The 461,373-nt window shown below is 41.1% G+C and carries 406 protein-coding genes, 1 tRNA gene, 6 pseudogenes and 1 CRISPR repeat array (2 of these 414 running past the window's edge); of the genes and pseudogenes, 217 read left to right on the top strand and 196 right to left on the bottom strand.

What is annotated here, in order from left to right; all coding sequences use genetic code 11:
- Both FD725_RS24585 and FD725_RS24580 read right to left on the bottom strand, forming a co-directional pair.
- Positions 1-855: the start of an SUMF1/EgtB/PvdO family nonheme iron enzyme gene (locus FD725_RS24585; RefSeq protein ID WP_179050571.1), read on the bottom strand. The gene continues 939 nt to the left of window position 1, outside the view; the window shows 855 of its 1,794 coding nt (coding positions 1-855); it begins with the start codon at positions 853-855; its stop codon lies off the left edge, out of view.
- Positions 856-1,099: 244 nt separating this feature from the next.
- On the bottom strand, positions 1,100-1,492 hold the full coding sequence (locus FD725_RS24580) for a hypothetical protein (RefSeq protein ID WP_179050570.1): 393 nt from the start codon (positions 1,490-1,492) through the stop codon (positions 1,100-1,102).
- Positions 1,493-1,626: 134 nt separating this feature from the next.
- On the opposite strand from FD725_RS24580, the gene FD725_RS24575 reads away from it, so the two are divergent.
- The 5 genes from FD725_RS24575 (at position 1,627) to FD725_RS24555 (ending at position 4,635) form a co-directional block, all read left to right on the top strand.
- Positions 1,627-1,890 (top strand): type II toxin-antitoxin system ParD family antitoxin, encoded by a 264-nt coding sequence (locus FD725_RS24575; RefSeq protein WP_179050569.1) that lies wholly within the window; start codon positions 1,627-1,629, stop codon positions 1,888-1,890.
- A complete protein-coding gene (locus FD725_RS24570) occupies positions 1,887-2,294 on the top strand; it encodes a type II toxin-antitoxin system VapC family toxin (RefSeq protein ID WP_179051677.1) in 408 nt (135 codons plus the stop codon). Before FD725_RS24575 ends, FD725_RS24570 begins: the two co-directional genes overlap by 4 nt.
- A gap of 197 nt (positions 2,295-2,491) precedes the next feature.
- Entirely contained in the window at positions 2,492-3,307 is an 816-nt protein-coding gene (gene rsmA / locus FD725_RS24565; RefSeq protein WP_179050568.1) for a 16S rRNA (adenine(1518)-N(6)/adenine(1519)-N(6))-dimethyltransferase RsmA, read from the top strand.
- Positions 3,308-3,355: 48 nt separating this feature from the next.
- Positions 3,356-4,306, top strand: a complete 951-nt coding sequence (ispE, locus tag FD725_RS24560) for a 4-(cytidine 5'-diphospho)-2-C-methyl-D-erythritol kinase (protein WP_179050567.1) — start codon at positions 3,356-3,358, stop codon at positions 4,304-4,306.
- Positions 4,307-4,323: 17 nt separating this feature from the next.
- A complete protein-coding gene (locus FD725_RS24555) occupies positions 4,324-4,635 on the top strand; it encodes a DUF3082 domain-containing protein (RefSeq protein ID WP_179050566.1) in 312 nt (103 codons plus the stop codon).
- Between the two features lie 2 nt (positions 4,636-4,637).
- Here FD725_RS24555 and FD725_RS24550 read toward each other — a convergent pair whose 3' ends face one another.
- Positions 4,638-5,558 carry a DNA-binding response regulator gene (locus FD725_RS24550; protein WP_179050565.1) on the bottom strand — a complete coding sequence of 307 codons (921 nt, stop codon included), beginning with the start codon at positions 5,556-5,558 and terminating at the stop codon, positions 4,638-4,640.
- Positions 5,559-7,293: 1,735 nt separating this feature from the next.
- On the opposite strand from FD725_RS24550, the gene FD725_RS24545 reads away from it, so the two are divergent.
- The 5 genes from FD725_RS24545 (at position 7,294) to FD725_RS24525 (ending at position 12,407) form a co-directional block, all read left to right on the top strand.
- Positions 7,294-7,731 carry a hypothetical protein gene (locus FD725_RS24545; protein ID WP_256871743.1) on the top strand — a complete coding sequence of 146 codons (438 nt, stop codon included), beginning with the start codon at positions 7,294-7,296 and terminating at the stop codon, positions 7,729-7,731.
- 79 nt (positions 7,732-7,810) lie between these two features.
- A complete protein-coding gene (locus tag FD725_RS24540) occupies positions 7,811-8,107 on the top strand; it encodes a HetP family heterocyst commitment protein (protein ID WP_179050564.1) in 297 nt (98 codons plus the stop codon).
- A gap of 357 nt (positions 8,108-8,464) precedes the next feature.
- Positions 8,465-9,313 carry an indole-3-glycerol phosphate synthase TrpC gene (gene trpC, locus FD725_RS24535; RefSeq protein WP_179050563.1) on the top strand — a complete coding sequence of 283 codons (849 nt, stop codon included), beginning with the start codon at positions 8,465-8,467 and terminating at the stop codon, positions 9,311-9,313.
- Between the two features lie 198 nt (positions 9,314-9,511).
- The gene (locus FD725_RS24530) at positions 9,512-10,726 is read left to right on the top strand and encodes a FecR domain-containing protein (protein ID WP_179050562.1); all 1,215 of its coding nucleotides are present in this window, start codon (positions 9,512-9,514) and stop codon (positions 10,724-10,726) included.
- A gap of 118 nt (positions 10,727-10,844) precedes the next feature.
- Positions 10,845-12,407 (top strand): iron uptake porin, encoded by a 1,563-nt coding sequence (locus FD725_RS24525; RefSeq protein ID WP_179050561.1) that lies wholly within the window; start codon positions 10,845-10,847, stop codon positions 12,405-12,407.
- Positions 12,408-12,509: 102 nt separating this feature from the next.
- On the opposite strand, the gene FD725_RS24520 is transcribed toward FD725_RS24525, so the two are convergent.
- From FD725_RS24520 to FD725_RS24495, 6 genes are all read right to left on the bottom strand, one after another.
- Positions 12,510-12,857: a type II toxin-antitoxin system PemK/MazF family toxin gene (locus tag FD725_RS24520; RefSeq protein WP_179050560.1), complete on the bottom strand. Its 348-nt coding sequence runs from the start codon at positions 12,855-12,857 to the stop codon at positions 12,510-12,512.
- Positions 12,857-13,063 (bottom strand): hypothetical protein, encoded by a 207-nt coding sequence (locus FD725_RS24515; RefSeq protein WP_179050559.1) that lies wholly within the window; start codon positions 13,061-13,063, stop codon positions 12,857-12,859. Before FD725_RS24515 ends, FD725_RS24520 begins: the two co-directional genes overlap by 1 nt.
- A 480-nt stretch (positions 13,064-13,543) precedes the next feature.
- Positions 13,544-13,975: a DUF3368 domain-containing protein gene (locus FD725_RS24510; protein ID WP_256871742.1), complete on the bottom strand. Its 432-nt coding sequence runs from the start codon at positions 13,973-13,975 to the stop codon at positions 13,544-13,546.
- Positions 13,976-14,033: 58 nt separating this feature from the next.
- Entirely contained in the window at positions 14,034-14,270 is a 237-nt protein-coding gene (locus tag FD725_RS24505) for a hypothetical protein (RefSeq protein ID WP_179050557.1), read from the bottom strand.
- Positions 14,271-14,582: 312 nt separating this feature from the next.
- On the bottom strand, positions 14,583-14,810 hold the full coding sequence (locus tag FD725_RS24500) for a hypothetical protein (RefSeq protein WP_179050556.1): 228 nt from the start codon (positions 14,808-14,810) through the stop codon (positions 14,583-14,585).
- Positions 14,800-15,240 (bottom strand): PIN domain-containing protein, encoded by a 441-nt coding sequence (locus FD725_RS24495; RefSeq protein WP_179050555.1) that lies wholly within the window; start codon positions 15,238-15,240, stop codon positions 14,800-14,802. Before FD725_RS24495 ends, FD725_RS24500 begins: the two co-directional genes overlap by 11 nt.
- A 34-nt stretch (positions 15,241-15,274) precedes the next feature.
- Between FD725_RS24495 and FD725_RS24490 the strand changes: the two genes are divergently transcribed.
- A complete protein-coding gene (locus FD725_RS24490) occupies positions 15,275-15,457 on the top strand; it encodes a hypothetical protein (protein ID WP_179050554.1) in 183 nt (60 codons plus the stop codon).
- Here the strand turns inward: FD725_RS24490 and FD725_RS32715 are convergent.
- Together FD725_RS32715 and FD725_RS24475 are read right to left on the bottom strand one after the other, a co-directional pair.
- The gene (locus FD725_RS32715; RefSeq protein ID WP_256871740.1) at positions 15,447-15,797 is read right to left on the bottom strand and encodes a type II toxin-antitoxin system HicA family toxin; all 351 of its coding nucleotides are present in this window, start codon (positions 15,795-15,797) and stop codon (positions 15,447-15,449) included. The genes FD725_RS24490 and FD725_RS32715 overlap by 11 nt on opposite strands.
- 2 nt (positions 15,798-15,799) lie before the next feature.
- Positions 15,800-15,970 (bottom strand): type II toxin-antitoxin system HicB family antitoxin, encoded by a 171-nt coding sequence (locus FD725_RS24475; protein WP_256871739.1) that lies wholly within the window; start codon positions 15,968-15,970, stop codon positions 15,800-15,802.
- Between the two features lie 161 nt (positions 15,971-16,131).
- On the opposite strand from FD725_RS24475, the gene FD725_RS32710 reads away from it, so the two are divergent.
- Together FD725_RS32710 and FD725_RS24470 are read left to right on the top strand one after the other, a co-directional pair.
- Positions 16,132-16,266, top strand: coding sequence for a hypothetical protein (locus FD725_RS32710; RefSeq protein ID WP_256871738.1), 135 nt, complete (start codon positions 16,132-16,134; stop codon positions 16,264-16,266).
- A 20-nt stretch (positions 16,267-16,286) separates the two neighbouring features.
- Complete coding sequence (locus FD725_RS24470; protein WP_179050552.1) at positions 16,287-16,499, top strand: hypothetical protein; 213 nt, start codon at positions 16,287-16,289, stop codon at positions 16,497-16,499.
- Between the two features lie 290 nt (positions 16,500-16,789).
- Here FD725_RS24470 and FD725_RS24465 read toward each other — a convergent pair whose 3' ends face one another.
- From FD725_RS24465 to FD725_RS24455, 3 genes are all read right to left on the bottom strand, one after another.
- Positions 16,790-18,709, bottom strand: a complete 1,920-nt coding sequence (locus FD725_RS24465; protein WP_256871734.1) for a tetratricopeptide repeat protein — start codon at positions 18,707-18,709, stop codon at positions 16,790-16,792.
- A 105-nt stretch (positions 18,710-18,814) separates the two neighbouring features.
- On the bottom strand, positions 18,815-19,195 hold the full coding sequence (locus FD725_RS24460; RefSeq protein ID WP_179050551.1) for a hypothetical protein: 381 nt from the start codon (positions 19,193-19,195) through the stop codon (positions 18,815-18,817).
- Between the two features lie 186 nt (positions 19,196-19,381).
- Complete coding sequence (locus tag FD725_RS24455) at positions 19,382-21,397, bottom strand: outer membrane protein assembly factor (protein WP_179051675.1); 2,016 nt, start codon at positions 21,395-21,397, stop codon at positions 19,382-19,384.
- A gap of 429 nt (positions 21,398-21,826) precedes the next feature.
- On the opposite strand from FD725_RS24455, the gene FD725_RS24450 reads away from it, so the two are divergent.
- Positions 21,827-23,194, top strand: a complete 1,368-nt coding sequence (locus tag FD725_RS24450; RefSeq protein WP_179050550.1) for a lipid-A-disaccharide synthase-related protein — start codon at positions 21,827-21,829, stop codon at positions 23,192-23,194.
- A gap of 14 nt (positions 23,195-23,208) precedes the next feature.
- Here FD725_RS24450 and FD725_RS24445 read toward each other — a convergent pair whose 3' ends face one another.
- A complete protein-coding gene (locus tag FD725_RS24445; RefSeq protein WP_179050549.1) occupies positions 23,209-23,931 on the bottom strand; it encodes a response regulator transcription factor in 723 nt (240 codons plus the stop codon).
- 1,446 nt (positions 23,932-25,377) lie between these two features.
- Here FD725_RS24445 and FD725_RS24440 point away from each other — a divergent pair.
- On the top strand, positions 25,378-26,715 hold the full coding sequence (locus FD725_RS24440) for an ATP-binding protein (RefSeq protein WP_179050548.1): 1,338 nt from the start codon (positions 25,378-25,380) through the stop codon (positions 26,713-26,715).
- Between the two features lie 25 nt (positions 26,716-26,740).
- Positions 26,741-27,850, top strand: coding sequence for a hybrid sensor histidine kinase/response regulator (locus FD725_RS24435; protein WP_179050547.1), 1,110 nt, complete (start codon positions 26,741-26,743; stop codon positions 27,848-27,850).
- 96 nt (positions 27,851-27,946) lie between these two features.
- Here the strand turns inward: FD725_RS24435 and FD725_RS24430 are convergent, their stop codons facing one another.
- Positions 27,947-28,402, bottom strand: coding sequence for a response regulator (locus FD725_RS24430; RefSeq protein WP_179051674.1), 456 nt, complete (start codon positions 28,400-28,402; stop codon positions 27,947-27,949).
- Between the two features lie 663 nt (positions 28,403-29,065).
- Between FD725_RS24430 and FD725_RS24425 the strand changes: the two genes are divergently transcribed.
- Positions 29,066-29,569 carry a hypothetical protein gene (locus FD725_RS24425; RefSeq protein WP_179050546.1) on the top strand — a complete coding sequence of 168 codons (504 nt, stop codon included), beginning with the start codon at positions 29,066-29,068 and terminating at the stop codon, positions 29,567-29,569.
- A gap of 107 nt (positions 29,570-29,676) precedes the next feature.
- On the top strand, positions 29,677-30,879 hold the full coding sequence (locus FD725_RS24420) for an AAA family ATPase (protein ID WP_179050545.1): 1,203 nt from the start codon (positions 29,677-29,679) through the stop codon (positions 30,877-30,879).
- 77 nt (positions 30,880-30,956) lie between these two features.
- Here the strand turns inward: FD725_RS24420 and FD725_RS24415 are convergent, their stop codons facing one another.
- The 3 genes from FD725_RS24415 to FD725_RS24405 form a co-directional block, all read right to left on the bottom strand.
- Positions 30,957-31,823, bottom strand: coding sequence for a CmcJ/NvfI family oxidoreductase (locus FD725_RS24415; RefSeq protein ID WP_179050544.1), 867 nt, complete (start codon positions 31,821-31,823; stop codon positions 30,957-30,959).
- A gap of 12 nt (positions 31,824-31,835) precedes the next feature.
- On the bottom strand, positions 31,836-32,507 hold the full coding sequence (locus tag FD725_RS24410; protein WP_179050543.1) for a glutathione S-transferase family protein: 672 nt from the start codon (positions 32,505-32,507) through the stop codon (positions 31,836-31,838).
- A 167-nt stretch (positions 32,508-32,674) separates the two neighbouring features.
- Entirely contained in the window at positions 32,675-33,643 is a 969-nt protein-coding gene (locus FD725_RS24405) for a TauD/TfdA family dioxygenase (protein WP_179050542.1), read from the bottom strand.
- Between the two features lie 241 nt (positions 33,644-33,884).
- Here FD725_RS24405 and FD725_RS24400 point away from each other — a divergent pair, with 241 nt between their 5' ends.
- Entirely contained in the window at positions 33,885-35,156 is a 1,272-nt protein-coding gene (locus FD725_RS24400) for an MFS transporter (protein ID WP_179050541.1), read from the top strand.
- Between the two features lie 258 nt (positions 35,157-35,414).
- Here the strand turns inward: FD725_RS24400 and FD725_RS24395 are convergent, their stop codons facing one another.
- The 9 genes from FD725_RS24395 to FD725_RS24355 form a co-directional block, all read right to left on the bottom strand.
- Positions 35,415-36,059: an HAD family phosphatase gene (locus tag FD725_RS24395; protein WP_179050540.1), complete on the bottom strand. Its 645-nt coding sequence runs from the start codon at positions 36,057-36,059 to the stop codon at positions 35,415-35,417.
- Between the two features lie 41 nt (positions 36,060-36,100).
- Positions 36,101-36,766 carry an HAD-IA family hydrolase gene (locus FD725_RS24390; protein ID WP_179050539.1) on the bottom strand — a complete coding sequence of 222 codons (666 nt, stop codon included), beginning with the start codon at positions 36,764-36,766 and terminating at the stop codon, positions 36,101-36,103.
- Between the two features lie 48 nt (positions 36,767-36,814).
- Positions 36,815-37,693, bottom strand: coding sequence for a bile acid:sodium symporter family protein (locus tag FD725_RS24385; RefSeq protein ID WP_179050538.1), 879 nt, complete (start codon positions 37,691-37,693; stop codon positions 36,815-36,817).
- 331 nt (positions 37,694-38,024) lie between these two features.
- Entirely contained in the window at positions 38,025-40,367 is a 2,343-nt protein-coding gene (locus tag FD725_RS24380; protein WP_179050537.1) for an arylsulfatase, read from the bottom strand.
- Positions 40,357-41,361 carry a formylglycine-generating enzyme family protein gene (locus FD725_RS24375; RefSeq protein WP_256871733.1) on the bottom strand — a complete coding sequence of 335 codons (1,005 nt, stop codon included), beginning with the start codon at positions 41,359-41,361 and terminating at the stop codon, positions 40,357-40,359. Before FD725_RS24375 ends, FD725_RS24380 begins: the two co-directional genes overlap by 11 nt.
- Before the next feature lie 206 nt (positions 41,362-41,567).
- The gene (locus FD725_RS24370; protein ID WP_179050536.1) at positions 41,568-43,175 is read right to left on the bottom strand and encodes an FAD-dependent oxidoreductase; all 1,608 of its coding nucleotides are present in this window, start codon (positions 43,173-43,175) and stop codon (positions 41,568-41,570) included.
- Between the two features lie 77 nt (positions 43,176-43,252).
- Entirely contained in the window at positions 43,253-44,299 is a 1,047-nt protein-coding gene (locus FD725_RS24365) for an ABC transporter substrate-binding protein (protein WP_179050535.1), read from the bottom strand.
- A 32-nt stretch (positions 44,300-44,331) separates the two neighbouring features.
- Positions 44,332-44,730 (bottom strand): ferredoxin family protein, encoded by a 399-nt coding sequence (locus FD725_RS24360; protein WP_179050534.1) that lies wholly within the window; start codon positions 44,728-44,730, stop codon positions 44,332-44,334.
- Positions 44,727-46,355: an FAD-dependent oxidoreductase gene (locus FD725_RS24355; protein WP_179050533.1), complete on the bottom strand. Its 1,629-nt coding sequence runs from the start codon at positions 46,353-46,355 to the stop codon at positions 44,727-44,729. Before FD725_RS24355 ends, FD725_RS24360 begins: the two co-directional genes overlap by 4 nt.
- 1,230 nt (positions 46,356-47,585) lie before the next feature.
- On the opposite strand from FD725_RS24355, the gene FD725_RS24350 reads away from it, so the two are divergent.
- On the top strand, positions 47,586-48,629 hold the full coding sequence (locus FD725_RS24350; RefSeq protein WP_179050532.1) for an aliphatic sulfonate ABC transporter substrate-binding protein: 1,044 nt from the start codon (positions 47,586-47,588) through the stop codon (positions 48,627-48,629).
- Between the two features lie 194 nt (positions 48,630-48,823).
- On the top strand, positions 48,824-50,635 hold the full coding sequence (locus FD725_RS24345) for a vanadium-dependent haloperoxidase (protein ID WP_179050531.1): 1,812 nt from the start codon (positions 48,824-48,826) through the stop codon (positions 50,633-50,635).
- Positions 50,636-50,792: 157 nt separating this feature from the next.
- Here FD725_RS24345 and FD725_RS24340 read toward each other — a convergent pair whose 3' ends face one another.
- The 6 genes from FD725_RS24340 to FD725_RS24315 all read right to left on the bottom strand — a co-directional run bounded on the left by FD725_RS24340 (position 50,793) and on the right by FD725_RS24315 (position 54,383).
- Positions 50,793-51,131, bottom strand: coding sequence for a XisI protein (locus FD725_RS24340; RefSeq protein ID WP_179050530.1), 339 nt, complete (start codon positions 51,129-51,131; stop codon positions 50,793-50,795).
- On the bottom strand, positions 51,119-51,535 hold the full coding sequence (locus tag FD725_RS24335) for a XisH family protein (protein ID WP_179050529.1): 417 nt from the start codon (positions 51,533-51,535) through the stop codon (positions 51,119-51,121). Before FD725_RS24335 ends, FD725_RS24340 begins: the two co-directional genes overlap by 13 nt.
- A 65-nt stretch (positions 51,536-51,600) precedes the next feature.
- Positions 51,601-51,843 (bottom strand): hypothetical protein, encoded by a 243-nt coding sequence (locus FD725_RS24330; RefSeq protein WP_179050528.1) that lies wholly within the window; start codon positions 51,841-51,843, stop codon positions 51,601-51,603.
- A gap of 112 nt (positions 51,844-51,955) precedes the next feature.
- Complete coding sequence (locus FD725_RS24325; protein WP_179050527.1) at positions 51,956-53,296, bottom strand: HNH endonuclease; 1,341 nt, start codon at positions 53,294-53,296, stop codon at positions 51,956-51,958.
- Between the two features lie 415 nt (positions 53,297-53,711).
- Positions 53,712-53,906 (bottom strand): hypothetical protein, encoded by a 195-nt coding sequence (locus FD725_RS24320; protein WP_179050526.1) that lies wholly within the window; start codon positions 53,904-53,906, stop codon positions 53,712-53,714.
- Between the two features lie 3 nt (positions 53,907-53,909).
- Positions 53,910-54,383: a type II toxin-antitoxin system VapC family toxin gene (locus FD725_RS24315; protein ID WP_179050525.1), complete on the bottom strand. Its 474-nt coding sequence runs from the start codon at positions 54,381-54,383 to the stop codon at positions 53,910-53,912.
- 146 nt (positions 54,384-54,529) lie between these two features.
- Here FD725_RS24315 and FD725_RS24310 point away from each other — a divergent pair, with 146 nt between their 5' ends.
- The 3 genes from FD725_RS24310 (at position 54,530) to FD725_RS24300 (ending at position 57,508) form a co-directional block, all read left to right on the top strand.
- Positions 54,530-55,183 (top strand): class I SAM-dependent methyltransferase family protein, encoded by a 654-nt coding sequence (locus FD725_RS24310; RefSeq protein ID WP_179050524.1) that lies wholly within the window; start codon positions 54,530-54,532, stop codon positions 55,181-55,183.
- A 3-nt stretch (positions 55,184-55,186) separates the two neighbouring features.
- The gene (locus FD725_RS24305) at positions 55,187-56,410 is read left to right on the top strand and encodes a glutathione S-transferase family protein (RefSeq protein WP_179050523.1); all 1,224 of its coding nucleotides are present in this window, start codon (positions 55,187-55,189) and stop codon (positions 56,408-56,410) included.
- A 129-nt stretch (positions 56,411-56,539) separates the two neighbouring features.
- Entirely contained in the window at positions 56,540-57,508 is a 969-nt protein-coding gene (locus FD725_RS24300; protein ID WP_179050522.1) for a threo-3-hydroxy-L-aspartate ammonia-lyase, read from the top strand.
- A 209-nt stretch (positions 57,509-57,717) separates the two neighbouring features.
- Here the strand turns inward: FD725_RS24300 and FD725_RS24295 are convergent, their stop codons facing one another.
- Complete coding sequence (locus FD725_RS24295; protein WP_179050521.1) at positions 57,718-59,052, bottom strand: TrkH family potassium uptake protein; 1,335 nt, start codon at positions 59,050-59,052, stop codon at positions 57,718-57,720.
- 156 nt (positions 59,053-59,208) lie between these two features.
- Here FD725_RS24295 and FD725_RS24290 point away from each other — a divergent pair, with 156 nt between their 5' ends.
- On the top strand, positions 59,209-60,051 hold the full coding sequence (locus FD725_RS24290) for a methyltransferase domain-containing protein (protein ID WP_179050520.1): 843 nt from the start codon (positions 59,209-59,211) through the stop codon (positions 60,049-60,051).
- 84 nt (positions 60,052-60,135) lie between these two features.
- Here the strand turns inward: FD725_RS24290 and FD725_RS24285 are convergent, their stop codons facing one another.
- Entirely contained in the window at positions 60,136-60,261 is a 126-nt protein-coding gene (locus tag FD725_RS24285; RefSeq protein WP_096581838.1) for a photosystem II protein Y, read from the bottom strand.
- Positions 60,262-60,386: 125 nt separating this feature from the next.
- On the opposite strand from FD725_RS24285, the gene FD725_RS32705 reads away from it, so the two are divergent.
- Positions 60,387-60,521: a hypothetical protein gene (locus FD725_RS32705; RefSeq protein WP_256871732.1), complete on the top strand. Its 135-nt coding sequence runs from the start codon at positions 60,387-60,389 to the stop codon at positions 60,519-60,521.
- Here FD725_RS32705 and FD725_RS24280 read toward each other — a convergent pair.
- Positions 60,512-61,117 (bottom strand): gamma carbonic anhydrase family protein, encoded by a 606-nt coding sequence (locus FD725_RS24280; protein WP_179050519.1) that lies wholly within the window; start codon positions 61,115-61,117, stop codon positions 60,512-60,514. The two genes, FD725_RS32705 and FD725_RS24280, sit on opposite strands and share 10 nt — an antisense overlap.
- A gap of 159 nt (positions 61,118-61,276) precedes the next feature.
- Here FD725_RS24280 and FD725_RS24275 point away from each other — a divergent pair, with 159 nt between their 5' ends.
- The 5 genes from FD725_RS24275 (at position 61,277) to map (ending at position 67,013) form a co-directional block, all read left to right on the top strand.
- Positions 61,277-61,789 (top strand): TIGR02652 family protein, encoded by a 513-nt coding sequence (locus FD725_RS24275; protein ID WP_179050518.1) that lies wholly within the window; start codon positions 61,277-61,279, stop codon positions 61,787-61,789.
- Positions 61,790-61,863: 74 nt separating this feature from the next.
- Positions 61,864-62,292: a VOC family protein gene (locus FD725_RS24270; RefSeq protein WP_179050517.1), complete on the top strand. Its 429-nt coding sequence runs from the start codon at positions 61,864-61,866 to the stop codon at positions 62,290-62,292.
- A 212-nt stretch (positions 62,293-62,504) separates the two neighbouring features.
- Complete coding sequence (locus FD725_RS24265) at positions 62,505-65,345, top strand: pitrilysin family protein (protein WP_179050516.1); 2,841 nt, start codon at positions 62,505-62,507, stop codon at positions 65,343-65,345.
- A gap of 171 nt (positions 65,346-65,516) precedes the next feature.
- Entirely contained in the window at positions 65,517-65,942 is a 426-nt protein-coding gene (locus tag FD725_RS24260) for a plastocyanin/azurin family copper-binding protein (protein ID WP_256871973.1), read from the top strand.
- Positions 65,943-66,185: 243 nt separating this feature from the next.
- Positions 66,186-67,013, top strand: coding sequence for a type I methionyl aminopeptidase (map, locus tag FD725_RS24255; RefSeq protein ID WP_179050515.1), 828 nt, complete (start codon positions 66,186-66,188; stop codon positions 67,011-67,013).
- A gap of 232 nt (positions 67,014-67,245) precedes the next feature.
- Here map and FD725_RS24250 read toward each other — a convergent pair whose 3' ends face one another.
- The 4 genes from FD725_RS24250 to FD725_RS24235 all read right to left on the bottom strand — a co-directional run bounded on the left by FD725_RS24250 (position 67,246) and on the right by FD725_RS24235 (position 70,195).
- Positions 67,246-68,184 carry a PEP-CTERM sorting domain-containing protein gene (locus FD725_RS24250; RefSeq protein WP_179050514.1) on the bottom strand — a complete coding sequence of 313 codons (939 nt, stop codon included), beginning with the start codon at positions 68,182-68,184 and terminating at the stop codon, positions 67,246-67,248.
- Between the two features lie 124 nt (positions 68,185-68,308).
- Positions 68,309-69,634 (bottom strand): AtzE family amidohydrolase, encoded by a 1,326-nt coding sequence (locus FD725_RS24245; RefSeq protein ID WP_179050513.1) that lies wholly within the window; start codon positions 69,632-69,634, stop codon positions 68,309-68,311.
- Complete coding sequence (locus FD725_RS24240) at positions 69,631-69,819, bottom strand: DUF4089 domain-containing protein (protein WP_179051671.1); 189 nt, start codon at positions 69,817-69,819, stop codon at positions 69,631-69,633. Before FD725_RS24240 ends, FD725_RS24245 begins: the two co-directional genes overlap by 4 nt.
- A gap of 34 nt (positions 69,820-69,853) precedes the next feature.
- Positions 69,854-70,195, bottom strand: coding sequence for a DUF952 domain-containing protein (locus tag FD725_RS24235; RefSeq protein WP_179050512.1), 342 nt, complete (start codon positions 70,193-70,195; stop codon positions 69,854-69,856).
- Between the two features lie 293 nt (positions 70,196-70,488).
- Here FD725_RS24235 and FD725_RS24230 point away from each other — a divergent pair, with 293 nt between their 5' ends.
- From FD725_RS24230 to FD725_RS24215, 4 genes are all read left to right on the top strand, one after another.
- Positions 70,489-71,442, top strand: a complete 954-nt coding sequence (locus FD725_RS24230; protein WP_179050511.1) for a molybdate ABC transporter substrate-binding protein — start codon at positions 70,489-70,491, stop codon at positions 71,440-71,442.
- 72 nt (positions 71,443-71,514) lie between these two features.
- Entirely contained in the window at positions 71,515-72,345 is an 831-nt protein-coding gene (locus FD725_RS24225) for a PEP-CTERM sorting domain-containing protein (RefSeq protein WP_179050510.1), read from the top strand.
- A gap of 37 nt (positions 72,346-72,382) precedes the next feature.
- Positions 72,383-72,988 (top strand): PEP-CTERM sorting domain-containing protein, encoded by a 606-nt coding sequence (locus FD725_RS24220; RefSeq protein WP_179050509.1) that lies wholly within the window; start codon positions 72,383-72,385, stop codon positions 72,986-72,988.
- Positions 72,989-73,092: 104 nt separating this feature from the next.
- Complete coding sequence (locus FD725_RS24215) at positions 73,093-73,989, top strand: DUF4437 domain-containing protein (RefSeq protein WP_179050508.1); 897 nt, start codon at positions 73,093-73,095, stop codon at positions 73,987-73,989.
- A gap of 26 nt (positions 73,990-74,015) precedes the next feature.
- Here the strand turns inward: FD725_RS24215 and FD725_RS24210 are convergent, their stop codons facing one another.
- A complete protein-coding gene (locus FD725_RS24210) occupies positions 74,016-75,485 on the bottom strand; it encodes an amidohydrolase family protein (protein WP_179050507.1) in 1,470 nt (489 codons plus the stop codon).
- A 71-nt stretch (positions 75,486-75,556) separates the two neighbouring features.
- On the opposite strand from FD725_RS24210, the gene FD725_RS24205 reads away from it, so the two are divergent.
- The 3 genes from FD725_RS24205 to FD725_RS24195 all read left to right on the top strand — a co-directional run bounded on the left by FD725_RS24205 (position 75,557) and on the right by FD725_RS24195 (position 78,374).
- Positions 75,557-76,351 (top strand): aspartyl/asparaginyl beta-hydroxylase domain-containing protein, encoded by a 795-nt coding sequence (locus FD725_RS24205; protein ID WP_179050506.1) that lies wholly within the window; start codon positions 75,557-75,559, stop codon positions 76,349-76,351.
- Between the two features lie 87 nt (positions 76,352-76,438).
- A complete protein-coding gene (locus FD725_RS24200; RefSeq protein ID WP_179051670.1) occupies positions 76,439-77,467 on the top strand; it encodes a zinc-binding dehydrogenase in 1,029 nt (342 codons plus the stop codon).
- Positions 77,468-77,660: 193 nt separating this feature from the next.
- On the top strand, positions 77,661-78,374 hold the full coding sequence (locus FD725_RS24195) for a rubrerythrin family protein (protein ID WP_179050505.1): 714 nt from the start codon (positions 77,661-77,663) through the stop codon (positions 78,372-78,374).
- Between the two features lie 96 nt (positions 78,375-78,470).
- Here FD725_RS24195 and FD725_RS24190 read toward each other — a convergent pair whose 3' ends face one another.
- Positions 78,471-78,845: a hypothetical protein gene (locus FD725_RS24190; protein WP_179050504.1), complete on the bottom strand. Its 375-nt coding sequence runs from the start codon at positions 78,843-78,845 to the stop codon at positions 78,471-78,473.
- Positions 78,846-78,993: 148 nt separating this feature from the next.
- Here FD725_RS24190 and FD725_RS24185 point away from each other — a divergent pair, with 148 nt between their 5' ends.
- The 9 genes from FD725_RS24185 to FD725_RS24145 all read left to right on the top strand — a co-directional run bounded on the left by FD725_RS24185 (position 78,994) and on the right by FD725_RS24145 (position 95,477).
- Positions 78,994-80,562, top strand: a complete 1,569-nt coding sequence (locus FD725_RS24185) for an iron uptake porin (RefSeq protein ID WP_179050503.1) — start codon at positions 78,994-78,996, stop codon at positions 80,560-80,562.
- Between the two features lie 16 nt (positions 80,563-80,578).
- Positions 80,579-81,772, top strand: a complete 1,194-nt coding sequence (locus FD725_RS24180) for an MFS transporter (protein WP_179050502.1) — start codon at positions 80,579-80,581, stop codon at positions 81,770-81,772.
- A gap of 316 nt (positions 81,773-82,088) precedes the next feature.
- A complete protein-coding gene (locus FD725_RS24175) occupies positions 82,089-85,145 on the top strand; it encodes a PAS domain S-box protein (protein ID WP_179050501.1) in 3,057 nt (1,018 codons plus the stop codon).
- Between the two features lie 196 nt (positions 85,146-85,341).
- The gene (locus FD725_RS24170; protein ID WP_179050500.1) at positions 85,342-88,737 is read left to right on the top strand and encodes an ATP-binding protein; all 3,396 of its coding nucleotides are present in this window, start codon (positions 85,342-85,344) and stop codon (positions 88,735-88,737) included.
- 2 nt (positions 88,738-88,739) lie between these two features.
- Positions 88,740-90,362 carry a response regulator gene (locus tag FD725_RS24165; protein ID WP_179050499.1) on the top strand — a complete coding sequence of 541 codons (1,623 nt, stop codon included), beginning with the start codon at positions 88,740-88,742 and terminating at the stop codon, positions 90,360-90,362.
- 168 nt (positions 90,363-90,530) lie between these two features.
- Complete coding sequence (locus FD725_RS24160; protein WP_179050498.1) at positions 90,531-93,056, top strand: sigma 54-interacting transcriptional regulator; 2,526 nt, start codon at positions 90,531-90,533, stop codon at positions 93,054-93,056.
- A gap of 137 nt (positions 93,057-93,193) precedes the next feature.
- A complete protein-coding gene (locus FD725_RS24155; RefSeq protein ID WP_179050497.1) occupies positions 93,194-93,871 on the top strand; it encodes a Uma2 family endonuclease in 678 nt (225 codons plus the stop codon).
- Between the two features lie 287 nt (positions 93,872-94,158).
- Entirely contained in the window at positions 94,159-95,034 is an 876-nt protein-coding gene (locus FD725_RS24150) for an oxaloacetate decarboxylase (RefSeq protein ID WP_179050496.1), read from the top strand.
- A gap of 20 nt (positions 95,035-95,054) precedes the next feature.
- A complete protein-coding gene (locus tag FD725_RS24145; protein WP_179050495.1) occupies positions 95,055-95,477 on the top strand; it encodes a GNAT family N-acetyltransferase in 423 nt (140 codons plus the stop codon).
- A gap of 15 nt (positions 95,478-95,492) precedes the next feature.
- Here the strand turns inward: FD725_RS24145 and FD725_RS24140 are convergent, their stop codons facing one another.
- The 3 genes from FD725_RS24140 to FD725_RS24130 all read right to left on the bottom strand — a co-directional run bounded on the left by FD725_RS24140 (position 95,493) and on the right by FD725_RS24130 (position 96,993).
- Positions 95,493-96,146: a hypothetical protein gene (locus FD725_RS24140; RefSeq protein ID WP_179050494.1), complete on the bottom strand. Its 654-nt coding sequence runs from the start codon at positions 96,144-96,146 to the stop codon at positions 95,493-95,495.
- 140 nt (positions 96,147-96,286) lie between these two features.
- The gene (locus FD725_RS24135) at positions 96,287-96,736 is read right to left on the bottom strand and encodes a hypothetical protein (RefSeq protein ID WP_179050493.1); all 450 of its coding nucleotides are present in this window, start codon (positions 96,734-96,736) and stop codon (positions 96,287-96,289) included.
- A gap of 161 nt (positions 96,737-96,897) precedes the next feature.
- The gene (locus FD725_RS24130; RefSeq protein ID WP_218653134.1) at positions 96,898-96,993 is read right to left on the bottom strand and encodes a transposase; all 96 of its coding nucleotides are present in this window, start codon (positions 96,991-96,993) and stop codon (positions 96,898-96,900) included.
- A gap of 360 nt (positions 96,994-97,353) precedes the next feature.
- Here FD725_RS24130 and FD725_RS24125 point away from each other — a divergent pair, with 360 nt between their 5' ends.
- Positions 97,354-98,994 carry a serine/threonine-protein kinase gene (locus tag FD725_RS24125; protein ID WP_179050492.1) on the top strand — a complete coding sequence of 547 codons (1,641 nt, stop codon included), beginning with the start codon at positions 97,354-97,356 and terminating at the stop codon, positions 98,992-98,994.
- 173 nt (positions 98,995-99,167) lie between these two features.
- Here the strand turns inward: FD725_RS24125 and FD725_RS24120 are convergent, their stop codons facing one another.
- Both FD725_RS24120 and tsaB read right to left on the bottom strand, forming a co-directional pair.
- Positions 99,168-99,851, bottom strand: a complete 684-nt coding sequence (locus FD725_RS24120) for a Uma2 family endonuclease (RefSeq protein WP_179050491.1) — start codon at positions 99,849-99,851, stop codon at positions 99,168-99,170.
- 41 nt (positions 99,852-99,892) lie between these two features.
- Positions 99,893-100,546, bottom strand: a complete 654-nt coding sequence (tsaB, locus tag FD725_RS24115) for a tRNA (adenosine(37)-N6)-threonylcarbamoyltransferase complex dimerization subunit type 1 TsaB (protein WP_179050490.1) — start codon at positions 100,544-100,546, stop codon at positions 99,893-99,895.
- A 492-nt stretch (positions 100,547-101,038) separates the two neighbouring features.
- On the opposite strand from tsaB, the gene FD725_RS24110 reads away from it, so the two are divergent.
- Positions 101,039-107,050 (top strand): hybrid sensor histidine kinase/response regulator, encoded by a 6,012-nt coding sequence (locus FD725_RS24110; protein ID WP_179050489.1) that lies wholly within the window; start codon positions 101,039-101,041, stop codon positions 107,048-107,050.
- An 18-nt stretch (positions 107,051-107,068) separates the two neighbouring features.
- On the top strand, positions 107,069-109,066 hold the full coding sequence (locus FD725_RS24105; RefSeq protein WP_179050488.1) for a response regulator: 1,998 nt from the start codon (positions 107,069-107,071) through the stop codon (positions 109,064-109,066).
- Positions 109,067-109,113: 47 nt separating this feature from the next.
- Here FD725_RS24105 and FD725_RS24100 read toward each other — a convergent pair whose 3' ends face one another.
- The 3 genes from FD725_RS24100 to FD725_RS24090 all read right to left on the bottom strand — a co-directional run bounded on the left by FD725_RS24100 (position 109,114) and on the right by FD725_RS24090 (position 110,336).
- Positions 109,114-109,449 (bottom strand): XisI protein, encoded by a 336-nt coding sequence (locus FD725_RS24100; protein ID WP_179050487.1) that lies wholly within the window; start codon positions 109,447-109,449, stop codon positions 109,114-109,116.
- Positions 109,437-109,853, bottom strand: coding sequence for a XisH family protein (locus FD725_RS24095; protein WP_179050486.1), 417 nt, complete (start codon positions 109,851-109,853; stop codon positions 109,437-109,439). The genes FD725_RS24100 and FD725_RS24095 overlap by 13 nt, the downstream gene beginning before the upstream one ends.
- 234 nt (positions 109,854-110,087) lie before the next feature.
- Positions 110,088-110,336 carry a Ycf34 family protein gene (locus FD725_RS24090; RefSeq protein WP_179050485.1) on the bottom strand — a complete coding sequence of 83 codons (249 nt, stop codon included), beginning with the start codon at positions 110,334-110,336 and terminating at the stop codon, positions 110,088-110,090.
- A gap of 85 nt (positions 110,337-110,421) precedes the next feature.
- Here FD725_RS24090 and FD725_RS24085 point away from each other — a divergent pair, with 85 nt between their 5' ends.
- Positions 110,422-111,690: a CCA tRNA nucleotidyltransferase gene (locus FD725_RS24085; protein ID WP_179050484.1), complete on the top strand. Its 1,269-nt coding sequence runs from the start codon at positions 110,422-110,424 to the stop codon at positions 111,688-111,690.
- A gap of 18 nt (positions 111,691-111,708) precedes the next feature.
- Here the strand turns inward: FD725_RS24085 and FD725_RS24080 are convergent, their stop codons facing one another.
- Positions 111,709-112,302, bottom strand: coding sequence for an L-threonylcarbamoyladenylate synthase (locus FD725_RS24080; RefSeq protein ID WP_179050483.1), 594 nt, complete (start codon positions 112,300-112,302; stop codon positions 111,709-111,711).
- 254 nt (positions 112,303-112,556) lie between these two features.
- On the opposite strand from FD725_RS24080, the gene menB reads away from it, so the two are divergent.
- On the top strand, positions 112,557-113,390 hold the full coding sequence (gene menB / locus FD725_RS24075; protein WP_179050482.1) for a 1,4-dihydroxy-2-naphthoyl-CoA synthase: 834 nt from the start codon (positions 112,557-112,559) through the stop codon (positions 113,388-113,390).
- 291 nt (positions 113,391-113,681) lie between these two features.
- On the opposite strand, the gene FD725_RS24070 is transcribed toward menB, so the two are convergent.
- The gene (locus FD725_RS24070; protein ID WP_179050481.1) at positions 113,682-114,014 is read right to left on the bottom strand and encodes a hypothetical protein; all 333 of its coding nucleotides are present in this window, start codon (positions 114,012-114,014) and stop codon (positions 113,682-113,684) included.
- Between the two features lie 630 nt (positions 114,015-114,644).
- On the opposite strand from FD725_RS24070, the gene FD725_RS24065 reads away from it, so the two are divergent.
- From FD725_RS24065 to FD725_RS24050, 4 genes are all read left to right on the top strand, one after another.
- Positions 114,645-115,790, top strand: a complete 1,146-nt coding sequence (locus FD725_RS24065; protein WP_179050480.1) for a VWA domain-containing protein — start codon at positions 114,645-114,647, stop codon at positions 115,788-115,790.
- 18 nt (positions 115,791-115,808) lie between these two features.
- Positions 115,809-119,075: a tubulin-like doman-containing protein gene (locus FD725_RS24060; RefSeq protein WP_179050479.1), complete on the top strand. Its 3,267-nt coding sequence runs from the start codon at positions 115,809-115,811 to the stop codon at positions 119,073-119,075.
- 67 nt (positions 119,076-119,142) lie between these two features.
- Positions 119,143-120,705, top strand: a complete 1,563-nt coding sequence (locus FD725_RS24055; RefSeq protein WP_179050478.1) for a methyl-accepting chemotaxis protein — start codon at positions 119,143-119,145, stop codon at positions 120,703-120,705.
- A gap of 10 nt (positions 120,706-120,715) precedes the next feature.
- Positions 120,716-121,381, top strand: coding sequence for a flagellar motor protein (locus FD725_RS24050; protein WP_179050477.1), 666 nt, complete (start codon positions 120,716-120,718; stop codon positions 121,379-121,381).
- Between the two features lie 93 nt (positions 121,382-121,474).
- Here the strand turns inward: FD725_RS24050 and FD725_RS24045 are convergent, their stop codons facing one another.
- Positions 121,475-121,726 carry a UPF0175 family protein gene (locus tag FD725_RS24045; RefSeq protein WP_179050476.1) on the bottom strand — a complete coding sequence of 84 codons (252 nt, stop codon included), beginning with the start codon at positions 121,724-121,726 and terminating at the stop codon, positions 121,475-121,477.
- Between the two features lie 305 nt (positions 121,727-122,031).
- Here FD725_RS24045 and FD725_RS24040 point away from each other — a divergent pair, with 305 nt between their 5' ends.
- Positions 122,032-124,617 (top strand): hypothetical protein, encoded by a 2,586-nt coding sequence (locus FD725_RS24040; RefSeq protein WP_179050475.1) that lies wholly within the window; start codon positions 122,032-122,034, stop codon positions 124,615-124,617.
- Between the two features lie 110 nt (positions 124,618-124,727).
- Complete coding sequence (gene psaI, locus FD725_RS24035) at positions 124,728-124,868, top strand: photosystem I reaction center subunit VIII (RefSeq protein WP_179050474.1); 141 nt, start codon at positions 124,728-124,730, stop codon at positions 124,866-124,868.
- Between the two features lie 528 nt (positions 124,869-125,396).
- Here the strand turns inward: psaI and FD725_RS24030 are convergent.
- The 6 genes from FD725_RS24030 to FD725_RS24005 all read right to left on the bottom strand — a co-directional run bounded on the left by FD725_RS24030 (position 125,397) and on the right by FD725_RS24005 (position 127,829).
- Complete coding sequence (locus tag FD725_RS24030) at positions 125,397-125,519, bottom strand: photosystem II reaction center protein J (RefSeq protein WP_010997989.1); 123 nt, start codon at positions 125,517-125,519, stop codon at positions 125,397-125,399.
- A gap of 67 nt (positions 125,520-125,586) precedes the next feature.
- Complete coding sequence (locus tag FD725_RS24025; RefSeq protein WP_071989460.1) at positions 125,587-125,706, bottom strand: photosystem II reaction center protein L; 120 nt, start codon at positions 125,704-125,706, stop codon at positions 125,587-125,589.
- A gap of 20 nt (positions 125,707-125,726) precedes the next feature.
- On the bottom strand, positions 125,727-125,864 hold the full coding sequence (gene psbF / locus FD725_RS24020) for a cytochrome b559 subunit beta (protein ID WP_011318656.1): 138 nt from the start codon (positions 125,862-125,864) through the stop codon (positions 125,727-125,729).
- A 9-nt stretch (positions 125,865-125,873) separates the two neighbouring features.
- On the bottom strand, positions 125,874-126,122 hold the full coding sequence (gene psbE / locus FD725_RS24015) for a cytochrome b559 subunit alpha (protein WP_179050473.1): 249 nt from the start codon (positions 126,120-126,122) through the stop codon (positions 125,874-125,876).
- A gap of 104 nt (positions 126,123-126,226) precedes the next feature.
- Positions 126,227-127,249, bottom strand: a complete 1,023-nt coding sequence (locus tag FD725_RS24010; RefSeq protein ID WP_179051669.1) for a photosynthesis system II assembly factor Ycf48 — start codon at positions 127,247-127,249, stop codon at positions 126,227-126,229.
- Between the two features lie 244 nt (positions 127,250-127,493).
- On the bottom strand, positions 127,494-127,829 hold the full coding sequence (locus tag FD725_RS24005; RefSeq protein WP_179050472.1) for a rubredoxin: 336 nt from the start codon (positions 127,827-127,829) through the stop codon (positions 127,494-127,496).
- Between the two features lie 195 nt (positions 127,830-128,024).
- Here FD725_RS24005 and ndhC point away from each other — a divergent pair, with 195 nt between their 5' ends.
- From ndhC to FD725_RS23975, 6 genes are all read left to right on the top strand, one after another.
- A complete protein-coding gene (gene ndhC, locus FD725_RS24000; RefSeq protein ID WP_010997983.1) occupies positions 128,025-128,387 on the top strand; it encodes a photosynthetic/respiratory NAD(P)H-quinone oxidoreductase subunit C in 363 nt (120 codons plus the stop codon).
- The gene (gene ndhK, locus FD725_RS23995) at positions 128,378-129,115 is read left to right on the top strand and encodes a photosynthetic/respiratory NAD(P)H-quinone oxidoreductase subunit K (protein ID WP_179050471.1); all 738 of its coding nucleotides are present in this window, start codon (positions 128,378-128,380) and stop codon (positions 129,113-129,115) included. Before ndhC ends, ndhK begins: the two co-directional genes overlap by 10 nt.
- Complete coding sequence (locus FD725_RS23990) at positions 129,108-129,635, top strand: NAD(P)H-quinone oxidoreductase subunit J (RefSeq protein ID WP_179050470.1); 528 nt, start codon at positions 129,108-129,110, stop codon at positions 129,633-129,635. The genes ndhK and FD725_RS23990 overlap by 8 nt, the downstream gene beginning before the upstream one ends.
- Before the next feature lie 163 nt (positions 129,636-129,798).
- A complete protein-coding gene (locus FD725_RS23985) occupies positions 129,799-131,091 on the top strand; it encodes an ATP-binding protein (protein ID WP_179050469.1) in 1,293 nt (430 codons plus the stop codon).
- Entirely contained in the window at positions 131,081-132,835 is a 1,755-nt protein-coding gene (locus FD725_RS23980; RefSeq protein ID WP_179050468.1) for a tetratricopeptide repeat protein, read from the top strand. Before FD725_RS23985 ends, FD725_RS23980 begins: the two co-directional genes overlap by 11 nt.
- A 133-nt stretch (positions 132,836-132,968) precedes the next feature.
- Complete coding sequence (locus tag FD725_RS23975) at positions 132,969-133,349, top strand: hypothetical protein (protein WP_256871730.1); 381 nt, start codon at positions 132,969-132,971, stop codon at positions 133,347-133,349.
- A 74-nt stretch (positions 133,350-133,423) separates the two neighbouring features.
- Here the strand turns inward: FD725_RS23975 and FD725_RS23970 are convergent, their stop codons facing one another.
- Positions 133,424-133,708: a type II toxin-antitoxin system VapB family antitoxin gene (locus tag FD725_RS23970; RefSeq protein WP_256871729.1), complete on the bottom strand. Its 285-nt coding sequence runs from the start codon at positions 133,706-133,708 to the stop codon at positions 133,424-133,426.
- 195 nt (positions 133,709-133,903) lie between these two features.
- Positions 133,904-134,167 (bottom strand): annotated as a pseudogene (locus tag FD725_RS23965) (type II toxin-antitoxin system Phd/YefM family antitoxin); the annotation flags it as partial.
- Between the two features lie 527 nt (positions 134,168-134,694).
- Between FD725_RS23965 and FD725_RS23960 the strand changes: the two are divergent.
- The 3 genes from FD725_RS23960 (at position 134,695) to FD725_RS23950 (ending at position 137,143) form a co-directional block, all read left to right on the top strand.
- A complete protein-coding gene (locus FD725_RS23960) occupies positions 134,695-135,291 on the top strand; it encodes a hypothetical protein (RefSeq protein ID WP_179050467.1) in 597 nt (198 codons plus the stop codon).
- A 65-nt stretch (positions 135,292-135,356) separates the two neighbouring features.
- The gene (locus FD725_RS23955) at positions 135,357-136,223 is read left to right on the top strand and encodes an Rpn family recombination-promoting nuclease/putative transposase (RefSeq protein ID WP_179050466.1); all 867 of its coding nucleotides are present in this window, start codon (positions 135,357-135,359) and stop codon (positions 136,221-136,223) included.
- Positions 136,220-137,143: an FTR1 family protein gene (locus FD725_RS23950; RefSeq protein WP_179050465.1), complete on the top strand. Its 924-nt coding sequence runs from the start codon at positions 136,220-136,222 to the stop codon at positions 137,141-137,143. Before FD725_RS23955 ends, FD725_RS23950 begins: the two co-directional genes overlap by 4 nt.
- Positions 137,144-137,419: 276 nt before the next feature.
- Here the strand turns inward: FD725_RS23950 and FD725_RS23945 are convergent, their stop codons facing one another.
- Together FD725_RS23945 and FD725_RS23940 are read right to left on the bottom strand one after the other, a co-directional pair.
- The gene (locus tag FD725_RS23945) at positions 137,420-138,481 is read right to left on the bottom strand and encodes a molecular chaperone DnaJ (protein ID WP_179050464.1); all 1,062 of its coding nucleotides are present in this window, start codon (positions 138,479-138,481) and stop codon (positions 137,420-137,422) included.
- A 140-nt stretch (positions 138,482-138,621) separates the two neighbouring features.
- A complete protein-coding gene (locus FD725_RS23940; protein WP_179050463.1) occupies positions 138,622-141,843 on the bottom strand; it encodes an NACHT domain-containing NTPase in 3,222 nt (1,073 codons plus the stop codon).
- A gap of 229 nt (positions 141,844-142,072) precedes the next feature.
- Between FD725_RS23940 and FD725_RS23935 the strand changes: the two genes are divergently transcribed.
- Positions 142,073-142,855, top strand: a complete 783-nt coding sequence (locus tag FD725_RS23935) for a basic amino acid ABC transporter substrate-binding protein (RefSeq protein WP_179050462.1) — start codon at positions 142,073-142,075, stop codon at positions 142,853-142,855.
- Between the two features lie 199 nt (positions 142,856-143,054).
- Here FD725_RS23935 and FD725_RS23930 read toward each other — a convergent pair whose 3' ends face one another.
- From FD725_RS23930 to FD725_RS23920, 3 genes are all read right to left on the bottom strand, one after another.
- Positions 143,055-143,771, bottom strand: coding sequence for a pirin family protein (locus FD725_RS23930; protein WP_179050461.1), 717 nt, complete (start codon positions 143,769-143,771; stop codon positions 143,055-143,057).
- Positions 143,772-144,028: 257 nt separating this feature from the next.
- The gene (dps, locus tag FD725_RS23925; protein ID WP_179050460.1) at positions 144,029-144,595 is read right to left on the bottom strand and encodes a DNA starvation/stationary phase protection protein Dps; all 567 of its coding nucleotides are present in this window, start codon (positions 144,593-144,595) and stop codon (positions 144,029-144,031) included.
- A gap of 280 nt (positions 144,596-144,875) precedes the next feature.
- Positions 144,876-145,820 carry a helix-turn-helix domain-containing protein gene (locus tag FD725_RS23920; protein ID WP_256871728.1) on the bottom strand — a complete coding sequence of 315 codons (945 nt, stop codon included), beginning with the start codon at positions 145,818-145,820 and terminating at the stop codon, positions 144,876-144,878.
- 174 nt (positions 145,821-145,994) lie between these two features.
- On the opposite strand from FD725_RS23920, the gene FD725_RS23915 reads away from it, so the two are divergent.
- Together FD725_RS23915 and FD725_RS23910 are read left to right on the top strand one after the other, a co-directional pair.
- A complete protein-coding gene (locus tag FD725_RS23915) occupies positions 145,995-146,399 on the top strand; it encodes a thiol-disulfide oxidoreductase DCC family protein (protein ID WP_179050459.1) in 405 nt (134 codons plus the stop codon).
- Between the two features lie 64 nt (positions 146,400-146,463).
- The gene (locus FD725_RS23910) at positions 146,464-147,561 is read left to right on the top strand and encodes a helix-turn-helix domain-containing protein (protein WP_179050458.1); all 1,098 of its coding nucleotides are present in this window, start codon (positions 146,464-146,466) and stop codon (positions 147,559-147,561) included.
- 27 nt (positions 147,562-147,588) lie between these two features.
- On the opposite strand, the gene FD725_RS23905 is transcribed toward FD725_RS23910, so the two are convergent.
- Complete coding sequence (locus tag FD725_RS23905; protein ID WP_179050457.1) at positions 147,589-148,017, bottom strand: hypothetical protein; 429 nt, start codon at positions 148,015-148,017, stop codon at positions 147,589-147,591.
- A 446-nt stretch (positions 148,018-148,463) separates the two neighbouring features.
- Between FD725_RS23905 and psbQ the strand changes: the two genes are divergently transcribed.
- From psbQ to FD725_RS23890, 3 genes are all read left to right on the top strand, one after another.
- On the top strand, positions 148,464-148,931 hold the full coding sequence (gene psbQ / locus FD725_RS23900; protein ID WP_179050456.1) for a photosystem II protein PsbQ: 468 nt from the start codon (positions 148,464-148,466) through the stop codon (positions 148,929-148,931).
- A gap of 120 nt (positions 148,932-149,051) precedes the next feature.
- Positions 149,052-150,137: an FAD-binding oxidoreductase gene (locus tag FD725_RS23895; protein WP_179050455.1), complete on the top strand. Its 1,086-nt coding sequence runs from the start codon at positions 149,052-149,054 to the stop codon at positions 150,135-150,137.
- 156 nt (positions 150,138-150,293) lie between these two features.
- On the top strand, positions 150,294-151,142 hold the full coding sequence (locus tag FD725_RS23890) for an alpha/beta fold hydrolase (RefSeq protein WP_179050454.1): 849 nt from the start codon (positions 150,294-150,296) through the stop codon (positions 151,140-151,142).
- Positions 151,143-151,224: 82 nt separating this feature from the next.
- Here the strand turns inward: FD725_RS23890 and yidD are convergent, their stop codons facing one another.
- Positions 151,225-151,473 (bottom strand): membrane protein insertion efficiency factor YidD, encoded by a 249-nt coding sequence (gene yidD / locus FD725_RS23885; protein ID WP_179050453.1) that lies wholly within the window; start codon positions 151,471-151,473, stop codon positions 151,225-151,227.
- A 62-nt stretch (positions 151,474-151,535) separates the two neighbouring features.
- Between yidD and FD725_RS23880 the strand changes: the two genes are divergently transcribed.
- Both FD725_RS23880 and FD725_RS23875 read left to right on the top strand, forming a co-directional pair.
- Entirely contained in the window at positions 151,536-152,243 is a 708-nt protein-coding gene (locus FD725_RS23880; RefSeq protein ID WP_179050452.1) for a diacylglycerol/polyprenol kinase family protein, read from the top strand.
- Between the two features lie 95 nt (positions 152,244-152,338).
- Positions 152,339-152,410: transfer RNA gene (locus FD725_RS23875), tRNA-Gln, on the top strand.
- 94 nt (positions 152,411-152,504) lie between these two features.
- Here FD725_RS23875 and FD725_RS23870 read toward each other — a convergent pair.
- Positions 152,505-152,984, bottom strand: coding sequence for a hypothetical protein (locus tag FD725_RS23870; protein ID WP_179050451.1), 480 nt, complete (start codon positions 152,982-152,984; stop codon positions 152,505-152,507).
- Positions 152,985-153,223: 239 nt separating this feature from the next.
- Between FD725_RS23870 and FD725_RS23865 the strand changes: the two genes are divergently transcribed.
- On the top strand, positions 153,224-154,525 hold the full coding sequence (locus tag FD725_RS23865; protein WP_179050450.1) for a hypothetical protein: 1,302 nt from the start codon (positions 153,224-153,226) through the stop codon (positions 154,523-154,525).
- A 79-nt stretch (positions 154,526-154,604) separates the two neighbouring features.
- Here the strand turns inward: FD725_RS23865 and FD725_RS23860 are convergent, their stop codons facing one another.
- Positions 154,605-155,750, bottom strand: coding sequence for a SpoIID/LytB domain-containing protein (locus FD725_RS23860; protein ID WP_179050449.1), 1,146 nt, complete (start codon positions 155,748-155,750; stop codon positions 154,605-154,607).
- 799 nt (positions 155,751-156,549) lie between these two features.
- Between FD725_RS23860 and FD725_RS23855 the strand changes: the two genes are divergently transcribed.
- Positions 156,550-157,020 carry a tetratricopeptide repeat protein gene (locus tag FD725_RS23855; RefSeq protein WP_179050448.1) on the top strand — a complete coding sequence of 157 codons (471 nt, stop codon included), beginning with the start codon at positions 156,550-156,552 and terminating at the stop codon, positions 157,018-157,020.
- A gap of 317 nt (positions 157,021-157,337) precedes the next feature.
- Here FD725_RS23855 and FD725_RS23850 read toward each other — a convergent pair whose 3' ends face one another.
- Complete coding sequence (locus tag FD725_RS23850; protein WP_179050447.1) at positions 157,338-157,799, bottom strand: hypothetical protein; 462 nt, start codon at positions 157,797-157,799, stop codon at positions 157,338-157,340.
- A 273-nt stretch (positions 157,800-158,072) separates the two neighbouring features.
- On the opposite strand from FD725_RS23850, the gene FD725_RS23845 reads away from it, so the two are divergent.
- Entirely contained in the window at positions 158,073-159,308 is a 1,236-nt protein-coding gene (locus FD725_RS23845; RefSeq protein ID WP_179050446.1) for a DUF3466 family protein, read from the top strand.
- Between the two features lie 80 nt (positions 159,309-159,388).
- On the top strand, positions 159,389-161,407 hold the full coding sequence (locus tag FD725_RS23840) for a family 10 glycosylhydrolase (protein ID WP_179050445.1): 2,019 nt from the start codon (positions 159,389-159,391) through the stop codon (positions 161,405-161,407).
- A 79-nt stretch (positions 161,408-161,486) separates the two neighbouring features.
- Here FD725_RS23840 and FD725_RS23835 read toward each other — a convergent pair whose 3' ends face one another.
- The 4 genes from FD725_RS23835 to FD725_RS23820 form a co-directional block, all read right to left on the bottom strand.
- The gene (locus FD725_RS23835) at positions 161,487-161,756 is read right to left on the bottom strand and encodes a hypothetical protein (protein WP_179050444.1); all 270 of its coding nucleotides are present in this window, start codon (positions 161,754-161,756) and stop codon (positions 161,487-161,489) included.
- A gap of 675 nt (positions 161,757-162,431) precedes the next feature.
- A complete protein-coding gene (locus FD725_RS23830; protein ID WP_179050443.1) occupies positions 162,432-163,109 on the bottom strand; it encodes a response regulator transcription factor in 678 nt (225 codons plus the stop codon).
- A 41-nt stretch (positions 163,110-163,150) separates the two neighbouring features.
- Complete coding sequence (locus FD725_RS23825; RefSeq protein WP_179050442.1) at positions 163,151-164,263, bottom strand: sensor histidine kinase KdpD; 1,113 nt, start codon at positions 164,261-164,263, stop codon at positions 163,151-163,153.
- Between the two features lie 44 nt (positions 164,264-164,307).
- Positions 164,308-165,357, bottom strand: a complete 1,050-nt coding sequence (locus tag FD725_RS23820; RefSeq protein WP_179051665.1) for a glycosyltransferase family 4 protein — start codon at positions 165,355-165,357, stop codon at positions 164,308-164,310.
- 116 nt (positions 165,358-165,473) lie between these two features.
- Here FD725_RS23820 and FD725_RS23815 point away from each other — a divergent pair, with 116 nt between their 5' ends.
- Complete coding sequence (locus FD725_RS23815) at positions 165,474-166,373, top strand: LD-carboxypeptidase (protein WP_179050441.1); 900 nt, start codon at positions 165,474-165,476, stop codon at positions 166,371-166,373.
- A gap of 23 nt (positions 166,374-166,396) precedes the next feature.
- Here FD725_RS23815 and FD725_RS23810 read toward each other — a convergent pair whose 3' ends face one another.
- Together FD725_RS23810 and FD725_RS23805 are read right to left on the bottom strand one after the other, a co-directional pair.
- The gene (locus FD725_RS23810; RefSeq protein WP_179050440.1) at positions 166,397-167,173 is read right to left on the bottom strand and encodes a bifunctional 2-polyprenyl-6-hydroxyphenol methylase/3-demethylubiquinol 3-O-methyltransferase UbiG; all 777 of its coding nucleotides are present in this window, start codon (positions 167,171-167,173) and stop codon (positions 166,397-166,399) included.
- Between the two features lie 340 nt (positions 167,174-167,513).
- Complete coding sequence (locus tag FD725_RS23805) at positions 167,514-168,287, bottom strand: putative sugar O-methyltransferase (RefSeq protein ID WP_179050439.1); 774 nt, start codon at positions 168,285-168,287, stop codon at positions 167,514-167,516.
- Positions 168,288-169,090: 803 nt separating this feature from the next.
- Between FD725_RS23805 and FD725_RS23800 the strand changes: the two genes are divergently transcribed.
- On the top strand, positions 169,091-170,407 hold the full coding sequence (locus FD725_RS23800; RefSeq protein ID WP_179050438.1) for an ABC transporter substrate-binding protein: 1,317 nt from the start codon (positions 169,091-169,093) through the stop codon (positions 170,405-170,407).
- Positions 170,408-170,491: 84 nt separating this feature from the next.
- Positions 170,492-171,076 (top strand): hypothetical protein, encoded by a 585-nt coding sequence (locus FD725_RS23795; RefSeq protein ID WP_179050437.1) that lies wholly within the window; start codon positions 170,492-170,494, stop codon positions 171,074-171,076.
- A gap of 32 nt (positions 171,077-171,108) precedes the next feature.
- Here FD725_RS23795 and FD725_RS23790 read toward each other — a convergent pair whose 3' ends face one another.
- Positions 171,109-171,663, bottom strand: a complete 555-nt coding sequence (locus tag FD725_RS23790; protein WP_179050436.1) for an acireductone dioxygenase — start codon at positions 171,661-171,663, stop codon at positions 171,109-171,111.
- Positions 171,664-172,122: 459 nt separating this feature from the next.
- On the opposite strand from FD725_RS23790, the gene FD725_RS23785 reads away from it, so the two are divergent.
- Positions 172,123-173,559 (top strand): deoxyribodipyrimidine photo-lyase, 8-HDF type, encoded by a 1,437-nt coding sequence (locus FD725_RS23785; RefSeq protein WP_179050435.1) that lies wholly within the window; start codon positions 172,123-172,125, stop codon positions 173,557-173,559.
- Here FD725_RS23785 and FD725_RS23780 read toward each other — a convergent pair.
- From FD725_RS23780 to FD725_RS23750, 7 genes are all read right to left on the bottom strand, one after another.
- Positions 173,556-175,721, bottom strand: coding sequence for a tetratricopeptide repeat protein (locus FD725_RS23780; protein ID WP_179050434.1), 2,166 nt, complete (start codon positions 175,719-175,721; stop codon positions 173,556-173,558). The two genes, FD725_RS23785 and FD725_RS23780, sit on opposite strands and share 4 nt — an antisense overlap.
- A 156-nt stretch (positions 175,722-175,877) precedes the next feature.
- Positions 175,878-176,777, bottom strand: a complete 900-nt coding sequence (locus tag FD725_RS23775) for a DUF4351 domain-containing protein (RefSeq protein ID WP_179050433.1) — start codon at positions 176,775-176,777, stop codon at positions 175,878-175,880.
- An 84-nt stretch (positions 176,778-176,861) separates the two neighbouring features.
- The gene (locus FD725_RS23770; RefSeq protein ID WP_179050432.1) at positions 176,862-177,251 is read right to left on the bottom strand and encodes a type II toxin-antitoxin system VapC family toxin; all 390 of its coding nucleotides are present in this window, start codon (positions 177,249-177,251) and stop codon (positions 176,862-176,864) included.
- Positions 177,248-177,481, bottom strand: a complete 234-nt coding sequence (locus FD725_RS32700) for a type II toxin-antitoxin system Phd/YefM family antitoxin (protein ID WP_179050431.1) — start codon at positions 177,479-177,481, stop codon at positions 177,248-177,250. The genes FD725_RS23770 and FD725_RS32700 overlap by 4 nt, the downstream gene beginning before the upstream one ends.
- A 99-nt stretch (positions 177,482-177,580) precedes the next feature.
- Positions 177,581-178,546: a PrsW family glutamic-type intramembrane protease gene (locus FD725_RS23760; protein ID WP_179050430.1), complete on the bottom strand. Its 966-nt coding sequence runs from the start codon at positions 178,544-178,546 to the stop codon at positions 177,581-177,583.
- Positions 178,539-179,459 carry a class I SAM-dependent methyltransferase gene (locus FD725_RS23755; protein WP_179050429.1) on the bottom strand — a complete coding sequence of 307 codons (921 nt, stop codon included), beginning with the start codon at positions 179,457-179,459 and terminating at the stop codon, positions 178,539-178,541. Before FD725_RS23755 ends, FD725_RS23760 begins: the two co-directional genes overlap by 8 nt.
- 89 nt (positions 179,460-179,548) lie before the next feature.
- Entirely contained in the window at positions 179,549-185,449 is a 5,901-nt protein-coding gene (locus FD725_RS23750; protein WP_179050428.1) for an ATP-binding sensor histidine kinase, read from the bottom strand.
- Between the two features lie 244 nt (positions 185,450-185,693).
- Between FD725_RS23750 and mscL the strand changes: the two genes are divergently transcribed.
- Entirely contained in the window at positions 185,694-186,125 is a 432-nt protein-coding gene (gene mscL, locus FD725_RS23745; protein ID WP_179050427.1) for a large conductance mechanosensitive channel protein MscL, read from the top strand.
- A gap of 149 nt (positions 186,126-186,274) precedes the next feature.
- Here the strand turns inward: mscL and FD725_RS23740 are convergent, their stop codons facing one another.
- A complete protein-coding gene (locus tag FD725_RS23740; protein WP_179050426.1) occupies positions 186,275-187,963 on the bottom strand; it encodes a DUF3352 domain-containing protein in 1,689 nt (562 codons plus the stop codon).
- A 1,091-nt stretch (positions 187,964-189,054) separates the two neighbouring features.
- Between FD725_RS23740 and FD725_RS23735 the strand changes: the two genes are divergently transcribed.
- Together FD725_RS23735 and FD725_RS23730 are read left to right on the top strand one after the other, a co-directional pair.
- On the top strand, positions 189,055-191,637 hold the full coding sequence (locus FD725_RS23735) for a M1 family metallopeptidase (RefSeq protein ID WP_179050425.1): 2,583 nt from the start codon (positions 189,055-189,057) through the stop codon (positions 191,635-191,637).
- A gap of 541 nt (positions 191,638-192,178) precedes the next feature.
- Complete coding sequence (locus tag FD725_RS23730; protein WP_179050424.1) at positions 192,179-192,439, top strand: CTB family bacteriocin; 261 nt, start codon at positions 192,179-192,181, stop codon at positions 192,437-192,439.
- 339 nt (positions 192,440-192,778) lie between these two features.
- On the opposite strand, the gene FD725_RS23725 is transcribed toward FD725_RS23730, so the two are convergent.
- On the bottom strand, positions 192,779-193,495 hold the full coding sequence (locus tag FD725_RS23725) for an ROK family protein (RefSeq protein WP_179050423.1): 717 nt from the start codon (positions 193,493-193,495) through the stop codon (positions 192,779-192,781).
- Positions 193,496-193,738: 243 nt separating this feature from the next.
- Between FD725_RS23725 and FD725_RS23720 the strand changes: the two genes are divergently transcribed.
- The 3 genes from FD725_RS23720 to mgtE all read left to right on the top strand — a co-directional run bounded on the left by FD725_RS23720 (position 193,739) and on the right by mgtE (position 196,790).
- Entirely contained in the window at positions 193,739-194,242 is a 504-nt protein-coding gene (locus tag FD725_RS23720) for a 2TM domain-containing protein (RefSeq protein ID WP_179050422.1), read from the top strand.
- A 61-nt stretch (positions 194,243-194,303) separates the two neighbouring features.
- Positions 194,304-194,798 (top strand): ureidoglycolate lyase, encoded by a 495-nt coding sequence (locus tag FD725_RS23715; RefSeq protein ID WP_179050421.1) that lies wholly within the window; start codon positions 194,304-194,306, stop codon positions 194,796-194,798.
- A 639-nt stretch (positions 194,799-195,437) separates the two neighbouring features.
- Positions 195,438-196,790, top strand: a complete 1,353-nt coding sequence (mgtE, locus tag FD725_RS23710) for a magnesium transporter (protein ID WP_179050420.1) — start codon at positions 195,438-195,440, stop codon at positions 196,788-196,790.
- 194 nt (positions 196,791-196,984) lie between these two features.
- Here the strand turns inward: mgtE and ctpA are convergent, their stop codons facing one another.
- Positions 196,985-198,238, bottom strand: a complete 1,254-nt coding sequence (ctpA, locus tag FD725_RS23705; RefSeq protein ID WP_179050419.1) for a carboxyl-terminal processing protease CtpA — start codon at positions 198,236-198,238, stop codon at positions 196,985-196,987.
- 363 nt (positions 198,239-198,601) lie between these two features.
- On the opposite strand from ctpA, the gene petB reads away from it, so the two are divergent.
- From petB to FD725_RS23660, 9 genes are all read left to right on the top strand, one after another.
- Positions 198,602-199,249 carry a cytochrome b6 gene (petB, locus tag FD725_RS23700; RefSeq protein WP_179050418.1) on the top strand — a complete coding sequence of 216 codons (648 nt, stop codon included), beginning with the start codon at positions 198,602-198,604 and terminating at the stop codon, positions 199,247-199,249.
- A gap of 215 nt (positions 199,250-199,464) precedes the next feature.
- The gene (gene petD / locus FD725_RS23695) at positions 199,465-199,947 is read left to right on the top strand and encodes a cytochrome b6-f complex subunit IV (RefSeq protein ID WP_179050417.1); all 483 of its coding nucleotides are present in this window, start codon (positions 199,465-199,467) and stop codon (positions 199,945-199,947) included.
- Positions 199,948-200,231: 284 nt separating this feature from the next.
- Positions 200,232-200,675: an anti-sigma regulatory factor gene (locus FD725_RS23690; protein WP_179050416.1), complete on the top strand. Its 444-nt coding sequence runs from the start codon at positions 200,232-200,234 to the stop codon at positions 200,673-200,675.
- A gap of 350 nt (positions 200,676-201,025) precedes the next feature.
- Positions 201,026-202,192, top strand: coding sequence for a glycosyltransferase (locus FD725_RS23685; RefSeq protein WP_179050415.1), 1,167 nt, complete (start codon positions 201,026-201,028; stop codon positions 202,190-202,192).
- Between the two features lie 76 nt (positions 202,193-202,268).
- Entirely contained in the window at positions 202,269-202,640 is a 372-nt protein-coding gene (locus FD725_RS23680) for a hypothetical protein (protein WP_179050414.1), read from the top strand.
- Positions 202,641-203,246: 606 nt separating this feature from the next.
- Positions 203,247-206,366 carry a plasmid replication protein, CyRepA1 family gene (locus FD725_RS23675; RefSeq protein ID WP_179051664.1) on the top strand — a complete coding sequence of 1,040 codons (3,120 nt, stop codon included), beginning with the start codon at positions 203,247-203,249 and terminating at the stop codon, positions 206,364-206,366.
- Positions 206,367-206,561: 195 nt separating this feature from the next.
- A complete protein-coding gene (locus FD725_RS23670) occupies positions 206,562-207,236 on the top strand; it encodes a rhomboid family intramembrane serine protease (protein ID WP_179050413.1) in 675 nt (224 codons plus the stop codon).
- 309 nt (positions 207,237-207,545) lie between these two features.
- Positions 207,546-211,127 carry an NB-ARC domain-containing protein gene (locus tag FD725_RS23665; protein WP_179050412.1) on the top strand — a complete coding sequence of 1,194 codons (3,582 nt, stop codon included), beginning with the start codon at positions 207,546-207,548 and terminating at the stop codon, positions 211,125-211,127.
- Between the two features lie 401 nt (positions 211,128-211,528).
- On the top strand, positions 211,529-213,826 hold the full coding sequence (locus FD725_RS23660; protein WP_179050411.1) for a carotenoid oxygenase family protein: 2,298 nt from the start codon (positions 211,529-211,531) through the stop codon (positions 213,824-213,826).
- Between the two features lie 148 nt (positions 213,827-213,974).
- On the opposite strand, the gene FD725_RS32695 is transcribed toward FD725_RS23660, so the two are convergent.
- From FD725_RS32695 to FD725_RS23635, 6 genes are all read right to left on the bottom strand, one after another.
- Positions 213,975-214,103, bottom strand: coding sequence for a hypothetical protein (locus tag FD725_RS32695; RefSeq protein WP_256871725.1), 129 nt, complete (start codon positions 214,101-214,103; stop codon positions 213,975-213,977).
- A gap of 113 nt (positions 214,104-214,216) precedes the next feature.
- Positions 214,217-214,438 carry a type II toxin-antitoxin system HicB family antitoxin gene (locus FD725_RS23655; RefSeq protein ID WP_179050410.1) on the bottom strand — a complete coding sequence of 74 codons (222 nt, stop codon included), beginning with the start codon at positions 214,436-214,438 and terminating at the stop codon, positions 214,217-214,219.
- Between the two features lie 335 nt (positions 214,439-214,773).
- A complete protein-coding gene (locus FD725_RS23650; protein ID WP_179050409.1) occupies positions 214,774-215,115 on the bottom strand; it encodes a XisI protein in 342 nt (113 codons plus the stop codon).
- Entirely contained in the window at positions 215,103-215,519 is a 417-nt protein-coding gene (locus tag FD725_RS23645) for a XisH family protein (RefSeq protein WP_179050408.1), read from the bottom strand. The genes FD725_RS23650 and FD725_RS23645 overlap by 13 nt, the downstream gene beginning before the upstream one ends.
- A gap of 200 nt (positions 215,520-215,719) precedes the next feature.
- Positions 215,720-218,380 (bottom strand): bifunctional aconitate hydratase 2/2-methylisocitrate dehydratase, encoded by a 2,661-nt coding sequence (gene acnB, locus FD725_RS23640; RefSeq protein ID WP_179050407.1) that lies wholly within the window; start codon positions 218,378-218,380, stop codon positions 215,720-215,722.
- Between the two features lie 255 nt (positions 218,381-218,635).
- Positions 218,636-219,031 carry a hypothetical protein gene (locus FD725_RS23635; RefSeq protein WP_179050406.1) on the bottom strand — a complete coding sequence of 132 codons (396 nt, stop codon included), beginning with the start codon at positions 219,029-219,031 and terminating at the stop codon, positions 218,636-218,638.
- 829 nt (positions 219,032-219,860) lie between these two features.
- A CRISPR array of direct repeats spans positions 219,861-220,686; the repeat unit is 35 nt; unit sequence GTTTTAATTCCTTTACCCCTCACGGGGATGGAAAC.
- 43 nt (positions 220,687-220,729) lie between these two features.
- Here FD725_RS23635 and FD725_RS23630 point away from each other — a divergent pair.
- The 6 genes from FD725_RS23630 to FD725_RS23605 all read left to right on the top strand — a co-directional run bounded on the left by FD725_RS23630 (position 220,730) and on the right by FD725_RS23605 (position 224,993).
- Positions 220,730-221,023: a DNA-binding protein gene (locus FD725_RS23630; protein ID WP_179050405.1), complete on the top strand. Its 294-nt coding sequence runs from the start codon at positions 220,730-220,732 to the stop codon at positions 221,021-221,023.
- A gap of 262 nt (positions 221,024-221,285) precedes the next feature.
- Complete coding sequence (locus tag FD725_RS23625) at positions 221,286-222,107, top strand: Uma2 family endonuclease (RefSeq protein ID WP_179050404.1); 822 nt, start codon at positions 221,286-221,288, stop codon at positions 222,105-222,107.
- Positions 222,108-222,354: 247 nt separating this feature from the next.
- Positions 222,355-222,675, top strand: a complete 321-nt coding sequence (locus tag FD725_RS23620; protein ID WP_179050403.1) for a 2Fe-2S iron-sulfur cluster-binding protein — start codon at positions 222,355-222,357, stop codon at positions 222,673-222,675.
- A 168-nt stretch (positions 222,676-222,843) separates the two neighbouring features.
- A complete protein-coding gene (locus FD725_RS23615) occupies positions 222,844-223,029 on the top strand; it encodes a hypothetical protein (RefSeq protein WP_179050402.1) in 186 nt (61 codons plus the stop codon).
- Between the two features lie 137 nt (positions 223,030-223,166).
- The gene (locus tag FD725_RS23610; RefSeq protein ID WP_179050401.1) at positions 223,167-224,234 is read left to right on the top strand and encodes a DUF3326 domain-containing protein; all 1,068 of its coding nucleotides are present in this window, start codon (positions 223,167-223,169) and stop codon (positions 224,232-224,234) included.
- Positions 224,235-224,411: 177 nt separating this feature from the next.
- Positions 224,412-224,993, top strand: a complete 582-nt coding sequence (locus tag FD725_RS23605; RefSeq protein ID WP_179050400.1) for a CPBP family intramembrane glutamic endopeptidase — start codon at positions 224,412-224,414, stop codon at positions 224,991-224,993.
- Between the two features lie 151 nt (positions 224,994-225,144).
- Here the strand turns inward: FD725_RS23605 and FD725_RS23600 are convergent, their stop codons facing one another.
- The gene (locus FD725_RS23600) at positions 225,145-225,219 is read right to left on the bottom strand and encodes an element excision factor XisI family protein (RefSeq protein WP_256871972.1); all 75 of its coding nucleotides are present in this window, start codon (positions 225,217-225,219) and stop codon (positions 225,145-225,147) included.
- A 48-nt stretch (positions 225,220-225,267) separates the two neighbouring features.
- On the opposite strand from FD725_RS23600, the gene FD725_RS23595 reads away from it, so the two are divergent.
- Together FD725_RS23595 and FD725_RS23590 are read left to right on the top strand one after the other, a co-directional pair.
- On the top strand, positions 225,268-227,376 hold the full coding sequence (locus tag FD725_RS23595; protein WP_179050399.1) for a hydantoinase/oxoprolinase family protein: 2,109 nt from the start codon (positions 225,268-225,270) through the stop codon (positions 227,374-227,376).
- A 47-nt stretch (positions 227,377-227,423) separates the two neighbouring features.
- Positions 227,424-228,752, top strand: coding sequence for a M20 family metallopeptidase (locus FD725_RS23590; protein ID WP_179050398.1), 1,329 nt, complete (start codon positions 227,424-227,426; stop codon positions 228,750-228,752).
- Here FD725_RS23590 and FD725_RS23585 read toward each other — a convergent pair.
- A complete protein-coding gene (locus FD725_RS23585) occupies positions 228,721-228,981 on the bottom strand; it encodes a hypothetical protein (RefSeq protein WP_179050397.1) in 261 nt (86 codons plus the stop codon). The genes FD725_RS23590 and FD725_RS23585 overlap by 32 nt on opposite strands.
- A 226-nt stretch (positions 228,982-229,207) precedes the next feature.
- On the opposite strand from FD725_RS23585, the gene FD725_RS23580 reads away from it, so the two are divergent.
- From FD725_RS23580 to FD725_RS23570, 3 genes are all read left to right on the top strand, one after another.
- Complete coding sequence (locus tag FD725_RS23580) at positions 229,208-229,840, top strand: bifunctional 4-hydroxy-2-oxoglutarate aldolase/2-dehydro-3-deoxy-phosphogluconate aldolase (protein WP_179050396.1); 633 nt, start codon at positions 229,208-229,210, stop codon at positions 229,838-229,840.
- Positions 229,841-229,909: 69 nt separating this feature from the next.
- The gene (locus FD725_RS23575) at positions 229,910-230,416 is read left to right on the top strand and encodes a L,D-transpeptidase (protein WP_179050395.1); all 507 of its coding nucleotides are present in this window, start codon (positions 229,910-229,912) and stop codon (positions 230,414-230,416) included.
- Between the two features lie 430 nt (positions 230,417-230,846).
- Positions 230,847-231,386, top strand: coding sequence for a L,D-transpeptidase (locus tag FD725_RS23570; protein WP_179050394.1), 540 nt, complete (start codon positions 230,847-230,849; stop codon positions 231,384-231,386).
- 107 nt (positions 231,387-231,493) lie between these two features.
- On the opposite strand, the gene FD725_RS23565 is transcribed toward FD725_RS23570, so the two are convergent.
- The 4 genes from FD725_RS23565 to dnaG all read right to left on the bottom strand — a co-directional run bounded on the left by FD725_RS23565 (position 231,494) and on the right by dnaG (position 235,594).
- A complete protein-coding gene (locus FD725_RS23565; protein WP_179050393.1) occupies positions 231,494-232,066 on the bottom strand; it encodes a nitrate transporter in 573 nt (190 codons plus the stop codon).
- Between the two features lie 283 nt (positions 232,067-232,349).
- The gene (locus FD725_RS23560; RefSeq protein ID WP_179050392.1) at positions 232,350-232,922 is read right to left on the bottom strand and encodes a TIGR04376 family protein; all 573 of its coding nucleotides are present in this window, start codon (positions 232,920-232,922) and stop codon (positions 232,350-232,352) included.
- Between the two features lie 138 nt (positions 232,923-233,060).
- Positions 233,061-233,477 carry a hypothetical protein gene (locus FD725_RS23555; protein WP_179050391.1) on the bottom strand — a complete coding sequence of 139 codons (417 nt, stop codon included), beginning with the start codon at positions 233,475-233,477 and terminating at the stop codon, positions 233,061-233,063.
- A 194-nt stretch (positions 233,478-233,671) separates the two neighbouring features.
- Positions 233,672-235,594 (bottom strand): DNA primase, encoded by a 1,923-nt coding sequence (dnaG, locus tag FD725_RS23550; protein WP_179051663.1) that lies wholly within the window; start codon positions 235,592-235,594, stop codon positions 233,672-233,674.
- Between the two features lie 236 nt (positions 235,595-235,830).
- On the opposite strand from dnaG, the gene FD725_RS23545 reads away from it, so the two are divergent.
- Complete coding sequence (locus FD725_RS23545; RefSeq protein ID WP_179050390.1) at positions 235,831-237,183, top strand: N-acetylmuramoyl-L-alanine amidase; 1,353 nt, start codon at positions 235,831-235,833, stop codon at positions 237,181-237,183.
- A 6-nt stretch (positions 237,184-237,189) separates the two neighbouring features.
- Here FD725_RS23545 and FD725_RS23540 read toward each other — a convergent pair whose 3' ends face one another.
- Positions 237,190-237,609 carry a hypothetical protein gene (locus tag FD725_RS23540; protein WP_179050389.1) on the bottom strand — a complete coding sequence of 140 codons (420 nt, stop codon included), beginning with the start codon at positions 237,607-237,609 and terminating at the stop codon, positions 237,190-237,192.
- Positions 237,610-237,708: 99 nt separating this feature from the next.
- On the opposite strand from FD725_RS23540, the gene FD725_RS23535 reads away from it, so the two are divergent.
- Positions 237,709-239,196 (top strand): acyl-CoA synthetase, encoded by a 1,488-nt coding sequence (locus FD725_RS23535; protein WP_179050388.1) that lies wholly within the window; start codon positions 237,709-237,711, stop codon positions 239,194-239,196.
- Between the two features lie 22 nt (positions 239,197-239,218).
- Here FD725_RS23535 and FD725_RS23530 read toward each other — a convergent pair whose 3' ends face one another.
- Positions 239,219-239,815, bottom strand: coding sequence for a Uma2 family endonuclease (locus tag FD725_RS23530; protein ID WP_179051662.1), 597 nt, complete (start codon positions 239,813-239,815; stop codon positions 239,219-239,221).
- Between the two features lie 295 nt (positions 239,816-240,110).
- The gene (locus FD725_RS23525; RefSeq protein WP_179050387.1) at positions 240,111-240,989 is read right to left on the bottom strand and encodes a DUF4397 domain-containing protein; all 879 of its coding nucleotides are present in this window, start codon (positions 240,987-240,989) and stop codon (positions 240,111-240,113) included.
- Positions 240,990-241,420: 431 nt separating this feature from the next.
- Between FD725_RS23525 and FD725_RS23520 the strand changes: the two genes are divergently transcribed.
- Positions 241,421-241,801, top strand: coding sequence for a hypothetical protein (locus FD725_RS23520; protein ID WP_179050386.1), 381 nt, complete (start codon positions 241,421-241,423; stop codon positions 241,799-241,801).
- Between the two features lie 300 nt (positions 241,802-242,101).
- Positions 242,102-242,302: a hypothetical protein gene (locus FD725_RS23515; protein WP_179050385.1), complete on the top strand. Its 201-nt coding sequence runs from the start codon at positions 242,102-242,104 to the stop codon at positions 242,300-242,302.
- 522 nt (positions 242,303-242,824) lie between these two features.
- Here FD725_RS23515 and FD725_RS32690 read toward each other — a convergent pair.
- Together FD725_RS32690 and FD725_RS33180 are read right to left on the bottom strand one after the other, a co-directional pair.
- Positions 242,825-243,562, bottom strand: a pseudogene (locus FD725_RS32690) (sensor histidine kinase); the annotation flags it as partial.
- 192 nt (positions 243,563-243,754) lie between these two features.
- Positions 243,755-245,641: pseudogene (locus FD725_RS33180) on the bottom strand (caspase family protein); the annotation flags it as partial.
- 69 nt (positions 245,642-245,710) lie between these two features.
- Between FD725_RS33180 and FD725_RS23505 the strand changes: the two are divergent.
- From FD725_RS23505 to FD725_RS23490, 4 genes are all read left to right on the top strand, one after another.
- Complete coding sequence (locus tag FD725_RS23505) at positions 245,711-246,076, top strand: CU044_2847 family protein (protein WP_179050383.1); 366 nt, start codon at positions 245,711-245,713, stop codon at positions 246,074-246,076.
- Between the two features lie 58 nt (positions 246,077-246,134).
- Positions 246,135-246,314 (top strand): hypothetical protein, encoded by a 180-nt coding sequence (locus FD725_RS23500; protein ID WP_179050382.1) that lies wholly within the window; start codon positions 246,135-246,137, stop codon positions 246,312-246,314.
- 98 nt (positions 246,315-246,412) lie between these two features.
- The gene (locus FD725_RS23495; RefSeq protein ID WP_179050381.1) at positions 246,413-246,781 is read left to right on the top strand and encodes a KGG domain-containing protein; all 369 of its coding nucleotides are present in this window, start codon (positions 246,413-246,415) and stop codon (positions 246,779-246,781) included.
- A gap of 384 nt (positions 246,782-247,165) precedes the next feature.
- Positions 247,166-247,327, top strand: coding sequence for a hypothetical protein (locus FD725_RS23490; protein ID WP_179050380.1), 162 nt, complete (start codon positions 247,166-247,168; stop codon positions 247,325-247,327).
- A gap of 36 nt (positions 247,328-247,363) precedes the next feature.
- Here the strand turns inward: FD725_RS23490 and FD725_RS23485 are convergent, their stop codons facing one another.
- A complete protein-coding gene (locus tag FD725_RS23485; RefSeq protein WP_179050379.1) occupies positions 247,364-248,953 on the bottom strand; it encodes a helix-turn-helix domain-containing protein in 1,590 nt (529 codons plus the stop codon).
- A gap of 886 nt (positions 248,954-249,839) precedes the next feature.
- On the opposite strand from FD725_RS23485, the gene fdxB reads away from it, so the two are divergent.
- The 7 genes from fdxB (at position 249,840) to FD725_RS23450 (ending at position 256,338) form a co-directional block, all read left to right on the top strand.
- Positions 249,840-250,133, top strand: a complete 294-nt coding sequence (gene fdxB, locus FD725_RS23480) for a ferredoxin III, nif-specific (protein ID WP_179050378.1) — start codon at positions 249,840-249,842, stop codon at positions 250,131-250,133.
- Positions 250,134-250,715: 582 nt separating this feature from the next.
- Positions 250,716-251,687: a cytochrome c oxidase subunit II gene (locus tag FD725_RS23475; protein WP_179051661.1), complete on the top strand. Its 972-nt coding sequence runs from the start codon at positions 250,716-250,718 to the stop codon at positions 251,685-251,687.
- Positions 251,688-251,863: 176 nt separating this feature from the next.
- Positions 251,864-253,537, top strand: a complete 1,674-nt coding sequence (ctaD, locus tag FD725_RS23470) for a cytochrome c oxidase subunit I (RefSeq protein ID WP_179050377.1) — start codon at positions 251,864-251,866, stop codon at positions 253,535-253,537.
- An 84-nt stretch (positions 253,538-253,621) separates the two neighbouring features.
- Positions 253,622-254,272 carry a heme-copper oxidase subunit III gene (locus FD725_RS23465; protein WP_179050376.1) on the top strand — a complete coding sequence of 217 codons (651 nt, stop codon included), beginning with the start codon at positions 253,622-253,624 and terminating at the stop codon, positions 254,270-254,272.
- 141 nt (positions 254,273-254,413) lie between these two features.
- Positions 254,414-254,902, top strand: coding sequence for a hypothetical protein (locus tag FD725_RS23460; RefSeq protein WP_179050375.1), 489 nt, complete (start codon positions 254,414-254,416; stop codon positions 254,900-254,902).
- Positions 254,903-255,126: 224 nt separating this feature from the next.
- Positions 255,127-255,738 carry a cupin domain-containing protein gene (locus FD725_RS23455; protein ID WP_179050374.1) on the top strand — a complete coding sequence of 204 codons (612 nt, stop codon included), beginning with the start codon at positions 255,127-255,129 and terminating at the stop codon, positions 255,736-255,738.
- Between the two features lie 84 nt (positions 255,739-255,822).
- Positions 255,823-256,338 carry an ArsC/Spx/MgsR family protein gene (locus FD725_RS23450; protein WP_179050373.1) on the top strand — a complete coding sequence of 172 codons (516 nt, stop codon included), beginning with the start codon at positions 255,823-255,825 and terminating at the stop codon, positions 256,336-256,338.
- A gap of 191 nt (positions 256,339-256,529) precedes the next feature.
- Here FD725_RS23450 and FD725_RS23445 read toward each other — a convergent pair whose 3' ends face one another.
- Entirely contained in the window at positions 256,530-256,799 is a 270-nt protein-coding gene (locus FD725_RS23445; RefSeq protein ID WP_256871722.1) for a hypothetical protein, read from the bottom strand.
- Positions 256,800-257,094: 295 nt separating this feature from the next.
- Entirely contained in the window at positions 257,095-258,054 is a 960-nt protein-coding gene (gene cysK, locus FD725_RS23440; RefSeq protein WP_179050372.1) for a cysteine synthase A, read from the bottom strand.
- Between the two features lie 1,069 nt (positions 258,055-259,123).
- On the opposite strand from cysK, the gene FD725_RS23435 reads away from it, so the two are divergent.
- The 6 genes from FD725_RS23435 (at position 259,124) to FD725_RS23410 (ending at position 262,478) form a co-directional block, all read left to right on the top strand.
- On the top strand, positions 259,124-259,549 hold the full coding sequence (locus FD725_RS23435) for a hypothetical protein (protein WP_179050371.1): 426 nt from the start codon (positions 259,124-259,126) through the stop codon (positions 259,547-259,549).
- 81 nt (positions 259,550-259,630) lie between these two features.
- The gene (locus tag FD725_RS23430) at positions 259,631-259,921 is read left to right on the top strand and encodes a hypothetical protein (protein WP_179050370.1); all 291 of its coding nucleotides are present in this window, start codon (positions 259,631-259,633) and stop codon (positions 259,919-259,921) included.
- Between the two features lie 2 nt (positions 259,922-259,923).
- Entirely contained in the window at positions 259,924-260,235 is a 312-nt protein-coding gene (locus FD725_RS23425) for a hypothetical protein (protein WP_179050369.1), read from the top strand.
- A gap of 428 nt (positions 260,236-260,663) precedes the next feature.
- Positions 260,664-260,999 carry a hypothetical protein gene (locus FD725_RS23420; RefSeq protein ID WP_179050368.1) on the top strand — a complete coding sequence of 112 codons (336 nt, stop codon included), beginning with the start codon at positions 260,664-260,666 and terminating at the stop codon, positions 260,997-260,999.
- 113 nt (positions 261,000-261,112) lie between these two features.
- Positions 261,113-262,114 carry an LLM class flavin-dependent oxidoreductase gene (locus FD725_RS23415; protein ID WP_179050367.1) on the top strand — a complete coding sequence of 334 codons (1,002 nt, stop codon included), beginning with the start codon at positions 261,113-261,115 and terminating at the stop codon, positions 262,112-262,114.
- Positions 262,107-262,478, top strand: coding sequence for a hypothetical protein (locus tag FD725_RS23410; protein ID WP_179050366.1), 372 nt, complete (start codon positions 262,107-262,109; stop codon positions 262,476-262,478). The genes FD725_RS23415 and FD725_RS23410 overlap by 8 nt, the downstream gene beginning before the upstream one ends.
- A 196-nt stretch (positions 262,479-262,674) precedes the next feature.
- On the opposite strand, the gene menH is transcribed toward FD725_RS23410, so the two are convergent.
- From menH to FD725_RS23375, 7 genes are all read right to left on the bottom strand, one after another.
- Complete coding sequence (gene menH / locus FD725_RS23405; RefSeq protein ID WP_179051660.1) at positions 262,675-263,511, bottom strand: 2-succinyl-6-hydroxy-2,4-cyclohexadiene-1-carboxylate synthase; 837 nt, start codon at positions 263,509-263,511, stop codon at positions 262,675-262,677.
- A 129-nt stretch (positions 263,512-263,640) separates the two neighbouring features.
- Positions 263,641-264,387 carry an HpsJ family protein gene (locus tag FD725_RS23400; RefSeq protein ID WP_179050365.1) on the bottom strand — a complete coding sequence of 249 codons (747 nt, stop codon included), beginning with the start codon at positions 264,385-264,387 and terminating at the stop codon, positions 263,641-263,643.
- Between the two features lie 39 nt (positions 264,388-264,426).
- Positions 264,427-265,071 (bottom strand): cyanoexosortase A system-associated protein, encoded by a 645-nt coding sequence (locus tag FD725_RS23395; RefSeq protein WP_179050364.1) that lies wholly within the window; start codon positions 265,069-265,071, stop codon positions 264,427-264,429.
- Positions 265,068-265,958: a cyanoexosortase A gene (crtA, locus tag FD725_RS23390; RefSeq protein WP_179050363.1), complete on the bottom strand. Its 891-nt coding sequence runs from the start codon at positions 265,956-265,958 to the stop codon at positions 265,068-265,070. The genes FD725_RS23395 and crtA overlap by 4 nt, the downstream gene beginning before the upstream one ends.
- Before the next feature lie 172 nt (positions 265,959-266,130).
- Entirely contained in the window at positions 266,131-266,757 is a 627-nt protein-coding gene (locus tag FD725_RS23385) for a PEP-CTERM sorting domain-containing protein (protein ID WP_179050362.1), read from the bottom strand.
- Between the two features lie 589 nt (positions 266,758-267,346).
- On the bottom strand, positions 267,347-267,994 hold the full coding sequence (gene rimM / locus FD725_RS23380) for a ribosome maturation factor RimM (protein ID WP_179050361.1): 648 nt from the start codon (positions 267,992-267,994) through the stop codon (positions 267,347-267,349).
- A gap of 2 nt (positions 267,995-267,996) precedes the next feature.
- Entirely contained in the window at positions 267,997-269,280 is a 1,284-nt protein-coding gene (locus FD725_RS23375; RefSeq protein WP_179050360.1) for a valine--pyruvate transaminase, read from the bottom strand.
- A 271-nt stretch (positions 269,281-269,551) separates the two neighbouring features.
- Here FD725_RS23375 and FD725_RS23370 point away from each other — a divergent pair, with 271 nt between their 5' ends.
- Together FD725_RS23370 and FD725_RS23365 are read left to right on the top strand one after the other, a co-directional pair.
- Entirely contained in the window at positions 269,552-270,661 is a 1,110-nt protein-coding gene (locus FD725_RS23370; RefSeq protein WP_179050359.1) for an S-(hydroxymethyl)glutathione dehydrogenase/class III alcohol dehydrogenase, read from the top strand.
- 127 nt (positions 270,662-270,788) lie between these two features.
- Positions 270,789-271,247 carry a DUF29 domain-containing protein gene (locus tag FD725_RS23365; protein ID WP_179050358.1) on the top strand — a complete coding sequence of 153 codons (459 nt, stop codon included), beginning with the start codon at positions 270,789-270,791 and terminating at the stop codon, positions 271,245-271,247.
- An 11-nt stretch (positions 271,248-271,258) separates the two neighbouring features.
- On the opposite strand, the gene FD725_RS23360 is transcribed toward FD725_RS23365, so the two are convergent.
- Positions 271,259-271,495 carry a XisI protein gene (locus FD725_RS23360; RefSeq protein WP_256871721.1) on the bottom strand — a complete coding sequence of 79 codons (237 nt, stop codon included), beginning with the start codon at positions 271,493-271,495 and terminating at the stop codon, positions 271,259-271,261.
- A gap of 112 nt (positions 271,496-271,607) precedes the next feature.
- Positions 271,608-271,919, bottom strand: a complete 312-nt coding sequence (locus FD725_RS23355) for an element excision factor XisH family protein (RefSeq protein WP_256871720.1) — start codon at positions 271,917-271,919, stop codon at positions 271,608-271,610.
- Positions 271,920-272,167: 248 nt separating this feature from the next.
- On the opposite strand from FD725_RS23355, the gene fghA reads away from it, so the two are divergent.
- Positions 272,168-273,031: an S-formylglutathione hydrolase gene (gene fghA / locus FD725_RS23350; protein WP_179050357.1), complete on the top strand. Its 864-nt coding sequence runs from the start codon at positions 272,168-272,170 to the stop codon at positions 273,029-273,031.
- A gap of 120 nt (positions 273,032-273,151) precedes the next feature.
- Here fghA and bchH read toward each other — a convergent pair whose 3' ends face one another.
- From bchH to FD725_RS23265, 17 genes are all read right to left on the bottom strand, one after another.
- Complete coding sequence (gene bchH, locus FD725_RS23345) at positions 273,152-276,835, bottom strand: magnesium chelatase subunit H (RefSeq protein WP_179050356.1); 3,684 nt, start codon at positions 276,833-276,835, stop codon at positions 273,152-273,154.
- A 201-nt stretch (positions 276,836-277,036) separates the two neighbouring features.
- Positions 277,037-277,522: a DUF3592 domain-containing protein gene (locus FD725_RS23340; protein WP_179050355.1), complete on the bottom strand. Its 486-nt coding sequence runs from the start codon at positions 277,520-277,522 to the stop codon at positions 277,037-277,039.
- A 575-nt stretch (positions 277,523-278,097) separates the two neighbouring features.
- Positions 278,098-279,513 (bottom strand): 1-acyl-sn-glycerol-3-phosphate acyltransferase, encoded by a 1,416-nt coding sequence (locus FD725_RS23335; protein WP_179050354.1) that lies wholly within the window; start codon positions 279,511-279,513, stop codon positions 278,098-278,100.
- 188 nt (positions 279,514-279,701) lie between these two features.
- On the bottom strand, positions 279,702-280,514 hold the full coding sequence (locus FD725_RS23330) for a DUF2207 domain-containing protein (protein ID WP_256871719.1): 813 nt from the start codon (positions 280,512-280,514) through the stop codon (positions 279,702-279,704).
- Positions 280,515-280,729: 215 nt separating this feature from the next.
- On the bottom strand, positions 280,730-281,653 hold the full coding sequence (locus FD725_RS23325) for a capsular polysaccharide synthesis protein (protein WP_179050352.1): 924 nt from the start codon (positions 281,651-281,653) through the stop codon (positions 280,730-280,732).
- Positions 281,654-281,946: 293 nt separating this feature from the next.
- Entirely contained in the window at positions 281,947-282,732 is a 786-nt protein-coding gene (locus FD725_RS23320) for a metal-dependent hydrolase (protein ID WP_179050351.1), read from the bottom strand.
- 51 nt (positions 282,733-282,783) lie between these two features.
- Positions 282,784-283,299 carry a DUF302 domain-containing protein gene (locus FD725_RS23315; protein WP_179050350.1) on the bottom strand — a complete coding sequence of 172 codons (516 nt, stop codon included), beginning with the start codon at positions 283,297-283,299 and terminating at the stop codon, positions 282,784-282,786.
- Positions 283,300-283,559: 260 nt separating this feature from the next.
- Positions 283,560-284,339 (bottom strand): SDR family oxidoreductase, encoded by a 780-nt coding sequence (locus FD725_RS23310; RefSeq protein ID WP_179050349.1) that lies wholly within the window; start codon positions 284,337-284,339, stop codon positions 283,560-283,562.
- 286 nt (positions 284,340-284,625) lie between these two features.
- Complete coding sequence (locus FD725_RS23305) at positions 284,626-285,867, bottom strand: RNA polymerase sigma factor (protein WP_218653133.1); 1,242 nt, start codon at positions 285,865-285,867, stop codon at positions 284,626-284,628.
- A gap of 3 nt (positions 285,868-285,870) precedes the next feature.
- Positions 285,871-286,488, bottom strand: a complete 618-nt coding sequence (locus FD725_RS23300; RefSeq protein ID WP_179050348.1) for a glutathione S-transferase family protein — start codon at positions 286,486-286,488, stop codon at positions 285,871-285,873.
- Positions 286,489-286,499: 11 nt separating this feature from the next.
- A complete protein-coding gene (locus tag FD725_RS23295) occupies positions 286,500-286,841 on the bottom strand; it encodes a YciI family protein (RefSeq protein WP_179050347.1) in 342 nt (113 codons plus the stop codon).
- A 139-nt stretch (positions 286,842-286,980) separates the two neighbouring features.
- Complete coding sequence (locus tag FD725_RS23290; RefSeq protein WP_179050346.1) at positions 286,981-288,147, bottom strand: SMP-30/gluconolactonase/LRE family protein; 1,167 nt, start codon at positions 288,145-288,147, stop codon at positions 286,981-286,983.
- A 303-nt stretch (positions 288,148-288,450) separates the two neighbouring features.
- Complete coding sequence (locus FD725_RS23285) at positions 288,451-290,076, bottom strand: GMC oxidoreductase (RefSeq protein ID WP_179050345.1); 1,626 nt, start codon at positions 290,074-290,076, stop codon at positions 288,451-288,453.
- 168 nt (positions 290,077-290,244) lie between these two features.
- On the bottom strand, positions 290,245-291,045 hold the full coding sequence (locus FD725_RS23280) for a PEP-CTERM sorting domain-containing protein (protein ID WP_179050344.1): 801 nt from the start codon (positions 291,043-291,045) through the stop codon (positions 290,245-290,247).
- A 134-nt stretch (positions 291,046-291,179) separates the two neighbouring features.
- The gene (locus FD725_RS23275; RefSeq protein WP_179050343.1) at positions 291,180-291,926 is read right to left on the bottom strand and encodes a cupin domain-containing protein; all 747 of its coding nucleotides are present in this window, start codon (positions 291,924-291,926) and stop codon (positions 291,180-291,182) included.
- Between the two features lie 193 nt (positions 291,927-292,119).
- A complete protein-coding gene (locus FD725_RS23270; RefSeq protein ID WP_179050342.1) occupies positions 292,120-292,923 on the bottom strand; it encodes a hypothetical protein in 804 nt (267 codons plus the stop codon).
- Positions 292,924-294,221: 1,298 nt separating this feature from the next.
- A complete protein-coding gene (locus FD725_RS23265) occupies positions 294,222-294,383 on the bottom strand; it encodes a hypothetical protein (protein ID WP_179050341.1) in 162 nt (53 codons plus the stop codon).
- Between the two features lie 537 nt (positions 294,384-294,920).
- Here FD725_RS23265 and FD725_RS23260 point away from each other — a divergent pair.
- The 11 genes from FD725_RS23260 to FD725_RS23210 all read left to right on the top strand — a co-directional run bounded on the left by FD725_RS23260 (position 294,921) and on the right by FD725_RS23210 (position 314,977).
- Positions 294,921-301,730 carry a type I polyketide synthase gene (locus FD725_RS23260; protein WP_256871718.1) on the top strand — a complete coding sequence of 2,270 codons (6,810 nt, stop codon included), beginning with the start codon at positions 294,921-294,923 and terminating at the stop codon, positions 301,728-301,730.
- A gap of 69 nt (positions 301,731-301,799) precedes the next feature.
- Positions 301,800-303,635 (top strand): lycopene cyclase family protein, encoded by a 1,836-nt coding sequence (locus tag FD725_RS23255; protein WP_179050339.1) that lies wholly within the window; start codon positions 301,800-301,802, stop codon positions 303,633-303,635.
- 243 nt (positions 303,636-303,878) lie between these two features.
- Positions 303,879-305,702, top strand: a complete 1,824-nt coding sequence (locus tag FD725_RS23250; RefSeq protein WP_179050338.1) for an FAD-dependent monooxygenase — start codon at positions 303,879-303,881, stop codon at positions 305,700-305,702.
- 277 nt (positions 305,703-305,979) lie between these two features.
- Positions 305,980-307,347: an aldehyde dehydrogenase gene (locus FD725_RS23245; RefSeq protein ID WP_179050337.1), complete on the top strand. Its 1,368-nt coding sequence runs from the start codon at positions 305,980-305,982 to the stop codon at positions 307,345-307,347.
- A gap of 80 nt (positions 307,348-307,427) precedes the next feature.
- Positions 307,428-308,837: a carotenoid oxygenase family protein gene (locus FD725_RS23240; RefSeq protein WP_179050336.1), complete on the top strand. Its 1,410-nt coding sequence runs from the start codon at positions 307,428-307,430 to the stop codon at positions 308,835-308,837.
- Between the two features lie 14 nt (positions 308,838-308,851).
- Positions 308,852-310,087, top strand: coding sequence for an NAD(P)/FAD-dependent oxidoreductase (locus FD725_RS23235; protein ID WP_179050335.1), 1,236 nt, complete (start codon positions 308,852-308,854; stop codon positions 310,085-310,087).
- A 135-nt stretch (positions 310,088-310,222) separates the two neighbouring features.
- Entirely contained in the window at positions 310,223-311,131 is a 909-nt protein-coding gene (locus FD725_RS23230) for a DUF1702 family protein (RefSeq protein ID WP_179050334.1), read from the top strand.
- 152 nt (positions 311,132-311,283) lie between these two features.
- Positions 311,284-312,267, top strand: coding sequence for a DUF1702 family protein (locus FD725_RS23225; RefSeq protein WP_179050333.1), 984 nt, complete (start codon positions 311,284-311,286; stop codon positions 312,265-312,267).
- A gap of 80 nt (positions 312,268-312,347) precedes the next feature.
- A complete protein-coding gene (locus FD725_RS23220; protein WP_179050332.1) occupies positions 312,348-313,256 on the top strand; it encodes an alpha/beta fold hydrolase in 909 nt (302 codons plus the stop codon).
- 280 nt (positions 313,257-313,536) lie between these two features.
- Positions 313,537-314,043, top strand: coding sequence for a DUF302 domain-containing protein (locus FD725_RS23215; RefSeq protein ID WP_179050331.1), 507 nt, complete (start codon positions 313,537-313,539; stop codon positions 314,041-314,043).
- Between the two features lie 88 nt (positions 314,044-314,131).
- A complete protein-coding gene (locus FD725_RS23210) occupies positions 314,132-314,977 on the top strand; it encodes a hypothetical protein (RefSeq protein ID WP_179050330.1) in 846 nt (281 codons plus the stop codon).
- A gap of 74 nt (positions 314,978-315,051) precedes the next feature.
- On the opposite strand, the gene FD725_RS23205 is transcribed toward FD725_RS23210, so the two are convergent.
- A complete protein-coding gene (locus FD725_RS23205; RefSeq protein WP_179050329.1) occupies positions 315,052-316,269 on the bottom strand; it encodes a HEAT repeat domain-containing protein in 1,218 nt (405 codons plus the stop codon).
- 173 nt (positions 316,270-316,442) lie between these two features.
- Positions 316,443-316,853, bottom strand: a complete 411-nt coding sequence (locus FD725_RS23200) for a ubiquinol-cytochrome c reductase iron-sulfur subunit (RefSeq protein WP_179050328.1) — start codon at positions 316,851-316,853, stop codon at positions 316,443-316,445.
- Between the two features lie 470 nt (positions 316,854-317,323).
- On the opposite strand from FD725_RS23200, the gene FD725_RS23195 reads away from it, so the two are divergent.
- From FD725_RS23195 to FD725_RS23160, 8 genes are all read left to right on the top strand, one after another.
- Positions 317,324-318,973: a ferredoxin--nitrite reductase gene (locus tag FD725_RS23195; protein ID WP_179050327.1), complete on the top strand. Its 1,650-nt coding sequence runs from the start codon at positions 317,324-317,326 to the stop codon at positions 318,971-318,973.
- A 120-nt stretch (positions 318,974-319,093) separates the two neighbouring features.
- Entirely contained in the window at positions 319,094-320,413 is a 1,320-nt protein-coding gene (locus tag FD725_RS23190; RefSeq protein WP_179050326.1) for a CmpA/NrtA family ABC transporter substrate-binding protein, read from the top strand.
- A 132-nt stretch (positions 320,414-320,545) separates the two neighbouring features.
- Positions 320,546-321,385, top strand: a complete 840-nt coding sequence (ntrB, locus tag FD725_RS23185) for a nitrate ABC transporter permease (RefSeq protein WP_179050325.1) — start codon at positions 320,546-320,548, stop codon at positions 321,383-321,385.
- An 87-nt stretch (positions 321,386-321,472) separates the two neighbouring features.
- Positions 321,473-323,443: a nitrate ABC transporter ATP-binding protein gene (locus FD725_RS23180; protein ID WP_179050324.1), complete on the top strand. Its 1,971-nt coding sequence runs from the start codon at positions 321,473-321,475 to the stop codon at positions 323,441-323,443.
- 97 nt (positions 323,444-323,540) lie between these two features.
- Positions 323,541-324,377: a nitrate ABC transporter ATP-binding protein gene (locus FD725_RS23175; RefSeq protein WP_179051658.1), complete on the top strand. Its 837-nt coding sequence runs from the start codon at positions 323,541-323,543 to the stop codon at positions 324,375-324,377.
- 241 nt (positions 324,378-324,618) lie between these two features.
- Positions 324,619-326,121: a NarK family nitrate/nitrite MFS transporter gene (locus FD725_RS23170; protein ID WP_179050323.1), complete on the top strand. Its 1,503-nt coding sequence runs from the start codon at positions 324,619-324,621 to the stop codon at positions 326,119-326,121.
- A 412-nt stretch (positions 326,122-326,533) separates the two neighbouring features.
- Positions 326,534-328,714, top strand: coding sequence for a molybdopterin oxidoreductase family protein (locus tag FD725_RS23165; RefSeq protein WP_179050322.1), 2,181 nt, complete (start codon positions 326,534-326,536; stop codon positions 328,712-328,714).
- A 160-nt stretch (positions 328,715-328,874) separates the two neighbouring features.
- The gene (locus FD725_RS23160; RefSeq protein ID WP_179050321.1) at positions 328,875-329,333 is read left to right on the top strand and encodes a phosphate-starvation-inducible PsiE family protein; all 459 of its coding nucleotides are present in this window, start codon (positions 328,875-328,877) and stop codon (positions 329,331-329,333) included.
- A 133-nt stretch (positions 329,334-329,466) separates the two neighbouring features.
- On the opposite strand, the gene FD725_RS23155 is transcribed toward FD725_RS23160, so the two are convergent.
- The 3 genes from FD725_RS23155 to FD725_RS23145 all read right to left on the bottom strand — a co-directional run bounded on the left by FD725_RS23155 (position 329,467) and on the right by FD725_RS23145 (position 332,960).
- Positions 329,467-330,060, bottom strand: a complete 594-nt coding sequence (locus tag FD725_RS23155; RefSeq protein ID WP_179050320.1) for a pentapeptide repeat-containing protein — start codon at positions 330,058-330,060, stop codon at positions 329,467-329,469.
- A 214-nt stretch (positions 330,061-330,274) separates the two neighbouring features.
- Positions 330,275-331,225 carry an SGNH/GDSL hydrolase family protein gene (locus FD725_RS23150; protein ID WP_179050319.1) on the bottom strand — a complete coding sequence of 317 codons (951 nt, stop codon included), beginning with the start codon at positions 331,223-331,225 and terminating at the stop codon, positions 330,275-330,277.
- 115 nt (positions 331,226-331,340) lie between these two features.
- On the bottom strand, positions 331,341-332,960 hold the full coding sequence (locus FD725_RS23145; RefSeq protein ID WP_179050318.1) for a VWD domain-containing protein: 1,620 nt from the start codon (positions 332,958-332,960) through the stop codon (positions 331,341-331,343).
- Between the two features lie 444 nt (positions 332,961-333,404).
- Here FD725_RS23145 and FD725_RS23140 point away from each other — a divergent pair, with 444 nt between their 5' ends.
- Both FD725_RS23140 and FD725_RS23135 read left to right on the top strand, forming a co-directional pair.
- Positions 333,405-333,521: an RNA polymerase subunit sigma gene (locus FD725_RS23140; protein WP_179046229.1), complete on the top strand. Its 117-nt coding sequence runs from the start codon at positions 333,405-333,407 to the stop codon at positions 333,519-333,521.
- A gap of 168 nt (positions 333,522-333,689) precedes the next feature.
- A complete protein-coding gene (locus FD725_RS23135) occupies positions 333,690-336,584 on the top strand; it encodes a glycerol-3-phosphate acyltransferase (protein ID WP_179050317.1) in 2,895 nt (964 codons plus the stop codon).
- A 343-nt stretch (positions 336,585-336,927) separates the two neighbouring features.
- Here FD725_RS23135 and FD725_RS23130 read toward each other — a convergent pair whose 3' ends face one another.
- The 4 genes from FD725_RS23130 to FD725_RS23115 form a co-directional block, all read right to left on the bottom strand.
- Positions 336,928-337,542 carry a hypothetical protein gene (locus FD725_RS23130; RefSeq protein ID WP_179050316.1) on the bottom strand — a complete coding sequence of 205 codons (615 nt, stop codon included), beginning with the start codon at positions 337,540-337,542 and terminating at the stop codon, positions 336,928-336,930.
- A gap of 65 nt (positions 337,543-337,607) precedes the next feature.
- The gene (gene rimJ, locus FD725_RS23125; RefSeq protein ID WP_179050315.1) at positions 337,608-338,189 is read right to left on the bottom strand and encodes a ribosomal protein S5-alanine N-acetyltransferase; all 582 of its coding nucleotides are present in this window, start codon (positions 338,187-338,189) and stop codon (positions 337,608-337,610) included.
- A gap of 141 nt (positions 338,190-338,330) precedes the next feature.
- Positions 338,331-338,738 carry a type II toxin-antitoxin system VapC family toxin gene (locus FD725_RS23120; RefSeq protein WP_179050314.1) on the bottom strand — a complete coding sequence of 136 codons (408 nt, stop codon included), beginning with the start codon at positions 338,736-338,738 and terminating at the stop codon, positions 338,331-338,333.
- Entirely contained in the window at positions 338,735-338,989 is a 255-nt protein-coding gene (locus tag FD725_RS23115) for a hypothetical protein (protein WP_179050313.1), read from the bottom strand. Before FD725_RS23115 ends, FD725_RS23120 begins: the two co-directional genes overlap by 4 nt.
- 340 nt (positions 338,990-339,329) lie before the next feature.
- Between FD725_RS23115 and bioB the strand changes: the two genes are divergently transcribed.
- On the top strand, positions 339,330-340,334 hold the full coding sequence (gene bioB, locus FD725_RS23110; protein WP_179050312.1) for a biotin synthase BioB: 1,005 nt from the start codon (positions 339,330-339,332) through the stop codon (positions 340,332-340,334).
- 66 nt (positions 340,335-340,400) lie between these two features.
- Here the strand turns inward: bioB and petL are convergent, their stop codons facing one another.
- Positions 340,401-340,496 carry a cytochrome b6-f complex subunit PetL gene (gene petL, locus FD725_RS23105; RefSeq protein ID WP_179050311.1) on the bottom strand — a complete coding sequence of 32 codons (96 nt, stop codon included), beginning with the start codon at positions 340,494-340,496 and terminating at the stop codon, positions 340,401-340,403.
- A 208-nt stretch (positions 340,497-340,704) separates the two neighbouring features.
- Here petL and aroB point away from each other — a divergent pair, with 208 nt between their 5' ends.
- Together aroB and FD725_RS23095 are read left to right on the top strand one after the other, a co-directional pair.
- A complete protein-coding gene (gene aroB, locus FD725_RS23100) occupies positions 340,705-341,790 on the top strand; it encodes a 3-dehydroquinate synthase (protein ID WP_179050310.1) in 1,086 nt (361 codons plus the stop codon).
- A 194-nt stretch (positions 341,791-341,984) separates the two neighbouring features.
- Positions 341,985-343,673, top strand: a complete 1,689-nt coding sequence (locus FD725_RS23095) for a protein kinase (protein ID WP_372726744.1) — start codon at positions 341,985-341,987, stop codon at positions 343,671-343,673.
- 126 nt (positions 343,674-343,799) lie between these two features.
- Here FD725_RS23095 and FD725_RS23090 read toward each other — a convergent pair whose 3' ends face one another.
- Entirely contained in the window at positions 343,800-344,099 is a 300-nt protein-coding gene (locus FD725_RS23090) for a 30S ribosomal protein PSRP-3 (protein WP_011320561.1), read from the bottom strand.
- Between the two features lie 292 nt (positions 344,100-344,391).
- On the opposite strand from FD725_RS23090, the gene FD725_RS23085 reads away from it, so the two are divergent.
- A complete protein-coding gene (locus tag FD725_RS23085; protein ID WP_179050308.1) occupies positions 344,392-344,742 on the top strand; it encodes a hypothetical protein in 351 nt (116 codons plus the stop codon).
- A gap of 59 nt (positions 344,743-344,801) precedes the next feature.
- On the opposite strand, the gene FD725_RS23080 is transcribed toward FD725_RS23085, so the two are convergent.
- From FD725_RS23080 to FD725_RS23045, 8 genes are all read right to left on the bottom strand, one after another.
- Positions 344,802-345,350: a pentapeptide repeat-containing protein gene (locus tag FD725_RS23080; RefSeq protein ID WP_179050307.1), complete on the bottom strand. Its 549-nt coding sequence runs from the start codon at positions 345,348-345,350 to the stop codon at positions 344,802-344,804.
- Between the two features lie 644 nt (positions 345,351-345,994).
- Positions 345,995-347,476: a site-2 protease family protein gene (locus tag FD725_RS23075; protein ID WP_179050306.1), complete on the bottom strand. Its 1,482-nt coding sequence runs from the start codon at positions 347,474-347,476 to the stop codon at positions 345,995-345,997.
- A 149-nt stretch (positions 347,477-347,625) separates the two neighbouring features.
- Positions 347,626-348,516 (bottom strand): DUF5331 domain-containing protein, encoded by an 891-nt coding sequence (locus FD725_RS23070; RefSeq protein ID WP_179050305.1) that lies wholly within the window; start codon positions 348,514-348,516, stop codon positions 347,626-347,628.
- Positions 348,517-348,548: 32 nt separating this feature from the next.
- A complete protein-coding gene (locus tag FD725_RS23065) occupies positions 348,549-348,881 on the bottom strand; it encodes a ferredoxin (protein WP_179050304.1) in 333 nt (110 codons plus the stop codon).
- A gap of 224 nt (positions 348,882-349,105) precedes the next feature.
- Complete coding sequence (locus FD725_RS23060) at positions 349,106-349,390, bottom strand: YiaA/YiaB family inner membrane protein (protein ID WP_179050303.1); 285 nt, start codon at positions 349,388-349,390, stop codon at positions 349,106-349,108.
- A gap of 264 nt (positions 349,391-349,654) precedes the next feature.
- Positions 349,655-351,256: a DUF4335 domain-containing protein gene (locus FD725_RS23055; protein WP_179050302.1), complete on the bottom strand. Its 1,602-nt coding sequence runs from the start codon at positions 351,254-351,256 to the stop codon at positions 349,655-349,657.
- A gap of 25 nt (positions 351,257-351,281) precedes the next feature.
- Positions 351,282-351,887: a DUF3038 domain-containing protein gene (locus FD725_RS23050; protein WP_179050301.1), complete on the bottom strand. Its 606-nt coding sequence runs from the start codon at positions 351,885-351,887 to the stop codon at positions 351,282-351,284.
- 595 nt (positions 351,888-352,482) lie between these two features.
- The gene (locus FD725_RS23045) at positions 352,483-354,954 is read right to left on the bottom strand and encodes an endonuclease MutS2 (RefSeq protein WP_179050300.1); all 2,472 of its coding nucleotides are present in this window, start codon (positions 354,952-354,954) and stop codon (positions 352,483-352,485) included.
- 387 nt (positions 354,955-355,341) lie between these two features.
- On the opposite strand from FD725_RS23045, the gene FD725_RS23040 reads away from it, so the two are divergent.
- From FD725_RS23040 to FD725_RS23030, 3 genes are all read left to right on the top strand, one after another.
- Positions 355,342-356,505, top strand: coding sequence for a GuaB3 family IMP dehydrogenase-related protein (locus FD725_RS23040; protein ID WP_179050299.1), 1,164 nt, complete (start codon positions 355,342-355,344; stop codon positions 356,503-356,505).
- Between the two features lie 364 nt (positions 356,506-356,869).
- Positions 356,870-357,193 carry a thioredoxin gene (trxA, locus tag FD725_RS23035; protein ID WP_179051657.1) on the top strand — a complete coding sequence of 108 codons (324 nt, stop codon included), beginning with the start codon at positions 356,870-356,872 and terminating at the stop codon, positions 357,191-357,193.
- A gap of 202 nt (positions 357,194-357,395) precedes the next feature.
- Positions 357,396-358,856: a glycosyltransferase family 39 protein gene (locus tag FD725_RS23030; protein ID WP_179050298.1), complete on the top strand. Its 1,461-nt coding sequence runs from the start codon at positions 357,396-357,398 to the stop codon at positions 358,854-358,856.
- Here FD725_RS23030 and FD725_RS23025 read toward each other — a convergent pair.
- A protein-coding gene (locus tag FD725_RS23025; protein WP_179047673.1) for an ISKra4 family transposase occupies positions 358,845-359,914 on the bottom strand; the annotation gives its coding sequence in 2 pieces (ribosomal slippage) (positions 358,845-359,758 and positions 359,758-359,914; 1,071 coding nt in all). The two genes, FD725_RS23030 and FD725_RS23025, sit on opposite strands and share 12 nt — an antisense overlap.
- A 382-nt stretch (positions 359,915-360,296) precedes the next feature.
- Between FD725_RS23025 and FD725_RS23020 the strand changes: the two genes are divergently transcribed.
- Complete coding sequence (locus FD725_RS23020) at positions 360,297-361,367, top strand: LOG family protein (RefSeq protein ID WP_179050297.1); 1,071 nt, start codon at positions 360,297-360,299, stop codon at positions 361,365-361,367.
- 766 nt (positions 361,368-362,133) lie between these two features.
- Entirely contained in the window at positions 362,134-363,453 is a 1,320-nt protein-coding gene (locus tag FD725_RS23015) for a D-alanyl-D-alanine carboxypeptidase/D-alanyl-D-alanine-endopeptidase (RefSeq protein WP_179050296.1), read from the top strand.
- Positions 363,454-363,636: 183 nt separating this feature from the next.
- Here FD725_RS23015 and FD725_RS23010 read toward each other — a convergent pair whose 3' ends face one another.
- From FD725_RS23010 to FD725_RS22975, 8 genes and pseudogenes are all read right to left on the bottom strand, one after another.
- The gene (locus FD725_RS23010) at positions 363,637-364,362 is read right to left on the bottom strand and encodes a hypothetical protein (protein WP_179050295.1); all 726 of its coding nucleotides are present in this window, start codon (positions 364,360-364,362) and stop codon (positions 363,637-363,639) included.
- A 370-nt stretch (positions 364,363-364,732) separates the two neighbouring features.
- Positions 364,733-365,245, bottom strand: a pseudogene (locus FD725_RS23005) (DUF2887 domain-containing protein); the annotation flags it as partial.
- A 592-nt stretch (positions 365,246-365,837) separates the two neighbouring features.
- Positions 365,838-366,362 carry a DUF937 domain-containing protein gene (locus FD725_RS23000; protein WP_179050294.1) on the bottom strand — a complete coding sequence of 175 codons (525 nt, stop codon included), beginning with the start codon at positions 366,360-366,362 and terminating at the stop codon, positions 365,838-365,840.
- A gap of 139 nt (positions 366,363-366,501) precedes the next feature.
- Complete coding sequence (locus FD725_RS22995; protein WP_179050293.1) at positions 366,502-367,635, bottom strand: serine/threonine-protein kinase; 1,134 nt, start codon at positions 367,633-367,635, stop codon at positions 366,502-366,504.
- A 64-nt stretch (positions 367,636-367,699) separates the two neighbouring features.
- Positions 367,700-368,119, bottom strand: a complete 420-nt coding sequence (locus tag FD725_RS22990; RefSeq protein ID WP_179050292.1) for a PIN domain-containing protein — start codon at positions 368,117-368,119, stop codon at positions 367,700-367,702.
- Positions 368,100-368,354 (bottom strand): hypothetical protein, encoded by a 255-nt coding sequence (locus FD725_RS22985; RefSeq protein WP_179051656.1) that lies wholly within the window; start codon positions 368,352-368,354, stop codon positions 368,100-368,102. Before FD725_RS22985 ends, FD725_RS22990 begins: the two co-directional genes overlap by 20 nt.
- 231 nt (positions 368,355-368,585) lie before the next feature.
- A complete protein-coding gene (locus FD725_RS22980) occupies positions 368,586-369,059 on the bottom strand; it encodes a DUF6334 family protein (protein WP_179050291.1) in 474 nt (157 codons plus the stop codon).
- Positions 369,049-369,312, bottom strand: a complete 264-nt coding sequence (locus FD725_RS22975; RefSeq protein ID WP_179050290.1) for a hypothetical protein — start codon at positions 369,310-369,312, stop codon at positions 369,049-369,051. Before FD725_RS22975 ends, FD725_RS22980 begins: the two co-directional genes overlap by 11 nt.
- A 192-nt stretch (positions 369,313-369,504) precedes the next feature.
- Here FD725_RS22975 and FD725_RS22970 point away from each other — a divergent pair, with 192 nt between their 5' ends.
- Positions 369,505-370,536 (top strand): hypothetical protein, encoded by a 1,032-nt coding sequence (locus FD725_RS22970; RefSeq protein WP_179050289.1) that lies wholly within the window; start codon positions 369,505-369,507, stop codon positions 370,534-370,536.
- A gap of 125 nt (positions 370,537-370,661) precedes the next feature.
- Here the strand turns inward: FD725_RS22970 and FD725_RS32680 are convergent.
- Positions 370,662-371,578: pseudogene (locus FD725_RS32680) on the bottom strand (ISAs1 family transposase).
- 108 nt (positions 371,579-371,686) lie between these two features.
- Between FD725_RS32680 and FD725_RS22955 the strand changes: the two are divergent.
- Positions 371,687-372,664, top strand: coding sequence for a formylglycine-generating enzyme family protein (locus tag FD725_RS22955; protein ID WP_179050287.1), 978 nt, complete (start codon positions 371,687-371,689; stop codon positions 372,662-372,664).
- A 431-nt stretch (positions 372,665-373,095) separates the two neighbouring features.
- Positions 373,096-374,061 (top strand): annotated as a pseudogene (locus FD725_RS22950) (DUF4351 domain-containing protein).
- Positions 374,062-374,172: 111 nt separating this feature from the next.
- Here FD725_RS22950 and FD725_RS22945 read toward each other — a convergent pair.
- Positions 374,173-374,442 carry a DUF4926 domain-containing protein gene (locus FD725_RS22945; RefSeq protein WP_179050286.1) on the bottom strand — a complete coding sequence of 90 codons (270 nt, stop codon included), beginning with the start codon at positions 374,440-374,442 and terminating at the stop codon, positions 374,173-374,175.
- A 115-nt stretch (positions 374,443-374,557) separates the two neighbouring features.
- Between FD725_RS22945 and FD725_RS22940 the strand changes: the two genes are divergently transcribed.
- The gene (locus tag FD725_RS22940; RefSeq protein ID WP_179050285.1) at positions 374,558-375,334 is read left to right on the top strand and encodes a DUF5131 family protein; all 777 of its coding nucleotides are present in this window, start codon (positions 374,558-374,560) and stop codon (positions 375,332-375,334) included.
- On the opposite strand, the gene FD725_RS22935 is transcribed toward FD725_RS22940, so the two are convergent.
- Positions 375,324-376,451: a three-Cys-motif partner protein TcmP gene (locus tag FD725_RS22935; RefSeq protein ID WP_179050284.1), complete on the bottom strand. Its 1,128-nt coding sequence runs from the start codon at positions 376,449-376,451 to the stop codon at positions 375,324-375,326. The genes FD725_RS22940 and FD725_RS22935 overlap by 11 nt on opposite strands.
- A gap of 138 nt (positions 376,452-376,589) precedes the next feature.
- On the opposite strand from FD725_RS22935, the gene ileS reads away from it, so the two are divergent.
- The 3 genes from ileS to FD725_RS22920 all read left to right on the top strand — a co-directional run bounded on the left by ileS (position 376,590) and on the right by FD725_RS22920 (position 380,439).
- On the top strand, positions 376,590-379,457 hold the full coding sequence (gene ileS, locus FD725_RS22930; protein ID WP_179050283.1) for an isoleucine--tRNA ligase: 2,868 nt from the start codon (positions 376,590-376,592) through the stop codon (positions 379,455-379,457).
- 106 nt (positions 379,458-379,563) lie between these two features.
- The gene (locus FD725_RS22925; protein WP_179050282.1) at positions 379,564-380,058 is read left to right on the top strand and encodes a hypothetical protein; all 495 of its coding nucleotides are present in this window, start codon (positions 379,564-379,566) and stop codon (positions 380,056-380,058) included.
- 6 nt (positions 380,059-380,064) lie between these two features.
- On the top strand, positions 380,065-380,439 hold the full coding sequence (locus FD725_RS22920; RefSeq protein WP_179050281.1) for a hypothetical protein: 375 nt from the start codon (positions 380,065-380,067) through the stop codon (positions 380,437-380,439).
- Positions 380,440-380,529: 90 nt separating this feature from the next.
- Here FD725_RS22920 and FD725_RS22915 read toward each other — a convergent pair whose 3' ends face one another.
- From FD725_RS22915 to hisF, 3 genes are all read right to left on the bottom strand, one after another.
- Complete coding sequence (locus tag FD725_RS22915; protein WP_179050280.1) at positions 380,530-381,414, bottom strand: ParA family protein; 885 nt, start codon at positions 381,412-381,414, stop codon at positions 380,530-380,532.
- 543 nt (positions 381,415-381,957) lie between these two features.
- Positions 381,958-382,149, bottom strand: a complete 192-nt coding sequence (locus FD725_RS22910) for a hypothetical protein (RefSeq protein WP_179050279.1) — start codon at positions 382,147-382,149, stop codon at positions 381,958-381,960.
- Between the two features lie 105 nt (positions 382,150-382,254).
- The gene (gene hisF / locus FD725_RS22905; protein ID WP_179050278.1) at positions 382,255-383,028 is read right to left on the bottom strand and encodes an imidazole glycerol phosphate synthase subunit HisF; all 774 of its coding nucleotides are present in this window, start codon (positions 383,026-383,028) and stop codon (positions 382,255-382,257) included.
- A 154-nt stretch (positions 383,029-383,182) separates the two neighbouring features.
- Between hisF and ruvB the strand changes: the two genes are divergently transcribed.
- Together ruvB and FD725_RS22895 are read left to right on the top strand one after the other, a co-directional pair.
- Positions 383,183-384,283, top strand: a complete 1,101-nt coding sequence (ruvB, locus tag FD725_RS22900; protein WP_179050277.1) for a Holliday junction branch migration DNA helicase RuvB — start codon at positions 383,183-383,185, stop codon at positions 384,281-384,283.
- 118 nt (positions 384,284-384,401) lie between these two features.
- Positions 384,402-385,208, top strand: a complete 807-nt coding sequence (locus FD725_RS22895; protein WP_179051655.1) for a tetratricopeptide repeat protein — start codon at positions 384,402-384,404, stop codon at positions 385,206-385,208.
- Between the two features lie 113 nt (positions 385,209-385,321).
- Here the strand turns inward: FD725_RS22895 and gndA are convergent, their stop codons facing one another.
- Positions 385,322-386,752 (bottom strand): NADP-dependent phosphogluconate dehydrogenase, encoded by a 1,431-nt coding sequence (gndA, locus tag FD725_RS22890; RefSeq protein WP_179050276.1) that lies wholly within the window; start codon positions 386,750-386,752, stop codon positions 385,322-385,324.
- Positions 386,753-387,085: 333 nt separating this feature from the next.
- Between gndA and FD725_RS22885 the strand changes: the two genes are divergently transcribed.
- The 10 genes from FD725_RS22885 to sbcC all read left to right on the top strand — a co-directional run bounded on the left by FD725_RS22885 (position 387,086) and on the right by sbcC (position 398,223).
- The gene (locus FD725_RS22885; protein ID WP_179050275.1) at positions 387,086-387,733 is read left to right on the top strand and encodes a Ycf66 family protein; all 648 of its coding nucleotides are present in this window, start codon (positions 387,086-387,088) and stop codon (positions 387,731-387,733) included.
- 301 nt (positions 387,734-388,034) lie between these two features.
- Complete coding sequence (gene radC, locus FD725_RS22880; RefSeq protein ID WP_179050274.1) at positions 388,035-388,766, top strand: DNA repair protein RadC; 732 nt, start codon at positions 388,035-388,037, stop codon at positions 388,764-388,766.
- A gap of 76 nt (positions 388,767-388,842) precedes the next feature.
- Complete coding sequence (rseP, locus tag FD725_RS22875) at positions 388,843-389,940, top strand: RIP metalloprotease RseP (protein WP_179050273.1); 1,098 nt, start codon at positions 388,843-388,845, stop codon at positions 389,938-389,940.
- Entirely contained in the window at positions 389,916-390,590 is a 675-nt protein-coding gene (gene nth / locus FD725_RS22870; protein ID WP_179050272.1) for an endonuclease III, read from the top strand. Before rseP ends, nth begins: the two co-directional genes overlap by 25 nt.
- Positions 390,591-390,689: 99 nt before the next feature.
- Complete coding sequence (locus FD725_RS22865; protein ID WP_179051654.1) at positions 390,690-391,412, top strand: RNA methyltransferase; 723 nt, start codon at positions 390,690-390,692, stop codon at positions 391,410-391,412.
- A 213-nt stretch (positions 391,413-391,625) separates the two neighbouring features.
- Positions 391,626-391,844: a hypothetical protein gene (locus FD725_RS22860; protein ID WP_179050271.1), complete on the top strand. Its 219-nt coding sequence runs from the start codon at positions 391,626-391,628 to the stop codon at positions 391,842-391,844.
- Complete coding sequence (locus FD725_RS22855) at positions 391,837-392,286, top strand: aspartyl protease family protein (protein ID WP_179050270.1); 450 nt, start codon at positions 391,837-391,839, stop codon at positions 392,284-392,286. Before FD725_RS22860 ends, FD725_RS22855 begins: the two co-directional genes overlap by 8 nt.
- 267 nt (positions 392,287-392,553) lie before the next feature.
- Complete coding sequence (locus tag FD725_RS22850) at positions 392,554-394,035, top strand: serine hydrolase (RefSeq protein WP_179050269.1); 1,482 nt, start codon at positions 392,554-392,556, stop codon at positions 394,033-394,035.
- Between the two features lie 106 nt (positions 394,036-394,141).
- Positions 394,142-394,510, top strand: a complete 369-nt coding sequence (psb28, locus tag FD725_RS22845) for a photosystem II reaction center protein Psb28 (RefSeq protein WP_179050268.1) — start codon at positions 394,142-394,144, stop codon at positions 394,508-394,510.
- A gap of 686 nt (positions 394,511-395,196) precedes the next feature.
- Complete coding sequence (gene sbcC / locus FD725_RS22840; protein WP_179050267.1) at positions 395,197-398,223, top strand: exonuclease subunit SbcC; 3,027 nt, start codon at positions 395,197-395,199, stop codon at positions 398,221-398,223.
- Between the two features lie 231 nt (positions 398,224-398,454).
- Here the strand turns inward: sbcC and FD725_RS22835 are convergent, their stop codons facing one another.
- From FD725_RS22835 to FD725_RS32675, 3 genes are all read right to left on the bottom strand, one after another.
- Entirely contained in the window at positions 398,455-399,972 is a 1,518-nt protein-coding gene (locus FD725_RS22835; protein WP_179050266.1) for a peptidoglycan-binding protein, read from the bottom strand.
- Positions 399,973-400,576: 604 nt separating this feature from the next.
- Positions 400,577-401,200 (bottom strand): Uma2 family endonuclease, encoded by a 624-nt coding sequence (locus FD725_RS22830; protein ID WP_179050265.1) that lies wholly within the window; start codon positions 401,198-401,200, stop codon positions 400,577-400,579.
- A 217-nt stretch (positions 401,201-401,417) separates the two neighbouring features.
- Positions 401,418-401,585, bottom strand: coding sequence for a DUF4351 domain-containing protein (locus FD725_RS32675; protein ID WP_256871716.1), 168 nt, complete (start codon positions 401,583-401,585; stop codon positions 401,418-401,420).
- Here FD725_RS32675 and FD725_RS22820 point away from each other — a divergent pair.
- The 4 genes from FD725_RS22820 to FD725_RS22805 all read left to right on the top strand — a co-directional run bounded on the left by FD725_RS22820 (position 401,532) and on the right by FD725_RS22805 (position 403,929).
- A complete protein-coding gene (locus tag FD725_RS22820) occupies positions 401,532-401,987 on the top strand; it encodes a DUF29 domain-containing protein (RefSeq protein ID WP_179050264.1) in 456 nt (151 codons plus the stop codon). The two genes, FD725_RS32675 and FD725_RS22820, sit on opposite strands and share 54 nt — an antisense overlap.
- A 358-nt stretch (positions 401,988-402,345) precedes the next feature.
- Positions 402,346-402,495, top strand: a complete 150-nt coding sequence (locus FD725_RS32670; RefSeq protein WP_256871715.1) for a hypothetical protein — start codon at positions 402,346-402,348, stop codon at positions 402,493-402,495.
- A gap of 26 nt (positions 402,496-402,521) precedes the next feature.
- The gene (locus FD725_RS22810) at positions 402,522-402,800 is read left to right on the top strand and encodes a hypothetical protein (RefSeq protein WP_179050263.1); all 279 of its coding nucleotides are present in this window, start codon (positions 402,522-402,524) and stop codon (positions 402,798-402,800) included.
- A gap of 121 nt (positions 402,801-402,921) precedes the next feature.
- Complete coding sequence (locus FD725_RS22805) at positions 402,922-403,929, top strand: HNH endonuclease (protein WP_179050262.1); 1,008 nt, start codon at positions 402,922-402,924, stop codon at positions 403,927-403,929.
- Between the two features lie 111 nt (positions 403,930-404,040).
- On the opposite strand, the gene FD725_RS22800 is transcribed toward FD725_RS22805, so the two are convergent.
- The 3 genes from FD725_RS22800 to FD725_RS22790 all read right to left on the bottom strand — a co-directional run bounded on the left by FD725_RS22800 (position 404,041) and on the right by FD725_RS22790 (position 406,986).
- Complete coding sequence (locus FD725_RS22800) at positions 404,041-405,444, bottom strand: NAD(P)(+) transhydrogenase (Re/Si-specific) subunit beta (RefSeq protein ID WP_179050261.1); 1,404 nt, start codon at positions 405,442-405,444, stop codon at positions 404,041-404,043.
- Positions 405,441-405,734, bottom strand: coding sequence for an NAD(P) transhydrogenase subunit alpha (locus tag FD725_RS22795; protein ID WP_179050260.1), 294 nt, complete (start codon positions 405,732-405,734; stop codon positions 405,441-405,443). The genes FD725_RS22800 and FD725_RS22795 overlap by 4 nt, the downstream gene beginning before the upstream one ends.
- A 94-nt stretch (positions 405,735-405,828) precedes the next feature.
- Complete coding sequence (locus FD725_RS22790; RefSeq protein ID WP_179050259.1) at positions 405,829-406,986, bottom strand: Re/Si-specific NAD(P)(+) transhydrogenase subunit alpha; 1,158 nt, start codon at positions 406,984-406,986, stop codon at positions 405,829-405,831.
- A gap of 957 nt (positions 406,987-407,943) precedes the next feature.
- Between FD725_RS22790 and FD725_RS22785 the strand changes: the two genes are divergently transcribed.
- The gene (locus FD725_RS22785; protein ID WP_179050258.1) at positions 407,944-408,456 is read left to right on the top strand and encodes a DUF2808 domain-containing protein; all 513 of its coding nucleotides are present in this window, start codon (positions 407,944-407,946) and stop codon (positions 408,454-408,456) included.
- Positions 408,457-408,579: 123 nt separating this feature from the next.
- On the opposite strand, the gene FD725_RS22780 is transcribed toward FD725_RS22785, so the two are convergent.
- Positions 408,580-409,200: a hypothetical protein gene (locus FD725_RS22780; protein ID WP_179050257.1), complete on the bottom strand. Its 621-nt coding sequence runs from the start codon at positions 409,198-409,200 to the stop codon at positions 408,580-408,582.
- Between the two features lie 174 nt (positions 409,201-409,374).
- Between FD725_RS22780 and rpmH the strand changes: the two genes are divergently transcribed.
- From rpmH to FD725_RS22750, 6 genes are all read left to right on the top strand, one after another.
- A complete protein-coding gene (rpmH, locus tag FD725_RS22775; RefSeq protein ID WP_179050256.1) occupies positions 409,375-409,509 on the top strand; it encodes a 50S ribosomal protein L34 in 135 nt (44 codons plus the stop codon).
- A gap of 24 nt (positions 409,510-409,533) precedes the next feature.
- Positions 409,534-409,956, top strand: a complete 423-nt coding sequence (gene rnpA / locus FD725_RS22770; protein ID WP_179050255.1) for a ribonuclease P protein component — start codon at positions 409,534-409,536, stop codon at positions 409,954-409,956.
- Positions 409,943-410,326 carry a PH domain-containing protein gene (locus FD725_RS22765; protein WP_179050254.1) on the top strand — a complete coding sequence of 128 codons (384 nt, stop codon included), beginning with the start codon at positions 409,943-409,945 and terminating at the stop codon, positions 410,324-410,326. The genes rnpA and FD725_RS22765 overlap by 14 nt, the downstream gene beginning before the upstream one ends.
- 269 nt (positions 410,327-410,595) lie before the next feature.
- Positions 410,596-411,738 (top strand): membrane protein insertase YidC, encoded by a 1,143-nt coding sequence (gene yidC / locus FD725_RS22760; protein WP_179050253.1) that lies wholly within the window; start codon positions 410,596-410,598, stop codon positions 411,736-411,738.
- A 3-nt stretch (positions 411,739-411,741) separates the two neighbouring features.
- Complete coding sequence (locus FD725_RS22755) at positions 411,742-412,263, top strand: R3H domain-containing nucleic acid-binding protein (RefSeq protein WP_179050252.1); 522 nt, start codon at positions 411,742-411,744, stop codon at positions 412,261-412,263.
- 116 nt (positions 412,264-412,379) lie between these two features.
- Positions 412,380-412,886, top strand: coding sequence for a DUF177 domain-containing protein (locus FD725_RS22750; RefSeq protein WP_179050251.1), 507 nt, complete (start codon positions 412,380-412,382; stop codon positions 412,884-412,886).
- Positions 412,887-413,097: 211 nt separating this feature from the next.
- Here the strand turns inward: FD725_RS22750 and FD725_RS22745 are convergent, their stop codons facing one another.
- Complete coding sequence (locus tag FD725_RS22745; protein ID WP_179050250.1) at positions 413,098-413,442, bottom strand: hypothetical protein; 345 nt, start codon at positions 413,440-413,442, stop codon at positions 413,098-413,100.
- Positions 413,443-413,666: 224 nt separating this feature from the next.
- Between FD725_RS22745 and FD725_RS22740 the strand changes: the two genes are divergently transcribed.
- Positions 413,667-415,178 (top strand): AAA family ATPase, encoded by a 1,512-nt coding sequence (locus tag FD725_RS22740; RefSeq protein WP_179050249.1) that lies wholly within the window; start codon positions 413,667-413,669, stop codon positions 415,176-415,178.
- 186 nt (positions 415,179-415,364) lie between these two features.
- Positions 415,365-415,844 carry an SH3 domain-containing protein gene (locus FD725_RS22735; protein ID WP_179051653.1) on the top strand — a complete coding sequence of 160 codons (480 nt, stop codon included), beginning with the start codon at positions 415,365-415,367 and terminating at the stop codon, positions 415,842-415,844.
- 522 nt (positions 415,845-416,366) lie between these two features.
- On the opposite strand, the gene FD725_RS22730 is transcribed toward FD725_RS22735, so the two are convergent.
- A complete protein-coding gene (locus FD725_RS22730) occupies positions 416,367-417,335 on the bottom strand; it encodes a DUF1517 domain-containing protein (RefSeq protein WP_179050248.1) in 969 nt (322 codons plus the stop codon).
- A gap of 855 nt (positions 417,336-418,190) precedes the next feature.
- Between FD725_RS22730 and FD725_RS22725 the strand changes: the two genes are divergently transcribed.
- Positions 418,191-419,423, top strand: coding sequence for a glycosyltransferase family 4 protein (locus FD725_RS22725; protein ID WP_179050247.1), 1,233 nt, complete (start codon positions 418,191-418,193; stop codon positions 419,421-419,423).
- Positions 419,424-419,602: 179 nt separating this feature from the next.
- On the opposite strand, the gene thiS is transcribed toward FD725_RS22725, so the two are convergent.
- A complete protein-coding gene (thiS, locus tag FD725_RS22720) occupies positions 419,603-419,815 on the bottom strand; it encodes a sulfur carrier protein ThiS (RefSeq protein ID WP_179050246.1) in 213 nt (70 codons plus the stop codon).
- 156 nt (positions 419,816-419,971) lie between these two features.
- Positions 419,972-421,078, bottom strand: a complete 1,107-nt coding sequence (locus FD725_RS22715) for a thiamine phosphate synthase (protein ID WP_179050245.1) — start codon at positions 421,076-421,078, stop codon at positions 419,972-419,974.
- Between the two features lie 150 nt (positions 421,079-421,228).
- Here FD725_RS22715 and FD725_RS22710 point away from each other — a divergent pair, with 150 nt between their 5' ends.
- Positions 421,229-423,178, top strand: a complete 1,950-nt coding sequence (locus tag FD725_RS22710) for a DUF1565 domain-containing protein (protein WP_179050244.1) — start codon at positions 421,229-421,231, stop codon at positions 423,176-423,178.
- Between the two features lie 201 nt (positions 423,179-423,379).
- On the opposite strand, the gene FD725_RS22705 is transcribed toward FD725_RS22710, so the two are convergent.
- A complete protein-coding gene (locus tag FD725_RS22705) occupies positions 423,380-423,886 on the bottom strand; it encodes a GNAT family N-acetyltransferase (protein WP_179050243.1) in 507 nt (168 codons plus the stop codon).
- A gap of 4 nt (positions 423,887-423,890) precedes the next feature.
- Complete coding sequence (locus FD725_RS22700) at positions 423,891-424,169, bottom strand: DUF1778 domain-containing protein (protein WP_179050242.1); 279 nt, start codon at positions 424,167-424,169, stop codon at positions 423,891-423,893.
- Between the two features lie 767 nt (positions 424,170-424,936).
- On the opposite strand from FD725_RS22700, the gene FD725_RS22695 reads away from it, so the two are divergent.
- On the top strand, positions 424,937-425,140 hold the full coding sequence (locus FD725_RS22695) for a hypothetical protein (RefSeq protein WP_179050241.1): 204 nt from the start codon (positions 424,937-424,939) through the stop codon (positions 425,138-425,140).
- Between the two features lie 429 nt (positions 425,141-425,569).
- Here the strand turns inward: FD725_RS22695 and FD725_RS22690 are convergent, their stop codons facing one another.
- Both FD725_RS22690 and FD725_RS22685 read right to left on the bottom strand, forming a co-directional pair.
- A complete protein-coding gene (locus FD725_RS22690) occupies positions 425,570-426,010 on the bottom strand; it encodes a type II toxin-antitoxin system PemK/MazF family toxin (RefSeq protein ID WP_179051652.1) in 441 nt (146 codons plus the stop codon).
- On the bottom strand, positions 426,010-426,252 hold the full coding sequence (locus FD725_RS22685; RefSeq protein ID WP_179051651.1) for an AbrB/MazE/SpoVT family DNA-binding domain-containing protein: 243 nt from the start codon (positions 426,250-426,252) through the stop codon (positions 426,010-426,012). Before FD725_RS22685 ends, FD725_RS22690 begins: the two co-directional genes overlap by 1 nt.
- A 272-nt stretch (positions 426,253-426,524) precedes the next feature.
- Between FD725_RS22685 and FD725_RS22680 the strand changes: the two genes are divergently transcribed.
- The 4 genes from FD725_RS22680 (at position 426,525) to FD725_RS22665 (ending at position 430,283) form a co-directional block, all read left to right on the top strand.
- The gene (locus FD725_RS22680) at positions 426,525-427,928 is read left to right on the top strand and encodes a hypothetical protein (RefSeq protein WP_179050240.1); all 1,404 of its coding nucleotides are present in this window, start codon (positions 426,525-426,527) and stop codon (positions 427,926-427,928) included.
- A gap of 102 nt (positions 427,929-428,030) precedes the next feature.
- Positions 428,031-428,255, top strand: coding sequence for an antitoxin (locus FD725_RS22675; protein ID WP_179050239.1), 225 nt, complete (start codon positions 428,031-428,033; stop codon positions 428,253-428,255).
- 54 nt (positions 428,256-428,309) lie between these two features.
- Positions 428,310-429,428 carry a DNA-processing protein DprA gene (gene dprA, locus FD725_RS22670; RefSeq protein WP_179050238.1) on the top strand — a complete coding sequence of 373 codons (1,119 nt, stop codon included), beginning with the start codon at positions 428,310-428,312 and terminating at the stop codon, positions 429,426-429,428.
- A gap of 675 nt (positions 429,429-430,103) precedes the next feature.
- On the top strand, positions 430,104-430,283 hold the full coding sequence (locus FD725_RS22665; RefSeq protein ID WP_179050237.1) for a chlorophyll a/b-binding protein: 180 nt from the start codon (positions 430,104-430,106) through the stop codon (positions 430,281-430,283).
- A 241-nt stretch (positions 430,284-430,524) separates the two neighbouring features.
- Here FD725_RS22665 and rpoD read toward each other — a convergent pair whose 3' ends face one another.
- From rpoD to gyrB, 4 genes are all read right to left on the bottom strand, one after another.
- Complete coding sequence (gene rpoD, locus FD725_RS22660; protein ID WP_179050236.1) at positions 430,525-431,697, bottom strand: RNA polymerase sigma factor RpoD; 1,173 nt, start codon at positions 431,695-431,697, stop codon at positions 430,525-430,527.
- A gap of 391 nt (positions 431,698-432,088) precedes the next feature.
- Positions 432,089-433,158 (bottom strand): ISKra4 family transposase gene (locus FD725_RS22655; RefSeq protein ID WP_179047673.1). Its coding sequence is split into 2 segments (ribosomal slippage): positions 432,089-433,002 and positions 433,002-433,158, totalling 1,071 coding nucleotides; the frame shifts between segments, so codons are not numbered across the junction.
- A 1,246-nt stretch (positions 433,159-434,404) separates the two neighbouring features.
- The gene (locus FD725_RS22650; RefSeq protein WP_179050235.1) at positions 434,405-435,052 is read right to left on the bottom strand and encodes a fasciclin domain-containing protein; all 648 of its coding nucleotides are present in this window, start codon (positions 435,050-435,052) and stop codon (positions 434,405-434,407) included.
- Positions 435,053-435,263: 211 nt separating this feature from the next.
- Positions 435,264-437,201 carry a DNA topoisomerase (ATP-hydrolyzing) subunit B gene (gyrB, locus tag FD725_RS22645; protein ID WP_179050234.1) on the bottom strand — a complete coding sequence of 646 codons (1,938 nt, stop codon included), beginning with the start codon at positions 437,199-437,201 and terminating at the stop codon, positions 435,264-435,266.
- Between the two features lie 423 nt (positions 437,202-437,624).
- Between gyrB and miaA the strand changes: the two genes are divergently transcribed.
- The 3 genes from miaA to FD725_RS22630 all read left to right on the top strand — a co-directional run bounded on the left by miaA (position 437,625) and on the right by FD725_RS22630 (position 439,806).
- On the top strand, positions 437,625-438,545 hold the full coding sequence (miaA, locus tag FD725_RS22640; protein WP_179050233.1) for a tRNA (adenosine(37)-N6)-dimethylallyltransferase MiaA: 921 nt from the start codon (positions 437,625-437,627) through the stop codon (positions 438,543-438,545).
- A gap of 18 nt (positions 438,546-438,563) precedes the next feature.
- Positions 438,564-439,286, top strand: a complete 723-nt coding sequence (locus FD725_RS22635; protein WP_256871712.1) for a GDSL-type esterase/lipase family protein — start codon at positions 438,564-438,566, stop codon at positions 439,284-439,286.
- Positions 439,287-439,383: 97 nt separating this feature from the next.
- A complete protein-coding gene (locus tag FD725_RS22630; RefSeq protein ID WP_179050231.1) occupies positions 439,384-439,806 on the top strand; it encodes a hypothetical protein in 423 nt (140 codons plus the stop codon).
- A gap of 87 nt (positions 439,807-439,893) precedes the next feature.
- Here the strand turns inward: FD725_RS22630 and FD725_RS22625 are convergent, their stop codons facing one another.
- Positions 439,894-441,840 carry an APC family permease gene (locus FD725_RS22625; protein ID WP_179050230.1) on the bottom strand — a complete coding sequence of 649 codons (1,947 nt, stop codon included), beginning with the start codon at positions 441,838-441,840 and terminating at the stop codon, positions 439,894-439,896.
- A 420-nt stretch (positions 441,841-442,260) separates the two neighbouring features.
- Here FD725_RS22625 and FD725_RS22620 point away from each other — a divergent pair, with 420 nt between their 5' ends.
- The 10 genes from FD725_RS22620 (at position 442,261) to FD725_RS22575 (ending at position 453,648) form a co-directional block, all read left to right on the top strand.
- A complete protein-coding gene (locus FD725_RS22620) occupies positions 442,261-444,564 on the top strand; it encodes an ATP-binding protein (protein ID WP_179050229.1) in 2,304 nt (767 codons plus the stop codon).
- Complete coding sequence (locus FD725_RS22615) at positions 444,512-444,958, top strand: response regulator (protein WP_179050228.1); 447 nt, start codon at positions 444,512-444,514, stop codon at positions 444,956-444,958. Before FD725_RS22620 ends, FD725_RS22615 begins: the two co-directional genes overlap by 53 nt.
- Before the next feature lie 345 nt (positions 444,959-445,303).
- Entirely contained in the window at positions 445,304-446,458 is a 1,155-nt protein-coding gene (locus FD725_RS22610) for a hybrid sensor histidine kinase/response regulator (protein ID WP_179050227.1), read from the top strand.
- A 272-nt stretch (positions 446,459-446,730) separates the two neighbouring features.
- Complete coding sequence (locus FD725_RS22605; RefSeq protein WP_179050226.1) at positions 446,731-447,249, top strand: pentapeptide repeat-containing protein; 519 nt, start codon at positions 446,731-446,733, stop codon at positions 447,247-447,249.
- Between the two features lie 228 nt (positions 447,250-447,477).
- Entirely contained in the window at positions 447,478-448,215 is a 738-nt protein-coding gene (locus FD725_RS22600; RefSeq protein ID WP_179050225.1) for a phycocyanobilin:ferredoxin oxidoreductase, read from the top strand.
- Between the two features lie 279 nt (positions 448,216-448,494).
- Complete coding sequence (locus FD725_RS22595; RefSeq protein WP_179050224.1) at positions 448,495-448,800, top strand: hypothetical protein; 306 nt, start codon at positions 448,495-448,497, stop codon at positions 448,798-448,800.
- A gap of 57 nt (positions 448,801-448,857) precedes the next feature.
- Positions 448,858-449,241: a type II toxin-antitoxin system VapC family toxin gene (locus FD725_RS22590; RefSeq protein WP_372726689.1), complete on the top strand. Its 384-nt coding sequence runs from the start codon at positions 448,858-448,860 to the stop codon at positions 449,239-449,241.
- A gap of 698 nt (positions 449,242-449,939) precedes the next feature.
- On the top strand, positions 449,940-451,364 hold the full coding sequence (locus tag FD725_RS22585; RefSeq protein ID WP_179050222.1) for an HlyD family efflux transporter periplasmic adaptor subunit: 1,425 nt from the start codon (positions 449,940-449,942) through the stop codon (positions 451,362-451,364).
- Positions 451,365-451,406: 42 nt separating this feature from the next.
- Positions 451,407-452,564: an ABC transporter permease DevC gene (devC, locus tag FD725_RS22580; RefSeq protein ID WP_179050221.1), complete on the top strand. Its 1,158-nt coding sequence runs from the start codon at positions 451,407-451,409 to the stop codon at positions 452,562-452,564.
- A 349-nt stretch (positions 452,565-452,913) separates the two neighbouring features.
- Positions 452,914-453,648 carry a DevA family ABC transporter ATP-binding protein gene (locus FD725_RS22575; protein WP_179050220.1) on the top strand — a complete coding sequence of 245 codons (735 nt, stop codon included), beginning with the start codon at positions 452,914-452,916 and terminating at the stop codon, positions 453,646-453,648.
- Positions 453,649-453,697: 49 nt separating this feature from the next.
- On the opposite strand, the gene FD725_RS22570 is transcribed toward FD725_RS22575, so the two are convergent.
- The 6 genes from FD725_RS22570 to FD725_RS22545 form a co-directional block, all read right to left on the bottom strand.
- Positions 453,698-454,498 (bottom strand): hypothetical protein, encoded by an 801-nt coding sequence (locus FD725_RS22570; RefSeq protein WP_179050219.1) that lies wholly within the window; start codon positions 454,496-454,498, stop codon positions 453,698-453,700.
- Between the two features lie 167 nt (positions 454,499-454,665).
- Positions 454,666-454,962 carry a type II toxin-antitoxin system RelE/ParE family toxin gene (locus FD725_RS22565; protein ID WP_179050218.1) on the bottom strand — a complete coding sequence of 99 codons (297 nt, stop codon included), beginning with the start codon at positions 454,960-454,962 and terminating at the stop codon, positions 454,666-454,668.
- Entirely contained in the window at positions 454,959-455,237 is a 279-nt protein-coding gene (locus tag FD725_RS22560; protein ID WP_256871711.1) for a hypothetical protein, read from the bottom strand. The genes FD725_RS22565 and FD725_RS22560 overlap by 4 nt, the downstream gene beginning before the upstream one ends.
- A 33-nt stretch (positions 455,238-455,270) precedes the next feature.
- A complete protein-coding gene (gene rnc / locus FD725_RS22555; RefSeq protein WP_179050217.1) occupies positions 455,271-455,948 on the bottom strand; it encodes a ribonuclease III in 678 nt (225 codons plus the stop codon).
- Between the two features lie 138 nt (positions 455,949-456,086).
- Positions 456,087-456,875, bottom strand: a complete 789-nt coding sequence (locus FD725_RS22550) for an NYN domain-containing protein (protein WP_179050216.1) — start codon at positions 456,873-456,875, stop codon at positions 456,087-456,089.
- 803 nt (positions 456,876-457,678) lie between these two features.
- Positions 457,679-458,803 (bottom strand): GTP-binding protein, encoded by a 1,125-nt coding sequence (locus FD725_RS22545; RefSeq protein WP_179050215.1) that lies wholly within the window; start codon positions 458,801-458,803, stop codon positions 457,679-457,681.
- Between the two features lie 322 nt (positions 458,804-459,125).
- Between FD725_RS22545 and cysS the strand changes: the two genes are divergently transcribed.
- Both cysS and FD725_RS22535 read left to right on the top strand, forming a co-directional pair.
- A complete protein-coding gene (gene cysS, locus FD725_RS22540) occupies positions 459,126-460,601 on the top strand; it encodes a cysteine--tRNA ligase (protein WP_179050214.1) in 1,476 nt (491 codons plus the stop codon).
- A gap of 14 nt (positions 460,602-460,615) precedes the next feature.
- On the top strand, positions 460,616-461,373 hold the 5' portion of the coding sequence (locus FD725_RS22535) for a TldD/PmbA family protein (RefSeq protein WP_179050213.1). 682 nt of this gene lie beyond the right edge of the window; the window shows 758 of its 1,440 coding nt (coding positions 1-758); the start codon lies at positions 460,616-460,618; its stop codon lies beyond the right edge, outside the window.

Below are 461,373 nucleotides of genomic sequence, written 5' to 3'. Positions count from 1 at the left end.
ACCAGAAGCAGCAGCTAATACCCGAATCCATAATTGCTCTGCCAAATCTAAATTTTTCTTTACTTCTGCTTGATAGGCATCATTTTTCAGCGTGGCAATATCAGCGAGGGTTGCATATTTGGGTACGAGTATCAAGTGAGATTTACTGATAGGCTCGGCAATAATGTATGGTGTCTGTCTCTTATTTATATGCTGACGCACAATTTCCGGTACACGCAGGTTGAGATACTGGTTCAGCCTTTCCACTGTGGCACATTTACCTTGAATGCCTAAACCTTCCAATAAGGCTGTGGTAAAAGCACCTTGTTGTAATGCTTGTATTTCATAAGAATATTCTTGGGGACTACAGGAAAATATGCTGATAACGCCTTGTTGACGTGCTTCTTCAGCTGTTTGTCGTCCTATCCCTTCACCACTTTTTTGACTTTGATTGCGACAAGCATCCAAAATTAAGACAACGTTATCTGCACCACAACGACGCAGGCGTTCGGTGACAAAGTTAATGGGAATGGCTGTATTTTCGATATCTTCTGGGTCGCCGTCACAGGGCATGAGATAATCGCGGTTAGCATGGCGGATTCCATGCCCACTGAAGAAGAACCAAAAATTATCCCCTGCACCCATGAAGGGGTTGTTAAATAACTGTCGCAAAATGCGTAATAAGTTGGTGCGAGTGGGACGGGTTGATTTTCCAGCAACATCGGGGGAGTCATCGGAGAAATAGAAAACCTTCTCAAACCCAGCCTCGTTGCCAAGAAACTGCTGCATCAACTGTGCATCCCGCTTGGCATAATTTAGCGGTTGCAGTAAATCATACTGGTTAATGCCGATCGCGATCGCCCAATTTTTTACCATCTCGCTTGGGTTATTGTCGCCTAAACATACTAGGTTAAGTGGTTTTTCTTAGTATCTTCGCATATATATATGTATATGGGTAGTAAGAGCAAAGAGCGATCGCTTATTATTGTCTTAGTTGTGGTGGTGTGTTGAATGCGATCGCACTCATTTTTTAACGCAGAGGTTCGCTGAGTTTTGATTCTGAGTCTCGTTTGAAGTATACCAAGTGCGATCGCTTCTGGTGGAGTATATTTTTAGTATCTTACTTGGCTTCTTGTCGCCTAAATGTCAGTTTAATTGCTCCTTTACCCCCAGCTTTCGCACCGTTACCAATTAATTTAACTTCCCCTTCGCCACTAATCTCTACGGATAACTCTATTTCTTCTAGCTGTAACCCTGAATTCACACCGGCTTCTTTTTCTGCACGACTAAACAAGCGTCCTACTACTTGGAGAAAGTTAGTCATGTTTTGCTCTAGTGTCTGTGCGCTCACCTTCACTGCATCGCCTACACTTTTACTAGGAATAACTTCTCTGTCTGCTTCTTCTTCCCAGCCGCGTTTATTATTAATGGCACTTTTTGCGCCATCAGGTAGAGAAATTTGCGGTGCTTCATCGGTGACTATCCAAATGCTGTCTGGTGGTGTGTCTGGCATACTAGGTTAGGTGTTTTTTAGTATTTTTGCATAAATATATATAGAGGGGTGAAAGCTTGCTCACTTATTTTCAAGCTTGTCTACACCCTGATTATCTAAAATAGTTATGGGAAATTACCCTTGCAGATGAATCTATGAATGTCTCCTTAACTCCAGAACTTGAACAGTTCATCCAAATTCAAGTTGAAAGCGGTAAATATGCTTCGGCTGAGGAAGTGATTATTGATGCGTTGACGATGTTTGCCACGGGTTATGCTGAGGTAAAAATCAAACCACAAACACCAGAAGAACTTGGCTGGCCTGCTGGTTTTTTTGAACAGACTGCTGGTTGTCTACAAGATGATCCTCTGGTGAGGTATCCCCAAGGTGAGTACGAAGTTCGGGAGTCATGGGAGTGATTTATTTATTGGATACCAATGCTTGCATTGTTTATCTCAATCGCCCTATGTCTGGGGTGCGACGACGTTTAGAATCTTTGTCACCACCGGATATTGCTATTTGTTCTGTTGTGAAAGCTGAACTATTTTATGGTGCTAAAAGAAGTAAGAATCCTGAACAAACTTTAGCTTTACAGTCATCGTTTCTTAATCATTTTGTCTCTTTCACTTTTGATGATGTAGCCGCGACAATTTTTGGGATAATTCGTGCTGAACTAGCAAATTTAGGTACGCCTATCGGCCCTTATGATTTACAGATTGCATCAATTGCCAAAGCACATAATTTAATCTTAGTTACACACAATACAAGAGAATTTAGTCGCGTCAATGGTTTACAGATTGAAGATTGGGAGATGAATTACTGAGCGATTGCCTGACTCTGGCACAATAGTTATATCTTCCCTCAATTCCGACAACAAAGACAAACTCCAATACCACTTAACGTAAAATAAATCAATTATTTTATGGAAATAGCAATAAAATTTTACAATTAAAAGTAAGAAAAAAGTAAGAAATGGATTATTTGAGAAATACTGAAACTTAGATATAGTAAGGAAAATTGATGGTACGACCGCGCAAGGTATTTGCTCAACATTGGCTCAAAAGTGACAAGGCACTCGATGCGATCGCTAAAGCCGCAGGGTGTAGTACAAATGATCGGATTTTGGAAATCGGCCCCGGTACAGGTATTTTGACAAGGCGTTTACTACCTTTAGTACAGTCTTTAGTCGCCGTAGAAATTGATAGAGATTTATGTGCATTGTTGGCGAAACAATTAGGGAAACGAGAAAATTTCTTACTATTACAAGGAGATTTTCTGACTTTAGATTTACCATCTCATTTAGGGGGATTTCCTAACTTTCAAAATCCCAATAAAGTTGTGGCAAATATTCCTTACAATATTACCGGGCCGATTATTGAAAAACTCTTAGGAACGATCGCCTATCCTAACTCAACACCATTTGACTCAATAGTCTTACTCATCCAAAAAGAAGTAGCAGAAAGGCTATATGCTAAACCTGGGTCTAGAACCTTTGGAGCATTATCTGTCAGAGTGCAGTATTTAGCAGAGTGTGAATTAATTTGTCATGTCCCCGCCAGCGCCTTTGAACCACCACCAAAAGTAGATTCAGCAGTCGTCAAGTTGCGTCCCCGACAGATAGAAATTCCCGCAACTGACCCCAAACGATTAGAAAATTTAGTAAAGTTAGGATTCGCCGCTAAACGCAAAATGCTAAGAAATAATTTGCCATCAGTTATAGACCGCGATCGCCTGACACAATTACTGGAACAATTAAATATAAACCCCCAAGCTAGAGCTGAAGATATCAGCACCCAGCAATGGGTAACTTTAAGTAACCTACTCACAAGTGAATAAGTTACTCATCACTCCCTCACTCGCTCACTTCCTCACTCAGCACTAAAAATGCACTCTTATAATTTAATCGCCCCCGCCAAAATTAACTTATATTTAGAAATCATCGGCGATCGCCCCGATGGTTATCATGAGTTAGTGATGATATTGCAAAGTATCGACCTAGCCGACGAGATAGAATTGCATTCCATCAGTGATGAAATCATCCGCGTTCATTGCAACCACCCACAAGTACCCACAGACAAAACCAACCTCGTGTATCGCGCCGCCGAACTGATGGCGAAAAAATTTCCTGAAGCTTTAGCTAAACATGGTGGTGTGGACATAACCGTGAAAAAACATATTCCCGTTGCAGCTGGCTTGGCGGGAGGTTCAACTAACGCCGCAGCAGTTTTGGTAGGGATAGATTTACTGTGGAACTTAGGACTAACCCAAATAGAAATCGAAGAATTAGGTGCGATGCTCGGTTCCGATGTACCATTTTGTGTGGCGGGTGGTACAGTCATCGCCACAGGTAGAGGTGAACAACTTTCACCACTGCCCAGTTTAGATCATATATATATAGTATTGGCGAAATATCGTAGCTTAGAAGTTTCTACCGCCTGGGCATATAAAACTTATCGTCAGGAATTTGGTAATTTTTATATTCGAGACACAGATAATTTAGCAGCACGAGCCGCCGCAGTCCATTCAGGTGCAATCGTCAAAGCAATTTTAGCAAAAGACACTATAGCGATCGCCCAAAAATTGCACAATGATTTGGAAAAAGTAGTATTACCAGCTTATCCCCAAGTATTGCAACTCAGAGAACTATTCGCATCTCAACCAGATGTCATCGGCACTATGATGTCAGGTTCCGGGCCTTCAGTCTTCGCCCTTTGTCAATCTCAACAACAAGCAGAACAAGTTAAATTACAAGTTAGACAAGCAATTCCCGACGAAGATTTAGAATTATTTGTGACACAGACAATTACACATGGAATTCAGATAATTCGTAATTAAAAATCTCGACTTTCACTATGAACAACGACCCAAATCCAACTCAACCAACAGAGACAACCACACCCTTACGTTGTGTGCTAGGCGCAGCAGTTGCCGGCGGACTAGGATATGCAGCATATTCATTAATGATAGCGATCGCCACAAATTTTGCCAAAAAACCCATCCATTCAGATAACCAATTAGTCGTCAATCTGACTTCTGCCGTACGTACCTTGGTAGTTGGGATAGTTGCCTTGGGAAGTGGGATATTTAGTTTAGTTGCCATTGGTTTGTTAGCTTTAGGAATACAACTGTTAATCCAGCAGTGGACAAAATCCCAAAACAACTAACTCTAATTTATCACTGTCGCTAAGTAGTTTAGGACATAAACTGAGGATAAAATCCCCGATACCAACACACTTTCCAGCCTGTTCCCTGTCCCCTCTTCCCTCTCCCCTCCTCTAGGCTTGAGGTTCTTGTCATAGTAAAGAGATTGTTGCTGTTTTCTCCAAGCCTTCGGTGGTAAGCCGTGGTGTTGGCGAAACTGACGAGAGAAATGACAAGCATTTTGATAGCCGAGTGCGATCGCAATCTGCTCAATGGTTTTATTGGTATTCTTAAGTAGAGGACGCGCTGCTGCCATGCGACGCTTGAGAATCCAACCGTTGACAGTATCTCCCGTTTCTTTAGCAACTCGATTAGTCAGGTAAGCTGATGAATAGCCAACCGCCAGCGCCACATCCGACAGAGTAATTCCTTGATGGTAATTCGCTTCAATGTAATCAAATACTTCTTTGAGTTGGGGAATTGGGGGAAAAATAAACTCAGCATCATTAAGGATCGCTTCTGAAAGCTGATGTGATTGGCTAGCATACAAGTGCTTAAGTAGAGCTTGCTTTTGTAACCGGATAGCGATCGCTTTCATCAACTCCTCTATAGTAGAGGGTTTAGTGATATAATCATCAGCCCCCAACTCCATACCTTTACGCACAGCCGCTTTATCATGACTACCAGTCAGAAAAATGAAGGGGATAATCGCTGTTACAGGATCTTGTCGTAGTGCATTGAGAACATCGTAACCATCCATATCAGGCATCGCAATATCACAAATAATTAAGTCTGGTAAATATTTTTGTGCCTGTTGAATACCCACAAAACCATTCTCAGCCGCTAGGGTATCAAAACCTTTAGCTTCCAGAACCGTTAAAAAGAGATTGCGGGTATCGCTCTCATCTTCAATGACGAGAATTGTTTTCGATGATTCTTGCATCATTTTTCCATCACTAAGATTGGCGGCCAGAAAAAATTAACTAAATGTCAAAAAATTTTCGTGTATTCAAGGCTGAATTATATAGTGAACATTGCCCACCCTCAGCTTAAGTTTAGGATATTTTATGCTAATAAAAAAACTTACCTCAGCCTCATTTTAGGTGATTAAAATCAGACTAATATATCTCTGACTTAGCAAGTCGAGAATATTATTAAATCACCCATGCAAATCTTTTTCAAATTCTCGGTTACAGTAAGTAGATGAGAAAAACCCATGAATATATTCTCTCACTTATAACTTTGCCTTTGTCAACAAAGTAGTCTGTAAACCAGCAACAATTTTTAACTAAAGCAATCTTAAAATTAGTATGGAATGGTTAATATCCAATGGCTGTATTTTTAAAAGCAGAAATCATTTCTATATTCTATATAGAGATATATGCTATTAAAGAAGTGTGAAGACTACTATATGAGGCTAATTTACAACAAAGCATTTTTGATTCAGTTTGATTAGTAGATACTATGGTAATACATTTAGCGTAAAAAAGCATTTTTTGTCCATATACTAGATTTTTATCCCACAGAGTTCAGCATGAATTGGAGTCCCACACTTTGACCGACTCAGTGCATTGTTGGGTGACGAATCGTTGTTTAAAACCGTACTACGTCCCGCTACGCACTTTCGTCCCTAGTAGGCGAAAAAAATTAAAATATTCTTGCGTTAAAACTCTATCTCTGTCTGACACAGTTCAGATGCCTGCGGCAAGCCGCAAATCGTCTACGGCGGTAGCCGCCTCTCCCACGCCAGTCGCCTGCGACGAGAAACCTGACAAAGACGCTGCGCGAACAGCGCTAGCTCAACTTTGAGCTTTACGGGTAGACTATTCTGTATTTTGACTCCTTTTTATGATTTTCCTTTATCAGGAATCTAACTACATAATAATGTGCCGAGTCATCTGTCATGAGGTGTACATTTATTGGACATCATCTGTCCTAGTGTTTATTAAATATCTCTCAAAAGAAATAGTAAAAGTTAAGAACTTATGTATTTACCAACACAAAGATAACAGAGGGTTTCCCACTTTCGATGCTAATTGCCAATAAAATCAAGACTAAATATATTTAGATTAATCTGTTGTTATCAAGTAATTTTATTTTTGCTGTAATGTATAGCAGTCCACAGGTACAAACCCCAAGGATTCCCCAAATCAATAGAGATTTATATATCTCATGTGTGATTTCAGATGACGATTTTAATATAAATTAGCTAAAGTAACCTCTGTACGAAAATTTTCTCTTATCAAATAATGTTACTTTTTTATTAAGATATATTAAACAATCCATCATCAATTGTGTGCTGATCACAAATTACAGTAGTGACCATAATTAAAAAACTAACTGACATATAGAACTATTAATCAGATTCATCAATTCAAATAACGAAAAAAAAGATATGTCTATCAAAACATTAGTCATATATCTCGTGCCGAAGATTGAGTAATCTAAGCAAAGAAGCTGCTTCTGCAAAACGGTTCATCTTTAGGGGTTGATTTAACTAGATATTTATCCAGCAGAGCAAAATGCTGACTGGTTAAATTCACCCCTATTTTCAAAAATCATTATTTGGTGCTGATTTACCTCTGTTGTAGTGTCAAACTCTTCTTGTTGAGATAGAGAAATCGCCCTTCGCCCACTGTTGGCGATCGCAGTATACTCCCTCCAACACACAGAAAAGACCCATGATTTGTGACTTCCTCTCTAACACAACCCTCGGTAACGTGCGGATATCTCGCAACATCACCGAAGTGAAGATGGACACTGCACTAGATGAGATTCTCTTCCACCTAAATCAAGTGCGTGGAAGTTTGCTGACTAATAGTTACGAATACCCAGGGCGATATCAAAGATGGGCAATTGGATTTATCAATCCACCACGGCAAATTGCCACCAGAGACAACACCTTTACCATCACCTCACTTAATCCTGGTGTCCAGGTGCTACTACCAACCTTGTCCCAAAACCTATCCGCCCAATCGCAACTCCAGCCAGTCAATCTCAATCATAAATTTGCTCAACCCCAGACAATACCCAGTGAACTGAAAATCACAGGGCTAAAAATTTTTCAAAATATGGTGCAATTCTACCCGCAAAATTTAGAACCATCAGTAGGTTTCTAACCATAATTAACCTGCCGCCTATCTGGCAAATAGGCTGAAGGTTAACATCAAGTTGGCAATTAAATCATCAGGGAATTCTATGTATCAGCAAGAAACAAATTACAATTCACAGACAGTTAAAAACATCAATACCGATCAAGTTGAACAAATTGTCAAAGCAATCATAGCTGGTAAATATTCTTGGGCTTGTGTTTTACTGCTGCGATTTTCTGGTTATAACCCTATAGATTACATTCCATATCGTACCTATATCCGATTACTAAAAAATAACTATCTAAATAATACAGACAAAACTGCAAAATCAGATAATCAAGAAGTATTTGATTTGCCATCAAACTGGATTCCCAATAAAAATGTCGGACTGAAATCAATTTGAATGGTAATTAACGTGGGTTGGATATTGCCAATTATCCACAAGCATCTCTGAAAGAGAAGGCTTGACGATGGGCTATTCTAATTCATACTGAATTCTGACGACTGATACCAATTCACTAAAAATATGATACAGATCCAGACACGGAAACCCTTGTAAAACCAGGCTTTCTTAATTTTTAATTTTGAATTGGTATGACTCCTGAATGCCGTTTGATAACTTGTTTTGTCAAACTCACGTTAATTAATAATTCATAACTAATCCATGCTCTATCCCCAAAAAATAGAGCATGGAAACTATGTTTTTAAAATTGTGAATTATCAAACCATTTTTTCCTAATTACGAATTACGAATTAAACTATGATGTATTCCAGCGCCATCAATACAGCCCGACTGCAACCCATTATTCGAGAGATTGTCTGGCAGAAAAAGCAAGAAGTCACCCAACTACATCAAAAGATGTCCTTAGCATCTTTGCAACGTCAATTAACTGCTGCACCAACCGTGCGAGATATTTTAACAGCATTACAACAAAACTCTTACAAACCTAGCTTAATCGCCGAGATTCAAAAAGCATCTCCCAATCACGGAATTATTCGGGCAGACTTTGAACCGATAGCGATCGCCAAAGCATACGAAAGAGGTGGCGCAGCTTGTTTATCAGTCGTCACAGATACTACATTCTTTCAAGGCAATTTTGAAATGCTCCGTGCTATCCGCCAAAGAGTACCCTTACCCATATTATGTAAGGATTTTATTATTGATCCTTGCCAAATTTATGTAGCCCGTGCAGCCGGTGCAGATGCTATACTATTAATTCCCGCCATTCTCACAGACAGAGAATTGCAAGACTTCTTGTACGTGATTCATTACTTAGGGATGAATGCCTTAGTTGCAGTTCACACCTTAGCGGAACTAGACAGAGTACTGCAAATCAAAGACATCCGCTTAATTGGCATTAATAACCAAAATTTACAAGACTTAACCACCGATATTAGCACCACTCAAAACTTATTAGGCGCTAGGCGATCGCAACTACAAAACCTGGGGATCACAATCATCAGCGAATCAGGACTATACAAACACACCGATCTCACTCTCGTAGCCGCAGCAGGTATCAATGCAGTCATCGTCGGTGAATCGCTGCTCAAAGAACCAGACATCGAGCAAGCTGTAAAGCACTTCCTGACAGGCGATACAGCTACGTAAATTATTCGCAAAAATAATTTTCTCACAATTATCTGGAAATGCTCTAGAACAAGTTGTAGTAAACATCACTTATCTCAGCGAAACCTTAGCCCCTGCTTATATCAGGGGTTTTTATTTAAAAATCTTACCCATCCCCCATATAGTATAAAATCAAATGATTATAAATATCTTTAACAAAATTACTCAAGGTCAAATGTGATGCGGTGGCAAATTTGGTCATTACAGCGCCAGCTACTTGTTAGTACTTTGCTAACATTATTTTGGCTCAACCCAGCCTTAGCTCAATCAGAGCAGAACCTCACCCGTGCAGAAGTCTATAAACTCAGCAAAATTGTAGAATTACTATTACAAAATCAAACCCAACGTCCAGCCAAACTCAAAGATGTTGTAGTTCCCAAAGATGCAGTCAGAACAGGAGTGAGTTCTGAAGCTCAACTATTTTTTAATGATAAATCCCTGATTCGGGTAGATCAGAGTAGTGTATTTCGCTTTCAACCAGGACTGCGTCGCTTCAAATTGCCAAATCTCATTGCCCAAAATGAAACCATATTTAAATTAGACAATGGCACAGCTTTGATTTTGAGTCCGCCAGGGAGTGTAGGCACAGCAGTAGAAACACCACAAACTCAAGTCACCATCCTCGCATCAACTTCAGCCCCCAGTGATAAATTATATCCACCGGCACAATTAGCTAGTGCAGTCATGGTAATCCATAATCAAGAGCGCAACACCACACAAGTGTTTGCTCTCACAGATGGAGATATCAAAATCACAGATCAACAAGGTAAAAAAGCCGTCGCCTTACGTGGTGGTCAAACAGTAGCAGTGAAAAACGGCATAGTCGGCAATCCTCAAGAATTTGACCTGCCAGCATTTTATCAAAATATTACCCTTGCGGCCGGATTGGGGCCAGGACAAGAAAAAATAATTGCCCAAGAATCACCACCCGTACAAGAAACCCTCAAATTTGTCCGCGTACGAACATTAGCCGCCTTGAAGAATCAAGCCCAAAGATTTAAAGGATTTACCAGAACATTTCTTGCCGACGCACTCAACGGTACAGAAGGTGATTTAAACCCTCGTCCAACAATTTCCGTGAGAATTGTTAACCCCCAAGTCGTTACTGGGACTTTCTATAAAACCAGAGGTAACAACGCCGTTTTTATCCCTGACAATAATCCCAATTCGCCAACTAATATCTCAGTCGATTTTGATAAAGGGACTGTCACCATCAATGGCAATACAGGCGTATCCAATAAAGCCGGCTTGAGTGGGAATAATGCTAGTGGTTCAGTGATTAATGCCAACGGACAAATTACCCAAATAGAAGTTTTTGCCGTCAATGGAGAAGCACCACAAGATAACGTTCCCTATCGTGGTAGTTTGACAACAGGCATTGCTCGCGATCGCTAATTTTTTTAACTAATGAAGAGTGCTGAGTACTTCTTAATTTACTTAGCACTCAGGACTCAGCACTCAGGACTGAGTACGCAAATTAACTTGTGAATTTATTTATCGGGTGTGAGAAGAAATGCAAAATAAAATAGCTTTATTGCTCCTATCAGGAGTAGTGACGTTAGGTGTAGTTAATCCTGTGTTAGCAGAAAATCTCAATGCAGATTTAGCAGCAGAACTAACACCTGAAAACGATATGGCACAAGTAACATCAGTATCGCAACTATCTGATGTCCAACCTAACGACTGGGCTTTTGTCGCCTTGCAATCATTAGTAGAAAGGTATGGAGTCATTGCCGGTTATGCTGATGGCACATTTCAAGGCAACCGTGCCATGACTCGCTACGAATTTGCCGCCGGCTTAAATGCCGCCTTAGATAAAATTAATCAATTAATTGCCTCTGGAGTCACAGATAAAATTGACCAATCTGACCTAGAAACAATCAAAAAACTGCAAACAGAATTTGCCCCAGAATTAACCACTTTAAGAAGTAGAATTGACACCCTAGAAGCTCGTAGTACTACCATCGCCTCCCAGCAATTTTCTACCACTGTAGCGTTAGGAGGACAAGCCATCTTTGGTGTAGCCACAGGCTTTGGTGGCGATCCTCCAGGTAAAGGAGAAGCCAACACAATTTTTACCTATTTGGCTCAATTACAACTAGTTTCCTCCTTCACAGGGAAAGACCGTTTTCGTGCCGTTCTCGTATCAGGAAATGCTGCCAACGATAGCTTTGGTAATCCCGACGCATTCAATACCAACATGGCAAGATTAGCTTGGCAAGCAGATTACAACAACCAAGTCAGATTAGATTCCCTAGAATACCGCATCGCCGCTTTAGGCGATCGCGTCGTCTTCACCTTCAAACCTGTAGGATTTAGCTTAGGCAGTATACTCAGTTCCAACTCACCCTACGCCGACGCAGGACAAGGCGCAATTTCTAGCTTCGCCGGTGCCACTCCCATCTTCAAAATCGGTAGTCTAGATGCCGGCTTAGGCTTTGACTGGTTAGTCTCTGACGAAGTACGGTTGCAATTTGCCTATGGTACAAGAGGTAGCAACGATAGCAGTCGGGGTTTATTGGGTGCAGACAATAGCGCTTTAGGAGTACAGGTTTTATACAAACCCACATCCTCATTGATCACCGGTTTAGCCTATGTCAACGCCTACTCCCGTAATGGTAACTTAGATACCGGCACAGGCAGCAGTAACGCCGACACATCAGGCGGCATTAACGAACCCGCACAAATTCATGCCGTCAACGCCAGTATGAGATGGCAATTAACTAATCAGTTAGTTCTTGGTGCTTGGGGTGGTGTCATGGTGACAGATTCTCTCAAATCAGATGCCGTCATTCTCAGCAGCACCTACACCGTCTCGTTAGGTATATATGACCCCTTCGGCAGAAAAGGAGATTTCTTTGGCTTCCTCTACGGCTTACCACCAAAACTCAACAACGGCACATTAGTTGCAGCCGTAGATACAGGCAATTCCACCCACTACGAAGTTTTCTATCGCTACTTAGTCAACGATCATATTAGTATTTCTCCCGGCTTTTTTCTCGTCACCGACCCCGGTCATATTTCCCGTAACAATGATATATTTGTCGGGGCAATTCGCACCACATTTAGTTTTTAGAAATAGGTTGACCGATACGTCAGAATTAGTGATGTGATCGCTATTATCATATCAGTGTAAAGGCATGGGTAAAGCGATCGCCGCTATGATTCATCAAATATATTATAATAATTGAAATGCTTGAATCATAATTTCATTTAGTTTTTGTATCTGCTGAGTTGTTAACTGACCCAAGCGTCTTACCACTAAAAGGCGATTTAAGGTGGCAATTCTCGTGACTCTCACTTTAGAAGAAATACGTAATCCCGTTTTGACAAAATCTGGATCTGAGTCTAATATTGCGAATTCTTCCGATGTTAAGTTATTAACATTCTGAGATGAAATAAAGCAAAGAGTAATTTCATCTTTTATCGAATCTACCCAGAGTATCACCGCAGGACGCAATTTTGTTTGGCTTAAATCTGTGAAGGGAAATTGAGTTAGAATGATATCACCCTTGCTCAAAGTCATTAAACAGGTTCTCCATCTTCGGCTGTATAAATATCAGGTTCATCATGCAAGAAATCGAAAGCTCTACCTTTTTCTGCCAGCTGCATCAGTTCCAAAGTTGAAGGGTAACTCACATCGCTAAATAATTTTTTTTCGAGTAAGGCTTGTTCTGTGGCAGAAAGTGAGCGAATAATTTGCACTAAAGTATCAATTAGTTGAGTATTCACAGCTTGAAGTTTTTTGGGTTGTTTGCTCTATTTTCGATTTTATCCTCTTGTATTTTAGGATTACCTGATATTTTAATTTTGCATTTCCTTATCTTCCACTGCGCCTAGTGCTTTGAGGGTAGAAATTTCGGCATCGGTTAAGCCTTGAACACCTGTGATATTCATGCGTTCATCAGGACGTTATCGCTATTATCATATCAGTGTAAAGGCATGGGTAGAGCGATCGCCACCATGATTCCTCTACACCTTAAGGCAACTGAACTTACCCAAGCTGTGTGTTCTTGTAAAATATAGAAAGATTCACTGAAAAGTTATAAACTCCATTCGGAGTAGAGCAAATAGGACAATTAGCACAAGAACTGTTGCTGGTTTGGGAGACTACTGAGGCAGAAGAATGGATAGATAGGTTGGAATGGATTCCTTTTTAAGCGATCGCCTGTTGATTTACACTTTAAAGTAGAGTGATCGCCCTGAGTATTATTAATCTTCAGAAAAAATATTATCAAACAAAGACCTTTTAACTCTAAACTCAATTTGCATGAGTTGTTGATAAAGCTCATCCAAGCTTTCAATGCTGATTTTGCCATCTTTGCTCAATTTCTTGATAACAGCTAACGTACCTTTGATATTTAAACCGAGTCTTCTGGCTTCTCTTCTGGCTGTTGAGTCATCTAACAAGACACAATCTGTGTTTAACTCAATTGCCAAAGCAATAGCTTCTGATTTGCCTTTGCCCAAGCGTTGATTTAAACTATTGACAAGGGTTATTAACTTGGATGCTCGGACTTGAAGACTACCAAAGTTAATCAAAGCTTGAACAGTTTGGCTAGATGGATCTGATTTAGCTTTGATTTCATCCGCTACAGATTGAGGAATGTAGAAATCATCAGGAGATTCAACAAACAGATTCAAATAGTTTAATTTTGATAGGAAAATCAGTGGCGATGAATTAATAACAATCTGCATTCATTCACCAGCTTTTTTCTAAAGCAACATCTTCTTCACAGAGATACGAAAACTCAACTCCCATTAAGTCTAGAATTTTAAGTAATTCTGTTGGTTCTAACTGCATAACTTCCGCAGCTTTTTTCAAACTAATTACTTTAGCAATTAAAGCACCAAGTAAAAATAGAAAGTTTTCTTTCTGTTCAATATTCTGAAATAACTGAATTTCAGAGGCGATCGCTTGCGTTAATTCTTTATTCATCGGTAAATTTCCACTAACTCATTGTGGGGAGGATCATTCTACAATTTAACAGGAGCGTAGACGCTTGTGGTGAAGGGGTCAGAGTCTTGGCGGTTCCCGTCGAGTCTGAACCCCTGAACCCGAAGGGCTTGTCGTTAAACACCGCTTTCATAACACAATCATTTTACTTGAGAACACAAAACTCCGAGTAAAAAAGTCGAGCGTAGACGCTTGCGGCTTGTCGTCAGACATCGCTGTAGTAAAATAATTAATCTTAGGTAAAACAAAAGCTTGAATAACATCACCCATCAACGGCAGCTTGGCTTAGAAGCTTTATTCTGGCGATTTTTTACCATCATCATCTTGATATTCTTTGATTTTGGTATATAAACTAGCAACTGTTTCTTGAGCAAAAAGTTTTTCTTTCACTTGCAAATAGTCCCCTTCACTTAGTTTACAAGCTGCCCAAAATTTCATTACCTTCGATGGTTCTAAGTGAGTAAGTAAAATTTGCATTACTTCTTGTAAATTTTCTTGTTCATTAATAACTTTAATTTCCATTTTCTACCTCAAAAATAAAATTATTTGGGTTGATAACTGTGAGTGATAAATTCTGACATCGGTTGATTAGTCTCCTATCACAAGTGATAAGATAATCACTTTGAGAAGCTTCGGCACACGCTACATGAAGTGCATCAATAGATTTAATGCCTTGTTGTTCTAGTTGTTCTGCTCTGTTTTTAATATTTTCATCTACTAATACTCTCAATGTCGCTATTTGTAAGTATCGCTCCATTGATTGCTGATTGACAACAAAAGGGTTACGGCTATTTTCATATTCTAGAACTGAAGAATTAACTAATTCTATTAATCTTACTTCTATCATTTGTAAAATTAAGATGATAGCTTGTGTTTCCAGAAATATTTTTGGTTGTGTTTGGTCATCAAATGGACGATTGTAAATACTGGTATCTAGATAAACCCTGGTCATATAGCTATTTGTCAAACTTTCTTGCAAAACAAGCGTGCAATCCAAACTCTTACCAAGGCGATCGCCTATGGTGATGCTCCGCCTATGCTCATCATTCTACAATTTAAGTGGAGAAATCGCCTTCACAACACCATTATTCCACCTCAGAACTCGGAACTTCGAGTCAAAAGGTAAAGCGATGTCTACGACGATGCTCCCCCTACGCATTAACAATTAGTTTGGGAGCGAATTTCTTGTAAGATATGTGAAATTTCTGCTTCTGATTGAATATGTCGTGCCAGAACTTGAGCAGTAGCCTCTAGTACGCGGTTAGAAAATAACTGAGCTATATCTTGGCGTAAACCTTGCCCAATATAAAATTTAAGTAATGCCTCACAAGACATATCTCGACTATCTGCTATTTTTTTGAGCGATTCTAAGGTATCTTTAGTGCGATGTCTTTTTACAGGGATAGTTTTTATGTCATTAGTATAGATGGAATGATTGCCGCCTTCTCTTAACAAATAAAATCCATTATTTTCTAAGTACTTAATTAAATCTTTTCGCTTGACTGACACACTCAAACCTCTATAGGAATTTGTTCAAGTAGAGAATTACCCGTAGGAATTTCTTTATTTTGCTGACGATAAGCAAGAATCATTTCTTTTGTTGCGTCTTGTAACATAGTTCTACAGTCTTCTATGGTTTCTCCTTCGGTGATGACCTCTTGCCATTCAATCAGTTGTCCCATATATCCGCTATTAGTTTTTGTATATTTTGCAGTGTATGTAATTAACATAAGGTTTTGGTAAATGTAATTCTATAATTTATCCTAATTGATTTTTTCCAAACAAGCGATCGCCACTTTTGCAGCCAGCTAATTTTATTCTAAACAATCGCACTTATTAGTTTATGTTGTATGAACAACATCGTCTCACTATTCCCTCTAATGACGAGTATTCCGTACCGCAACTGCGGATGATGATTCGGGAAATCGAGGTGATTATAGAGAGGGAAATCACGTTGGAAGAATGGAATAGTCTTTGAGTCCGCACATCATTCTCTAATTGAACAGTGGCGTAGACGCTTGCGGCTTGTCGTTAGACATCGCCTTCACAACACCATCATTCTACCTGCGAACACAAAACTTCGAGTTAAAAGAGAGAGCGATCGCCTTTACAACACCATCATTCAAGCTCATACCAATTCACAAAAATCCTGATACATATAGCTTACTCGTTGGGTATTGTCCGCCCACCGTTAAAACGGTGGTCTCATAGCTTAAGTCCATTAAAATGGACTCTGATATTCAGTCCTCTTGAGAGGACTTTAGCTATGAGACAGGGATTTACAATCCCTGACGGACTGACGGACTCACGTATTTGTATCATTATTAAAGTGAAATGGTATCAGAACTCGGAACTTCGAGCTTGAAACAGGAACGTTCTCACTTTTAACACGAAACTTTGAGTGAAAAACGGGAATGTTTTTGTTTGGAACAGGAAACTTCGAGTTCAAAACAGGAAGCTTCGAGATGGGAACATAAAAGTTTAGGTTTTAAAGATTGCTGTTACTGTTCTGAAGTGAGGCGATCGCGCAAATATGCTAGATTATTACGCACAGTCACAGTATTAGGATGATCTACTCCTAACCGTCGCTCCAAAATATCTAAAGCTTGGATGTATAACGGTTCGGCTTCGCTGTATCTGCCTTGGGAACGGTAGAGATATGCGAGGTTGTTGAGGCTAGTGGCGACAGAGGGATGTTCTTCTCCCAGGAGTTTGCGTCTGAGTGCTAAAGCTTGGATGTACAACGGTTCGGCTTTGCTGTATCTGCCTTGGGAGTAATAGAGTGACGCGAAGTTGTTGAGGCTAAGTGCGATATCGGGATGTTCTTCTCCCAGAAGTTTGCGCATGAGTGTTAAAGCTTGGATGTACAATGGTTCGGCTTTGCTGTATCTGCCTTGGGAACAGTAGAGTGACGCGAGGTTGTTGAGGCTAAGTGCGACATCGGGATGTTCTTCTCCCAGAAGTTTGCGCATGAGTGCTAAAGCTTGGATGTACAACGGTTCAGCTTCACTGTATCTGCCTTGGGACTCGTAGAGAGACGCGAGGTTATTGAGGCTAAGTGCGACATCGGGATGTTCTTCTCCCAGAAGTTTGCGCGAGAGTGCTAAAGCTTGGATGAACAACGGTTCGGCTTCGCTGTATCTGCCTTGGGAACGGTAGAGATACGCTAAGTTGTTGAGGCTAGTGGCAACAGAGAGATGTTCTTCTCCCAAACGTTTTTTAGTGATTTCTAGACACTTGTGGGACCAAGTTTCAGCCTGAGTATATAATCCTTGACCATTATAAAATTTAACGTTGCCGATGAAAGGCCAGAGTAAATCATCATCGCTGACGTATTGAATGAGATGATTCGCTACTTCAGCTATATGAGGAATGGCAGGAGAAATGGCGGTTATTTGCTCAAGGATGGGTGAGTCAGGAATATCTTGAGCAACTGCTACCATTAGTCGGCAGAGCGATCGCTTAAATTCCTCTACCTGCTCTAAACCTGTAAGCTTATATTGGAAAAACTCTCTCAACAGTGGATGTAGTTGATAGATTTCCTTGCCTTGACGCTGGAGTAAATGCAGATTCAGTAAGCTATCGTCTCTAATTTCCTCTAAATCTTCTGCATCTGTTTCTGGTAAACACTGTTCTACCAAGTTCCAAGGTACAGGTGCGGGGGCAAATAAACTTAATAAACAGCCGAGTTGTTTAGCGTCGTCCTCTAATTCTTGCCAACTTAACTCAAAGGCGGCTAACACACCTCGTTGTGCTGTCATGTCAGCTTCTAACTTAGATTTAGATAGGGAACGCTCATCTAGTCGCTTGTTTTCCAAGCGTTGCAACATTTCTGTTAAGGATAAATCCTGTTTCCGTGCTAGATACCGTCCGACTAATTCTACACCCAAGGGTAAATATCCTAACCATGCACACAGGGGAGACGTTGCGTGCAACGTCTCTACAGGGTTAATACGTTCTTTACCAATAATTGATTGCAATAACTCGTGTGCGGCTTCTGGTTGTAGTACATCTAATGATAACTGTGGGATGCGTCCTAAGTTCTGGCGCGTAGTCATCAACACTTTAAACCGGGGAGGTAGAGATTGTAGGTAAGGCTTGATTTGTTCGTAGTCGCTGACATCATCCAGCACTAGCAGCACATCACCATCACGCCAACGTCGCCAGCAGTATTGTACTTGGGCGATGATATCAAAATCTTCTGGTGGCTTTAAATCAAGCTGCGTTCTGGCAAACTGGACAATTTGCAGGGCTATATCTCCGGTTTTGGGCAGTAACCAGCAAATTCCCCCTTGATAAGTCTCGTGTTTTTCCAAGGCATATTGCAGCGCCAGTTCTGTTTTACCGACTCCACCCATCCCCGCAATAGCGGCGATGGCTACTTGAGGATTTTGCTGCAAAAGTTGGTGGAGTTGTTGCAATTCAGTTTCACGTCCGACAAATTTCTCTACCCCACTCCAGGGTAAATTGTGTGGTATTGCAGTAGGGGGATTTGACTTTACCTGTTCCCATTCAGGCGACTGTAGTCAGAAATTAAAGTTTTGGGTGCGGTTGTCATTAGCAACGTTCCCCACATTACCACCGTAATTTTTATCAACAGTGTTGGTAAAATTCTGGATAATCGCGGGTTGAGATTTTACCGCATCTGCCAAAGCTGCAATAGCTTGAGCAATTTCTGGGTCTTTTTTTGCGGCTGCTTCTACCTGTCCCACGAGATAAGCGTCACCATAATCTAAAGGTTGTGTTTGTGCCTGTTCAATGGCTGCGGCTGTGTGAGGTTCTTTGCGTTTCAGTAGCGAGAATAATTTACCACCTTGCTCTAAAACCTTTTCGCCCAAGATTTCCCCAGTTCTTTCAAAAGCTTTAGTCAGGACTAAGATAGCGATCGCCGCAGCAGTTAATGACATAAACTCAATAAAAGCGCAATTATACTGATTTTCTCCAGTTTATCTAAATAATTCGTAATTCGTTGACCCCTCTCCAAACCTCTCCCCCACAGGGAGAGAGGCTTTGATTCTTGCTCCCCTTCCCTTGTAGGGAAAGGGCTGGGGGTTAGGTTGGAAAGAACGTTGGACACCGTGCTAATCAACATCTCAAAACTTTTGTCCTATTCCTAAATGCACGCGACTTTCCCCTTGATCGTTAATACCATAATCAGCGCGGATTAAACCCAAGGGTGAGTTGACACGGATACCTGCACCGTAACCAAAGCCAGTACCAGATTTACCACGGACACCAGCCGGGTTGCCTAAAACGGTGTCACCGGAACCTAAGTCTGAGGCAAAGTCAGCGAATAGTACACCCCCAACTATCGGCACAATGGGAAAACGGTATTCGGCGGAGGCTAGTACATAACTACGTCCATTACCCACATTGCCGACATCGTAACCCCGGACTGAGTTAGCACCACCCAAGTTAAAGGCTTCGTAGGGGGGTAAATCACCGAGGACTGTACCTGCTTGCAAATTCAAGGCGAATACTTGCGGTGTTTGACTGCTGAATAATTTGACTGGTACGTATTGACTGTAATTTGCTCTCAGGCGATTCATAGAAATGTTACCTTGTCCCAGAGGTACAGATTGTTCTGTACTCAAACTCAATAGGGAACCTTGCGTGGGGTTGTTGGGATTATTGCGTTGATCTTTGGTGGCACTGAAGGATACAGTTGTCAGGTCATCAACACCAGTACCACTAAATGATAAGGGATTGCCTTGAGCATCAGTTGGGGTGATTTTGCCTTGGCGATCGCTAATACTTGTACGAGTATAATTAAATCCTAAAGATGTATTCCAACCTTCAAGGGGACGTTGCAAGCTGATACCTGCACCAATTTGACTTTCCCGGACTTTATCACCGTCAGCTAGTTTAATTTGATCATCAAAGATTTGAGAAATTTCCCGCCGCCGGAAAGTGTTGACAGTGTAACCCAAGCGATCGCTATTTGTGTCACGATAAGGACTGATAAATTTAGTATCAAACTGTAAATCTTGAGTACTTAAACCCAAGTTCACCGCTAAAATATCATTCCTACCACCAATATTTTGGTCTTGATAATTTAAAGTCCCCACCAAGCCTACATCACCGTTATAACTACCACCCAAGTTAATCGCCCGCGCCCCATTCTCCTTGAGTTCATAAATCACATCTAATTTTGTCGCATCTCCAGCCAAGGCAACATTCACACTTTGAAATAAGCCAGTCTGATACAACTTCTGCACATCTTGCTTAACCGTATTTTCTCGGAAAACTTGCCCCGATTGGAGTTTGATTTGTTGCCGCAGAAACTCTGGTTTAGTCCGTCCCTCAACAGGTTTCCCCTCATCATTGACAAAGCGAAACTGAATATCACTCACCAAACCTTCAGCCACATTGATGTTAAGAATTCCCTGACGGTTGGGTTGAATTGATAACACCCGCGCCAAGTTATAACCGTTGTCGGCATACCATTGATTGACTTGTGCTACGGCTTGCTTGAGTCCCACAGGACTAATTGGTTGACCGATTTGAGACTGGAAAGATGGTTGAATGACTTGATAGGTAAGGGCTTGAGCATTAGTCAATTGCAGCGATCGCACAACCACGGGTTGCACCTGATAAACTACATTCAAGCCAGATGGAGTAGTGCGGCTATTCACATTCGCACTCACAAATAAGCCAGTCTGCAAAATTGCGGCTACATCTTTTTGTAGCTGACTTTGACTGGTATCCCCACCGAGTTGAGTTTGGATAACTTGGCGAATAATTTGCTCTAATTCTGGTGTTACCCCTACTATCTGTACATCTGTTGCTGTCACCACTAAATCGTTAGTCGTAGTTGCAGGCTGGGGAGACGGTGTAACCACAGAAGGAGAAGCAGGTGGAAGTACAACAGGAGAATTAGTTGATTGGGCGATGACTGTAGATTTATGAGAAAATTGTGGAGTATCTAATGTTTCTGGTGATGCCACAGATGTAACCTGTGTCGGCGTTTCTTCCACTACAGGAATCACTAAATCCTCCGTTGGTTGAATCTCAGTAGCAGCTGTCATAGGTGCAGCAATGGCTTGTTGAGTAGCATTGCTAGCGGCTAAAGTAACTAGAGTGAAAATTGTCGCAGCAGGAACGCGCATCATTTTGGGAATGGGGAATGGGGAACTCGGGACCCCCTCTGGGGATAAGGGGTAATGGGGAATAAGCATGGAGAAAAGAAATTTCCACGCTATGATTAGCCTAATTTTTGATATAAGTATTGAATTTGCCTTACTACGTAGGTGTAAGCCTACAATAGCCAAACTAAAAATCAAGAATAACGAATTACATACCTAGACCTGTCATTTTGATATTTTGTTTCTGATGAACATCTGCATACAAAGCACAAATCAGTTAACAGTTATCAGTTACCAGTTAATAAACGTTCACTGTTCACTGTTTACACCCTACCCCCATCTTGCTTATGAGTAATGTAAGTAATCAGACAGAATTAATTACACAAGTTATTTCCTGTAACCTGTAACCTGTAACCTGTAACCTGTAACCTATCTCTACATAAGAATTTAATTGTGTCCAACTACTTATCCCCACCATCTCTAGCTGCTAACTTACTCAGTGCAACGCCTCGTTTGCAGATACTAGTATTAAGCAATGGGCATGGGGAAGATGTGATTGCTGTACGCATTTTGCAAGAACTATTACAACAAACAGACCCACCTGATATTTTTGCTTTGCCCTTGGTGGGAGAAGGTAGGGCTTATCAACAATTAGGTATTCCCTTAATTGGTGCAGTCCAAACCTTGCCTTCTGGTGGCTTTCTGTATATGGATAGTCGGCAATTGGTGCGAGATGTGCGTGGGGGTTTGCTACAACTTACCTGGAGTCAAATAAAAGCGATGCGTCGTTGGGTAAGTTCGCAAAAAAAATTAGGTAACAAAACCGCTATCTTAGCTGTGGGTGATATAGTGCCTCTGCTGTTTGCTTTTTTTAGTGGTGCTAACTACGCTTTTGTAGGCACGGCGAAGTCAGAATATTATGTTAGGGATGAGGTGGGAATACTGCCCAGAAAATCAAAATCAGCCCGATGGGAAAACTTTTCTGGTTCCATTTACCATCCTTGGGAACGTTGGTTGATGAGTCGTCGCCGTTGTCGGGCGGTGTTTCCCAGAGATAGTTTGACAACAGAAATCTTAAAAAATTGGCCAATTCCTGCTTTTGATGTAGGCAACCCGATGATGGATGGTTTAGAACCCAGGATTTCTCCACAGTTATTTTATCTGGCTAATGCTCAATATCAAGAGATGGCTAGACCATTGGTCATCACTCTCTTACCTGGTTCTCGCCCACCGGAGGCTTATCACAATTGGCAAGTAATTATGGTGGCTATCTCGGCATTGATGGCTAGTTTTTCAGAACGAGACACGATTTTACCTAGTTCTGGCAGTGTGGTATTCTTAGGGGCGATCGCTCCCGGTTTAGACTTAAATATACTAGCCGAAACTGTCCAATCTCAAGGCTGGCAACCCGACACAAGCGCACCCATCCCCTTACCTGATAACGATGCGTTGATCTTCAAGCAAAGAAATGCCTACCTTATCCTCACCCAACAAGCATACAACGAATGCTTACACTGGGGAGATTTAGCGATCGCTATGGCAGGAACCGCTACAGAACAGTTTATCGGTTTAGGGAAACCAGCGATCGCTATTCCTGGTGAAGGGCCACAATTCAACCCTGGTTTTGCCGAAGCCCAAAGCCGACTCTTAGGCTTATCTCTCATTCTTGCCCAGGAACCAGCACAAGTCGCTCAAATCGTGCCAGCCCTCCTCAAACAGCCCGATAGGTTACACACAATTGCCGAAAATGGTATCCGTCGCCTCGGTAAACCCGGTGCAGCCAAGCGAATTGCTGATGGCTTCCGGGAAAGGTTTGGCTAGTGATGAGTGACTCTCTAAGCAACTAAACCGGAACGCAAAGCCCGCACCGCCGCTTGGGTTCTGTCATCAGCACAGAGTTTATTGAGGATGTTACGCACGTGGGTTTTGACTGTGCCAACAGTGATGTAAAGTTTCTCGGCAATTTGCCCGTTACTACAGCCTGCGACAATCAACTCTAGAATTTCTAGTTCCCGTTGTGTGAGGGGGTAGGTTTCTAAAACTTGCTCGTATTCTGACGGTAGCGCTTCAATTTTGACAGTTTTGGGTTTGTCGGCGGCTTGACTTTCACCGGGGATGCCTTGACGCATCTTTCTTAATACCACATTGGCGATCGCTGGATCAATCCAGGAGTTCCCCCCAAAAGTTGCCTGAATTGCTTCTGTCAGCCTGCTAATACTGGTTTCTTTCATATAGTAAGAATCTGCACCGGCGGCAAAGGCAGCCAATACCGCATCTTCGGTATGATCCATTGTCAAGATGAGAATTTTGGTATGGGTTTGTCCACTTTCAGCTTGGTAGCGTCTGTACTTGCGAGTGAGTTCAATCCCATCCATGTCGGGCAAGCCGATATCTACAACAGCTACATCTGGCTTGGCTGTCTCTAACAGTTTTAGCCCTTGAGTGGCATTGGCTGCTTCACCAATCACCTTCAGCCCTGTATTAGACTGTAAAGCAGCTTTTAGCCCCATTCTAGTTAAGTCATGATCCTCAATTAAAATAATGCTTATCTCACTCATTGCTACACTCGCTCTTCTCTAATTGCATCTTGCGAACTACGATATTTCTTAAATCACTTCTATGTTTTTCCCAGACTAAAGATAGATGATATATCAATGTGTCTGCATCCACCGATAGAAATAATAAATTTTATTTTTTTGAGTACTGATAGAGGCAAAAATCTGACTGTAGACATATCGCTATTTTATAAAAAATGTCAAATATTGAGACACAATCCAACTTTTGCCAAGGAGTAAAAAATCATCAACTACTCATGTGTGGGACTCCTATTTGATTTTTGTTGGCGTAGCCTGCACTTACGCATACAAAATGTCGTATCTATTCATTTTCTAGAACCCTATTACCTATTGCCTATTGCCTGACTACGCAGATCAGTTTAATAATCAAAGCAGATTCCTACGATATGGCAAAGAAAGTATTAATAGCGGTTAAACAAGACAACAGATATTTGGGACAAAAAAACGATCTTAGACTCCTACGACTTAATGTCAATAAAACTAAATGTGGGAATCTGTTTATTTTCAGATTCTAACTCTTAGACTTACCTCCCATACTCCCCCCAATTGTAACAGATGATGGATCTGTGATTGTTTGGAGATAAGAAGATCAGGTTTTTGTGATTTTCCCAACCTGACAACTAAAAATAGCCCAGAAAACACTGTGATTAGTCCAGGATTTAGGCAACTGATTTGTAGAATAGGATCGGTGGGATTAATCTAGAGTCTGTTTTCCAGACGAGAAAAGCATTTTACTTGAGTTGATCCTCACGCTTGAGAGCGTAAAACTGCTCAAGTTGATGGTACACAATGTTTTTCTCCAACTCTCACTAATGGGTGAGGACGTGTGTTAACTTGCTCTTTTACAATTGGGATGAAGCTTGATAGGGTGTTCTATTTTACTTGGTCAGTGTCGGGTCTGTCATCCCAGATAGTATTTGTGGCTGGCTGAATGAATAATTAATTAATCAACAATTGTTCATTTACTTGTCTCAATCTGACTCAAAAACATAGTTTTAATACAAAAAGTATTAGTAATCATGGTTAACATATGATGACAAGATTCATATCATGAATCCTAAGAATTCAGCACCCAGGAGTCAGAAGTCAGAATTAATCAGGGTTGAGAAATATTAGCTTACTCATCAAATATGAGAATTTGAACTATCCTAACTCCTGTATTCTGACAGATGTATCCTTACCATAAATCTTCAAGCTGTAGATAAATAATAAGATTGATTATTTGATTTACCTCTTAAGTAATGGTTTATGGTAATCAAATTGTTAATTACATAAACTGATATTATTAAAGGAGATAACAATTAATTTTTGTCAAGTAGAAAGTTAGTATTAATCAATCATTTATCTAAAATATCAACTTTTGAGTAGATGACTGTAAATCAAAAATGTTGTATGTCAACCTGTATTTGGCAGCGAAAATAAAAACCGATGGAACAGACGCTGAAAATTTTGGTTGTAGACGATGATGAGGTAGATCGCATGGTGGTTCGTCGTGCCTTGCTCAAAGCAGGTGTGCAGATGGAACTATCAGAGGTAAGTGACGGAAATACCGCACTTTCTACCTTAAGAAATAATACTTATGATTGTGTTTTCCTCGATTATCGTTTACCAGATCAAGATGGCTTAACCTTAATTCAAATACTACGTTCTTGGGACATTAAAGTACCTTTAGTAGTTCTCACGGCTCAAGGTGATGAACAAATCGCTGTGGAGTTGATGAAAGCTGGTGCTACAGATTATCTATCTAAATCTAAGATTTCTTCAGAAACTTTATCTCAGGTGTTACGCAATGCGATCCGGGTTTATCGTGCAGAAACTCAGGCAGATGTAGCATACCAACAATTGAGGGAAAGCCATGAGCAATTGGTACGGAAGAATCAAGAATTAGAAAGACAAAGACAACAAATTCACAGCCAAAATTTAAAATTATTAGAAGCATCCAGGCTAAAATCTCAGTTTCTGGCTACCATGTCCCATGAACTGCGAACACCGATGAATGCCATCATTGGGTTTTCCCAAATATTATTACGTCCTAAATTTGGTCAATTGACCAATCAGCAAACGGATATGGTAGAACGTATCCTGAATAATGGTAAACATTTATTAATGTTACTGAATGAGGTTTTAGATTTTTCTAAGTTGCAGGAGGGAGGATTAGAGCTACAACCAGAAGTATTTGATTTAACTAAAGTAATTCATACCACAGTTACAGAAATGCGTTCTCTGGCTGAAGCAAAAAAGTTATCTTTATTAGTGCAAATCGATTTACAAAATTCTTTAATTTTTAATGATCCAGTCCGTGTAAAACAAATTTTAGTAAATTTATTATCTAATGCTATTAAGTTTACAGAGTCTGGTAGTATTTGGATTGAGGCACAAGACCTACCAGGAAATCGTGTAGCGATCGCTGTACGAGATACTGGTATTGGCATATCTTCCAAAGATTTTCAAAATATCTTTGAAGCTTTTCGCCAGGTTGATCAAAGTATCACCCGCAAATATCCGGGTACGGGGTTGGGTTTAGCCATTATCAACTCGCTGGTGCAAATGATGAGTGGGAAAATTTTTTTGGAAAGTCAACTAGAAGTAGGTTCAAAATTTAAAATTGAATTACCACGACAAATATCATTGTCATCCTCATCCTTAGCATCATCACCTTTACAATTAGATCATAAAGGGGTTTACTGTTCTAATCAAAACCCCCATCAGTCGTCTACTGCTCAATCTAGCAAAGCATCAATGGGATATCCTCATCTCAAGCTATGAATTAATATTAAACAAGTTGATCATCATGTCTGTTGTGGAAACTTTGAAAACTGATCGGATTCTGGCTGTTGATGACACTAGAGATAATCTCATTCTGGTGCAAACCATTTTAGAAAGTGAAGGCTATGAGATTGATTTAGCGATGGATGGCATTTCAGCTTTGCGAAAAGTTGAAGAGTCTCCACCTGACTTAATTTTATTAGATGTGATGATGCCAGGGATGGATGGTTATGAAGTGACAAGACGCATCCGCAATAACCCAGCCATCAACTACATCCCGATTTTATTGATTACAGCTTTTCACGAATCAAGTGTAGTGGAAGGTTTAGATGTTGGTGCGGATGATTTTATTCGGAAACCATTTGATACAGATGAACTACTAGCGAGAGTGCGATCGCTACTCCGCCTCAAACACAGCTTAGACGAACAACGGAAAATGTCCCGTCAACGAGAAGACTTTGTTTCTCGTCTCACTCACGATTTACGTACCCCGCTAGTCGCATCTGATCGGATGTTGGATTTATTTCAGCAAGAAGCTTTTTGTAAAATTTCGCCAGAAATGAAACAAGCGATCGCTGTCATGATTCGCAGCAACCAAAACCTCATGCAAATGGTGAATACCTTGCTAGAAGTTTATCGTTTCGAGGCAGGGAAAAAGACCTTAAATTACGAAAGCTGCAATCTCAAAGAAATAGCCAAAGAAGTAATTAGCGAACTCACTACTTTAACTAACGAAAAAGGCATCAGTCTTAAAATTAACACCCAAGATATCGATCATCTGGGCGAAAAAGCCAGTATTGTCATGGGAGACGCGCTAGAACTAAGGCGTGTATTGTATAACTTAGTAGCAAATGCCATCAAATTTACAGATAATGGTGGTATAGAGATTTACTTTTCTCAATCTGATAAAAATTGGTTAACTATTGAAGTCAAAGATACAGGTTACGGGATTGCTCCTGAAGATCAAGCCACCATCTTTGAGCGATTTCGTCAAGGTAGAAACAAACGCTCAGGTAGTGGTTTAGGATTACATTTATCCAGTCGCATTATCGAAGCTCACGAAGGTACAATCAGCGTGACCTCAGAATTAGGAAAAGGCAGTACATTTACCATCAAACTACCTAAAAATGTTTGAGGTCAATGGTCAATGGTCAATGGTCAATAGTCAATAGTCATTGGTCAGCACGGGCTAAACGCCCCGCTACCGCTAACAGCACTCCCTCACTCCTTCCTACTCTTGACATAATTGATAAACTGGCTGAAGGTCGAATTTCCCACACAACAATCGACGAATTGCTGCTTCTAAATCTTCAATCATGTAAGGTTTACTCAAATATTCGTCAAAACCGGCTTTGAGAATACGTTCCTGATCGCCTTTTGTGGCTAAGGCTGTGACAGCAACAACCGGAATATTCTGAGTCAGAGGTTCTTGTTTAAGATAACGGACAACTTCAATCCCATTTATACTGGGTAGCAAAATATCTAACATGATTAAATCCGGTTGATGCTCTTTTGCTACTAGTAAAGTTGCAGAACTATCTCTTTGGCAAATGAATCTACAACCAAGTGACTCAAGAGCATAACTAATCAACAATAGACTATCATCATGATCTTCCACGGCTAACACCAGAGGCTGTTGAGAGTTACACTTTTTTTCATCACTTATGAATGAATGTGTTAGATACATTTCTTCTCCAGAAGATTCCATTAGGATTTATCGTTATGTTTCCTTCAACAGATACAATATTCCGCCAAGGATTCAGATCAAGCTAACTTAGATATGCTTACCATTGTGCTATGTTCCATCTAACAACCCTTACTTATGCAACCAACTAACAGGATAGAGAACCTAAATTTTACACTGTTAGTAAACATCTATTGATTATCGGCAAAACTACAGAATAATTTCTGATTAACTTCATCATAACTTGATAAACAAAATTATGGTTTACTGTGTGTTTATTGATCTTGCAATGCCAAGTATATATTCTTAACTAAAATGTATTAAATATTGTTTGGCTTACTTAATTATGATGCACATCTGACTACCATACAAAAAAAGATTGACTTTTTGTATTACACGTATTACAGTGATATTTATGTACATAATATTCTAGGAAAACTATTGAAAATCAACCTCAGTGAAAAAGTAAGTATCCGAATAAGTAATCTCCCTATTGAAGTTTTATACTTGCTTATCAATGTAATATGCCTTTTCCCTCTGACATACTATATCTCCCACCTCATTTTTGCTCAACTTCTAGATTATTGAATATTATTATTTAGCTCTCAGGCAACAGTCAATATCGATAATTTATAAAATTCATCCATTTTATATCAAAAATCAACAATGGGTAGTGTAAATGTTCATTATCAAACAATTAAGGAAATAGAAGAGTTAATCAATGCCTTTGAACAAGGTACTTTACCAAGTTGCCAATGGAATCACCATAGACATTTAACGGTTGCGCTTTGGTATCTTATTCACTACAATCAGCAAACTGCTATTGATCTGATTCGTGAACGCATACAACGTTACAACATATTGATGAATATAGAAACTGCAAAAAATAGTGGCTATCATGAGACTATGACATTATTCTGGATTTATATGGTCAAGCAATATTTATCGAATATTCAAAAAAATTGTGATTTCCTTCAGCTTGTCAATGAATTAATTGATCGATATGCTAATAAAAATTTGCCATTTCCATACTATAGTCAAGATTTACTTATGTCTTGGGAAGCTCGCCAAGCTTGGATAGAGCCTGATTTAAATCCTATAAATATATGTGTTCAGGAAATAAAAAATAGAGAAAAGATGTGTAATGTTTTTGCCAAAACTAAATATTAATCCTGGATAAAATTTTATTAATCGTGAATTTTTATTCATGTTTTAGATATTTACAGATCATAGTTTTTAAATCCTCATAATTAAAACATCTTCACTTAATTAATCATATGGAATTTGATTATTTTAGAAGCAATGACAGTATTCCTAATAATCAAAATCGGCAAAATTTACTTGCTAGTGGTTGGAGACCATTACACAGAGACTTAGACTGGGGATTTCTCTTACAACTACTACATAATGATACAAAAGAATTAACGCAAAAATCTTTAAATCTTGCCAGTAATTTTGCTGAGGTTTTGGGGAGGAATAATTATACTTGGTGGGCTAATGTTTTAAGCTTAGTGTCGGAAAATACACGCTATGAAGTCGAAAAGTTTTGGAACTATATTACCCCAGATCCTCAATCACCAGATCATCGTTATAAAGATGTGTTAAGCACAGAAACACCCATCCTGCAATTTGTTAGCCGCAATAGTATTCCTATTGATTATGTACTCAATAGACTACAAGAAATTACAGTCTTGCGCGTTTTAAATTTGCTAAGTTCTCCTGATATCATCACTCAGTATTATTCCGAAAGGGATTTTTACTACCCAGTAGATAAATTTATTAACTGGGAACGGCTAGATGTTGTCAACACCGTTTATGCTTATTGGGCAAAATATGATATTTGGCTACAAGTAGAAGCTTACGATCGCGGACGACGACAATATACTTTAATGTCCAGAAATCTCTCTCCGTTGGTGAACAAAGCCACCTACGATTTAGCAGTCATGCTGAGTGGTTATCAAAGCCGTGTGGGTAAAGTCCACAGCCAATTCCCCATTCGCACTTTCCCAGATGATATTCAAAGCTTTACCGATGCAGTACAGCAGGCAATTCTCAACCAAAATCAGCTAGCTGTTGTCGTACACGGAGAACCAGGTACAGGGAAAACCGCATGGACACAAGCTGTAGCCAAAGAAATTCTCATGCCCTTAGGGTATGTAATTTTTATTTTAGATCATGATGCGATCGCTAACTTTGTTCCTCCCACATATCTAGAGCGAATTTGCATCATCATCAACGAAGCTGATAATTTAGCCCAAAATCGAGCCTCAGAAGTTGCTCAATATAACAACAAAACTGAGCATATTTTGAGTTTGCTAGATGGGACTTTATATCAAAGTGTCATTGATGAAGGTGGTATTCATCTCAAGCAGCGTTTAGTTGTGTTAATGACTTGCAACACCACCGAAAGATTAGATCCAGCCATGTTACGCAAAGGCAGAGTAGATTTAATTTATGAATTTACTCAGCGATTTGTCTAGAACATCGACCGAATTTAATTTTGCATTGCTCGAAATCCTTGTAGAGACGTTGCAATGCAACGTCTCTACATTCATTTTCAGTAAAAGACAAAGGTTCTGAGTTCGATACTTTCTCTTGGGGGTGCGTCTGCTGGGCTAGTGGGGTCTTCAAACGCTGTGTGGGCGGCAAAACGGGCGCGTCCATCTGCTGCGGAGTCGAAACATTTGATAAATAGTGCTTCGTCTGGGTGCATTTGTGGAAAGTAATACCATTGATGCTTGGGATTATACGTAACTGCGTAGGTTTCGCCAACGCGATCGCGGTATACTAAATCTCCAGCTACAAGGTCTGTGGGTGCAATACTTTGCGCGTCACACAAGGCTAATGGTGATTCTTGGATTGGTTTAGCGATCGCTCGCCAAACATTAATAATGGCAAATCGTTGTTGCAATAGTAACTCAATTTCGTTATCATCTACCTCCCGTGCAGCTAGTTCCAAACGGGCGCGAGTATAGCCAGATTTGGCAGTGAAGTCGTTGTGTACGCGCTTGGCAGGTTCTTTAATATTATTCTCACCAGGCTTGGATTTACCAGCATTACGCAGGGTATGATCGAATACTACTACCTTAGTTCCGCCTGTCACCTCTTTTAACAATTGCTCGGCTTCTGGATAATAAACTCGGCGCACTTCTTCGTCGTCGTAAAAGTTGCTGACACTGGTGTGATGTTCAGTAAATGCAAAGCCTTCCTTGTCTAAGGAGATGTTTTTAAAAAGAGAACGAGCATTATAGATAGGCACTTTGTAGGGTTGAAAAGTGCCATTTGTACGCGGAATCCCGGCTGGCGGTTCGTAGGTATAGTTGACAGGTCTTTCTACCATCGGAACCAGGTAACTAAGTTCAGCCTCTACATATGGCAGTTCTTGAGAAATGGGTCTGTCTAGAACCTGATTATTTAAGCTCATAGATGATACATCCTATTTTTGTGCTACCCCAACGGGAATCGGTTCACCAAGAATTTTGGCGAATCTTTGTAAATAGAAGTCCACAGGATTTGCTACTGTTTGAATTGAGGAGCGATCGCCCACTAAATCCCACCATGTCTGCAACCGTGGTGTTTCTGCTGGTAGGCTTAATTGACGGAAGTGTTCTAATAGTGGTAAACGCTCAAACCAAGGATAGAAGCTGATATCAACGAGGCTAAATTGATCTCCTAACAAGTAATCACCTTTGCCTAATCCTTCTTGTTCCAGATATAGAAGTGCTTCTGTAAACTCTTTTCTTCCCTGTTCCTGTTCTTGGCTATCCTTACCCCGGAGAAATTTGTTAAATGCAGGTACAAAGCGAGTATTGGCGTAATCTATCCAGATGCGAGCGATCGCCTTTTTAGCAGGATCGCTGGGTAACAAAGCTGGTTCGGGAAACACTTCGTCTAGATATTCATTGATGATGGCAGACTCGTAAACAATCACATTGCCATGTTTAATAGCTGGAACTTTGCCATAACGGGAAATCTCTGTGTACCCATCAGGTTTGTTCTGTAAATCAATTTCTATCGGGGTAAATTCAATGCCCTTTTCTAACAAGACTACACGAGTGCGTTGTGAGAACGTAGAGCCTTTGGCAAAGTAAAGTTGTATCTTGCTCATAAAATCCTTTCCTCATCAATTTGAGATTGCACAACTCTAACTACAGCAATCAGACAGCTTAATTCTTGGAGTTAAATAATTTCGACTGACAAATATCTAAAAGAGTTTATGTCTGTGTCAACAAGTACCGAGTAGTTGTAATTTACTCAGCACTCATGACTCAGAACTCAGTTTGATGACAGCGCTGGTTGTGCTTCCTGAGACTCAGCTTGTTGTTTGAAGACACTAGGTACTTCAGCGCTGAACACCTCACCATGAACCACTTCAGAACGGGAACCATCAACCCCTACAGGAACATCACCAGTAATAGTGGTGCGATAGAGAAGACGTTCGACATCCAAATGATCCAAATCTTGAGGAGCCAAATGCACGGTAGCCCGGTTGTCCCAGAAGGCGATATCACCGTTTTGCCAACGGAAGCGGGTGGTATAGGCAGGTTTGGTGACTTGGTCGAAGAATAACTCTAGCAACAGTTTGCTTTCTTGGGGTGACACATCAACAATGTGCGACACAAAGCCAGGGTTAACGAATAAAGCTCGTTCACCAGTCTCCGGATGAACTCTGACGACTGGATGGATAGAGACTAGGGGATTAACAGCAATGCGATCGCTAAATTTGCCGTTGCGGGGCTGATAACCGCCTCCATTGAAGCGATGTTCCGCTTTCAAAGTATCTGCTAGGGCGCGTAGAGGTGCTGAGAGTCCTTCATAAGCGGCAACAAGGTTACTCCATTGGGTATCACCACCGAAACTGGGAACACTAACAGCGCGTAAAATTGAAGCGGCTGGTGGGTTAATTGCTGCCGTTACATCTGTGTGCCAAGGGCCGCCAGTGCGAAAACCATACTGGCGCTCATAGAGCTTACGATCTACCGGTTTGATTTGGGGAAATCCTGGAACTGGTTCAGGTTCTCCCAAGGGATGGGCGAAAGTCACTTCGCCAAAACGAGATGTGAACTCCACCTGGGCAGCGTGATCGATGTTTTGACCACGAAAGAATACAACTTTCCACTTTAATAGCGCTTTACGAATTTCTTGGACTTGATCATCAGAAAGCGGACTTGAAAGGTCTACACCGCCAATTTCCGCACCGATAAAACCAGCTACCTGTTTAACTTCTATATGTTTGTAGCCCATAAAGATTCTCCAGAGTTTGATCTGTCAGGAGGTGTTCACACTCGCCTATTTCCTTGGGAATTTTGCCGATATTTCTGATCGCAACTTTTCCATGCTGGGAGCATAACTGAAAGTATCATACACTATCTCGATAGATTTATCGTAGTATGCAATCAGAAATATCTGCGGCACTAAATCAGGCTATTGTCATATAATTTGTTTAGTTAAACTAATTGTTAGTACAGCATATTAAAGCTTCCTCATGAAAATTTGGCATCAACACTTAGGGAAAAGCATCAGTAATATCACGTACTGTTATCTACCTGCTTTACGCTGGCGTAATTTTCGGCTGTTTTTTGGGGGACAGTTACTATCAATGTCTGGGACATTTATGACCCAGCAGTTAACGATTCCTTGGTTGGTATACGATTTGACAAAATCTGCTTGGTTATTGGGAGTGGCAGGATTTGTACAATTTTTACCTACCTTATTACTAATTCCCTTTTCGGGCATCTTGTCTGATCGCTGGAGTCGTCGTGACTTGTTAATGATAGTGCAGATATTGGGAATTAGCGTTTCCTTGGCGTTAACAATTCTCACCTTCACTAATTGGATCACCTTTCCTATCCTATTGGTGCTAAGTGCCTTGAATGGTTTGCTCAAGGGCTTAGATATGCCCGTGCGCCATACAATAGTCACCGAAACCGTAGACGATCACGCAGATTGGAGTAATGCGATCGCCCTAAATTCTGTGATGTTAAGTTCCTCTCTAGTATTAGGGCCTGCTATAGGCGGGATTTTAATCGCTACGTTAGGGGTAAAATATTGTTTTCTCTACGATACCCTCAGCTACATTCCTGCCATCTTGACTCTACAAGCAATGCGGCTGCCAGTCAGACCTATGCAAACCCTGACAGGCATGAGCGACACTTTGCAGAAATTGCGGGAAGGCTTTGAATATGTCTCTAAATTCCAACCGATTAGAGCCATTTTATTAATGCTATCGTTACATGGTTTAGTCGGGATGTCTCATGTCGCACTCATGCCAGTCGTTACAGCGAAAATTTTAAATGGGGATGCAACCACAATGGCTTACCTCAGCACCTCCGCCCCGATTGGTTCGTTGCTTGCTTGTTTATATCTAAGTGTCAGGCGAGGGATTGCAGGCTTAGAGCGTTTGATTGTAGCGGCTCAAGTCTTGATTGGCATGAGTTTAATTTCCTTCTCCCTATCGCGTCAACTTGAGCTATCCATCATCATATTGGTGTTTATCGGCTGCTTTGCCATCCTACAGATTACAAGTAGTAATATGATTATCCAAACCCTAGTTGCTGAGGATAAGCGCGGACGGGTAATGAGTTTTTATGCTTTAGCAATGGTAGGTACAATGCCCTTTGGGAATTTGTTATCAGGAACTTTGGCAGATAATTTTGGTGCAACTAATGCCTTGATTGTTTGTGGTAGTCTGAGTATCTTAGGTGCGCTGTGGTTTTCTTCACAATTACCAGCCGTGAGACTTTGGATTGCTCGATAAAAATTGCTTCTGTTTACACAAGGCAAGTTTCTCTCGCTACACCTTGAGGTTAGCGGGAGAGTATCAATTAGAGACATTTGATAGAAGAAAGTTTTGCTGATAGCTGATTTTCTCGTCTTGATTCGATGTTTGGTGGCATCGCTCCTGTAAAATATTTGGGTGGTAAAAGCGATCGCAGATTTATGGTCGTTATTTATTTAAAGCTAGAAATCAAATTCAGAGACTCAAAAATAGACTGCATTCTGTGTTGTCTAATAGCTAAAGGAGTTGAGATAGCTGCCGCATATCGTGAAAAACTATCTTGGCTCCAGCCTCAGCTAGCGCAGTGCGATCGCCATGTTCAGCATAGCCAAAAACGGTCATTCCTGCTGCGGATGCTGCTTGCACACCCGGTACAGAGTCTTCAATCACAGCACAATCTTCGGGATTGGTATTCATTTGCTTGGCTGCATACAGATACACATCAGGAAAAGGTTTGGGACGGGAAACATCATTAGCACTGTATATCTTGCCATCAAATTGATGCAGAATTCCTGTTAATTTCAATACCAATTGAATATGACGATGGCTGCTATTTGATGCCACACATTTTGGTAATGTAATTTGCTCTAATACTTCGATAATTCCTGAAACTGGCTGTAATTCTTGCTGCAAGGGAACTATTTCTCGTTCTTTACAAAGTTCGAGAAAGTTTTTGGGCAATGGTTTGTTATAAGATTCCTCAATAATCTCTAAGCAGGTTTTTAAGGACTTGCCGATAAATTTTTGAGTTACTTCTGTATATGTGATAGGAAAACCAGCTTCTGTGAGCGTTTCTGCAAAAATGCGATTAATAATTGGTTCGCTATCAACCAAGACTCCATCACAATCAAAAATTACAAGCTTGAATTGATTTTTGCCCATATTTTTATTTCAAATTTAACATTTTACCATAAGAACAATAATTAGATATTATTGAATATTGATGAGCGATCGCATTTCATTAAGTAAATTTTATCAAGCCGTTTTGCTAGATATTTCATATCAGAAAATACATTGTTTTCTGCCTCTACTTCCTCCTCATGACAATATTTCAAAGCATAGATTCCTGCTGAATGTGCGGCTTGAATTCCAACATCGCTATCTTCAATCACAACACAAGATTCGAGCGAGAATCCCATTTTACTTGCTGCATATAAAAACAAACCGGGATGGGGTTTCCACGAGCCTACTTCATAAGAACTAAACAAGCGATTGCCAAAATAATGTGACAGACCAGTTACACTTAAAGCCTTGCGAATTTTGGCTATGGGCGCACTTGAAGCTATACAAACAGGATATTCCAAGGTTTTTAGCATCTCTGGCACGCCTGGTATTGGTTGCAAATAAAATTCAAATAATTCATCTACTCGGTGACGATATGTTGCCTCAAAATCTATCGGCAGTTTTTCGCCATACCTCTTTTCTATGTCAGCTAAAATTAAAGCTAACTTTCTGCCACGATATCTAAGAATCAGACTTTCAACCGACTCATGGATAAAAGGTAGCAAATCGATAAATGCTTGGTTACAAAGTCGCTCACTATCAACTAACGTTCCATCTAAATCAAAAATGACACAAAGATGCTTCATGTTCTCTCAAATTTTCAGTGGAATTTTTGAATTTTGAATTTTGAATTGTTAACCTGTCACCTCTACTTGCTGACTCTCTGCATCTTGTGGTTTGTCTATTTCTATAAATCTTGGCCCGGCAATGAGAACTATCACCATCATTAATAAACTCGTCACCATAATGATGCTGACCACGCTGGGATCTTCAAAATTACTTGTACCTACTAATAATGCAGCAGCAAAATTACGTTGGGCTGTTCCCACTCCTAACACTCGTTGAGTGTCAATACCTGGCCCGCCTAAAAGATAACCAACGCTAAAGGAAAAGATAATAAATACTGCACAAACAAAGATTACACCTGTTTTTAATAAATCGATAATATCGTTGGTGTGCATGATTAATCTGACTACTAAACCTAAAAGGAGTCCAGCATTAGATAATTTAAATAAAATTGGTTGCATAATGGGAGCGATCGCAGAAAATTTAGCTTTGATGAATAGTCCAATTACTAACGGACTAATCATCATCAATAACAAAGGTTTGCCAATGTCCCAAGAGTTGATTTGCACACCTTGCACGACTAAAGGTAGTACTATCGGCATATAAAAAATAGTGCCAAGCATCAGCAACATCATTAATCCTACAGAAAAGGCTATGTTACCTTTAACTATTTGGGCAAGTTTAGGCAATGCAGGCGGGCCTGATGCTACAGCCATGACAAGTAAACCATCTTTGAGGGCTTCACTTAGGGGTACTATTTGTACTAGCAAATAGATAAAACTTGGCACTAAGACAAAATTTGCTAACAAAGACAAGATAACTAGTCTAGGGCTACGGAGTGGTTCCCAGATTTGTTTGATGGTTAAACCTAAACCTGCACCTAACATGGTGAACACAATAAATGTGAATAGTGCAAGTTTATCGATTATTACTAATATTTCATTCATGATTTATAAGGGATTGGGGATTGGGGACTGGGGATTGGGGACTGGGTAGAGGAGCAGATGTATTAGAACTTCATTAAGATCCAGAGAGTCAACAATGAAGCTTTGACACTCATTAATGAGGCTTAGAACTCCGTTTATCCATCTCAAAAGCTTCTTCCCGGATTTCTCATCAGACTTATTAAACTGAGGTTTTCTCTTTGTCCAAAGATTGTAGGGGCGGGTTCATTAAGATCATTGTTAATCATTAATCATTTCTGTAAACCCGCCCCTACCGCTTGTGAGAAATGCGGGTTCTTCCCAATCCCCAATCCCCAGTCTCCAGTCCTCAGTACTACTTCAACTCCAGGCTGACTTGTTGTAAGTTACCTGTGAAGGCAAAGGGTACTTCATAAGTGTCAACCACGGGAGTACCTGTATCTTTACCAACATCAAAGGTTTCGTCTAGGGCTAAACGGTAAGCAATAGTTTTATCAACTCGCCCTTCGGCTACTTGTTGATCGTTAATGAATAATTTGCCGATGCCGCCTGCACCTACACCACCGTCATAATCAAAGTCGAATCGGATGGTAGATTTACCGGAAGGTAATTTTTCTGGTGATTGAATGGTGTAGCGGGCAGTATTGGCATAGTTGTAGATGTATGTAGGTTTACCATCCTCAAGGAAAAAACTCCAACCGGCAAAGCGACCGCCTTGAGTTAAGAGGATACCTTCTGCCTCTTTTTCGGGAATTTCTACGTTAGCTGTAATAGTGAAAGAGCGATTTTTCAGATTTGGGGCGCTACCTTCTGGGATGCTGACTGTACCAGGATAGTAGGTGAATGTTGTCCGTCCTCTGGTGAGGCTGGGGCGAATTTTCACATCAAATCTTTCGGCAGTGCGATCGTCTAGTGGTAATACTTTATGCTTTTTGGCTTCTTTTAAAAACAACTTTTGCAGTTTTTCTAGCTTGTCGGGGTTTTCCTTGGCTAGATTATTCGCCTCGCTAAAATCTGCGGCAATGTTGTACAGTTCCCACTCATCTGTATCAAAGCTGCCTTTTGCGGTTCGTTCCCAAGGTAAGCGACCATGACGCGCAGCTGCTATCCAACCTTGATCATAAATGGCTCGGTTGCCCAGCATCTCAAAATACTGGGTCTTTCTACGGGAAGTCGCATCAGGGTTGTCAAAGGTATAAGCGAGGCTAGTACCTTCGACTGGTTGTTGCTTAACGCCGTTCACTTCTTTGGGGACAGTAATTCCCGCTACTTCTAAGATGGTAGGAGCAATATCAATTACATGGTGGAATTGGCTGCGAATGCCGCCTTGGTCTTTGATATTTGCACCCCAGGAAATTACCAGGGGATTGCGAGTCCCGCCAAAGTGAGAGGCGATTTGCTTTGTCCATTGGAAGGGGGTGTTAACTGCCCATGCCCAAGCCGCCGGAAAATGGTTGAATGTTTTGGGGCTACCCAAGTCATCATAAGCAGCTAGCAGTTGTTGCAGATTTTCGGGTACACCATTGAAAACTTGCAGTTCGTTGACACTACCTGTTAATCCGCCTTCGGCACTAGCACCGTTATCTCCCACTACGTAAATGACTAAGGTGTTATCCAGTTCTCCTAGTTGGTCAACGGCATTAATTAACCTGCCTACTTCATCATCTGTATGACCTAAAAATCCCGCAAATACTTCGGCCATGTGGGCATAGAGTTTTTGCTGTTCTGGGGAGAGGGAATCCCAGGCTGGTAGTTCTTGGGGGCGGGGGGTGAGTTGGGCATTAGCAGGAATTACGCCCAATTGTTTTTGTCGGGCAAAGGTTTCCTCGCGTAATTTATCCCAGCCTTGGTCAAATTTGCCTTTGTATTTATCAATCCACTCTTTAGGCGCGTGGTGGGGTGCGTGGGTAGCGCCGGTGGCGAGATAGGCGAAAAAGGGTTTTTCTGGGGCTATGGATTGTTGATTGCTAATCCAGGCGATCGCATGGTCTACTAAGTCAGGAGTCAGGTGATAATTTGGCTTGTTGGGTTTGTCTACACGTTGAGTGTTTTCTACCAAGGCGGGACTCCATTGGTTAGTATCACCACCAAGGAAGCCGTAAAAATACTCAAATCCTAACCCTGTCGGCCAGCGATCAAAAGGCCCCGCAGCACTGGTTTCAAAGTCTGGTGTATTGTGCCATTTACCGAAAGCAGCAGTATTATAACCATTTTGTCGCAGCACTTCGGCAACGGTGGCAGCACTTTTAGGCAAAATCGTGGTGTAGCCGGGATAACCCGTAGCTAATTCCTCAACTACCCCTGTATTGACTGAATGGTGATTGCGTCCAGTTAACAAAGCTGCCCTGGTAGGCGAACACAGGGCTGTGGTGTGAAATTGGTTGTAGCGCAATCCTCTTTCGGCTAGGCGTGTCAAATTTGGAGTGTCTACCGGGCCGCCAAAGGTACTAGCTTGTCCAAAGCCCACATCATCTAGTATGACTAGCAAAACATTGGGGGCGTTGGCTGGGGCGGTGATGGGTTGGGGAAAGTCTGGTTGTGAATCTTTGTAGGTGAGGCCGATTTTGCCCTTAAACTCTGGTAGAGGCAGGGGTAAAACCTCAGATTTAGCTGCTAGGGCAGGGCTATTGATCGTTAATATAGCAATCAGCAAAGATAAAGCGATCGCCCTGACAATTTCTAAAAACTTAAACTTCATTCTTCATCCTTTCTCTAGTCAGGTTCTTCACTAAGCGAAATCCGATATGAGTGGTTCCCGTATCCGGGGCTTGAGATTCTCGCGCTGCTGGACGAAAGCGGCTGCAATAGTTGGGCGCACACAAATAAGAGCCACCTTTAATTACATGTAGGGCGGTTTCTGTAGGTTTGTTGGGGTCAAAACTTTGTTCTGGGCCTTGGGGATTGAGACTGTGGGTTTTATGGTTGTGTCCTGGCATAAACCAATCTGATGTTAATTCCCAAACATTACCCGTCATGTCATAAACTCCATAACCGTTAGGCAAAAAGGAACCTACGGGGGCAATACCTGCATAACCATCTTTTTGGGTATTGAAAAAGGGAAATATTCCTTGCCAAGTGTTGGCTTTTTTTTCAGAGTACTGATTTCCCCAAGCGTAGGTTGCATTATTTAACCCACCACGGGCGGCGTATTCCCACTGGGCTTCAGTGGGTAGTGATTTTCCTGCCCATTGGGCGTAAGCTACAGCGTCTTCATAGGCAATATGAACGACTGGATAGTTATCTTGATACGTAATGCCACTTTCTTTACCAAATGGATGTCGCCAATTCGCCCCAGCCTGCCAATGCCACCAACTTAGTTGTTTTGCTCCTGGTTGTGCTATTGCAAACACTAATGAACCGGGTAATCTCTGCTCATCTGGTAAGTCAGGAAACTGTTCCTTTGATAAAGAGCGCTCTGCAACTGTCACATAGCCTGTTGCTTTGACAAACGCTGCAAATTGGGAATTTGTCACCTCATATTTATCAATACAAAAGGAATTAACTCTTACCTCTTGAGCCGAGAGTTCCTCTATATAACCGGAATTATCCGACCCCATCGTGAATTTCCCACCAGAAATCATTACCATTGCTGGGGGACAGGGATTTACAGTAGCGGCAAAGGCAGGAGGAATGATGAAGGCGATCGCTACTCCTATCACCAATAACAGTGCTAAAAAACTTTTCCTGAACACAATGGTATTGACTGCTAACAAAAAAAACTAAAATTTAGACTCAAATACTTGATAACGCAACTATAGTAAATTGACCTGAAAAACACTCTGCGTTACTCTGCGCTAACCTCCTCACTCCTCTGCGTTCAAAAACTACAGATAGATAATAAGAAGAAATAAGGCTATTACCTCACTTCTTCCTACCTCAAAAGTGTGCATCAATAAAATCACACAGTTACTAATTCCCGCTTGGCAACTACGGACTCAGGCTTGACCCAAATCTTATCCAACCCACCACTCAACAATCGATACTGCTGATGAGGATCTTGTTCGGGAAAATCTTCGCGTTTGTGCATACCTCTAGTTTCCTGACGTTGCAGACCACTGTTGTACATCCAACGCGCAGTTGCAACCATCGCTACCGCTTCCCGCGATCGCACAATTTGGCTATCATCTGGTGTATGGCTATGACGGATTTCTTGCCAGAGGTGATTGAGTCTATCAAGAGATGCACTTAAACCTGTAGCAGTACGGAAAAGGTTGCGGTCATAGGGGAAAACTTCAGCTTGAGTTGCGGCGATCGCTTCATCAGGTGAAAATTTACTATTACCTTCACCATGTAATCCCGCTTCCCCCACACCCTGTACACTGCGCTGAGTGGCGTGTTTCCCCAAACTCAAGACATAGTTAGCAGCAGATTGTCCAGACCAATAGCCAGAAGACATTGCCCAGGCTGCATTGTGACTACCTCCGCCTGTGAAACCACCACAGATTAATTCTCTAGTAGCTGCATCTCCCGCCGCATAAAGTCCATTTACTGAGGTAACACAGGTATAATCTGCAATTTTAATTCCGCCAGTACCGCGTACAGTTCCTTCCAAACGTAGAGTTACAGGGAATCGTTGAGTAAAGGGGTCAATCCCAGCGCGATCAAAAGGCACAAAGAAGTTAGGCTGAGATGCTCGCATCCAAGCTTTTGTTTGCCCATCCATATTTTGATCCAGACGTGCATAAACTGGCTGATTCAGTAATGTTTTAGCAATTACAGAACGACCGCGCTTAGAACCTGCACCCTCAATTACCGTGCCATCTTCATAGGTGAAAGAAGCCCAATCATAATAACGAGTCTTAGTTACAGAAGAAAAAGCCGGAGAAATTGCATAAGCATTAGAAAATTCCATCCCAGAGAAATCAGCACCCGCCTCAGCCGCCATCAATAAACCATCTCCCGTCAGGACATTACAACCAAGCGCCTTACTCAAGAAAGCACAGCCACCAGTCGCAATCACAACCGCCCCGGCTCGGACTGTCCAACGTTCTCCAGATTGGCGATTAATCCCTTTAGCCCCAGCCACAGAGCCTTCTATGTCTACCAACAACTCCAAAGCTGGACTGTGGTCTAAAATTTTTACACCTGCTTGCTTAATTCTTCTCCGCATAAACCGCATATAATCCGGCCCTTGCAAAGAACGACGGATCACGTTGCCGTCAGCATCCACACTGAAAGGATAGCCCTCATCTGCCAAAGAGTTAATGTTGTCGTAGGTGCGATCTAACACCCTAGTCATCCAATGACGATCTGCCAGAAAGCCTCCCATTGCTTCCCGACTCGCCATTGCTGCTTCCCGTTGTTCTGGATCTGGTGGAACATACCACACACCGTTCCCAGAAGCGGCAGCTGCCCCACTTGTACCGCAGTAACCCTTGTCTACTAAAACAACTTTTGCCCCACTAGTTGCAGCACTCCAAGCAGCCCAAGTACCAGCCGGGCCGCCACCGATAATTAATACATCGGTAACTAAATCTAGATGAGAAGCATCTTGACGGATATTCATGGAACTTACTCCTTATGTAAGAAAAGGGGAAGGGTAAAACTTCCCCAAAAATGCGAGAGTAGCGCTGACAGAAACTTTTAGGGATGAGGAATTTGCCAATCTTTGATCTCAAAATCAGACTTCAACAATTTCTGATCTAAGAGAAACTGCTTTGTGGAATTTAAAAGTTTCAATCCTTCTGGTGTAAAAGGTTCAGTAGGATAAAGGTCTAGGGGATAGGATTCTTTAGCGATCGCCAACGCCACATTCCCACTTGCTTGAGCCGCAAACTGATAAAATTCCTCTGGATTAGCTTTGATTTCCTGTAATGCCGCCTTTCTAGCTTGATTCCACTTTTGCGGTAGTTCTGGGTGTTGAGAGAGGAAATTTTCCGTCACCACACTGACCCCCGTCCCCACTAATCCTTGATGATCTTTCGCTTGATCAATCGCTGGAAATCCTTGAGAAACTAACGTTGGCCCTGCTCCCATAGCAAATGGATAAGCCGAAATATGGCCTCTTTCTAATGCAGGTTTAGCATCAGCCGAAGGAATCTGTACTACCTTCACATCCTTGGTCAGTCCCTCTTTTTCCAGCAAACCCATCAGATAGCGATGAGGGTAAGTGCCTTTAGCAACTCCGATCTTTGTACCTTTAAGTTGTGCAACTGAGCGTACACCGTTTTTATTAGTAATTAGCCAAGCATTCTGCCCAACTCTCGTCTGATTAATCAATCGCGTGGGAAGACCGGCTGCTTTACCAACTAAGGCTGGTGTATCTCCATACAAACCCATATCTAATTGACCACTAACTAAAGCTTCGTTCAACGCTGGGCCACCGACAAAGGGAATAAACTTCACTTCAGTCACACCCAGACTTTTGAGCGCAGGTGTCAAGGTTCCCTTGTGCAATGCCCAACCCTCTGGGCCAATAGGTAATTTACTTTCGGAACTAATAAACCCAACTCGTAAAACGAGAGTTTTCGCCTCTCCCGAATTTCCCCCAGTATTGGATGAAGCTACTGCTAAGTTGTTAGACTGGCTTGGTTGAGAAGCACAACTGGCAAGACTAGATAAAAGTGCCACAGTTGTCACTGAAGCCAAAAAACGATGTAGAAAACTGCGCTCAAGTGCATCGGTACTCATAGATTGGAACTAGAAAACTTCTCAATTAGGAATTACGAATTAGTTTGCTGGGTTCCCCAAGGAAGAATTCTGCCTTGAGCATCTGTAGGCAAATTATTACTACTTTGCATAACTGGATAGTAGTAAGCAGACTTCTCATTTTTAGCAGCCGGTGTACGCCCTTTACCCCAGCCCACATTTTTTCGATAACTGCCAAGTAACCCAGAAGCGATCAAAGTCTCCTCATCTACCGCTACTGATTCTTCAGCGTTAGGATCGACATACAGCGCATCTACAGGACAATACAGTTCGCACATATAACAAGTTTGACAATCGCTCTGGCGAGCAATTTTCGGCGCACTTCCGGGTACGGCATCAAACACATTGGTAGGACAAGCAGTGATGCAAAGATTACATTTAATACAGCGAGATTCACTGACTAATTCAATCACAGTGCTACTAACTCCTTTTTCACAACTTCTTGTTCAGGTTTGACCCAGACTTGATCCAATCCACCACTAATCAACCGATATTGCTGATTAACATCTTGCTGGGGAAAATCCTGGTGCTTGTGCATTCCCCGCGTTTCTGTCCTGGCTTGTGCTGAAGTATACATCCATCGGGCAGTGGCAACCATTGCCGCCGCTTCTCTGGCTGGTAATACTTGGTTATCTGTTGGAGCAGTACTAGAACGGATTTCTCGCCATAAACTATGCAATCTTGCTAGTGAATCGCTCAAGCCTTTTTCGGTACGGAAGAGATTGCGATCGTAAGGTAATACTTCAGCTTGGGTAGCTTGGATAACTTCTTGGGGGTCAAAAGTGTGATTATTTTCACAACTAACTCCCGCCTGTCCAATTGAATGCGATCGCCGTTGATTGCCTTTGTCCCCTAATTGACGAGCATAGCTAGCCGCAGCTTGTCCTGACCAATAGCCAGAAGAGGTTGCCCAAGCCGCGTTGTAACTACCACCACCTGTAAAGCCACCACAGATTAATTCCCTTGTGGCTGCATCACCAGCTGCATAGAGTCCGGGTACGGAGGTTGCACAAGAATGATCAACAATCCGAATGCCGCCAGTACCTCTGACTGTACCTTCTAAACGCAGAGTTACAGGGAAGCGTTGGGTGAAGGGATCTATACCTTTGCGGTCAAATGGTAAAAAGAAGTTGTGCTGAATAGTTCGCATCCAAGTTCGTACTTGTTCTGGAGTTTCATGGAGACTACAGTATACGGGCTGATTTAGTAATGTTTTGGCAATTACAGAGCGTCCCCGTTGAGAACCAGCACCTTCAATCACTGTTCCATCTTCATAGGTGAATGTTGCCCAACGATAGAAAGCTCCTTTGGTGACAGAAGCAAAGGCAGGAGTGAGAGCATAAGAATTAGAAAATTCCATCCCGGATAATTCCGCCCCGGCTTCAGCCGCCATTAAATAACCATCTCCCGTGAGAACATTACAACCGAGGGCTTTACTCAAAAAAGCACAACCACCAGTGGCAATGACTACTGCTTTGGCTCGGACTGTCCAACGCCCACCTGCTTGACGACAAATTCCTTTCGCCCCAGCTACTGCTCCCGCTTCGTCTACCAGCAATTCCAACGCTGGGCTATGGTCAAGAATTTGCACTCCGGCTTTCTTGACTTGCTTACGCATCAGACGCATATATTCTGCACCTTGCTGGAGGGAACGATAGTATGGTTGTCCTTGTTGGTCAGAGGGAAAGGGATAACCCCAACTACCTAATTGATACAAATTGCTATGAGTCCGGTCTAGAACTCGCTCCATCCAATCTCGCTGTGATAAAAAGCCTCCCAACGCTTCCCGACTTGCCATAGCAGTTTCTCGTTGCTCAGGGTTAGCTATATACCACACACTAGTCCCACCAGAGGCAGTTGCACCACTAGAGCCACAATAGCCTTTGTCTACCAGAACAACCCGGACTCCACTAACCGCCGCCTGGTAAGCTGCCCAAGCACCAGCCGGCCCACCGCCGATAACTAAAACATCAGCCTCTAAATCTAGATGGGAGTCATCAGCAAATGATTGCTCAGTCACTAATTGATTGACACTCACTAGCTCTCACTCCTTGATTTATAGAAAGGAATATTGTTAAGTCCACAGATATGACTAGCCAAATTTATCTGTGGATAAGTTTTGGAAGACCTAAAATACTTAATTTGTACGGTAATACAAACATTTTTTGTAAAATACTAATCATCGACCGATTTAACGGTGATTGATTTAGCAGTATTGCATGGTGCTAGAGAAAATTCAAGCCTTTCGCTATCAAAATATATGATTACCTGAATTTATTGTTGACAAATAGTTAGTTAAGCTAAATATAGCCCAAAGTAGTCTATGTTCACCGAAAGTACAAGTGAGACATGGCAAAGCAAAGGGCTGACAGTAAACTTAGCGCATCACTAATCAGTATTGAGATTGTAGCGAATACTACTCAAGACACTGCGTCCTTATATCCAGCCCCTCAATTTATTGATGACCTTCCCTACATCCTTACACCAATTCACTAAAAATCTGATACAGATCCAAACACGGAAACCCTTGTATAACCAGGCTTTCTTAATTTTGAATTTTGCGTTCGCGTAGCGTGTCGAAGACAAAAGTTCTGTAGGCGGGTTTCCCGCCGTAGGAACGCCACTTGCTATAAGCCGGGAAACCCGACGGCAGTTGCTACAAGTCGGCAAAGCCGCCCAATGCACTGCCTCTCCAACGCAGTGGCTCAACTTTTCAAGACGAATTTTGTTAGCGCAGCGTTAGCGAGTCCGCGATAGCGCAGCGTTAGCGACGCTCCTGCGTCGCGTCATTTTGAATTGGTATTACACCCCTGATTCGTGACGCTGTTGTTGCCAAGCGGCTTATTGTTGTTCCAGGTTTGTTGGACGAGTAATTTCAAAAATCAAATACTAGTCTCGTAGCACATAACATCACAAGAATTAGTATCACTCCTACTTGATTTTTATAGTTGTTTATGAGAGAGTCTATTTCAATAAAATACTGTAAGTCGATAAACTTATAGTAGTTAACATTTGTTAGCAGACACGTAATCATTCAATGAGACTCGTATTTGATTTTTGTTAGCGTAGCTTGCGCTTGCATATAAAAACTCAGTACAAGTCAGAGAACTTCTTTCTTATTACCTATAAGCGAGGCTTAATTCTCAACAATATGCAGCGATTATGCCTGAGCATATTAGTAATTGGTAGAGCAAATTTGGCATTTTGTAACTCCTAGCGATCGCGGCTAGGAGACTCACTCGTTACGTCAAAAATATATACTCTTGCAATGAACACACCATTTGTTTATCAACGGCGTAAATTCTTTAAACAGCTTGTACAGTACTCAGCATTAGGATTATTTGCGCTATCAACACCCTTGGTAGGTGGTTTATTACAAAATACCCAAGCCCAAACCCGACGAGGATTTGTTGCCAAAGAAATCAACCTGGCTTATCAAACTTCTGGTGATATTGTCAAAGTCAGAAAAGTTGTAGAGCCAAGGTTTAAAGCTTTGGGTGTCAAAGTGAATTGGGTAGGGCCATTCCCAGCCGGGCCGCAGTTGATAGAAGCAATGAACGCAGGTAGAGTTGATATTGGTAATGTGGGAGAAACACCGCCAATATTTTCCCAAGCCGCAGGCATCACAGAAGTTATTTATATTGCTGGACGCACTCCTAGTCGCGGTCAAAACCAAGGTATTGTAGTCAGAGCTGATTCTCCGATTAAAAAAGTAGCTGATATTAAAGGGAAAAAAGTGGCTTTTCAGAGGGGATCAAATGCACATTATTTACTAGCAAAAGCTTTGCAAGAAGTAGGCTTAAAAATTAGTGATGTGCAAATTGTTGGTTTGACTCCATCGGAAGCACGTGATGCTTTCATTCAAAACAAAGTGGAGGTTTGGGTAGCTAGTGACCCATTCTTAGCTTTGGTGGAAAAAATTATCCCAATTCGCAATTTGCGGAATGCAGCTAAAATTAACACATTGGGTGGATTTTATCTCGGCAGACGTACATTTGCCACGCAAAATCCGGAATTGGTAAGGGTGTTTTTAGAAGAAGCAGATAAGGTAGGTGAATGGGCAGAAAAAAATCCCACCGAAGTTGCCAAGGCTTTTGCACCGGAACTGAAATTGGAAGTAGCAGTTTTAGAAAAGGTAGCACGCCGACGTACTTATCGCTTAAGAAGACTCTCACCTGCGATTATTGCTGAACAACAACGGGTAGCTGATTTTTACTTTCAAGAAAAAATCATTCCCCGCAAAATAAACATTCAAGATGCACTACTACCTCCTCAATTATCAGCAGCAATTACACCCAAGCGCCTCAAATGATGAAATTAAAGGTGATTTTTAACTTTCTTGGCGGCTTGCTTAGTTTGTAACCCTTGGGTTACAAATCTTTTTTAGCTATCTTTCTTGACCAGACATAGTGAAAATTCAAGTATTGGGCAAGTTTTGTGATGTTAAAACTACCTTTACTTGGTATTAGTTTGTGTCTTTATTTTCTAACAATGGAGATTTATATTATGCAACCTTCTCAAGCAGATAGACAAGAGCAGAACGAAACCACAAATCCTCAATCTCGTGGTAGTAAAAAAAGACGTGGCAGACTTTTTGGGCAAGACGGTGTTAGTAGACGTTCATTTATCAGTCATGCTGGTTTATTTACTGCTACTAGCGTTGTGACTGGGATCATCGGTTCGTCTTTCTCTGGTTCCAAGCAGGGAGATATTGCACAAGCTAGAGAAATTGCTCAGGGTAGATATCGTGTTCGAGATTTTAACTATATAAAGTTTCGTCAGCAAGCCTTTCAAGTGCGTCTCCAAGCAGCGCAAAATAATCGGCAAATTGAGATCCCACCCCATCCTACCAACGGCGATGAGGAACGCTATGCCAACAAAATAGCTACAGACACGAGGGGATTGCCACACGATCAAAGAGGCGAAGTTGATTTGCAAGCATATGATTCTTTGACTAGGGCATTAACAACACAGAACCCAGATGACTACGAAAGGATTATTTTGGGTGGTACAAGGAAGTTAGTGAATCCTCAAGGGCCGTTGGCAATTAGTTTAGAAGGAATCAATGCTTCTCAGATAGCAGTTCCGCCGCCACCAACTCTAGATAGTGGAGAACAAGCGGTGGAGGCGATAGAACTCTACTGGCAGGCTTTATTAAGGGATGTACCTTTTAATCGATTCGAGCAAGATCCGAATGTCGCCGCAGCGATCGCCGAACTCAATAGCCTGCCAGAATTCCGAGGGCCAAAACAGAATGGTTTTGTCACTCCGCAAACTTTATTTCGTGGTAGCGTTATCTATGTTGATCAGCGCGATCGCTCAGGTAGGACAGCAAAATACGTTACTCCTCCAGGAGTGCTAGATGGCCCCCACATTTCCCAATTCTTGCTACGGGAAATCCCTTACAATACTCAATTCATTTCACCCTTGATTCGTACTGCTCTAGCTGGTAGGGATAATGATTTTCTCACTAATTACAATGAATGGCTAACTGTCCAGAATGGGGGTAGTTCTGGCAAGTCCATTAAGTTCGATCCCACACGCCGTTTTGTTTTCACTGTTCGGGATCTGAGCGAACTATCACGTATTGGTGGGGCTTTGTTCTTTGGCGCTTTGTTAATTCTCAATAGCATTAGCGCACCGTTAAATCCAGGAAATCCCTATATCAACTCCAAAACTCAAGTTGGTTCTGCGGCTACCTTTGCATCAGCACATTTTCAAGCCTTACTCAACTTAGCTCCCTCACGGGCAATCAGAGCTTCCTATTGGCAAAAGTTTTATGTACATCGACGTTTACGACCAGAAGCTTATGGTGGATTAGTCTATAACAACCTTGTCAATGGAACTAGTTATCCGATTAATTCCCAAGTCTTCAATTCCACAGCCTTAGCTCGCACCTTTAGCACTTTTGGTACTTATTTGTTACCCCATGCTTATCCAGAAGGCGCACCATTGCACTCTTCTTACACTGGTGGTGCTGCTTCGATTGCAGGTGTACAAGCTACGTTGTTGAAAGCCTTTTTTAATGAGAATTTTGTCATTCCCAATCCTGTAGAGCCTGATCCCAATGACCCCACCAAACTACTTCCCTACAGTGGCGCGGTTTTGACAGTCGGTGGTGAGTTGAATAAGCTGGCAACCAACTATTATATCGGTCGTGGTCATGGTGGTATCCATTGGCGTTCCGATGGTGCAGCTGGCTTGGCGTTAGGTGAGGAAGTTGCTATTAGTATTCTCAGAGATGAAAGACTGGGATACAACGAGCGATTTAGCGGTTTTACCTTCACCAAATTTGACGGTACAAGAGTGACTGTCTAAATCCCAGGAATTAGCAAATAATTTAGCAACCCTATTTTATATCTCGCTGTTTTGCTTGATGCGATCGCTACCTATATTGAGCAAGGAAACTCGTGCATTTGTAGGAGAATTCGCTAAAACTTGGCGAATTCTCCATAACCATTTTTACACTGCTGCATCAACCTACAGCAAACTCTGTGTACTGTCGGACATGAGGTGCATGATACGCTAAAACAATGTCCTGCTTTGGCACTCCCTTAGCTGCTAACTGATCTGCAATTGCGTCTTCAGTTCCATCATGTTGCACCCAAATTTTCCCATCGATAATATCAACATGAAGCACACAGCCATAGATGCGGGTACTGCTGTCTTTCCATCCCAGATTTACAAGTTGATAGCGATCGCACTCTCGATCAAAAATTGTCTGACTTTTAATCGGATCGCTGGGAGAGCGCAATTTTGCTCTCTCTATTAGTAACTCTTGAATTAATTGACGATACCAATCTAACTTATCCATTGAGCAACTTCCTGTTTTTTTATGTCGTACACTAATAACGGAATTTGGTTGCGGCGAATCACAGTTTGAATAAATGGATACTTGAAGAAACGCTTGTAAATATCTAATGGAACTGCTAAGTACAATCGTCTATCTGCCTCTTCTTCCTCCAGGGCAATACGATAGTTAATAAATTGTCCAATTGCAATATGAAACTCAGAAATTGTTGAAGCCGCGAGGAAAGTTTTGATTTCTACAGCAATTTTCTCACCGTCTCTCGTTGCTGCAATTAACCTCTCTGCACCTAAATCGATATAAAAATCAACAAATCCTAGATCGATATGGTACGGATCATGAGTAATTGTCCACCCCTCATTCTCAAGGGCGATTTTAACAAGCTCATGAAACGCATCTTTTGCAGGCATGACAGATAAGTCACTAGAAGTTGGAAGCTGCTGCTTAAATTTTATATTCTATTGCTCTTAGGCTACTATGTTTCACGAACAAATTGCAGGCATTCTTCTAAATCGTCGCCTTGCCATGTTCCGGCAAACTTCAATAAATCTACGGCTTTACTTCCTCGTTTAATTGGCGCTAACCGACAAAGTGAGCGATCGCTTTTATTCCCTCTGGTTTGTAAAGCATCTAAAAAATCACTAACCAAGGACAGCTGATCAGGTGGTAGTTGAGCTAGTTGGTCTTCAATTTTTTGGCGTATTTCTGGATATGTCATCAGTACATCACTATATCGATTGCTGATATTATCGACCTCTTAATTTTACAATCCTCAAGCTTATATCTTCATCAGTCCACTACATTGGGATTGTTAAGCTGCGTAAAACACTTTAAATCTTCAAGTCTCTCAAGGTTCGGTCAAATGCTAACTTCATTAGAGCTTCAATATCTGGATCAGTATATAATTTTCCACTATACTGGCTAACCAAAATAGCAAACCCATACTCAAGGAGCTTAGAACGTACTTTAGCCAAGTCTACAGAAGTACCTGTTACTTTACTTACATCTGAGAAAAAGGTCAAAAATAAACTCAAGTATTCCTCTAAAGTTGTTTGCTCAAGGCTTAGGTTTTTCTGATTAATCGTTTCTATTCCTTTGAATAAACGGGCTGTGATTGCGTCAACTGGATAGTAAAACTCCATTAATCCGACAAGCTCATTCCTAAAATATTCAAATATCTTATGAGGAAATGAAAAATATTGAAAATTTAGCAAAGGTACAGTGAGTTGAGTTGAATCAAACTCGGTAAATACTGCTTGAGGTGGCTTTTTAGAACCATAGGTATCTTCAAAAACATAAAGGATAGCATCTGCTCCAGAATAATTTTTAGAAATAACAACAGACCTCTTAACGCGATTAAGGATAGATAACACTCCAACTACCATTTTTGTTGAGGAATTCCAGTATATCTCTACAGAATTATGGTGAACTCCCAAACCTATAAGGCTTGCCGCTTGTTCAGCTATTGAAATTAGTTGTTCACTATGAACTGCAAAAAATCGCCAGTCTCCTTGATTGTACCTAACAAAATCTCGGATTTGCTTAGTCGAGTCGGTACAAACCCATTCAGGCAAGAAGAAGCCAAGACATTTGAGAATTGTGTGTGCTGAAGAGCGATATTGCTCACTAAGATTTAGTTGAAAAGAGGCTGACTGAGGTTTTGCTTCCGTTATATCTGGCTTTGCCTCTATAATTATTTTCTTCAAGTGTTCTTTCTCTTGAATGGAAGGATCTCTTCTCAGCCACTCAGCCATACCACCGCTTTCTATCCAACGTTTGGCTTCACTTTTAGAATTGAAAGCAAGATTTGATTTAATGCGCCCGTCAGGTAAGATTTCGTCTTTAACAAGAGGCTGTTTAAGTTTTAGCTTTGCTCCTTGATCTAAAAAATACTCATTTTCCAAAAAAATCCTCGGTACTTCTTTATGACGTTCTCCCTTAAAAGACCAAGAGTTCATTACCGCTTGTACATATACAGCAAAAGCTACATCTGTTTGACTTGAGAAGTTACTGTTGCACTGATCACAGATTAAATTCCCTGTCTTGTGTGAACCACCCCAAGACGAGTTAAAAATATGCTCCTTACTATTTGCTGGCAGAGAGTTTCCACAGTAGAAACACTTTTTCAGTTCTGATAAGCGTCCAGGTATTCTTTCAAAACGTGTAAACATAGAATAGCTTATGTGACTGTATACTACATTTGTAGTGTAATTCAATAACTTAACATAGCACTTAATTTCTTAAAGCTAAACGCTGAGGCAGCATATTTGAGAGAATAGTTCTACAAGTAGCTTAATAGCCTGAGTACCTATTATACAAAACAATTCTGTATAATCAGCTACTAAAAATTGTTTATAGAGAATATTCCTTGATTTTCTATTCACATCTGTGATACTCTGCCTTTATCAGTAAACTACAGTTACTTGATAATTTAACCGTAGTTTATATCTACACAATGTGCATCAAACGGAAATTACCCCTTATGCCAAAAGATTGGTATGAATGGCACGACCTCTACAACACTGAGCCAGTATTACAGCAGCGTTTAGAAATAGTGCAATAATATATTGCTTATAGCTTGAATGCCTAACCAGGATCTCCCTTGCGTGCGCTCCAACGTGTCGCTGTACCATGCTTTACTGATAAATTGACAACTTCTCTTCCACTTTCGGCTTGCTTCTTTTGCCAATCTGCAAACATCGCGTCCAAGTCGTAGTTAAAAGACTTGGCGTGTTCTTCACGAATCTGATGAATTTCATCTAGAATCTCATCCTGCCACATTGCTTAATCTCCTAATAGTTCGTAGGGGGTGCAAATTACGGGTAACTGATATCCAAAATCAAGACTGATTTCTGCAAGTTTTCTTTGAATTTGAGCATTTGCTATATGCTTACAATTCCACGTTAGCAGGTAATCCAGCTGATGAACGGTTGCTGCCGCAATATGAACTGCATCATCTGAGGCTTTGGCAGGAAGATTGCTGCGTGTGAGAAATTCTGCTGACAAGTTTTTTACAGCCTGATTGAGTTCTACTAACGGCATTCCGTTGAGAATCTCCAGACGCTTAACGGCAATCTCGGAGTCTCCCCGTGCCACCTCATCTAAAACAACTTGTGAAATGTAGAGCGTGAATGCACTTCGGCGAAACTCCCACCACTCTCTTGTGATCTCTATGTTTGCTGCCAAAATCAGATTTCTGGTTGATCTGGCTGTAAGGTAGCCCAAAATACTAGTTTCGATGTAGACAGTTTCACTCATACGAAATAGGCTAGGAGCCTTCCTAATAAGACTTGATTTTAAACGAATTTTTGTGATACGCTGCTTTCATCTGTAAACTACGGTTAATCGATAAACTAACAGTAGTTTTATGGTAAACAGAGTGCATCAAACGGGAATCGCGTCCTATGCCAAAAGATTGGTATGAATGGCACGACCTCTACGACACTGAACCAGTATTGCAGCAGCGTCTAGAAATCGTGCGGGAATATATTGCTGATAGCTTGAATGCGTTACCAGATGGAACTATCCGAATAGTCAGCGTTTGTGCAGGTGATGGGCGAGATTTACTAGGAGTTTTACAAAATCACCCCCGAATCAATGATGTATACGCACGACTAGTGGAACTCAACCCTCAGTTAGTTGAACGTGGACGGGCAACTATAGAATCATTGGGTTTAGGTAAACAAATTGAGTTTATTAATGATGATGCAACTCTTGCTACTAACTACGTAGGTGCAGTACCCGCAGATATTGTGATTGTCTGTGGTGTTTTGGGCCATGTTGTGAATGAAGAACTCGATCGCTTAATCAATAACTTGAGTTTTCTGAGTAAACCGGGTGCTTTTGTTATCTGGACTCGCGGACACTCTAACGGTATTCCCTACTCTGACAATGTACGGAAAATTTTGTCTGCATCTGGGTTTGAGGAAATTAATTTTCAACTCACGGCTACAGGAGACATGGCTGTAGGTATTCATCGTTACCTGGGTGAAAGTGTAAACCAACCTCAAGAACAACAGTTATTTGTGTTTTCTGGCGTTCCTAGTAAAGCGAGGTAAAAAATGTCCATACCAAACACAGTATCAAATTGGGAAGAACTTTTAGAAACTGCGAGAAATCATACCTCTGCGCGTCGGGTAAAGAGGCCAGGACAGTCTCCCTCTACTGCACCCATTCCCAGCAGTTTACACAAACTTCCCCCAGACACAGAATTGCCAGTTTTGCTTTATCGAGATACTAATTCTTGGTGTCCTTTTTGTGAGCGAGTTTGGTTTGCGCTAGAAGAAAAGGAAATTCCTTTTGCAACGGAGTTTATTGATTTAAGTAATAAACCTAAATGGTACACTGACCTAGTTCCTACAACCCTTGTGCCGGCTGCCAAGATTGAAGGAAAGTTGGTATATGAATCTAAAGATATTCTCTTGGCTTTAGAAGATCGGTTTCCTCATCCTGCATTATTACCAGAAAATCCAGAGGAAAATGCGGTTGCGAGACAGTTGGTTGAGGAGGCTGAGACTAACGGGTTTAGAGAGATTGCTTATAAATTTCTCAGAGAAGTAACTGTAGATGCTGATGAGTTGGCAAACTTACAAGCAGCATTTGAGGCGAAGTTAGATGAACTTGAGCAAGCTTTGGCTAAATATCCTGGCCCCTACTTTGTTAGTACGTTTAGCTTGGTAGATATTCTGTATAGCCCCCATCTAGATAGATTAGTGGCTAATTTACCTGTGTATCGGGGATATCATCTCAAAGGAAATCCGCGCTTTCCTGGGATTAATGCTTGGTTTGAAGCACTGAATCAGCGTCCGGCTTATCATCGGGTGAAGTCGGATAATGTTACTAACAATTTACTCTTGCGTCGCAGATGGGGTGTGGAACCGATTGGGAATCCTTTACCTCTGGATGTAGCAGATAGCGAGAAGATTCAATATCGCGCCGAGGCGGCTGAGAGATTGAGTGATAATCGAGAAGTAGCGATCGCCGATATTATCAAAAATTCTGGAGTCCAAGCTTTAGCCGCAGACGGTGATTATACCACAGTTAAGCAAGCTGTTGATTTTCACCTGCGACAATTGGCTGATTATTTACTGCATGGTAATGGAGAATTTTTACCGGGTGGTCGGACTGGTGGCAAAAATAGCAGTATTGATCCTACTTTCGCTGCTGTGGGGGCGATCGCTTTTGCATATTTGCGGAATCGGATTTGCGCGCCTCGTGATATGAGTGCTGGTGCAGCTACGGCATTTCGAGCAGCAATCGATAAATTATTGGCTGCTGTTTATTGATTTATCCCATGTCACGTTAATCATCATACACATGAATTATGTAGAGACTTTGCAATGCAACGTCTCTACTATTTCTCTTTGGGGATTTCGTTCAAAATAAAAAGCAAGTATGTTTCACAATGCTATTTAATGTCACAGTTTCACCCCGTCAGCATCAATGATATACAAGCAGCACAGCAACGGCTTTCTGGGATTGCTCACCACACACCTGTATTAACTTCCAGAATCGTCAACGATCGCACCCAGAGTCAAGTATTTTTTAAATGCGAAAATTTTCAACGTACCGGGGCTTTTAAGTTTAGGGGTGCTTACAATGCCTTGGCGCAGCTATCGCCAGCACAAAAACAGCAAGGTGTGCTGACTTTTTCATCAGGTAATCATGGACAAGCGATCGCCTTAGCTGGGCAGCTACTCCATATTCCCACAACTATTGTCATGCCAGATGATGCTCCTGGAGTCAAGCAAACGGCTACTCGAAGTTACGGTGCAGAGGTCATCTTATACAACAGACAGCAAACCAATCGAGAAGAATTAGCTCACAATCTAGCCAGCGATCGCCATCTTACCCTGATTCCCCCCTACGATCATCCCCATGTGATTGCTGGACAAGGTACGACTGCACTAGAACTAGTTCAAGAAGTGGGCGAACTAGATTTGTTATTGGTTTGTTGTGGTGGTGGGGGGTTAATTGCTGGTTGTGCGATCGCGGCTAAAGCCCTTTTCCCCAATTTGCGAGTAATTGGCGTAGAACCCACACTAGCTGACGATGCTACCCGTTCCTTTTATACAAAAACTCTGCAAACAGTCACAAATTCAGATACCATTGCCGATGGGGCGCGAACACCTAGCTTAGGCCAAATCACCTTTCCGCTAGTGCTGCAATACGTTGATGATATGGTGACAGTATCAGAAGCAGCCATTATTCGCACGATGTTTTTTCTCTGGGAACGGCTGAAAATAGTCGTTGAACCCACCGGTGTACTAGCTGCTGCTGCCATACTTGAAAATGTTGTGACTGCACCAGGTATGAAAATAGGTGTAATTATCAGTGGCGGAAATGTAGATTTAACCCAAATTGCTAAGTTATTTACTGAGTAAATCACTCCATATCACTACTTGCCTGCCATTTGCCAAAATTTTTACTAAAGTTAACATTATGCTGCGCAGATTTCCAGCTTATTCCCATGTCTTTGTGGCTTTGTGGTAAAAAATATTTAATTCAACCACAGAGACACGGAGACACAGAGAGAAATATTAGTGAGTATGACTTATACCCTGTCTAAGTCTCGCTATTGCCTATTCCCCAACTATCCCACAAGTAAATTCTCTTCAGGATAATGAATCCTTGTGGGGCGGGGATCTCCGAGTACGGCGGACATTAGCAGTAAAACACCAACTCTTCCTACGTACATTGTGATAATTAAAACTATTTTTGCTACTGGAGAAACAGCACCAGTAATTCCCGTGGAAAGACCAACTGTCGCAAATGCTGATACGACTTCAAATAGAATTTGAATAAAGTCTAATTTGGGGTCTGTGAGGGATATAAAAATTGTGGCTAGAATGACAGTAGCGACAGAACCTACTAAAACACCAACAGCTTTTAAAATCAGAGAGATTGCTATCTTCCGTTCATACAATAAAACTTCTTCTTTACCATGCAAAATTGCTTTAGTACAGCTAGTTAAAACTCTGAGTGTAGTAGTTTTGATACCGCCACCTGTGCCACCAGGGCTAGCACCGATAAACATCAAAGCAATCATGATAAATAATCCGGCATTGGTCATTTTCCCAATATCTACGGTATTAAAACCAGCAGTTCGCGGTGTGACTGATTGAAACCAAGCGACTAAAAACTGGTCAGATAAATTCAGTGAACCAAATGTTTCTGGATTTCTAATTTCTATGCAGAAAAATGCTATTGTTCCCAAAACTAATAAGATTAAAGTCGTGCTAGTCGCAACTTTAAAATCTAGAGAAAATACTTGACTAATCTTTTTTTTCAGTAGGCGATCGCGCAACCAAATATAAGCTTCTAAAATTACCTGATAACCAATCCCACCAAAGATAATTAAGCCTGTAATTGTCAACACTACCAACAATGATGATTGATAGCCAATGAGATTATCTTTAAACAAACTAAAACCAGCGTTATTCCAAGCATTAATACTATGAAAAATTGCTAACCACAGTCCTTGACTCCAACCATAATCAGGCACAAACGCAGGTAATAGCAAAAACACCCCAGTAATCTCAAAAATCAACGTTGTAGCCATAATTGAGCGAATTACTTGGGCGCTACCATTCATCCCTGGCCTGTCTAAGGCCTGTTGAATAGCAACTTTTTGCCGGAGGTCAAATCTACGTCCAATTAACAAAATCAGAAATGTGGTGGTTGTCATGTATCCCAAGCCACCAATCTGTGCTAGTAAGGCAATAAACAACTGACCCCAGAAGGAAAAATAAGTGCCAGGATCAACTACGGACAACCCAGTTACACAAACTGCCGATGTGGAAGTAAACAACGCCACAATTAGGTCATTCCAGTTACCACTGCTAGTTGAGAAAGGCATCATTAATAAAATAGTTCCCAAGGCAATGACAGCCAGAAAACCTAAGCAAATTGTCCGTGAAACAGTCATAGTTAATTCAAAATCCCCAATTATTAAAGTCTGTAATGGTGTTTATTCCTTAAGAAGACACTACAACAAAAAACTTTCTTATCTAATTAAAAACACACATGGTAGCCTACGGATATATTTTGGGAAATTCTTTTTTGTCTTAACACTGGTTTTTTCATGAGTGCAACACTTTACCAGCAAATTCAGCAATTTTACGATGCTTCCTCTGGCTTGTGGGAAGAAATTTGGGGCGAACATATGCACCACGGCTACTATGGTGCAGATGGGACAGTACAAAAAAACCGTCGTCAGGCACAAATTGATTTAATCGAAGAATTACTTACTTGGGCAGGTGTGCAAACAGCAGAAAATATCTTGGATGTAGGCTGTGGGATTGGTGGTAGTTCTTTATACTTAGCAGAGAAATTTCATGGTCAAGCTACAGGGATAACTTTAAGCCCAGTACAAGCCGCTAGAGCAACTGAACGGGCGAAGGAAGCCAATTTGAGCGCTAGAAGTCAGTTTTTAGTAGCCAATGCCCAAGCAATGCCTTTTGCTGATAACTCTTTCGATTTAGTTTGGTCGTTAGAAAGTGGTGAACATATGCCAGACAAAACTAAGTTTATGCAAGAGTGTTACCGAGTATTAAAACCGGGTGGTACTTTTATCATGGTGACTTGGTGTCATCGTCCAACTGATGAATCACCACTAACGGCCGATGAACAAAAGCATTTAGCAGATATTTATCGGGTATATTGTCTACCTTATGTCATTTCCTTACCGGAGTATACAGCGATCGCTCGTCAACTACCATTAAACAATATCCGCACTGCTGATTGGTCAACAGCTGTTGCTCCCTTTTGGAATGTGGTAATTGATTCCGCCATCACTCCTCAAGCAATTTTTGGCTTACTCCGCGCTGGTTGGACTACCATCCAAGGAGCATTGTCACTGGGGTTGATGAGTCGTGGTTATCAGCGTGGCTTAATTCGCTTCGGCTTAGTGTCAGGTGTCAAGTAACCAACGTTTTCTCATTTCCTGACCAAAAAATCGACTGTACCTGAAAAGGAACAGCCGATTTCAACTGAAAAACTCTAACTGAGTTTAAGCTTCTCTGTTCAAAAAGTTCTGAACTTGTCTTAAAGCCGCAGCACCAATGTTAAAAACAGCCCAACCAGCAGCAACTGCTATTGGTGCTAAAACGATCGCTACACGAAAATCAATATCCATTTCTAGAACCCCTCTATCAAGTAGAAATTAAATTTTTGTCAACTGTCCTCATTTTTATTTTTAGCTGAAGTGGGCAACTTTTCTACATCTATTTGTAAAGAAAGTTTAAGTTGGGGCAATGGTCAATGGTCAATGGTCAATGGTCAATGGTCAATGGTCAATGGTCAATGGTCAATGGTCAATGGTCATTGTCCCCTTGTCCCCTTGTCCCCTTGTCCCCTTGTCCCCATTCCCCAGTCCCCATTCCCTATTACCCATAAAACCCAATATCCGTTCCCTTGCCTGCGTGAACGAAGGCTAACTTTTTGTAACGTTCGGCGTGTTCGATGAGGTCGGCTGCTTCTTCTGGGCTGATGGGGCGGGAAATTTTGCCGGGAATGCCGACAACTAGAGATAAGGGGGGTATATTTTTAGTGACCACTGACCCAGCACCAACGATGCTTCCAGCGCCGACTCTGACTCCATCTAAAATGACTGCGCCAATGCCAATTAAACTACCACGTTCAATGTGAGCAGAGTGGATGACGGCACGGTGTCCTATGGTTACATGATCTTCTAAGATTGTGGGCAAGCCAGGATCACCGTGTAAGATTGCCCCATCTTGAATATTCGTGCATTCGCCAATCTCAATGCGTTCTACATCTCCCCTAACTACAGCCCCATACCAAATGCTAGCTCCGGCTGCTATATTGACTGAACCGACGACGACTGCATTGGCAGCAATGAAGGCGGCTTGAGAAAAATCGACAGAAGGCCAGTAAGAAGAAGTGGTAGACACGATAGAATATGAATATGGTACCCAGGAACACTGGAGAAACTCCACCTTTGGCGGCTGGTTGCAAAACCAGGATATCATAGTGTCAAGCCTCCAAATTGAGGAAAACGACGGTAAAAATTGTTCTTACTGCAACACTGAGTCCGTGCGGCGAGAACAGTCCCCCAACGTGGTGGAGCCGAAGTGTAAAATCTAACCCACTGGTGCTGGTGAAGACGAAACTATGTTTGTATGCACTTCATGATGAATCCAGGCTTGCAGTACCCTATATTTGGCCCTGACATACAGTGTCCCCATTGTCGGCAAACAATTCCGGCGCTGACACTCACTGATACCTATTTATGTCCTCGTCATGGCGCTTTTGAGGCTAATCCAAAAAACGGAGAATTAGTTCATCTACAATCAGGGCGACATTGGCGTAGGTGGAACAACGAGTGGTTCAGACAGCATACTCATCCTGATGGTATCCGGTTTGAAATCCACGAAGCCCTAGACAAGTTGTATACCCAAGGCTACCGAGCTACAAAGGTAATTATCGCTAAACGTTATCAGGAATTGATGAGTGGTTATTTAGAACGCAGCACACCTTGGCGTTCTGGACAACCAGAAACATCATCTGCCAGACTATACGGTTTACCTGTAGAATTTAGTCCTGAATCAGCAGATGATCCTTGCTGGGAAGTGATTAATTTTGATTTGGAAAAAGAACCTGGTGTTCCTGTGCGCTACCCTTATTTTCGGTTATTTGAGTAAATGGTCAATAGTCAATGGTTATTAGTTATTTGACCATTGACTATTGACTATTGACTAATGACTAATGACTAACTATGCACCACGCCTCTATCCGGACTGCGAATATCCATCGAGCGATCGCTTTTTATGAGTTACTAGGCTTTACTGTCTGTGAACGCTTCACTACAGGTTACACTCTAGCTTGCTGGATGGAAGGATTAGGCGGCAGAATTGAACTCATTCAAATCCCTGAACCAAAACCAGCCCCTGATGCTTTTGCAGATGAGCATTATGTGGGATATTATCATCTCTCTTTTGATTTAACTGAGAGTACGACAGATTTACCAAATTGGTTGACAAATTTACAAAAATGTGCAAGCGAAGTGCCAGAGTTAGCACCCTTGAAGATCCTTTTGTCACCGACACAACAGCAAATAGGCGATCGCATTTTTGAAGTAGCTTTTATCGCTGATACTGATGGATTACCACTGGAATTTATTAGACTTTTAAGCAAGCTTAATTAAATTAAATCGTATTTTAATACATCTAACTTAATACTGATGATGTAACATAATTGTCAGTGGTTAGTAGTCAGTTGTCGTTGTCAGTGACGAATAAATCTCTATGCTGCCCATCAGGAAAGCATTAAACCAGATTAAATATCACTAGCAACTGACCAACGATAACTAACACCCATAGCCCAGTAAAAATAATCTCAGCACATCTACCAAAATAAATGTCTGCATGGTCTGGCTGGTATCGCTACCGTTATTATGTGTTATTGTTGATTATTTCTTTAGTTACAGTCTTGATTTTCAGCAACAAATCTGCTGAAAGTCAATACAATACTATGTCTAGTCGAGTTAATTCCCCAGCAACATTAGTGACAGAAAACCCCAAAAAACTTACATTGACAAAAAACGTCCACAAGACAGTACTGGACAACGGTCTAACAGTATTAATTAAAGAAGTACACACTGTACCAGTTGTGAGTGTCCAAGTTTGGTACAAGTTTGGTTCCCGCCACGAAAAACCAGGGGTGAACGGGATTGCTCATCAACTAGAACATATGATGTTTAAAGGCACAGCCAACCGTCCAGTGCAATTTGGCGGATTATTTAGTGCCTTGGGTAGCGACTCCAACGCTTTCACCAGCTACGATCAAACAGCATATTACGGTACAGTAGAACGAGAAAAGTTACCAGCGTTGTTGGTATTAGAAGCAGACAGAATGGAGAATGCTTTAATTAATACTCAGCAATTGGCAAGTGAAAAGCGGGTGGTTATTTCCGAATTACAAGGCTACGAAAATAGCCCAGAATATCGCCTTAGTCGTGCAGTTATGCAAGAAGTCTTTCCCCATCATCCCTATGGCTTACCTGTAGGTGGTACGAAATCTGATGTGGAAAAATTTCAAGTTGAACAAGTCAGAGATTATTATCATCATTTTTACACTCCTGATAATGCAGTCTTAGTAATTGTTGGCGACTGTCAAACAGAACAAACCCTGGCAAAAGTCAAAGAATTATTTGGCAGTATACCAAAGGGGCAAGAGTCAAGAGTCATTAGTCAAGAGTCATTAGTCAAGAGTCAAGAGTCAAGAGTCAAAGTATTTACTCCCTCACTCCCTCACTCCCCCACTCCCCTCATCTTACGAGAACCGGGTGCGGGGAAACTTTTGCAGGTTGTTTATCCTTTACCGGATGTGAATCATCCTGATATGCCAGTGTTGGACTTGATTGATTACATCTTGACAGAAGGACGAAATTCTCGACTGTATCAGGTATTGGTGGAGTCGGGTTTGGCTAGTGAAATAGAAGCTTCTGTGGTGAGTTTGCAACAAGCTGGATGGTATGAGTTGTTGGTGACGGTAGATCCAGAACAAGATTTAGGTAAAATTGACTCAGTGTTACAGAAAGCGATCGCTAATCTGACAAAAATAGGTGTAAAACCAGAAGAATTGGCGAGGGCGAAAAGGCAGTTAGAAGCTGCTATTATTTTAAGTAACCGTGATATCACCGATCAAGCCACGCAGTTGGGTAATGACGAGACAACGGCTGGTGATTATCGCTTTACAGATAATTATTTAACGGCTATCCATCAAGTGACAGCAGAAGATGTTGTGCGTGTGTTAAACAAATACCTACAAACATCTCATCGCCAAGTCGGTATGTTTGAACCAATTTTGCAGCAGACAAAAGAAGTTGGTAACAAACAACAATCATCACCAACTAAAGAAAATTTCTCAGGTGGTGAATCTATCCCACCATCTGAGTTAATTAAGTACATACCATCATATCCAAAAGAAACAAATGATAGTGTGCAGGAAACTAATCGCCAGTTACCCCAGCACCTGACACTCAGCAATGGTTTACAGATATTATTACTACCTGATCAAAGTACACCTACAGTCACCTTGAGTGGTTATATTAAAGCAGGTACAGAATTTGATCCAGATCAACAAGCGGGATTAGCAGCTTTAGTCGCAGATAGTTTGATGAGTGGGACTAAAAGCAAAAACGCTCATGCTTTAGCTAAAACTTTAGATGATCGAGGGGCTACTTTAGATTTTGCCGTATCTCGCAACGGTATGCGTATCCAAGGTGATAGTTTAGCAGCAGATTTTCCAGTTTTGATTCAGACATTGGCAGATGTCCTCAAAAATAGTACCTTTCCGCAAAAAGAAATAGAACTCAATCGCCAACAAACTTTAACCGCCCTCAAACTAGAATTAGATGATCCGGGAGAAGTAGCAAGAAAAATCTTTCTACAATCAATTTATCCCAAAAAACATCCCTTACATATCTTTCCCACAAAAGAAAGTCTACGCCGAATTCGTCGTCAGGATGTGATAGCTTTCCAGAAAAAATATTATCGTCCCGATACTACAGTCATTGTACTAGTAGGAGACTTTGCACCGACCCAAGTGCGAAGTCTCATGCAAGCCGAGTTTGGTAATTGGCAAACTACAGGCCAACCACCAACAATACAGTATCCGCAAGTGTCACTGCCAGAAACTATCATCAAGGTAAATCCAGTTTTAGCAGGCAAACCCCAAGCCATCACTTACATGGGTTATGCCAGCATTAAGCGTCAAGATCCCCGATTTTATGCCACTGTGGTATTAAACCAAATATTAGGAGGCGATACCTTAAGTAGTAGACTAGGAGCAGAAATACGCGATCGCCAAGGTTTAACCTACGGAATTTATAGCGACTTCCAAGCAGAAAAAGACTTTGGCACATTTTGGATTGAAATGCAAACTAATCCTGAAGATACCAATAAAGCGATCGCTAGCACTCGTCAATTACTCCAGCAACTGCATCAAAATGGTGTTAGTGCTGCCGAACTACAGACAGCTAAACAAACTCTCATTGGTAACTATAATGTTTCTCTGGCAGACCCAGAGGAATTAACCCATAAAATCCTCATGAATCAAGTCTATGGGCTAAATGTATCAGAATTACATTCTTATCACCAAAAAATTCAGCAAGTCACTCTTGCAGAAGTCAATCAATCAGCCCATGAGTTACTCCACCCAGATCATTTTGTCGTAGTGACAGCAGGGCCTGGATAGTGGTGAGTGATACCAATTCAAAATGAAGAAATAATGACAATTGACTATTGACCATTGACTAAGCTAATAATAATGATTTATCTAGTGAACAAAACATACGCATATCTATTTGGATTGATTACTTCTCAACTGCGGTTCATCTACCGTAGCTGTTTCATAATTATATTTTCCCTGTTGATTATCTTCACTAATACTGCTTCAGCAATGGCGGTGAACGACGTTGTTGATGTACTAAAGCAACCAGCAACAGAAATTACTGTAGCTTTGGGCAATGCTGCTAACGAGTTGAAATTTGAGCCAAATCAATTAGACTTAGTAGTCGGCAAACGTTATTTACTCCGACTCACTAACCCCAGTCAATTGAAGCACTATTTTACTGCCAAAGATTTCGCTGATGGGATTTGGACACAAAAAGTCGAAGCAGGGAAAGTAGAAATTAAAGGCGCAATTCATGAACTCGAACTCAAGCCTGGTGCAGAAGCCGAGTGGGTATTTGTAGCATTGAAGCCAGGAAAATATAGCTTACGTTGTCCCATCCCAGGACATACAGAAGCAGGGATGACGGGAGAGATTGCGATTTTGGGAAAGAGTCAATAGTCATTAGTCATTAGTCATTAGTCATTGGTCAATAGTCAATAGTCATTAGTCATTGTCCCCTTGTCCCCCACTCCTCACTCAGCACTCAGCACTCTCTCCCCCCACTCAGCACTCAGCACTATCCCCACTCTCCCGCAGCGTGTGGCAAAAAATAAGCTAACGTAAGTATAGATATTCTTTCTCAATTAATTTAGAAAAAGACTGCAACTTTAGCGGCAAAGCGCAAGTAATTATTTATCTCCCATGAACATTTTCACCAACTTGCTTTCTCAAGCACCTAAGCCTACACCAGCCAATAAGCAACGCCGGGGCATTGAAATTAAATCGTCGCGTGAAATTGAGATCATGCGACAATCAGCAAAAATTGTGGCTACCGTACTTAAGGAAATTTCTGAGTTGGTAAAACCAGGAATGACAACAGCCGACTTGGATGCTTACGCAGAAAAACGTATCCGCGAAATGGGTGCGACACCAAGCTTTAAAGGTTATCACGGTTTTACTGGTTCTATCTGCTCTAGTATTAATAATGAAGTGGTACACGGCATTCCCAGCCCGAAGAAAGTGATTCGGACGGGAGATGTGTTAAAAGTAGATACAGGCGCTTATTATCAAGGCTTTCATGGGGATTCCTGTATTACGATCGCCGTTGGTGATGTGACCCCAGATGCTGCTAAACTGATTCGTGTGGCTGAAGAAGCACTGTATAAAGGAATTGAACAAGTTAAAGCAGGTGCGTACTTGCTTGATTTAGCTGGAGCGATTGAAGATCATGTCAAAGCCAATGGCTTTACTGTAGTTGAAGAATTTACCGGACATGGTGTCGGACGTAACCTCCATGAAGAACCTTCCGTATTTAACTTCCGTACACGGGAAATGCCTAATGTGAAATTACGTGCAGGAATGACGTTAGCAATTGAACCAATTTTAAACGCAGGTTCCAGACATACCAGAACCTTATCAGATCGTTGGACAGCCGTAACTGTCGATAATTCATTATCAGCCCAGTTTGAGCATACAGTATTGGTGACGGAAATAGGGTACGAAATTCTCACAGATCGCACAAAAGTTTAATTAAAGCAGACACTACGAAATTACTCGTGAATAAATGTTGGAACTTTGTTCACGAGTATTCTAGCTAGAAACTAGACAACAACAAGGTTTTGATGAGTTAGTGAAATCTGTAAGAGTGTCAATGCCATGATTAGGCTGGGAAAAAGAGAAGCGATCGCCAAAAGAACTACTGATTAAATCCTCTATACTATAAAGCAATACCATTCAGTTAAGCTTAAAGATTTTGGTAATACTAATTTTGCCGCCGTTGTCGTTTGAGGAAAAGACCAAATCCTAAAACTAAAGGTAAGCCAATAGTCGTAGAACTTTCTGTAACGCTGGCAGATTGTTGTGATTGAATTTGAGTCAACGCCACGGCGGTTATTTCTGAATTTTGAGTTGAACCTTTGCGGAATTGCAGATTAATGGCTGCAAATGTAACGGGATTTTCAATTTCTCCTTTAGCATTTAACCAATCTGAGGCTGAGAGTGAAAGTGGGATACTGTAACTAGTTTTGGGTGTAGCGGCTACCCAAGAATTATCTTGCCAAGAAGATAAAAGTGCGGTGTATGCACTAGAGCTAACCTGACTAATCTGTAAACGAAAATCTGTTGGTACTAGCTCTCTATAGGTAGGGACATTGACTTGAGTTGATGCAGGTGAATAGTTGTTTTGAGGGTCGAAACCAGGATCTATATAATATCTGTGATAGGTATTACTAGGATTGCGTTTATCACGAGGTCTTATCTCTAGTCTTAGTTCAGCATTTTCGTCAACTTGGATAACTGAACTACCTGTGCAGGGTGGTGTACCGACAATAGTTAAACTTTGACTATTATAACATACGGGGTCATTATTACTATATTGTAATCCAACATAATGCTTGTCTCGCTCAGGGTGAGCATTTAGCGGAAAAATTCCCCGCCAATAGAGAAAAACCTCTCCCAATTCTAAGTTCACAGGTTGAAGAGGATAAGAAGCTACACCCCAAGGGAGAGTTCCGTAAATTTTACTAGACTCGATTTTTGTTCCATTCAATAACCAGCCGCTACTGCTATCAAAATCTGTTTGAAAAATTACGGTTTCCTCTTGAGAGTAGTGAAAATCACCAGCTAATGCTTTAGTTGGTAACGAGAGCAGACCGAGTAAGCCTAAAAATAGATTAAAACTAATATTCTTGAAAGTCAGCATTCCTGTCACCAAATTCTTGTAATTCTCACGGTTCGCCCATCTTTGAATGAGTTAGTAAAAATGAGCAACCACAAGTATACTGAGTGACTATCAAAAGTAAGTACGTATATATTCGGTATTATGCTTACTGAAGCGTATTAGATTCTAACTCAGATGCAACCCGGAAAATTAATGCTTCGTTGTTTGGTGCGGCAATTAATTGCACACCTAAAGGTAAAGCATTCGGGCGCTGAATTGGTACTGATAACACAGGTAAACCAATAAAAGATAACGGTTGAGTAAACAATCCCAAATGAGGACGAACCAGAATTTCTTCCCCATCTAAAATCATGGTTTGTTGTCCTATTAATGGTGCAGCAATGGGGGTTGTAGGTGCAAGAATTACATCGACATTTTGCAACACTTCCCGGAGGCGATCGCTATACCACTGACGAAAACGTTGTGCTTGGATATACCAACTGCTAGGAATTAATGCCCCTGCCAAAAAGCGATCGCGGGTTGCTGGATCAAAATCTTCAGGACGCGATCGCAACTTATCTAGATGGAGATTTGCCCCCTCACAGGCTGTGATAATAAACGCGGCAGCTCTGGCACGATGGGATTCTGGGAGAGTCACATACTGAGTCACATTCAAGGCATCGGCTACCTGTTGTACGGCTACTAATGCTTCTGGTTCTGCTGCTTTTGTGAAATAATCATCAGCGATCGCTATTCTGATTCCCGATATATCTGGTGGAGATGTTGATGTATTTGCTGGAGATGTTGTATACAATGTCTCTAAAATTGTTTTTACATCAGCAACTGTACGGGCAAATAATCCCACATGATCTAAACTACTAGAAAATAATGCCATCCCGGCACGAGACAAACGCCCGTAAGTTGGTTTCAAACCATACACACCACACAACGCCGCCGGTACACGAACAGAACCATTAGTATCGGAACCCAAGGTAAACGGTACTAATCCCGCCGCTACCGCCGCCGCCGAACCACCGGAAGAACCCCCAGCCACTCGTTGCCAATCATGGGGGTTGCGAGTCACACCATAATGAGAGTTTTCTGTAACGAACCCATAGGCGTATTCATCCATATTCAAAGCGCCTACAAGTATTGCCCCTGCTTGTTTTAACTTGGTTATTACCAGCGCGTCTTGGCTAGCGGGTGGGTTTTCGGCATTGATTTTTGCCCCAGCGAGAGTGGTTAAACCAGCGATATCAAATAAGTTTTTCACAGCAAAAGGCACACCAGCCAGTACGCCAGGATCATTACCTTGGGCAATTTGTTGATCAATGCGTGCTGCATCTGCCAAAGCTGTTGTTGCTGTGATAGCTGTAAAACAGTTCAACTCATGATCTTGTGCTGCTATTCTGGCTAAAGCGGCTTTGGTAACTTCCACCGCACTCACTTCACCTGTGCGTACAGCTTTGGCGATAGAGACAGCATCATTCATGGTGTAAATACTGGTGCAGGTTCAATATCTTCCGGTATGGGGAATGAGTTAACCAATTGAGCGATCGCTTTAATTCTCTCAAAATTTGCCACCACTCCATCCTGATATTCATCTGGTATCGGCAAATCTAACAACAACGACATTTGCTCAACATAAACACCTACATCCCATTCTTGACTCGCCATCATTCATCCTCTGTGCGTTTATGGTTAGCTATTCTCAAATTACAACCTCTGGTGGCAACTCAAACAAACCATCTTCCCCAGGCTCAAAATCAATCACCTGATAGACTGCATCAAGATTTAACTCCCCATAAATATGAGGAAATAACTCACCATCAGCCTCTTCATAGCGAATTTCTGGTTTAACTTGATCAGATGCCATAAATAATAATACTAATTCTGTTTGATGTGCAAAAAATCTATTAGCAACTTTAATAATTTGTGTAGGTTTAGAAGTGTGAATAAATCCCTCACTATCTAATGAGTCAGCATGGTAAACACCAAGATTTTTTGCTTGTTCCCATTGTTGGCGTTTAGTAATGTGAAAAATAGTATTCATCAGTGATTCTTAATAGGTTGAGCTAATTAAATATAACGTGAGCTAGACGGTTTTTATGTATATAAATATACTCATTATCTCATGGCTATCAATCTGAGTTTAGTTAATTGTAAAAATTTCCTGACGTAAACAAATTGATTTATACCAACAAAGCTGGTAAAGTACTTTCATCTGTTTAATTGCTATCAATCCTGTAAATTCAATGCTTTTCATTTCAACAGAAACACTATTTAAGATTGATTTAGCAAAAATCCCCATAGGTAGTATTAACAGCTAATCATTACATACCAACCATGAAAAAGCAGTTTTTTGCCTTTTCATTGATAGCTTGTGCTGTCAGTGTAACATTACCAATACCAGTATTTGCCGTTACCTTGTACGGTGCTGGTAGTTTGCGGAATAGCCTTACAGAATTGACACAAACTTTTACAGCAGACTATGGCATTACTGTAGATACATACTTTGGCCCTTCAGGTTTAACAAGACAAAAAATAGAGCAAGAATTATCCACAATAGGTAAATCAGCCGATGTCTTTGCTAGTGCTGATTTGGGAAACCCACAAAAACTCTTTCAATCAGGCTTGAGTAACTCTGTGCAAAACTTTACTAGTAACCGTATGGTTGCTGTTGTCAAACCAGGGTTAGCAGGGGTGACATCAGATAATTTATTGGACTTGTTGATCAATACTAATATTAAAATTGGCACTTCCACACCGGGCGCTGATCCTTCTGGGGACTACGCATGGCAGATATTCGATAAAGCCGATGCGATTAAACCAGGTAGTTCTCAAATTCTCAAAACTAAAGCTTTGCAATTAGTTGGTGGAAATCCATCTGCACCAACAGTTCCCATCGGAGAAAATAATTTAGTCTACTTCCTCAAAACAAATCCAACAGCAGACATTTTTTTAGCATATTACACAAGTGGTAAGTCTGCTCAAGAACTGACAGAAGGTAATGATTTGCAAATAGTAGAGTTACCTAATTATTTAGCGACAAAAGCTGATTATGGTTTGACTGTCATCAAAAATGCTAACCCCGATGGTGAAAAACTAGCTACATATATTCTTTCACCAAAAGGACAAGCAATTCTAGCAAAGTATGGATTTAGTAGTCCTTCTACTTCTATTCCAGAACATCAAGGTGTATGCGGTACTGTACTTGCTTTAAGTGTCGCTTTTGCTATGCACAAAAAGTTAGCAGTGACTAGGGAACAAATAATAAAGATAGGCATGGTTAAACCATAGCTTCTACATCATTTGTAGAAAATCCCTCAATAAATATCTGTCTGTACTAATTAATCTCACTAAAAGGTCAACATGAATCACATTATCTTCCAAAAAGTCCTGCCAATAATGAATAAAGTAGGTATTTCCGTAATAGCAAGCATTGCATCTAGTCTTTTACTGACTCATTCTACTTATGCTGCCACATTAGGTCAAAATTTGATTGTCAATGGTGATGCAGAACAAGGATTAGGAGATCCCATCGGTGATGCTGTTGGGACTAATATTCCGTTAATTCCTGGTTGGAATACCACTGGTGATTTCAGTGTTTTAAAATATGGGGCAACGGGGTTTAATTTTACCAATGCCTTGGGTAATTTAGTCAGCGTTACTCTACCAGCTATTGATGTTACCGGGCCAACTAATAGAGGGCAAAATCTCTTTTTTGGTGGTGCTGGGAGACGTTCATCTAGTGCTTTCCAATCCATTGATGTCAATAGTCTAGCTTCAGTTATTGATACAAGTAGAGCAGTCTTTGATTTGAGTGGTTGGTTGGGTGGATATGCTACTGATTTAGATATTGCATCAATCGAGATTACATTTCTTGATCAAACAGGTAAACCTATAGATATAGATTTACCTAAACCTAGTATTTCTGCACCAACACCAACACAAAGAAACGAAATTACAGGTTTATTTTTCCAATCAACTAACGGTTATATACCTGTGGGTACACGTAAAATTGATGTAGTTTTAAATGCGGCTTATTCTAGAGGTCGAGTTAATGATGCTTATGCAGATAATCTCTCATTAGTAATTACTCAAGTCCCAGAAAATAATGTTCCTAGTTTGATGTTTATTGGTGTATTTTGTTTTGCTGTATGGAAATTGCCGAAAAAACATCGGGTGAGTCAGCAAGCATAAATTTTCTACAGTTCGTGTTTGAATAATCATAAGTTTGATGTTAAAAGCAAAGTTTGTTCAAAAGCCATTAATGATTGTTTTAGGGTTAGTGTTAGCTGCTTTTTCTACTGCTAAACCTTCCCAAGCAGCCGTTTTTGCTTATCAAGGAAATACAACCAATCAGCCAATTTGGCGGCGTACTGCACCGGGTAATCCTCCCACTCTCATCAGTGGTGAAAGAGATGGGACACTAGGAATGAGTGTACCTTACAGTGTGTTTGAGTTCACAGTTTACCAATCGGGTTTATATACATTTGCCAGTGCTGTACCTGGAGCAACATCACCGACAAATGGAGATTGGGATAATTTTTTAGTTTTATATCAGGATAGTTTTCATCCCACTAAACAATTAACCAATGTTCTCATAGCTAGTACTACTCCTAACGATGGCACTCTTGCATTTAGCCGACAATTAACTGCTCAACAAAAATATTTTTTAGTAACAACAGGCCGTCGAGTAGCTGACTTTGGAGTTTTTACAAATACAATTAGTGGTTCTGGTCAAATTGTTCCGGTTCCTGAGTCGAATTCCATACCTGCGATGTTCGTGGCTATTGGTGTAGCGTTATTCATTCGACAATACAATTATAGAACTCCTATTTGATTTTCAAAAAACTGAGTACAAATCGAATAAACTTCTTGCCAGAGTGACTATTGCTTCTTCTCTATCCCCTGCTATGATGATTGAAAACCATGAGTATAAAATACATGGAAAATCAACATAGTTTTGTGAATCCAACAGATAGTGAAGACTATTTAAATAGCTCTGGTATTAAAGAAGATTGGGGTGGAGATGGTAGAGGACGGATGAATTTATCAGGCAGGCGTACCGCAGTCTCTCCAGAATACATTCCTCACCAATATCACTTTTTTGACTCAAATAACGTAGCACTAGAGCATAATTGGCGCATCAAAGGAATGCCAGAGGATGTAGTATTTGGTAGTCGGAGATTGCTAACTTGGCATGATTGTGGTGCATCTACTTCAAGAGTAGTTTTACCAGCACAATTTAAAGCTCCATCTGGCATACTTACAGTTGATTTAGAGCTATTTGTACTTAGGGGAACAGTACAAATTGGTGAATGGAAATTGCATAAACATTGTTATTCTTTTATTCCCGCAGGTGTGAAAGTAGGTGAGTGGCAAGTATTAGGTGGTGAGGATGTAGAAATTCTGTGGATGGAGAATGGAATTGCTCATTATCAAAATCTCTCAGCTAATCATCCTGATGCTAAGTTGCATGAATATATCCCTGTTTTAGATAGTAAATTATTACCTTGGGGTAAGACAGATACAGTGCAATTTGAAGTAGCTAAAAAGAAGTATTTACGTAGGGATGCTAACGGCGGTGGGGTCTGGTTATTGGCTATCTTGCCACATTATGATGGTCACTATCCAGCTATTCAATGTTACAACGAAGAGGGATATTGTCTAGCGGGATATTGTGATATTGGAGATTGTCATCTAGTGAAAGATTATTTTGCTTATGTTCCTAGCTTTGCTACTTCTCCTTGGCATAGAACAGATGATGGGGGCTTATTTTTTATCAGGATTGATCGAGATTTATCAAAAGTGGGTACAGTTATTTCCTATGCACATGATTAATCAATCAAAATTGTCAGCCGATAAATTTAACATCTTTTTAAAAATTTTCCAGTGGGTGAACCTAAAACTTCACCATTATTGTATATAAGATTTCCCCGTAAAAAAGTACTTTTAACTCGTCCCGTTAACTCCATGCCGGCAAATGGTGTATATCCTTGCTGAGATTCCGACTCTTCCGCATTAATCACAAAGGTTTCCTGGGGATCTAATAGTACTAAATCAGCATCATAACCAACTGCAATATCACCTTTAGAACTTAAACCAAACCGTTGAGCAGGATGCCAACTTAATAACTTAGCCATATGATTGTAAGACATCCCACGCTTACTACCTTCGCTAAATATTCCCGATAATAAATATTCTGTCCCACCAAAACCTGATTTTGCTAACCAGATATTATGGGGATCTTGTAAACTAACTTTTTGTTCAGCTGAACAACAAGCATGATCACTGACAATCCAATCAACTTGATGATTCAGTACAGCTTGCCATAGATACTCTACATCTGCACGGGGACGAATGGGTGGGTTAACTTTTGCCCATTTACCTGTGGGTGCATCCACATCTAATAATAAATGTCCGACAGTGACTTCTCGACGGAAATTAATGTGAGGAAATGCTGTTTGCATCATTAAAGCTGCTTCTAAAGCTTTACGCGAACTCAGATGCAACAAATTAATATTCAGACAATTGGTTTCGTGTGCTAGGTAGGAAGCAATGCAAATAGCTAAACCTTCAGAATGGGGGGGACGTGCTGCACTGTAAGCCTGTAAACCTGTGAGGCTAGAGTCTTGCTGGACGATTTTGGTGTAAGCGTTGAGGATTTCTGCTACTTCACAATGCAGACTGAGACTGAGGCGATCGCCCACTTCGGGGTACAATTCTCGTAGCTTGCTTAAACCCCGCATGATGAATTCAAAGTGAGCAAAATCATACCTTTCTTCTTTGTTAATCATCAAGAATAGGTTTTGTTGATCAGAAAGACCATGCAAACCATAGCCACCATAGAACATAAAGATTTTAAATGAATTAATGCCATATTCTTCGTATAGCATCTGCATTTCCTCAATATGCGTGGCGCTAATTGGGGCAACATGATAACTATAATCTACGAAAAAGTTGCCTTGCGATCGCGCCAATACTTCGGGAAAAAAATCTCTGTAAGCACCGCCTTTATTGAGATAATACTGTCCAGTCCGGATGTAATTCAGACTAGTTGTCACTCCCCCCATTGCGGCTGCTTTGCTTTCAGTCACCGCATCTTGTTCTAGGGGTTGATAAATACCGATGTGCATATGCGCGTCAACGACACCGGGAAAGCCTAAGAGGTTTTTGCCATCAAATACATTTTTGCTACTCTCTGGGCTAATATAAGGAGCAATCTCCACATATTTCCCATCCTTAATTCCCACATCCAGTAGTTCCACAGCATGATGATGGGGACGCACTACCCGCACATTTTTGATCACTTGATCTAACACAGGAACTTCAGACATGATAGACCTCGCACTAAAATAAATACATTATCCCCAGATGTAACATTCAATCATACTCAGGAAAAAAGATTATGGAAAGTTTTAATGAGTATCATCTTAACCCAGAACAATTTCCTTTTCTCAAACATTTTCAAGATGCTTGGCAAATAATTCGAGATGAGTTTACTTACTTTATGGATTTTGCTACTGATGCAGAATTAAAATTTGCTTATGATGTCTTGGGGCCTAAAAACAAAACGATAAAAACTAAAGGCAATGGCAAATATAGTGCTTTTGGTGTTTTATTTCAAGGCTTATTTATAGAACAATATATTCAATTTCATCAAATCAAATATCCTGATTATGACTCAGATGAAGCATCAACCCAAGCTCTATTAATTAGAGAGAAATATTTTCCTAACTTAGTTCAGACAATTGCCAAAGTCAACTTGATCGATGATGGTGTGATCAGAAATGTTTATTTTGGTACATTCCATCCTGGTTTAGATATTAAGCTCCACGTTAACTATAATCCACATATGAATCGGGGCTATTTAGGTTTGATTGTGCCAGAGGGTGATGTGGCGATGAAAATATGTCATGAGCAGCTTTATTGGCATGAAGGACAATTTATGGTGTTAGATCATAGTTATCCACATTGTCCACATAATTACACTGAATATAAAAGAATAGTTTTAGTGGTAGATTTTTTCAAAACTGATCAACCAAGAGCAGAAGTTCTCCGCTTTGAACAAGAGCAAGTGACACAACGAATGCAAGAAAATCCTTATAGTTTGGGTGTTTTTGGTAAAAGTGATCAAGCGCAAGTCGAAGATTTTATTAAGTATGGTTTAGCTCATCAGTTAGAGTGGTATAAGGCTTTGTAGTGGCTAAGAGAAATTCTGTTGCTTGGTGGTAAAAGATCGTTTATTTAACCACAGAGACACAGAGACACAAAGTTAAGATTTGAGAAGATAAATGTGGAAACCTATAGAAAGTTAATCGCAAAGCAACTGCATCAAGATTTTAAATCTGCTGTGGAAATTGTGGAAATTCCCATACCTCAACCTGCGGCGGCGGAAGTTTTAATTCAAAATAAGTTTGCGGGAATTAATGGTGGTTTTGACACTTTACTTTGTCGGGGTGAGGTTCCCTATGTGAATTTAACTCCTCCGATTGATTTGGGTGTGGAAGCGGTGGGGGAGGTGGTAGCTGTTGGCGAAAATGTGACAAATTTGCAAGTTGGTGATGCTGTGGTAACTACTCATCGTGGTGGTGGTTATCGTGAATATCAAGTGATCAATGCTACTCTGGCTGTGAAAGTGCGAGCAGCGACACCAGAGATATTAACGCTCATCCCTACTGGTGTATCAGCTTTAGTAGCATTGGCAAAAGCCGGGGAGATGAAAAGCGATGAGGTAGTTTTAGTCACGGCTGCGGCTGGTGGTACTGGACATATTGCTGTGCAATTAGCAAAACTAGCTGGTAATCATGTGATTGGGACTTGTAGTTCTGAGGCAAAGGTGGAGTTATTGAAAAAATTAGGATGCGATCGCATAATCAACTATCGCACAGAAAACCTAGCCCAAGTCCTCAAGCAAGAGTATCCCCAGGGAATTAATTTGATTTTTGAGTGTGTGGGTAAACAGGTTTTTGATACCTGCGTAGATAACTTAGCAATTCGTGGACGTTTAGTCACGATTGGGCATATTTCAGAATACGGGAAAAGTGTAGAATCGGTAATCCAACCGCGAATCTATCACCAACTGATGTGGAAAGCAGCTTCAGTCAGGGGTTTTCTCATGCCCCATTATCAAGAATACATCCCAGAAGCACGCGATCGCCTCCTCAATCTGTTCTATGATGACAAACTCAAAGTTAGTGTAGATCAAACCCAATTCAATGGTTTAGAATCCATACCTACAGCTGTAGAATATCTACTGAGTGGTCAAAACTGCGGTAAGGTTGTTGTGAGATTTAATCCAACAAATACTCATACCTAAAAACTTACTAGCAAAGTTTGAGTGCTAAGGGAAAATTAATAATTTAACCTGATAATTGTCCTGTCGCCACTAGCAAAACGGGTATATAAATATGGGCTAAAAGTTTGTATACAAAATTTTTAGTGCTGAGTCATAAAAAGAGTACTCACAGCCTTTCATCCGATCAATTATTAGTTCACAGGCAGAAAAAATTATGGATTTGTCAAACTTTACGACTCTGCAAAACTTAGAAGCTGCTTTTGGTGGCGAATCAATGGCAAATCGTAAGTATTTGTTTTTTGCGGAAGTTGCCAAAAAACTTGGATTTACGGATTTAGCAAAACTGTTTCGGGAAACAGCAGAACAAGAAACAGAACACGCTTTCGCTCATTTTGAATTGTTGCACCCAGAATTAGTTGTCGAAGATCCAGCCGCTTTAACCGATGCCGAAAAGCGGGAAATTGTCTCTCGTTGTTTGTCTTTAGCTATTGCAGGTGAGACGTACGAATACACTACAATGTATCCTGAATTTGCTGCCGCCGCACAAAGCGATCGCGACAATCCAGCTGCTGAAGAATTTCTCAAACAAGCTCAAGAATCGAGCGAACACGCTAGCACATTCCGCCAAGCCGCACACCGTTTTGGCTTGCTAAAATTCATCGAAAATTACCACGCTGATCGCTACACTGAAGCTTTAGAAGTATTAAACGGTGGACAACCTGCAACCAGAGTTGTTAGTGAAGATCCCGACACTTGCAAATGGATTTGTCGGCAATGTAGTATGATTTATGATCCGGTAGCTGGTGATCCTGATTCTGGTATTGCACCAGGAACACCATTTGCACAAATTCCTGATGATTGGCAATGCCCCATTTGCGGTGCGACTAAAAAGACTTTTAAACCGCTTGAAGAAAAAATCGCTGCTTAATATTCATGTGAGTCTTTTGACCTCTCCCCCAGCCCCTCTCCGACACGGAGAGGGGAGAAAAGTTTATGTTCATGCTGCCATATCGCACTTACAGCATTAAGCACTTAAAGACTCAGGCTCTGTATCAGCTATTTCCAAAACACGATGTAACCAATATTGTGTTTGCTCAAGCGCCGACTGCCTTTGTTGGGCATCAAACCAAATTTTCTCCCAATGAAATAGCCAACGAGTCAAAAGACGACCCAAATCAACTAATTCTGCGGCTCGGTCAATGTCGTCCGACTTTACCATGTCGGGGACAGTCCACTCAAGAAAGTATCGGCTTTCCTTAATCAGATCGAGTATCGATTCCTGGGATGATGCTCCAGTCCACAAAGACTGAATATGAGACAGGTGTCTAGCTAAATGATGTAAACGAGTGGGAACATCATCTTGCATAAAAATTTGTTGCTCTGGTGTCACTTCGATCATACATTTCGCTGTGGTTATTCATGGAAATTGATCACCATGTTGTATGTTAAGTACTTAACAACAACAGGATATTTTGCACAAGAATAGACAAGACTGACACCAGCTAATAGCTGTAAACTTGCATGGGCAGTATTCTAATCACAAGGAAATGAGAGCTATTTATCTAATTTTTCTGAAATGGTTGTGGTGTTTGTGTCTCATTTCCCATCATACTCATGCACTAGCTCAATCATATGACAGTGTAGATCCACTGTTGGAAACTGGGCAAGTAACCTCAGTTAGTCAATTGCAAGATGTACAACCGCAAGATTGGGCTTTTGCGGCTCTCCAGTCTTTAGTAGAACGTTATGGTGTAATTGCTGGGTATCCCGATGGCACTTTCCGAGGGAACCGTGCTATGAGTCGCTACGAATTTGCGGCTGGTGTGAATGCAGTTTTGGCAAGAATAGATGAACTAATTCGCACAGGAAAAGAAGATTTAATCACATCCGCAGACTTATTAACTTTACAGCGACTTCAAGAAGCATTCGCCGCCGAGTTAACCACATTGCAAAGGCAGGTAGATACTCTCGAAGCATATAACGCAGAACTAGAAGCAAACCAGTTTTCCACAACTACAAAATTACAAGGTCAAGTTATCTTTGCACTCAACGCTGGAGCATTTACTAGTGATAGAATTATTGCGCCTAGAGGGACAGTAATTTCGGAACGTAATCCCAATGCAACCTTTATTTATCGAGCCAGCTTAGATTTGAATACCAGCTTTTATGGTACAGACTTGCTAAAAGTCAGATTGGTAACTGGTAGCGATGGTACAAATGATAACGCTGGTGGTTTTTTAGAGCCGAATTTAGGTAGTACTTTAGATTTTTCCATTCCAGGGCGAAATGATCAATTAAGTGTGGCACGTTTATATTACACCTTTGCACCAGTTCCCGATTGGAAAATCACCGTAGGGCCAGCAATTGTCGCTCCAGATTTTATCGATAAAAATCGTTATGCTAATATCAGCTTTTTAGATTTTTCTACCCAATCTTTAGTAAATAACTACATCTTAATCCCCAGACCAGGTGGTGCGGGTGCTGTAGTTGAATGGCAACCCAAAACAAGTCCATTTAGATTCAGAGGACTATACGTTTCTGGGGATGCCACTGACTCATTACCGGAAAATCAACGATTAATTGGTGGTGGCGGCGTTGAGGATATTCGCCTATTTCCCATAGCTGGTGGAGGTGCAAACGGAGGTTTTTTTGGTGATCCATATCAAGGATTTGTCGAATTTGAATATGCTCCTAGTAGAGCTTTTTCTGTGCGGTTACAATACAGTGCGGGTGAGTTGTTTGGTAGTAGTTTTCAAGGAGTAGGAGTTAATTTTGACCTAGCTGTAAATAATCGTGTGGGCATATTTGGACGTTATGGTTATGCCAGTTATCCCAAGACAACTTTAGGTGATATTCATCCTAATTATTGGATGGCTGGGGTGTCATTTCGAGATTTATTTATTAATAGTACTATTGCGGGAATTGCGGTTGGTCAACCTTTCATTGAAAGTTCTATCGGGGATGCCACACAAATGAATATTGAAGCTTTTTATAACTTTCCAATTAATGATAATATCCGCATTACACCCTTAATCCAGGTAATAGCTAATCCGAGTAATCAAGAAACTAATGGCACAATTGTCACTGGTACTTTACGCACAGTGTTTTCTTTTTAGCTAATAGGTGAAAATCATGAGTCGAATAGAAGAACCAGAACAGTTTGAGCGACATAAACCCGTTTTTCAAGAGGTGAATTTTCAAATTATTTGTGCAGTTACATTGATGGCTGTCCTTGGAGTTTCTAGTATCACTCCAGCATTTCCCCAATTAGCTAAATCCTTAGAAATAGAACCTAAAAATCTGGGATTATTGATTACTGTATTCACACTTCCCTCAGTAATTTTAGGCCCTGTGATTGGTGTCTTGGCTGATAGATTGGGACGTAAAAAAATCATTGTTCCTTCACTACTATTATTTGGCATTGCCGGAACTGCTTGTGCTTTTGTGCGAAATTTTGAGCTATTACTATGGTTGCGGTTACTGCAAGGAATTGGCGCAGCTTCTTTGTTGTCTTTGAGTATTACCTTAATTGGTGATATATACACAGCCAATAGACGTACTGAAGCAATGGGTTACAACGCCAGTATCAGCAGTATTGGTACAGCCAGTTACCCCACAATTGGTGGGGCATTAGCAACATTAGGGTGGTATTATCCCTTTATGTTGCCAGCGATCGCCATCCCCATCGGCTTACTTGTATTATTTGTATTAGATAATCCCGAACCAAAAGGCGATCGCAATCTCCGAAAGTATTTAAGCAACGCTGGCAAAGTTCTCAAAAATCGTCGTTTATTTGGTCTTTTTATTGCTAGTGCGGCTAACTTTGTCTTACTCTACGGCGCTTATATCACTTACTTACCACAGCTAATTAGTGATGTATTTAAACAGCCACCAGCCACAATTGGCATCTTACTCTCTAGTGTTTCTGTCGCCATTACTATTACATCTTCCCAGTTAGGGAGATTAGCTAGAAAATATCAACCAACAACTTTAATTCGCACATCTTTTATTTTGTATGCGCTAGCTTTGTTGATTGTTCCCTTCATGCCAAGTATTTGGTTTTTGTTAATTCCCACCACAATTTTCGGTATCGGTTTAGGTATGGGTTTTCCTAGCATCCAAACCCTTTTAGCAGATTTAGCCCCGAAAGAATATTTAGCAACTATCCTATCAGTTAATGGTACATTCTTTGGGTTAGGACAAACTCTAGGGCCATTACTGATGGGGATAGCCTTTGGTTTTGGGGGAATTAATAGTGTATTTTACGCAGGTGTAGGCTTTGCAATCATGATGTTTTTCGTCTTCAGATATTGCACTTGTATGTGATTAATCGTAGTCAGAAATAGAGAACTACAAATTATCTTAGCTCGAAATCCTTGTAGAGACGTTGCACTGCAACGTCTCTACATAATTTATGTGTATCATGATTAACGTGAAATGGTATTACGCATACAAAATTCAGTATACCTTTATTCTTTCTTCCCAGTCCCCAGTCCCCAGTCCCCAATTCCTTACCTCTACAAGTGATTCAGAAATCAAATCGGATTACTATATTAATCTTTGCCATCTTTGCCATGACACATTATTCTGGTAACGAGTCACCATAGGACTGCTATTACGAATTACCAATTGGGATTAAATCATGGCTAATCTACCTCCAGCCAACATCTTACTAGTAGATGATTCCCCCGCTAACTTGACGGCGCTGATAGCTACCTTAGAACCGTTGGGACAGAATTTAGTTACAGCTTTGTCGGGAGAAGAAGCACTAAAACATCTGCTGCAACAAGAGTTTGCTGTGGTGTTGTTAGATGTCCAAATGCCAAAAATGAATGGATTGGAAGTAGCGCAGCTAATTCGTTCGCGTCAGGTGAATGAACATATTCCCATTATTTTTCTCACAGCTATTGATCGAGATTTTGCTTATATCCGTCAAGGTTATGCTGTTGGTGCGGTAGATTATTTGCTCAAACCAATTGTGCCAGAGATTATCTTGTCGAAAGTGTCGGTATTTGTGGAACTATTTCAGAAAACCGCCATGATTAAACAACAAGCTGAACAATTAGCAGCCACAAATATTAACTTACAAACAGAAATCAAAGAAAGACAATTGGCTTTGCAGACATTGCAACAAGCACAAATCAAATTGCAAAAAAGTGAAGCAGCCTTAGCAGCAGCTCAACGTATTGCTCATGTTGGTAGCTGGGAATTAGATATTGTTACTAAAAGATTTACTTGGTCTGAGGAATTATTGCAGATATTTGGTTTAGATATTGATGAATTAGCCCCAACATACACAGAATTTTTTAACTATATTCACCCAGATGATTGTATAGCATTACAAACACAATTTACACAAGCGATCGCTCAACACACTCCTTTTCAGGCAGAATATCGCATTGTCTTACCAGATAACTCAGTCCGTTATTTAGAGTTTAGAGCAGAGATAGCTGATAAAACTGAAGATCAAGTGTCTCTAAATCAGCCAGGACAGGAAAATAACTGCAAATTTGGCGCACCACAACGGATTTGGGGTATTGTTATTGATATTACTAAGCAAAAGCTGATAGAACAATCACTACGACGATATGAGCGCATGGTTAGTACAACTAAAGACGGGATGGTACTGATTGATCGCCATTACATTTATCAGGTTGTTAACCAAGCTTATTTAGATTGGCGACAAAAATCCCGTGAGGAAATTATCGGTCATTCTGTAAGTGAAATTCTTGGACAAGAGGTATTTGAGGAAGTAGTCAAACATAGATTTATAGAATGTCTAGGTGGACAGACAATTAAGTATGAAAGATGGTGGGAAGATCCAGGACAAGAACCTAAATTTTTGAGTTTTACTTACTCGCCCTACATTGAATTTGACCAAACTATTTCTGGTGTAGTGGTGAGTGTGCGAGACATGACTGAATTTAAACGCACAGAGGAAGCCTTGCACAAAAGTGAAGTGCAGTTTCAAGTATTTATGAATAATAGTCCAGTGCTAGCTTGGATTACTGATAGTCAGGGGAAGGTAATTTTCCTCAGTCAAAAATACTTGCAGACATTTAAATTATTCGTCGCACCGGCAATCGGGCGATCGCTTTTTGAAATCTACCCAGCACATATTGCTCAACAGTTTCTGGATAATATCCAAAAAGTTGCCCGGACTAATCAGGTGATAGAAACGATTGAGTTTGCTCCACGATTAGATGATACTTTGGGAGAGTTTTTAGTTTACAAGTTTCCCATCCCCAGCACATCACCACAAAAATTAATCGGGGGAGTGGCAATTGACATTACAGAACGCAAAATCCTCGAACGAGAACTGGCGCAAAAACAACAATTATTAGACGCTTTTATTAGTAGCGCCCCTGTGGGAATCACAGTCCTTGATCAAGAACTGCGTTTTTCTTTGATTAACGAAGCGTTCGCAGATATTAATGGTGTTCCCGCAGATGAGCATATTGGTAAAACCATTAGAGAGATCGTACCCGATTTAGCATCACAACAAGAACAGGTGCTGCATCATGTATTAACTACAGGCGAAGCAATACTTGATTTTGAGATAACAGGCGAAACTCTCAAACTTCCTGGTGTGATGCGGACTTGGCTAGCTTCTTACTTTCCCATTTGCTCAGAAACTACTCAACCGAGTGGTGTTGGGATTGTTATCGTAGAAATTACGGAACGCCAACGGGCGGAGCAAATGTTAGAACTGCAAGCAGTCATCACTCGCAACATGGCAGAAGGAGTGTGTTTAGTACGTGCTGCTGATAGCATCATTGTCTATACGAATCCCAAATTTGATCAGATGTTTGGCTATGATACTGGTGAGTTAATTGGTCAGAATGTATCTATTGTCAACTATGTCGATGAAACAACTAAGACTGAAGCAGTAGCCCAGGCAATTATTTCTGTGGTTTTAGAGAATGATGCAGTGACTTATGAAGTCCATAATATTAAGAAAGATGGTACGGCCTTTTGGTGTCGTGCCAACACATCGGTTTTTCTGCATCCTGAATATGGCACAGTCCTAGTCGCTGTGCAACAAGATATCACCGAACAAAAGCAAGCACAGGAAAAAATCGCTGCATCTCTCAAAGAAAAAGAAGTATTACTCCAAGAAATTCACCATCGTGTCAAAAACAATTTAGGCATCGTCAGCAGTTTATTACAAATGCAGTGCCGACGCACCCAAGACCCTCAATCAACGGCAATTTTACAAGATAGCCAAAATCGGATTGCTTCCATCGCTTTAGTGCATGAAAAGTTATATCGTTCTCAAGATTTAGCAAAAATAAATTTTGCTCAATACATTCCTGATTTAACTACACATTTATTTGATTCCTATAATGTCAGTTCACAGCAAATAAAACTACATCTGCAAGTGGAAAATGTCAACTTAGATATTGAAACAGCCATTCCTCTTGGCTTGATTATTAATGAGCTAGTATCTAATGCTTTAAAATACGCTTTTCCTGAAAAACAGCAAGGGGAAATCATGGTGAAATTATATCAAAAAAATGAGCAAAATTTAACACTAATTGTTAAAGATAACGGAGTTGGTTTACCGCCAGATTTTGAGATGAAAAAAACAAAAACTTTAGGGATAAGTCTTGTTCAAGGTTTAGTTAAACAACTTAGGGGAAGTCTGAAGATTAATTCGCACAAGGGAACGGAGTTTGAGATGAATTTAACAAAATAGGTTAGGACTTACGCAGTGTCATTAAATTTCTGGCTTTTTTGTCAATAGTCAATAGTCAATAGTCCAAAAAAACTTGATTTTGACTATTGACTATGGACTATTGACCACTCTCAGAAGGGTTTATTGGTTGGGTGCGTAAGTCCTATAGGTAATGGGTAATGGGTAAATTCCCAACTCTCAGATAAGGGGTGGTTAAGTGCAACAGTTAACAAGTTCAGATATCCGAGAAAGTTTATTTGCTGGTAATGGGGAGATGGCAGCTTTGATGCGATCGCATGATTGGTCACAAACGCCATTAGGTGATGTTGAACAATGGCCACAAAGCTTACGTACTACAGTCAGCATCTTGTTAAACTCTCGCTACCCTATGTTTACATTTTGGGGTGATCATCTGGTGAAGCTTTATAACGATGCTTATCGCCCCGTCTTAGGATTGACAAAACATCCACAAGCCTTGGGTTGTCCTGCACCAGAAATATGGCCTGATATTTGGGATGCCATCGGCCCTTTGGTGGAACAGGTAATTACTACAGGTGAGGCGACTTGGTTTGATAACTTTCAGCTGTTCATGCAGCGTAGCGGTTATTTAGAAGAAACTTACTTTACTTTCTCTTATAGTCCGATTCGGGATGAGACAGGCGGGATTGGTGGCTTGTTTTGTGCTTGTACAGAAACCACAAAACAAGTTTTGAGCGATCGCCGACTCCGCACTTTGCGTGATTTAGCAGCCCAGGCGGGTAAAGCCAAAACTCCCACAGATGCTTGTGAGATTGCGATGACAACTCTGGCAAACAATGCAGCTGATATTCCTTTTGCCTTACTTTATTTGCTCGATGGTACAGGGAAACAAGCTGAATTGGCAGGAAGAACAGGTTTAATAGCCAATACATCCGCCAGTCCCCAATTAGTTAATCTGACAGACTTGACAGGATTCCCAGTTTGGCCATTAGCTAAGGTGGCACATACAGCCCAATTAGCAAAAGTTACAGATGTGATTGAGCAATTTGGCACACTCCCAGCCGGACTTTGGCAAGAATCGCCCCACACCGCCTTAGTTTTACCTGTGGCATCTCCTGGACAGGAACGTCCCGCCGGAATCATGGTGGTAGGTATTAGCTCTCGTCGGGCTTTGGATGATGATTACCAAGGGTTTTTGGAATTGGTAGCGGGACAGGTGGCATCAGCGATCGCTGATGCCCGCGTCTACGAAGCCGAACGCCAACGAGCAGAAGCTTTGGCAGAAATTGATCGTGCGAAAACTGTGTTTTTTAGCAATGTTTCCCATGAGTTTCGCACACCCCTAACACTGATACTAGCTCCTTTAGAAGATGCTTTAAGTGATGCGGAAATTCCCCTACCACCCAGACAACGCGATCGCCTAGAAATTGTCCAGCGTCACAGCTTAAGACTACTGAAATTAGTCAACACTCTCCTGGATTTTTCCCGTATTGAAGTTGGTAGAATTCAAGCAGTTTATGAGCCGACTGATTTAGCTACATTCACAGCCGATCTGGCTAGCACTTTTCGCTCATTGATAGAACGTGCTGGCATATCTCTAGTAGTGGAGTGTTCCCCTTTGTCCACAGCAGTTTATGTTGATCGGGAAATGTGGGAAAAGATTGTCTTTAATCTGTTATCGAATGCCTTTAAGTTTACCTTCACAGGTACAATTACCGTTCACTTGCAAGATTTTACTGACCATGTGGAGTTAATCATTGCAGATACGGGTATTGGCATTCCCGTCGATGAAATCCCCCAATTATTTGCCCGCTTCCATCGTGTTAGAGGTGCAAAAGGACGCAGCTTTGAAGGCTCAGGTATTGGCTTATCTCTGGTGCAAGAATTAGTCAAACTACATGGCGGTAGTATTAGCGTCACCAGCGCCTTAGGACAAGGTAGTTGCTTGACAGTTTCCATCCCCACAGGCTTTGTTCATCTACCAAGCGATCGCCTCACCACCTCACGCACACTAGCATCAACAGCAATGGGGGCTACAGCTTATTTGGAGGAAGCTTGGGGATGGTTACCGATAGTAGAAGAACAGGAGGACAAGGAGATAACTCTTTCACCCCCTCCTCCCCCCCTCCCATCTCCTGCCAAAATCCTCTTGGTAGATGACAACGCCGATATGCGGGAGTATGTCAAGCGGCTACTCAAGCAACGCTATGAAGTTACAGCCGTGGAAGATGGACTAGCAGCGCTGGTGGCTATTCGTCAAAGTTTGCCTGATTTAGTGTTAACGGATGTGATGATGCCCAGGTTAGATGGGTTTGGACTGTTACAAGCATTACGGCAAGATCAAACAACTAGGGAGTTACCGATTATTCTCCTGTCAGCCCGTGCTGGTGAAGAGGCGCGAATTGAAGGATTAGAAGCTGGCGCTGATGATTATTTAACTAAGCCTTTCTCTACTCGTGAATTGTTAGCACGGGTGGAGGCTAGCTTAAAAATGGCACAAATTCGCCAAGAAGCAGCCCAGCAGGAACAAGCGCTACGTTTAATTGCCGAACAAGCCCAACAGGAAGCCGAAGCCACAGCTCAACGACTCTCGCACATTTTAGAAAGTATGAGTGATGCTTTTTTGGCATTAGATCAAGACTGGCGAATTATCTACCAAAATGCTGCCGCCGAACAGGTAAATAATGGCATACCGCGCACTCAAGTGTTAGGAAAAACCCATTGGGAAGCATGGCCAGCTTCCGTTGGTAGTCAGTTGGAATACCAATACAGATATGCCATGACTCAGCAGATACCTGTCCACTTTGAGTATCATTACTATGATCCGCCTGAATATGATGTGTGGGTAGAAATTCATGCTTATCCTTCCACAGAAGGACTGGGAATTTTCTATCGTGATATTGGCGATCGCAAACGAGCTGAAGCCGAACTCAAACAATCCAAAGAACAACTAGAAATTCGCGTCGCTGAACGTACAGCCGAACTCAATCAACTCAACCTTGATATTGAAGCCTCACTCCAAGAAAAAGAGGTATTACTTAAAGAAATCCACCATCGTGTCAAAAATAATTTAAGTATCGTCAGTAGCTTATTACAAATGCAGTGCCGACGCACCCAAGACACAGCAGCAACTGCCATCCTCCAAGATAGTCAAAATCGCATTGCCTCAATTGCCCTAGTACATGAAAAATTATACCGTTCTAAAGATTTAGCAAACATCAATATTTCTCAATACATTCCCGACTTAACCACACATTTATTTGATTCGTATAATGTCAATTCTCAGCAAATAAAACTACGACTCGAAATAGAAGATGCTAGTTTAGATATTGAAAATGCAGTTTCTTTTGGCTTAATTATTAATGAATTAGTTTCCAATGCTTTAAAATATGCCTTCCCTAGCCACATTACAGGAGAAATATTGGTGAAACTATACCAAGAAACTGAGCAAAATTTAATACTGATTGTGCAAGATAATGGGGTGGGATTGCCGCTAGAATTCAATGGCAAGAAGGCAAAAACACTAGGAATAACTCTTGTGCAAGGGTTAGTCAAACAGTTGGGAGGAAATATTGAGATTAGCTCTCAGCCAGGCACAAAATTTAAAATAACTTTTATCAAAGGCAGGACTTGAATATGACAACCATGACATCAGAAAAAGCTATAAATAAAAGTATTCAAGTCCTGATTGTAGAAGATGAATATATTCTAGCGCTCAATTTACAAGAAAGTTTAGAATCTTTGGGTTACACAGTACTTGATACCGCAGATTCGGGAGAAATAGCAATTACAAAAGCGATGGAGTTACGCCCAGATTTGATTCTCATGGATATCCGATTGCGGGGTGAAATAGACGGAATTCAAGCAGCAGAACAAATCTGGAATTGTTTACAAATTCCGGTAATTTACCTCACAGGACACTCTGACAAAAGTACTGTAGAACGGGCAACAATGACATTTCCTTTTGGTTACATCCTCAAACCAGTCAGGGAACAAGAACTCTATGTGGCAATTCAAACTGCACTCAATCGCTACGAAAGAGAACAATTTTTAAGTTCTGTCTTACGCGGTATGGGGGATGGGGTAATTGTGGTGGATACGCAATTGCGCGTTAAGTATATGAATCAAATAGCGGAAACTCTCACAGGCTGGCAATTTGACACGGCTAAAGGCAGAATGTTAAGTGATATCTTCCAAATTGTCGATGAGCAAAATCGGCAACCTGTAACCAACCCAATTGTGTTAGCTTTACAACAAGAAGCTACCATTTATTTGAGCGATCGCACCTTACTCATCACCAAAGATCAGACAACAGTCCCCATCGCTGACAGTGCCACACCCATCAAAGATAATCAAGGTGTAATTACTGGCTCAGTGATGGTGTTTCGAGATGACACTCAGCGCCGATTAATTGAAGAACGCAACTTGGCACAAGAACGCTCTCAACAATTAGAAATCCGCATGGCAGAGGTGCAAAAACTTAACCAATTCAAAGAAGAATTTTTAGCAGCTACTTCCCATGAAATGCGGACACCTTTAGCAAATATTAAAATGGCTATTTCCTTGCTAGAGAATATATTAGATGAACAGGGTGTTTTATCATCGTCATCCAATTATATAGAACGCTGTTTGTATATTCTCCGGCATGAGTGCGATCGCGAATTAGATTTAGTTGATGATTTGCTAGAAATGCGATTACTAGAAACAAATCTTTATCAGCATGAATTAACTTCTATCTATCTCCAATACTGGCTACCCCATTGTGTTGAAGGTTTTCAAACAATAGCTCAATCTCAACAAAAAACTCTGACAGTGCAAATTTCTCAAGATTTACCACCCCTGGTTACAGACTTAGCTGTTTTGACTCGCATTGTCTCTGAATTAGTTAACAATGCTTGTAAATATACCCCTAGTGGAGAAAGTATTATAGTCACGGCTCAACTCACTGCTCCTACAGATAGTGCGATGCAAATTATTATTAGCAACTCAGGTATAGAAATTCCTCCAGCAGAACAATCTCGCATCTTCGAGCCGTTTTACCGAATTATTCCAGGTCGAGAAGAAGGGCAATTTAACATTTTTGACTACTTTAACCAAATTCCCTCCCCAACATTAAATACGCACACGGGTACAGGCTTGGGATTAGCATTAGTCAAAAAATTAGTCAAATTTCTTTGCGGTTCCATTACAGTAACAAATAGTCAAGGTTGGACAACTTTCCTAGTACAATTACCGTTAACTTTGTCCATTGACTCTTAATCAAAGACAAAATTATCTGGTGCGACTGAAAAATATTGCCGCCAGGACAATGAAACCCAAAAGTACCAAAGGAACCCAGAGATTAGGTAAATCCGATAAACTCATCACATAGCTGTTTTCAGGGATAATTCCTTTTATACAGCAAACAGCCTAGCCGGAGAAACTAAAATGACATCTCCAGAGATAAATACATGGCTAAAAGAGCGCTCAACTTTAGGTATTCTCTCACCTGAGGTATTAGATGCGATCGCTCAACTCATCGAAATCCAAGTCATCCCCAAAGCCACCACTCTTGTACAACAAAACACACACCCAGCCGCACTTTACATTCTCCAAGATGGTCAGCTAGAAAGCGATACAAATCATCATCATGGTTCAGCTTTAGCTCAGGGATTTTTGCCAGGAGCCGTGATTAACCTGCAAGAATTAGTTTTAGATGAGGTTGCACCTCTGACAATTAATACCTTGACAGAATGTCATGTTTGGACTGTGAGTGCAGATAAATTTCGCACCTTAATTAGCCAATATCCCGAAATTACTCAAGCTTTTTCTCGTCAGTTGGTTCAAGAACTAGCACAAGCCACATCTGCGTTAACCTATGAACAAGAGCGTTCTGTGGCATTACGACCATATTTAGTCACCAAAGCGCAACGGGGTATCGTTGGTACAAGTCGCTACGCGGTGCGACTGCGGGAGCAAATACGAGAAGCAGCTACTGACCACAAATCTGTAGAAATTTTTGGAGAACCAGGTTTAGAAAAGGATAATATCGCCGCCTTAATTCACTTTGGTTCCGCCAAACGACGGGAGCCAATTATTAAAATCAATTGTGGCATCCTGCAAACCAGTGGTGCAGACATATTTGGTCGGGCTGGCGGTAAACCAGGGCTGTTAGAATGGCTGGGGGAAGGGAGTTTAGTTTTAAACAACCTCCAAGAATTACCCCCAGAGTTATTAGCACCTGTCGCCCAGTTACTGCAAACAAATACCTACACCCCCGTGACTCGTCCAGGAGATGCTGCGGCTGAACCCCGCACCAGCAAAGCACGGATTTTAATTGTTTCGGAAAAAACCCAATCCCAAATCGAACGCTGTATTGGTCATCTGATTAAAGTCCCACCCTTACGAGTCCGGAAAGCAGATATTACATCACAGGTGGAATATTACACCAGTCTCTACGTCCGGGCGCGGGGCGTAGCTAAACCCCACATCACCCCAGAAGCCTTACGCCGCTTACAATCTTATGATTTTCCCGGCAATCTCAAAGAATTAAAAAACCTGGTCGAACGGGCAATAGTTCAAGTCGGGGAAGGAAGTGAGTTAACAGAAGAAATTTTCTGGGCGGCGGAACCGAAGAAAAAGCAATATCGGGTGAATTTGTTAAATATCTATCCTGGCTTGCGGCAATTTTTACGCAGTTCCTGGTGGCCGGATAAAATTAACTACGGCTTGACTGTAGCAGCTTTTGCATTCATCGTCGCTGTATTATTTATCGGGCCACAAACACGCGATCGCAATTTTGGCTTAAATTTATTTTGGGCTTGGTGGTGGCCTATCGTCTTATTCATTTTTCCCTTTTTCGGGCGGGTGTGGTGTGCTGTCTGTCCCTTCATGATTTACGGCGAAATCACCCAAAAATTATCCCTGTGGCTATTTCCGCGACAACTCAAACGCTGGCCGAGAGAACAAGCCGAAAAATGGGGCGGTTGGTTTCTCTTTGGACTATTTACCCTGATTTTCCTCTGGGAAGAACTGTGGGATTTAGAAAATACTGCTTACCTTTCTGCCTGTTTGCTATTACTCATCACCGCCGGGGCGATGATTTTTTCCGCACTATTTGAGCGCAGGTTTTGGTGTCGCTATCTTTGCCCCATCGGTGGGATGAATGGTTTATTTGCTAAACTCTCGATGACAGAACTACGGGCGCAACAAGGAATCTGTTCAGCAACTTGTACCACCTATCAATGTTACAAAGGCGGCCCCGAAAAAGGTGAAGGCATGGAAACCGATGGCTGTCCTTTATATTCTCACCCAGCCCAGCTAGAAGATAACCGAGATTGTGTCTTGTGCATGACTTGTCTCAAAGCCTGTCCCCATCGTTCCGTTGAGTTTAACTTACGTCCCCCAGGAATCGAACTGTGGACAACTCATGTACCCCATAACTACGAAGTAGCATTACTGTTATTGTTATTGGGAGGAATATATCTGCATCGTTTACCAGAATTGCAAGCTTGGCTGGGTTGGCAACTTGATTTAACTCAGTTTTGGCTACATTTAGCCATCTCAATTTTAGCTTTGATCATTCCGGCTGGAGTGATTTTTCTCGCCTACGCTTTGATTAAAATATTGAATATTCGCCGCAAACCCCGACGCTTCATAGAACTAGCCTATGGTTATCTACCATTGATCTTAGGAGGTAACTTAGCTCATTACCTACGTTTGGGTTTGGGTGAAGGCGGCAGAATTTTACCTGTGACGTTAGCCACCTTTGGTTTTAATGGTGAGCAATTACCAGTTTTAGTCGCTCACCCGGCAGTAATTGCCTTTTTACAAGGTGGAACGCTGATTTTCTCAGTCTTGCTAACCATACTTTTGACACAAAAAATTGCCCGTCAACCATTCAGAACTATGTTCTGGCAACACCTAGCCGCTATTGTTCTAGGAATAAGTATGTGGGGGCTAATTGTGGGTTAATCTCCCAGCAAAACTCCAGGCCACTTGCAGGATGGAGTTTTGTCATTACATCGCTGACAATTGATATATGACACTCATTTGCGTAGCCTCATGTCGAGAAGCGTCATCAAAACAGAAACATTCATCAACATGACTATATGAGTCAAGCCTTACCAAAAACCAAGCTAGTAACCTTTGCAGAATTTGTGGAGTGGAAACCTGACGGAGGACGCTATGAACTGCATGATGGAGTAATTGTCGAGATGACACAACCAACAGGCGACCATGAAGATATTATCGGTTTTTTAGCGTTAGAAATATCTGTCGAGATCAAACGACGAAATCTTCCCTACTTCATCCCAAAAACGGCACTAGTCAAACCACCTGAAAATGAATCCGGTTACTCACCAGACATATTAATAGTTAATCGCTCTAATCTGGTAAATGAACCTCTGTGGAAAAAACAATCTACAGTCACTCAGGGCGCTTCAATTCCACTAGTGATTGAGGTAGTTAGCAGCAACTGGAGAGACAATTATTTTACAAAGCTAGGACAATACGAAGCCGTAGGCATTGCAGAATACTGGGTTGTTGAGAACACTGCGTTGGACGGGTTTCCCGGCTTGAAGCAAGTGTCCGTTGATTATGCCGCTTTAGGAGGTAGGCGGTTTATTGGTAATCCCAAACAGCCCACAATATCAATTTATTCATTGGTAGAAAGTGAGTACCACCAAGTCAGTCAATTTCGTGGTAGCGATCGCATTATCTCACACACTTTCCCAGAATTAAATTTGACCGCAGAGCAAATTTTTCAAGCTGGAAATACAACAATATGAATCAATTCAAAATTCAAAATAAAGTTAATTATGAATTGGTATATAGCGTTTCTAAGTCAAATGAGGTACAGACTACTCTCTAATTTCTAGCTTCTAGCCTCTAGCCTCTAGCCTCTAGCCTCAACGAAATGTACTTCACTAAAGCGAGAAACGCTATATAGCGTTTCCTAATCTGCTGAGATACTAAGTACAAATCTTCCTCTCTCCTCCCTCCTCTGCGTTTTCCTCCGCGCCCCTCTGCGTTTAAAATTATTAACTCTGTACCTCACTGACAAACTTGTATACCTATGCTTTCTAGCCAAAAACTGCGAGAATTACTCACCAATCCCGAAATTATTGTGATTCCTGGTGTTTATGACTGTTTAAGTGCCAAACTGGCAGAAAAAATCGGTTTTGATGTGGTGGCTACCAGTGGCTTTGGCATTGCTGCTTCTACTTTAGGGTTGCCCGATTACGGTTTGCTCACAGCCACAGAAATGCTTTACAGTATCGGCAGAATTGCTCAGTCAATCAGTGTGCCGTTGATTGCTGACTTAGATACTGGTTATGGCAATGCTTTAAATGTCATGCGAACCATCAAAGATGCCATCCAATTGGGTGTAGCGGGTGTGTTACTAGAAGATCAAGAATGGCCAAAAAAATGTGGTCATTTTGAAGGCAAGCGAGTCATTCCCACAGCCGAACACGCCGGCAAAATTCGCGCAGCCGTAGAGGCGCGTGGCGATAGTGGTTTGGTGATTATCGCCCGTACCGATGCCCGTGGGCCACTGGGTTTAGAAGCTGCGATCGCCCGTGGTCATGCTTACATTCAAGCCGGAGCCGATATACTGTTCGTGGAAGCACCCCAATCTGTGACAGAATTAAAAGCGATCGCTGCTGCTTTCCCTCATACCCCACTAGTGGCTAACATCGTCGAAGGTGGGAAAACTCCCTCACTTTCTGCTTGGGAGTTACAAGATTTAGGCTTTAAAATTGTCTTCTTCCCCCTCACAGGCTTGTTAGCAGTTACCCAAACTCTCACAACTTGTTTGAGTCACATCAAACAACAAGGAACTACAGCTAATTTAACTGAGTTAGTTAACTTCCAAGATTTTCAAGCCCTCGTCGGCGTTCCGCAATTTCTGCAAACAGAAAAGCAGTTCGCACAAGGGAAAGATACATAAATATCTGATCACATCCAGCAATGACAACCAATCAACCAGAAATCCACTTTCAAGATACACGCGAGATTGAACAAGATAGCATTATTAATTTGTATAAGGCTAATCAATGGTCATCGTCAGAAAAACCAGATTTACTCTACCAAGCTTTAATGAATTCGCACTCGCTGATTTCTGCATGGCATGAAGATAAACTGGTGGGTTTGGGTAATGCCATCTCTGATGGATTTCTGGTTGTTTATTATCCTCATTTGTTAGTTTTACCAAATTATCAGCGCCAAGGTATTGGTAGTGGGATTATTCAGCGTTTAATCTCTCGTTATCAAGGATTTCATCAACACATATTGATTGCTGATAGTGATGCCATTTATTTCTATAAACGATGTGGGTTTCAACGTGCTGGTAAAACTGAACCGATGTGGATTTATGCAGCCAATGATCATTGATGCTCAATTTAGTCTTTATTTTCTCAGAGAAAACTGCTGAGTGAATAACAAACTGATAGCCAGCAAAAATTCAGATGTGCTACCGACAATTGTCCCGACTAGAGCAGAAGGTATGGCATTACCAACCAGAGAAGCTAACGTCCCGACAAATAACCACGACCATTTCAATCTAATCCAAATACCAATACCAATGAGTAGCATAAACACATTAACAATAATTGTAATCATTGGTAGACGACTCAAATTAGCAACACGATAGCGGAGAATGCCTGCAAACTGGAATGGAACTAATTCAATGCCTACATAGTTGATAGCAATATCTGTCGTCGCCAGTCCCAAGGCAATTACCCAAGATAAAACCCGCACCATATTATTAGCCCAACCAGCTCCAGCACGGTGAGCAAGTTCAACACCAATGACAATGAACAATGGGACGACTAAGTAATGTAAGATAAAACGTATCAGACTGAGAGTTTTTAAAAGTTCTCCTTGACCAATTAGGCTACCTGTAGAAAGCAGGAGATTGTCATAGCTAATGCAACCTAAAACTATAGGTAAGACAATCATGGCTAGGCTAGTTGATAGCTGCCATAGGCGAATTGACCACCCTATTAATAACCATTCAATTAAGCCAAGACTGAGATGAGCTAGAGGATAAATGATTGACATGGGTAATAGATAAAAAGGAGTCAGAATACAGAATACTCATAGCAAAATGTATTCCATGCACAAATATGACAGGCTGAAACTAGTTCAGAGAATTTGTGCATGGAATCAAAATTAGTACGACTTATTAACCAACTTGGTGGTTAAAAATCATCCGACAAAACAACTTTTATTCTGGTGTTGAGCTTAGGAGCAAAATTACTACCTTCAGCTACATAAGTAAGTGGGCCTCCTGCTTCTAAAACAGCAGGGCCGCCACAAGCCTTAATTAAATCAATTCCGTTCTGCACTTTAATATCTTGACAACCGAATGCTAGTCCATTACCATCAGTGATTTTAATCTTATTGATTGTTCCAGTTTCGCCTTTAGACAAGAAAAGTTTAGCAGAGCGAATAACTGTTGTAACTGGTAAAGGAGTAGTGGTTGTGTCGATACTGAACTTACCGCCACTGATTTGCGCTTGTTCAGTGATAATTACAGTAGCTAAGGTATTAGGAAGTGCGATCGCTGCTGTATTAAAACAGAATATCAGCAATGATAGAGCAAGTGCCACAATCTTTGCTGGAACTATCAGTCTCTTCAATGAAGTCATGGGTATTCTCTTGGTTTAAGTTTGACAAAATATCTGAGATGTACACTCAATAGTTTTATCTGTTTGTTTTTTGCTATTTATGCAGGTTTTAGCAGAATAATCTGCTGATCTTATTTAAGACTTACGCAGTGTCCCTAATTCTCCGGCTTTTTTGTCAATAGTTAACCTAAATCTTCTACTAGGCGTACCAAGCGCTTGTTTCGTCTTGTATCTCCCAAGTCTGCTTGTTTCAATTCTCCGGCAGCCAATTTTTTCATTATCTATCACCTGTGATTACTATCGCACTCCAAAACTATACCTCTCAATGCTTTTAGCTATTTTTAAGTAGCTTGTAGTTTTCTGAAGAAAGATGTGACTAATGGATAGCCTGCCAGGAGGGGAGTTGGCGGAGAGATCACAAAAGATTTGTCGAACTCACTTATTTTTAGCAGAATGTCAGGAAAATAAGTTTCATGATTGATAGATAGGAACAGAAGGACTCAATGTGGGAGATGTGTAAACAGTAAACAGTGAACGTTTATTAACTGGTAACTGATAACTGATAACTGTTCACTGGTAACTGATTTGGTCAATACCCCATTTTTTCTTTTGTTTGTTGATTTTTGACTTATTTAATCATGAGCCTTTGTATCAATCCAGTTTGCCCCAAGCCTAACCATCCCCACAACCACAAAAACCGTTTCTGTCAAAGTTGTGGTTCACAGTTGGAATTACTAGGGCGCTATCGAGTGATGCACTTGCTAAGTAATGCCAACGACTTGAGTATCTATGAAGTCTACGAACAAGACACAGCCAAAATCCTCAAAGTACTGAAAGCTAATTTTTCCGCCGATACGAAAGCAGTAGAATTTTTTCGCCAAGAAGCAGTAGTTTTAGGACAACTAAATCACCCAGGAATTACTAAGGTTGATAGCTACTTCCAACACCAAACCAGAGATGGTTTAACTCTGCACTGCATTGTCATGGAGAAAATTGACGGTATTAACTTAGAAGAATGGTTAGAACAACGACAAAATCAACCAATTTCCCAAGCACAAGCAATAACTTGGTTACAACAGTTGGCAGAGATTTTGAATTTAGTACATAGCAAACTTTACTTACATTTAGATATTAAACCAGCAAATATTATTTTGCGATCGCATGGGCAAATAGTATTAACTAATTTTGGTACAGCCAGGAATTATCACAGTAGCACTACACCAACTTTATTATCGGGTTACAGCGCTCCCGAACAAATGAACGGACAAGCTGCACCACAATCGGATTTTTTTGCTTTGGGACGCACCTTTGTTTTTTTGCTGACAGGACGACATCCTTTAGATATGTACGATGTTAGTAATCATTTATTACATTGGCATAGTTACACTCAGCAAATTTCACCTGCACTTTTAAACTTTCTAGATTGGTTGATAGCACCAGAGTTAAGAAATCGCCCCACTAATGCTCAGTCTATTTTGCAGCGTCTAGGCGATATTGAGATGCAACAGAATGCTCATCTAATGAACACTGAGCTAAAACCGAATCTACCTTTATCTTCACCAACAAAGTCTCTCAACAAAGTTCCACTCATTGCTTTATTTGCAGCAATCTTAGTTTCATTAGGATTAGTTATTTTAGTGGCTTTCATCATAAATTATCCAAAATTTACTTTGTTACCAATACCAACCCAATCTCCTGAGAGAAAAGGAAAGATAGATTATTTTTCTTATCAAGAAGGCAAGGATAATCAAGGCAGAATTGCTAAATTTAATATCGCTGTTTTATCAACAGAGTACAAATGGTTATCTGAGAGTAACTTTCAAATTAAAAATAATGAGCAAATTATCAGTCTGGATGTTTTAAAATTAAATCTAGAACAAGAAAATATCCAGGAAATAATGGAAAATCCTCAAGAAATTATTTCTGTAGGTATAGCTGCTTGTGAAGGTGGCGTTACAGTTGAACAACGTCTGGCTGGGGAACGTTCCCAACAAATACACATTTTAGTCAAAAAATTATTTAAAAATACATTCAGTGTTAAAGGTTATCGCTTATTAAATTTAGGTAAATTTCAAGGAAGTGATTGTCGAAACAACCAAAATTCCACTGCATATCAAAGAAGTATTATTATTGTTGGCTTAAAAAGACAGTCAAAAGGGGTGATTATAGATGAAGCTCTGAGAAATAGGTTGGAAACTAAACCATTTGCTGATTTTAAGTTAGAGAATTATTCTTTAGGTTCTATAGATAAGTTTAAAACAATATTTAAGAGAAATTAGCTGCTAGAAGCGTAACTTAACACTAAGATATACATACCCGAATTTATCACGAAATTTATAAAAACAAAGTCCAGAGGCTATAGGGGCGGGTTAACGAGATATTCGTGAATGATTGAAGCTTCCTTTGTGAACCCGCCCCTACCGTTTTGTGTTCCTCAGATCATGTTGGGTGACTACTGAGAAATCTTTTCTACAAAACTCTGATGTTCTGCACTTGTCAAGCCTTGCTGCAATACTTCTAAAACTTTCCCTAAATTTCCGGCTAACAATGCCGATTTTTCTAACCATAAACCAGGAAATACCTGTGAGCAAATCACGCCATCAGCATTTGGCTCAAGTTGAACATATTCTCCTTCACGTAACCTAAACCAATCAAATTCACCCTCATAAACTCGCCAAACTAAATACTCTTGCACCTGATTGCGGCGGTAGACTTTTAACTTTTCGTGCAAATCAATTGATACACTACTAGCGGCAACTTCCACAATCAATTCTGGCGCACCTTCGATATAATCATCATTGCTAACATGGGTTTGTCCTCCAGTAATAATTCTTAAACAAGCATCTGGCTGAGGTTCATTATCTGCATCTAGGCGTACAGTAGCATTGTCAGCCAGCTTTACTCCTGGTGTAACAGCTTTGTAGACACCTAACCAAGTGATGATGTCAACATGGGGTTCACCGTGACCAGTGACTCTCAATGGAGATGCCATATACACAATTCCTTCAATTAAATCAGCTTTTTTCAGGTTGGGCATAGCATCATAACGACGTTCAAATTCAGCACGGGTGAGTTTGTCGCCGTTTTCCAAAGGTGGCAAGGTGGAGATGAGAGAAATAGGGGAACTCAGTGTCATGATTTTTTCTACAGCAATTCGACCGTTAATTTTATTTTTAATCAAATATCTACAGGATGCTGGCCATAATAAGGCAAAGCCTCTGACCAATGAGGATGTTTACCTTGTTGCCATTGGAGATGCGCCAGTTCTAAGATACTTGTGACTGTTGCCGCTAGCTGAGATTTGGCTGCAATTAGTTGACAACTATCTTCCCAATTAGCTAAAGTTTCCTGCCATGCTTCTGGTGTAAATACAGCATCGGCTAATAAAGTTGTTAAGCCAGTATGGGATGCAGGTTGATAAATCGCGCCAAAAACCTGTCCTCTTTGTGCTGGCATTTCTATAGCGATCGCTTTACTAATGTTATTGTCCCTTATATGTGACCAAGCTACTGCCGCCAAGGTAGAAACTCCGAATACAGGAATATCTAACTGTTGTCCCAAGGTACGGGCAATAACCACACCAATCCGAGTACCAGTATAACCGCCAGGCCCTTTAGCAACAGCAATAAAAGCTAAGTCTGCCCAAGTTTGGGGTGCGATAAAATCAACTAAATATTGATGTACATAAGTAGATAAATCTCGCCCTAAATCCCAAACCTGAGTGCGAGTTTCGCCAGCAAAATTACTAATTGCTAAACCCAGTTCTGGAGTGGTTGTGTGTAGGGATAAGCTGTATTTTTTGAGTTTGGGTTTTTCTAGTTGCGTAGTCAAAGCGAACTTTAGTGTAGATTTTTCTCAAGATTACACTATTGTCAAAAATATTGACACAAAATTCTTCACATTAATTTATTTTTAGTTACGTAATTTTATTAAATTAGAGAATCAACTTAACATTTCCTATATATAGGAATCCGATTTGATTACTGAAATAGTTTGCGTAGGTAGGCAATAGGGAATAGGCAATAGGTAACCCGGATTTCTCACGAAATTTATCAAACTGAAGTCCAGAGGCTGTAGGGGCGGGTTCACAAATATGCTTCAATCATTCACGAATATCTCGTTAACCCGCCCCTACCGTTTTGTGAGAAATGCAGGGTAAGAAGTTCCTCCACTGGTACTGATTCTTTTCAATAATCAAATACTAGTCCTATAAACAGTTGACTGTACTCCTAAAGTCAAATGAGAGTGAAATTATTAATATGGATAAGGAGACGATCAACTGATGCTCAGTCTGCCTCAAACTATACCAGTGAGCGACCTAAAATGGGTATTACCATTGCCGATTACAAACTTACGCAAATTTTGTCTGACAGTACAAATACTTGTATTTATCGCGCCGTTAATGAGCGACAACAAACATCAGTAATTATTAAAACCCTCAAAGCTGAATATCCCACGATAGAAGAACTTGCCCAATTAGGTCATGAATATAAAATCCTCCAGACTTTAAATATAGCAGGTGTGATTAAACCACTCGCTTTGGAGAGCTATCAAAACGGTCTAGCATTAATTTTTGCAGACTTTGAGGGAGCAGCTTTAACAGATTTTATTAATACGAAATATCTTGATCAGCATCACTTTTTAGTAATTGCTATTCAATTAACTAATATTCTTAGTCAAATACATCAACATAAGATTATTCATAAAAATATTAAGCCTGATAATATTTTTATTGACCCCAAAAACAATCAAGTTACAATTATCGATTTCAGTATCTCATCTTGTCTATCAAAAGAAAATTTAACTATCAGTCATCCCCATTTAATTGAAGGCACTCTTGCTTATATGTCCCCAGAACAAACTGGGAGAATGAATCGCTCCATTGACTATCGAACTGACTTTTATTCTTTGGGTGTGACATTCTATCAAATGCTTACCGGACAATTACCATTTACAGCTACTGACCCATTAGAACTAGTTCATTGCCATATAGCGAAAATCCCAGTATCACCTCAAGAAATCAATGCTGATATTCCCCCAGTAGTTGCAGATATAGTTATGAAACTATTGGCTAAAACGGCAGAGGCAAGATATCAAAATGCTTTAGGTATCAAAGCAGATTTAGAAAAATGCCTCAGACAAATTCAAGCTACTAACAAAATTGCTAACTTTACTATTGGGCAGTTAGATTTAAATAGTCAACTGCTGATTCCCCAGAAACTTTACGGACGAGAAACAGAAGTCATAAGTCTGATGAATGCCTTTGAGCGAGTTGGCTTAGGGGCAGTAGAAATGATTTTAGTCAGTGGTTATTCAGGTATTGGTAAATCTTCTTTAGTCAATGAAGTTCATAAACCCATAGTTGCTCGACATGGTTATTTTATTTCTGGTAAATTTGACCAATTCAAGCGAAATATTCCTTATGCGTTTTTAATTTCAGCTTTTCAAGAGTTAATTCAACAATTACTCACAGAAAGTTCCGCAAAAATAGCGCTGTGGAAATTTAAAATTTTAGAATCTCTGGGTGTGAATGGTCAAGTAATTATTGATGTCATTCCCGCAATAGCACAAATCATTGGTTCTCAGCCGCCTGTGGTGCAATTAGGCATCAATGAATCTCAAAACAGATTTAAGCGAGTATTTCAGCAATTTATTCATATATTTTGTCAACCTGAGCATCCATTAGTACTATTTTTGGATGACTTACAATGGGCAGATTTAGATTCTCTCAAATTAATTCAACTACTGATTAGTAACCCCAATAGCCAATATTTACTTTTGATTGGTGCTTATCGCAATAACGAAGTTAATAGTACTCATCCATTAATGCTTGCTGTGGATGAAATGCACAACTCTGGTGCAGTGATCAATAATATTATTCTTCAGCCATTGCAAATTGATCATGTTAATCAGTTAGTTAGTGATACTCTCCATCATCAACAGATAAACTCCTATTCATTAGCTAATTTATTATTTACTAAAACTCAAGGTAATCCATTTTTCTTAACTCAATTACTCAAATCTCTAGAGCAAGAAAATTTATTATATTTTAATTTTAGTCGAGGTTGTTGGCAGTGGGATATCACCCGACTGCAAGATATTGAAATTAGTGATAATGTTGTGGAATTCATGGTGAACCAAATCCAAAAGTTATCACCAGTAACTCAAAATATCTTAAAATTGGCTGCTTGTATTGGCAGTAAATTCACTTTGGATGTTTTGAGTATTGTTAATCAAAAAACTTTATCTGTCACGGCTCAAGAACTTTGGGAATCTTTAGAAGCTGGTTTAGTTTTACCTTTGGATAGTGCTTATAAAATTCCCTTGGCTATTAGTGAGCAACCAGAACACCAAAGAATTACATATCAGTTTTTACATGACAGAGTCCAGCAAGCATCTTATTCGTTAATTCCTGATTCCGAAAGAAAAGCAACTCATTTTCATATCGGTCAATTGCTATTACAACACACTACATTAGAAGAACGCCAAGAAAATATTCTTACTTTAGTTAATCACCTCAATTATGGTGAAGATTTACTCACACTAGAGTCAGACAAGTATCAGCTAGCTGAACTCAATCTCTTAGCAGGGCAAAAAGCTAAGATAGCAACAGCTTATGAGTCGGCTATCCGCTATCTTCAGGTGGGTTTGAAATTATTAACAGCAAATAGTTGGCAGGCGCAGTATCAATTAACTTTAGCTCTTTATGAGTCGGCAATAGAAACAGCATACTTAAAAGGCGATTTTGCCGAGATGGATAAATGGGTGGCAATTGTTTTGCAACAAGCTGCCAATCCGATGGATAAAATGAAAGTCTATGAAGTGAAAATTCAAGCCTGTATGGCGCAAGTTAAACAACTGGAGGCGTTCAAAATTGGGTTAGAAGCTTTAGAATTGCTGGGAGTCAAGTTACCAGAGTCACCAAGTATTGCTGATATTGAACAGACTATTAGCCAAACAGCAACAAATTTGACTGGGAAAAATATTGCAGATTTGATTCATCTACCTTTAATGACAGAGGTGGATAAATTAGCAGCCATCCGAATGCTTACCAGTCTGGGTTCTCCAACTTATCAGTCTGCACCTGCGTTATTTCCCCTAGTTGTATGTGAACAGGTGAATTTATCGGTAAAATATGGCAATTCGCCCTTTTCGGCTTATGGTTATGTTTGTTATGGGGTGATTTTAAACGGGATAGTTCAGGATATTGATTCAGCTTATCAATTTGGCAAGTTAGCTATCAACTTAGTCGAGCAGTTCAACGCCTCAGAACTGAAGACGAGTATCTTCTATGTGGCAGGGGCGTGTACGATGTATGGGAAAGTTCATGCTCGTGAAACATTGCCCCTTTTGCAAGAAGCTTACCTGAGTGGCTTAGAGAATGGACAGTTTGAGTATGGGTGTTATGCGATCGCTCAAAAATGTCAACACTCCTATTTTATCGGACAAGAGCTACCAAAGCTAGAACCAGAAATGGCAATAATCAGCGATGCTTTGGCTCAACTCCACCAAGAAAATGCTCTGAGCTGGAATAAAATTTTTCACCAATCAATTCTCAATTTACTCAAACCTAGTCAAAATTCTTGTCTTTTATTGGGTGAGGTATACAACGAGGATGAATCTTTACCACTTTTACAAGCAGCTAATGCGAGAACTTTACTCCTCTACTTTTATCTGAACAAACTTATCCTCTGTTACTTGTTTGGTGAATACCCACAAGCTTTAACAAATGCGCTGCAAGGAGAACAATATTTAGATGGAGTCAAAGCGTTTTTAGTTGTCCCTGTGTTTCATTTTTATGATGCTTTAGTCCAACTAGCTATATATCCATCTGCATCATCTGCACAACAAGAACAAATCCTCGATAAAGTCAATTATAATCAACAGAAAATGCAACACTGGGCAGATCATGCCCCCATGAATTTTCAGCATAAATATGACCTTGTGGAAGCAGAAAAAGCCAGAGTATTAGGTCAACATTGGCTAGCAATGGCAAATTATGACAAAGCAATTGCTGGAGCTAAAGAACAAGGATATATCCAAGAAGAAGCACTCGCTAATGAATTGGCAGCAAAATTTTATTTTGAATTTGGTAGAGAAAAGGTAGGACAAACATATTTAACTGATGCCTATTATGGATATTTGCGCTGGGGGGCAACAGCTAAAGTCAGAGATTTAGCAGAAACATATCCGCAAATATTCTCACGGATATCAGAGCGCAAAATCACCAGTCTGGAGATGAATCAGACGATTAGCTCCATGACTAAAAATATGAGTGGCATTTTCGATATATCCGCAGTCATGAAAGCAGCACAAGCGCTTTCTGGTGAAATCGTTTTAGATAAATTGCTGGCTAAATTGATGCAGCTTGTTTTAGAAAATGCTGGCGCAGAGACAGGATTTTTAATTTTAGAAATAGCTGGAAATTTAGTGATTAAAGCCTCAAAAACTTTAGCAAATCATCAGATAAATGTACAACAATCAATACCTGTAGACTCTTGTCAAGAATTACCCATATCGGTAATTAATTATGTCCGGCGGACTCAGCAAAATATTGTCATCAATGATGCTAGCCATGAGGGGATGTTTACTACAGATAGTTATATTATCCAGCACCAACCAAAATCTCTGTTATGTATCCCCATTGTCAATCAAGGTAAACTAATTGGCATCCTGTATTTAGAAAATAATTTGACTACAGGAGTGTTTACATCTGAACGTGTAGAAGTATTGCAACTTTTATCTTCTCAAGCCGCAATTTCTATTGATAATGCCCGTCTTTACAATGATTTAGAAGAATATAATCGTACCCTAGAAATAAAAGTAGAAGAACGCACTCTCGAATTACAACAAGAAATTCAGGAACGCCAAAGAGCAGAATTAGCAGCCGAATCAGCTAACCGTGCCAAGAGTGAATTTTTAGCTAATATGAGCCATGAACTACGCACTCCACTCAACGGCATTTTAGGTTACACACAAATTTTTCAAAAGGATCGAAATTTAACTCCCCAACAAAAAAATGGTGTAGAGATTATTTATCAATGTGGTGAACACTTATTAACACTAATTAATGATATTTTAGATATTTCCAAAATAGAAGCGCGGAAAATGGAAATGTATCCCCAACAATTTCATTTTTCCCAGTTTCTCGAAGGCATAATTCATATGTGTCGCATCCGTGCTGAACAAAAAGGCATCTCCTTAGTATATAAAGCTGTTTCTCCTTTACCAAATATAGTTTTTGCTGATGAAAAGCGCTTACGCCAAGTTTTGATTAATTTACTCAGCAATGCAGTTAAATTTACAGAACAAGGTTGCATTACTTTTTATGTAGGTTATGTGAGCAATTATGGGCAAGAGGTACAAGAAAGCAATACTGTTCTCAACTCTCAATCCCCAATCCCCAAAATCAGATTTAGTATAGAAGATACAGGTATGGGGATCTCACCAGAGCAATTAGAAGAAATATTTTTGCCATTCAAGCAAGTAGGTGAAAATAGCCGGAAAACTGAAGGAACAGGTTTGGGATTAGCAATTAGTCGTCAATTAGTAGAAATGATGGGCGGTGAACTTCAGGTTAAGAGTACTCTAGGTCAAGGTAGTGTTTTTTGGCTAGACTTAGATTTACCAGAAGTGATGTCACAAGCTGATGTAACCAAGGTTGAACAAAGCCAAATCGTGGGTTTCGTTGGGACTCGGCGCAAAATATTAGTCGTAGATGATAAATGGGAAAATCGCTCTGTCTTAGTCAATTTACTACAACCTCTAGGTTTTGAAGTTGTAGAAGCAACCGATGGGTTAGATGGTGTTAACAAAGCCAGTGAATTTGCACCAGATGTGATTTTTATGGATTTAGTCATGAATGTGATGGATGGCTTTGAAGCTACCCGTCGCATCAGGATGTTACCAAACTTAAAAAAAACGGCGATAATTGCTATATCGGCCAGCGTTTTTGATTTTAATCAACAACGGAGCCAAGCAGTTGGTTGTGATGACTTTCTGCCTAAACCCATCCAAGTAAATAATCTTTTAGAAAAATTACAGTTTCATCTAGGATTGACATGGATTTATCAAGATGGAATAAATCAGTGGTTACAACCAAAGGATGTTAATCTCAAAGCTCCCATATCTCATCAAACATTGATTGCGCCATCAGCAGAAGAATTAGCTATTTTGCTTGACTTGGCAATGCGGGGAAACCTCAGAGGTCTTGCTGAAGTTATTACTAGGCTAGAGGAAGCTAATGAAAAATTAATACCGTTTGCGACTCATATCCGCCAACTAGTCAAAGGTTTTAAAGGCAAGCAAATTGTCGAGTTTTTGAAAAAATTTTAAAAAAAATTAAAAATTATTATGACTGTAAATTCTTGTGAAGAGGGGGTCATTTTAATCGTTGATGACAATCCCACAAATTTAGAAATGCTGTTTGATGTTTTGGCGAATGCTGGCTATACAGTATTAGTAGCAGAAGATGGTGAGAGTGCGATCGCCAGAGCTGAATACGCCCCACCAGACTTGATATTATTAGATATCCTCATGCCGGGGATGGATGGTTTTGCCACTTGTCGCCACCTCCAAGAGCATCAATCAACACAAGATATTCCCATCATCTTCATGACAGCCCTGTCTGACACAGTAGATAAAGTCAAAGGCTTGAATTTAGGTGCTGTAGATTACATCACTAAACCACTGCAACACGAAGAAGTTTTAGCCCGTGTCAAACTCCACCTCAGACTACGGTATTTAACAAAAACCCTTAAATCACAAAATCAGCGCCTAGAAACAGAAATAGTCGAACGCAAACGTATAGAGGAACAACTGCGTGAACAAGCAGCTTTGTTAGATATCACCACCGATGCCATTATTGTCCGCGACTTAAACAACTACATCCGTTTTTGGAACCAAGGCGCTGCACACTTGTATGGATGGGAAGCTAGAGAAGCAATTGGGGAAAATGCCAACAGCCTGCTATATCAGCCGCAAAATCTCTCACAACTTGAACCAGTCAAGCAAAATTTGGCTACATCTAGTGCTTGGCAAGGCGAATTAACACAAATCACCAAAGCTGGGCAAGTAATCACGGTTGCTAGTCGTTGGACTTTGATGTACAACCAAAATGGGCAACCCCAATCAATTTTGACTGTTAATACTGATATTACCGAGAAAAAACAACTCGAAAATCAATTCCTGCGCGCTCAAAGGCTAGAGAGCATCGGTACACTAGCTGGTGGTATTGCCCATGACTTGAATAATATCCTCACGCCAATTTTAACAGCAGCTCAACTACTGCAACTGAAGCTACCTCATGTGGATGAACGCACCCAGCAAATGTTTAAGACTATCGAATCGAATACTAAACGTGGAGCAGCTTTAGTCAAGCAAGTTTTACAATTTACCCGTGGCGTGGAAGGTAAACGCACAATTGTGCAAATTAGCTACTTATTTTCCGAAATTCAGCAGATTATCCGTGAGACATTTCCTAAATCGATTGAATTTTCTACCCATATTCAGCCAGACTTGTGGACAGTCATCGGTGATGCAACAAACTTGCATCAAGTACTGATGAATCTTGTCGTCAATGCCCGTGATGCCATGCCTAACGGTGGTAATCTCAGTATGTCTGCGGAGAATCTGTTCATTGATGAAGCGGCTGTACGGATGAACCTGGATGCTCATGTCGGCTCTTATCTAGTCATTTCTGTCACCGATGCGGGGATGGGTATGGAACCAGCAATACTTGATAGGATCTTCGAGCCATTTTTTACTACCAAAGAAGTTGGCAAAGGTACAGGCTTGGGTCTTTCAACTGTGCAAGGTATTATCAAAAGTCATGGTGGTTTTATCAATGTCTACAGTCAAGTAGGAAAAGGAACCGAGTTTAAAGTATTTTTACCCGCCGTTGCAGCTACAGCCGTTCCTGCGGTAGAAAATATGGAACTGCTCAAAGGTAATGGTGAATTGATTTTAGTTGTAGATGACGAAGCCAAAATTCTCCAAACCACCAAACTCTCCCTAGAAGCTTACAACTATAAAGTCCTCACCGCCTGCGATGGTATTGAGGCGATCGCTACCTATGCTCAAGATCAAGATAAAATTAGTCTGGTATTAATGGACATGATGATGCCATCGATGGATGGTACTAAAGCTATTCACGTCTTACAAAAAATTAATCCCTTAGTCAAAATTGTGGCTGTTAGTGGACTAGTCACTAGTCAAAAATTAGCGGGAAGTGCGGTAGTCAAGAAATTTCTCTCTAAACCCTACACAACCAAAGAACTTTTAGAAACACTACAAAGCGTACTTACCCAGGAGTCAGAGAGTAGCGGCTTGCGGAGTTTCCCCTCCTTGTAGGCACTGTTTCCTGCCTCAAATCCTCTTATTTTCAGAAATGACAGGATTTAAATAACTGCAAATTCAGTATACTGCCTGACATCAGCTGGTTGGAAGGCTAAGACAATTTGATTTTTAGGAATACCCGCATTGACAAGTTCGTTAGCTATACCGTATTCTGTACCGTCTCTTTGAATCCAGATTTTATCGTTGATAATATCAATATGGACTAAGCAACCATGCACCCGTTGATTATTTTCCCAGCCAAGTGTTATTAGTAGGTAATGGTTAGAGGTTTGGTCTACAATCAGTTGTCTTTCTAGTTCTCCATAAGCGTAGGGAAGTTGGGAATATTCTGTTAATATTTTTTGAATAATTTGACGATAATTATTTAAGGTATCCATTGCACTATCATCTCTAGTTTTGCATCGAAGACCAGTAAACAAAGCCTTTGATTTTCTAATAATATTTTACCAATTGGCTCTTGAAATATTTCTGAGTAAGTTTCTTGACGAATAGCCAAATACAAGCGGCGGTCAGATTCTAGGCGAGTGAGAATGTCGTAATATAAAATATATTGCCCTAAAGCGTTTTCTAGATCAGTGACTGGAGAAGAACCTATAAAACTTTTAATTTCAATTGCTATTTTATCTCCGCTTTTTTCGGCAGCTATGAGTTTTTCTGCACCTAAGTCTATATATAAATCTCTTGTACCCCATCTGAGAATAAATGGATCTTTAGTAATTTGCCAACCATCTTTTTCTAAGGCATTTCTAACAGCATTATGGGAAATGTCTCTAGCTGGCATAGTTAAATTTATACTAGATCAATCAGCTTAAACGAATTCATAATAAAGTTTTCTACATTCGCGTAGAGAACTCCATTACGAATTACGAATTACGCCTAATGTGTATTAGACGTTGAAACCACGCATTCTCGTGTAGAGACGTTGCATTGCAACGTCTCTACCAAGCGCGAAATCCTCGATATTGCGTTGATATTTATAATTCACATCAGACGTGAATTACGAATTACGAATTATTCAAGTCGGTACTAATTCCCCTGGACGTAACTTCGACCATTTGCCCATTTCCCGCTTGAAACTGAGACAACCAACAACATCCCATTCCATTTCTATGACATCTTCTTTGGTGCGAATGTTAACGTTGATGGAGGGTTCGTTTGGCTCAAAATCTGGGATTTCGGTCAAATGGGGTTGTTGGTGTTGTGTTTCTACGGCATTATAAGTTACACAACGGTCTACATAGTGGCAGTTTACGCAAATACACATAATAGAACCAACTCCACAGCCTTTATTGTTAATCTAGCTTAAGCCAAACCATTGATCAGCAGTTCCTGGGTTGATTTTTATTACAATGTTTAAATCAGTTCCTTCTACCTTAGCACCCGAAAATTGGCCGTTTAGCCTGGAATGGTTGCCACAACCAACTTACATGGTAGGTGGGGCGGTGCGGGATGCCATATTGGGTAGAAGTCGGGAATATTGGGATCTTGATTTTGTGATCTCATCAGATGCTGTTAAAGTGGCTAGAGCGATCGCTCGTCATTATCAAGCTGGTTTTGTCTTACTCGACCCAGTACGCAAAATTGCCCGTGTGGTGTTTCCTCAAGCTACAGCCGACTTTGCTCAACAAGAAGGCGACAGTGTAGAGACTGACCTGCATAGAAGAGATTTTACCATCAATGCGATCGCCTACAATCCCCATACCCAAGAAATCATCGACCCCCTCAACGGTTATGCGGATTTACAGGCGGGTTTGTTACGCATGGTGTCACCAGCCAACCTTGCAGATGACCCTTTACGTTTATTACGAGCTTATCGTCAAGCAGCCCAACTCGGCTTTACCATTGAACCCAAGACTCAAACCACAATCCGTTCTCTAGCATCACAGCTGTCTCAAGTCGCTGCTGAACGTGTGCGAACAGAAATTGGTTATTTGTTAGCCAGTCCTCAAGGTACACCCTGGATAGCTACAGCCTTAGCGGATGGTTTACTGACGCAGTTTTTCCCAAATACCAGAGATGAAAGTATTCATCAACTAGCAGCAGTTGACAAAATAGCCAACTTACTCACTCAACATTGGCCCCAGCTAGGTGTACAACTACAACAATCCGTCCGTGAGACTGTGAAAACCACTTGGTTGGGTATCGCTAAACTCGCCTGTCTTGTCCACCCAGAACCAACCGTGGCTGAGATTGAGCTACAGCAACTCACTTACAGCCGTGCGGAGATTCGCGCTGTCACCACTGCCCTCAAACTATGGTTACAGCTAAAAACAGCACATACCTTGAGGGAACAGTATTTCCTGTTCCAAGAAGCAGGTATGGCATTCGGAGCGATCGCTGTTTTAGCCTTAGTAAATGATATTTTGGTAGAGGCGATGTCTGGCGAAAATCCATTATTGGCCTACTCACCATTGATCACCCGCTACCTGAACCCCGATGATCTGGTCGCTCATCCCACTCAGCTAGTAAGTGGTAAAGAAATAATGATAGCACTGAATATTCCAGCCTCGCCACAAGTGGGTGAATTACTGACAGAAATTGCCCTAGCTAAAATTGAGGGTAAAATCTCCACACCAGAAGAAGCGATCGCTTTTGCCAAAAAGCTCCTGCCAAGCTAGTCTTTTATACAGCAATGATCACATCCTATTATCTTGTCTTATGATGTTGACTTTACCTTGTCGCAAGATTTGCCAATTGCCGTTTGTCCATTTGGCAACGGTGGAAGGTATACCAATACTTGCCGTTTCATCTGTCGCCAAGGTCAGGACTGTGGGAAACTGCTGGGTGATTTCTGCCATTGTTAGCAAAGCTGGCTGTCCCGAAAAATTAGCGCTAGTGGTGGCAAGAGGGCCAGTTTGCGTCAAAATAGTTTGAGCGATCGCACTATCAGGCACACGAATACCAATAGTGCTGGGATCTGTAGGATTCATCACTGCTGGTACGCGATCGCTTGCTGGTAAGACTAATGTCAGCGCTCCTGGCCAATGTTGACTGACTACTCCTTGCCAGATTTTATACTCTTGTTCGCTACCTGTGACATAAGGCCATAAATCTTCAGCGATCGCTCCCATCAAAATTAGCGGTTTGTCTTGAGTACGCTGTTTTGCAGCAAAGATTAACTCTGCCTTTTCTGGGAGAGTTGCCAACGCCGGCACAGTATCTGTCGGAAAGCTAGCTAGTAGTCCGGCTCGTATTCCTGCGATCAGAACTTCTAAAGAAACTTGGGTCATGTTGGTTATATTACATTCATATTGATCATAGGACTTACGCACCCAACCAATAAACCCTTCTCAGGGTAGTCAAAAGTCAACAGTTCAAAAAAACTTGATTTTAACTATTACGTGAGTCTCCAACAGAGGCGCAGCTGCACCTGCGTTGGAGACTCACGTTAAAAATGCTGCGAGTATGTTGTTAAACTATCAGTCCGTGCATATGGTGTACGTCCGCGATAAAATTCTCAAGCACCAGCAAGTACATCATTCCCATGCAAATCAACTGGCAACCTGTCAAAACCTACGAAGACATCCTGTATCACAAAGCTGATGGTATTGCGAAAATTACCATCAACCGTCCCCACAAACGCAATGCTTTTCGTCCCAAAACCGTTTTTGAGCTATATGAGGCTTTCTGGGATGCGCGTGAAGATACTAATATTGGCGTAGTTTTATTTACTGGCGCAGGGCCACATACTGATGGTAAATATGCTTTTTGTGCAGGTGGAGATCAAAGTGTACGGGGACAAGCTGGTTATGTCGATGAGGCTGGCATTCCCCGCTTGAATGTGCTGGATTTACAACGCTTGATTCGTTCCATGCCGAAAGTTGTGATTGCTCTTGTCGCTGGGTATGCGATCGGTGGTGGACACGTCTTACACTTAATTTGTGACCTGACGATCGCAGCTGATAATGCTATTTTCGGACAGACTGGCCCAAAAGTCGGCAGTTTTGACGGCGGTTTCGGCGCTAGCTATCTCGCGCGCATTGTCGGACAAAAAAAAGCTAGAGAAATTTGGTTTCTCTGTCGTCAATATGATGCTCAACAAGCTTTAGAAATGGGTTTGATAAATTGTGTGGTTCCAGTAACCCAATTAGAAACAGAAGGTATTAAATGGGCTGAAGAAATTTTAGAAAAAAGCCCAATTGCGATTCGTTGTCTCAAGGCAGCTTTTAATGCTGATTGTGATGGACAAGCTGGTTTACAAGAACTAGCTGGGAATGCCACCTTACTTTATTACATGACAGAAGAAGGTTCCGAAGGAAAACAAGCTTTCCTGGAAAAACGTCCACCAAATTTTCGTTCCTTCCCTTGGCTACCTTAAGTAGGGAATGGGGAGTTATTCACTAGTAACGCACGTAATTCGTAATTCGTAATTCGTAATTCGTAATACCTGTGGGAAGGCTTGCGCCTACGTAATTACGTTTTAGCTAGGGACTCCCTACTCCCTTGATTTAGATGTTGAATTTTGCAGCACCAGAAATTTTCAAAGGCAAATTTTAATTTTACGCAGACTGTCAGCTCAGTCAGGTAAGATGATGAATGGTTAGATATGAAAGTTTACAACTAATAGAAGTAGAGACCCTAAGATTTAAAACCAGCAAGAGGGCTTGTTTTATTTCCCACTTCTGACTTCTGCGATGAAGACGGCTTCAGCTTTCGTTGGTTCAGGAGTAAAAGTAGTTTTTTCCTCAACAAAAGCGAAAGTAGCATTTTCTAAATCAGACACAAGAGTTTCCGACTGTACTACTGGTGTAGCATCTGGCAAACCCCAAGCATCTTCTAAAGTTTCCCAAGAAGGCGCAAAAGGTGGTAACGCTAAAGAGCAAGCTTTCCAAGCGGCTTGCACAGGCGCTCCCAACTGTTGGCACATTCCACCACGACGACCCTCTGGCTTGTAATGGCGACAATATCGACAGGCAGATGTTAAAGAATTAATGGGTTTCATTTGGGTTCATCTTTAATGCCGTCTAGGGCTGAATTCTGTCTCTATATTTTCCTTCTAGATATAAATACGTAGTGAACCTAAAACCCGTGATTGTATCTAGCTTATAACCCTTTTTACCTCTAAATAATGTTTATTATGTTTTTATATTTGTGTTATAAATTTCAATGATATTGGTAGTGCTTACATATCAGGGATTGTCTATAACCAATTGGGGATCAACGGTAAAAGCAAAGATTTAAAGAGAGGGGAAGTTTTAAATTAAGCGGTAATAATCCTTGTTTAATCAGGGTAAGCCTATCTTACCAGCTACTTAACTTTGTGCCTCTGTACCTTTGTGGTTAAATAAATTACTTTTTTACTACAAAGGAATTTGTCACTAGAAGTGAAAGATGTTTTGATCTGTTTACATTTCTTTAAAAGTGGTTGCAGATTACCCGGTTATAATCAACACATGACTATTGCCCAGACTTTATGGTAAAATCACTATGTATCCGCCTTGGCTGACCTCAATAACCTGAAATTATTATTTTTAATCATAGTTAATGTTCAGTACATAGCCAAATTCATCAAAATGGCATTTTTCAGGTATCTATGCGGCGTTGATATGTGATCTGATAGGCTGCGCTGCTTGTGACAACTACACGAATTATTCCCGGACAATCGCCTAACCATATCCAAGCAATCGGTTTAAACATAGTTTCCGTTTTGGGAGGCGGAAGAGATGTTGTCTTGGCAATTGATTTGACGGAAAGTGTGGGATTAAATGATGAAGGTCGGATACGTTTACGGCAAATTGTCGAAGATAGTCTTAAAGCTGGTGATTATGTATACGTTGTACCTTTTGCCAGGGATGTAAATGTTGGTGAGTTGACAACAGCAGACAACCCCCTGGGAACACCGATATATTTTCAAAGTAAGAATAAAGAAAATCTTGACAAAATATTAGCGAAAATTCCCTTTGTTGCTGATCCTCTTCGTTATGGTACAGATATTCAAAGAGCTGAGTTAACTATTTATCAAGGGATTGCTCAAATTAATCAAAACCGTCTGCAAAAGCAGCAAGCAATCAAGCCACAATCAGTAGTTTGGATTACAGATGCACCTTTATTTACTCCCAAGGGAATTCCCTCATCAGTGTGGGTAGAAACTCCGGCTGATAGTCCTTTTCGTCTAGCTTCATCTCTAGAAAGTCAGCAGCGACAGGACTGGCTCAAAGCTTTACCTTTGCAAGAGCGATCGCAATCCATCACCACCAAAGATAATAAAGCATATAAACTGACTGTTGTCGATATCCAGCCTACTGTCCAAGAATTTTGTACCCCTGCACCGGGTAATCAAGAAACTTGTTTAGTTACGCCTTATTTAACTCACAAATTATGGCTACCTGGATTGATTTCCCTGGCGATTTTAACTATTATATCGGGACTGATATGGAAAATTTATCGGGTACAAAGAAAGTGGGAATTAATAGTAGACTTTGAAGCCACAGCCAAACCTGAAGACCAAAAATGTAGACTACCAAACCAGAAACGTATTGCCATTGGTGAATATGATCCTACTTGTGTAGATGCTATTGATTGTCCAGGTGCAGAAGTCAGAGGATATTTAGAACGTCAAGGTGAAAAACTTTATTTAATCCCTACAGAGTCAGCCCAAATTTATTATCAAGGACGAGAAATTACATCCCGGACTTTGATATCTAGTTCTCGGTTTCGCTTAAATTGTCCAGATGTTCGGCAGAGTGATTACGAGATCATTATTAAAGTGAAAAAATAGCGGCTAGAGGCGCATCTCATGAGTCAAGCAACTACAAATGAACAGCAATATCGAGGAATTAACCGCACGGTTTGTATTGGTTTGGGTGGTACTGGCCGGGATGTTTTGATGCGAATTCGCCGATTAATTGTTGACCGCTATGGAGATTTAAGCAACTTACCCATCGTCAGTTTTGTTCACATTGACACCGATAAAGCGGCAACACAAGTAGTAGGAATTCGCACAGGTAGTACTTATCATGGTGTTGACCTGAGTTTCCGTGAAGCCGAAAAAGTCAGCGCTACTATGTCCACCAAGGAAGTAACTATGTTTGTGGAAGGACTAGAACGGCGTTCAGAATATACTCGTCATGGCCCTTATGACCATATTGGTCGATGGTTTCCTCCCCAGTTATTACGCAATATTAAAGCAGTTGAAGAAGGCGCAAAAGGGATTAGGCCTGTTGGGAGATTAGCATTTTTTCACAATTATCAAAAAATTAAAACTGCAATAGAAAGTGCAGAAAGACGTACTAGAGGACATGAGTCTTTATTACTGAATCATAAACCTAGTTTAAGAGTTGAACCAGGATTAAATATTTTTGTCATTGGTTCTTTGTGTGGTGGTACAGGAAGCGGAATGTTTTTGGATGTTGCTTATAGTTTGAGACAGCTTTATGGTGATGACAGCGCTCAAATTGTCAGCTATTTAGTCACAAGTCCAGAATTGTATGGTAATACTCCTAGCATGAGTGCGAATACTTACGCTGCACTTAAGGAATTAAATTATTACAGCACTCCAGGAACAAGATTTACCGCCTGTTATGATATTGAAAATTTAGTAGTCATTCAGGAAAAGCGACCACCATTTGACTATACTTATTTGATATCTCATCAAACTAGAGGTGAGTATCAAATTTTGGGACAAGGGAAGTTATGTAATGTGATTGCTCATAAGATTGCCCTAGATTTTTCTGGTGAGTTAGCACCTGTAATTAAGGGCAATAGAGATAATTTTCTCCAACACATGATTCAATGGGATAAACATCCACGTCCCAATGGACAGCGTTATTTAACATTTGGATTGGCAGCAATTTATTTTCCCCGTGATACAATTGTGCAGATTGCCTTAACCCAGGTCAGTTTAGCACTGGTGAAATTTTGGTTAAGCAGCAAAGGTCAAAGTCCAGATCCTCTGAAGCTACTAGAACAGTTTTTGATTCAGTCTCGTTGGCATAATGACTTAGCGAGAAAGGATGGCTTAATTACCAAAATAGCCGAGTCGGTAGAAGATAACAGTAAGAATTTTAGTAGTACTATCAACGGTTGGAAAAATAAATTGGAACGGGCGATTGATGAATGTCAAAATAAAGACGATCGCCAAAACATTCGTCAACAATTACCCAGAGAGTTACGTGAGCAATTCCGTAAAGTCCAACCAGGAGAAACAGAAAGTAATCGGGGCATTTGGTTGACAAAACTACTGCAAGCTTCTCCCAATATTAGTAAAGAACTGAAGAATCATATTGATGATTATCTAGCTCAATTACTTACCCCTAGTGAGCCTAATTTCTCCATCAAAAGTAGTCGTGATTGGTTAGATGCTTTACAGCATGAATTGCATAACTATCAGCGAGATTTACAAGCGTTAATCACTGAGTTTGGGGGGATGAGGCGTTTAGAAGATATCGATAAAAAATGGCGCGATGCTGATCAAATCATTGAAGATATTGAGCAAAAAGCAAGTATTCCCTTTTTAAATAATAAGAACACTCAAGTACAAATAGAAGCCAAAAGAGCCATCCAAGAAGTCAGCAGATTAATTAAGCATAATTTTGACTTAACAGTGTCTCAGGAAGCGCTGAAAATTGTCAATGAATTACAGAAGTATGTGCAAGCGATCGCTAATCAATTAACGGCTTTTAGTAGGTTAATTGAAGACTTACAAACTACTTATGAAAAGCAAGACAGTGATTTAAGACAAATGAACTTTGATGAAATGAGTGGCGAAGCAATATTTGATAGTGAAGATATTGAGCGCTGCTACCAAACCATGTTACCAGAAGATGATTTTCGCGGACAGTTGGTATTAGCTAGTACCGCCATTACAGAAGCGACTGGTAGAGGTCAATCTTTAGCCATTTTCATCGATAAAGAACGCAGTACACAAGACTATCTGCAAACAGAAATTGACCTAAAAGTTGATAGTCTATTTACTTCTCGTGTGGGTAACATCGTTAATTCTGTGATTAAGCGCTTCATGCAAAAGTATCCGTTAGCAAACCGTTCAACTCGGTTAGGACAAATTATGCAAGAAGCTGAACCACTGTTACGCCTGAATTTAAGTGACCCCTATTTCCGAGAAGATCCCGCCAAAAGTAGTAAGTTAATTGGTTTTAAAGATACAGATGAAGCGGAAGTACGCCAATTTAAAACATTGTTAGCACAGGATTTAGGTGTAGAAGCCAGTATCTTAAAACCCACCCAAGCTGATGATGAGATTTTAATTGTCAACGAGTACGCGGGATTTCCTCTCAGACTTATTAGTAACTTGGAGAGAATGAGAAATCCCTATCTGCGGGAACAAAATTCAGCCACATCTTTCCTGCATAACGATTATCAGGCAGCATTTCCTGATATTATCCCTCCAGATGCGATCGCTATGGAAAAATTAGAGGATATCTTCTACCCCGCGCTAGCATTCGGCTTACTGGAACAGAACCCGGAAAATCAGCATTTGGAATTTTCCTACTACGATGAATTACGGGGTATTCATAACATTGCTTCCCTCAGTCCCGAATGGAACCAGTCTCTAGAAAAACTGGCTAACCATCAAGATATGACTGAAGCTTTGGAACAACTGTTAAATCAGGAAATTGGGTTAATCGAAAGACAACCTGAACTCTGGGAAAACGCATATTTACCAAAGCTGAGAAAATTTGTCCAAGCAGTAGATAACTTACCAGAAGATAGTGCTAACTATCCCTATAAATTTACAGTAGTGGGAACATCAGCAAGTACAGATCCCACAGCGAAAGAGGGAATTATCAATCGCTTCCAAAAAAAGATGAAGCAGCGATTTACCTTATCATCAACACCTAGTTTTGCACCTAGTAAAAATCTATCAAATCAGCCAGCTATCGCCGGGGAAATAGTCATTGATTCACCTCTTGAGTCTACTGATAATTTTGCCACCATCAGAACTGCCAAACTAGAGGAGCTAAAAAAATACTTTGATAATGGTTTTATCACCAAGGAAGTTTATGAGAGTGAATGCAAAAACATATTTAATCAGTATCCACTCTAATATTGTTGCTGAGTTACAGACAAATGCGGAGTTGTCCAGATAACTTCAATTTATCAATAGGATTTTCATGCCACCAATACCACCGTATTTAGTTTTCTTTACTATTATATTTGTTGTCATCCCATCTATCACTACCATTGTTTATCGGTTATCACTTTATCAATATTTAGTAGAGATAGAAGAAAAGATCAGCAGATTGATTCATGAAAAACCATCTGGAGAAAAACCCAAGATAGTCAAAGAATTAGAACGGAGATTTCAGCAAGCCAGTAATCATCTAGATCAGGTCAATACAATAGCATTAATTGAGCAAGTTTATAGCCGAGAAAAAATCAAAGGATTTACCTGTGAACATATTGATTATTGGTGTCGAATTCTGCCCAACTTACTTTTAGCCTTTGGTTTACTGGGAACATTTTTTGGGATCACGCTCAATTTATCATCACTCAGCCAAACCATCACGCAAATTAATACTAGTAATGTTAATACGCTAGTTACTGAACTACAAAAACCATTAGAAGGTATGAGTATTGCCTTCATTACTAGTTTTGTAGGTTTATTATTCAGTGCGGCATTAACAGTATTTAATTGGGTGCGAAATACCACCCTTGCTAAGTATAGATTACTCAGTTCTTTAGAAGATTATCTAGACAATATTTATCTACCCCAAGTACAAGGTGATACCCGCCTCGATAAAATTGTCAATAAAATGGTATCCCAGCAAGATGAGTTCTTAACTCGCTTTGGTTCTACTGTGCGGGATGCTGTGGAACAATCTTTGGGTGTGGTGGCGAAAGAAATCTCTAGAGGAAATAGAGAAGCAAATGAATTAGCCAAGCGAGTTTATGAGGGATTTTATCAAGCCGCAGGTACGATATCAACTGCGGCTAATGAATTTGACCAGACAATTACAGAACTCAATGCCAAATCTCATGTATTTATCCAGTCTGCGGAAATATTTGCTACAAGTCAATTTCCTCAAAAATTATCAACAGCTACAGCCAATTTGACTAATACTCAGACAAAATTTTCTCAGTCGGCTGCCAGTTTAGCCGCTACCGTAGAATCTTTTGCCACCATCTTAGAAGAAGTGCAAAGTTGTAATCAAGAATTAATTAAGTTAGGGGCAGATATTAAAAATGTCTCACAAACTTCGCTGCAAGTATTTGATTTACATCAATCTAATCAAAGTGCTTTAGAAGAGATTATTCCGCAGTTAAAGCAAGGTGCAAATAGTTTCTCTAAGGCAATTAATAAAGTTGAGAAATTAGAGAACAAGATGTCCGAGAAAACTGATAGCTTGTACCAGGTGGAAGCATCGCTACAACAGTTACTCCATGCGGTGAATCAATACACAGAACAAGTAAATTTAAATTTGGTGAATGTGTCAAACAAAATCGATACTAATAGTAGCAGCTTACAAACTGTAATTGGGAATATTGAAGGCTTAACAAATCAGTTGAGTATGAAGCTGGAAACTTTAATTATCGAAATGCAGGTAATACACAAAGATAACGGTAACTTAGTCACAGCATATCAGCAAGTAGGCGATCGCCTCACACAAGGCATCAACAAAATCACTGACTTTAACACAACAAACACGAATCCTGATCATCAAATTACCGAATAATATCAACCTTATGGCTCATCGCTCAAGACAGACAAACACTGATGAAGACTTGAACATTTGGCCAGCTTTTACAGATTTAATGTCTAATGCTTTTTTGATATTAATTTTGTTTTTATTAATCACTATTGTCACCTCAGTTATATCAAAACAAAGCTCAGTACCAACAGACACACCACCAATTATTGAAATTCCCGATACAGGTGATTATCGCTTTGCTTCAGGTAGTGCAGCCATCTCTCCAAAAATGGTTGCGAATATTTTAAATAAAATTGTCCCTGAAATAGAATTGAACACCAAAAAATACAAAATCAATGTTGTCGAAATTATCGGTCATACCGACGGACAACCTAATGGTAATGTGGTGAGTAATTTAGATTTAAATCTAGAAAAAGTCAACAGAGGTGAATTACCAGTAACTAATCTGCGCGCTGGTTCTAATGCTGATTTAGGCTTGATGCGTGCTTTAGCTGTAGTCAACGTACTGCGGGATATCCAAAGGAAACAGCAGAAATTGTCAGGACTCTCATTTCGAGCCTATTCGGCAGCACAATTGATTTTACCCAAAAATGACCAAAATAGGCAAAAAGTTTCAGCGATCGCCCGTCAAGATGACGTAACACGCAGGCGGATTGAAATTCGTTTCACTCGTCTAGGTAAAGTCCGCGAAGTCAAGTAGGAGTAATATCTGCCAAAAGTAATTAGGAGCAACAAATCGACAAAGCCGCCCTTGGTCAAAAAAATTAGTGGAGATGTGTTGATAGCAGGCAGTTCAGTCACGGTTTAACTCACGCTGTAAATCATCAAGGTCAACAGCGAAGACATCTACTTGTTCACGGGCTAAGACAGCAAGAAAGTCTCGGCGGTTTAACCCAGCAACATTGGCTGCTTTCTCCATAGAGATTTCCTGCTTTTGATACCAGTAGATAGCAGCAGCCAGGCGCATATCACGCACAAATTCTTCTGGAGTCAGGCGACGGGAGCTAAATACTTCTTCTGGCAAATTTATCGTGACTGACGACATAAATTATGTCCTAAATGGCTAAAGCTTTTGAAGCTGCATTAATTAATGATATCAACCATTGCTGTAGACAATTGTCTACTTTTTTGCTCTCTGACCTTTGCCTTGTGCTTCTTCACTTATTGTAATATTTTGCGCTGGTTATTTGCTTCTTACGTGTTTATTCAGTTAGGTGCAATCTCTGAGTTTACAGTTTTTAAATCAAAATCTTAAATTACAAGTATGCAATTACCGATTGCTGAGGTAAACTGCAAGCAATATAAGACAAAATATTACTCAGCTGATTTTCGGTCTGGGCATCACTTACAATGGAACAGTGGCAATTTCTGATTCAGAAACAGGGCGATCGCTCTTGGCAAGCTCTGGAATCGCCAAACACAGAGATTTTCGAGGGTAGGTATCGAGTTTTAGCTCGTTCTCACCTACCTAATACTGATATGGAAGTGCGCGTCACTCACTTTTCTACCGAGGAAGTTCCACCCAAGCGCAGAGTGCAAAAGCGATCGCGTCGCACTAATGCAGAAGGTTTAATGGCAGTAATTCCCTTTACTTACCTCAAATCTGGCCTTTGGGAGTTACGCTGTTCTGGCGATTTGATGTCAGATATGCTTGGTCAATCCTGGCAATATAGTGTTAATCTGCAAGTCATCCCGCCATTACCAGATCAGCCACAATCAGCGACAGAAAGTAATGTAACGTCCAATCCCCTGCCTGATAGTAGCTTGCCACCGAATACTCAGAGTTATTGGCTGAGTACAGAGTTTTCCCCAGATCAAGAAGACGCAGCCATTAATGAGCCAGTTAACCCAGTGTGGGTGAAGGGTGAAACAGCAGAACAAATTTTACAAAACTTAATTGATTTAGCTTTACCGACTACCGAATCTCTGTTACCAGAAGAAATAGTCGAAGATGAGCCGATACAGCAACCATCACTGCCTCTGAGCCTAACTTTAGATCGGGAAACCTACATCACTCGTTGGGGACATTTACTAACGATTTATGGACAGGTAGAGTTAGCAGCAGATTCCCAGTTGGCAAAGATAGAACACCTCTACAACTTGGAACTGAAAATCGAACTGCGATCGCCTCAAAGATCAGAACTCTTAACCCAGATTAGACAATCCCTAGCCGATAAATCACTACCTTTAACAATTCGTTCCGTCATCGATATTCCGGCTGACTGTGAATCTAAGCTAATTTTGGCAGATATTAGTCTGTCTGGCGCTGTTGCCAATAGTGGAGAAGTGACACTGTTAGCAAATCAGTCATTCACAATTACAGCAGATGTTGCAGATTTACTCGCAGTTACACATCCATCACCAGCTACTCCAGTTAATGAACCAAGGGAAACTGCACCAGATGTACCAACACCCAGCATCGATTTAGGACTATTCAATCTAGTTAAAACACCTCCCACATCTGCACCCATTTTTCCCTCAGTCACCACACCCATACCAGAGCAAATTGACTCATCACTGTTCCAGAAAACAGCAGATATACGCATACCACAATTACCAAAACTGCCAGAAAATCCCATTGATACCAGTGTTCCGCCTGACTTAGTTACGGAACCAGCTTTAGAAATTATTTCTCCAGAACAAGAAGAAACGACAGTCCCCTTAACACCTGCACCAATTAACTTAGAACAACTGCTAATTAAACAAAAGCGATCGCGGATTTTAGGCAGTACCTTACCTTACTTAAAACCTCTCTCAACCTTGCCTAGCCCAGATGAAATCGCAGCCAGCGCAGTTACTGAGGAATTAAAACCTCTACCAACTTCACTTAGCCCAGAGGAAATCACCACCAGCCCAGTTACCGACGAATTAAATCCCCTAGTTGAGGAAACATCGCCACAAGTTGCTCTACCACTCACACCACAAGAAGATAAATTAGAGGATGCGCTAGATACTTTGCCAACTCAAGCTGATGTAGTATCAGCACCCACAGAAACCACAGAATTAACAGCCTCAGCACCCGTGGCTGATGTCAGCGATCGCTTTATCACAGAAAAATCCGTCACCCCAGTCAGTCCTTACTCTTCCCCTCTCATTCGCAAGTGGATGCAGAGTCAAGGCTACTCTGTACCAGAAGTTTTTCCCCAAACAGATCATGAGCAAATAACCCCAGAAGCACCACCTACCCCTATTTCCCCAACTTTCGATGATGATCTGCCCACCCAGCAAATAACCCCAGAAGAACCACCTACCTCCATTTCCCCAAATCCCGATGATGATCTGCCCACCCAGCAAATAACCCCAGAAGAACCACATACCCCCACCCTGAGTAGGGAAACTGGCGACGAGGAAACTAGTTTTTCATCACAAGAGATGGTGATAGCAGCAGAAAATCAGGAAACCACAGAATTAGACACCGTTTCCTTAGAACCAGAAACACCAACTCCCATCCCAGAGACTTGGTTAACCCAGGAAATTGTTGTCGATGATGGTGAGAGCGAACCGGAACAACAAACAACAAATAAATTTGTAGCAGAAGATCAGCAAGCGATCGCTCCCCCAGGAATTCAAGAACCCTTACCCATTCCCCAACTATATGTACCGGAAGGAGAACTAGTTGCTGGTAAATTGATCAGAGTGCGGGTAGAACTACCACAAGTAGCACCACAAGTTGTAATTAAGTTGTGGGTGGAAGATTGCCAAACTCGTTGGTTATTAGATGGCCCCCACTTGCTCACAGATTTGCTACCCAACTCTAGTGGAAATCTGGAAGTAATGACACAGCTAAATATTCCCTTTGGCTGCTTAGAAATTCGTTTAGAAGCGATCGCCCTCAACACTGTCACTCAACAAGAAAGTCATAAAGTTACAGTAGTCAAAACAGTAATTCCTCCTGACTTACCTGATGTCACATTAAATGACTTACTTGGCTTATAAATACTGGCTCAACCGAGACTGTGTTAAAAATCTTGAGAATTTTAAAAAACTGGCTAAATTTGCAGTAAGCTCATTTTGAATTGTAGTGTGATTTAAGAGGAAAATTTACTATGGCATTAGAATTTGTGCCTTCTATCTTGGCTAGCACTTCTTACTTGTCTGCTATCTTTGTTCCCGTTATTGGTTGGGTTCTACCAATTGTCACCTTCGCATTTCTCTTTGTCTACATCGAGAGCGAAGATATTGCTTAATGCACCCAAGTATGATAAGTAATATGTGACTTAACGCTACAGTTTTCACCTATTACTTATTCAGCTTTTACCCTTGCATATCACCAAGATCCTGTAGAGACGTTGCAATGCAACGTCTCTACAATATGGTTGGCAACACGTACAATACTGATCACCAATCAAAATATAAAGCACATTCATCACTACATTTCTGAATTTATTGATGGAGATTGTAATTACGTATTACGTATTACGAATTACGTCAGGCGTAGGTTGGGTTAAGCGAAGCGCAACCCAACATGAATCTTAAAAACCCAACATAGATCAAGGTGTTGGGTTTCCCAAAGCCTCAACCCAACGTACTTCTAATGAACTCACCTATTTACTGACATTGAGTTGCTCAGATCATGTTGGGTTACGCAAAGCCTCAACCCAACCTACTTTTCTAATGACTAATGACTAATGACTAAAAATAATACCGCCTATCTGTAAGAGACAGGCGGTATTTTAATGCTATTTTCTAAACAAAAGCTAGAAAATCCAGTCTAATTAAATTGAAGAACCGATTCCAGCGTAGGCTCCATAGAAAAAGATACCTACAACAGTAATTACGCCTAAACCTGCGATCGTAGCGACGACCCACAGGGGTATTCTCCCACTTCCTGCTGACACGACTTCTCCTCCCTTAACAACAAATCAACACAGGTTAAATAAACGAAAATTCAAAACAACTTTCCAGTTAGTTAAAGAAATAACTGGAGAAGAGAATCCCTAGAACAAAGATCAGTAATAGTCCCAGGTAAAGCGAAGTCCGGTTTAGTTCTACCGGCTGATTATTAGGATTGGGCGTTCTTTCCATGATTTACTCCTAGTGAAAAACTAGCGTTGAATAAACTGCATTGAGGCGATCGCGCCCAAAAAGAATACAGTAGGTACAGCTAGTGTGTGAACTGCTAGCCATCGCACCGTAAAAATAGGATAGGTAACAGGTTGATTGATGTTATTACCGCTAGTCATGATGGCAAACTACTTTCCTATAAGTTGTTCAACTTGTTTTTTGGCTTCAAAACGATTATTCACAATGGGCAGTTCTTGCCGTGCTTGTGTGAAATACTCATTAGGACGAGGAGTACCAAACACATCGTAAGCAAGGCCTGTGCTGACAAATAGCCAACCAGCGATAAATAGAGCTGGAATGGTGATACTGTGAATTACCCAGTAACGAACACTGGTAATAATATCGGAAAACGGACGTTCCCCAGTAGTCCCTGACATTTAGATCCCTACCTTCAGAATGATTACTATTGAGTTTATTATCCTACAAAGTTTAGAAAGAGTTACATCTTGCAACGTTCTTCTCAGAAAACAATTTTGGATACCTAAGCAGCAGGTTGTACTTCGGGAGATTTAGCTACATCAGGTTGGTATTTTAGCAAGACACCGCGATCGCCAATCACAAACCCCTGATTTTCGTTGAGAAAGATCACCTTGTAAAAATTAGCTGCGACTTCTTCTACATCTCGGTCTTTCTCCCAGGTTTTACCACCATCAGTACTCAGCAATAAATTTCCACTACCGCCACTGACCCAAATTTCTGTGGGTGTGCGATAAGCCAAATCCAGCAAACCCCAACTGGTAGACAGTTCCGGGTTTTCTGCATCTAGCCACTCTTCCGGTTTAGCCGGGTCACTAAACTGTACCTGACCACCTCTAGCCAGCAACCACAACTGTCCATCCTGGGAAAAGCCCATATTTTCTACACGGCGGGAACTGTTGCGATTATGAGGAACCCAGGCATTTTGTCCCGGTTCCCACACAGAATAGAAACTACCCTTAGCCGAAACTGCCACATACTTACCATCAGCAGAACGTTCCAAGTTACGTACAACCCCAACAGCCGCTTCTACCTGAGCTTTCCAGTTTTTACCACCATCTGTGGTTTTATAGATAGCTCCCACATCTGTCGCCATCTCCGCCGAGTTTGCTGCTAAAGCCTGGATAGCAATTGGGTTTCCTGGTAACTTTTCGCTTAAAGCAATCCGTGACCAAGAACGACCCTCATCAGTAGTATGTAGTAATAAAGAAGGCTCCCCAGCAATCCAACCCTCTTTACCCGCAAAACTCACCGAGTCAAAACGGTATCTATCATCATCCAGTGATAAATTCATTGGTTGCCAAGTATTACCACCATCATTGGTTTCCAGAAGCGTGGCTTTACTACCAACCAAAAAACCATGCTGAGGATTACCAGTAAAGGCAATATCCAGCAACTTAGCCTCCGTTGGCAAAGAAATAACTGCCCAAGGGTTGTAAGTGGTAGAAGGAACCTTACTACAACCAATGCACAAAAGCACCACCATCAACAAAGAAAATATTTTCTGCCAACTTTTCACAATAACCATTGATCGCATCAGATTTTTTGTAGTCGTTTCTAAATTTGTGTAAGGTTTCTCTAAATGAGTGCTGTTAGCGGAAGCGGGGCGTTTAGCCCGTGCTGAGTGATGAGTGAGGGAGTGAGGCAGTGAGAGAGTGCTGAGTGCTGAGTCCTGAGTGATGAATGAGTATTCATTAATTATTCCCCTCTGCTCCCCTGCTCCCCTGCCTCCCCTGCCTCCTCTGCTTCCCCATCCCCCCATCTCCCCATCCCTACTGCAACCCATAGAGACTCATAAAAAACAAGAACCCTAGAGCCAAAGCACCAAAAATCAAGATATTCTTTTGTCCTGGGGTGAGTGTATTTACACCCAAACCAAAACCCAGATTTTCTCTAAAACCAGAGGCTGTACCTGCCGGGCCAATGTTGCTAAAAGCTGCCTTTTTTGCCGTACAAACTGGACAACGCCAATTTACGGGCAATTCAGCAAAGGCTGTCCCTGACGGAATGTCATGCTTATCGTCCCCTTTTTCAGGTTCGTAAATATAACCGCAGGAGCGACACTCAAAGCGGTCTAAGACTGTATTTTCAACAGCTGGTTCGCTCATGGCTAAAATCTCACCAAGAAGAAATCTTAAATATACGTTAAAAATTATGACATATCCGTTAGAGTTTTCTATCACTAGCACAAATGAATCAAATACTGGAAATGCGTCTGTTGCCCAGATTTCAGAAAAGCCAAAAAGATATAATGTAAAAGAAAGTAACAGCCTTATTTACACCATACGCGGTAGATATTCATTGTGTTTGTCCTTAGCGGTTACGAGTACCTTCTAGGCTTTCTCATTATCTGTAGCCTAGTACCTGCCTTAGCGCTTTCAGCTTCCAAGCTCCTCAGACCAACTGGTAATAGCCTGGAACGTCGCACCACCTATGAATCTGGGATGGAGCCAATTGGCGGAGCCTGGATTCAATTCAACATCCGCTACTATATGTTTGCCCTGGTCTTCGTTGTCTTTGACGTGGAGACTGTGTTTTTATATCCTTGGGCAGTTGCTTTTCACCGTCTAGGGCTATTGGCATTCATTGAGGCACTGATTTTTATTGCAATTCTTGTAGTAGCCTTAGTTTACGCATGGCGTAAAGGAGCTTTGGAATGGTCTTGAATTCTAATTTAACCACCCAGGACAAAGAGCGAATCATCAACCCCATTGAGCGTCCTACAGTCACTCAAGACCTTTCGGAAAACGTGATTTTAACCACGGTTGATGACCTTTATAACTGGGCGCGGCTTTCGAGTCTGTGGCCGTTGTTGTTTGGTACAGCTTGCTGCTTTATTGAGTTTGCAGCTTTGATTGGTTCGCGTTTTGACTTCGATCGCTTTGGGTTAATTCCCCGTTCTAGTCCCCGTCAAGCCGACTTAATTATTACCGCCGGCACAATTACCATGAAGATGGCCCCCCAGTTGGTGCGTCTTTATGAACAAATGCCCGAACCTAAGTATGTAATTGCGATGGGTGCTTGTACAATTACTGGCGGGATGTTTAGCGTTGATTCTCCCACGGCTGTACGTGGTGTGGATAAGTTGATTCCTGTGGATGTGTACCTACCCGGTTGTCCTCCCCGTCCTGAAGCGATCATCGATGCAATTATCAAGCTACGGAAAAAAATTGCTAACGATTCCATGCAGGAGAGGAGTTTGATTAGACAAACTCACCGTTTCTACAGCACCACTCATAACTTGAAGCCAGTACCAGACATTTTGACTGGTAAATATATGCAGTCAGACACTCGCTTCAACCCACCCAAAGAATTGGCTGAAGCCATTGGTTTACCAGTTCCCCCAGCGTTGCTGACAGGACAAACTCAGAAGGAGGAACAAAAACGTGGCTGATGAAGAACTAAAACCAGTACCAGCAGCAGAAGAAGCGATCGTTCCATCTGGGGCAGTTTCTCAGTGGTTAACGGAAAATGGTTTTGATCACGAGTCTCTGGCAGCCGACAAGAACGGAGTCGAGATAATTAAAGTGGAGCCAGATTTCTTGCTCCCTATCGCTACAGCCCTGTATGCTTACGGGTTTAATTATCTCCAATTCCAATCCGGTATCGACCTCGGCCCAGGACAGGATTTAGTCAGCGTCTACCACTTGGTTAAGGTGGGTGATAATGCTGACAAGCCGGAAGAAATTAGGGTAAAAGTCTTCTTACCACGAGAAAACCCAGTATTGCCCTCAGTGTACTGGATTTGGAAAACTGCCGACTGGCAAGAGCGCGAAACCTACGATCTATTCGGCATTATCTACGAAGGACACCCCAATTTGAAGCGCATCTTAATGCCAGAAGATTGGGTGGGTTGGCCTTTGCGGAAAGATTACATCTCGCCTGATTTCTACGAGTTGCAAGACGCTTATTAAAGTGCTGAGTGCTGAGTAGTGAGTGCTGAGTGTAAACCCCTTTCCGGTGGCGGAGAGGGGTATTGTTTTTGGAAAATGGTTAGGATTGAAAAATGTAGGCACAGAATTATAATCATGCAAAGATGAGGATGAAATGAATAGTTAAGTTGTATGGTGATCACTTATGTCTGAGGAATTATTAAAGTCTTTTCAGCAAGCGTATAGCAATCTCGAATTGTTTCCCTTGATGGAAGAGAAAACAATGGAAGATTTTCGAGTAGATTATGGTAAGGATTTAATAGCAGACTTAATTCAATTAGTTGAAGATAGCCCTAATGGTGATGGCAAGATTGTATTTACGGGGCATCGGGGATGTGGTAAATCTTCTTTGTTAGCTAAGTTTAGTAAACAGATTCAAAATAATTATTTTGTAGTTTTATTTTCAATCGCTGACAGTATTGAAATGTCGGCGGTTAATCATATCAATATTTTGTTTGCGATCGCTCTTAATTTAATGTCTGAAGCCGAAGCCCGCAAAGTACAAATTCCTCAAACTACTAAAGACCAAATCTATGGGTGGTTTGCCACTCGGACTCGGACTACAGAGGTAGAGCTAGGGGCTGGGCTGGAGTTGGGTTTTGATTTACTCAGTTTTCTGAAAGCTCAATTAAAAGCTGATGCGAAAGTTAGAGAGGAAATTACCCAGGAATTTGAACGCAAAATCTCGGATTTAGTTGCCCGAATTAATGAAATTGCCGCGTTGATTCAAGTCGCTGCTCAAAAAGAAGTAATAGTCATTATTGATGATTTGGATAAACTAGATTTGGGAAGAGTCAACGATATTTATCGAGATAATATTAAAGCTCTGTTTCAACCGAATATTCGCATTATTTATACTATTCCAATTGCAGTCATGTGTGACACTTTTCTTTGGCCACTTATTAGCGCAGAAACTAATTATCAAACTGTGGTCATGCCTGTGATCAAAATTTTTGCTAAGAGTGACAAACGCTTACCTAATGCCCAGCCTCGAAGTGAAGCTACAAATATTTTATGTGAAATATTACAAAAACGCATTTCTGGTGAACTAATAGATAAATCAGCCGCAGAGAAAATTGTTGTTTACAGTGGCGGAGTGTTGCGAGAGTTGATTCGGCTGGCTAATGGGTGTTGCCGGATTTGTTTACGACTCATTAGGCAGAAACCAGGAGAAAAAGTTGTCATTGACGACCAAATTATCGAGCAAGCAATTAAGCAAATTCGTAATGACCTTTCTATGCGTTTAGGAAAAGACGATTTTGAAATTTTGCAAGTGACTTATGAGCAGTTCGAGCCGGAAGATGTACAACAGCAGGAGTTTTTAGAATTACTGCATGGGTTGTATGTTTTGGAATATCGTAATGATGAAACTTGGTATGATGTTCACCCCATTCTTGTAGAAACTTTGAAACGTAGGGGGTTGATTAATGATGGATGAAGACTTATTAACAGATGATGAAAACAGAGATGCTTATGATGATTTAATTGTTTCGATTGAAGCTAAAGCACATCGCTTAAACTTACTAATTGGCGTTTGTGATGATGCTAGTTCTCGTGATGAAATTATTGCTCAGTATGAAGCAGAATTACAACCAAACATCCGTTGCTATCGCGTGACATTGGCAAGGGGTGAGCCGAGTCTGAGGGCTGCTGTTGCTCAACTGGTGAAAAGTGAAGAATATTTGCGACAACATCACCCAGCAGTAATTACTGTAACTGGTGCAGAACAGCTTTATTTTCTCAAACTGGGTGAGGAACGTTCCGAACAAGAGATTTTTTTCGGTTACTTGCAGTGGACTAGGGAAGGATTAAGGGAATTTCCCTTTGCGATCGTCTTATGGGTGACTAATCAAATATTAATTGAGTTAATTAAAAAAACACCTGATTTTTGGAGTTGGCGCAATGGTGTTTTTCGGTTTGTGTCTAGGAAGAAGAATACTATTTCTGGGAGAGAATTAGAGCCAATTCGTTTTGCTTTCAGTGATCATGAGATTTCAGGTTTTGATGATGAAAATGATTATTTATTACCCATAGAAGACTTGCAAAGTTTTATTCAAGATGCTGAACAGCGACGTGTTAAAGATACAACTTTAGCGACTTTATACTTTAGCTTAGGAGATATTTATCGAAAAAGACTTGACCGGGGTGAGTGTCAAGATTATAAAAAAGAGCAAGAATTAGGAATTAAGTATTTAAACAAGGCTGTAGAATTGCAAAAACAGTTAGGTTTAGAGAAAGAGTTAGCCACTAGCCTCAACAACCTAGCGTCTCTCTACGACTCCCAAGGCAGATATAGCGAAGCCGAACCTTTGTACATCCAAGCTTTAGCACTTTATCGCAAACTGCTGGGAGAAGAACATCCCTCTGTCGCTATGAGCCTCAACAACTTAGCGTATCTCTACAAATCCCAAGGCAGATACAGCGAAGCCGAACCTTTGTACATCCAAGCTTTAGCACTTAGGCGCAAGCTGCTGGGAGAAGAACACCCCGATGTCGCCATGAGTCTCAACAACCTAGCGGGACTCTACGACTCCCAAGGCAGATACAGCGAAGCCGAACCTTTGTACGTCCAAGCTTTAGCACTCTACCGCAAGCTGCTGGGAGAAGAACATCCCGATGTTGCCATGAGCCTCAACAACCTCGCGGGACTCTACGAATCCCAAGGCAGAGACAGCGAAGCCGAACCTTTGTACATCCAAGCTTTAGCACTCTGCCGCAAGCTGCTGGGAGAAGAACATCCCCATGTCGCCACTAGCCTCAACAACCTAGCGGGACTCTACGAATCCCAAGGCAGAGACAGCGAAGCCGAACCTTTATACATCCAAGCTTTAGCACTTAGGCGCAAGCTGCTGGGAGAAGAACATCCCTCTGTCGCCACTAGCCTCAACAACCTCGCGTATCTCTACGACTCCCAAGGCAAATACAGCGAAGCCGAACCTTTGTACGTCCAAGCTTTAGCACTCTACCGCAAGCTGCTGGGAGAAGAACATCCCTCTGTCGCCATGAGTCTCAACAACCTAGCGGGACTCTACGACTCCCAAGGCAGATACAGTGAAGCCGAACCTTTGTACAGTCAAGCTTTGAAAATTCGAGAACTACGATTAGGGGTAGATCATCCCAAAACTGTGACTGTACGTAACAATTTAGCAAATTTGCGCGATTCTCTTCAATCAGAACAGTAATATTCAAGTTCCCAACCTCATCAATCAAGCTTTTATCTCCAAGATTCGTGTTCTGAACTGGAATGATGGAGTTGTGAGGGCGATCGCTCACCTTAAAAACCTGAAGCTTCGTGTTCGGAAGTGAGATGATGGGGTGATGAAGGCGATCGCTCACTCTAAAAACTTGAAGCTTCGTGTTCGGAAGTGGAATAATCGAGTTATGAAGGCGATCGCTCATCTAAAAAACCTGAAGCTTTGTGTTCTGAAGTGGGATGATGGGGTGATGAAGGCGATTGCTTATCTTAAAAACCTGAAGCTTTGTGTTCTGAAGTGGGATGATGGGGTGATGAAGGCGATTGCTCATTCTAATTGGCAAAACTTACGATCAAGAATTTTATCTAATGCTCAAGCTATCCAGCAACGGCGTAACAATCAACCCTTTGAACTAGAGATTGACCAAATCATTCACCAAATGCGAGAAGAACGGGATCAACAATTGAGCGAAGATTTGTTTCCCAGCAAAGAACAGTTATGACCAGACAATTTATTTGTGTGGATGCTAGTTTCATCGTTTGAAATAGTCTATCCATACACTTGAATCGACAAGAATCATGAATTTGTTCTGCTCTCATCAAGGTTGCCTTCCCATTTGAGATTACCTCGATAAGCCTTGATTTTTTCTTGCTGCTTTAGTTTAATCAGTGTTTTCAGTCCAAATTCAATTACTTCTTGTGTCGTCTTAAGTCCAGTGACTCTAATTGCTTCATCTAGCAGCTTTTCATTAATTACAAAATTAGTTTCCATCGTAGGTTTAGATGTTTGTACTACGATTTTACTGAAAACTTCGTGTTCTGAGGTGGAATGATGGGGTTGAAAAGGCGATCGCCTGTTCATATCTGTCCTCTACGTGCAAGAGCGCATAGGCAAACACCATCGTATCAATCACCATCAGGATTGTTCTGCTGATTTCCAAGTTTGCACCCGGCTTTCGGCTTCTATTGGTAAAGCTTCCGCCCGTTGACGAATACGCGCAAGCACTTCATTACGTTGTCTATGGTGTTTTGGCAAGAAATCACGGATTTCTTGTTCTATTTCATTGAAAAAATCTTCTGCTTTTGTCCCTTTACCTTCCTGCATCTGTTCCAAACCTTGTTTAATGCCCTTTAAAGTTTCTACCAACTCAGCAGCATCTAAAAGTTCCTGATAAGATTCTGCATCTTGAACAACTAACTCTGCTTTGCCATTAACAGTCAGCACTAAGGGTTGTTTTGTTTGCTTAATTTGCTGCAAAAACTCAGTAGTATTACGTTTAAACTCGGTGAGAGAATGTATATCTCTGGAGATGTTTATCATAAAAACATTTAATTAGCATCTAATACAATGCTAATGAGTATGTGTCAAGTTTGTCAATTAAGTTTTTAAATTTTCTCTACTGCTTCTCTTGACTAGATTAATGCGATCGCCTCACCTCAAAACAAGAAGAGCATCGCTCATCTTAAAAACTTGAAGCTTCGCTTCGTGTTCTGAGGTGGGATGATGGGGTTGTAAGGGCTATGCCTGCGGCGGGCTACGCCTACGCTCATCTTAAAAACCTGAAGCTTCGTGTTCTGAAGTGAGATGATGCACAAGCTAATTTTTCGTTTTGATTGGAGATAACCTATATTCTAGTAGAGATGGATTGCACAGGGAGCAATGCAATTTTGTGAGATGCGGAAGCAGGGGAGGAAGGGGAAGAAAAAGAAATAAGTGTATGAGCAATCCATTTCGGTAGTAAAAAGTACTGAAAATGTCTCTTTGCTCCCCCTGCTCCCTCTGCCTATTTCACGAGGATATTACTTTTTCGCGTTGCTTCCTTGTACGGTTGTACAACAGGTAAACTTATGTCTTACAGCGATTTCACCCTCAAGAAAGTGAAAGCTGAATTTAACCTCACCATAGTTGAGCGTCCCACATTTCTTGAGGAAATTGAACCCATAACTCCTAGCGAGTTTTTATCCATATTTCTGGAAAAGCACTTACCATTAGCTCTAGCAGTGAATACAGAAAAAGCCAGGTCTGAATGGTTGATCTCTCCAGTTCTTTTAGAAATTAAAGATAAGCTATCCAACCAAATTAGCTTATTTTCCGGCACTGATTTCACTGTTGATTCTTCGCTAGGGCTAAACGGAGTTTGTGATTTTCTAATTAGTAAATCAACAGAACAATTATTTATTGAAGCTCCAGCAGTGGTAATAGTGGAAGCCAAAAGAGAAGACTTAAATGCTGGGTTAGGACAGTGTATTGCGTCTATGATTGCTGCTCAAAAATTTAATCAACAAAATCAGACTCCCATTCCCACAATTTACGGAACCGTCACTACAGGCGATCGCTGGAAATTTCTAAAATTAGAAGCAACTATTGTTACCATCGGGTTGCTGGAGTATAATATACCTCCGGTTAATCAACTGCTAGGTATGTTAACAAGCTTTGTATCTTAATATTTTTTCAGTTCAGGTCGTCGTCGTACATTTTTCTTCCTACTTCACTAATTGCTTAAATCCAGGTGCAAACAGACAAAATATTCTACAGCCTATTTCAGGCGTTCCCAAGTATATTTTTTGCCATTATTGGCAACACAGAGATTAACCCAAATACTTATGAGTTTGTGTCAATTGAAGTCAAGGAAACCGCCTTCCGCATTGATGGAGTATTTAAACCTGTAACTGAAACCAGAGAAGAACCACTCTATTTTGTTGAAGTCCAGTTTCAGCTAGATGCCAAATTTTATCGGCGCTTCTTTGCCGAAATCCATCTGTACCTGCGGCAAAATCCATCTGTAAATTTTTGGCGTGCTGTTGTCATTTATCCCCAACGCATCATAGAAACAGATGATCAAGAACCTTATCGTTTGATGTTGGATAGTTTTCAAGTACAGCGTATTTATTTAGACGAATTAGGTACAGCCACCGAAAAACCCCTGCAATTGGCAATTGTGCAATTAATCATTGCCAGTGAAGCAGCAGCAATTGATCAAGGAAGACGACTGATTATACAGGCAAAGCAAGAATTAACAGATGAAGTCAACAAAAAACAAATTGTAGAATTGATAGAAACGATCTTGCTATACAAATTTACCAACTTAAGCCGAGAGGAGGTAGCAGCTATGTTAGGCATAGATGACGAATTCAAAAAAACCAGAATGTATCAGTCTATCAAGGAAGATGGACTAGCAGAGGGAAGACAAGAAGGTAGACAAATAGGAATACAAGAAGGTAGACAAGAAGGTAGACAAGAAGGTAGACAAGAAGGTAGACAAGAAGCAAAGTTAGAAGCTATTCCTCGTTTGTTGGCTTTGGGGTTGAGTGTGGAACAGATAGCAGGTGCTTTAGATTTGACAGTGGAGCAAGTGCAGCAAGCGGTAATTTTATGAATTGGAGTGCTGCGTTACCAACTTTTTTGATCACCTTGAGAGAAGGTGTAGAAGCTGCTTTAGTTGTCGGGATTGTTTTTGCCTGTTTACAGCAGGCGGAACAGCAAAAACTGCATCGTTGGGTATATTTAGGAATTTTGAGTGCGACTGTAGCTAGTTTTGTAGTTGGTTTGTTGCTAAATTTAGGTATCCAAGGCTTGCAGACATCTGAGTATATCTATGCACCTGTTTTCAAACAATTATTTGAGATGGGACTGGGTGTAATTGCGATCGCTATGCTCAGTTGGATGTTAATTTGGATGACACAACAAGCTAAATTTCTCAAAGCCGAAATTGCAGGCTCGGTGAAAAGTGCTTTAGAGCAAAATCACAAAGCAGCCTGGGCAATTTTTAGCCTGATTTTTATTGCTGTATTTCGAGAAGGCTTAGAGACGGCTGTGTTTATCGTTGCTAAGTTTTCCGAAGGCTGGATACCTGTAGTGGGAGCGATCGCTGGATTAAGTATGGCAGTCTTAATAGGGATGCTGTTATTCAAATGGAGTATCCGGATTAATTTGCAACAATTTTTTCAAGCGATGGGTGTATTACTGTTGCTTATCGTGTCTGGGTTGGTGATTTCGGCTTTACGACATCTAGATGCAGCTGTTGTAGCTTTTAGCCAAATCAACTCCACAGTACATCATACTTGCGGACTAGATAACACCTCATGCGTTTTAGGCCCCTTAATTTGGGATTTATCAGGAATTTTACCAGATCGCCAGTTTCCTGGCATTTTGCTGAAAACCCTATTTGGCTATACTCAAAAACTTTATCTTGTTCAGGCGATCGGCTATCTGCTATTTTGGGTGATTGTAGGCAGCTTATACTTCCGCAGTCTTAGCCAACCCACACAACTCAATCCAGCTACAAAACCTAATTAGGGCTTGCTGAAAAGTAGGCAATAGGCAATAGGCAATAGGCAATAGGGTTATAGAAAATGAATATATACTCACATCTTGCCCCTAGCCCTAGCGATTAGAAATCGCGGCTATAGTCCAATACGGTTCAGTTAAGGCTAAAAACTACAACTGGTGTAGGTGTAGTATCAAGACTTTGTTAGGTTTCGCTGTTGCTCAACCCAACCTACTTTTCTGCTAATGACTATTGACTATTGACCATTGACCATTGACTATTGACCATTGACCAATGACCAATGACTAAAAATTCATCACAACCCCATCCAATTCTGACAACATCTGCTCAAGCATATCTTCCATCATTTCTTGCTTCAACGAGTCGAGATTGGCTGGGCCATTGAGGAATTCTTTAATAGATATTTTCTTTTCGCTAAAATCCTTGACAAAATTACGAATTTCTGAAGCGAAAGTAATTTGCACTTCTACAGTTTCTAACATTTGAGCAATAGGATCAACACCGTGTTTTGCAGCTTTGCGTGCGTCAGTAACCATTGCTCCTTCAGGAGTATTTTTTGCTAGGCGTAATTCTCGTTTCAAGTTTTCATATTGAGTTACAAGAATTTCATTTTGTTGTTCTAAAGTTTTACACTTGCGTGTTAAATCATCTTCACTATTATTATCAATAGTTTCCCCAACCTCATGCTGTCGCTCAATTTCTAAAAGCCTAGCTAAATCTCCTTCTTGATAGGCTTTATTGATTTCCTTCATGATTTCTGTGTGGTACATTTGGGTTTCGCTATCTTTTACCTTATCTGGGTGAAAGATTTCCGCTAACCTAAGAAATGTTTGCCGCACTTTTCTAGATTCATCGGTTCTGCTGACAGCCGGGAATTCTGAATCCTGTGGTGCTTGTCTATATTGATGGTGGCGAGAATTGAAGTCTTGAGCATCATCTTCAGATTCGCTATTATCAAACATCTCATCTAGCTCTAAATCTGCATCTTCTCTATCTAACTTTGGACTAATAATTCCTGCCATCTGGAGGTTGAGATAAACTGCTCTGATTTTTTTCTCAGTTTGTTTACTAAGGTTGCGGCTACTAAAAATTTCGGCAAACAGTGCATGGATTTCTTGATCGATCTCAGCCATTTTTTTGAAGCTAGGACTGGCTCGATGAAATACATCTGTTGCGAGCGATCGCATTTTTTCGACAAAGTTCTTCAGTTCTGTTCGCTTCCTCTTGATATTCTTCAGCAGAGTCTGATGTTCTTTTTCTAAACCCTCCAAGCGAATATGTAGCTGGGAGAGTGCCAACGGGGTGGCAGGTTTAGAGTGAGTGGTGGTGGTAGTTTTTCGAGGCATGGAAGACGCAAGTGAGTTCAGGATTTACAAGAAAACAGAACTGTGAAAGCCTTTAAGTCAATGCTCACGGAAGATGTCTTCTTGATGATACATGATCCCCACCGAAGCGCATCTTGTTAATTACAATTGCTTCCAACTCCTCATGACTCCGCTACCACCAACTCCCACAGCACATCAATCCCATTCCCCAAATACTCTGAATCCTGATGTTGTGATATCCATTGTGCGATCGTAGCCGTAATATCACTAGATTTCTTGCCCAAATTGCCCAATGCCTCAGCAGCCCTAGAACACACAAGTCCACTCTTATCCTGAAGTAAAGCCAGCAATTGAGAGACTACTTCTGGCGCAGCGTTGCCCAATTTGCCCAATGCAGAAGCAGCATCGCAACGCACACGCTCACTCTCATCCTGGAGTAAAACCAACAGTTGAGAGACTATCTCTGGTGCAGCGTTGCCCAATTTGCCCAATGCAGAAGCAGCATCGCAACGCACACGCTCACTCTCATCCTGGAGTAAAACCAACAGTTGAGAGACTATCTCTGGTGCAGCGTTGCCCAAATTACCCAATGCAGAAGCAGCATCGCAACGCACACGCTGACTCTCATCCTGGAGTAAAGCCAATAGTTGTGAGACTACCTCTGGCGCAGCATTGCCCAATTTGCTCAATGCAAAAGCAGTAGCAGAACGCACATCTTCATTATCACTCTCATCCTGGAGTAAAGCCAGCAGTTGTGAGACTACCTCTGGCGCAGCATTGCCCAATTTGCCCAATGCAGAAGCAGCAGAGTAACGCACAAGCTTACTCTTATCCTGGAGTAAAGCCAGTAGTTGTGAGACTACCTCTGGCGTAGTGTTGCCTAAATTGCCCAATGCAGAAGCAACAGAGTAACGTACAAGCTCACTCTTATCCTGGAGTAAAGCCAGCAGTTGTGAGACTACCTCTGGCGTAGTGTTGCCCAAATTGCCCAATGCAGAAGCAACAGAGTAACGTACAAGCTCACTCTTATCCTGGAGTAAAGCCAGCAGTTGTGAGACTACCTCTGGCACAGTGTTGCCCAATTTACCTAATGCCTCAGTAGTAGAGAAACGCACACCTTCAATCGGATTCTGGAGTAAAGCCAGTAATTCTGCTAATACTTGCTCTTTTTCACCTAAAGCTGCGCGATATTCTCTTAATCGATGTTCACCTATCAAATCTGCTGACGCTTTCAAAATTTGTAAAGCTTGAGATTGAAACTTAGTTTCATTTAAACTGCAAAGAATTTTAAAAACCTGAGCTTTAATCTTGCTACCTACTCGTCGAAAATCACCTGCTTCCAAATTTACTAATCGTTGCAAAATATCTGTAATCAAATCGCTATCAGATAATTGTAAATCTTCACCTAAACAATTACCTGCAAACAAAAGATTGCGGTGCAACCACTGCTCATAAGGCGTATGGCGTTGCAGAATTGCTTCAATAACTTTTTTCGGGTTGCTACGCTTTTGTTGTGCTATTAATAGCAATAACACTTCTCGCCAGTGGGAATCATGTAGGTGTTTTTCAATATGTTCTAGTACTTCATCAAAGCTTTCTTCTTGGCGAACCCTTATTTCTTCAGCCGTCAAGTATTCCTGAAATGTTTTATGCACAAAAGCATATATATCTTGACCTTGTTCATTTAACAAACCACTACGCTCTCTAATGTGGTCAACAAAGCGTTCGGCTTCAGCTTTAGCTTGATGTTTTTGGACTTGGTAATTGAATTCAATAATATATTTACTTAATTGAGTAATTAACTCATCTTTATCTATTAGTGTACCACCTTCTTGATCACCGTTTCTTGGTTGAGTATGAATCCAGTAAGCTAGACGTTGCAGCAATTCTTTTATATCGCTGGCGTTAATATAATCAAGTTTACATTTACCAATTTGCTTGACTTCATCCCAGTTAATCAAGAGAGTATCAACGGCTTGTTCATATAGTTTATATCGCTGTCTAGGAAGATAAGCTTGGTAGCGATGTATCAAGGCAATAATTGTTAGGAGTAACGGGTTGCGTGCTAATAACTTAATTCGTGCTTGTTCCCCTAATGCTTTCTTTAAACTTTCTTGGCATTGTCGTGATTCTTCTGGATTTTTTGGTAAGCGACTGTCATACCATTTCTGGATAAACAAGTCAATTTGGCTATCATCAAATTTTTCTAATCTATAATGTGGGAAATTATCGGTGCGGAAATAATTTCGGCTATAACCGGCTGGACGTGATGTAATAATCGCCCGATTTTGTGAATATTGTCCGAGAAAGGTTTCAATATTTTTTACGAATTCATAACGCTTGCTTGCGTCAGCAATCTCATCTAAGCCATCGAGGAGAATTAATGCTCGTCCATCTTCTAACCAATGCTCAAAGAAACCTTTTGGTAACTCGGCTTTAAGATATATATTTTTAGCAAAATCTCGGATATATTCTAAGATGTTTGGATTGACGGCTCTAGCTAAATCTCTAATTCTAATCAAAATTGGCAGCAAGTCTATATCTGCTGGTAATCCCAGTTGTTCAGCTTGATTCTCTGCCAGGATGACAGCAAAGTAACTCATCAAAGTTGTTTTACCAACTCCCGGTTCCCCTAATAAAACAAATTTACCAGATGAGCTTTCTTTCAGCAGTTGTTGGGCTGAAAATTTTCTTTCACTACGTTGTTCATCCTGAGATAATTTGTCCTGGATTTTATCAATAAGCTGATTATCTTTTAAACTCTTCAATCCTAGAAATTGCCTAAAATTAAATTCTCTATAATCCGCCTGTTCAACTACATTAGGCATCACAAAAATCTCTGGCAGCTTGGCAAACTTTTCTTCTTCTCTAGTTGCTACTTTTAATCCCACAAATTCTACATCATCAAAATATTTTACTAGTTGTTTAAGATAATCTGCCTTGGCAAGCCGGAATTTTAAATATGTATTCGTATGCTCAAAGTACGCATCAGTGAATCTTTTAAGCCAATTTTCAATACTCTGTGGGGGAAATTTTAATTGGGAATTTTGTGATGTAATATCTTTAAACTTAGCAATTAGAAATTCTAGATTTGGCGTAGTCTGATCTTTGAGAGGCTTTTGTAATTCTTCTTGTACTCCCGTATCTTTGAGAAACTGCTGAAGAATATCTGCACTCTGCTTGTCATCACAATGATAGAATAGCTGCTGCGTCACAGGTTGCTTTTTATCACCATTTTCAGCAGAGTTGATTCCGAATTGTAGGGCTTTTTCTAAGTCTGTAGGGTTGAATTGACTGTTAAGTTTAGTAACCACTTGTTTTGCAATTCCTGGAAGTACTGCTTTCCCTAGTCCAGTTGCCAAGGTTGCCAGTTCTAGACTCATGTTGTTTTTAATACATTATTTTATTCATACTAACTTAAATATGATGTAGTAGTATTTAGTAGGTTGGATGTAGCGTTCGCGTAGCGTCCCGTAGGGAAGCGTAACCCAACATGATCTGAGGAACTCAATGTATATCTTGGTGTTGGGTTACTCTCCGAGAAGGCTTACGCCTACGTTCCTCAACCCAACCTACATTTAAATATTACTTAGATTTATTTGGCAGGAAATATTGCTTAATTTTAAGTGGCAACATTTAATTCTGAGTTTGGCTTGTATATTATTGATTATTGCCTGTAATAGTTCCTCACCCAATATACAGCCAGATAAACCAGTTATCAAGGTAGCAACAGATCCGACATTTATTCCGTTTGAATTCCAAACGCCTCAAGGTGAAGTGGTGGGATTTGATATTGATTTGATGAAAGCGATCGCTCAAGCGGCAAATTTCACAGTAAACTTTGAAAGTCTACCTTTTGATGGCATGATTTCCACCTTGCAAGCGCAAAAAGTCGATGCTGCCATTAGTGGAATTACCATTACACCTGAACGCCTCAAAACTATTGCCTTTTCTCGACCTTACTTTAAAGCCGGACTAGCCATTACTGTTAGGGAAGATAATAAAGATATCAAAAACTTTCAAAGTCTCCAAGGTAGACAAATAGGTGTACAAATTGGTTCAACTGGGGCAGATTTTGCTAAAACTATTCCCAATGCTAAAATTATCACTTTTAATTCCGGCCCGGATTTTTTTCAAGATTTAATTAATGGTAATGTCGAAGCAGTCATTAGCGATGCTTTTGCTACTTTGTATGCAATTAACAATGGCAAAATCAAAGGGATAAAAATTGTTGCTGATTTACTCACAGAAGAATATTACGGTATTGCCACACCTCAAAAATCTCCCTATTTAGACAAAATTAATCAAGGGATAGCAACTATTTTATCCAATGGTAAATACAAGCAAATCTATCAGCAATGGTTCCAATATGAACCTCCTCAATTACCCAGGTAATTGTAGTTTTCTAAAACTCTGTATGTAGAGATGCAAGAGGTTGTTTGCAAAGTACATTGCTGTGATTTTCAGCAAAAACTATCCCCCCTAGCCAAAAAAAGAGGAAGTAGAGACGTAGCAATGCTACGTCTTTACAAGGATTTTCGGTAACACAAAATTACATTCAGTCGATGCCTATTGAGTGCATGATGAAGGAATCTCAACCTAAATCAAACAGTAAAAATTCTGTACCGATATTAGTACTAATTTCTAACTGTTCCTCACTGTTGATTTGTACACCATCGCCTGCTCTGAGTTCTTCACCATTCAAATTGGCTACACCTTGAGCAATTTGTAACCAAGCATAGCGATCGCCTTGCACATGATAACTCACCACATCACCAGGTTCGAGAATAGAGGCGTACAAATTAACATCTTGGTGAATAATTACAGCACCATCACGCCCATCTTTAGCCGCAACTAAACGGAGCTTACCCCGTTTATCTGCTAAAGTAAAAGCTTTTTGTTCATATCTAGGTGCTAATCCTTTTTCATCAGGTAAAATCCAGATTTGCAATAGGTGGAGAGGTTCAGTTTGTGAGTGATTAAATTCGCTGTGCTGAATTCCCGTTCCTGCACTCATAATTTGTACATCACCCGGACGAATTACCGAACCAGTACCTAAGCTATCTTTATGCTCTACTGCACCTGATAAAACATAGGTAAGAATTTCCATATCACGATGACCGTGTGTAGGAAATCCCGCACCAGGAGCAATTCTATCATCATTAATTACTCTCAAAGAACGAAATCCCATCCGATTGGGGTCATAAAAATTACTGAAGGAAAATGTATGGTAACTATCGAGCCAACCAGTTTGACTACGACCCCGTGCGTTTCTATCATGAATTAGATGAGTAATTGTATTTTGAGACATAAATTCACCTCGGTAATTTGATAATTCGTAATTCTTAGAGATACTCCGCCCCGATTATTTTGCTGTTTTTTCGGCTTCTGTTTGAACTATTTAAATAGTAAATTATTGCAATAGGAAATGAAAAGTACGTACTAAAAAGTGCTGTAGTTACCAAAAAGATACTATAAAATACATCCCCGATTTATTGCAGAAATCGAGGATGTATAGCTTACCAAAAATAAAATAAGAAAGGTGACTACAGATTCCCTAAAGAAAGCTTATCTCACACTAGCAGGCTGTTGAGTTTTACTACTAGCGACACCATTTTCTCCCTTAATTTCTGACACTTGTAAATGGGCTTCTAAGAACCAGAGACGCTTGTCAATAGTGCGAGAAATTTCGGTGTAAAGGTCTGCTGTATCAGCATCACCTAAATCATCAGTTTTAGCGATCGCTTCTCTGATATGTTTAGCATAAGGGGCAAAGCGATCGGCTAGCGCTGCTACATACTCTTTTCCATCCAAAATATCAAAGGGGAATTCTGGCAGGATAGAAGCTTTAGCGGCGGTGCGAACTGTACCCACAGCATATCCACCTAAAGCTGTAATTCTTTCTGCAACAGTGTCGATGAATTCTTCTAATTCACCAGCCAATTCATCAAACAATTCGTGCAATTGATAGAAATCAGTCCCTTTAACATTCCAATGGGCTTGCTTGGCCTGAGTTTTTAAGTCTAATGTGGCTGCTAAAGTTTGGTTGAGGATACCGACAATTTGCACTCGTGCTTCAGCAGGAATATCAATGCGAGTGGGATAGAGACGTGATGACAGAGTATTATCACTCATGATTCTACCTAATGGCTTCTACGAATTAACTCTCTAGATAGTAGTATTAAGCGCCCATTTAGCGAAACTCTCTAACGATAGATAGCATCCAGGCAAATATAAATTCTATTGATGGATGCCGTAAAAAGCTGAATACGCTATATTTGGCCTGTTTTGCAGCTCATTTTAGTACTGAGTGCTGAGTGAGGGAGTGAGGGAGTGAGGGAGTGCTGAGTGCTGAGTTGTGAGTGCTGAGTAATTAATTATTCTCCTCTGCTCCTCTGCTCCCCTGCTCCCCTATCTAAATTTTCACCTGTTCTCTGTAAGCTCTGGGTGTAATACCTATGAGTTTACGGAAGACATTGGTAAAATGGCTCTGGCTTTGAAAACCCACTTGTTCGCATATTTGATCAATAGTTGTGTTGGTTCGCGTCAGTAGTTTTTTGGCGCGTTCAATTCGGCAATTCATAATATATTGATGCGGTGCAGAACCAGTTGATTGTTTGAATTGACGAGAAAAATGATACATACTCATGCCCACTTCCTTAGAAATATCTAGCAAAGTTAAATCTTTGTCCAGATTTTCCTGAATGTAGGAAATTGCTTGTCGTAGTTTCCAGTGTGATAAACCCTTATCTTTGGGATAGTAGAGATTTGTTTCACTGGTGACACAATAGTGTTTCAGCAGATGAATACAGAGTGTGGTTGTGAGAGATTCAATGTAAACACGACTCTCCTGACTATCAGCTTCTAGTTCCGATTTGAGTACTAAGCCAATTTGCTGAATTAGAGGATCAGGTGCAGCAAAACGCGGTTTGATTTCTACGTTTTCTAAATTGCCAGCTTCGATAGCCATACGTGTAAAAAAAGCCGGTTCCAGACTGAGAATTAAAAAATCTGCATCTGATTGCCAGCGTGATATGTGGTGAGTATGAGCTGGGATAATAGCCACATCTCCTTTGACTATATTTTCGTCCTGAAAGCGTCCATCAAATACTCGCTCGGCTTTCACTACTGTTGGTTTTAAACTGATGCTAATTACGTGTTGTTGGGTGATATGTTCCGGCGTTTCGTGGGCGGGTTGTTGGTGAATGTCTAAACGCAGACCTTCCCATTTGGTATGGTAGCTGGTAATTATAGGCGATCGCGGTAGTATTTCTGAGTAGGCATCTTTTTGAGTAAAGTCAACAGTTAAGATTTTCTCTTCCGACATCGTTTTCATCCCAAGGATGTTGGGTTTAGCCATAACAATGAACTCAATGTTTCAGAAAGCTTGGATTATTGTTTGTCAAAGGAGGTTGTTTGAGGGTATATAAGTAAACCTAATGTATAATTAAGGGAAAACGCACATAATAAATTACATATTAAAATATTTTGTGTGCTAAATACTTAAATAAATATCAAAATATTCGTAAATTCTATGAATTATCATGTTATCTACGACGGCAACTGTAATCTCTGCGTTACTTTAGTGCAATTGTTAGAAACATTAGACCAAGGAAAGCTGTTTGATTACACCCCTATGCAAGATGAGCAAACCCTCACCCAATGGGGGATTACATCTCAAGATTGCCAACAGGGGATGATTCTGATTGATGGCAATACACCCACAAGACGTTGGCAAGGTAGTGATGCGGCTGAAGAAATCGGCCGCTTGTTACCCCTTGGCAGCGTATTTGTAGAAGCCTATCGAGCCTTGCCAGGGGTAAAATGGGTAGGCGATCGCTTTTACGCCCAAATCCGTGACAATCGCTATACCCTGTTTGGTAAACGCTCTAGTACTTATCAATCTGCTTATTGTGCTGACGGTAAATGTAATCCGTAACTTGACCGTGGTCTTGACTGGAGTAAAGTAACCACTGTTAGAATACTCGGAGTGGAAAATACACATGGAAAATAAGATCCAAAACCAGTACAAGCCTAACTACGTTTCTCCTCCAGGGGAAACTCTTCTGGAAGTCTTAGAAGAGAGAGGAATGTCTCAAGCAGAACTGGCAGAACGAACAGGAAGACCTAAAAAAACAATTAATGAAATTATCAATGGTAAAGCTGCAATTATATCAGAAACAGCATTACAGCTAGAGAGGTTGTTAAATATCCCAGCTAGTTTTTGGAACAACCGGGAACAAAGATACCGAGAATTTTTAGCTCGACAAGAAGAACAAGAACGCCTAAAAAAACAAGTCGAGTGGCTCGGCATGATTCCAGTAAAAGCCATGATGAAGTTTGGCTGGATTCAGTTCTATCAAGATCAGGTTGAACAGTTGCGGGAAGTCCTAAATTTTTTCGCCGTCGCCTCCCCTGAACAGTGGGAGGAAATTTGGTCTAGTAATCATATATATTTTCGTAAGTCTCAAACATTTCCCAGTGATCCTGGTGCTATTGCTGCTTGGCTACGTCAAGGAGAAATTGCAGCAGCGAAAATTGCTTGTGCTAAATATGATGCCAATAGCTTTAGGAAAGTACTACAAAATATCCGCACTCTGACAGTTGAACCACAGGAAATTTTTCAACCGCAAATCATCAAGTTGTGTGCAGAGTCTGGTGTAGCTGTAGTTTTTGTACCGGAACTTCCTAAAACTCGCATTAGTGGAGCAACTCATTGGTTGAATCCGGATAAAGCATTAATTCAACTTAGTCTCCGCTACAAAACCAATGCTCATTTGTGGTTTGACTTCTTTCACGAGGCTGGCCATATCTTGCTGCATGGTAAGCGGGATTTTTTCTTGGAAGGGATAGATACTTTATCTACAGAGGATGAAGAAAAAGAAAAAGAAGCAAATCAATTCTCTGAGAATATACTTATTCCTCAAGGGCAATTAAAAAAATTCCTAGCATCAGGTAAGCAACGCACTAAAGCAGGCATTGAAGAATTTGCTGCTGAAATTGGTATTGCACCAGGAATTATCGTAGGAAGACTCCAGCATGATCAAGTCCTACCACCTAGTCATTGCAACGACCTAAAACAAAAGCTTAAGTGGGTGTGAAATCAGCAAAAAAGTCAATAATACCCACTAATCACTAGATTTATTAAACACCTCTAAAATCTGGCGACAAACTAGTTTCAGCTTCTCCCCAACTTCTGAAGTAGGCGAAACTTCACCAACAAAACTCCAGTTTTCCACAGTAGACAAGCGCCAAACCTCACCACGATGATCAAAACCAGCTACTTCCATACCTATGGCACGGCGTAACTTGGTTATCGGGTCTTGGTAAAAGCGGATTTGAATTAAAACACTACGACTACGCCAAGATTTGCTCACCCCAGGAAAATGAAAACCAATATCAATGGATTCTGGATCAACTAACTCTCTAGTTTCTGGATCATTCTTCCAAGGTTTTAAATCTGACTTAGCATCAGGAAACTCAAATTTGAATAAATTCACTGCTGTAGCAATCTTGCTGGCGAGTTCGAGGTTAGTTGCCTGTTCAGATGCGTTCACGACGAAAACACTCCTTCATTTTGTAGCTCTAGGGGAATGCGACAACAGAAAACCGCCAGAAGGCTTATCATATTGGTGCTTTAGCTTATCAATCTCCAAGCAATTTAGCAACTCCATATCACGCTTTCCTTACATGATAGTCAGCAGGGGACAGGTGACAGGGGATAGGTGACAGGGGATAGGGGATAGGGGATGGGGAGATGGGGGGATAGGGAGATGGAGAACAGAGCGAAAAACTATCATTTTGACTATTGACTAATGACTCTCTTGAGTAATTGTACTCAAAAAACTCAAAAATTGCTGACACTGCATATCTTGTGGAAAATACTCATAAATAATCTGGAAAATTTTCTGCAAAATCATGTTCTCGATAGGAACGATAAGCTACCCCAGCGATCTAAAATTACACTGTGAATCGGTAAAAGAAAACCAAACAATTTCAGTGTATGGCGCGTCAACGCTCAATCATTTCTTTAATTCTGGTATTACTCGCAACTTTCCTTATTAGTTGTGGTAGTCCGACGACAGCAGTTGCACCTCCAACTTATACAACTGCTCAACTGGAGAAAATCCAAGGATATTCCCCAGAAATTCAGGCTGTGCGCGATCGCTCAGACGAATTGAAAACTTTGATCCAAAAAGGTGAATGGATCGATGTAGGTAATTTTATCCATGGCCCCATTACAGAAGCTAGGTTGACAATGACATACATCACACCCAACCTACTACCTAAAGACCAACCTACAGCACGTCAAATCACTAAAGATTTGCTCAATCACCTAGTTAAAATCGATCAGGCTGCGACAGCTGGTAATACTCAACTTGCCTTGAGTAACTATAAAGCCGCTTATGCAGATATTGACAAGTTCGTCGAGCTGCTGCCTGAAACTAGTACTCAATCAGAGGCTAGCTAGAATAGGAGACAAGAGGTGTAGGGTTGTAGGGGTGCAGAAAAAAATAATAATTTCTACTCCCTCACTCCCTCACTCCCTCACTCAGCACTCATCACTCCCTCACTCCCAATCCCTGAACTCATGAATGTAGCGATAATTGGTTGTGGCGTAGTTGGGGCAGCGATCGCCTATGAACTCAGTCAAGTCCCAGGCATCAAAATCACAGTTTTTGACCGACAACCACCCGCACAAGCCTCTACAGGTGCAGCATTAGGGGTTTTAGTAGGCATCATCAGCCAAAAAGTTAAGGGCAAGGCTTGGCAGATGCGGCAAACAAGTGTTCAGCGTTATGAAACTTTAATACCTGAACTCGAAGCAATTACAGGACGTACAATTCCTTTCAACCGTCAAGGTATTCTTAGTCTTTGTTTGGAAGCAGAAAATTCAGAACTTTGGGAAAAATTAGTAGCTATTCGTCACTCCCAAGGCTGGGAATTAGAAATTTGGGACACAGCAAAACTCCAACAGATTTGTCCCCAAGTTAATCATCCGCAAGTTACTGGCGCTGTCTACTCTCCACAAGACCGCCAACTAGATCCAACAGCTTTAACTTTAGCTTTAGTTGAGGCAGCCCAACATCATGGTGTGACTTTTCAATTTGGTGTGACTGTGTTAAGTTTACCTACCACAGCAGCGACTAAATGTACATCTGTCGAGACGACAGCAGGCAAAATCACCGCCGATTGGATCATTATCTCAGCTGGTTTAGGTTCGACAGCCTTGACAGCACAGCTTGAGCAAAAAATAGATATTCGTCCTGTACTGGGACAAGCTTTACAACTGCGCTTAGGACATCTTCAGGGAAATCCAGACTTTCAACCAGCAATCACTGGTAATGACGTGCATATTGTCCCTATCGGTGGTGGTGACTATTGGATAGGTGCAACCGTCGAGTTCCCCAGTAATGGCGATGAGATACTACCAAATCACGAACTATTAGCATCTGTCAAACAACAAGCAATTTCCTTCTGTCCAGAGTTAGCATCTGCTGAAATTATCCGCACTTGGTCAGGATTACGTCCCCGTCCTGAAGGTCGTCCAGCACCTGTCATTGGTGAATTACCTGGATTTAGCAACATTCTCCTGGCAACAGGACACTATCGCAACGGGGTTTTACTCGCACCAGCAACAGCTATGGCAATTCGTGAGAAGATTATCTCTCAATAAGGTTGGGGAATGGGTATTGGGTATTGGGTATTGGGTATTGGGTATTGGGTATTGGGTATTGGGTATTGGGTACTGGGTAATATTCATAATCTATGACCAATCACCAATCACCAATTACTAATCACCACAATTTTTGACAAACTCTAGGATAATAACGTGTCAATAACAGAACATAAAATAACAGTAAATTCTTTAGAATGGTTTTATCGAGAATCTGCGCCCATTGGTCGGACTGATTTGTTACCTGTGTTATTACTGCATGGGATACCATCACAAAGTTATGGCTGGCGCAATGTAATGCCAGCTTTAGCTAGTCAAGGAACAAGAGCGATCGCACCAGATTGGATTGGTTCTGGTTTTTCTAGTAAGCCGGAAAAACGCGACTTTGCCTACACGCCTGAAACATACATTACAGCCTTGGCAGACTTGATTCAAGCTTTAGAACTGGAGCGTTTTTCTCTGGTCGTTCAGGGATTTTTAGGCTCTGTTGGTCTACAATATGCCCTACGCCATCCCGAAAAGATTGCCAACATAGCAATTTTAAATACCCCAATTTCTACCACTGCCAAATTACCTTGGAAAATTAAACAAATGGGTCTACCTTTGGCAGGGGAAATGATGACTCAAGATCCCTTACTAATTGACCGAACCTTAGAAGGTGGTAGCCGTTACCGCATTGAAGACCAAGATTTAGATGTGTATCGCAAACCATTCTTGAAAACTTCGGCGGTAGGACGAGCGCTGTTAGCCACCATCCGCAATATACAATTGCCAGAAGCCATGACAGAAATTACCTCCGGTTTCTCACAATGGCAACAACCAATCCTCGTTCAATGGGGGATGATAGACCCTTGGTTACCAATAGAAGTAGCTGAAACCTTTACCAAAACAGTCCCCAATGCCGAATTAGTCAAACTCAACAACGTCGGTCACTACCCACAAGAACATTACCACAAAACGATTTTAGAAGACCTTTTACCCTTCATGCGTCGTGCAGGAGAGTGACCAACTCCTTTGTGTCTCTGTGCCTTTGTGGTTAAATAATTCTTTTGTTACCACAGAGACACAAAGTTAAAACAAATTTCTCTCAATGGTCATGTTCACAAGAATCGTCTTTCAGCACAACTTCTGGGACAGGATCATAACCACCGGGATGGAAGGGATGACAACGTAGGATGCGGCGAATTGCCATCCATCCACCACGTAAGATGCCAAATCTTTCAATTGCTTCTATGGCATACATTGAGCAAGTTGGTTGAAAGCGACAAGTCGGGGGATATAGTGGCGAGATAAACATTCTGTATCCTTTGATTAACCAAATAAATAATTGCTTCATGAGAGTCGCCTAAATCTTATAAATTGGTAACAAAGGTAAAAATCTTCTATCTTGTAACATCTTTGTTGAATCTATTTTCTGATTTAATCTCAACTCCTCCTCTGTGGCTGCAAATTTCTCTGGTTGCAGCTTGGGTATCTTTTATTTTAGCGATCGCTGGAGTCGTCAATCACTTTGCCACTGACGACTCAGAAATAGTCCGCAAAATTGTGCATATTGGGGCTGGTCATGTCATTTTAATTGCTTGGTGGCTGGATATTCCTGCTAGTGTGGGTATTGGGGCTTCAGTGGTTGCCAGCATTGTGACGCTGTTGTCTTATATTTTTCCGCTTCTCCCTGGGATTAATAGTGTTGGCAGACGAAGCTTAGGAACATTTTTTTATGCTGTCAGTGTGGGTATTTTAGTCGCTTGGTTCTGGCACATAGAGCAACCGCAGTATGCAGCGATCGGCATGATGGTGATGGCTTGGGGTGATGGATTAGCAGCATTAATTGGGCAACGATTCGGTAAACACAAGTATAGAGTTTTCGGAGCGCAAAAAAGCTGGGAAGGCTCCTTAACTATGGCTTTATTCAGCTATTTGGTCTGTAGTCTCATTTTACTTGGTGTCATCGGCAATGTCTGGCAAACTTGGACTGTCTCACTCATCGTTGCTGTTGTCGCTACTAGCTTAGAAGCCTTTTCTTTTTTGGGAATAGACAATTTAACTGTTCCTATTGGTAGTGCCGCTTTAGCATTCGCATTACTGCAATTCTGGCCACTGCAATAAGCACAAAATGAGTAGTGAGTCATTAGTCAAAAATATTTTTCTAAATACTTGACACAAACCCTACAGAGCCTGCTATATTTATAAAGTCGCAATGTTGGGGCGTAGCCAAGTGGTAAGGCAGCGGGTTTTGGTCCCGCCATCCCTAGGTTCGAATCCTAGCGCCCCAGTTTTATTAGAATAACTACTATTCTTGACTAAGCTTAAATTGGTTGTTGTGTTGAGCTTTGCTCCAACCGACCTACAACTTTTTGTTTGCACCAACTATTTCTCCGGTGACTTTAAGGCTTGATCTAAAACCTGTCTAGCTTGTTCTGCCTTGCTACGTGCTTCGTGGTAACGTAAGTTGGCTTGAGCAAAATTTTTCAGAACTTTAAAGCCTTCCTTGAGACGGGTAATCTCTTCTTCTGTCACCGACTGATCGGAAAACAACACATCAACAGCTTTACGAATTTCTAAAGCTTCAGTACGTGATTCTTGTACCTTTAATTTGAGAGTAGCGAGATTACTCAAGACTTGTACAGCCTGTGTAACAGCATCTTCACCACTACCAGCATCAGCAGGTGGCTCTTTTACTTCAATCAACTGTTGAGGGCCAAATCCTTCTTCTAGTTCCGTAGGCAGTGTCCCAGCATCAATTAGTTCAACTAACTGATCCATCGCTTTTTCACGGGCTTTGGCTGAATCTTTCCCAGGAACCGTGAGGATAACTTCTGGGCTTTGAGCTAGTGTGTACTGAACCATATTAGATGCAGAGAATTTGCTGATTAACCAAGCCTAAGTAATTATCCTAACATAATGCTGGAAGAAGGGAGTGAGGGAGTGAGGGAGTGAGGAGACAAGGGGACAAGGAGACAAGGGGACAAAGCAAATGACTAATGACTATTGACTATTGACCAATGACTAATGACTATTGACTATTGACCAATGACTAAACTTTATACTGAAGAAAGGGGAAAAAGTTTTAATAGGAGAGGAGAGCAATGACTCCCAATCCCAATATCATGCAAGCTGTAGAAAAACTGGGTTATCGCGTCACTGTGGGTGATGTGGCAACTCAGGCGGGATTGAATTTAGCAGAGGCTAGCCAAGGGCTATTAGTTTTGGCCAGTGATGCTGGTGGGCATTTGCAAGTCGCGGAAACGGGAGATATTGTTTATCTATTTCCCCGGAATTTTCGAGATATCTTGCGTAATAAATACCTGCAATTGCGATGGCAAGAATGGTGGCAGAAAGTCTGGGGTGTGCTGTTTTACCTAATTCGCATTTCCTTTGGAATTTTTTTGGTGGCTTCGATTGCGCTGATTACTATAGCCATCATTATGATTATTACTGCGCTCAACTCCAGTAGTGATAATGACGATCGCAGTAGTAGTTCTGGTGGTGGTTGGGGATTTTTCTATTTTCCTGATTTATTCTGGTATTTTAGCCCCAATTACGGCACTTACTCGGAAGAACGACGACGCGATCGCTCACAACATAGTCAGTTAAATTTCTTTGAGGCTATATTTTCATTTTTATTTGGTGATGGGAATCCCAACGCCAACCTAGAGGAACGGCGTTGGCAAACAATTGCGGCGGTGATTCGCACTCATCGTGGTGCGGTAGCCGCAGAACAAATTGCCCCATATTTAGATGATATTGGGGAGGTGTATCAGCAAGAGTATGAGGATTATATGTTGCCTGTGCTGTTGCGATTTAATGGACAACCAAAAGTCAGTTCTGAAGGAGAGATTGTCTATTATTTCCCAGAGTTGCAGGTAAGAGCTAGTAAAAAACGGCAGACACCAATTGCAGTGTATTTGGAGGAATTAGCTTGGCGTTTTAGTGCGGCTAGTTCTGGACAAGTGATGCTCAGTGCTGGTTTGGGTGCAGTTAATCTTGTTGGTGCTTTAATATTGGGTAGTTTATTGCGAGATGGCACAATTGCGGCTCAAATAGGTGGCTTAGTCGCTTTTGTCCAAGGAATTTATTGGTTGTTATTAGCCTATGGCATTGGTTTTGTAACTATACCTTTAGTAAGATATTTCTGGATCAAGTGGCGTAATAGCAAAATTACTGCACGTAACCGCGATCGCCAATCTCGCGCCAGAATATTAACAAACCCCAACCCAGCTTTACAACAAAAAATTGATTACGCCCAGCAATTTGCTCAAGAAACGTTCATTAATAATGAAGATTTGGTTTACACCACAGAAACCGACTTACTCGAACAAGAAGCTGAAAATCCCAAGCAAATTGATGCTGAATGGCAACGGCGATTAGAAAGAGGGAATGAGGGATAGGGAGATGGGGAGAGTGGGGGATGGGGGAAAGAGTAATTAAGTAACTTTCTCCTTGTCTCCTTGTCCCCTTGTCCCCTTGTCACTTTGCCTTAATTGGTGTTAACGCGACACCACGATAGTAATGTCCTAAGATTTGCAGGTGATTAACGCCCCGTAGAGCTAGATTATAAGCTCCCCATTGGCTCAGGCCTAGACCGTGACCAAAGCCTAAACCTTGGAGGGTAAAGCTACCATCTGCACTTCGGCTGACATTAAAGCGGGTACTTCTGAGCTTGAGAGCTGTACGCACTTCTTCGCCTCGCAGTATTTTTGTGCCTCTATCGCCGACGATTCTTAAAGCTTTGACACTGCGGAATGGGGAATATGATTCGGGAACCATATCTTTGACATTACCCACACCCGAAATTCTGGCGCTGATTTCTCCTGGAGTGAAGGTTTTTTGCCAATTGCACTCTTTAATATTTTGATCGTAGTCTTCTACAGCTCGTAAGTAGGGAAGAGAATTTCCCCAGACATCTTCGACGTTTTCGGTGTGTCCGCCAGAACAAGCGTGGAAGACTGAGAGAATGAGATTATTATTGTAGGTTAAGACTTGAGATGCAGTAGCATCGACGGCGGTGTAGGTGGCAGCAGATTCCGTACTGACTCCTGAATAAATTTGCCAGCGATCTGGACTATCCCCTAAATCGTAAACTGGGTTACGACGTTGTTGTTCTCGCTTATATAGGGCATAGGTACGAGCAGCGATCGCTTGAGCTTTTAAAGCTTCTTGTGGCCAGCTGGAGTTCATTTCTCCACCAATAACGCTGTAGAGATATTCTTCTAAATCCACCCAGTTGACAACATCTAAGCCTTTTTCAGAGGGGATAACTAGAGTTCTCCCACGATACCAGCGATCGCCAATATAAACAAATCCTTTACCCGATGGTTCAATCCAAAATAACCCTGATTGCCATTTATCTAAAGCTACTCCTCCAGGAACAGCTTGAGCATAAAAGGCACTCATCCCTGGCAATTGTCCCAGAGTGCGTCCACTGCTATCTTTCACAGTCGCCGTTGTGGAACTGCCAACTTTAGTTTGATTAACTCCCCTCTCAATGGCAACGCGCAGAATTACCGAAGCTTGTGCTGGGGCGACCAAAGCAATCCACAAGAAGATACCTAGCCACCAATGACGTACTTTAATCTGGGAAAACAGTGAGGCTAACAACAGTTTAAATTTCATGCTGATTATTTAGTCATATTAGTATCTGTTTGCAGCTCTGGACTATCGCGTCCACAACTCTATATGAGACAGTTTCCTTGAATAAAGGGTTGCTGCTTCCTCAACAATTATGCAATGTCTTTTCCATAGTCTCCAGTATACAAATCAGCATTTTTGACCAAAGCTAGGCATAATACCAATTCAAAATACCCTACAGGTAATCTTTCGCCTGCGTAGCAAAGCAAACTACAAAATTCAAAATTCAGAAAGTGAGAATTAGCAACGGTTGTATGGTTTGCATCTGTTTCTTGATTTTGCTGGATTGTACACTGTTTGAAGATGTGGTTCTTGAGAATGAGCGCATGAAAAAGCGATTTCGTTTTGGCAATTTTGAAAAACCTTGACTTGTCAGTACCTCTACACATCTTCCTCAAATTCTTGAGTTTCCGTTTTCATGAGTAAGTCATAAGATAGTCAAGAAAAATGCCAGCATACGGAAAACACTGTTTGGTTTAGGGATAATCACTATTTTTTATCATGTTTTGATGAACTATATAATTACTGAGAGTTCTTCAACTACGAATAGTCAGGTTTCGTTTTTCCAATATTGATACTTTCTCATTTGCTTACTGATAAGCGTATTTGCTGCTTTAGATATTAGTAGTATTACTTAATACCGAAAAATGCTGAGAACTGCTGAACTTGTCCCTAATATTACAGAATTTTTATCAGGAATTTAAAAATAACTTAAGCAATTTCCGAAGAAAGTTGATACCTTGTTACAAGGAGACAATTACTGATAAACAACATTTTAAAATTCATGGATTCTTCACCAATCAGCTCATTACTTGAAGACTTGAAAAATCCAGATGCTGTAGTCCGGGAACAAGCGACAAAAAAACTCTGGCGTATCTGGTTTCAGCAAAAGGGAATTTACGGACTAGAAAAAATTGACCAAAGTCAGAAATTACTTGATGCTGGTGAAACTACCGAAGCTGAGGTGATGCTGACACAATTAATTCAGGAACAACCAGACTTTGCAGAAGCTTGGAATCGTCGCGCCTTTCTTTACTACAGTATGGGCGATTATGATAAATCTTTAGCAGATTGTCAGATGGCAATCAAAATTAACTCGGTGCATTTTGGTGCGTTACATGGTATGGGTTTGTGTTACGCCGCACTAGGTAAATACACTAAAGCCATCAAAGCTTTTAAACGAGCCTTAGAAATTCAGCCTTACTCTTTGGTCAATCAAAAATTAATTTTAGAATGTACTTTCAGACTCAGTTAGGTTAAAATGCTTGCTTTTGATTTTTTAGTCTTAAGAAGAAGGTGACGAATAGAGGATAAAACTACTTACAGATAAAATGTTTCGTCATAAGTGCAAAATTTTGAGGGCTTATCCTGCATTTCTCGCAAAACGGTAGGGGCGGGTTCACGAGATATTCGTGAATAATTAAAGCATATTTATGAAACCGCCCCTACAGCCTCTGGACTTTGGTTTGAGCAATTTCATGAGAAATTCGGGTTACGTCCGTAAACCCTCATACAATATATTGGCATGGTGAGGTGGGCGATCGCCAAAACATCTGCATTCGTCAGGAAATATCAATTTTTCTTGACATAACCAACTTGCCAATTTTCCGGTTTGTTTAATTGCTGGAATTTCCCTTGGGCTATTAAACTCAGGGCAATGCGAGTATTCACATATCCTTGAAGTAAATAGTGTCCAGACTGAGATTTTATTCTCATCGTCACATCTGGTTGCAAAGGGAAAACACCTCCACAGTGATCAGATTCTCCAGGTACGCTGAGTCGGAATAAAGCATCATGGTCGTATCCTTGGGGAATCTGAAATATAGCGTAAACTTGATGCTGACCCAGCCAAGGTTGAATGACTATTTTTTGCGGCGAGGTATAGTACTTAACTCTTTTTGTCTGAATAAAGCCCCATTTACTGCTACAACTGACTATGAGCGATGGCTCCACAACATCCGCAACGTAGGATACGCCGAGAATACCCACTAAACTAAGTGCAAATAATATCTGCAATATAGTTCGTTTTCGCACTTATTTCGACCTTAAACAACACTGTTTGATATTTTAGCTGTTACATCGAGAGTGTGAGTCCATCTGCTGAAAGCAGCAGCACTTCACTTCTTGACGCTACGCGAACGCGATCGCTCAAGCATCAACCTCACATATACATCTTTGCTAGCCAGTCTAATACTAAAGTATGATTTACAACTTGAGAAATATCTTGGATACTATATTCTGACTCAAATTCAGTATAAATTAGCTACAAAATACTATAAAAAATTACATTTCTAAAAAGAAAAAAATATGAAATTATACGGAATTTATCAAACTAGCTTGGCACTGCTTGTATCTAGTGGAGTAGGACTAGTCACTTGCCAAGCCAGCAACGCAGCAACAATTTATTCTGTCCTTGATCTAGGTAGTTTGGGTTTACAGTCAAAGAATATTTTTGTCTCTGGCCTTAATAACTCAGGTCAGGTAGTTGGTGTTACTTTGGATGAATCATTCGATGGCAGAGGCTTCCGCACGGCTCCCAATAGTCCCATTAACCCAGCTACAGATTATATTGATCCCCAAAATGGTGGATTCGCTGCCCCTGCTGCTATTAACGACTTAGGCCAAGTAGTCGGTATTGTGCCTTTTGGTAATCCTGATTGGGTTTTATACGAAGCGTTTCGCACGGCTCCTAACAGTATAGTCAATGCAGCGACTGATAAACTCGGTCTTGAGTATTGGAGCTTTGCCAATGCTATTAACAACTCTGGTCAAGTAGTTGCTGGTAGTTCTTCACGTTTTTCAGGTACAAGCTCTTTCCGATTAGCTCCCAATAGCCAACTCAATGTGCAAACAGATGACATTGGCTCCCTTGGTGGTACTTATCCGGATGGCCGCACGTTTATGTACCGATACACTCAGGCTTCAGATATCAATGATTTAGGACAGGTGGTGGGTTCTTCGCTCAACACCAATTTAGAGACCCACGCCTTCCGTACTGCCCCCAATAGTTCAATTAACCAAGCTACAGACGACCTCGGTACATTAGGTGGCGCAGAAAGTAGCGCCTATGGTATCAATAATTTAGGTCAAGTTGTTGGTGTTTCAGCTACTGCTAGTGGTGAATATCATGCTTTCCTGACAGCACCTAACAGTCCAATTAACCTAGCGACTGATGACCTCGGTACACTGGGAGGTTCATACAGTTCGGCTGATGATATTAACAACTTAGGTCAGGTAGTTGGTTCTTCAACTACTGCTAGTGGTCAACGGCGTGCTTTTTTATATGAGAAAGGACGAATGCTTGACCTCAATGATCTAATTTCTCCTTCATTGGGTGTGACTCTAAATTATGCCAGAAGAATTAACGATCGCGGACAAATTATAGCTGGATTTGATACAGGGGATCTTAGCATTCCCTCACCTGCGTTCCTGCTCACACCCATAGTTTCTACTACTGCTGTACCTGAGCCATCTTTGGGGTTAGGTTTATTAGCATTCACAGCGATAGGTGGGTTAATCACGAGCAAACACGCAAAAAATTGATAAATCTAAAAACTTATACGCTACTTGCTAGGCGATCGCTATCATATTGCTAAAATCCCAGCAAGCTCACTGCAAATAACATGGTATCTACTACTACCCGGTTCTCGGATATTCAAAACCATTGGGCGCGTCCGTTTATCGAAGCTTTAGCGCAACGGCGGATTTTGAATGGCTATCCTAACGGCACTTTTCGTCCAGACAACTCAGTGACTAGGGCTGAATTTGCCGCGATAGTAGCAGCAGTCTTTCCAGGTTCGGTAAAGCGTCAGTATACTCCTTTTATTGATGTGCCAGCTAATCATTGGGCGGCTGGTGCGATTAAAAAAGCTTACGAAACTGGATTTTTGGCTGGCTATCCCGATAAAAGTTTCCGTCCTAATGAACGCATTGCTAGAGGTGATGTCTTTGTTTCTCTAGTTAATGGTTTGGACATTGCCACTAAAATTAAACCTGATTTACTAGACCAGTTACCGCAAATATATCAAGATATAGCGAGTATCCCAAGCTATGCCAGGAATCAATTAGCGATCGCCACAAGTGCAGGTTTAGTCTCTAGCTTTCCTAATCTTAAATTACTTAACTATAGTATTGCGGCTACTCGTGCTGATGTGGCTGCGATCGTCTATCAAGGTTTAGTTTACCTTGGGCAAGCACCAAAGATTGCTTCCACTTACCTAGTTGTACCACCATCTTCAACGCCAACTCCATCCAAAACTGTGAAAGTTAGCCATAGTAGGGAGTTTCGCGGCGCTTGGGTAGCTTGTGTGTGGAATAGTGATTGGCCTTCTCAAACTGGACTAAGTGTCAGTCAGCAGCAAGCGGAGTTAATTGACATTCTTAGCAGATTACAAGCGTTAAATTTTAACGCCCTGATTTTGCAAGTGCGTCCAGAGGGTGATGCTTTGTATGCTTCCCCATTAGAACCTTGGAGTGCTTGGCTGACGGGAACTCAAGGTAAAGCACCAGAACCATTTTATGATCCTTTGCAATTTGCGATCGCTGAAGCTCACAAACGTAACATAGAAGTTCATGCTTGGTTCAACCCCTACCGCGCCAAAACTAGCATCAAGGGTTCACCTAATGTTAGTCCCCACATAGCCATAACTAACCCAGAAGTAGTTTACCAATGGGGTAATCAATTGTGGATGGACCCAGGCGCAAAAGTTGTTCAAGATCGAGCTTACAATGTCATCATTGATGTTGTCCGTCGCTATGACATAGATGCAATTCATTTAGATGACTATTTCTATCCCTATCCCATCCAAGGTAAACCCTTTCCTGATGACAAAACCTACGCGGCTTATAAAGCAGCTGGTGGTGGACTGAGTTTAGACAATTGGCGACGGGAAAATGTCAATCAAATGGTGTTGCGTCTGTCTCAAGGAATTAAAGCCACAAAATCTGACGTTAAATTTGGCATTAGTCCTTTCGGGATTTACCGCCCTGGACAACCATCAGGAATTACTGGTTTGGATGCCTACGATGTATTGTATGCTGATTCTAAAAAATGGTTAGAGCAAGGCTGGATAGATTACATCGCACCTCAACTCTACTGGCGGATTGACCAAACTAAGCAGAGTTATCCTGTGTTGCTCAAATGGTGGACAGAAATTAACCCTCAGCAACGCCATATTTACGCGGGTAATAATCTGGGACAACTGGATGGTAAAGCCTGGAAAAATGAGGAGATAGAAAAGCAAGTTAAAATTAGCCGCAATCAAGCTGGAGAATTATCGCTAGGAAATATCTTCTTCAGCGTGACTTCGATTATGGAAAATCGTCAAGATATTTCCGCGACTTTCCAAAATTCACTCTACGCCAAACCAGCACTAGCACCGATTATGCCTTGGCGTGAGACAATACCACCACCACCACCGAAAGAACTCCAAGTCAACAACCGGAAACTGAGTTGGCAACCAGGTGATAATCAGCCTGTGCGTTCTTGGACACTTTATCGTCAAAGTGGTGATACTTGGACTTTACAACGCATCTTGTCTGCCGGCACAACCTTCGCTACAGTCCAACCAGGAACTTATGCTGTATGTGCCGTAGATAGGTTAGCAAATGAAAGTCAGGGTGTAGTTATTAATGTTAGTTAAAAATTTGGGTATTGCCTAATTTTTCATACCAGATGTAGAGATGTAGAGACGTAGCACTGCTACGTCTCTACAAGATTTTTTAACCATTACAAAAGTCATCAACTCTGATATCTCGCCAAATATCAGAAACTTGCCATCCTGAGTTACCCGCAGATTGAACTACGGGATTATCGCGTAAGGGAATATAGTTGGGTTCTCTAGTATGAAAATATGGTTCTGGTTGTTCTTCTAATGTTGGTTCGGGAATATCAATATTCTCACCCAGAGAATTTTGTTCTTCCGTTTCCTCCATGAGTTTGATTTTTTTCAAAACAAGTTTTTCTGATTTTTTGATTAATCGTATATCCATGAGATTTTCTATGCCTAATAAATTGACAAAAAAAAGAATAATCTAAAGATTGATTCTGAAAGAAACTACTACAGTTCTTCAAGAATCTTGAGGAAGATCAGCAAGAAGCTTTTATATTTTTCAGTGTGACAAAAAATACCAAGGACTAACTAGAATACACTAAATCACAAAAAAATAAAACTTGTACACTAAAAAATCTCTAGAAAATAAAATTAGCCTGAGAAAACAATTGAACAGAATTCAGGAATCAGAAGTCAGAATTCAGCATGAATTCGTCACTGATAAACCAGAAAGTATTTTATCTTACTTTTTGATGGTTTAAACAAAAGTGGGAAAAATAAACCAAAATTGCAGTGACTAGTACTCTGGGACTTACGCAGTGTCACTAAATTTTCTGGCTTTTTTGTCAATAGTCAATAGTCAACGGTTTATTGGTTGAGTCCGTAGTCCTATATTGTGTCAAGTCAACGAAAGCAGCGTATTAGCTTGATAAACTACTGATGGCAGTCATGATAATTACGTAATGAGGGGGCTACCACTGCACTCCCAAGGGAAAGTTTGCAAGGTATATTCTTAATTGAGCTATAACTTGTCACATTTTCATCAAACATTACGTGAGTGATCGCTTGACAAAACTGCGATCGCTTTTTATTTTGTAGCTCATCATGGTCAGTATTAGGGCGCGCTAGGTTTAATTAACTGTTTTTGTAAAGCGACAACAACAGCTTGAGTGCGATCGCTGACTGCTAATTTATGTAAAATAGTGTGAACATGAACTCTGACTGTGCCGGGACTGATGTATAATAATTTCGCAATTTCTTGGTTGGTTTTACCAGTGGCTAACAGGGATAAAATTTCTAACTCACGCTGAGTTAGAGGGTTAGCAGATTTGGGCAGAGGATTTTCTAGTGTTGGTAACTGACTAGATTCAATGGAGGAGCGAATTTCTCTAGTTGCAGTTTCATCCCACCAGGAAGCACCAGCAGCGACAGAACGCAATGCTAAGACTAATTTTTCGCCAGCAATCCCTTTCAAGCAATAGCCTTGAGCGCCTGCTTCAATTAATCTAGAAATTAAATGTTTTTGTGCATGAGAAGTTAACACTAAAACGGGTAATTGTGGATTTCTCTGTTTAATTTGTCTACAAGCTTCAATCCCACCTATACCTGGCAAGCCTACATCTAAAAGCACCACATCCACAGGGTTTTGATTGATTAACTCAATAGCTGTTTCCCCATCTTCAGCTTCAGCAATAATCTCCAAATCCGTCTCTTGTTGTAATCGTACCCGTAAGCCTAAGCGAAAGAGTTCATCATCTTCGACTAACAGAATTTTGACAAGCGTATAAGGCATTTTATAATTCGTAATTCGTAATTCGTAATTTGGGGATTAGCTTAGTTGTGAGTTGTGATTATCTCTAGCCTCTCAGAAGAAACGGGTAGCTTGAATGCAAACATTGCTCCACTGGGAATTCTGTTTTCTGCCCAGATTATACCGTTATGGGCGGCAATAATTTGTCGGGATAAATAAAGCCCTAATCCTGAACCTTTAGCTTGACGGCTGCTGTGGCCTTGATAGAATCGTTCAAATAAGTGGGGAAACTCTTCTGGCTGGATACCTGCACCTGTATCTAAAATTTTGATGACTTGATAGGAAGTTTGAGGTTCTAAAACCACTTCAACGCGATCGCCCCGGCGACAATGATTGATAGCATTAACTAGGAGATTATTTAACACTCGTTGCAATTGTAGAGCATCACCTTGCACCCACAACGCCCGTCGCCAGTTAGAATCACCGTAGTTAAAGGAGATATGTACCCGCCGATTAGCAGCTAACTCTGTGAGATTACTAGCCACCTCTTCTGCTAAACTAGTCAAATCTACAGGAATTAAATCTAGTTTGATTCCTTCTGTGTCGTTGCGGTAAATATCTAACAAGGTTTCTAAAAGTTGCAGTGAAGTGACGTGACTGCGGCTCATCGTGGCTAAAACTTGCTGCTGTGGTGGTGAGACAACACCAAATTTTTCTTGTTGAAAAGCTTTGATAGTTTCAATTGCACCCAACAGTGGTGTTTTTAAATCATGGGTGAGGGTAGAAGCAAAGTCTTCCCGTAGTCTGACTAATTCTTCTTGAGATTCTAACTTAGCACGAGTCAGAGCGATCGCCGCTTGAGATGTCCGCAGGCGATCGCTTAAAATACCTGTAACGATCAATGCCATAGAAGCGATCGCTCGATTAGCAACTGTGGAAGGTTTAGTTAATTCACCCCCTGGTAACCAAATATTCAAAATCGTTAAGCATACAGCTATAACAGTCGCTAGCAAAGTGCCAACTCGCCCAAACCAAGCATTTGCTAATAAAATTGCCCCAGAATAAAGATAGCCAAACACATAGTCATTCGGCGTTGAATACTCCATCAATATCACGCCAATAAATAGCCCGAAGATGATTGAAAATCTGCTTAAATGTGATTTATAAGCCAAGAAATTATCCTTTAAAGAAACCATGTCATCTTACTAATAACTAATGACCAATGACCAATGACTAATGACTAATGACTAATTAATATATTTCTAAACCACTGCTCAGTGCGATCGCCCATTGCCTGTTGAGAATATTCTGCTTCTGCTTGTTGCCGACACGCCAAGCGATCAATTTTATCTAAACATTTAATGGCATCAACTAACCCATCTACACTATCAGGTTTGACTAAAAAACCTGTTTGACCATCTTTGACAATTTCCTTCAATCCACCCCGATTGTAAGCTATCACTGGGACACCACAGGCTAAAGCTTCAATGGCTACATTACCAAAGGCTTCTACCCACCGAGGTGTTACCAATAATCCTCGACATTCACCTAATTTTTGTTGTAATTGCGCTGTGGGCAAAAATCCTTCATAGATGATCGAAGCATCAGCATAATCTTGACAAATTTGCTGCCAATATTCTTCATTTTGCCTCACACCAAAAACCTTTAAGGGAATGCCTGTAATTTTCGCTGCTGCAACTGCATCTTCCAGCGCTTTTTCGGGGGCAATTCTCCCTACCCAAGCTAAATAATTATTCGGTTGAGAGCGAAATTGATAAATAGATAAATCCATCCCATTTGCTAAAGAACGACATTTATCAGCAAATTTAAATGTCTGTGCTTGTGTTAGTGAATGCACACCAATAGTTCCAGGAAAATTAGTTGCTATTTGCTCAATCATGTCATCCATTGCATCAGTTAAAGAACCCATACTAATCAAATGAGCGATGGGACAATGAAAAAATGAAGTTAGATATAAAGGCAACCAATCATAAGCAAAATTAACAATCAAATCATAATCTAATTGCACTCGTCGCGCATAATCCCACATATTAGCTAAGACAGAGTTTTTCGGGATAACAATTGGTTCGTCACGAGTCTGGTTTTGAGCTGGTGTTTGCAATTCGCCAGGAATTTCGATCACAGGTACATCTTTGACGATGGAACCAACAGGAGCTACTATTTTGACAATATGTCCACGTCGGCTCATTTCTTGAGCAATATTACTGAGAGTAAGTTCTACCCCACCACCTATCCCTGTACCAATTGCTCCTACAGGGGTAGATATCATCAGCAACTTGAGTAAGTCGCTTGTAGATGTATTCACGTAGCTGCACTCCTAATTCAACATTCAAAATTAACAATGTTATAGGTTATTCTAAATTCTGACTTCTGCAAAAATCATTGATGAAATCGACAATCTTACCTCAACCTCTCAAAAAAGGGGATTTACTACGAGTGATTGCGCCTAGTGGCGCTTTACGAGAATTTGCCACTTTGGAACTGAGTTTAGAAATTTGGCGATCGCGGGGTTATCGTATAGAAGTTAGTGCCGATATTGGGGAAAATTGGGGTTATCTTGCCAACAAAGACGAAATTCGTCGTCATCAACTAGCTACAGCTTGGCAAGATGCTGATTGTCGTGGTATTCTCTGCGTTAGAGGCGGTTTTGGGAGTATGCGAATTTTAGAAAATTGGCACTGGCAAACTCACACTACCCCAAAATGGCTGATTGGCTTTTCTGATATCACGGCTTTGTTATGGAGTCTTTACAATGCAGGTATCTCAGGTGTTCATGCACCTGTAATGACAACTTTAGCAAATGAGCCAGATTGGTCAATTGATCGCTTGTTTGATTGGGTAGAAGGACGATGCCTTGCGCCACTCAAAGGTTGTGGTTGGGGTGGGGGTGTGGCTACTGGTATTTTGCTACCCGGAAACCTCACCGTGGCTACCCACCTTTTAAGCACACCCATTTTACCTAATTTAGATGGTGTAATTTTAGCCCTAGAAGATGTCACCGAAGCACCATACCGTATTGACAGGATGCTGACACAGTGGCGTTTAAGTGGTGCTTTCGCTAAGGTAAAAGGCATTGCTCTAGGGGGATTTACTAGATGCGAACCTGCCCCAAATATACCCAGTTTTAGCACAGAAGAAGTTCTGCGCGATCGCTTAGAAGATTTGGGTATTCCCATTGTTTCTAACTTACCATTCGGTCATGACAATCCCAATGTTGCTTTACCTGTAGGTGTATCAGTAACTTTGGACGCAGACCAAGGCATCCTAGCAGAAATCAACCCATAAGTATTCCCAATACCCAATACCCATTACCCATTACCCAATACCCAATACCCATTACTCCTTTCCCATTTCCGATAACAACGAGCTGTTATATAGTAGGGGTGAAAAACTTCCAAAAAATTACTTTGAATTGTCTGGAAGAAAGCATTTACTGTTTGGGGATCATCTAGATGAAAAGGATGCTCTTGATTAAACCCTTTGAAGAAACACCAGTTCAGAATTATTTTGCCTTCAGGTTGAAGGATTTGATGAAATTGTAAGAGTTGTTGACTAGGATCAGGCAAATGTTCTAAAACGTCAAAAGAAATAATAGTATCAAATGTCTCTTTTGGTGGTATTCTTTCAGCAATCATAATTTTATCGCCCAATCCTAATCGCTCAGAACGATAACGCACAAAATCACGACTAATGGGATTAATATCACAATAAATCACTTGTTCAACTTGTGGGCAAAGAGCAGTAGCAATAGTGTGAGTACCAATCCCACCACCAAAATCTAACACTCGACCATGAGCATGATCTACAATCAATAGCAATGTGTCTTCAATGTAATCAGAGCTGCCTAAATGCCAAGCTCCTAACTCAAATAAGTAAAGCTCTCCTACTTGGTCACGGTAAAAAGTTGTAGCCTTTTCCCAATCAAAATCTTCAGCACCTAACTTAGTCAGTTGTTGCTGACCAGTTTCTAACTTTATCTCTAGCGTTTTCGCATCTATATCTAAAAATTCTTGTAGATGCTGCTTTAAATGAAATGAATCTTGACAATAACTTTTTAAAAAAGACGGGACTGATACTTTATTCATAAAATCTATTTATTTAGTTCAGTAACTCAATATTTTAAACTAGTACCAAATTTTATGTAAGGATGGTTGTAAAAAGCTCTACATGATTTTGAACGTTTGAAAAGAGAGCAATTTTACCTTCATCGAATTGACTACACTACCCCCGGATTTCTCACGAAATTTATCAAACCGAAGTCCAGAGGCTGTAGGGGCGGGTTAACGAGATATTCGTAAATGATTGAAGCATATTTGTGAACCCGCCCCTACCGTTTTGTGAGAAATGCAGGTACCGTGTGGTTTAAGCAGGGTGAAATGCAGCAGATATAGAGAAGACTCATTGTTACCGATAAGTAGAAAGTCTTTACCACACAAGAGTACAATCTTTAGGATGTAGTATACCAACTTCGGGATTTACTTTGATTTGAGGAATGATTTTTATCAACTCTTCTTTTGTGTAAGAATTAAAGTCTTCTGGATTAATTTCATTGTATGTAATGTAGCCTTTTGTAGCAGAGAGAATTATCTTTTCTAGGTAAACTTCTTGTATTTCTCTTCTCAGTTCGGTAAAAGCATAGTTGCTGATCACTAAGTCATAACTTTCTTTGTGTAATTCATTCATTGTTTTATAGATCAGTGTTGTGTTTAAAGGATAATGATCTAAATATCTTTGAGCCAGCATCAGCACTGGTTTCAAATCAACCAATGTATAGGTTTTCACGTTGAAATAACTATTGATAATTCGGCACATTCCTCCATAACCTACTCCAATTTCACATATATTGAGGTTGTCTAGAGCGCCAAATTCAGATTCTAAATCCGACAAAATTTTTATGTATCGTAGAGTAGGTGGTGCTATGATGCCAATACCCTCATAATCAAAAGCTTCGGGATTGCCAACCTGATCGTTTTTCAAAAATTCATTAATATTACTTAACACATTAGAACCAGACTTCTTAGTTGCTTCCAGATACTCTAAACCTTGTTCATAAGAATCATGTTCTAAGGCAATTCTGTATATTTCATTGCGACGAAAATCTTTGAATATAGAATAATCTAAACTGGCTCTTAAACAGAATTCAGGATAGTCAATGTTGTCAGTCAGACTAGTTTGCAAAGCCTTGTTTGGCAAGTCCATACTTACTACGCTCCTTATTGAGAAATAAATATTGATTCAACTAAGTTATTCAGCCTTTATTTATCAATGAAAGTTTAGAAGTCATTTATAAATAGAGTCTGAATACATAACCCGAATTTCTCACGAAATTTACAAAACCGAAGTCCAGAGGCTGTAGGGGCGGGTTCACAAATATGCTTCAATAATTCACAAATGTCTCGTGAACCCGCCCCTACCGTTTTGTGAGAATGCAGGATAAGAGTCCATGAATCACTCTTCTATGGCATACCAATCAGAAATCATAGTAGAGGTCGATGCTTGTTAGTGCTTTGACCTCAGCACCAGGTTGTAAAACTGACTACAAATCTGCCATTATCATGTGTAAAACTACCACATATCATCTGTATATTCAATATTTATTGGAGATATTTTATTCTCAATACGTTCTATGACAGTTTTTTAAAATGGTATAATTCTGGTGAATCACTACTTGTAGGTTGATTATAGCGATCGCTTCACTCAACACCAAGACATACATTGGGTTCCTCAGATCATGTTGGGGGTTACGCAAAGCCTCCACCCAACATAATAATACTAATACTATGAAGTTTTAGAGGGTGTTGGAAAAGTTTCAGTAGGTATAAAAATGTCATTCTGACTGGAGCGGAGCGTCAGGAAGAATCTAGGTTTTGTGGCACATACCGAGATGTTTCATTCCGCTACGCTGCATTCAACATGACAAAGAAACAGACTTTTCAAACGTCCTCTTAACTTAATCTTTTATACTTCATTCTGTTGATGAGGCAAGTGGTTAACTAATAAGCATGATATCTACCATTTTTTTCTCCCCAATTAAGAATTTTAATCAGCAGTTGCTTCATGGCTTCAGACAGCTTTTACTGCTATTCGTTTTGATTAGTACGTCTATATTTTTATCCGGTTGCCAAGGCATTACACACAAGGATGATGGCATAATTCACCTCAGCCTATGGCAAGCAATCAACCCTCCTGCTAACCGGGATGTATTTGAAAAATTAGTCAACAAATTTAATCAAACCCACACTGATATCCAGGTTGATTCTATCTTTATCGGTCAACCCCAATTACCCAAAATCTTAACAGCAGTTGTCGGTAATATACCTCCAGATATTCTGTCATACGACCCACAAACTACCGGACAATTTGCAGAATTAGGAGCAATTCGATCGCTAGAAGATTGGCTTGACAAATCACCATTGAAGTCAGAAATTATTCCTAGCTTATTTGATGAATTGCGCTTAGATGGTCATATTTGGTCAATTCCCTTATACACCGCTAATCTTGGTGTTTTTTACCGCCCGAAGCTTTTCCAAGCTGCGGGAATCACAGACACACCAAAGACTTGGGAAGAATTACGGCAAGTTGCTAAAAAGTTGACTATTGACCGCAATGGTGACAAACGACCCGAACAATATGGAATGTTGCTACCTTTAGGCAAGGGAGAATGGACGGTTTTTAGTTGGTTTCCTTTCTTACTGAGTGCTGGTGGCGAAATAATAACAGACAATAAACCGAATTTGACAAATGCAGGGGCTATTAGTGCTTTGCAATTTTGGCAAGACTTAATCAAAGACGGTTCCGCCACCTTTTCTCCCCCTGAACGTGGTTATGAAGAAGATGCTTTTATTACCGGTCGGGTGGCTATGCAAATCACAGGGCCTTGGACTTATATTATGAAGTCTGACGTTGATTATCAAGTTTTTCCCATACCGGCTAATGTTGGACGAGCCACCGTAACAGCTACAGGTGTATTATACGTGATGAAAACTACGCCAGCTAGAGAACAAGCAGCACTCAAATTTCTGGAGTATGTTTTAAGTGCAGAATTCCAAAAAGAGTGGAGTATGGGGACGGGTTTTTTACCAGTTAATCTTCAAGCAGCCCAAAGTGAAGATTATCAGCAATTTATGAGCAAAACACCAGTCTTGAAAGTGTTTATGGAGCAGATGTCTGTAGCACGCGCTAGACCAATCATTGCTGGTGCTAGTCGTCTTTCTGACAGTCTTGGTCGAGCCATTGAAGCCACCTTATTGGGTGAGCCTACCGAAAAAGCCCTGAAGACAGCCCAAGAACGTTTAGAACTGATTTGGGAAAATAAATAAAATCAGAAAGGTCTATACCGCAGGTGAGAAGTATTGTTAGCAAATTATGTCTAACATTGCAAAAAACACTTATTAAAAGAAGTCATGAAAGGCACACTTTTTAAAAAATCAGCTGCCTTAGCTATAGGATCAATCTTCACTTTCTCAGCGACAGCTTTTGCCAGCACATATCATGAAATAATTTATGGAAATAGATTGAGTAACTCTCAAACCTTAGTAGTACAACGTCAAGAACGCCAACGTCCAGGTACTCAATGTCAAGATACTTTACAAAAAGATTCAGGATTTCCTAGTGAGCTAGCAAACGCAGAAAGTGCTTTGGCAAATGTCAAGAGTGTTGGAACTGGTGGAGTAATTAAAAGTAATTTGGCTGAGTTAATTGCTCAGGCCTTGTCTCTAATAGAGAATGCAAAAACTCTTGCTAGGTCAACTGCTTCTAGTGATAAAAGAGCAGTAGCTAGAGTGCTAAATCAAGCAGAAAATCTTCTCAGTGATGCGTTGGCTATGGCAAAATCAGATACTGTCAGTGGGCCTGGCAAATTAGCTATTCTTCAATCCATAGCCAGTGCAAAAACATCTTTGGGCAATACAGTAGCTCTTGTTGAGAGTTATATCCGTCGATGTGTTTCTCGCGTTTGGTTTCCTGCCGAATATGCTTGTGGTTCTTAATTATCTATGAACATTACTTATTAGGCTTTCTCTTAGTGTGACTTGTGCTGAGAATCGCTTAACTGCGTGCCTGTATAATTGGGAACCCAACCATCTGCGGCTGTGAAATAGCGTATAGCTTTGAAATGCAAAGATCCGGTGAGACTGCACCAATGTTCTACCCCAGCCGGGATATGCAGATAATCTTGTGACTGGACTAAAAGCTGTAGCTGACTACCATCGGGTTTAACAAAACCAAAAATCATCTCTCCTGCTAACACATACAAAGGTTCAGGGGCAGTATGAATATGATATTGACTATAGGCGGCAGTTAAAGTCTGTAAATTTGGCGAGCCTGGATGCAAATTGAGCAAATCACACCAAAGATAGCCATTTTCCTGTTGGAGAAACTCAAAGACGCTGTTGTGTAACTCTACGATATGGCACTTCTCGCTATCTGAGAGAACATCCTGTGCCAATAGGCTGGGAAATAACAGTGATGTACCTGGGTCGTAATGTTTCAGATAAATTCCCAACGGGGCTAGTTCACGGACTATCTCATCTAGATTGCTCTCAATTGTGCCGTCGTCAAGTAACAAGGTCGCCATGACAAAAAACTAAATTAAGTATTAAGAAGAGTATACTTAACTTTAACTCAATTTAGATTAATAATCCACTTTTTCCGATAGACATACTGGAGTAAGGAATTGGGGATTGGGGATTGGGGAGTTATGAGTGATGAGTACTGAGTGCTGTAAAGCCCTTCTCCTCAAGGAGACGCTACGCGAACGGGCATGGCTACGCTTAGAGCGGTAGCGGGGCAATGCAGCCCGTGCTGAGTGAGGGACAAGAAGAAAATCTAATAACCATTGACTAATGACTAATGACTAATGACTAATGACTAATGACTAATGACCATTGACCATTGACCATTGACCATTGACCATTGACCATTGACCATTGACCATTGACCATTGACCATTGACCAAATAAATTTATCACCAGAATGATGTTCAATGGTGCGGCTAGAGTCTAATCTAGTACAGGTGAACTGTAAAAAGTAGAAAATGTCTGACTTAGTTTTGTTTTGGCATCGCCGTGATTTACGCATTGCTGATAATACGGGGCTAGCTGCGGCGAGAGAGCAAAGTCCGAAAGTGGTGGGTGTGTTTTGCCTCGACCCGAATATTTTAGAGCGAGATGATGTTGCACCAGCAAGAGTAGCTTATATGATTGGCTGTTTGCAGATGTTGCAACAGCGATATACTCAAGCTGGAAGTCAACTATTGATACTTCATGATGATCCTGTGCAGGCTATACCGAATTTAGCAGAGGCGTTGAAGGCTAAGGCGGTGTTTTGGAATTGGGATGTAGAACCGTATTCGCAGGTGCGCGATCGCCAAATTATTGATATCCTCAAAGATAAAGGTATCCAATTTCTAAGCAAAAATTGGGATCAAATACTTCATGCCCCAGATGAGATTTATTCAGGTAGCAATTCTCCTTACACTGTATACACCCCCTTTTGGAAGAATTGGAGTAGTAAACCCAAAGCCCAGCCAGTAGAAACTCTCACCAGTGCTGAAGGGTTGACGGAAACTGAGGAAGAAATTGCTCAAAAAGCTGGTGTCAAAGCTTTACCCACCGCCAAAGATTTAGGCTTTATCTGGGATGGAGAATTGGTTATCGCACCAGGAGAAGCCGCAGCTCAAAGCAAGCTAGAAGAGTTTACCGCTAAAGCCATCACAGCATACCAAGAACAGCGCAATTTTCCCGCCGTTGACGGTACATCACAACTGAGTGCTGCACTAAAGTTTGGTGTTATCGGCATTCGTACAGTTTGGCAAGCAACGACAGAAGCCTTAGAACATAGTCGTAGCGAAGAAGCTACCGCAGGTATCCGCACATGGCAACAAGAGTTAGCTTGGCGGGAATTTTATCAACACGCTATGTATAATTTTCCAGAATTAGCAGATGGTGCTTACCGCGAAGCTTTTAAAAACTTCCCTTGGGAGAATAATGCAGAATACTTTCAAGCTTGGTGTGAAGGTAAAACAGGTTATCCTATTGTCGATGCAGCCATGCGCCAGTTGAATGAAAGCGGCTGGATGCACAACCGTTGTCGGATGATAGTGGCTAGTTTCCTGACTAAAGACTTGTTAATTAATCCCCAATGGGGAGAAAAGTATTTCATGCAGAAGTTAATTGACGGTGATTTGTCTGCCAATAATGGTGGCTGGCAATGGAGTGCTTCGAGTGGGATGGACCCTAAACCAGTGAGGATTTTTAACCCTGCTAGTCAAACCCAAAAATTTGATCCAGAAGGTGAATATATCCGCACATGGGTGAGAGAATTAAAGTCTGTAGATCCGGAATATTTAGTCACAGGTAAAATTACCCCGTTAGAACTTCATGCTGTTGGTTATCCTCAACCGATTGTGGATCATAAAAAACAACAACAGCAATTTAAACAACGTTATCAAAAACAAAAAGAGTTAATTTAATGATTGACAATCAATGTTTTAAATCTCTGATCATCAGCAATTTCATCAAAGTCTAGATCATTAGCTGCATCTTCTTGATATCGGGGATTTAAATTGATTGCTTGTTGGAGATTTTCTAGGGCTAATTCTACTTCTCTTTGCAGGGCATAGCAGGCAGACTTATTATAGTAAGCGCTAGCATAATCTGGTTTAATTTCTAATGCTTTGTTAAATGAACTGATCGCTTGTTCGTCTTTGCCTAGTCGGACAAGAGTATAACCGCGTTTATCCCAAATTTTCGGAGAATCAGGTTGGAATTTTAGTGCTTGATCAAAAGAGGCGATCGCTTCTTCGTATTGATCTAATTCTACCAAAGCTAAACCACGATTTAACCAAGCAACTGCATCATCTGGTTTGATTTGTGTGGCTTGATCAAAAGAGGTGAAAGCTTCTTGATGTCGGCGTAAATTACCAAAAGCTACACCCATATCACACCAAGCTTGGTGATAATTGGGTTGGATTTTAATAGCCTGATTGTATGCTTTGATGGCATCTTTATAACGTTTTAATCTGGCTAAGGTAAGTCCTTGTTTAAAGTGGGCGATCGCATCATCAGGTTGGATTTCTATTGCTTGTTGAAAATAGGCGATCGCCTCTTCATAACGCTTCTGTGTAAATAAGTTATCACCCTGTTGCATGCAATCGTCAAAACTTACTTGTGTAACTGATTCTTGGGCAACAGCGACAGGTTTATTTTCTACCAACTGATGCAAAATTAAATCTTTACGTTTTTGAGCATCTAACTGTAAATCTGAGAGTTGAGAGACAAATTCTGTCTCTAGTTTCTCTAGCTTTTCTAAAATTAAGTATTTTTGTTTTTGAGCATGAGATTGTAATTCAGAAAATTGGGAAACAAACTCTAAACCAGATTTTTCTAAGTTTTCAACAATTTGTGATTTACTAGTTTGAGCCTCTATTTTAAGTTGAGATAGATAGGATGTAAACTCTGTCTGAAATCTGCTTAATTCTTGTTGAGTTTGTGACTGGATTTCCGAGGTTTGAGTTTGTAAAAACTGTTCTATTTCTCTAATTTTCTGTAAAAATTCACCCTTTTGTGTTTGCAGTTCTAATTGAGAGTTAGATACTTGCTCGGTAAACTCTTGCTGTAAATGATTGAGATGCTCCCACAGATGAGCTTTTTGATTTTGGCTGGTTATTTGTAGTTCTGATACTTGAGAATTAAATGTATTGGCTACATCTTGGAGATTTTCTAGCTGAATATCTTTTTGTTTTTGTAAATCTCCGCTTAACTCAGCGATTTGTGAGGCAAATTCTGATTGTAACTGAGTCAGATGCTCAAAAATTTGCTGTTGATGAGATTGAGTATCAGTCTGCAAATTCACAAGATGACTATTAAAGTCAATTTTTGACTGTGCTAACTCTGCTAACACTATATTTTTACGTTCTATCGCATCTTTTTGTAGCTCTGATGCTATTTTGTCTATATTGGCTGAAGTCACATCTCTTTTGTGTTGAGCATCTGACTCAAATTGAGATATTTGGTGAGCAAATTCTGAGACTATATTTTCTATCTTCTTTTGAAAATTGCTAACTTCTAGAGAAATTTGTGCGAGATTATCTGTCTTTGCTTGCATTAAATCAGATGTCATCAGAGATAAATTCTCTTGTTCAGCTTGGATTTTTTGCTGTAAAGCCTCAGTTTCTCTTTCTAATAAACGATTGATATTTTTAGCATCTTGAATAAGATTTTCGGCATCTTGCTTAACAATTGTTAACTGGTTTTCTAGTTTTTCTACTCCGTCAAACTGAGACATAGCTCGATCAACAATCTCCCGAATTGCTACCCGGCGCAATAGCCAAAATAGAGCGATGATAGCAACTGGAAATAAACTGAGAATCACTAACCAAATATTTAGCAAGATGGTTGTGCGACTAAAAGCTTGCTCAAATTCTGCTTGTATTTGCGCGCGTTCTCCCTTATCTGCGCGTAATCTTCTTAATTCTTCCCGTTCCTGATTTGATAGTATTTGAGCAGTCACTTGTTGTTGGGGTGTGGATGGTGTAGTTTGTCCCTGGCTAACATCAGCAGATAGCAACCAGGGTGCAAAAACTACAGCGCCGTGCAAAATTAGAGAGAAAACAAATTGATTTTTGCTAGTCATCACAATCATCCCGATTTGTTGTTCAGTTTTGGCAGTGACGTGCTTATCTCCTAATCTATAACAGAATTTATTGCGTTGTGCGTGTTAGTGGATAGCTACCGAGATACGTGCAAAAAGAGACACGTTCAAATTTAAGGTTTACTTATAAGTATTTCATCAATTCTGTTGGTCTAACCAATTGATTAGGTCTTCTAAATATTGGAAATCAAAAATTGCATCTGCTAGGTTTTCTAATTGTTCTACAGATAAGGAATCAATACGTTGCTCTAAGCTGGGATCAATATTATTAAAACGTCGTTGGAGTTGTCTTTTAATAATTTTTTGTTCTCCTTGTGCAATTCCTTTCTCCATCCAACTGGTGACAATTTCCATAATTCCTTCCTCTTCTATTAAGTTGGCTTGTTTTAGTTCGGTATCAAGTGCTTGTTCTTCTGTAGCGTTTAATTTGAGATAGGTGTCAATAAAGCCGGAAATTAGTTCCATTTTAGCAGGGTTTAACTGCAAGGTTACTAACATCCTTAAGCATTCTAGTTTGACTCGGACTCTTTCTTCTGATTTAAAGTCCATTTTTGCCATTAATGCGGCGGCGATGGGGTTTGGTTGGTTTAAAAAGTTTCGCCAGTTGAGGTTATTTAATTGAATAGCGACGTAATTAAATTCTAGGATTTTTCTATTAGGGAAGTTAACTGTATATTGGCTATTGGCTGGGCGTTTTGGTTTGTCGTAGGAGAAAATGACGATAGGGAAGATAGGTAATAAATATTTTGCATCTAAACGAGCGAAGTAATGAAATATCCGCCGTTCAAATTCTTTTTGATTATATGCCTGATTTTCTAGATGAATCAGAAAATATGTCTCTTGTTCTCTAAATTTGACTTTAGCTAGTAAGTCGATTTTTCGTTTGTCTCCAGAGGTGACATCAGTAAATATTTCTTCTGGTAAAAATGTGAGGCTGTCTTTATTTACGTAGTCTAATACTTCTGGTAAGAATAATTCTATAAATTCCCAAAAGAAGGTTTGGATTAATTCTTTAAAGAGTCTATCGTGATCTATCATTGGCTGATGTGAAATTAATTTTATTAAGTAATATCCTCACAAAAAATCGGTAATTTTTCATGCTTTCTGAATTTACAAACTGGTTTAACTCAATGTACTAAGACAAGTGGCTTTAGTTAAGTTTCCATCTACTGTCACAAGGGTAAGTTTGTAATGAACTGCGGTTGCTGCAATAAAACGATCTGCGGGATCTTGATGTACTAAAGCTAATTGGGGGCTTAAAATTGCAATTTCATTGGATAAGGGTGCTTCTTTTGTATCGAGTTGCTCTAGACTGTTTTGAACCCACTGTTCTGGAGTTGGCTTTAGGATAAGTCTTCCTTTTTCAGCAAGCAAGAAGGGTTCCCAAATACTGATGGGACTTAACCATAATTCATTTCTTTCGTCAGAGATTGCTTTTTGTAGATTGTTTGAAAGGTTGAGATTACCGAGAAGATACCAAATCCAGATATGGGTATCAAGTAAAAGTTTCATAAGAGGACATCCCAAGTAACTAGATTTGAAGTAGGCTCGACAATATCCCCTGTAATTTGACCGCTATCTTTCATCGAGCCGAAGGCGACTCTTTTGCTTTTATTAATGGGGGATATGATGGCGATCGCAATACCATTTTGGATGATGGTGAAGGGTTCACCTGTTTTTTGAGCTTGGTTAATTAGGTTTTGAACTGTTTCGGGAAGTTCTGCAAAAGTGATTTGTTTCATATTATCTATTTTACCTGTGACAATAGACTAACAAAAGACTAACAAAAATACTAAAATCAAAATCCCAGTCAACAATTCTTGGAACTCTTTATATCTAAATCAAAGATGGCGATCGCCAGCATACCGCAAATATAAATAAATCAACCATGCGAAACTGGCAAAAATTAAATTAACTAACACTTGGCTGATAATAAACCACAAAATATTGCCTGAAAAAATCTGTGTTAGGCTCAAAGGACTAATAATTCTCGCTAAAAGCAACCAGCCAAAAATAGCATTACCACCCAAGATCAGAGCAAATACAACTAAACCTCTTTGCCAGTAACGGTGTTGTGGTGTGTAACCAGAAATTAAGTTAATTGGACGTTTACCTTGGACTCTCCTTAATAACTGTTCCATTTGCCAAAATAACCATAACAGCAAAGGAAATAAACCATAGCTGAGAAAACCGAGAGGTGGTGCATAACGCCCAGCACTGGAAAGTATATTGACTAAAGCATGAAAGATCACAGAATTAGTCCAAGCTTTGACAACTGCATTTTTATAGTGACGCAATTGAGTCGTAGCTAAAAAATATTGTCCTAACGCATATCCCCAAGGCGCAGCAAACATGGCGTGAACTGGGGTACTAATGCTTCTATCGAGAACTGTGGCTGTGTCGAAATACAGGTAAATGCCATTTTCTTGGGCAGTAAATCCTAAAGCTGACGCAATAGTAAACAGAAAAATGCTACTGGGGGGTAATTGATAGCGCTGTCGGCAAAAAGAGTAGGGAATAACCACTGCGAAAAACTTGCAACCTTCCTCAATGGGCGCAATTTCTAGGAGCTGTCGCAGTGTGATACCTAAGAGCGATCGCTGGATTTTTCGCCACGCTAAAATTCCATTGGCTATGGTGTCCACAATGTATTCTAAACCGAGAGCAGCAAAACCCGATATTGCCCCAACCAAAAATAACAGCAACAGCAGTAACAATGGTGGGGCCAGGGGTACACGATAATAGTAATACCCCAAGAATATCAGTGGTGGAATCGCTGCCCATAGCAGCACAACTGCATCAGCCACCCACTTGTGCCACAACAGTACGATGACGGGGGCTATTAATGGTGATTTTCGGAGTTAGGAAACCAGCCTCAACCAAAGCTTGCTCAATATCCAAAGAAAAATACTGATCTAGATAAGGTTCAGTACTTTTGAGCAATGTCAAAATGTAGGGAGGCATTTTCTTGAATGCTGCTGATTGAGGATTCATATCCATGATGGCAAGATGACCACCAGGACGCAAGATACGCCGCGCCTCAGCTAAAATTTGCCGGGTTGCAGACTGGGGTAATTCATGACAAACCAAGAATATAGAGACTAAATCAACAGCCGCATTTGGTAAGCCAGTAGACTCGGCTGGTGCATGAACCCAATTGATTTGAGCCTGACGTGCGGCGGCGCGATATTTAGCCACAGCTAAGAAATAAGGAGACAAATCTAAGCCTGTGACTTGAGCATCAGGATAGACTTGTTGTAGAGCAAATGTACTTAAGCCAACACTACAACCCACGTCTACAATAGCTTGTGGTGGCTGGGGAATTTGGAGTTTGAGAATATCATGATAACTTTGCCGCAATTTAGCATCACCTTGCACCTGGGCATCTTGCCAGATTTTAGCGTGGACAGCATGAGCCGCAGGTTCTACTTCAAAAGCCGCTTGCCAACTGAGATTACCACTTTCGTAAGCGTGAAATGAGGTGAGATAGTAATCTGGATAGATGATTTGCGGATTTTGCACTTCGGCTAAGTCTTGTGTCCAATCACGAGCTTGCAGTGTCTTGACTTCTTGTGTCCAAGGTACACCAATTTTCTCAGCCCGTTTAATCATCATTTGCCGAGCTTGGTGCTTGGCTAAGTCTGCTAGAGGCTTAATTGCCAATATGCCATTTACCAAGCGGGAAGCCATACCAGGAGTAGTGTTTACAGCAGCAGTCATATAGTCAGTTGAGATTGAACAGCTTACTTTACTTATGACACAATTGCTGGCTAATTCGTAATTCGTTTTGAATTTTGAATTGGTATGACTCATCCGCGAATTGGCAGAAAAATTGCAAACTCCGTACCTTGTCCCAATGCAGATTGCACTTTTATGCTACCACCATGCTTTTCTACCACAATCTGACGAGCGATCGCTAATCCTAATCCCGTTCCTTTGCCTACACTTTTGGTAGTAAACAAATGGTCAAATATTTTGGCTTGTACCTCTTCACTCATCCCTGTGCCATTGTCACGAATGCAGATTAAAACTTGATTATCTATCTGCTTTGTCTGAATGGTAATGGTTTGAGGATTGGCTGGGAATTGTTCTAAAGACTGAGTTTGAGCCATTTCATCAAACACATCAATGGCGTTTGCTAAGATATTCATAAACACCTGGTTTAATTGTCCAGGGAAGCATTCAATCATGGGTAATTCGCCATAGTCTTGTATAACTGCGATCGCCGGACGCAATTCACTAGCTTTGAGGCGATATTTGAGGATAAGTAGCGTACTATCCAATCCTTCATGCAGGTTGGCACTGACTTTATATTCAGTATCGGCGCGGGAGAAGGTACGCAGACTGGTACTGATGTTTTTGATGCGATCAGTGGCTGCTTTCATGGAATCGAGGATTTTCGGCAAGTCTTGGCAGAGAAATTCCAAGTCAATATCTTTAGCATTGTCTTGAATCGGCGTGGCTGGGGGACAGTGTTGCTGATAGAGTTCTAGATGTTGCAGCAGGTCTTTAACGTAGTCTTTGACATTGTTAATACTACCATTGAGGAAACCGATGGGGTTATTGACTTCGTGGGCAACGCCAGCGACTAAATTACCCAAAGATGCCATTTTTTCGCTTTGCACAGTTTGGAGTTGAGCTTGCTTGAGATTCTGAAGAGATTCCTCTAATGCTTGAGCCTTCAATTTTAGCTCTGCTTCAGAAATCTCTAGTGTTTCTGCCATCTGCTGTCGCTCAATACCAACAGCAATTTCGCCAGCAACAAAGCCAAGCGTATCTAGCACAGATGAATCCAATCGCTGTCGAGCAAACATCGCTAACACGCCGACTAAGCGATCATCGAGTAGCAGAGGATAGCCTGCAAAGGCAATCATTCCCTCTCGTTTTGCCCAGATTTTGTCACCCACTCGTGGATCAATCAGAACATCATTCGTCAAATGGGGTAATCGTTCCTGAGCGATCAGCCCAATCTTGAATTTGCCAACTGGAACGACACTGTGAGGGCCATTAATATGAGTGTACAATCCTGCGCTGGCTCGTAATTCCAAAACCTGCTCGGACTCATTCAGCGTCCAAATGCGAGCAAATGCAACACCTAGATGCTCAACGATCGCCTCTGTGCATTGCTGAAGCAGCGTAGCAAGTGTTTTATTTTGAGTCAAGATGGAATCGATCGACGATCGCAATGTCAGCAGACGTAGTTTTTCCTGAGCATCAGCATAGAGTCGAGCATTTTCCAGGGAAATGGCGGCTTGAGTACAGAGGACATTCAATAATTCGACGCGATCGCGAGTAAATGCTGCTGCTGTAACTCGGTTTTCTAAGTATAAAATTGCTATTAGTTTATTTTGCAGTAAAATCGGCGTACAAAGGACACTCTTAGTTTGCTGTTGAGCGATATAGCTATCAGTTGCTAGGTTGAGATGAGTAGACGCATCAGTAATTACCACAGGTTGCAGGTTGCGTTTAACAGTGTTAATTAAACTGTGGGGTAGATTAGTGCTATCTGTGAGGGCGATCGCTTGCACTTGCACAGGCTGATTAAGCATAGCAACAGCTTCCACAAACCAGTCCTGTTGACGTGGCATCAGTAATATACCCTTGTCTGCGCCAGCACTTTTGATCACCATCTCCAATAATGTTGCTAGAAGCTGATCGAGTTGGATTTCACTGGAAAGGGCTTGCGATGCTTTGAGTACCGTTGCCAAGTCGAGAGTACTGGAAATGGTGCTGCTGCTGGCAGAAGTGGAGGATTCAGCATAGGTGAACTGTGACGCAGCGAGAGATTCTGTTGCGAACAAAGTTTCAGTTGCCGATACTGTCATTTTTTGCTGTTGCAGAATCGACGCAAGTAAAGCCGGATATTGCTGTTCTAAATCCTGCACTTTGGCTTTTGCGCCCCAGCGCGCATAGCCATAGTAAGCGTTGATCAGGTAGTGTTGAGCAACTTTTTCTTTGCCCCAATTCAGGTAAAACTTAGCCGCGAGTTCGTTAGCTAAAGCTTCTTCATGGATATAGCCATTGATGTTTGCACCAGCGATCGCGCGATCGTAGTACTCCATTGCCTGATACGGTTGACTCAAGACACAATACTCCTCTGCTGCCACCAGATCGTATTTATGTTGAAAGTTCTGGGGAGCATAATTAGCCCAGTACTTCATCTTTTCTTGATTGGCTACAATCTGCTCTAAAGATGATGATTGTTCTGAACTGCTACAAGGATATTGAGCTAATAAAGCCAGAGATTCATAAAAGTTGTGTGTGGGCAGTGTTGCCATTGCTGAAACAGCACTCATGTATTCTCTGGCGCATGAATGACAAATGACTGAATTTTCATAATCTGCCCAGAAGTAAAGCAAAATTCCCTTGGCTAGATAGAGGTTAAACAGCAAGATTTGATCGTTATCTGCCTGTAGTTTTGGTAACAGTTCAAATTCGTCAAAACCATCGCCAATTAAGCAATTTTGTTTTTCCGCAAGACCTCTGAGATTGAGAACAAGTTGATGCCAAATGCCAGCATAGTAAATCGAAAATTGTTGCTTTAGTTTCTGCAATAACTCTAGAGAATAAGTTTGCTGCTGATTAACGACTTCTAGATTCTCTCCCATAAGAAATAGATTTGTGCAGCTATCTTTTGAAAGACAACCGACAAAATATAAATCGCCAGTTTCTAGCCCCACCTTCATGGCGTTTCTACAAGGCTCAATGGTTTCTCGAATTGATTCTTGCCAATGTCTTAGAAGGATATTGAATACAGTGTGAACAACACAGTAGTGAGGACGCGAATCGAATTGATTTAATATCTTGATCGCCAGTTCGCCAAATTGATATCCAGCATTGATATCCCCAAGATTAACCAGCAGCGATCCATAAAAAGCGTAGCTGACAGCTGCCATTGCAGAATTGCCAGCTTCCAGACAAAGCTTGATGGCTGTAAATAGAAGTTTTGGTAGCACATCCGGTGCTGCCATCATCGCTGGAGCATAAGTGTTGATCAACAAACGCATTGCCCCGAGTTTACCAGGATCGGTCATTTCTCTTAGATGACTCAAATCTTCAATTACTAGATCCTGTGGTGCTTGGTCTTCTAAAGCAATGCCAAGTGCCTCTAATACTTGCAGCGTGAGATTGATAACTGATAAAGCCTGATTCTGAGCCGCGTAATATAAAAGCTCAACTTCATGGACTCTGACTTGATCTAACAAGGTTTTAGCATACCGTAAAGTCACATCTGCTAGTTGCCGCGATCGCTCAAAATCAGTACAGAGGAAACAAACTTCTGTCGCTTCTACATGCAGATCCAATGTCAAGTCATACTCATCATTCCAGCTTTCCTCACTCAGAATATTTAAACCTATGTTGAGATAGTTTGAAGCACTTTCATAAGCGGCAGCTGCTTTTGCTTTTCGCCCAGCCAGAAGATTCAGACGGCTCAATTCTGTTTTCTGTTGGGTTGTTTGGAGCAAGCTAATTCCTTGATTGAAGTGATTGACAATCTCAAAAATATTTGTTGCTACAGCATCTGTTGGAGTGTTTTTCAGTAAGAGTTGTCCAATTTGCAAATGAGTATTCTGTCGTTGAGCAACTGGAATCAGCAAATAAGCTGCTTGCTGAACGCGATCATGCAGAAAGCGATAGCGGGGATTGGCTGTATTGTTGGTTTGAGATGATTCAGTTGTGGCTTGAAACAGTTTATAAATCTGACTGGTAGGCAATACTAATCCTTCTTGTAGTGCTTTCCACAGCACTGTTGCTGCATCGGTGGCTGATTGTTGAGAGACGATCGCTAACGTATTCAAATCAAATTGATTGCCCACGCAAGCAGCCAATTTCAGCACCTGTTGAGTTTCAGTTGGCAACTTCTGTAACTGCCGCGCCATGAACTCTACCACATCATCGGTGAGCGATCGCGCCCTCACTTGGGTAATATCACATTCCCAGTAACGCTGCTCATAGTTAAAGGTAATCAGTTTCTCTTCATGCAACGCTTTGAGAAACTGCGTCAGAAAAAAGGGATTCCCCTGAGTTTTCTGCATCACCAGTTCTGTCAGTGGTTTTGCTAGTTCGACTGGGCAACTCAATGTATCGGCAATTAAATGATTGACATCAGCAAAATCCAGCGCCGATAGGGTAATGGTATGCACCGTCATTCCAGCTTTGTTGAGTTCATCCACCGTCAAGATAAATGGATGGGCTGCTGAAACTTCATGATCGCGGTAAGCCCCCAATATCAATAGATAGCCGTGATCATTCATCAACAGTTTGATCAACTGCAACGATGCTGCATCTGCCCACTGTAAGTCATCCAAAAACATCACCAAAGGATGCTCACTGGTGCTGAATACTTCGATAAACTTGGGAAACAGCAAATTAAACCGATTTTGGGCTGCACTACCAGAAAGTTCAGGGACGGGAGGCTGCTTACCAATGATTTGTTCTAGTTCCGGGATCACCTCAATTAATACCTGCCCGTTAGATTCCACAGCAGCGAGAATCAGATTTTTCCAACTTTCTAACTGTGCATCCGATTCACTCAACAACTGACTCATCAAATCCCGCAAGGCTTGCACAAAAGCAGACAAAGGAATGTTGCGATTGAATTGGTCATATTTGCCGCGAATGAAATACCCACGTTGCCGCACAATTGGTTTATGCACTTCATTGACAACTGCGGTTTTCCCAATACCGGAAAAACCTGCAACTAACATTAATTCAGACGCGCCATCTGCCACACGTTCAAAAGATTCCAGGAGGGTCTGCACTTCCCTTTCCCGCCCATACAGCTTTTCAGGAATGTTGAAGCGATCGCTTAAATCTCTTTGTCCTAGTTCAAACCTGGAAATAATACTATTATCTTTACAATCTGTCAAACACTGTTCTAAATCATGCTTCAACCCCATTGCACTTTGATAACGATCTTCAGCATTTTTCGCCATTAGTTTGGCAGCGATCGCACTTACTTGTGTCGGCACATCGGGATTCACCTGATGAATCGGGACTGCGGTTTTGGCAATGTGGCAATGCAGCAACTCCAAGGGATCATCACAAACAAACGGCAAGGTTCCGGTTAACAATTGATACAGCGTCACCCCCAAGGCATAGAAATCGCTGCGATAATCGATACCGCGATTCATCCGTCCGGTTTGCTCTGGGGCAATATAAGCCAGTGTGCCTTCTAAACTGCTGGGACTTTGGTTTTCTTGAATTTCTTTAGGTAATAGAGAAGCAATGCTAAAGTCAATCAATTTGACTTGTTTAGACTCTGGATGAATGAGAATATTAGCGGGTTTGATGTCTTTATGCACGACTTGATGTTGAGATAAGTCATGTAAAATATCAGTGAGTTGCGAGGCAATTATCAACACCTCTGACCAGTGTAAAGTTTGCTGTTGTGTGTATTTACTCAAAGCAATGCCGCCCCAATCTGCCATCACCAGTGCATAGCTATTTCCTAGCGGTTTTAGGCTCAAGGGGGGGATAATACCAGGGATGGGGAGATTTTTGGTGGTGGTATATTGGTTACGAAACTGCACTAACTCACTGAAACTGGGATATTCCTTTCGCAACACTTTTATTACTACCGGAAGTCCCTGATCTGTTTGTACAGCACGATATACTGCCGTGCGAGAACCGATATATAGTTGCTCAACAACAGTGTAGTTAGGAATTTCTAGGGTTTCATGGTAGTTTATAGGTGCAGGAAGACTCATCACTTTGAGGGCTGTATTTTCTTGACTTACTTCTTAAGATTCCCAACCACCCTAGTTAATGAACAATAAAGTTTCCTGAAACTGAAGAGCGATCGCTTCTACACACCCTACTTAAGATTTTCTGATTTTGGAAATGCTGGAATTAGAATAGCCATCTTGAAGAAATCTATCTCAACAGAGATGGCAACAAGAAAAGTGGTATCTAAAAAGGATAGGTGCAAACTTAACTTTTAAATAATTGAATATGACCAGAGTCAGAAGAAGAGCTACAGGATTTCTCAGAGATTTTCAAGAATTTGCCCTTAAAGGTAACGTTGTTGACTTAGCGATCGCTGTCATCATCGGTACTGCTTTTGGTAAAATTATCTCCTCCTTCGTCGAAGATGTGATCATGCCACTCATTAACCCCTTAGTTGCGGTAAGTGGCAAAGACTGGCGCACAATCACAGTAGGGCCAGGGATAGCTCTTGGTAAATTTTTTGGTTCCATCGTTGACTTTCTCATCATTGCTCTCATCTTATTTTTAGCCATCCGCGCTTTACAAAGATTCAAGCGCCAAGAAGAAGTCACCGAAGAAACCCCACCACCAGAACCACAACTTTTAGCCCAAGAACGCCTCACAGATGCCTTGGATAGACTTACCGAGACAATAGAAGCTCGGATTGAGAGGGGATAGGGGACAGGGGAGGCAGGGGGAGCAGGGGAAGCAGGGGAAGCAGGGGAGGAAAAATCCCATGATCATACTTATCCATTGAATATTTTATTTTCTGGAAGTCCCCAAAGCGATACACTTTCCCCTATTCCCTATTGCCTATTGCCTATTCCCTACTTACTACTAGGCTTAAGTGCTAACAACATCTCCAATTGACTGTTAGATTTATCGGGGCTATTGGCGGTAACGCCTAAACCACGGATGGAACTGAGGATAGCATTGGCTTCTGGGGGGATGGGTTGAGAGCGAGCCGCCAGAGTGTTAACAATAGACATGGTTTTGTCCATATCTAAGTAGAAGTAACCACCATTGGGTTTTTGTAAAGAACCTGTAATAGCTTTAAAACTATCACTGTTATCTAAAGATTGAGCTTTGTTGTTTGCCAATATATCGGCAATGGGGCCACCAATGGCTAGAAATACAGTATCTTGATCTAACCAACCGTGGGCTAATAATGCTCCTTGTTGGGGAATTTGCCATTCAGTGATATCTTTATCACCAATCTTTTTCTGTGTGATATTAATTTGTTGGGTTTTGGCTAAGGTATCGAGTTTAGTGAGGGTGGCTTCTGCGGTTTTGCGATCGCTTGTATCTAGTACCCAAGCCCCACCAAAACCAACACTAGCTAATATACCTTGGTTAGATGGTATCGCACCCAGCGCAAACTCCCCATTCATCCAGCCAAAAACTTCCTTATCCAGGTCGATATTGACTAGTTGTAATTGTCCGCGTACCTGTTCTAAAGCTTGCTTAAATTCTGGGTAGTCTTTTGATTGTTCCACAACAGTTGACCAACCACTGCTGATTCCTTGACCACTAATCAGGGCAAAAGTCTCGGCGGGAAATTGTGCGAGAATTTTAGATGGAGAGGTTTGATATTGAAATTTATTCAATTCAGGATCTAAATTAGCGATCGCTTTTAAACGAATACCTGCATCATCAACCCCTATTCCTGCTACTAAAGATTTAACTTGTTGTAGTTGTTTTAGGGCTTGTGGTGTTAACTGCGTCGCTTGGGGATTACTAGCTGCCAGTTGTTGTACCATCCCCGCATAATCGGGAACATAGATTTGCGCTAGAGAGTTTTTAACATCGACACCTTTGTTGAGAATATTGCTAGCCCCAGCTTTACTGGCAAAAGATGGCTCACCTTTAAAGGTATCAATGGCTTTTTCTACATTGGGTTTTTCTGGTGACAATACTAAATAACTATTATTTAAGACAGCACTGTAGGTGGGCTGTCCTTCTCCTTCCTTGGTTTCGGTGATTTTTTCACCTTTATAATCAGTTTCTTGAGATTTGACGTTTTTCTGCCCCTTTAATTTATTGGCAAAATTCAAAGCACTAATTTTATCCTTAATGCCAATGACCATTAACACTGGCGCTTCCTGGCGTGTGGGTACTGGTGCGTTGGTTCCCGGTGCTGGTGCATTAAACTGAGCTGGTTTTGTCGGACTCGGAGGTAGCACAGCCACCATCACACCACCAATCCAGGGCTTGATATCTTTTTCATAAGAAATGTTACTGTCATTTAACATATCCTTATTAAAATCTTCCAAGCTTTTAGCAACTAACTTTTGTGCTTCAGGAGTGCCAAATTGCTGTAACTTTGCCCAAGCTTGTGGGTCAGTAGTAATGTAAGTAGCCATAATGGCAGTAGACGGTACTAATTTAGCACTACTAACTGCCCCGGCACTATCTCCACTCGGCCCTTTCAGATACATATAAGCAGCCACACTGCCGGCTACAACGACAGCTGCACCAATAGCAGGAATTAAAATCTTCGATTTAGTTTCAGGCATTGTTTAGTTTCCTCTTTTGCTTAAATTGTCACCAAGGCTTGTGAAAACGTCACTGTTGAGTTTTCGGAATTATCACCAATATCTACGGTTTTTTCGGGATTTAAAGGTAAAAATTATCAATTTACTGACGATCAGTAGAAAAGTACTCTAAAAAATACTTCAAAAGCAATCAGGGCGAATCCGTAAATGAGTGAGAGAGTGCTGTTAGCGGTAGCGGGGCGTTCAGCCTGTGCTGAGTGCTGAGTGAGAGAGTGATACCATTTCACTTTAATAATGATACAAATACGTGAGTCTGTCAGTCCGTCAGGGATTGTAAATCCCTGTCTCATAGCTAAAGTCCTCTCAAGAGGACTGAATATCAGAGTCCATTTTAATGGACTTAAGCTATGAGACCACCGTTTTAACGGTGGGCGGACAATACCCAACGAGTAAGCTATATGTATCAGGATTTTTGTGAATTGGTATGAGAGAGTGCTGAGTGAGTCCGTCAGTCCGTCAGGGATTGTAAATCCCTGTCTCATAGCTAAAGTCCTCTCAAGAGGACTGAATATCAGAGTCCATTTTAATGGACTTAAGCTATGAGACCACCGTTTTAACGGTGGGCGGACAATACCCAACGAGTAAGCTATATGTATCAGGATTTTTGTGAATTGGTATGAGAGAGTGCTGAGTGAGTCCGTCAGTCCGTCAGGGATTGTAAATCCCTGTCTCATAGCTAAAGTCCTCTCAAGAGGACTGAATATCAGAGTCCATTTTAATGGACTTAAGCTATGAGACCACCGTTAAAACGGTGGGCGGACAATACCCAACGAGTAAGCTATACGTATCAGGATTTTTGTGAATTGGTATGAGAGAGTGCTGAGTGAGGGAGTGAGGGAGTGCTGAGTGCTGTTAGCGGTAGCGGGGCGATGCAGCCGGTGCTGAGTGAGAGAGTGAGAGCGTGAGGGAGTGAGAGCGTGCTGACTATTGACCAATGACTATTGACCATTGACTATTGACCATTGACCAAATTTGGGAAATCTACCAAATAGCGCTATTTTTGAAAAATATACTCAGTTAAAATTTTCCCAATTAAAAACGTAGTCATCTCAATGCCACACTCTTATTCTTTCGCTCACGATAATAACGGACATAGATCATTTGAGCTACCGGGAGCTAGACCTCACTATAACCCCGATCGCCCAGGCCAGGTAGAACATATTTTTCTTGATTTGGATTTGGATATCCCTCACCAAAGTTACCAAGGTAGTTGTAGCATTCGCTTATCGCCTATCCGCAATGGTATTGACCGTTTAACTTTGGATGCTGTTAACTTAAATATTCAATCTGTCAAAGTAAATGAAGTAGCGCAAAACTTTGACTATGATGGCGAACAACTGGTGATCCAATTGTCTCAACCAACCCAAATTGGTGAAAAAATAGTAATTGCGATCGCCTACGCCGTAGAGAAACCCCAACGTGGTCTCTACTTTATTCAACCAGACTCACACTATCCTGATAAGCCTGTGCAAGTCTGGACTCAAGGCGAAGATGAAGATTCTCGTTTCTGGTTTCCCTGCTTTGACTATCCTGGACAACTATCAACTTCCGAGATTCGTGTCCGTGTCCCGAAAAACTTGGTAGCGATTTCTAACGGGGAACTGATTGAGACTCAAGAAGAGGGCGATCGCAAAATCTATCATTGGTTACAGCAACAGGTTCATCCTACCTATTTGATGACTTTAGCTGTAGCCGATTTTGCTGAAATTCGAGACGAATGGCGGGGTAAGCCAGTTACTTACTATGTAGATAAGGGACGGGAGAAAGATGCTAAACGCAGCATGGGCAAAACTCCCCGCATGATCGAATTTTTGAGCGAAAAGTATGGTTATCCCTATGCTTTCCCTAAATACGCGCAAGTTTGCGTCAGTGACTTTATCTTTGGGGGGATGGAAAATACTTCTACTACTCTATTAACAGATAGATGCTTGCTGGATGAACGAGCTGCTTTAGATAACCGCAACACGGAAAGTTTAGTAGTTCACGAACTAGCCCATCAATGGTTTGGGGATTTACTGGTGATTAAGCATTGGTCTCATGCTTGGATTAAGGAGGGGATGGCTTCTTATTCTGAGGTGATGTGGACAGAACAGGAATATAGCCAACCAGAAGCCGCATACTATCGCTTATTGGAAGCCCGTAGTTATTTGGGTGAAGATAGCGGTCGTTATCGTCGCCCAATGGTAACTCATGTTTACCGCGAAGCCATTGAACTGTACGATCGCCATACCTATGAAAAGGGGTCTTGTGTTTATCACATGATTCGGGCAGAGTTGGGAGAGGAGTTATTTTGGCAAGCTATCCAAACCTTTGTGCAAGATCATGCTCACACCACTGTAGAAACGATAGACTTACTACGGGCAATTGAAAAGGCTACAGGCAGGAACCTATCGTTCTTATTTGACCAATATGTTTATCGTGGTGGTCATCCTGATTTTAAAGTCGCTTACTCTTGGGATGGCGAAGCGAAGTTAGCCAAGGTGACTCTCACCCAAACTCAAGAAGATTTATTCGACCTGAGAATTCCCATTGGTTTTGGTTACACCCCATCAGGAGAAGCCGCAAAACTACAAACTTTCACTGTGCGGGTACATGAGAAAGAACAAAGTTTTTACTTCCCACTGGCAGATAAGCCAGATTTTGTCAGCTTTGATGTGGGTAATCACTGGTTAAAAACCGTCTCTTTAGAGTATCCCATCCCAGAATTAAAAGCACAGTTAGTATCTGATCCTGACCCCATTTCCCGGATTTATGCAGCGATCGCTTTAGCGAAAAAAGGCGGATTGGAAGCCACTAAAGCCTTAGCCGCATCCTTGCAAAATGAGCCATTTTGGGGTGTGCGAGTGGAAGTAGCTAAACAATTAGCCGAAGTCAAATTAGACCAAGCTTTTGATGGCTTAGTTGCTGGCTTGGCAGATAAAAATGCCTATGTAAGGCGGGCTGTGGTAGAATCACTGGCGAAAATTAAAACCCAGGCTAGCTATAAAGCTGTCAAAGCTGTAGTTAAAGATGGCGATGCTAGCTACTATGTAGAGGCTAGCGCTTGTCGGGCTTTAGGTGCGATCGCTGCTAATAACTTTGATGACAAATCCAAAACCGAAAAGGCGATTAAGCTTCTAGAATCTGTTTTGGCAGAGAGAAAAGGTTGGAATGAAGTTGTCCGTAGTGGGGCGATTGGTGGTTTAGCCGAACTCAAAACTTCCGAAGTAGCCTTAGATTTGTTGCTGGAATATACCAAACTTGGTGTACCACAACCATTGCGTTTAGCCACAATTCGTGCTTTAGGGAAGATTTCTGTCGGTCAAAGTCCCACTAATTTAGAACGAATTATCGAACGCTTAAAAGAACTCGCCAAAGAAAGCTTCTTTTTAACCCAAATGGCTGTTGTCGCCTCATTAGGGCAAATGGAGACACCCAAAGCTATAGGCGTATTGCGATCGCTAGCTGACCAAACAGCCGATGGGCGGGTGCGGCGGTATGCTGAAGAAGAATTAGGCAATGTGCAAAAAAATATTGGCACAGAGACAGCCCTGCGAAAATTGCGCGAGGAATTTGACCAACTCAAACAACAAAACCAAGAACTCAAAAGTCGCCTAGAAAATTTAGAAGCTAAATCTCAAACTGTGAAAAATTAGCATTCCAGTAATAGACATCTGGGGAAAATGAATGTAGAGACGTTGCACTGCAACGTCTCTACAAGGATTTCGAGCAACGCAGAATTAATTTCTACCAGATGTCTAATATTAAAGCGTCACAAACTTAGCCCCTTTTCCCTACATGGGAAGAGGGGTTGCAATTTTCAAGGCGGATTCCTAAACATCATGTTGGGTTTCGTCATAACGTTTCCCCAGGAAAAGTAGGTTGGGTTGAGCGATAGCAAAACCCAACAAAGTCCTAAGAATGTTGGGTTACTCTGCGAGAAGGCTTACGCCTACGTTCCTCAACCTAACTTACAATTTTTTGCACATATTCTCTATGTCCAGGATTTTTGTGTAGTTGAAATTTCTTAAATAGGTAATAAAATTTTCCTAATTCAGCAATCATCTTTACTGAAAATGGAAGTGATTAGTGTATGAAAAATCGATATTGTATTAATTAAAGGCAAGGTTGATTCACAAAACAACAAAAACAGAGAAATCAACTACGTCATCAACTAACAAAATGAAGTTTTTTACTATGACTAACAAATTGCTTATCGACTTGTCTGAAGTACAACAACAAATCGTATCTGGTGGAAGTGAGTATCAAGTTAACAGCAGCTATTACTCCAATAAAACAGTAGATTTGCAAGGTTCATCAACTTCTGATGCTAACGGCAGTAATAGCCAGTCTGAAGGAAATATTAGTGCTGTCACCACATATTCAAAAAGTTGGTCGGGAACAGGTGAGACATTTTTACCCGTAATTGGTTTGTGGGATTTTCCAGTCATCTTCTAACCATTTTTTTCCATATAAATCAATAGCAAAACTTCTGCTATTGCCTCAAAAAACTTTCTCAAAACACTTTACTTCTAAAGTATAGGTTTTGCAGATTTACAAGATGATGATCATATTTTTGTGGGATGGGTGTCTTACCCATCCCTTTGATTTTTTGGGAGTTAATTTTGCTACGGCTAAATTTTTTCAAATTGAAGCGGGAAAAATTTATGTAAGGATACATCCGTCAGAATACAGGAGTCAGAATAGTTCAAATTCTCATATTTGATGAGTAAGCTAATATTCCTAAACCCTGATTGATTCTGACTTCTGACTCCTGGGTGCTGAATTCTTCTTCAATTACCTTTTTTCATTACGCCATAAAGCAATACCACCTAACAAACCACTGATGTTAGGAATAAGTTTGACATTTAAAGGTAACTGAAGATTTACCCTGACAGCTTCACCACCACCTATGTAGAGGTAATCATAATTAAATAACCTTTGTAAAGCAGCGATCGCTCTCTCTAAACGACGATTCCATCGCTTCTGGCCAATGGTTTCTAAGGCTGCACGTCCTAATTGTTGTTCGTAGGTTTCTTTCTTGCGAAACAAATGATGTCCCATTTCCATGTTTGGTACTAACTTCCCATCCACAAACAAAGCCGAACCAAACCCCGTACCCAAGGTAATGACCAACTCTACTCCTTTACCTTTAATTGCCCCAAAGCCCTGCATATCTGCATCATTAATCACCCTCACAGGTTTGTTTAATCGTTGTGACAATGCTGTTTCTAAATCAAACCCAATCCAATCTGAATGTAAATTAACGGCTGTTTCTGTAACTCCACAACGCACTACACCAGGAAAACCCACAGAAACACGATGAAATTCACCTTGGGCAGATGCTATCACCATAATTGCATTAATGACAACCTCTGGTGTCGCTGGATGCGGTGTATCGACACGAGCGCGTTCTGTAATGGGACTACCTGTAATATCTAATACTAAAGCTTTGACACCACTACCACCAATATCAATTGATAAAGTGCGAATGGAACCGTTATCTTCAACCATTGAGTCTATCCTTTTCACTGCTAGAGAATAGGGACTGGGGTGTGGGGTATAGGATATGGTACTCAGATTGTCCCTTTGTCCCTTTCCTTGTCTCCTTGTCTCCTTCCATATCCTAATTTACTTAGCAGTTGCCATAATTCAAAATTCTTGTTGAGATTTGCTAATGTAGGATTATTGCAGTAGTTATGGTTGTAGCTAAACTGTGACACAGTTAGCGGGTGAAAATTTTAAGAGATAGCAATTATGGCAGACTTTGAAACTAAAAGCACCAATCTCTATAGCCAAGAAGATGTACAGCGAATTTTACAGCTAGCGATCGCCCGACAAGCTGATGATCAAGATAAGGAGTTTAGTTACGAGCAAATTTTAGAAATTGCTACTGAGTTAGATATCTCACCTGATACGCTTAAATTGGCTGAGAAAGATTGGCGATCGCAACACCACGAAATCCAACAAAGACAAGCATTTAACACCCACCGCATCACCAAATTTAAAAAGCGTTTCGGTAAATATGCCATTATTAATAGCTTTTTAATACTGGCAGATTTTATTGGTGGTGGTACGCTTTCTTGGTCGCTATACATACTATTATTCTGTGGGTTAGCATTAGGTCTGGATATTTGGAATACTTTCCAAACCAAAGGCGAAGAGTATGAAATTGCTTTCCAAAAATGGCATCGCAAGCATCAAATTAAACAAACTATCAATTCAGTCGTTAATAGATGGTTTAAAGCCTTACAAGCGTAATAGGTAATAGGTAATAGGGGATAGGGGATAGGGAAATAGCTTTAGCATAGTTTATTTTTATATGAGTACATCACAAACCGTTCAACAATTACCAGCACAATGGATAACACCAGAAAATTTCCAGCGTTATGGACAGGTGATTTTTGCTAGTGTCGATGGTAAAGCTTTTGATGGGGAAGATGCCCAATTAAATCTACAAAATGGTACTCCCCGTTTCTATATCATGCGACTACAAAAGCGGGGGCGGAAGTTTCATAAAATCACTCGCCATATGCAATGTACTCAATGTTTAGGTTCTCTGGAAGGGAAAGATTGGTTAATAGCAGTTTGTCCACCTCATAATGATTTAAACACACCAGTATTAGAAGAAATTGCTGCCTTTAGAATTCGTGGAGATTGCTTTATTAAATTAAATGAGGGTACTTGGCACGCCGGGCCTTATTTTGAACATGAGTTTGTAGATTTCTATAATTTAGAACTCGCCAATACTAATGTAGTAGATCATTTTACCCATGACTTTCTCAATAGTCATCAGTTAGAGTTAGAAATGGTTTAGCCGAGAATATTTTTATTAGTAAATATTAAGGTAGTGGCGTGGCAAGCTTTAAATGTGGCGATAGGTGTAGGTTGGGTTAAGCGCAGCGCAACCCAACATGGATCTCAAAAACCTAGTATGGATCTGATGTTGGGTTTCCCAAAGCCTTGTCACGCCAGTAGGGTGCGTTAACGAAGTAACGCACCTTCTTAATCTCATTAGCGGTGCGTTGCACTACCCTGCGGGTTCTCCGAAGGAGTACGCAACAACGCACCCTACTATTGCACAAATTTACCCTTGTCACGCCACTACAATTTTTTGCAGCATTTTAACTGCGTTGAAAAAAATTTGTTTTACCTCACTTAACTTCTTTAGATTTACTTGACACAGTTCGTAACAGTAGTAAAATTTACACTAGTAGATTAAGGCGGTAGATAGCTAGACTAGTGCAGAACACTAATAAAGTTTTACACAGGTTTTTCCAAGACCTATCGGAACACAACATTCCGAGCTAGGATGAAGGCTTGACAACACCCTGATTTAATATCGAGTTCAATTTTTGAGATTTTATGGACAAAAGTCCACCAGACGGTAGTACAATCCTCCCCTGAGTTTGCGAGCTTGTCTCCCAGCGCGGGGGAGACAATAGGAGGTATAATCATGCTCACACAGGAAATCCGCAATTCACTGGTAGATGTTGCTGACTTGAATCAGCTCAAATGTGATTTGAATCGACTGCCGCCAGTGGATGTGGGAGAATATATTGCACAACTACCTGAGAAACAGCGAGCGATCGCCTTTCGTTTACTCAACAAAGCTCAGGCAATTGATGTATTTGAATATTTGCCAACAGAGATTCAGGAAGAACTCATCAACTCTCTCCACGATACCCAAGTAGTACAACTGATGGAGGCAATGAGTCCTGATGAACGAGCAGAACTATTTGATGAACTGCCTGCTGGGGTAATTAAGCGCATATTACGAGAACTAAGTCCTGAACAAAGACAAGCCACCGCCACCATTCTCGGTTATCCCGAAGGTACAGCCGGGAGGGTAATGACTACCGAATATGTGCGGTTGCGGGAAGGGTTGACAGTCGGCGAAGCACTTAGCAAGATTCGCCGTCAGGATGAAGACAAAGAAACAATTTACTACGCTTACGTCACAGACGATAACCGCAAACTAGTACGAGTTGTTTCCTTGCGTCAGTTATTGTTTACCTTTCCGGAAGTGCTGATTCGAGATATCGCTAGCGATCGCGTTATCAAAGTCAAAACTGATACCTCACAAGAAGAAGTCGCGCAAATCATGAAGCGCTATGACTTAATTGCTATCCCTGTAGTAGATCGGGAGGAGCGATTAGTCGGTATTATTACCATTGATGATGTAGTCGATATTTTAGAAGAAGAAGCCACGGAAGACATTCAACGGTTAGCCGGTGTGAGTGGTGATGAAGCTGCCTTATCTCCTCCCCAACTGACAATCCGTAAGCGTTTACCGTGGTTATTGGGCATCATGTGTTTATACATTGGTGCAGCTAGTGCGATCGCCCCCTTTCAATCAATTATTGCGGCAGTGCCTGTTTTAGCCGTAATTATGCCCATATTTTCTAATACAGGCGGCACAGTCGGCATTCAAGCATTAACAGTCACCATTCGTGGTTTGGGTATAGGCGAAGTCACACCCAAAGACACAATCAAAATTCTCCGCAAAGAAATTTTTGCCGGCTTAGGTACGGCTGTAGTGCTAGCCCTGACAATGTTTGCCCTGTCATTGATTTGGGCTAGACCCCAGGAAAGATGGGTAGCGTTGATTGCTGGGGTAGTCATGGCAACTAACACCATGGTGGCTGTGACACTGGGGACTTTGCTGCCAATGGCTTTAAAGCGTTTAAAACTAGATCCTGCTCTAGTAAGTGGCCCCCTAGTCACCACAATGCTAGATACAATCGGTTTTTTAACTTTCCTCACCCTAATTTCTATAGCTATAAAGGTGTTGCATCTACCCACTTAAAGTAGCAATTCGTAATTCGTAATTCGTAATTCGTAATTCTCGCCAAAGGCGAGAAGCAAGCTACGTAATTAAGAAATCTAGATTGTGTGTAGTTTCCAGAATTTGAATCTATTGCGAACTTTTAGAGAATTGGTATTAGAAGCCAGAATTACCTATTGCCTATTACCCATTCCCCATTCCCCATTCCCCATTACCTATTCCCCATTCCCCATTCTTGCCACCACAGAATCTTGACTCAAAATATTCAATGCAGCTTGATATTGTAAATCTGCTTCTGTGGCAACTTGATCGCGGGTGAGTATTTGCTGGGCAACGACTGTATCTGGTTTGATGCCCAACTTGTTAATATCTCGGTGTTGAGGAGTTTCATATTTAGCAATGGTGACTGCCAGTCCGGAACCATCAGATAGTTCAAATAAGGACTGAATTAAACCCTTGCCAAAAGTGGTTTCCCCGACTAATTGAGCGCGACCATTATCTTGGAGAGCGCCGGCTAAAATTTCGCTAGCACTGGCAGTTCCTTGATTGACTAAAACTACCAATGGATCATCAGTCAAGGCTGAACCAGAAGCGGCAAAACTACCCTGAATACCTTGGCGATTAACAGTGTAAACAATAGTACCAGAGTCTAACCACAACCGCGCAATTTCAATTCCTGCTTGTAGTAAGCCACCGGGATTATTTCGCAAATCTAGAATGTAGGCATTAGCCCCTTTTTTTTCTAGACTAGAAATAGCGTGTGCTAATTCCATTGCGGCGTTGGCATTAAATTGTGTGAGGCGAAGATAGCCGAAAGGTTGACCCTGTGGAGAAGAGCGTAACTCTGCCACTACAGGATTTAGAGCAATGCGATCGCGCACTACTCTCACTTCCTTTTCCCCCTCTCCGTCTCGTTCAATTAACAGCGTCACCAAACTACCTATTGGCCCGCGCATTCTAGCGGCGGCTTCATCTAGGGTTAAGTTGGTTGTGGCAATGCCTTGGATTTTGAGAATGCGATCGCGTGGTCTCATACCCGCCTTCTCTGCCGGGGAACCTGTAATGGGAGATATTACTTCTAGTATTCCAGTCTGGGGATTGAGGGCAATTTGTAAACCCACTCCCGTCAGTTCTCCAGAAGTATTGACCTGTAAACTGCGGTATTGCTCTGGGTCTAAAAACCTAGTAAAAGGGTCATCTAAGGACTTGAGCATATTCTGAATTGCCACATATGCCGCTTTTTGGTCTGTGAATGGCTTTTCTAGTGCCTTCTGCCTGACAGCAGCCCAGTTTTGATGATTAAATGTCTCATCCAGATAACTGCGATTGACAATTCGCCATACTTCTGAAACTAATTTTTGTTCATCTGTCAATGCAGTTGCAGGTTGGGTAAATATCCCCAACGCCAAACTCAAAACCAGCAATAATGAAAATCCCAGCCGAAAAACTTGTTTTTGCATGAACCCCATTTTTAATTCCACCTCAACCCAAATTGCCTAGAATTGCCCAGTTCAGTCCTGATTAATGAAATCTATCTCTCGACTATGTTACTTTTTTTATAGAAGTGGTGCATTCTTCTCATCAAGTTGTTAGAGCAACTGATGTGAATACACCCCTTCACAAAGGATATGATCTACTTTGTACCCAACAATAGGGTTGGCTTGCAAAGAGAACGCAATATATTCCATATTTACAGAGTGTTAAGTTTGTGAAAACTCTGAGCATTGGCTAGAGAAGTAGCAAACAACCCAAATCCTCTTAAAAGAAAATCCCAAAACTGCAAATTGGGAGATTGAAGCAACCGCAACCGATTTTTAGGAACTTGAGATTGTATGGCCAACGTTTACGACTGGTTTGAGGAACGTTTAGAGATCCAGGCGATCGCCGAGGATGTCACAAGCAAGTACGTACCTCCCCACGTCAACATTTTCTACTGCTTGGGTGGCATTACCCTAACTTGCTTTCTCATCCAGTTCGCCACTGGATTCGCCATGACGTTCTATTACAAGCCAACAGTGGCTGAAGCTTACTCTTCTGTTCAATACATCATGAACGAAGTAAACTTCGGTTGGCTGATTCGTTCTATCCATCGCTGGTCTGCCAGCATGATGGTGTTGATGATGATCCTGCACGTCTTCCGCGTCTACTTGACTGGTGGTTTTAAAAAGCCCCGCGAATTGACCTGGGTGAGTGGTGTAATCCTCGCTGTCATTACCGTTTCCTTCGGAGTTACAGGCTATTCTCTACCTTGGGATCAAGTAGGCTACTGGGCTGTGAAAATTGTTAGCGGTGTACCAGAAGCAATTCCGGTAGTCGGCGTACTCATCTCCGACCTGCTACGTGGTGGTTCTAGTGTTGGTCAAGCAACCCTGACTCGCTACTACAGCGCTCACACCTTTGTCCTGCCTTGGTTGATTGCAGTATTCATGCTGTTCCACTTCTTGATGATCCGCAAACAAGGCATTTCTGGGCCTTTGTAATTTCATCAGCCACAATGAAACAATGATTCAGTGTTCAGAGCGACCTGTTTGTTTTAAACTGAGGAAAAATCAGCAATTAAAACTCATAAGTCCAAATCACTAGTATCTGGATACTGAAAGTTGTAGACAGCCTCAAGACAGCTACCAAAAACATCAGTGTTTTCGGTTTCATCTAGGCTGGAACTGAATTTCTAAGTAGGAGAGCGCATTAAAAAATGGCAACACAGAAAAAACCCGATCTGAGCGATCCTCTTTTAAGAGCCAAACTGGCCAAAGGCATGGGTCACAATTACTATGGTGAACCAGCTTGGCCTAACGATTTGCTGTATGTATTCCCAGTTGTAATTATGGGTTCCTTTGCTTGTATTGTGGCTCTAGCTGTGCTAGACCCGGCAATGTCAGGTGAACCAGCAAATCCTTTTGCTACCCCCCTGGAAATCTTGCCAGAGTGGTACTTGTACCCAGTATTCCAAATTTTGCGATCGCTTCCTAACAAACTGTTGGGAGTTTTAGCAATGGCTGCTGTACCCCTGGGACTAATTCTCGTTCCCTTTTTGGAGAATGTTAATAAGTTCCAAAACCCCTTCCGCCGTCCAGTTGCTACCACAGTGTTCTTATTTGGCACTTTAGTAACTCTCTGGTTAGGTATTGGTGCTGCTTTACCATTAGACAAATCTTTGACTTTAGGCTTGTTCTAAGTTAGCTAGTCACCAATCAGCTTTTTGACACCTGTGGGTTTCAAAAGTGCGTATCTAAAGTTATGATGTCTGATGACAAGATGCCCTCTGGGCATCTACGGCAAAAATAGTCGTTCATCTCTATGAGATATGTACTTTTGCAACCAAGAAGCAGGTGTCAATTTTAATGATGTAAATAGTCGCAAATATTTTTAATTTTGGATACAAAAACTCATCCAAAATCTAAAATAGAAACATATAGATTACATAAAGTCTTACTCATAATTACATGAAAACCACGGTCAATGCTTGGCATAATGCAGCACGACCATCTCACGGTTAAGAGCGAACTAAAGCTACTAAACCAAGTACAACAATGGTTTGAGGAGTTTTGCCTGCGATACCTGTCTCAACTTGGCTGGTCAGAGACTCAACTTTATCGCCTCAACTTAGCATTAGCAGAGGGCTTTACCAATGCAGTCCGTCACGCCCATCGTGCTTTACCCCCGGAAACAACCATAGACATAGAAGTTAGTCTGTGGGCAAACAAGATAGAATTGAGGATTTGGGATTATGGTAACCCTTTTAATCCTGATGCGATCGCTGAACCAGAACCAGGTACTTTACAAGTAGGAGGTTATGGCTGGTTTCTCCTGCGACGTTTAGCTGATCGTGTTATCTACGAGCGCAGCGAAGATAGTAGAAACTGTCTGGTGATCGTTAAATATGCCGACGAATATCAATACTAGAGGCTAGGCGCTAGTCCGTATGCTAATTCCTGAAATTGGTTTTATTGAACAGAATACAGGAGTCAGTCGCCAGAATTCAGTATAAATTCTGTGCGACACTTCGACTGGCTCAGTGCATTGCTGGGTAATGAATATTGGTTTAAAACTATTGCCTATTGCCTATTGCCTGACTACGCAAATCAGTTTAGTAATCAAAGCGGATGCCTATATGTATAAAAAATAATACTTATAATAGTGGAGTTAGCATAAGAGTTTTACTTATTACTTTGCTAAAATTAAGCAAAATTATTGTTGGCTGATACTTTAACTCAATTGTCAGTAACTTTACGCTTAAAAATATCCAAACCTCAATGCAAATTGATACAATAGAATCAAAAATAAGTCTCAGTAAAACTTCTCGTGAATCAGCTAACCATGTCTTCGTGTTCTTAGAAGTTTTTGCACGGGAAGGAGGAATTCAGTCCTATGTTAAGGATATTTTTCGTGCATATGGGGAATTGAATCAAGACTATCAAGCAGAAGTATTGTTATTACGAGATAGTCCTGAATACTGTAATCATTTTGCATCTGAGAATTTAAAATTCCATTACTTTCATCACCCATCACCCCAAATTGGCAGAATCAAAATTGCTGGAGTGTTATTAAAGTTTCTCTTGCAAAAACGACCACAACGGGTTTTTTGTGGACATATTAATTTAGCAGCACTTGTCCAAACACTGTGTCAACCGTTAGGCATTCCCTACACTATCCTGACTTATGGTAAAGAGTTTTGGGAACCACTCAAAGACAGAGAACGCCGTGCTTTAGCTAGTGCAGAGGAAATTTGGACAATTAGCCGCTACAGCCGCGATCGCGCTTGTGCTGTCAATGGTATAGATCCTCATAAGGTGAAAATGTTACCTTGCGCCATTGACGGAGATAAATTTACACCAGGAACGAAACAACCAGAATTAGTTGCTAAGTACGGCTTAACGGATGCTAAAGTTTTAATGACCGTGGCGCGATTATGGTCAGGTGATATTTATAAAGGTGTCGATGTCACAATTCGTGCCTTGCCGAAAATTGCTCAAGCATTTCCCGAAGTAAAATATTTAGTAATTGGTCGTGGTGATGACCAACCGCGATTAGCCCAACTAGCTCAAGACTTAGGTGTGAGCGATCGCGTTGTCTTTGCTGGGTTTGTTCCTACTGAACAGTTAGTTGATCACTACCGCCTAGCTGATGCCTACATTATGCCTTCCCAAGAAGGTTTTGGTATTGTTTATCTAGAAGCAATGGCTTGTGGCGTTCCCGTCTTATCTGGTGATGATGATGGTTCAGCCGACCCCTTGCAAGATGGTAAGCTAGGGTGGCGAGTACCACACCGCAACCCAGAAGCTGTAGCAGCAGCTTGTTTAGAAATTCTCCAAGGAGATGATCTCCGATGTGATGGTGAGTGGCTAAGAGAACAGGCGATCGCTCTGTTCGGGATGAACGCCTTGAGAAATCAACTTTTGTCTTTAATCCAGCATCAATAGCCCATCACCCCAATTTTCCACCAATGACCATTGCCTAAAATCGCTATCCTAGAAGGAGAGCAAGAAAATATTGAAAATGAGTTTTAACAATTCTCAAGCAAATCTTTTAAACTTTCGTCCTTGGCTGACACTACTAGCATTTGCATGGTTGCTAGCTTCCTTGGGTTTAGGCTGGTTGGTGAATTCGTTGTTGATTCTGTTTGGACTGTTACTACTAGCACCTGTTGTGGCTTTTTTTGGGTTTCGCTGGTGGTTAGAACGTAACTTAGTTACTGATCAATGTCCTGTGTGCAGTTATGAATTTACTGGTTTAAATAATAGTCAGTTACAGTGTCCTAATTGCGGCGAGACACTCACAGCACAAAAAGGTCATTTTCACCGCTTTGCTCCAGAAGGAACCATTGATGTCACAGCCGTGGAAGTACCAAGCCAACAATTAGAAGATTAGGTTTTTATTTACCGTCTTGATTCTGACTCCTGTAGCTTGCTTCCCGTAGGGTATTCTGACTTCTGAATTCTTATTCAATTTGCTTTTACACGCTTAAAAATTTTTGTAGGGATGCAAACATATTATATTGCAATACGGTTCAGTTAAGGCTAAAAAATACAACTGGTGTAGGTTGGGTTGAAGAATGAAACCCAACGGTATCAAGACTTTGTTGGGTTTCGCTGTCGCTCAACCCAACCTACTTTTCTGCTTAACTGAACCGTATTGTATTATATTGCGTCTCTACAATAAGACTCATCAATCGAAGAATTAACGCCGTCGTTAATTCTTACTAAATTCCTATTTGACAAATATGAGAAACTTGTGTTAAAGATTTAAACATAGAAAAATTACTGAACAATAAAAATTAATACTGCATAAATATTACAATACAGGCTTATTGGTTGAGCAACAAATTGCTACCAAATAGGTTAATGCGATTTCTACCGTTGTATTTCGCAGAACTTAGTATAAAAGTATTACCTAACCCTTATAATTTTTTCCAAAAAAAACTAGCTGAGGCGTGCTAAGTTTTAAGTCCAACCCAACCAATTCGTGGTTCGCCCCATGCATCTGCACGATTTACACCCACAGCACCTGGAAGAATTAGTCAAGAGTAGTGGTATCGATTTACACTTGACTCATCTCAACTTTCAGTCCTTCCAAGGCGGAACTGCATACGAATATCTGTTAATTTCTGAACACTTACCTCGTACCAACACTGGTATGGTGAAAAGTGGTTGGTTACAACGCTATAGCCATGTCATAGCAGGCGGTTGGTGGTGTTCTGGACTAGATCCTTTGCAGAATTGGCAATCAATGGAATGGGGTTGTTTCAAGCCCAACCAACCCCGGACTAATGAGAATGGCAAGGCTATCAAATATGAACATCCCCCCAGCACACCAACGCGGATATTTTGCTTACGGGTGACACTGGAAATTTGGCAGCAAGTCTCCCGACGCTACAGCCTAGCCTTACCTGAAAATATCACTATTAATCCCCAAGGAGAAGCTGAGGGTTTTTGGCAATGGGTGATGGAACGCAACATACCCGTGATTATTTGTGAGGGAGCCAAAAAAGCAGCTACACTCTTGACACAAGGATATGCAGCGATCGCCATTCCTGGAATTACCAGTGGCTATCGAGTTGTCAAAGATAAATTTGGCAAAGTTACCAGTCGTCAACTAATTCCTGATTTGGCTGCATTTACGGCTATGCAAAGGAATTTTTATATTTGTTTTGATTATGAAACGCAACCGAAAAAAGTTGCGGCTATTAGTAATGCGATTACTCAGCTTGGTTGTTTATTACAAAACAAGAAATGCGGTGTCAAAGTTATCGAATTACCAGGAATAGAAAAAGGTGTTGATGAGTTAATAGTTGCTAAAGGTGCAAGCGTTTTTGAAAAAGTTTATCGCCAAAGTGTTGATTTAGAAATTTACCTAGCTCAACTTAAACCTCATACTGAATTGACTATTCCCGCAACACTGACAATCAATCGCCCATTTTTAGGAGAAATAGCTTTTCCTACTTCTGGTTTAGTGGGAGTAAAATCAGCTAAAGGTACAGGAAAAACGACAGCATTACAAACAGTTATTCACCAAGCCAATAATATTAATAGACCTGTATTACTAATTACTCACAGAATCCAACTCGGACGTTTTTTATGTGAAAAGATTGGGATTAAATGGGGATTTATTCAAAATGAAATGCCAAAAATCACCCTAGAGACAGAATCATTCAGTTCCCAATCTTTAGGTTTATGTGTTGATTCCATCTGGAAGTTAAAACCAGAAGAATGGCAAGGAGCCATAATTATTTTAGATGAAGTAGAGCAATCTTTATGGCATCTACTCAATAGCAATACCTGTAAACACAAACGGGTTAAAATTTTAAAATGCTTCCAACAATTAATCTCTACGGTTTTATCAACTGGTGGTTTAATAATTGCTCAAGATGCTGATTTATCTGATGTATCTTTGGAATATTTACAAGGTTTAGCCAAGTGTAAATTAACCCCTTGGATAGTTGTAAATCAATGGAAACCACAGCGCGGTTGGGAAGTAACTTTTTACGACTCTCCTAACCCTATTCCTCTGATTCAGCAACTAGAATTGGATTTATTAGCTGGACGCAAATGTTATGTCACAACTGATAGCCGGGCTGGACGTTATAGCTGCGAAACAATTGAACGTTATCTCAAAGAGCGTTTAGAAAAACTTCGTTATCAATTTCCCAAAGCCTTAGTTGTGAATAGTCAAACAACAAACACACCTGGTCACGCAGCCGTTGATTTTGTTGCAGCAATCAACCAGAAAATTACAGAATACGATCATGTGTTTGTCACTCCCAGCTTAGGAACAGGTATTAGTATTGATGTGCAACATTTTGACCGTGTTTATGGTATTTTCCAAGGAGTAATCCCTGATTCAGAAGCGCGCCAAGCATTAGCAAGAGTTAGAGATAATGTACCGCGTATTGTCTGGTGTGCTAAACGGGGAATTGGCTTAATTGCTAGTGGTAGCACCAATTATCGTTCACTATCTGACTGGTATCAAGAAAATCAAAAAGAAAACCTAGCATTGTTGAGTCCATTACATAAAATCGATGTAGATTTACCCTTAGTTTATGATCCTGTACATTTACGAACTTGGGCAAAACTATCAGCGAGAGTCAATTCTTCCATTCGTCTTTACCGTCAATCAATGCAAGATGGATTAACTGCTGATGGACATCAAGTTTGGTTACGGAGTAATGCAATTCACAATAATATTGTGCGAGATTTACGGTTAGCATTTTTAGCCACTGATCCTCATGATTTAGCCAATCGGCAGAGATTAATCCTGGAAATTGTCAAAGTCCAGAAAGATTGGACAGAAAAGCGCCAAAAAGGTAAAGAAATTAAACGACAAATTAAAAAGATTAAACAGCAAAATCAACTCTCAGCAGCTAGCAATGTGGCAAATGCTCAAGATATTAACTGTGTGGAATATGAGCAGTTATCAGCTAAACATTCTCTCACTGATGCAGAACGTGAGCAAATCCAGAAATATAATTTGCGGCAAAGATATGGTATCCCGGTAACACCGCAATTAAAGTTAAAGGATGATCAAGGATACTATAGTCAATTGTTGATTCACTACTATCTCACTCACGAAAGTGAATATTTTCAAGTTAGAGACCAACAAGAATGGCAGCAGCAACTATCATGGGGTAATGGTAAAGTCTTTCTCCCAGATTTAAAAACCTATACGTTGAAAGTTGAAGCCATGAGAGCATTAGGAATGCTTCAGTTTCTGGAAATAGGACGTAAGTTTACCGAGTATGAATCTGAGCTAATCTGGTTAAAAGATGTAGTTTTTCAACATAATAAGCATATTAAAAGAGTGCTGGGAATTGGCTTTGTTCGGGGTAAGGAAAAAATTACCGCAATTAAAATTCTCAGCCGATTGTTAAATCTGTTGGGGTTGAAACTAAAACGAGTGGGTGAAGTTTATCAAATTGACCCAGAAACATTGGCGGATGGTAGAGAACAAATATTTGCTGTTTGGTATCAACGAGATGAACTCATACTGGCTAATATTAAACAGATGAGATGTGAGCCAAGTACTTTTACTTCTGCAAATTGGCAGTTAAATATACCTGAAACAAATTCTGTCGTTTCTAGTGTTGTTTCTTTGCTTTAGAGGTTTGGTAATTTTGCTTTATCTCTCTGTGACTTTGTGGTAAATAAAGTCACTTTTTAAACCACAAAGGCACAGAGACACAAAGAATCATAGTCAAGATGGTTGTGTTGGTTATATTGAGTCGAATTACTTACGCTCAACAACTGCTGGCTATTCAAGCTATATTGCAGTTATCAATGATTAGGAAAAACACCTGTGTTTCCCCTCTACGACGAAAATCCGACGCGAATCACCCCGTATTTCACTTACGGTTTAATTGGGATGAACGTTTTAGTGTTTCTGCATGAACTGAGTTTGTCTAATGGACAGTTAAATTTATTTTTCAGTCAGTATGCAGTAGTACCACAAGAGTTAACCACCAATTTAGCTGGGGAATGGATGACCTTATTTACCTCACAGTTTTTACACGGCGGTTGGTGGCATTTGATATCAAATATGGTGTTTCTTTGGGTTTTTGGTAACAATATCGAAGAACGCTTGGGGCATTTCAAATATTTGATTTTTTATTTGGCTTGTGGTGCTTTAGCTGCTTTGTGTCAATGGGCTATTGGTATGTATTCTACTATTCCTTCTTTAGGTGCTAGTGGGGCAATTTCTGGAGTTTTGGGTGCGTACTTGATTCGGTTTCCGCAAGCTAGGGTAACAACTTTAATTTTCTTGGGTTTTTTTGTCACTACAATTAGTGTGCCAGCGTTGGTAATTATTGGGATTTTCTTTATCCAAAACGTCATTTCTGGTCTTGCTAGTTTACAAGCCGCAGCTAACATGAGTGTGGAATCAGGGGGAGTTGCTTATTGGGCGCACATTGGTGGTTTTGTGTTTGGGATAATTCTCGGCCCTGTATTTGGTTTGTTTAGGCGAGATTATTAGGTAATTGGTAATGGACTTCGCTGTGAAACAGTAGAGACGTTGCAATGCAACGTCTCTACATAATTTATGTGTATCATGATTAACTTGTATTAGAAAGCGCGATCGCAAATTCTGCATTTTATTCACTTACTAAAAAGGTAAATCTACCAAGCGCTTTGACAAGCTGGAACTACTGCCAAGTATCAAGTTTGACGGTCGGAAAAGGTCGGAGAAAAGTCGGAACTAGTTAGTATATTTACGTAAAGTTTTTTAATCAGTAGAGCTGATGGTGCGAATATTGTAGTGATACTGGTATTGCTGAGTCGATAAATGACGGTAGAAGAGGCGATCGCACTAGTCGAGCAACTATTGGAACGAGGACGCTTAACAAAAGCGCAAGAGATGGTATTTCGTTATTCCTGGGAAGGCAAAACTTACTTAGAAATGACGCGGGATGTTAAATATGATGCTGGTCATATCAAAGATGTTGGTTCTGAACTCTGGCGATCGCTCTCGCAAGCTTTAGGTGAAAAAGTTACCAAGAATAACTTGCACGGAGTATTAAACCGCAGCGTACAACAGCAAAATCATCCAACTACTTTATCGACTTTAAATCACCAACCTCCAAATCCCCATGCAGACTGGGGAGATGCTCCTGATGTACCAGTGTTTTTTGGACGCACAGAAGAACTAGAGCTACTGAAAGACTGGATTATTCGCGATCGCACTCGATGTGTGGCAATTGTGGGAATGCGTGGGATTGGCAAAACTCATCTTTCTCTAAAACTGGGATTGGGTGGGATTGGCAAAACAGATTTATCACTCCAGTTAGCCAAGGGTATCCAAGATGAGTTTGAGTTTGTGATTTGGCGATCGCTGCTCAATGCTCCTCTCCTGTCTGACTTACTCGCAGACTTAATTAAGGTGCTGTCTAAACAACAGCAGACAACACTACCAGAAAGAATTAGCGATCGCATTTCTTTGTTGCTTCAATACCTGAGAACCCACCGATGTCTCCTCATCTTAGATAATGCCGAAACTCTCCTCCAAGCCGCAGATCCCACCGGTCGGTATCAAGCTGATTATGAAGATTATGGACAGTTAATTAAACAAATTGGGGAAGTCCCGCATCAAAGTTGCTTACTGCTCACAAGCCGCGAAAAACCCCAAGAACTCATTTTCATGGATGGCCCAACTCGTCCAGTGCGCTCTCTGATGTTACAGGGGTTGGATGTTGAAGTTGGAAAACAGATTATTGCCGAGCTTGGTGATTTTACAGCTAGTGAAGATGACTGGCGGGAGTTAATTGGGCTTTATAATGGCAATCCTTTAGCACTACAGCTAGTTGGCAAACACATCCTAGAAGTTTTTTTTGGCAATATTGCCGATTTTTTAAGAGAAGGTAAACCAGTATTTCACGACTTGCAAGGACTTTTATCATGGCACTTCCAAAGGCTTCCCGTCGCTTGCTGTGAGGTGCTGTACTGGTTAGCAATCAATCGGGAGCCTGTTACTTTAGCAGAGTTACGAGAAGATTTGATGTTATCAACTGCTAAGGCAGCGCTACCTGCAACCTTGGGAGTACTGCAACGTAAGCTTCCCCTAGAGCGTACAGGCGATCGCTTTACACTTCAGCCTGTGTTGATGGAATACGTTACTGATCAATTAGTAGCTTTTACTTGCAAAGAAATCGTCAATCAAGACCATGAACTCTTAAGAAATTATGCCTTAATTAAAGCTCAGAGTAAAGACTATCTCAGACAAGCACAAATTCGTCTGATCTTGAGTCCAGTTATTGATAGTTTGATGTTAGCTCTGGGTAGTTGCCAGCAAATTCAGCTTCAGTTGCAGGAACTTCTCAAAAAATTGAAACAAGAAGCTTTAAGCCATTCAGGATATGCAGCCGGCAATATCCTGAATCTTCTGAGACAAATTCCCGCAAATTTCAGTAAATTTGATTTTTCTTATCTGACTATTTGTCAAGCATATTTACAAGATGTAAATTTACAAAATGTCAATTTTTCTCACTGCTATTTTTCCAAATCTACCTTCACTCAATCTTTTGGTGGGGTACTGTCAATTGCTTTTAGTCCTGATGGTAAAACCCTAGTGAGTGGTAATGCTAATTGCGATATTCATGTATGGCAAGTTGCAGATCAACAACGTCTTTTAACCTTGCGTGGACATAGCAATTGGGTACGTAAAATTGGTTTTAGTCCAAATGGACAGATTCTTGCTAGTGCCAGTAAAGATTCAACCGTCAAAATATGGCAATTGCCGTCCGGTAGATGCTTGCATACACTATCTGAGCATACAAGTAGTGTGAATGCAGTTGCTTTTAGCCCAGATGGTTCAATCCTTGCTAGCGGAAGTAGCGATCTAACTATTAGGATTTGGCAAGTGCTAGAGGGTTGTTGTCTCAAAATTATGCACGGACATAACAGTGCTATAATGTCTGTTCATTTCAGTCCAGATGGTAAACAATTGCTCAGTAGTGGTGTTGACAAACTCATCAAAATTTGGGATGTTGAGACTGGAAAATGCCTCTATACAATTAGGGAGCATGAAAACTGGGTAAGGGCAGCTCACTTCAGTCCGAATGGCACCTTGCTAGTTAGTGCCAGTTGTGATAAAACAGTGAGGATTTGGAATGCTCAAAATTATCAGTGTCTAGGAATTTTTCAGGGTCACACAGACTGGATATGGAGTGCAGCGTGGAGCAGAGATAATCGGCTAGTAGCTAGTTGTAGTGCAGACCAAACCATCCGTATTTGGGATGTGGAGACTAGCACTTGTCTGCATACCCTCAAAGGTCACAATCATCAAATCTGGGGTATAGCGTTCAGTCCAGATGATCAAATTCTTGCTAGTGCCAGTGAAGACCAAACTATCAGGCTATGGCAAGTTAGTAATGGTAAGTGTATTGCTTGTATTCACGGCTATACTAACTGGGTTAAGGCTGTAGCTTTTAACCCCAATACACTAATGTTAGCTAGTGGACACAGAGATCATGCTTTAAGAATTTGGGATATTAAAAGTGGTGAATGCCTGCACGAATTTAAAGCATACTCCCAAGGTCTACCAGCTGTAGCCTTTCACCCAAACTTACCGATAGTTGCAGGTGGTAGCCAAGACGCTACAATCAAACTTTGGGATATCAAAACTGGTGAATGCACTCATACATTCATAGACCATACTGATGAAGTTTGGTCATTAAGTTTTAGTCCAGATGGCAAACTTTTGGCTAGTAGCAGTTTCGACCATACTGTTAAAGTTTGGGATATTCGCCTTGGTGAGTGCCGTCTCACCTTACACGGTCATACAGACCGAGTTGCGGCGGTAGCCTTTAGTCCTCTAGGAGAAATTTTAGCTAGTGGAAGTGACGACTGCACCATCAGGCTTTGGGACTTACAAGAAAACAGATGTATCAAAGTATTGCAAGGACACTTGGGTAGAGTGGGAGCGATCGCATTTAGTCCTGATGGTAAATTACTAGCAAGCCCTAGTCTTGATCAAACAGTCAAAATCTGGGATGTGAGTACAGGTGAGTGTTTGCAGACATTGCAAGGACATACAAGTTGGGTCATGGCTGTTTGTTTTAGTCCAGATGGACAAAAGATTGCCAGTGCTGCCTGCGACCAAACTGTGAAAATTTGGGATATACAAGCACAAAAGTGTGTAAATACTCTTCATGGTCATGCAAATTGGGTCTGGTCAGTTGCGTTCTCTCAGGATGGTTTGATACTTGCTAGTGCTAGTGAAGATGAAACTATTAGACTTTGGGATATTCAATCCGCATCTTGTCATCAAATCCTCAAAGCCACTAGACCATACGAAGGTATGAAAATTACGGGAGTTAGCGGTTTGACTCAAGCTCAATTGACAATGTTAAGAGAATTAGGAGCAGTCTAGCTTTTGCCAAATGTGCGATTTTTTAAGATTCTTGATAAAATCATAAAACTATGTATGCTAATTTACACTAATCGCATTTTGGGTTTTTAAAATATTTTCTTTTAGAGGACGTTTGAAAAGTCTGTTTCTTTGTCATGTTGAATGCAGCGTAGCGGAATGAAACATCTCGGTATGTGCCACAAAACCTAGATTCTGACTGACGCTCCGCGTAAGGAAAAATGACATTTTTATACCTACTGAAACTTTTCAAATACCCTCTTAGCTATTGAATTTCAAAGTTATAAAACATTACTCAACGTAAATTTATTAAACATTTTTTGTAAAGGAATTTATTAAGCTTAATTTTACTTTGACGAATTAATTAAGAGTTCAATTTAAAAAAGTTCATTGATATAGGAATCATGGATAAAAATTCTAATCATAATTCACAACCTGCAAATCATTATCATATTCCGACATCTGTCATTAAAACCCGCCGTTATGAAGGCTGTTGGGAACTAGAAATTCGTCAACAGGAAAATCAAGGGAAACAAGATCAACTCATTCCTTTAGGTGAGCTACAATTAGCAGACTTACCCCCAGGTTTACATGGCTACGCTTTTATTGTCGGGGCTTTGTTTCAGTCGGACAATAAACCTCAAGAAGATGGAACACAACTTTATACAGGCGATGGTATGGTCTATCGTTTAGGTTTTGCAGATGGCAAAGCAACACTCAAAACCAGAATTGCTAAAACTCCCTGCTACTATGCAGATCCTGCTACACAGTTTTATTTAGGAGATTATGCGATAGAACCCATACCATTTTCCCCTTTTAAAAATAAAATACTTTCATATTTTGTTAAAAAGCATAAACTATTCTCCTACTTTTCCGCTTTTCGCAATGGTGGGCCTAGTCGTTATAGTATTTTTTTAGGGTCTAGAAATCAATTAAATACAGCTTTTTTAAATACTAGAGATCATCTCTTACTAACAATGGATGCAGGCCGCGCCTACCAACTTGACCCAGACAGTATGGAACTATTAGAACCAGTCGGCTCTACACAAGAATGGTGCAGCATTTTTCCTATCGTTTCCCGATTAACATCAATTAATATTTTCGATACTTATATTAGTTCAGCCCATTATGTTACTGACATCAGTAGCTTAAATGGTCAGCAGGATGAGCTATTTACGACAAATTATTCAACAGGTTACAATGGCGAATTTAAAGAAATCGTCAATGGGGTATTAGATAGTGATTGCTTTCGCAAAGTTATACAATTATTCTACAACTTGTTGGCAATAAAGTTCAACCCTAAACAAGAATTAGGACGTTTTACTCATTTAATTCGTTATAGATTTGCAGATGAGCAAAAAGGGTTACAGCCTACTATGGAGCGTTGGCGATTAGTACTACCTAATAATGAGCCAGTACTAGTTAACCAATCTCTGCATCAATTAGCCATCACTGAGAAATATATTATTCTTGCTGATATCGCTTTTAAAATGGAGTTTTCCCAAATATTTACTCCTTTTCTGTTTGGATTTTTAAGATTGTGGAAATTTAATAGAACTTATTCATTAGGTAGTTTTATTTATGCCATATTTTTACGGGCGATTAAGCCTCTGCCATTTGCCAACTTATATATTGTTGATCGCCAAGACTTAGATAGAGGAAATATAGGATATTCCATAGAAGATTCATCAGATCAGCAAACAACAATCAAAGTTAAACAGGTGAGATTACCTAGAGAAATTTCACATTTTACGGCTGACTATAGTCATCCTGAAAAGAACAAAATTACACTTCACGTTGGTCATGTTAACGGTTGGGATGTTACCGAATGGATTACCCACTATGATAAGTCTGTTCCTGGTAAGCCATTTCGCCAAGATTTAGAGGGAATGATGGTGAGTTCGACTGATTTAGGTTCTCTTGGAAAATATGTGATTGATGGCGAAACAGGAAAAATAGAAAGTTCAAAAACTGTACAAGATATTCAATCAACTTGGGCGCTATCTTTATATACCCATCGGGAAATTAAACGCGATTCACTAACAGAAACAGCCCAAGAAGTTAAAAACATTTACTGGTTGTCTTTGGGGTTTACATGGGAACTGATACCCCAGCGCATTTATGATGCTTATAAATCAGATCCACGTAGAGTTGTTCCGGTTGAACAATTACCAGATGAAAATAAACCAATTACTCTACTGCGTTTAGATACACAACAAATGAAAATTGAAGATTATTATCAATTTCCCTCTGGAACTTATGTTAGTTCAACGCAATTTATTCCCAGTTCTCTTCCCTGTCCAGAAAACATAGATGAATCAATTCATGGTTTCATTATATGTGCAGTCATGTTAGACCCAGACCCTAGTCAACCTAACCGTCCTACAGATGAGTTTTGGATTTTTCATGCTGATGATTTAAATAATAAACCAATTTATAGACTGAGTGCTAGTTTAAAGGATGAACCATTGAATCTGGCTATGACAATACACTCTACTTGGCTACCTGATATTCGTCAGCAGCAGTATTCAGAAAATGAACGTTGTCAAAGAAGAGAAAAATCCGTGAAAGAAGATTATCAGCATTTGATTGCAAATAAATGCAAAGCAGTTCAAGAATTGTTTGATGACATAGTTTTTCCTCATTTTACCAAGCAGACCTTAGAGAAAGATTTTGAGGAATTTCTATTACCTAAAGATTAAGAAAGATAAGCGTTATGGCTGACCTCTCCCCCAACTCCTCTCTCTTGAAAAGTTCTGATCGCCGGAAGCCGGCGCTCAGACTTTTCGCTCCGACGCGGAGAGGGGAGCTAGATTTCTCTCTTCCCTCGTAGGGAAGGGGGTCGGGGGGTTAGGTTTGTGTGTAATATGGGAAGATGCGATCGCCATAACTACCGTAGCTGATTAAACTCTTCTTCTGTAATACCCAACTGCTTGAGAATTTCGTAAAATAACCAACTACCAATTTCAGCTTTGCCATGAATTGGAATTTTAGTTACTCGTCTATCTGAATGTTGCTAACAAGCATGACTACCCCTTTGTCGCACTTTTGCAAATCCCAATTTTTTGGCAACTTTTTCTAATTCACTGGCTTTAGCTGGCATTTGCAATCACCAGTTCGACATCTTCAGGTAGAGAACGACCTTTTTCTGCGTACTCTTCTTGAATCATTTCAAATACATATATAAGTTCAATACGTGCCTCATCCGGCGTTTGACCCCAAGCATGACAACCAGGAATTGCTGGTACATAAGCGACAAATGTACCATTGTCATCGGGACGGATAACGGTAGTGTAGTCTTGTAGGAACTTCATGATGTTAGCCTTATAGATCGGATCAAAATCTTAGTAGAAGTTGGTCTTTTTAATCCAATTGTGCCAGAGTCGAAGGCTGAAAAATAGAAGATGGAGAAATTGAGGAGTAAAATATCTCACGCCTAACTCACCTGAATTGACTATAGGACTTACGCAATGAACCAAAAAACTCTTCTGATGGTTAAGTTAAAGGGTAGTCTCGGAAAAAAAGCACTCTTAATAATTTAAACCCCAAGTTTATCAAGCTTAAGTATCTTTTCCACAGGAAACACATCATTTTTTAAAGTCAAGACTCACAATCATATCAAAAAAGCCTCCTCATATTGAAAAATTTCTTAAACAACAGCAAATTCAGTCAATTTACGAGTCTCTGGATCATGAAAAGCTAAAACAATATCTTCTTTCGACACGCCTTCCCTTAATAATTCAGTTGCTATTCCTTCTTCAGTCCAATCTTCTTCTATGTAAATCTTTTCGTTTTTAATGCGGACATAAACAGAGATTGCTTTCACTCGTTTATCATTTTTCCAGCCAATATTAAACCAAAGATACTGACTTCTTTGATCATCAAATATTAATACCTCATCTATATCAGGATCAGGTACTTGTGATGAAATTCTTTCATACTCTAAGAGGATTTGTTTGATTAAGTTTTGATGATAAGTTAGTTTATCCATTCGATAATCTCCTCTTTATTTATATCAACAACTAACAGTAAAACCTGATATTTGTGCAAAATTAATTGAATTGCAGATTGTTGAAAAAACTTTTCATGAATATTTTTACTAATTGCCAAATAAATCTTATAATCCGGGTTGGTAATATAAATAAATGTTTTATAAATTAGATATTGACCTAACGCTGTTTCAAATTCACGCATGGTCGAACGACCAAGAAAACTTTTAATTTCAATAACTATTAATTCTCCTTCTCTGGTTGCAGAAATCGTTTTTTCTCCAGCTAAATCAGCAAGTAATTTAACTTCTTCGTATTTTATAGGATAAGGATCAAAAGTAATCACCCAACCATCCTTAATTAAAGCATTTTTTACCGCATCATGGTACGTATCTTTTGCAGGCATTGTCACTCTAGTAATAATAGTAGCTCGATGTCCTCAATAATGGAGGATTTCGGGTCTTTTCTTGTAAACTTTGTCATACTTAAAAAAGTATGTCTAAAAAATCAACGCCTTATCTCAACATGATTTTTATAACAAGGCAGGAGGATATTATATGATTTTGCAGTAAGGGTTTTCCCCTCACTACAAATATCAGAATGTACTTATCTCGCCGCAGTTGGCATCCCCAAAATATCCTCAATCTTGGGCATATCTTCCAACGGGATCACCCGTCCTTCATCCTCAAAACCGATGATTTGATCAAAGTTCAAATACCGATACAAATTATCAGCAAAGGGATGAATTTTATTTGCCACAATATTCATATATTCTTGCACGGTGGGAATGCGGCCTAACAACGCACAAACTGCGGCTAATTCAGCAGAACCTAGATACACTTGCGCACCTTTACCCATGCGGTTGTTGAAGTTGCGGGTGGAGGTGGAAAATACTGTTGTGCCATCAGCAACTCGTGCTTGATTACCCATACATAAACTGCATCCTGGCATTTCTGTTCTCGCACCAGCTGCACCAAAAACACTGTAGACACCTTCTTCTTTTAATTGGTGTTCATCCATGCGGGTGGGTGGTGCTATCCACAAGCGGGTTTTGACTTCACCTGCACCTTCTAAAACTTTGGCTGTGGCGCGATAATGACCGATATTTGTCATACAAGAACCGACAAATACTTCTTGTACTGGGTCATTGGCAACTTCCGATAATAATTTCACATTATCAGGGTCGTTAGGAGCAGCCACAATTGGTTCTGTGATTTGGTTTAAATCAATTTCAATAATTGCGGCATACTCGGCATCTGTGTCGGCTTCCAGTAACACTGGATTTGCTAGCCACTCTTCCATTTTGGCAATGCGCCGCAGGAGGGTGCGAGAATCTTGGTAGCCCCGTGCGATCATGTTCTTCAGTAGGGCAACATTAGAACGCAGATATTCAGAAACTGTCTCGATACTCAGTTTAATTGTAGAACCGGCACAGGAACGTTCAGCAGTAGCATCGGTAAATTCAAAGGCTTGTTCTACTTTCAAGTCTGGTAAGCCTTCAATTTCCATGATGCGTCCAGAGAAAATGTTTTTCTTGTTCTCCTTCTCAACTGTCAGTAAACCTTGTTGAATGGCTATGTAGGGAATGGCGTTGACAATATCTCGCAGAGTAATTCCTGGTTGCAATTCTCCGGTGAATTTTACTAAGACTGACTCTGGCATATCCAAAGGCATGACACCCAAAGCGCCAGCAAAAGCTACTAACCCCGAACCTGCGGGGAAGGAAATACCCAAGGGGAAGCGGGTATGAGAGTCGCCACCAGTACCCACAGTGTCGGGTAATAGCATCCGGTTTAGCCAAGAGTGGATGATACCATCACCAAGACGCAATGCTACACCTGCACGGGAAGAGAAAAAGTCAGGGAGTTCGTGGTGAGTTTTAATATCAACCGGTTTGGGATAAGCGGCTGTGTGACAGAAGGTTTGCAGGACTAAATCAGCACTGAAACCGAGACAGGCGAGTTCTTTTAATTCGTCGCGGGTCATGGGGCCTGTGGTGTCTTGGGAACCGACGGTAGTCATGATGGGTTCGCAGGATGTACCAGGACGGACACCGGGTAAACCACAAGCCTTACCAACCATTTTTTGTGCTAGGGTGTAGCCTTTGCCAGTGTCGGCTGGTGGTTGGGGACGGATAAATTCAGTGCTGGGTGCTAAACCAAGGGCTTGGCGGGTTTTATCGGTGAGGGTACGGCCGATAAGTAGGGGGATACGTCCACCAGCGCTGACTTCATCGAGAATGGTTTCGGGTTTGAGGGTGAAGGTAGAGATGACTTCGCCAGCTTCGTTGGTGATTTCGCCTTTGTAGGGATAGATGGTAATCACCATACCGGTTTCTAGTTTGGTGACATCACACTGAATGGGCAAAGCACCGGCATCTTCAGCTGTGTTGAAAAAGATGGGAGCGATCGCCCCACCTAAAATATACCCTCCAGCGCGTTTGTTGGGAACATAGGGAATATCTTGTCCCATGTGCCACAATACTGAGTTAATGGCTGATTTACGAGAGGAACCTGTACCCACCACATCACCGACGTAAGCTACGGGATGTCCTTTTTTCTTTAACTCAGCAATGGTTTCTAGGCTTCCCGGTTGCCGTGACTCTAGCATGGCTAGGGCGTGTAGGGGAATATCGGGACGGGTGGTAGCTTGGGTGGCGGGGGATAAGTCGTCGGTGTTGGTTTCGCCGGGAACTTTAAAGACGGTGACATTAATATATTCTGGTAGTTGGGGGCGGGTTGTAAACCACTCAGCTGCTGCCCAAGAATCAATTACCCGTTTAGCGTAGGGATTGGTTTTCGATAACTCCAAAACATCATGGAAAGCATCATACACTAATAAAATTTTGCTGAGGGCGGCGGCGGCGTAAGCTGCTATCGGTTCTTTGCCTTCTCCCCCCATGACTAGGGGTGTTTCAGAAGAGTCGGAGACAGATACAGTCGCAAATTGTAATAACTCGATGAGAGACTGGACATTGTAGCCACCTATCATCGTTCCTAGCAGTTGCACCGCTTCTATGGAGGAAATTATGGGACTTTTTATTTGCTTTTTTGCCACGGCGGTGAGAAACCCAGCTTTTACATAAGCTGCCGCATCTACACCAGGGGGTATGCGATCGCGCAATAAATGTAATAATGTATCTTCCTCACCCTTGGGTGGATTCTTCAGTAATTCACACAATTCTGAAGTTTGCTGTGCATCTAACGGTAAAGGCGGAATACCGAGGGCTGCTCTTTCGGCAACTTGTTGACGATATTTTTCTAACATTTTTATGTTCTCTCTTTGTATCTTCTTACTTTAATTATGAAGTATTTTTAGACAAAACTTAGCCACCAAAGTTTACCAGATTTTCTGTTTAAAAGCCTTACTGGTAATCGGTTATGAGATTTTTTGTTTTATACTTAAAGTCTAGTTTTGATGCCAAATTCCCACTGAAGATATTTTAATTACCTACACAGCTAGGGGCAGAATATATCCTGCCCCTACAATAATATGTATTCCACTCGATTGTGAACTATTATACTAAGCGGTCATAGCAGTTTCATCTGCTGTTTTATCTGTATTAGATTTTAAGCGTGTCAATCTGCTTTTACGGATACGCTCACTATCTCGAACTCCGCCTGCCAGCTCATATTCACTACTGTTTTTACCATACTTGAAACCAACTCCCACCAGCATTTTGTCTGAAACCTGACTTAAGTTTTTTTCCATCTCATCTAGCTTTTTTTTAGAAGAGTCTATCATGGCTATAGCAGCATTATAATCATCAAGCATATTGTGAAACTGATCAATTAATTGCGTCAGTTTTTGCAAGTTGCAAGTATTATCAAAATTCAGATTTGGATCAATAGCTTTTAATCCCGCTACTCTAAACTCAGCTTTTTCTAGAATCCGAGAACTACGCTTTTTTCTAGCCATAAGTTTACACTTTGAAAAGCTTTACAAGCCTATTTTGTCTCAATTACGCTAGATTCTAGTTCAGCAAAATTCACATTTTATTTTGCCATTTTTTTTATTCATGCCCGTGATTTCTCTGAATTGCATTGCCAAATTGCAGTTCAAGTTCAGAGTTAAGAGCGATCGTTTTAATCTTAAGGCTTAATGTTTTAGCTTGAAGACTTAATCATATAACTTTAAGGCTTAGTGTTGTAACTTGAAGGCTTTATATTGTAATTTTAAGTGTCAATATCAAAATATTGACAACTCAGGTTTATTCTTGAAGACAATAATTGCTACATAGTAGCCAAGAAAGTTCAACAATTATTAGTATACCGTCGCGCTCTTGAGTTGCAGGTACGGGAGTATATTTCATGCTTAAAGGGTGAAGTGGAAGTGTATCGACCAATGATTTGGGAGAGATAAGCTATTCCACATTTAACTTGCATAACTCAGGCGGTAGTAGAGAAAACTTATGTTAAGTTCGTGTTTGATGCTGTCAAAAGTCAGAGTGCTTTGTGATACTATCTAAAACAACAGACAGAACCTTGAAAACTTAATCTGACGTTTCCAAGTGAATCCCAAAGTACTTGTTTTTACTTTGTGTACGCAAATTTTTCGCGGGGGTCAGGCGATCGCCAGAACCCTGATTATTTCGTTGACCCCCGCGAAAAGCTTTCTGAGTAAGCTTTTAAGAAGGGTCTACTAGCAGTAAATTCTCAATAAACCTAGCTTATTGACAGGTAAATCAGACCCCCCGCGAAAATAGGTATCTGTAACCCTCTCTGGATAAGACTTCTAAATGGGTAGGGTTTTAATTCCTTTACCCCTCACGGGGATGGAAACTGGCGGCCTTCAGACAGCTGCCCCCCTACTTCTAAGGTGTTTTAATTCCTTTACCCCTCACGGGGATGGAAACCGGGAGTTTTTTGTATGCTTCTCCAAGCCATACCTCGTTTTAATTCCTTTACCCCTCACGGGGATGGAAACTCCGCAATATTTTCAAAAATTGCGTCTAAAAATACAAGTTTTAATTCCTTTACCCCTCACGGGGATGGAAACAATCAAATCTTCCAAAGTAACAGAAGCAGAATTTTCGTTTTAATTCCTTTACCCCTCACGGGGATGGAAACTTTTGGGGATCAGAGTGCTTTTTTGTTCCCATTAATGGTTTTAATTCCTTTACCCCTCACGGGGATGGAAACCAACCAGGCAGTTTTCTCAAAACTGCTAATAATGCTGTTTTAATTCCTTTATCCCTCACGGGGATGGAAACCTGCGTGAAGCTTTGCTGTAAAACTGTAATAACTCTGTTTTAATTCCTTTACCCCTCACGGGGATGGAAACCAGATCTTATATTTGAAATAATTTGCTCAAAGCAATTAGTTTTAATTCCTTTACCCCTCACGGGGATGGAAACTTCAGGCAGAAGAACCTTTCTTCTGCCTATGATAAGCAGTTTTAATTCCTTTACCCCTCACGGGGATGGAAACCAGGACAACTTTCCCACGGCCAAACCTGAACAGTGGTTTTAATTCCTTTACCCCTCACGGGGATGGAAACTTTCAAGCGCGAGTCTTGGTTTTGTTTTTTTATAATGTTGTTTTAATTCCTTTACCCCTCAAGATAAAGATATTGCTAAAGCTAAAGAATATTGGCGAGACTACAGGAGTAGAGATGATGCCTAGAAGTACAAGCTATCACGAAAAATTAATACAAGACTTAAAAAATCCACTAGAAGCAGCAGCTTATATTGAAGTTGTTTTAGAAGAAGGCGACCCAAAAATGTTAAGTAAAGCACTTCAAAATGTCATAGAATCGCATGGTGGAGTTGATCAGCTTTCTACAGAAGTTAAGGAACTCTACAATAAACTTGACCAAATGCTATCAGATAAAGGCAAAATTGAGTTTTACAGTCTAAATTCTTTATTAGATGCTATAGGCTTACATTTGGCAGTCACAGTAAAGTTATAATTTGCAAGAGACTAACGTCCTACTCTGATGTTTTCATACCCAAAGGTCTGTACGCAATTTGCAGTTTGTAATTAACTAGGTATTCGGTGCGTGACGCTATAAGTTTCACGACTACGTTCAAATATTCTCACTGCGTCACGCACCCTACAGAAAAAATATACCAGATCCGTAAGTCATATCATTATCAATCAGCAAGATTATCATAGTAATACAATCCGTACATCCAACCTCAGACAATATCACCCTTAGACCCAATTAAGTCATGTCAGTCGCCCAAGATTTACAATCAGTAGCAGGTATAATATTTCCATCAGGAGATATGGAAAGTGACCTACCAATAGAAGATATAATATTTCCGCCAGGAGATATTGAAAGTCACGAACCACCATTGGAAAGCGATTTACACCTACGCCAAATTATTTTGTTATTACAATGTTTAGAATTGTGGTGGCAAAACCGCAATGATTTTTATGCGGCTGGAAATCTGACAATATATTACAGTCAACGTCAACTCAAATCAGAAGAATTTCGCGGCCCTGATTTTTTTGTCGTGCGAGGATGCGAAAAGAAACCGCGCAAAAGTTGGGTAATCTGGCAAGAAGACGGTAAGTATCCCAATATCATTGTTGAGTTACTGTCACCTTCGACAAAAGCTACAGACAAAGGCTTAAAAAAGCAAATCTACCAAGATATATTTCGCACACCGGAATATTTTTGGTTCGACCCAAATAATTTAGAATTTGTCGGTTTTCATTTAGTAGATGGAAATTACCAACCCATAGAACCAAACCCCCAAGGGTGGTTATGGAGTCAGCAATTAGAATTGTATTTAGGTGTACAGAATAATCAATTACGCTATTTTACGCCACAAGGGGAGTTAGTACCGACACCAGAGGAGCTGGCGGAGCAAGAAAAACAGCGTGCAGAACAGGAAAAGCAACGTGCAGAACAGGAAAAGCAACGTGCAGAACAGGAAAAACAGCGTGCAGAACAGGAAAAGCAACGTGCAGAACAGGAAAAGCAACGTGCAGAACGTCTAGCTGCCAAATTGCGGGAGTTAAATATTGACCCTGATGTTCTATAAAATTATTGATTATATTGAGCGATCGCATCCTTTAGTTTAGGCGTAACATTTGTTTATTTGGTGTTGCTGAATCGAGGGATAATTTAGCAAGTTATAAAATTTCCCCCTCTGCTTCTCCTGCATCCCCTGCTTGCCTAAATTCATCCCCCTGTTCTACAACGCCGTTTATTTGTTGACCATATCTGCAAGATTGTTTAACAATTCAGATATAATAATGAATTTGTCTATTGCATTCATTTTTTAGAATATGTCCAAAACTTACACCGTTGAAATTCATCACCAAGGTAAAATTCATACTTTGCAAGTCCCTGAAGATAAAACTATCTTATCAGTTGCGGATGATAAAGGTTTAGAATTACCTAGTTCTTGTCATGCAGGTGTCTGTACAACTTGTGCAGGACAAATTATCACGGGAACAGTTGATCAAACCGATGGCATGGGCGTGAGTCCTGAACTGCAAAAACAAGGTTATGCTTTACTTTGTGTTGCTTATCCTCGTTCTGATATAAAAGTTGAAACAGAAAAGGAAGATGTAGTTTATCAATTGCAATTTGGTAAGGATCAATAAGCAATTTGTTAGGTGTCAGTTATTCGTAGTTCAGATGTGGTGATTTGCTATTAATAACTCACACCTGACACGCAAATCCTAGTTTTATCCACAATACATGACACTTGGTATTGCATCATATCAGCGATCAGTTATTCTATAAACTACAAATCAATTAGGTTGACAACTATGACGACTCATTTTATCAGTGCAGAAATCGATATTCAAGAAACACCCACCGAGTTACAACAAGCCATTGAAGCCGAGTTGAAAAAACAGGGTGAGCCTCTGCGTTGGGCAATTACGGTGGTAGATGATGAACAGCAAAAAGTTACCGTGGAAGCTGTGGTGACTACAAACAGTGCTGAGTGCTGAGTAGAGAGTGAGGGAGTGAGTGCTGAGTAGAAGTCGGAAGTCGGAAGTCGGAGAGTGCTGAGTAGTGGATTAAAGTTTTAAGTTAAGTGTTCTCAAGAGTTAAACGTTATGATTTTATCTCTAACTCAGCACTCAGTATGCAACGTCCTTACACCGCTATTTTAATTATACCGACTGGTGTCGGTGCTGCGATTGGAGGTTATGCCGGGGATGCTTTACCCATTGCTAGATTAATAGCACAGGTATGCGATCGCCTGATCACTCACCCCAATGTCCTCAACGGCGCTAGTTTGTACTGGAATATCCCCAACGCTTTTTATGTCGAAGGTTATGGGCTGGATAAATTTGCTACTGGCTGCTGGGGATTACGCTCTGTGCGAAATAACAAAGTCGGTTTATTGTTAGATCAGGGTATTGAACCAGATTTAAGACTAAGACATTTACAAGCAGCCGATGCAGCAAGAGCAACTCTCGGCTTAACCTTAACAGATTATGTGATTACAGATGCCCCTCTTAACGTAGAATTACGGACTGCACCATCAGGTGTAAGTTGGGGGACAATTGGCAACCCTGATAGTTTACTACGAGCAGCCGAAATATTAATTAACAAAACTGGGGCAGAAGCGATCGCAGTTGTTGCCCGTTTCCCCGATGATATAGATGAGGAAGCATCACAAAAATACCGCCAGGGTAAAGGCGTAGATCCCATTGCTGGCGCAGAAGCAGTTATTAGCCACTTAATAGTACGAAACTTTCAGATTCCTTGCGCCCATGCACCCGCTTTAGCACCTGAACCACCCTATCCCGACTTGTCCCCTCGTTCTGCTGCCGAAGAATTAGGCTATACTTTCTTGCCAAGTGTACTTGTAGGGCTAAGTCGCGCACCACAATTTATATTAGAGAAAGAATTCAGCCAATCTCAATTAGGAGATATCTGGGCAAAGCAAGTAGATGCTGTTATCATGCCAGCAACAGCCTGCGGTAGCAGTGCCTTACTCAGTTTAAGTCAAAAACAATGCCAAATTATCACCGTAGAAGAAAACCAAACTCAAATCAAAGTTTCTCCCCAATCATTAGGGATCAAAGCCATACAAGTAAAATCTTATTTAGAAGCAGTAGGTTTATTAGTTGCTCATAAAGCAGGGATTAATCTAAATGCCGTACACTCTCAAATAGAATCTTTGTCAATAGTCAATGGTCAATAATCAATAGTTATTATTTCTTCATTGTGAATTTTGCGAAAAGTTCTGTAGGCGGGTTTCCCGCCGTAGGAACGCCACTTGCTATAAGCCGGGAAACCCGTCCAGCGCAGTGGCTCAACTTTTCAAGACGAATTTTGAATTTTGAATTGGTATCACTACTCACTACTCCCCTAAACACTCGTGGTTGAACAACAAAAACAAGAACCAGAAATTCCGTATTTAACACGCACCCAAGTGCTAGTAGCGATGGGAGTAACGGCAACTTTGTTGTGGACGGTTGCTAAAGTTTGGTTACACTTTGGCAACTTTCGGTTATTTGAGTGGCACTGGTATGGTAGAGATTTTTTGTTAGGGCTAGGTGTGGGTTTAATTATTACTATTTTAAGTGGTTTAGCCTATCGTCTTTGGAGTCAATACCGCAGAAGCGCCGACTATTATTTAGAATTAGTACTCAAACCCTTAGCTTGGCCAGATTTAATTTGGTTAGGTTTGCTACCAGGATTAAGTGAAGAATTATTATTTCGCGGTGTGATGTTACCCGCTTTGGGGTTAGATGATCTTGCAGTAATTGGATCTAGTGTCTGCTTTGGTATATTGCATCTGAGTGGTTCTCAACAGTGGCCTTATGTAATTTGGGCAACTATCGTCGGCATCATCCTTGGATATAGCGCTCTTTGGAGTGGTAACTTGCTAGTACCAATTGTCGCGCATATTATGACTAATTTGATTTCTAGTTTTTTATGGAAAATGCGCCAGTCGTAGAAATTTCCCGTTAGCACTACAACAAAATTTTGGCTTTTCTCTCTGTGTCTTAGTGTCTCTGTGGTAAAAAGTAATTTCTTAAACCACAAAGGCACAGAGACACAGAGAAATTTGTTGCTAGAACTATTTATCTAGCTTTTAATCTGAACAACTAACCAACTGCAAAACCATCAAATTGCCGCATAAATGGTGAGTGATATGCTAAAACAATATCTTCTTTAGACACACCTAAAGTTAATCAGTTATTCATAATAGATAAAGGAAATTAAATAATATGCTCAAATTTTTTATAGACAGAGGTGGCACATTTACAGATATCATTGCTATGACTGACGATCGCACAATTATAAACAGACTATCAAAATATCAGGAACGGTTTTTAATTGTGCCTGTAGTCAATAAAGAATGGGTAATAGTTTATAAATTATTGTCTGAAAATACCGAGCAATATCAAGATGCAGTTATTCAGGGAATTCGAGATATTTGTGCTTTAGAAAATCATCAACCTATTCCCTATACAGCGATAGAAGTAGTGAAAATGGGGACAACAGTTGCTACCAATGCACTTTTAGAAAGGCAAGGAGCTAGAGTAGCTTTAATTATCACAAAAGGCTTTAAAGATGCGTTGCAAATTGGCTATCAAAACCGTCCCGATATCTTTGCTCGTCGTATTATTTTACCAACGATGCTTTATGAGCAAGTTATTGAAGTAGACGAACGCTATAATGCTCATGGAAATGAGTTAATACCTGTGAATATTGCCCAAGTACAACAAGATTTGCAAGCAGTTTATCATACAGGGATTCACAGTTGTGCTATTGTGTTTATGCACAGCGATCGCTATCCCAAACACGAGCAAGAAGTAGCAGCGATCGCTAAAAAAATTGGCTTTACACAAATTTCTGTATCTCATCAAGTTAGTCCTTTAATGAAATTAGTCAGTCGAGGAGATACAACTGTTGTAGATGCTTATTTAACTCCCATTTTACGCCACTATGTTAACCAAGTAGCCAGTCAATTACCCAATGTCAGATTAATGTTTATGAAATCTGATGGTGGCTTAACTGATGCTGCACAATTTCAAGGTAAAGATAGCATTTTAAGCGGCCCGGCTGGTGGGATTGTCGGTGCAGTGCAAACTAGTAAAAGAGCAGGATTTGATTTAGTCATTACCTTCGACATGGGGGGAACAAGTACAGATGTTGCCCATTTTAACGGAGAGTATGAACGTCAATTAGATTCCGAAATTGCCGGAACAAGAATGCGAATTCCTGTATTATCAATTAATACAATTGCGGCTGGTGGTGGTTCAATTCTCACCTTCGATGGTTCTAGTTACCGTGTCGGGCCAAAATCGGCTGGTTCAAACCCTGGCCCTGCTTGTTATCACCGTGGTGGCCCTTTAACAGTGACAGACGCTAATGTCATGTTAGGTAAAATTCACCCGCAATATTTCCCATCTGTTTTTGGCAATGATGGCAATTTACCATTAGATAAAAATATTGTCATAGAGAAATTTCATCAACTAGCCGAAGAGATTGCAACTGTCACAGGAAATTATCGTACTCCCGAACAAGTAGCAGCAGGGTTTATCACTATTGCTGTCGAAAATATGGCAAATGCTATTAAAAAAATTAGTCTGCAACGCGGTTATGATGTCACCAAATATGTACTTTGTTGCTTTGGCGGTGCAGGTGGACAAGTTGCTTGTTTAATTGCTGATACTTTAGGTATGAAAAAGATATTTCTGCATCCTTATGCTGGTGTTCTTTCTGCTTATGGCATGGGATTAGCTGATGTCAGAGTTACTAAAATAGCAGGAGTAGAACAGCATTTAAATCTAGCATTAATTCCTCAATTAATACAGTTGATGGAGTTTTTAGAAACCCAAACTAGAAGCGAACTTAATCAAGATGAAAGTACTGTTGCAGCAGAAGTAATACAAAAAGTAAATTTGAAATATGAGGGAACTAATTCTACTTTAAGCGTTGATTTTGATGCAGATGTGATGGTGATGCAAACAGCATTTATAGATGAACATAAATCTCGCTATGGTTTCATTCAGCCAGGCAAATCATTAATTGTGGAATCTATTGCCATAGAAGTAATTCAGAAAATGGATACTCCTGAAGAACCATTAATTCATCGTACCCGTTCTCTAGAATCAAACCCGCAGCCCATAGAAATAGTCAAGATTTTTACTGCCGATAAATGGGATGATACACCAATTTATCGCCGAGAAGATTTACAGCCAGGAGATTGTATTCACGGTACGGCTATAATTGTCGAAAAAATTTCCACAATTGTAGTTGAACCCAACTGGCAAGCAAGATTAAATGAGTGCAATCACTTGATTTTAGAACGAGATATCACCCATGAATAACGATAAACTGGAAAAATAACCTACGTTATCTACTTAAGTAAGCCGTAATGGTTTCCACCTTCCCCAACCCCGCTTCTGTTGACTTATCCCGCGTACGATTAGCAATCCGTTCATTGCAACCCCAGTTGGTAGAATGGCGGCGGCAACTGCATCAAAAACCAGAGTTGGGTTTTCAAGAAAAACTCACGGCTGAATTTGTCTCAAGTAAGTTACAAGAATGGGGAATTGAGCATCAAACAGACATTGCGCAAACTGGAATAGTAGCCACCATCACAGGCGAAAAACCCCCCACTTCCCACTCAGCCCTCTCCACTCAGCCCTCTCCACACCCTTCTCTACGAGAGGCTACGCCAACGGGAACGCCAAGGGCGAACAGCCCTCAAAAAGTCTTGGCAATTCGAGCTGATATGGATGCTTTGCCAATTCAAGAACTCAACGAAGTACCATATTGTTCACAGCATGATGGTGTCATGCACGCTTGTGGACATGACGGACATACTGCGATCGCTCTCGGCACAGCTTATTATTTACAACAGCATCGTCAAGATTTTAGTGGCACTGTGAAAATTATCTTCCAGCCTGCGGAGGAAGGGCCAGGGGGAGCAAAACCCATGATTGAGGCTGGGGTGCTGAAAAACCCAAATGTGGACGCAATTATTGGTTTGCACCTATGGAATAATTTACCGTTAGGAACTGTGGGTGTTCGCAGTGGCGCATTGATGGCAGCTGTGGAGTTATTTGACTGCACAATTTTGGGCAAAGGTGGACATGGGGCTATCCCTCATCAAACAGTGGATTCTGTGGTGGTTGCAGCTCAAGTTGTCACCGCTTTACAAACTATTGTTGCTCGGAATGTTAACCCCATTGATTCAGCTGTCGTCACTGTCGGCTCACTCCATGCCGGCACAGCACATAATGTAATTGCCGATACAGCCACTATGAAAGGCACTGTCAGATATTTTAATCCGGCGTTCCAAGGCTTTTTTAAACAGCGTATCGAGCAGACGATCGCCGGCATTTGTCAAAGTCACGGTGCAAAGTATGATTTTAAATATTGGGAATTGTATCCACCAGTAATTAATGATGTGGCGATCGCTCAATTAGTGCGATCAGTAGTAGAGGAAGTCATAGAAACCCCCATTGGTATCGTTCCCGAATGTCAAACGATGGGTGGTGAGGATATGTCTTTCTTTTTACAAGAGGTTCCTGGCTGCTATTTCTTTCTCGGTTCCGCTAACCCAGAAAAAGACCTAGCCTACCCTCATCATCACCCCCGATTTGATTTTGATGAGACTGCTTTAGCAATGGGTGTGGAAATATTTGTGCGGTGTGTGGAAAAGTTTTTTAATCATGACTACCAGAAACTCTCCAGTTGAAAATTGGTAATAACTTTTGATAAGACCAATACAGGCTCAAAAAGATCACACTTACCAACGCTAAAAGCATAATCCCTAAAATTGTTCCGTAAGCATGAGTGTGCCACCAAAATTTTTTGATTAATGCTGTAATTGTATGCACAGGCTGCCACAGCCACTTTTGATTCAGAATGGGAGAATTGTCGATTGTGATAGTCAAGGATGCTGTGTTTTGCTGTGCGATCGCCATCTTGATAACTCCTAAAAGCAAAATACGGTAAGTCGATAGATTTTATGTTATTTAATTGCAATATCGCACAGCTTGGTTTGAGATGCAAGTAATGGTCAATGGTCATTAGTCAATGGTCAATGGTCATTAGTCAATAGTTACCACTCAGCACTCAGCACTCACTACTCCCTCACTCACTCCCTCACTCTCTACTCAGCACTCAGCACTCACTACTCCTCTAGTCTCTATGTCTACTCAAGATTGGTTATCACAGTTGCAAAAACAGAGAGCGATCGCTGTTATCCGTGCGCCAAAACTAGAATTAGGGTGGGAAATGGCTTTAGCTGTGGCTACTGGGGGAATGGAACTCATTGAAATTACTTGGAATAGCGATCGCGCGGGGGAGTTAATTGCCCAACTGCGTCAGCGATTACCGGAATGTAGGATTGGGACTGGCACTTTGTTTAATGTGCAGCAATTGGAAAGTGCGATCGCTGCTGGGGCAGAATTTTTGTTTACACCTCATGTTGATTCGGCTATGATTCGCGCCGCAGTCGCTAAAAATATACCCATTGTCCCTGGCGCACTCACCCCTACAGAGATTGTCAAAGCTTGGTCTAATGGTGCAAGCTGTGTGAAGGTGTTTCCTGTACAAGCTGTTGGGGGTGCTAATTATATCCAGAGTCTACAAGGGCCACTAGGTCATATTCCTTTGATCCCTACGGGGGGAGTGACTTTAGATAATGCTGCTGAACTGATCCAAGCAGGTGCAATTGCTGTTGGTTTGGGTGGAGAGTTGTTTCCTAAACATCTAGTGAGAGAGGGAAATTGGCAAGCGATCGCCCAATTAGCCAGTAACTTACTGCAACAATTAGCGTAGTTTTCAGGATGAAATTATCTAAAAATCACGGTTATAGTTAATTTCTTGATTATTGATGTATTTATACTTATGAAAAAATTAGATTCTGCTAATTGGCTACGTCGTTTAGAAATCTTCCTGGCTAGTGGAGTATTAGCTGTGAGTTTGATTGGTGCAGGCGAAACTAGAGCAAGTTCAGCTAATCGAGCGATCGCTCAAACCATCGAGACACTGCAAAAATCTGATCAGCGCTGGATTCAAATCAATCTAGCTAATCAACGATTAATTGCGTGGGAAGGTGGTAAACAAGTGTATGCGATCGTTATTTCCACTGGTAAAAAATCCACACCAACACGCACTGGTACTTTCAAGATTCAATCTAAGTACAAATCTACGCGAATGCGCGGCAGAGACTATGATGTTCCTAACGTTCCCTATGCTATGTTTTACCAAGGTAATTACGGTATTCACGGAGCATACTGGCATCGTAAGTTTGGTACGCCTGTGAGTCATGGCTGTATTAATCTTGCGCCTAACCATGCTAAATGGTTGTTCAATTGGGCAGCATTGGGAACACCAGTTGTCATTAGTAAGTAATCAGTAAATTAGCAACGCTATTGAAGACCTACAAATTTTGAATTTGGAGGAGGTTTTAAATCCGCTTATTTATTTACCAGCGATGCACTGAGAGATCATTGTGTTGAACTCCAATTCATTCTGAATTCTGACTCCTGACTCCTGAATTCTGTTCGATAAATGTCTACAAATCAAGATATTTGAGTTATTTTCTGCTGAAAATATCCGGAATAAAGCTAACTGAATGTGAAATAAATTATAGAAGCAGAAATTCTCAGAAACTGCCTCAAGGGAATCGACGTAAATCCAGACTTTCAGCAAGGTTTAATACAAAATACATCGAAAATTACGCTCTCTACAAAGTGTCAAGATTTTTATAGGAAATCTTGAGTTTTTCGTAATTCACGGTGTAGGAATTGTTGATTTTTGCATAGCAAGCAGGTGATCTCATATGCAAAGCTGGATTAGCAGTAGTTGGATACGTTGCTCAGGAACTTTTTTCACTGGTGTAGTGTTCATGATGGCAGCTTTGCTTTCTTTTGTGCCATCAACATCAGCTGATCCTAGTTCCAGAATACTCAGAGTTGCCTCAGTTGAGGAAAACAACATCAATTCATCCGATATTCAAGAAATATCTCAACCTCGTAGAATCGAAATTGATTTATCAGATCAACGTTTGTTTGCATGGGAAGGTAAAAAACTCGTTTATTCTTTTCGAGTTTCTACAGGAAAGCGTGCAACACCTACCCCAACAGGTAAGTTTACGATTAATTCCAAGTATCGTGTTAATCGAATGCGAGGTCGTGGTTATGATATTCCTGATGTTCCTTATGCCATGTATTTTTATCAGGGTTACGCCATTCATGGTGCTTACTGGCATAATCGTTTTGGTACACCAGTTAGTCACGGTTGTGTGAATTTGCCAGTTAAGCTGGCTCGTAAGTTGTATAACTGGGCTTCTCCAGGTACGTTAGTTGTAGTTCGTAAATAATTGTAGGGGTGTGGGGGTGTACAACACGCCCCTACATTCTGTATGTGTCGCAAATAAATATTATTGGAGTAGATTGGGGGATAAATTTACGACTTTTCCCACATCCTCTAAGAGGATTTCTTGCCATCTGAAACCATTTGGGCTAGGAGATATCCTGTATAGTCTAAAAACTGATCTAGTAACAGTCCAATAATGCCGATATAAAGTAGCCCTTCAATTATGTAACTGCTATTACCAGATTTATAACTATTCCACAAAAAAGCACCAAGTCCTTTGGAACCTAATAACATTTCTATGGCAATCACTGTAAACCATGCAACCCAAATACTGACTTTTAAAGCATGGAATGTATGAAAGATAGCTGCTCGAAAATTATTGTTCTGTCTACGAAAATGTTGCATACCTATGGCAATATTGATGATCATTGACCAAAGGCTAGCAATAAAAATTACCGATGTCACTGCTGATTCATTTTCTTGAAAAACCAGGAGCATAATTGGTAGCAAAGCAATGGGGGGGATACTATTTGGTATCTGAAATATCCGCCTCATCAATTGGTAAACAGCGTTATTGACACTGATGATATAGCCAATAAAGCTACCTGCGATCGCTGCTGGAATATAACCTACAAATAATCTCTGTAAGCTTGTTAAAACATCTAAAAATGTAGTTTGTTCCATGCCTTAGTTCTCATTTATAGTTTTCAGAAAACACTACGGCAAGCAGAAAATAGTAGATTGATAAACAGCCAAGATAAACTAAGACATTAATCCCAATATATCAGTAAATAAAAATTTGGATAAAAAAAATTAATAAAAGCTCAATATTTTATTTTTGAAAATAAAATTAATTTAAAAACCATTTAAAAGGATAAATATTGTGATTATAAATACAGATAAAATATCAAAATTAAAAATCTCTATCCACAGAGAAATAGAGATTTTTTTAGAGGTAGCTACGTAATTATTTGCCTAAATTACGCTTCATTTTTTCTAGCTCATCTTCAGTTTCCCAACGGCGAAACTTTTCTTCTAAATCATCAAATCCGCTACTACTGCTAGTTGAATTCCACCAACCGTTAGTTTCTATACGTTGTTGCGTTTGTGCTTTGGCGCGTGTTGTTTGTGCTTGTGCTGCTTTGGTTTGTACTTCTTGACGACGTACTTGTATTTTGCTGAGGAGTTGTTTAGACTGTTCTATACGCTCTTTCAAGCCTTGCATCTGTCCCCAAAGTTGGTTGCCTTCACGCAGTAGAGCTGCTTCTCGTTCTTGGGCTGGGGTGACTAAATCTTGTCTACCAGCATCTTTGGCTTTTTGAACCCGAATATGCCAACGCTGGATTTCTTGAGCTGTAGCGAGAATTTCTTCTTGCGATCGCTTCTCTTGTAATTGTAACTCTGCAATCAACTTTAAAGTATCTTCTTCTTGCTGCCGCAGCTGTTCTAACAGCGCCTCTAACTCCAAATGTGGATTATTACGCAAGAATTCCTCTAAACGGTTTTCCAGAAACCGACTCAAATCATCAAATAAGCCCACTGTGAGAACTCCAGAGTTAGGTGCGGACTATCTTATTGTAGTAATTATCGAACAAAATACATCCGTCAGTCGCTAGAATTCAGTATGAATTCCGTGGGAATGGCGAAGGTAGCTTGCTTCTTTGAAGGACAAAACCAATTATTCAAACACATACTTTTCCGCTACTTTCCAATAGCGAGAAAATCGTTTCAAGTCAATGTAACCGTCGTAGTCAAAAAATGGTTCTACTGCGAACACTTCTAATTTTAAAGAACGCTCAATATCATTACAGATAGACTCAAATCTCGGACTAGGACTATCTGTCGTCACCACTAAATCAGCATTATGTTCTTTAGCAAAAGTAATAATTTCTTGTGCCACGTTACCACGGCGAATTTCTACGGGTAACTCTAACAAACATTCATAAATAAATGTGATACGTTTCAAGCTTAATTGCCACTCTTCTATCAAAGCATCATCCCACACCCAAACAGCAGGAGCATCAGGATATTCTTGTAGCGCTGGGTTGTAGGGACTAAGACAGTCTCCATTTACCCAGATTATTGGTTTATTCATAGGATTGTCAATCAAAAAATTGTCGGTTGATTTTAGCGGTAGCTTCACTCAACACCAAGATACATATTAGGTTTCTCAGATCGTGTTGGGTTACGCAAAGCCTTCACCCAGCCTACTAATATTACTACTAAATATTACTCCAATTCATACTGAATTCTGACTCCTGACTCCTGAATTCTGTTAGATAAATATAATTACAGCAAGTCTGTCAGGGAAAATTGCCGTTGACGGTCTAGTTCTTGTAACTTGATTTTTTCGGTGTAAAATGCTTGATAATAGGCTTGCCATCGTTCTGGTTCTGTCTCAGGATCAGTTGCTTCCCACAGTTCCAAAAAGTGACGATAGCGCTTTTCTCGTAGTACTTTTTCTATACAAGCGATCGCTGCTTGCACAACTTGCGGAGTCCTTTGTATATCTTTTTGGGTTTTCTCACTCAAATGAAACAGATGTGAAATTAATCCTATTTCTTCCGATAACTCTAAGTCTTTATCTTGCAAACTAGAAATTAAGTCAACCTGGGTATCTATTAACCCTAAAATTTCTCGCCACAAAAATCTATGGTGGGAAAGGCTAAATTCTAAATCTCGTTCTTCTAATGCTGTAAGTATAGTGTTACGCTGTTCGGGACAATGTAGGTAAATTCGGAGTAATAAAGCTTCTGCTTGTTCTAGAAGACTGCGATCTGTGTGGGTTTGGGTATTAGGAACTAAAGAAAGTTTGCCTCTGTTGCCATTTTTCTTAGCTGATAAAGGCTGAGAATTTGTTGAGGTGGGAGTAATTTGAGTTAAGAGGTTTTCTACTCGTAACGGGATGAGTCTGGTATCACCTAAACTGAGGATTTCTGCACAGAAAGAAACATAATAATTGCGCGTATCACTGTTAACTATATTTTTGAGTAACTTGACAAATTGCTGTGTAACTTTTTGAAAATTAGTAGCTTGTTTTAAATCACAATCTTTGATGATTTGCTGAATCTGCCAATCTAGCCACAGAGGTGCATTTGCTAATAGCTTCCCATAATCTTCTGGTGTATGGGAATGCAAATATTCATCAGCATCTTTACCATCGGGGATATTCAGAATTTTTAGTTGTACTTCACCTTTGTAAGCTAAATCAGCAATTTCCCCAATTGCCCTTTCTGCGGCAATATTTCCCGCTTTATCAGCATCAAAATTGAGTACCAACTGTTTTGAATCGGTGTAGCGTAATGCTAGCCTGACTTGTTCGATACTCAATGCCGTACCGAGGGAAGCCACAACATTAGTAATTCCCGCAGCATGGAGAGCGATCGCATCAAAATATCCCTCCACTACCACCGCTTGATCATATTGCGAAATCCCTGCCTTGGCTTGATCTAGGGCAAATAAAGTTTTACCTTTATTAAACAGTTCCGTTTCTGGTGAATTTAAATATTTTGGCTGCTCATCCGTTAAAGTTCTCCCACCAAAAGCAATCACTCGTCCTTGCACATCCCGGATAGGAATCATTAAGCGATCGCGGAATACATCATAATATCCGCCTCCTTCCTTACGCGGCTTGATCAAACCCGCTTTTTCTACCAACTGTACCGGATAATGTTTATCTTCCACCAAATAACGATGCAGAGTTTCCCAACCTACAGGCGCATAACCCAACCCGAATTGATGAATTGTCGCTGCATTGAGTCGGCGATCACTACGTAGATACTGAAGCGCTTTTTGACCTTGGGACTGTTTCAGTGCGTGCTGATAAAAATTTGCCGTCGCTGCGAGAACTTCATACAACTGTTCCCGTAAAGACAACTGACGTTGTAATTCTTGCCGTTGTTCTGGTGCTAAAGTTTGCACAGGAACTTGATAACGCCGTGCTAAATCTAACACCACCTCTGCAAACGATCGCTTACCCAATTCCATCAAAAACTTAATCGCATTCCCCCCAGCCTGACAGCCGAAACAGAAATATATTTGCTTATGCGGACTAACTGTAAAACTGGGTGTTTTCTCATCATGAAAAGGACAAGCCCCGACAAAATCCTTACCCCGCTTGCGTAACACCACATATTCCGAGACGACATCAACAATGTCAACTCGATTTTTCACTTCTTCAATTGTGTCTGGGTGTAAACGAGGTATTTGCATATTAGTCAATGGTCAATGGTCAATGGTCATTAGTCATTAGTCAATGGTCAATAGTCAATAGTCATTCTCTCGCTCCCTCGCTCCCTCACTCCCTCACTCCCTCACTCCCTCACTCTCTACTCAGCACTCTCTACTCAGCACTCATCACTCTCTGACAGCTATTATATTCTTGTTGCTAGACCAGAAATATTGCATAGAATGGCTTAGGCTTAATTTTATCAGAGGAAATACGGGAGATGGGGCGTATTTTTATTTCGGCAGCCCACGGAGGTCAAGAAGCAGGGGGTGTAGATCCAGGCTCGATCGCAGGTGGTACGACAGAAGCTAGAGAGATGATTTTACTACGGGATTTGATTGTCACAGAATTGCGATCGCGGAATTTTGAAGTTTTAGCGGTTCCCGATGATTTGAGTGCATCTGGGACAATTGCTTGGATTAATGCTCGTGGTCGTCGGGGTGATGTAGCGCTTGAGGTTCATGCTGATTCGGCTAGCAGTCCGGTGGTGCGTGGGGCTAGTGTTTTTTATATTGCTGGTAATAATGAGCGTAAGAGCAATGGTGATTTGCTATTGGTAGGATTGTTACGCCGTGTACCCCAACTACCGAATCGAGGAGTTAAGCCAGATACAGATAGTGGATTGGGTAGATTAGCCTTTTGTCGGCAAATTGCGATCGCTTCTTTGTTAATCCAAGTCGGTTTTCTCAGCAGTCCAGAGGATCGGGCTTTGTTGCAAAATCGCCGCCGAGATTTTGCTTTGGGGATTGCTGATGGTTTGGCATCATGGAGTCGAGTTATCGACCCTACGCCAGGAACGCCATCTGATCCCAATTATGATGCCATCAATATCAATATCAATGGACAAAATTACGCAGAGCAAGGGATTTTAGTTAATGGTAACGCTTATATTCCCATTGATTTAGTTGATCGCCTACGGATTGATTTGTCGAAAGCGCCCAATGTCAATCGCCTTACTTATCGCAAAATAGTATATGTCAAAGCTGTGGAATTGCGAGATTTTAACGTAGCAGTCACCTGGGATACTGCAACTCGCACTGTCAGCCTACGTTCTAATTTAGTAGTTTGCCCTGGTCAATTTGATCGCATTATGTCCAATGGCAACACCTCAGAAGTACAATTACAAATATTTTTAAGAAATAATAACGAAAATGCCATAACTCAATTTCCTGATTTACCAAAACTCTATCAGGAAGAAGCCAAAGCAGAAGGAGTGAACTATGATATCGCCTTTTGCCAAATGTGTGTAGAAACCGGATTCTTACGCTTTGGTGGGGATATTACACCAGAACAAAACAACTTTGCTGGTTTAGGTTCCATCGGTGGCGGTGCAGAAGTTGCATCTTTTCCCAGCGCTAGAATCGGTGTCAGGGCGCATATCCAACACCTCAAAGCTTACGCCAGTTTAGAACCCCTAGTTAACGAAGTTGTCGATCCCAGGTTTCGTTTTGTCACCCGTGGCGTTGTCACTGTCATAGACCAACTCTCAGGCCGTTGGTCAGCAGATTTAAATTATGGGGCAAAAATTACCGCGATGATCAAGCGTCTATATGAGTCAGCCGGATTACTATAGGAGGGTTTAAGATTCATTTGGGGGAATTAATCGCACTAAAATTCTTTCTAGCCTTTCAATGGCAGCATTAGTCGAAGCGTGATTTTCTTCTAGCCGCAAAATCACTTCCCCAAACACAGCATTTCTAGCTTGCGTTGTTTCAATGAAGTCATCTGTTTTGCTAACAAAAGCATCTGTCTTGCTAATAAAAGCATCTGTCTTGCTAATAAAAGCATCTGTCTTGCTGATAAACGCATCAACTCTTTCACCCATAACTTGAACAGTTACAGCTAGACTGTCAAGCTGTTTTTGCGTTGAATCTTGGCGTTCAATTAACCTATCAATCCTTTGGTTTGCCGACTCTGCATATCTAGCCGTTGATAGCAACACCTGTTTAACAGTCTCTAATTCATCCTCAACGTCATCTAATCGCTGTGCATCTGTCATGCTGACTTCTCTTGTGTACTCTCTTGATTTTCCAATTCCTTGTTGTAATTTTCGCACCTCATCAACTAGACTGAATCAAAGATAAATTGGTAAAGAAAAGTGAATTTCCCTTTAATTACTCGTGTTCAAGCAAATAATGGGAAAGTAGCAATTTCTACAGATGCGGGAGCATTTACTTATCAAGACTTGCTTGATGTTTCCAGTCAAATTGCCACAAGCCTGTTAGAGGATGCAGAAGATTTACAAGAGGCGCGAGTTGCTTTTCTCATCCCACCGGGGTTTGAGTATGTAGCTACTCTGTGGGGGATTTGGCAAGCTGGCGGAATCGCCGTACCGCTTTGTGTTTCCCACCCCAGACCAGAATTAGAGTATGTAATTACCAACTCAGACGCATCAATTATTATCGCTCATCCCCACTTTGAGGAGATACTGCAATCGCTTGCGACTGCCAAAAAATTGCGCTTTATCCTCACCTCAGACCCTCTCTCAAATCAGATTAGTCGTCTTCCAGAAATAGATATCACTAGACGGGCATTAATTCTCTACACTAGCGGGACAACAGGCAAACCCAAAGGTGTTGTGACAACTCACCAAAATATCCAAGCTCAAGTGACAAGCTTAGTCACTGCTTGGGAATGGACATCGAGCGATCGCATTCTGCACGTACTTCCCCTACATCATATTCATGGAATTGTCAATGTCCTGACCTGCGCTTTATGGTCTGGAGCCAAGTGTCATATGTTACACAAATTTGATGCCGAAGTTGTATGGAATCGGATTTGTGATGGTGACTTAACCCTATTTATGGCAGTACCAACAATTTATGTAAAATTAATTGCTGCTTGGGAAAAGGCTACTCCAGCACGCCAGCAAGCTATGACGGCAGGGTGTGCCAAAATGCGACTGATGGTTTCTGGTTCAGCCGCTTTACCAGTCCAAGTTTTAGAAAAGTGGCAGAGTATTAGCGGTCATTTTCTGCTAGAACGCTATGGAATGACGGAAATCGGCATGGCACTATCCAACCCTTTACACGGTCAGCGATACTCTGGTTATGTGGGTCAGCCTTTACCGCAAGTACAAGTCAGATTAGTTGATGAAAGCGGAGATTTAGTCCCACCAGAAACACCAGGAGAAATCCAAGTCAAAAGCCCTGGAGTGTTTTTAGAATATTGGCAAAACCCCCCAGCAACCGCTAAAGCCTTTCGAGATGGCTGGTTTTGTACAGGAGATATGGCTGTAGTCGAGAACAATAACTACCGCATTCTCGGACGGATGAGCGTCGATATCATCAAAACCGGTGGCTATAAGGTTTCCGCTTTGGAAATTGAAGAAGTGTTAAGAACCCATCCAGATATTCAAGAATGTGCAGTGGTTGGGATTGCCGATCCTGAGTGGGGTGAGCGAGTGTGTGCAGCGTTAGTATTAAAACCCCAGAGCCAATTGACATTAGAATCTTTTAGGAGTTGGGCAAAAGAGCAATTAGCAGTTTATAAGATCCCCACTCGCATTTTGACAGTTGCTGAATTACCACGCAACGCCATGGGGAAAGTAACTAAGCCCGCAGTGATTGAGCTATTTCACTCATAGCAATAATGAAAGATTAAGTTTGTTAAAAATTAATGCGACGATAGATTTCAGTCAGGGGAATTTCTACGTTTAAACTATGCACAAGGATCGTCTGTTCAATGTTAGAGTGAACTTGCCATAGCCAGCGATCATTACTGTTACGATCCTGATTTTGATACTGCTCAACGTAGGGTTCAGTTTGGCTCACAAGCAGATATTCACAAAAGCTGGCAATAGAGCGATATTTTCTGAACTTTTCGCCTCGGTCGTATGCTTCGGTAGAGGGCGATAGAACTTCAACAATCACCATTGGATTGAGAATTTCATCATTGCGATTGCCATTGAACTCTGGTTCACCATTAACAACCATCAAGTCGGTATAAGTGCCGCACTGATATTCAGGAATCCAAACTCGCAAGTCACTGTTATACAAACGAAAATCAGTGTCTCTCAGTAAAAACCCTAAGTAAATTAAGAAGTTGCTGGCGATCGCACTATGAGATTCCGAACCTCCCGACATAGTTATAATCTCTCCGTTGCGGTATTCATGGCGTTCTGGATTGGTTTGTTCCATAGCCCGATACTCGTCTAAGGTGAGGCGAGTTGCTACACTTGAGAGACTGGTTTGAGCAAAAACCACAATCAGACCTCTTGAATAATTAGCTCTAAAACTATTATCGGCAACAGAGGGAAGAATTGCTAATTTCATCACGAAATGCGCTATGTCGTGTCCGTCCGCCGAAGATAATCACTATTCTCAATAGCAACAGTATTTCTAGCGTCAGATACTACTGTTCACTCAAATGCTTTCTGAAGATATTTTGGTCTGATTGTGGCAACATTTATTTTTTTGTGGGGGATAAATTCCCCCTATTTTTTACCACTTTATTTTCTCAGATCCTATGGACAAAAATGCCTCACTAAGTTGATCTTGCTTACTGCACAATCTGATTACACCCATTGGCATCAGGAGGCGCTGTTTGTGTTGAGGCAGTTGTAAGTAGCAGTGAGTTAGGTGCTTGGCCTAAGCCATTACCTGTAGCAATTACATCAAAAATGACTCCGGCCGGGACTTGTTGATTCGCAACTTCTACTGTGATTGGTGGGTTGAAGGCATTATTGATCAATGGGTCAAATTGGTCAGGTAGAACTGGATTGAAGTTATATTCACCAGCTGTAAGTTCTGGGTAAGGAATAGCAGTTTTGGGTGTCAGGTCTGTGATACGAGTTTCATCCACATTTGGGCTAGAGGATTTGCTAATACGGAAATCTATAACAGCGCTAGTTTCCGAAAAGCGATACCAACGTCCTTTAAATTTACCTGGATTAGGCTGTGTTAAATCCTCTGGAATCACAAAGGGTGATTGATTAAATAATGGTTGACCTGGGGGACCTTGTAGTGTTCCTGTTATCGCTACTGTATAAGCACTATTAGGCGCTCCTGTAAAGGTTCTAGAAGCAATGGTACTGAGAGTACCAGATTGGACAAAAAGTACCTGAAGATTTCCTGGTGTTACATTTACATATTTACTAGCTTGACGAAAATCTACATTCTCCAAAACTTTTTTACCGTTGACAATGACATCAACTGGTGATGCAGTCGCAACCGCAGCGTTAATAACTCTTAATTTGGTAGGGCATTTATAAGGGTTTAGAAGAGGATCTAGAAGAGTATTTACTAGGCTTGCAGTGTAAAATTCTTGTACGGGCTTTGTAGATAGTTGAGAATTGGCTAAACTTTTGTATGGATAACTAGTCAAACTAATTAAAGATAATGTCAAAGCACCTAAGAATAGTTGTCTTGGTAGAAACATATCTTCCTCCTATCGTGAGACAAAAATGACAAATGAGCAAGCTTTATTCTGCATAAAAAATGATGCGATAATCATCACAAAGATTTTTTATGTATAGGGATATAAGTGCAGGCTTTGTCAACGTAAAAGACAACGGGCGCACAATAGCGTTCGCCTCAAGACATTAGACTTGGGCAGAATACTATTGCAGCAGCACATATAGTTGCTGGCTTCAAGTGTCCAACGTGACAAATGCTTTGGTGAAAGTCGCTTGGAGTTTATCGATAGCGCAGTTCATTGTTCTAATATTTCACAATTTTTAATGGAATGCAAGGAAAGTTTAGACGGTTAATAACCATCATTAATACAGCAAATGTTGTATTAGCTGCTTGATAATAAATTTATATTTATAGTTATATATGCAGGTAGTTGACATAGTGAGCAGTATTCATTTGTGCACCGGAAACCGCCTCATCATCTGGGCTAGCACCACCGCTTCCCCCTCCGGCGTGATTAAATTAGTGTTAGCCATTCAGGCTACTTATTTTCAACTTCATGCCCAAACTCAATCAACATCTATTTCAGAATCATCTTCATCAATAGACTTTAATGGTTCTCAATATAGTCAACATCCTAATTGGGAATCTGGTATCACATGGAAGAGTGCCTTAAATAATCTGAGATTGCTCATTCAACCCTATATTTTTTACTGTTTGATTCAACCTTGGCTCACAGTATTTAACATTCCTGGTATGAAGCGTTGCTTTTTGAGATTAATCGACTTTATGAATGATTTTCGCGCTTCTCCAGTCAGTTTCTCTGTTGCTAGTTGAGTTTCTTGTCAATTTTTCTTTTCCTAAAGTAACAAAAGAGGGATAAAAGTCCCTAAGCAAGAAGTGCAAATAAAAGATAATTCATCCTAATGCTACACTGGGCGATCGCTTTTCTCACACTTCTCACACACTATTGCAGATCCTATCTCGAATGTTGGTGTTATAAGCTCAAAAATTCCTGTTTTTATAGCCAAATGTTAAGTGCTTTAATGTTAAGTGCTTTTCTGCTATATTCCCAAGATGAGCCATAATAAACGAAGCGTAAATCCAATTAACCACGAAATACAGAGGGTTTGACTTATGCTGATTCAGAAAATTGTCCAAGAACTGCAAGAAATCCCTGAAGAAAAACTCGCAGAAATTTATGATATAGTTCACTACTTTCGCTTAGGTCTAGATCGAGAAGCTTCCCAGCCCCGCACCCCAGGAATACTAACAGGAAAACTCAGCGATGCTTTTTTTGAGCCATTACCAGAAGAGGAACTTCAGGAATGGGAATGAGCTACCTGATTGACACACATATCCTATATGATGCAGTTTTCCAAACTGGAATGATTCAGGTAATTCCGAACCAAAATCATTAAAGAAGCGATCGCCAAATATGAGCAAAACACTCGAATAGAAGATAACTCATACTAACGCTACACTGAGCGATCGCTTTTCGCTCACAATAATTGCACCTCAAAGCCCGAAGTTCCAACTTCCCATCTCAAAGTTCCATGTTCTCAGCTTGGTGTTCCGAGTTCCAAGCACAAAGTTTCCTGTTCTGAACTCAAAATGTCGAGTTCCCAGCTTGAAGTTTCGAGTTCTGAACTCGGAGTTTAGTGTTTTTATCTCGAAACTTACAGTTTCAAAGCTCAACGTTGCAGATGAGAACTTCATCTTTCGTGTTATTTTCTTCTTACTTGCTGTTTTCATCTGCTGCTTGACTCCAAACATATTTGCGGCAGACTTCGCAAGCGGCTTTTGTCTCCTCAGTTTGCGGATTCGTGAAGATGTGACAGTACTAGATCAAATCAAATCTCACACATCCTCTGATTTTACTAATGGTAAATTAACTGTGAAGGTAGAACCAGTTCCTAATTGACTGTTGACAAGAATTTCACCCCCCATCATCTTGCAAAAATGCTTGCTGATAGCTAATCCTAGTCCTGTACCTCCATACTTTTTGTTAATTGAATTATCTCCTTGAGTAAAAGGTTGAAATAGTTGTTGCTGTTGAGCAGGAGAAATACCAATACCTGTATCGGTAACTGTGAAAGTAATCATTTCCAGGTAAGCTTCTGGCAGACAGTTTTGTCTATCTTTTTGAACTGTTAGTGTGATCTTGCCGTTAGTAGTAAATTTAGCAGCATTACTTAACAGGTTTAATAATACTTGTCTCACTCTAGTTTGATCAGCATACATCGTGCCTAAATCTTGATCAAAATGGACTTCTAACACATTTGTATTTTTTTCTATAGCTGATTTAACTGTGGAAACAATGTTATTAATTAATTTAGAAATCTCAAATATTTCTGGATAGAGAATCATTTTACCAGCTTCAATTTTTGACACGTCAAGAATGTCGTTAATTAGTTCCAGTAAATGTCTACTCGCCGAGTTGATGAGTTCTAAGTCAGTTATAAGTTCTGTTGATAATTTGAGGTCAGTTAAATCATCTTGCAGTAGTTGGCTCAATCCAACCACAGCATTTAAAGGTGTGCGTAATTCGTGGCTCATATTTGCCAAAAATACAGCTTTTGTCTTATTGGCTACTTCATATTTCTGACGTTGCGCTTCTTCAAAGAAAATACTATTTTGATAAAACTCTTTAATTGACATGTGTACTTCTAATTCTATTTCTTGCCATTTTTGTCGAACTTGAGATAGTAGTCCACCCATCATCAAATTTTCATCCTTGGGGTGTTCTTGCCACTCTTGTAAAGCATCTTCCATACGGTCAATAATTCGTCTGAGTTCTCTACCTTCGTTTCTCCATTGAGTTAATCTTTGCCAACCTTCTATTAATGCCTCATGAGATAAATCTATCAAAATTTCTCCTGTAGATTCGCAGTCAGTTACTAACAAACGCCCTTGAATTAAATTTTCTAAAACATCACTTATGTCTTGCTGCTCATTTAAGTTATCACCAGCAACACTCAACAACTTTATTTTCAATTGTCGCTGTCGCGTATCCTGGTCTGCTGCACCAGTACGTACCAACTTCAACAAAATCCGCTTTACCCAACCTTGCTGTTGTTCCGTAAAACCTGCATACAAGTTTTCTGCATGACGATTTAATGCTCCAATGACTCCACCCAAATTATTAAACTTAGCTACTGTCAACTGGTGCGTTTGTTGTTCGCGTTGTTCCCAAAGTTCTGTGAGGGCAAACTGCAATAATGGTAAGCAGCCTTTCTCTTGTCCTAATACTTCTTGCTGAATTGCTCCCAGCAATCCCCTTTGTAATTGATAACCTTGTAACATAGCTGGGGATGCGATCGCTTCTTCTAATTCTGCCCCTAATAATGGCGGCATATACACTGCTTGTTCTTGAATTATTTGCGTCAGCGACTCGTAGCTTAAACAATATTCCAGAAAATCAGCCCGCATGGTGGTGACAATTGCTAACCGTTCTTCAGAACACTGGGTTAACAACTCAATAAATCGCTGTTTCTCTTCTTCCTTAGCACCAAGGGTAAAAATCTCTTCAAATTGATCAACCACCAACAACCAACGCTCAGAACCAGTCAGCCTAGAAACTACGCCAGATAAACCTTCTGTGTCAATCAAAGCTGAAATTTCTCTAATTTGCGTGCGTTCAAAGCATTGGGTAAAGGCTCGTTTTAACTCTGCTAAAGGTTCGACTCCAGGCAAAATTGTTGCTAAGATTCGCCAACCATTTTTTTCTAGCGCTGGAATCAAACCCGCCCGGACTACAGAAGATTTACCACTCCCGGAAGCGCCAATAATGGGGACAAAATTAGCTTGTGTTAATTTTTGTTGGATATAGTTGACAACTTTTTGCCGACCAAAAAAGAATTTGGCGTGTTGTTTATCAAAAGCTTCTAACCCTCGGTATGGACATTCTTCACTCACCACCCCAGCAGTTACCGGATTTCTCGGCGGATACCAAACCAGAGGAATTGATCTCCCACCACCCATGTAAATGGCTTCTTGTCCGCTTCCCTTGAGTTTGCGTGTCACAAAGCTCATCAAATCATTGACGTTGATTTCTCCGGTAGTCTCATCTGCTTCTGAGTTAGCTAGTCCGGTGATGACTGCTTTGGTAAAAATTCCCCCTTCTGCATCTTCTCTGGCTCTTTCAAAAGCGCGGGAGGCGGTAATTAAACAATAGTCTTGTTTACTGTTGAACACCGGAAAACTAGACTTGATAAAGCTTCGCTCTAATAAAGACCCTGCATAACAGCAATCTAACAATACGACAAGGCTGCTGAGTTGGGATTTACTAATCAGGGTGTTGAAATCATCAAAAGCGATCGCATTTTGTCCATCTTTACTACAATCAGATGTCGCCAAATATCCTTTTGGTTCTCCCGTCAGGCTAGTTGCTTCAAAACCGTGTCCGGCAAAGTAAATTAATGCCTCTGCACCTTTGGCTTTCTCTAACAAAAATACTCTCAATACTTGTCCTAGTTCTTTGCCTGTTAACTTTTTATCAGGCGTGACTTGCCAGCAATTCTCACTTTCGATTAACTTTCCTGGTAATGGCTGAACATCAAATCGACCATGTTGACTAAATACTTGGGCAATGTGTGTGGCATCATTAACAGCTTTTGGTAGGTTAGTGAAGTTGTCATACTTGGCAATGCCAATTACCAGCGCATATCGAGCCATATCTCTGTGGCATCTGTTTTTACGTAATATGACTAGAATAGCAATCAAAAAACTCACTGAGGCGAATAAATGTCAGAAGTACAAAGTTTGATTGTCAAAGATGATGATCAAGAATACACAATCTACGTGGAATCAAAGGAATTCACTGAGATTTTAGAAGAGGAGGAACCAGGATATCGTGACGGTTTACCTACGGTGAATATCCAAGAATTTCAGAATAAGATTCGTGATTATGCCAAGTTAGCTGTTGGTGCATTCCAGAATTTACCTGAAGCGGAAGAAGTGACAGTTAAGTTTGGGATTAAGTTGGGTGGTAAAACTGGCATTCCGTTTTTAACCGAAGGCTCGGCAGAAAGTAACTTTGAAATTGAGGTTAAGTATAATTTGGCAAAGAAAAATATAGGACTTACGCACCCAACCGATAAACCCTTCTGAAGGTGGTCAATGGTCAATAGTCAATAGTCATTAGTCATTAGTCAATGGTCAATGGTCAATGGTCAATGGTCAATGGTCAATGGTCAATGGTCAATGGTCAATAGTCAAAATCAAGTTTCTTTGGACTGTTGACTACTTGCCTAATCACCAATCACCAATCACCAATCACCATAGCAACTTGAGTTCTATGTCAAAAGTTCAGGCTCGGTCTGTGGTAATTCTCACCTATGGACAATGAATGTCACCGATTTGCTTGGCTAAATTAAAGACGAAGCCAATAGAGATTTTGACCAGTTAAAAGCCAACAACTCTACTTAGTCACTTAGAGGTACAATCATGTCAGACACAAGTAAACGTGGCTTTGCTTCAATGGATGAAGACAAGCAACGAGAAATTGCCAGCAAGGGTGGACACGCTGCTCACGAGAAAGGAACTGCTCACGAATTCACCTCTGAAGAAGCGCGAGAAGCCGGACGCAAGGGAGGCGAAACAGTCAGCAAAGATAGAGAACACATGGCAGAAATAGGACGTGAGGGTGGTAAACATTCTCACGGTGGTGGGCGTAAAAAAGAAAGTCACGAAGAAATTGAAGAGAACGAAGATATCGAAGATAGTGATGAAGAAAAGAAAACTCAGGGTGGTACAAGAGAACAGCACTCTGAAGCAGGAAAGCAGAGTCATAAAAAATCAAGCAAGAAGAAATAATTTCTTGTCGAAAATAAAGGCTTGTTGCTTAGGCTAATTTCCGCATAAGTTTTCGATACACAATGTCTCTCTCATATCACTTATAGCCATACCCGACTGCTGACAGTAGTCGGGTATTTGAGTTTTCGACAACTTTCTTTGTGTCTCCGTGTCTCTGTGGTCAAAAATAATTTATTTAACCACAAAGACACAGCGAAAAGTCGGAGCGGAGGTTTCCTCCGTAGACGCTTTGCGGCTTGCCGCGGCATCTGAACTTTTCAAGACAGAGACACAGATAAAAAAGCTAAAGTTTTGTTGATTTCTGCATATAAGTTAAAAAACACACTGATTAGATTACATAAGCAAAAAAATCATGCTTAATTTTTCAACTAAGGAGAAATTACTATGCAACTGTTAGAACATAATCATACTCATCAGCAACCAGTTTCTACAACTAATGCTCAAGATGATAATTCACCTAAAAATCCACCAAAACTGACAATGATTTGGGTGGAAGAATATCATGAAGGTCGTCAGCGATTGATTGCTAAATGGATAGTTATTTAGTACTTCCAGTACTATTACCCATTACCTATTACCTAATTAAGCAATATGCAACACTTTCCTTAATAGTAATTGGTCTTCTAGCTTGACTTTTAGCCGACCATTCTCTATATCTCTAATCCAACTTTGACTTTTACCCGTCAGCTTTGCTAATTCCCGTTGAGATAAATTTAAGTTTTTTCGTGCTTGTAAAATCTGCTCACCAACTAAATCGCCGGCGGTTTTTGATTTTTGTCTGGTTTTAGCAGTGCGACGTTGTTTTTTTTCTGAATCTGCAATTTGTCTTTCCCATTCTAGAGGTAGTTCAAAAGACAAAATCCGCGCATTCATTAATAGATTCCATTTACCACGAGGGCTATTATCTGTTAGCCGGGTTTCGCCACCAGCATCGTTAATCCAAAATTCTAATGCTTCGTCAGGATCTTCGGGAATATCTACTAATTTTGCCCACAATGGTTGAATTGTGAGGGGATAAGTTATGGGATCAAAAATAGGTTTGATGCCGTGATGATTGAGGACTTCTAAATCATTTTCAAAGGTTCTTAATAGACGTTTACGTTCTTCCCGATGTTTGGCTGCAAGGGTGACTTTTTCTGTGCCATAGGCAATGCGAAGTAGCGTAGGCACGGTGATGCGTTGTTCTTTGCCCATTTTGGTTTTAAATAGCAACCACAACATGAGTCTGACTGCACCTTCATGTTGTTGCCATATACTCATAACTGTGGTTAATAAAGTCTTAGGAAGACTGCCATATTGATAGAATGCAGCTCGTTCTTTACAACCTTGTTTGTTTAAGAAATATTGACTCCATGCTCCTGCTTTGACTTTGAAAGTTAGCCCAATTAAATATTTGCATCCTAAATCATCTTCTTGAAAGTGATGCTGAACGCTGACTAAATGCCATAAGCGGCTATTAGTGACAGAAAATCCTTTGACTTGACCTTGTTGAGGCCAATCTAGAGAGATGACTAATGAACAAGCTTGTTGCACAAGGTTTTTCATTAATGACAGTTTGGCATTTTTACTCAGGTCTTTGCGTTTTTCTAGCCCTAAGTATTTCTCTAGTTGTCGTTCGTCAATGGCAAATTCTTGATTCCAAGGTTGATCTGATGCTGTAGCATGAGCTGCAAATATCAGATGAATACAGGCGGCTCTGATATCAAATGCTTCAATAGTTGCCAAATCTTTGGCTTTTTCATGGACTTGGAAAGGATCTTGGATATGAAAGGCAATTTTACCTCGTCCTTGGTTGACTAGTCGGCTGTAGCATAGGTAGCCTGCTGCGTCGCTTTCCCAATTGAGGGATGTACGTTGTGCTAGTAAGTTACAGGCTTCCCAGATGGCGATCGCTGAGGCAAATGGATTATTCTTACCATTAGAAAATAAGTCTGGGCTAGTAGCATCTCGCGGTTCAACTTTGCATCTGCCTTTCTTGGCCTGCCAAGGTATCGGCGATTTAGTTGGGCAAGCAATGACGCATTGTGGTTCTGGATAGTAACCTTCGCAATTGTTACACAGAAAAGGATCTATCCAATACTCATCATCTTCTAGTTTGATCGCACCCGTAGGACATTGGGGACGGCAATTGTCACATCCAACGCAACTGTTGTTAGGGATTGTATAAGGCATATGACTTCTTCCCTCGCTAATCGTTGAGATGTTTGGCTCAAATTTCCCCTGGATGTGTCCTGTTTATTTATCACTAGCTACTAAATTATCTCTCTAGCAAGAATATTTGCTCTTGGCTAGAATTATTCCCCACATCCATCTCAAAGCTTTGCATCCAGTTGGAAGTTATTTTGGATTTTTAACTAGAGCCTAAGATTACTTCTTCATTTAATAAACATTTCATAGCCAGTTTTATAAATTTGTTCATAATGAGCCTATAAATGCTTCTTAAGGATTTAAAAAATACTTCGCTTGCTAACATTTCTATTTAACCTTAAAAGCTTAACCAAATTAATTTGAGCGTGTCTTGACATCTATGATGATTGATGTACATTGCTTTTATTAATAATTTTAATATTTAACACAACTTAATAGTCTGCCATAACTGTTACAGATGATATGCAGAATGATACAACCTTGATTTTTCGTTTTTTTTAGCAATTATTGCAGTCAATTGAGTAGAGTTACTTATGATTGGCAATTTTTAGCTATGTTTTGCATGAAGATAATTCATTAACTGTATATTAAACTACTTTTTATTAGATAAATCTAATAAATTAATTAAAAATTGCCAATAAATAGCATTAGTTATGCGTCAAAAAATTATAAATATCTGTAGAGTGTAGCAAACATAAAAGAATGTCTAAGAAGTCAGTTGGGTTAAGATTAATGGTAGTAATTGTCATTTAAATAAAAATGTATAAATGGGTGAGAAAAACTGTATAAGATTGGCTTTTTTTGCTGATCACGAATTAATTGATTGATCACAAAATAAGTAGATAATATTAAGTTAAGATGAGGATCAACGTACAAACAATTTTATTGGCATAGTAGCCAGGAGAGACACATGGCGGTACTTACAGGATTGACTTTTGGCGGTAAAGCTTGGACACCTAAGTTTGCTCAAGCGATTGACAAAGATAAATGTATCGGTTGTGGCAGATGTATTAAAGTATGTGGTTTCCCAGTGCTGGATTTAAAAGCACTTAACGAAGAAGGCGAATTTGTTGATGATGAAGATGATGATGAAATCGAGCGCAAAGTGATGGTAGTTGCTCATCCAGAAAACTGTATTGGATGTGAAGCTTGTTCTCGAATTTGTCCAAAAAATTGTTACTCTCATGCAGCATTAGATAATTAATTGTTGCCAAAATTACACTGTTAACAGTGAAAGCAAAGGTATGAGAGGGGAAGATTGGATACTTATGATAACTTGGTAAAAAGTTCAGGGTAAACAAATGCGTAAATTATTAATTGTTAGCTATTAAACATACTTGCTTTTGGTAATGACAGTGTACTTTTAGAGTAACTAGTCTCTGAAACTTAAAGCAGTGAAAAGTTACCTTGGACTTAAAACTGTTCACTGATAACTGATAACTGATAACTGTTAAAGGGCTACTTTGTCACCATACTCAAAATATATTTTTAAGTTATTGGGGGAAAAGATATGAAGATATCTGGAAAGTTTCCCCCAATTTTTATCAGAGCAAGTTAGAACTTTAGTAAGTGAGATGCCAAAATCTAGCCTGTCTCAATGTAAAAGCCTATAGGTAGATATCAAGAGCGCAGGATGTGAGGGAATGGGTAATGGGTAATAGGTAATGGGTAATGGGTAATGGGTAATGGGAATAGGCAAGAATTTTACCAATTATCAATCACTAATTACCAATCACCAATCACCAATCACCAATTCCCAATGACCATAATTAAAATAGCAGGTACTATGCAACAAATTCCTGTTTCACTTTGGACTCTGATTGCGGGGATATTAGTAGGAGCAATCAGTCTGTGGATTGGTCAACATCACAATCTATTACCAGTTCAAGCATCACTACAAGCGCCTTTGGTAGACGGATTTTTTAATATTATGTTTACCATTGCGATCGCTTTGTTTTTGGTAGTAGAAGGAACGATTTTGATCTTTCTGTTCAAGTATCGTCGTCGTCGGGGTGACAATACTGATGGCGTAGCTGTAGAAGGTAACGTTCCCTTAGAAATCTTTTGGACGGCAATTCCCTCTATAATCGTCATTTGCTTAGGGATCTACAGTGTAGATGTGTTTAACCAAATGGGTGGTTTAGAACCAGGGACTCATCCTCATGGTTCGGCTCATGTGGCTCATGCTTCAGGGAGTGCGATCGCTGCTACTCTAGACAATACCGCACCATCTACTCCCACTCCCGGTATCGGTATTGGTGCGAATCCGACAAATCAAGGTAAAACTGCTGATTTGGTCGTGAATGTGACTGGGATGCAGTTTGCTTGGATATTTGACTATCCTAACAATGGCGTTTCCACTGGGGAATTACACGTTCCCGTTGGTGCTGATGTGCAACTCAATCTCTCCGCCCAGGATGTAATTCACTCTTTTTGGGTTCCCCAATTCCGCCTGAAGCAAGACGCAATTCCTGGTATCGCTACCGAATTACGATTCGTCGCTACAAAACCCGGTACATACCCAGTAGTGTGTACTGAACTGTGCGGTGGTTATCATGGTTCGATGCGGACTCAGGTAATTGTCCACACACCAGAGGAATTTGATAGCTGGTTGACAGAAAATCAGGTAGCGCAACAACAAAACCCTCATCAAGTTGTTGCAGTTAACCCGGCTGATTTATCCACAGCAGATTTTCTCGCCCCCCACATTCACAACATGGGTATAGAGTCATTACCTGCATTTCTCACAAAACGGTAGGGGCGGGTTCACAAATATGCTTCAATTATTCACGAATATCTCATGAACCCGCCCCTACAGCCTCTGGGCTTCGGTTTCATAAATTTCGTGAGAAATTCGGGATTAGTCATTAGTCATTAGTCAAGAGTTACAACTAACTACTCTCAATGTTGGACTCTGAGAAATCAGTAAAAAATATGACACAAGTAGAATTCCCTCGACACACACCACCAGAAGATCATCAATCCCAACATCAAGCAGTGACACACGCTTCACATATTCCCGCCTGGAAATGGCGCGACTACTTTACCTTCAACATAGATCATAAGGTAATTGGTATCCAATACCTCGTGACAGCGTTTGTATTTTATCTGATCGGTGGGTTGATGGCGATCGCTCTCCGTACGGAGTTGGCAACACCTGATGCAGACTTCATCGATCCCAATCTGTACAACGCTTTCATGACCAATCATGGCACAATCATGATTTTCTTATGGATTGTGCCTAGTGCAATTGGGGGGTTTGGTAACTACCTGATTCCCTTGATGATTGGTGCAAGGGACATGGCTTTCCCCAAGCTGAATGCGATCGCTTTTTGGTTGAACCCACCCGCCGGTTTACTGTTGTTACTGAGTTTTGTGTTTGGTGGTTCCCAATCTGGTTGGACAGCCTACCCACCTTTAAGTCTGGTGACAGCACCCATCGCCCAAAGTTTGTGGATTTTGGCGATCGTTTTGGTGGGTACTTCTTCCATTTTGGGTTCACTCAACTTCGTCGTCACTATCCTGATGATGAAGGTTCCCAGCATGAAATGGGATCAATTACCTTTATTTTGCTGGGCAATTTTAGCCACCTCTGTACTAGCATTACTCTCTACACCTGTGTTAGCTGCGGGTTTGGTGTTGCTATTATTTGACCTCAACTTTGGAACTTCCTTCTTTAAACCAGATGCAGGTGGTAACGTCGTTATTTACCAGCATTTATTCTGGTTCTACTCCCACCCGGCAGTATATCTGATGATTCTGCCCATCTTCGGCATTATGTCCGAAGTCATTCCCGTTCATGCACGCAAGCCGATTTTTGGCTATAAAGCGATCGCTTATTCTAGTGTCGCCATTTGCGTTGTCGGGTTGTTCGTCTGGGTACACCATATGTTCACCAGTGGTACACCCGGCTGGATGCGGATGTTTTTCACCATCTCTACCTTAATTGTGGCTGTTCCCACCGGCGTGAAGATTTTCGGCTGGGTAGCGACCTTGTGGGGTGGTAAGATTCGTTTTACCAGTGCCATGTTGTTTGCGATCGGTTTGTTATCCATGTTTGTCATGGGTGGCTTAAGCGGCGTAACTATGGGAACAGCACCCTTTGATGTTCACGTCCACGATACCTATTATGTAGTGGCACACTTCCACTACGTCCTGTTTGGTGGTTCTGTGTTTGGTATATATGCCGGCATTTACCACTGGTTCCCAAAAATGACAGGACGGAAGTTAAACGAAGGCTGGGGACGGATACACTTTGCCCTCACCTTGATTGGGACTAACTTGACATTCCTACCTATGCACGAGTTAGGTTTACAAGGTATGCCCAGACGGGTGGCAATGTATGACCCCCAATTCGTTGACTTGAACGTACTTTGTACCATTGGCGCATTTATCTTAGGTTTATCGGTAGTTCCCTTTGCCATCAACGTTATCTACAGTTGGAGCAAGGGAGAATTAGCCGGGGATAATCCTTGGGAAGCTTTGAGTTTGGAATGGACTACTAACTCACCTCCTTTAGTTGAGAACTGGGAAGTTTTGCCTGTGGTGACTCATGGCCCTTATGACTACGGTCATAGTGTGGAAGCTACACCAGAAGTTAGTGCGTAATTAGAACAAAGTTTGTAGTTTGTAGGGTGTGTTACGCCACAGGCTAACGCACCACACCATCTAGATTTCGGTGCGTTAGAACTCATGTTGATAACGCACCTAACTAGATTCTCAACATCTATTCCAAGGATAAAAGGTATGACTGTAGCGACAACATCAGAACATCATGATGTGGGACATGAGGCGCATCCAGATTTACGAGTTTGGGGGTTGCTGACATTCCTGGTTTCCGAATCTTTGATGTTTGGCGGATTTTTTGCCACTTATTTGTTCTTTAAGGGGACAACAGCAGTTTGGCCGCCAGAGGGAACAGAAGTAGAGTTATTTGTCCCCACTATTAACACGATTATTCTCGTGTCTAGTAGTTTCGTCATTCACTTTGGTGATGTGGCGATTAAAAAGAATAACATCTGGGGAATGCGGTTTTGGTATATTATCACCGCCATTATGGGAGCAGTTTTTTTAGCTGGTCAGGTTTATGAGTATCAAAACTTAGGCTATGGCCTGACTACGAATATCTTCGCCAACTGCTTCTATATCATGACCGGCTTCCACGGACTACACGTGTTTATCGGACTGTTGTTGATCTTAGGTGTATTGTGGCGATCGCGTCGTCCCGGTCACTATTCTGCCACCAAACACACTGGCATTGAAATGGCAGAAATTTACTGGCACTTTGTAGACATTATCTGGATTGTGCTGTTCACTTTGGTTTACATTCTCACACTCTTTTAAGGAGAGTGAGGGAGTGAGAGAGTGCTGAGTGCTGAGTGCTGAGTGAGGGAGTGAGGAAGTGAGTTAAGAAGTTTTTCTCCTCTGCTCCCCTGCTCCTCCTGCTTCCCCATCTCCTCATCCCCAGTTCCCAATCCCAATATTATGCACATCGACACTAACAAATTTTCCTGGTTTCAAGTTCCTGAAGATGTCAAAAAGTTATTAATATTAGCAGCACAAAATTGGGAAAACACTTCAGCATCAGAGCAATATATCCAACAAGCATTAGCGCAAACTGGAGGAAATACCGATGTATTAGTAGCAGCTTATAGGTTTTTTTACTATAAAAATAATTATTCTCTAGCGTTACAAACAACTTTCCAATTATTAGATAAAATTAAAGAAACCGAAAATTTCCCTGATGACTGGGAGCAACTCCAACCCATCTTAGTCAATCGTCGGGAAGAATTGCCAATCAGATTGTACTTAAATGCTTATGCTGCTGCTGGACTAGTATTAGCAAAGTTAGGGGAAATCGAGCGTGCAAAAGAAATCAGTACTAGAGTCAAAGCCATTGACGATAAGCATGATTTTGGAGCCGGAATCCTACTGGATGTTTTAACCCGTCCAGCCGAAGAAGACGATGAATAATTCGTAATTACGATTGTTAACAGTGGAAATTACGCATCAATAACCATGAATATGTTCTCATTTTTTACCGGATCTTCCTATCAAGCGCTCTCTACATCTTCTAGTAGCAATGACATTTTTCCTTCAACTGTTATTGCTCCCACATATCCTCGCCAAACTCTTCCCAATGTAACCACACCTGTATTTGTATTCCCCCAAGCCTCTCAATTTAGAGTTTAAAAATCATGCAAGGTAGAGATTGGCTCTTGACGGGAGACGGTCAATATCAAGTGTGTAAATCAGCGAGAAGTTGGGATTTATTACAAGAGAATTATCGTCTTTATCGGTTTTTAACTGAGATGGAAGATATTCTCAATCAGGTAAGCGATGAATCGAGTCGTTTACCAGAAATCCGAATGCTCGTCAGACGCTTGATTGTCAATTCTTACTGGGTGCGGAGTCAGTATTTAGAACCTTCTCCAACAACAGGAACCTCTGTTCTACTGTTATATGATGAATTGGGTTTTCCGTTGACGGTGCAAACAGTAACTTTTGCACCAGGAACCCTATCTAATATTCATAATCATGGAACATGGGGAGTTGTCGCAGTCTTAAAAGGACAAGAAAAAAATACTGTTTGGCGACGCACCCAAAGCGAAAACTCACAAGACAAAATTGCCGCAACGGGAGAAATTACCCTCTTACCTGGAGACATTATTAGCTTCACCCCCGATGCAATTCATAGCGTCCAAGCTATAGGTGATGAACCAACAGTCACCTTCAATATTTACGGGGAAACCGATCCTAAACAAAGGTTTGAATTTGATTCCCAAACCCACAGCGCGAGAAAGTTTTAAAAGGTGACAGGTTATAGGTGACAGGTTACAGTTACTATCTCCTATACCCTATCCCCTATCCCCTCATCACTAGGAGATAATTCAATGGCTAGAGTGATTTTCTACGAAAAACCTGGTTGTAAAGGTGGTACTCGTCAAAAGGTGTTATTAACTGCTGCTGGACATGAAGTTGTCACTTACAACCTACTTACTGAACCTTGGACGGCGGAACGTCTGCGTTCATTTTTTGGCGATCGCCCCATCAGCGAATGGTTTAATCGCTCCGCCCCCAGAGTAAAATCTGGTGAGATAGTTCCCGAACAATTGGACGAGCAAACAGCCTTATTCCTGATGCTGAGAGAACCTCTATTAATTCGCCGTCCTTTATTGCAAGTAGGCGATCGCCGTGAAGTAGGGTTTGATGTCGAAACCCTAGAAACGTGGATTGGCTTAAAACCAGTAGACGAATCTTTCCGCCAAATGAGCGAAAACCTCATGAGCCAAGACTTACAAGGCTGCGCTCACGGACATGGACATAGCCACGATCATCACCACGATCATCAAGGTGGTTGCAACCATCACAGCCAGCCGGAACACCACAGGGAAGGATGTAATCATTAAAACAAAGCCCTTCTAGATTTGCCTAGAAGGGTTTTTGACTATTAGACATCTAGTAAAAATGAATGTAGAGACGTTGCAGTGCAACGTCTCTACAAGGATTTCGGGCTAAAATTTGGTAAACCCTGTATCTGATGTTTGTTTAGGGTCATAGCTACCCTGGTATGTTGTTAGTATTTTATATCCTGGTAATACTAAAGCAAAACCAGCAGGGCTATGAATTTCTCCGGGATATTTATAAGGTTCATCATCTGGTAGATCACCACCAAGACGAAGACTAAAACCTCCTGATCTGGTAGATCACCACCAAGACGAAGACTAAAACCTCCTGGTAACCATAAATACAAGCCAGGTAACAACAAATCCATGCTGTAAGCTATTGCTCTCATTTTCTCCTTACTAGCAGAAGAATTGAAGGACAGAGCTTCTTTTGAAGATAACCAGAGTTTTGTCACAAATAACATCAGTTTAAATTCCCTTGACAGGGATAAAACGAGCAAAAATCATTCAGACTCGATGTGTCTGCATCAAAATTGATAGACTCTTTTATTAAATTCTATTGTGACTAAGAGAAAATCACAAGTTAAATCAAGGATGTCAGGGTATGAAGGTTGAGAATTTTTACTCACTTACACCCCCACACCCCTACCAAATCAGTTAACAGTTAACAGTTATCAGTTACCAGTTAATAAACGTTCACTGTTCACTGTTCACTGCTCACTGTTTACACCCCTACACCCCTTTTCAAAAAAACCGTCCCTACTTCACACTAGCAGGTTCAATCGTCAAGTCTTGAAACAAAGGCGTACTCAGATAACGCTCCCCGTAGGATGGTTGAATCATCACAATTAGCTTACCGGCGTTTTCTGGACGCTTACCGACTTGAATGGCTGCACACAAAGCCGCACCGGAGGAAATACCCGATAATAAACCTTCTTCTTTAGCTAAACGTCGTCCGTAAGCCATAGCCTGATCGTCGCTGACTCTGATGACTTCATCGACTAATTCCAAGCGGAGGACATCGGGAACGAAGCCTGCGCCGATACCTTGGATTTTGTGTGGCCCGGCTTCACCACCGGAGAGAACTGGGCTATTGCTGGGTTCAACTGCGATCGCTTGAAAGCTGGGTTTACGCTGTTTAAGTACCTCTGCAATCCCTGTAATCGTTCCCCCAGTACCTACCCCTGCAATCACAATATCTACCTCACCGTCTGTATCTGTCCAGATTTCTTCGGCGGTAGTTTCACGGTGAATTTTGGGGTTAGCTGGGTTGCGGAACTGTTGTAACATATAAGCATTAGGTGTTTTGGCAACAATTTCCTCTGCCTTGCGGATTGCTCCCCGCATCCCTTCTGTTCCTGGTGTCAATTCCAAAGTTGCACCATAGGCTCTCAGCATGGCGCGTCTTTCTTGACTCATGGTTTCTGGCATAGTCAAAATCAGACGATAGCCACGAGCTGCTGCTACCATCGCTAGAGCAATCCCTGTATTACCAGAAGTCGGTTCTACTAAAATTGTCTTTCCTGGTTCGATTAAACCGTCAGCCTCAGCTGAGATAATCATACTTACCCCAATCCGGTCTTTTACAGACGCGGCTGGATTCATTCCTTCCAGTTTGACGACGATTCTGGCCGTTACTCCTTCTGCTTGGGGAATCTTGTTCAGCTTAACTAGAGGTGTATGTCCAATAAGTTCTGTAACATCATTAGCAATTCGCATTCATTTACCCCCAAAATTATCACTTCAGAATCGAAATGTTTACTTATAACAATCAGCTTATAACAATTAGCTTAAATGTATTAATTTTATCCATACTTTTACGTGAGAGCATAAACCATGTACTCTCACTAAAACACAAAACTGGCTACCAAAGAAGGTATTTTAGCGACATTTGCAAATTTATTTTTGTGTAAAACAGCCTTTTTATTACTGAGAATATATTTAAATTTTTAAAATATTAAAAAATTATTGAATGTCGTAGTTTAATGGAACTCTATTTTTAAAACTGCCGTCTATTTATCAACAATCCTCCGAATCAACTTTTTATATAGGCATCTTAATTACTGTAGGTTATGTTACAGGTCAAGATAACTTCATCAGCCCCAAAATTTATCTCTTTGCCGTAATGCACCACGATAAAAGGTGAAGCCTGCGGCATAACACTACAAAGTAAACAGAATTTTTAGGATTTACTTGCTAGTAAGAAAACTTGAACTTATTTGTAAATATTTAATGTTGTTTTATTGATTCATTGTATATTATCATCCATACAGATATTTTGTTTGAGTACAAGTTTTATCCATCCAGTACTCAAAAATAAAATTGCTTGTATGATTCACTCCGTTAGCTTTGAGATTGATTTGAGCAATACTAGAACCCTCCCCAATTAATGCTAGTACCTCACCCTAACAATACTAGTACCCCTACCCCAAATAATTTTTGTCAAGCTGATAGTGTAAGCATTGTAGACTTTGAGTACAAACATAATAAATTTAATAATCTTGATCTGACTCCATTTCACAGTGGTTAGGAAGGTCGGCTGATATAAAACTTATAGGATTTACGCAGAGATTCCCCTCTACCCCCCGAAATTCAATGGGTTAAACCAAAGAACCAGGGGGGACTTCTTAATCAGTAAACAGCAGTCAGATTGAATAAATAAGATTTTTATTTAAGTACTCTTGGCATATTAATAAACCAAAAGCTACATTGTTTTTTTATTATGCTCACTTCTAAATTATGACATATTTTATTTCTGTGTGCTGACTACCTAGCAAAGCGAGCCAATATGAAAGTTAAGCTTTTAAATTTCCTTACAGTTTGTCTAGTTACATTAGCAGTGTTATCTCCAGGACTGGCAGTATTCAGTGTAGTTTGGATAAAACATATAGAGTTCGCTAAAACACAGAAATTAAATAATGAAGTTAATAATATTAGTCAAGCAAATACGATTACGTCTACCACAAATCCGCCTCAAAACTTACCTCCACATTTAGTTAGCACCCAATTTTCTGATCAAAATGCCGTGAATCAACTGCTGAGTGCTGAATATTATAGACTGGCTACCATTTTGCAATGGTTTATTTTGCTAACTCCTATATTTATCGGGTTAGGAATTATTATCTATGATAGGTATCTTGTTTACCGTGCGACGGTTTTAAAAGAGCAAATCGAAATGTTAGAGAGGCTTTGGCGACAGAGTATTGAACAGTAGAGACTTTGCATATAACGTCTGTACAAATAATTAGTGCCACGTCTAAAAATAACCACAATTTTGTCAAATCACAAATTCATCATGACAGACACAACCCAAGAACGCCAGGTTTTATATTTTAATTTGATTGATGAGTTATTGAAATGTCCTAATGGCCAAGAGCCGGAAGTTTTAGAAGCTAAATCAGAATTAATTGATGCTAGTTTTGTAGAGGCTATTGTGCAAGTAGCAACAACATTTGCTCATCAAGGTAATCAAGATGGGGCGCAATTTCTATTCTTTTTGGCTCGTGAATTAGCAAAGCAATTGGGATTATATCCTGACTTGCAAAAATCTGAAAATACTAATTCTGAAGTTGCAAATAAGGAGTAATCATGCTACTAACTGCAACAGATGCTGGGCAAATAGCATTAGAATTTCTCTTGGCAGACTGGAATATTTTGGATGATTATAGAGAGTGGTTTACCATTTCTAACTCGCGTTTGATGGGTGAGAGTTGGTACATTGTTGAGTTAGGTGTAGAAGGATTTCCTGATAAGTGGTATATCCAAGTCTACGATACAGCAGAATGTGATCCGAACTACACTTTTTCTTCTCCTATTCGTGGTTCTGAGGGATTTAGAGATTTGGGCAATTTGCCAGAGATTGTTGCTGAAGTGTTAGTAGCAGAGCGTAAATCTCGATAAAATATATAGGAATCCGACTTGATTATTGAAATTTCTTGCTTAGGTAGGTAACAGGTAACAGGTAACAGGTAATACCAATTCACTAAAAATCTGATACAGATCCAAACACAGAAACCCCTGTAAAGTCAGGCTTTCTTAATTTTGAATTTTGAATTTTGAATTTTGAATTGGAGCGTTCGCGTAGCGTCTCGTAGAGAAGCGACTTGACTGTTGGCAGGAATTAAAGGTAGTCACTTTTACCATTTTTATATACAAAAATGGTATTTTAACTATTAAATTTGCTTAGTTTGCTTGAGGTGATGCTTAGGAAAAGCACACCTCATTTTTTAATATTTTATTTGGAAAAAACAGATATTTTGTCAACATTAAATGACAAATATATGTTATATTAGATGCAGTGATGTACGCTACAGAAATATTCAGTTGCAATGATTGCGGAAGATGTCCTAGCAAAAGAATTCACAAGAGTCGTCACTGACTATTACCCAAAAGTTGGGGAATTATTAGATGGGTGTCATGTTAAAGTCATCACCTGTTTTTGGGGACGGCCGGCTAGACGTTTGCAATATATAGGAATTTACTGTCCTGGTGAAATACTCCCCTATGTGCAAGCGCAAAAAGAAATACTCCGAGAAGTAGCAGACAATATGGGATTAGTGCAAGTAGTTTGCATGAATGCCAAGCGGTTATTACGAGATCCTAAATCAAAGTTGAAAGATAATGATCCACGCCTATGGTTAGAGTTACAAATAGTATCAACCTAGATGTAAAATCGTCATCGACACAGGGATAAAAATTGTGTTTGTAGTTAGTATTTATTGAGTAAATGACAACTAACAACTGACACATCAAGCGCAGTAAATATCGTCAGCCACAAATGAAAACTGGACTGTTCTGCAATTACGAAAATCATCATCAAGACTCGCGCCGTGCTATTTTTGAACAAGTAGCGCTAGTCAGACAGGCGGAAAAGTTAGGTTTTGAGGAAGCCTGGATTACAGAGCATCATTTTAATGAAGTAAATCTGAGTTCGTCAATCTTGTTGTTGATGGCACATTTAGCGGGTGTAACTTCCACTATCAAATTAGGTACGGCGGCGGTGTTATTACCATTCCATAACCCGATTAGAGTAGCGGAAGATATTGCCACCTTAGATAATTTGTGCAATGGACGATTATTATTTGGTGTGGCTAAAGGGGGGCCATTTCCCCAACATAATAAGCATTTTGCCACACCAATGGGTGAATCTCGCGCCATGATGCTGGAGGCATTAGCATTGATTCAAAAGCTTTTATATGAAACTGATGTATCATTTAACGGACAATATTATCAATGCGATCGCCTCACCATTCACCCCAAACCCTTACAACCGGAAATCCCTGTCTATATAGCCACTGGTGATGATGCAGGTATAGAATTTGCGGCAAAAAATTCCTTTGCTTTAATGGGGGGGCCTCCCTTTGCGTTAGAAAGGCTCAAGAAAACATTAGACTCATATCGAGCCTTAAATTCTAGTGGTGGGGAAAAATTTGTTTTAGCACGCTTCTTTTATGTAGGTAAAACTTATGACGAAGCGGTAAGTGAGGCTTTACCTTTTATTAGGTATTTTAGCCAAAAAATGACAGCTAATTCAGCCCAGGTGATGCAGAACAGTTCCAGTGGACATAAGCAATTTGAGCGCACAAATATCTGTTTTGATGAAGACTACTTGCTAGAAAATTCTATCATTGGTGATGTTGCTACTTGTCGAGACAAAATCAAAAAATTCCAAGATGAATTGGATCTAGGTACAATAGCGCTCAAACCCTCATCTTATTCTCTGCCAAAAAATCTAGAGAGTTTGCAGCGCTACAACCAAGAGGTACAAAATTATGTCTAAATTGAGCCTGCTTCCTCCTGATGATTTACCTCCTCAACAGGTATCAAAAGAAGATGGAATGCTGCATCTAGAATTGGAACAATCTATTGGCAGATGCTTTTATCAAGCGTGCGATCGCATTACCCAAGCACTACTAACAAACTGCCAATGGTATCTTACCAAAAAAGACAATATTATCACACTCATAGTTGACTGCCCTGATATTGTCTCTTATTGGCATATAGTCAGTAATATTCCCCAGTTAGGAAATCGCCTAGAAAGATTTACCAAAAATGCCAAAATTCGTGTACATCCCCCTTTTGGTAAAGGTGGCGCTTTAGAAATTAGCGTCAATGAAATCTCAGCTTATCGAGATTGGCTGTAATCTTGGGAATAGAAATAGTTCATCAACTCAGTTGTCTAGACAACTGGGTTTTTCTGTATCTATATTAGTAAGAATTCAGCACCTAGGAGTCAGAAGTCAGAATTAATCATGGTTCAGGAATATTAGCTTACTCATCAAATATGAGAATTTGAACTATTCTGACTCCTGTATTCTGACGGATGTATCCTTACCTATATTATGTCCTATTATTGTCATACTTGGTGTTTTTAAAAAACTCTTGGAGATTTTGCACAAATTCTAAAGTCTTTTCTAAATGAATATTATGTGCAGCATTCGGAATTACTTTTAGTTGTGCTGCTGCTGATATCTGGGACATTTCTTTATTGATGTCTATAAATTTACAATCATGTTCACCAACTAGTAACAGTAGAGGTATTTGGTTATCTCTAAGTTTCTCCCATAAAGATGGTTGACTACCTGTACCCATAAACTGTAATGACTTAGCTAATTCTAGGGGATAATTTTTTAACCGACTTTCTACCATACTCTCAAATTTGAGATGATTTTTGATAGCACCAAAAATGGGTTGATTGTACCAATTTAATAGAAATTCTGCAAAATCAACTTGACTGGAAATTCTGATTAATTTCCTCGCTATTTGAGCATCACTTTTAATTCTGGCTAATCTTGCTGTTTCTGTAGCTAAACCTGGAGAAGCTGATTCTAAGATAACTTGATGAAAACGTTGAGGAAAATACAGCATTAAATATAAAGCCAATCTACCACCCAAAGAATAACCAACTAAAAAACATCGATTGATGTTGAGTTCATCTAATAAATCAATAATGCCTTGGGCAGTATTAGCCATTGTATAATAGTCATCTCCAGCTAAAACTTGAGTTTTACCATGTCCAGGTAAATCCAGCTTGAGATAAGAAAATTCATCCCCTAGTAATTCTATGGCTTCGGCAAATTCATCAAGGTTGCCCATGAAGCCATGTAAGAAAAGAATTACAGGTTGAGTAGTTTGGTGATGGAAATCATAATTAAATTGATAATTTTTCCCAACCATACCGATGATTAGATTTAGGTAATACCGTTTTAGGTTAATCATAATACACATAAATTATGTAGAGACGTTGCAATGCAACGTCTCTACTAAAAATTTAAATTTTATCATTCACCCCACCAAAGCGATAAATCACCACTTACCTTGTTTAATCCAGTAATTATTACGCCATGTCAGAACTAACCAGACTCCAGAAACTAATCCGCCAAGACTCCATTTAACAGCATTTTTTATCAAACTTAGCCGTTGATTGTTCCAATTTGCTTTGGCTGCTATCCGTACTTGTTTTTCAGAAGTGGTGAGAAACTCAGAGAATTTAGCTTTGACATCTTCTAATTGTTGAGCATTGGCAATTTTAGGAACATTAGCTTGATTTTGTGTAAATCGGAGAATTTCTTCCATCTGTGCTGGTGTACTAACTTGTTGTAATTGCGTTTTAGCTTGTTGTAGCTGGTTAACTTGCTGCTCAACTTGGGATGTATATAACTGATAGTTTTGTCTATCAATTCTAATACCATTAACAATTCCCAGAGGAACTAATAAAAATAAGATTATTGCCAACAATAATGTAGTCCAATACAAAAATTTTAAGATGGGCTTTTCCCATTTACCCCGTACACTATCTTCACCATAGAAAACAAGAATTAAACCGATTAAGGGTATGGCAATACGTTCTACTAAATCGCCTAAAATTTTAAACTCCCATGAGGGATTCATGAACTGTAGAGGGGTGAGAATGGCTATCAGTTCAAATAAGAATAATAGCAATAAACAATATCCACCCCAACGGAAAAGTTTGACTGAACGAGCTAGGGAGTTATTAAACTTCCACAAGTGTGTAAGTTTTTCTATATCATTATCTGAATTTAATTGATTCATGTTATTAAAAATCCTTGATTTACTGGATATTTTTAAAAATTAAGGAAAACGAGAATGCCAATATTCATACCAAGCCATCCAAGCATTTTCTAAAATTTGGTAAGAATTTTCATGAGAATTATCTGGCTGGATAGGAATAGATAAATGTGTCCAAAAACAACGACTATCTCGTAGTGGCTGTTGATTTAACAGTACTGGTAATAGACGATGTAATTTTAAATCAGATGTATGGCGATTATAGATAAATTGTTCGTAAGTTATGGCACTTAATCCATTAGGGTTGATACAAGAGTGTAAATATGCACGATTTTGATTGATGGATAAAGCATAAGCACCCATTTTATCTAATTGGCGAATGATGTAAGTTGGTTTGTTAGAGTCAACCGTTTGCGGATTATATTGACGGAATGGTAATTCGTTTTCTAAATATCCAACTACATAATTTATTTCAATGCGTAAATTGTGCTGTTGATGATTATATTGATAGACTCTGCCGATTTTATCTGTTAAGTTTTTACTTGATTGCAACTGCCATCCAGATAAAGGTACGGCTGAAGGGAACACAGGAGATTTTAATGTTTGTTGTTCTTTAATTGGCGCTACAAGAGTTTTTAATAAAACTAAAATTACCCCAAAAAAGCTAAAAGCTAAAAAGTAAGTGCGTGATTGTTTACCAAAAATCATTGATGTTCTCCATCTAGAGTTTTTGGATTGAGTATTTTAGTTGTAGCATTTTCTTGTAATAGTAACAAATAATAAAATGCACCGAATATTGCCGTAGAAATCATCGAAAAAATCAAAGAACCTTTACCAGTATGCCAGTATTCAAAAGCCTGTTGATTTTGTGCAGCAGTCAAAATTGCCATTAAGGCTACTCTAAATCCATTAGTGACAAAGGCAATTACCATAGATGACACAAGTACAAATATTCTTTTTTTAATTCCTTGTAAGGGAAATAGAATCAAAAACACTACTGATAATCTAATTAAATCAAGTATGCCGTCAAATCCGGCACAGGGACTATAAACAAGCACACTTCCTTGCGGAAGTACAACATTAAATCCTTGAACAGATGCTTCAAAACCCAAATACCAAAGGATATAAGTGGCAAACTTAGCAGTCAAGGCAGAGATATCAATGATGGGGGTTAATAAAATATGAGGAATCTTGAAAAAAAACAGCAATATTAATTCCTGTCGATATTGTATTAATCCTTTAAATCCAGAAGCAATTAGGCTAAAACCTAAGCCGGAAATTAAGGGAAATAGTCCTAAAAATGACCAACTAGGAGCAGCAAGACTTCTCAACAGAATTATGGCAATAATGATAAAGCCGAAGATGCTAGAGTACAGGCTACTTTCCAAATTTAAACTGTGGCGTTTTTGCCAAACGAAAAAAGATGTAGCTAACCAAAATAAAATACTCAAGGCAAATAAGTTACCATCTTGACGACTGGTTAAACTTAAGTGAATGGCAATCAAACTTGATGCAATTCCCAATAACCAAAATTGATTAGTTTTGATTGTGTCAAATTTTTTAACTGCATTGCAGTTAGTCTGTAAGGATTTCATTAATAAAATTCGCTGAATAAAATAGAGAGAAAGCTAGGATGTAAATGTTGTAAACACCTAGCTATCAAACTCAAATATATTGAACAACTTAACCGTTAATATAAGAACACAAAAAAATGTAGTCAATTGTACTAGCAAAATAGAAGATAGCAGAAGTTAATGGTCAAAAGTCTTATTTCGAGAAAGATGCTAGCTTGCTTTTTTTGTAGTAAGTCTTCGCAAATAAACCGAGAAATCCCAAAGCAACTCCAATGCCTAATATATCTTCTGGTTCGGGAACAGGGTTAACGACACTACCACCAGTTTGACCTAATCTACCGCCGCCTGCACCTGAAAATGTAATCGCTTGTCCACTAAAAAGCTTAGTAATATTTGTGGTGGAAATGTTACCTTCACCGACACTGGCTATGCTAAAACTTCCAGGTGTATTGTTGACTGGGTTGGACAAAATAATAGCTAGAGAACGTGGGTTGGGAATAAGCGGGTTTTTAGTAAAGACAAAAACCTTATCATTCATGCTAGATAGCAAAGTCGGTGCAGCTAATGCAGTACTGGTGGCAGATGTATAGTTAAATGCTGTGGTGAGTACACTACCAATTGTGGTTTGAATGTTCCAGTTGGATATTGTGTTTGTAGCCACATCGTATTCAAATGAACCTGTGGCTTTTCCTCCATCAACAAAGTTGACGTTGCTTAAGTTGAGAGTAATAGCTGCTGCTGGAGCTTGACTTAAACCTATATTAAGAGGTGTTAAGATTATTGCAGATAGAATCAGCAATTTTTGAGATGTTTTTTTCATGGGTTGATATGTTTACTTTACGGAAGTAATTTTCGTTATAGATTATTGCACTAATGATTGATTGTTAATAGAAAAATAAAATAAAATTATCATGAATATTTTAGTTAAAATTGCAAATAATTCGAGACAAATTAAGTATTATGAAAACACAATACTTGTTAATTTAGTTATAGTTCTAGATATAGATGGTTTGATTTAAATTATGTAGTTGTTTAAATGTAAAACTTGCCGATTTGATTTTAAATAGGCAAAGATATCAGGTAAGTATTTTTGATTTATCTTGATTGAGCAGAATATTAATATAAAACAGAATAACTAGTATTAAGTGATTATATTGATGACTTTAAGGTAAATTTATATAAGGTTTATCTAATTCTTAGAGAATTCACTCAAAGATTCATATCTGGTTACATAGATCAATAGGTTGGGTTGATGTAAGGAAACCCAAAACCAAGATATCGCTTAAGCTTTCAGTATCTATGTTGAGTTGCACTGCGTTTAACCCAACTAGATACTATGGTAATTTAAGTCGAGGTTGAGAGCGATCGCCAAACAACCAGACAATAAACTATGCACTTAAAGTCATCACTTATGACTTATCGTTATCCACCCCCAATTCCAACAACCCTGGCGGTGGGGTAATTTCCATGCGGCGAGACGATAAATCTACCACAGGAGCGATCGCTTTGACAAAGGGAATTAAGACAGTTGGTGGTTTTTTGTCACTGGTGGTTGATGTGTGCAGATTCACCTCTAGCAAATCATTACCCGCCGGGATGACATCGACGACTGTACCCACAAGTTCCCCAGAGGCTTGTAAGAATACTTCCATGCCAATTAAATCGATGACATGATATTCATCTTCGCCTAATTCGGGGCGATCGCTAGCAGGAACAAACAATATACAATCTCGGAGTTCCTCTGCTTGAGTGCGATTTTTCACCCCCGCTAATTGTAAGATATATAAATTTTTTCCTTCCAGATAACGCCCTTTTAACAATTCTATGGGTTGCGGTTCTGTTTCTCCTGGATGTAATAACCAACGTTTTCCCGGTACTTCAAAGCGTTCGGGAAAGTCGGAGTCAGGATAGACTCGGACTTCCCCAGATAAGCCTTGAGCTGCAACGATTTTACCAATTTGTAGCCAGTTGTCGGGGTTAAGAACAGAGGACGGAGATTTTTTGATTTCCCTATCCTTCTGCTTCTCTTCTCTCTTGCTTACTTGTTTCCGCTTCATTTTTAAGCACTCACAGCTGTACGCTGATAAATTTGTTCCACAGCTTTGGCTAGACGCTGCATACCCAGAGCAATTTCCGCATCACTACCAGTGAGACTAATCCGCAGACATTGGTGTTTGTGAGGCCAATCTGCTTTTAAGCCAGGGAAGAAAGTACTACCAGGAACAACAATCACTCCGACTTTCTTCAGTTCTTGATACAGTTCCCAATCAGTAATTGGTAAATCTTCCAACCATAACCAACTAAAGATCGCCCCCTCACCACGATGGAGGAACCAAGGTAAATCCTTGGGCATAGCTGCTTCTAGGGCATTTTCGACAATGGTAAATTTGTTTTGGTAGAAAGGACGAATCACTTGTGCTGCGATTTGTGCTAGCGCCCCAGAATTAATTGCCCTGGCAGCGATCGCCTGTCCATAACGAGAAGAGTGTAGACTAGCATTAGTTTGGAAAGATTCGAGGACTTGAATCAGGCGCTCATTGCCAATAGCAATGCCAATTCTCTCCCCAGGCAAACCCGCCTTCGATAAACTGGTGCAATGGAGAATATTGTCCCCAAAAATCAGCGACATATCAGTAAAATTCAACGCCGGGAAGGGGGGAGCATAAGCCGAATCAATCAACACTGGGACATTATAAGGTGCAGCTAAGTCAGCAATTTTCCTCACCTCGTCATCTGTCAACACGTTACCAGTGGGGTTACAAGGACGGGAGAAAATCACACAGCCTGTACTTTCTGTGATGGAAACTTGGCTAAAATCAGGACGATACTTAAAACTGTGAGCAGCCGCATCAATATCTAAAGCTGGTTTGTAAGCAACTAAAGCTTCGGGAACCAAACAAATACCACCATAACCTGTATAATCAGGACTCAAAGGTAAGACAATTTGCTTGAGTTCCCCACTGCTGGTATAACCGCCGAAGCAATTAGCCGCATAAAAATAGAGCGTTTGACTACCTGGAGTGATCAGAATATTGCGACTGGTGAGATTCAGCCCATAGCGACGGTTAAAATCGTTCACAACTGCTTCGATTAATGGCGCATAGCCTTGACTAGAACCATAACGGCATACCACCTCGCCATATTCTGAACTAGCCAAGAGTTCGGCTGTGCAATCCCGCCACAACTGCTCTACCTCTGGTAATATCAACGGATTACCCGCACTCAAATTAATTAAATCCTGCCCCCCACCAGATTTTAACGTTTCGATAATGTCCTTCATAATCGCGCGGACACCAGTCAGGTTAGACATTTGATCGCCAATTTTAGTTAGGGCAGGGTTCATAAGCTTTAACAGTAGAGATAATTGCAGGGTTGACAAAAATTTTAGCGCTGAATACGGCAGACAGATATCATCTTTCACGTTTGCCGCCTGTAACTAATGTACCAATCTCAGCAGAAAATGCAATTTTAGTTAGTTTACATAAAAGTCCATCAAATTTTGGCAACTACCTTTTGAGATAAATTATATTTCCGAATACAGAGCAAATTTCTCAACTATTCCAGATAGGATACTGACAGCACAAGCTTAGGAATTTTATAGGGAGAACTGATTTGTGGAAGTAAAAGCAGCAGTGGCTTACAGCGCGGGTAAACCGTTAACTATTGAAACCGTCCAGCTTGAAGGGCCTAAAGCTGGAGAAGTCTTAGTCGAAATTAAAGCCAGTGGAGTTTGCCATACCGATGCTTATACGCTGTCTGGAGATGATCCCGAAGGCTTATTCCCTGCCATCTTAGGCCATGAAGGTGCAGGTGTGGTAGTCGAAGTAGGTGCGGGTGTCACCAGTGTGAAACCTGGAGATCATGTAATTCCCCTCTACACCCCGGAATGTCGCCAGTGTGCCTATTGCTTGAGCTTTAAAACCAATCTCTGCCAAGCCATTCGTGCGACTCAAGGACGCGGTGTTATGCCTGATGGCAGTAGTCGCTTTAGTATTGGTGGAGAGATGATTCATCATTATATGGGGACATCGACTTTTGCCAACTATACTGTATTGCCAGAAATTGCCGTCGCTAAAATTCGGGAAGATGCCCCTTTTGACAAGGTTTGTTACATCGGTTGTGGCGTGACAACAGGTATCGGTGCAGTCATCAATACAGCCAAGGTGGAACCGGGAGCAAATGTCGTAGTTTTTGGTTTAGGTGGCATTGGTTTAAATGTCATTCAAGGGGCGCGGATGGTGGGAGCTAATATGATTGTGGGTGTGGATCTTAATCCCAACAAAAAAGCCCTAGCTGAGAAGTTTGGCATGACACATTTTGTCAATCCCCAGGAAGTTGCAGGCGATTTAGTCGCTTATTTAGTTGATTTAACTAAGGGTGGTGCTGATTACAGTTTTGAATGTATCGGCAACGTCAAAGTCATGCGTCAAGCCTTAGAATGCTGTCACAAAGGTTGGGGTGTGAGTGTGATTATTGGCGTGGCTGGTGCAGGACAAGAAATTAGTACTCGTCCGTTTCAATTAGTCACTGGGCGTGTGTGGAAAGGTTCAGCATTTGGCGGCGCGAGAGGGCGTACAGATGTGCCAAAAATTGTTGATTGGTATATGGATGGGAAGATAAATATTGATGATTTAATTACTCATGTTATGCCAGTTGAGCAGATTAATCATGCTATCGATTTAATGCACAGAGGTGAGTCAATTCGCAGTGTAGTTACGTTTTAATTAGGAGATTGTAGAATGGATAAATTAACACAGTACGCTGCATTGAAAATTATTAACTCTGTACATTATTTACTTAGGAACTGCTATAAATTGTGATCATCCACACACCACAAACCAGATAAACCTGATGCAAAATCTCTATGAAACTGACTTTTATGCCTGGACGCAAGAACAGGCTAATCTATTGCGTCATAATCAATGGAACCAGCTTGATCTGTTAAATTTAATTGAAGAGATAGAATCGTTGGGCAGAAAAGAACGCCAAGAATTGCGAAATCGCCTCACTATATTAATTGGACATTTACTAAAATGGGAATATCAAGTTGAAAAACGTAGTCGTAGTTGGTTGGCTACAATTCGCATCCAACGACGGGAAATTATTAAATTACTCAGTGAAAATCCTAGCTTGCAATCACACTTGGAAACATCCCTTGCAGAAGCTTATGAAAACGCCAAAGATTTAGCATCAGGAGAAACAAACCTTCCCCTCTCCACTTTCCCGCAAATATTCTGTTATTCCTTAGCAGATATTTTCAGCGATCGCTTCTATCCAGGCATACCCGCAACAGATGATTTAATGACATAAATAATCATGTTTTAAGAAATAGCAAACTCGGTTACTTCCCTACTTTCTATTGACCTAAATCCTAAAACAATATGCTCTTTAGGAATTCCCGCAGCAACTAATTCATCAGCAACTCCCTCTTCTGTAGCGTCATGCTGTAACCAAAGCTTATTGTTAATAATATCGATATGCAATAATGTGCCGTAAATACGATAACCATTTTGCCACCCAGCCTCTACCAGTAAGTAGCGATGCCTACGGCGGGGCAAAGCCCAACGCGCTCTCTATCAAACACCAGTTCAACTTGAACTTGTTGATCTGTATCAATAAAATCAGCATATTCTGACAAGATTTTTTCCACAATTTCCCGATAGTTACTAATTATTGAATCCTTTTGACAATCACCTCTTCTGTTGGATTAAAACTCACTAAACAAATAATGCCATCCTCAATTAAAGTTTGTCCTGCTTCTTCTTCAAAAACTGTTTGTCGGATGCGTTCAGTTACAGCCAGATATAGTTTATGTTCAGGATAGTAACGTTTTAATAAGCGAGCATACAAAACAAATTGACCAACCGCTTCTTCGAGATCCTTCATATCGGAAGGACGAGTAAAACTTTTAACCTCAACCGCTATTTTTTCGGTTCCCCGTTCAGCTGCTAATAATCGTTCAGCACCCAAATCAACAAACAAGCTTCTACCACGAGCTAGACGAATCCGTAATGGATCATGGGTTATTGTCCAGCATCTTTAATTAGAGATTGTTTAAATATATTGTGGTATTTGTCTTTGGCAGGCATATTATCCTTATTCTATCCTGTTTTTTATTTGACTACAAATAGCTAGATATTAGCAAGTTAATGGATAATTGTTTCTGTAATGTTTTATTGTATTGACTCAAGTTAAATTCCTACTCTCCTGAAAGAATAAAATAATGACTTATGACTAATCTTAAACTCATCTCAGAATATAAAACCTTTGACGGCAAACTCGGCTTTTATTCTCATCCTTCTCCTACTTGTAATTGTGAAATGCGCTTTGCTGTCTATCAGCCACCGCAAGCTAGGGAAAAACCAGTACCAGTTCTCTATTTTCTGTCTGGGTTGACTTGCACAGAAGAAAATTTTATGGTCAAGGCTGGGGCGCAACGTTATGCGGCTGAGTATGGTTTGATGTTGGTTACACCAGATACTAGTCCCCGTAATACTGGTATTCCCGGCGAAGATGACGAGTGGGATTTTGGCACAGGTGCAGGATTTTATCTAGATGCGACAGAGCAACCGTGGCGATCGCACTACCAAATGTATAGTTATATTGTCCAAGAATTACCTGCTTTAATCACCGCCAATTTCCCCATACAACCTGATAAGCAGGGAATTTTCGGTCATTCTATGGGGGGACACGGGGCGCTAGTCTGTGCGCTACGCCACCCCAAGCTGTTCACATCTGTTTCCGCCTTTGCACCAATTGTTGCACCGACACGCTGTCCTTGGGGCGAAAAAGCTTTTACTCGTTATTTAGGAAATCATCCCGAAAGCTGGCTTGCTTATGATGCTAGTGAATTGATCAAGCAATTAGGATATCATAGTCCCATTCTCATTGACCAAGGCACATCTGATCAATTTTTAGCAACACAATTGCTGACAGAAGTATTTGAGCAAGCTTGTGCAGCAATTAACCAACCCCTAAATTTACGTTATCAAGACGGCTACGACCACAGTTATTATTTTATAGCCAGTTTTATCGCCGATCATATCCGTCATCATGCGATCGCTTTAGAAGCTAGCGGTTGTACTAATTCGTAATTCGTAATACTCGCCAAAGGCGAGAAGCAAGCTACGTAATTGATACAGTCTTACTTAGTCTGGTTTTGGGGGTTTGTATCTGTTTCATGATTTTTGGGAATCTGACTGCTGAATTCTTCTTCAAATTACACCTTCCAATTCTTCGTCACTCAATTCATATAACTGACGCAACTTATTTAACTTATCTTGATCAGCTTGCCAAAAACCTCGACCATTTGCTTCTAACATTCTGCCGACAATGTTACGAAAAGCTTCAGGATTTGCTTGACGTAATTTCTCTGCCATTTCTGGATCTAAAGCATAGGTATCAGCAGCTTGATCATAAACCCAATCATCAGTAAAATCAGCCGTACCACCCCAACCAATCAAGGCTGTCATCCGTTGAGAAATTTCATAAGCACCACCAGAACCTTGATTTACCATTGCGTTAGCCCATTTGGGGTTTAACAATTTAGTCCGGTATTCCATCCGCAGCAAATCATCTAAATTGCGGGGTGTGGTATCTTTGGAGAAACTTTCCACAAAGCTGGTGGTAACTTTTTTACCGCGTTGTTTTTCGGCTGCCTTTTTCAAACCGCCTGTGTTGGCGTAATATTCTTGAATATCGGTTAAACCATATTCTACCGAATCGATTTCTTGAACAATGCGATCGCTTGTTTTTAACAACTGCTGTAAAACTTCTGGTCTAGCTTGACCTTTATCTTGTCTACCATAACTAAATACGTTGCGACTTTGCCAAGTATTACCCAATTCCTCGCCAGATTCCCAGTTACCATCCACAACTTGATCATTTACTAAAGAACCAAAATCACCCGCCGGATTAGAAAATAATCTGGCTGAGACATTTTCTACACCTTGATTTTTTAAAGCTAAAGCGTGTTTTCTAATAAAATTTTGGTCTTCTGGTTCATCAGCATCAGCAGCCCTTTGAAATAAATCATCTAACAATTCGATGATATTGACAAAACTATCTCGGAAGATACCAGACAGATTTCCTAACACATCAATTCGTGGATGTCCGACTGCTGCTAAAGGTTTTAATTCATAACGGACAATTCTCCCTGTCCCTTCTTTCACAGGTTCTGCACCGACTAATTCTAAAAGAATTCCCAAAGATTCACCTTTAGTTTTAATTGCATCCAATCCCCACAATAAAACTGCTACAGTTTCCGGATATGTATGATGTTCTTGTAAATGCTGGGCAATAATTTTTTGAGCAATTTCTCGTCCCCGTTCATAAGCTGCGGGGGAAGGCATTCTATAGGGATCTAAAGCGTGAATATTTCTGCCTGTGGGTAATACTCCCGCCCCATCACGCAATAAATCGCCCCCTGGGGCGGGGGGGATATACTCACCATTCAATCCTCGTAATAGGTTTGTCAATTCATCAGTTGTTTGCATTAACAAATCTGTGATTTGCTGTGCTTCTTCTGGGTTTTTTGATGCTTCACCACCAAAGTAAGCTTCTAAATAAGATGCTAATGCTTCTGTATTGGGTGCTTCTCCTAATGTATGTAACCCAGAAGAAAATAAGCGATTTTCTAAAACTTGGAGATATTCGTATAACTTCACCAAATAATCATCAAAAGCATGGGCGCTAAACATTTTGATATTTTCTGGTGTGAAGGGAATACCCAAACGTTTGGCATCTGCAAATGGACAATCTATATCTAAACCAATATCGACAATCTTTTTACAAATTCCTGCCTTTAAGACATAATTCTTTTGCGGATCTTCTCGATATTCAGCAATTAAATCTCGCAATGCTACCAACTCTTTATACAACCCAGCCCTACCATAAGGCGGTACATTGTGAGAAATCAACACCCCATAACCGCGACGCTTGGCTAAAATCGACTCGGAAGGATTATTGGCTGCATATATATAGAGATTAGGCAAATCTCCTAACAAAATATCAGACCAAGAATAACCTGTATTACCCAAAGGCGAACCAGGCAACCATTCTACAGTACCGTGCATACCAAAATGCACCACAGCATCAGCAGCCAATTCATTTTGCAACCATTTATAAAAAGCTGCATATTGAGGATGGGGTGTTAAATCTCTCTCAAACATTAACCGCATGGGATCACCTTGTATTCCCAACGGCGGCTGAACACCTATCCACACATTCCCCAACTGTACACCACCAATTTGTAGTTCGTCACCAAAAGTTTTAATCCCACTACCTGTTAAAGACTTCCACTGTTTTTCAATGCGGGATGTGCGGAGATATCCTAACCATTTTTCTAAAGTGCGGGTGTTGACAGTGTTGGGGACTGGGGACGAACTAGTTTCTAGCCTCTCATCTGCTGCTTTGACTTGACGAATTAATTCTTCGCCGTCTTCGGGGATATCACCGACGTTGTAGCCTTGTTCTTTGAGGGCTTGTAGTAATTTAATCAGACTGCGGGGAACATTTAATAATGCAGCAGTTCCCGCAGCCCCATAACCGGGGGGGAAACCATATAAAATGATGGCAATTTTGCGTTCTGCGGGAGGTTTTTGGCGTAAAGCAATCCAGCTTTTGACTCTACCAATTAAACGCTGTACTCGTTCGGGAACTAAATAAATATCTTCACCTACTAAACCACCAAGGGGGACGGTATCAATTGCCCCATCTAGTTCTGGTAAGGCGTACAAAACTACACTTTGCAAACCACCTACACCTTGACGTGTCCAAGAGTGGATATCTTGAATTAATAAGGGTGCGGCGACGATGTAGGGGACATTTTTAGCGGTGAGGATACGTTTTGCTACTTCTACTTGTCGTCCAGCTTCCATTGAACCAGCAGGGCCACCGACTAGAGGAAAACCGATAGTAGAAGCGATCGCATCAACTTTGACAGCTTCATTAGATAGTGAAGGTGTTTCTATGATACCGCTTTGTCGTTGCTGAAGTTCGTAGTCGGTTGTCATCCAATCTCTGACTGCAACGTGTCCTTCCACACCATTAATAAATATAGGTAAGGGAATTAAACCCGCATCTTCAAAGCGGCGAATTAGTTGGGGTATATAGGGTTGTTTGGTGATGACGTGTTTGCGGTAGAGGAGAATTCCTACGACGGAATTTGTAGAGACGTTGCGCGGTGATGTGGTAGAGACGTTGCATGCAACGTCTCTACGATGACGGGTTTGATACCATTGCAAATATTCGCGGGGTGATGTGAAAAACCCTTGATATTCGGGGTGGAGTAATCCCATATTCGGGGTTTCGATGGGTGGAGGAATATCTCCGACTTTTAAATCTAGGTATTTTTCTGCTAATGTCCAAAATAGAGACGCAACGTTTTCTATCCCGCCGGCGTTCCAGTAACCATAGATAATTAACCAGTTGCGTAAGTCTTGGACTTTTTGCACTGGCACAAATTTTAGGAGTTTGGGGCCGATTTTTAAAAAGCTAATATAACCAGCAAGTTTATCTTCTTCTCGTCCATTGCTGAATTTGTCGAGAATGAATTTAACGGGTTTGGGCATTCCTTTGGGTTTATCACCAATAGCAAAATCACCCAATTTAGTCAAACTCATCAGTTCTAACGCTGACTCGAACACTAGGCGAATGGGAATTTGGGAAATGCGATCGCGTAACCACAAAACTTGGTCATAATCAAATAATAGGCTACCAAAAAACACATCAGCGCCTTGCAATGCTAATTCTACCTCTTGGCGCTGGTTGGTGATCTGGCGATCGCTAAATACCCGAATATCCAAATCCTCACAGCGAGAACTAGCCAAAAAGGCTGCTTTTCTGTACAAGTCAGCGTTAAACGATTCAAATCCAGCAATCAAGACGATGCGTTTCATGCCCGTAAGCTACGAAATATTTCTTTACTTAAGATTTTAAACTTGCTTTTGGACTTGTGACAGAACATCTGTCTATGGGAGGGATTGATTTTATGTTAGTGATTCCCTATTAGACATCTGGTAGAAATTAATTCTGCTTTGCCCGAAATCCTTGTAGAGACGTTGCAGTGCAACGTCTCTACATTCATTTTCACCAGATGCCTATTGCCTATTGCCTATTGCCTTTGAATTCCCGCGTAGCAGTTTAGGAACCGCGTAAACTAAAGGAACGCCACCAATTAAAACAAACACTGAACCTATCGCAGTAAACAACCCAGGGAGAAACCACAATTCAAAACCAGAATTAATCATGGCAGAATTTGGTTGTTGAGGATTGTATAAAACTTCCACTTGCTCACCTTTGCTCAATCCTGGTGAAGTGCTGCCTGCATTAGATTGAAAGACTGTTGGTTGACCAGAAGTATTGGTAAACTCAATCACTGGATAGTAAAGCTTATATGAGCGACCTTCACTATCATTTGACCATCTTCCCTCTAAATCAATGACAGTACCTGATGTTTTCACTGAGGAACTGACAAAGGAATGAGTATTAACTCCGACAATAATACCTACAACAGCAAATATGCTACCCACACCAGCGAAAATAGAACCAAACATTAACAAAAACTTTGCTTCTTCCCTATCCATAGACTTGAAAAATATTCACTGAAAATTTGATACATTCATACACTAGACTTCTGCTAGAAGCAAGTCAATTTCGGAAATGAATCGCTTTCATCTTTAGCTAATACCAATTCAAAAATAGTAATCCGATTTGATTTCTGAGTCACTAGAGGTAAGGGACTGGGGACTGATACCAATTCACAAAAATCCTGATACATATAGCTTACTCGTTGGGTATTGTCCGCCCACCGTTAAAACGGTGGTCTCATAGCTTAAGTCCATTAAAATGGACTCTGATATTCAGTCCTCTTGAGAGGACTTAAGCTATGAGACAGGGATTTACAATCCCTGACGGACTGACGGACTCACGTATTTGTATCATTATTAAAGTGAAATGGTATGAGGACTAGGGACTGGGGACTAGGAAGAAAGAATAAAGGTGTACTGAAGTTTTGTATGCGTAAGCGCAGGCTACGCATACAAAAATCAAATATGAGTCTCATATTACGTGTTACCTATTACCTGTTACCTGTTACCTATTACCTGTTACCTGTTACCTGTTACCTATTACCTGTTACCTGTTACCTGTCACCTGTTACCTATTCCCTATTCTCAATCAAACTTTCCAAAACTATTTGCAAATCTTTTGTTAAGTCATTCACAGCTTGTTTAGTTGCTTGACGATTACTCTGCACATTTACCCAACGTTCTGTAACCGAAATCGGTTCACCTATTTTAATCTGTGCTTGTCGCAAACCTAACCTTGGTCGTCCTGGCAGAGTTGATTCTTGAATGCGGGAAAGCATATCAAATATGAGTAGTGCTGTCTCGGCAAATTTATCGGCTGTAGGCTGTTCTTGAATATAGGTAGCGTTAACAGCAACAAAACTTTCCACTAAACGCATATGTTGCATTCGCAAGTCTGCTTCTTGAGCAATCCAGTCTGCTAAACCACGTTGGAAAGGTGGTAAATTATCAATATCTGCAATATCATCTCGGTAAATATAATTCCAACCAGCTTCTTCTAAACGACGACAACGGTCAATAAAATTACCTTGGGGTTTAAGATCAAAATATTGCTCGGCGACTTGTAAAACTTTATCTAGTAAGCGATGTAGTCTAGCAATTATGACTTCATTGGGTGTAGCGGATGCTTCAGTGGCGATGGTTTTGGGGATGTCTTGATGATAGAATCGACGATAAAACTCTTCCATCTCTGTAATGAGATATTCACCTAACCGACAAATGCGTTGCTGATAAATTTCTGCTTGCTCATGCTTACCAATTGATTGGACTGGTAAACCACAATCAGCTTCTAATTTACTCAACAACCAATCCAGTTTTGACCAAGGTGGTTGAGTATAGCGATACTGAACAGAAACTGGGACAATAAAAACAGTCTCAGAACGGTTAGCTTTGTGCAAATCTTCCACACACCAGAATCCCAATTGAGCTACACCTGGTTCTAAAGGGCTGACAATACCACTATGACCATTATTACCACCTTCAGGAGCGATCGCAATAGGAAATTTAGCATTGGCAAATAAATCTCTGGCTGTTTGAATAGCTTGTCTATCTAATCGCCTACCACGACGAATTGGCACACCACCTAATTGAGAAAATAACCAACCTAGCCAATTCCCAGCCCAAATTGTCATTCCTCGATCATAAACAAAATAGCTGTGAATCGGGTGTTGTAACTTTATACCTTGCTGACGTGCTGCCTGCGGTACAAGCCGAGAAATCACATAAGATACACACAGAGGATCTTCTACTTCTGGATGACGAAATGCAATTAAAAAGCGAATCTTGCCAGCTTGGAATTTTTGATAGAGTTCTGCCAATATGTCAGTATTTTTAGCATCAATCTGCACAATTCCCGCCGGTAGCCAAGGTCGAGACCGAAAACGCAATACAATCGGTATTACCCACTGAATCATCTTAAGGATTAGTGGATTGAAACTGTGGGGAATATATTTTAGCGGTGGTTGAGTCGAGTGAATTGATTTAGGCAAGTCCCTCTCCAATGGCATCTTTGCGATTGTATCCTATAGGATATGGATTGAGCGAGTCTCCGCCGGATCGGAGCATCGTTGCACCCAACCTACATCTAATGCAACTCTCTTTTTGGTGAAGGTATTAGTGATATGGAATGCTTTTATTTACAACCAGTAATTCTCAAATGCGTACAGCGTTTATTTGGTTAATCACCGCCGCCACCACCACCATAATCACCGCCGCCACCACCACCATAATCACCGCCGCCACCACCACCATAATCACCGCCGCTACCGCCACCATAATCACCGCCGCCACCGCTATCGTAACTACTACTAGACATACTGGAAAAAACGACGTAAATAAGGATACCAAAGACTAACAATCCCAACAAAATCCACAATAACCTCTCATAAAAAAATTGTGAACTTTGCCATCCAGAGGTTTCAATCTTAGTACCCGCACGATCAAATGTCACCTGAATTTCTAACCCCTCCCCTGGCTCTAGAGATCGTTTAGTAACAGCCTCAATAGTTTTTGTATCGACTCGGCGAATATTTGCAACTACACCAAAGCTTTGGAATATTTTAATTTTAGTAGTAAGTTCTTCAGGAAATTCCACCCTAACCTGCGCCTGTTTAATAGGGGCTTTACGGTCAGAGAATATTGCTTTCCAATATACTTGAGCATAGTTATGATTGACGCGCAATCCTCCAATAACACGATATTTCAACACGAAAGTAGGACTTTCTGGTGGTTGCAATTGATGTTCCCAACGAATCCAAAATTGATTATTTACTGTACTTGTTATATTGGGTAATACTTGACCATTTTCGGATACAGAAACTTCAGTAATTCTGTCTACCTTATCTAAAGGGATGTACCGGGAACGCAGATGGTTATAATCTCCAGTAAAATTATATTTTTGTGTCTCAGTGACTAACATATCACCGTTAGGCTGTACGGCAATATCGACATTGATAAATTCCCAATAGAAAGGTGCTGATTCGGCTTGCACATTATGGATAGTAAATGTGAAGCCAAGAACAAATGTGAAACAAAATAGCAGCAGCCTGTATACTAATTTCTTGCTCTTAATACTCACACGATTTTCACAAACATCAAAAATAATATAGCGCAACCAACGAAATTTTATTTTTACTTTATAAATAACCTCTTAGGCGATGGTCTTGGCGACACATGAATAACTGTAAGGGCGTACGCCGTACGCCCCTACATCCCACCTTCAGCGCGATTGTAAATTTTGAGAGATTTCAACAAATTTTTAATATTCTCCTTGAGCAAATAAACCAACTTAAATTTCCACCTTTCTGCCCAAAAAACCAGGTTCATATAATAGTCTTTATCAGCCATTTTGTGTTTATATATAAATCTCCTCTTGGACATCTGTATCGCATAATATCCAGTTGAATTTTGACATTTAGGACTATTGATATCAGAAAATTCTGCTTGCCAAACTCTCCACCAAAATTTGAGGGCGTATGGAGGGGTTTCTCGAAAAATCTTTTTTAGTTCTTGATTATCTGACACCATTAACTGAAAATTTTGTCCAGACATTGCACTTGCTTGCCCTTTAGCACTACCGTACAAATAAGGCACAAGATCCCATTTATTTTGAAATTCTCTATCAGATGCAAATAACTGCTTAAATAGTCCATCTAGCCAAAAATTATTATCCGCTTTGGTTCTCTTGTGCCAATATTCATCACAAGCATTTTTCCATTTATTGATTATAAGTGAATCTTTTTCAGATACAATAAACCAAATAGCTGGGCCATGTTTAGGCATTCCACCACCAGAACCATGATACATCCATAGACCAGCAGGTTTAACTGCTTCTTCTACCCACGAACTTAATGGTTGCATACACAGCATAGTTGCGTCAGCCCAAACACCACCATGATTTTTTAATAAGCTTAAGCGAATAATATCAGCTTTATGTTGAGGTTCTATGTCTTTAGTTTGATCATATAGATAATCGATATCATCAACATATTGATGAACGTTATTTAATGTCAGATATTCAACCTTCCAGTCTGGATTATTTATTTCCCAAGATTCAGCAATTTGTTTAATTAACCAAGGCGCATCATCCCATCCTTGTAACCACAGTATCCATATTGTTTTATTTAACATAATCTCTCTTATGTCAATGCCAATATGACGTGATTATATCACATCACCATTATATTCAGGTATGCGTTGCATATATAGGGTTTCTTAGTCTACTGAGGTACAAATTTATGTGCGTTTATCTGCATTTATCTGCGTTTAATTATTCTATATTGTACCTCGCTGGGGTGAGAGACACGATAAGAGAAATAATAGATAGAATAAAACAATCAAGTAGGATCAGCTACCCTCGGCAGAACGTCATCGCCACCACACAACCGTTGAGATAATTTGAGAAAAACTCAAAAATCAATCTTTTAACCAACAACCCTTTTAATTAAGAACAAATTATCTCTATCTAAAGGATGAAAGTTGATGTTTAAATAGTCCAATGATTGCCAAAAAACTTTGAGCAGAAATTTTTCTTTACTGAAGAAGAACTGTAACATTTCTTGCCAGACTTTAATATCTAACAGCTTTTTATCTTGATATAGCATCATTATTAAACCTAAATTAACAAAACTCAGCACAAAAGTATAAGCCATAATTATACCTATGAGCCGAATTAGGTAATTCTTCGTGACATTTTGCAAAACATCATATGCAACTGTTTTATGCTCAATCTCTTCTGCTGAATGCCACTCGAACAGCTCTTTCATTATGGGTTCTGCTTCAGCAAATAATTCTTCTTTTAAAGTCAGTTCCGCTATCACATTGGTAAAATGCTCGACCCCAGCAATCATGGCTAATTTGAATTTAATATTCAAGCGAGTTTCACAAACATTAAACAGAATAAAGTGTAACCAACGAAGATATCTGTCAAATGTATAACCTTGTTGACGAAGATTCTGCCAAAATTTCTCATGCTGAACAGCGTGTTGTGCTTCCTGTCCCACAAATGCTAAAGCTTCTTCTTTTAAGTTGGGGTTATCAATCTGCTTAATTTGTCGTTTGATTGTTCGTAGCATGAACTGTTCGCCATCAGGAAACAGCAGGGTAATGCTATTAAAAAAGTGACTTTTGAAGACACTATTCCCATACCAATACCGACTAATCTGCTCTGGAAAATCAAAATTTTTCTGCCTAACAGTTATTTGAGACATAATTATTATGCTTCGTTAATAGTTTGTACAAGATAAATAATAAAGTAAATTTTATATAGCGATCGCTACCAAATCTGCTAGTTTCCCATCCAGCATTTGCGCCACCTCTAAAATCTCGGCATTCTGCAATTGACCAAGCAATGATGACGGCTGATCATAAGTCACACAAGTCCTACCATCAACATCTTCGTAGACAAATAATCGCAAAGGAACATAAAGTCCCACAGCCGGATCGACTTCAAACATTTGGTTAGCAATCAAGGGGTTGCCAATTATATACAGCTTAGACTTATTCCGTACACCAGATTGAGATGTTAGTAGTCCACCCAATTCAAAATCCACCAACACAGTGAGTCCACTTTTCCCCAACATTGACTCCACAGCAACTTGCACCTGCTCAAAAGATTTGTTTGTATCTAATCTTTTCAACTGTCTGAGAAGTTGATTATCAGCTGGAGTTGCCATTGCTTCTATTGCACTTGTCACCTCTGCAAATGTCTTTTCGGAAAACGCAACGACTCGCGTAACTGTAAAATTAACATCTGTTGTAGCATTAACAGTTTTCATCTGTTTCTCCTAAAGTTTTGATTTATGCTATCTAGGCAATATTTTACCCTGAAGATTTAGGGCTTTTCAAAAAGTAAATTAGCTATTTTTTAGATAGATATCCCTATCAGAATATTAGGACGGGCAAGCTACCCATCCTAGAAGAAAATCTTGGCTATTTTCTATTGATAACTCCTTTAAATAATTGTAAGTATCAAAACCTCAAAACCTCAATAAAATCCAATTTTCTTAATAACATAACTTACTTTTGGATAGCGTCATTACGAATTACGAATTGGCATCATCTGAGATTTCAAAGCTTTTGCTACCAGCTGCTTGAGTATACCTTCGGCTTTAGTGGGTGAGAGCCGATGGACAAAATAAAGCGCTTTTGCCGGCCCCAGGCGAATTTCATAATTGTTCGTACGTAAACCCTTGATTAAAGCCTCAGCTACCTCAGCAGGCGAAACTTTATCTGTATTGATTTGCTTGATGGCTTCCGTATCCACAAAAGGCGGCATCACCTCAAACACTTTGATGTTGTTTGGCTGTAGCTGTTGTCGCAAAGAACAAGAGAAGGAATGCACAGCTGCTTTTGTGGCACTATAAATTGCCGTAGTTGCAGAAGGAACAAGCGCAACTATAGATGATAGATTGACAATAGCAGATTCTGGGCTATTTAAAAGTAATGGCAATGCAGCTTTTGTGACACGTAAAGTCCCCACCAAATTTGTGGCAATCTCTTCCTCACCACTGATGACGGCATCTTCATCGTGCAGGAAGTCATAAAATTTGATGATACCGGCATTGTTTACCAGTAAATTTAAGTTACCGAATTGAGACTTGATTGCAGTGAACATCTCACTGACTTGATCCGGTTTGGTAACATCGCATAAGAAAGTGTGCAGTTGCGGATAAGCTTGGCTCGCTTGTGCCAGCTTTTGTTGATTACGACCACAGATAATGACCCGATTGTTCAAGTTTAACAAAGCTTGGGCGATCGCTAATCCAATACCCGAACTGCCACCAGTAATCAAAACCGTATTGTCATTAATTTTCATAATCGAACTCACCGAATAAAGCAAAAGCTAAAAGTTACAAGGCAAAAGAAAGAACAGGGAATAGGGAATAGGTGACAGGGAACAGGGAACAGGGAACAGGTAATAGGGAACTCTAGAAGAGTGAATATGTGTAATTAATTCTGCTTCTAGTCTCTGACTCAACTAAGATGAAAAACGCTGTAGGTATTTGCAGAACAGATCATGTTTGCATAGATAATCAAGTTAAAAGATGCCCATGCAACAGAAATATGGAATTGGAATTGCTCTTTCCCTTAACTTTTAACTTTTAGCTTTTGAAGTTGGTTTGCTGTTGCCGGATTAAAAACTCGCGGATGGCCGAGTCTTCTGTCAAACCAATAGCACGAGCATAAGCTTTCTCTGCCTCAGATTCGCACCCTAGATGCTTGAGTAAGTGAGCCTTAATTGCCCAATATGGCTGATAGTTCCTGACGGCTTCTGCTGGAATTACTTCCAAAAGCGTTAAGCCTTGTTCTAATCCTTTGGCTTCAGCGATCGCTGCTGCATGACTAACTAAGGCTCCCAATGTGGGAGAAAGCTGGATTAAGCCTTCATATAACAGTGCTAGAGCCTCCCAATTAACGCGCTGAGTGACTAGACGTTGAGCATGGATAGATTGAATTGCAGCTTCTAGTTGAAAACGTCCTAATTTCTTAAACGTTGCCGCCTGAGCCAATTCCTGCTCGGCTTCATCAATCATCGATTTTGACCACACAGAGGTGTCTTGTTCCAGCAACGGCACATATGCACCGTCGGCTGTTCTGCGGGCATCTCGTCGGGCTTCGCAATGTAGCATCAGCGCTAGCAACCCCCGTGCTTCCGGTTCTTTGGGCATAAGTTGGACGCACAGACGCGCTAGCCAGATGGCTTCTTCGGCTAATCCCTTATTCCGAGGATCACCCCCAGTGACGTTTTCCCACCCACTAGTAAAAGCAGCGTATATGGCTTCTAGCACTGCTTCCAATCGGGTTGATAACTCTTTAGTCTCTGGTAACTCAAAAGCAATGCCAGCATCTCTAATTTTGGCTTTGGCGCGGACAAGGCGTTGACTCATAGTTGCAGGTGCAACGAGAAAAGCTGAGGCAATCTGAGCCGCATTCAAACCCAGGACTGTTTGCAACATTAAAGGCGTGTGGATGCTGGGATCAATAGCAGGGTGAGCGCAGATAAACAAGAGTTTCAGACGTTCATCAGGAAACGCTACTCCATCCAAAGGTGGTTCAACTTGAGTCTCCGTTCCTGTCAGTTTCAGGGCATTGATTACCCTGTCCTTGACTTGGGTGCGCCTCACATCATCCAGCAGACGATGCCTTGCAGCCACTAATAGCCAAGCTTCAGGATTTTTCGGGACTCCGCTTTCAGTCCAAGTCTGCAACGCCGCCAGGAAGGCATCGCCGAGAGCATCTTCCGCCGCCGCCACATCCCGCGATCGCGCTGCTAAATATGCAACTAAGCGTCCATAGGAGTTGCGTGCTGCCAATTCTGCGACTCGACGTGCATCTATCACCATAATTTATCCCTGTGGTGCGGTTTTCTGCCAAGCAGGTAACTGCTCAATCCTAGCGTACCAGGCTTGGATATGAGGATAATTTTCTAAAGGAAAACGCCCTGGCACAGCGTAAGTCAAATCACTAGCCACAGAAAAATCTGCTAATGTTAGCGTGTTGTTGACCAGGAAATCACGCTCTGCTAAATGCTCATTCAATACAGCCGCTTCCTTGTGGAAGATTTGCGTCGCCCGTTCCACCTCTTGTGGATCAGGTTCACCAATGTTTGTCAATGGTTTAACAAAATTTTCGTATTGCAGAGTTCCGCATCCTTGCAACCAATGAGCTAACTGCCAACTTTGCCAGCGCACAATCTCTGCCCGACTCTTGGCATCTTCTGGCCAGAGAGTGTTGGGAACCTGGCTAGCCAGATACTGCATAATTGCCGTTGACTCCCAAACCACAAAGTCACCATCCTCTAAAACCGGAGTCCGGCCAGTGGGATTTAACTGGCGGTACTCTGGTTGATGCTGTTCACCCTGTTGAATATTCACAAACTGCAATTCGATCGGTAGTTGCAAGTGTAGCGCTACCGCATGAGCCTTGCGTGTATTAGGAGAAGGGGGAAAGTAATAAAGCTTCATTCTAAATAATCCTATTCTTGAGCTGTGGATACTAGAGGACGAACTTCAACGCAGCATTTACCAGCAGCCGGACAACGTGCCGCCCAATCCATTGCTGCATCTAAATTTGGCACATCGATGATAAACAAACCACCGAGTTGTTCTTTGGTATCTGCATAAGGGCCATCCTGAACTTTCCGTTCTCCTGCTCGTAAACGGATGGTTGTCCCTGTATGCGCTGGATGTAATTCTGCACCACCTGCAATCACACCAGCTTCAACTAAAGCTTGAGAATAGGCATTGTAAGCAGCTTTCACTGTAGGACGATTAGCAAAATCTTGCTCTGTTTCGTAAATCAGAATTGCGTACTTCATGTTGACACACTTGTAATCGAATTAAGAAAAGCAAAGAAGAAGAAGTATTTTCTGCTTTCTAAATCTATGACGTTTGAGGAATGACGATTTCGACAGTGGAGAGAAAAAATTTTTTTAATTTCCTCTAACCCTTACTCAGTCAGTCTTTTGGGGTATATCTACGAATCCGCCGATGCCCAAAACGCCAACCTAACGCCAAAAATAATCCCATGCCTAACATACTACTTGGCTCAGGAACCTCAACCCCAACAGCCACATCATCCACAAACACATCATAGACTGCAAACTCTGGCTGGGGTTCAAAAATTGTCGGTAGGGGATTGTTCGTTACTAAGAGTGAACGATCTTTGTTATTAAAGGCAATATTTGATGGATTCCGCCATAGTAAAGGATTATTAGGGTCATCAGGTCTAATAGCTGGCCCCGAAAAACGATTGGTTTCTGTACCATTTGGGGATAAAACAGAAATCTGATTCCCTCTACCCAACACCACGTAAAGATTCCCTGAAGCACCAAATTCAATCCCCGCAGGTGCTTCACCAGGCGCGTACTGGAAAAAGGTAGATATATCTGTAGTGCTGGGAGCATCTACTAAAGGTAAAGTGTAGATGAATCCTTGACCAACTGCATCTGCGGTTGCTGCTACATATAGTTTTGTGCCTGTAGGATCAATACGTACTCCATTAGCTCCAAACCCATCAAAGCGACTATCTTGATACCAAATTTCTGGAGTCCCGCCACCAGCCGCAACTCGCCAAATTGTAGACTGAAACGAATCGGAAATGTAGAGGTCGCCTTTGGCATCGAAGATAATGTCATTAATTAATGGTGGCAAGTCTACGGCATTGGGTGAACAAGTAGTTCCCCCAGCCACAGCGCTACAAATCGGTAAATCAGGCAATGCAGTCGCATAAATTTCTTGCACCGGGTTAGATTGAGTCACATCAAATCGGACAATACCCTGTTGAATATCACTGACATAAAGCCGATTCTGATTGTCGAAAACAATGCCTGCGATCGCCTGTGGTAAACTCGGATTCTGACCTGTAATGTCATACTTTCGCACCAATGCCCCAGAGTTTAAGTCATACTCTAAAATACTTGGTTGCACAAATAGATTAGACTGGGCTGGGCCAGAAATAAACACGCGATCGCCCAACAAAGCAACATCCTCTGGAAACCCCGGTTCGTTGGGAAGTTCCGCAAATACACGAGAGTCACCTAATAAACGTCCAGCTTGAGCCACTTCAGGAACACTAATTGCCAATCCAGCCAACAAGGCGATCGGCCAATGATGTATTTTCACAAAATTATCCTTGTTCAATCTCAAATCCTACCAATTTGCCAAAACTGGGTAACAGATTAAAATCCTGCAACCCAGCGACAATCTAAGAGGTTGTTTGAAAAGTCAAAAAGTATACAAGAAACCCCTCTCCATAGAGCGAAGCTCTTCTCGTAGAGTACCTCTCCCCGACACGGAGAGAGGCTTTGAAACCCTTATTTTCTTGTTCCCCTTCCCTAGTAGGGAAGGGGTTAGGGGTTAGGTTTTTGAGATTTTGGTGTTACGCATGATACTTTTCAAACATCCTCTAAATTTCCTAATTACGAATTACGCTATGTCTTCCGCAATAATCTTTTCTAAACAACGTTCTGCCAACGCTGCGATCGTTAAAGATGGATTAGTCCCTCCTGTCGAACCAGGCATTAATGCACCATCCACAACATACAATCCTCGATAGCCTACCACCCGACCATAAAGATCACAAGCTTTTCCTAAAACTGCTCCTCCTAAAGGATGGAAGGTAGGAAATGTGTCAGAAACTCCACCGACAATTTTTGTTTTCCGAGGAGAGTAGCTACCCAGTGTAGTCGTGGTTTGTGTTTTCCCAAAAGCCAGAGCATTTTTCCGATCCAATACTCCATAAGCAAATTGTGCTGCTTTCAAGAGTTGCGGATCGCCAACAATCTTGTTATCAGGCCAGGTTAGTCTCACCAAACCCTGAATTGGATCATATTTAAAACTCCCTTTTGCAGAGGGTAAGCCTATCCCTACAAGGGCTAACAGTCCATCAGGCGCATTCCATATAGAGAGTAATTCAATAGACATCGGCCCAAAGGGATTACTAAAGTCTTGAATTACAGCCGTTGCTGGGCCACCTAGATTACTATTTGTGGGTAAGGGATAACCTGCACGAATAGTAAAAGTATCTCCATTAGTTCCCCAATCTTGACCAATGTAATTATTTAATCTGGCCAGCGTACCTGTAGCTTTAGCTTTAACTAACAGTTTAGAGGTTCCCATTGAACCAGCAGCTAGAAATAAATATTTACAGACAATAGTCTTGGTCGCCACCACTGACCCAGACTCATCAATCTGATTACAGACCACTCTATAACCATATCCAGGAACTTCTGAGATAGCTGTAGCTATATGTAGAGGTAAAATATCGACTTTGCCAGTTTGTTCTGCTAGTGCTAAATAATTCCGATCTAGACTCTTTTTCGCCCCACTATTCATCCCATACCAATCTTCACCAATAATCACCGAAGGAACTTTTGTACCGTTGATTTCCTCACGCACAATGTCCCAATCTACCGCGATATCTAACAAACGACTCGGTAATCCAGCATTTGCTGCTTGCTGAAGAAATAGCCGGGTTGATAAGTAGTATTTAGTAGCTAAAATATCTGCGGGAATAGGTGCTGGCTTAATGATGGAACGAACACGCGGATAATAGACCTTATCCATCTGGTCATAGTCAATTTCTTGAGGAAATACCCGATAGAATAGCTCACGTGGAGGTTGGTAGGTAACACCGTTATAGACTAAAGAACCACCACCAACCCCAGCCCCAGCATAAACAGAAATGCCTTTTTCATCTTGACGTTCTAAAATTCCTGGATACACATCGATAGGAACTTCATCCAGCACCACAGTTTTCGGACTCAGCCAAGCAGCTCGTCCATCAGGATGACGATAGGTAGCAAAAGTATTTTGTGCCGAGGTGATCGGCCAACGACGACCTCGTTCTAGAACTAATGTATTGATCCCAGCTTGCCCTAAACGCAGCGCTGCAACCGCACCACCAAAGCCGCTACCAATCACCAACGCTTCTACAGTTTCCTCTTGAGCATGAGCCAAGCGATCGCTCACCAATGAAGTCATCAAGGCGGTAGAAAATATAGCACTATTTTGCAAAAACCGCCGACGACCGTAAAAATTATTACTGACCATAAACCCCTTTTCTCTCTAATGTTTTGAAGCGCTCAATCTCCTATTTCTATCGACAAAATTTTGACCTCTTTCTCTGTGTCTCCGTGCCTTTGTGGTTAAATAAATTATTTTTTACCACAAAGACACAGAAGAATTTGTTGTTAGAAATTAGGATTTTTTCAGGTCAGATTAACCGACCTTACTCACTGATTTACGTTTGCGTTTCCAGATAGTAACTGCCCCTGTCGCACCCACAATCAACATCCCCGATATAGCAGAAGGTTCCGGCACTTCTCTAGAGCCGTCAGCTATGATCTGCAACACATAATCAGCACGATTGTCTTCTTGGAGAATAGAGTCATCAAATACTATCTCGCCAAATTGGTCATAAGCAATACTAGAAACTAGTCCAAATTTGCCAGATGCTTGAGCATATGTCCGGGGGTAATCAGGAGGCGCAGTTGGCACATTGGACAAATCTGTGACTTGTATGATCCCTGGTTCTTTGAAGATTTCTTCAAATCCAGGAGGATTCCACAAAACTTTCAATTTCGATGGTGTATTTGTGGGGTTTAAAACTCCGTGGATGCGATATCTTGGGGCATAAATTAAGGTTCCAGCAGGTGCATCATAAGCGTGCAAGATATCTTTCGGAGCATTGACTCCAGGGATCAGTCCATCACCCTGATAGATATTTTCTCCTGTAAAGATGCGCAAAATTCCCTCTTCCACATACAACCATTCATCATCATCTTGATGGATATGTGGGAAAGCACCTTTTCCTGGTGGAACAATAGTCTCTCTCAATGTGTATTGACCATTGGTAGTTTCGCCCCTTTTAACAAAGGTAAATGGCTGTCCATCAAAGAATAAATAGGATGGCGCATCCGGATCTGGTGTGATTTTAGGGAAGACAAAAGCTTCTGCTTTGGGAGTTACAGCTAAAGCCAATAGTAATGAGCTAAGTACACCAACTCCAAATAATTTCATGCTCAATTCTCCTTTGCAAGTAATTTATGCCAGTGATTAACTTGATCTGAACTTACCGAATCAATAACACTAGGGAATTCCCGTGTTAATTTGTAGCCCTATTACAGTTAGAGCAGTTTCTAACTTCTGTTGGACTAAGCTACTTTATTAGCCGCTTTACGTTGGCGCTTCCAGATAGAAATTGCCCCCGTTGTCCCAAATATAAAAAAGCCTACTAAAGCAGTAGGTTCGGGAACTTCTGTCACATCATCAGACAACAAAGCAACTAACTCGTCAGCATGATTGTCTGGAAAGGCAAAATTGTGATCTACGACGATATCTCCAAATTGCTCAAAAGTAAAACTACCAACTAATCCAAAATCATGGCTCTTTTGTGCCAGTAAAGAGAGGGTTGCTGGGTTATATGGTGGCAGATTGGATAAGTCGGGAACTACTTCACTTACTTCTCTAATCAGGTTCTCAAATCCACCAGGATCGGTAATTAGCAATACTTTTCCTGTTGTAGTCCCCACATTTCTGATGCCGTGGATGTAGTTCTTTCGGCCAAAGAACAAAGTACCGGCGGGAGCATCAAAAGCATACAGAGTATCTCTAGGAGCATTCACTCCAGGAATTTGATCTGGATCAGGATAAAACTTATCTCCGATAACTAGTTGCATATTTCCATCTGCAACATACAACCATTCATTTTCATCATGGTGAATGTGGGGTGGTGAAGCACCTCCTGGGGGAACTATAGTTTCCATGAGCGAGTATTTTCCTCCTGTCGTTTCGCTCCTTTTGAGCAGGGTAATTGGCCCATCTGGGAGAAACAAATAGGATGGTGCATCTGCATCTGGTGTCACGTTGGGAAATACAAATGCTTCTACTCTAGAACTCATCGCTACACTAAGTAGCAACGAGCTAATGAGTCCAACACTCAATAACTTCATTTCTGACTTTCCTTCTCTATGAACTTTTGTAGACGCTTAATTTCTGAGCAAGAACACAGTCATCTTTCATCTCTGCCATAGCCCAAAAACTATTGACTATTGACAAGCTTCATTCAGGTTTATTGCTTTAGTTGCATTAGCCCTATAGTTTTGCGCCAAACAGTTCTGCTCTATATTTGCGTTGCAGAATTGAGATTGCAGCTAAAACACCGAAAGTTAAAAGGCTCCATCCAGAAGAAGATTCTGGCACTTGTGTAATATCTTCATTCAGTATACTTAATAATTCGTCAGCATGATCATCCAGATTAGGAAAACTTTCACTAAATTCTATATCGCCAAATTCCTCCAAAAATGAACTACTGATGAGTCCATATTTAGGCGCTGTTGATATAAACGCAGAAAAGATTTCTGGAGTGTATGGAGGCGGATTTGAGGGATCTTGTACCACTGGACTGACTTCTTTAAACAGGTTCTCAAAGCCAGACGGACTCCAAACTAATAGCACCTTCACAGGTGTATCGCCAAGATTTATCCCTCCACGAATGCGATGTTGTTGCCCATAGAATAAGGTTCCAGGGGTGGCATCAAAGGCTTGGATACGATCTCTGGGAGCATTGATTCCCGGAATTTGACTAGGATCAGTATACAGGCTGTCTCCTAGAAATAATCGTGGATTTCCCTCTTTGATATATATCCATTCGTTTTCAAACTGGTGAATGTTCGGTAAGACTCCAACTCCCGGCTGTAGTTCCAGTTCTGCTAGAGCATAACGTCCTTTGGTAGTTTCACCTCTTTTGAGAAAGGTCATTGTTTGATTTGGGAGAAACAAATACGTTGGTGCATCTGTATCTGGTGTGATGTTCGGGAAAACAAAGGCTTCTACGCTAGCATTGCTCGTTAAAGTCAATAAAAGCGAGCTAATTAACCCAACTCCAAATAATTTCATGACAAGATTTCCCTTTTACCTACTCATTAGGATTTAGATAACTCTTATGCCCAGCCAAAACTGTCAGCATTTATAGAGTTAACTAAAGAAATGCAGTCCAATAATTAATCACATTGATACCAAAGTCTTAACGGAAAAACTTTAGCGGAGTGTGACTCGCTCTTTTAGCAAAAATTCTGGACGCATAAGCAGGTAGGTACAATTTCAACCAAACTCCGGGAGTCTGCACTTATCTCAACGACGAATACTTATCACTTACCTTCTTATGCTCTTAACTTGTTGCTACAGTGTTTTCAGAGTTTTTACCAAAATAATACATTTACATACTACATGATTTTCCTACATAGAAATATTAAAAGAAAGTTAATTTTGTCTATTGCACGTTCTCTAAGTCTGAATGAGCAGAGTCTGCGGTCTGGAGATTGATCTATCTGAATTTTGGGGACTGACAAATAAACAAATGTCCAATCTGTTAGGGTATGTAAGTCAGAGAGCATCCAGAAGTATCCAGAAAATATTCTTACTCATACACTCTACTTACAGCCGATTTCGGATAATTTATGCTTTTTTCTTCGCTTAATTCTGGTGACTTCCAAATCAAAAATGATGTAGTTTAATCATTTATTTTTGTTCGATTAAGCTTAAGTTAAGTTTTATAAAAAATCATCTATTTTTATTTTCATGTTTCTTTATTATTAATTAATAATTGTGCTAATTGCATGGATTGTTACTGAGATTTTGATTCCTTGCTAGGGGAATTTGAGTTGATTTTCGCACCCTGTACGTAGTCTTAAAGCTTCATTGTCAGGTGGACAATGCTGAACTACCTGCTGATTTTATTGGAGATTGCATATAGATACCGATTGATGTACCTGTATGCAATTCCGATGATTTCAAAATCAAATACGATTGAGTTTAATCATTTATGTCTGTTCGATTAAATTTCAGTTAAGTTCCCAAGCAGCTTGTTAAATTATCTGATCCATTTTTCTTAATTATTTATTTATAACCTTTCCCGTTGCACAGTATTTTCTGGATAATTTAGCTTTCTTGTCAATGGCAAAGTTAACTCTAGTAGGGGTTGCGTGAATTTTTGATAATTTTTCATGTCATGGTTTATATATATATAAATGATACATTTCTTCCTGCTGATAGTGAAACAAGCCATTTATAAGTCATGGTTGAAAATAAATTTGCATACGTAATTTTTTTTAAAAGAATCTACATTAGCTTGAGTCCTTGATAATCAATGCTGGATTCAAGACTGACGAATGAAATAGTCTATATTTTTCGATGATTTACATTTCTTTAAATTTAGCCACTATACATAAATCTACTAATGCTGCTATTCTTAACTGAAGAGAAAAGGTTTCGCGTCTAATTACCAAAGCTGTAGGTAATTGCAAAGAACATTGAGATGGTTTAATTGAGCAATCTTGTAAAATCTGAGAACATTTCATCAGGAATTGGCATTAGTGGCGTGGTAGTAGTGTTAGACGCATCACCCGAAGGGCATCGGTGTTTGAGCAAGACATTATCTAATGACTATCACCAACTGAGGAAATTCTGTGTCTATAAATGTTGATGATTTGTATCAGAGTCAGATAATTTGGGTAATTGTTGACTGACTGGTAAATTTTCCAGATCCTCTAGAAAATTCAGAATTAAGTTACTAGTACTGCTATACAAAGGTCAATGTTCAACATTTAACAGTCAATAAGCTTGTACTAATTCTGGACTGCTTAACTGTTGAAAATAGTAGTCTTATTTACATCATGCTGTACTAGACTGCTGGCAAAACTATCTTTTCTACTCTTATCTAGAGTCAGTGGCTATTGAAAAAAAGCCTGTTTCAACAGATGTTGAGGCCATTAGTATGAGTAGGTGAAATCAGTTCCTCTAAACTTCAGTCGTTGGGAACTTTTGCCAGAAGTCTATTGTCAGACTCACGCCTCTCGAACTAGACCTATTTGGTTATCCTAACTATGAATATACCAATGAAAAAATCTGCTGCTATTGCAATAATTGGCATGGGCTGTTGGTATCCTGGTGCGAGGAATTTACGACAACTTTGGGAAAACATACTCGCTAGAAGACAAGAGTTTCGCCAGACACCAGATCAGCGCTTACCCCTTTCAGAGTATTATGATCCAGACTCTGCCGTCCCAGACAAGACTTATGGAAGTCGGATGGCTGTGATTGATGGGTTTGAGTTTGATTGGATGAGCAAGCGCATCCCTAAAACAGTTGTCGAGACTGCGGATATTGCTCACTGGGTAGCTTTAGAAGTGGCAATGCAAGCTTTAGAGGATGCTGGTTACACCCGCACTAACGTACCGATTGAACGGACTGGGGTGTTATTGGGGAACACCATGACAGGGGAGTTTTCCCGTTCTACTAACGTCAGGTTGCGCTGGCCTTATGTCCGCCGGGCTTTAGTGGCTTCTCTAGAGGCTAAAGGTATGCCAGCACCAGTGATCGATTCTGTGGCAGAGACAATGGAGGATTATTACAAATCTGTATTCTCCCCCATTACTGAAGATACACTTTCCGGTAATCTTTCTAATACGATCGCCGGCCGCATCTGTAACTTCTTCAACTTCCACGGTGGCGGTTACACAGTCGATGGGGCTTGTTCTTCTTCATTAGTAGCAGTGGCAAATGCAGCTACATCTTTAAGTAATGGTGATTTAGACTTAGCCTTTGCTGGTGGTGTTGATATTAGTTTAGATACCTTTGAATTAATTGGCTTTGCTAAGACTGGCGCACTGACAAAGCAAGATATGACAGTTTACGATCGCCAAGCCAGTGGCTTTATTCCGGGAGAAGGATGTGGTTTTGTCGTCTTGAAGCGCTTAGAAGATGCTCGTGCTGATGGCAACTATATATATGCAGTCTTGAATGGTTGGGGAATCTCTTCTGACGGCAAAGGCGGACTAACAGCACCCAGCCGGGAAGGACAAGCCACAGCCTTACGCCGCGCCTATGAACGAGCAGGTTACAGTCCGCAAACACTTGATTTTATTGAGGGACATGGTACAGGAACACCAGTAGGCGATCGCGTAGAATTAGAAGGTATCGCCCTGGCGATGAAAGCTGATGGTGAAGTAGGCGATCGCATTTGCGGTGTCACCTCCTTTAAATCTATCGTTGGTCATACAAAAGCGGCTGCGGGTGTTGGCGCACTGATCAAGGCTACCATCGCTGTCAACCGCCGGATTCTCCCACCAGTAGCCGGTTGTAAAGAACCAAACGTCGTATTTGAAACTTCTGCGCGTTGTCTCTATCCCATTCTCCAAGGACAAGTCCGCACTCAGACAGATATTCTCCGGGCTGGGGTTTCGGCTATGGGATTTGGTGGGATTAATTGCCACGTCACGCTGGAATCTGGTGATCCACCGGCAACTCATCTCGAACCATCGATTACGGAGAAAGCCTTACTAGTTTCTCATCAGGATACAGAGATATTTGTGTTGGCTGCCGCATCTGTTTCTGCCTTGTTACGTCGGACATTGACTGTGAGCCAGATTGCCGCAGGCTTGAGTGTGAGTGAACTAGTTGATTTGGCGGCTCATTTAACCCGCGAACTAGAACCCCAATTACCCATCCGGGCAACAGTAATTGCCAGTACAGCGACAGAATTAGTAGAACGCTTGAGCCTTCTGGAAAAACTGTTGCGGGAAACACCCCCAGCGCCAGGAAAGACAGTTGTCAGCCCCCAGAAAGAAGTGTGGATTGGCAATGCAGTACGTCGCCACCGCGTCGGCTTTTTGTTCCCTGGACAAGGTTCGCAGAAATTAAATATGGTGCGATCGCTTGTAGAGAGATACGATTGGGCAGAAGATTTAGTCACCCAGGCGGATGCTTGGTTGAGTGAAATTGGTTCCCCAGGGGTGAGGGAAAAGATTTATCTGCCTCTTGACCGAGTTGTGAATCAGGAACAACTCACAGAATGGTCAAAAACCCTAGCAAACACTCAAGTTGCTCAACCCGCGATTTGTCTGGCTTCCCTGATTTGGCAGCGCTACCTCAATCGCCTTGGCATCAAACCAGTGGCTGTGGGTGGTCATAGTTTGGGAGAATTGAGTGCTGTTTATGCCGCCGGAGGATTTGACGAAAAGACACTTCTGTGCTTGGCTGGTGTGCGTGGACAGGCGATGTCAGTAGCCAGCGATCGCCCAGGGGCTATGGCTAGTTTAGGTTGTTCACGAGAAACAGCTGAAGCCCTGTTGCGTCAAGTTAGTGGTTATATCGTCCTGGCAAATATCAACAGTCCTTTGCAAATAGTCGTTTCTGGGGAACAGGCTAGTATTGAGCAAGTCGTTGAGCTAGCTGTGGCTGGAGGTATCCGTGCCGTCAGACTACCAGTTTCCAACGGTTTCCATTCTCAACTAGTTGCACCTGCTGCCGAGTTTTTAGGTCAACATGAACTGATGCCAGATCAACTGACAGAAATAGCTGTACCAGTATTTTCCAGCATAGACGGACAACAGCTAGCACCAGGATTGTCATTACGGGAGTATTTTAGCAAGCAGGCGATCGCTCAAGTAGATTTCGTCTCTCTAGTCAAAACCCTAGAACAGAAATGCGACCTGCTGATAGAAGTGGGGCCGGGGAAAGTGCTTTCTGGTTTAGTCAGTGATATTGCCAATGAGCTACTTTGTTTGCCAGTGGAATCCAAACCCGGTGTTGATCGGGATTTGAATGTCATGCTCTCCGCCCTATTTATCCACGGCGCTGATCTTAACTGGGAAACTGTTTACGAAGGTCGGTTGGTTCATCCGTTTATCCCCGCGTCTCAACGCATCTTTATTGAGAACCCCTTGGAGCGTCCATTCCAGGTGTCACCGGCGAGTGTAACGCCCATGCCGCAAATGTTTGAGTCTGCACCTACCACCAATTCAGTACCGTGGGAGATCCTAGCTGATTACTTCTCACAGCGCGGCAAGTTTCTCACAGAAGTCATCAAAGCGGATGTGCAAACTCAGCAGCCAATGCTTTCTACTCCTATCAGTAACCGAGAAAAAGTGCCTGTAAGCAGTGTTTCTCATCAAGTACCTGTTGCAAATACAGAAGTTAGCGTTGCTGTCAAGCAAGACCAAGCTACTAGTGTAGAAAGTTTGTTAATGAGTTTGATTGCTCAACAAACAGGATTCCCCCAAGAGAGCATCACCCTGCAAATCCGTCTATTAGATGACCTGAATTTAGATTCCATTAAAGCCGGAGAAGTGATCGCTACAGTGGCTAGAGAAGTTGGTGTGGCAGGTTTGATTGACCCAACAACTTTGGCTAATGCAACCATCCAAGAGGTAGCGGAAGCATTACGGCAAGCTACGCCCAATCATCACGGCACTATAGCAGTAAACGGGACAAATGGGGCAAAAAATGGGTCAACGATTACTGTTAGCATTGAAAACTTATTAGTCAACCTGATTGCTCAACAAACCGGATTCCCCCAAGAAAGCATCACCCTGCAAATCCGCCTATTGGATGACCTGAATTTAGATTCCATTAAAGCCGGAGAAGTCATCGCTACAGTCGCCAGAGAAGTTGGCGTGGCAGGTTTGATTGACCCAACAACTTTGGCTAATGCAACCATCCAAGAAGTTGCTGAGGCGTTGCGTGCTGCTACACCAGAGAGTAACGGCAATGGTCATTATGAAACAGCCGCGAAAAATGAGTCAAATGTAGTGTTGAAAGAAGCGGTGGGTGTAGCATTAAGAGAAGCGATCGCACTCAAAACCTTGACTGATGATCAGCAACAGCCAGCGCAAGTTCGTGATTACATTGTTCAGGCAGTACCAGAGGAATTTACACCAGTTACTTTGGGTAAACATTCTGAGGAAAAATGGCAAACGGCAAATGTATTGATTCTCTGTGAAGCTGGTGAGCAAGAGATAGCAGAGATATTATCTGGGCAATTGAGCGATCGCAATTCCCAAGTGCAAACGGTGTCTTTTACGGAAGCACGGACTCAAGCATTAATCACCAGCAGCGATTTTACCCATTTTATTGCTATCTTACCGCGCACAAGCAACAAAGAGTTATCAGCAGACGGACGTTTGCTCGATATCATCGAACGCTTACGCAGCATCGCCACCCCACCAACAACGCCGCGAGTTCTCCGTGAGCATACAACGATCGCCTATATCCAATTTAGTGGGGGACTGTTTGGGACACAACCACCGCTAGCAGATATCGAGCAGTGCTGTACAGTGGGTTTTGCGGCTAGTGTGCATCTGGAACGAGCTGATTTAAAGGTGCGGGTAGTTGATTTCTCACCTACCGTTAGTCCCGCGAACTTAGCTGAATGCGTCATTAAAGAACTTACCACCGCCCATGTTTACCTATCTGTCGGCTATGACCAGCAGCTAACTCGTTACATTCCTCGTCCCCTGGTGCAAGAACCAGTTGACTATCAACGCCGGGAAATTATTTGGTCAGCCGATGATGTCATTCTCGTGACTGGTGGTGGCAAAGGCATCACAGCAGAGTCTGCCCTAGCCTTGGCCAGAAATACAGGGGTACGCATGGCACTGATTGGTCGTTCACCACACCCTCATGGCAATGTGGAAAGACGCGGCGGTGGCAGTACAGAGATAGCCCGGACTTTGGAAAGATTTAACGCTGAGGGATTGACTTGTCAATATTATGAATGCGATATTGCCGACCTGGATGCAGTTACATCTTTGTTGACACAAATCAGACAAGATTTAGGCGAGATTACAGGTGTAATTCATGGGGCTGCTCTCAACAAACCCCGGTTAGTAGAGCAAGTATCTGCGGAATCTGCGTTGGATGAACTCAAACCCAAGCTCAAAGGCGTTTTGAATCTGTGCCAACTCCTAGCCAACACATCACTAAAATTGTTTGTTGGTTTCTCATCCGTCATCGGCATCACTGGGATGCAGCGCAATGCTTGGTACGGCTTTGCCAATGAAGCCCTGGATTTGATTTTACGCCGCTTCCAACATCAACACCCAGAAGTTGCGGTGATCACAATGGCATTTAGTGTCTGGGAAGAAGTCGGTATGGGTGCAAGGATGGGCAGTGTTCGTAATCTGGCGAAGATGGGCATTAAAGCCATTCCCAAAGACGCAGGCGTAGCCCGATTCTTGCATTTAATCAAAAATGACCCCGGAGATACCCGCATCGTTATTGCTGCCCCAATGCAAGCCCTCTCTGCGTTTGAATCAAGCGGTCTAGATACATGGTATCCCCAGAGATTTTTACCCCGTGCCGAGTTAAAATTCCTAGAACGCATTTTGTTATGTGAACCGGGAGTGGAGATCCTAGCCAGGACACACCTTAGCTTGGAAAGAGATTCTTATCTGTTAGATCATCTGTATAAAGGTTCCTATCTGTTCCCCACTGTGTTTGGTTTAGAAGCAATGGCCCAAGCGGTTGCCTACGTCACAGGTGAGCAGAGTTTCCCTGCCGTCCGCATTGAAGATATTCGCCTGGAACGTCCCATCGTTGTAGACCCCAACAAGGGAGTAGACATCGAAATATATGCAGAAGTACCGGAACGAGAGTTCAAAAATTCTGGACGACGGGTGTATGTGAGTATCAAAACAGAGCAGACGGGATTTGCAATCAATCATTTTTCTGCTACATTTATCTTAGGTGTAGAAAATAATCCACCAATTGAGCAAATCAACCTTCCAGAAGCTCCTTTAGATATTGACCCACAAAAAGACCTATACAGTTGGCTGCTGTTCCAAGGCCCTAGTTTTCAACGCCTGCAACAGATTTATACCCTCAACTCCAGAGAGTGTGTCTTCCAAACCCAAAGAAACGCATTTTCAACAGAAACTCAAGAAGGGAGTTTAAATCGCGCCCAAGGGCCATTCTGGCTGGGAGATCCTTATTGCCGCGACTCACTACTGCAAGTTGGACAACTGGTAATTCCCCAAGACCTGTGTTTGCCCATCCAGATTGACAGCATTGAAATCTACCAACCAGATAATCAGGTTTCTAGCTATATCGGGGTGACACAACCACAAGGTCGAGAAGGGAAACAGTATCAAAATACAGTGTTTGTCACCACTGCCGATGGACAACTGGTAGAAAGGCTCAGTGGCTATCAACTGCGGATACTAGAAAACCGTAAAGATAATCCCACTGTCGAAGAACTAGCTAACCCAACGCAAAGAGACGAGTGGATTTTGCGCCGGAAACTGAGTAATCAAGCGCATCTTTTCCGAGTTACAGCTCCAGAAGTTGCCTTAGCTTACACTCCTGGCATCCACAGTTTATCACCAAGCGATCGCCATAAATTAGAAATACCTCTATTTGAGCAGGCGATCGCTCAATTGATAAATAGCAATCCTCATCTGTTGCCAGAATTCCAAATCACATGGACAGATTCAGGAAAACCAGTGATTGCGGGACTAGATAACCAGAATATAGCAGTTTCTCTTTCCCATGACGAGCGAGTTTGTATCTCTGTGGCTGGATATGGAATGCAAGGTTGTGACATCGAACCAGTCACCCATCGCACCCGACAAGACTGGACAGCCTTACTGAGTAATTCCCGTGAACTGTTAATGCAACAGTTAATTGGGGCTAAAAGTTCCGTAGCTCATGCTGGTACGCGAATTTGGACTGCCGTGGAAGCCTTACGTAAAGCTACTGAAAGAAAGTCGATTGATTTACTCATCGACAGTATAGAAGGAGACAGTGTTTTATTTCTGGATACTGCGGCCAACAGTCAACTTAAAGTCCTCACTTTCCCAGTCAAACTGACAAGAGGTGTCGAAAAAATGGTGGCTGTAGTAGTGCAAGATATCAAACCTAGTAAATAACAGGCAAATAGTGATGCTGGAAAACCAGCATCACATCCAACTCCCAAAAACCTTAAACGAGAAATATCAATGAATAACCATCAATCTCAAGTCTACGATGTTGTCATCATGGGTGCTGGCATCGCCGGAGTTTCTCAAGCCCGCCACCTGCTACTCAACATTCCTAACATCAAAATTGCCTTAATCGATCCTCGTCCCGAAGAACGTACAGACAAAGACCTCAAAGTTGGCGAATCAACTGTAGAAATTTCCACCATGTTTTTCGGTAAAGAATTGGGTTTATATGATTACTTAATTGAGAATCATCCACCCAAATACGGCTTGAATTTTCATTGGGCCAAACAACCAGAAAATACAGAATCAATTGACGATTATCATCACATTTGGTGTACTCGCCAGCCTTCTCTTGCTTCCACCCTGATGAACCGTGCCAAGTTTGAGACTGATGTCTTAAAAATGAACAAGCAGATGGGAGCTAGTTTTTACAATGGTCGGGTAGTAGATGTAGATTTAACCCCAGGTGATAATCTTAATACTGTTAAAGTCAAAGTTGAAGATGGTTATGTAGAACTGAAAGCCAAACACGTTGTTGATGCAGCCGGTCGTAAGTTCATTGTTGGGCGCAAAACTGACAATCTTATCTTCGATTCAGAAGACCTCTATGGATTAAATAACGGCTCGGCTTGGGTGCGAGTAAAAAATGTTGATCGCACAATCTTTCACAGTGGTTATGACCCATTAGGAGCCACTTGTAGCCATTATTATGCTACCAATCACATGATGGGACATGGGCATTGGGTATGGGTAATTCCTACAGATACACAAACAATGGAATTGTCCATTGGCGTAGCTCATCATCATAGTGTTATCCCTCCACAAACCGTCAACACCAAAGAAAAATTCTACGCCTTTTTAGAAGCAAATCATAACCTCATCTATCGCCTACTCAAGAGTGGTGAAGAAATCGACTTCCATTACTTACCAAGATTAGCTCATAAGAGCAAGACGATGTTTTCTCAAGACAACTGGTATGTAGTTGGTGATGCGGCAGCTATTTTCGATCCTTTCTATTCCTTGGGCATGGTAATGATGACCTTTGGCATTGAAAGTACCACAGAAATTATCCGAGCCAAGTTAGCTGGTGAGCCAGATGCCGAGAAAAAGCGGGCTGTTTATAATGCTTTCAATATCGGCACAATTCGCTCTAACAATCATCTCATCCACGCTCATGATAGACAACTTGGTCATGCGAGCATTATGAGCTGGCGCATCTTCTTAGAAAATATGTGGTGGTTTGGTATCATCGTACCTTTGTATGTTGGTAAATGGCACTTAGATTTACCATTCCTGCGTAAATTTGGTCAACAAGGTCGTCACATCATCACCTCTTTAATGACTGATGTTTATCAACAGTGTGATCAACTAATTGAAGGACAAGCCAACCTGGGCTTAATGTATACCCATCGAGCCGATCAATTACCTTTTCATTATTATGTAACGCGGGACTATGACACTTATTTACAGGACACTAAATACGAACCCAAAAAGTGTAATGTCTACGCCTACATGAAAAACACTTACTTCTTTGTGGCACTGTGGTATATTAAATTCCTCTGGAAAGGTTTCGGGATTACAGCCTTATTAAAACCACGCAATCTTCATCACCTATTTAAGTTGTTCAAGGCAGCCGGTGAATGTGTCATAGATGAATTGGTTTTCAAATTTAAAAATAGAAAATCCCCAGTCAGCAATGTCATCGCTCAAGCGAGAAAAGAGTTTGAGGATTACGAATACCGACCTGAGTTGCAACCTTGGACACAGAATCAGAATATAGTCGAACCAGTTGTACACTCCAATGGTAAAGTTACTACACCAGTTCCCGAATTAGCCAATCTCAAATTTTAACTAAGGGAACATCAAAAAATGAATAAATTTTCCCAAATTGGCTGTTATTAGATCGTAGGTTGGGTTGAGCGATCGCGAAACCCAACAAAGCTACAAAAATGTTGGGTTACTCTGCGAGAAGGCTTACGCCTACGTTCCTCAACCCAACCTACACAAAATTAGATTTTTAGCTCTAACCGAAACGTATCGCTATTAAGCTCAACTCCAAAATTTGACTAACTCAAACTTGCAAGAAAAACATCAATGAATAACCATCAATCTCAAGTCTACGATGTTGTCATTATGGGTGCTGGTATCGCTGGGGTTTCTCAAGCCCGTCACCTCCTACTCAACATTCCTAACATCAAAATTGCCTTAATCGATCCTCGTCCTGAAGAACGCACAGATAAAGACCTCAAAGTTGGCGAATCAACTGTAGAGATTTCCACCATGTTTTTCGGTAAAGAATTGGGTTTGTACGATTACCTAATTGAAAATCATCCTCCCAAATACGGCTTAAACTATCATTGGGCAAAACAACCAGATAAAACAGAATCAATAGATGACTACTATCACGTCTGGTCAATTAAACAGCCCCCGCTTGCTTCCACCCTGATGAACCGTGCCAAGTTCGAGACTGATGTCTTGAAAATGAACAAGCAGATGGGAGCTAGTTTTTACAACGGTCGAGTTGTAGATGTAGATTTAACCTCTGGTGATGCGATCAAAACTGTTAAAGTCAAAGTTGCAGATAGCTATGTAGAACTCAAAGCCAAACACATTGTTGATGCAGCCGGTCGTAAATTTATCGTTGGCCGCAAAACTGATAACGTGGTTGCTGGCCCTGAAAACCTCCACGGACTAAATAACGGTTCAGCTTGGGTGCGGGTGAAAAATGTTGATCGCACAATCTTTCACAGTGGTTATGATCCTTTAGGAGCCACTTGTAGCCATTACTATGCTACAAATCACATGATGGGACATGGGCATTGGGTATGGGTAATTCCCACAGATACACAAACAATGGAATTATCTATTGGCGTAGCCCATCATCATGAGGTTATCCCACCGGAAACAGTCAATACTAAAGAAAAATTCCATGCCTTTCTAGAAGAAAACCATAATATTCTCTATCGACTGCTCAAAAGTGGCGAAGAAATTGACTTCCATTACTTACCCAGACTACCCCATAAGAGTAAGACTATCTTCTCTCCAGACAACTGGTATGTAGTTGGTGATGCGGCAGCTATTTTCGATCCTTTCTATTCCTTGGGCATGGTAATGATGACCTTTCAAATGGAAGCCATCACCGAAATTGTCCGTGGCAAGTTGACAGGCGCGCCAGATGTAGAGAAAAAACGGGCTGTTTATAATGCTTATAATCTAGGCTACATAGAGTCTTGTAACCATCTCCTGCGGGATCAGGATAAACAACTCGGTCACGCTAGTATCATGAGCTGGCGGATGTATTTAGAAAATATGTGGTGGTTTGGAATTATCGTCCCCATGTATGTCGGCAAATGGCATTTAGATTTGCAGTTCCTCCGCAAGTTTGGCAAACAAAGTCGTGGAGTAGTTAGAAAACTCATGGTTCATGTCTACGACCAGTTTAATGAATTAATAGAGCAAGACGCTAACATTGGACTGATGTACATCCATCGCGGAGGTCAACTACCCTTTGGGTACTATATCACCAAGGAATTTGACAGTTACTTACAAGATACTAAATACGAACCACAAAAATGTAATGTCTATGCCTACATGAAAAACATCTACTTCTTTGTGACTTTGTGGTATCTCAAATTTCTCTGGAAAGGTTTTGGAATTCAGGGTTTGCTATCACCAAAAAATCTTTATCATGTATTCAACTTATTGAAAGCCTCCGGTGAATGTGCCATAGACGATTTGATTTTCAAATTTAAGACTAGAGGCTTGCCAGCTAGCAGTACAATTGCTCAAGCGAACGAAGAATTCAAAAATTATCAATATCGACCTGAGTTACAGTCTTGGACACATAAACTAGCTACAACATCTTTGCAAACTCATGAGAAAAATGGTGTAAAAGCGCCGGAGTTAGTCAAGTTGTAGAGGTGGTAATTAGTAATTAGTAATAATTTCATCTCATTTACTAACTACTTATTACCAAACCTATCAAGATTCCGATTTAATTTTGGAAATGTAGGGTGTGTTGTCGCGTAGCGCAACGCACCGTTGTCAACCATCAATTGTTACCGAATCTATCAAGATTCCAATTTGATTTTAGAGATACACGCAGCGTAACGCACCGTCATAAAACCAAGGTGCGTTAGCCTTCGGCATAACACACCCTACCTTGTTTCGTTAGAAGTAATCAGGATTAAAAGTTATGATCACTCAGACTAGAATCAGTGACTTTGTGGAAGAACAACGGCAGTTTTTCCAGACTAATCAAACGAAAGATGTTGATTTTCGCATCGATAAACTCAAAACTTTAGAGCAAGCCATTGAAGGAAATAAAGGTAATATTATTCAAGCTTTAAAGGCTGATTTACATAAACCAGGATTTGAAGCCTATTTTGAGATTATGGGAGTATTAAGTGAAATTAAATATACTCTCAAACATCTGAAGAATTGGGCGAAACCGCAAAAAGTTGCAACTCCATTCTATCAGTTTTTATCTTCAGGTCACATCTCTCACGAACCTCTGGGTGTTGTGCTAATTATTGGCCCTTGGAATTATCCAATTAACTTAATGTTGACTCCTTTAGTGAGTGCGATCGCTTCCGGTAATTGTGCTGTTTTAAAACCATCAGAACTAGCTCCACATACATCTTCAGTCATAGCTGATATTATCCAAAATACATTTGACTCATCTTTTATCACTGTAGTTGAAGGCGGTGTAGAAACTAGTAAAGAACTCTTAGCAACAAGTTTTGATCATATCTTTTTTACTGGGGGAACTGAGGTTGGTAAAATAGTCATGTCAGCCGCCGCTAAACATCTGACTCCAGTTACTCTGGAGCTAGGTGGCAAAAGTCCTTGCATTGTTGATGACGATATTAACCTGGAATATACCGCGAAAAGAATTGTTTGGGGAAAATTCAGCAACGCCGGTCAAACTTGTACTGCTCCTGACTATTTGTTAGTCAATCGCCAGATTAAAACAGAGTTATTAAATCATATTAAAAACCAAATAAAACAATTCTATGGTGACGAGCCATCAAAAATTCATAGTTATGCTCGTATCATCAATCAAAGACATTTCTATCGATTAACAGAACTCCTCAAAGATGGAGAAATTATCGTAGGAGGAGAAACTGATTTAGACAATCTCTACATTGCTCCTACTGTCATAGATCAAGTTTCCTCGCAAGACAAAATCATGCAGGAAGAAATTTTTGGGCCGATTCTACCTGTCTTAGAATACACACATCTCTCAGAAGCTATTAATCTGGTTAATAAACAACCGAAACCATTAGCTTTATACTTCTTCTCTAAAAATAAAAAACATCAAGAATTGATTTTACAATCAACTGCATCAGGGGGTGTTTGCATTAATGATACCCTCATGCACATGACTGTCCCAGCTTTACCCTTTGGCGGAGTCGGAGCAAGTGGTTTTGGTCGTTATCACGGTAAAGCCGGCTTTGATAACTTTTCGTATCAAAGAGGCGTATTAAATAAATCTTTTCTCCTCGATTTGAAATGGAGATATCCTCCCTATAAACAAAAGGGGAGAGTCAATAGTCAATAGTCAAGGGTCAATAGTCATTAGTCACTCCCTCACTCCCTCACTCCCCCACTCAGCACTCATCACTATTAAGAGTTCCCGCAATGATTACAACAGCAATTAGTCCTTATCTTCAGGAGAATTTTGCTCCTGTAAAAGCAGAAATCACTGTCAATAACTTACCCGTGATAGGTGAATTACCACCTAATCTCTGTGGTATATTTGTTCGCAATGGCCCGAATCCTCAGTTTCCGCCCTTAAATCGTTATAACTGGATTGATGGGGATGGGATGCTACATGGGATTCAGATTCGTAATGGGAAAGCTGCTTACCGCGATCGCTTTGTGCAGACGCGCGGATTTAAAATGGAGCAGAAGACTGGCCGAGCTATTTGGACTGGTTTAACAGAGTTACCACAGCTAAATAACCCAGCCAATAACCTGTTTAGCCCTTTTAAAAATACTGCTAATACTGCCCTAGTGTGGCACGCAGGCCGCCTCTTAGCGCTTTGGGAGGGGGGGGAGCCATACGAAATTAATTTACCTGACCTGGATACAATTGGGCCATATAACTATCAGGGTCAATTAAGTTCTGCTTTTACGGCTCATCCGAAAGTTGATCCCGTAACTGGGGAAATGATGTTTTTCGGTTACTCTCTCTTACAACGACCCTATTTAAAATACAGCGTAGTTTCAGCCCAAGGAAAAATAGTAAAAACGGTTCCTATTGACTTACCAGTAGGTGTAATGATCCATGATTTTGCAATCACAGAAAACTACACAATTTTCCTGGATTTGCCTCTGACATTTAGAGTTGAAAGACTACAAAAAAGAGAACCTGGTTATATGTTTGAACCTGATTCTCCCAGTCGTCTGGGTATTATTCCCCGTCATGGAGATAGCCATAGTATTCGCTGGTTTGAAATTCCTACTTGCTATGTTGTACATACTCTCAATGCTTATGAAATGGGAGAGGAAGTTATCTTAATTGGCTGTCGCGCAGATGATGCCAAAGCGCTGAACATTCCTAACAAAACAAAACTGTATCACACTCAAGAAGATAGACCGATTCTGTATCAATGGCGGTTGAATTTGCGTACAGGTTTAGTTGAGGAAGAAATCATTGATGATTTGCCATCAGAATTTCCTAGTTTGAATCAGCAGTGGTTAGGAAAACAAAATCGCTACGGTTATACAGCTAGAATGATGCCTGGTGCAACACCTGATTTCACATTTGATGGATTGTTAAAGTATGACTTTATGAGAAATTACTCTCAATCCCATGATTTTGGTAGAGGTCGTTATGGTGGAGAGGCTGTATTTGTTCCTCGTCCTGATGGTGTGGAAGAGGATGATGGTTGGTTGCTGACTTTTGTTTATGACAAGGCTAAAAACACCTCTGAATTGTTAGTTGTGGATGCTCAATATTTTACAGATGAACCTGTAGCGCGTATTCTCTTACCGCAACGAGTTCCTTATGGTTTCCACGGAATTTGGATTCCCCAAGAGTTTTGAGACTTTCATTATAGATGGCAGTAACAATGCCAATTCTCAAGGAAAATATGGTAAACAATGTATATGATGTTATTGTCGTCGGTACAGGGCCTGCGGGATTAACTGCGGCTAATTTACTGGCGCGGAAGGGATTAGATGTACTGATAGTTGACCGAGGAATTAAACAAGCTCTGCAACTTCCAGAAACATTTTATGGAATTAGTCATGACCTGTTAGTGCGGATGAATATTGAGAAAAAAATCCAGCTAGCAGTGGAGGCTCCCAAGCAAATTAGGTTAGTTTCAACTAATGAAAGTTTTAATTACCAAATTGAAATTGAGCCGAAAAGATTCCAGGATAATCATGATGGCATGGGGCTAAACCGAGAAATATTTGAGCAGGTTTTAATTGACAGTGCTATCAGTTGTGGAGCAACTTATTCACCCAATATTGTAGTCAAAGATTTCATTTTTAATCATGATCAGATTACTGGTGTGAAAGGTTGGACACCTGATGGATATATTGAATTTACAGCGAAAATGGTGATTGATGCTAGAGGTAAACAAACACCATTAGCAGATCATTTAGGTATCAAAACACAAGAGAAAAAACCAGATAGTTATATCGCTGTTTTTTCCCATTTTGTGGGAAATAGTTTAACTAAATTGATTCCTAATGATGGCATTTTAGTTGTGACTGTCGATGGTGGCTATCTTTTAGTGATGATGCTGCCAAATGAAAGAGTCAGTGTCATGGCTGTTTTATTTGAAGAAAAAGCGAGAAATAGTCCTAGAAATTTAGACAAAGTATTTCAAGAAACCGTTGATTCTTGGGAACCTCTCGCCAAGGCTATACAAGCAGCTAGAAAGGTTACAGCCACACAACCAGTAATGAATTATGACTGGGAATATGATAAATATTCTGGCAATGGCTTTGTGATTGTGGGAGATGCAGTAGCCTTTCTTGACCCATTCTTTTGTAATGGAGTAGCGATTGGGATGAATGGTGGAGAAATAGCTGCTGATTTTGTTGTTCAAGGTTTAGCTAATAGAGGCTCTCACAATTGGCAATATCTCTCTAACTACGATCAGCAAATTCGTGATCTAATCCACAAATGGGAACGAGTTTGGGGAATTGAAAAGCTGAGTTTGTGCAGCATTAGTTTACTCAAACAGACTATTGGGTTACTAGGTCATCTTTCTTTTCTCAAGCTAGGCGCAATCAATGAAAAGCCAAAGCAGAATAGTCATTCTTTAGTCATTAGTCATTAGTCATTAGTCATTGGTCAATAGTCAATAGTCAATAGTCAATAGTCATTGGTCATTGGTCAATAGTTAAAATTATTTTCCCTTTGTCCCCTTGTCCCCTTGTCCCTCACTCCCTCACTACTCTCTAGGAGAATCAATATGACACAAGATGTTGTGCAGGCAAGATTAAATGATGATAAAACTTTGCCGATTAATATTTGGGCTGCGCGTGGGATTTCGGCGATTAGTCCTGGTGTGCAGCAGCGAATGCGGCAGATTCGTGGTACTTTGATTCAGGGTTTCCAGATGGCGATCGCTCATGACAATCCAGAAGCAATCATATCTCAGCTAGGCAACATTGATGATGAGTTGCGCGGATTTGCCTGTGAGGGTGTAGGTATGGGTTTGACACAGCGAGATTTAGTTGCACCCAGTCAGCACAATCGAGTCGAGTCTTTTATCACTGCTACCCACACAGCTTATGAACACTTTGTCTATGTCGGTGTGGGTTTGATGCTCGGTAAAACTCCCCTACCTCTAGAGCCATATTTATCACAACTTAACCCTGAAAGGGCTTGGCTGGTAATTGATGGTTATGGCTTTCAACATGGTTTATCCCACTGGGAAAAATATCTGGATAATTTCGCTATCCCTGAACATCTTTCTGGCTATGCTTGTCGTGTCTTTGATCAAGGTATGGGTCGTAGCATCTGGTTTGTAGATGGTGCTGATCCTATTCATATCGCCCAGACAATTGCTGCCTTCCCTACTACAAGACAAGCAGATTTATGGGGTGGTATTGGTTTTGTCTGTACCTATTCCGGTGGTGCAGAACGTGCAACTTTAGAAGCCTTGAAGGAAGCAGCAGGAACTTATCAATTTGCGTTGATTCAAGGATCAGCTTTCGCTGCTAAATCTCGGCAAAAAATTGGCAGCTATTCGGCACATTCACAACTAGCCTGTGAGGTTCTCTGGGGAATGGAAACTGCAACAGTAGCCGAGAATCTCGTCATACCAAAGCAAGAAGTTTGGCAGCATTACCGATCGCATTTAACGATGATTTCGTAGTAACGTAGCAAGCCTAAAATGCTGCCAAAAAATTGTAGATATCAAAAATCCAATATGGATCTTGATGTTGGGTTTCCTTGCGTCAACCTAACTTACTACTAATACTACGTTTATGACTCACAACTCAGCACTTTTTCAAAAGGACAATCAAAATGCAAGATAACTCGTGGCAACTAAAAATCAATACCGTCTTGACGCTATTAAATAATACTTGGACGGAGCGTGGAGTGCGAACGGATGATGAACCCATGCAACAACGATTTTTCCAAGTGACTAACGCCATGTGGCAAACTCACCAAGCATCGTTAGCGAGTGACGATCGCACAGTGCTTGTCAATAAGTTAAATTCTATTGAAACTGAACAATTCGGATTTGCCTTAGAAGGGATAGGTATTGGTCTGGCACAACAGGATTTAGTCGCCCCCAGTGACAAAAATCGCGTAGAATCCTTTGTGGCAGGCACTAGTGCAGCTTATCAAACGATGGTTTATTTAGGCGTGGGTTTGATGCACGGAAAAGGTCGTTTGTCAATCGCCAAGTATTTAAACACAAATGATTTGGTAAAAGCTTGGCCGGTCATTGATGGCTATGGCTTTCAACATGGAATGTTCCATTGGCGAGAGTTTCTTGATGCTACAGCTAATCCACCGGCAGAATTTTCCGGCTATACTCGCCATATCTTTGACCAAGGTTTAGGTCGTAGTATTTGGATGGTGAATTGTGCTGATGTGGTGCGGATAGCTCAAACTATTGGTGCTTTCCCAGCAAATAGACAAGCAGACCTTTGGGGTGGTATCGGTTACGCCTGTGCTTCTATTGGTGGTGCAAACCGCGCTACTTTAGCAGCACTAGCAGCAGCATCAGGATCTTACCGCTTTGCTTTGGCTAGAGCCGCAGCTTGTGCTGCTAAGTTTCGTCAATTACTGGGTAATGCAGCTGGATACACGACAATGGCTAGTCAAGTTTTGAGTGGTCTGGAAACTGCGACACCAGACGAGATTCTCAATCAAGCACCGAAAAAACTGCCAGCTAATATTGCAGATATTGATGCTGAAACTTGGCAATGGTATCGAGTCTATCTTATAGCAGATGATTTAGCTACTGATGATTTAGCTATGCTGGCAAAAGTTTCTTAATCAGTTGTTAATTCATCGTGTGCTCATCGCTAAAAATCCGTAGAAAACTACTAACAGGTGCAAATGCCCTGGGGGGAAGAATGAATTTGAATGTAAAAGATCAGGTCAGTCAAAGAGGAGTTACAGCGATCGCCAACACCAACACAGACCTGGAAACCCTTGTCGAACATGGCTATGCTGACAACAATGGTGTGAAAATCCACTATGCTAGTCTCGGTCAAGGCCCACTGCTGCTAATGATCCACGGTTTCCCAGATCATTGGTATACTTGGCACAACCAAATGCAGTTATTAGCTGCAGACTACCAAGTTGTCGCTATAGATATGCGAGGCTATAACCTCAGCGACAAACCCAAAGGAGTGGAAAACTACGACATCCGCCTACTGATAGCAGACGTAGTGACTGTTATTCGTCAATTGGGGAGAGAAAAAGCGATCGTGGTTGGTCATGATTGGGGTGCGATGGTGGCTTGGCAATTGGCGATGCACATACCCACCGTGGTGGAAAAGCTGATTATTCTCAACCTACCACACCCACGCGGGATGATGCGGGAACTTGCCCACAATCCCCAGCAGCAGCAGAACAGTCAGTATGCGAGAGACTTTCAACAACCAGAAGCTTATCTCAGCATCACCCCAGAAATGCTTAGTAGTGTAGTCATACAGCCAACAATGCCGGCAACCGTCCAGCAAAAATACGTTGAGGCATTACAACGGTCTGATATTCAGGCAATGCTGCACTACTATCAACAGAATTACCCCAGAGAACCTTACGCAGAAGATCCTTCTCCAGTCATCAAAGTGCAAGCACCTGTATTGATGATTCATGGTTTACAAGATCAATACCTCTTGGCTGATGGACTCAACAATAACTGGGAGTGGGTAGACAATGACCTCACACTTGTCACCATCCCCACAGCCGGTCACTTTGTCCAACATGACAGCCCCGATTTGGTGACACGGACAATCAAGAGTTGGCTATCTCGTTAACTATATTAGGACTTACGCACTCAACCAATCAACCCTTCTGAGGGTGGTCAATAGTCAATGGTCAATGGTCAATGGTCAATGGTCATTAGTCAATAGTCAATAGTCAATAGTCAATAGTCATTTGTCATTTGTCATTTGTCATTAGTCATTAGTCACTACTCAGCACTCCCTCACTCTCTCACTCCCAAACTCAGCACTCAGCACTCAGCACTCCCTCACTCCCCCACTCAGCACTCCCCCACTCAGCACTCTCTCACTCCCCACTATCAAGGAGAACACAATGCAAACCCTAACAACTTCACCAATGCACGTTATCGTGTCTTCAAATAGGTCTTTTGAAGAGTTTACCGCAGCAATTGAAGCGATCGCTCTCAAAGATCAGATGGATTTGGCAGGCGTGGAAGAACTTGTCTTGACTAGCCAGTCCTGGGAGGAGTTTCAAGATAGGTTGGAGTCCAAAATCGGCAGTAGAGGCTTGATGACTTTTAACATCATTGATCATGGTAGTCTCATGTCTCTAGCTTTCGCGGGAACAAAAGCCAAGATGTATGTAATTGGTAATCCTCTGATTGCTAGACTGATGCTAGAAGAAAATTTAGGAGTCGGACTCTACGTTCCCTTGCGAATGTTTGTTTACGAAGATAAAGAGGGACAGACTCAAATCACCTACGATAGACCTTCATTTTTGCTCGGACAATTCCAAAACCCGAAAATTTTAGCGATCGCACAAATACTTGATCAGAAGCTCGAAGAAATCATCAGTAGAGCAGAGGCTTTTTCAAGTTAACTCATACCAAGACCTTGATCAATGTTGGGTTACGCTTCACTCCACCCAACCTACATCTATCACCCAATCCCCAATCCCCATTTAGTATATGTTGAAAAAACAATTTCTATTTTTAACAACTGCTACTGCTATTTTTACTGTGGGAACTATACAACAGTCTGCTCAAGCTGCTGTGTTAGCTCTCAATGATGATAATTCAACTGCTGCTTTTGAAGCTGGAGACGCAAGTAATCCTGGCAATAGTGGTTTAATTTTTTGGACAGTTGATAATACAAATCATTTATTTCAGAATCAATACTGGTATCGGATTGGTTCTACAAATGGAGAAAGTGCTATCAATAGTCTGAATTTAATTGGACTTACTCAAAATCACGCTGCGAGCAATCAGCTGACTGCTACCTATGGGGGAAATGGCTTTGAAATTGCTCTTAATTTTAAGTTAGATGGTGGTACATCAGGTAGTCGAACTGCTAGCTTATTTGAGAATATCCAAGTTAAAAATACTGGCTCTGATAATTTAGATTTTCATTTGTTTAAATATACCGATTTTGATCTGACCGATAATGGTGGGGATGACACAACAAACATTAATAATGGTATAGCTAAACAGTTTGATGATTTCACCCTAGCAACACAAGTAATTGCACCTACAGCCAGTCACTACCAAGTAGCTGCTTTTCCTGATATTTTGAATGCTCTAACAGACAATCTTCCCACTACATTGACAAATTTTTCCACAGTCACTGGTGAGAGCAGTTACGCTTTTCAGTGGGATTTTGCTCTGGAATCCGAAAAAACTGTTTCTATCACAAACTCCACATTCCTCCAACCAGTTCCCGAACCGACAATGACCTTGGGATGCTTGATAGGTTTTGCTGGTTTAGGAATCTTCTCTCGTTTCCGTCATTCTCATAATAGGGCTGTGAAGTCTTAAATTCCTCTGTGCCTCTGTGCCTTTCTGGTTAGATAAATGATTTTTTACCACAGAGACACAAAGAGAAGGATGATTTAGATAGATATATGGCCTAGTGAAGGAGCTAGTTTCTGAAGTGCAGCGATCGCATGGAGTCTGACAAACTCATCGCTATCTCCTGACAACACTGTTAAAATATTCCTGGATTGGGGACTACCTAACTGACCCAACGATAAAGCGATCGCACTTCTAATACTATTGATTTTTATCCCTGGATGTGATAATTTCAGCATCTCCATCAAAATTGTTGTCGCAGATGTTGTTAACTCAGGCTTTTGCACTCGTCCCAAAACTGTGACAATTTCTTGCCAGAGTGTTTTAGAAGCAAGGTTATACAAAGCTTGTTGCAACAATTCCAACCCAGTTGATGATTCTAGCCAAACTAAGGCGCGAATAATTTCGAGTTGTAAGGTAATGGGTGTATGTGGTGATATTAGCACTGTGAATAGGTGTTGAGCCGCATCATCACCACCCATCCGTGCCAGAGCAGTGGCAGCTGCACAGCAAACTTCAATGTTAAAGTCGTAAAGCTTGGGTTGTAGTTTAGCAACTAAATCTAATTCAGTACACAAGTCAGGGCGAAAACTTAACCCTTGGATGGCGGTACGTCTAATAGTGGGAGATAAATCATCGAGAGCGTTTAAGAGTACTGGTGGTACACGTTCGTCATGAAAGCTGCTGAGGGCTTCTAAGGCTACAGCCCGGATTGTGGCTTGGCTATCTTGTACTATACTCAACAGAGGTAGGATAGTTTCTGTATGCCGAATGTAGGCAAGCGATCGCACTGCCAAAAGTCTCGTATCTTCTTGTTTGATCAATTCCGACATCACCGGAATAGCCGCAGTACCAATTTGCCCCAAAGCGTTGGCGGCAATGGTTTTGATGTCTTCATTTTCTTTGCTTGTCAGTAATTCTACTAAAGGCATGATGGCATCTGGATGTTGCATCTCACCTAAAATTCGAGCAGCAAACCAATGCAACTCATCTTCTGCATCTTCATCTTCTAAAATGTCAATTAATGGGTTAATAGCAATAGTCCCCAAGTGGCTTAACACCTTAGCCACATCCCAACGCTGCTGAAAATCCCCCATCTCTAAAACTGCGAGTGCTAATTCCAGCAGATGCTCTGAAGTAAAGATTTCTGGATTATTCTCTAACAAAATTAATTGTTGCAGACATTGCACCAAGAATGACCAATTAGCTGCATCATGTGCCGTTTGTGCTTGTCTAAAAATTTCTCTGATATTATTCACAATATTTTTTATGCAGTTGTCAGTATTACGTGATCAGTGCTGAGTGCTGAGTAAAGAGTGCTGAGTGAAGAGTACTGAGTGCTGAGTTATGAGTAGTCAGTAGTGGTTATTCTCCCCTGCTCCCCTGCTCCCCTGCTCCCCATCTCCCCAATCCCCAATCCCCAATCCCAATCCTATACTTGCTTGACTAAGACTGAACTACCTTCAATCTTGACAGCATAATTTGTCAGTGGTTTGGTGGCTGGGTCTTTCTGGACTTTACCATCAATTCCATACTCTGCACCATGACAGGGACAGACGAATTTTTGGGCTTGGGGCTTCCAGGCTACTGTACAGCCTTTGTGAGTGCAGGTAGGGTTTACCGCTACTAAATTTGCCGCTTTGGATGTTCCCACCACTAAAACTGCACCGACGGGTGAGTTTTCAGCTAATAATTGCCCATTTTTATCCAATTCGGCGACATTACCGACTGATTGCCAGTCTTGAGATGTTGTTTTTTGGGGAGAACAAGCAGCGATCGCTACAGGTAGACTACTAGCTATCCAACCCAAACCCACCCAATTCACAAAATCTCGACGTTTCATAGTTGCTGAAGTGATGTGTAATTTTTCACTGATGCTGATCTAGCAAAGGCTAACGCAATCTTATCAGAGTTTTCCACTACTCATTGACATGGTGTAATGCAGAAAACGCACTTTACTTATTCAATTTACGCATTAATACCAATATTTTGTAACTGGTTATACTATTTTACAGAAAAACTCAACATAACCTTAGAACTATCGAAATCGTTACATAAACATTCACAAAAATCACTTGACAAATCTTGCAAGTAAAAAGCACAGGTTGAGGAAAAATTCAAAATTCCTACAAAATTCCGATTTTGAATTCAGGTGTGGCAATTATTATCACCCTCATTACTCTAAAACCCTCTTGAGTACCAGTAATCAGAAATAAATAAATACTTCATTTTTGCATCCCGCTATTAACCACGAATGCTGAACACCAGGAATTTTTAAGCTTTACTTCATTAATCATTGATGAGAGTTAGTTCATGACAGATATAGCAACTACCACCAAAACCAGTCTCAATAAATTCGAGAAATTCAAAGCTGAAAAAGACGGACTAGCTATCAAACAAGAGATACAGGAAATTGCCGCTCTGGGTTGGGAAGCAATGGATGAAACAGATCGGGATCATCGACTCAAGTGGGTGGGTGTATTCTTTCGTCCAGTCACTCCAGGCAAATTTATGATGCGGATGCGGATACCCAATGGTATTCTCACCAGTGATCAGATGCGGGTTTTAGCTGAAGTAGTGCAGCGTTACGGAGATGACGGCAACGCGGATATTACCACCAGACAGAATATTCAACTCCGGGGAATTAGAATTGAAGACTTACCAGACATCTTCAATAAATTTCATGCCGTAGGTTTAACCAGCATTCAATCAGGAATGGACAACATCCGCAACATCACAGGCGATCCCATAGCCGGGTTAGATGCAGATGAGTTGTATGACACGCGGGAGTTAGTACAACAAATTCAAGATATGTTCACCAACAAAGGAGAAGGCAACTCAGAGTTTAGCAACTTACCACGGAAATTTAATATAGCCATCACAGGTGGAAGAGACAATTCTGTCCATGCGGAAATCAATGATTTAGCCTTTGTACCGGCATTTAAAGAAGGGACTGGGGAACTCGGGGCCCCCTCTGGGGATAAGGGGCAATGGGGACTGGGGACTGGGCAGGATTTTTCCTCTAATACCCAATCCCCAATATTCGGCTTTAACATCCTCGTCGGTGGCTTCTTTTCTGCCAAACGTTGTGAAGCAGCGATTCCTTTAAATGCTTGGGTAACACCGGAAGAAGTGTTAGCGGTATGTAGAGCTATTTTAGAAGTCTATCGGGACAACGGACTGAGGGCGAATCGCCTCAAGTCTCGTTTAATGTGGCTAATTGATGAATGGGGTATAGACAAATTTCGTTCAGAAGTGGAACAGCGTTTAGGTAAATCCTTACTACCCGCAGCACCCAAAGACGAAATTGATTGGGAAAAACGTGACCATATCGGCATTTATCAACAGAAGCAACCAGGGTTAAACTATGTAGGCTTACACATTCCCGTAGGACGGATGTATGCCGAAGATATGTTTGAGTTGGCGCGGTTAGCTGATGTTTACGGTAGTGGAGAACTACGACTGACAGTTGAACAGAACGTAATTATTTCCAACATTCCCGACTCACGATTGAATACATTTTTGACAGATCCTTTAATAGAGAGGTTTTCCATTGATCCTGGAGTATTGACGCGATCGCTAGTTTCCTGCACAGGCGCACAATTTTGCAACTTTGCCCTCATCGAAACCAAAAACCGCGCCACCGAAATGATCAAAGACTTGGAATCAGGATTAACCTTCACTCGTCCAGTCCGCATTCATTGGACAGGTTGTCCCAACTCCTGCGGACAACCCCAAGTTGCAGACATCGGTTTAATGGGAACAAAAGCACGTAAAAATGGCAAAGCCGTAGAAGGTGTTGACATATATATGGGCGGTAAAGTCGGCAAAGATGCCCATTTAGGTGAGTGCATACAAAAAGGCATTCCCTGCGAAGACTTGCAACCAGTATTGCGCGATTTACTCATAGAGCATTTTGGCGCAAAACCCAGACACGAGGCTTTGGTTACTAGCCAGGGATAAATAGAGACGTTTAAAAAATGTACAGAAGTTGCAGTGCAACCTACATCTAACCGAACAAATGTACAGACGTTGCAGTGCAACGTCTCTACCACGACGAATTAACAACTATACCAAGAAAAAATGACAAACATTTCCAGACGCAAATTTATCCTTACCACAAGCGTTGCAGCAGCAGCTTCCATCGTCGCTCATGGCTGCACCTCTAATAATTCTCCATCAGCCACAGGTGAGCAAACACCCTCCGCAGCCCCAGCCGCAAATGTTTCCAGCGCTAACGCACCCAAAGTAGAAACCACCAAAGCCAAGTTAGGGTTTATTCCTCTGACTGATGCAGCACCTTTAATCATTGCCAAAGAAAAAGGCTTCTTTGCCAAATACGGCATGACTGATGTGGAAGTCATCAAACAAAAATCTTGGCCTGTCACCCGCGATAACTTAAAAATCGGCTCCTCTGGCGACGGTATTGATGGCGCACATATCCTCAGCCCCATGCCTTACCTATTGACCATCAAAGACAAAGTGCCAATGTATATTTTGGCGCGGTTAAATACCAACGGTCAAGCCATCTCTGTTGCTAATAAATTTAAAGACCTAAAAGTTAATTTAGAAAGCAAAGGACTCAAGGAAGTAGCAGCAAAAGCCAAAGCCGATAAAAAATCTGTGAAAATGGGGATCACTTTTCCCGGTGGCACACATGATTTGTGGATGCGCTATTGGCTAGCGGCTGGTGGAATCAACCCAGATCAAGACGTGGTTTTAGAACCCGTACCACCACCACAAATGGTTGCAAATATGAAAGTTGGTACAGTCGATGCCTTCTGTGTCGGAGAACCTTGGAACGCTCAATTAGTTAGTCAAAAATTAGGTTATTCTGCCCTAGTAACAGGTGAATTGTGGAAAGATCACCCAGAAAAAGCCTTTACCATGCGAAAAGATTGGGTTGATCAAAATCCCAATGCCGCACAAGCAATCTTAATGGCAATTCTAGAAGCTCAACAATGGTGCGACAAAGCAGAAAATAAAGAAGAAATGTGTAAAATCTGCTCAGATCGCAAATACTTTAACGTAGCTGCGGCAGATATTGTGGAGAGAGCAAAAGGCAACATTGACTACGGTGATGGTCGCACAGAGAAAAACTTTGCCCACAAAATGAAATTCTGGGCAGATAACGCTTCTTACCCCTACAAGAGCCATGATACTTGGTTTTTAACTGAAGAAATTCGCTGGGGCTATTTACCAGCAGATACGAAAATTGTAGATATTGTCAACCAAGTAAATAAAGAAGACTTGTGGAAAAAAGCAGCTAAAGCAATTAACGTCGCTGATGCCGAAATTCCTACCAGCACCTCTCGCGGTATTGAAACCTTCTTTGATGGCGTAAAATTCGACCCAGAAAAACCAGAAGCATATTTACAAAGTTTAAAAATCAAGAAAGCTTAAACACAATTTCCTCGCAAAACAAACCGCCGACGTACGCCGATAAATTCAAACATCTTGTAAATTACTCTGCGTACCTCCGCGCTTACCTCCTCCTCCCTCTGCGTTTAAAAAAATCTCTAACTAAAATAAACAATGGCAGCAATACTAGGAAGTCGCACCTTGAGAAAAAATTCTCGCAATAAACTCAATAAATTAATCTTCAAGAAAATCATTCCACCACTAGTAGCCCTAGCAATTTTCCTAGTAATTTGGCAACTCCTGTGCTTAAACCCCGGCTTTAAATTACCCGGCCCCATAGAAACCATTTCCGAAACTTGGGACCCCTTTATTATCCAACCATTTTTTGATAATGGCGAAAGTGATAAAGGCTTAGGGTGGCAGCTACTCAGCAGTTTAGGACGAGTTGGTTTAGGTTTTTCATTGGCAGCGATCGCCGGCATTGTCTTAGGCATTTTAATCGGAGTTAACCAATTAGTCTACAACGCAGTAGATCCCATCTTTCAAGTATTACGCACTGTACCACCCCTAGCATGGCTACCAATTTCCTTGGCAGCATTTCAACAAGCAAATCCTTCAGCAATTTTCGTCATCTTCATCACATCAATTTGGCCAATTTTAATTAACACCACAGTCGGTGTACAACAAATTCCCCAAGACTACATCAACGTAGCTAAAGTTTTACGTCTCAAAGGGCCAAAATACTTCTTTAAAATTGTCTTCCCAGCCACCGTTCCTTACATATTTACAGGCTTAAGAATCGGCATCGGTTTATCTTGGTTAGCAATTGTTGCCGCCGAAATGTTAGTCGGTGGCGTAGGGATTGGCTCATTTATTTGGGATGCCTACAACACCACAACAGAAACCAACTTAAGCGAAATCATCTTAGCCCTAATTTATGTTGGCTTAGTCGGCTTATTCCTAGATAGATTAGTTGGCTTCGTCGCCAGCAAAGTTGTAGCAGAACAAAAGTAGTCAAAAGTCCAAAATCAATAGTCAAAAGTACATGACTATTGACCATTGACCATTGACTAATGACCATTGACTAAGGACTAATGACTAATGCCTACATTTGTTGAAGTTGATCACGTTGACCGGATATTTGACCTACCGAATGGTGGCAGATATATTGCGCTGAAAAATATTGAATTAAAAATCAAGCAAGGGGAATTTGTTTCTCTAATTGGTCACTCTGGCTGTGGCAAATCTACCTTACTGAATATTATTGCTGGTTTGGATAGAGCCAGTATCGGTGGTGTAACTTTAGAAGGACGGGAAATTAGAGAACCCAGTCCAGATCGCATGGTGGTTTTTCAAAACTACTCATTGCTTCCTTGGTTAACAGTCCGGGAAAACGTCGCCTTAGCTGTGGATGAAGTTTATCAAGGCAAACCCAAAGGTCAGCGTCGAGCGATTATTGAAGAACATATCGATATGGTGGGACTGCGCCTAGCTGCTAACAAACGTCCCAGTGAATTATCTGGGGGGATGAAACAACGAGTGGCGATCGCTCGTGCTTTAGCCACCCGTCCTAAGTTATTGTTGTTAGATGAACCCTTTGGGGCTTTGGATGCCTTGACACGGGGGAGTTTGCAAGAACAATTGATGAAAATTTGCAATGAACATCAAATCACTTGCGTGATGGTGACACATGACGTGGATGAAGCGTTATTATTGAGCGATCGCGTTGTCATGCTCACCAACGGGCCAGAAGCCCACATTGGACAAATTCTGGAAGTCCCCATCCCCCGTCCCCGTCAGCGTTTGGAAGTCGTTAAACATCCCAGTTACTACAATCTGCGGAATGAAATTATCTACTTCCTCAACCAACAAAAACTAGCGAAGAAACGCCAGTCTCAGCAAGCCTCCGCCGTAGCCACATCAAAAACAGTCCTAGAAATAGGCTTTATGCCTCTGACTGATGCAGCACCTTTAATTGTCGCTCAAGAAAAAGGCTTCTTTGCCAAATACGGGTTAGATCATATTGTCCTCAACCGAGCAAACAACTGGCAAGAAATCGCTCAAGGTGTCGTATCTGGCAGATTAGACGCAGCCCAAATGGTTGCAGGAATGCCCTTAGCTTTAACTTTGGGTGTTGGTGGTAATCAGCCAACGCCGATTGTCAACGCCTTAAATATTTCTCGCAACGCCAACGCCATCACCTTTAGCAAAAGATTATATAGCCAAGGTGTGAGAACCCTAGCTGACTTGAAAGCGGCAATTAACAACTCACCCGATCAAATCCTCACCTTTGGTGTAGTTCATCCCACATCCATGCAGAACTTAGTTTTGCGTTACTGGTTAGCGGCTGGTGGTATCGATCCCGATAGAGATGTGAATCTGACAGTCATTCCCCCGACTCAAATGGTAGCCCAACTCCAAGCCGGCAACATTGACGGGTACTGTGCGGGTGAACCTTGGAACTACCAAGCTGTGCATCAAGATGTAGGTTTTGTCGCGGCGACAGCTTTAGAAATTTGGTCAGGACAACCGAAAAAAGTGCTAGGAGTCAGAGAAGAATGGGCGCAGCAGTATCCAGACACTTATCTTTCCTTAGTTAAAGCCCTGCTGGAAGCTTGCAAATATTGTGATGATCTCCGCAACCGCGAAGAAATCCTCGAATTACTCTGTCGTCGTGAATATCTCGATACCAATCCCGCATTCGTCCGTCCTGGTTTCACCGATCCCTACGATCGCGGCGACGGTTCAGCACCCCAACAACTTACAGCCTACAACCAATTTTACCTAAATAAAACCAACTACCCCAACCGTACCGAATTGCTGTGGATGGTGACTCAACTAGCCCGTTGGGGTTTAACTCCCTTCCCGAAAAACTGGGTAGATGTGGTTGATAGAGTTTGCCGTGCAGATATATTCGGTGCAGCCGCCCGTGATCTCGGTTTACTCGACATCGGTGAAGATGATCCGATTCATTTATTTGATGGTAAAGTTTTTAATCCTTCAGAACCGATTGAATACCTCAAAAGTTTAGAAATCAAACGACAAATCCGGGTTGAAGAAATATTTATCTAATGCCACGTACGCCATGTAGAGACGTTGCAATGCAACGTCTTTACCAATCCCCAATGTGAATAAATCATAAATTCATTTAGCCAAACCAAAATATATGATGCAAATCGTCAATAATCAAATTCAAAAATTTCCCAACCAAAAAGCCGATAACTTTTTAGTAATTGAAGGTGTGAGCAAAATTTACCCCACCTCTGAAGGCCCCTACACCGTCCTCGATGGAATTGACCTGAAAGTTCGTGAAGGTGAATTTGTCTGCTTAATTGGGCATTCTGGGTGTGGTAAATCAACTTTATTGAACATGGTTTCTGGGTTTAACACCCCCAGCGAAGGCGTAGTCATGCTACAAAACCAACCCATCACCGAACCAGGCCCCGATAGGATGATGGTGTTTCAAAACTACTGCTTACTACCTTGGCTGAGTGTTTTTGACAACGTTTATCTGGCGGTAGATACGGTGTTTCCCAAAAAACCCCAAGCCGAAAAACGAGCGATCGCTAGAGAACATTTAGCGATGGTAGGACTGACAGAAGCGGCTGACAAAAAACCTAGTCAAATTTCTGGGGGAATGAAACAACGAGTAGCGATCGCCCGTGCTTTATCTATCCGTCCCCAAGTACTGATTCTTGATGAACCCTTCGGCGCACTAGATGCCATCACCAAGGAAGAATTACAAGAAGAACTCCTACAAATCTGGCGCGATCATCAAGTCACCGTGCTGATGATTACCCATGACATTGATGAAGCCTTATTCCTCGCAGACAGAGTTGTGATGATGACTAACGGCCCCTCTGCCCAAATCGGTGAAATCCTTGATATTCCCTTCTCCCGCCCCCGCAATCGCCGCCGCATCATGGAAGATCCCGAATACTACAACCTCAGAAACCACGCTCTAGACTTCTTATACCGTCGATTTGCTCATGATGAAAATGAGTAGTGAGTGCTGAGTGCTGTTAGCGGTAGCGGGGCGTTTAGCCCGTGCTGAGTGAGGGAGCGAGGGAGTGAGGGGTGCAGGGGTGTAAACAGTGAACAGTAAACAGTGAACAGTGAGCGTTTATTAACTAGTAACTGATTTGGTAGGGGTGCAGGAGAGAAGAAGAAATGCTAATGACTATTGACCATTGACTATTGACTATTGACTATTGACTATTGACCAATGACCAATTCCCAAAAAAATAATGCTGAAAAATTTATTTTCCATCAGGGATCGATATCGCATCTTACATCAGACTTGGTTCGCTTTCTTTCTGACCTTTGTCTGTTGGTTTAATTTTGCACCCTTTGCCACCACCATCGGTAAACAATTACAGCTTGCGCCTGAGCAAATTAAAACTGTAGCAATTTGTAACCTTGCCTTGACAATTCCGGCGCGGTTAATTATTGGGATGCTGCTGGATAAATTTGGCCCTAGAATCACCTATTCGATGTTGCTGATGTTTGCCGCAGTTCCTTGTTTAGCGACAGCCTTAGCGCAAGATTTTAACCAACTTGTGATTAGTCGCTTGTTGATGGGGATTGTTGGTTCTGGCTTCGTTGTGGGTATCCGCATGGTGGCTGAGTGGTTTCCCCCGAAAGAGATGGGAATTGCCCAAGGGATTTATGGTGGTTGGGGAAACTTCGGTGCATTTGGTGCAGAGTTTGCCCTACCGATGATTGCGGTTGCTACAGGCTTTTTGGCTGGTGGTGGTTCTAATTGGCGGTTGGCGATCGCTCTCACGGGAATCGTTGCTGCTATCTATGGCGTAATCTATTACAATAGCGTCCAAGATACACCTTCTGGCAAAACCTACAAACGACCAAAGAAAAATGGTGCTTTGGAAGTCACGAGTGTAAAAAGTTTTTGGGCAATGATTCTCTCCAATTTTGGTTTGATATTTGCTCTCGGTTTATTAGCTTGGCGTTTGGCACAAAAAAACATTCATTTTTTAACAGTTAGCCAGATGTATTTGGTCTGGTTTCTCTTAGTGGGATTGTTTGCTTACCAATCCTACAAAGCTTATCAAGTCAACCAAGAATTACTCACAGGCCAGAAAACTTACCCAGCATCTCAACGCTACCAATTTAGTCAAGTTGCGTTACTGGAATTTACCTACGTGACTAACTTTGGTAGTGAATTGGCAGTTGTTTCTATGCTGCCGGCATTCTTTGAAAAAACCTTTGCTTTAGAACACGTTATCGCTGGCATGATTGCCGCTACTTATCCTTTTCTCAACTTATTTTCTCGTCCTAGTGGTGGCTTAATTTCTGATAAATTTAATTCCCGTAAATGGACAATGACAATTATTAGTGCGGGGATTGGTGTCGGTTATTTATCAGCACATTTTATTAATAGTAACTGGCCGATTCCACTAGCGATCGCTGTGACAATGTTCGCTGCTTATTTCGCTCAAGCTGGTTGTGGTGCAACCTATGGAATTGTCCCCCTAATTAAAAAAGAAGCAACAGGACAAATCGCTGGTAATGTGGGCGCTTATGGCAATTTTGGCGGCGTAGTTTATCTGACAATTTTTAGCCTGACTGATGCACCTACTCTCTTCACCACAATGGGGATAGCTGCTTTAATTTGTGCCTCAATGTGCGCCTTCTTCCTCAAAGAACCCCAAGGCTCATTTGCTGGTGGTGATGAAGTTGAATTACCCGAAAATTCTCTAGCACAATCTAATCTCATAGTAGAAGATTAAGTAAATAGTCATTAGTCATTAGTCATTAGGTGTAGGTTGGGTTAAGCACAGCGCAACCCAACAAGGATCTCAAAAACCTAGTATGGATCTTAAGAGGACGTTTGAAAAGTCTGTTTCTTTGTCATGTTGAATGCAGCGTAGCGGAATGAAACATCTCGGTATGTTCCACAAAACCTAGATTCTTCCTTACGCTCCGCTCCAGTCAGAATGACATTTTTATACCTACTGAAACTTTTCAAACACCCTCTAACGCACCGAGAAACATGGTGCGTTACGGCTCATTCTTACTCTCTCAAACTCCCAAATTTTTGCACAGCCGTAACACACTCTACCTTAATAATAAAAAATATATTCTCTAAATTACGAATTACGAATTACGTAGCTTGCTTCCCGTAGGGTATTACGAATTATCATGAGTGAATTTACTAAAACTCTTTGTCCTTACTGTGGTGTTGGTTGTGGACTAGAAGTTTCACCACCAGCCCAAGCTAATAAAGCCACTAATCGAGATAGCAAAGGCAATCCCATTTGGCGAGTACGGGGTGATAAAGCTCATCCATCAAGTCAGGGGATGGTATGTGTTAAAGGTGCAACGATCGCTGAATCTTTGGATAAAAATAGATTGCATTACCCAATGGTGCGGAATTCTTTAGATCAAGAGTTCCGCCGGGTTAGTTGGGACGAAGTTTTTGGTATTATTAGCGATCGCATTCAAAATGTCCGTGCGACTCAAGGGCCGGAAGCTATCTGTATGTATGGTTCTGGGCAGTTTCAAACTGAGGACTATTACATCGCTCAAAAACTGATGAAGGGTTGTTTGGGTAGTAATAATTTTGATGCCAACTCTCGCTTGTGTATGTCTAGTGCTGTGGCTGGATACATTCAAAGTTTTGGTGCTGACGGCCCTCCCTGCTGCTATGAAGATTTGGAGTTAACTGACTGTGCATTTTTAATTGGCACAAACACAGCCGAATGTCACCCCATCATTTTTAACCGACTAGAAAAGTACCACAGAAAAAACCGCAAGGTAAAAATGATTGTCGTCGATCCTCGGCGCACACCCACCGCCGAAGCTGCTGATTTACATTTAGCAATTCGTCCTGGTACAGATATCGACCTGTTAAATGGTATCGCTCATTTATTAATGCGTTGGAATTTAATCGATACAGGTTTCATCGATGACTGTACCAGCAACTTTTCTGCCTACGCTGAAGTCATTCGCCACTACCCGCCGGATGTTGTCGCATGTCAATGTGGCATTAGTGTTGCCGATTTGGAAACCGCAGCTCGTTATTGGGGTGAATCAAAGCACGTTTTGTCATTGTGGTCAATGGGTGTCAATCAATCGAGTGAAGGGACAGCCAAGGTCAGAACAATTATAAATCTTCACCTGATGACAGGACAAATCGGTCAACCAGGTGCAGGGCCTTTCTCACTCACCGGTCAACCCAATGCGATGGGAGGACGAGAAGCGGGAGGTTTATCTCATTTGTTACCCGGCTATCGCTTGCTGAAAAATCCCCAGCACCGTGCAGAAGTAGAAGAATTGTGGGGATTACCGCCTGGGCAAATTTCCCCCCATCCCGGTTTGAGTGTGTGGGAAATGATCATGGCTTTGGAAAATGACAATGTAGGTGTGTTGTGGATTGCAGCTACCAACCCAGCTGTGAGTATGCCAGATTTGGAACGGACGAAACAAGCATTATTGCGATCGCCTTTTACAATTTACCAAGATGCTTACTATCCTACAGAAACTGCTGCCTACGCTCATGTCCTGTTACCGGCTGCCCAATGGGGTGAGAAAACTGGTATCATGACCAACTCGGAACGGCGAGTGACTTTGTGTCAAGCGTTCCGTGAACCACCCCGCGAAGCCAAAGCTGATTGGGAAATCTTTGCGGAGGTGGGACGACGCTTAGGTTTTGTCAACGAGTTTGCTTTTAAAAACTCAGCCCAAGTTTACGCCGAATTTACTCAACTAACCAGGGGTCGTCCCTGCGACATGACTGGTATCAGTCACGAACAATTACGCACTCAAGGCCCCACCCAATGGCCACACCCAGCACCCAGCACCCAGCACTCAAAAAGACTTTACACTGATTTACGTTTCCCGACTACTGACGGTCGCGCTAGGTTTGGGGCTTATTATTCTAAGGGTTTAGCTGAACCACCAGATCCTAATTATCCTTTTGTCTTGACAACTGGACGATTATATGGCCATTGGCATACACAAACACGGACAGGTCGCATTGAAAAAATCCGCACGATGCACCCAGAACCATTTATCGAAATACATCCCCGTGATGCGGCTAAGTTAGGAATTAGTGATCATCAAATGGTAGAAGTGCGATCGCGTCGAGGTAAAGCTAAGTTTCCCACAAAGGTGACAAAGGCGATCGCACCTGGCACAGTTTTTGTGCCGATGCACTGGGGTACACTATGGGCAGATGATGCTGAAGCCAATGCCCTCACTCATCCTGAATCTTGTCCAGATTCCCTGCAACCAGAGTTAAAAGCCTGTGCAGTACAACTAATACCGATTGGTATCGAAACTCCGACGAAAAATTATCAGCTCCAGTCTTCACAATTGTAAGCAGCTAGATATATCCTTAAACAAGGAATTAATCATCACTAATTTCATCAATAGATGATACTCAATAGTTAGTATAGTTATTTTCATCCTTTAGATTTATCTGAAGGATTTTTTATTGACATTTCAGTTTTTCATCTTATTTACATCTGGGGTGATACCAATGAGAAAACTAATGAGGCAGCTTTTTGGATTTACCAAAGATGAAAACTTCATGCACGCTATTGAAAATGTAGAGGTTCTTGTCTCTAAGGTGCTGTCTATTTTTATGGTTGCCGTAATTTTGGTGGCAATTATAGATTTGGGTATTTTTATTGTCAAAGAAGTCTTTACTGTACCTTATGGTAAGATAAACACAACATTATTTAAAGTTTTTGGTCTGTTTTTAAATATTTTGATTGCTTTAGAAATTCTAGAAAATATTACAGCTTATCTCAAGAGACACGTTTTCCAAGTTGAGTTAGTGATTGTCACTTCTCTGATAGCTGTAGCTAGAAAAATCATCATTTTAGACTTAGAAAAAGTCCAAGGTATAGACATAATAGGTTTAGGAATAGCTGTTCTAGCACTTTCAATTAGTTATTTAATCATTCGTTCTAGCAATGCTGGCAATAGACACTAATTATCGGTAGTAGTGCTAATGGTTAAGTAAATTGATTTTTCTACCACAGAGACACTAAGACACTGAGGAGTTTATCACCGGAAATGAGGATGTTAAGCTAGAAAATGGTAAATATGACTCATGAGAATAGGTTCTAGGAAACCAGCATATTTTCTACTAAGTATTCTCCATCTATAGTTCTCAAATCTACTTTAGTAAAATCAACTCCACTTAAATCTGTTTTGAAGATGATAGTCTTGCTAAGACTGGCGTAACTTAAGTCTGTGCTACTTAAATTTGCTCCTGTGAGATTTGCCCCATCTAAATTTGCCCCTGACAAAAAAGCGCCAGTTAGGTCAGCATAACTTAAATCTGCTCCCATTAAGTCTGCTCCTGTGAGATCGGCATTACGCAAGTCTGTTAAGCGCAAATCTGCTTTTTGGAGGTTGGCTTTGTGCAAATCTACATCTTTTAATGTAGCTCGAATTAGATTAGCTGATTTCAATTTTGTCAAAATCAAGTTAGAACCGCTTAAGTCAGTTCTCCAAAGTAAGGCGGCTGTCAAATTCGCCTCTACTAAGTTGCACCCACGTAAATTTGACTGAGATAGATTTGCACTAGCTAAGTTTGCTCTGTCTAAAATGCTTCCCGCTAGACATACCTCTCTCAAGTTAACTGAGTACAGGCTTATTTGAGTGAAATTTCTCTCTCCTGCACTATAGCGTTTGAGAAGCTGATCAGCATCCATATAGCCTGCCTTCCGAATCTTTACGGGCTAGAAACTACAACCTTAAACTGATTTTTTCCCAATTCTTCACCAAACGATGTGTGTTGGGTGATGTAAAGGGTTTAGTTTATTTGTGTATCTTTATATTAAGAAATATAACGCTTTTGTAATAAACTCGCAATCATTTCTCATCAACGTGCTTATAAGTAAAACTTATAAAGCAGTAATTCTGTGATTACTGGATATCTAATAATTGTCGAAGCGATCGCTCAATGATTTGACTGACTAACTGATTGCCTTGTAAATTGAGGTGAATATGGTCTTGATACATAGCTCCGGGGTTAGTTTGAGAATTGAATATGGGCAAAAAATCTATATAGGTAATTTGCTGTGCTTGGGTAAAGTCTTGAAGACGCTGACGGGCGATAATTTCGTAATCACGGGGGCCTGGTTCGCCTAGTTCTCGCAGCAAAGGAGTCATAACTAGGAGAAAATGACGGTGATTTTGGCGGGTTAACTCCTGAATTTTCGCAATGGCTGCTAGATTAATGCCGACGCGATCGCCTGCTTCTTTTTGTAGTAGTGTTAATTCAGGAATTGGCTGGGGTTTTTTCAGATAACGCTGCCAGACTTCAATTAATGCTAGAGGTGGTTTTTGGGCTGGATAATTGCGATCGCGTCCTACGGGTAAAGATGTCGGTGCAGTCGCAAATAAATCATCAGTATTAATCAGTAGGACAATGGCTTGAGCATGGAAATCACCAAATCGCTGTAAATAAGCTAATTCGTTTCTGGGCCCCCAAGAGTTTGCCGAAGCATTTAACACTTCTACTTGTTGATAATTGTCAGACTTTGCTGATGTCAGAGCCACCGTCATTAAACTAGAAATCGTGTGAGGTTGATCAGTCCACCAACCACCGTTAGCGATAGAATCTCCTAAAATTAGTACTCGTAAGGTGTTGGGTACAGGTATCTGAGAAATATTGCCACTCCGCATGGAATACTCATTAATTTCTATCCGATTGCCAAAACGCCTAGTACGCTGATGAGGAGCCAACAAATAACCGATTTGCTGATCAGCAAGATAAACTAAGGGATTACCGAAACCAAAAAGCGATCGCAATCCTATTTCTATTGCCACCAACGCGATAAACACCACGAAAATAATTATTAATACTAATTTCACCTGTAAATAACTCCAATAATGCGTGATTCGTAATTCGTAGCGCAGCGCACAACCAATATTTAAGGTGCGTTAGCCTACGGCATAACACACCCTACACTTCTAGAAGTTCTCTTGACTAAAAAGGAAAGCCGGGAATCTTGATTGGTAGGGGAATATTTACACGCGATCGTACTTCATCCAACACCCGATTAACAGCTCTATCTACAACTTTCTGAGTCAGTACATTTACCATACCTTCGGCAAATCCAGCTTCACCAGTAAACCCCACATCTAAAATGCAACCATCCAACATAAAAGTGCTAACACCAGCTTGGCGACAGACTGTCTCAGCTTGGCGAATTTGGTTAGGTAGCAATGAACCTAGATTGTGATAGCGTTTAGGAAAACTGCGATCTGTAAAAGTGGTTGTTGACTGACCTTTTTCGTAGTCAAATAGTGAGTCATCTTGGCGGATGCGCCAGCTATCACCAAAATCTCGGTGTAGTTTGTCGAGGAAACTCTTCTCAATCTCGTCTATGGGAATGGGTGTAGGTAAGAAATTCGTTAGCGCTCGTCCGACTGTGCTATAGCTAGATTCACTGGGCAGAAGTTTACCACCACGAGTTTTTAAATCATTTTTAGCATTACTGTCAAAGTCTCCTAACAATCCTGTCATTTTATTTTGATAGTTACGGGGAACTGTGACGGTAACATTGACGAACGATAAGCCAGCCACTTCAATTGGCCGAATCACCACTTGCTCACCGCGCGAACTTTCAATGGTGTATTCTGTCCCTTGTTTTTGCAGTAACCCACCATCGGGTAGTTTTACTGTCTCATCTTGGAGCGTCACCACTTCACCATTCACCCGCAAGAGGGGCGATTTACCAGCAAGTTGGGCATAATAACCCACGCGATCGCTACCAATTTTAGCAGCAACTGCCGTATTTAAGCTGAGTTCGCGTTTTGGCACAGGAGCTTGGCGAGTTTGCACCATAAATTTTTCATCGGATTTTGCTAAAAGAAACTCGCCTACCGTCTGGAAACTATAACGAAAACCATCTAATGTAACTATGTGGGGATCGCCGTAGCTGCTTCCTGTGCCTTTAGAACCGCCATCAGCAGAGTTACCAGAGCCATTATTACCCCCATCGGCATTGTTATCATTATTATCGCCATTGCCGTTAGAGCCGTTACCTGCACCGTTACCCGCACCCTGATTGTTGGGTTGAAAAATTTGTTTGGGAAGTTTAACTGAGCGATCGTCATCTTTGGGATCTTCCGGTTCACAAGCTTGTCCTGGCCCAACTACATAAGTATCATAATCATTGGGATCTGGAGTACTGGGATCACTATCACGAACTAAACTGGGAATTCGTTGCAGATTAGCTTTAGTTTTATCTGGCTTGCTGGGGCCGATATCGGGATACTTGGGATTAGGGGGATGAGTGTGATACATCCCGACGGTAAAAACAGTATCAGTATCAGGTGGTGGAGTACCAATATCAACCTCCTTATCACCAGTACTACTATCTCCAACTTTCACCGGGGTAACTGAATATGCACCAGTTTGCTTATTCCATTGAATCCAGCGTCCTCGTTCCAACTGGTCTTTGAGTCCAGCTTGCCAGTCTAAATCCATTGCCTCTTGGACAACTTTACTAGTAGAGATGCTGAGAATACCAGGGAATTCTGGGTGGGGTTCATTACAACGAGTACGTAATCCTGCCTTGGCTAGAGGAGATAAATTAACCAAGATAAGTACCGTGATTAAAAAGCAGATAGGAGAGAACTTAACCCTTACTAGGAATTGCCAGCACCTGAATAAAAGGGAGACAATTTTAGACATAAGTTTTATAAGAGCATCAATAAGAGGATGTTTGAAAAGTATGGGGCGAATATAATTCGCTACTACACAGGCAAAGTCTGCCTCCGCAGACTAATATAAAATCAAGATTTCCAACCCACGGAGGTGGGTTTCGTCTGTGTAGACGCGATTTCTAATCGCCCAGGAGAATAACTTTCAGTATAAAACCCAACTATCTATCTCAAGGAATAAACTAGAATTATGAGGCAAAATGTTGCAAAGCTTAAACAAAATATTATGAGTAATGTCACCTGATATGCGAATAGAAAGACTAAAATCAAAACGGACAAATGGAGGATTTATGGAATTATGTCCGACTTAAATAGAGGAATCATGAAATTTCAAGGAGCTGATTCTCCTAGAGTAGTCACTATCTCTACCGTGCTACTGTTAGGTTCAATCGCAGCTCTGATTATTTGGGCGCTGCAAGCTGCTTATGCTCTAAACTGAGCGATCGCAGTTTTAGAGGACATCAGCTAAAAATTTCCCTGACAACCTGATGTCCTGCCTGCAAATCACCAAATCACCCTCACAACTTATCAAAAAATTACGGAAAAACTTTAGAGTTGAAGATTTGAGATTTTAAGCGGAAGATAAATCTCAAATCAAAAATCCAGAATGAGAGAACTTTGGGGTGCGTTAGTTATATTCATCGTTTGCCCTCTCTTGGGTGCGTTACCGTTAATTGCTTGGATTACGTACGCTCTCAAGGGAAGGCATTTAGCTCAAATTGGCACAAGGAATGTCAGTGTTTCTGCTGCTTTTTATCACGGTGGCACACTGGCTGGGATTTTGGCAGTTTTGTCAGAAGCCCTCAAGGGAATAGGCGCTGTGTCTATTGCCCGTGCTTTTTTTCCAGAGGGTTCTTTTTGGGAATTACTAGCCCTGATTGCTTTAGTATTAGGTAGGTACTTAATCGCTAGAGGGGCAGGGACAACCAATGTTGTCTGGGGATTGTTTGTTCATGATCCACTGGTAGCCATATTTGTCGGGCTACTCGCCATTATCAACTTCACCCTTTTGCGTTCGAGAAATTTAGTCAAGTATGGGGTTTTATTCGTGTTCCCTTTATTTGTCATACTCCTCCATGCAGAAGATTTTCCCAGGATAATTGCGGCTGTCGCCCTAGCCGGGCTGCTGTGGTGGATTTACAAGCGCATTCCCGATGATATGAATTTGTCTACACAAGAGGTAGATTCAGAGTCACAAGCTGTATTTGAATATTTACGGGGCGATCGCGCTATCCTCACCTTAGATGATGAGTTAGATGGGGCAATTGTCGGACAAAAGGCGGCGACATTATCACAAATCAAGCGTTGGGGCTATCAAGTGCCAAAGGGTTGGGTACTTGTCCCTGGAGATGAACCAGAAAAATTGTTAGATTTTCTCCAACCGTCAGATTTATCACCTTTGGTGGTGCGTTCTTCGGCTATTGGGGAAGATTCGGAACAAGCTTCTGCGGCTGGGCAATACTTGACAATTTTGCAAGTCACCAGCCATGAGCAATTAAAACAAGCCATTGTCCAAGTTAGAGAATCATACAATTATCCAGCTGCCATTCAGTATCGCCGCGATCGCTCTTTACCAGATGCGGCGATGGCTGTCCTAATTCAACAACAAGTCCAAAGTGCCTACTCTGGAGTTGCTTTTAGTCGTGATCCCATCACTCAGCAAGGGGATGCAGTAATTATCGAAGCTTTACCCGGTAGCCCGACGCAAGTTGTTTCCGGTAGAGTCACACCAGAACAATACCGCGCTTTTGTGGTGGAGTCAGATAATCTCTCATCGGTGAAATTGGAGGGGACAGGGCGAGTCCCCCAGGCGTTAATTAAACAGGTAGCATACCTAGCCCGGCGGATGGAAAAGCGTTACCTGGGTGTTCCTCAAGATATTGAGTGGAGTTACGACGGTCAAACCCTGTGGTTATTGCAAGCTCGACCCATCACTACTTTACTGCCAATTTGGACAAGGAAAATTGCCGCAGAAGTTATTCCCGGTGTCGTTCATCCCTTAACATGGTCGATTAATCGTCCCTTAACTTGTGGCGTTTGGGGTGATATTTTCAGTATAGTTTTAGGCGATCGCGCCATTGGATTAGATTTTACAGAGACAGCAACTCTGCACTACTCTAGAGCTTATTTTAATGCCTCCCTCTTAGGAGAGATTTTTCTGAGGATGGGATTACCACCAGAAAGTCTAGAGTTTTTGACTAGAGGTGCAAAAATCAGTAAACCACCGTTGCAGTCAACCTGGCAAAATCTCCCAGGACTGTGGAAGTTACTCCAGCAAGAACTCAATTTAGAGAAAGATTTTAAACAAGATTACCAAAAAGTATTTATTCCCGGATTGTCACAATTAGCCAATGCAGCGACAGATGAGTTAGAACCCGACGAACTCTTCACCAGAATTGACTTCAATCTAGAATTAATGCGTCGTGGTACTTACTACAGTATTTTAGCTCCCTTGAGCGCTGCCATTAGACAAGCCCTATTCCGGGTAAAAGACGAGCAGATTGATAATAGCATCACCCCAGAAGTCGCCGCTTTACGTTCACTCAGGGCTTTAGCCTCAGATGCTAAACAAGTATTACCAGAATGCGAACCAGAACAAGTATTTGATAAATTAACGCAAACCCCAGAAGGAGAAAAAATTCTCTACGAATTTTCTGAGTTATTACAAGATTACGGTTATTTAAGCGACGTGGGTACGAATATTGCTATTCCCACCTGGAAAGAAGATCCCCAACCCATCAAGCAATTATTCGTCCAGTTGATTCAACTGAGTGAACCAGAAAAAACAGATTTAGAACTGAGTAAAAATGGTACATCACGTAAACGCAAGCGCGGAGTTGTCCAACGACGTGTAGATATTAAAGGACGAGTGACAGAAGTTTATTCCCGGTTATTAGCCGAATTAAGATGGAATTTTGTGGCTTTAGAACAAGTTTTTCTCAAAAATGGCTTACTTAAACAAACCGGAGATATCTTTTTTCTGGAGTTGGAAGAATTGCGGCATTTAGTCGCTGATGCTAGTAGAGAATTGAGTGGCAACTTACAAGAAAAAATCAAATTTAGGCGATCGCAGTTCCAACAAGACAGTCAAATTGAACAAGTCCCCCTAGTAGTTTACGGCAATATCCCCCCCCATCCCGCCGACGCTGTTGGTAATTATTCTGACCAGATATTGCAGGGTATTCCCGCCAGTCACGGACAAGCCGAAGGACGCATCAAAGTAGTACGAAATTTACAAAACTTGCCAGAAATAGACAAAGATACAATTCTCGTCGTCCCTTATACAGATTCCGGTTGGGCCCCCTTATTAGTCAGGGCTGGCGGATTAGTAGCTGAAGCTGGAGGGCGACTTTCTCACGGTGCGATCGTTGCGCGAGAATACGGAATTCCCGCCGTCATGGATGTCAAAGGCGCTACCTGGATTCTCCAAGATGGTCAACGAGTAAGAATTGACGGTTCTAGGGGCATTGTAGAATTATCTAACGACCTCAGACCAGAGTAAAAAATAATTCGTAGTTCGTAATTATAGCGTTTCCCAGTTAGGTGAGGTACAGAATCAATCTTTTTAAACGCAGAGGAAAACGCAGCGAAAAGTTCCTCGAAGCCGGGTTTCCCGGCGTAGGAACGCCACTTGCTATAATCCGGGAAACCCGACGGCAGTTGCTACAAGTCGGCAAAGCCGCCCAACGCACTGCCTCTCCAAAGCAGTGGCTCAACTTTTCAAGAGAGAGGGGCGTGGAGATTGCCCAATTTTATTCACGGTGTACTCAGTACTTCAGCAGATTAGGAAAAGCTATAAGCCAAGCCACCTACTATTAGTAGGGCTTTGAACCTTGATTTTTTCGTTAATTCATCAGTGCAGCCAGCATTGTTCTGACAACAATTTCTAATTCTTCAGTCACTCGATAAAGGTTAATTGCTTGCTCAATACTTTGTTTTTTTCTGTTTAATACACCAAATTGCCAAATATTACCTGTTGTTACTGCTCCTAATATTTCAGCTTGAGTAGAATCAGTCCATTTATCAAGGGCTATCATCTCAGTTGCTAGTTGTATAAATCCCCTATTTATATCGGCTTGCTTGGCTTCAATCACAATTAAATTTGTCGTTGTTCGCAGATAGTAATCGAAATTACCTTGAAGTTGATGATTAACTTTAATACTGTATTCTATCCGTAACTTGGCGTGGGAATAATGGATTAAATCAGTAACAATCGGCGCAATTAAAATTTCCCGACGAGTAGCTTCGTTTTCTAAATCTACAAAAGGTAATACTTCTTCAATCCGTTGTTTTAGTTCAACAAGTCTGTTTAATGAGCCTGAATATTGGGGTAATTCCAAAAATTTGCGCTCAAATGAATAACCAAACTCAGCTACTAAATCATCAACAGCAAACCCTAATTCAAAGTAATTGCTAAAAGTATACGAGCGATTTGGATCTAATAATGACGGGCGGCTCATGGAATTCCTCCAATCAAACACAATCTGCGAGTTTTGAAACCCTATACCCTTACACCCCTAACCCCCTACACCCTTTCATGCGGAAATTCCCAATCAGAATTAGTGATACTTGTTAATATATGATCTTGCCATTTGCCATTAATTAATAGGTAGTCTCTAGCATAACCTTCAACGACAAAACCTAATCTTTTAAGAACATTACCACTGCGTTGATTGTGTGGCATATAATTTGCCATAACACGATGAAATTGGAGTTCTTGAAATACGTAATCAATCGCTGCTTTTAAGGCTTCTGTCATATAGCCCTTGCCTTGAGCATTTTCAGCTAGACTATATCCCACATAACAAAAATGAGCAGCACCTCGCACGAAATTATTAAAATTGATCGTGCCAATAATTTCCGTTGGTTGCTTCCTGGGAAAGATAAATAATTTTAAAGATTGGTCGTGGATAAATTCTAGAAAATTATTTTCTAATTGATATTGCCAATATTCTGCTGTAAAAAAATGCTCAACCCAAGAAGGGTAAAATGGAGTTAAATATTCTTTATTTTCAATAAAATAATCAAGTATTCGGGGTATGTCTTCTTTGATACCAATACGTAATAATAGGCGATCGCTGGTAATGATTGGTAATTCCGACTTCATAATCTAGTTGAGCGAATGTCTATACACTAATCTATTTTAAAGCTGCTGTTTATGTTGATAGGAAGGTCATCTTCTATCCCATATTCATAACAAAGGGCAAAGTAAAACCTGTATAATATAGACTGCGTACTAAATAAAAATTTAAACTCCCAATTCCCAATCCTCAATTTGTAACCCATTCACCCGATTAAACTCAAATGTATTGTGAGTGACTAATATTAAATTATGCACAAGAGCGATCGCTGCAATCTGTAAATCATTAGGGCCAATGGGAGTACCACTTGCAGCTAATTCTGCACGGATTCTACCGTAAGTCAGGGCAGTAACATCATTAAATGGCAAAGAAACAAACAAGTTGAGAAACTGCTGCTGTCGAGCTAAAGTCCTTTCGGGATGATTACTTTTCATCGCGCCGTAAAACAACTCTCCCTTTACAACCGAACAGACAGCAATCTCTTCTAAACTTGTGGAGCGTAAACGTTCTCTAATTGCTGGTGATTTACCATTAAGATAACGGGCGCAAACATTGGTATCTAGTAAATACCTCACAGTATTTCTTCCCTTACCTCAAAATCACCTTCAGAATCGACAATAATAGGATCATCCTGGCAAATACCGTATGTCTGCTCAAAAAAACCATTTGGCCAGCCTAAGTCTTGCGGTGTTGTTCCCTCTGCTGATGGTTCTAATTGCTGATAAATTATCATCACTTCTATCTCTTTGTCTATGACCCCCAGTGGTATCTCTAAATGCAAAACACCATCAGATCCCACATGAGAACGTAACTTAATACTTTGCATTGCTGTTTTCTCTAACCTACTGGATTCATTCTAAAGTTTCATCAGCAGCAGATACTGATCAGTCTTTAACTCACTCGTCTGAGAAACGTGACAATTGGCATGGAGAAACGTTGCTTTTTTTCAAACAAAAGTACATAGTGGCTAGGTTAGCTCCCATGCTTACCATTTGAAACAGAGGACGATGGAAAAGATTTGAGAAGAAGATAAATAATTTTCTCCTTATCCCCTGATCTCCTAGATAGTTAAAAGAAAGAACTCTTAATATTCATAAAATGTACTTGGGGAATATAACTAGAAGACAGCTGTTGATCAATCCAGTTCAGAGGAAGGATACTATTTAATGTCGGCAGGAAGAATACGCTACAATTGGCAGCCAGCAGAAATCCGTGCAATTTATGATATGCCATTGCTAGAGCTGATTTATCAAGCAGCTAGCACACATCGGCAATATCATGATCCTAAACAAATCCAAGTATGCAAACTCATCTCAATTAAAACCGGTGGGTGTCCAGAAGATTGTAGCTACTGCGCCCAGTCTTCTCGTTATCAAACGGAAGTGAAACCGCAAGCACTCCTAGATAAACAAACAGTTGTTGACATAGCCCAAACAGCCAAACAAAAGGGAATTAGTCGCGTCTGTATGGGGGCGGCTTGGCGGGAAGTCAAAGATAATTCTCAATTTGATAAAGTTTTGGAAATGGTCAAAGATGTGACAGACATGGGTTTAGAAGTGTGCTGTACATTGGGAATGGTGACAACAGACCAAGCCAAACGTTTAGAAGCGGCTGGACTGTATGCTTATAACCATAACTTAGATACTTCATCTGACTATTACAGTACCATTATCACCACGAGAACATATGGCGATCGCCTAAATACTATCGATAATGTCCGGCAAACTAATGTTACTGTATGCTCTGGCGGCATTCTCGGTTTAGGCGAAACTGTTGATGATCGTGTATCTATGTTGCAAACACTATCAAGTCTGAATCCCCACCCAGAATCAGTCCCGATTAACATTCTCTCCCAAGTTCCAGGCACACCACTAGAAAATCAGCCGGAAGTCCCCATTTGGGAAGTTGTACGGATGATTGCGACTGCACGTATCCTCATGCCAACATCTGATGTGCGTTTAAGTGCTGGTAGGGCAAGACTTTCGCAAGTTGAACAAGCCTTGTGTTTCATGGCTGGGGCAAACTCCATCTTTTCCAGCGACGATAACAAGATGCTGACTGTCACCACTCCCTGTCCAGATTATGATGCTGATAGAGATATGCTCAATCTACTCGGCTTAGAAATGCGCCCTCCCGCCCAAAGACCGACTCCTGTGGCGGTTCATAATTGATAATTCGTAATTCGTAATTATAAATTTTAGTTACGAATTACGAATGAGTCATCAAGTCTATGCCGATTACAGAATCTTGGCAGAACGTAGACCAAATAATAGACCTACGGCTATGCCGGTGAAAATAGCCAAAAAGCCGATGTAAGATATTACTGCTAACATTTATCTTTCTCCACAATACTTCACTAATATCTATTGAATCATTAATTTTTGGTCAATGGTCATTGGTCAATAGTCAATAGTCAATAGTCAAAATTATTTTCTTCTTATCCCCTTGTTCCCTTCCTTGCCCCTCACTCAGCACTCACCACTCACTACTCCCCTGAGAATGCGGTAGAATACGCCCACAAGCGCTGTTTGAGTTGGGGCAATGACTTCTGTAATCACCATTAATCTACCACAGCAGTCCTATGAGATTGCGATCGCCAACCTAGACCAACTAGGTCAGAGTATGGCTAGTTTAAAACTAGGTAAAAAGGTACTTTTAGTATCTAACCCCACTATTTTTAAACATTTTGGCGAAAGGGCTGTAAATTCTCTTGTATCGGCTGGGTTTCAAGTTGCTAGCTATTGTCTACCCGCCGGTGAACGCTACAAAACCCTCAACTCTATCCAAAAACTCTACGATGTTGCCCTAGAAAATCGCCTAGAACGTTCTTCAACGATGGTGGCTTTAGGGGGAGGGGTAATTGGCGATATGACAGGCTTTGCTGCGGCTACTTGGTTGCGGGGAATTAATGTGGTGCAAGTGCCTACCACACTCTTAGGGATGGTAGACTCAGCCATTGGTGGCAAAACAGGCGTGAATCATCCCCACGGTAAAAACTTGATTGGGGCGTTTCATCAGCCACGCTGGGTATTAATTGATCCTGAATGTCTCAAAACCTTACCTGTACGTGAATTTCGCGCAGGCATGGCAGAGGTGATTAAATATGGTGTAATTTGGGATGCCGAATTATTTGACCAGTTAGAACAGAGTAAACATCTTAACCAACTCCGCTATGTCAAACCGGAATTAATAAACAGCATATTACTACGTTCTTGTCAAGCTAAAGCTGATGTTGTTGGCAAGGATGAAAAAGAAGGTGGACTGAGAGCAATTCTTAACTATGGTCATACCATTGGTCATGCGGTGGAAAGCTTGACTAATTATCGCCTACTCAAGCACGGTGAAGCAGTAGGAATCGGCATGGTAGCCGCCGGGCAAATTGCTGTCAATATGGGACTATGGCAACAAGCAGACGCAGAACGTCAAAACGCCCTCATTCAAAAAGCAGGTTTACCGACAAAGTTACCCGATGGGTTAGACATTGAAGCCATTGTCGCAGCACTACAACTAGATAAGAAAGTCAAAGATGGTACAGTACGATTTGTTTTACCCACTCAGATTGGTGTAGTCACAGTGACAGATGAAGTAACATCAGAGACAATTCGCCAAGTGTTAAGCCAGATGTGAGAAGGGGATGAGGGGATGGGGAGACAAGGAGACAAGGGGAAAATAATTTTGACTGTTGACCAATGACTAATGACCAATGACTAATGACCAATGACTATTGACCATTGACCATTGACTATTGACCATTGACTATCTTACAAAACCGTTACCGGCTGCTCAATTTAATTGGTGAAGGAGGATGTTGTCAAACTTTCATGGCTGTGGATGAAGGTGAATATCCGCCAGTTCCTTGTGTGGTGCAAAGGTTACAATATCAGCATCAGAAAATAGCAGTATTTGAGCAAAAAGCTGGTTATTTAAGTGAACTGGGCAAACATCCGCAAATCCCAGCTTTGATAGCGTATTTTCAGGATAATCAGCACTTTTATTTGGTGCAGGAGTGGGTTGCTGGAGCCAATTTGGCGCAAGTGGTGGTGGAAGAGGGGGTTTTTCAGGAAATGCAAATTTGGCAATTGTTAACTCAGATATTGCCAGTTGTGAAATTTATGAGCGATCGCCACATCATCCACGGTGATATCAAGCCCCAAAATATTATCCGCCAATTTGCATCCAATTCAGCCAACAGTAAGAACTTCGTTTTAGTTGATTTTGGGGCGGCGCAAATTTTCACAGGAGTTCACCAGTTAACTGCAAACAGCGTAGGCAGTCCCGAATATACTGCACCAGAACAAGCTAAAGGTCAAGGAGTGTTTGCCAGTGACCTTTACAGCTTGGGTGTGACTTGCATTTACCTACTGACGCAAATATCTCCCTTTGATTTATTTGATATTGCCAATGATTGTTGGGTTTGGCAACAATACCTGACAATGAAAGTAAGTGACAAGCTAGTAAAAATTCTCAACAAGCTAGTAGCAAAATCCTTGACTCAACGCTTTCAATCAGCTGATGAAGTGATGCTGGCGATGGGTGTAAATCCTCATATTAGCATTGCAAAATCTCCATCTCAACATTCCCCGTGGCATACCATCACAGGCAAGCCCGGCAATTTAGGCAGTATTAACTCCCTTGCTATCAGCCCCAATGGAGAGAGACTAGCTAGTGGTAGTGATGACAAAATTATTAGATTATGGAATTTAAATACTCAAACCTTAGTTAATAGTTTATCTGGACATTCTCAAGCTGTCACATCAGTTGCATTTAGCCCTAATGGAGAAGTATTAGCAACAGCTAGTGACGATAAAACTATTAAATTGTGGCATCTACAAACAGCTAGAGAAATTTTTACTTTAGAAGGACACTTACACGCAGTCAAATCAGTAGCTTTTAGTCCCTGTGGACAAATTCTTGCCAGTGGTAGTTGGGATAAACAAGTCAAGCTTTGGGATATCAGTACTGGTAAGGAAATGTCTACCCTGAAAGCACACCAATTGCAGGTGAGTGCAGTAGCTTTTAGCCCTCAAGGACGGCTTTTAGCCAGCGCTAGTTTTGACAGAACAGTTTGCTTATGGCAGATGAGTTTAACTGGAGAGTCTGAGGAAAAAGTGGCAAATCATCCACACTTTACTTTCTTAGGAACCCTTGAGGGTCACACACGAGCAATCTTAGCAGTAGCTTTTAGTTCTGATGGGAAAATTTTAGCTACGGGTAGTGATGATAATACGATCAAATTGTGGGATATCAAAACTGGTCAAATAATTGGCACACTATTAGGCCATTCTTGGTCTGTGGTAGCACTGGCTTTTTCTACTAATGGCACAATATTAATTAGTGCCAGTTGGGACAAGACTATCAAGCTTTGGCAGGTCAGCACAAATCAGGAAATTTTGACTCTAGCAAGTCATTTAGATTCAGTATGTGCTGTGGCTGTGAGTCCAGTGACACAATTGATTGCTAGTGGTGGTAAGGATAAGACTATTAAGTTGTGGCAATTTGTCAAGAACTAGGGGTGTAAGGGAAATAAGAGTGTAGGGTTTTTACTCACTTACACCCTTACATCCCTACATCCCTTGTTAAAACCCTTGATTTTTCTTATTACTTGACTTTGACGTAGCAATACTAGTTGTATTAAATCAAGCGCTACCTGTGAAGGTAACTTCGGGAAATTTTAACTGTGCTTCTGCCATCGGCCGGTTTCTGCCTTCCTCTTGCCAGTAGTTAATGACTTCTGTTGCCTTATTGAGTAACTCTACACGATCTAGATCGCTAATCCAGTGTTTGGATTCGAGTTCTTTCTTGAGTTCTTCCCACGCATCATTTCTAGGCCAGAAGAAGTACTTAGTCAGAGGACTTGTACCTTTGCCTACAACTTGATCAACGGCCAGAGCAACGTTTTCGTCTAACCAGAGAATTTTTAAAATAAACTTGGACAATCACACCTCCGGGAAATATCCGGGTATTACTTACTAAGTTTGCGATCGCTTATTTTAACGCAATACTCTACCAGATGACCAAATAGCTATGATGAATTGAGAATTGGGTATGGAAAAAAGGAACACTGACAAGATAGTTCTAGTCCTTGGGTAATTAGAGTGACCTAGCTACGTCTCTACGAGGATTTCTCACTTCTTCATGCAAAATACAACCTCCTGATGGACAATGACGCTAGCTGTAAGATTTAATCGAAGTATTCTGATATGTCAGGATTATTTTCTAGGGAAACCCATGAATAAATTTATCTTTAGTTTACTTTGTAGCCCTGTTTTGATTGCTTCCGTTCTGTCTACAACAGTTATGGTAAATCAAGCAAACGCAATTGAGCCAACAGCCACAACTACAGACAAGTTATCTTGCATTAAAAATAAACATAAAGTGGGTTTAGTCTGTGCTAGAGCTTCTGTTTTGGCGCAAATTCCTCAATATCAGCAGGAAGTAGAGTTTTCCCAAGAGGATGCTCCTATGTTGGAGTTTAACGATGCGGAAAGCGATATGGCAATTAATTTGTTTGGTTGCGACTGTCCCGCTTGTATTAATTCTTTACGTCAGATGCGTGGTGTAACTCCCTTGGTTTACTAGTCCACTGCCAAATTTAAGAGTCACAACTGCGGCTGTGACTCTAGGGTATCTTGAATTCATCAGTGACAGCCAGCCCAAGTTATCCATCTGTGAGATATGCCAAGACGCAAAACTCTACCGGTGATTTCTTGTTCTGTAATCACAGAACCTGTAAAATCTGCACCACCAAGTTCTGCCTCCATCACGTTGCTACCAATGAGATTTGCTTGCTTGAGGCTAGCACCGCTTAAATCGGCTCCACTCATTTCTGCTTCGCTCAGGTTGGCATAGACTAAGCTAGCCAAAATCAAATTTGCTGTGCGTAAATCTGCGCGACTGAGGTTGCTTTCTTCGAGGTTAGCTCTAATTAAATCTGCACCAATCAAGTTGACTTCACTTAAGTTAGCTCTACTCAAGTTAGCTCCACTTAAATCTACATCAGTTAAATTGGCACGACTGAAATTACAGCCACTCAAATTAGCGTGACTAAGGTTAGCTCCACTTAAATCAGCTTCGGCAAAATTCGCCCCACGTAAATCTGTTCCACAAAGATTAGCTTGATGCAGATTTACTCGGTCAAATTTTCGTTCTCCCGCCGCATATAAATCTAGGAGCTTGTTAGCGTCCATATTATTACCTCTCAATGTTTGTAGGTAAGCCAGTCTATTTGTGAATTAACTACCCACACCACAACTAAGACGATTTGCGAGGTCGTCAGTAAGCAAAACTGGAGGAAAAACTTCTAACTTCATTGTGCTAAAGTTTTCTGCATTTTGCACTATTACTTAACGGAAATATAGGAATTCGCTTTGATTACTAAACTGATTTGCGTAGTCAGGGAATAGGCAATAGGCAATAGGCAATAGGCAATAGGCAATAGGCAATAGGGAAGAAGGTAAGAGGGCAATAGGCAATAGGGAAGAAGGTAAGAGGGCAATAGGCAATAGGGAAGAAGGTAAGAGGGCAATAGGCAATAGGGAAGAAGGTAAGAGGGCAATAGGAGTTAGGACTTACGCAGTGTCACTAAATTTGCTGGCTTTTTTGTCAATAGTCAATAGTGAGATAGTGTGTCCCAAAGCAACTATCGTTAGCGACAAAGCAGCGTCACCCGTAAGGGTCAACAGTCCAAAAAAACTTGATTTTGAACGCCAGTCCACACAACGGGCGAAACCCCCGCAAGCGGCTGGCTCCCCTTGACTATTGACCATTGACTATTGACCACCCTCAAAAGGGTTTATTGGTTGAGTGCGTAAGTCCTCAGTCTAGCTTTTTTCTAACCCCCAATACCCAATCTTCCGGCCAAGCCAGGAGTCAGTGGTAAAAGGGTCGCAATCATCAAGAATAGAACCAATAGCCCCAAAGCAGCTCTAGCATCATCTGGTTCGCTGACTTCATTTAAACTGGGACGTTCCAAGTCCCGTTGTAAAAATAAAATCACGATCGCCCAATACATCGCTAGAGAATTACCCAAGGCTACCACAGCCAGGAGAATTAAAGTTGCAAAGGTTGCCCGTCCGGCGGTTTTGCGTCCATAAATTGCTTGCACAATCCTTCCCCCATCCAGTTGTCCGGCTGGCATTAGGTTTAAAGCTGTGATTACCAACCCTAGCCAACCAATCACCACCAAAGGATGAACGCTGACTAAAGGCGACTGCAAGGCTGAACCCAGGACAACTCGTGCTAGACTACCCACCAAAATTGAACCTTGGAAAAACTCATTGGGTAGCTGAAATAAACTGCCTGGGTGGGACAGCAATAAACCGACAATCAGCATTAACAAAGCCACAATTCCCCCAGCTACAGGCCCTGCTACTGCAACATCAAATAAGACTGTGCGATTGGGTAACAAAGACTCAAAGCGGGTAATTGTACCAAAAGAGCCAATCTGCACTGCCGGCAAAAAGAAAGGCCAGCTCAGACGAACTTGATGACGACGAGCTAAAAACCAATGCCCGATTTCGTGAGCCACTAAAATGGTGAATATGCCAGCACCTATAGGTAAAGCATCTCCCCACCGTTCTGGATGAGCGAATAAATCAAAATTCAACAGTAACCCTGCTGTTTCTAAGCTGGTGGCAATAGTAGCGATCGCCAAAATCCCAGCGAAGACTTTTTGCGATAATGTGATGGAGCGTGGATCATTCGTGCTTGGTAGCACAATAACCACAGGTTTGCCATCAGTACTATCAACTAAAAATAGGCGATATTTCTCACCTAGTTTTTCCTGTAAACTTTGGCTGAGACGGTTGTGAACTTCCTGGGGTTCTCCCCGCAGATTACCTTTGAAAATAGCACCTTCTTGATAGGCGATCGTTTCTGTGGCAAAAAACGTATCAATGCCAAAAATGCTTCTAATGATCTGCAAATCTTCTTCTGGAATGGGCAGTATTTCTATCACCACTCCTGCTGACGGAGGAACATCTTCTGTTGGTGATGCAGATTCAGTCGCTAGTCTTTCCGTTGCCCGTTGCTTGAGAATCGCATCTTGTCCAGCCGAGCGCAATTGTCTGCCTAAATAGATGTACAATCCAGCCGAACCCACAACCAAGAACAATATACCAACTATATTGATGTAAATTCCTGCCGCAAATAAACCAAAGAACAACAGCCAAGGAGCCATCAACACCAACGACTGCAACCAGGCTAGGATTCCCAGTTTACCAAAAGGTCTGGCGCGATAAAATCCCCAACCCAAAATAGCGCAAGCTACGAGTAAAATTGTGCCGATAATCGGCGTTTCTGACGAAGTAAACATTTCCCAACCCTTGGCTTTGAAAAACTAAGCCCGAATTAGTCCGGTGTTAAACATACATTTACTAATCTATACAGTAAACAGTGAACGTTTATTAACTGGTAACTGATTTGTTAGGGGTGCGGGAGAGAAGAAGAAATGCTAATGACCACTCAGCACTCATCACTCCCTACTCCCCATCTAGTCCCTTGACAAAATTCATCTACCCAAGAAGCCAGACTACTGGCGTTAGTGCTAGGTATTGGTGTTTGTATATTGGTATATTTTCCTTTTGGCGTAATTTCTGTAGCTAATGTTGGTGAGATCAAGGTTTTTGGCCTTCCCGGAACCTTATTTGTAATTTCCAGCACTCGTACTGCTTGATGATTGTGTTGTTTTTCGGTTGCTAATACAAGTTTCACTGATGGTAGAGGTTTAACTTTCTGAGAAACTTCTGAAGATGAATTTCGTTCTAATGTGCGTAATGAAGTGCGATCGCCCAAAGCATATCCCATCCCTTGAGAATGTATACTATGACCACTACCAGCAACGGCGACTAACTCCGACTGAGTATAGTCCATCATTCTGTTTGCCGTTCTCGAACTGATCACTGCTACAGGTTCATCTAGGTGAATCACATCCTCATGATCTGAGAATGATGACACGGGTTGTTCTACCAGAGACAAGACAGGATGTTGTGTGTTCACAGGAGACGAGAAAGCATCCTTATCGGCAAACGCAGCAAATGCTAAAACTTCACTGACAGATGGTTCTTCTCGATTTAAGTCTGATGCTCTTAAACCTAACTCAACATCAGGATTAAAATTCAAACCCAATGCGTTAATGATTTCATCTGGATCGTTATTTAGTTCTAAGATAAAAGCAAGTAACTCCTCAAACTGTGGCTCTAAAACCGACAAAGTTGCCAAAATAAATCCAGATGAAGGCCGCCGTAGACCATCATAAGTAGCCCAAACTCGCATTTTGTCGAGCCAAAGGCGGTTCTGTTCGTAGTAACTCAGCCATTGCATTTTTAAGGATTGACGCAACTCCTGAACGTTCATCAGATGCCTCGCTTTAGTCAAAGATAGTGCCTTTATCCCTGGGGATGAAATCGATAATAAAGCATCTGCTGAACCCTTTGACCATTTATTAGGTGTTGTTCTATCACTAGAGGTACTTCTTGGGGTAGAACGCCGCCATACCAAACCATATCTGGCAAAATTAGCACCATTGGCCCGTTACCACATTGTCCTAGACAACTGCTAGCGCTGACTGTGACATCGGCAACTGGTAAAGCGATAAAAGCCGATAAAACTTCTTTTGCACCTTGCTTTTTACAAGTTCGGTTTTGGCAGACTCGCACACATCTAGAAATTGCCAATTGTACTGTTTTTGGTAGATGTGATGGCTGGCTAGTATCGGTCATTTTTGTCTATTCCACCCTGTATATTGTCTATTCCTGCATTTCTCACAAAATGGTAGGGGCGGGTTCACAAATATGCTTCAATCATTCACGAATATCTCGTTAACCCGCCCCTACAGCCTCTGGACTGCGGTTTTAGAAATTTTGTGAGAAATTTGGGTATTGCCTTATCTCAACGAAAATTATTTACACCGACTTACTTGTACAATTGTTGACATCAGCGAAATTTATTTAAAATTTAAATTATCATGCTGTGACAACAATTTTTCGACTTTAGCTTCATCAATGCGGGCAGATAATCTTCTAGCTTCATGTAAATCTCTGGTGGTTTTAGCTAAAGTAAAAGTTGACCCTACAGAGAAAGCTAACCCCATACCCATAAAACCTTTTACCCAATTATTTACAGGTAAATTAACAATTCCGAAACTGGTCATAGAAATTGAAAGTATAAAAGCAGCCCATGTTTGAATAACCCAAGCTGCACTATCTTTTTGAGGGCTAATATTCTGCATATTTCCTACCTTTAATTCGGATGATTTAGTAGTGATTGTATTAATTGTTGGAATTACTAGGATTACTGGTATAACCAGTTAATTAACCGGACTCAAAAAAGTTAGTTATCAGCAAGAAAAATGCGTAAAAACCGACACAATTATTGTACCAGTTATCCGATTGTCATCAATCATGAATGAATAATTTATCATGAGTAATTAATTGGTAATGACCACTGATCAATTTAGCAGAGACGTTGCAGACAACGTCTCTACTCTACATATTTACTCAGACTCTGGAAAAGTCTGTACCTTACCATCTGGACTTAGCAAAATCCGAATGCGGACAACTTGTCCAGAGCGATTGGCAGAAACAAAGGGTTCACCAATGCCAGGCATACCAGCAATATCAACGTAATCTCTAGCGGCTTTTCCTAAAGGTAAAATTCTTTCAATAGAACCATCAACACCTAGCATGACGCTATATTCTAGGGTTTGGGCGAATCCGGTAGGTGGTCGCCAGCGCTTTTGGAAAAATGCTCTAGCTTCTGCTACCTGTGGTGTATCAAATAGTGTTCCGGTGCTACTTGTGGCAACTTCATTAGTAGTAGTTTTAGGTTCATTCCGCAATCTTTCGATTAATGAATTATTATCAGCCACTTCTGAGGAAGAATTAACTTGTCCTCGAACTTGTTGTGACGTTACTGGCGAGTAGGTTTGAGGAATTGGATTGCTACGAATGCCACTAGGTAAAGTCGCTAGTCGAGGAGGTGCTGGTGGAACAGATGTGTTACCGATGCTGGTAGATAATCTGGGGGGTAAATTCCGCTTAATTGGTATTTCGCTGGTGGCTATTGTACCACGGGAATTAGGTTGAATTGCAATTTGCTGACCTGGGATGGTGATTTGTGGATTGTTGGAAAGGGCAGGAATTTTTGTTTGCGGTGAATTGGATATCTGTTTTGAGTTGAGAGAATTTGGTGCTAGAGCCGAATTAGCTATTGTGGGGGATTGGGTATTAATACTGGTGTTGGGTGATGTGAGGGGGATGGTAGGTAAACCAGTACTGGGAGGTGGTGGTGGGGTAGGGTCTAAAGGTAGAGATGAGAGATTATTAGAAGGGGTGAGTTCGGCTTGGGGTGTAGGAAAGTTAGGTGCAGGTGCTGGTTGGAGAGCAATTTGTTCTTTGTTGGTATCCGTAGTTTTGGCTGTTTGTTCTTGCTTTTGGCGAATATTGTTAGCATATTGCCAAGTCAAAGGTGTGAAGCCTAAAGCCAATACTAATACAGCTGCGATCGGGGCCCAAGTAGGGAATTTGACGACAGAATTATTGCTGGTGAGAGATGGTAAAGCCATGACATCAGTTGAGTACTCATCTAAAGCCGTGGCTAAATCGAACAATTGTAATAGACTCAGTTGAATGACATCACCAGATGTTTGGTTGGCTAAGGAACCAAGAAATAGATTATGAGTTAAATAACTGCTGGGTTCTAAGTAGATTTTTGTCCCTGAAATTGGGGATGTAAAAGAATTTGCTGTAGGAGATAAAAGTGCAGCTTGATGAAAGTCTGTTAATTCTTCGTTTGATACTTTTGTGGAATCGTGGAGTCCGGAAAAATTTAACCAAAAGCTTTCTGGTGACTGTTGGAGAAGTTCTTGTACGTAACTGGTGACAGCATCACACAAAGCTTCGAGTTGATCCCTATCACCCCGAATTGGCACTCGGAGTTCTTCTGGTAATCGCGGATCATCAAAGCGTAACTCAAAGGTGAGCTGCCTAAGTACGGGTTTACCCATCCAACGGGATAATGGGGAGTTTTGCGCTAGTACTTCTAGGGTGCAAGTAGGTGGCGTGTAGCGGCGAATGACAGAATTAGATAGAGCCATAGCAGGAACAGCAAAGGAGATATTTTTAAAGTTTTGCAGAACGGTCTATGAGTGCTAGCCAGAGACGGCGGTGACCACCAGTAGCGCTATAAAACAGCAAATCTACAAGCAGTTTTAGGGCTAGGTGGGTAAGTAAATCCGTCGAGATTTGCTCATCCTCTTCCATGCGCTCTTGGTAGGTGTTGCAAAAAGCATCAATATAATCTCCCAGTAGAGCAGCCTGATGAGGTTCCCGATTTTTTTCCGCCATTTGTTCTAGTAGACCTACAGCACGACGAATTAATTCCTGGTGCTGTTTGGCGAGGTAGCAGATAATCAGAACAAGCGATCGCGCTTCTTCTATATCTAGCTTTTTCCTGCCTCCTTGACCTTTACGTAGGGGGTTCGACTGTCGCAGTCGCCACAAAGCTACGCGGTCTGGCACTCTCGACTCCAAATTCAGGCTCATGGCTGCCGAGAGCATTGCCTCGGAACCAATTTTAGTTAGGGTTTCTAGCGCTAACAGCACTAGGTCTAACTGGGTTTTGATGTTGTCCCATTCAACTACATTTGGGGTGGGAAGTTTAATTAAGTCCTCCCACTGGGAATTGGGAGTGGCTGAGTCAGCGGCCGAGTGCATAACTTTTAGCATAGGTGATCAGGCTGGTAGGGGCTGTTGCTGTTACCCATTTTGAAACCAGACTCTTAATTATTAAGGTTGGTTTCCTGTAAAAGGGGTTAGGGGTTAGATGCTAGAGGCTAGTACTTTTTACGGGCTTAACACTATTGTTTCAAGTCAGCTAATCATGAGTGCATCCCATATAAACATAAAAATCTCTCTTCTCTCGTCCTTAGCTTCTAGCCTCTAGTCTGTTTTTTCTCACTTCTCTTACTTTGGTAAACAGCAATTTGTCACTGTCTTACTCTACTAGATGAAATTTTATTTTCAACAGTGTGGAAATTTGATGATATTAGCGAAATATACCTATTATTAGCAAGTCTTTAGGTACAAGAGTATAAATAAATATTACTCAAGGTTTTAATCTTTAATGATTAATTACAAGCATTGTCTGCAATCTAATCAATTAAGATAAAAAATTGGCAACGGACACTAGTTATATTTATTGCTAAGAAATTCAATTCATCAGGTGTAGATAAAATAATTCTTTTGGCGATCGCTGATGTAAAGTGGCATTGCCCCAATGATTTGTAGAGACGTTGCAATGCAACGTCTCTACAGGGTGGGTTTAGGCGATGTGGGCGATGGTGACACCGCTACCGCCGTCGGCTGGTTCGGCAGCTTCGTAATGGCTGACCCTGGCTTGCTGTTGTAAATATGTGTGGATACCTTGACGCAGTTTACCTGTGCCGTGTCCGTGGATAATCCAGATGGGGCCTGTGGCTTCAGAGATGGCTTTGTCTAAGATATATTCGGCATCGGCTACCCGCTTACCGCGCAAATCTATGGTGTTTTTGGAGGTACGAATGGCTGGGGTGGGTTGGGGTGGTGTAACGGCTGCTGGTGGGGGTGCTGGCTTGGGTTTGACGATGGGTTCGGCTTTTTGACCATCGAGTGATTCGATGTCTTCTAGCTTGACTGTCATCTTCATGATGCCAAAGCGGACTGTTAACTCTCCATCTTCATCGGCGGCTGTTAAGACATCGGCGGTTTGTCCAAATTGAGAAATACGGATGCGATCGCCTACTTTGGGCATAAACCCGATTTTGGGTTTTGCTGGCGTTGCTGGTTGATATTTTTGAGCAATTTGATTTAATTCGTTAGTTGCTTGGTGGGCATCCTGGGCAGTCGATGTCCCTTGTTGCAAGCGCTTAATCACTTTAGCAATTTCACCTTTGGCTTGAGCGATCGCTTGTTGAACAGCAATTTCCTGGGAAGCTTTGAGCGACTTTTCTCTCTCCTCTAGGGCAGTCGCTTTGGCAGATACTTCTTGATACAAACGTTCTGCTTGCTGCACAAGTTTTTGCGCTTCTGCGGCTTTTGTTTCCTGGCGACGACGTTGGGCTTCTAATCCAGCAATCACTTGGTTTACTTCGTCTGTGGCTTCTCCTACTTGGGTTTTGGCCTGTTCCACTACTTCTGGCTTCAAACCCAAGCGTAAAGCAATAGCCAGGGCGTTAGAACGTCCAGGGATACCCCAAAGCAAACGGTATGTGGGTGATAAAGTCGCATCATTAAATTCCACTGAGGCATTTTCAAAGCGCTGATCTTCATATTTCAAGGCTTTTAATTCGCCAAAGTGAGTTGTGGCAATGGTTAGCTGGGCGTGATCAGCCAGATATTGTAAAAGGGCGATCGCTAAAGCACTTCCTTCGACTGGATCTGTCCCTGCGCCTACTTCGTCGAGAAGAACGAGGGAGTAGGGATTGGGGAACTCGGGGCCCTCTCTGGGGATAAGGGGTAATGGGGATTGGGGATTGGTAATTTCCTGTTCCCCAGTACCCAGTACCTGTTCCCCAGTACCTAGAGCGTTTAAAATGCGGCTAATGCGGCGGATATGTCCTGAAAAGGTGGATAGGCTTTGCTGTAGGGATTGTTCATCACCGATATCGGCTAATACTTGGTCAAACCAGGGTATTTCTACGGGTTCGCGGGCGGGGACAAATAAACCGACCTTCGCCATTAATGCTGCTAGTCCCAGGGTTTTGAGGGTGACAGTTTTGCCGCCTGTATTGGGACCTGTAATCGTTACTACCCGGATGTGGGGACTAATTAGTAAATCTACTGGAATAACCGCATGACCTTGTTCGTGGTGATGTTGCCACAATAACAAGGGGTGACTCAGTTGTCGTAAGGTGATGATTTCTTGTTCTTGGCGATTGATAAATCTGGGGGGGTTGGCTTTGAGCCATAAACTATATCTGGCTCTAGCCGTCGCCATGTCCAAAGTAGTGACAATTGCCAAGAGTCTTTCTAAATCAGACTTAACTGTGGCTACTCGTTCCGTTAAGGCGCGACGAATGGCTTCTTCTTCTACTTGCTCTCTTCTAATCGCTTGCCGCAGTTGGTTGCCCATTGGCACAACGGAATTAGGCTCTACGTAAAGAGTTGCCCCACTGGTTGAGGTGTCATGAACAATACCGGGAATGGCATCTTTTTGTGGTGCTTTCACAGGAATCACAAAGCGATCGCCTCGTTGAGTGATAATCTGTTCCTGCACCGCATTAGATTTTACTTGTAAAATATTTTGCAGTTTTTGGGTAATTTGACTCCGCAATTTCCGCAATTCGGTGCGAATTTCTCCCAACTTTTGACTAGCGCGGTCAGTTACCTGTCCTCGTTCATCAATACAGCGATGGATTTCTTGCTCTAGTTCCGGGTAAGTGCGTAAATCAGCTACCAAATCTGTCAAGATAGGACAATCTTCTTGGTTATCAATTATACGCCGTAAATTTCTAGCCCCAGCGAGAGTAGTAGCGATCGCTAGCAACTCATCCCCAGCCAAAATCCCTTGCAGTTCAGCCCTTTCCAAGGCATCACCAATATCTTGGATACCCTCAAAAGATAATCCACTAGCAAAACGACTTTCTAGTTGGTAAACTTCCTTAGTCTGGTTTAACAGCAACTCACTAGCTGCCTGAGATGTAGGTATTTGAAGATGAAGTGATGCGATCGCCCCAAGTTTAGTTGCCGCAAATGTAGAAAGATGCTGACAAAGGCGATGCCATTCGAGTAGTTCTAAGGTTTCAGATTGGATCAAGGTTTAAATATTACATCTAATCTGAAAAATATCTTAACAATTCTAGCACCTAGATGGGAAAGAAATAGTCATTAGTCAATGGTCATTAGTCAATAGTCAATAGTCATTAGTCATTGGTCATTGGTCATTGGTCATTGGTCATTGGTCATTGGTCATTGGTCATTGGTTAATAGCAATTAATTTACTCTCCCCTTGTCCCCTTATCCCCTTGTCCCCTTGTCCCCTTGTCCCCTTATCCCCTTGTCCCCTTGTCCCCTTGTCCCCTTATCCCCTTGTCCCCCACTCCCCACTCCCCCACTCCCCACTCCCCCACTTCCCAAAAAATCCCTGCAAACTTTCTCACAATTTGATACCCTAGCTAGAACAGATTTGAGAAAAGTTAACAGCGTGGAAATTCAACTTGGGCGGGGGAAGACAGCTCGTAGAGCATATGGAATCGATGAAATTGCTCTAGTCCCCGGTAACAGAACACTTGATCCGAATTTAGCGGATACTAGGTGGAAAATCGGTAACATTGAGCGAGAAATACCCATTATTGCTAGTGCGATGGATGGCGTTGTCGATGTCAAAATGGCTGTACGTTTATCGCAGTTAGGAGCATTAGGAGTGCTGAACCTGGAAGGCATTCAAACTCGTTATGCTGATCCAGAGCCGATTTTAGATCGGATTGCGTCCGTTGGCAAAGATGAGTTTGTCTCATTGATGCAGGAACTGTATGCCGAACCCATCAAGCCAGAATTAATCACTAAACGTATCCAAGAAATCAAACAGCAAGGCGGAATTGCAGCTGTTAGTGCAACTCCAATGGGAGCTAGCAAATACGGTGAGGTAGTAGCCAAGGCTGGAGCAGATTTATTTTTTATTCAAGCGACAGTAGTTTCCACTGCTCACCTATCACCAGAATCGATAACTCCCCTAGATTTAGCAGAATTTTGTCGTTCTATGCCCATCCCGGTAATTTTAGGGAACTGCGTAACTTACGAAGTCACCTTAAATTTAATCAAAGCTGGGGCGGCTGCGGTATTGGTGGGAATTGGCCCTGGTGCAGCTTGTACTTCTCGTGGCGTGTTGGGTGTAGGCGTACCCCAAGCAACAGCGATCGCTGATTGTGCTGCCGCAAGAGATGATTACTATCAACAGACGGGTAAATATGTCCCCATCATTGCTGATGGTGGTTTAATCACTGGTGGCGATATTTGTAAATGTATTGCTTGTGGTGCTGATGGTGTGATGATTGGTTCACCCTTTGCTAGAGCCGCCCAAGCGCCCGGTAGAGGGTTCCATTGGGGTATGGCAACACCTAGTCCAGTACTGCCCCGTGGAACTCGGATTAGAGTAGGTACAACTGGTAGTTTAGAGCAAATTCTCATTGGCCCTGCTGGGCTGGATGATGGCACTCATAACCTTTTGGGAGCTTTAAAAACCAGTATGGGAACTTTAGGAGCCAAAGATATAAAACAAATGCAACAAGTTGAAGTTGTAATTGCTCCTTCTTTGTTAACTGAAGGTAAAGTGTACCAAAAAGCTCAACAATTAGGTATGGGTAAATAAAGGGAATAGGAAATAGGGAATAGGGAATATTTATGATGGATTAAGAAATAAATTTTTTATTCTGCCTCACGCCCTATGCCCCCTACCCAACTTTAAAATTATTCAGGAAATTTTTCCAGACTCTTAAACAACCACTGGAAAAATCACATATGTCGCCTACAATAGAGATAGCGGAGACGCATGTTTCCGTTCACTCCTCACACCACACTCCGCCCGGACTACTGTTCGGGCGGTTCCTTTTGTATGTATATACATAAATTCTTTAACTTCTTTGCAAATGTACATCCTTCTATTTTTGGCAGTTGTTTTTGCTATGGTAGAATTTTCACGAAAGTCAGAAATATAATTGGCAAAGGTTTTAGGCATGTCAGAAGCCGCACAAGTTACAGATTCTAGCTTTAAGCAAGAAGTACTCGACAGCGATGTACCTGTTTTAGTCGATTTTTGGGCCCCTTGGTGTGGTCCTTGCAGAATGGTCGCTCCTGTTGTCGAAGAAATAGCTGTACAGTACCTGGGTAAAATAAAAGTAGTCAAAGTTAATACCGATGAGAATCCGCAAGTTGCAAGCCAGTATGGCATCCGCAGTATTCCCACATTAATGATTTTTAAAGGCGGTCAGAAAGTTGATATGGTAGTGGGTGCGGTTCCTAAAACTACACTATCTCAAACCCTGGAGAAGCATATCTGAAACTCAATCAGTAGTAAACTCTCGTTGAGTATTCTATTGGCATTAAGTTTAGGTAAATATTTTTCTACTACTTGATGAGGTACTAAATTCAGCACCTCATCAGTTTTTCTTTTTTAAATATCCTTAAATTATTAAATAAATCTATAACTATAAAAATTTTATTTTTAAATTAAGAAATTAGCTTCACGGACAAATTTAAAATATGTCTCAGAATCATAGCCAAGCTAGTTTATCCAGTAATTACACAACAATCTGTTTTTTGAGCATTTTAATTATTGGATCTTTCTTAAGAATCATGGCACTGGGCGATATTCCTCAAGGATTTTCCTGTGATGAAGCTTCTTTTGGCTATGAATCTTTTTCGATTCTAGAAACGCTACGTGATAGATATGGGAAATTCTTACCACCGTTTCTACAACTCTTCGGCAACGATTATCCTGCTTCTTTATATGTATTAGCTACAGTTCCCTTTATTAAAGTATTGGGAATGACTGAATTTTCTACCAGAATAGTTGCAGCCATAACAGGTAGCTTAACAATTTTTGCTGTATATTTTTTAACAGAAGAACTTTTTAGCAAAAGAGTAAGCATCTTTGCCGCATTACTTTTAGCGATCAATCCTTGGCATATCCATTACAGTCGTATTGCATTCAATCTGGTTTTTCTACCTCTTTTTTTCTGCATGGCGTTATTGTTTTTGATGAAAAGTTTTAGAAAACCTAATTACATCGCTATCAGTAGTTTATTTTTTGGTATCAGTTTATATACTTATAGTTCAGCTAGAGTCTTCATTTCATTATTTGTACTTGGGTTAATATTGATGTTTAGGAAACATCTTTGGAATCATAAAAAACAAACATTTATTGCGGCGTTACTATTTTTACTTATCTTTATTCCACTTTTTAGATTTTGGATATCACCAGAAGGAATGGCTAGAGCTAGAGGAACTGGATTAGTTTCTCATCCCTTAACGATCGCATTAAATTACTTTTCTCACTTTAGCCCAAATTTTTTATTTTTTCAGGGTAGTTCCATCTTTAATGAAAATCCAGCCAGGATTGGTGAACTTTATTTTTTTGAGTTAATTACCGTCGCATTGGGAATATTTAAACTAATTTCTGCTGAAAAGAAAGTCAGAAGTATATTACTGTTATGGCTATGCCTGTATCCACTACCAGCAGCATTTGTCGCTCTAGCAAGTCCACAACGTTCTATAGTGGGCGCACCTTTATTTGCTATTATTTCAGCTTATGGTTTGACGCAATTAATAGATTTATTTAGACTGAAACAAAAAGCCATAATCTTGGGGACGACTCTTGTCTTGGTAGCCAGCCTATTGTTATTTTCCTATCGGTATTTTATCAACCCCTCATCTGATGCAGCAAAGCTCTGGAATTATGGAATTAAAGATGCTATCAAATTTGCCAGCAAGAGTTCATATGCTGGGTTTGTGATGAGTAGTGATACAAATAGTAGTTGCTTTGCTATCTATGATTTTGTCGCATTTATTCCTTTTTATACTTATTTTCCTCCTCAAGAATATCAACGTTCACCCATTCCCCCTTGGATTCGAGGTTCACGAGATAAGGTTTATTCTCTTGGCAAATACTATCTGATGTCTATAGGGAGCATCCACTTTTGGCAGAAAGACTCAAATAGCTAATAAACCATTGAGATAAGCACAACGAATAGAGAGGATGTGATTAACACTATCAACATTCCACTGTGCGCCAGAAATTTTAATCCTCGCACCAATTTGTTTAATAGCAGATTCAACTGCGCCAGAACCAATAGAACAAAGTTGTTCAGCCTGGTAATAGGCATAATTGACAAGACGAGAGCGATGTTTTTCAAGATAAGCAATGAAGTTCTTCGCTTGTTTACCTCGGCAATGAAGAAATAAAGCTTGAGTTTCTTCTATCTGACCTTGCCATAACAGCGTTTCAGCAGCTTTAAGCCGTTTTAAAGAACCACCAACTTTATAGAGATTTTCTTTGAGGTGATACCAATCCAAGATTTCCCAACGCTCAAAATTTTCTGTTTTACCAAACTCTTTGACTAGATTCCACACGCCATCATGACCATCCCCCAAGCACACTAACGGGTTAACCAGACGTTGGCTATTGACATAATCAACTAATGATTGGTTGTCATCAAAAAACGCACCATAGTAAATCCCTTGCAGACGAACGGTTTTATAGTCTCGCCAGTAACAGCCTGCTTTCGGTTTACCTCTGAGTCGGACTTTTCCTCCATCTACACTGACTTCTGAAACTGCTTGTTTTGCAAATGGTAGTTGAAAATCTTGTGACAGCACTAATTTTTGTTGCGTTGAGTGACCCACTTTGACTCCTGTCAATGCCTCAACTTCAATTTCTGCTTTTTGGTATGATTCGTTAGCTGACAGCCTTAAACAACACTTTTGAAGTAATGGACTTAACCGGGTTCTTGGCTTCAAACCCAGTTTCTGTAACTGTTTGGCTTTAAGAGTCAGTTCCCCCACTAAGCTTTTAATTTTCCTGGTTTTACCTACTTTTGTTCCAGTTTTTTGTTCGATAAAAAAAGGGCTATTTCTGGACTGACTAGTTCTAATATTTGACTCCGAACTGTTTTTTCTATACTTTCGAGGTCTGTCAGCTTACTTTTATCTGCTTCTTCATACAGTAGTGTTGACAATTCTTGTAAACAGGCTTTGATTCTTTCTTGTTTATCCTGGTTCATGGTAAGTCATCCACACTGTTTTATCTGTTGTTATATTCTCCCAGAACCTGTATATCTTCCAAAAGTGGATGCTCCCTGTCTATATCAAAGCAAAACAATTTAAAAGAGGAATATTTATATATTATTCGTCCTGAAGAAATTCCCACTTTAGCTGCAAAAGGCTATAAATGGAAAGAGATTCATACTATTAAAAATTCTCGTAATGAATACTTTAAGCTAGTTGAAATCAGTAAAAAGTCAACAGTTATTAGTCAGTAGTCATTGGTCAACAATCAAAAGCTATTCTCTCTCATCTTCTTCATCTCTCCCATTATCCATATTCTTTTGATAAATTAGAGTCCAAAATTAGGTAGAATGTAATGCCATCGTGGTGGCATCTATCATGACTTCATCTGCGTCGTTTGACATTTTAGAGTCTCTGCAAGCGGATATCGCTGACTTAATCGATCGCCTACCGACATTAAAAAATCGGCAGTTCATCCAGCAGGCGTTGGCTACTATCGTTCGCTTGGCTGATACTGATATTGAGCGTCTCGATTGGAAAATATTGTCGGCTGCTTTGGCAGATATGGAACGAGGTTTCCAGCTATTTTATAACTATCGACACGTCCGCAAAGTGACGATTTTTGGTTCAGCTCGGCTATTGCCAAAAACACCAGCTTACCAGATGGCAGTGGAATTTGCTCGCGCTGTGACGCAACTGGGATTTATGGTGATGACTGGGGGGGGTGGTGGGATCATGCAAGCCGGCAATGAAGGTGCGGGACGAGAGAAATCTTTTGGACTGAATATTCAGCTACCCTTTGAACAAGAAGCCAACCCAATTATCGAGGGTGATCCGAAGCTGATACACTTTAAATATTTCTTTACTCGCAAGCTATTTCTGCTCAAAGAAAGTGATGCGATCGCTTTATTTCCCGGTGGCTTTGGTACTCAAGATGAGGCTTTTGAGTGCATGACATTGAGTCAAACAGGTAAGTTTGGCCCTGTACCATTAGTTTTAATTGATCACCCAGGTGGTGATTATTGGCAGTCTTGGAGCGAATATATTAATCAGCATCTAGTCAAAACTGGTTTGGTGAGTCCGGAAGATCCTAGCCTGTACACTGTGACGGATAACCTAGAGGTAGCTTGTCATGCTATCACGCGCTTTTATCAGGTTTATCACTCTAGTCGTTATGTCGGAGATCAGTTGGTGATTCGCTTAACCCAAGAATTATCCGATATGGAAGTTGAGCAACTGAATGCCGAATTTAGCGATATTCTGGTGCAGGGCAAAATTGAAAAAAGTGCAGCTTTACCCCAAGAAAGCCAAGATGAAACTGTGGAACTACCCCGGTTAATTCTCTATTTCAATCAACGAGACTTGGGACGTTTATATCAGATGATTGCGGCAATTAACTATATGGGTATTCCTGCGACAAAAGAACAAGTGCATCCAGAAAGGAAATAGATAATTTGTAATTCGTAATTCGTAATGACGCTCGTTCGCTCTTAGAGGACGTTTGAAAAGTCTGTTTCTTTGTCATGTTGAATGCAGCGTAGCGGAATGAAACATCTCGGTATGTGCTACAAAACCTAGATTCTTCCTGACGCTCCGCTCCAGTCAGAATGACATTTTTATACCTACTGAAACTTTTCCAACACCCTCTTAGCGTCTCCCCTTGGGAGAAGACTCGCTAACGTAATTCGTAATTCGTAATACCGCTACGCGGAAGCAAGCTACGTAATTTCCTGTGGGTACTCCAAAGGAGAACTCGGAGAGTGGGCTTGCGCCTACGTCATACTTGCCTTCATGTGAGAAGCATCACAAAATGTTAGGGGCAGGTTCACGAGATATTTGTGAATTCATTCTCCCCTACAGCTTCTGGACTTCGGTTTTATGTTCCGTCATGGCGACGTAAGGAAGCAATCGCAAAACCTTTGGTACACCGCTATAACAATGCTTAAATATCTAGGCGATCGCTTACTACATTTCACTACATTACTGTTATCAGCAGACTTAAACAAGCAATAACTTTGTCTTAATTTTATGTCTAAATAGATAAAATCTTTCTCTAGACTGGGGAATTGTGAATAATCGAACTAAAACAATGTAATCTAACCTACTTCCAGATGAGAAAAACACCAGTTATTATGACTCAGTACTGATTGTCACCAGAAATCTCGTATATTGGCACAGGAAACTCTATATTACATTCTAAAAGGGGAATTAAGTCATGCTGGAGTTTTTGAGTTCGGGTTTGGTTTCTCTGTGGCTAGAAATGGCAGGGGTACAAATCAAACCGGCAGATGCCTTAGATGCTGTCACTTGGCAAAGTAGCCCAGGCTTGATTATTGCATCTGACCCTAATCCAGCAGGAGTCAATACAGTTAAACAATATTTGCAGGCTTTAGTTAAAACAAAATTAATCGCTCAGAATCTCACGGAAAGCCAAGGAATTTGGATGCAGTCTGGCCCCATACTGGTGGCTAATCATCAAGGGACTACGCCTCTACCTGCGGCTTCTCTGACGAAGGTGGCAACGTCCTTGGTGGCTTTAAAAACCTGGGGGCCAGATCATCAATTTACAACCACGATCGCCTCTACAGGTAAAGTTGTTAATGGAGTATTACAAGGCGATTTAATCATCAATGGTGGTGGCGATCCTCTGTTTGTTTGGGAAGAAGCGATCGCTCTGGGTAATACTCTCAATAAAATGGGCATTAAACAGGTAAAAGGGAATCTGGTAATTAGTGGTAATTTCGCCATGAATTTCCAGCGTCATCCCCTCTTAGCTGGACAAATGCTCAAACAAGCCCTCAATTCTCAAACTTGGACTCGTCCCCCCATATACGTCCACTCCATCATGGCTAAGGGAACACCCAAGCCCCAATTAGCAATTAATGGCACAATCAAATATGCTGCCCAATCTATCCCCCAACAAACTTTGCTAATACGTCATCGTTCTTTACCCTTGAAACAATTAATCAAGGAAATGAACGTTTATAGCAACAATGAAATGGCACAAATGCTGGCAGAATCAGTGGGAGGACACACTGTAGTTCAAGCTATAGCTGCCAAAATGGCGAGAGTCCCAGCAACAGAAATTCAGTTAATTAACGGTTCAGGATTGGGGCCGGAAAATCGCATTTCTCCTAGGGCTGTATGTGCGATGTTTATGGCGCTACAACAGGAAGTAGCTAGTTACCAACTAAACTTAGCTGACTTGTTTCCGATGTCTGGTTTAGATCATCGAGGCACAATGCACTCTAGACATTTACCCGCCGCTACGGTGATGAAGACAGGAACTCTGCGAGATGTCAGCGCTTTAGCTGGTGTTGTTCCCACACGCGATCGCGGTTTGGTTTGGTTTGCTATCATCAACCGTGGCCCCCAAATCTCTGCTTTTCGTCAAGAACAAGACAAGCTACTACAACGTCTGGTGCAACAGTTACAAATCTCTCCCAGTGTCCCCACAGCCTTAATTCCCCACTCAGTTAAATCATTACCTGATCTTGGTAATATCAACCGCAATGAAATTTTGGTAAGGAGTTAGTTATTGGTCAATAGTCAATAGTCAATAGTCATTAGTCAGTGGTCATTAGTCATTAGTCTTGGGTGCTGAGTAGCCATTAATTATTCTCCTCTACACCCCTACCAAATCAGTTACCAGTTAATAAACGTTCACTGTTCACTGTTTACACCCCTACACCCGGCGATCGCTCCTACGCAGACTCTTTCACGTGTTAGATTGACTCTGTAAGGTTTTCATTTCATATTGCACATCTAAAGAAATTTGCAAGGCTTCATTGAGTAACCTGCCATGTTCAGTAGCTTGTGCGGTAATTTGCATGGCAGCTAATGTTGCCAAATTATCGTCAAATAAATCTGTATTTCTGAGAATAAAATTCTTATTTTCTCGTAATATTTTTTCTGTTTTTAAAGCTCTGACTAAATCAACTCTTGTCAGTTTTAAAGCCGCAATAATTTTTTCTCTTTCTTGAATAGACACACCTGTGTTACCAGCATCTTCTATTTGATCATTAATATCTATAGCCTTGATGACAGCATTGTATCTATCTACATCATTTAAAAGTATTTCTAAAGAAGTAGTCATATTTTTTTTGAGTACTTTTTGTTGATTTTTCCATAAGTAATATAAAGAAATTTGTGTACTTAAACCACCCAAAAAACTGAAGATAATTAATAGTAACCAAGATGGAATTATGATCCAAGTAGCAAATGACTTAATAATGACATCAAAAAATATATAGGCAAAAATTAATACAGAAAAGCTCAGAAAAACTACTGTAGCTCCTTCCGAACCTTTAATTTTACGAACGATTTTTTGACAAAACTTTTTAAAATTATTGCTGATAATAATTAATTCAGATTTTACAGGTAGATTAGTAAGTTTTTGTAATTCATTATGGCTAATGTCTAAGTCTTGTAAATCATTACGCACAGCTTTACCCAAATTAAGCAAAATAGTTATTTAGTACAATATAACAAGCAATTTTAGGGATTGCTAAAAGGCTGGTAATTTTGTCTCAAAATTTATATATGGGACTCAGATTTGATTTTTGTTAGCGTAGCCTGTGCTTGCACATAAAAACTCAGTACAAGTCGAGGAACTTCTTACAAGAGTGCCTATTGCCTACCTACTCAAATTATTAGGCTAGCCCATGTTCAATAGCCAGGCTGCTGCTTTTAAGAAAGGTTTGACGTTCCAAGTCTGGGCAAATTCGTGTTTCTTCAATGTTCAGTTCCATCATAGTTTCCATCTCTTCGCCACAAAACTTACAAAAACTTGTAAACGCCTATCTCCCGTTTGCTTACTCCTCCGTGTTCTCCTGTGCAGCAAGCCGGACAGTTTCTACATCAACGTTGAGTTGTTGAGCAATCTGTTCTACACTCATCCCTGTTTTTAGTAACAATGGCACAGCTGCTTTCAATATTTCTTCCCTACCCTCAGCTTTCGCTTCCTGGTAAACCCTGGGTTCCTCTAAAGTCAGTCCCAGCATCGCTTCTACTTCCTCTCTACTCAACGAAGAAAACTTGTAAACGGCAATTGTTGTAATAATATCTATTATCTCGTTTTTCGGCAGTGTGCCAGTTGAATCTAATTGTACTCTTTCAATTAATTGCTTCGCTTGCTCTGCCATCGATTTATTTGATGCAATTGTTAACTGCATTAAATTGATGCCTATCGGCAGAGTATCGGGAGTACCTAACTCATCCAAATAAATGCGCTGCACTTGGTCGCTGTTTAAAAATATGCGATGAGTTCTTGTATCGCTTGGTTCCAAACTGCGTGATGGGAAAATTACCACACAGTACCAGTCATCGTTGATTATTTCTATTGGATTCGTTCATTTCCTAGCAAACCAATTCAATTGATTCTTCCTATCACCTTTTTGGTTGTCTTAGCTTTTCTTACCAACTGGTCTTAAGAAACGTGGTGGTGCGACAAGGATGCCGGAGGAAATCATTCGTAGCTATTTAGTTAACCCTTTTCTATACAATGAATACACTTTTTGCTGTGGATGCAACAATTACATTCATCAGAAAGAACTTTACTGGTGTGAAACAGGGCAATGCTTGGCAGATTATTTCCAAGAGTTGCAACAACAGTACATCCGCATACATGGCGAACCCCCTCCTAATCCATTCGCATAGAATCCATTAGATATCTTTTCTTAGCTAGCGGCTGGTCTTTTGAGCATCAATCTGTTGAAGAAGAATACATTCGTCAGAATACCCTTCTCCTGTCGGAGACGCTACCGCGTAGCTTGCTTCCCGTACCCTTCGGGAAGCAAGCGACAGGAGTCAGAATCAAGACTCTCGTTCGCGTAGCTTCTCCCAAGCTACGTGTTAGCGTCTCTGAAAGAGAAGACTTTACGCTGCGCTATCAGTCGCGGATTTAGACCTGCGAGCTTACTACCTGCCAACATATCTACTAGCCAATTGCATAGCGTCAGCAATATCGACATCACCATCGTTGTCTGCATCTAAGAAGGAATTAAGGACAGAATTCCCGCCAGTTTGAGGATTTTCGGCATTAGCGCCAGACTGAAGGAAATTCAAGACTAAAGGAACAACTACAGGTAACAGTTGTTGAATTGTCCCAGCATCTAATCCTGTGTGTTGGGAAGCTATTTGTGCTACTTGCTGTTGTGTTTGTGGTGCAAACAAGGAATCAACCGCTTGGGGATCAGCAGAGGTTCCAGCATATTGGTTGACTACGGCTTGGGCTGCTGCGTTACCTTCTGTCGCTTGCTTTTGTTGTAAAGCAGAACGCACATAGTTACCAACTACACCCACAACCGATTGAATTGTAGAAGGATCTGCACCAGTGCTATTACTCAACTGATTGACAGTGTTGATGATACTTCCTATTTGTCCTAAGTTGCCTTGTTGGTTGGGGTTGCTCACAGCACCCAGAATTTGGTCAAATAGTCCCATAGTTTAGTTTCTCCTTATTTGTGATGAATGGAAAAATTGTGGTTACTGTTTGCTATTATGAAAAAATTCAGGCTCCAAAACTATAAACTTAAGACAGAAAAATTTTAGCGATCGCCAATTCTGCTCACGCCCGAATATCCTATTGACCTTCTGAGTTATTATTACCGAGATATTTAGCTTTTAACTGCTCTAATTCGTCATCTATAACATCTGATTTTCTGTTGTTATGAGACTGAGGTGTAGAATTTTGTGGCGGAATTTTATTTTGCTGATTTTTTCCACCAACTAAAAACTGAGTTTTCATCTCTTCCAATTCTAAGTCAATTTGACTAGAGGTTTTATTGACTATTATGGGTGGAGATGTTGATGATAATTCAGGTGTGGCAACTACTGGCGAGTGTTGATTTAAATCTTGTAAAACTTCTTCTATAGTTTGATAACGCCTCATGGGAATGCTTTCTAGCATCTTATTAATAATTTGACTTAACTCTTGACTAAAGGGAGTTTTTAAATACTGTTGCCAAACCCAAGTATCATGATTAATCTCATAAGAATCAAAAGGCGATCGCCCAGTCAATAAATTAATACAAGTTGCCCCTAAACTATAAATATCACTGGTAAAACTAGCTCTACCTCTAATTTGCTCTGGTGCAACATATTCAGGACTACCAATACTTGTACCTGTTTGATTTAAAGCTGTGCTAGTGGCAGATTTAGCAGCCCCAAAATCTACCAGCACTAGTTTTTTGTCGCTATTACGTAATATAATATTTTCTGGTTTAATATCTCGATGAATTACCTGTCGAGAATGACAAAATTGTAAAACTGACAATAAGTCATTTAATAGTTGCCGGATCTGGGCTTCATTAAACACACCCCTTTGTGCCAATACCTGCGCTAGATTTGCTCCGTCAATAAATTCTTGTACTAAATACTGGCGATCTTCATGGGTAAAATATGCTAAAAGTTCGGGAATTTGCGGATGCTTGCCTAAATCCTCTAATCGCACGGCTTCTTGGTTAAATAATTCCACCGCTTTTTGGACGGTGTTCGTACCTTGGGCTTGGGGATAAAATTGCTTAATCACACAGCGAGGCTTGGAAGGCTTATCTTCATCCACAGCTAAGAAAGTCCTGCCAAAACCACCTTGCCCAATTGGTTTGACGGCACGGTAGCGTTCCTTGAGGAGTAACTTAGAACCACAACTCAAGCAAAACTTAATATCTTGAGGATTTTCTGGCTTTGGGCAACGGGGGTTAAGGCAGTAACTCATTGGCAGGATAGCGTTTCCTATCGCTCTTACTGTCTTTATTTTGCCTTGTGCTAGCCCACAGTGGTTAAGTTCGCCAATTATCTAGTTGGAGACTGTAACCTAATGTTTGAATTCGTTGATAATGTGCTAAGTTACCACTGACTAGAGATAAGTTTTGTTGAATGGCAATGGCAGCAATAATTGAGTCAGCTAACCCTATGGGTTGTCCAATTCTTTCTAAATCAGCATAAATACGTCCCGCTAACTCAGCATCACTCAACTGCAAAGTTAATATTTCTGCAACAGCTATTTGAGCAAAAAACTGCTGAATTTTGTCTTCCCGTTGGAGTTTATGCCAACCTTTGACGATTTCTAAGACTGTTATCATGCTGATAGTGTAGCGACCATGAACAGCTAAATAAGCGATCGCATTAGCAACAACACGCTGATCTCTACGCTTCAGACTTTCCGAAAGAATATCTGTGTCAAGTAGTACTTTTTTCAAAACGTTGATTTAATGGGTGTGCTGCCCGATCTTTCATTACCTCTTCTAGCATCTCATCTACTGAGTCAGGATCATCAGCAAATAATCCTAGTAAAGGGTATTTTGATGGTTCTATCACGGCTAGCTGATTGATCGCATATGCAAACAATTCTGACAAGTTACAATGGCGTGACTTCGCTAAAGCCAATGCTTTTTCTAGGGTTGTGGCATCTATTTGCAGTTCGATTTTTTCCATGCTGCCTCCTATGAAAGCATTTGTCATACAGCGATTTTAGCATTTTGGCTAGGCGCTCAAGGGAAAGCGATCGCCTCTGCCGTCCCTGCTCATCAAAGCGATTGTATATTTTTAGTTGGAAGTCCCTAGACTCAACAAAATGTGCTTCTCTAAAGCAAGAAACGCTATAAACTGTTCAGTGGAAATGTAAAATTCTCTGTACAAATCATTTTTGATTGACTCAAAGTAATTTCAGATGCTTGTCTTAAAAGCTACATCTTCTAATTCATTCAATGCTGCTTGTGCTACATAGTTTTTTGATGCTTGTACAGATTTATTGTTTCTATATTTAGATATTTGCTGAGAACGAAATACTTTTAAGACTGAACCTTCTGAGATAAATGTAATACTGGGATGTAGAGAATCAAAGGCAAAAATCACCTGATCTTGATAACCTTGATTGTTATCACAAATCCATACCATCATTAGTTTTTTACTAATTAAAGACTGACACCATAAGGGAGTATCTACTGCATCAGTATTAGTTTCAGCTTGTTGTAATATCTCTATCTCATCAGTATCAGCAATTGGTAGCAGCGTGATTTTTGTATCTGGAAAAAATAGTTCAACTTGATCAATACACAGTTCATCACCACTAAACTCTTGATCTTCAACAATTGATACTGCTATCAGTGACTCTCCAATAGGAAATTCTTCAGTTTCCATATTTTTCACGTTTTTTTCTAGCTTGTTTAAGGATTTTTATGGCAGTTTCTGCGTCTTCGTCTCCTGTAGCTGCTAAATTTGCTAATTCACCAATGCTCAGATTTTGATAATCACTGCGTAATTGATTAACCTGACCTTGACCTCCTCCACGCTCCCGAATGGCATCACTAATAATTTTATCTTTCAGATTGGCGAGATTGCCGAGCTTTTTTAGACCACCCGATGTCAGGTTAACTTCGTTCTGTTCATCCATGTCAAGATTACAACTAAACTTGATACTGGGAAAATTAACTCTCATCCAAAACTGTATGAGAAAAGGTATTTTTCATCTTTGGTGGTGAAACTTGCCTTATCTCGACCACCTGCTTCATCAGAATATCAACACAGCCAATGTCCCCAGAGTATGTAATAATAAGCCGATCGCTAGACTAATAAGTTACCAACTGTGCAATCAACGGATCATATCAACGACCTTGCTGCGGCTTTGCAACAGCCTGCGGACCTTACCTTTGAACTGCCCGATCCCGAAGATGAACAAATCCCAGAGTCAGATTTCCAACAACAGTTGGATGTAGCTTGGCAGGTATGCGATCGCTTTGATTTGCAAACTGAAATCTGGCGGGGTAGAATCTTAAGGGCTATCCGGGATAGGGAAAAAAAGGGTGGTGATGGACGCGGTACAGGTTTTCTCGCTTGGCTCAAGGAACGAGAAATTAGCAAAAGTCAAGCCTATGCTTGGATTCAGTTAGCCAATAGTGCTGATACTCTCCTGGAAGAGGGCAAGCTGGAACCCAGTGCTGTGAATAATTTTAGTAAACGGGCGTTTGTGGAAACTGCCAAAGCTGTACCAGAAGTGCAGCAGATGGTAAGTGAGTCAGCGAGTAAAGGCGATCGCATCACTAGGCGGGAAGTCCGTCAACTCACCGACGAATGGACAGCCATGAGTTCGGATTTATTACCAGAAACAGTCAAGGTAAAAGCAGCCGAAAACTCTCTCCCTCCCCGCTACATTGCGCCGCTAGTCAAGGAAATGGAGAAACTGCCAGAATCGCACCAAAAGTTTATCCAAAAGGAAATCGCCGCTAATCCCGATGTCGATACCATCAAGCAAGTCACCACAGAAGCGCGTCAACTAGCCAAATATCTCAAATCTGCCGCCCAAGTCCAAGCACTGATTAAAGAAGATGTAGACATCGAAACAGCACTAGAAGAAGCCCAAAGAGTCGGTTGTTTGAGTGTAGCGGCTGACTTAGTCAACCAAGCATCCCAAATCGAACAAGCGATCGCTAAACTATATATGACCTGGAAACGCATCGGTAATTTAGCTGATAGGCTATATGTAGATACTGGTGCAAGTACTCCTAATTTGCGATCGCTCCTCAGTTGCATCGAACCTCTAGGTGGTGAAGTCATGGAAGTCCAACTCAGTGATGCTACCGAACACACCGTTCGTTTGCAAATTCAAGAGACAAATTAAAAGTAGTCAATGGTCAATAGTCAATAGTCAATTGTTAGTTTTGTAGTTATCGCGTCAGCGTAACGCACCATGATATTTTCTGCTACGTCTCTACTCCCCTCTCCGCGTCGGAGAGCAGGGTGGTTTCATACAAAGAAAGAAAAAACTTTTTGGATTTGATTGGCTAAAGCACGTTGAGCTTGAGGGATAGTGCGAAAACCGAGAAATCTGGCAAGAGTGATGAAAAAATTATGTAAGATTGCCCAATTAACTGGTGCATTGCCACCTCGTCGTAGTGGAAAATCCTCGCAAAAAGTCACATCACGAACCCAATGGAGCCGATTTTCAATTCCCCAATGTTGCTGGGTGTCAGTGAGAGCATCTTCAGCTGATAGGAGCTGACTACAAATATAGAACTGACGCTCTTGAAATGATTCACCATCACGGATACCAGAGCGTTCAACTTGGACAAAGGTTTTAAGTCCAGCCCATTGACTTTGTAATCTTTCTGGAGCCGCAAATACCTGAGAGCAACGCACAACTTGGCGATGGTGAGTATTATCTTCGATTGTCGCACTGCTCAAAGGTAGCTGTGTCTGTGACTGAGTTTGAGCCATTTTGTACAGCGTTGGTTGATTTTCTTTTAATCCAATCAGGTAATCATTGCCACTATTGATGATCAGCGATACAGTTTTTTTTGGCAGTGTAAAGCATCAAGGGTAAAAACGACTTTTTGCCCAGAAAACTCACTAATTAATTGTTGTACTATTGCCATTTCACTAATTTTTTTGTTTGACATTGGTTGCATCCTCAGTACGATACCTCGACTATGACTATAAACTGATACTGTATTGATGAAATTTTGGTAGGACTGACTGTAATCTGTCACTGTGCAGCGAATGCCTTTGCCGTCAATTGCCAATCTTTCTCCTGGTATCGGTGGCACAAAAACTGATGCCCAATCATTAAATAAGTCGGTGAATGCCTGAAAATCTATTGTTTTGAGTACTCTTCGGAACGTTGAATAGGATGGCAACTTGATTGTCTCATCTAGGTTTAACATTTCGATTAAGCTTTGCCTGTGTACTTTGGTAAAGTCCTCCAATGGTCGCTAGCCCCAATACCCAGTCATTGCTAAGAGCAATATCAGCAATAATACTAACCATAATTCATGTCTTCGTCCCCGGATGTGCCGATAGTCTGGTACTTCCTGCAATTGTTCGACAAGATTCATACTGTTTATCTCTCCATTTTTTTCCACCCTCTACAAATCATTATTATTTTTCTTTCTTTGTATGAAACCACCCTGGCCACCATCACGTTAAAAAGCTCAGGATTTTTAGGTATTGGGGAAAAAAAGCTAGTAATTAACCGTAGTCGCAGACGCGCTGAGTATTTCCGAGAAAGTTTGGTTAATGGTGTCGTGCTGGATATGGTAGCAATTCCTGGCGGTAAATTTTTCATGGGTTCGCCAGAAAATGAGCCAGGACACACAAGTGATGAAAGTCCACAACACACAGTTACTCTCCAACCCTTTTTCATGGGGAAATTTCCTGTCACGCAAGCTCAATGGCAAGCTGTTGCTTCACTTGCTAAGGTAAATATTCTTTTAGATACTGACCCATCATATTTTAAAGGTGCTAATCGTCCTGTGGAAAACGTTTCTTGGGATGATGCGGTTGAGTTTTGCGCTAGATTATCGAAAAAAACTGGGAGAATCTATCGCTTACCCAGCGAGGCGCAATGGGAATATGCTTGTCGTGCAGGAACGACTACACCATTTTATGTTGGCGACACAATTACGACAGATTTGGCAAATTATAATGGCAATTACACTTATGGTTCTGGTGTAAAGGGTGAATATCGAGAGCAAACAACAGATGTAGGAAAATTTCCTGCTAATCCCTTTGGTTTATTTGATATGTGTGGTAATATATGGGGATGGTGTCAGGATGAGTGGCACGAAAATTATAATCAAGCCCCAGTAGACGGTAGTTCATGGCTGGGTGTTAATATAAAATACAGACTGCTGCGCGGTGGTTCTTGGAGAGTCATCTCAGGGGTCTGTCGCAGTGCAGTCCGTGGCAGGGTTACACCCGTCGCCCGCCGCAGCGGTATCGGTTTTCGCGTCGTTCTAGTTTCCGGGTGAGGACTCATCCTAGCCCTTTACACTTTTGCCCTCTAGCACTCTGCCCTTTTTTCTTTTCTCTTCTTATTCCCTCGCGCTTTGCACGAAAATTTTTTTTGCTTTTCAGATAAAACTTATACAATACACGATACTAGCGGTTTTAGCAAGCGATATCAGCAAAGAACTAGCCAAGTAGGTTGGGTTGAGGCTTTGCGAAACCCAACACAACCCACCAAATATTTATTGGTCTTCCCTACATCAACCTAACCTACTTTTGTTCTTAACTGAACCCTATTAGTCTATGCTTGATTTTGACGATCAACTAATATTAAACTTTGAAAATGTTGGGTTTCGCTTTAGCTCAACCCAACCTACTATTCTATTGTTCAATGAGCGATAATAATCGCAATTTATTTTATCATCATAACTGGGCATCATCTATAAATTAACTCATGACCGAGGAACTAGCAAGAGCCGATAATGATTCACCGTGGAAGGAAATATTAGAAGCGTATTTTCCCCAAGCAATGCAATTTTTCTTCCCAAAAACAGCAGCACTAATTGACTGGGAACGTCCCCACGAATTCCTCGATAAAGAATTTCAACAAATAGCTCGTGACGCTGAACAGGGAAGAAGATATGCAGATAAATTAGTGAAAGTATGGCAACTTGAAGGACAAGAAATTTGGCTATTAATCCATGTCGAAATCCAAGCAAAACCAGAAGATGCTTTTTCAGAAAGGATGTTTTCTTATAACCTGCGAATTTTTGACAAATTTTCTCAACCTGCCATCAGTTTAGCTATTTTGTGCGACACCGACACGAAATGGTGACCACACCAATATAGTTATGATTATCCCGACACCAGATTAAACTTTGAATTTGGCACCGTCAAACTGCTAGATTACCAAAATCGTTGGGCAGAATTAGAAGCCAGTGATAACCCTTTTGCCACAGTGGTAATGGCACATTTGAAAACACAGGAGACGACGAAAAAGCTAGGAGAACGGAAAACTTGGAAATTTAGTTTAATCCGCCGATTGTATGAACAAGGATGGCAAGAAAAAGATATCCGTAACCTATATCGATTCATTGATTGGGTTATGATTTTACCAAAGGTATTAGAAGCAGAATTTTGGCAAGAGTTTAAGCAATTCGAGCAGGAGCAAAGTATGAGCTACGTAACAACTGGTGAGCGCATTGGCTACGAACGCGGAGAACAAGAAGGCAGGCAAAAACAAGCAATAGAGCTTGTACTACGGCTACTACAAAAACGGGTGGGAGAGTTACCGCAATCTGTGAGCGATCGCATTTACGCTCTGTCTCTCCATCAACTAGAAACGCTGGGTGAAGCTTTATTAGATTTTACAGGACTAGACGACTTACTTACCTGGTTGGCGGCACATCCTGTGGAATAGAAATTTTTTCTGAGTCGAGGATGTTGGGTTTCAGTATTGCTCAACCGAACCTACTACTATAAGTTGAGTGTAATTGTTAGGTTTCATGTCTGAAACAAGCCTATACCTAATTTATGCTGTAACCATTGCCGGTACTGAATTAGGAGATACTGGCTCAAAGTGTAAAACCATAACTTGCTCTGAACTTAAACCAACAGATTCATAGGTTTGTCCATTGCGTAGGCATAGCCCGCCGCAGGCATCGCTAAACTCTACTTCAAATGCAGCACCGTTAGCCAATAATTCTACAACTGTACCAACTTGACCACGCAACAGATTATATTCAGGTAGATCAATTGTGAGTGCTACTATATCAAGCAACTTTGGTGTATTTGTACTCATTTTTTATAAGCGACTTATTTATCAACTACTCATGATATCATGATAGTACATATGAATTATGTTAATTCAAACAGTATAACTTAACAAAATAATAAATTTATAAGGTGGAATAATTATGTCTAGTACTCATACAGGTATTGAGTGGACGGATAAAACGTGGAATCCAACTACGGGTTGTAATAAAGTTAGTCCAGGTTGCTTACATTGTTATGCGGAAGCCCTTACAAAACGTTTTCCTAATAATTTCAAGAATGGTTTTGATTTAACTTTACACCCAGAAAGGTTAACAGAACCCTTAAGGTGGCGTACTCCAAGTAGAATATTTGTTAACTCAATGAGTGATCTTTTTCACGAAGAAGTACCTCTTGATTTTATTCAGGATGTATTCAAGGTGATTCATGATACACCTTGGCACATATATCAAATATTAACGAAAAGACCTGAAAGATTCGTTGAACTAGCATCTCATTTAGAATTTTATCAAAATATTTGGTTGGGTGTATCAGTTGAGAATCAGAACTATATCCATCGTATTGATTTTCTTCGCCAAGTTTCTGCAAATGTGCGTTTTCTTTCATGTGAACCACTGTTAGGTTCATTGAATCTTGACTTAAGAAATATTGATTTGGTCATTGTTGGTGGCGAGTCTGGACAAAAACATCGTCAAATGAAGATTGAATGGGTGGAGGATATTCATGACCAATGTCAGAAAGCAGGAGTAGCATTTTTCTTCAAGCAGATTGGGGGTAGAACTTCTAAAGCTGGAGGTAGATTACTAAATGGTCAAATATGGGATGAAATGCCTCTAGCTTGGCAAGAACATCAAAACATATGGAGTAAATCTTCTCAACAACGCTCATTGAAAAGAGAAAAATTGGAACTTATGGCTTAAGTGGAAATGTAACTTTAACGGAATTAGCAAATGTAATTTCACCTTTCCTCCTTTGTCTTTTGTCAGATGGTGGTTCTGCTATAATTTTCCCTTGGGATTCAAGACTATTCAGAGCAGCTTTGTAGTTCTTACTGATGTAACGTTTACCAACATGATGTTGATTGTAAATTTCTTCCATCGTGATTATTTGACCAGCGAATACGTCTAATAGCATTGCTTCTAATTCATCAAGAGGACGGGCAAGTTCAAAAAGTAATGGTTGTTTAGAAGTTGCCGGATTATACTCAAAGGAAGGTACACCTTGATTTTCACCAGAACTTTCTTTAGCCATGATGTCTTTCATTATTTCATAGCCTTTAATATGCTTACTGACAAAAATTAAGTGATGGCTAGTACGGTTACCGTTCTCATGTTTAAAGCGAAAAGGTAGAACATACTTCCCACCCATTTCTTGTAGAGCTTCACAAATAGCTTCTATAATTGTTAATTCACGTTCTTCTGGTTTTAGTAATTGGAGTTTTTCTCTTAATTTATCTGCTCTTATTTTTCCAAATAAAGCATTTACATGGTCTTCAACTGCTGCATTGCCTATACCCATATTGATACGGTTATAGTTAAAAAAGAAAAGGCAATCACAACCCCAGTTTTTCACAACTGAGTTTATCAGTTCTAATGATAGTCCCTTATATCCCCACGGATCTACAAAAAATAATGTTGGGATAAAGTTCAGCCGAGAAAAATCATTAACAATATTTTCCCCTACTTCAAAATTCATGACTTCAGGCTTATATCTTAATTGCTCAATTCCTGGAATTGCTTCTATAGCTTCTTGTAGAGAATTAGTATGTTCAGAATTAGCATCATTAAATAATGTTTTCAGCATATTTCGCATATCTGGATCAGCAATTGCTGTTTCTAAAACTTTGATAGGCGTAGATTTTGAACCATCTTTATATCTACCAGGTCCAGCAAAAAGGTCTATATAAGCAATTTCATGTCTTGCTTGTTTCGCAGTTGGTATAATAACCTTTGCCCAAGCCCAAAAATATTTCTCAACAATTCTGGCTTTTATTAAAGACTGCTCTTTTTGCTCCTCAAAGAAAGAAGAATTGTTCATATTCAATTACTATATGTATCGTATTAATATGGTAAATTCTACATTACTTAATGTCTAGAACTGAAATCCTGTAGTTTTAGACTTCCTGCCATCTTCTATAATTGATAGACCTGCACATATATTCTTAGGCATGAAGCTGTGACAGAAACTGGAAGCTACAAAGATACTGTAAATTTACCCAAGACTAATTTTGATATGCGGGCGAACGCCATCAAGCGGGAACCTGAGATTCAAAAGTTCTGGGAAGACAATAAAATTTTTGAGAGCCTGTCGCAAAATAACCCAGGCGAATTATTTATACTGCACGATGGGCCTCCCTACGCTAACGGCTCTCTGCATAGCGGTCACGCTTTAGGTAAAATTCTTAAAGATATTATTAATCGCTACCAATTGCTGCAAGGACGTAAGGTGCGCTACGTCCCTGGTTGGGACTGTCATGGTTTGCCTATTGAATTAAAAGTTTTGCAGAACATGAAGTCAGCAGAACGGCAAAACTTAACGCCTTTACAGTTGCGGCAAAAAGCTAGACAATTTGCCCTAGAAGCAGTCGCAGACCAAAATAAAAGTTGTATTCGCTTTGGGATGTGGGGCGATTTTGCCCACCCTTATCTGACTTTGCAGCCGGAATATGAAGCGGCGCAAATTGGCGTTTTCGGTCAGATGTTCTTAAAAGGTTACATCTATCGGGGTTTGAAACCTGTTCACTGGAGTCCCAGTTCTAAGACAGCTTTGGCGGAAGCGGAGTTGGAATATCCAGAAGGGCATACTTCCCGCAGTATCTATGCAGCTTTCCCCATCACGGGTTTGGCTGAGGCTGTTAAACCAATTTTAGGTGAGTATTTACCTGATTTGTATGTGGCTATCTGGACTACTACACCTTGGACAATTCCCGGAAATTTGGCTGTGGCGGTGAATGGAGACTTACAATATGCTGTGGTGGAAGTTGCTGATGGCGAAGCGACAAAATATTTGATTGTCGCGGCTGATTTGGTGGAGGGTTTATCTGCTACTTTGGGAGTGCAGTTAACCGTAAAAGCCACATTAAAAGGGCAAGATTTAGAACATACCACTTACCGTCATCCGTTATTTGACAGAGAAAGTCCGGTGGTTGTGGGTGGGGATTACATCACGACGGAATCGGGTACGGGGTTGGTACATACTGCCCCTGGTCATGGTCAAGAAGACTACATCGTGGGTTTACGTTATGGTTTGCCGATTCTTGCGCCTGTGGATGATAACGGTAACTTTACTGATGAGGCGGGACAGTTTGCTGGGTTGAATGTGCTGGGTGATGGGAATCAAGCGGTAATTGATGCGTTGGCGGCGGCGGGTTCTTTGTTGAAAGAGGAACCTTATCAGCACAAGTATCCCTACGACTGGCGGACGAAAAAGCCGACGATTTTCCGGGCGACTGAACAGTGGTTTGCTTCGGTATCTGGATTTCGGGAGGAAGCATTAAAGGCGATCGCATCTGTAAAATGGATACCAGCCCAAGGTCAAAATCGGATCACGCCAATGGTGGCTGAACGTTCTGATTGGTGTATCTCCCGTCAGCGTGCTTGGGGTGTCCCTATTCCCGTTTTCTACGACGAAGCCACTGGGGAAGTACTGCTGAATGAGTCAACTATCAACCATGTGCAAGCAATTATTGCCGAAAAAGGTTCTGATGCTTGGTGGGAACTGTCGGTAGAGGAATTATTACCAGAATCTTACCGTGACAATGGCAAGTCTTACCGCAAGGGTACAGACACAATGGATGTATGGTTTGATTCTGGTTCATCTTGGGCAGCAGTCACAAAACAGCGTCCAGAATTGCACTACCCAGCTGATTTATACTTGGAAGGCTCAGACCAACATCGTGGTTGGTTTCAGTCCAGTTTGCTCACGAGTGTAGCAGTGAATGACATTGCACCTTACAAAACTGTCTTGACTCATGGCTTTGTTTTAGATGAACAAGGGCGAAAAATGAGCAAGTCGGAAGGAAATGTGATTGATCCAAATACAATCATTGAAGGCGGGAAAAATAAAAAAGAAGAACCGCCTTATGGTGCAGATGTCTTGCGGTTGTGGGTGTCATCGGTAGATTACTCCAGCGATGTCCGCATTGGCAAAAACATCATCCGCCAACTCAATGATGTCAGAGGTAAGATTCGCAATACAGCGCGATTTTTGTTGGGGAGTTTGCACGATTTTGATCCCGAAAAAGACGCAGTACCCTTTGCAGAATTACCGCAGCTAGATAAATATATGCTGCATCGCATCCGTGAAGTGTTCCAGGAAGTGACAGAAGCTTTTGAAAGTTTCCAATTCTTCAAGTTCTTCCAAACTGTCCAGAATTTCTGCGTGGTGGATTTATCTAATTTCTATTTAGATGTGGCTAAGGATAGGCTGTATATCAGCGCACCCGATGCTTTCCGCCGCCGCAGTTGTCAAACAGTAATACACATTGCCTTAGAAAATTTAGCACGAGCGATCGCACCTGTTCTCTGTCATACTGCTGAGGATATCTGGCAATATCTCCCCTACAAAACACCATACAAATCAGTGTTTCAAGCTGGTTGGGTACAGTTAGAGGAGCAATGGGATAATCCAGATTTAGGCGAATTTTGGGAAGCTTTACGACAACTCCGCACCGATGTTAATAAAGTTCTAGAACAAGCCAGAATCGAAAAAATGATTGGTTCTTCTCTAGAAGCCAAAGCGTTGATTTATATTCCTCACAAACAGTTAGGTGATGCTATCAAAGCCTTTAACCCTGTGAAGGGGAACGGTATTGATGAACTGCGGTATTTATTGCTGACATCTCAGGTGGAAATATTAGATTCTCCAGAAAAACTGCCAGGATTAAAATATACCGCCCAAACAAACGACTGGGAAATTGGGGTGGTAGATGCAGACGGGGAAAAATGCGATCGCTGTTGGAATTATTCTACTCATGTAGGAGAATCACAAGAGCATCCCCTGTTATGTGAACGCTGCGTTTCTGCCTTAGCCGGTGAATTCTAAAGATTCCCATACCTAAACATGGATATTTTTCTGTGTTTAGGTATTTTGGTATTAAGCATAAGGTACACTCTAGCCTCTAGCACCTCACTAAAACGAGAAACGCTATATGATTCCGGGCAATTTTGGCAATATTTACTCAGATGAGCTAATTACTGCTACTGAGTTAAATCGTCAGCCTGGACTAGTTCTAGACAAGGCTTTAGAACATCCAGTGACAATTACTCGTAATGAGCAGTCTTTTGCATTATTACGCCGAGAGCAAGTAACTTCTCTTGTCAAGACAGCTACTCAAAGTAAGGCTGTTTTTGAAGCATTAACCGTTGCTTTTTCGTTATTACTTGGGAAAGAAATTGGCGGTGAACATCCTTATAGATGGTTAAGTGTATTTGACACAGATGATTTGCAAGAGTTTATCAAGGAGCTGAGTGAGGCTTTTCGGTTAATAGATTCCTCAACTACAGCATGGGAGATAATTGACATACTTATTCATGAATGGTACGAAAGTGCAATTGCGATCGCTAGTCCTGAACTAGCAGCAGCTTTTAGTACCGAAACTGATGAAGTCCCATTAACCAAACCATCTGCTTCTTTGGCTGTGTGAGAGAGTATGTCAGATAATCCTCCAGAAAATCTCATAGTAGAGAATGTAGAGCCGCCAGAAGTTAAACTGACGGCTTCTGTATTATTTGAGATACAAAGCACTTGGTTAGTCGTAGCTAAAAATCGTCGGGTAAATCGGGACTGGGAAGCTTTAATGCAGCGTCATCCAGAAAACACACATCGTTGTTATGAGGATTTATGTACAGCACCAACCACTAGACAGCCTGGGCGTGTTTTTCCTTTAAAGGGAAAACTCTACAAAGGAGCATGGGAATATGAGGTGACAAAAGGAGATAGAGTATTTTACGTTCCTGATTCTGAACAGTTGAAAGTCGTTGTTTACTATGCAGGAAAACATCCTTCCCCTGCACCTACTCCATAATTCTTACCCAGACAAATAAAATTTCTTTGTGCCTTTGTGGTTGAAAATTATTTCTCTACCACAGAGACACAGAGACACAAAGATGAAAATTTACAACTTCTGCAAAAGTTCCTGAGTTAATTGCAAAAACGCCTTAGAACCAGCTGACTGTGGTGCATTCAACACAGCAGGCATAAAACTATCCACTGCTTTTGCTACATTAATATCAATGGGAATTTGCGCTTTACAAATTTGCTCGACACCAAAATCTTCCACAACTCGGTGCATTACTTGTTTGTAATATCTACCTGTGAGTAAATTAGTATTACACATACTAAAGACAATACCCAGCATTTTGATATCTATCTTCGCTTCATGTTCATGACTATCTTTTAACTGGGCGATGCGTCTTTCTAAGAGTTGAATACCCACTACTGATAGAGGTTCTGGTTTGGCTGGCAGAATATAGAAATCACTGGCGGCTAAAGCACTACGAGTTAATAAATTATATCCAGGAGCGCAATCCAACAGAATAAAATCATATTGGTCACGGACAGGTTTTAAAATATTATTGATTAAAACTCTTTCAAACCGATTCCATACAGTTTCAAAGTCTTGTTCACCCAAAGCAACTGTTTGACGGTGTAGCATTTCGGAGACAACAAACTCATCATATAAATCGATATCTCCTGGTAATAAACTGAGTTCAGTAAGATTACAAACTTGAGTTTGAATAATATCGTCAATTGTTAACTTAGAGTTGGGATCTGGATTGATGACTTCATCAATTAAATATCTAAATGTCAGTCTTTGTTTACGTCGCTTGGCAAAGTCTAGTGGTGACATCAAGCTGAGTGTGGCACTGATTTGTGTATCTAAATCCAGTACCAGCACCTTCTTACCGTAATTTTTTGCCAAACAAGTAGCCAAGTTAACAGTGAGGGTGGTTTTTCCCACACCACCTTTCATATTTGCAGTAGCAATTACATATCCCATTTTTTATTTCCTCTGATGACGCATTCCCATTTGGATGGGAGAAATTTGTTGTTGCTGAATTTATACCGCAATCAGCAACGCTAGACATTTCCATGTAGGTTGCGTTGTTATACAGCGCCAAGCACTATCGATAATTCCAGGTGCGTTAGCCTACGGCATAACACAACGCCAGTCGCTACAACGGAGGAAACCTCCGCAACGCGCTGGCTCCCCTACTTCCTGATATCCATTACTTGAGCGCGGCAGTTTTGGTAGATTATACCTGCACACAAGCTTAATAGTGTCTATTTGAGTGAAAAAATTCTGTTGGACTTGAGATAAAGAAAAACTTTTTGCTCTGATAAGTTTTTCTGATATTTTTTTGGTAAAAATTACGCTGTACCTGTGTTGTTTCGCCACTCCCTAGCTTGACGAGAGTTTATCTTCACAGCCAAAGACAACTACAGATATTTAACCGCCGAAAAGATTTTTAACTAATTCTGGGGATTTCTGCCCCCTTTAGTAAATTTCTAGCTCGTTTTTTCATAAAGAAAACAGTGTCTACTACCTGACTTGTAATAAGTAACTCATACAATGTCCCATAAGGAAGTAAACTACTAACATAGCTGCGGCAGCTAATGCAACTAGCGTACCAGCCAACATGAGAGAAAATTCTTTATGTTGTACTGCCTTCTCCATCAGGTGCAGTGACCAAGCCACCAGCGCGACATCAAATAACAAAATAGGAATCAACATATTTTTTAATATTTATTAATACTTGTAAACTAATATTAACACCCTTCAAGAGAACTGTATCTAACCTGGGATAGATGTGGTGAGATTTCAATGATGTCTTTAGAATTACGCATATAAGCGTACAGGAACTTGACGATCGCACAAATAGTTTTTGATTTCTGCCACACTCAATTGACCGTAATGTAATAGTGATGCTAATAGAGCTGCTTCCGCTTTACCTTCAGTCAGTGCAGTATGGATATGTTCGCAGTTTCCCGCACCACCAGAAGCAATCACGGGGATTTCCACAGCCTCGGCGATCGCTTTTGTGAGTTCAATGTCATAACCAGCCTGAGTACCATCAGCATCCATACTTGTCACCAATAGTTCTCCTGCACCGCGTTGTGCGACTTCTTTTGCCCAAAGTAAGGCATCTAAGCCGGTATTTTCTCTGCCTCCCCGCACATACACATCCCACCCTGGATTATTTGGTTCAAGTCTACGCCTAGCATCAATTGCCACAACTATGCACTGATTACCAAAGCGATCGCTTGCCCGATTAATCAAGTCTGGATCTCTTACCGCCGCAGAGTTAATACTAACCTTGTCTGCGCCAGCTCGTAACAAAGCTTTAACATTTTCTAAGGATTGAATCCCCCCACCTACAGTCAGAGGAATAAAGACTTGTTCAGCAGTCCGGTACACCACATCAAAAATAATATCCCGGTCTTCATGAGTAGCTGTAATATCCAGAAACACTAACTCATCAGCCCCAGCCTCGTTGTAAACCTTAGCCAATTCCACAGGATCACCAGCATCTTTCAGGTTGACAAAATTAACTCCTTTTACAACCCTTCCCGCCTTCACATCTAAACAAGGTAAGATTCTTTTAGATAACATAATATTTTTTTTACTCCTGGGTAATTGTCCGGAATTTAAATTTTAAATTGACGTGGGTATTTTCCCACCAAAATCTTCGCAACCGTGTCTATTAGCAGTCATCCGGCGGGGATTTAGCGCAAACAGTCCTAAAATCGAAGTCTCAAGCTGAATTATGGCGATTATCTCCTCAAAAAAACAGCCTCCAGAACCAAACGGACAACCACAGAAGCATCGGGAGTCAACAAAAGCACTTGCCAAAGAAAGCATTTTGCAACCTGAAGCTGCCATTGATGAACAAGGTAAGCAAGAAGAAACTATCAGACCACAAAAATTTGCTGATTACATCGGGCAAAAAGACCTTAAAGATGTATTGGATATTGCCATTAAAGCCGCCAAGTCGCGGGGTGAAGTTTTGGATCACCTGTTACTGTATGGGCCGCCAGGATTAGGTAAAACAACAATGGCAATGATATTAGCATCGGAGATGGGAGTCAATTATAAAATTACTAGTGCGCCAGCCTTAGAACGTCCCAGAGATATTGTTGGACTACTGGTAAACCTGAAACCTGGTGATATTTTATTTATTGATGAGATTCATCGCCTCTCGCGGATGACTGAAGAAATTCTCTATCCAGCAATGGAAGATTACCGCTTGGATATTACTGTAGGCAAAGGTTCCAGCGCCAAGATTCGCAGTTTACCATTGGCTAAATTTACGTTAATCGGAGCGACAACCCGCGTCGGTGCTTTAACTTCACCATTGCGCGATCGCTTTGGCTTAATTCAAAAACTACGCTTTTATGAAATTGACGAACTCAGTAAAATTGTCTTACGTACCTCTCAGTTACTACAAACAACAGTCACTGTAGATGGCGCAACAGAAATTGCTCGCCGTTCACGGGGAACACCACGGATAGCCAATCGCCTACTCAAACGTGTACGAGATTACGCCCAAGTCAAATCCTGCCAAGAAGTCACTGAAAGCGTCGCCGCCGAAGCCTTACAACTGTTTCAAGTCGATCCCTGTGGTTTAGATTGGACAGACAGACGGATGTTAAGTGTGATCATTGAACAATTCAATGGCGGCCCTGTAGGCTTAGAAACAATCGCCGCCGCCACGGGTGAAGACACTCAAACCATCGAGGAAGTATACGAACCCTACCTCATGCAAATTGGTTACTTAAGCCGAACTCCCCGTGGACGTACAGCCACCAAAGCCGCTTACAAGCATATGGGGTTTACGCCGCCGAATGAGCAGTTGTCCATATTGTAGTGAGTGCTGAGTGGGGAGTAATGAGTGCTGAGTGCTGAGTGGGGAGTGGGGAGTGGTAATTCTTATTTTCTGCTACTCCCGCATATTTTATGTTCCAATACACAAATTAGCCAAAATGATTATTAAATTAATTGGTATTTTTATCAGTTTGTCATTTGCGTTTGGCTGGGTGACACCAGTCATGGCACAAACTCAACAATCGACAATCACCCCAGAACAAATAGCCCAAGGGGAAGAATTGACAAATCAGGCATTTGCTGCTACCAATAAGGGTGATTTTGTCACAGCCGAAAAGTATTGGACAGAGATTATTGAGAATTTCCCTACAAACGCGGGTGCTTGGAGTAACCGGGGCAATTCGCGTGTGAGTCAGAATAAATTACAAGCAGCATTGACAGATTACAACAAAGCTATAGAATTAGCTCCCAATGTCACCGATCCTTATTTAAATCGGGGTACAGCTTTAGAAGGTTTAGGGAAATGGGAAGAGGCGATCGCTGATTATAATCATGTCTTAGAATTAGATCCCAACGACGCTATGGCGTACAACAATCGTGGCAATGCCAAGACGGGTTTAGGGAAATGGGCAGAAGCGATCGTAGACTATAAACAATCATTTAACATGGCTCCTAATTTTGCCTTTGCTCGTGCTAACTACGCCCTCGCCCTCTATGAAACTGGGCAAACTGACCAAGCCATCCGGGAAATGAGAAACATTACTCGTAAATACCCCAACTTTGCTGATGTCCGTGCAGCTCTCACAGCAGCTTACTGGGTAAATGGACAAAAAGGTGAAGCTGAAAGCAACTGGGTAGCAGCTTATGGTTTAGACAGCAGATACAAGGATATCAACTGGGTAAAAAATATCCGTCGCTGGCCTCCGAGTATCGCATCGGCTTTGGAGAAATTTTTGAAAATTCAGTAGAGTGAAGTTTTTACCACAGAGACACAAAGACACAGAGAATCCTTGACAAAAAAAGGCTCTGACAACTCAGAGCCTTTTTCACAAAATACTAGAGACGTAGAAACTAGAAAAGTTTACTTCTCAGCTTCAGCGATGGGAACCCATTCTGTGTGGAATGAGCCAGCTTTATCAGTACGGAGGTAGGTGTGTGCGCCGAAGTAGTCGCGTTGTGCTTGAGTGAGATTTTGGGGTAGGCGATCGCGGCGATAGCTGTCAAAATAATCCAAGGATGCGCTAAACGCTGGCACAGGGATACCGAGTTTGGCAGCTGTGATAATCACTTCCCGCCAAGCTGCTTGTCTATCGAGAATTGTTTGCTTAAATTCTGGAGCTAGTAGCAGGTTAGGCAATGCTGGATTTTCGTTAAAAGCCTTCTTAATCTTATTTAAGAAGCCAGCGCGAATAATACAACCACCCTTCCAAATCCGCGCCAATTCACTCAGATTCAAATTCCAATTAAATGTTTTGGAAGCTGTAGATAGCAAAGCCATCCCTTGAGCGTAAGAACAAATCTTGGAGCAGTAGAGAGCATCCCGGACTTTGTTGATAAACTCTTGGGTAGAGCCATCATACTTACCACTGGGGCCTGTCAGTTGCTTAGATGCGGCTATCCGTTCATCTCGAATCGAAGAGATAATCCGAGCATTCACGGCTGCGGTGATGGTGGGGATAGAAACGCCCAATTCTAGAGCAGTTTGGACAGTCCAGCGTCCAGTTCCCTTTTGGCCGGCTGCGTCCACAATCAAGTCAACCAAGGGTAGATTGGTATCTGGGTCAATGTAAGGGAAGATATTAGCTGTGATCTCAATCAAGAATGAATTGAGTTCATCGGTAGTATTCCATTCCGCAAACACTTCATGCAGCTGATTGTGGTCGAGTCCACCAGCATTTTTCAGCAAATCGTAGGCTTCTGCAATCAACTGCATATCGCCGTACTCAATCCCGTTGTGTACCATCTTGACATAGTGACCGGAACCACCAGGGCCAACATAAGTTACACAAGGGCCATCATCAACTTGGGCAGCAATTTTGTTAAAAATTGGTGATAGATACTCGTAGGAACTTTGTGTTCCTCCAGGCATAAGTGAGGGGCCATTTAGCGCGCCTTCTTCACCACCACTGACACCCATACCTAAAAACCGCAAACCTGCGGGTTCTAGTTCTTGAGTCCGTCTTTGGGTATCTTCAAACCAAGAGTTGCCACCATCGATGATGATATCGCCTTCATCTAACAGAGGTTTTAGCTGCTGAATGACTGCATCCACTGGCTTACCAGCTTGCACCATCACCAGAATTTTGCGGGGACGTTCTAGTGCAGCAACAAACTCTTCTAGGGTAAAGGCGGCTTTCACATTGCGGCCTACAGCGCGCTGTGCCATGAAAGCATCGGTTTTTTCTCTGGAGCGATTGTAAACTGCAATTGGAAAGCCATTACGCTCGACGTTCAGAGCGATATTCTCGCCCATAACGGCTAAACCAATCACACCAAAGCTTTGTAGTGTCATAAACTATAGTTTGGCTAACTCTTGCAGGTTCTTTCATCTTTAAGGGTAGACTGAGAATTTATCTTCTCCCGTAAAGAAGACATTAAGAGTTGCTTTAAACTACAAAAAATCACGGACAGCATAAATAATTAGTTTTAATTTGTATCTAAATCAACAATTAACTTGGAAAATTTGCGAAATTAGGGACTGGGTACTAGTGACTAGGGATTAGGAACTGGGAAAAGCAGGAAGATGGAGATAAACGTATAGACAAGCAGGAAGTAATTCTCAACTCTAATTACCTAATCCCCAGTCCCCAGTTCCCAATCCCTTAGTTAAAGGAGTAACCAAAAAATGCTGGCAAATGTCCTAGCCTTGGTGGTTGGCCTTGGTAGTTTAGCGATTTACTTAGCAGCTTTCTTTTTTCCTGAAATCCACCGCAAGAATGATTTTATTTGGAGTGGTGTAGGGCTTTTCTATGCTTTAGTGTTGTGGATTTTCGCACCACGTATTTCTGGTGGTCTTTTACTCGGCCATGTGGCTAGTGTGGCTCTTTTGGTGTGGTTTGGTTGGCAAACTCTCTCACTACGTCGCCAGTTGACACCACAAGCACAGCAAACGCCAGTACCCAGTTCTGAGGCTGTGAGATCAACTATTCAAGAACAAGCTACTAAGTTTTCTCTACAAGAACGAGTTGCGCAATTGCAACAGGGTGTTGGTAGTACATTCAGTGGTTGGAAAAACAAGATACAACAGCCTGGGGAGTCAAAAACTACTGCTATCCCTCGTCTTACAGATGAACCAGCTGAGGAAGTAGTTACCACTACTGAACCTCAAGCTGCCACAATACCAGAAGTCATTCCCCCCCATCCCCCATCCCCTGAACTGGTAGAAGCAGCTCAAGTAGATACGGAAGTAGAGAACAAACAACCAATTCCTGTGGAAGAAATCGCTCCTGATGCGATACTTGCTCCCCCCGCAGAAACACCACCAGAAAATTAAGATCAACAGATCATATCTTGCACCAAGCGACTAGAAGTCGCAGCTACACAGACAAAACCCGCCTACGCGAGTTAAAAGCTTGATTTTACGTTAGTCCGCGCAGGCGGACTACGCTTCTCTACGAGACGCTACGCGAAGGTCACAAAGACTTGTTGAACTCACGTTGTTTTAGGTAAGATAAGCAGCCAAGAAAAAATCAGCAAAAATTAAAAACTTTATCAATTTCCCGATGATTGTGAACGCAAACAAGGGATAACTAACAATAGTTGCATCTATCGACGACTATTTTGCTAGTTTTTCTATGACCTATTGCCTGAGAATTGCTGATATACCCACAAATGAGCGTCCCCGTGAACGATTAATCACCTATGGGCCAAAAGTGTTGGCGACAGCCGAGTTAATCGCCATTCTGTTAGGAACTGGGCAAGGGCCAGGCAAACTGTCAGCTGTTGGTTTAGGGCAGTATATCTTACAAGAACTGGGAAAAAATCAGCGTGATGCTTTGGCAGTGTTGCGGGAAGTCACCCCGGCTGAATTGATGCAGATTCCGGGAATTGGCCCAGCTAAAGCCACCACAATTTTGGCGGCAATTGAATTAGGTAAACGTGCGTTTCAATCCCGTCCTTTAGAGCGTACACCAATTGATAGCCCAGTGACAGCCGCCGCCGCTCTGAGTCAAGACTTGATGTGGCAAGCCCAAGAACGTTTTGCAGTCTTGTTATTGGATGTGAAAAATCGTTTAATTGGTACACAAGTCATTTCCATCGGCACAGCGACTGAGACTTTAGCCTCACCTAGAGAGATTTTTCGAGAAGTAATTCGCCAAGGTGCAACACGGACAATAGTTGCTCACAATCATCCTTCAGGTAATGTGGAACCCAGCCCAGAAGATATAGAATTGACACGCCAACTATTAGCAGGCGCGCAGTTATTGGGAATTCCTCTGTTAGATCATTTGATTTTGGGCGATGGCAATCATCAGAGTTTGCGAGAGATTAGTACCTTGTGGAATGAATACCCCCAAGGAGATTGACGCTTTAAGTCCTGCACCGATTCCAGAACCACTACAATAAAGACATATATTCCGCTTATTTTGATTAACTTGCTTTATGTCAGTTTTAGCAGCGATCGCAGTCTTGGCTGTATTAATCTTGGTACACGAGTTGGGACATTTTGTCGCCGCCCGTTCTCAAGGTATTCACGTGAATCGTTTTTCTTTGGGCTTTGGGCCGATTTTGTGGAAATACCAAGGTTCAGAAACTGAATATGCTATCCGGGCTTTTCCCTTGGGTGGGTTTGTGGGTTTCCCCGATGATGATCCCGATAGTGATATTCCTCCCAATGACCCGAATCTGCTGCGTAACCGTCCAATTTTAGACCGGGCGATCGTCATTAGTGCAGGTGTCATTGCCAATTTAATTTTTGCTTATATGCTACTGGTAGCTCAAGTTGGCATCGTTGGTGTAGGGCAAGCTAGTCAGCCTGGGGTGTTAGTCCAACAATTAGCACCAGAAGTTAGTTCTGTCGCCACTAACGCTGGACTCAAACCCGGTGATGTAATTCTTGCTGCTAATGAAAAACAATTTGGCACTTCGCTCCAAGAAATAGAGACTTTAAGAAACATCATTAAAACCAATGCTGGCAAGTCTATCGAACTAAAAATTGCCCGTGGTGCAGAAAAGCTAGAACTAAATGTCATCCCTGATGCTAAACCCAGTGGTGGTAGTATCGGTATTGGCCTTGCACCTAACGGTAAAGTTGAGCGTCTACCAGTTACTAACCCTACCAAAGCTTTAAGCATCGGTGCAAGTGAATTTCAGCGCATTGTCGTCATGACATTTAAAGGGTTTGGACAGCTGATCACCAACTTTGGTGAAACAGCAGGCCAAGTCGCTGGCCCGATCAAAATTGTGGAAATTGGCGCGAATATCGCTCAAAATGATACAGGTAGTTTGTTTTTCTTTGCCGCTTTAATTAGCATCAACTTGGCGATCATTAATATTTTGCCTCTTCCCGCATTAGATGGCGGACAATTAGCATTTTTGCTGATTGAAGGTTTACGTGGTAAACCTTTACCTAATCGGATTCAAGAAGGTGTCATGCAAACTGGGTTAATGCTGTTGTTAGGGCTGGGAATTTTTCTCATTGTCAAAGAGACTACCCAATTAACTACGCAATTGGAGTGGGTGCAGAAGTTATTCCAGTGAGTACTAAGCGCAAATCTCTCTCTTTGAAGCAGCGAGCGTTAGAAATTCTCTCACGCCTAAAACGTCTTTATCCAGATGCAACCTGCTCTCTTAACTACACTACACCAGTGCAGTTACTGGTGGCGACGATTCTCTCGGCTCAATGTACAGATGAGCGAGTGAATCTAGTCACCCCTGCTTTATTTAGTCGGTTTCCTGATGCTGCTAGTTTAGCTAATGCTGATTTGGCAGAATTGGAAACCTTGGTGCGTTCTACAGGTTTCTATCGCAATAAAGCGAAGAATATTCAAGGCGCTTGTCGGATGATTGTCAATGAGTATAACTCTGTAGTTCCCAACACAATGGAGCAGTTATTGAAACTGCCTGGGGTGGCTAGAAAGACAGGAAATGTAGTCTTGGCTCATGCTTATGGCATCAACGCCGGGGTGACAGTGGATACCCATGTGAAGCGCCTCAGCCAACGCTTAGGTTTAACCAAATATCCAGACCCCATTCACATTGAACAAGATTTAATGAAGTTACTACCACAACCAGATTGGGAAAATTGGTCAATTCGCCTAATTTATCACGGTCGTGCTGTCTGTAAAGCCCGTTCTCCCCTATGTGAGGCTTGCGAACTGTCGGATTTATGTCCATCTGTTGCTAAGTAATAAATTTTTCTGTGTCTTGGTGTCTTTGTGGTAAAAAAGTAATTTATTGAACATCAAAACACTGAGACACAAAGTCAAGACTAAGATTGAGAGGTGAAAATGGGATTAGCTGGGGTAAGAATTGTGTTGGTGGAACCGGCTGGCCCCTTGAACGTAGGTGCGATCGCTCGCGTGATGAAAAATTTCGGTCTAGAACATTTATTATTAGTTAATCCTCAATGTGACCCACTGTCTGAGGAAGCGATGAAGATGGCAGTTCATGCCAAAGAAATTTTAGAGTCGGCAATCATAGTCAATACATTACCAGAAGCATTGCAAGGATGTATCCGAGCGATCGCCACAACAGGCCGGGATTGCAATTGGGACGCACCTTTAGAAAATCCGCGCACAGTCTTACCTTGGTTACTAGCAGAAATTGGTCAACCCTCAGCGCTGATTTTTGGTAGAGAAGACCGAGGATTAAGCAATGAGGAGTTAAATTATGCCCAGCGATTTATGCGAATTCCCACCAGTCCCAACTATGTTTCACTCAATTTGGCGACTGCTGTCAGTATCTGTTGTTATGAACTATCACAAAGTATCCCGCAACCAGAAATTGCATCTATGATCAAGGCTGATTTTGCTCCCTTAGAACTCATGGAAGCATATTATCAACAACTAGAATCCTTACTATTAGAAATTGGTTATTTATATCCCCATACAGCCAACAGCCGGATGGAAAAATTCCGTCAAATCTATAACCGCGCACATCTACAAACTCAAGAAGTCGCCTTATTGCGCGGGATAATCAGGCAAGTTGAATGGGCGATTCGTAATTCGTAATACCCTATGGGTTCCCACGACATAATAGACATCTGGTGAAAATGAATGTAGAGACGTTGCAGTGCAACGTCTCTACAAGGATTTCGGGCAACGCAGAATTAAATTCGGTCGATGTCTAATGGGCTGTGTCTAGGATCTATAGATGCGATCGCTAAATTAAAATGAAAGAGCGATCGCATCCTTTCACTAACCCTCAGATGAGGAAATTCTCAAATGCCATTAGCTGAACTTATGTTACAAATCCAGGAACTTTCAAAAATCGACAAGCTTCGGTTAATGCAGTTCCTGGCGACAGAACTTGTTAAGGAAGAAGATGCAAACTTCTTTGTTGCGAACCGGGAGTATCCGGTCTGGTCGCCGTACAATTGTTCTGATGCTGCTAATGTCTTGATGAATCTTCTGGCGACAAAGCAGCAAGAGAATAATGGTTGACACTCAAAGATTTTCCTACAAAATTATTGATAGTAGCATTGGCATGGTCGATAGAATGCCCTATCTGCCCTTGACCCTCAGTTCTAACGGTCATTCCTTGAACGTTGAAGGCTTATTGGACACAGGCGCAAGCGTTAATGTTTTGCCTTACGAAATAGGAATGCAACTGGGTTTTATCTGGGATAATGAGACGCTCTCAGTTGTGTTGGCAGGAAATTTGGCTCGATTTGAAGCTCGTGCAGTCGTTGTTGATGCTCAAGTCAGTTCATTCTCCACAATTAACCTAGCATTTGCCTGGACACAAGCACCCAATGTGCCTTTGATCTTGGGACAGGCTAATTTCTTCTTTGAGTTTGATGTCTGCTTCTTCCGTGCGCGTTCTGAGTTTGAAATTTGCTCCAAGCAGGATAAAATTTCTGGAAGTCCGAAATCTGACAGTTAACCAACACAAGACATTATTTACGAATCTGGTATAATTCATTGTCTAATATTTACGCAACTATTCCCCAAAATGGTGAATATAGCTTAAACTAAACACAAAAATGCTACTAAGTAGTATTTGAAGACTAAAAAGAGGCTAGGGACTAGTATTATTACTCAGGACTCAGCACTCAATAACTTTTAAGATTTCCGCATCAAGCTGCTTACGGAGTGGGTTTGGGTTCGGGAGTCGTCAGGAAAAAATTCGAGTGAGTCACAAGGAGTGGCAGTGTCAGAGTCAAGTGACAAACTAAGAACTTTCTCGCGGCGTGAACCCGTAAACGGCCGCCAGCCGCGTAGAGTACCCAAAGCGGAACCGAAAAGAGTGAGAGTTCCTAATCAAAACCGTGCTGTGGCAGAAGCACCAGCAGCTAACCGCTTTAATAATAATATTGTGCCGCCAGCGATCGCCTCTGGAGGTGGCAGAACCAGACAGGGATTGGTCATGCCTAGTGCCGTTAAGCCGATCCCGAAAACCAAAGCGCCAATGCCACAGTCTAGACCGAATCATGTCAAAGTGAAGACAGTACGAGTTCAGAAGCAACCGATGACAAAAATCGGCAGAAAAGTTTCCCGCAAGACACGATTAAAGCCAATGGCTAGAGCCATTTTGTATGCTGTGCGGTTATTAATCGTGGGAGTGGGGATTGGGGCAATCGTTGGTACAGTGTTGTCAGTTTTAGATCCAGCAACTCGCATCGCGCCGACATCTACCCCCTCTAACACTACCAATCCAGGACAAACTCAGTCAAAATCTCAGCCCAGCAATCCCACAGCTTTATACTTGTCTCAAGAACTTATACCCCTGAAAAATTCCGTACAAGAATTGGCAGCAGCCAGTCCCAACCTCACCCCCGGAGTTTTCTTGGTAGATTTAGACACGGGTGGTTATGTAGATATTAATGCGGCTAACGGTTTGCCAGCAGCTAGCACGATTAAAATCCCGATTTTAGTGGCATTTTTCCAGGATGTTGATGCGGGAAAAATTCGTCTAGATGAAATGCTGACGATGCAACAAGAGATGATAGCTGGCGGTTCAGGACAATTCCAATACAAGCCAGCAGGAACTCAGTATCCAGCCTTGGAAGTCGCTACCAAAATGATTACCATTAGCGACAATACAGCTACCAATATACTCATCGCTCGACTGGGAGGCATAGCTGCACTCAATGAGCGTTTTCGCAGTTGGGGATTAACAACTACAGTCATCCGCAACCAACTCCCAGATTTACCAGGGACAAACACCACCAGTCCCAAAGAATTGGGTAGCTTGATGGCGATGGTGAGTCAGGGAAATTTGGTGAGTATGCGATCGCGTGACCAAATTCTCGATATCATGCGTCGGACACAACGCGATAATCTGTTACCTGCTGGTTTAGGTGCAGGGGCAAGGGTATATCATAAAACGGGCGATATTGGCACTGTGTTAGCAGATGCAGGCTTAATTGATACGCCTACAGGTAAGCGTTATGTCGTTGCTGTCATGGTACAACGTCCCAATAACGACCCCCGCGCTGAAAAACTCATCAGCTCGATTTCTCGTGCAGCTTACCAACAATTCATCCAGAGTGAGCCTACACCCAGCAATACAACCAGTACTGTACCTCCAACTGGTTATCCATCGCCAGTAAATAATTCTCCTGTACCCAACATACCTGTAACTGGCTATCCAACCCCTGTTCTCAATCCCCAATATTACCCACCAAGATAAATATTGGGTCATGAGTCAACGGTCATTGGCAATGGTAATGCTACCAAAATTGTTTTTTAATTAATACTTTCAAGCCAAAATTTAAAATCTAAAATCTTAAATTGGTATGACATCTACCACCCCTTCGATTCAATTTTTTGCTGGCATTTTTGAAGAATTAAGTAACGTCAGCTTGCGACGGGAAGTCCGTACTGGTAAACGCATCGTCATGATGAAATTCAATCAACTACAAGCCATTGCTGGGTTGAATAGCTTTACAAAACAATCACTAAACTCCTTACTTCTCACTGATGAAGAAGGCGAAATTAGTATCACCCCTTCTTCGACAAAATTTATTTTTGGCGGTGACGAAGGTGATGAACTACAGGGGGTAGAGTGCCAATTTGCAGTTGAACAAGATGATCATTGGGAGCGATTCATGCGCTTTATGAATCGTTACGCCGAAGCTAATGGGATGGAATATGGCGAACGTTAATTAAGTCATGACTATTAACAGGGAACAGGGACGGTCTACTACTTCTTTTGATATCCAAGGTTCGGTGGAGGTTTTGCGTAACCCAAGATGATCGGAGAAACCCAATGTATATCTTGGTGTTGAGTAAAGCTACCGCTACAATCAAGTAAACTACTCACACTGACCCGAAGCGGGTACAGTGTGGGCTTTTAGTAGCCCTGAACTGTCTGTACTGAGTTCACAGCATAAACAGTTCGAGCCTCTGGGCGACACTGACCTGAAGCGGGTACAGTGTGGGCTTTTAGTAGCCCTGAACTGTCTGTACTGAGTTCACAGCATAAACAGTTCGAGCCTCTGGGCGAGTTTACAAGAGTCACCCCGATAGCAGATATATTCCTACTGCCGTTATAGTCGGCATCCCCACTCCAAAAACAAGCCTCATTGATACATTTGAAACGTTTGTCAGAACGCAGTCCAATATGTAGGCATTGATGACTAATCAATTGTGAATCTGACTGTAGAATTGCAATTTTTCTCTCAAGATATGCAAAATAATTTGCCTAACCAGAAAAAATCCTTCACAATATTGTTAATTTTCGTAAAATTACGGACTTTAAAACTAGAAACCTGATATTTACCTAGTTAAACTATCAACAGTGCATCTGTACTGCTAGTTAATAAAATGTTGATGTGGCGCTATAGCCTCGATGATTCCAGTACAACTTGTTCTTAAAAACTTTCTGAGTTACCGTGATGCAACTTTAGATTTTCGGGGTTTGCATACGGCTTGTATTTGTGGTTCCAATGGAGCAGGAAAGTCTTCTTTGCTCGAAGCTATTACTTGGGCGCTGTGGGGTGAAAGCCGAGCTGCGGCTGAGGATGATGTTATTCATGCAGGTGCAAAAGAGGTTAGAGTTGATTTTGTTTTCCAAAATAATCAACAACAATATCGGATTATTCGCACTAGAGTCAGGAGTGGAGCTAGCGTTCTAGAATTTCAGATTGACACACCTTCTGGGTTTCGTTCTCTGACAGGTAAGGGAGTCAGGGCAACTCAAGATTTGATTTTGGAACACATTAAGCTCGATTATGATACTTTTATTAATTCTGCTTACCTGCGTCAAGGTCGTGCGGATGAATTTATGCTCAAACGTCCTAGTGAGCGTAAAGAAATCTTAGCGGAGTTGTTGAAACTCAATCAGTATGATGAATTGGAAGAACGAGCCAAAGAATCGTCGCGGCAGTTTAAAGCTAGGGCAGAAGAATTAGAGCGTTCTTTGGAATCAATTAAAACTCAACTCCAACAACGGGAAAATACCCAAATAAAGATAGCAGAACTAGAAACAGAAATTAATCAGTTACAACAAGTACAAGCTTTTGACAATATTCAGTTACAAAGTTTGCAAGTTCTCCAACACCAGCACCAAGCAAAATTAGAACAACTCAACTTTGTTAGGCAACAATACCAAAATTTGACGCAAGATTGCGATCGCCTCCAACAAGAACAGTCAGCTCGCCAAAGTCAGCTAGCGGAGTTAGAAGCCATCTTAAATCAGGAAGTGGAGATTAAAGCTGGATACACTCACTACCAAAATTTACAATCCCAAGAAGAAGCTTTTGCTCACAAATTTGCCCAATACACCCACGCCACTACCCTCCGCCAACAAACACAACAACAGTTAACTAAACAAATTCATGAACTAGAAAGGCAACTGCAACAAATCCAAGGGCAATTTGCCGCTTTAACGCAACAAGAACAAGAAATTCAGCAAACCCTGTCTAAATCAGGTGAAATCGAAGCAGCCTTAGCACAACTAGCCGCCGCACGTCGTCATCTAGCTCATTTAGATGAACTGCAAATGCAAGTCACACCGTTATTACAACAGCGACAGAATTTGCAAAGTCATTTAGATCGGGTTCAGGCTGGGTTAGTAGCACGACTGGAACAACTACAAGCGACAGAAAATCAACTCCAACGCACTTCCCAACGCCAACCCCAACTGCAACAAGCCGTAATGGAAGTGGCAATGCAGATTGATCAAATGGAAAAAGATAGGGTTTATTTGCAACGAGTCCAAGAAAAAGGGCAGGAAAGACGGCACTTTATTGAACGATTGCAAGCCCAACAACGGGAGTATGAAAAACTGTTGGGAGAACTGGAGCAAAAGTTACAAATGTTGCGTCATCCTGATGCCATTTGTCCATTGTGCGAACGTCCTTTAGATGAGCATCATTGGAATCGCGTAGTCGATAAAACTAAGGATGAGCATCAGGAAACTGAGGGGCAATTATGGGTGTTTCGAGAACAGATGGCAGTTTCCGATCGAGAAATCCAGTTATTAAGGCAGGAATACCGAGAAATATCGCAAAAATTGGCAATTTATGATAGCTTGCGAGAGCAGAGAGGACAACTAGCTGCCCAACTACAATCAACTAGCGATGCTGAACAACAATTACAGCAATTAGCAGCTGAAAAGCAACACTTAGAGCGATCGCTCCAAGCTGGTGATTATGCTCTCACACAACAAGGCGAGCTGCGACAACTAGAACAGTATTTACAACAACTCAATTACAGCGAACAGGATCATGCTCTGGCTCGCAGTGAGGTGGAACGGTGGCGCTGGGCAGAAATTAAGCAAGGACAAATGCGAGATGCAGCCAAGCGCCTAGCAACATTAGCAGCTCGTAAGCCAGAATTACAAGCCCAAATTGCCCAACTACAAACCAGAATTCAGTACGAGCAGAGGGATTCTCATGATGCTCAACAAATTACTGCCCTAGAGCGTCAAATTACGGAAATTGGCTATAGTTCTGAGGAACACAACAACCTCCGCCTAGCTTTGCGTCAAGCCCAATCATGGCAGTTACGCTATCAACAGTTGTTGTCAGCCCAGCAGCAATTTCCCCAACTCCAAGGGAGATTACAAGAATTAGCAGCATCTAAAATTGCCAGATTACAAGAAAGGCAACAACTCGCCACCCAAATCGACAGCCTGGTGCAACAGTTAGGCGAAGCCACAAATCCCATTGAACAAATACAAGCTTTAGAACAGCAACTAGCCAACCGTCGCCGCCAACTTGACGAACAAATCACCCAATTAGGACGTTTAGAACAGTTAGCGCATCAATTAGCCACCCTGCAAACTCAGTCTGAGGAACAACAGCAACAATTACAAACCTGCAAGCGCCAGCATCGGGTATACCAAGAATTAGCCCAAGCATTTGGGAAAAATGGTATCCAAGCTTTGATGATTGAGAATGTCTTACCCCAACTGGAAGCCGAGACGAATCAATTATTATCAAGATTGAGTGCCAATCAGTTACACGTACAATTTATTACCCAAAAAGCTGGGAGACATGGCAAGTCAACTAAAAAGAATGTCAAATTAATCGATACCTTAGATATTCTCATTGCTGATGCCAGAGGCACAAGAGCTTACGAAACCTACTCTGGTGGAGAAGCCTTTAGAATTAACTTCTCCATCCGTTTAGCTTTAGCCAAGTTACTAGCACAAAGAGCCGGAGCCGCCTTGCAATTATTAATTGTCGATGAAGGTTTTGGTACACAAGACGCAGAAGGATGCGATCGCTTAATTGCTGCCATTAATGCGATCGCCAACGACTTCGCCTGTATCCTCACCGTCACCCATATGCCCCACCTCAAAGAAGCCTTCCAAGCCAGAATCGAAGTAGATAAAAGCCAGCAAGGCTCCCAAATCCGCTTGGTAACTTAGTACACTAGTAACCCTCTGCGTCACTCTGTCTTGAAAAGTTTCCTACGGAGGGAAACCCTCCTACAGAACTTTTCGCTGCGCTTACCTCCTCTTCCCTCTGTCTTGAAAAGTTGAGCCACTGCTTTGGACGGGTTTCCCGGCTTATAGCAAGTGGCGTTCCTACGGAGGGAAACCCTCCTTCTCCTACGGAGACGCTACGCGAACAGAACTTTTCGCTGCGTTAAAAAAAGTCTAAAAATACTGCACCCTGGCATCCAAACCATTAGAGCGCAACATTTTTGAGAGTCTTTCAGCCGTAGAGCGATCGCCAAATGCACCCGCATTGACAAAACTACCTAAACCACCCCTATCTGTAAAAGCATTGGGTACATAACGACGGACTTGGTTGAGAGTACTAGGATTATTAATCGGCACTACAACTACATAACGATTTTGCATAGTAGTATTAGGCAAGCTGGCCACAGATGAATTACTCAAGCCTAAAGCTTGCCAAGTTTGCCCATCGATGCTACCTGTAGGATTGAGTTGATAGTATTGCTGAAATGAGGCTACAGATGTTCTTGTGTATTCGTCAAAATAACCATCTGGAGAGCCATTAAAGAATCCCAACTCAGATAAACGCTGTTGTACTGCTCTGACGTTGTCGTTGCGATCGCCTACACTCAGAAAAGCTCTACTAGGCTGATAGGCATATCTAGTATCCCAAACTCTGCGTACTGCCTGTAAAATTTGTAAATCAGCAATCCCATCTGTATAGAGTCCATTGTCTCGCTGAAACTTGAGAATGGATTCCCGTGTCATCGCCCCAACACTACCATTAGGATTAGCATTAAAATATCCCAAATCCCGCAGACGTTGTTGTAAATCTCTCACCTGCTGAGTTGATAAACTAGGTCGATTGGCAACCTGAGAATAACCCTCTAGTGCATTCCAAGTGCGCTGATTAACAACTCCAGTCACAGGAAGACGCGCATTCCGTTGAAAAGCCATCACCGCGTCTCTTGTCAGCCCTTTAAAATTTCCCGTAGGATTGGCTGGGAAATAACCCAATTGGCGTAAACGCTGTTGTAGTCTAGTGACAGCTTGACCAGTATTACCTTGCGAGAGAACAGGATACCCACTACTTCCATTTGAGCCAGTTCTCAGAACCTGTGCAGTCTGACTCCCAACAATCCCATCAGCAAAAATCCCATTAGCGCGTTGTAATCTGATGACTGCTTGCCGAGTTTCTGAACCAAAATAGCCAGTGTTGGGGCCATTGAAATAGCGTAACCGCCGGAGATTCTGTTGTAACCGAGATACAGCAGCCCCTCGGCTACCTAATCTTAACTCCCCACCAGTACTAGCCGAAGTTCCTCCTTGACAAGCTCTTTGTAAAGCTCTTTGTGTCCCACCACCTACAACCCCATCAGCAGTCAGCCGGTTAGCTCGTTGGAAACCAATCACCGCCCTCTGAGTCAAACTAGCAAATCTACCGTTAACTGGGCCATTAAAAAAGCCTAATTTCTTTAAACACCTTTGAATACTGGCAACTTCCCTACCATTACTCCCTACCTTCTGGAGTGCCAAAGCCTCTCCCGCTAAACTGAAAATACCCACAGTTAAAGCTACAGAGAGAAGTCGCATAGTAGCCATACTCGACCACTTTTGCCATTGCCGAAATTGAAAATTAGTTGGGATAGGCAGAATTTCGATATCTTCAGATGCTTCGTATACTGAAACAAGATGAGAATAACCGATAGTTTCCATAATTCGCCTGCTATTTTTTGAGTTCTCAAAACTTCCCTACAAGGGATAATACAACATATTAATACTACAATGGTATAATTTTTCCTATCCAATTCAGCAAAGATACTAATGCACAATCTTGCTGTAACGGGCAATTTTTTATGTCTGCACTTAAATTTTCGAGAATAATATATCACCTTCTCCGTGGGAAAGGTGCGTTTTTAGCAGAAATTTTGCATGACGACATAAAAATTTACGTGATGAGAGGGAAGTGATCGCTAAATTTTGATATCCGTTATTATTTTAAATAATGTACTTAGAAAATAATTGAGGAAAAGTAGGTTGGGTTAAACGCCAATACAGTTCAGATAAAACCAAAACACTTGTAGAGACGGCGATTTACCGCGTCTCTTTAGATGGTGATGTAATTTTGGCATCCCAATCTATTTTAGTCGCTAATTACGGGCATGAGGTTATTATTGCCACCAGTAATAAAAAACATCTGTCTATCTTTATTGATGCTAAAGAATGGCAAGAAAGTTAGAAAATGAACCTAGCGATCGCTTTTAAAAATCGCCAAGATAGAGGAGCGATCGCACTTTGTAATCGCTGTAACTAGCTGTAACTAATTGATTCTACCTGCTTGAAATACTTGTTCAGCAGTTAAAATTAATTCGGGGAAAGTAGGTGATATTATCCTGTCATTACCTCTAAACTGACTAACCTGATATTCACCGTTAAATAGGGAACAAACTGAAAAAGTTGGTTGTTTGGGATTGCCAATAAACTTCCTACCACCTAAAGCCAAATAATCTGCAATCCAATATTCCTGGATTCCCAATAATTCGTAATCTTCTAATTTTCTAGCGTAGTCATCCTCCCAATTAGTAGAAACAATCTCTACTACTAAAGGAATAGATGTTCCCGATATAATTATGGATTCTTTCTCCCATCTAGGTTCAATACTACTAACTTTTTGCTCATCTAAAACGATTACGTCAGGCTCATATCCCGACTCTTTTGCTGGCTTGATAATACATTCTTTTGGAATGAAATAAGGCAGATGCAAGCGTTCAATTTCTATAAATAGTTTACCAGAGATGAACCCAGCTATTTTTGAATGTTTGCCTGTTGGCTTAGGCATTTCTACAATTTCTCCATCATGTAATTCATAGTGTTGTCCTTTATTTTCTGGATACCAAGCGATAAAGTCATCGAAAGTTATTGGTTTTGTTAAGGATTGGGTCATAATTTATCCTTGTCAAGAGATGCTCATGAAAAATAGGAAAGCTGTATAAAGTGGAATTAGTATGATCACCAATTTTTTCTTATATATAAAGCTGTGTGAGTAGAGTTTAACGTAATCTCCATGACTTAACAAATTAGTGATCGCTTTTTTTAACGAACCATTCCAGGCGCAGAGGACACAGAGGAAGGACAGAGCGATCGCTTGGTAGAATACAATTTTATTGCTGATGTTGCAACCAATCCACTAAATCAGCTTCAGTGGAGAAATCTAGTAAAGCTTCGACTAAATCCTCCAACAATGTTAAAATTATATATCGATAAAGTAAAAGATTATGAGCAATCAATCTGTTCCTAAAACAAATAGTCTTTATGCACAAGATTATCACTTGTGGTTAGAATACACTGTTGATTTATTAAAAAATAAAAAGTTTTTAGAATTAGAATTAGAAAATTTAATTGAAGAAATTGAAAGTATGGGAAGAAGTGATAAAAATGCTTTAAGGAGTAATCTTAGAGTGCTTTTAATGCACCTTCTCAAATACAAATTTCAACCCCAAAACCGATCCAATAGCTGGTTATATACAATCTATGAACATCGTCAAAGGTTACAAGAAGCATTTGTAGATAGTCCTAGCTTAAAATACTATTACATGGAAGTTTTTGACAGTTGTTACCAACACGCTAGAAAAGAAGCATCTATTGAAACAGGGCTTCCTCTGTCTATTTTTCCTAAAGACTATCCTTTTTCTGTTGATGAAACCTTAGATTTAGACTTCTTCCCAAATTAATCATAATCGCACGGTGACGATTTGCACGCGATGCCTTCGGCGGGCTTCGCCTACGCTTTTTTTACGAACCGCAAAGGCGCAGAAGAAGAGAAGCGGTGTAATGTAATTAATTGCAATTGCTTTCCAACAATTGCTCAATTTTGCTGTCCGTTGCGAGTGCGTCAATCATAACACCAGCAAGACAAGGATTTGATTCACATTTACATATTCACATACAATAATAACCAATAAGATTGTTATGAGTTATGCGCTAAGTAAAGTCATGAAAATCCAGGATATTATTCGAGCATTGCCAAACTTAAGTGTAAGCGATACCTACGGTAAGCTACGCTAACGCCTGACAATAGCTGAGTCAGCGTTGAAACTAGTTCTGCAAGAGAAACACTCACTGACTCAAGATGAGCAAAAACAACAATTAGCCCTAGCCGCAATCACAGCTATTGCAGACTATGCACCCGATGGTGAATTAAATGTCTTTGCGGATTTAGAAGGAGAAGATTTTTCTTAAAATATCTAAATTATAGGCAACAAAAAATGACTATACAGATACAATTAAAACCAGAAATTGAAGCTCGTCTTATTGCTCAAGCTGCTACACAGGGTTTATCGGTAGAAGCTTATCTCGAATCTTTGATTGAAGACAGCTTAATTAATCAAGAAAAACCATCTTTTTATCAAGTATCAAACCAGGAAGAATGGGAAAACATCTTCACAGAGTTAATAAACAGTCCGGCTTTTACTTTAGCACCACCACTTTCAGATGCGGCGATTAGTCGAGAGAATATTTACACCAGAGAAGATGAAATGTTATGAGCTATCTGGTAGATACTAATATATTGCTGCGTTTGGTGCAAAAGAACAGCCCCATGCACTTAAATTTCATCTTATTTTGGGGACTCTAACAATAACGACCACTAAGACAAAGAGTTTTCCAATGGTACAATTAATTTCTGAGCATAGAACACCTAGAGCATGGTTACTAATAAGTTCTGGTGATGATCGACAACATGGTGGCAATAATGGTTATGCTGACGAAATTTCAACAGTATATAAGTATGATAACGAGGTACAGAATTGTCGTAGAATTGCTAAAGGTGATCTAGTTCTATTAAGTGATAAAAAGCAACTTATTGGTGTTGCTAGAATTGAATTAATAAGGAGCTATGCAGGGATAAAAAATCTATCCCGTTGTCCTTCATGTCTTGAAACACATTTTAATCCACGAAAAATAAAGAAACCTATTTTTCATTGTTACAATTGTGGTTTTGATTTTGATAGACCCAAAGAAGATGCTATAAGCTGTACAAAATTTGATGCCTATTTTGGTGATACATTTGTAGCAACAAAAGGGGCAGTTGGCATGGACATTTTACGAAACGCCTGCCGAAAAAAAGGACAGATGTCTATGAAAATAATTGATTTACAGCAAATTAAAGAAACTTTAATCAAAAACGCTCCTGCGGTTGCTAAATTACTTAATGACAACAATGATTATAAATATATTGAAAGTGATGAAGCTTCTGAATATATTCCTATAATGAAAGATAGACGTGAAACTGTTTTTCGGCAAATTAAAGAACGTCGTGGACAGCGTAAATTTAGAGACTTGTTACGTCAATGCTATGGTGACCAATGTATGATTACTGGGATTAAACTACTTGATGTTCTAGAAGCTGCTCATATCTCACCATATCGTGGTGATGAAGATAATCATACTGATAATGGTCTTTTATTACGCGCAGATTTACATACTTTATTTGATCTTAATTTATTGGGTATTAATCCAGAATCTTTAGAAGTAAGGTTTCATCCAAAAGCTATGGAAACTAATTATCAAAAATTGGATGGTAGAAAACTTAGATGCTCTAAATATAAACCAAGTCAGTTAGCACTTGAGTCTAGATGGAAACAATTTTTAAACCGTCTTAACGAAGATGATTAAAGTTTAAAATCTAATTAAAAAGCTTAACTTAAAATTTTTAAATCCCAAAACAAACCAACTGCCTACAGTATAAAAATAAGGGCATAGTAATACTATGCCCCTACAATCTATCTAAAGTTGCTTCACTTCCGAAACTAACTTCGCCACCATATCCTTGGCGCTACCGAACAACATTGTGGTTTTATCTTTGTAGAACAACTCATTATCTACACCAGCAAAACCGGCACTCATCCCGCGCTTAATCACAATGGTGTGTTTTGCCCTATCTACTTCGAGAATGGGCATACCGTAAATTGGGCTAGCAGTATCAGTCCGCGCCGCCGGATTTACTACATCGTTTGCGCCAATGACTAAAGCTACGTCTGCTTGTTCAAATTGGGGGTTGATATCTTCCATGTCATACAACTGGGTGTATGGCACATTGGCTTCAGCCAGCAACACGTTCATGTGTCCGGGCATTCTGCCAGCAACGGGGTGAATGGCATACTTGACATCAACACCCATGCGTTCTAGTTGGTCTGCCAATTCTCGCACACTATGTTGTGCTTGAGCTACTGCCATGCCATAACCAGGAACGATGACTACAGAACGAGCATAACCCAACATCATTGCCCCTTCTTCGGGATCGATGCTGTGGACACTTTGATCTGTTGCACCGCCAGCACCGCCACCAGCAGCACTTCCCCCTGTACCAAAGGCACTGAATAGGACGCTAAACAGGGAACGGTTCATGGCTTTACACATGATCTCGGTCAAGATTAAACCAGATGCGCCAACCAATGCACCGGCGATGATTAACATATTGTTCATCACCACGAAACCAGCCGCAGCCGCCGCAATTCCTGATAGGGAGTTTAACAGGGAAATGACCACGGGCATATCACCGCCGCCAATGGGGATGACGAACATCACACCCAACACCAAGGAAACAGCCACCACTGCTAAGAATACAGGTAAGCTATCTGGTGTGATGATTAAATAGGCACTACCAGCGATGTAAGTACCCAGCAATAACAGGTTAAATGGTTGTTGGAAAGGAAAGGTAATTGGGGAACCGCTAATTAAACCTTGTAATTTAGCGAAGGCGAGAAAACTACCTGTGAAGGTGACACCACCGATTAACACATCCAACAACATGGAAATGTTGACATCAATGGGTACAGGCGCACCAGCGTCTAACAAGCGCCAAAATTCAGCAACGGCAACTAAAGCGGAAGCCGCACCACCCAAACCATTGAGTAAACCCACCATTTGCGGCATTTCTGTCATCTGCACTTTGTAGGCGGCGATCGCACCAATAGCTGAACCAATCGCCAAGCCTAACAAAATCATTTCATAATTGAGGACGTGTTGATCTAGCATTGTGGCAACAATTGCTAGCAGCATTCCCACCGCCGCCACCACATTGCCATTACGTGCTGTCGCTGGCGAACCCAGTTTTTTCAAACCCAGGATAAATAAGGATGCAGCGACTAAATACGTCAGTTGAATCCCGGTTGGTAAAAAGTCGCTCACGCCTTAACCTCCTTTTTCTTGAACATTTGCAACATTCTGTCAGTCACAAGGAAACCACCAACAACGTTAACCATTGCCAAAATCACGGCAATCAAACCGAGAATTACGGATAAATTTGTGTTTCTCTCACCGGCAGCGACTATTGCCCCAATCACCGCGATCCCCGAAATGGCATTTGAGCCAGACATTAAGGGTGTATGTAGAGTTGGTGGCACTTTATTAATGACTTCAAAGCCAGTGAACGATGCCAACACAAATACAAACAAAGCCGCAAGTAATGCTTCTGTCATTTAAAACTCCTTTTGGTAATTGGTAATTGGTAATTGGCAATTGGGCATGGGTATTAGGTACTTATCTTCCCTATTACCTGTTACCCATTACCTATTACCCAACTACCGCAGCCTGTAACCCATCCTTGACACGCTGGTTGCGAATTTCGCCGGCGTGGGTGATGCAAGCGGCATCGATGATGTCGTCGGAAAAATCTACTTGTAAGGCTTTGTCTTTAATTAACAGTTGTAATAAAGATGTCAAGTTTTTGGAGTAGAGTTGGCTGGCATGGACTGGCATGGATGAAGGGAGATTAATCGGCCCGATAATTGTCACACCATTCCAGACAATATCTTTACCGGGATCAGTACAGGCGCAGTTACCACCTTGTTCGGCAGCTAAATCGACAATTACTGAACCGGGTTTCATTTGGGCAACCATTTCGGCTGTGACTAGCAAAGGAGCTTTTTTGCCAGGAACTTGAGCAGTTGTAATCACCACATCAGCATTTTTGACGTGTTCGGTGACAACTTCTTGGGTGCGTTGTTTGCTGGCTTCAGAAATTTCCTTAGCGTAGCCACCTTGGGCTGTGGTTTCCTCTTCCAGCTTGACTTCGACGAATTTTGCCCCTAAGCTTTGCACTTCTTCTTTCACAGCCGGACGAATATCAAAGGCTTCTACCACTGCACCCAAGCGTCTGGCGGTGGCGATCGCTTGCAGTCCTGCCACACCAGCCCCCATAATAAATACTTTAGCTGGGGCAATTGTGCCGGCGGCTGTTGTCAGCATGGGGAAATATTTTGGTAGTGCTGCCGCCGCAATCAATACTGATTTATAACCTGCTAGCGAAGCTTGAGAGGACAAAGCATCCATACTTTGCGCCCTGGTAGTCCGGGGGATCAACTCCATACTCAAGGCTGTGACTTGGCGATTTGCCAGCTGCTGCGCCACCACCGGATTGCCCAAAGGATTCAGAAAACTGATTAATACAGCCCCTTCCCGCAGTAAATCAACTTCGGAACGTCCATCTTCCCTTTCTTGAGGAGGACTGACTTTCAATAAAACATCTGTTTCGCCCCATAATTTAGCAGAATCACTAATAATTGTGGCTCCTGCTGTTTCGTAGGCAGCATCACTAAAAAAAGAGCGCTCTCCTGCACCTGCTTCTACCCATACTTCCAAACCTTGCTTAACTAATCGAGCAACGGTGTCAGGATTTAATGCCACACGCCGTTCACAAACTTCTATTTCTTTAGCAACTGCTATTCTCATGAAATCTCCTGAAGATAAATACCTAATCTCTGCAATAACTACAACTTTTCCCATCAGAAATGTACTAAACCTGTGGGTAATTCGTAATTCGTAATTCGTAATTACCTTTAGATAGACGTACGCTTCCATTGACAGTAGAGTGGCGTAGCCAAAGAAAGCCAGCTACGTAATTAACATTCCATAAGGGGTTTGAGACATTTCTAATGGATGACTTAATTTACGCCGAAATATACTAGGGAAATATTGAGAGATTGTTTTTCTTGTCAGATTGAATGTAAAAATCTTTCCTTCCCTTTGGTGTTGCCCCCGAAAAAGGCTTGTATCGTGCCTGGTAAATGTCACACTTGCTAACGGTTACCAATAGCTTCACATATTGCCAATTTTATTTTGTTAACTCAATTTTTATCGTTGTCTTTAGCTTATTTTCGGGATTGAAAAATTCTGGGGTTGCTTTTTCATAACATATTGCAATATTCAACCAAATAGGTAAATTTTCTAGCTCGATGGTTTTTGCTGCTGTGCGACTTATTTTCTAATGATTTACTGATGTAATTTTCGGCAATTTTTATCAATTTATCTCAAGTTAACAGGCGATCGCTAATTACATAGCTCAATTTTTATAACAAACAGCATGAATTAAGATACACTTATACATATTTAGCAATACAATCAACTATCATCTGTGTTTCTATCTAATTTCATCGCCAGTGTTTTCACTCATACTGTTGACTATCGGCAAAATGGCACTTTTTGCTAAAACTAAACGTCTTATCTCTCACAGTCACCAAATCTCGGTAACATGAGACACAGGTAAATAGACTGTTAATTGTTAGTAGCTGTAAGGGTTTTAACTAAGTACACACCCATCCCCTGCTTCGATAAATTAGCTTTCTCTTGCTTGCGTCAACCCTGTGATGTTAATCAAAAAAATATTGTTTGTTGGTAGAGGAGCCAATTATGCGACGTTTACTTACTGCTTTAGCTGTTACAGGCTGTGTATTAACTGGTTTACCAGCAATAACTTTAGCGCAGAGTCTACCCGGATTTACACTATTTAGCGGTGTTAAACCTGATAATCAACTGCCCTTCCGCTTAGATTTTGGTGGACAAACTGATGGTTGGGATCGCTACAGATTAAGGATTCCTGCTCAAAAGATGAAATTGGCGGTTGCTCAATTTGTGATTGTCTATCCTAACTATTACAAAGGCACTTTTGATACCAAAGATATTGAAGTACAAGTTAGAGGTAAAAAGGTTCCTTTATCTGAAGTCAAATGGGATAAAGAAGGACGTGTACTAGAAATTTTTCCCGAAGAACCAGTACCCGCAGGTAGCAGAGTTGAATTAGTTCTATCTAACGTTAGAAATCCATCATCAGGGGGAACATTCTACTTCAACTGTCAAGTTCTCTCTCCAGGTGATGTTCCCCTACTTCGTTACGTGGGAACCTGGATTGTGAGTATTTCTTAGAGCATATGTAGGGTGCGTCATTAATACAGTGAACAGTGTTTATTAACTCATAACTGATTTGATCACAGTGAACTGGAAAATACCAAGAAATTAAGACGCACCCGATAAATTTGAGAAGATAATTTATGGATTTACCATATTTTTGGCAACTCGATGCCAAGAAAATAGTCCAGATAATCCCACAACTAACAGAGCTAATGTAGAAGAAGCCTCTGGGATTGATTGTGTAGCCGTGAATACAGGGAATGTCTCGAAAGTAGAAGCAACAGCAGTATTTCTCACTCCATAGTACAAAATACCCTGTTCTGATGAAATTCCCCCATATATGGGGTTAGGATTGTATGCCAAATTAACGCCGACTACAATGTCTCCAGTAGTCAGATCAACAATACCGTTAGTTGCCTGTCCTAAAAAGTTATTTAAGGTATAAAAAGTAGTTTCGCCATTGCTTGATTCCAGCCTATATGTGAACTCTGTTAACAGAGCAGAGTTGCTGTAACCTGTGGCTAAAACACTATCATCATAAGTATAGCTACCGCTAACTAGATCACCTAATTTAGTGCCTCTGAGATCAGCATCTGGTGGTAATAATTCACCTCCTCCATAAAGTTGTGTGACAACACCAGTGTAATTGTACTTAAAAACGGCAGCTTGAGCAGTATGCGCTTCACTACTAACTACAGCCATAGTTACAGCAGCGATCGCCATAACTGAGGCTGATTTTAATCTGGTTTGGCAAGTCATATGTTTGCTTGACTAAATTAGCAGGATTTGAGCAGTAAGATTCACATTTAAAGTTAAACCCTATACACAAGGCCTGAGAATATCTCATAAGTAACATTTTTCATTTCCAGGTTTTAGTGATAAAATATCAGATTGTGAGTTTTTGTTAAAAAAATCGTCTAAGAGGAAAAGACTATGCAAAGAACCCTGGGTGGAACAAATCGCAAAAGAAAAAGAACTTCTGGATTTCGCGCGAGAATGCGGACACCTGATGGCAGAAACGTCATCAGAGCCAGAAGAAGTAGAGGACGGCATCGTTTGAGTGTTTAAGAAGTTTTAGTCTTCAAGGTAGCTGTGGCTTTGCCCAAGGCAAATCGACTAAAATCCCGCCATGATTTTCAGGCAGTTTTCCGGGAAGGAATGCGACGACATAGCTTTCATTTCACCTTGCGAGCGTTGAAACCGTCTTCTTCCCCAGCTAATTCTGGGGATACTGCTAGTAAAGATCCCCAAGTTATTGGCGAACAACATCTCAGTAGCACCCTTATCGGTGTTTCCATTAGCACCAAGGTCAGTAAAAAAGCAGTCGTGAGGAACCGACTAAAAAGACAAATTACGGCGGCATTTCAGCAATTATTGCCGAAATTAGCCCAAGGATGGAAGCTGGTGGTAATTGTGAAACCAATCGCCGCAGAATCTAAGTGCGGAAGCCAACAATTTCTGCAAGAATTAGAGCAGTTGTTGGCAAAAGCTGAGGTATTAAATGGGCATTCGTGAAGAAATTTATTATGAAGGCGGCCCCCACATTGGGGATCTGATTTTAAATATACTGATTGGGCTAACTGTTGTGGGTATACCATTGACAGTTGGGGCAATTGTCAGAGCATTATGGTTACGCTACCGCATCACCGATCGCCGCATTTCTGTCATGGGTGGTTGGATGGGACGCGATCGCACAGACATAATCTACTCAGAGATTACCAAAGTGGTGAAAATTCCCCGTGGTATTGGTATCTGGGGTGACATGGTAGTGACTTTAAGAAATGGTAGTCGGTTGGAAATGCGCGCTGTTCCCAACTTCCGCCAAATGTATGATTACATTAACGAAAAAGTTGCGGCCAAAAATCCTCAATACACTCCTCAGTAGAAAATGGGGACTGGGGAACTCGGGGCCCCCTCTGGGGATAAGGGGCAATGGGGACTGGGGAGATGGGGAGATGAGGAGAAAAGAAAAATCACAACTCAGCACTCAGCACTCAGCACGGGCTGAACGCCCCGCTTCCGCTAACACAACTCAGCACTCACAACTCCCCTGGGTGTGCGGCTATCCGTAGCAAAGCATAGTCCCATAGTCATCACGATTTAGATAAATTAGACTCAGTTCCAATTACAGTAACTCAGGTTGAATTCAGAATAATGGATTTTGGTATCGGGTTTCTCTCGAACAACGTAATGCTGCCAATCATAGACTTGTTCTATAGTATTGTGCCTAGCTATGGATTGGCGATCGTTGCCTTAACATTGATAATCCGCTTCGCGCTCTATCCCCTGAGTGCTGGACAAATTCGCAATATGCGGAAAATGCGAATTGTGCAACCCCTGATGCAAAAGCGGATGGCAGAAATTAAAGAGCGCTATAAGGATGATCCGCAAAAGCAGCAAGAAGAAATGATGAACGTCCAAAAGGAATTTGGTAATCCTTTGGCGGGATGTTTACCCCTGCTGCTACAAATGCCAGTCTTATTGGCTCTATTCGCCACCTTACGGGGTTCCCCGTTTGCAGGCGTTAACTACTCTGTTAACCTGCAAATCGTCCCTGCCGAGCAAATCGAACAAATTCAACCTCTAGCCTTTGCTACTCCCCCGCAAAACATTTACATTGCTGATGGGGAACACACCAAAGTCACAGCTATCCTACCAAGTGGTAGTAAGTTAGCTGTGGGAGAAAAAACCAAAATTCAATATCAAACCCTAGAAGGTAAGCCATTTCCAGTTCTGTTGGCAGAACACCCAGACACTAAATTGACTCCAGAATGGAAAATTACTAAGGGCGAAGAGAGAGTGAAAATCGATGCTGAAGGCAACATAGAAGCCTTACAGCCAGGAGATGTCACCATCCAAGGGACAATTCCCGGACTAGCAGCAGACAAAGGATTTCTCTTTATTGATGCTTTAGGTAGAGTCGGTGCAATTGACCCCGATGGTAAAGTCCATTGGGATATTGTGGCAATGATTGTCTTCTTTGGTATCAGTCTCTACGTGAGCCAAATACTCTCCGGACAAAACTCCAGTGGCGGTAATCCCCAACAAGATACAGTCAACAAAATTACGCCTGTGATCTTTTCTGGGATGTTTTTGTTCTTCCCCTTGCCGGCTGGGGTATTGATGTATATGGTGATTGGCAACATTTTCCAAACACTCCAAACCTACATCCTCTCCCGTGAAGCTTTACCAGAAGAACTACAAAAAATTGTAGAAACTCAGGAAAAACAAACGGTAGCAGAACAAAAATCATTACCTTTTGAGCCAAAAAGTTCTAAGAAAAAGACCACAGGTTGATAGATGAGCAACAATCCCATGCAGCGAGGTCAGCAGTGGTTAAAATCACTGCTGGAACTCACTGGGATATCTACTGAGATTGATGGTAGTTTAGAAACTCACCAATCTCATGATGATGATTCCCACCAGACAGATGGTTACTGGTTGACAATTAACACAGCTAACTTAACTCCAGAGCAAATTCAAACTTTAATCGGTGCTGATGGCTCTGTACTAGATGCAATTCAATATTTAGCTAATTCGACTCTGAATATCAATCAATCCCCAGAAGGACAAGCTTCCTACACTGTGGAATTGAATGGATATCGCGTCAAAAGACAAGCAGAAATTCAAGCCATTGCCGAAGCCGCCGCCGAGGAAGTACGTTCTACCGGTCAAGAAGTAGAAATCAAATCCCTCAGTTCTGCGGAACGCCGTTTAATACATACCTTCTTGAAAGACTTTGATGATTTAGAAACCTTCAGTCGCGGTAAAGAACCCCATCGCCACTTGGTTGTTCAACCAGCGATCGCCAACAAAATATAATACAGTTCAGCCAGCATAGAATATTTATTCTTTCTAAGAGCTAAACTTAAAAATGTATCATCAGCAGGATTGCTGATGATTAACATAAGTTTTTATTATGAATTTTCGCAAATCCTATGGACGCGATTTTTATTCCGCAGCTAACCAGAGCATCGGAACGCACAGAGGAAGTCCAAGTGCAAGAATTTCTACCTGGGTTAGAGACGTTGACACCAGTTCGGGGACTTGTCCGCGTCCAGCATCATGGTAATTATCTGGAAGTGTCAGCTAAGGTAGAAACAATTATCACTTGTACCTGTAATCGTTGTTTACAGCAGTACAATCATCGTTTGGCAGTGAAGACTCAAGAAATTATCTGGTTAGATGAAGCGGCCGAACAAGAGCAAGATTTGCCTCTAGAAAGGGAAATAGCTGTAGAGGATTTGGTGGAAACTATCTCACCCAATGGTCATTTTTATCCGAGTGAATGGTTATATGAGCAGATGTGTTTGGCATTACCCCAGCGTCAATTATGTGACCTCAATTGTCCAGGTATTTTAAGTAGTGATACGGTGAGTGGGGATCAGTTAATTGATAAGCGTTGGTCTGGGTTAGATTCATTGAAGAAGCAGTTACCAGGATAAAGTAATTGATTGGGCATTTTTTTAACGCAGCGAAAAGTTCTGTTCGCGTAGCGTCTCCGTAGGAGAAGGAGGGTTTCCCTCCGTAGGAACGCCACTTGCTATAAGCCGGGAAACCCGTCCAAAGCAGTGGTTCAACTTTTCAAGACAGAGGGGAGAGGAGGTAAGCGCAGAGGAACGGGGAGTTTGGATGGAGTTAGGTGTTTTAATTGAGTTAATTTTCATCTTGTGGGGGACGATTTTGCAAGATGTCGAGAATCCGCCGATTTTCAGTTTGCAAACCTCTAACTTCTGTTTGGATTTCTCTAACTTCTGTTTGAATGTGCAGCATATCGGTGCGGATATCTCTAATTTCTACCCGAATATCTCTAATTTCTACCTGAATATCTCTAATTTCTGTAAATACGGTATCAAAATTACGCTGCATTGTTTCAAAATTGCGTTGAATAGTTTCAAAATTACGCTGGTGCTGAGTGACGGTTTCTAAAAGAGCGCTCACTGCTAAACGCATATCAATTAGTTGGTCTTCAATTCTATTCACGCTCTCTTCGTTGCTCATAAAATCTGATCTTTAATTAAGATGGTGATATATTTTAATTTTAAATTTTCTCACCTGTCATAAGCAAAAAATGACAGTCTTCAAGGTATAGAAGTTTATTTATTTCTAACTCCTAAACCCCTAAACTTCTCTGACAATGAAGAGTTTAATGAGATACAAATGAGATTTTAGTTAGAGAAAGTTGTACATTGCCATCAAGAGCAACTAACTAATAACCGCTATATATGAACTTTCGTGAAGAGTTTAAACTGCTACTCCGCGCCCGTTATCCTTTGATTTATATCCCCACCTATGAAGAAGAACGGGTAGAAGCAGCGATTCGGGAAGAAGCAGTGAATCAAGGAAATCGCCCAGTGTATACTTGGGATTTTGTCGATGGCTACCAGGGCAATCCCAATGATGCGGGATTTGGACGACGTAATCCCTTACAAGCTTTGGAATTTTTGGAAAAATTACCAGCCTCAGCACCAGCCGTCTTAATTTTACGAGACTATCATCGGTTTTTAGATGATGTGGCGATCGCTCGCAAACTCCGCAACCTAGCCCGACTCCTGAAGTCACAACCCAAAAATATTGTCTTATTGTCGCCACGAATAGCCATCCCTGACGATTTAACCGAAGTCTTAACAATTGTGGAATTTCCTTTACCCAATGGTGCAGAAATTAAAACTGAGATAGAACGCTTATTGCAAAGCACAGGTAACTCTCTTGCTAGCAAAGTCTTAGATGATTTAGTACGCTCCTGTCAAGGGCTATCAATGGAAAGAATTCGCCGGGTGTTAGCAAAAGCGATCGCCACCCACGGAGAATTGCAGCCAGAGGACGTAGATTTAGTTTTGGAGGAAAAACGTCAAACTATCCGTCAAACCCAAATCCTCGACTTTTATCCAGCCACTGAGCAGATTTCTGATATCGGTGGACTAGATAATCTCAAAGATTGGCTACTACGTCGGGGCGGTTCATTTACAGAACGAGCGCGCCAGTACGGATTACCGCACCCCAGAGGTTTATTACTGGTGGGTATTCAAGGGACTGGTAAATCTTTAACAGCAAAAGCGATCGCACATCATTGGCATTTACCTCTACTACGTCTCGATGTGGGACGGTTATTTGCTGGTTTAGTCGGTGAATCAGAATCACGCACTCGCCAAATGATACAAGTAGCGGAAGCCCTTGCACCCTGCGTTTTATGGATTGATGAAATAGATAAAGCCTTTTCTGGACTTGGTAGTAAAGGCGATGCTGGAACTACTAGCAGGGTGTTCGGTACATTTATTACTTGGCTAGCAGAAAAAACCTCCCCAGTATTTGTTGTCGCCACCGCCAACGACATCCAATCCTTACCACCAGAAATGCTGCGTAAAGGGCGTTTTGATGAGATTTTCTTTGTTGGTTTACCCACCCAAGACGAGAGAAAAGCCATTTTTCAAGTACATTTATCCCGATTACGTCCCCACAATTTAAAAAATTATGACATTGACCGTCTAGCATACGAAACACCAGATTTTTCCGGTGCAGAGATTGAACAAACTTTAATTGAAGCCATGCACATCGGCTTTAGTCAAAACCGCGATTTTGGCACTGATGATATTTTAGAAGCCGCCAGTCAAATTATCCCTCTAGCCAGAACAGCTGTAGAACAAATCCAACAACTACAAGCATGGGCCGCGGCAGGAAGAGCGCGTCTAGCCTCGAAACACAGTCCTTTAAGTGATAGCTTTGGTAAGCTACGCTAAGTGAGAAATGGGGAGTGAGGGAGTGAGGGAGTGCTGAGTGATGAGTGCTGAGTGCTGAGTGCTGAGTGATGACCAATGACTATTGACTATTGACTATTGACTATTGACTATTGACTATTGACCAATGACTATTGACTATTGACCATTGACAGTTGACCATTGACTATTGGTAATGAGGTGTTAAATATGTTTTCTGGCTTATTAAAGTTCATATTGGGGTTCTTCCTAGCGATCGCCATTTTAGTCGGTAGTGGCGTTGCTGTGGCGCTCTACTTCATGAATAGAACAGCCATACCTCCTGCCAAACCGATTTATGCTAACGATAGTCCCGCACTCAAAGACCCAAATTCGCCAGAAGACAAAACCACACCGACATCTGAGAGTCAAGCTAGTGCTTCTCCTAGTTCCACACCTTCCCCTACTCCCACAGAAACACCAGACGCACTGCCAAAAGGAGCTTATAAAGGACGGGTTACTTGGTCTCAAGGTTTGAGTTTGCGAGCCGAACCCACTCAAGATGCTGAACGAATTGGTGGGGTGGGTTTTAATGAAAAAATTATAGTTTTAGAAGAAAACTCAGATAAAACCTGGGTCAAAATTCGTACTGAAGATAGCAAACAAGAAGGTTGGATCAAAATAGGTAATATTCAACGTGTAGATGAATAATTTCTTTGATGTTAGCAATGATGCTTTTTAAACATCCTCTTCGGCAAAGTTTATCTCCATTCTAGTAGCGTGGCAAGGCTAAAATACTGCATTAACGTGAGTTCGACGGCTGAAAAAACCCCTCTCCAAACCTCTCACGCCAGTTGCTACAACGCAGGGTGGTTTCATACAAACAGAGAAAAAACAAAACTTTGTTTCAAAGCCTCTCCCCCCGTGGGGGAGAGGTTTGGAGAGGGGTCAAAACTTCTGCTACAAAGCGACAAATCAAGATGTATGTATTTTTCTTTTTTCGTATGAAAACACCCTGCCCTCTCCGCGTCGGAGAGGGGCTGGGGGAGAGGTCAAAAAAAGTTGTCGAACTCACGTTGCATTATCATCCGCGTCTATCTACGTCCATGTGCGGTTAATTTTATCTAAATCTGTCACATTTTACTATGGTCAGTAGGTTGGGTTAAGCGCAGCGCAACCCAACATAGATCAAGGTGTTGGGTTACCCAAAGCCTCAATTCAACCTACTAATACTTACACCAGTGTTAAATCAGGATACTCGGCAAATAAATCGTCAGAAGTTAGGGTATCACCTTCAGCTTGGGGAGTCCACAATACTTCAATTGCCAAGAGTTGTTCCGAGGGAATGCTACCAATTTGTCGTAAGGCTTGACGTAATTCATCAGTACTGTTGACTTTTGGTAGTTCAAACTTACCCAATGTGGCTGCTAATAAGGTGACGATAATGTATTCGCCAGGGCCTTCGGTAATCAGTCGGGTTGGGTTGTCGAGTTCACCAGTTCCCGGTAAAGCATCTTGAGTCTGAGCTGCTTTTAGCTGGTTGTTGAAGTTAGATAGAGTTTCTTCACTAAATTTGCTGCGTTCTGCCAAAGCTAAACGATTAAACTGGGCTTCGGCTGAATTTAACTTTGCTTGTTGTGTTCCAGCACCTGCATATACCCAGTATTCAGGGTGACGCAGCAAAGCTAGGCTAGTTTCTTGCAGTACTTCTGCACGTCCTTCGGGGGAATTGGTATCAGCAGTTTCTGCAATGCGGTTGAGTTCGGGTTGCAAATCCCGTGCTTGGGCTAGTAATCCTACTTGCAAGCGAGTCACGCTGACGGTGGGGTTACTGCTGTAACCAGTATCTTCAGTTTCACCACTGGAGACACGACGGAAAGTTTGCACCAGGAAGTTGGCGATCGCCAAAAATATTAAGATAGTGAATAAACCACCAAATCCTCCGCCAATTCCCCAAAAAGGCAGCAAGAAGGGAAAGCCAAAACCACCAGGAGAGGGCGCATAATACCCACCGCCAGGAGGCGCATAACGGGGGGCGTATGTCCGGCTAGAAGGCGCTCTAAAGGAGCCACCGCCAATTCTGCCACCACTCCGAGCCGCTAATGCACCATCAGCGTGACCTAATGCCAAAACTAACACCAGGCCAAGGGCGAAGACAGCTTTTATGAGAGGTTTGATAGTTTGTTGTAGTTTGTTAGGCATAGTCACATTTGCGAGAAAAACGCTATTAGTTATCCAAATTTTTCTATCTGTTGGCGGCATGAGAAGTTTATCTGGTAATGCTATTCCGCCATTAGCTAGCAGTTTTTGATTAAAGGCAGCCGTTTCCGGTACATCTTCAATTTACCGCGTCTTACCTTGGGTAGACAGCAAACCGCAGGGGGATTTCTGTAGTAGATAACCGTACCTCAAAAGTTATCTTCTCAAAGGGAATTTTGGCATGAATTAACAATTACTCAGTAAGGGTGTGGGAATGGTGAGGGTGTTGACTTGACACCTCTATCCCTTAACACCCCTACATCCTTTTTCATCTTTCATTAAGTAGTATTTTCGTAAAATTTGCAGCAGTTTTTAATTTAAAAATACAAATATAATTGACACATTTTAGTTTTTTATGTGTTGATTTTAGCATGGCAAATCGAAACACATAATTAACAACCACTTCACGAAATTAATAAGAAAACTACCATATTTCATATTCTAAAATATAGCTATAACCTTTGTAATATTCGTCCTTACCTGAGACTCTGGAAGAATGATTCTCATGGTCATGTGTGATAAAAAGACGCAAAAAACTACAAGTGCATCAGCCATACATCAATTAATTACAGTTTGTAAAAAATTCTGAAAAGAATCTTTAAGTACTTAGTTTTTTTGAGCCAAGGTGTTGGCTAAACCTAAAAAAGAGGAGAAAATTAGATACAGAGCCAAAAAAACTCAGTAAAGCCATCAAAAATGTTATTTATCCAACATGAAATTGGTTAAGTACATAGCCTGCATTTATCACAAAACGCTTTAGAAGATCCAACTTATTGGTATTAAATTAATTAAATTAATATGGAAAATATCTCACAACTAGCAACAAAAATTAGAGAAGAAACTGCATACCCAGATATTCTCGTTATATCGCGTCTTTTCTTGCCTAAAGAAGCTGTGATTGGAGAATATATCTACAATCGTTGTCTTCAAGATCCAAAGCGTGTAATTGTTTTAACGGCTAGTTGTGCAGGTGATACAGTATTTGACCAAGGACAACAATTTCCTGTGTATCGCTGGCCAAATCCTAAATATTGGCTAGGTAGTTTCTTAGGAAGTTATTTACAGCCTCTCTTTAATCTAATTTGTTCATTTGGGCTAGCAATTAAACTCTATTTTCGTTATCACTACCGTTATATTGAATGGGGACATGGCTATGAGTTTCCCGCACTTTTATTATTGAGCTATATCTTACCCATTAGCTTTTTTATTTACTTGCATGGTAACGATTTCGCCTGTGCTTTACGTAATCCTTTATGGCGATCGCTATTTAAATTAACCCTATCACGCGCCGAAGGCATTGTCTGTAACAGTTCATCAACACAAGATTATCTGCGAAATACCTTTCGGTTGCAAACCCCTACTCATGTAATTCAACCGATGGTGAGGCCAGAGAAATTTGGCTTGGCCAGCAATGGTAAAAATCTCGATGAATTAGGCGATCGCCTGCGTCAAGCTTATAATATTCCTAAAAAAGCGATCGTTATCCTCTCAGTAGGTCGCTTAGTCAAACAAAAAAGTTTTGAGCGTGTTATTGAAAACTTACCACTACTCTTAACTATTGGTATCGATGTTCACTACATACTCTGTGGTCAAGGTGCTTGTGAATCTGAGCTAAAATCTTTAGCAGAACGCTTGCGGGTAGATAAGCGAGTCCACTTTGCTGGATATGTAGCTCAACCAGAATTGGCTAGCTATTATGCAGCTTGCGATATATTTGCTATGCTGACTTTGCCAACCACTAAAGCTAATTGCATAGAAGGATTTGGCATTGCCTACTTAGAAGCAAGTTACTTTGGTAAACCCGTCATTGCTTCTCGCCATCCCTCTGTAATCGATGTAGTCCACCACGACGAAAACGGCATACTGGTAAATCCTAAATCTGGTTACGAAGTTCTTCAAGCTTTCAAACAATTGTGTCAAGACGAGCAATTACGTGAAAAACTCGGTCGTCAAGGCAAAGAACTAGCCAAGCGGAAAAGTTTACACCGTTCTCTATACAAAAATGAGTGGGTTAGGGAAGAGAGGCAATAGGTAAGGGTCAATGGTCATTAGTCAATGGTCATTAGTCAATAGTCATTGGTCTTGTACTCACCACTTATTACTCCCTCACTCAGGACGCTGCTCATTGCCCCGGTTCCGCTAACAGCACTCCCTCACTCCCTCACTCAGCACTCAGCACTCAACACTCCCTCACTCAGCACTCTCATCACTCATCCCCCACCAACAATGGTAACTACTTCTAAGCGATCGCCTGATTGTACTTTTGTTAATTCCCAAAATTGGCGGTGTAAAATTTCCCCGTTATACTCTACCGCCACCAATCGCGGGTTAAAACCTAACTGCTGGAGTACATCGGGTAAGGGAGTTTGAGATAAACAATTGTGAGTTTCTCCATTTACTTGGAGAGTAATAGCATAAGACATGAGATTAATTCGTAGTTCGTAATGACGCTCGAGGACTCGCTAACGCTACGCTAACGTAATTCGTAATTAACAGATGAAAAGTCAAATAAGTAAACTGTATTAATTGCGACCTTTCACTAATGACCATTGACCATTGACTAATGACTAATGACTAAATTAATTTTCTGGTTTAATCCGATTGAGTTGGGAGAGTAAATATTGGGTTACTAGAGTGGGTTGTTCAGCTTGCATGAGCGATCGCACTACTGCGATTCGTTCGGCTCCAGCATCAATCACATCATTAATATTATTGGCATCTATTCCCCCAATTGCAAACCAGGGAATTGAGCTATTTTGAGCAGCGTAGGTGACGTATTCTAAGCCGGCTGGGGCTTTACCTGCTTTTGTGGGAGTTTCATATACTGGCCCTACACCGATATAATCTGCACCTTCAGTAATTGCTTGCTGCATTTCTTCCAGGTTAGTAGTCGAACGCCCAATTAAACGCTGGGGGCCAAGTAATTGTCTGGCGATCGCAATTGACATATCTTGTTGTCCCAAATGCACTCCGTCAGCATCTACAGCCAAGGCTAAATCTACTCTGTCATTGACAATAAATAATGCGCCGTAACTATGACATAATTGGCGGAGTTTTGTTGCCAGTTCCAGACGCAAAAAATCATCTGTGTTCTTATCACGATATTGCACTAATGTCAATCCTCCTTTCAGAGATGCTTCCACAGTTGACAATAAAGTTTCTGAGGGGGATGTGACGAGATATAAACGCGATCGCCACAGTAGATGGTGACGCTGATCACCCATTAAATTTGTTTCTAGGGTGTAAACCTGATAGCGCATTTGCTTAAAAGCTTTTCCCATGTCTGGATTATGGAGCTTGCTGTATTCCTCCAACACCCGTAAAGCTTCTTCGACACGGCAAAAATTTGCTTGTAACAAAGATTTGATACTAGAACGCTGTTCTTCTTGAGGATGGCTTAAATCAGTACCGCGATCGCCTGGCGTATCTCGTGCTGCGCGTAATTCTGCTGTGTGCCAACTAGCCACCTCTTGACGCAGGTGCTTACATTCCCCTGCCAACTCTGCGCTATTCAAGCCAAAACGACACCATTCTTCAATAATCCGCAAGCCCTCACGAGCGCGATCTAGATTAGCATCTAATATGCGGTAAACAACCTGCTGAGTTTGTTTGTGTTGGCTGTATGGCTCGACCATTACAACTACCCCATTAGTGATGCTTTCATCGTAATAGCCAGCCTCTCTCATATTTGCAACGGTTTTTGTATCATATATTTACATAGCGAGTTGAGAGTAGGGAATCAGCAATTTTTCTACTTTGCCACCTAATCCCCAGCACCCAGTCCCCACTCCCTTCATTAATTACTTTGTATTAAAAATAGCCAATAGGTCAAGATAATGGATAACATTATCGACATACTGAATATTTGCGAGTCCGAACCTTATTATTACTTTTTAAGGAGTGGTGTGAAGTTGATTTCCCCCATTTGGTCTAAACATCGTCAATTAAACTTCTGGCAAATCAGGCTAGTTTCTCTAGAATTAGCAAGATATGCAGTTTTTGGACTATCCCTATTATCTACTGTCGGTGTCACGAGCATAACAATATTAAGTACAAGTGCGAATATTGCCGTGGCTCAGATGCCCCTGAGTGAAACAACAATGTCTCAGGTTAATGTACTGTTTGTCAACCCAAGTGTCGGAGATGACAGTACTGGCAATGGTAGCGAGCAAACACCCTTAAAGACAATTACTCAAGCGCTGAGAATAGCTACCCCTAACACAGTGATTAGGCTGGCTCCTGGTATTTACAGTCAAGAAACAGGAGAAGTGTTTCCTTTGATGCTCAAACCGGGTGTTTCTCTGCAAGGAGATACCAGCAACAAAGGACAAGGGATTACCATTCAAGGTGGGGGACAATTCCTCAGCCGCAGTTTTGGTGGACAGAACGTAACTATTGTGGGTGCTAATCAAACTAGTTTGAGTGGAGTAACAATAACTAACACCAATCCCCGTGGTTATGGTTTGTGGATTGAAGCAAGTAATCCAGTGATTACAGAAAATACATTTACAGGTAATACCCAAGATGGTGTTTCTGTTACTGGTAATAGCACTACGACAATTACTAAGAATTATTTTTATCGCAACGGAGCCAATGGTATAACTATTGGCGGTACTTCCCAGGCACAAATACGGGAAAACATTTTTGCGGAAACAGGTTTTGGAATTAACGTTACCCAAAACTCTGCGCCAGCAGTTTTAGCTAATCAAATTCAAAATAATCGCTCAGGGATTATCGTCCAAGGTAATGCTCGGCCAATTTTACGGAATAATTTAATTCAAGGTAGTAAAGAAGATGGTTTAGTAGCGATCGCTCAAGCTGTACCAGATTTGGGTAATGCTACCACACCAGGAGGCAACGAATTTCGTAACAATACCCGTTATGACATTAATGCTACCACTGCCAAACAAATAATTCCGGCGATCGGGAACACTCTATCTAGTCAGCGTATCGCTGGTAAGTTAGCTCTCACCTCTCAAGATTTACCCATAGTCAATAATTCTCAACCTGCGGCTACACCTAATACTGTACTTCAGACCATCCCCACCAACGGAGAAATTACATTTGCTGCTCCTAACATCCCTGATAATACCAATCAGACTCGTCAGCGTCTCACACCCAATCAAAGCAACAGTCAATTACCACCACTAGGAGCAGCACAAATCCCTCTAGCCATACCCAGATACAATCAACAACCACCAGCACCCATCCCCAGCCAAACCACAAACGAAGATATCCCCAATAATCTACCCTCAGCCACCACCAGAAAAACTAGGACATTACCATCCATACCATCTCAAGTAACACAACTAAATCATGTGCGAATAGATCCCAACACAATTGAATTTGTCGCACCCCAAGCACAACAGCCAGAACAAACCGTGACTACACAAGAATTGTCCTGGCCGACAAACATATCTCCATCGCCATCTAGAGTTACACCCATAGGAGATACAGCCATTCTACCTGTGCCTACCAATAACATTCCTCTGGGAAACACTCGGAATATGCGAAAAGTGACAGTACCCCAATCTCAGCTAACAGGCTATGGTGGCAATGATTTATTATCTGCGAGAGCAGGTGTACGTTACCGCGTGGTAGTAGAAGCAGCAAGCGAAAAAGAGCAAGAATTAGTCAAATCCCTTGCTCCTGGGGCATTTTCTACTATTTGGCAAGGACGTAGAGTCATGCAAGCCGGAGTATTTAGCAACCGCTATAACGCCGACGAAATGCTGAAGATCCTCAATAGCAGTGGCTTAAGGAGCATAGTTGAACCATTGAATTGAGACTATCAGTAGTCAGTGGTTAGTTGTTAGTTGCTTGTTTACTAAACTCAGTGCTGAGTGATGAGGAAAATAAAAATTACTCAGCACTTAGATACTCAGCACTCTTCATCACTGACTACCTATTTTTGATGTCAATCTTCACTGTTATAAGGATTTATGTACTGCACTAACAACTATACAAATGGAGCGTGTTTTTCCTTTTTAGCTCTCTAAAATAGTGCGGATATCCTTCAACATCAGAAATAAATGCAATGGATCTGTTGGACTAGGTTCAAAATCAAATTGTTGATACCAGTCACGCACTTTCTCATCTTTCGCATGAACCAATAATGCACGAATACCAATCAGATCAGCTGCTTCATTGACGCGAATCAAGCAGTTTTTTAGTAATCCTCTCCCTATACCTTTTTTTTGAAATTCTTTACTTACTGCTAACCGAGCTAATAAAGCAACAGGTATAGGATATTTTGGTAAACCTTTAGATATACGAGGTGGAGCATTTTCTTGAATAACTGATGCTACAGTCAGAGTATAGTAACCAATTACATTATCGTCTGAGCAAGCAATATAGGTTGTCGAACTATCAGATTGCTGATTTTTTAAAGCATATTTGCTCAAATAATTATTTAAATCAAAATTCCCACAATCAAAGTTTTTTAGATTATGGGATTTTGTTAATTTAGCGATATATAAATTGTTAGACACCACAAGACTATTCAAATACGCTAGGCTCAGTTAACAAACGACGTAAACGTGGTTTTTCAACACATGGAGCATCAAGAGCATCTTGAAAGGCTTGCCATTGCTCATCGTTCAACGCAAAAAGCTTTCGATTCGTTAAAGTGTCTTGTGCAGCTTGCAAACCATGTTCAAGTAAAAATTCACTAACATTTTTATGACTTACTGCTGCTGCTTGCTGTAAAAGCTTTTTAACACTAGAGCTAGTACGGATATCAATCCGTTCAGTTCTAGGTTCACTGAAGTGGCTCATACGTTTTAGTTATACTTTCTCTCTAATTCTAAATTAACATACACACATTGTCCTGACAATCAGTAATACCATTTCACTTTAATCATGATACAAATAAGTGAGTGACGACACGGCAGTATCCATGAGTGTTCAAACCGCCTGTCAGTCAAGAATTGTAAATCCCTGACTCATGGCTAAAGTCCTCTCAAAAAGACTGAACATCATAGCCTATTTTAATGGACTTAAGCTATCCCATCAAAAAAATGGGGAGTAGTTTGATTCTTTCCTGTTACAACAGATAATAAAAATGATATCTACTGCTCAAATTAAGAAAATGAATGCTCTTCGTTTCTTACTTTAGTTGCTATAAACAAGCCATATCGATGGTTTTGAGAGACACTTAATTCGCATCTCTATTGCGAAGCCGTGGCTTTAATGGAAAAATTGACCCTAAAAAGCCAAAAATATAGTAATTTTACCCAGGTATTGGTCTTTAATAAAAATTATGCTTTTTTTAAGTGTTTTAGTAGATAATCAAAAATGCCAGTTTTTTTAGTGTTAATTATCATTGTGATAATAGCTATATGTATTCCAATTACCCTACCTTTTTGGGTTTGTGTTTTACTTATTGGGATTATTAAAGCATTTCAAAAATAAAGAGAAGATTACCAATAGCTTTTGACTATTAATTGTGGTTCATAAAAAAATTATTTTAATTACAGTAGAAATGCGATGCGATATAAAACATAGTCTTGAGAAAATAGATATAAAAATAGGAGGTATTAATAATGAATGAGAACCTTGGCGAAGCAGCAGCATTTGCAGCAGGCGGAGCTGTAGTCGGTGGAGGTGCTGCTGTAACATTGGGGGGGATTGGTGTACTCGCTCCTGCTGCTGGGGTTGCAATTGGTATCGGAGCAGCGCCAGTTGTAGCAGCAGGTGCTGTTGTTGGGCTTGCAATATATGGATTAAAAAAAGGTTTTGGTTGGTAGAAACATTTAATAACAATTGAAACTTGCAAGACGTGATCTCATCTTGTGCGTTACTTCTACCGGAGTAACGCACTTCCGCATTTATATCCCGCAAGAAGCAATTACAAATTCCGTGCTGATTTCTATTGTTATAGATTCTGGTGTAGAAATGTCGTGATATCTAAATATGACGACATCGAGGCAAAATGCAATGAGGGTAAGGTATTCAACTCGTAATTAACACAATTGTTTTGGCTCTCTTAGACTAGCTATAACAAATTAATACTTGATATCAGGTTAAATCCTTACAGAGTTTGGGATTTAAGAGGAATAAATTAAATTCTTATTAAATCTTTGATTCTATTTTAGACAATCCTTGTTATATCAATCGCTTTAGCCATTCTTTAGTATTAATTTATCAACCCAAGTCTGGGAGAGCCATTGTTTTTTCTATAAAATTAATGTTTCGAGTTTTGCTTGTACTTCTTCTATTAAATCTTCTGTTACACTTTCAACAAATTTTACTTTTCTAGCTTTCCAATCTAGTGTTTTAATTTGATCTGCTAACACAACCCCTTTTGTTTTCATTCCTTCAATAAGGGGAACTTCAAACTTAAGCCCCTTTGGGTTAGTGGTTATAGGACAAGCTAAAACTAAAGAAGCCATTTGATTATACTTAATTGGAGATATAACAAGAACAGGGCGATAGCCAGTTTGCTCACGCCCTTGTTGTTGTAGCTTGTTATTTAGTGTTATGGCAATATCATCAAATGACATTCCAGAATTACGAAGGGTAAATACACGTTGAATTGATTCAGCAGTGAACTGTTGTGCAGAGCCAAACTCTAATTTAACAATGTCTCCTCTATTGGGAAAGTAAGGCGGCTTCACTACCAAGCTTCATTCCCCATAGCGTCACCTGTTTCAAATTCTGGATGAAAATTATCAGGGGTCATCCCTTCAAGTAACTCATCAAGCGTATATTTTTTTCGTCTCTTTGGTGTAATTACTATGCTATTGCCTTCAACACTAAAATTGATATCTGTTCCTTCAGTTACGTGAGCTTGTTCAGCTATCGATCTAGGAATCCTAACAGCTAAACTGTTTCCCCATTTAGCTACAACTGCTGTCATCATCTTCTCCCGACGCTGTATTAGCGATCTATACACACGATTTTGTGTTTCCGCAGCAAAACTTTTTCAATAATCGTTTGTTTGACGTATATACTTTGAAGATACATAAAAAAACAAGGGGTGTCAACACCCTTTAGAAAAAGTAACTTTTTACTTCTATCTCTCTATCCAAGCCAATACTGAGCAAGGAAGTTACACAGCATTAGCGTTTAACTGAAACTTTTCCGCGTTTTCATCAGTCTGGGTGTGTAAATCATGTAAAAAAACTACTAATGTTCTCTACTAGTCAGGGTATTCCCGGTTTACCCGATTTAACACATCCGACAGAATTAATTCAGATTGGTTCTGAACTCCTCAAAGCTTCTCTACTCATAGTATTTTTAGTATTGGTATTAGGAATAGCGATCGCTCTTATTAGTTTTGCTTCCCGGTATAATAAATCAGAACAGGCTATTTTTCTCGGTGAGTGGACGATTCACTACTCCCAAATCCTACGGGGATTGGAACATTTAGCCTTGGTATTAATTTTATTAGTCACAGGATTCTTTTTCTGTTCTACTTTGAGTAATCGTTATCATCACTGGGAACAGGCAAAAGTTACTCAGATAGCTCAAAGTGTTGCTGGTGATAAGTTAGAACAAATTTCACCGCAAGTACGCTATGTCACTCAAGAGCCATATTCTTACAACACCCAAGTCAATGGCAAAATAGTTAAAGTTAATGATACGCAGCAAGTCAACCGCTTTCTTTCCTTAGCTGGTTCACAAATTCAAGTCAAGTTGGAACAAAGCACGGATGTGCAAGGACGCAGTTCCATTTATCGTGTGGACTATAGTGCAGATTATAAAGTCGTCAATCGCCTCAAAGATATTAAGAGTTTTGTGTTTGAAGCACCGCCACCCAACGGTTATTCACTGCTTTCTAACTATAAAGTAGAGCAAAATCGCACCAGATTAGAACCCATCAACCCGGACAACTATAACTTTGCCTTTACTCTAGAACCAGGACAAGAAACCAGCTTTCGTCTAACTTATCAAGCGCAAGGGGGGCCACGCTGGGTTTATAGTAGTGGCGGACAATTACTCTCTAACTTTCGTCTCACAACCATTGCTAACTTTGCCGGCGCTGATTTTGCTAGTGGAATTGTCCCCAGTGCTACGAAAGTTGATGGACGCAGCACTCAATATACTTGGATATTTGATGATAATGTTTCTGTCAAAAATCCCTTTGGCGTATTCACCAACACTAATCCTGTTAAGCAGACAGGGATTCTTCCCCGGCTATTACTGTTAGCACCAGGATTATTTCTCTGGTGGATTTTATTGCTGTATTTTTCTTTGCCAATGAGTTTAAAAAATGTAGCGATCGCTGGTAGTATTTTCTTTGCTTGTTTATTAGCTTTGACCTATCTTAGCCGCTTCATGGATGCTCAGTTAGCTTGGACAATAATTTCCCTGATTATGCTCACCCTAGCGTGGGGCTTGGGTAAGCATCGTGGTGCTTCTCTGGCTGCTATTATTTGTACCATCGCTGGGGCAATACTACCAGTTTTCGGATTATTAGTCCCTTATAGTGGTTTAACTTTGAGTATTGCAGGTTTACTCTCTGCTGTTTGGTTAGCAGTGCGTCACTGGTATAATTGGTATATTTGGCAACCAGAAGACGGGGTTAAATGAAGTAGTTCAAAGTCGCGTATGCAGAATTTAGAGTACGAATTCTACAAAAACTAGAACTAGTTATCGCACAATAAATATACAGTCACTCAAGAAGCAAAACTGATGAATACTGCCAAATTATCGACAAATGACGACAATCAATCAGTAATTCTCCCCAAAGAATATATATTTTCAGGGAATGAAGTGTATATCAAAAAAATAGGTAATGCTGTTGTATTAATTTCTAAAGAAAATCCTTGGGAAACTTTAATTGATAGCTTAAATCAGTTTTCTGATGACTTTATGGAAACTAGGGAACAGACACACGCAACAGAAAGAGAGGATTAATGAATATTGCTGAAATTTGGGAATACTCAACCCAGTGGGTGTGAGGATAGAAAGGTGGCAGAAGAAAGAGCGTATTGGCTGGCTTGGACAAAGATTTCGGGCATTGGGCCGGTTTTGTTGCGAAGACTCCAGCAGCATTTTGGTAGTTTAGCTACAGCTTGGAACGCCACCAAAGCTCAGTTGGGAGAAGTTGAGGGTTTTGGTGTGCAGACATTAGAGAAGACTATACAACAGCGATCGCGTCTTGATCCAGAAAAATTCCTCAGCCAACACGAACAAGAAAATCCCTATTTCTGGACACCAGCCGATACAGACTATCCCCGCTTGCTTTTGGAAACCCCCAGTCCACCGCCAATTTTGTACTATCGCGGGGAAGTAGACCTGTCAGAAAATCTGGCACACAAACCCTTAGTTGGCATTGTGGGAACGCGCCAACCCACAGAATATGGTATCCGGTGGACTCGGCAAATTAGCACAGCTTTAGCCAAAAATGGCTTCACAGTAGTTTCTGGGATGGCGGAGGGAATTGATACAGTCAGTCACAGCGCCGCTATGAAAGCGGGTGGACGTACAATCGCTGTTTTAGGTACAGGTGTCGATGTCATCTATCCCCACAAAAACCGGGATTTGTATCAGCAAATTCTAACTGCTGGTTTAGTCGTCAGTGAATATCCCGCCAAAACTCCACCAGATCGCACTCATTTCCCCCGCCGTAATAGAATCATTGCTGGGTTAAGTCGTGCCATTTTAGTCATGGAAGCACCTATCAAGTCCGGTGCTTTAATTACAGCTACCTATGCTAATGATTTTGGTAGAGATGTTTACGCCCTACCAGGAAGACTCGATGATCATCCATCCCAAGGCTGTTTAAAGTTACTTAATCAAGGTGCTTCTTTAATTCTCAAAGAACTAGATGAATTGTTAAAAATGCTAGGAGCAATACCACAGCTGGATTTAGTAGATAAATCACCAATACCTGAGCATTTAAGCTTACCAAATCTATCGCCAGAACTGCAACAAGTACTTGATGTTATCGCTTGTGATGCTTTACCTTTTGATTTAATTATTCAACAAACAGGTATGAATGCTGGTTCAGTTTCCAGTACTTTATTACAGTTGGAATTGATGGGTTTGGTTTCCCAACTTCCGGGAATGCGATATCAAAAATCATAATGATTTAAACTTATTTTGCCAATATAACGCCGTCATACGAAAGCTCATAGCGAATATCTTGCTGGGGTTACCATTCCCAATATTCCTCAATGGTCATTTTTTGGGGTTTTTGGGGGATGGCTATCATACCAAAACTGTTGCAGACCTAGTTATACCAAATCAAAAAATGTTTGCGACAGATAGGCCATTCAAAATGAAATCATAGCTGGTTAGGGAAGCAGCTACTTCAGAAGTAATACCAATTTCCTTTAAATGTGAACAGTAGAGACGTTGCAATGCAACGTCTCTACATAATTTATGTGTATCATGATTAACGTGAAATGGTATAACCTAGCTTTTGTCTAAGTTCTCAGATATCTGCATTAAATGCGAATAGTTACTAGAAAGATTCAGTCACTCATAAATCTTTGCTTAGTCTTATAAGCAATTAGATACTGAGTAAACAGCCAGTAGGTTGCTACAATAATTGATAACTAGTATCAATAGATATAAGATTTTGTGCGGGCTAATTCTACTTATCGATAGATGTAGCAAAGGTTTTGCTATGTAGGTCTAACTCTTATGGTGAATTTATAGCCAGAAAAGTATAAATAAATGTTGCGCTCCCGAAAAAAATTGTTATATTAATTTACATACGGCAATAATCCTTAGCAAACTCAGTTTGGAGTGCTAATCATGACAGACACAACAAAATTCTCTGCTCCCGTAGTTGAAGACCGTAATGCTTGGCGCTGGGGATTTACCCCCCAAGCAGAAATCTGGAATGGTCGTTTAGCAATGATCGGCTTTTTAGCAGCCGCATTGATTGAACTATTTTCTGGTCAAGGTTTTTTACACTTCTGGGGCATTCTCTAAGTCCTAGAAAAGTTGATATTGAAGAAGAATTCAGAATATCCTTCTCTACTAGAGGCTAACGCCAACACAGAAGCAAGCTAGATCCTACAGTCGCACAGAATTCATCCTGAATTCTGTCTCCTGACTACTGAATTCTGTTCGATAAAACATAAATAAAAACCTGGAATAGCTAATGCTGTTCCAGGCTTTTAAGTTATTTGTCAGTAGTCAATAGTCATCACAACTGACTACTGACAACTGACTAGCGAATATATTCTTTAAGAACACTGTTGCGGTTGGGATGGCGTAATTTACGTAGGGCTTTAGCTTCAATTTGCCGAATCCGTTCACGAGTAACGTTAAATATTTGTCCAATTTCTTCTAAAGTCTTCATCCGACCATCATCTAAACCATAACGGAGTCTGAGGACATCACGTTCACGAGGGCTGAGGCTGTCGAGGACTTTTTCTAAGTCTTCACGGAGAAGATTTTTAGAAACTTGGTCTTCTGGGGTTTCGCCATCGGATTCGATGAAATCACCTAAGCGGGAATCTTCTTCTTTACCAATGGGTGTTTCTAACGAGATTGGTAATTGGGCAGATTTAGCGATAAACCGTAGTTTCTCGATGGTCATTTCCATACGAGTGGCGATTTCTTCTTCTGTCGGCTTGCGTCCCATTTCTTGAGACAGCAACTTAGTGGTTTTCTTGATGCGGGAGATGGTTTCGTAGAGGTGAACTGGTAGACGGATTGTCCGGGATTGGTCAGCGATCGCTCTAGTAATTGCCTGACGAATCCACCATGTAGCGTAGGTGGAGAACTTATAACCTTTTTCGTGGTCAAACTTCTCAGCCGCACGGATCAAACCAAGACTGCCTTCTTGAATCAAGTCTTGGAATGACAAGCCGCGATTCATGTACTTCTTGGCAATTGACACTACAAGGCGCAAGTTCGATTGCACCATCTTGTCTTTAGCGCGGCGACCAATGTGCAGACGATATCGAAACGCTGACAATGGTAGTTGTACAGCTTCGGCCCATTCACTGTCACGAGGATCGCGTTCCAACTTCTCTGATAGTCTTTCCCGAATCCTTTCTAATTCCAGTAAATCAGCAATTTTCCGCGCCAACTCAATTTCTTCATCTGCTCGTAATAGGCGAATTCGTCCAATTTCTTGCAGATACAAACGAATCGAATCTTCGGTGTAGTGCTTTTTCTTGCTTTGTGTCCGACGACGCGATTTAGCGGCTTTTCCAGACTTTGCGTCGTCCTCATCAGACTGAGGCTCTAAAAACTCATCGATTTCGCCTTCATCAGCGAGTAACAAGTCCTCGTCTTCTTCTATCAAGAGGTCCTCTAACTCGATATCAGGCTGATTCATCATTTCTAGGTCAGGCTGATAAATGCTGTCGAGTACGTTGTTAGCCTGGTTCATGCCGCGTTCCTCATGCTCCTTGCAGAATCAATTACTCAAGATGTTTTTACTGCTCTTGTTAAATAGAGCTAGTTGACAACCGAAGATAGGGGTGTTCAAGTTAGTTTCCCTAATATTTTTCGGAAGTTTTGCTCTTTCTTGGGAAGAGCTATTACTGAGTGTATAAAGTCGCATTTGATGCTGACTTAATCACTAGATTACAAGCCAAAAGTTCTGCTACCGCATATAACTTTTAACCGACTTGTTTGAAACAAAGACTTGTCTTGATAAAAAAATTTACCACCCCATACAAATGAGTTATGACTGTTGGCATATTTTCTTATAAAGACTGTTCCGATTGTAGCCTGTTTCACAGAAATTGCACGGGAGCATCCACTTTTGGCAGAAAGACTCAAATAGCTAATAAACCATTGAGATAAGCACAACGAATAGAGAGGATGTGATTAACACTATCAACATTCCACTGTGCGCCAGAAATTTTAATCCTCGCACCAATTTGTTTAATAGCAGATTCAACTGCGCCAGAACCAATAGAACAAAGTTGTTCAGCCTGGTAATAGGCATAATTGACAAGACGAGAGCGATGTTTTTCAAGATAAGCAATGAAGTTCTTCGCTTGTTTACCTCGACAATGAAGAAATAAAGCTTGAGTTTCTTCTATCTGACCTTGCCATAACAGCGTTTCAGCAGCTTTAAGCCGTTTTAAAGAACCACCAACTTTATAGAGATTTTCTTTGAGGTGATACCAATCCAAGATTTCCCAACGCTCAAAATTTTCTGTTTTACCAAACTCTTTGACTAGATTCCACACGCCATCATGACCATCCCCCAAGCACACTAACGGGTTAACCAGACGTTGGCTATTGACATAATCAACTAATGATTGGTTGTCATCAAAAAACGCACCATAGTAAATCCCTTGCAGACGAACGGTTTTATAGTCTCGCCAGTAACAGCCTGCTTTCGGTTTACCTCTGAGTCGGACTTTTCCTCCATCTACACTGACTTCTGAAACTGCTTGTTTTGCAAATGGTAGTTGAAAATCTTGTGACAGCACTAATTTTTGTTGCGTTGAGTGACCCACTTTGACTCCTGTCAATGCCTCAACTTCAATTTCTGCTTTTTGGTATGATTCGTTAGCTGACAGCCTTAAACAACACTTTTGAAGTAATGGACTTAACCGGGTTCTTGGCTTCAAACCCAGTTTCTGTAACTGTTTGGCTTTAAGAGTCAGTTCCCCCACTAAGCTTTTAATTTTCCTGGTTTTACCTACTTTTGTTCCAGTTTTTTGTTCGATAAAAAAAGGGCTATTTCTGGACTGACTAGTTCTAATATTTGACTCCGAACTGTTTTTTCTATACTTTCGAGGTCTGTCAGCTTACTTTTATCTGCTTCTTCATACAGTAGTGTTGACAATTCTTGTAAACAGGCTTTGATTCTTTCTTGTTTATCCTGGTTCATGGTAAGTCATCCACACTGTTTTATCTGTTGTTATATTCTCCCAGAACCTGTATATCTTCCAAAAGTGGATGCTCCCAATTGCACTCTTTTTGTGTATTAATCATGAACTGATTGAGCAAGGTTAAGCCACTGATCTCAAAAAGGGATTGAAAATGGTAACTGTATACCCTGAGATTTTCTCTCAAGCTTTTTGCAATTGTAGTGGCACTGTCCTCACATCTTCAGAAAATTAAAGTTTGCTTTACACAATTTTGGGTGCTGTGTGAAACGCAAATTACTTACAAATAGTGCATTTCATGTTAGTTTAGGCAGAAATCATGAACACACCCATTTTCACATTTCCTTCATAAATAAATCAGTCCGGAGAATTGGGCTGAATTTCTGACAAAATGCTATGCACCAAGATAGATAGTGCTTGCTTGCAATGACTTCATTTTGTTACGTTTTAATCACCTGCACTCCATATTTATTGGGTATGTATGGACTAGCCAAGTGGCTAGAAGCTGAGGTTTAACTAATCTAGTCTTATCTACACAGTAGCGCACCACCGATATTTCCACCTTCTGAATCTTGACAAACTCTTGTTATTGTATCCAACGATATTTTAATCAATTAAAAAGGAGTTTGGCACTGAAGATTACAGATATTTGTTGGCTTAGAGCAAAAGTTTATCGAATATAAACAAAGTAGTGTCCTTTTCAAAGATGAAATAAGGGAATGTTAACAAGTTAATAGCACTGTGTTTTTGATTGTAATCTGTGTATTGCAGACACCTAGTTGCCTTTTACCCTGTTCGGGAGGAAACTATTTGCAAATAAGCTCCACATAATAAATTTGTGAAACCAATCACATCAATCAAAGAGAATATTGTTACCTTGCAACCTTCAATTTGAAAAATACTGAAGTCTATTTTACCTGCTTAGACAAAGTAGAGCTTTGCCTTACAAGCATAACAAATACTTTTCTAACTTGTGGTAGTACTTACGAATTAGGTGCAAGGTATTTTATTGTACATTAATTAAATAAATTATAAAAAAAATATAAATAACGTTTTTGCTGCTTGACAGGGTGTATTTTGTGTGCATTAGTTATCTGGAAAGTTAACGATGATTTAAATGAAGATTCTTTATGTATATTATCAAACAATTTTCTCTAACTAAAAAAGACAAGAAAATTTCCCGATCATGGATTGCTACTAACTAGCTTGATACCAATAGGGAAATATTGCCTTGGTGTGTTGGTTGATTTATTGCGGTGTCGGTGTTGTGTTGACACTAGCCGGAAAGTTGGCAGGTAGGATAACTTTGTCTACTACGTGAACAATACCATTGCTAGCTGGGATATCAGCCTGAGTTACTTTGGCCCTATTGACTGTGACTGCTTGGCTGGATGAATCAACTTTGATAGTGACGGGGCTACCCTCGACTGTTTTGACTTGCCCTGATTGGAGTTGACTGGCGGTAAATCTTCCTGGTAAGACGTGGTAAGCCAAAAGCTTAATTAATTGTTGTTTATTGGCTGGTTTGAGGAGATTGTCGAGAGTCGTTTTTGGTAAAGCGGCAAAAGCTGCATCAGTGGGTGCAAATACGGTGTATGGGCCTGGTGTGGTCAACTGGTCAGTTAAACCGGCGGCTTGTATTGCTTTTGTTAACGTTTGAAACTGTCCTTGGCTAACTGCTGCACTTGCCAGTTCTGCCAAATTACGGTTAGCAGTTGTGTTGGCTGGTGTTGGTGTAATGGGAGGAACTGTTGATACGGGTGTGGAAGCATTGGGAGGAACTGTTGATACGGGGGTTTCCACTGTTGGCTGAGTACAGGCAGACAACGTGATTAAACAACTCATTCCCAGAACATGGAAAAGGGACCTTACTAATAAGCCGTGACTTACTGGCATAGCTTTAGTGAAACTTCATTAAGTAGAGATTTATTGACAATAGTTATGAAAACTATGCTGACCTCCCTCATCCTAACGAGGTAGTTTCGAGAATTTGGTTGGGGATTGGGGATGAAAAAATGAATGGGTAATTGGTTAACATCAATTACCCATTCATCATCAGCCACACTTATATGACTCTTGGTGCTAAATAGTTAGCTGGCAACTTGGGTTAGATATCTAAATCTACTAGGTTGAGTTTAGAACCGTAGGTTTCAATAAATTCTCGTCTGGGTGCAACCCGATCGCCCATTAAAATTGTAAAGATGCGGTCAGCCTCTGCGGCATCTTCAATTTCTACTTGCTTGAGGGTGCGGGTTTCTGGGTTCATGGTGGTTGTCCAGAGTTGTTCTGGCATCATTTCACCTAAACCTTTGAAACGTTGGATGGTGTAGTTGGCATTAGCTGGGAATTTAGCGAGTGCATTTTGTAGTTCCCGATCGCTATAGCAATACTCATAGTTGCGTCCCCGTTCTACTTTATACAACGGTGGGCAAGCTATGTAGATGAAGCCTTGCTCAATTAGCGATCGCTGATATCGATAAAAGAAGGTCAATAAAAGTGTGCGGATGTGCGCCCCATCTACGTCAGCATCAGTCATAATCACAATACGGTGATAACGTAACTGGGAAGAATCAAATTCTTCACCTTTCACCCCTAAACCAAGAGCTGTAATTAACGCTTGAACTTCGTTGTTTTTGTAGATTTTGGAATCGTCAGTTTTCTCGATGTTGAGGATTTTACCACGTAGCGGGAGGATGGCTTGGGTACGGCGATCGCGTCCTTGCTTGGCACTCCCACCGGCGGAATCGCCTTCGACGATAAAGATTTCGGACTCGCCGGGATCACGGGAACTGCAATCTGCGAGTTTCCCTGGTAGAGGGGAAGATTCTAGGACTGACTTACGCCGAACCAATTCCCTTGCATGACGAGCTGCTTCTGCGGCTTTAAAAGCTTGAATAGCTTTATCTAAAATTGAGTCGGCTATCCCAGGATGAAATTCTAGATATTCGGTGAGGACTTCCCCTACTAAGGAATCAACGATCCCTCGCACTTCGGTGTTACCGAGTTTAGTTTTAGTTTGTCCTTCAAATTCGGGATCGGGGACTTTGACAGAAATGACGGCGGTTAAACCTTCACGGACGTGTTCACCACTGAGATTAGGTTCATTTTCTTTAATTTTATTGCGTTTGCGGGCGATCGCATTTAACGTCCGAGTCAGAACTGCTTTCAATCCTTCTAAGTGGGTTCCACCGTCAACAGTCCGAATATTATTAGCAAAACCCAACACATTATCTGTGTAAGCATCAGTACACCACTGCAAGGAAACTTCCACTTGTACATTGTTGCGTTCTCCCTGCACATAGATAATTTCCTCATGCAGTGGTTGCTTCTCACGATTCATGTAAGCAACATATTCTTTAATCCCACCCTTGTATTCGTAAGTTTCTACTTTGGGTGTGTCGCTTTTGATGATTTCTAAACGATTATCAGTAAAAGTAATTTTTACCCCTGCATTTAAATACGCCAACTCACGTAAGCGACCTGATAGAGTGATGTAATCAAACTCAGTCCCTGTAGTAAAAATTTGTGCGTCTGGCTTGAAGGTGACAGAAGTGCCAGTTCTGGCTTCTTTCTCTGGCTTGGCGATTAATTCAGTGACAGGGACACCCCGTTCGTAGCGCTGGGTATGGACTTTTTTGTCTCGCCAGACTGTAACTTCTACAATTTCTGACAAGGCGTTGACTACAGAAATACCAACCCCGTGCAATCCTCCAGAAACCTTGTAACCACCACCGCCAAACTTTCCACCGGCGTGCAGCACGGTTAACACAGTTTCTAAAGCCGATTTTCCTGTGCGTGAGTGAGTATCTGTGGGAATACCTCGACCATCATCTGTGACAGTCACCGAACCATCCGCATTCAGGTCAATCTCTATGTGAGTACAGTAACCTGCTAATGCTTCATCTATAGAGTTATCTACCACCTCATAAACTAAATGGTGGAGTCCTCGCGGGCCGGTAGTTCCGATGTACATCCCCGGTCGTTTGCGGACGGCTTCCAGACCTTCCAGAACTTGAATCTGATCGGCACTGTAACTGCTCGTCATGAAAATTCTCCTGATGCGTGGGGTTGAGATTGCCCAATGGCTTAAAAGTCAAATCATACCAAAATTTTAACACAAAAGCCTTAGAGGCGACTGTAGGGCAATTTTGTGAGAAGTTTATATAGGGGTTGTAACCCTATAAGTTTTTTGAATTATTTGCTTGAATATTTCAAATTTCACAGATTTATAACATACTCTACAAATTTTGAGTAGGAGAGACTAATATCTGGTAGCGTCTAGTCTAAGAACACGGGTCTATCAATAAATTTGCCTACTCGCATTTTTCCTATGAGACTTCAGTTAAACCCAAAAAATAGCAAAATGCCTCAAGATTATAGCACAAAAGCGTTAACACATATGAGGGGAGTGGGGGAGTGCTGAGTAATGAGTGCTAACTATTGACTATTGACTATTGACTATTGACCAATGACTCAATTAATCGTAATCTGTGGTGCTACGGCGACAGGGAAATCTGGTTTAGCTTTGAACTTGGCTATGGGGTTAGGTTCGGCAATTTTGAGTGCTGATTCTCGTCAGGTTTACCGCGAGTTTAATATTGGTACAGCTAAACCAAACTGGACTGAACAAAAATTAGTCCCACATTATCTCATAGATATCTGCGAGCCGACAGAAACAATGACGGTTGCTGACTATCAAGAACAAGCACAAAGTTTAATTAACTCTCTGGCTGTTTCTCCTCTGTTCTTAGTTGGTGGTACTGGTTTATACATACGTTCGATTGTGCAAGGGATGAAGATTCCTAGAGTTGCACCGGATCAAGAATTGCGATCGCAACTCGAAACTTTCGGTCAAAAAACGCTTTACGGGATGCTGCAACAAGTCGATCCCGTAGCTGCACAGAAAATTCATCCTCATGATCCTGTGCGGACTTTACGAGCATTAGAAGTATTTTATATAACTGGAAATCCTATTTCAGAACAGCAAGGAGAAAATCCTCCAGATTATCCAATTTTGCAGATTGGGTTAGATTGCGATATGGAAAAATTGGCACAGCGTATTGGCGATCGCACTCAGCAAATGATCCAAGATGGTTTAGTGGCTGAAGTTGAATATCTGTGTCAAAAATATGGAGACGACTTGCCTTTGTTAAATACTTTGGGGTATCAAGAAATTAAGCAATATTTAGCTGGTGATATTTCTTTAGCAGCAGCGCAAGAATTAACTATTTTACATACAAGACAATTCGCCAAGCGTCAACGTACTTGGTTTAGAGCATATCCACAAATTGAGTGGTTTGATGCAGATGATGCTAATTTATCAGAGAAAGTTGAGCAGCGTGTACAACAATTTATGAAGTTTGGTAATGCAAATAATATGACTCAATAGTTTTTTATGAAAATCAAAATGTCTTTATTGTTAAATGCTTCAATTTTATTGAATATTATATTTTTATTTTTAATGATTTTCTTTATTCATAAAAAAGGAGGATTTATATATTTATCTCAAAAAATTAATAGTCTGTTCAATACAAAGACATCTGTTAGTTATTCAGTGTTCCATGAACACAAAGAAAGTCAATTTGCCATCTTAGCTTACTCCGAAAGGGATATCATATTTTTGGGAGACAGCATAACAGATGAAGGTGAGTGGGCAGAGTTATTTAATAATAGTAATATCAAAAATCGGGGAATTAGTGGTGATACAACAGAGGGCGTATTAAAGAGAATTGATAAATTGTTAGAAGCAAAACCACAAAAAATTTTCTTGATGATAGGTATCAATGATTTGATATTTGAGAATAAATCAACAGTAGATATCTTGAAAATATACAAAAGTATTTTGACGGAGTTTCATCATAAAACTCCCAAGACAAAAGTTTTTATCCAAAGCGTTTTACCCGTGAATAACCAAACTCATTTTCTCCAGGATAATAATAATATAATTAAACTCAATTTAGGACTAAAAGAGTTAGCACAAGAATTCCAATATGAATATATAGATATATTTTCTCATTTAGCAAATCATAATAATCAGTTAGATTCTCAATATACTTTAGATGGGTTACATTTAAATGGTCAAGGATACTTAGCCTGGAAGGAAGTTATTACCAGGTATGTAGAGAAATAATAACCAGTCGTAGCGTAACGCACTAAAATCTCTAGAAACAGTGCGCTAGTCTTGGCTTAATGCACTCCTACAAAATTGAAAATTATAAGGTAAGCTGATGCCAGATTTAGAACTACACAAATATCTTCCCAAACTTCCAGAAGCAGCACTGCAAGAATTTACAGAATGGTGTGTTGTAGAACAGTCTAGAGCCGCAGGGTTAGAATTTATCCCCGACAAAACTAAGTTAGAAAATCTCATACCAAATGAGTATATTTGGCAAATTATTGATCAATTTATGAAGGTAAAATCAGACCCAATTAAAGCTGGGTTAGTATCAGCTATGGCAGGACAGGAAGCTGATAGTCATGGGTTGGTAGGTTCGGCAATTATGGTTGATTTTGTCGCTCTTTATATTAAGTATTTAATCCCGGAAAATGGTCGCACACCAGAAGAGGCAAAAGCATTAATTACGGAAGCAGCCATTCAGCAGTATGAAAAGCTGTCCGAACTAGCTGATAAGTATAATGTCCAGTTTTAGCACTCAACTCTGTGTCTCTGTGATAAAAAAGAATTATTTAACCACAAAGGCACGGAGGCACAGAGAGAGTTAAATTTTCAATTGATATTATCCTCCCACATGAATACCTGGCCTTCTGTGTGGATTTTGTTCAGCACGGCGGAGTACTTCACGGGTGACTACAGCGATATCACCTTCGCCAAACAAAATGAAACGTAATAGGTATTGTATGGGGTTGCCTTCTACCCAGCCGAAATAGGCATGGGGAATTTTACCTGTTTGATCACGAATATACAGCAGTACTGCGGCAATGGCGTTGGGTACGGCTGCGCCTTCAGCTCGTAAGATGCGATAATTACCAACTTGCAAACCTTTGACTTTGATCACATCGGCAAAATCGGAAGCATCGGAAATCATTATTTCCAAAAAGATGACTGAATCTGTTGGTGGAATGTGATTGTCTTCCCGGACTTCTTTTTCTTTGAAAAAATACTCTTGTTCACCGCCATCACCTAATCTATTAGCGATGAGACGAATTGCACCTAGACTGGCTTCAGTAATGAATTGACGGGCATTTTCATCAACTTCGACTTGTTCTACTCGCAGTTCTGTGGAACGCCAAACCCGCGAAACTAGGGAAGTAAAAATAATTGCCCCGATGAAAAAGGCGGCAATTTTAATCCCTTCTGGCCTTTCAATGATGTTGACAATAGTTGTATAGATAAAGACAACTGTAATGCAACCAAAAACTACTTTACCTTTAGCAGAGCGCTGACGATGGGCAAAGAGAGTAACAGCAAATGCTGCCGAACTAATCAGCACCAACACACCTGTGGCGTAAGCACCACCTTGAGCTTCGACATTAGCTCTAAAGATAATTGTGACGACAAAAGCGATCGCTGTATAGACTAAAACTAAAGGTCTACTTGCCAATGCCCAGTTAGGAGCCATGCCGTAGCGTGGCAGGTAGCGTGGGACAATATTCAGTAGTCCTGCCATGGCCGATGCTCCGGCAAACCACAAAATCGAAATGGTACTTAGGTCATAGATTGTACCAAAGCCATTACCTAAGTATAAATGTGCCAGATACGCTAGGGCGCGTCCATTGGCTTTACCTCCAGAGGCAAATTCGGCGGCGGGAATCAGTAGGGTGGTGATAAAGCTGCTGGTGAGTAAGAAAAAACTCATAATCACCGCCGCCGTCGTCAGTAATTTGCGGGTATTGCGAATCCTGCCTCTGGGGTATTCTACAGTGTCGCTACTGCTACCTTCCACAAGAGGCATGACGGTGACACCTGTTTCAAAGCCAGATAATCCCAAGGCTAACCGGGGGAATAACAAAATAGCTATGCCGATAATGACGAAAACATTCGAGTGACGTGCAAAAAGTGCAGCTTGCCAGTTGGCGATCGCTGATGGATGAATGAGAATTTGTTGTAGCCCAACACCGATTACAATCAGGTTTAACAGCAGATAAGCACCCACCAAAACTACGGCAATACCAATCGCTTCCCGAAAACCTCTTAAGAAAACTGCCCCCAGTAGCGCTACTAGCACAATGGTGATGGGGATGGTCTGATTGTGGAGTAGACTGGGCGTTAAAGGATTTTCGATAATATGGGCTGTGGCATCGGCAGCTGAGAGGGTGATGGTAATAATAAAATCAGTTGCCACAAAGCCAAGTAAACACAACACTAGTAATTTGCCTTGCCACCAAGATAGTAAATGCTCCAGCATGGCAATAGAACCTTCACCGTGAGGACTTTTGGCAGCAATGCGGCGATAGATGGGCAATGCGCCAAAAAGTGTGAGTAGCACCAAAATGAAGGTAGCGATAGGAGAAAGAGCGCCGGCTGCTAGTGCGGCAATCCCAGGTTGATAACCAAGGGTAGAAAAATAATCCACACCAGTCAAGCACATGACTTGCCACCAAGAATGCTGACGATGGGCTTCTTCCTTGCGATAGGGGCCTTCTTTCTCTTTTCTGTTTTCTTGCAGCAACCAGTGCATGAACCGTTTGCTGAGTCGTTTTGTCGAAATAATTGGTTTAGCCATCAAACACAGTTTTGTTGCAAAAATCGCTGGGGTAATTTCTTCCGGCCTTCATATAATAATCCGGTTTGATTTTTGCCAAAAATTTAGATATTCAAACCAAATTACTAAAAAGATTTCTGACTCACTCCCCCAACCCTATACCCATCTCATACAAGTAAGTACAAAAATCACAACATTTCACTATATCTTTTGTTAAATTGTAATTTTTTACTTGCTTTACATAGCGACATATACGCGGTGTATTCAATCACATATTTTTTATATTTCTTATCTCTATGTATGTTTGCTGGCTGTTACACTGTAAAGCGCAAGCAGTGTATGTAATTTGTCATTTACGTAAGGTAAGTAACTAACCCTAGAAATCCCCAAAAATATATCTAAGCTAACTTTGATAATACTAAAGAATGAGTGAGGATAGTTATGAAAATTGATGTAGCATCACCCAACATTAATGTAATTAGTTTAAAAGAAGCACCAATTCATCTTTCCAGTCAGGTGCAACCCCACGGAGTACTATTGGTTTTAGAAGAACCTGAGCTAAAAATATTACAAGTTAGCAATAATACTTGGGATGTTTTTGAGATTAATGCAGAAAATATCTTACAGAAAAAGTTAGAAGACTTACTAGATTCTTTTCAAATTGAGAGAATTAAAGCAGGTTTATCATCAGGAAATTTAGAATTTATCAATCCTACTAAACTTTGGGTGCGGAAACAGGGTGATGATTACGTAGTATTTGATGCGGTTTTCCACCGGAATCCAGAAGGATTCTTGATTTTAGAATTAGAACCGGCAATTACTCAAGAAAATATCCCCTTTTTAAGCTTTTATCATCTGGCAAAAGCTTCCATTAGTCAGTTACAAGCATCAGCCAATTTACGAGATTTTTGCCAAGTAATTGTTCAGGAAGTGCGGAAAGTTACTGGTTTTGACCGAGTGATGTTATATAAATTTGATGACGATGGACATGGTTCAGTCATCGCTGAAGAAAAACTGGATAACTTAGAACCATATTTAGGACTGCACTATCCAGAATCAGACATCCCCAAACCAGCGAGAAAATTATTTACTTCTAATGCCATCCGGATTATTCCCAATGCTCATGCCCAAGCTGTCCAGATGTTACCAGCATATAATCCGATCAGCGATCGCCCCATCGATTTAACTAACTCAATTCTCAGAAGTGCTGCCCCCTGTCATTTAGAATACTTACACAACATGGGGGTGGGCGCGTCTTTGACCATTTCTTTAATCAAAGACCAAAAACTCTGGGGATTAATCGCTTGTCACCATCAATCACCAAAATTAGTTTCCTATGAATTACGCAAAGCCTGCGAATTTTTAGGAAGAGTCATATTTGCGGAAATTTCTGCCAGAGAAGAAACAGAAGATTACGACTATCGGATGAATTTGACACATATTCAATCACTTTTGGTTGAGTATATGTCACAGGAAGAAAACTTTATTGATGGTTTAGTTAAACATCAGCCAAACTTGTTAGATTTAACTAGCGCTCAAGGGGCAGCTGTCTGTTTTGGCGACAACTTTACCTTAATTGGGGAAACTCCCAAAGAAGAAGATTTGGTTTTCTTGGTGCAGTGGTTAAAAAATAACGTCGAGGAAGAAGTCTTCTATACTGATTCTCTAGCTCAACTTTATCCAGATGCCGAAAGATATAAGAACGTTGCTAGTGGATTGTTGGCAATTCCCATTTCTCGCCGTAATTATGTGCTGTGGTTCCGTCCAGAAGTAATTCAAACTGTTAACTGGGGTGGTGATCCTCATAAAGCATTTGAGGTTAACCAGTCAGAAGGGAATGTACGCTTGTGTCCCCGTAAATCTTTTGAATTGTGGAAAGAGACAGTACGCCTCACCTCTCTATCTTGGCGATATGTAGAAATTAGAGCTGCATTAGAATTGCGCAAAGCCATTGTGAATATTGTCTTGCGTCAAGCAGATGAATTAGCACAATTAGCGCAAGATTTAGAACGTTCTAACGCTGAATTGAAAAAGTTTGCTTACGTAGCTTCCCATGATTTACAAGAACCTCTAAATCAAGTAGCAAATTACGTCCAGTTGTTAGAAATGCGCTATCAAAATGAGCTAGACGAAGATGCTAACGAATTTATCACCTATGCTGTTGAAGGTGTCAGCCTGATGCAGACCCTCATTGATGACGTTTTAGCATACTCTAAAGTAGATACTCAAGCGATCGCTTTTCAACTCACAGAAGTAGAAACAGCCTTAGAAAAAGCCCTGAGCAACCTACGTCAAAAAATTGCCGAAACAGGCGCAACAGTTACCCATGACCCCTTACCGACGGTGATGGCTGGCAGTACTCAACTCATGCAGCTATTCCAGAACCTGATTGCCAACGCGATTAAGTTCCGGAGTGAACAACCACCCCAGATTCATGTTGGTGCAGAAAGACTAGAAGATGAGTGGTTATTCTCAGTCCAAGATAATGGTATCGGCATTGACCCACAATTTAGCGATCGCATTTTCGTCATCTTCCAACGCCTGCACACACGAGACGAGTACGCTGGTACAGGTATGGGGTTAGCCATCTGTAAAAAAATTATCGAGTGCCACCGGGGGCGAATCTGGGTAGAATCCCAACTCGGTCAAGGTGCAACCTTCTACTTTACAATCCCAGTTGGAGGACGTGAGCGTGAGCGTCGAAACGGCAGAAAAACACAAAACAATCTTTTTAGTGGAAGATAACAAAGCTGATATCCGCCTAATCCAAGAAGCATTTAAAAATAGCCTAATACCACATCAAGTGGTTACAGTTAGGGATGGTATGGACGCGATGGCCTATCTTCGCCAAGAAGGTGAATATACCCATGCTCTGCGTCCAGACTTAATCTTATTGGATTTAAACTTGCCCAGAAAAGATGGTCGAGAAGTCTTAGCGGAAATAAAAGCCGATCCCACACTCAAACGCATTCCGGTAGTTGTGCTGACTACCTCCCGCAACGAAGACGACATCTTCCACAGCTACAACTTGCACGTCAACTGCTACATCACCAAATCCCGCAACCTCACTCAGCTATTTCAAATAGTCAAAGGCATAGAGGAGTTTTGGTTATCCACCGTCACTTTGCCACCGGAGTGAGGGAATAGGCAATAGGGAATAGGCAATAGGGAATGGGGAATAGGGAATAGGGAATAGGCAATAGGCAATAGGCAATAGGCAATAGGGGCAATAGGCAATAGTCATTGGTCTTGTACTCACCACTTACTACTCCCTCACTCAGCACGGGCTAAACGCCCCGCTACCGCTAACAGCACACCCTTCGGGAACGCCAAGGGCGAACAGCACTCAGCACTCTCTCACTCTCTCACTCCCTCACTCCCTCACTCCCTCACTCCCTCACTCTTTACTCAGCACTTGGCACTCACCACTCTCTCACTCAGCACTCACAACTCACCACTTCCCAGGGGGTGAACTCAGAAGATTATGGCTGGAATCTCGTTGAAAATTTTATTAATTGAGGACAATCTAGCAGAAGCTAGGTTATTACAAGAATATTTGCGTCAAGCTGATTCCCATCAATTTATTCTGGTTCATGTGAAGCGACTCCAGGAAGCAGTTAACGAACTCAGTCATGGCAGCTATGATGTGATTTTGTTAGACCTGACCCTACCCGATAGTCAGGGGTTGTCATCTCTGCCTGTGTTGATCAGTCGCGCCCCTAGTGTACCAATTGTAGTGCTGACAAACACGAACGATGAAGATTTAGCGATCGCCGCAGTTCGACAAGGGGCGCAAGATTATCTAGTCAAGCGACAGGTAAATGTCCAAGTCTTAGTTCGCTCTGTATGTTATGCCATTGAGCGCAAGCAAGCTTTGGAAATGTTGCGTACCAGTAATCTACTTCTCGAACACCGAGTTGAAGAACGGACTGCTGAACTGGTGAAAGCACAAGAAATCAATCAGTTTAAATCTGAGTTTGTCTCAATGCTTTCTCATGACATCCGTAATCCTTTGAATACGATCCTCTTGGCAGCTGGGTTACTGCAAAACAACGAAGACAGATTAAGCACCGAGAAAAAACACTCTCACTTACAGATGATTCGTGCTGCCATCAAAAATATGGCACAGATGTTAGATGAAGTGTCATTCATCGGTAAAGCTGATGCTGGCAAGCTGCAATGTGAACTTATCGCCATCGATTTAGTAGCCTTTTGTCGCCAACTAGTCGAAGAAGCTCAATTAACTATAGGAGAAAAGCACTTAACCGTAGTTTTCACCCATACAGGCACAGCCAATGAGGTGTTACTAGATGAAACCCTCCTGCGACACATTCTAGGTAATTTGCTCGGCAATGCCATTAAGTATTCATTACCAGGTGGGAGAGTCAACTTTGAATTAACTGCTCAAGAAAATGCGGTGATGTTTAGGATTCAAGATTGGGGAATCGGTATTTCTCCAGAAGACCAAAAGCAAATATTTCAGCCTTTCCATCGCGGCGAAAATGTTGGTGGTATCGCCGGCACCGGTTTAGGACTGGCAATTGTCAAAAAATGTGTTGATGCCCACGGTGGCGAGATTATAGTTAACAGTGAAGCAGGGATGGGTACAACTTTTACTGTCATCTTACCGTTGCTGTAAAACTAGACAAATTAATACCCCCTGACAGTTTATCATGTTCCGGTCAGGGGGCTGATATAGGTGGTAGACTATAATTTGTTCTGTATAGTTGCTTACGAATCGATTCTAGATCCTAAAAGAATAATTGACCACTGTTATAAGCACAATTTATAGTATTTTCACAAGTTCTTCATTACCGCTTCATTCTCGTTATTTACTGAGAAAATCATCTAATAGCGTGTAAGAATAATATTGGGTAGAATTTGTCATCGATATTAATACTTAACAACAACATGAAACTCAATGTAATTGCTGCTTTGACTATTCTAGCTTCTTTCGGGTTGGCACAGCAAGCATTAGCCCTAAATCAAAGAGATGTAGAGCAATTGAAAGCCTCTGGTATTTGTCCTCGGTGCGATTTGAGTGGTGCTAATCTCTCACAACTGGATTTATCGAAGGTAAATCTGCGACAAGCCAACCTCAAAGGAGCAATTTTATCCCAAACGAATCTTACCGATGCAGACCTAACAGGCACTAACCTAGAATCAGCAAACCTAGAATCCGCAAACTTAACTCGTACTTCCTTATTAGGCGCAAATCTCAAATCAGCATCACTAGTCAACGCAGACCTATCTTACGCTGGTTTCATCGGCGCAAATTTACTAGCCGCCAACTTGAAAGGCGCTAAAATCAACTACACAAATTTTCGCGGGGCTAACTTCCAATTAACAACCCTAGATAACGGTAGCGTTACCTACGACAAACCCTACATTTGGTCATTGCAAGAAGGGCAAGAGCAGAAGAAGGAGTGAGGGAGAGACATCAATTCAAAATTCAAAATTCGTCTTGAAAAGTTTCCTACGGCGGGAAACCCGCCTTCAGAACTTTTCGCAAAATTCAAAAATAATGACTCTTGCCTATTGCCTAATGACTATTGCCTCTGACCATTGACCATTGACTATTGACTAATGTTGCACAACAGACCATAAACACCACGGCTGGCCTTAGACTGACATCTAGATTGCATTCTCGAATAGAATATGTCACTTACTTCCATGCCCTCATTGCGTGAGCAACAACATTCCCTGATTCGGCAACTAGCTGACTGTATTGAAGCAGTCTGGAATCAGCATTTGGATTTGTCGCCTTATCACTTGCCTGCTGAGTTGGGGTATGTGGAAGGGAGATTAGAGGGAGAGAAACTGACGATTGAGAACCGTTGCTATCAAGCACCCCAGTTTCGCAAGATGCACTTGGAACTGGCTAAGGTGGGAAATATGTTGGATATTTTGCATTGTGTGATGTTTCCCCGTCCAGAATATGACCTACCCATGTTTGGTTGTGATTTAGTTGGAGGTAGGGGTCAAATTAGTGCAGCGATCGCTGATTTATCTCCTGTACATTTAGATCGTACCTTGCCCGCATCCTATAATTCTGCCCTGACAACTCTGAAAACCCTGGAATTTTCCCAACCCAGAGAATTACCAGAATGGGGAAATATCTTCTCAGATTTCTGTATTTTCGTCCGTCCTAGTTCCCCAGAAGAAGAAACCCTATTTTTAGGACGTGTGCGGGAATTTTTAGAGATTCATTGTCAAAATGCGATCGCTGCTACTCCTGTTTCTCCTGAACAACAGCAACAAATTCTCGCCGGACAACACAATTACTGTACCAAACAGCAACAAAACGATAAAACCCGGCGTGTCCTAGAAAAAGCCTTCGGTGCAGATTGGGCAGAAAATTACATGACAACGGTGTTGTTTGATTTAGCTGCATAATTGGTAAGGTGACGAGAGGACAAGGAGATAATTTTTCACCTCATCACTCTGTCTCTCAACTTATCAATACTGTTGGCAAAAGTGTTACAACTAAAAGCTGCAATCACATATTAAAGATTTGGCTTAGGTAATACTGAAAAATTCAACAATGTATCACATTCGCCAGCAGTATCCGTTTCTAAAACTCAGCCTATCTGACTCATAAAATGCAAAATGTGTAGAGGAATCTCAGGAAACTGAGAATTAAGTGATTTATTTGAATTAGATGATGAATAGACTATGAACAGTCAACCAAAAACCAATCTGAATGAGTTAGAACAATCTAATAGCGAAGAGATTAAGACGATTACACTTCTGTTAGCGAAGATTTCTAACCGTAGTCCATCAGAAATCAAACCACATCTAGATACTATGCTTAAGCGGCTAGTACAATCTGAAAGGGAACGCTCCTTCTATGAAACTGCAACCCCTGCCGAGTGGTCAGCAGCATTTACTGAGTGGGTGGAAAGCCACCGAGGACTTAATCTCCCAATACTTTCAGATGAAGCCATTAGCCGGGAAAGTATTTATGGAGAAAGAGGTTAATTGCTGTACCTTGTAGATACTAATGTCCTATTGAGGAGTGTAGACCTTAGCCATCCCATGAACCCGGATGCAGCTAATGCTATTAGAAAGCTACGCAGTCGCGGCGAACAGTTGCATATCGTACCGCAAAACTTGATTGAATTTTGGTGCGTTTACACACGCCCAATTGAGCGAAATGGTTTAGGACGTAGTGTAACAGAAGCACAAGCAGAAGTGAAACGTTTAAAAGAGTTGTTTCCATTGTTGCTAGATACTGAGGCAATTTACCAGGAATGGGAAAGGCTGGTTATTGCTTATGGAATTAGAGGAATAAATGTACACGATGCACGACTGGTTGCAGCAATGCTTGTGCATGGCTTAACTCATATCCTGACATTTAACGTTAGTGATTTCGCCCGTTACTCGGAAATTACTGCCGTTAATCCCAAATTTGAGAATTAATTAATGCTAATACTAATCCCATATTAAATAATACATTACAAAAATCAAATTTTCCCTCCTCCTTATTTCTCAACTTACTTGTCTGTACTCTCTGTTACGTTTTTAAAAAATCTAGAAATATAGAATTAAATTGACTAGAGTTTTAGTGGGGTCAAATTAGCATCAATTGATAGTGAATAACTTAGTACAGAGAGTAAAAATCACTTATTTTTTTCATGGTTTAACATGATACTTAATGATAAATTAGATCCCCAACTTCTTGAAGAAGTCGGGGATCTGCGTCAACATTAGGGTTAGTAAAATGTTAACCTAACGAACTAAATTCAACATCCTAACTTAGGTAGGATAAAATTGTTGACATAACCTGTTCAAAAAACAAATAAAGTTGTGTAGATTGCAGAAAATCTGGGTGCACTTTGGCAAAATGAAATCTATCTGCATAATTCAGACTTGTTGATGCAGCATCTTATGTATTGAAAACTGCAATTTTGATCAATACCAAGTTGCGATTAACAATAGTGTCTGAGTTATGGAAGCTCATCACTTGAAAATTTGCATCTAACCCGCATAGCCTCATCCTTTAAGAAAGCTGTGTAGTCAAATATTTATCAGGTAGACGCGAGAAATCACGTCTTTACAGTTATTGGTATAACTTGCTTTTTTATCTTCGTTAGCAAAATTTAAACGGACAAAAAACCATGTCAAGGGTGACTGAAACACCGAGATCAAGAGAACAACAACTTGATCTAGAACAACCTAAGATTTGGTGGGGTCTTGCTGTAGCCCTACCAGTAGCAGTTGCTGCGGGATTACTCGCTACAGCTAAATTTGAGCAGCTAAGAAAGTTAGGCCCTTCTGTACCAGTGAAACCAGTTGCGAATACGATTAGTGCCGTAGGACGTTTGGAACCTCAAGGAGAAGTGATTAAACTTTCGGCTCCGGTGGGGGGAGTGCAATCAGCGTCACGAGTGAAACAACTTTTTGTCAAGGAAGGGGAACGTGTCAGGAATGGTCAAATTATTGCCATTCTGGATAACCATGACACTCAATTAGCAGCTGTGGAAGAAGCAAAAGCCAAACTGCTAGAATCTCGTGCGAATTTAGCGCAAGTCAGAGTCGGTTCACCTAGAGATATTCAAGCTCAAACAGCCGTGATTGCTCGGTTGCAAGCTCAGTTAATCGGGGAACGCGAGGGACAGCAAGCAGGCATTGCTCGTATTGCGGCGCAATTGAGTGCAGAAAAAATCGCTCAACAAGCAACGGTGAACCGTCTAGAGGCTGAACTCATTGGGCAACAAGATAGTTTAAGAGCCACCTTGAACCGCATCCGCGCCGAGCAACGTAATGCCCAAGTCGATGCTGGACGCTATGACTTTTTGTACCGAGAAGGAGCAATTTCTCAGCAAGAACGGGACAGAAGGCGATTGAGTGCGGTGACTGCGAATCAGCAGGTAATCGAGAGCCAAGCGGCTTTAAGACAAGCCCTAGCCACCCTGCGACAACAAGTAGCTGAGGCTAGAGCAAATCAAATTAAAACTTTATCGAGTTTGCAACAACAGCTGATTGAAGCTAGAGTCAACCGCGACAAAACCGTCAACACGTTACAAAGACAAATTGACGAAGAAAAAGCCCGACTCAAGAGACTGGTGGAAGTTAGTCCGACTGATGTGCAGATAGCTCAGGCTCAAGTCAGTAATGCGATCGCTAATGTCAGACAAGCTGAAGCACAATTAAAATTAAGCTATGTGCAAGCACCCTCAGCCGGAGAGATTTTAAAAATTTATACCAAGTCAGGGGAAGCCATCAGCTCAAATGGGATTGCGGAAATGGGACAAACCGACCAAATGATTGTGATTGCGGAAGTTCCCGAAGATAGCATTGGGCGAGTGCGGATAGGTCAAAATGTGACTGTTGGTAGCGATAACGGAGCCTTTAGCGGCGACTTAAGAGGAACAGTCAGCGAAATTGGTAGAAAAATTGGCAAAAAAGATGTGTTAAACACAGATCCAGCCGCCGATATTGATGCCAGAGTTGTAGAAGTGAAAATTACTTTAACACCAGAAGATAGTCAAAGAGTTTCTGGTTTAACCTACGCCAAAGTAGTAGTTGAAATTAATAATTGATTCGCCAACAACTACTAATTTATGAATTAACAACTCACTAAAATGAATCTTAAAAAAATACCTCTGTCTTGGCTACAACTGACACGAGAAAAAACTCGCCTAGCTGTGGCTCTTGCCGGGATTGCCTTTGCTGATATCCTCATGTTTATGCAGCTTGGTTTCCGTGATGCTCTTTATTTTAGTAATGTCAGATTACACACCAGTTTGCAAGGAGATATTGTTTTAATTAATAAACAATCTAATGCTGTACTGGCGATGAAAAGCTTTTCTCAACGGCGGTTGTATAAAGCTTTGGAATTATCATCAGTACAATCTGTACACCCAATATATTTAGATTATACCAGTTGGAAAAATCCTGATACTGGTAAAACTCGGAGTATCTTAGTTTTTGGGATTAATCCAGAAACTAGTATATTTGATTTACAAGGATTGTCCGAAAATATAGAGAAACTGAAACTCCCTGATACTGTTTTATTTGACCGTTCTTCAAGACAAGAATATGGCACGATCGCAGCAGATTTTGATCAAGGGAAAAATATCACAGCAGAAGTCCGCCGGAGACGCATCAAAGTTGTCGGTTTGTTTACTTTAGGCGCATCTTTTGGCGCAGATGGTAATTTAATTACTAGTGATGTTAACTTCCTCAGGCTATTTTCTACCAGACAAGGAGGATTAATTGATATTGGTTTGATTAGATTAAAACCAGGATATAACGCCAATACTGTTGCTCAAGAATTGCGGAGTTATTTACCGCAAGATGTGAATGTTTTAACGAAACAAGAATTTATTGATTTTGAACGCCATTACTGGGCAAGTAGTACGGCGATCGGCTTTATTTTTACCTTAGGAACAATCATGGGTTTTATCGTCGGGACTGTAATTGTTTATCAAATTCTCTATACTGAAGTTGCTGACCATTTATCAGAATACGCTACTTTAAAAGCCATCGGTTATACACATAAATATTTATTGACAGTAATTTTACAAGAGGCATTATTATTAGCTTGTTTGGGTTATATGCCTGGATGGGTTTTTGCTATGTTTATGTATCAAACTGCTAGACAAGCTACATTGCTCCCAGTTTTTATGAGCTATGATCGCGCTATCTCAGTTCTAATTCTGACGATAATTATGTGTATTGTTTCCGGCACGATCGCTGTACGTAAATTGCGCTCTGCTGACCCAGCAGATATTTTCTAAAACATGAATCTAAATTTGTTTATCAATACTTTTGAACAATGAATTTCATTATTTTGAAATAGTAAAACCCATTTTTCAAACACTAGATTTTCAACACATAAATAAGTAAGTTGGGACAATAAAACAACAATATCCAAAGAAAAATAAACTAGACTAAAATCCTCATCCCTATTACCTATTACCTATTGCCTATTGCCTATTGCCTATTGCCTATTGCCTATTGCCTATTGCCTATTGCCTATTGCCTATTGCCTATTGCCTATTGCCTATTGCCTATTCCCTATTGCCTTTCTCCAACTACCATTATTCACACCAACTTACTTATTTATCTCTAACACCCCAATTGATTATGAGACAAGAACCTGTAATTGCCATTAGCAACCTTAACCATTACTATGGCAAAGGCGCACTCAGAAGACAAATTTTATTTGATATTAACCTAGAAATTTATCCTGGCGAAATTGTGATTATGACTGGGCCTTCAGGTTCAGGAAAAACTACATTACTCAGTTTGATTGGGGGTTTACGTTCAGTACAAGAGGGAAGTTTGCAATTTTTAGGTGTTGAGCTATCAGGCGCGAGTCAAAGTAAACTAGTACAAATTCGCCGCAGTATTGGCTATATTTTTCAGGCTCACAACTTGCTAGGATTCTTAACAGCACGGCAAAATGTCCAGATGGCAGTAGAATTAAATGATCATGTTTCCCAACAAGAAGCGATCGCCAAATCACAAGCCATGCTACAAGCGGTAGGTTTAGAAAACCGCGTCGATTACTACCCTGATAACCTTTCTGGGGGACAAAAACAAAGAATAGCGATCGCTCGCGCCCTAGTCAACAACCCCTCACTAGTACTAGCCGACGAACCAACCGCAGCTTTGGACAAACAATCAGGACGCGATGTGGTAGAAATTATGCAGCGTCTCGCCAAAGACCAAGGCACTGCTATCTTGTTAGTTACCCATGACAACCGTATCCTAGACATAGCCGATCGCATCGTCGAAATGGAAGATGGGCTTTTAGCGCGTGATTCTCAAAGTGCAGTTATCAGCTACGATGCAGGCGCTTGGAGCGAGAAACCATAACTTTTGGGTAATGGGTAATGGGTAATTCAGAAAGTCTTCAATTTTAAATTTACTTAATTCCAGATTGCTTTTGTGATGCTGGGACATTGGCTTGACGACTGGTACGGAAAGTGACATTTACCCCATCATTGGATTGTTCTAACACTAGCAAGGGAGTAGGTTTAGCCTTTTGATCCCAGTGCATATGAGCAATTCGTCCTTGAATAGTTGGTTGCCAAGTATCCTCATCATCTAATGGGCTAAGATAGGTTTCAATACAGTCAATAATTTGGCTAATGGTAGTTGAAGTTGCCTGTGTAGGTAACTTCATCAACTTAATTTGAATCCGAAATAAGACTCGTTTAGCATTATTTGGTGGATTACCAGTTTCGTACTCAACATCAAAAATCTCGTCTACCTGTCGCCCAGCACTATTAGCGATACCCACCGATCCTTGCTGCGCTTGATTGGGACGTAAAGCTTGGGAAATTTTATCTTTGATTCTAATTTTAACTTGATTGAGAATCGCAAAGTGAAATACTTCCTCAGACATCCGCATCCGCAGATAATCTAGGTTAAAGTCCCGCGAGTTTACCAAGTCGGGATTAGTCTCCATTTTGCGAATTGTTTCCAGCGCTAGTTTAAACTTCTTCTCCAGTTCTCTACCGCGAAATTTTTCAAACTTCAGTTTCTTCTCCATCTTAGTCATCTGGAGCTTACCATAAACCAGTAAGGCAATTAGCGCTAAAAGTAAGCCTCCAGAAGTGGCAAGCAAGACAGGTGATATGGGAGGTTCTTTAGTTACTTCTTTCTCGATGACCTTTTTTGGTTTTGATGATGAAGATTGCGCCAGAATTATGGGAGTTAGCATAGGGGGCAAATAGAAAAATTTGACTACTTAGTGTTAGGATGCCCAAATTCTGACTTTTACCTTGCTGTGTGGCGAGTATTTTTTACAAAGCCTGTTCTCTGTGAGACTGGCTTTCCCTTGTAGATGGCTTATTTTCTCTACACTTTACACTCTTGCATCGATTTTCTTTATGTTTCATCAATCATAGATTCAATTTGTTGAGAACCATGAAGCACGGCAAGAATATCAATTTGATCAGACTTAATGTAATAAATAATGCGGTAAGAGCCTTCAATAACTTCTCTAATCTGCTTAGTTTCAAATTCTGGGACAATTCGACCCGAAAATGGAAATTGAGCGATTTGCTCAGAGCGTTGAGTTAATCGTTCAACAAGTCTTTCAGCATACTGAGGAGAATTTTGAGATATATAGGTATAAATCGAGGATAAATGATTAACGGCTGTTTCTGTCCAAAAAACTTTCAAGGTTGCAATCCAAACTTAGTCCTTACTGCTTCAACAGAAATGACTTTTCCCGCTTCACTATCACTTAATCCCGCTTCTATTGCTTGTCTTACATAGATTTCATACATTAAATCATCCCATGTTGAATTTTCCGGCAATTTGTCAATTAACCGTCTTGCTTCTTCCTTGATATTTTTGATTTCCATCAGATTCACTATAATCACATCTATCTGGTCATTATAGCGATTATTCTGTAGGCAAAAGGTGAGTGTGGAGGCAATACGGTTCGCTCGCAATGACTGTAAATATTTTTGCTCCGCACGTTAATACTATTCTTCTACTTTCAACCGAGCCAAAGCATCCTCAGCCGCAGCTTTTTCAGCCTCTTTTTTATTGCGTCCTTTACCTTCACCATATGCTGTTTCTCCCACAAAAACTTTAGCTTGAAACTCTGGTGCGTGAGACAAACCACCCGTTTGCACTGTCATATATTTGGGTGGAGTTGGCGCAATATGACGTTGTACCCACTCCTGAAACCGATTTTTTGAGTCTACATTTGAGCGCACCACCACAATTTGTTCTGGTACAGATGCAAACAAAGGTTCGACAATGGCTCGTACTGCTTCAATATCTGAATTATTATCCAAATAATAAGCACCAATCACCGCTTCAAAAGTACTACTGAGCAAATTAGGATTTTGATAGCCACCATCTCGAATAGCACCTTTACCTAACCGCATCCTAAAATCTAAACCTATCTCCAGCGCAAATTTTGCCAGTTGCTTCTCATCTACCAGCGCTGAACGTCGCCTCGTTAATTCATCTTCTCCCTTTTCTGGATGAGAGCGATAGAGATATTCACCACTTAAAAAATTCAACACCGCATCGCCAAGAAATTCTAGGCGTTCATTGTGTTCGCCTTCCTCTGGATTTTCATTCACATAAGAACGATGGGTAAGCGCCCGGCGTAACAATTTTTCATCACGGAATATTAGAAGTTTGTGCATTTTTGTAAGTTGCTTATTGCAGAAATTAACTGTTGGGAAGTAGAAAAATGCTATTACCTTTAAACATAAAAACACCGCAATAGCTACGGTGTTCAATAAACCCATTTCAGCAAATAAACTGGGTTTGTAAAATTTGCTTTAAGCAGCAAATTTGTCTAACTCAATTAAGAACAATTCCTCATCATGCTTTTGTACTTTACCATCTTTGACAGCAGCATCAACAAACTGACTAAAGTTTTTAAATTTCTGGCCATCAGGTTTGCAGATAGAGGAAACGCCCTGATATTGAGGACAAAGCTGACGCATCAAGTTGTCAACGTATGGAAATGTTGTTGGCTTCTTTTTATTTAAGGCAGATTTGATTGCTTCCGTTAGATATTTTATAGCTTCATTGTAAGCAATGAAGGATTGAATAGACGTGTTTTGATGCTGGGTTTGTTGCTTAACTAACTGACCTAACTCATCTATAAAGTGAAATTCATCAGCAAGTTCTTTCAGTTCTTTTTTTACATTCCCAAATCGAGCAAAAACGATGACATATTTACCCAATTTTTGCAGGTTACTCACTAACTTTGCAAAATCTCCATCACCTGATACAAGAATGAATACGTCTGGAGACATATCCCTATGAATATACTCTAGGCAATCAACCATCAATTGATTATCAGCACTATTCTTCAGGGGACAGGGAACATTAATCCAGGTAAAGTTAAAACTGGCTAGATTATCTTTTGCAGCAGATTGGTTCTCACATTGTGAATTGTAATAGACGTTTTTATAAATTAAGCGTCCTTTTGACTTGGCAAACTCCAGCAATAAATTAGCGCTATCTATTGTTAATCGAACATTCTGATAATCAGAAGCAAACGCAATTAGAGATTTTTTATCTGTTTTCTGTCTGTTCGATATTGAATGAATGTCTGACATTTTCATGTGTCCATATTTTAATTTTTTTACTGGACAGCATCAAAATCACACATCTAGCAAAAGCATAGTAATATGCAAGAAATAATACTCAAAAAGTAATTACTCACGACCTATACTCTTGTAGCTAAATTTTTTGGTTCAAGTCTCAGCCGTAGAATTCCTGGCTTCCTAGCAAGTTTTGCATCACCCCCTCGCCTGAACATTTATCCAAATACTTCATCACACCGTTGAAATCTAAATCAATCGATTGATACAGTGTTGAAACAAATACTCAAGAGAAGGGATGATACAAAGCTCGGCAGGAAACTAGAAATTCTGCTGCTGAGACAACACCAAAAACTAGCGCTTTAGAAGTGCGATTATTTTGCCGTCTAGATATAGGTTCTCATGGGATGAAAAATCTGTCAATATAAAACTATTGACAAATTTGTAGTGCATTAGACGTAGGTTGCTTAGAGGCTTTGCGTAACCCAACACTCTCATCCTGCATTTCTCACAAAACGGTAGGGGCGGGTTTACAAATATGCTTCAATCATTCACGAATATCTCGTGAACCCGCCCCTACAGCCTCTCGACTTCGGTTTGATAAATTTCGTGAGAAATCCGGGCTATATATGTTTGGTTTCGATCCGCTTCGTCCAACCTACAATATTTTTTGCTGGGTTAAAATAAATACTCTTTCCAATTACTACAATTTTTTGGCAACATTTTAGCCTTACCACACTATTAGATTGTTGGCGGTGCGTTGCGCTGTGCGACAACACACCCTACATTTCAACTATCAAAAATAAAACAGTTAGTGCCTATTTTCCAAAACCCTTACCTCGACTTGTAGAAGGTAGACACAGACAGTTTTCTAATTGAGTCAGTAACGCTTCTCTATCCAAGTTTTGACCAATTAGGACTATCTGGTTTTTGGGTTCACCTTTCCATTCTTCATCATCAAGAGTGAAGCGTTTACCGCATAGGTGGAAAATATGCCGTTTGGGACTTTCATCAAACCACATAATGCCCTTAGCGCGGAAGATACTTGTTGGTAGTTGATTATCTAGAAAATATTGAAACTTGCGAATTGAAAATGGTTTATCGCTTTGGAAAGAAATTGAGGTAAAACCATCATTTTCTAAATGATCTGAGTGGTGATGATGATGTTCATGGTCGTGATGGTCATGACCGCAGGTAGAATGATCATGGTCATGATGATCGTGACCACAGTCTGAATGATCATGATCATGGTCATGGTGGTCGTGACTATGGTCATCCACGGTATCAAAATATTTATCTGACGCAAATAGTCCGACACTGAGAATTAAAGGTAGAGGAACTTGCGATCGCTGAGTCCGGAGAATCCTCGCTCCTTCTTTCACTTCATTAATTTTGCTCTCCAATTCCTTTAAGGTGGCTTCATCAACCAAATCTGTTTTGTTCAACAGAATTACATCACCATAAGCAATTTGGCTATATGCTGCTTGGGAGTTAAATAAATCCAGGCTGTAATTGGCTGCATCAACTACAGTAATAATCGAATCTAACCTAGTTAAATCCCGCAATTCTGTACCCAAAAACGTCAGGGCTACTGGCAAAGGATCAGCTAGTCCAGTTGTTTCTACAACTAAATAATCTAGCTTTTCTTCCCGTTCTAAAACTTTGTATACAGCATCGACTAAATCATTATTAATAGTGCAGCAAATACAACCATTATTCAATTCCACCATATTCTCATCAGTGGAAACAATTAACTCGTTGTCAATGCCGATCTCCCCAAATTCATTCACCAAAACGGCAGTTTTTAAACCCTGTTGGTTATTGAGGATATGATTCAGTAAAGTTGTTTTGCCACTACCAAGAAACCCAGTAATAATCGTTACTGGCATTCCTTGCTTGGGAGCATCCATCGGTTGAGAATTAGACGTAACTGCTGATTGCATAGCAATGTATCAAAAAGTTAGAAAATACAAGAAGGGGATTGGGGAAATCAATTCAAAATTCAAAATTCGTCTTGGAAAGTTAGGCGGGACGGAAACCGACACCGCCTACTTTCCGCAAAATTCAAAATTAAGAATTAAGAATCAGCACTCAGCACTCATTACTCAGGACTCATTACTCAGCACTTCCCTACTCCCCATTTCAATCAATGGGCAAAATGGTAGCGCAGATAGTCCAGAAAACACTAGCATAGGGATGCTGGACAAATGTCCGAGCTGCTTTACCCTATTATTGCGTATCTTCTTATTTCGGCATTACTCTGTTATGGCACTAAATGTTTACAATACCCTCACCCGTCGTCAAGAACCCTTTGAGACAGTCGAACCAGGCAAGGTTAAGATGTATTACTGCGGTGTGACGGTGTACGACTACTGCCATTTGGGTCATGCTAGAGCTTGTATTGTTTGGGATGTAGTCCGGCGCTATCTGCAATTTCTCGGTTATGAAGTCCGTTATATCCAAAATTTTACCGATATCGATGACAAGATTCTCAATCGGGCGCGGCAAGAACATTCATCAATGGAAGCAGTAGCGGAACGCTTCATTAACGCCTATTTTGAGGACATGGGACAGTTGGGTATCCAGGAAGCAGATGAATATCCCCGTGCTACTCATACGATGAATGGGATACAAAAATTAATTCACGAGTTGGAAAATCAAGGTTTCGCCTACCCCTCTGACGGTGATGTTTACTATGCTGTGCGGCAATTTGCTGAGTATGGCAAACTTTCAGGACGCAAGCTAGAGGATATGCAAGCAGGTGCGAGTGTTCGCGCAGCGTCTCCGCAGGAGAATCGCGTCAATGTTAATGATCCAGAATATCAAAAGAAAAAAGACCCCTTTGACTTTGCCCTGTGGAAAGCAGCCAAACCAGGAGAACCCGCCTGGGAGTCACCTTGGGGTGCAGGCCGTCCAGGATGGCATATCGAATGCTCGGCAATGGTACGCGATCGCCTGGGTGAGACAATAGATATTCATGCTGGTGGTGCTGACTTAATTTTTCCTCACCACGAAAACGAAATTGCCCAATCAGAAGCCGTCACAGGTAAACCCCTAGCAACTTATTGGCTACATAACGGTATGGTCAAAGTCGATGGTGAGAAAATGTCTAAATCCTTGGGCAACTTTACCACCATCCGCGACCTACTAGCACGGGGCGTAGATCCGATGGCAATGCGGTTGTTTGTTTTGACAGCTCAATATCGCACTCCCATCGATTTTACCGACGAAGCGATCGCCGCAGCCACAAACGGCTGGCATACCCTCAAGGAAGGGTTGTTGTTTGGTGAAGGACTGGGGATTGGGGGACAAGGGGAAATAGCTATCTCATCTTCCTCACTCAGCAATGAATATGTAGAACGATTTCAAGAAGCGGTGAATGATGATTTTAATTTCCCTGGTGGGTTGGCGGTGCTGTTTGAGTTAGCAAAAGAACTGCGTCGGGAGAAAAATATTTTCGTACATCAGGGGAAAACCGAAACACCCCTGGAAGAATTAGAAATACAATGGCAAACCCTGGTAACTTTAGCCGCAGTTTTTGGCTTAACCGCCAAACCAGAAACCCCAAAACCGGAACAAGATGGCTTAAATGATGCAGCCATCGAGGATTTAATTCAACAACGCCAAGCTGCTAGAAAAGCCAAAAATTTTGCTGAAAGCGATCGCATTCGTAACGAACTGCAAGCCAAAGGTATTACCCTAATTGATAGCCCTCAAGGCACACGTTGGCATAGAAGTTAAATTTTGAATTTATTATGTGGAATGAATTAACAAAAGCGATCGCTAGTTTTAAAATCCCTGCTGATTGGATTGGTATTCGAGTTGTCAAGGAAAATGCAGCTCATCGTTATGTCCGTGATGCTTTGCCGCAAACTAACGGCAAATCCACCACGATGGGAGCAATGTTGGAAGTCTTGGTGAATGGTTCTTTGGGTTATGCAGCTACCAACTCTCTAGAATTACCATCATTACAAGCGGCGGCAGAAATTGCTTACCAACAAGCTTTAGCTGCTAGTAAGTGGTGGATTTACCCCTTCCGAGAAACTGAACGTCCAAAAGTAGTGGGTGAATATAACTCACCATTTTTGGAACCATTAGATCAATTAAGTCCAGGAGAAATCAATGATTTACTTGTGCAGATTTGCCAAACCCTGAAAGTTGACGACAAAATTGTCCAAACTACAGCTAGCGCTTCCACTAGTGAAAGAGAGAGTTGGTTCGTCAGTAGCAACGGTTCCGAAATATATCAGAAATTCTTATCTATAGGGACTCATTATGGAGCGATCGCCCAAGATGGGGCAATAGTTCAACAGCGTACTAACAACGGTTGGCAAGCCAACTGTTATCAAGGTGGACTAGAACTATTAAAACAAGATCACCTCTGGCAAAAAGTAGAGAAAATTGGCGCACAAGCCCTAGAACTTTTAACCGCCGAAGATTGCCCAAATATTAGCACCAACCTAGTTTTAGCACCAGACCAAATGATGCTACAAATTCATGAAAGTGTAGGACA

The sequence above is a fragment of the Nostoc sp. TCL26-01 genome (assembly GCF_013393945.1).
Taxonomy (GTDB): Bacteria; Cyanobacteriota; Cyanobacteriia; order Cyanobacteriales; family Nostocaceae; genus Trichormus.
This window is presented reverse-complemented; position numbering and strand designations above follow the sequence as displayed.

Coding starts and splice junctions, on each gene's coding strand:
- FD725_RS24545 (WP_256871743.1), top strand. CDS start 7,294: ATGATTTGTGACTTCCTCTCTAACACAACCCTCGGTAACGTGCGGATA.
- FD725_RS23750 (WP_179050428.1), bottom strand. CDS start 185,449: ATGAGTCTTCCTGCACCTATAAACTACCATGAAACCCTAGAAATTCCT.
- FD725_RS23260 (WP_256871718.1), top strand. CDS start 294,921: ATGAAAAAATCTGCTGCTATTGCAATAATTGGCATGGGCTGTTGGTAT.
- FD725_RS24475 (WP_256871739.1), bottom strand. CDS start 15,970: ATGGGACAACTGATTGAATGGCAAGAGGTCATCACCGAAGGAGAAACC.
- yidC (WP_179050253.1), top strand. CDS start 410,596: ATGGATTTTGGTATCGGGTTTCTCTCGAACAACGTAATGCTGCCAATC.
- FD725_RS23725 (WP_179050423.1), bottom strand. CDS start 193,495: ATGGTTGAAGATAACGGTTCCATTCGCACTTTATCAATTGATATTGGT.
- FD725_RS23165 (WP_179050322.1), top strand. CDS start 326,534: ATGAGTGAATTTACTAAAACTCTTTGTCCTTACTGTGGTGTTGGTTGT.
- FD725_RS22575 (WP_179050220.1), top strand. CDS start 452,914: ATGAGACAAGAACCTGTAATTGCCATTAGCAACCTTAACCATTACTAT.
- FD725_RS23740 (WP_179050426.1), bottom strand. CDS start 187,963: ATGCCTGAAACTAAATCGAAGATTTTAATTCCTGCTATTGGTGCAGCT.
- rimM (WP_179050361.1), bottom strand. CDS start 267,994: ATGAAGCGGAAACAAGTAAGCAAGAGAGAAGAGAAGCAGAAGGATAGG.
- FD725_RS22810 (WP_179050263.1), top strand. CDS start 402,522: ATGACTATACAGATACAATTAAAACCAGAAATTGAAGCTCGTCTTATT.
- FD725_RS24415 (WP_179050544.1), bottom strand. CDS start 31,823: ATGAGCTTAAATAATCAGGTTCTAGACAGACCCATTTCTCAAGAACTG.
- FD725_RS24080 (WP_179050483.1), bottom strand. CDS start 112,302: ATGACCCAAGTTTCTTTAGAAGTTCTGATCGCAGGAATACGAGCCGGA.
- FD725_RS22585 (WP_179050222.1), top strand. CDS start 449,940: ATGTCAAGGGTGACTGAAACACCGAGATCAAGAGAACAACAACTTGAT.
- FD725_RS24305 (WP_179050523.1), top strand. CDS start 55,187: ATGTCCATACCAAACACAGTATCAAATTGGGAAGAACTTTTAGAAACT.
- FD725_RS24430 (WP_179051674.1), bottom strand. CDS start 28,402: ATGTATCTAACACATTCATTCATAAGTGATGAAAAAAAGTGTAACTCT.
- FD725_RS23435 (WP_179050371.1), top strand. CDS start 259,124: ATGAAAGTTAAGCTTTTAAATTTCCTTACAGTTTGTCTAGTTACATTA.
- FD725_RS24010 (WP_179051669.1), bottom strand. CDS start 127,249: ATGGTTATTGTGAAAAGTTGGCAGAAAATATTTTCTTTGTTGATGGTG.
- FD725_RS23870 (WP_179050451.1), bottom strand. CDS start 152,984: ATGGTTCAGTACACACTAGCTCAAAGCCCAGAAGTTATCCTCACGGTT.
- petL (WP_179050311.1), bottom strand. CDS start 340,496: ATGTTAGCAGTAATATCTTACATCGGCTTTTTGGCTATTTTCACCGGC.
- psb28 (WP_179050268.1), top strand. CDS start 394,142: ATGACATCTACCACCCCTTCGATTCAATTTTTTGCTGGCATTTTTGAA.
- FD725_RS23410 (WP_179050366.1), top strand. CDS start 262,107: ATGTCTAAATTGAGCCTGCTTCCTCCTGATGATTTACCTCCTCAACAG.
- FD725_RS23630 (WP_179050405.1), top strand. CDS start 220,730: ATGCCTAGAAGTACAAGCTATCACGAAAAATTAATACAAGACTTAAAA.
- FD725_RS23245 (WP_179050337.1), top strand. CDS start 305,980: ATGATCACTCAGACTAGAATCAGTGACTTTGTGGAAGAACAACGGCAG.
- FD725_RS23195 (WP_179050327.1), top strand. CDS start 317,324: ATGACAGATATAGCAACTACCACCAAAACCAGTCTCAATAAATTCGAG.
- FD725_RS24120 (WP_179050491.1), bottom strand. CDS start 99,851: ATGACACTGAGTTCCCCTATTTCTCTCATCTCCACCTTGCCACCTTTG.
- FD725_RS24275 (WP_179050518.1), top strand. CDS start 61,277: ATGATGAATCCAGGCTTGCAGTACCCTATATTTGGCCCTGACATACAG.
- FD725_RS23430 (WP_179050370.1), top strand. CDS start 259,631: ATGACAGACACAACCCAAGAACGCCAGGTTTTATATTTTAATTTGATT.
- FD725_RS24180 (WP_179050502.1), top strand. CDS start 80,579: ATGAGTCGAATAGAAGAACCAGAACAGTTTGAGCGACATAAACCCGTT.
- FD725_RS23425 (WP_179050369.1), top strand. CDS start 259,924: ATGCTACTAACTGCAACAGATGCTGGGCAAATAGCATTAGAATTTCTC.
- FD725_RS23320 (WP_179050351.1), bottom strand. CDS start 282,732: ATGTCTCAAATAACTGTTAGGCAGAAAAATTTTGATTTTCCAGAGCAG.
- FD725_RS32700 (WP_179050431.1), bottom strand. CDS start 177,481: ATGAAACAAATCACTTTTGCAGAACTTCCCGAAACAGTTCAAAACCTA.
- FD725_RS23300 (WP_179050348.1), bottom strand. CDS start 286,488: ATGAAGCTTTATTACTTTCCCCCTTCTCCTAATACACGCAAGGCTCAT.
- FD725_RS22920 (WP_179050281.1), top strand. CDS start 380,065: ATGTCAGATAATCCTCCAGAAAATCTCATAGTAGAGAATGTAGAGCCG.
- FD725_RS24105 (WP_179050488.1), top strand. CDS start 107,069: ATGACTGTAAATTCTTGTGAAGAGGGGGTCATTTTAATCGTTGATGAC.
- FD725_RS23030 (WP_179050298.1), top strand. CDS start 357,396: ATGTCTCAGAATCATAGCCAAGCTAGTTTATCCAGTAATTACACAACA.
- FD725_RS22755 (WP_179050252.1), top strand. CDS start 411,742: ATGAGCAACAATCCCATGCAGCGAGGTCAGCAGTGGTTAAAATCACTG.
- FD725_RS22855 (WP_179050270.1), top strand. CDS start 391,837: ATGGTTGACACTCAAAGATTTTCCTACAAAATTATTGATAGTAGCATT.
- FD725_RS24460 (WP_179050551.1), bottom strand. CDS start 19,195: ATGTCATTAACTGCTGCGGCGATCGCTATCTTAGTCCTGACTAAAGCT.
- FD725_RS23735 (WP_179050425.1), top strand. CDS start 189,055: ATGCCACACTCTTATTCTTTCGCTCACGATAATAACGGACATAGATCA.
- FD725_RS22925 (WP_179050282.1), top strand. CDS start 379,564: ATGATTCCGGGCAATTTTGGCAATATTTACTCAGATGAGCTAATTACT.
- FD725_RS22745 (WP_179050250.1), bottom strand. CDS start 413,442: ATGAGCAACGAAGAGAGCGTGAATAGAATTGAAGACCAACTAATTGAT.
- FD725_RS24155 (WP_179050497.1), top strand. CDS start 93,194: ATGAGTCAAGCCTTACCAAAAACCAAGCTAGTAACCTTTGCAGAATTT.
- FD725_RS22685 (WP_179051651.1), bottom strand. CDS start 426,252: ATGACAGCAGTTGTAGCTAAATGGGGAAACAGTTTAGCTGTTAGGATT.
- FD725_RS24090 (WP_179050485.1), bottom strand. CDS start 110,336: ATGTGTATTTGCGTAAACTGCCACTATGTAGACCGTTGTGTAACTTAT.
- FD725_RS24140 (WP_179050494.1), bottom strand. CDS start 96,146: ATGTCAATCATTTATCCTCTAGCTCATCTCAGTCTTGGCTTAATTGAA.
- FD725_RS23070 (WP_179050305.1), bottom strand. CDS start 348,516: ATGAACGTTCAGGAGTTGCGTCAATCCTTAAAAATGCAATGGCTGAGT.
- FD725_RS23170 (WP_179050323.1), top strand. CDS start 324,619: ATGCTGAAAAATTTATTTTCCATCAGGGATCGATATCGCATCTTACAT.
- FD725_RS23595 (WP_179050399.1), top strand. CDS start 225,268: ATGCTCAAATTTTTTATAGACAGAGGTGGCACATTTACAGATATCATT.
- FD725_RS24280 (WP_179050519.1), bottom strand. CDS start 61,117: ATGATATCCTGGTTTTGCAACCAGCCGCCAAAGGTGGAGTTTCTCCAG.
- FD725_RS24530 (WP_179050562.1), top strand. CDS start 9,512: ATGCGGTGGCAAATTTGGTCATTACAGCGCCAGCTACTTGTTAGTACT.
- yidD (WP_179050453.1), bottom strand. CDS start 151,473: ATGAAGCAATTATTTATTTGGTTAATCAAAGGATACAGAATGTTTATC.
- rpmH (WP_179050256.1), top strand. CDS start 409,375: ATGCAAAGAACCCTGGGTGGAACAAATCGCAAAAGAAAAAGAACTTCT.
- bchH (WP_179050356.1), bottom strand. CDS start 276,835: ATGAAACGCATCGTCTTGATTGCTGGATTTGAATCGTTTAACGCTGAC.
- FD725_RS23795 (WP_179050437.1), top strand. CDS start 170,492: ATGAAAGGCACACTTTTTAAAAAATCAGCTGCCTTAGCTATAGGATCA.
- FD725_RS23190 (WP_179050326.1), top strand. CDS start 319,094: ATGACAAACATTTCCAGACGCAAATTTATCCTTACCACAAGCGTTGCA.
- FD725_RS23570 (WP_179050394.1), top strand. CDS start 230,847: ATGCAAAGCTGGATTAGCAGTAGTTGGATACGTTGCTCAGGAACTTTT.
- FD725_RS22935 (WP_179050284.1), bottom strand. CDS start 376,451: ATGAACAATTCTTCTTTCTTTGAGGAGCAAAAAGAGCAGTCTTTAATA.
- FD725_RS22735 (WP_179051653.1), top strand. CDS start 415,365: ATGTTTTCTGGCTTATTAAAGTTCATATTGGGGTTCTTCCTAGCGATC.
- FD725_RS23415 (WP_179050367.1), top strand. CDS start 261,113: ATGAAAACTGGACTGTTCTGCAATTACGAAAATCATCATCAAGACTCG.
- FD725_RS23855 (WP_179050448.1), top strand. CDS start 156,550: ATGGATTCTTCACCAATCAGCTCATTACTTGAAGACTTGAAAAATCCA.
- FD725_RS22830 (WP_179050265.1), bottom strand. CDS start 401,200: ATGACCCAATCCTTAACAAAACCAATAACTTTCGATGACTTTATCGCT.
- FD725_RS24420 (WP_179050545.1), top strand. CDS start 29,677: ATGGAATTTGATTATTTTAGAAGCAATGACAGTATTCCTAATAATCAA.
- FD725_RS24160 (WP_179050498.1), top strand. CDS start 90,531: ATGACATCTCCAGAGATAAATACATGGCTAAAAGAGCGCTCAACTTTA.
- FD725_RS23800 (WP_179050438.1), top strand. CDS start 169,091: ATGATATCTACCATTTTTTTCTCCCCAATTAAGAATTTTAATCAGCAG.
- FD725_RS24395 (WP_179050540.1), bottom strand. CDS start 36,059: ATGGGCAAAAATCAATTCAAGCTTGTAATTTTTGATTGTGATGGAGTC.
- FD725_RS23220 (WP_179050332.1), top strand. CDS start 312,348: ATGAATTTGAATGTAAAAGATCAGGTCAGTCAAAGAGGAGTTACAGCG.
- FD725_RS24445 (WP_179050549.1), bottom strand. CDS start 23,931: ATGAGTGAGATAAGCATTATTTTAATTGAGGATCATGACTTAACTAGA.
- FD725_RS24145 (WP_179050495.1), top strand. CDS start 95,055: ATGACAACCAATCAACCAGAAATCCACTTTCAAGATACACGCGAGATT.
- FD725_RS22955 (WP_179050287.1), top strand. CDS start 371,687: ATGTCTTCGTCCCCGGATGTGCCGATAGTCTGGTACTTCCTGCAATTG.
- ispE (WP_179050567.1), top strand. CDS start 3,356: ATGCACTCTTATAATTTAATCGCCCCCGCCAAAATTAACTTATATTTA.
- psbF (WP_011318656.1), bottom strand. CDS start 125,864: ATGACTAGCGGTAATAACATCAATCAACCTGTTACCTATCCTATTTTT.
- FD725_RS22750 (WP_179050251.1), top strand. CDS start 412,380: ATGGACGCGATTTTTATTCCGCAGCTAACCAGAGCATCGGAACGCACA.
- FD725_RS24290 (WP_179050520.1), top strand. CDS start 59,209: ATGAGTGCAACACTTTACCAGCAAATTCAGCAATTTTACGATGCTTCC.
- FD725_RS23645 (WP_179050408.1), bottom strand. CDS start 215,519: ATGCCTGCAAAAGATACGTACCATGATGCGGTAAAAAATGCTTTAATT.
- FD725_RS22630 (WP_179050231.1), top strand. CDS start 439,384: ATGCCAGATTTAGAACTACACAAATATCTTCCCAAACTTCCAGAAGCA.
- FD725_RS24045 (WP_179050476.1), bottom strand. CDS start 121,726: ATGTCGTCAGTCACGATAAATTTGCCAGAAGAAGTATTTAGCTCCCGT.
- FD725_RS23255 (WP_179050339.1), top strand. CDS start 301,800: ATGAATAACCATCAATCTCAAGTCTACGATGTTGTCATCATGGGTGCT.
- ndhK (WP_179050471.1), top strand. CDS start 128,378: ATGGTCTTGAATTCTAATTTAACCACCCAGGACAAAGAGCGAATCATC.
- FD725_RS23555 (WP_179050391.1), bottom strand. CDS start 233,477: ATGAATAAACCAATAATCTGGGTAAATGGAGACTGTCTTAGTCCCTAC.
- FD725_RS24340 (WP_179050530.1), bottom strand. CDS start 51,131: ATGGATAAGTTAGATTGGTATCGTCAATTAATTCAAGAGTTACTAATA.
- map (WP_179050515.1), top strand. CDS start 66,186: ATGAACATTTTCACCAACTTGCTTTCTCAAGCACCTAAGCCTACACCA.
- FD725_RS23230 (WP_179050334.1), top strand. CDS start 310,223: ATGACACAAGATGTTGTGCAGGCAAGATTAAATGATGATAAAACTTTG.
- FD725_RS23625 (WP_179050404.1), top strand. CDS start 221,286: ATGTCAGTCGCCCAAGATTTACAATCAGTAGCAGGTATAATATTTCCA.
- FD725_RS23295 (WP_179050347.1), bottom strand. CDS start 286,841: ATGAAGTACGCAATTCTGATTTACGAAACAGAGCAAGATTTTGCTAAT.
- FD725_RS23400 (WP_179050365.1), bottom strand. CDS start 264,387: ATGAATCAATTAAATTCAGATAATGATATAGAAAAACTTACACACTTG.
- FD725_RS24520 (WP_179050560.1), bottom strand. CDS start 12,857: ATGACTTTGAGCAAGGGTGATATCATTCTAACTCAATTTCCCTTCACA.
- FD725_RS22695 (WP_179050241.1), top strand. CDS start 424,937: ATGAATGAGAACCTTGGCGAAGCAGCAGCATTTGCAGCAGGCGGAGCT.
- FD725_RS23720 (WP_179050422.1), top strand. CDS start 193,739: ATGGCAGACTTTGAAACTAAAAGCACCAATCTCTATAGCCAAGAAGAT.
- FD725_RS22595 (WP_179050224.1), top strand. CDS start 448,495: ATGAACAGTCAACCAAAAACCAATCTGAATGAGTTAGAACAATCTAAT.
- FD725_RS22910 (WP_179050279.1), bottom strand. CDS start 382,149: ATGTTGATTCCTATTTTGTTATTTGATGTCGCGCTGGTGGCTTGGTCA.
- FD725_RS22680 (WP_179050240.1), top strand. CDS start 426,525: ATGTTCTCTACTAGTCAGGGTATTCCCGGTTTACCCGATTTAACACAT.
- FD725_RS24425 (WP_179050546.1), top strand. CDS start 29,066: ATGGGTAGTGTAAATGTTCATTATCAAACAATTAAGGAAATAGAAGAG.
- FD725_RS22915 (WP_179050280.1), bottom strand. CDS start 381,414: ATGGGATATGTAATTGCTACTGCAAATATGAAAGGTGGTGTGGGAAAA.
- FD725_RS22650 (WP_179050235.1), bottom strand. CDS start 435,052: ATGCCAGTAAGTCACGGCTTATTAGTAAGGTCCCTTTTCCATGTTCTG.
- bioB (WP_179050312.1), top strand. CDS start 339,330: ATGTCGGCAGGAAGAATACGCTACAATTGGCAGCCAGCAGAAATCCGT.
- FD725_RS23970 (WP_256871729.1), bottom strand. CDS start 133,708: ATGAACAGGCGATCGCCTTTTCAACCCCATCATTCCACCTCAGAACAC.
- menB (WP_179050482.1), top strand. CDS start 112,557: ATGCAAATCAACTGGCAACCTGTCAAAACCTACGAAGACATCCTGTAT.
- FD725_RS23505 (WP_179050383.1), top strand. CDS start 245,711: ATGTCAGAAGTACAAAGTTTGATTGTCAAAGATGATGATCAAGAATAC.
- FD725_RS22545 (WP_179050215.1), bottom strand. CDS start 458,803: ATGCAATCAGCAGTTACGTCTAATTCTCAACCGATGGATGCTCCCAAG.
- FD725_RS24580 (WP_179050570.1), bottom strand. CDS start 1,492: ATGCCAGACACACCACCAGACAGCATTTGGATAGTCACCGATGAAGCA.
- FD725_RS23385 (WP_179050362.1), bottom strand. CDS start 266,757: ATGAAAAAAACATCTCAAAAATTGCTGATTCTATCTGCAATAATCTTA.
- FD725_RS23115 (WP_179050313.1), bottom strand. CDS start 338,989: ATGCAAAGTATTAAGTTACGTTCTCATGTGGGATCTGATGGTGTTTTG.
- FD725_RS24050 (WP_179050477.1), top strand. CDS start 120,716: ATGGCTCATCGCTCAAGACAGACAAACACTGATGAAGACTTGAACATT.
- FD725_RS23715 (WP_179050421.1), top strand. CDS start 194,304: ATGAGTACATCACAAACCGTTCAACAATTACCAGCACAATGGATAACA.
- hisF (WP_179050278.1), bottom strand. CDS start 383,028: ATGTTATCTAAAAGAATCTTACCTTGTTTAGATGTGAAGGCGGGAAGG.
- FD725_RS23860 (WP_179050449.1), bottom strand. CDS start 155,750: ATGAAATTTAAACTGTTGTTAGCCTCACTGTTTTCCCAGATTAAAGTA.
- FD725_RS22700 (WP_179050242.1), bottom strand. CDS start 424,169: ATGAGCCACTTCAGTGAACCTAGAACTGAACGGATTGATATCCGTACT.
- FD725_RS24150 (WP_179050496.1), top strand. CDS start 94,159: ATGCTTTCTAGCCAAAAACTGCGAGAATTACTCACCAATCCCGAAATT.
- FD725_RS23815 (WP_179050441.1), top strand. CDS start 165,474: ATGAAATCGACAATCTTACCTCAACCTCTCAAAAAAGGGGATTTACTA.
- thiS (WP_179050246.1), bottom strand. CDS start 419,815: ATGTCTTATGCTATTACTCTCCAAGTAAATGGAGAAACTCACAATTGT.
- FD725_RS23775 (WP_179050433.1), bottom strand. CDS start 176,777: ATGATAGATCACGATAGACTCTTTAAAGAATTAATCCAAACCTTCTTT.
- fghA (WP_179050357.1), top strand. CDS start 272,168: ATGACTAATCTTAAACTCATCTCAGAATATAAAACCTTTGACGGCAAA.
- devC (WP_179050221.1), top strand. CDS start 451,407: ATGAATCTTAAAAAAATACCTCTGTCTTGGCTACAACTGACACGAGAA.
- FD725_RS23340 (WP_179050355.1), bottom strand. CDS start 277,522: ATGGATAGGGAAGAAGCAAAGTTTTTGTTAATGTTTGGTTCTATTTTC.
- FD725_RS24175 (WP_179050501.1), top strand. CDS start 82,089: ATGGCTAATCTACCTCCAGCCAACATCTTACTAGTAGATGATTCCCCC.
- petB (WP_179050418.1), top strand. CDS start 198,602: ATGGCCAACGTTTACGACTGGTTTGAGGAACGTTTAGAGATCCAGGCG.
- FD725_RS22790 (WP_179050259.1), bottom strand. CDS start 406,986: ATGAGAATAGCAGTTGCTAAAGAAATAGAAGTTTGTGAACGGCGTGTG.
- FD725_RS24555 (WP_179050566.1), top strand. CDS start 4,324: ATGAACAACGACCCAAATCCAACTCAACCAACAGAGACAACCACACCC.
- FD725_RS23325 (WP_179050352.1), bottom strand. CDS start 281,653: ATGTTAAATAAAACAATATGGATACTGTGGTTACAAGGATGGGATGAT.
- FD725_RS23770 (WP_179050432.1), bottom strand. CDS start 177,251: ATGAAACTTTTACTTGATACCCATATCTGGATTTGGTATCTTCTCGGT.
- FD725_RS22625 (WP_179050230.1), bottom strand. CDS start 441,840: ATGGCTAAACCAATTATTTCGACAAAACGACTCAGCAAACGGTTCATG.
- FD725_RS22945 (WP_179050286.1), bottom strand. CDS start 374,442: ATGAGTACAAATACACCAAAGTTGCTTGATATAGTAGCACTCACAATT.
- FD725_RS22785 (WP_179050258.1), top strand. CDS start 407,944: ATGCGACGTTTACTTACTGCTTTAGCTGTTACAGGCTGTGTATTAACT.
- acnB (WP_179050407.1), bottom strand. CDS start 218,380: ATGTTAGAAAAATATCGTCAACAAGTTGCCGAAAGAGCAGCCCTCGGT.
- radC (WP_179050274.1), top strand. CDS start 388,035: ATGACCTATTGCCTGAGAATTGCTGATATACCCACAAATGAGCGTCCC.
- FD725_RS23315 (WP_179050350.1), bottom strand. CDS start 283,299: ATGAAAACTGTTAATGCTACAACAGATGTTAATTTTACAGTTACGCGA.
- FD725_RS24400 (WP_179050541.1), top strand. CDS start 33,885: ATGAAAATTTGGCATCAACACTTAGGGAAAAGCATCAGTAATATCACG.
- FD725_RS23075 (WP_179050306.1), bottom strand. CDS start 347,476: ATGTTTACTTCGTCAGAAACGCCGATTATCGGCACAATTTTACTCGTA.
- FD725_RS24295 (WP_179050521.1), bottom strand. CDS start 59,052: ATGACTGTTTCACGGACAATTTGCTTAGGTTTTCTGGCTGTCATTGCC.
- FD725_RS32695 (WP_256871725.1), bottom strand. CDS start 214,103: ATGGCAAAGCTGAAATTGGTAGTTGGTTATTTTACGAAATTCTCAAGC.
- FD725_RS23790 (WP_179050436.1), bottom strand. CDS start 171,663: ATGGCGACCTTGTTACTTGACGACGGCACAATTGAGAGCAATCTAGAT.
- FD725_RS23840 (WP_179050445.1), top strand. CDS start 159,389: ATGGTATCTACTACTACCCGGTTCTCGGATATTCAAAACCATTGGGCG.
- FD725_RS23580 (WP_179050396.1), top strand. CDS start 229,208: ATGTCTACTCAAGATTGGTTATCACAGTTGCAAAAACAGAGAGCGATC.
- FD725_RS24095 (WP_179050486.1), bottom strand. CDS start 109,853: ATGCCAGCTAGAGACATTTCCCATAATGCTGTTAGAAATGCCTTAGAA.
- FD725_RS24040 (WP_179050475.1), top strand. CDS start 122,032: ATGGAACAGTGGCAATTTCTGATTCAGAAACAGGGCGATCGCTCTTGG.
- ctaD (WP_179050377.1), top strand. CDS start 251,864: ATGACACAAGTAGAATTCCCTCGACACACACCACCAGAAGATCATCAA.
- gndA (WP_179050276.1), bottom strand. CDS start 386,752: ATGACACTACAAAGCTTTGGTGTGATTGGTTTAGCCGTTATGGGCGAG.
- FD725_RS23685 (WP_179050415.1), top strand. CDS start 201,026: ATGCAAATTGATACAATAGAATCAAAAATAAGTCTCAGTAAAACTTCT.
- FD725_RS24235 (WP_179050512.1), bottom strand. CDS start 70,195: ATGAATACTATTTTTCACATTACTAAACGCCAACAATGGGAACAAGCA.
- FD725_RS24225 (WP_179050510.1), top strand. CDS start 71,515: ATGAATCACATTATCTTCCAAAAAGTCCTGCCAATAATGAATAAAGTA.
- FD725_RS22570 (WP_179050219.1), bottom strand. CDS start 454,498: ATGCTAACTCCCATAATTCTGGCGCAATCTTCATCATCAAAACCAAAA.
- FD725_RS32710 (WP_256871738.1), top strand. CDS start 16,132: ATGTTGTATGAACAACATCGTCTCACTATTCCCTCTAATGACGAGTAT.
- ruvB (WP_179050277.1), top strand. CDS start 383,183: ATGGCGATTATCTCCTCAAAAAAACAGCCTCCAGAACCAAACGGACAA.
- FD725_RS22600 (WP_179050225.1), top strand. CDS start 447,478: ATGTCACTTACTTCCATGCCCTCATTGCGTGAGCAACAACATTCCCTG.
- FD725_RS24525 (WP_179050561.1), top strand. CDS start 10,845: ATGCAAAATAAAATAGCTTTATTGCTCCTATCAGGAGTAGTGACGTTA.
- FD725_RS24390 (WP_179050539.1), bottom strand. CDS start 36,766: ATGAAGCATCTTTGTGTCATTTTTGATTTAGATGGAACGTTAGTTGAT.
- FD725_RS24215 (WP_179050508.1), top strand. CDS start 73,093: ATGGAAAATCAACATAGTTTTGTGAATCCAACAGATAGTGAAGACTAT.
- rnc (WP_179050217.1), bottom strand. CDS start 455,948: ATGCACAAACTTCTAATATTCCGTGATGAAAAATTGTTACGCCGGGCG.
- FD725_RS23130 (WP_179050316.1), bottom strand. CDS start 337,542: ATGAGCCGCCCGTCATTATTAGATCCAAATCGCTCGTATACTTTTAGC.
- mscL (WP_179050427.1), top strand. CDS start 185,694: ATGACCAGAGTCAGAAGAAGAGCTACAGGATTTCTCAGAGATTTTCAA.
- FD725_RS23565 (WP_179050393.1), bottom strand. CDS start 232,066: ATGGAACAAACTACATTTTTAGATGTTTTAACAAGCTTACAGAGATTA.
- FD725_RS23270 (WP_179050342.1), bottom strand. CDS start 292,923: ATGAAATTATTTGGAGTTGGGTTAATTAGCTCGCTTTTATTGACTTTA.
- FD725_RS24110 (WP_179050489.1), top strand. CDS start 101,039: ATGGGTATTACCATTGCCGATTACAAACTTACGCAAATTTTGTCTGAC.
- FD725_RS24370 (WP_179050536.1), bottom strand. CDS start 43,175: ATGAATATCCGTCAAGATGCTTCTCATCTAGATTTAGTTACCGATGTA.
- FD725_RS23180 (WP_179050324.1), top strand. CDS start 321,473: ATGCCTACATTTGTTGAAGTTGATCACGTTGACCGGATATTTGACCTA.
- FD725_RS22795 (WP_179050260.1), bottom strand. CDS start 405,734: ATGACAGAAGCATTACTTGCGGCTTTGTTTGTATTTGTGTTGGCATCG.
- FD725_RS23280 (WP_179050344.1), bottom strand. CDS start 291,045: ATGAAATTATTTGGAGTTGGTGTACTTAGCTCATTACTATTGGCTTTA.
- FD725_RS23490 (WP_179050380.1), top strand. CDS start 247,166: ATGCAACTGTTAGAACATAATCATACTCATCAGCAACCAGTTTCTACA.
- rpoD (WP_179050236.1), bottom strand. CDS start 431,697: ATGAACCAGGCTAACAACGTACTCGACAGCATTTATCAGCCTGACCTA.
- FD725_RS24185 (WP_179050503.1), top strand. CDS start 78,994: ATGAGAGCTATTTATCTAATTTTTCTGAAATGGTTGTGGTGTTTGTGT.
- FD725_RS22860 (WP_179050271.1), top strand. CDS start 391,626: ATGCCATTAGCTGAACTTATGTTACAAATCCAGGAACTTTCAAAAATC.
- FD725_RS22725 (WP_179050247.1), top strand. CDS start 418,191: ATGGAAAATATCTCACAACTAGCAACAAAAATTAGAGAAGAAACTGCA.
- FD725_RS22620 (WP_179050229.1), top strand. CDS start 442,261: ATGAAAATTGATGTAGCATCACCCAACATTAATGTAATTAGTTTAAAA.
- FD725_RS24410 (WP_179050543.1), bottom strand. CDS start 32,507: ATGAGCAAGATACAACTTTACTTTGCCAAAGGCTCTACGTTCTCACAA.
- FD725_RS23455 (WP_179050374.1), top strand. CDS start 255,127: ATGCAAGGTAGAGATTGGCTCTTGACGGGAGACGGTCAATATCAAGTG.
- FD725_RS24455 (WP_179051675.1), bottom strand. CDS start 21,397: ATGCGCGTTCCTGCTGCGACAATTTTCACTCTAGTTACTTTAGCCGCT.
- FD725_RS23475 (WP_179051661.1), top strand. CDS start 250,716: ATGCAACAAATTCCTGTTTCACTTTGGACTCTGATTGCGGGGATATTA.
- FD725_RS22885 (WP_179050275.1), top strand. CDS start 387,086: ATGCTGGCAAATGTCCTAGCCTTGGTGGTTGGCCTTGGTAGTTTAGCG.
- FD725_RS23285 (WP_179050345.1), bottom strand. CDS start 290,076: ATGGTCAGTAATAATTTTTACGGTCGTCGGCGGTTTTTGCAAAATAGT.
- gyrB (WP_179050234.1), bottom strand. CDS start 437,201: ATGACGAGCAGTTACAGTGCCGATCAGATTCAAGTTCTGGAAGGTCTG.
- FD725_RS24285 (WP_096581838.1), bottom strand. CDS start 60,261: ATGGATATTGATTTTCGTGTAGCGATCGTTTTAGCACCAATAGCAGTT.
- FD725_RS24550 (WP_179050565.1), bottom strand. CDS start 5,558: ATGATGCAAGAATCATCGAAAACAATTCTCGTCATTGAAGATGAGAGC.
- FD725_RS23960 (WP_179050467.1), top strand. CDS start 134,695: ATGTCTTACAGCGATTTCACCCTCAAGAAAGTGAAAGCTGAATTTAAC.
- FD725_RS22715 (WP_179050245.1), bottom strand. CDS start 421,078: ATGAGAGAGGCTGGCTATTACGATGAAAGCATCACTAATGGGGTAGTT.
- FD725_RS23730 (WP_179050424.1), top strand. CDS start 192,179: ATGACTAACAAATTGCTTATCGACTTGTCTGAAGTACAACAACAAATC.
- FD725_RS23495 (WP_179050381.1), top strand. CDS start 246,413: ATGTCAGACACAAGTAAACGTGGCTTTGCTTCAATGGATGAAGACAAG.
- FD725_RS22820 (WP_179050264.1), top strand. CDS start 401,532: ATGAGCAATCAATCTGTTCCTAAAACAAATAGTCTTTATGCACAAGAT.
- FD725_RS23500 (WP_179050382.1), top strand. CDS start 246,135: ATGGTCAATGGTCAATGGTCAATGGTCAATGGTCAATGGTCAATAGTC.
- rseP (WP_179050273.1), top strand. CDS start 388,843: ATGTCAGTTTTAGCAGCGATCGCAGTCTTGGCTGTATTAATCTTGGTA.
- FD725_RS23460 (WP_179050375.1), top strand. CDS start 254,414: ATGCACATCGACACTAACAAATTTTCCTGGTTTCAAGTTCCTGAAGAT.
- FD725_RS23680 (WP_179050414.1), top strand. CDS start 202,269: ATGAGTTTTAACAATTCTCAAGCAAATCTTTTAAACTTTCGTCCTTGG.
- FD725_RS23160 (WP_179050321.1), top strand. CDS start 328,875: ATGAGAAAACTAATGAGGCAGCTTTTTGGATTTACCAAAGATGAAAAC.
- FD725_RS24495 (WP_179050555.1), bottom strand. CDS start 15,240: ATGACCAGGGTTTATCTAGATACCAGTATTTACAATCGTCCATTTGAT.
- FD725_RS23805 (WP_179050439.1), bottom strand. CDS start 168,287: ATGGACTTGCCAAACAAGGCTTTGCAAACTAGTCTGACTGACAACATT.
- FD725_RS24435 (WP_179050547.1), top strand. CDS start 26,741: ATGTCTGTTGTGGAAACTTTGAAAACTGATCGGATTCTGGCTGTTGAT.
- aroB (WP_179050310.1), top strand. CDS start 340,705: ATGACTTCTGTAATCACCATTAATCTACCACAGCAGTCCTATGAGATT.
- FD725_RS23210 (WP_179050330.1), top strand. CDS start 314,132: ATGTTGAAAAAACAATTTCTATTTTTAACAACTGCTACTGCTATTTTT.
- FD725_RS24315 (WP_179050525.1), bottom strand. CDS start 54,383: ATGAGTGAAACTGTCTACATCGAAACTAGTATTTTGGGCTACCTTACA.
- FD725_RS24240 (WP_179051671.1), bottom strand. CDS start 69,819: ATGGCGAGTCAAGAATGGGATGTAGGTGTTTATGTTGAGCAAATGTCG.
- FD725_RS23515 (WP_179050385.1), top strand. CDS start 242,102: ATGCTGATTCAGAAAATTGTCCAAGAACTGCAAGAAATCCCTGAAGAA.
- FD725_RS24230 (WP_179050511.1), top strand. CDS start 70,489: ATGAAAAAGCAGTTTTTTGCCTTTTCATTGATAGCTTGTGCTGTCAGT.
- FD725_RS24270 (WP_179050517.1), top strand. CDS start 61,864: ATGCACCACGCCTCTATCCGGACTGCGAATATCCATCGAGCGATCGCT.
- FD725_RS23590 (WP_179050398.1), top strand. CDS start 227,424: ATGGTTTCCACCTTCCCCAACCCCGCTTCTGTTGACTTATCCCGCGTA.
- FD725_RS23585 (WP_179050397.1), bottom strand. CDS start 228,981: ATGGCGATCGCACAGCAAAACACAGCATCCTTGACTATCACAATCGAC.
- FD725_RS23265 (WP_179050341.1), bottom strand. CDS start 294,383: ATGAAATGTTCTCAGATTTTACAAGATTGCTCAATTAAACCATCTCAA.
- dps (WP_179050460.1), bottom strand. CDS start 144,595: ATGAGTGATAATACTCTGTCATCACGTCTCTATCCCACTCGCATTGAT.
- FD725_RS23910 (WP_179050458.1), top strand. CDS start 146,464: ATGGAAAATAAGATCCAAAACCAGTACAAGCCTAACTACGTTTCTCCT.
- FD725_RS23375 (WP_179050360.1), bottom strand. CDS start 269,280: ATGAACCCTGCCCTAACTAAAATTGGCGATCAAATGTCTAACCTGACT.
- FD725_RS24005 (WP_179050472.1), bottom strand. CDS start 127,829: ATGAGCGAACCAGCTGTTGAAAATACAGTCTTAGACCGCTTTGAGTGT.
- FD725_RS23610 (WP_179050401.1), top strand. CDS start 223,167: ATGCAACGTCCTTACACCGCTATTTTAATTATACCGACTGGTGTCGGT.
- FD725_RS23095 (WP_372726744.1), top strand. CDS start 341,985: ATGGCTGTGGATGAAGGTGAATATCCGCCAGTTCCTTGTGTGGTGCAA.
- FD725_RS23135 (WP_179050317.1), top strand. CDS start 333,690: ATGAGAGAACTTTGGGGTGCGTTAGTTATATTCATCGTTTGCCCTCTC.
- FD725_RS23650 (WP_179050409.1), bottom strand. CDS start 215,115: ATGGATAAACTAACTTATCATCAAAACTTAATCAAACAAATCCTCTTA.
- ctpA (WP_179050419.1), bottom strand. CDS start 198,238: ATGGGGTTCATGCAAAAACAAGTTTTTCGGCTGGGATTTTCATTATTG.
- FD725_RS23275 (WP_179050343.1), bottom strand. CDS start 291,926: ATGAGTTCTAGAGTAGAAGCATTTGTATTTCCCAACGTGACACCAGAT.
- FD725_RS23810 (WP_179050440.1), bottom strand. CDS start 167,173: ATGAATAAAGTATCAGTCCCGTCTTTTTTAAAAAGTTATTGTCAAGAT.
- FD725_RS23450 (WP_179050373.1), top strand. CDS start 255,823: ATGGCTAGAGTGATTTTCTACGAAAAACCTGGTTGTAAAGGTGGTACT.
- FD725_RS23395 (WP_179050364.1), bottom strand. CDS start 265,071: ATGATTTTTGGTAAACAATCACGCACTTACTTTTTAGCTTTTAGCTTT.
- FD725_RS23310 (WP_179050349.1), bottom strand. CDS start 284,339: ATGAAAATTAATGACAATACGGTTTTGATTACTGGTGGCAGTTCGGGT.
- FD725_RS22995 (WP_179050293.1), bottom strand. CDS start 367,635: ATGAGTTACTGCCTTAACCCCCGTTGCCCAAAGCCAGAAAATCCTCAA.
- FD725_RS23250 (WP_179050338.1), top strand. CDS start 303,879: ATGAATAACCATCAATCTCAAGTCTACGATGTTGTCATTATGGGTGCT.
- FD725_RS23225 (WP_179050333.1), top strand. CDS start 311,284: ATGCAAGATAACTCGTGGCAACTAAAAATCAATACCGTCTTGACGCTA.
- ntrB (WP_179050325.1), top strand. CDS start 320,546: ATGGCAGCAATACTAGGAAGTCGCACCTTGAGAAAAAATTCTCGCAAT.
- FD725_RS24220 (WP_179050509.1), top strand. CDS start 72,383: ATGTTAAAAGCAAAGTTTGTTCAAAAGCCATTAATGATTGTTTTAGGG.
- cysS (WP_179050214.1), top strand. CDS start 459,126: ATGGCACTAAATGTTTACAATACCCTCACCCGTCGTCAAGAACCCTTT.
- FD725_RS23915 (WP_179050459.1), top strand. CDS start 145,995: ATGAATTATCATGTTATCTACGACGGCAACTGTAATCTCTGCGTTACT.
- FD725_RS22835 (WP_179050266.1), bottom strand. CDS start 399,972: ATGGAAACTATCGGTTATTCTCATCTTGTTTCAGTATACGAAGCATCT.
- FD725_RS23445 (WP_256871722.1), bottom strand. CDS start 256,799: ATGTTATTTGTGACAAAACTCTGGTTATCTTCAAAAGAAGCTCTGTCC.
- FD725_RS22665 (WP_179050237.1), top strand. CDS start 430,104: ATGACAGACACAACAAAATTCTCTGCTCCCGTAGTTGAAGACCGTAAT.
- FD725_RS22590 (WP_372726689.1), top strand. CDS start 448,858: ATGAACCCGGATGCAGCTAATGCTATTAGAAAGCTACGCAGTCGCGGC.
- FD725_RS23020 (WP_179050297.1), top strand. CDS start 360,297: ATGACTTCATCTGCGTCGTTTGACATTTTAGAGTCTCTGCAAGCGGAT.
- FD725_RS32705 (WP_256871732.1), top strand. CDS start 60,387: ATGGTCAATGGTCAATGGTCAATGGTCAATGGTCAATGGTCAATGGTC.
- FD725_RS23540 (WP_179050389.1), bottom strand. CDS start 237,609: ATGACAGATGCACAGCGATTAGATGACGTTGAGGATGAATTAGAGACT.
- FD725_RS23000 (WP_179050294.1), bottom strand. CDS start 366,362: ATGGGACTATTTGACCAAATTCTGGGTGCTGTGAGCAACCCCAACCAA.
- FD725_RS23985 (WP_179050469.1), top strand. CDS start 129,799: ATGTCTGAGGAATTATTAAAGTCTTTTCAGCAAGCGTATAGCAATCTC.
- FD725_RS22610 (WP_179050227.1), top strand. CDS start 445,304: ATGGCTGGAATCTCGTTGAAAATTTTATTAATTGAGGACAATCTAGCA.
- FD725_RS23240 (WP_179050336.1), top strand. CDS start 307,428: ATGATTACAACAGCAATTAGTCCTTATCTTCAGGAGAATTTTGCTCCT.
- fdxB (WP_179050378.1), top strand. CDS start 249,840: ATGGCGGTACTTACAGGATTGACTTTTGGCGGTAAAGCTTGGACACCT.
- FD725_RS23615 (WP_179050402.1), top strand. CDS start 222,844: ATGACGACTCATTTTATCAGTGCAGAAATCGATATTCAAGAAACACCC.
- FD725_RS24190 (WP_179050504.1), bottom strand. CDS start 78,845: ATGATCGAAGTGACACCAGAGCAACAAATTTTTATGCAAGATGATGTT.
- FD725_RS23660 (WP_179050411.1), top strand. CDS start 211,529: ATGGATAAAAATTCTAATCATAATTCACAACCTGCAAATCATTATCAT.
- FD725_RS24540 (WP_179050564.1), top strand. CDS start 7,811: ATGTATCAGCAAGAAACAAATTACAATTCACAGACAGTTAAAAACATC.
- FD725_RS23845 (WP_179050446.1), top strand. CDS start 158,073: ATGAAATTATACGGAATTTATCAAACTAGCTTGGCACTGCTTGTATCT.
- FD725_RS23175 (WP_179051658.1), top strand. CDS start 323,541: ATGCAAATCGTCAATAATCAAATTCAAAAATTTCCCAACCAAAAAGCC.
- FD725_RS23865 (WP_179050450.1), top strand. CDS start 153,224: ATGACTCCCAATCCCAATATCATGCAAGCTGTAGAAAAACTGGGTTAT.
- FD725_RS23525 (WP_179050387.1), bottom strand. CDS start 240,989: ATGTTTCTACCAAGACAACTATTCTTAGGTGCTTTGACATTATCTTTA.
- miaA (WP_179050233.1), top strand. CDS start 437,625: ATGACTCAATTAATCGTAATCTGTGGTGCTACGGCGACAGGGAAATCT.
- FD725_RS24575 (WP_179050569.1), top strand. CDS start 1,627: ATGAATGTCTCCTTAACTCCAGAACTTGAACAGTTCATCCAAATTCAA.
- FD725_RS24365 (WP_179050535.1), bottom strand. CDS start 44,299: ATGAGTACCGATGCACTTGAGCGCAGTTTTCTACATCGTTTTTTGGCT.
- FD725_RS23980 (WP_179050468.1), top strand. CDS start 131,081: ATGATGGATGAAGACTTATTAACAGATGATGAAAACAGAGATGCTTAT.
- sbcC (WP_179050267.1), top strand. CDS start 395,197: ATGATTCCAGTACAACTTGTTCTTAAAAACTTTCTGAGTTACCGTGAT.
- FD725_RS24440 (WP_179050548.1), top strand. CDS start 25,378: ATGGAACAGACGCTGAAAATTTTGGTTGTAGACGATGATGAGGTAGAT.
- FD725_RS24330 (WP_179050528.1), bottom strand. CDS start 51,843: ATGACATATCCAGAAATACGCCAAAAAATTGAAGACCAACTAGCTCAA.
- FD725_RS24070 (WP_179050481.1), bottom strand. CDS start 114,014: ATGAAACCCATTAATTCTTTAACATCTGCCTGTCGATATTGTCGCCAT.
- FD725_RS22550 (WP_179050216.1), bottom strand. CDS start 456,875: ATGTCAGACATTCATTCAATATCGAACAGACAGAAAACAGATAAAAAA.
- FD725_RS24310 (WP_179050524.1), top strand. CDS start 54,530: ATGCCAAAAGATTGGTATGAATGGCACGACCTCTACGACACTGAACCA.
- FD725_RS23820 (WP_179051665.1), bottom strand. CDS start 165,357: ATGATATCTACCCCTGTAGGAGCAATTGGTACAGGGATAGGTGGTGGG.
- FD725_RS23620 (WP_179050403.1), top strand. CDS start 222,355: ATGTCCAAAACTTACACCGTTGAAATTCATCACCAAGGTAAAATTCAT.
- menH (WP_179051660.1), bottom strand. CDS start 263,511: ATGGTTGGGAAAAATTATCAATTTAATTATGATTTCCATCACCAAACT.
- FD725_RS22985 (WP_179051656.1), bottom strand. CDS start 368,354: ATGGAAAAAATCGAACTGCAAATAGATGCCACAACCCTAGAAAAAGCA.
- FD725_RS22710 (WP_179050244.1), top strand. CDS start 421,229: ATGGATAACATTATCGACATACTGAATATTTGCGAGTCCGAACCTTAT.
- FD725_RS24100 (WP_179050487.1), bottom strand. CDS start 109,449: ATGGATACCTTAAATAATTATCGTCAAATTATTCAAAAAATATTAACA.
- FD725_RS23950 (WP_179050465.1), top strand. CDS start 136,220: ATGAATTGGAGTGCTGCGTTACCAACTTTTTTGATCACCTTGAGAGAA.
- FD725_RS23065 (WP_179050304.1), bottom strand. CDS start 348,881: ATGACCGATACTAGCCAGCCATCACATCTACCAAAAACAGTACAATTG.
- FD725_RS24505 (WP_179050557.1), bottom strand. CDS start 14,270: ATGAATAAAGAATTAACGCAAGCGATCGCCTCTGAAATTCAGTTATTT.
- FD725_RS23785 (WP_179050435.1), top strand. CDS start 172,123: ATGTCTGACTTAGTTTTGTTTTGGCATCGCCGTGATTTACGCATTGCT.
- FD725_RS22805 (WP_179050262.1), top strand. CDS start 402,922: ATGGTACAATTAATTTCTGAGCATAGAACACCTAGAGCATGGTTACTA.
- FD725_RS24250 (WP_179050514.1), bottom strand. CDS start 68,184: ATGCTGACTTTCAAGAATATTAGTTTTAATCTATTTTTAGGCTTACTC.
- FD725_RS24405 (WP_179050542.1), bottom strand. CDS start 33,643: ATGGGCTACAAACATATAGAAGTTAAACAGGTAGCTGGTTTTATCGGT.
- FD725_RS24380 (WP_179050537.1), bottom strand. CDS start 40,367: ATGAAGTTTAAGTTTTTAGAAATTGTCAGGGCGATCGCTTTATCTTTG.
- trpC (WP_179050563.1), top strand. CDS start 8,465: ATGATGTATTCCAGCGCCATCAATACAGCCCGACTGCAACCCATTATT.
- FD725_RS23155 (WP_179050320.1), bottom strand. CDS start 330,060: ATGGATGCTGATCAGCTTCTCAAACGCTATAGTGCAGGAGAGAGAAAT.
- cysK (WP_179050372.1), bottom strand. CDS start 258,054: ATGCGAATTGCTAATGATGTTACAGAACTTATTGGACATACACCTCTA.
- FD725_RS23665 (WP_179050412.1), top strand. CDS start 207,546: ATGACGGTAGAAGAGGCGATCGCACTAGTCGAGCAACTATTGGAACGA.
- FD725_RS24085 (WP_179050484.1), top strand. CDS start 110,422: ATGTTTAAATCAGTTCCTTCTACCTTAGCACCCGAAAATTGGCCGTTT.
- FD725_RS22730 (WP_179050248.1), bottom strand. CDS start 417,335: ATGCCTAACAAACTACAACAAACTATCAAACCTCTCATAAAAGCTGTC.
- FD725_RS24245 (WP_179050513.1), bottom strand. CDS start 69,634: ATGAATGATGCTGTCTCTATCGCCAAAGCTGTACGCACAGGTGAAGTG.
- FD725_RS23780 (WP_179050434.1), bottom strand. CDS start 175,721: ATGACTAGCAAAAATCAATTTGTTTTCTCTCTAATTTTGCACGGCGCT.
- FD725_RS23485 (WP_179050379.1), bottom strand. CDS start 248,953: ATGCCTTATACAATCCCTAACAACAGTTGCGTTGGATGTGACAATTGC.
- FD725_RS24125 (WP_179050492.1), top strand. CDS start 97,354: ATGAGCCTTTGTATCAATCCAGTTTGCCCCAAGCCTAACCATCCCCAC.
- FD725_RS22605 (WP_179050226.1), top strand. CDS start 446,731: ATGAAACTCAATGTAATTGCTGCTTTGACTATTCTAGCTTCTTTCGGG.
- FD725_RS22740 (WP_179050249.1), top strand. CDS start 413,667: ATGAACTTTCGTGAAGAGTTTAAACTGCTACTCCGCGCCCGTTATCCT.
- FD725_RS24335 (WP_179050529.1), bottom strand. CDS start 51,535: ATGCCTGCAAAAGATGCGTTTCATGAGCTTGTTAAAATCGCCCTTGAG.
- FD725_RS23575 (WP_179050395.1), top strand. CDS start 229,910: ATGAAAAAATTAGATTCTGCTAATTGGCTACGTCGTTTAGAAATCTTC.
- FD725_RS23420 (WP_179050368.1), top strand. CDS start 260,664: ATGATTGCGGAAGATGTCCTAGCAAAAGAATTCACAAGAGTCGTCACT.
- FD725_RS22780 (WP_179050257.1), bottom strand. CDS start 409,200: ATGACTTGCCAAACCAGATTAAAATCAGCCTCAGTTATGGCGATCGCT.
- FD725_RS22980 (WP_179050291.1), bottom strand. CDS start 369,059: ATGGAAACTGAAGAATTTCCTATTGGAGAGTCACTGATAGCAGTATCA.
- FD725_RS23675 (WP_179051664.1), top strand. CDS start 203,247: ATGCATCTGCACGATTTACACCCACAGCACCTGGAAGAATTAGTCAAG.
- FD725_RS24165 (WP_179050499.1), top strand. CDS start 88,740: ATGACAACCATGACATCAGAAAAAGCTATAAATAAAAGTATTCAAGTC.
- FD725_RS23690 (WP_179050416.1), top strand. CDS start 200,232: ATGCTTGGCATAATGCAGCACGACCATCTCACGGTTAAGAGCGAACTA.
- FD725_RS22940 (WP_179050285.1), top strand. CDS start 374,558: ATGTCTAGTACTCATACAGGTATTGAGTGGACGGATAAAACGTGGAAT.
- rimJ (WP_179050315.1), bottom strand. CDS start 338,189: ATGAAGTCGGAATTACCAATCATTACCAGCGATCGCCTATTATTACGT.
- psaI (WP_179050474.1), top strand. CDS start 124,728: ATGGCATTAGAATTTGTGCCTTCTATCTTGGCTAGCACTTCTTACTTG.
- FD725_RS23465 (WP_179050376.1), top strand. CDS start 253,622: ATGTTGATAACGCACCTAACTAGATTCTCAACATCTATTCCAAGGATA.
- psbE (WP_179050473.1), bottom strand. CDS start 126,122: ATGTCAGGGACTACTGGGGAACGTCCGTTTTCCGATATTATTACCAGT.
- FD725_RS24060 (WP_179050479.1), top strand. CDS start 115,809: ATGAGTCAAGCAACTACAAATGAACAGCAATATCGAGGAATTAACCGC.
- FD725_RS23055 (WP_179050302.1), bottom strand. CDS start 351,256: ATGGCTCTATCTAATTCTGTCATTCGCCGCTACACGCCACCTACTTGC.
- FD725_RS24385 (WP_179050538.1), bottom strand. CDS start 37,693: ATGAATGAAATATTAGTAATAATCGATAAACTTGCACTATTCACATTT.
- FD725_RS22975 (WP_179050290.1), bottom strand. CDS start 369,312: ATGGATGAACAGAACGAAGTTAACCTGACATCGGGTGGTCTAAAAAAG.
- FD725_RS23655 (WP_179050410.1), bottom strand. CDS start 214,438: ATGAAGTTCCTACAAGACTACACTACCGTTATCCGTCCCGATGACAAT.
- psbQ (WP_179050456.1), top strand. CDS start 148,464: ATGGCGCGTCAACGCTCAATCATTTCTTTAATTCTGGTATTACTCGCA.
- FD725_RS23050 (WP_179050301.1), bottom strand. CDS start 351,887: ATGCTAAAAGTTATGCACTCGGCCGCTGACTCAGCCACTCCCAATTCC.
- FD725_RS24350 (WP_179050532.1), top strand. CDS start 47,586: ATGAACACACCATTTGTTTATCAACGGCGTAAATTCTTTAAACAGCTT.
- FD725_RS23200 (WP_179050328.1), bottom strand. CDS start 316,853: ATGAAACGTCGAGATTTTGTGAATTGGGTGGGTTTGGGTTGGATAGCT.
- FD725_RS24210 (WP_179050507.1), bottom strand. CDS start 75,485: ATGTCTGAAGTTCCTGTGTTAGATCAAGTGATCAAAAATGTGCGGGTA.
- FD725_RS24055 (WP_179050478.1), top strand. CDS start 119,143: ATGCCACCAATACCACCGTATTTAGTTTTCTTTACTATTATATTTGTT.
- FD725_RS23830 (WP_179050443.1), bottom strand. CDS start 163,109: ATGCCTTATACGCTTGTCAAAATTCTGTTAGTCGAAGATGATGAACTC.
- trxA (WP_179051657.1), top strand. CDS start 356,870: ATGTCAGAAGCCGCACAAGTTACAGATTCTAGCTTTAAGCAAGAAGTA.
- FD725_RS23835 (WP_179050444.1), bottom strand. CDS start 161,756: ATGGATATACGATTAATCAAAAAATCAGAAAAACTTGTTTTGAAAAAA.
- FD725_RS23945 (WP_179050464.1), bottom strand. CDS start 138,481: ATGCCTCGAAAAACTACCACCACCACTCACTCTAAACCTGCCACCCCG.
- FD725_RS23920 (WP_256871728.1), bottom strand. CDS start 145,820: ATGGCTAAACCCAACATCCTTGGGATGAAAACGATGTCGGAAGAGAAA.
- FD725_RS24320 (WP_179050526.1), bottom strand. CDS start 53,906: ATGTGGCAGGATGAGATTCTAGATGAAATTCATCAGATTCGTGAAGAA.
- FD725_RS22865 (WP_179051654.1), top strand. CDS start 390,690: ATGGGATTAGCTGGGGTAAGAATTGTGTTGGTGGAACCGGCTGGCCCC.
- FD725_RS23015 (WP_179050296.1), top strand. CDS start 362,134: ATGCTGGAGTTTTTGAGTTCGGGTTTGGTTTCTCTGTGGCTAGAAATG.
- FD725_RS24345 (WP_179050531.1), top strand. CDS start 48,824: ATGCAACCTTCTCAAGCAGATAGACAAGAGCAGAACGAAACCACAAAT.
- FD725_RS24265 (WP_179050516.1), top strand. CDS start 62,505: ATGTCTGCATGGTCTGGCTGGTATCGCTACCGTTATTATGTGTTATTG.
- FD725_RS22635 (WP_256871712.1), top strand. CDS start 438,564: ATGTCTTTATTGTTAAATGCTTCAATTTTATTGAATATTATATTTTTA.
- FD725_RS23895 (WP_179050455.1), top strand. CDS start 149,052: ATGAATGTAGCGATAATTGGTTGTGGCGTAGTTGGGGCAGCGATCGCC.
- FD725_RS24500 (WP_179050556.1), bottom strand. CDS start 14,810: ATGGAAATTAAAGTTATTAATGAACAAGAAAATTTACAAGAAGTAATG.
- mgtE (WP_179050420.1), top strand. CDS start 195,438: ATGCTCACACAGGAAATCCGCAATTCACTGGTAGATGTTGCTGACTTG.
- FD725_RS22675 (WP_179050239.1), top strand. CDS start 428,031: ATGAATACTGCCAAATTATCGACAAATGACGACAATCAATCAGTAATT.
- crtA (WP_179050363.1), bottom strand. CDS start 265,958: ATGAAATCCTTACAGACTAACTGCAATGCAGTTAAAAAATTTGACACA.
- dnaG (WP_179051663.1), bottom strand. CDS start 235,594: ATGCAAATACCTCGTTTACACCCAGACACAATTGAAGAAGTGAAAAAT.
- petD (WP_179050417.1), top strand. CDS start 199,465: ATGGCAACACAGAAAAAACCCGATCTGAGCGATCCTCTTTTAAGAGCC.
- FD725_RS23215 (WP_179050331.1), top strand. CDS start 313,537: ATGCAAACCCTAACAACTTCACCAATGCACGTTATCGTGTCTTCAAAT.
- FD725_RS23085 (WP_179050308.1), top strand. CDS start 344,392: ATGAATAAATTTATCTTTAGTTTACTTTGTAGCCCTGTTTTGATTGCT.
- FD725_RS23825 (WP_179050442.1), bottom strand. CDS start 164,263: ATGGTTTCTTTAAAGGATAATTTCTTGGCTTATAAATCACATTTAAGC.
- FD725_RS24025 (WP_071989460.1), bottom strand. CDS start 125,706: ATGGAAAGAACGCCCAATCCTAATAATCAGCCGGTAGAACTAAACCGG.
- FD725_RS23080 (WP_179050307.1), bottom strand. CDS start 345,350: ATGGACGCTAACAAGCTCCTAGATTTATATGCGGCGGGAGAACGAAAA.
- FD725_RS23235 (WP_179050335.1), top strand. CDS start 308,852: ATGGCAGTAACAATGCCAATTCTCAAGGAAAATATGGTAAACAATGTA.
- FD725_RS23305 (WP_218653133.1), bottom strand. CDS start 285,867: ATGGTGATAGATGCACGTCGAGTCGCAGAATTGGCAGCACGCAACTCC.
- FD725_RS22765 (WP_179050254.1), top strand. CDS start 409,943: ATGGGCATTCGTGAAGAAATTTATTATGAAGGCGGCCCCCACATTGGG.
- FD725_RS23755 (WP_179050429.1), bottom strand. CDS start 179,459: ATGACTGCTGCTGTAAACACTACTCCTGGTATGGCTTCCCGCTTGGTA.
- rsmA (WP_179050568.1), top strand. CDS start 2,492: ATGGTACGACCGCGCAAGGTATTTGCTCAACATTGGCTCAAAAGTGAC.
- FD725_RS23060 (WP_179050303.1), bottom strand. CDS start 349,390: ATGCAGAATATTAGCCCTCAAAAAGATAGTGCAGCTTGGGTTATTCAA.
- FD725_RS24325 (WP_179050527.1), bottom strand. CDS start 53,296: ATGTTTACACGTTTTGAAAGAATACCTGGACGCTTATCAGAACTGAAA.
- FD725_RS23140 (WP_179046229.1), top strand. CDS start 333,405: ATGAAATTTCAAGGAGCTGATTCTCCTAGAGTAGTCACTATCTCTACC.
- FD725_RS24195 (WP_179050505.1), top strand. CDS start 77,661: ATGGATTTGTCAAACTTTACGACTCTGCAAAACTTAGAAGCTGCTTTT.
- FD725_RS24205 (WP_179050506.1), top strand. CDS start 75,557: ATGGAAAGTTTTAATGAGTATCATCTTAACCCAGAACAATTTCCTTTT.
- FD725_RS23635 (WP_179050406.1), bottom strand. CDS start 219,031: ATGGCTAGAAAAAAGCGTAGTTCTCGGATTCTAGAAAAAGCTGAGTTT.
- FD725_RS23930 (WP_179050461.1), bottom strand. CDS start 143,771: ATGTCTCAAAATACAATTACTCATCTAATTCATGATAGAAACGCACGG.
- FD725_RS24300 (WP_179050522.1), top strand. CDS start 56,540: ATGTCACAGTTTCACCCCGTCAGCATCAATGATATACAAGCAGCACAG.
- FD725_RS24135 (WP_179050493.1), bottom strand. CDS start 96,736: ATGACTTCATTGAAGAGACTGATAGTTCCAGCAAAGATTGTGGCACTT.
- FD725_RS24130 (WP_218653134.1), bottom strand. CDS start 96,993: ATGAAAAAATTGGCTGCCGGAGAATTGAAACAAGCAGACTTGGGAGAT.
- FD725_RS23365 (WP_179050358.1), top strand. CDS start 270,789: ATGCAAAATCTCTATGAAACTGACTTTTATGCCTGGACGCAAGAACAG.
- FD725_RS23940 (WP_179050463.1), bottom strand. CDS start 141,843: ATGAGTCTAGAACTGGCAACCTTGGCAACTGGACTAGGGAAAGCAGTA.
- FD725_RS23545 (WP_179050390.1), top strand. CDS start 235,831: ATGGGGCGTATTTTTATTTCGGCAGCCCACGGAGGTCAAGAAGCAGGG.